Origin of the sequence: Corynebacterium kefirresidentii, assembly GCF_016599755.1 — a bacterium.
GTDB classification, from domain to species: Bacteria; Actinomycetota; Actinomycetes; order Mycobacteriales; family Mycobacteriaceae; genus Corynebacterium; species Corynebacterium kefirresidentii.
The window spans coordinates 57,672-519,044 of record NZ_CP067012.1 but is presented as its reverse complement, the minus strand read 5'-3'; the positions used below and the strand labels follow the sequence as shown (position 1 = coordinate 519,044).

The 461,373-nt window shown below is 58.3% G+C and carries 404 protein-coding genes, 5 tRNA genes, 3 rRNA genes and 3 pseudogenes (2 of these 415 running past the window's edge); 207 read left to right on the top strand and 208 right to left on the bottom strand.

All coding sequences use genetic code 11. The features are described 5' to 3' along the window. Positions 1–745, top strand: the 3' portion of a protein-coding gene (gene radA, locus I6I12_RS02625; protein ID WP_200288643.1) for a DNA repair protein RadA. The gene continues 617 nt to the left of window position 1, outside the view; only the last 745 of its 1,362 coding nucleotides appear in the window; its start codon lies off the left edge, out of view; its stop codon occupies positions 743–745. A 3-nt stretch (positions 746–748) separates the two neighbouring features. Here the strand turns inward: radA and I6I12_RS02620 are convergent, their stop codons facing one another. Both I6I12_RS02620 and I6I12_RS02615 read right to left on the bottom strand, forming a co-directional pair. Further along, on the bottom strand, positions 749–1,441 hold the full coding sequence (locus I6I12_RS02620) for a hypothetical protein (protein WP_200288642.1): 693 nt from the start codon (positions 1,439–1,441) through the stop codon (positions 749–751). A gap of 63 nt (positions 1,442–1,504) precedes the next feature. Then, positions 1,505–2,119, bottom strand: coding sequence for a carbonic anhydrase (locus I6I12_RS02615; RefSeq protein ID WP_023019909.1), 615 nt, complete (start codon positions 2,117–2,119; stop codon positions 1,505–1,507). Positions 2,120–2,154: 35 nt separating this feature from the next. Between I6I12_RS02615 and I6I12_RS02610 the strand changes: the two genes are divergently transcribed. Then, complete coding sequence (locus I6I12_RS02610; RefSeq protein WP_023019910.1) at positions 2,155–3,015, top strand: HhH-GPD family protein; 861 nt, start codon at positions 2,155–2,157, stop codon at positions 3,013–3,015. A gap of 56 nt (positions 3,016–3,071) precedes the next feature. Here the strand turns inward: I6I12_RS02610 and I6I12_RS02605 are convergent, their stop codons facing one another. Further along, positions 3,072–3,242: a DUF4236 domain-containing protein gene (locus tag I6I12_RS02605; RefSeq protein ID WP_080970400.1), complete on the bottom strand. Its 171-nt coding sequence runs from the start codon at positions 3,240–3,242 to the stop codon at positions 3,072–3,074. Positions 3,243–3,384: 142 nt separating this feature from the next. Here I6I12_RS02605 and I6I12_RS02600 point away from each other — a divergent pair, with 142 nt between their 5' ends. Further along, positions 3,385–4,512, top strand: a complete 1,128-nt coding sequence (locus I6I12_RS02600) for a lipase family protein (protein ID WP_232212554.1) — start codon at positions 3,385–3,387, stop codon at positions 4,510–4,512. 82 nt (positions 4,513–4,594) lie between these two features. Here I6I12_RS02600 and I6I12_RS02595 read toward each other — a convergent pair whose 3' ends face one another. Beyond that, on the bottom strand, positions 4,595–7,345 hold the full coding sequence (locus tag I6I12_RS02595) for an ATP-dependent Clp protease ATP-binding subunit (protein ID WP_200288641.1): 2,751 nt from the start codon (positions 7,343–7,345) through the stop codon (positions 4,595–4,597). A gap of 222 nt (positions 7,346–7,567) precedes the next feature. Here I6I12_RS02595 and I6I12_RS02590 point away from each other — a divergent pair, with 222 nt between their 5' ends. Then, positions 7,568–8,797 carry a serine/threonine protein kinase gene (locus tag I6I12_RS02590; RefSeq protein ID WP_200288640.1) on the top strand — a complete coding sequence of 410 codons (1,230 nt, stop codon included), beginning with the start codon at positions 7,568–7,570 and terminating at the stop codon, positions 8,795–8,797. Between the two features lie 66 nt (positions 8,798–8,863). On the opposite strand, the gene I6I12_RS02585 is transcribed toward I6I12_RS02590, so the two are convergent. Next, positions 8,864–10,285: an MDR family MFS transporter gene (locus I6I12_RS02585; RefSeq protein WP_200288639.1), complete on the bottom strand. Its 1,422-nt coding sequence runs from the start codon at positions 10,283–10,285 to the stop codon at positions 8,864–8,866. 111 nt (positions 10,286–10,396) lie between these two features. On the opposite strand from I6I12_RS02585, the gene I6I12_RS02580 reads away from it, so the two are divergent. The 3 genes from I6I12_RS02580 to crtI are packed head-to-tail and all read left to right on the top strand — an operon-like array spanning position 10,397 to position 14,274. After that, positions 10,397–11,833 (top strand): GuaB1 family IMP dehydrogenase-related protein, encoded by a 1,437-nt coding sequence (locus tag I6I12_RS02580; protein ID WP_200288638.1) that lies wholly within the window; start codon positions 10,397–10,399, stop codon positions 11,831–11,833. Positions 11,834–11,858: 25 nt separating this feature from the next. Then, positions 11,859–12,734 carry a phytoene/squalene synthase family protein gene (locus I6I12_RS02575; protein ID WP_200288637.1) on the top strand — a complete coding sequence of 292 codons (876 nt, stop codon included), beginning with the start codon at positions 11,859–11,861 and terminating at the stop codon, positions 12,732–12,734. A gap of 10 nt (positions 12,735–12,744) precedes the next feature. Next, positions 12,745–14,274: a phytoene desaturase family protein gene (crtI, locus tag I6I12_RS02570; protein ID WP_200288636.1), complete on the top strand. Its 1,530-nt coding sequence runs from the start codon at positions 12,745–12,747 to the stop codon at positions 14,272–14,274. Positions 14,275–14,278: 4 nt separating this feature from the next. Here the strand turns inward: crtI and I6I12_RS02565 are convergent, their stop codons facing one another. Together I6I12_RS02565 and lysS are read right to left on the bottom strand one after the other, a co-directional pair. Further along, positions 14,279–15,097, bottom strand: coding sequence for a hypothetical protein (locus I6I12_RS02565; RefSeq protein WP_051138303.1), 819 nt, complete (start codon positions 15,095–15,097; stop codon positions 14,279–14,281). A gap of 237 nt (positions 15,098–15,334) precedes the next feature. Then, positions 15,335–16,912 (bottom strand): lysine--tRNA ligase, encoded by a 1,578-nt coding sequence (lysS, locus tag I6I12_RS02560; protein ID WP_023019919.1) that lies wholly within the window; start codon positions 16,910–16,912, stop codon positions 15,335–15,337. Between the two features lie 190 nt (positions 16,913–17,102). Here lysS and I6I12_RS02555 point away from each other — a divergent pair, with 190 nt between their 5' ends. The 6 genes from I6I12_RS02555 to I6I12_RS02530 all read left to right on the top strand — a co-directional run bounded on the left by I6I12_RS02555 (position 17,103) and on the right by I6I12_RS02530 (position 24,977). Then, the gene (locus I6I12_RS02555) at positions 17,103–19,205 is read left to right on the top strand and encodes a PhoX family protein (RefSeq protein ID WP_200288635.1); all 2,103 of its coding nucleotides are present in this window, start codon (positions 17,103–17,105) and stop codon (positions 19,203–19,205) included. Between the two features lie 221 nt (positions 19,206–19,426). Beyond that, positions 19,427–21,139: a carbon starvation CstA family protein gene (locus I6I12_RS02550; protein WP_200288634.1), complete on the top strand. Its 1,713-nt coding sequence runs from the start codon at positions 19,427–19,429 to the stop codon at positions 21,137–21,139. Next, on the top strand, positions 21,123–21,380 hold the full coding sequence (locus tag I6I12_RS02545) for a cory-CC-star protein (RefSeq protein ID WP_034655984.1): 258 nt from the start codon (positions 21,123–21,125) through the stop codon (positions 21,378–21,380). Before I6I12_RS02550 ends, I6I12_RS02545 begins: the two co-directional genes overlap by 17 nt. Continuing rightward, entirely contained in the window at positions 21,371–22,312 is a 942-nt protein-coding gene (locus I6I12_RS02540; protein ID WP_200288633.1) for an ArsA family ATPase, read from the top strand. The genes I6I12_RS02545 and I6I12_RS02540 overlap by 10 nt, the downstream gene beginning before the upstream one ends. Positions 22,313–22,363: 51 nt before the next feature. Further along, positions 22,364–23,662 (top strand): C1 family peptidase, encoded by a 1,299-nt coding sequence (locus tag I6I12_RS02535; protein ID WP_200288632.1) that lies wholly within the window; start codon positions 22,364–22,366, stop codon positions 23,660–23,662. Positions 23,663–23,675: 13 nt separating this feature from the next. Continuing rightward, positions 23,676–24,977, top strand: a complete 1,302-nt coding sequence (locus I6I12_RS02530; protein ID WP_200288631.1) for a C1 family peptidase — start codon at positions 23,676–23,678, stop codon at positions 24,975–24,977. On the opposite strand, the gene I6I12_RS02525 is transcribed toward I6I12_RS02530, so the two are convergent. The 13 genes from I6I12_RS02525 to dacB are packed head-to-tail and all read right to left on the bottom strand — an operon-like array spanning position 24,974 to position 36,338. Further along, on the bottom strand, positions 24,974–25,594 hold the full coding sequence (locus I6I12_RS02525) for a GNAT family N-acetyltransferase (RefSeq protein WP_200288630.1): 621 nt from the start codon (positions 25,592–25,594) through the stop codon (positions 24,974–24,976). The two genes, I6I12_RS02530 and I6I12_RS02525, sit on opposite strands and share 4 nt — an antisense overlap. Further along, entirely contained in the window at positions 25,594–26,496 is a 903-nt protein-coding gene (locus I6I12_RS02520; protein WP_200288629.1) for a pantoate--beta-alanine ligase, read from the bottom strand. The genes I6I12_RS02525 and I6I12_RS02520 overlap by 1 nt, the downstream gene beginning before the upstream one ends. Continuing rightward, the gene (locus I6I12_RS02515) at positions 26,493–27,167 is read right to left on the bottom strand and encodes a Rossmann-fold NAD(P)-binding domain-containing protein (protein ID WP_200288628.1); all 675 of its coding nucleotides are present in this window, start codon (positions 27,165–27,167) and stop codon (positions 26,493–26,495) included. The genes I6I12_RS02520 and I6I12_RS02515 overlap by 4 nt, the downstream gene beginning before the upstream one ends. Beyond that, the gene (locus I6I12_RS02510) at positions 27,168–28,205 is read right to left on the bottom strand and encodes a DUF6779 domain-containing protein (protein ID WP_200288627.1); all 1,038 of its coding nucleotides are present in this window, start codon (positions 28,203–28,205) and stop codon (positions 27,168–27,170) included. It abuts the gene before it with no gap. 5 nt (positions 28,206–28,210) lie between these two features. Further along, positions 28,211–28,684: a DUF3180 domain-containing protein gene (locus I6I12_RS02505; protein WP_200288626.1), complete on the bottom strand. Its 474-nt coding sequence runs from the start codon at positions 28,682–28,684 to the stop codon at positions 28,211–28,213. Continuing rightward, positions 28,681–29,166: a 2-amino-4-hydroxy-6-hydroxymethyldihydropteridine diphosphokinase gene (folK, locus tag I6I12_RS02500; protein WP_200288625.1), complete on the bottom strand. Its 486-nt coding sequence runs from the start codon at positions 29,164–29,166 to the stop codon at positions 28,681–28,683. Before folK ends, I6I12_RS02505 begins: the two co-directional genes overlap by 4 nt. After that, positions 29,166–29,546: a dihydroneopterin aldolase gene (folB, locus tag I6I12_RS02495; RefSeq protein WP_023019932.1), complete on the bottom strand. Its 381-nt coding sequence runs from the start codon at positions 29,544–29,546 to the stop codon at positions 29,166–29,168. The genes folK and folB overlap by 1 nt, the downstream gene beginning before the upstream one ends. Positions 29,547–29,549: 3 nt before the next feature. Continuing rightward, positions 29,550–30,512, bottom strand: a complete 963-nt coding sequence (gene folP / locus I6I12_RS02490; RefSeq protein ID WP_200288624.1) for a dihydropteroate synthase — start codon at positions 30,510–30,512, stop codon at positions 29,550–29,552. Between the two features lie 36 nt (positions 30,513–30,548). Continuing rightward, positions 30,549–31,142 carry a GTP cyclohydrolase I FolE gene (gene folE, locus I6I12_RS02485; RefSeq protein WP_023019934.1) on the bottom strand — a complete coding sequence of 198 codons (594 nt, stop codon included), beginning with the start codon at positions 31,140–31,142 and terminating at the stop codon, positions 30,549–30,551. Next, on the bottom strand, positions 31,142–33,499 hold the full coding sequence (gene ftsH, locus I6I12_RS02480; RefSeq protein ID WP_200288623.1) for an ATP-dependent zinc metalloprotease FtsH: 2,358 nt from the start codon (positions 33,497–33,499) through the stop codon (positions 31,142–31,144). Before ftsH ends, folE begins: the two co-directional genes overlap by 1 nt. 12 nt (positions 33,500–33,511) lie before the next feature. Beyond that, the gene (hpt, locus tag I6I12_RS02475) at positions 33,512–34,099 is read right to left on the bottom strand and encodes a hypoxanthine phosphoribosyltransferase (RefSeq protein WP_023019936.1); all 588 of its coding nucleotides are present in this window, start codon (positions 34,097–34,099) and stop codon (positions 33,512–33,514) included. 12 nt (positions 34,100–34,111) lie between these two features. Beyond that, entirely contained in the window at positions 34,112–35,062 is a 951-nt protein-coding gene (gene tilS, locus I6I12_RS02470) for a tRNA lysidine(34) synthetase TilS (RefSeq protein ID WP_200288622.1), read from the bottom strand. Beyond that, positions 35,052–36,338 carry a D-alanyl-D-alanine carboxypeptidase/D-alanyl-D-alanine endopeptidase gene (dacB, locus tag I6I12_RS02465; RefSeq protein ID WP_200288621.1) on the bottom strand — a complete coding sequence of 429 codons (1,287 nt, stop codon included), beginning with the start codon at positions 36,336–36,338 and terminating at the stop codon, positions 35,052–35,054. Before dacB ends, tilS begins: the two co-directional genes overlap by 11 nt. Before the next feature lie 67 nt (positions 36,339–36,405). Here dacB and I6I12_RS02460 point away from each other — a divergent pair, with 67 nt between their 5' ends. From I6I12_RS02460 to I6I12_RS02440, 5 genes are all read left to right on the top strand, one after another. Then, positions 36,406–36,894: an inorganic diphosphatase gene (locus I6I12_RS02460; protein WP_284698436.1), complete on the top strand. Its 489-nt coding sequence runs from the start codon at positions 36,406–36,408 to the stop codon at positions 36,892–36,894. A gap of 253 nt (positions 36,895–37,147) precedes the next feature. Then, positions 37,148–37,969: an endonuclease domain-containing protein gene (locus I6I12_RS02455; protein ID WP_200288620.1), complete on the top strand. Its 822-nt coding sequence runs from the start codon at positions 37,148–37,150 to the stop codon at positions 37,967–37,969. Positions 37,970–38,024: 55 nt separating this feature from the next. After that, positions 38,025–38,321 (top strand): rhodanese-like domain-containing protein, encoded by a 297-nt coding sequence (locus I6I12_RS02450; RefSeq protein ID WP_086588224.1) that lies wholly within the window; start codon positions 38,025–38,027, stop codon positions 38,319–38,321. Between the two features lie 37 nt (positions 38,322–38,358). Beyond that, the gene (locus I6I12_RS02445; protein ID WP_023019947.1) at positions 38,359–38,817 is read left to right on the top strand and encodes a MarR family winged helix-turn-helix transcriptional regulator; all 459 of its coding nucleotides are present in this window, start codon (positions 38,359–38,361) and stop codon (positions 38,815–38,817) included. Continuing rightward, a complete protein-coding gene (locus tag I6I12_RS02440) occupies positions 38,818–42,720 on the top strand; it encodes a Pls/PosA family non-ribosomal peptide synthetase (protein WP_200288619.1) in 3,903 nt (1,300 codons plus the stop codon). Between the two features lie 22 nt (positions 42,721–42,742). On the opposite strand, the gene I6I12_RS02435 is transcribed toward I6I12_RS02440, so the two are convergent. From I6I12_RS02435 to I6I12_RS02410, 7 genes are all read right to left on the bottom strand, one after another. Next, positions 42,743–44,389: a metallophosphoesterase family protein gene (locus tag I6I12_RS02435; RefSeq protein WP_200288618.1), complete on the bottom strand. Its 1,647-nt coding sequence runs from the start codon at positions 44,387–44,389 to the stop codon at positions 42,743–42,745. A gap of 106 nt (positions 44,390–44,495) precedes the next feature. Beyond that, positions 44,496–45,668: an alpha/beta hydrolase gene (locus I6I12_RS02430; protein WP_234288160.1), complete on the bottom strand. Its 1,173-nt coding sequence runs from the start codon at positions 45,666–45,668 to the stop codon at positions 44,496–44,498. Between the two features lie 245 nt (positions 45,669–45,913). After that, positions 45,914–46,813, bottom strand: coding sequence for a polyphosphate kinase 2 (ppk2, locus tag I6I12_RS02425; protein WP_023019951.1), 900 nt, complete (start codon positions 46,811–46,813; stop codon positions 45,914–45,916). A 171-nt stretch (positions 46,814–46,984) separates the two neighbouring features. After that, a complete protein-coding gene (locus tag I6I12_RS12050; protein WP_267908714.1) occupies positions 46,985–47,119 on the bottom strand; it encodes a hypothetical protein in 135 nt (44 codons plus the stop codon). A 44-nt stretch (positions 47,120–47,163) separates the two neighbouring features. After that, the gene (locus tag I6I12_RS02420) at positions 47,164–47,337 is read right to left on the bottom strand and encodes a hypothetical protein (protein WP_200288617.1); all 174 of its coding nucleotides are present in this window, start codon (positions 47,335–47,337) and stop codon (positions 47,164–47,166) included. Positions 47,338–47,999: 662 nt separating this feature from the next. Beyond that, on the bottom strand, positions 48,000–49,646 hold the full coding sequence (gene groL, locus I6I12_RS02415) for a chaperonin GroEL (RefSeq protein WP_023019954.1): 1,647 nt from the start codon (positions 49,644–49,646) through the stop codon (positions 48,000–48,002). A 232-nt stretch (positions 49,647–49,878) separates the two neighbouring features. Continuing rightward, a complete protein-coding gene (locus tag I6I12_RS02410) occupies positions 49,879–51,849 on the bottom strand; it encodes an OPT family oligopeptide transporter (RefSeq protein ID WP_200288616.1) in 1,971 nt (656 codons plus the stop codon). Between the two features lie 228 nt (positions 51,850–52,077). Here I6I12_RS02410 and I6I12_RS02405 point away from each other — a divergent pair, with 228 nt between their 5' ends. The 8 genes from I6I12_RS02405 to I6I12_RS02370 all read left to right on the top strand — a co-directional run bounded on the left by I6I12_RS02405 (position 52,078) and on the right by I6I12_RS02370 (position 61,734). Next, on the top strand, positions 52,078–53,445 hold the full coding sequence (locus I6I12_RS02405; protein WP_200288615.1) for a M20/M25/M40 family metallo-hydrolase: 1,368 nt from the start codon (positions 52,078–52,080) through the stop codon (positions 53,443–53,445). A gap of 330 nt (positions 53,446–53,775) precedes the next feature. After that, on the top strand, positions 53,776–56,757 hold the full coding sequence (locus tag I6I12_RS02400) for a Na+/H+ antiporter subunit A (protein WP_200288614.1): 2,982 nt from the start codon (positions 53,776–53,778) through the stop codon (positions 56,755–56,757). Continuing rightward, entirely contained in the window at positions 56,758–57,258 is a 501-nt protein-coding gene (locus tag I6I12_RS02395; protein WP_200288613.1) for a Na(+)/H(+) antiporter subunit C, read from the top strand. Next, complete coding sequence (locus I6I12_RS02390) at positions 57,251–59,077, top strand: Na+/H+ antiporter subunit D (protein WP_023019960.1); 1,827 nt, start codon at positions 57,251–57,253, stop codon at positions 59,075–59,077. Before I6I12_RS02395 ends, I6I12_RS02390 begins: the two co-directional genes overlap by 8 nt. Further along, a complete protein-coding gene (locus tag I6I12_RS02385) occupies positions 59,070–59,597 on the top strand; it encodes a Na+/H+ antiporter subunit E (RefSeq protein WP_200288612.1) in 528 nt (175 codons plus the stop codon). Before I6I12_RS02390 ends, I6I12_RS02385 begins: the two co-directional genes overlap by 8 nt. Next, positions 59,597–59,872, top strand: coding sequence for a monovalent cation/H+ antiporter complex subunit F (locus I6I12_RS02380; protein WP_023019962.1), 276 nt, complete (start codon positions 59,597–59,599; stop codon positions 59,870–59,872). Before I6I12_RS02385 ends, I6I12_RS02380 begins: the two co-directional genes overlap by 1 nt. Then, on the top strand, positions 59,869–60,249 hold the full coding sequence (locus tag I6I12_RS02375) for a monovalent cation/H(+) antiporter subunit G (RefSeq protein ID WP_023019963.1): 381 nt from the start codon (positions 59,869–59,871) through the stop codon (positions 60,247–60,249). Before I6I12_RS02380 ends, I6I12_RS02375 begins: the two co-directional genes overlap by 4 nt. A 15-nt stretch (positions 60,250–60,264) precedes the next feature. Then, a complete protein-coding gene (locus I6I12_RS02370; protein WP_200288611.1) occupies positions 60,265–61,734 on the top strand; it encodes a glycosyltransferase 87 family protein in 1,470 nt (489 codons plus the stop codon). 35 nt (positions 61,735–61,769) lie between these two features. Here the strand turns inward: I6I12_RS02370 and I6I12_RS02365 are convergent, their stop codons facing one another. The 3 genes from I6I12_RS02365 to I6I12_RS02355 form a co-directional block, all read right to left on the bottom strand. Further along, positions 61,770–62,906 carry a glutamate--cysteine ligase gene (locus I6I12_RS02365; RefSeq protein WP_023019965.1) on the bottom strand — a complete coding sequence of 379 codons (1,137 nt, stop codon included), beginning with the start codon at positions 62,904–62,906 and terminating at the stop codon, positions 61,770–61,772. 180 nt (positions 62,907–63,086) lie between these two features. Next, a complete protein-coding gene (locus I6I12_RS02360; RefSeq protein WP_234288159.1) occupies positions 63,087–63,890 on the bottom strand; it encodes a LytR C-terminal domain-containing protein in 804 nt (267 codons plus the stop codon). Positions 63,891–63,913: 23 nt separating this feature from the next. Continuing rightward, on the bottom strand, positions 63,914–64,189 hold the full coding sequence (locus I6I12_RS02355) for a DUF3263 domain-containing protein (protein WP_086588240.1): 276 nt from the start codon (positions 64,187–64,189) through the stop codon (positions 63,914–63,916). On the opposite strand from I6I12_RS02355, the gene I6I12_RS02350 reads away from it, so the two are divergent. From I6I12_RS02350 to cls, 4 genes are all read left to right on the top strand, one after another. Then, complete coding sequence (locus I6I12_RS02350; protein WP_023019968.1) at positions 64,188–64,811, top strand: peptide deformylase; 624 nt, start codon at positions 64,188–64,190, stop codon at positions 64,809–64,811. The genes I6I12_RS02355 and I6I12_RS02350 overlap by 2 nt on opposite strands. Then, on the top strand, positions 64,811–65,800 hold the full coding sequence (locus I6I12_RS02345; protein WP_200288610.1) for an N-acetylglutamate synthase, CG3035 family: 990 nt from the start codon (positions 64,811–64,813) through the stop codon (positions 65,798–65,800). Before I6I12_RS02350 ends, I6I12_RS02345 begins: the two co-directional genes overlap by 1 nt. 89 nt (positions 65,801–65,889) lie before the next feature. Further along, entirely contained in the window at positions 65,890–66,699 is an 810-nt protein-coding gene (locus tag I6I12_RS02340) for an exodeoxyribonuclease III (protein ID WP_200288609.1), read from the top strand. Next, a complete protein-coding gene (gene cls, locus I6I12_RS02335; protein ID WP_200288608.1) occupies positions 66,700–68,163 on the top strand; it encodes a cardiolipin synthase in 1,464 nt (487 codons plus the stop codon). A 132-nt stretch (positions 68,164–68,295) separates the two neighbouring features. Here the strand turns inward: cls and I6I12_RS02330 are convergent, their stop codons facing one another. Genes I6I12_RS02330 through I6I12_RS02320 form a run of 3 tightly spaced genes read right to left on the bottom strand, consistent with a single transcriptional unit; the run spans position 68,296 to position 70,601 of the window. Next, complete coding sequence (locus I6I12_RS02330; RefSeq protein WP_200288607.1) at positions 68,296–69,075, bottom strand: ABC transporter permease; 780 nt, start codon at positions 69,073–69,075, stop codon at positions 68,296–68,298. A 6-nt stretch (positions 69,076–69,081) separates the two neighbouring features. Next, the gene (locus I6I12_RS02325; RefSeq protein ID WP_200288606.1) at positions 69,082–70,077 is read right to left on the bottom strand and encodes an ABC transporter ATP-binding protein; all 996 of its coding nucleotides are present in this window, start codon (positions 70,075–70,077) and stop codon (positions 69,082–69,084) included. 29 nt (positions 70,078–70,106) lie between these two features. After that, positions 70,107–70,601 carry an NUDIX domain-containing protein gene (locus I6I12_RS02320; RefSeq protein ID WP_023019974.1) on the bottom strand — a complete coding sequence of 165 codons (495 nt, stop codon included), beginning with the start codon at positions 70,599–70,601 and terminating at the stop codon, positions 70,107–70,109. A gap of 70 nt (positions 70,602–70,671) precedes the next feature. On the opposite strand from I6I12_RS02320, the gene I6I12_RS02315 reads away from it, so the two are divergent. The 3 genes from I6I12_RS02315 to I6I12_RS02305 are packed head-to-tail and all read left to right on the top strand — an operon-like array spanning position 70,672 to position 75,700. Next, the gene (locus I6I12_RS02315) at positions 70,672–72,117 is read left to right on the top strand and encodes a GlnX family signal transduction membrane protein (protein WP_023019975.1); all 1,446 of its coding nucleotides are present in this window, start codon (positions 70,672–70,674) and stop codon (positions 72,115–72,117) included. Further along, entirely contained in the window at positions 72,117–73,130 is a 1,014-nt protein-coding gene (locus tag I6I12_RS02310; RefSeq protein WP_200288605.1) for a glutamate ABC transporter substrate-binding protein, read from the top strand. Before I6I12_RS02315 ends, I6I12_RS02310 begins: the two co-directional genes overlap by 1 nt. Further along, entirely contained in the window at positions 73,127–75,700 is a 2,574-nt protein-coding gene (locus I6I12_RS02305; RefSeq protein WP_200288604.1) for a serine/threonine protein kinase, read from the top strand. Before I6I12_RS02310 ends, I6I12_RS02305 begins: the two co-directional genes overlap by 4 nt. Positions 75,701–75,789: 89 nt before the next feature. Here the strand turns inward: I6I12_RS02305 and I6I12_RS02300 are convergent, their stop codons facing one another. From I6I12_RS02300 to pta, 4 genes are all read right to left on the bottom strand, one after another. Further along, positions 75,790–76,272, bottom strand: a complete 483-nt coding sequence (locus tag I6I12_RS02300; RefSeq protein WP_234288186.1) for a PIN domain-containing protein — start codon at positions 76,270–76,272, stop codon at positions 75,790–75,792. Positions 76,273–76,343: 71 nt separating this feature from the next. Continuing rightward, on the bottom strand, positions 76,344–76,790 hold the full coding sequence (locus I6I12_RS02295; protein WP_150850560.1) for a helix-turn-helix domain-containing protein: 447 nt from the start codon (positions 76,788–76,790) through the stop codon (positions 76,344–76,346). Positions 76,791–76,929: 139 nt separating this feature from the next. Next, complete coding sequence (locus tag I6I12_RS02290) at positions 76,930–78,153, bottom strand: acetate kinase (RefSeq protein WP_005325574.1); 1,224 nt, start codon at positions 78,151–78,153, stop codon at positions 76,930–76,932. After that, the gene (gene pta / locus I6I12_RS02285) at positions 78,154–79,515 is read right to left on the bottom strand and encodes a phosphate acetyltransferase (protein ID WP_200288602.1); all 1,362 of its coding nucleotides are present in this window, start codon (positions 79,513–79,515) and stop codon (positions 78,154–78,156) included. It lies immediately after the preceding gene. A gap of 228 nt (positions 79,516–79,743) precedes the next feature. On the opposite strand from pta, the gene I6I12_RS02280 reads away from it, so the two are divergent. Further along, positions 79,744–81,105, top strand: a complete 1,362-nt coding sequence (locus I6I12_RS02280) for an FAD-dependent oxidoreductase (RefSeq protein ID WP_200288601.1) — start codon at positions 79,744–79,746, stop codon at positions 81,103–81,105. A gap of 3 nt (positions 81,106–81,108) precedes the next feature. Next, positions 81,109–81,600 carry a GNAT family N-acetyltransferase gene (locus tag I6I12_RS02275; protein WP_200288600.1) on the top strand — a complete coding sequence of 164 codons (492 nt, stop codon included), beginning with the start codon at positions 81,109–81,111 and terminating at the stop codon, positions 81,598–81,600. Between the two features lie 23 nt (positions 81,601–81,623). Here I6I12_RS02275 and purT read toward each other — a convergent pair whose 3' ends face one another. The 5 genes from purT to I6I12_RS02250 all read right to left on the bottom strand — a co-directional run bounded on the left by purT (position 81,624) and on the right by I6I12_RS02250 (position 91,185). Further along, on the bottom strand, positions 81,624–82,976 hold the full coding sequence (gene purT, locus I6I12_RS02270) for a formate-dependent phosphoribosylglycinamide formyltransferase (RefSeq protein ID WP_200288599.1): 1,353 nt from the start codon (positions 82,974–82,976) through the stop codon (positions 81,624–81,626). A 150-nt stretch (positions 82,977–83,126) separates the two neighbouring features. Then, positions 83,127–83,960 (bottom strand): class F sortase, encoded by an 834-nt coding sequence (locus tag I6I12_RS02265; protein ID WP_200288598.1) that lies wholly within the window; start codon positions 83,958–83,960, stop codon positions 83,127–83,129. Positions 83,961–84,115: 155 nt separating this feature from the next. Then, positions 84,116–88,459, bottom strand: a complete 4,344-nt coding sequence (locus I6I12_RS02260) for a VaFE repeat-containing surface-anchored protein (protein WP_234288158.1) — start codon at positions 88,457–88,459, stop codon at positions 84,116–84,118. Between the two features lie 736 nt (positions 88,460–89,195). Next, a complete protein-coding gene (locus tag I6I12_RS02255) occupies positions 89,196–89,519 on the bottom strand; it encodes a malonyl-CoA-ACP transacylase (RefSeq protein ID WP_200288597.1) in 324 nt (107 codons plus the stop codon). Positions 89,520–89,892: 373 nt separating this feature from the next. Then, on the bottom strand, positions 89,893–91,185 hold the full coding sequence (locus I6I12_RS02250; protein ID WP_200288596.1) for an adenylosuccinate synthase: 1,293 nt from the start codon (positions 91,183–91,185) through the stop codon (positions 89,893–89,895). Between the two features lie 87 nt (positions 91,186–91,272). Here I6I12_RS02250 and I6I12_RS02245 point away from each other — a divergent pair, with 87 nt between their 5' ends. Then, complete coding sequence (locus tag I6I12_RS02245) at positions 91,273–92,106, top strand: hypothetical protein (RefSeq protein ID WP_200288595.1); 834 nt, start codon at positions 91,273–91,275, stop codon at positions 92,104–92,106. 15 nt (positions 92,107–92,121) lie between these two features. Here the strand turns inward: I6I12_RS02245 and I6I12_RS02240 are convergent, their stop codons facing one another. Beyond that, positions 92,122–93,321, bottom strand: a complete 1,200-nt coding sequence (locus I6I12_RS02240; RefSeq protein WP_200288594.1) for an FUSC family protein — start codon at positions 93,319–93,321, stop codon at positions 92,122–92,124. Positions 93,322–93,485: 164 nt separating this feature from the next. On the opposite strand from I6I12_RS02240, the gene I6I12_RS02235 reads away from it, so the two are divergent. Next, complete coding sequence (locus I6I12_RS02235) at positions 93,486–94,556, top strand: HNH endonuclease signature motif containing protein (protein ID WP_200288593.1); 1,071 nt, start codon at positions 93,486–93,488, stop codon at positions 94,554–94,556. A 136-nt stretch (positions 94,557–94,692) separates the two neighbouring features. Here the strand turns inward: I6I12_RS02235 and fbaA are convergent, their stop codons facing one another. From fbaA to I6I12_RS02190, 9 genes are all read right to left on the bottom strand, one after another. Further along, positions 94,693–95,727, bottom strand: coding sequence for a class II fructose-bisphosphate aldolase (gene fbaA / locus I6I12_RS02230; protein ID WP_023019991.1), 1,035 nt, complete (start codon positions 95,725–95,727; stop codon positions 94,693–94,695). Positions 95,728–95,870: 143 nt separating this feature from the next. Next, on the bottom strand, positions 95,871–97,061 hold the full coding sequence (locus I6I12_RS02225) for a glycoside hydrolase family 76 protein (protein ID WP_023027775.1): 1,191 nt from the start codon (positions 97,059–97,061) through the stop codon (positions 95,871–95,873). Between the two features lie 54 nt (positions 97,062–97,115). After that, the gene (locus tag I6I12_RS02220) at positions 97,116–97,781 is read right to left on the bottom strand and encodes a TrmH family RNA methyltransferase (RefSeq protein ID WP_200288592.1); all 666 of its coding nucleotides are present in this window, start codon (positions 97,779–97,781) and stop codon (positions 97,116–97,118) included. Continuing rightward, the gene (gene pyrE, locus I6I12_RS02215) at positions 97,774–98,364 is read right to left on the bottom strand and encodes an orotate phosphoribosyltransferase (protein ID WP_051138304.1); all 591 of its coding nucleotides are present in this window, start codon (positions 98,362–98,364) and stop codon (positions 97,774–97,776) included. The genes I6I12_RS02220 and pyrE overlap by 8 nt, the downstream gene beginning before the upstream one ends. Positions 98,365–98,433: 69 nt before the next feature. Beyond that, positions 98,434–99,927, bottom strand: a complete 1,494-nt coding sequence (locus I6I12_RS11965; protein ID WP_234288157.1) for a type III secretion system chaperone family protein — start codon at positions 99,925–99,927, stop codon at positions 98,434–98,436. Between the two features lie 88 nt (positions 99,928–100,015). Then, the gene (locus I6I12_RS02205) at positions 100,016–100,873 is read right to left on the bottom strand and encodes a sulfurtransferase (RefSeq protein WP_023019996.1); all 858 of its coding nucleotides are present in this window, start codon (positions 100,871–100,873) and stop codon (positions 100,016–100,018) included. Between the two features lie 55 nt (positions 100,874–100,928). Further along, complete coding sequence (gene clpB, locus I6I12_RS02200) at positions 100,929–103,484, bottom strand: ATP-dependent chaperone ClpB (RefSeq protein WP_200288591.1); 2,556 nt, start codon at positions 103,482–103,484, stop codon at positions 100,929–100,931. Between the two features lie 132 nt (positions 103,485–103,616). After that, complete coding sequence (locus I6I12_RS02195; protein ID WP_200288590.1) at positions 103,617–105,029, bottom strand: TetR/AcrR family transcriptional regulator; 1,413 nt, start codon at positions 105,027–105,029, stop codon at positions 103,617–103,619. A gap of 261 nt (positions 105,030–105,290) precedes the next feature. Continuing rightward, on the bottom strand, positions 105,291–106,664 hold the full coding sequence (locus tag I6I12_RS02190) for a sodium/glutamate symporter (protein WP_200288589.1): 1,374 nt from the start codon (positions 106,662–106,664) through the stop codon (positions 105,291–105,293). A 179-nt stretch (positions 106,665–106,843) separates the two neighbouring features. Here I6I12_RS02190 and I6I12_RS02185 point away from each other — a divergent pair, with 179 nt between their 5' ends. After that, the gene (locus tag I6I12_RS02185; RefSeq protein ID WP_200288588.1) at positions 106,844–108,016 is read left to right on the top strand and encodes an FAD-binding oxidoreductase; all 1,173 of its coding nucleotides are present in this window, start codon (positions 106,844–106,846) and stop codon (positions 108,014–108,016) included. On the opposite strand, the gene I6I12_RS02180 is transcribed toward I6I12_RS02185, so the two are convergent. After that, positions 108,013–108,828: a carbon-nitrogen hydrolase family protein gene (locus I6I12_RS02180; RefSeq protein WP_200288587.1), complete on the bottom strand. Its 816-nt coding sequence runs from the start codon at positions 108,826–108,828 to the stop codon at positions 108,013–108,015. The two genes, I6I12_RS02185 and I6I12_RS02180, sit on opposite strands and share 4 nt — an antisense overlap. A gap of 91 nt (positions 108,829–108,919) precedes the next feature. Between I6I12_RS02180 and I6I12_RS02175 the strand changes: the two genes are divergently transcribed. Continuing rightward, on the top strand, positions 108,920–109,183 hold the full coding sequence (locus I6I12_RS02175) for a hypothetical protein (protein WP_200288586.1): 264 nt from the start codon (positions 108,920–108,922) through the stop codon (positions 109,181–109,183). Next, positions 109,180–110,346 carry an alpha/beta hydrolase gene (locus I6I12_RS02170; RefSeq protein ID WP_200288585.1) on the top strand — a complete coding sequence of 389 codons (1,167 nt, stop codon included), beginning with the start codon at positions 109,180–109,182 and terminating at the stop codon, positions 110,344–110,346. Before I6I12_RS02175 ends, I6I12_RS02170 begins: the two co-directional genes overlap by 4 nt. Positions 110,347–110,397: 51 nt before the next feature. Here the strand turns inward: I6I12_RS02170 and exaC are convergent, their stop codons facing one another. From exaC to dnaK, 5 genes are all read right to left on the bottom strand, one after another. Continuing rightward, positions 110,398–111,918, bottom strand: coding sequence for an acetaldehyde dehydrogenase ExaC (gene exaC / locus I6I12_RS02165; RefSeq protein ID WP_200288584.1), 1,521 nt, complete (start codon positions 111,916–111,918; stop codon positions 110,398–110,400). Positions 111,919–112,162: 244 nt separating this feature from the next. Next, positions 112,163–112,612 carry a heat shock protein transcriptional repressor HspR gene (locus I6I12_RS02160; RefSeq protein WP_023020004.1) on the bottom strand — a complete coding sequence of 150 codons (450 nt, stop codon included), beginning with the start codon at positions 112,610–112,612 and terminating at the stop codon, positions 112,163–112,165. Between the two features lie 20 nt (positions 112,613–112,632). Further along, complete coding sequence (gene dnaJ, locus I6I12_RS02155; RefSeq protein ID WP_023020005.1) at positions 112,633–113,838, bottom strand: molecular chaperone DnaJ; 1,206 nt, start codon at positions 113,836–113,838, stop codon at positions 112,633–112,635. Between the two features lie 96 nt (positions 113,839–113,934). Further along, complete coding sequence (gene grpE, locus I6I12_RS02150; RefSeq protein ID WP_034655552.1) at positions 113,935–114,642, bottom strand: nucleotide exchange factor GrpE; 708 nt, start codon at positions 114,640–114,642, stop codon at positions 113,935–113,937. Next, entirely contained in the window at positions 114,642–116,492 is a 1,851-nt protein-coding gene (gene dnaK / locus I6I12_RS02145) for a molecular chaperone DnaK (RefSeq protein WP_023020007.1), read from the bottom strand. The genes grpE and dnaK overlap by 1 nt, the downstream gene beginning before the upstream one ends. A gap of 451 nt (positions 116,493–116,943) precedes the next feature. Here dnaK and I6I12_RS02140 point away from each other — a divergent pair, with 451 nt between their 5' ends. From I6I12_RS02140 to I6I12_RS02115, 6 genes are all read left to right on the top strand, one after another. After that, the gene (locus I6I12_RS02140) at positions 116,944–117,120 is read left to right on the top strand and encodes a hypothetical protein (RefSeq protein ID WP_023020008.1); all 177 of its coding nucleotides are present in this window, start codon (positions 116,944–116,946) and stop codon (positions 117,118–117,120) included. 693 nt (positions 117,121–117,813) lie between these two features. After that, positions 117,814–118,494, top strand: coding sequence for a sensor histidine kinase (locus I6I12_RS11960; protein ID WP_234288156.1), 681 nt, complete (start codon positions 117,814–117,816; stop codon positions 118,492–118,494). Between the two features lie 90 nt (positions 118,495–118,584). Continuing rightward, positions 118,585–118,740 (top strand): hypothetical protein, encoded by a 156-nt coding sequence (locus tag I6I12_RS02130; protein WP_023020010.1) that lies wholly within the window; start codon positions 118,585–118,587, stop codon positions 118,738–118,740. Positions 118,741–118,751: 11 nt separating this feature from the next. Next, entirely contained in the window at positions 118,752–119,411 is a 660-nt protein-coding gene (locus I6I12_RS02125) for a response regulator transcription factor (protein WP_234288155.1), read from the top strand. Between the two features lie 597 nt (positions 119,412–120,008). Continuing rightward, on the top strand, positions 120,009–123,452 hold the full coding sequence (locus I6I12_RS02120) for a bifunctional proline dehydrogenase/L-glutamate gamma-semialdehyde dehydrogenase (protein ID WP_200288582.1): 3,444 nt from the start codon (positions 120,009–120,011) through the stop codon (positions 123,450–123,452). A gap of 106 nt (positions 123,453–123,558) precedes the next feature. Beyond that, entirely contained in the window at positions 123,559–124,932 is a 1,374-nt protein-coding gene (locus I6I12_RS02115) for an AI-2E family transporter (protein ID WP_200288581.1), read from the top strand. Between the two features lie 52 nt (positions 124,933–124,984). Here the strand turns inward: I6I12_RS02115 and I6I12_RS02110 are convergent, their stop codons facing one another. Further along, positions 124,985–125,575, bottom strand: a complete 591-nt coding sequence (locus I6I12_RS02110; protein ID WP_200288580.1) for a nucleosidase — start codon at positions 125,573–125,575, stop codon at positions 124,985–124,987. Between the two features lie 23 nt (positions 125,576–125,598). Next, a complete protein-coding gene (locus I6I12_RS02105) occupies positions 125,599–126,627 on the bottom strand; it encodes a hypothetical protein (protein WP_234288154.1) in 1,029 nt (342 codons plus the stop codon). A 326-nt stretch (positions 126,628–126,953) separates the two neighbouring features. On the opposite strand from I6I12_RS02105, the gene I6I12_RS02100 reads away from it, so the two are divergent. From I6I12_RS02100 to I6I12_RS02075, 6 genes are all read left to right on the top strand, one after another. Beyond that, positions 126,954–127,940 carry a hypothetical protein gene (locus I6I12_RS02100; protein WP_200288579.1) on the top strand — a complete coding sequence of 329 codons (987 nt, stop codon included), beginning with the start codon at positions 126,954–126,956 and terminating at the stop codon, positions 127,938–127,940. Positions 127,941–128,208: 268 nt separating this feature from the next. Further along, entirely contained in the window at positions 128,209–128,763 is a 555-nt protein-coding gene (locus I6I12_RS02095) for an LppP/LprE family lipoprotein (RefSeq protein ID WP_200288578.1), read from the top strand. Positions 128,764–128,861: 98 nt separating this feature from the next. Next, positions 128,862–130,016 (top strand): TRAFAC clade GTPase domain-containing protein, encoded by a 1,155-nt coding sequence (locus I6I12_RS02090; protein ID WP_200288577.1) that lies wholly within the window; start codon positions 128,862–128,864, stop codon positions 130,014–130,016. Beyond that, a complete protein-coding gene (locus I6I12_RS02085; RefSeq protein ID WP_086588807.1) occupies positions 130,007–130,333 on the top strand; it encodes a hypothetical protein in 327 nt (108 codons plus the stop codon). Before I6I12_RS02090 ends, I6I12_RS02085 begins: the two co-directional genes overlap by 10 nt. A gap of 69 nt (positions 130,334–130,402) precedes the next feature. Further along, positions 130,403–130,807 carry a hypothetical protein gene (locus I6I12_RS02080; RefSeq protein ID WP_200288576.1) on the top strand — a complete coding sequence of 135 codons (405 nt, stop codon included), beginning with the start codon at positions 130,403–130,405 and terminating at the stop codon, positions 130,805–130,807. Positions 130,808–130,918: 111 nt separating this feature from the next. Next, complete coding sequence (locus I6I12_RS02075) at positions 130,919–131,113, top strand: hypothetical protein (protein ID WP_200288575.1); 195 nt, start codon at positions 130,919–130,921, stop codon at positions 131,111–131,113. On the opposite strand, the gene I6I12_RS02070 is transcribed toward I6I12_RS02075, so the two are convergent. Genes I6I12_RS02070 through I6I12_RS02060 form a run of 3 tightly spaced genes read right to left on the bottom strand, consistent with a single transcriptional unit; the run spans position 131,110 to position 134,077 of the window. After that, a complete protein-coding gene (locus tag I6I12_RS02070; RefSeq protein ID WP_200288574.1) occupies positions 131,110–132,393 on the bottom strand; it encodes a sulfate adenylyltransferase subunit 1 in 1,284 nt (427 codons plus the stop codon). The two genes, I6I12_RS02075 and I6I12_RS02070, sit on opposite strands and share 4 nt — an antisense overlap. Further along, positions 132,393–133,292 carry a sulfate adenylyltransferase subunit CysD gene (gene cysD, locus I6I12_RS02065; protein WP_200288573.1) on the bottom strand — a complete coding sequence of 300 codons (900 nt, stop codon included), beginning with the start codon at positions 133,290–133,292 and terminating at the stop codon, positions 132,393–132,395. Before cysD ends, I6I12_RS02070 begins: the two co-directional genes overlap by 1 nt. Beyond that, positions 133,292–134,077: a phosphoadenylyl-sulfate reductase gene (locus tag I6I12_RS02060; protein ID WP_200288572.1), complete on the bottom strand. Its 786-nt coding sequence runs from the start codon at positions 134,075–134,077 to the stop codon at positions 133,292–133,294. The genes cysD and I6I12_RS02060 overlap by 1 nt, the downstream gene beginning before the upstream one ends. A gap of 173 nt (positions 134,078–134,250) precedes the next feature. Between I6I12_RS02060 and I6I12_RS02055 the strand changes: the two genes are divergently transcribed. The 3 genes from I6I12_RS02055 (at position 134,251) to I6I12_RS02045 (ending at position 138,435) form a co-directional block, all read left to right on the top strand. Continuing rightward, positions 134,251–134,670 carry a methylenetetrahydrofolate--tRNA-(uracil-5-)-methyltransferase gene (locus tag I6I12_RS02055; protein ID WP_200288571.1) on the top strand — a complete coding sequence of 140 codons (420 nt, stop codon included), beginning with the start codon at positions 134,251–134,253 and terminating at the stop codon, positions 134,668–134,670. 85 nt (positions 134,671–134,755) lie between these two features. After that, positions 134,756–136,498: an ABC transporter ATP-binding protein gene (locus I6I12_RS02050; RefSeq protein ID WP_200288570.1), complete on the top strand. Its 1,743-nt coding sequence runs from the start codon at positions 134,756–134,758 to the stop codon at positions 136,496–136,498. After that, positions 136,498–138,435: an ABC transporter ATP-binding protein gene (locus tag I6I12_RS02045; protein WP_284698435.1), complete on the top strand. Its 1,938-nt coding sequence runs from the start codon at positions 136,498–136,500 to the stop codon at positions 138,433–138,435. The genes I6I12_RS02050 and I6I12_RS02045 overlap by 1 nt, the downstream gene beginning before the upstream one ends. Before the next feature lie 18 nt (positions 138,436–138,453). Here I6I12_RS02045 and I6I12_RS02040 read toward each other — a convergent pair whose 3' ends face one another. The 3 genes from I6I12_RS02040 to I6I12_RS02030 all read right to left on the bottom strand — a co-directional run bounded on the left by I6I12_RS02040 (position 138,454) and on the right by I6I12_RS02030 (position 140,415). Then, positions 138,454–139,011 (bottom strand): hypothetical protein, encoded by a 558-nt coding sequence (locus tag I6I12_RS02040; RefSeq protein ID WP_234288153.1) that lies wholly within the window; start codon positions 139,009–139,011, stop codon positions 138,454–138,456. A gap of 68 nt (positions 139,012–139,079) precedes the next feature. Further along, positions 139,080–139,847, bottom strand: coding sequence for a DUF6114 domain-containing protein (locus tag I6I12_RS02035; protein WP_200288568.1), 768 nt, complete (start codon positions 139,845–139,847; stop codon positions 139,080–139,082). Continuing rightward, on the bottom strand, positions 139,837–140,415 hold the full coding sequence (locus I6I12_RS02030; protein ID WP_200288567.1) for a DUF6230 family protein: 579 nt from the start codon (positions 140,413–140,415) through the stop codon (positions 139,837–139,839). Before I6I12_RS02030 ends, I6I12_RS02035 begins: the two co-directional genes overlap by 11 nt. A gap of 409 nt (positions 140,416–140,824) precedes the next feature. Between I6I12_RS02030 and I6I12_RS02025 the strand changes: the two genes are divergently transcribed. From I6I12_RS02025 to I6I12_RS01985, 9 genes are all read left to right on the top strand, one after another. After that, positions 140,825–141,901, top strand: a complete 1,077-nt coding sequence (locus I6I12_RS02025; RefSeq protein ID WP_200288566.1) for an oxygenase MpaB family protein — start codon at positions 140,825–140,827, stop codon at positions 141,899–141,901. A 78-nt stretch (positions 141,902–141,979) separates the two neighbouring features. Beyond that, on the top strand, positions 141,980–143,566 hold the full coding sequence (locus tag I6I12_RS02020) for a succinic semialdehyde dehydrogenase (protein ID WP_200288565.1): 1,587 nt from the start codon (positions 141,980–141,982) through the stop codon (positions 143,564–143,566). A 166-nt stretch (positions 143,567–143,732) separates the two neighbouring features. Then, complete coding sequence (locus I6I12_RS02015; protein WP_200288564.1) at positions 143,733–144,539, top strand: NAD(P)-binding protein; 807 nt, start codon at positions 143,733–143,735, stop codon at positions 144,537–144,539. Next, positions 144,539–145,438, top strand: coding sequence for an oxygenase MpaB family protein (locus I6I12_RS02010; RefSeq protein ID WP_200288563.1), 900 nt, complete (start codon positions 144,539–144,541; stop codon positions 145,436–145,438). Before I6I12_RS02015 ends, I6I12_RS02010 begins: the two co-directional genes overlap by 1 nt. Before the next feature lie 106 nt (positions 145,439–145,544). Continuing rightward, positions 145,545–148,313, top strand: a complete 2,769-nt coding sequence (locus I6I12_RS02005; RefSeq protein WP_200288562.1) for a (Fe-S)-binding protein — start codon at positions 145,545–145,547, stop codon at positions 148,311–148,313. A gap of 34 nt (positions 148,314–148,347) precedes the next feature. Continuing rightward, complete coding sequence (locus tag I6I12_RS02000) at positions 148,348–149,622, top strand: cation:proton antiporter (RefSeq protein ID WP_023020035.1); 1,275 nt, start codon at positions 148,348–148,350, stop codon at positions 149,620–149,622. A gap of 96 nt (positions 149,623–149,718) precedes the next feature. Further along, entirely contained in the window at positions 149,719–150,321 is a 603-nt protein-coding gene (locus tag I6I12_RS01995) for a DUF1707 SHOCT-like domain-containing protein (protein ID WP_034656035.1), read from the top strand. A 55-nt stretch (positions 150,322–150,376) separates the two neighbouring features. Beyond that, positions 150,377–151,606 (top strand): pyridoxal phosphate-dependent aminotransferase, encoded by a 1,230-nt coding sequence (locus tag I6I12_RS01990; protein WP_023020037.1) that lies wholly within the window; start codon positions 150,377–150,379, stop codon positions 151,604–151,606. Positions 151,607–151,755: 149 nt separating this feature from the next. Then, a complete protein-coding gene (locus tag I6I12_RS01985) occupies positions 151,756–152,919 on the top strand; it encodes a YibE/F family protein (protein WP_200288561.1) in 1,164 nt (387 codons plus the stop codon). A gap of 65 nt (positions 152,920–152,984) precedes the next feature. On the opposite strand, the gene I6I12_RS01980 is transcribed toward I6I12_RS01985, so the two are convergent. After that, on the bottom strand, positions 152,985–154,313 hold the full coding sequence (locus tag I6I12_RS01980) for a UDP-glucose dehydrogenase family protein (protein ID WP_034655559.1): 1,329 nt from the start codon (positions 154,311–154,313) through the stop codon (positions 152,985–152,987). A gap of 42 nt (positions 154,314–154,355) precedes the next feature. Then, positions 154,356–154,919: a dCTP deaminase gene (gene dcd / locus I6I12_RS01975; protein ID WP_034656041.1), complete on the bottom strand. Its 564-nt coding sequence runs from the start codon at positions 154,917–154,919 to the stop codon at positions 154,356–154,358. A 65-nt stretch (positions 154,920–154,984) separates the two neighbouring features. Here dcd and I6I12_RS01970 point away from each other — a divergent pair. After that, positions 154,985–155,058: transfer RNA gene (locus tag I6I12_RS01970), tRNA-Gly, on the top strand. Between the two features lie 22 nt (positions 155,059–155,080). On the opposite strand, the gene I6I12_RS01965 is transcribed toward I6I12_RS01970, so the two are convergent. The 3 genes from I6I12_RS01965 to I6I12_RS01955 are packed head-to-tail and all read right to left on the bottom strand — an operon-like array spanning position 155,081 to position 158,277. Further along, positions 155,081–155,380: a hypothetical protein gene (locus I6I12_RS01965; protein ID WP_023020041.1), complete on the bottom strand. Its 300-nt coding sequence runs from the start codon at positions 155,378–155,380 to the stop codon at positions 155,081–155,083. Positions 155,381–155,393: 13 nt separating this feature from the next. After that, positions 155,394–157,082: a VanW family protein gene (locus tag I6I12_RS01960; RefSeq protein ID WP_023020042.1), complete on the bottom strand. Its 1,689-nt coding sequence runs from the start codon at positions 157,080–157,082 to the stop codon at positions 155,394–155,396. A 34-nt stretch (positions 157,083–157,116) separates the two neighbouring features. After that, positions 157,117–158,277, bottom strand: coding sequence for a glycoside hydrolase family 3 N-terminal domain-containing protein (locus I6I12_RS01955; protein WP_034656046.1), 1,161 nt, complete (start codon positions 158,275–158,277; stop codon positions 157,117–157,119). A gap of 58 nt (positions 158,278–158,335) precedes the next feature. Here I6I12_RS01955 and I6I12_RS01950 point away from each other — a divergent pair, with 58 nt between their 5' ends. From I6I12_RS01950 to I6I12_RS01940, 3 genes are read left to right on the top strand one after another with little or no spacing between them, the layout of a single operon-like run. After that, entirely contained in the window at positions 158,336–158,842 is a 507-nt protein-coding gene (locus I6I12_RS01950) for a universal stress protein (RefSeq protein WP_200288560.1), read from the top strand. Between the two features lie 22 nt (positions 158,843–158,864). Beyond that, on the top strand, positions 158,865–159,062 hold the full coding sequence (locus tag I6I12_RS01945; RefSeq protein WP_005325448.1) for a DUF2613 domain-containing protein: 198 nt from the start codon (positions 158,865–158,867) through the stop codon (positions 159,060–159,062). Between the two features lie 2 nt (positions 159,063–159,064). Next, positions 159,065–162,133, top strand: coding sequence for an alpha-(1->3)-arabinofuranosyltransferase domain-containing protein (locus tag I6I12_RS01940; protein ID WP_023020045.1), 3,069 nt, complete (start codon positions 159,065–159,067; stop codon positions 162,131–162,133). On the opposite strand, the gene I6I12_RS01935 is transcribed toward I6I12_RS01940, so the two are convergent. Then, positions 162,054–163,214: an acyltransferase family protein gene (locus tag I6I12_RS01935; RefSeq protein WP_051138308.1), complete on the bottom strand. Its 1,161-nt coding sequence runs from the start codon at positions 163,212–163,214 to the stop codon at positions 162,054–162,056. The two genes, I6I12_RS01940 and I6I12_RS01935, sit on opposite strands and share 80 nt — an antisense overlap. 9 nt (positions 163,215–163,223) lie before the next feature. Between I6I12_RS01935 and I6I12_RS01930 the strand changes: the two genes are divergently transcribed. Next, positions 163,224–164,381 (top strand): PorA family protein, encoded by a 1,158-nt coding sequence (locus tag I6I12_RS01930; RefSeq protein ID WP_023020047.1) that lies wholly within the window; start codon positions 163,224–163,226, stop codon positions 164,379–164,381. After that, positions 164,371–165,789 carry an MmpA family trehalose lipid delivery protein gene (locus I6I12_RS01925; protein ID WP_023020048.1) on the top strand — a complete coding sequence of 473 codons (1,419 nt, stop codon included), beginning with the start codon at positions 164,371–164,373 and terminating at the stop codon, positions 165,787–165,789. Before I6I12_RS01930 ends, I6I12_RS01925 begins: the two co-directional genes overlap by 11 nt. Here I6I12_RS01925 and I6I12_RS01920 read toward each other — a convergent pair. Next, positions 165,704–166,813 (bottom strand): glycosyltransferase family 4 protein, encoded by a 1,110-nt coding sequence (locus I6I12_RS01920; protein WP_023020049.1) that lies wholly within the window; start codon positions 166,811–166,813, stop codon positions 165,704–165,706. The genes I6I12_RS01925 and I6I12_RS01920 overlap by 86 nt on opposite strands. 24 nt (positions 166,814–166,837) lie before the next feature. Here I6I12_RS01920 and I6I12_RS01915 point away from each other — a divergent pair, with 24 nt between their 5' ends. Next, positions 166,838–167,605, top strand: a complete 768-nt coding sequence (locus tag I6I12_RS01915; RefSeq protein WP_200288559.1) for a class I SAM-dependent methyltransferase — start codon at positions 166,838–166,840, stop codon at positions 167,603–167,605. On the opposite strand, the gene I6I12_RS01910 is transcribed toward I6I12_RS01915, so the two are convergent. The 3 genes from I6I12_RS01910 to I6I12_RS01900 all read right to left on the bottom strand — a co-directional run bounded on the left by I6I12_RS01910 (position 167,586) and on the right by I6I12_RS01900 (position 172,416). Beyond that, positions 167,586–168,239, bottom strand: coding sequence for an ABC transporter ATP-binding protein (locus I6I12_RS01910; protein ID WP_200288558.1), 654 nt, complete (start codon positions 168,237–168,239; stop codon positions 167,586–167,588). The two genes, I6I12_RS01915 and I6I12_RS01910, sit on opposite strands and share 20 nt — an antisense overlap. A 4-nt stretch (positions 168,240–168,243) precedes the next feature. Then, positions 168,244–170,208 carry a hypothetical protein gene (locus tag I6I12_RS01905; protein ID WP_200288557.1) on the bottom strand — a complete coding sequence of 655 codons (1,965 nt, stop codon included), beginning with the start codon at positions 170,206–170,208 and terminating at the stop codon, positions 168,244–168,246. Positions 170,209–170,592: 384 nt separating this feature from the next. Beyond that, positions 170,593–172,416 (bottom strand): phosphoenolpyruvate carboxykinase (GTP), encoded by a 1,824-nt coding sequence (locus tag I6I12_RS01900; RefSeq protein ID WP_200288556.1) that lies wholly within the window; start codon positions 172,414–172,416, stop codon positions 170,593–170,595. 347 nt (positions 172,417–172,763) lie between these two features. On the opposite strand from I6I12_RS01900, the gene trmB reads away from it, so the two are divergent. The 5 genes from trmB to I6I12_RS01875 are packed head-to-tail and all read left to right on the top strand — an operon-like array spanning position 172,764 to position 177,643. After that, a complete protein-coding gene (gene trmB, locus I6I12_RS01895) occupies positions 172,764–173,540 on the top strand; it encodes a tRNA (guanosine(46)-N7)-methyltransferase TrmB (RefSeq protein ID WP_200288555.1) in 777 nt (258 codons plus the stop codon). Beyond that, positions 173,541–174,134 (top strand): NYN domain-containing protein, encoded by a 594-nt coding sequence (locus I6I12_RS01890; RefSeq protein ID WP_005325427.1) that lies wholly within the window; start codon positions 173,541–173,543, stop codon positions 174,132–174,134. Positions 174,135–174,146: 12 nt separating this feature from the next. Then, positions 174,147–176,300, top strand: a complete 2,154-nt coding sequence (locus I6I12_RS01885; protein ID WP_200288554.1) for an MMPL family transporter — start codon at positions 174,147–174,149, stop codon at positions 176,298–176,300. Beyond that, positions 176,301–177,317 (top strand): lysylphosphatidylglycerol synthase transmembrane domain-containing protein, encoded by a 1,017-nt coding sequence (locus I6I12_RS01880; RefSeq protein WP_200288553.1) that lies wholly within the window; start codon positions 176,301–176,303, stop codon positions 177,315–177,317. Further along, complete coding sequence (locus tag I6I12_RS01875) at positions 177,314–177,643, top strand: DUF3054 domain-containing protein (RefSeq protein WP_023020056.1); 330 nt, start codon at positions 177,314–177,316, stop codon at positions 177,641–177,643. Before I6I12_RS01880 ends, I6I12_RS01875 begins: the two co-directional genes overlap by 4 nt. 196 nt (positions 177,644–177,839) lie before the next feature. Here the strand turns inward: I6I12_RS01875 and I6I12_RS01870 are convergent, their stop codons facing one another. From I6I12_RS01870 to I6I12_RS01840, 7 genes are all read right to left on the bottom strand, one after another. Next, complete coding sequence (locus tag I6I12_RS01870; protein ID WP_023020058.1) at positions 177,840–179,396, bottom strand: acyl-CoA carboxylase subunit beta; 1,557 nt, start codon at positions 179,394–179,396, stop codon at positions 177,840–177,842. Further along, positions 179,371–184,074, bottom strand: a complete 4,704-nt coding sequence (gene pks13, locus I6I12_RS01865) for a polyketide synthase Pks13 (protein WP_200288552.1) — start codon at positions 184,072–184,074, stop codon at positions 179,371–179,373. Before pks13 ends, I6I12_RS01870 begins: the two co-directional genes overlap by 26 nt. A gap of 78 nt (positions 184,075–184,152) precedes the next feature. Further along, positions 184,153–185,865, bottom strand: a complete 1,713-nt coding sequence (locus I6I12_RS01860; RefSeq protein WP_023020060.1) for an AMP-binding protein — start codon at positions 185,863–185,865, stop codon at positions 184,153–184,155. 59 nt (positions 185,866–185,924) lie between these two features. Further along, entirely contained in the window at positions 185,925–186,839 is a 915-nt protein-coding gene (locus I6I12_RS01855; RefSeq protein WP_023020061.1) for a cutinase family protein, read from the bottom strand. 22 nt (positions 186,840–186,861) lie between these two features. Beyond that, positions 186,862–187,293, bottom strand: a complete 432-nt coding sequence (locus I6I12_RS01850) for a hypothetical protein (protein WP_023020062.1) — start codon at positions 187,291–187,293, stop codon at positions 186,862–186,864. A gap of 2 nt (positions 187,294–187,295) precedes the next feature. Then, a complete protein-coding gene (locus I6I12_RS01845) occupies positions 187,296–189,242 on the bottom strand; it encodes an alpha/beta hydrolase-fold protein (protein ID WP_023027781.1) in 1,947 nt (648 codons plus the stop codon). Positions 189,243–189,379: 137 nt separating this feature from the next. Continuing rightward, entirely contained in the window at positions 189,380–190,780 is a 1,401-nt protein-coding gene (locus I6I12_RS01840; protein ID WP_023020064.1) for an NAD-dependent succinate-semialdehyde dehydrogenase, read from the bottom strand. Between the two features lie 342 nt (positions 190,781–191,122). On the opposite strand from I6I12_RS01840, the gene I6I12_RS01835 reads away from it, so the two are divergent. From I6I12_RS01835 to I6I12_RS11955, 5 genes are all read left to right on the top strand, one after another. Further along, the gene (locus tag I6I12_RS01835) at positions 191,123–191,434 is read left to right on the top strand and encodes a hypothetical protein (RefSeq protein WP_023020065.1); all 312 of its coding nucleotides are present in this window, start codon (positions 191,123–191,125) and stop codon (positions 191,432–191,434) included. Positions 191,435–192,246: 812 nt separating this feature from the next. After that, positions 192,247–193,077 carry a GDSL-type esterase/lipase family protein gene (locus I6I12_RS01830; protein WP_200288551.1) on the top strand — a complete coding sequence of 277 codons (831 nt, stop codon included), beginning with the start codon at positions 192,247–192,249 and terminating at the stop codon, positions 193,075–193,077. 48 nt (positions 193,078–193,125) lie between these two features. Beyond that, a complete protein-coding gene (locus I6I12_RS01825) occupies positions 193,126–193,926 on the top strand; it encodes a GDSL-type esterase/lipase family protein (protein ID WP_232212561.1) in 801 nt (266 codons plus the stop codon). Further along, positions 193,809–194,867, top strand: coding sequence for an SGNH/GDSL hydrolase family protein (locus I6I12_RS12125; RefSeq protein WP_367404176.1), 1,059 nt, complete (start codon positions 193,809–193,811; stop codon positions 194,865–194,867). The genes I6I12_RS01825 and I6I12_RS12125 overlap by 118 nt, the downstream gene beginning before the upstream one ends. Before the next feature lie 1,393 nt (positions 194,868–196,260). Beyond that, positions 196,261–196,416, top strand: coding sequence for an IS3 family transposase (locus tag I6I12_RS11955; protein ID WP_234288152.1), 156 nt, complete (start codon positions 196,261–196,263; stop codon positions 196,414–196,416). A gap of 103 nt (positions 196,417–196,519) precedes the next feature. Here the strand turns inward: I6I12_RS11955 and I6I12_RS01810 are convergent, their stop codons facing one another. The 3 genes from I6I12_RS01810 to I6I12_RS01800 form a co-directional block, all read right to left on the bottom strand. Beyond that, a complete protein-coding gene (locus I6I12_RS01810) occupies positions 196,520–198,205 on the bottom strand; it encodes an AMP-binding protein (protein ID WP_200288550.1) in 1,686 nt (561 codons plus the stop codon). A 38-nt stretch (positions 198,206–198,243) separates the two neighbouring features. After that, positions 198,244–201,513 (bottom strand): cytochrome P450, encoded by a 3,270-nt coding sequence (locus tag I6I12_RS01805; protein ID WP_200288549.1) that lies wholly within the window; start codon positions 201,511–201,513, stop codon positions 198,244–198,246. Positions 201,514–201,891: 378 nt separating this feature from the next. After that, complete coding sequence (locus I6I12_RS01800; protein WP_200288548.1) at positions 201,892–202,959, bottom strand: GDSL-type esterase/lipase family protein; 1,068 nt, start codon at positions 202,957–202,959, stop codon at positions 201,892–201,894. Positions 202,960–203,559: 600 nt separating this feature from the next. On the opposite strand from I6I12_RS01800, the pseudogene I6I12_RS01795 reads away from it, so the two are divergent. Next, a pseudogene (locus tag I6I12_RS01795) lies at positions 203,560–204,752 on the top strand (IS1249 family transposase). 329 nt (positions 204,753–205,081) lie between these two features. On the opposite strand, the gene I6I12_RS01790 reads toward I6I12_RS01795, so the two are convergent. The 5 genes from I6I12_RS01790 to I6I12_RS01770 all read right to left on the bottom strand — a co-directional run bounded on the left by I6I12_RS01790 (position 205,082) and on the right by I6I12_RS01770 (position 211,411). Next, positions 205,082–206,095, bottom strand: coding sequence for an alpha/beta hydrolase (locus I6I12_RS01790; RefSeq protein WP_023020077.1), 1,014 nt, complete (start codon positions 206,093–206,095; stop codon positions 205,082–205,084). A 137-nt stretch (positions 206,096–206,232) separates the two neighbouring features. Further along, positions 206,233–207,927 carry an arabinofuranosyltransferase AftB family protein gene (locus I6I12_RS01785; protein ID WP_200288547.1) on the bottom strand — a complete coding sequence of 565 codons (1,695 nt, stop codon included), beginning with the start codon at positions 207,925–207,927 and terminating at the stop codon, positions 206,233–206,235. A 53-nt stretch (positions 207,928–207,980) separates the two neighbouring features. After that, entirely contained in the window at positions 207,981–208,961 is a 981-nt protein-coding gene (locus tag I6I12_RS01780; RefSeq protein ID WP_023020079.1) for a decaprenyl-phosphate phosphoribosyltransferase, read from the bottom strand. Then, on the bottom strand, positions 208,954–209,469 hold the full coding sequence (locus tag I6I12_RS01775; RefSeq protein ID WP_200288546.1) for a phosphatase PAP2 family protein: 516 nt from the start codon (positions 209,467–209,469) through the stop codon (positions 208,954–208,956). The genes I6I12_RS01780 and I6I12_RS01775 overlap by 8 nt, the downstream gene beginning before the upstream one ends. Next, positions 209,459–211,411: a glycosyltransferase gene (locus I6I12_RS01770; protein ID WP_200288545.1), complete on the bottom strand. Its 1,953-nt coding sequence runs from the start codon at positions 211,409–211,411 to the stop codon at positions 209,459–209,461. Before I6I12_RS01770 ends, I6I12_RS01775 begins: the two co-directional genes overlap by 11 nt. Positions 211,412–211,517: 106 nt before the next feature. Here I6I12_RS01770 and I6I12_RS01765 point away from each other — a divergent pair, with 106 nt between their 5' ends. Next, a complete protein-coding gene (locus tag I6I12_RS01765; RefSeq protein WP_200288544.1) occupies positions 211,518–212,780 on the top strand; it encodes a TPM domain-containing protein in 1,263 nt (420 codons plus the stop codon). On the opposite strand, the gene I6I12_RS01760 is transcribed toward I6I12_RS01765, so the two are convergent. Continuing rightward, positions 212,777–213,364: a three-helix bundle dimerization domain-containing protein gene (locus I6I12_RS01760; protein ID WP_200288543.1), complete on the bottom strand. Its 588-nt coding sequence runs from the start codon at positions 213,362–213,364 to the stop codon at positions 212,777–212,779. The two genes, I6I12_RS01765 and I6I12_RS01760, sit on opposite strands and share 4 nt — an antisense overlap. A 65-nt stretch (positions 213,365–213,429) precedes the next feature. Continuing rightward, entirely contained in the window at positions 213,430–213,630 is a 201-nt protein-coding gene (locus tag I6I12_RS01755; RefSeq protein ID WP_200288542.1) for a DEAD/DEAH box helicase, read from the bottom strand. Positions 213,631–214,094: 464 nt separating this feature from the next. Here I6I12_RS01755 and I6I12_RS01750 point away from each other — a divergent pair, with 464 nt between their 5' ends. Genes I6I12_RS01750 through I6I12_RS01735 form a run of 4 tightly spaced genes read left to right on the top strand, consistent with a single transcriptional unit; the run spans position 214,095 to position 222,217 of the window. Next, positions 214,095–216,089, top strand: a complete 1,995-nt coding sequence (locus tag I6I12_RS01750; protein ID WP_200288541.1) for a helix-turn-helix transcriptional regulator — start codon at positions 214,095–214,097, stop codon at positions 216,087–216,089. A gap of 52 nt (positions 216,090–216,141) precedes the next feature. Then, complete coding sequence (locus I6I12_RS01745; protein WP_200288540.1) at positions 216,142–217,773, top strand: class I SAM-dependent DNA methyltransferase; 1,632 nt, start codon at positions 216,142–216,144, stop codon at positions 217,771–217,773. Continuing rightward, positions 217,773–218,963 (top strand): restriction endonuclease subunit S, encoded by a 1,191-nt coding sequence (locus I6I12_RS01740; protein WP_200288539.1) that lies wholly within the window; start codon positions 217,773–217,775, stop codon positions 218,961–218,963. The genes I6I12_RS01745 and I6I12_RS01740 overlap by 1 nt, the downstream gene beginning before the upstream one ends. A 35-nt stretch (positions 218,964–218,998) precedes the next feature. Then, a complete protein-coding gene (locus tag I6I12_RS01735; RefSeq protein ID WP_200288538.1) occupies positions 218,999–222,217 on the top strand; it encodes a type I restriction endonuclease subunit R in 3,219 nt (1,072 codons plus the stop codon). On the opposite strand, the gene I6I12_RS01730 is transcribed toward I6I12_RS01735, so the two are convergent. After that, positions 222,214–223,704, bottom strand: a complete 1,491-nt coding sequence (locus I6I12_RS01730) for an ATP-binding protein (protein WP_200288537.1) — start codon at positions 223,702–223,704, stop codon at positions 222,214–222,216. The two genes, I6I12_RS01735 and I6I12_RS01730, sit on opposite strands and share 4 nt — an antisense overlap. A 269-nt stretch (positions 223,705–223,973) precedes the next feature. Continuing rightward, positions 223,974–225,170 (bottom strand): UDP-galactopyranose mutase, encoded by a 1,197-nt coding sequence (gene glf, locus I6I12_RS01725; RefSeq protein WP_200288536.1) that lies wholly within the window; start codon positions 225,168–225,170, stop codon positions 223,974–223,976. Positions 225,171–225,316: 146 nt separating this feature from the next. On the opposite strand from glf, the gene I6I12_RS01720 reads away from it, so the two are divergent. After that, positions 225,317–227,215: an N-acetylmuramoyl-L-alanine amidase gene (locus I6I12_RS01720; RefSeq protein ID WP_200288535.1), complete on the top strand. Its 1,899-nt coding sequence runs from the start codon at positions 225,317–225,319 to the stop codon at positions 227,213–227,215. On the opposite strand, the gene I6I12_RS01715 is transcribed toward I6I12_RS01720, so the two are convergent. From I6I12_RS01715 to serS, 6 genes are all read right to left on the bottom strand, one after another. Beyond that, positions 227,212–228,042: a Cof-type HAD-IIB family hydrolase gene (locus I6I12_RS01715; RefSeq protein WP_023020087.1), complete on the bottom strand. Its 831-nt coding sequence runs from the start codon at positions 228,040–228,042 to the stop codon at positions 227,212–227,214. The genes I6I12_RS01720 and I6I12_RS01715 overlap by 4 nt on opposite strands. A gap of 22 nt (positions 228,043–228,064) precedes the next feature. Continuing rightward, positions 228,065–229,612, bottom strand: a complete 1,548-nt coding sequence (gene glpK, locus I6I12_RS01710) for a glycerol kinase GlpK (protein WP_023020088.1) — start codon at positions 229,610–229,612, stop codon at positions 228,065–228,067. A gap of 28 nt (positions 229,613–229,640) precedes the next feature. Continuing rightward, entirely contained in the window at positions 229,641–230,378 is a 738-nt protein-coding gene (locus I6I12_RS01705) for an MIP/aquaporin family protein (protein ID WP_200288534.1), read from the bottom strand. A 3-nt stretch (positions 230,379–230,381) separates the two neighbouring features. Then, complete coding sequence (locus I6I12_RS01700; RefSeq protein WP_200288533.1) at positions 230,382–232,106, bottom strand: glycerol-3-phosphate dehydrogenase/oxidase; 1,725 nt, start codon at positions 232,104–232,106, stop codon at positions 230,382–230,384. Between the two features lie 296 nt (positions 232,107–232,402). After that, positions 232,403–233,938 (bottom strand): lysophospholipid acyltransferase family protein, encoded by a 1,536-nt coding sequence (locus I6I12_RS01695; protein WP_234288151.1) that lies wholly within the window; start codon positions 233,936–233,938, stop codon positions 232,403–232,405. Positions 233,939–234,039: 101 nt separating this feature from the next. Then, positions 234,040–235,296 carry a serine--tRNA ligase gene (gene serS, locus I6I12_RS01690; RefSeq protein ID WP_023020092.1) on the bottom strand — a complete coding sequence of 419 codons (1,257 nt, stop codon included), beginning with the start codon at positions 235,294–235,296 and terminating at the stop codon, positions 234,040–234,042. Positions 235,297–235,361: 65 nt separating this feature from the next. Between serS and I6I12_RS01685 the strand changes: the two genes are divergently transcribed. Genes I6I12_RS01685 through I6I12_RS01675 form a run of 3 tightly spaced genes read left to right on the top strand, consistent with a single transcriptional unit; the run spans position 235,362 to position 237,568 of the window. Beyond that, a complete protein-coding gene (locus I6I12_RS01685) occupies positions 235,362–236,111 on the top strand; it encodes a GntR family transcriptional regulator (RefSeq protein ID WP_023020093.1) in 750 nt (249 codons plus the stop codon). Positions 236,112–236,147: 36 nt separating this feature from the next. Then, entirely contained in the window at positions 236,148–237,221 is a 1,074-nt protein-coding gene (locus I6I12_RS01680) for a septum formation family protein (RefSeq protein ID WP_200288531.1), read from the top strand. After that, complete coding sequence (locus tag I6I12_RS01675) at positions 237,221–237,568, top strand: metallopeptidase family protein (protein ID WP_023020095.1); 348 nt, start codon at positions 237,221–237,223, stop codon at positions 237,566–237,568. Before I6I12_RS01680 ends, I6I12_RS01675 begins: the two co-directional genes overlap by 1 nt. Here the strand turns inward: I6I12_RS01675 and I6I12_RS01670 are convergent. Next, on the bottom strand, positions 237,565–238,218 hold the full coding sequence (locus I6I12_RS01670; protein WP_023020096.1) for a histidine phosphatase family protein: 654 nt from the start codon (positions 238,216–238,218) through the stop codon (positions 237,565–237,567). The genes I6I12_RS01675 and I6I12_RS01670 overlap by 4 nt on opposite strands. A 9-nt stretch (positions 238,219–238,227) precedes the next feature. Continuing rightward, entirely contained in the window at positions 238,228–239,124 is an 897-nt protein-coding gene (gene pheA / locus I6I12_RS01665; RefSeq protein WP_023020097.1) for a prephenate dehydratase, read from the bottom strand. A 33-nt stretch (positions 239,125–239,157) separates the two neighbouring features. Here pheA and I6I12_RS01660 point away from each other — a divergent pair, with 33 nt between their 5' ends. The 3 genes from I6I12_RS01660 to I6I12_RS01650 all read left to right on the top strand — a co-directional run bounded on the left by I6I12_RS01660 (position 239,158) and on the right by I6I12_RS01650 (position 242,297). Beyond that, positions 239,158–240,294, top strand: a complete 1,137-nt coding sequence (locus I6I12_RS01660; RefSeq protein WP_023020098.1) for an amidase — start codon at positions 239,158–239,160, stop codon at positions 240,292–240,294. Beyond that, positions 240,291–240,989, top strand: coding sequence for a CPBP family intramembrane glutamic endopeptidase (locus I6I12_RS01655; protein WP_023020099.1), 699 nt, complete (start codon positions 240,291–240,293; stop codon positions 240,987–240,989). Before I6I12_RS01660 ends, I6I12_RS01655 begins: the two co-directional genes overlap by 4 nt. Before the next feature lie 63 nt (positions 240,990–241,052). Beyond that, positions 241,053–242,297, top strand: coding sequence for an LCP family protein (locus tag I6I12_RS01650; protein ID WP_023020100.1), 1,245 nt, complete (start codon positions 241,053–241,055; stop codon positions 242,295–242,297). A 49-nt stretch (positions 242,298–242,346) separates the two neighbouring features. On the opposite strand, the gene I6I12_RS01645 is transcribed toward I6I12_RS01650, so the two are convergent. From I6I12_RS01645 to I6I12_RS01635, 3 genes are read right to left on the bottom strand one after another with little or no spacing between them, the layout of a single operon-like run. Further along, the gene (locus I6I12_RS01645; RefSeq protein ID WP_023020101.1) at positions 242,347–243,267 is read right to left on the bottom strand and encodes a DUF5926 family protein; all 921 of its coding nucleotides are present in this window, start codon (positions 243,265–243,267) and stop codon (positions 242,347–242,349) included. A gap of 20 nt (positions 243,268–243,287) precedes the next feature. Continuing rightward, positions 243,288–243,992, bottom strand: coding sequence for a glycerophosphodiester phosphodiesterase family protein (locus I6I12_RS01640; RefSeq protein ID WP_023020102.1), 705 nt, complete (start codon positions 243,990–243,992; stop codon positions 243,288–243,290). Next, complete coding sequence (locus tag I6I12_RS01635) at positions 243,992–244,939, bottom strand: L-lactate dehydrogenase (RefSeq protein ID WP_023027783.1); 948 nt, start codon at positions 244,937–244,939, stop codon at positions 243,992–243,994. The genes I6I12_RS01640 and I6I12_RS01635 overlap by 1 nt, the downstream gene beginning before the upstream one ends. An 87-nt stretch (positions 244,940–245,026) precedes the next feature. Here I6I12_RS01635 and I6I12_RS01630 point away from each other — a divergent pair, with 87 nt between their 5' ends. After that, on the top strand, positions 245,027–246,769 hold the full coding sequence (locus I6I12_RS01630; protein WP_023020104.1) for an alpha/beta-hydrolase family protein: 1,743 nt from the start codon (positions 245,027–245,029) through the stop codon (positions 246,767–246,769). Here the strand turns inward: I6I12_RS01630 and msrA are convergent. Next, positions 246,766–247,413 (bottom strand): peptide-methionine (S)-S-oxide reductase MsrA, encoded by a 648-nt coding sequence (gene msrA, locus I6I12_RS01625; RefSeq protein WP_023020105.1) that lies wholly within the window; start codon positions 247,411–247,413, stop codon positions 246,766–246,768. The genes I6I12_RS01630 and msrA overlap by 4 nt on opposite strands. A 164-nt stretch (positions 247,414–247,577) precedes the next feature. Between msrA and I6I12_RS01620 the strand changes: the two genes are divergently transcribed. After that, on the top strand, positions 247,578–248,180 hold the full coding sequence (locus I6I12_RS01620; RefSeq protein WP_005325362.1) for a superoxide dismutase: 603 nt from the start codon (positions 247,578–247,580) through the stop codon (positions 248,178–248,180). Positions 248,181–248,223: 43 nt separating this feature from the next. Here I6I12_RS01620 and I6I12_RS01615 read toward each other — a convergent pair whose 3' ends face one another. After that, positions 248,224–249,078, bottom strand: a complete 855-nt coding sequence (locus I6I12_RS01615) for a LysR family transcriptional regulator (RefSeq protein WP_023020106.1) — start codon at positions 249,076–249,078, stop codon at positions 248,224–248,226. 71 nt (positions 249,079–249,149) lie between these two features. Between I6I12_RS01615 and I6I12_RS01610 the strand changes: the two genes are divergently transcribed. Further along, positions 249,150–250,301 carry an MFS transporter gene (locus tag I6I12_RS01610; RefSeq protein ID WP_023020107.1) on the top strand — a complete coding sequence of 384 codons (1,152 nt, stop codon included), beginning with the start codon at positions 249,150–249,152 and terminating at the stop codon, positions 250,299–250,301. 10 nt (positions 250,302–250,311) lie between these two features. Further along, complete coding sequence (locus tag I6I12_RS01605; RefSeq protein WP_234288150.1) at positions 250,312–251,610, top strand: copper oxidase; 1,299 nt, start codon at positions 250,312–250,314, stop codon at positions 251,608–251,610. Here the strand turns inward: I6I12_RS01605 and I6I12_RS01600 are convergent. Then, on the bottom strand, positions 251,597–253,030 hold the full coding sequence (locus I6I12_RS01600; protein WP_200288530.1) for a TM0106 family RecB-like putative nuclease: 1,434 nt from the start codon (positions 253,028–253,030) through the stop codon (positions 251,597–251,599). The two genes, I6I12_RS01605 and I6I12_RS01600, sit on opposite strands and share 14 nt — an antisense overlap. A gap of 69 nt (positions 253,031–253,099) precedes the next feature. On the opposite strand from I6I12_RS01600, the gene I6I12_RS01595 reads away from it, so the two are divergent. Then, complete coding sequence (locus tag I6I12_RS01595; RefSeq protein WP_023020110.1) at positions 253,100–253,732, top strand: DUF6474 family protein; 633 nt, start codon at positions 253,100–253,102, stop codon at positions 253,730–253,732. A gap of 187 nt (positions 253,733–253,919) precedes the next feature. Next, a complete protein-coding gene (locus I6I12_RS01590) occupies positions 253,920–254,231 on the top strand; it encodes a histone-like nucleoid-structuring protein Lsr2 (protein ID WP_023020111.1) in 312 nt (103 codons plus the stop codon). Here the strand turns inward: I6I12_RS01590 and I6I12_RS01585 are convergent. Then, the gene (locus I6I12_RS01585) at positions 254,228–254,866 is read right to left on the bottom strand and encodes a LuxR C-terminal-related transcriptional regulator (protein ID WP_023020112.1); all 639 of its coding nucleotides are present in this window, start codon (positions 254,864–254,866) and stop codon (positions 254,228–254,230) included. The two genes, I6I12_RS01590 and I6I12_RS01585, sit on opposite strands and share 4 nt — an antisense overlap. 37 nt (positions 254,867–254,903) lie before the next feature. After that, the gene (locus I6I12_RS01580) at positions 254,904–256,067 is read right to left on the bottom strand and encodes a sensor histidine kinase (protein WP_200288529.1); all 1,164 of its coding nucleotides are present in this window, start codon (positions 256,065–256,067) and stop codon (positions 254,904–254,906) included. On the opposite strand from I6I12_RS01580, the gene I6I12_RS01575 reads away from it, so the two are divergent. After that, a complete protein-coding gene (locus I6I12_RS01575; RefSeq protein WP_200288528.1) occupies positions 256,066–256,602 on the top strand; it encodes a DUF2020 domain-containing protein in 537 nt (178 codons plus the stop codon). The genes I6I12_RS01580 and I6I12_RS01575 overlap by 2 nt on opposite strands. Here the strand turns inward: I6I12_RS01575 and I6I12_RS01570 are convergent. Both I6I12_RS01570 and I6I12_RS01565 read right to left on the bottom strand, forming a co-directional pair. Further along, positions 256,599–256,751: a hypothetical protein gene (locus I6I12_RS01570; protein WP_200288527.1), complete on the bottom strand. Its 153-nt coding sequence runs from the start codon at positions 256,749–256,751 to the stop codon at positions 256,599–256,601. The genes I6I12_RS01575 and I6I12_RS01570 overlap by 4 nt on opposite strands. Beyond that, entirely contained in the window at positions 256,751–257,413 is a 663-nt protein-coding gene (locus I6I12_RS01565) for a class E sortase (protein WP_200288526.1), read from the bottom strand. The genes I6I12_RS01570 and I6I12_RS01565 overlap by 1 nt, the downstream gene beginning before the upstream one ends. A gap of 33 nt (positions 257,414–257,446) precedes the next feature. Here I6I12_RS01565 and yidC (I6I12_RS01560) point away from each other — a divergent pair, with 33 nt between their 5' ends. Next, positions 257,447–258,391, top strand: a complete 945-nt coding sequence (gene yidC, locus I6I12_RS01560; RefSeq protein WP_023020117.1) for a membrane protein insertase YidC — start codon at positions 257,447–257,449, stop codon at positions 258,389–258,391. On the opposite strand, the gene I6I12_RS01555 is transcribed toward yidC (I6I12_RS01560), so the two are convergent. The 4 genes from I6I12_RS01555 to I6I12_RS01540 all read right to left on the bottom strand — a co-directional run bounded on the left by I6I12_RS01555 (position 258,348) and on the right by I6I12_RS01540 (position 260,486). Continuing rightward, a complete protein-coding gene (locus I6I12_RS01555; RefSeq protein ID WP_023020118.1) occupies positions 258,348–258,956 on the bottom strand; it encodes a TetR/AcrR family transcriptional regulator in 609 nt (202 codons plus the stop codon). The two genes, yidC (I6I12_RS01560) and I6I12_RS01555, sit on opposite strands and share 44 nt — an antisense overlap. A 78-nt stretch (positions 258,957–259,034) precedes the next feature. Then, entirely contained in the window at positions 259,035–259,283 is a 249-nt protein-coding gene (locus I6I12_RS01550) for a GlsB/YeaQ/YmgE family stress response membrane protein (protein ID WP_005327014.1), read from the bottom strand. A gap of 118 nt (positions 259,284–259,401) precedes the next feature. Further along, a complete protein-coding gene (locus I6I12_RS01545) occupies positions 259,402–260,301 on the bottom strand; it encodes a universal stress protein (protein WP_200288525.1) in 900 nt (299 codons plus the stop codon). Positions 260,302–260,342: 41 nt separating this feature from the next. Then, a complete protein-coding gene (locus I6I12_RS01540) occupies positions 260,343–260,486 on the bottom strand; it encodes a hypothetical protein (protein ID WP_023020120.1) in 144 nt (47 codons plus the stop codon). On the opposite strand from I6I12_RS01540, the gene I6I12_RS01535 reads away from it, so the two are divergent. Further along, a complete protein-coding gene (locus I6I12_RS01535; protein ID WP_375545483.1) occupies positions 260,467–261,477 on the top strand; it encodes a pseudouridine synthase in 1,011 nt (336 codons plus the stop codon). The genes I6I12_RS01540 and I6I12_RS01535 overlap by 20 nt on opposite strands. A 330-nt stretch (positions 261,478–261,807) precedes the next feature. On the opposite strand, the gene rrf is transcribed toward I6I12_RS01535, so the two are convergent. The 6 genes from rrf to I6I12_RS01505 all read right to left on the bottom strand — a co-directional run bounded on the left by rrf (position 261,808) and on the right by I6I12_RS01505 (position 269,848). Further along, a 5S ribosomal RNA gene (gene rrf, locus I6I12_RS01530) occupies positions 261,808–261,925 on the bottom strand. Between the two features lie 146 nt (positions 261,926–262,071). Next, positions 262,072–265,138 (bottom strand): 23S ribosomal RNA (locus tag I6I12_RS01525). 469 nt (positions 265,139–265,607) lie between these two features. After that, positions 265,608–267,125 (bottom strand): 16S ribosomal RNA (locus tag I6I12_RS01520). The 16S, 23S and 5S rRNA genes sit together here, the layout of an rRNA operon. 580 nt (positions 267,126–267,705) lie before the next feature. Beyond that, the gene (locus tag I6I12_RS01515) at positions 267,706–268,677 is read right to left on the bottom strand and encodes a hypothetical protein (RefSeq protein ID WP_023020122.1); all 972 of its coding nucleotides are present in this window, start codon (positions 268,675–268,677) and stop codon (positions 267,706–267,708) included. Continuing rightward, positions 268,674–269,477 (bottom strand): AAA family ATPase, encoded by an 804-nt coding sequence (locus I6I12_RS01510; protein WP_023020123.1) that lies wholly within the window; start codon positions 269,475–269,477, stop codon positions 268,674–268,676. The genes I6I12_RS01515 and I6I12_RS01510 overlap by 4 nt, the downstream gene beginning before the upstream one ends. Beyond that, complete coding sequence (locus tag I6I12_RS01505) at positions 269,474–269,848, bottom strand: GntR family transcriptional regulator (RefSeq protein ID WP_023020124.1); 375 nt, start codon at positions 269,846–269,848, stop codon at positions 269,474–269,476. The genes I6I12_RS01510 and I6I12_RS01505 overlap by 4 nt, the downstream gene beginning before the upstream one ends. A 203-nt stretch (positions 269,849–270,051) precedes the next feature. Here I6I12_RS01505 and I6I12_RS01500 point away from each other — a divergent pair, with 203 nt between their 5' ends. Continuing rightward, on the top strand, positions 270,052–271,149 hold the full coding sequence (locus tag I6I12_RS01500; protein ID WP_023020125.1) for an NYN domain-containing protein: 1,098 nt from the start codon (positions 270,052–270,054) through the stop codon (positions 271,147–271,149). Here I6I12_RS01500 and I6I12_RS01495 read toward each other — a convergent pair. Together I6I12_RS01495 and trxA (I6I12_RS01490) are read right to left on the bottom strand one after the other, a co-directional pair. Further along, positions 271,146–271,883, bottom strand: coding sequence for a PspA/IM30 family protein (locus I6I12_RS01495; protein ID WP_086588336.1), 738 nt, complete (start codon positions 271,881–271,883; stop codon positions 271,146–271,148). The two genes, I6I12_RS01500 and I6I12_RS01495, sit on opposite strands and share 4 nt — an antisense overlap. 84 nt (positions 271,884–271,967) lie before the next feature. Next, positions 271,968–272,336 carry a thioredoxin gene (gene trxA, locus I6I12_RS01490; protein ID WP_005325956.1) on the bottom strand — a complete coding sequence of 123 codons (369 nt, stop codon included), beginning with the start codon at positions 272,334–272,336 and terminating at the stop codon, positions 271,968–271,970. Positions 272,337–272,454: 118 nt separating this feature from the next. Here trxA (I6I12_RS01490) and I6I12_RS01485 point away from each other — a divergent pair, with 118 nt between their 5' ends. From I6I12_RS01485 to I6I12_RS01470, 4 genes are read left to right on the top strand one after another with little or no spacing between them, the layout of a single operon-like run. Beyond that, entirely contained in the window at positions 272,455–272,655 is a 201-nt protein-coding gene (locus I6I12_RS01485) for a heavy-metal-associated domain-containing protein (protein WP_023020127.1), read from the top strand. Between the two features lie 8 nt (positions 272,656–272,663). Continuing rightward, positions 272,664–274,817, top strand: a complete 2,154-nt coding sequence (locus I6I12_RS01480) for a heavy metal translocating P-type ATPase (RefSeq protein WP_200288523.1) — start codon at positions 272,664–272,666, stop codon at positions 274,815–274,817. A gap of 9 nt (positions 274,818–274,826) precedes the next feature. Then, the gene (locus tag I6I12_RS01475; protein ID WP_200288522.1) at positions 274,827–276,128 is read left to right on the top strand and encodes an MFS transporter; all 1,302 of its coding nucleotides are present in this window, start codon (positions 274,827–274,829) and stop codon (positions 276,126–276,128) included. Beyond that, positions 276,118–276,621 (top strand): VanZ family protein, encoded by a 504-nt coding sequence (locus tag I6I12_RS01470; RefSeq protein ID WP_408910188.1) that lies wholly within the window; start codon positions 276,118–276,120, stop codon positions 276,619–276,621. Before I6I12_RS01475 ends, I6I12_RS01470 begins: the two co-directional genes overlap by 11 nt. Position 276,622: 1 nt before the next feature. On the opposite strand, the gene dnaB is transcribed toward I6I12_RS01470, so the two are convergent. The 8 genes from dnaB to I6I12_RS01430 all read right to left on the bottom strand — a co-directional run bounded on the left by dnaB (position 276,623) and on the right by I6I12_RS01430 (position 284,314). Then, a complete protein-coding gene (gene dnaB / locus I6I12_RS01465; protein WP_023020131.1) occupies positions 276,623–278,053 on the bottom strand; it encodes a replicative DNA helicase in 1,431 nt (476 codons plus the stop codon). A gap of 463 nt (positions 278,054–278,516) precedes the next feature. Beyond that, positions 278,517–278,969 carry a 50S ribosomal protein L9 gene (gene rplI / locus I6I12_RS01460; protein ID WP_023020132.1) on the bottom strand — a complete coding sequence of 151 codons (453 nt, stop codon included), beginning with the start codon at positions 278,967–278,969 and terminating at the stop codon, positions 278,517–278,519. A 48-nt stretch (positions 278,970–279,017) separates the two neighbouring features. Continuing rightward, on the bottom strand, positions 279,018–279,566 hold the full coding sequence (locus I6I12_RS01455) for a single-stranded DNA-binding protein (RefSeq protein WP_200288521.1): 549 nt from the start codon (positions 279,564–279,566) through the stop codon (positions 279,018–279,020). Between the two features lie 49 nt (positions 279,567–279,615). Next, positions 279,616–279,906, bottom strand: coding sequence for a 30S ribosomal protein S6 (gene rpsF, locus I6I12_RS01450; protein WP_023020134.1), 291 nt, complete (start codon positions 279,904–279,906; stop codon positions 279,616–279,618). Between the two features lie 122 nt (positions 279,907–280,028). Further along, positions 280,029–280,217: a hypothetical protein gene (locus I6I12_RS01445; protein WP_023020135.1), complete on the bottom strand. Its 189-nt coding sequence runs from the start codon at positions 280,215–280,217 to the stop codon at positions 280,029–280,031. Next, positions 280,214–281,611, bottom strand: coding sequence for a glycosyltransferase family 87 protein (locus I6I12_RS01440; RefSeq protein WP_200288520.1), 1,398 nt, complete (start codon positions 281,609–281,611; stop codon positions 280,214–280,216). The genes I6I12_RS01445 and I6I12_RS01440 overlap by 4 nt, the downstream gene beginning before the upstream one ends. Positions 281,612–281,617: 6 nt before the next feature. Continuing rightward, positions 281,618–283,861 (bottom strand): transglycosylase domain-containing protein, encoded by a 2,244-nt coding sequence (locus tag I6I12_RS01435; RefSeq protein WP_023020137.1) that lies wholly within the window; start codon positions 283,859–283,861, stop codon positions 281,618–281,620. 75 nt (positions 283,862–283,936) lie between these two features. Beyond that, positions 283,937–284,314 (bottom strand): DUF5318 family protein, encoded by a 378-nt coding sequence (locus tag I6I12_RS01430; RefSeq protein WP_034655603.1) that lies wholly within the window; start codon positions 284,312–284,314, stop codon positions 283,937–283,939. 118 nt (positions 284,315–284,432) lie between these two features. Between I6I12_RS01430 and I6I12_RS01425 the strand changes: the two genes are divergently transcribed. The 6 genes from I6I12_RS01425 (at position 284,433) to I6I12_RS01400 (ending at position 290,250) form a co-directional block, all read left to right on the top strand. Further along, the gene (locus I6I12_RS01425) at positions 284,433–285,521 is read left to right on the top strand and encodes an inositol-3-phosphate synthase (RefSeq protein ID WP_023020139.1); all 1,089 of its coding nucleotides are present in this window, start codon (positions 284,433–284,435) and stop codon (positions 285,519–285,521) included. A 54-nt stretch (positions 285,522–285,575) separates the two neighbouring features. Continuing rightward, entirely contained in the window at positions 285,576–286,076 is a 501-nt protein-coding gene (locus I6I12_RS01420) for a MarR family winged helix-turn-helix transcriptional regulator (protein WP_023020140.1), read from the top strand. 89 nt (positions 286,077–286,165) lie between these two features. Next, a complete protein-coding gene (locus I6I12_RS01415) occupies positions 286,166–287,137 on the top strand; it encodes a universal stress protein (protein ID WP_023020141.1) in 972 nt (323 codons plus the stop codon). Between the two features lie 9 nt (positions 287,138–287,146). Continuing rightward, positions 287,147–287,629: a hypothetical protein gene (locus I6I12_RS01410; RefSeq protein ID WP_200288519.1), complete on the top strand. Its 483-nt coding sequence runs from the start codon at positions 287,147–287,149 to the stop codon at positions 287,627–287,629. A gap of 18 nt (positions 287,630–287,647) precedes the next feature. Then, a complete protein-coding gene (locus I6I12_RS01405; protein WP_200288518.1) occupies positions 287,648–289,507 on the top strand; it encodes a chorismate-binding protein in 1,860 nt (619 codons plus the stop codon). Then, complete coding sequence (locus tag I6I12_RS01400) at positions 289,498–290,250, top strand: aminotransferase class IV (RefSeq protein WP_234288149.1); 753 nt, start codon at positions 289,498–289,500, stop codon at positions 290,248–290,250. The genes I6I12_RS01405 and I6I12_RS01400 overlap by 10 nt, the downstream gene beginning before the upstream one ends. Here the strand turns inward: I6I12_RS01400 and trhO are convergent. After that, positions 290,247–291,182: an oxygen-dependent tRNA uridine(34) hydroxylase TrhO gene (gene trhO / locus I6I12_RS01395; protein WP_005326978.1), complete on the bottom strand. Its 936-nt coding sequence runs from the start codon at positions 291,180–291,182 to the stop codon at positions 290,247–290,249. The genes I6I12_RS01400 and trhO overlap by 4 nt on opposite strands. A 112-nt stretch (positions 291,183–291,294) precedes the next feature. Beyond that, the gene (locus tag I6I12_RS01390; protein ID WP_200288516.1) at positions 291,295–292,791 is read right to left on the bottom strand and encodes a DUF1846 domain-containing protein; all 1,497 of its coding nucleotides are present in this window, start codon (positions 292,789–292,791) and stop codon (positions 291,295–291,297) included. Positions 292,792–292,918: 127 nt separating this feature from the next. On the opposite strand from I6I12_RS01390, the gene I6I12_RS01385 reads away from it, so the two are divergent. Both I6I12_RS01385 and I6I12_RS01380 read left to right on the top strand, forming a co-directional pair. Further along, complete coding sequence (locus I6I12_RS01385; RefSeq protein ID WP_200288515.1) at positions 292,919–293,734, top strand: Fpg/Nei family DNA glycosylase; 816 nt, start codon at positions 292,919–292,921, stop codon at positions 293,732–293,734. Positions 293,735–293,752: 18 nt separating this feature from the next. Beyond that, complete coding sequence (locus tag I6I12_RS01380) at positions 293,753–295,330, top strand: bifunctional ADP-dependent NAD(P)H-hydrate dehydratase/NAD(P)H-hydrate epimerase (protein WP_200288514.1); 1,578 nt, start codon at positions 293,753–293,755, stop codon at positions 295,328–295,330. Here the strand turns inward: I6I12_RS01380 and I6I12_RS01375 are convergent. Together I6I12_RS01375 and I6I12_RS01370 are read right to left on the bottom strand one after the other, a co-directional pair. Continuing rightward, positions 295,327–295,968 (bottom strand): ABC transporter ATP-binding protein, encoded by a 642-nt coding sequence (locus I6I12_RS01375; RefSeq protein WP_200288513.1) that lies wholly within the window; start codon positions 295,966–295,968, stop codon positions 295,327–295,329. The two genes, I6I12_RS01380 and I6I12_RS01375, sit on opposite strands and share 4 nt — an antisense overlap. Before the next feature lies 1 nt (position 295,969). After that, positions 295,970–296,953, bottom strand: a complete 984-nt coding sequence (locus tag I6I12_RS01370; protein WP_200288512.1) for an ABC transporter permease — start codon at positions 296,951–296,953, stop codon at positions 295,970–295,972. Between the two features lie 153 nt (positions 296,954–297,106). On the opposite strand from I6I12_RS01370, the gene I6I12_RS01365 reads away from it, so the two are divergent. The 4 genes from I6I12_RS01365 (at position 297,107) to I6I12_RS01350 (ending at position 300,623) form a co-directional block, all read left to right on the top strand. Further along, the gene (locus tag I6I12_RS01365; RefSeq protein WP_234288148.1) at positions 297,107–298,207 is read left to right on the top strand and encodes a sensor histidine kinase; all 1,101 of its coding nucleotides are present in this window, start codon (positions 297,107–297,109) and stop codon (positions 298,205–298,207) included. Then, positions 298,200–298,817 (top strand): response regulator, encoded by a 618-nt coding sequence (locus tag I6I12_RS01360; RefSeq protein WP_023020153.1) that lies wholly within the window; start codon positions 298,200–298,202, stop codon positions 298,815–298,817. The genes I6I12_RS01365 and I6I12_RS01360 overlap by 8 nt, the downstream gene beginning before the upstream one ends. Continuing rightward, positions 298,817–299,791 (top strand): NAD(P)-binding domain-containing protein, encoded by a 975-nt coding sequence (locus I6I12_RS01355; protein WP_200288511.1) that lies wholly within the window; start codon positions 298,817–298,819, stop codon positions 299,789–299,791. Before I6I12_RS01360 ends, I6I12_RS01355 begins: the two co-directional genes overlap by 1 nt. 82 nt (positions 299,792–299,873) lie before the next feature. Then, the gene (locus I6I12_RS01350) at positions 299,874–300,623 is read left to right on the top strand and encodes a DUF364 domain-containing protein (RefSeq protein WP_200288510.1); all 750 of its coding nucleotides are present in this window, start codon (positions 299,874–299,876) and stop codon (positions 300,621–300,623) included. Here the strand turns inward: I6I12_RS01350 and I6I12_RS01345 are convergent. Beyond that, a complete protein-coding gene (locus I6I12_RS01345; RefSeq protein WP_234288147.1) occupies positions 300,620–301,210 on the bottom strand; it encodes a VanZ family protein in 591 nt (196 codons plus the stop codon). The two genes, I6I12_RS01350 and I6I12_RS01345, sit on opposite strands and share 4 nt — an antisense overlap. A gap of 78 nt (positions 301,211–301,288) precedes the next feature. Between I6I12_RS01345 and I6I12_RS01340 the strand changes: the two genes are divergently transcribed. Then, positions 301,289–302,263 carry an MDR family oxidoreductase gene (locus I6I12_RS01340; protein ID WP_034655607.1) on the top strand — a complete coding sequence of 325 codons (975 nt, stop codon included), beginning with the start codon at positions 301,289–301,291 and terminating at the stop codon, positions 302,261–302,263. Positions 302,264–302,326: 63 nt separating this feature from the next. Here I6I12_RS01340 and I6I12_RS01335 read toward each other — a convergent pair whose 3' ends face one another. Further along, positions 302,327–302,797, bottom strand: a complete 471-nt coding sequence (locus I6I12_RS01335) for a MarR family winged helix-turn-helix transcriptional regulator (protein WP_200288508.1) — start codon at positions 302,795–302,797, stop codon at positions 302,327–302,329. A gap of 332 nt (positions 302,798–303,129) precedes the next feature. Between I6I12_RS01335 and I6I12_RS01330 the strand changes: the two genes are divergently transcribed. Continuing rightward, on the top strand, positions 303,130–303,771 hold the full coding sequence (locus I6I12_RS01330) for a hypothetical protein (RefSeq protein WP_232212566.1): 642 nt from the start codon (positions 303,130–303,132) through the stop codon (positions 303,769–303,771). Here the strand turns inward: I6I12_RS01330 and leuS are convergent, their stop codons facing one another. Next, positions 303,772–306,618: a leucine--tRNA ligase gene (gene leuS, locus I6I12_RS01325; RefSeq protein WP_034656067.1), complete on the bottom strand. Its 2,847-nt coding sequence runs from the start codon at positions 306,616–306,618 to the stop codon at positions 303,772–303,774. It abuts the gene before it with no gap. Between the two features lie 173 nt (positions 306,619–306,791). Between leuS and I6I12_RS01320 the strand changes: the two genes are divergently transcribed. After that, complete coding sequence (locus I6I12_RS01320; protein ID WP_200288507.1) at positions 306,792–309,365, top strand: hypothetical protein; 2,574 nt, start codon at positions 306,792–306,794, stop codon at positions 309,363–309,365. A gap of 10 nt (positions 309,366–309,375) precedes the next feature. Next, entirely contained in the window at positions 309,376–310,008 is a 633-nt protein-coding gene (locus I6I12_RS01315) for an MOSC domain-containing protein (protein ID WP_023020162.1), read from the top strand. 168 nt (positions 310,009–310,176) lie between these two features. On the opposite strand, the gene I6I12_RS01310 is transcribed toward I6I12_RS01315, so the two are convergent. Beyond that, entirely contained in the window at positions 310,177–311,388 is a 1,212-nt protein-coding gene (locus I6I12_RS01310; RefSeq protein WP_200288506.1) for an MFS transporter, read from the bottom strand. A 328-nt stretch (positions 311,389–311,716) separates the two neighbouring features. Further along, positions 311,717–313,192 (bottom strand): NAD-dependent succinate-semialdehyde dehydrogenase, encoded by a 1,476-nt coding sequence (locus I6I12_RS01305; protein WP_200288505.1) that lies wholly within the window; start codon positions 313,190–313,192, stop codon positions 311,717–311,719. A 338-nt stretch (positions 313,193–313,530) separates the two neighbouring features. Here I6I12_RS01305 and I6I12_RS01300 point away from each other — a divergent pair, with 338 nt between their 5' ends. The 6 genes from I6I12_RS01300 to trpA are packed head-to-tail and all read left to right on the top strand — an operon-like array spanning position 313,531 to position 320,219. Continuing rightward, positions 313,531–315,048 (top strand): anthranilate synthase component 1, encoded by a 1,518-nt coding sequence (locus I6I12_RS01300; RefSeq protein ID WP_200288504.1) that lies wholly within the window; start codon positions 313,531–313,533, stop codon positions 315,046–315,048. Beyond that, positions 315,045–315,692 carry an anthranilate synthase component II gene (locus I6I12_RS01295; protein WP_200288503.1) on the top strand — a complete coding sequence of 216 codons (648 nt, stop codon included), beginning with the start codon at positions 315,045–315,047 and terminating at the stop codon, positions 315,690–315,692. The genes I6I12_RS01300 and I6I12_RS01295 overlap by 4 nt, the downstream gene beginning before the upstream one ends. 1 nt (position 315,693) lies before the next feature. Continuing rightward, positions 315,694–316,728 (top strand): anthranilate phosphoribosyltransferase, encoded by a 1,035-nt coding sequence (gene trpD, locus I6I12_RS01290; RefSeq protein ID WP_023020167.1) that lies wholly within the window; start codon positions 315,694–315,696, stop codon positions 316,726–316,728. Beyond that, positions 316,728–318,134, top strand: coding sequence for a bifunctional indole-3-glycerol-phosphate synthase TrpC/phosphoribosylanthranilate isomerase TrpF (trpCF, locus tag I6I12_RS01285; protein ID WP_200288502.1), 1,407 nt, complete (start codon positions 316,728–316,730; stop codon positions 318,132–318,134). Before trpD ends, trpCF begins: the two co-directional genes overlap by 1 nt. Before the next feature lie 13 nt (positions 318,135–318,147). Further along, a complete protein-coding gene (gene trpB / locus I6I12_RS01280) occupies positions 318,148–319,353 on the top strand; it encodes a tryptophan synthase subunit beta (RefSeq protein WP_200288501.1) in 1,206 nt (401 codons plus the stop codon). Next, complete coding sequence (trpA, locus tag I6I12_RS01275; protein ID WP_200288500.1) at positions 319,353–320,219, top strand: tryptophan synthase subunit alpha; 867 nt, start codon at positions 319,353–319,355, stop codon at positions 320,217–320,219. Before trpB ends, trpA begins: the two co-directional genes overlap by 1 nt. 68 nt (positions 320,220–320,287) lie before the next feature. On the opposite strand, the gene I6I12_RS01270 is transcribed toward trpA, so the two are convergent. Next, a complete protein-coding gene (locus I6I12_RS01270; RefSeq protein WP_200288499.1) occupies positions 320,288–321,499 on the bottom strand; it encodes a dicarboxylate/amino acid:cation symporter in 1,212 nt (403 codons plus the stop codon). A 192-nt stretch (positions 321,500–321,691) separates the two neighbouring features. Between I6I12_RS01270 and I6I12_RS01265 the strand changes: the two genes are divergently transcribed. From I6I12_RS01265 to I6I12_RS01245, 5 genes are all read left to right on the top strand, one after another. Next, on the top strand, positions 321,692–322,162 hold the full coding sequence (locus I6I12_RS01265; RefSeq protein ID WP_200288498.1) for an SdpI family protein: 471 nt from the start codon (positions 321,692–321,694) through the stop codon (positions 322,160–322,162). A gap of 339 nt (positions 322,163–322,501) precedes the next feature. Further along, positions 322,502–322,723 (top strand): hypothetical protein, encoded by a 222-nt coding sequence (locus tag I6I12_RS01260; protein ID WP_200288497.1) that lies wholly within the window; start codon positions 322,502–322,504, stop codon positions 322,721–322,723. A gap of 85 nt (positions 322,724–322,808) precedes the next feature. Next, positions 322,809–323,174, top strand: coding sequence for a Rieske (2Fe-2S) protein (locus I6I12_RS01255; protein WP_049359108.1), 366 nt, complete (start codon positions 322,809–322,811; stop codon positions 323,172–323,174). 102 nt (positions 323,175–323,276) lie between these two features. Then, a complete protein-coding gene (locus tag I6I12_RS01250; protein WP_200288496.1) occupies positions 323,277–324,242 on the top strand; it encodes a bile acid:sodium symporter family protein in 966 nt (321 codons plus the stop codon). A gap of 15 nt (positions 324,243–324,257) precedes the next feature. After that, positions 324,258–324,566, top strand: coding sequence for a hypothetical protein (locus I6I12_RS01245; RefSeq protein ID WP_200288495.1), 309 nt, complete (start codon positions 324,258–324,260; stop codon positions 324,564–324,566). 16 nt (positions 324,567–324,582) lie between these two features. On the opposite strand, the gene I6I12_RS01240 is transcribed toward I6I12_RS01245, so the two are convergent. The 4 genes from I6I12_RS01240 to I6I12_RS01225 are packed head-to-tail and all read right to left on the bottom strand — an operon-like array spanning position 324,583 to position 327,703. Next, entirely contained in the window at positions 324,583–324,915 is a 333-nt protein-coding gene (locus I6I12_RS01240; protein WP_200288494.1) for a branched-chain amino acid transporter permease, read from the bottom strand. Further along, complete coding sequence (locus tag I6I12_RS01235; protein WP_200288493.1) at positions 324,915–325,631, bottom strand: AzlC family ABC transporter permease; 717 nt, start codon at positions 325,629–325,631, stop codon at positions 324,915–324,917. The genes I6I12_RS01240 and I6I12_RS01235 overlap by 1 nt, the downstream gene beginning before the upstream one ends. A gap of 39 nt (positions 325,632–325,670) precedes the next feature. Continuing rightward, on the bottom strand, positions 325,671–326,267 hold the full coding sequence (locus I6I12_RS01230; RefSeq protein ID WP_023020179.1) for a YqgE/AlgH family protein: 597 nt from the start codon (positions 326,265–326,267) through the stop codon (positions 325,671–325,673). Continuing rightward, positions 326,267–327,703 carry a CCA tRNA nucleotidyltransferase gene (locus tag I6I12_RS01225; protein WP_200288492.1) on the bottom strand — a complete coding sequence of 479 codons (1,437 nt, stop codon included), beginning with the start codon at positions 327,701–327,703 and terminating at the stop codon, positions 326,267–326,269. The genes I6I12_RS01230 and I6I12_RS01225 overlap by 1 nt, the downstream gene beginning before the upstream one ends. A gap of 88 nt (positions 327,704–327,791) precedes the next feature. Here I6I12_RS01225 and I6I12_RS01220 point away from each other — a divergent pair. The 5 genes and pseudogenes from I6I12_RS01220 to I6I12_RS01200 form a co-directional block, all read left to right on the top strand. After that, positions 327,792–328,385: pseudogene (locus I6I12_RS01220) on the top strand (NUDIX hydrolase); the annotation flags it as partial. After that, a complete protein-coding gene (locus I6I12_RS01215) occupies positions 328,385–330,580 on the top strand; it encodes a DUF6049 family protein (protein ID WP_200288490.1) in 2,196 nt (731 codons plus the stop codon). The pseudogene I6I12_RS01220 and the gene I6I12_RS01215, both read left to right, overlap by 1 nt. An 18-nt stretch (positions 330,581–330,598) precedes the next feature. Further along, on the top strand, positions 330,599–333,613 hold the full coding sequence (gene murJ, locus I6I12_RS01210) for a murein biosynthesis integral membrane protein MurJ (RefSeq protein WP_200288489.1): 3,015 nt from the start codon (positions 330,599–330,601) through the stop codon (positions 333,611–333,613). 184 nt (positions 333,614–333,797) lie between these two features. Further along, on the top strand, positions 333,798–334,331 hold the full coding sequence (locus tag I6I12_RS01205) for a YceI family protein (protein WP_200288488.1): 534 nt from the start codon (positions 333,798–333,800) through the stop codon (positions 334,329–334,331). Positions 334,332–334,510: 179 nt separating this feature from the next. Beyond that, entirely contained in the window at positions 334,511–334,798 is a 288-nt protein-coding gene (locus I6I12_RS01200) for a hypothetical protein (RefSeq protein ID WP_023020185.1), read from the top strand. 120 nt (positions 334,799–334,918) lie between these two features. Here the strand turns inward: I6I12_RS01200 and I6I12_RS01195 are convergent, their stop codons facing one another. Continuing rightward, entirely contained in the window at positions 334,919–335,554 is a 636-nt protein-coding gene (locus I6I12_RS01195; RefSeq protein WP_023020186.1) for a hypothetical protein, read from the bottom strand. Positions 335,555–335,974: 420 nt separating this feature from the next. Between I6I12_RS01195 and pepN the strand changes: the two genes are divergently transcribed. From pepN to I6I12_RS01165, 6 genes are all read left to right on the top strand, one after another. After that, positions 335,975–338,500 carry an aminopeptidase N gene (gene pepN / locus I6I12_RS01190; RefSeq protein ID WP_200288487.1) on the top strand — a complete coding sequence of 842 codons (2,526 nt, stop codon included), beginning with the start codon at positions 335,975–335,977 and terminating at the stop codon, positions 338,498–338,500. A gap of 82 nt (positions 338,501–338,582) precedes the next feature. Next, positions 338,583–339,131, top strand: a complete 549-nt coding sequence (locus tag I6I12_RS01185; RefSeq protein WP_023020188.1) for an RNA polymerase sigma factor — start codon at positions 338,583–338,585, stop codon at positions 339,129–339,131. Between the two features lie 84 nt (positions 339,132–339,215). Beyond that, positions 339,216–340,142 carry a thioredoxin-disulfide reductase gene (gene trxB, locus I6I12_RS01180; RefSeq protein ID WP_023020189.1) on the top strand — a complete coding sequence of 309 codons (927 nt, stop codon included), beginning with the start codon at positions 339,216–339,218 and terminating at the stop codon, positions 340,140–340,142. A gap of 6 nt (positions 340,143–340,148) precedes the next feature. Then, positions 340,149–340,472, top strand: a complete 324-nt coding sequence (gene trxA, locus I6I12_RS01175; RefSeq protein ID WP_023020190.1) for a thioredoxin — start codon at positions 340,149–340,151, stop codon at positions 340,470–340,472. An 85-nt stretch (positions 340,473–340,557) separates the two neighbouring features. Then, positions 340,558–341,739 (top strand): N-acetylmuramoyl-L-alanine amidase, encoded by a 1,182-nt coding sequence (locus I6I12_RS01170; protein WP_023020191.1) that lies wholly within the window; start codon positions 340,558–340,560, stop codon positions 341,737–341,739. Positions 341,740–341,833: 94 nt separating this feature from the next. Continuing rightward, positions 341,834–343,195, top strand: coding sequence for an MFS transporter (locus I6I12_RS01165; RefSeq protein WP_023020192.1), 1,362 nt, complete (start codon positions 341,834–341,836; stop codon positions 343,193–343,195). Between the two features lie 596 nt (positions 343,196–343,791). On the opposite strand, the gene I6I12_RS01160 is transcribed toward I6I12_RS01165, so the two are convergent. Genes I6I12_RS01160 through rpmH form a run of 7 tightly spaced genes read right to left on the bottom strand, consistent with a single transcriptional unit; the run spans position 343,792 to position 348,090 of the window. Next, on the bottom strand, positions 343,792–344,832 hold the full coding sequence (locus I6I12_RS01160) for a ParB/RepB/Spo0J family partition protein (RefSeq protein ID WP_023020193.1): 1,041 nt from the start codon (positions 344,830–344,832) through the stop codon (positions 343,792–343,794). Between the two features lie 6 nt (positions 344,833–344,838). Next, positions 344,839–345,687, bottom strand: a complete 849-nt coding sequence (locus I6I12_RS01155) for a ParA family protein (RefSeq protein WP_023020194.1) — start codon at positions 345,685–345,687, stop codon at positions 344,839–344,841. A 10-nt stretch (positions 345,688–345,697) separates the two neighbouring features. Beyond that, entirely contained in the window at positions 345,698–346,297 is a 600-nt protein-coding gene (gene rsmG, locus I6I12_RS01150) for a 16S rRNA (guanine(527)-N(7))-methyltransferase RsmG (RefSeq protein ID WP_034656078.1), read from the bottom strand. A gap of 29 nt (positions 346,298–346,326) precedes the next feature. Then, positions 346,327–347,304 carry a membrane protein insertase YidC gene (gene yidC / locus I6I12_RS01145; protein WP_200288486.1) on the bottom strand — a complete coding sequence of 326 codons (978 nt, stop codon included), beginning with the start codon at positions 347,302–347,304 and terminating at the stop codon, positions 346,327–346,329. 13 nt (positions 347,305–347,317) lie between these two features. Beyond that, on the bottom strand, positions 347,318–347,533 hold the full coding sequence (yidD, locus tag I6I12_RS01140) for a membrane protein insertion efficiency factor YidD (protein WP_080971176.1): 216 nt from the start codon (positions 347,531–347,533) through the stop codon (positions 347,318–347,320). A gap of 47 nt (positions 347,534–347,580) precedes the next feature. Next, positions 347,581–347,943, bottom strand: a complete 363-nt coding sequence (rnpA, locus tag I6I12_RS01135; protein ID WP_023020197.1) for a ribonuclease P protein component — start codon at positions 347,941–347,943, stop codon at positions 347,581–347,583. A gap of 3 nt (positions 347,944–347,946) precedes the next feature. Beyond that, on the bottom strand, positions 347,947–348,090 hold the full coding sequence (rpmH, locus tag I6I12_RS01130) for a 50S ribosomal protein L34 (protein ID WP_003847033.1): 144 nt from the start codon (positions 348,088–348,090) through the stop codon (positions 347,947–347,949). Positions 348,091–348,759: 669 nt separating this feature from the next. Between rpmH and dnaA the strand changes: the two genes are divergently transcribed. From dnaA to gyrB, 5 genes are all read left to right on the top strand, one after another. Next, the gene (gene dnaA / locus I6I12_RS01125; protein ID WP_200288485.1) at positions 348,760–350,397 is read left to right on the top strand and encodes a chromosomal replication initiator protein DnaA; all 1,638 of its coding nucleotides are present in this window, start codon (positions 348,760–348,762) and stop codon (positions 350,395–350,397) included. 699 nt (positions 350,398–351,096) lie between these two features. After that, positions 351,097–352,278 carry a DNA polymerase III subunit beta gene (gene dnaN / locus I6I12_RS01120; protein WP_200288484.1) on the top strand — a complete coding sequence of 394 codons (1,182 nt, stop codon included), beginning with the start codon at positions 351,097–351,099 and terminating at the stop codon, positions 352,276–352,278. Then, a complete protein-coding gene (recF, locus tag I6I12_RS01115) occupies positions 352,278–353,471 on the top strand; it encodes a DNA replication/repair protein RecF (RefSeq protein ID WP_023020200.1) in 1,194 nt (397 codons plus the stop codon). The genes dnaN and recF overlap by 1 nt, the downstream gene beginning before the upstream one ends. Beyond that, positions 353,464–354,033 (top strand): DciA family protein, encoded by a 570-nt coding sequence (locus I6I12_RS01110; RefSeq protein ID WP_200288483.1) that lies wholly within the window; start codon positions 353,464–353,466, stop codon positions 354,031–354,033. The genes recF and I6I12_RS01110 overlap by 8 nt, the downstream gene beginning before the upstream one ends. A 157-nt stretch (positions 354,034–354,190) precedes the next feature. After that, positions 354,191–356,260 carry a DNA topoisomerase (ATP-hydrolyzing) subunit B gene (gene gyrB, locus I6I12_RS01105; protein WP_200288482.1) on the top strand — a complete coding sequence of 690 codons (2,070 nt, stop codon included), beginning with the start codon at positions 354,191–354,193 and terminating at the stop codon, positions 356,258–356,260. A 69-nt stretch (positions 356,261–356,329) separates the two neighbouring features. Here the strand turns inward: gyrB and I6I12_RS01100 are convergent, their stop codons facing one another. Genes I6I12_RS01100 through I6I12_RS01080 form a run of 5 tightly spaced genes read right to left on the bottom strand, consistent with a single transcriptional unit; the run spans position 356,330 to position 359,188 of the window. Continuing rightward, the gene (locus tag I6I12_RS01100; RefSeq protein ID WP_200288481.1) at positions 356,330–357,805 is read right to left on the bottom strand and encodes an MFS transporter; all 1,476 of its coding nucleotides are present in this window, start codon (positions 357,803–357,805) and stop codon (positions 356,330–356,332) included. Positions 357,806–357,847: 42 nt separating this feature from the next. Continuing rightward, positions 357,848–358,285 (bottom strand): DUF6918 family protein, encoded by a 438-nt coding sequence (locus I6I12_RS01095; protein ID WP_200288480.1) that lies wholly within the window; start codon positions 358,283–358,285, stop codon positions 357,848–357,850. 20 nt (positions 358,286–358,305) lie between these two features. After that, positions 358,306–358,662, bottom strand: coding sequence for a hypothetical protein (locus I6I12_RS01090; protein ID WP_200288479.1), 357 nt, complete (start codon positions 358,660–358,662; stop codon positions 358,306–358,308). A gap of 37 nt (positions 358,663–358,699) precedes the next feature. Then, positions 358,700–358,960 (bottom strand): cell filamentation protein Fic, encoded by a 261-nt coding sequence (locus I6I12_RS01085; RefSeq protein ID WP_200288478.1) that lies wholly within the window; start codon positions 358,958–358,960, stop codon positions 358,700–358,702. Positions 358,961–358,966: 6 nt separating this feature from the next. Continuing rightward, entirely contained in the window at positions 358,967–359,188 is a 222-nt protein-coding gene (locus tag I6I12_RS01080) for a CopG family transcriptional regulator (RefSeq protein WP_086588404.1), read from the bottom strand. A 78-nt stretch (positions 359,189–359,266) separates the two neighbouring features. Between I6I12_RS01080 and gyrA the strand changes: the two genes are divergently transcribed. The 5 genes from gyrA to I6I12_RS01055 all read left to right on the top strand — a co-directional run bounded on the left by gyrA (position 359,267) and on the right by I6I12_RS01055 (position 363,054). Then, positions 359,267–361,819 (top strand): DNA gyrase subunit A, encoded by a 2,553-nt coding sequence (gyrA, locus tag I6I12_RS01075; RefSeq protein WP_200288477.1) that lies wholly within the window; start codon positions 359,267–359,269, stop codon positions 361,817–361,819. Between the two features lie 3 nt (positions 361,820–361,822). After that, positions 361,823–362,161, top strand: coding sequence for a DUF3566 domain-containing protein (locus I6I12_RS01070; protein ID WP_023020209.1), 339 nt, complete (start codon positions 361,823–361,825; stop codon positions 362,159–362,161). Positions 362,162–362,322: 161 nt separating this feature from the next. Continuing rightward, a tRNA-Ile gene (locus I6I12_RS01065) sits at positions 362,323–362,399 on the top strand. Between the two features lie 9 nt (positions 362,400–362,408). After that, positions 362,409–362,481 (top strand) — tRNA-Ala (locus I6I12_RS01060). Between the two features lie 213 nt (positions 362,482–362,694). After that, positions 362,695–363,054 (top strand): MmcQ/YjbR family DNA-binding protein, encoded by a 360-nt coding sequence (locus I6I12_RS01055; RefSeq protein ID WP_200288476.1) that lies wholly within the window; start codon positions 362,695–362,697, stop codon positions 363,052–363,054. 146 nt (positions 363,055–363,200) lie between these two features. Here the strand turns inward: I6I12_RS01055 and I6I12_RS01050 are convergent, their stop codons facing one another. After that, positions 363,201–363,908 carry a DUF4352 domain-containing protein gene (locus tag I6I12_RS01050; protein WP_200288475.1) on the bottom strand — a complete coding sequence of 236 codons (708 nt, stop codon included), beginning with the start codon at positions 363,906–363,908 and terminating at the stop codon, positions 363,201–363,203. Positions 363,909–364,093: 185 nt separating this feature from the next. Here I6I12_RS01050 and I6I12_RS01045 point away from each other — a divergent pair, with 185 nt between their 5' ends. After that, positions 364,094–364,579, top strand: coding sequence for a MarR family winged helix-turn-helix transcriptional regulator (locus I6I12_RS01045; RefSeq protein WP_200288474.1), 486 nt, complete (start codon positions 364,094–364,096; stop codon positions 364,577–364,579). Positions 364,580–364,597: 18 nt separating this feature from the next. Here I6I12_RS01045 and I6I12_RS01040 read toward each other — a convergent pair whose 3' ends face one another. Both I6I12_RS01040 and I6I12_RS01035 read right to left on the bottom strand, forming a co-directional pair. Continuing rightward, positions 364,598–365,146: a DNA-3-methyladenine glycosylase gene (locus tag I6I12_RS01040; protein ID WP_200288473.1), complete on the bottom strand. Its 549-nt coding sequence runs from the start codon at positions 365,144–365,146 to the stop codon at positions 364,598–364,600. After that, positions 365,146–366,009, bottom strand: a complete 864-nt coding sequence (locus I6I12_RS01035; protein WP_200288472.1) for a polysaccharide deacetylase family protein — start codon at positions 366,007–366,009, stop codon at positions 365,146–365,148. Before I6I12_RS01035 ends, I6I12_RS01040 begins: the two co-directional genes overlap by 1 nt. Positions 366,010–366,176: 167 nt before the next feature. Here I6I12_RS01035 and I6I12_RS01030 point away from each other — a divergent pair. Then, positions 366,177–366,249: transfer RNA gene (locus I6I12_RS01030), tRNA-Ala, on the top strand. Positions 366,250–366,457: 208 nt separating this feature from the next. Next, complete coding sequence (locus I6I12_RS01025; protein WP_005329702.1) at positions 366,458–366,706, top strand: hypothetical protein; 249 nt, start codon at positions 366,458–366,460, stop codon at positions 366,704–366,706. Here the strand turns inward: I6I12_RS01025 and I6I12_RS01020 are convergent. The 3 genes from I6I12_RS01020 to I6I12_RS01010 all read right to left on the bottom strand — a co-directional run bounded on the left by I6I12_RS01020 (position 366,703) and on the right by I6I12_RS01010 (position 368,347). Then, positions 366,703–367,173 (bottom strand): GNAT family N-acetyltransferase, encoded by a 471-nt coding sequence (locus tag I6I12_RS01020; RefSeq protein WP_200288471.1) that lies wholly within the window; start codon positions 367,171–367,173, stop codon positions 366,703–366,705. The genes I6I12_RS01025 and I6I12_RS01020 overlap by 4 nt on opposite strands. 99 nt (positions 367,174–367,272) lie before the next feature. Then, positions 367,273–367,476: a hypothetical protein gene (locus I6I12_RS01015; protein ID WP_005326240.1), complete on the bottom strand. Its 204-nt coding sequence runs from the start codon at positions 367,474–367,476 to the stop codon at positions 367,273–367,275. Positions 367,477–367,609: 133 nt separating this feature from the next. Further along, a complete protein-coding gene (locus I6I12_RS01010; RefSeq protein ID WP_200288470.1) occupies positions 367,610–368,347 on the bottom strand; it encodes a hypothetical protein in 738 nt (245 codons plus the stop codon). 282 nt (positions 368,348–368,629) lie between these two features. Here I6I12_RS01010 and I6I12_RS01005 point away from each other — a divergent pair, with 282 nt between their 5' ends. Then, complete coding sequence (locus I6I12_RS01005; protein WP_200288469.1) at positions 368,630–369,562, top strand: methylenetetrahydrofolate reductase; 933 nt, start codon at positions 368,630–368,632, stop codon at positions 369,560–369,562. Next, positions 369,549–371,819, top strand: coding sequence for a 5-methyltetrahydropteroyltriglutamate--homocysteine S-methyltransferase (gene metE / locus I6I12_RS01000; RefSeq protein WP_200288468.1), 2,271 nt, complete (start codon positions 369,549–369,551; stop codon positions 371,817–371,819). The genes I6I12_RS01005 and metE overlap by 14 nt, the downstream gene beginning before the upstream one ends. A 48-nt stretch (positions 371,820–371,867) precedes the next feature. Here the strand turns inward: metE and I6I12_RS00995 are convergent, their stop codons facing one another. Next, positions 371,868–372,506 carry a DedA family protein gene (locus I6I12_RS00995; RefSeq protein ID WP_200288467.1) on the bottom strand — a complete coding sequence of 213 codons (639 nt, stop codon included), beginning with the start codon at positions 372,504–372,506 and terminating at the stop codon, positions 371,868–371,870. A gap of 142 nt (positions 372,507–372,648) precedes the next feature. Here I6I12_RS00995 and I6I12_RS00990 point away from each other — a divergent pair, with 142 nt between their 5' ends. Beyond that, complete coding sequence (locus I6I12_RS00990; RefSeq protein ID WP_200288466.1) at positions 372,649–374,286, top strand: dihydroxyacetone kinase family protein; 1,638 nt, start codon at positions 372,649–372,651, stop codon at positions 374,284–374,286. Here the strand turns inward: I6I12_RS00990 and I6I12_RS00985 are convergent. Beyond that, the gene (locus I6I12_RS00985) at positions 374,246–374,905 is read right to left on the bottom strand and encodes an HAD family hydrolase (protein ID WP_200288465.1); all 660 of its coding nucleotides are present in this window, start codon (positions 374,903–374,905) and stop codon (positions 374,246–374,248) included. The genes I6I12_RS00990 and I6I12_RS00985 overlap by 41 nt on opposite strands. Positions 374,906–374,974: 69 nt before the next feature. On the opposite strand from I6I12_RS00985, the gene I6I12_RS00980 reads away from it, so the two are divergent. The 3 genes from I6I12_RS00980 to I6I12_RS00970 all read left to right on the top strand — a co-directional run bounded on the left by I6I12_RS00980 (position 374,975) and on the right by I6I12_RS00970 (position 378,029). Then, positions 374,975–375,505 (top strand): peptidylprolyl isomerase, encoded by a 531-nt coding sequence (locus I6I12_RS00980; protein ID WP_034656094.1) that lies wholly within the window; start codon positions 374,975–374,977, stop codon positions 375,503–375,505. Positions 375,506–375,614: 109 nt separating this feature from the next. Then, on the top strand, positions 375,615–376,268 hold the full coding sequence (locus tag I6I12_RS00975; RefSeq protein WP_200288464.1) for a rhomboid family intramembrane serine protease: 654 nt from the start codon (positions 375,615–375,617) through the stop codon (positions 376,266–376,268). A gap of 306 nt (positions 376,269–376,574) precedes the next feature. Further along, a complete protein-coding gene (locus tag I6I12_RS00970; protein WP_200288463.1) occupies positions 376,575–378,029 on the top strand; it encodes a phytoene desaturase family protein in 1,455 nt (484 codons plus the stop codon). Here I6I12_RS00970 and I6I12_RS00965 read toward each other — a convergent pair. From I6I12_RS00965 to I6I12_RS00925, 9 genes are all read right to left on the bottom strand, one after another. Then, on the bottom strand, positions 377,980–378,546 hold the full coding sequence (locus I6I12_RS00965; RefSeq protein WP_200288462.1) for a hypothetical protein: 567 nt from the start codon (positions 378,544–378,546) through the stop codon (positions 377,980–377,982). The genes I6I12_RS00970 and I6I12_RS00965 overlap by 50 nt on opposite strands. Before the next feature lie 74 nt (positions 378,547–378,620). After that, a complete protein-coding gene (crgA, locus tag I6I12_RS00960) occupies positions 378,621–378,890 on the bottom strand; it encodes a cell division protein CrgA (protein WP_005326260.1) in 270 nt (89 codons plus the stop codon). A 64-nt stretch (positions 378,891–378,954) separates the two neighbouring features. Next, positions 378,955–380,913, bottom strand: coding sequence for a Stk1 family PASTA domain-containing Ser/Thr kinase (gene pknB / locus I6I12_RS00955; protein WP_200288461.1), 1,959 nt, complete (start codon positions 380,911–380,913; stop codon positions 378,955–378,957). Positions 380,914–380,916: 3 nt separating this feature from the next. Then, the gene (locus I6I12_RS00950) at positions 380,917–382,362 is read right to left on the bottom strand and encodes a serine/threonine-protein kinase (RefSeq protein WP_200288460.1); all 1,446 of its coding nucleotides are present in this window, start codon (positions 382,360–382,362) and stop codon (positions 380,917–380,919) included. Further along, the gene (locus I6I12_RS00945) at positions 382,362–383,792 is read right to left on the bottom strand and encodes a penicillin-binding transpeptidase domain-containing protein (RefSeq protein ID WP_049361022.1); all 1,431 of its coding nucleotides are present in this window, start codon (positions 383,790–383,792) and stop codon (positions 382,362–382,364) included. The genes I6I12_RS00950 and I6I12_RS00945 overlap by 1 nt, the downstream gene beginning before the upstream one ends. Continuing rightward, positions 383,789–385,141 (bottom strand): FtsW/RodA/SpoVE family cell cycle protein, encoded by a 1,353-nt coding sequence (locus I6I12_RS00940; RefSeq protein WP_200288459.1) that lies wholly within the window; start codon positions 385,139–385,141, stop codon positions 383,789–383,791. The genes I6I12_RS00945 and I6I12_RS00940 overlap by 4 nt, the downstream gene beginning before the upstream one ends. Positions 385,142–385,144: 3 nt before the next feature. Beyond that, on the bottom strand, positions 385,145–386,509 hold the full coding sequence (locus I6I12_RS00935; RefSeq protein WP_200288458.1) for a PP2C family protein-serine/threonine phosphatase: 1,365 nt from the start codon (positions 386,507–386,509) through the stop codon (positions 385,145–385,147). Continuing rightward, positions 386,506–386,958, bottom strand: coding sequence for an FHA domain-containing protein FhaB/FipA (locus I6I12_RS00930; protein ID WP_005329668.1), 453 nt, complete (start codon positions 386,956–386,958; stop codon positions 386,506–386,508). Before I6I12_RS00930 ends, I6I12_RS00935 begins: the two co-directional genes overlap by 4 nt. A gap of 25 nt (positions 386,959–386,983) precedes the next feature. Then, entirely contained in the window at positions 386,984–387,817 is an 834-nt protein-coding gene (locus tag I6I12_RS00925; RefSeq protein ID WP_200288457.1) for an FHA domain-containing protein, read from the bottom strand. 199 nt (positions 387,818–388,016) lie between these two features. On the opposite strand from I6I12_RS00925, the gene I6I12_RS00920 reads away from it, so the two are divergent. Next, positions 388,017–388,104 (top strand) — tRNA-Leu (locus I6I12_RS00920). 301 nt (positions 388,105–388,405) lie between these two features. Here the strand turns inward: I6I12_RS00920 and I6I12_RS00915 are convergent. Beyond that, positions 388,406–388,693 (bottom strand): VOC family protein, encoded by a 288-nt coding sequence (locus I6I12_RS00915; RefSeq protein WP_234288201.1) that lies wholly within the window; start codon positions 388,691–388,693, stop codon positions 388,406–388,408. A 219-nt stretch (positions 388,694–388,912) separates the two neighbouring features. Between I6I12_RS00915 and I6I12_RS00910 the strand changes: the two genes are divergently transcribed. Further along, positions 388,913–389,854 carry a helix-turn-helix transcriptional regulator gene (locus I6I12_RS00910; protein WP_200288455.1) on the top strand — a complete coding sequence of 314 codons (942 nt, stop codon included), beginning with the start codon at positions 388,913–388,915 and terminating at the stop codon, positions 389,852–389,854. 270 nt (positions 389,855–390,124) lie between these two features. Here I6I12_RS00910 and I6I12_RS12120 read toward each other — a convergent pair whose 3' ends face one another. Then, entirely contained in the window at positions 390,125–390,412 is a 288-nt protein-coding gene (locus I6I12_RS12120; RefSeq protein WP_432417963.1) for a 4-fold beta flower protein, read from the bottom strand. A gap of 613 nt (positions 390,413–391,025) precedes the next feature. On the opposite strand from I6I12_RS12120, the gene I6I12_RS11950 reads away from it, so the two are divergent. Beyond that, positions 391,026–391,280 carry a hypothetical protein gene (locus I6I12_RS11950; protein ID WP_234288146.1) on the top strand — a complete coding sequence of 85 codons (255 nt, stop codon included), beginning with the start codon at positions 391,026–391,028 and terminating at the stop codon, positions 391,278–391,280. A gap of 195 nt (positions 391,281–391,475) precedes the next feature. On the opposite strand, the gene I6I12_RS11945 is transcribed toward I6I12_RS11950, so the two are convergent. The 8 genes from I6I12_RS11945 to I6I12_RS00860 all read right to left on the bottom strand — a co-directional run bounded on the left by I6I12_RS11945 (position 391,476) and on the right by I6I12_RS00860 (position 401,132). Beyond that, positions 391,476–391,961 carry a hypothetical protein gene (locus I6I12_RS11945; protein WP_234288145.1) on the bottom strand — a complete coding sequence of 162 codons (486 nt, stop codon included), beginning with the start codon at positions 391,959–391,961 and terminating at the stop codon, positions 391,476–391,478. 225 nt (positions 391,962–392,186) lie between these two features. After that, positions 392,187–392,852, bottom strand: a complete 666-nt coding sequence (locus tag I6I12_RS00895) for a hypothetical protein (RefSeq protein ID WP_200288454.1) — start codon at positions 392,850–392,852, stop codon at positions 392,187–392,189. Positions 392,853–393,240: 388 nt separating this feature from the next. After that, positions 393,241–393,420, bottom strand: coding sequence for a hypothetical protein (locus I6I12_RS00890; RefSeq protein ID WP_200288453.1), 180 nt, complete (start codon positions 393,418–393,420; stop codon positions 393,241–393,243). A 446-nt stretch (positions 393,421–393,866) separates the two neighbouring features. Continuing rightward, positions 393,867–394,331 carry a hypothetical protein gene (locus tag I6I12_RS00880; protein ID WP_200288452.1) on the bottom strand — a complete coding sequence of 155 codons (465 nt, stop codon included), beginning with the start codon at positions 394,329–394,331 and terminating at the stop codon, positions 393,867–393,869. A gap of 105 nt (positions 394,332–394,436) precedes the next feature. Continuing rightward, positions 394,437–394,838, bottom strand: coding sequence for a hypothetical protein (locus tag I6I12_RS00875; RefSeq protein ID WP_200288451.1), 402 nt, complete (start codon positions 394,836–394,838; stop codon positions 394,437–394,439). A 90-nt stretch (positions 394,839–394,928) separates the two neighbouring features. Then, positions 394,929–398,780: a coiled-coil domain-containing protein gene (locus I6I12_RS00870; protein WP_200288450.1), complete on the bottom strand. Its 3,852-nt coding sequence runs from the start codon at positions 398,778–398,780 to the stop codon at positions 394,929–394,931. A 112-nt stretch (positions 398,781–398,892) separates the two neighbouring features. Then, positions 398,893–399,786 carry an AbfB domain-containing protein gene (locus tag I6I12_RS00865; RefSeq protein ID WP_200288449.1) on the bottom strand — a complete coding sequence of 298 codons (894 nt, stop codon included), beginning with the start codon at positions 399,784–399,786 and terminating at the stop codon, positions 398,893–398,895. Positions 399,787–399,827: 41 nt separating this feature from the next. Then, entirely contained in the window at positions 399,828–401,132 is a 1,305-nt protein-coding gene (locus I6I12_RS00860) for an LGFP repeat-containing protein (protein ID WP_200288448.1), read from the bottom strand. 308 nt (positions 401,133–401,440) lie between these two features. On the opposite strand from I6I12_RS00860, the gene I6I12_RS00855 reads away from it, so the two are divergent. Beyond that, on the top strand, positions 401,441–401,677 hold the full coding sequence (locus tag I6I12_RS00855; RefSeq protein ID WP_234288143.1) for a hypothetical protein: 237 nt from the start codon (positions 401,441–401,443) through the stop codon (positions 401,675–401,677). 534 nt (positions 401,678–402,211) lie between these two features. On the opposite strand, the gene I6I12_RS00850 is transcribed toward I6I12_RS00855, so the two are convergent. Both I6I12_RS00850 and I6I12_RS00845 read right to left on the bottom strand, forming a co-directional pair. Continuing rightward, complete coding sequence (locus I6I12_RS00850; RefSeq protein WP_200288447.1) at positions 402,212–402,631, bottom strand: hypothetical protein; 420 nt, start codon at positions 402,629–402,631, stop codon at positions 402,212–402,214. 4 nt (positions 402,632–402,635) lie between these two features. Beyond that, positions 402,636–403,055 carry a hypothetical protein gene (locus I6I12_RS00845; protein ID WP_049377187.1) on the bottom strand — a complete coding sequence of 140 codons (420 nt, stop codon included), beginning with the start codon at positions 403,053–403,055 and terminating at the stop codon, positions 402,636–402,638. A gap of 382 nt (positions 403,056–403,437) precedes the next feature. On the opposite strand from I6I12_RS00845, the gene I6I12_RS00840 reads away from it, so the two are divergent. Beyond that, positions 403,438–403,683, top strand: coding sequence for a ribbon-helix-helix domain-containing protein (locus I6I12_RS00840; RefSeq protein WP_046202910.1), 246 nt, complete (start codon positions 403,438–403,440; stop codon positions 403,681–403,683). After that, entirely contained in the window at positions 403,680–403,922 is a 243-nt protein-coding gene (locus I6I12_RS00835) for a hypothetical protein (RefSeq protein ID WP_046202909.1), read from the top strand. The genes I6I12_RS00840 and I6I12_RS00835 overlap by 4 nt, the downstream gene beginning before the upstream one ends. Positions 403,923–405,855: 1,933 nt before the next feature. Here I6I12_RS00835 and I6I12_RS00830 read toward each other — a convergent pair. Both I6I12_RS00830 and cmtR (I6I12_RS00825) read right to left on the bottom strand, forming a co-directional pair. Next, a pseudogene (locus I6I12_RS00830) lies at positions 405,856–406,455 on the bottom strand (cadmium resistance transporter). Continuing rightward, complete coding sequence (cmtR, locus tag I6I12_RS00825) at positions 406,452–406,811, bottom strand: Cd(II)/Pb(II)-sensing metalloregulatory transcriptional regulator CmtR (RefSeq protein WP_200288446.1); 360 nt, start codon at positions 406,809–406,811, stop codon at positions 406,452–406,454. Before cmtR (I6I12_RS00825) ends, I6I12_RS00830 begins: the two are co-directional and overlap by 4 nt. A 1,110-nt stretch (positions 406,812–407,921) precedes the next feature. Between cmtR (I6I12_RS00825) and I6I12_RS00820 the strand changes: the two genes are divergently transcribed. Beyond that, positions 407,922–408,158 (top strand): exonuclease domain-containing protein, encoded by a 237-nt coding sequence (locus tag I6I12_RS00820; protein WP_234288142.1) that lies wholly within the window; start codon positions 407,922–407,924, stop codon positions 408,156–408,158. Here the strand turns inward: I6I12_RS00820 and I6I12_RS00815 are convergent. Beyond that, a complete protein-coding gene (locus I6I12_RS00815; RefSeq protein ID WP_200288445.1) occupies positions 408,136–409,617 on the bottom strand; it encodes a multicopper oxidase family protein in 1,482 nt (493 codons plus the stop codon). The two genes, I6I12_RS00820 and I6I12_RS00815, sit on opposite strands and share 23 nt — an antisense overlap. Positions 409,618–409,688: 71 nt before the next feature. Continuing rightward, positions 409,689–410,264: a CueP family metal-binding protein gene (locus I6I12_RS00810; protein ID WP_200288444.1), complete on the bottom strand. Its 576-nt coding sequence runs from the start codon at positions 410,262–410,264 to the stop codon at positions 409,689–409,691. Between the two features lie 405 nt (positions 410,265–410,669). Between I6I12_RS00810 and I6I12_RS00805 the strand changes: the two genes are divergently transcribed. The 5 genes from I6I12_RS00805 to I6I12_RS00785 all read left to right on the top strand — a co-directional run bounded on the left by I6I12_RS00805 (position 410,670) and on the right by I6I12_RS00785 (position 416,073). Beyond that, positions 410,670–411,392, top strand: a complete 723-nt coding sequence (locus I6I12_RS00805) for a response regulator transcription factor (protein ID WP_200288443.1) — start codon at positions 410,670–410,672, stop codon at positions 411,390–411,392. Then, positions 411,389–412,516 carry a sensor histidine kinase gene (locus tag I6I12_RS00800; RefSeq protein WP_200288442.1) on the top strand — a complete coding sequence of 376 codons (1,128 nt, stop codon included), beginning with the start codon at positions 411,389–411,391 and terminating at the stop codon, positions 412,514–412,516. Before I6I12_RS00805 ends, I6I12_RS00800 begins: the two co-directional genes overlap by 4 nt. Before the next feature lie 140 nt (positions 412,517–412,656). Further along, positions 412,657–412,983 (top strand): heavy-metal-associated domain-containing protein, encoded by a 327-nt coding sequence (locus I6I12_RS00795; RefSeq protein ID WP_200288441.1) that lies wholly within the window; start codon positions 412,657–412,659, stop codon positions 412,981–412,983. Between the two features lie 51 nt (positions 412,984–413,034). Beyond that, a complete protein-coding gene (locus I6I12_RS00790) occupies positions 413,035–415,269 on the top strand; it encodes a copper-translocating P-type ATPase (RefSeq protein ID WP_200288440.1) in 2,235 nt (744 codons plus the stop codon). A 93-nt stretch (positions 415,270–415,362) separates the two neighbouring features. Beyond that, a complete protein-coding gene (locus tag I6I12_RS00785) occupies positions 415,363–416,073 on the top strand; it encodes an IS6 family transposase (RefSeq protein ID WP_200288439.1) in 711 nt (236 codons plus the stop codon). A gap of 89 nt (positions 416,074–416,162) precedes the next feature. On the opposite strand, the gene I6I12_RS00780 is transcribed toward I6I12_RS00785, so the two are convergent. From I6I12_RS00780 to I6I12_RS00765, 4 genes are all read right to left on the bottom strand, one after another. Next, positions 416,163–416,741: an LURP-one-related/scramblase family protein gene (locus tag I6I12_RS00780; protein ID WP_200288438.1), complete on the bottom strand. Its 579-nt coding sequence runs from the start codon at positions 416,739–416,741 to the stop codon at positions 416,163–416,165. A gap of 28 nt (positions 416,742–416,769) precedes the next feature. After that, entirely contained in the window at positions 416,770–417,966 is a 1,197-nt protein-coding gene (locus I6I12_RS00775; protein ID WP_200288437.1) for an HNH endonuclease signature motif containing protein, read from the bottom strand. Positions 417,967–418,061: 95 nt separating this feature from the next. Then, positions 418,062–418,862, bottom strand: coding sequence for a PrsW family intramembrane metalloprotease (locus tag I6I12_RS00770; protein WP_200288436.1), 801 nt, complete (start codon positions 418,860–418,862; stop codon positions 418,062–418,064). Then, the gene (locus I6I12_RS00765) at positions 418,859–419,293 is read right to left on the bottom strand and encodes a hypothetical protein (RefSeq protein ID WP_200288435.1); all 435 of its coding nucleotides are present in this window, start codon (positions 419,291–419,293) and stop codon (positions 418,859–418,861) included. The genes I6I12_RS00770 and I6I12_RS00765 overlap by 4 nt, the downstream gene beginning before the upstream one ends. Before the next feature lie 116 nt (positions 419,294–419,409). On the opposite strand from I6I12_RS00765, the gene I6I12_RS00760 reads away from it, so the two are divergent. From I6I12_RS00760 to I6I12_RS00750, 3 genes are read left to right on the top strand one after another with little or no spacing between them, the layout of a single operon-like run. Next, positions 419,410–419,775, top strand: a complete 366-nt coding sequence (locus I6I12_RS00760) for a heme transporter (protein ID WP_200288434.1) — start codon at positions 419,410–419,412, stop codon at positions 419,773–419,775. Continuing rightward, positions 419,775–420,614, top strand: a complete 840-nt coding sequence (locus I6I12_RS00755; protein WP_200288433.1) for a hypothetical protein — start codon at positions 419,775–419,777, stop codon at positions 420,612–420,614. Before I6I12_RS00760 ends, I6I12_RS00755 begins: the two co-directional genes overlap by 1 nt. Then, positions 420,592–420,897, top strand: coding sequence for a CHY zinc finger protein (locus I6I12_RS00750; protein WP_200288432.1), 306 nt, complete (start codon positions 420,592–420,594; stop codon positions 420,895–420,897). The genes I6I12_RS00755 and I6I12_RS00750 overlap by 23 nt, the downstream gene beginning before the upstream one ends. Here the strand turns inward: I6I12_RS00750 and I6I12_RS00745 are convergent. Next, positions 420,894–421,454, bottom strand: coding sequence for a hypothetical protein (locus tag I6I12_RS00745; RefSeq protein ID WP_234288141.1), 561 nt, complete (start codon positions 421,452–421,454; stop codon positions 420,894–420,896). The two genes, I6I12_RS00750 and I6I12_RS00745, sit on opposite strands and share 4 nt — an antisense overlap. Positions 421,455–421,476: 22 nt before the next feature. Beyond that, complete coding sequence (locus I6I12_RS00740; protein WP_200288430.1) at positions 421,477–422,787, bottom strand: M20/M25/M40 family metallo-hydrolase; 1,311 nt, start codon at positions 422,785–422,787, stop codon at positions 421,477–421,479. Positions 422,788–422,864: 77 nt separating this feature from the next. Here I6I12_RS00740 and bioB point away from each other — a divergent pair, with 77 nt between their 5' ends. From bioB to I6I12_RS00725, 3 genes are read left to right on the top strand one after another with little or no spacing between them, the layout of a single operon-like run. After that, a complete protein-coding gene (gene bioB, locus I6I12_RS00735) occupies positions 422,865–423,845 on the top strand; it encodes a biotin synthase BioB (RefSeq protein ID WP_034655643.1) in 981 nt (326 codons plus the stop codon). Continuing rightward, complete coding sequence (gene bsaP / locus I6I12_RS00730; protein WP_200288429.1) at positions 423,845–424,117, top strand: biotin synthase auxiliary protein BsaP; 273 nt, start codon at positions 423,845–423,847, stop codon at positions 424,115–424,117. The genes bioB and bsaP overlap by 1 nt, the downstream gene beginning before the upstream one ends. A gap of 10 nt (positions 424,118–424,127) precedes the next feature. Continuing rightward, positions 424,128–425,051: a Sir2 family NAD-dependent protein deacetylase gene (locus tag I6I12_RS00725; RefSeq protein ID WP_200288428.1), complete on the top strand. Its 924-nt coding sequence runs from the start codon at positions 424,128–424,130 to the stop codon at positions 425,049–425,051. On the opposite strand, the gene I6I12_RS00720 is transcribed toward I6I12_RS00725, so the two are convergent. Continuing rightward, the gene (locus tag I6I12_RS00720) at positions 425,052–426,041 is read right to left on the bottom strand and encodes a lipase family alpha/beta hydrolase (protein WP_200288427.1); all 990 of its coding nucleotides are present in this window, start codon (positions 426,039–426,041) and stop codon (positions 425,052–425,054) included. It lies immediately after the preceding gene. A gap of 535 nt (positions 426,042–426,576) precedes the next feature. Here I6I12_RS00720 and kdpF point away from each other — a divergent pair. The 13 genes from kdpF to I6I12_RS00650 all read left to right on the top strand — a co-directional run bounded on the left by kdpF (position 426,577) and on the right by I6I12_RS00650 (position 441,917). Next, positions 426,577–426,672, top strand: a complete 96-nt coding sequence (gene kdpF / locus I6I12_RS00715) for a K(+)-transporting ATPase subunit F (protein WP_005328272.1) — start codon at positions 426,577–426,579, stop codon at positions 426,670–426,672. Next, positions 426,669–428,384 (top strand): potassium-transporting ATPase subunit KdpA, encoded by a 1,716-nt coding sequence (kdpA, locus tag I6I12_RS00710; protein WP_200288426.1) that lies wholly within the window; start codon positions 426,669–426,671, stop codon positions 428,382–428,384. Before kdpF ends, kdpA begins: the two co-directional genes overlap by 4 nt. Then, positions 428,381–430,444: a potassium-transporting ATPase subunit KdpB gene (gene kdpB, locus I6I12_RS00705; protein ID WP_234288140.1), complete on the top strand. Its 2,064-nt coding sequence runs from the start codon at positions 428,381–428,383 to the stop codon at positions 430,442–430,444. The genes kdpA and kdpB overlap by 4 nt, the downstream gene beginning before the upstream one ends. 17 nt (positions 430,445–430,461) lie before the next feature. Beyond that, a complete protein-coding gene (locus tag I6I12_RS00700) occupies positions 430,462–431,013 on the top strand; it encodes a potassium-transporting ATPase subunit C (protein ID WP_200288425.1) in 552 nt (183 codons plus the stop codon). Positions 431,014–431,025: 12 nt separating this feature from the next. After that, positions 431,026–433,620, top strand: coding sequence for an ATP-binding protein (locus I6I12_RS00695; protein WP_200288424.1), 2,595 nt, complete (start codon positions 431,026–431,028; stop codon positions 433,618–433,620). Beyond that, a complete protein-coding gene (locus tag I6I12_RS00690) occupies positions 433,613–434,326 on the top strand; it encodes a response regulator (RefSeq protein ID WP_200288998.1) in 714 nt (237 codons plus the stop codon). The genes I6I12_RS00695 and I6I12_RS00690 overlap by 8 nt, the downstream gene beginning before the upstream one ends. Before the next feature lie 884 nt (positions 434,327–435,210). Continuing rightward, positions 435,211–436,359, top strand: a complete 1,149-nt coding sequence (locus tag I6I12_RS00680) for an MFS transporter (RefSeq protein WP_023020287.1) — start codon at positions 435,211–435,213, stop codon at positions 436,357–436,359. A gap of 233 nt (positions 436,360–436,592) precedes the next feature. Further along, positions 436,593–437,996, top strand: coding sequence for an AMP nucleosidase (gene amn, locus I6I12_RS00675; RefSeq protein WP_034656130.1), 1,404 nt, complete (start codon positions 436,593–436,595; stop codon positions 437,994–437,996). A 73-nt stretch (positions 437,997–438,069) separates the two neighbouring features. After that, entirely contained in the window at positions 438,070–438,582 is a 513-nt protein-coding gene (locus tag I6I12_RS00670; protein ID WP_005326355.1) for a phosphoribosyltransferase, read from the top strand. A 21-nt stretch (positions 438,583–438,603) separates the two neighbouring features. Beyond that, positions 438,604–440,085 carry a SulP family inorganic anion transporter gene (locus I6I12_RS00665; RefSeq protein WP_200288423.1) on the top strand — a complete coding sequence of 494 codons (1,482 nt, stop codon included), beginning with the start codon at positions 438,604–438,606 and terminating at the stop codon, positions 440,083–440,085. A gap of 285 nt (positions 440,086–440,370) precedes the next feature. Then, a complete protein-coding gene (locus tag I6I12_RS00660) occupies positions 440,371–440,871 on the top strand; it encodes a ferritin (protein WP_023020290.1) in 501 nt (166 codons plus the stop codon). Positions 440,872–440,953: 82 nt separating this feature from the next. After that, positions 440,954–441,307, top strand: a complete 354-nt coding sequence (locus I6I12_RS00655; RefSeq protein ID WP_200288422.1) for a hypothetical protein — start codon at positions 440,954–440,956, stop codon at positions 441,305–441,307. Positions 441,308–441,320: 13 nt separating this feature from the next. Beyond that, positions 441,321–441,917, top strand: coding sequence for an HAD-IA family hydrolase (locus I6I12_RS00650; protein WP_200288421.1), 597 nt, complete (start codon positions 441,321–441,323; stop codon positions 441,915–441,917). Here I6I12_RS00650 and I6I12_RS00645 read toward each other — a convergent pair. Further along, the gene (locus I6I12_RS00645; RefSeq protein WP_200288420.1) at positions 441,900–443,033 is read right to left on the bottom strand and encodes an ROK family transcriptional regulator; all 1,134 of its coding nucleotides are present in this window, start codon (positions 443,031–443,033) and stop codon (positions 441,900–441,902) included. The genes I6I12_RS00650 and I6I12_RS00645 overlap by 18 nt on opposite strands. Positions 443,034–443,141: 108 nt before the next feature. Here I6I12_RS00645 and I6I12_RS00640 point away from each other — a divergent pair, with 108 nt between their 5' ends. Then, positions 443,142–443,711, top strand: a complete 570-nt coding sequence (locus tag I6I12_RS00640) for an LOG family protein (RefSeq protein WP_034656137.1) — start codon at positions 443,142–443,144, stop codon at positions 443,709–443,711. Between the two features lie 69 nt (positions 443,712–443,780). Beyond that, a complete protein-coding gene (locus tag I6I12_RS00635) occupies positions 443,781–445,451 on the top strand; it encodes a DUF885 domain-containing protein (RefSeq protein ID WP_200288419.1) in 1,671 nt (556 codons plus the stop codon). On the opposite strand, the gene I6I12_RS00630 is transcribed toward I6I12_RS00635, so the two are convergent. After that, positions 445,448–446,539, bottom strand: coding sequence for an AbrB family transcriptional regulator (locus I6I12_RS00630; protein ID WP_200288418.1), 1,092 nt, complete (start codon positions 446,537–446,539; stop codon positions 445,448–445,450). The two genes, I6I12_RS00635 and I6I12_RS00630, sit on opposite strands and share 4 nt — an antisense overlap. 113 nt (positions 446,540–446,652) lie before the next feature. On the opposite strand from I6I12_RS00630, the gene I6I12_RS00625 reads away from it, so the two are divergent. Then, complete coding sequence (locus tag I6I12_RS00625) at positions 446,653–447,423, top strand: TSUP family transporter (RefSeq protein WP_200288417.1); 771 nt, start codon at positions 446,653–446,655, stop codon at positions 447,421–447,423. On the opposite strand, the gene I6I12_RS00620 is transcribed toward I6I12_RS00625, so the two are convergent. Both I6I12_RS00620 and I6I12_RS00615 read right to left on the bottom strand, forming a co-directional pair. Continuing rightward, positions 447,424–449,691 (bottom strand): ATP-dependent RNA helicase, encoded by a 2,268-nt coding sequence (locus tag I6I12_RS00620; RefSeq protein WP_200288416.1) that lies wholly within the window; start codon positions 449,689–449,691, stop codon positions 447,424–447,426. It lies immediately after the preceding gene. Further along, entirely contained in the window at positions 449,692–450,357 is a 666-nt protein-coding gene (locus I6I12_RS00615) for a sugar O-acetyltransferase (protein WP_200288415.1), read from the bottom strand. Between the two features lie 170 nt (positions 450,358–450,527). On the opposite strand from I6I12_RS00615, the gene I6I12_RS00610 reads away from it, so the two are divergent. After that, the gene (locus I6I12_RS00610; RefSeq protein ID WP_234288138.1) at positions 450,528–450,857 is read left to right on the top strand and encodes a hypothetical protein; all 330 of its coding nucleotides are present in this window, start codon (positions 450,528–450,530) and stop codon (positions 450,855–450,857) included. Between the two features lie 94 nt (positions 450,858–450,951). Here the strand turns inward: I6I12_RS00610 and I6I12_RS00605 are convergent, their stop codons facing one another. Both I6I12_RS00605 and I6I12_RS00600 read right to left on the bottom strand, forming a co-directional pair. Next, a complete protein-coding gene (locus tag I6I12_RS00605; RefSeq protein ID WP_200288414.1) occupies positions 450,952–451,662 on the bottom strand; it encodes an ASCH domain-containing protein in 711 nt (236 codons plus the stop codon). A 340-nt stretch (positions 451,663–452,002) separates the two neighbouring features. Further along, positions 452,003–452,470 carry a MepB family protein gene (locus tag I6I12_RS00600; protein ID WP_234288137.1) on the bottom strand — a complete coding sequence of 156 codons (468 nt, stop codon included), beginning with the start codon at positions 452,468–452,470 and terminating at the stop codon, positions 452,003–452,005. Between the two features lie 150 nt (positions 452,471–452,620). Between I6I12_RS00600 and I6I12_RS00595 the strand changes: the two genes are divergently transcribed. Then, positions 452,621–453,310, top strand: a complete 690-nt coding sequence (locus I6I12_RS00595) for an alpha-ketoglutarate-dependent dioxygenase AlkB family protein (RefSeq protein WP_200288413.1) — start codon at positions 452,621–452,623, stop codon at positions 453,308–453,310. A gap of 38 nt (positions 453,311–453,348) precedes the next feature. After that, on the top strand, positions 453,349–453,894 hold the full coding sequence (locus I6I12_RS00590) for an NADPH-dependent FMN reductase (protein ID WP_200288412.1): 546 nt from the start codon (positions 453,349–453,351) through the stop codon (positions 453,892–453,894). Between the two features lie 141 nt (positions 453,895–454,035). On the opposite strand, the gene I6I12_RS00585 is transcribed toward I6I12_RS00590, so the two are convergent. After that, the gene (locus tag I6I12_RS00585) at positions 454,036–455,613 is read right to left on the bottom strand and encodes an aldehyde dehydrogenase family protein (RefSeq protein ID WP_200288411.1); all 1,578 of its coding nucleotides are present in this window, start codon (positions 455,611–455,613) and stop codon (positions 454,036–454,038) included. A gap of 45 nt (positions 455,614–455,658) precedes the next feature. Next, on the bottom strand, positions 455,659–457,908 hold the full coding sequence (gene betT, locus I6I12_RS00580) for a choline BCCT transporter BetT (protein WP_200288410.1): 2,250 nt from the start codon (positions 457,906–457,908) through the stop codon (positions 455,659–455,661). A gap of 333 nt (positions 457,909–458,241) precedes the next feature. On the opposite strand from betT, the gene betA reads away from it, so the two are divergent. The 5 genes from betA to I6I12_RS00555 all read left to right on the top strand — a co-directional run. After that, positions 458,242–460,017 (top strand): choline dehydrogenase, encoded by a 1,776-nt coding sequence (gene betA / locus I6I12_RS00575; protein ID WP_200288409.1) that lies wholly within the window; start codon positions 458,242–458,244, stop codon positions 460,015–460,017. Positions 460,018–460,196: 179 nt separating this feature from the next. Next, on the top strand, positions 460,197–460,316 hold the full coding sequence (locus I6I12_RS00570) for a chemotaxis protein (RefSeq protein ID WP_200288408.1): 120 nt from the start codon (positions 460,197–460,199) through the stop codon (positions 460,314–460,316). A gap of 344 nt (positions 460,317–460,660) precedes the next feature. Then, positions 460,661–460,813 carry an alkane 1-monooxygenase gene (locus I6I12_RS00565; RefSeq protein WP_200288407.1) on the top strand — a complete coding sequence of 51 codons (153 nt, stop codon included), beginning with the start codon at positions 460,661–460,663 and terminating at the stop codon, positions 460,811–460,813. 82 nt (positions 460,814–460,895) lie between these two features. Next, complete coding sequence (cmtR, locus tag I6I12_RS00560; RefSeq protein ID WP_150851294.1) at positions 460,896–461,255, top strand: Cd(II)/Pb(II)-sensing metalloregulatory transcriptional regulator CmtR; 360 nt, start codon at positions 460,896–460,898, stop codon at positions 461,253–461,255. Then, positions 461,252–461,373, top strand: partial view of a heavy metal translocating P-type ATPase gene (locus I6I12_RS00555; protein ID WP_200288406.1) — the start only. The gene runs 1,771 nt beyond the window's last position; the window shows 122 of its 1,893 coding nt (coding positions 1–122); its start codon is at positions 461,252–461,254; the stop codon falls past the right edge of the window. Before cmtR (I6I12_RS00560) ends, I6I12_RS00555 begins: the two co-directional genes overlap by 4 nt.

The following is a 461,373-nucleotide window of genomic DNA, read 5'->3' as shown; positions in this document are numbered from 1 at the left end:
CACCGGCATACCGGTGCTGCTGGTCGGCCACGTCACGAAGGACGGCAACGTGGCCGGGCCACGCGTGCTGGAGCACCTTGTCGACGTCGTCTTAAACTTCGAGGGTGACCGCCAATCCAGCCTGCGCATGCTGCGCGGCATCAAAAATCGCTTTGGCGCCACCGACGAGGTGGGCTGCTTCGAGCAGACCTCCGGCGGAATTCGGGAGGTAGCGGATCCCTCCGGGCTCTTCCTCTCGCACCGCGGTGCTACGCCGGATGGCTCGGCCGTGACGGTCGCGATGGACGGGGTGCGGCCGATTCTGGCGGAGGTGCAGGCGCTGACGGTGGACCCGGTGGCGAAAAACCCGCGGCGGGTGGTTACCGGGTTAGATTCCAACCGCGTGCCGATGGTGCTCGCGGTGCTCCAGGCCCGCGCCGGCCAGCGCACCAATGATAAAGATGCCTACGTCGCCACGGTCGGCGGCATGCGCATTACGGAAACCGCGACGGATTTGGCGGTGGCGTTGGCGACGTGGTCCTCGTTGCACGAGCAACCGCTGCCGGCCAAGATGGTTGTCATTGGCGAGGTGGGCCTGGCCGGCGAGTTGCGTCCAGTGCCCAATGTGGAGCGGCGCTTAATGGAGGCCGCGCGGCTGGGTTATAAGAACGCGATTGTCCCACGCGGGGAAATCGAGCCAGTAAACGGCATTCGCGTCCACCAAGCTGGGACGCTAGGGCAGGCCATCGCTGCGGTGGCGGGCTAGCGCCTAGCGCAGCGTGAAGTCCTGCGGCGGGGAGGAGTTATCGCCGATGATGGTGTGGGCGAAGTAGGCGCCTGGTTCAGCCGTTGGGCGATTGGTGCATTCGCCCGGCTTGGAGGCTTGGCGGGACCATTCGGCCTCGAATTTTACGTCCTTGCCGGCCGGGAAAGTCTGCGAGCCGGTCTGCACGGAAGCATAGCAATCCGTATCGGACCACACGCGCTCGTTATCGGCCATCTTGTAGACCTCGAAGCGCAGCAGGTTCTTGTCTAGGTCGATTTTGCAGTCTGCGGCCGTGGGGTTGGTGACTGTCATGAAGAACTTCGGCAGTTCGCCCTCCGGCACGGAGTAATTCAACATGGAGGTGCGCACCTGGAGGTCTGCCAGGTCGCAGGTCTTTTTTGCGGCTTCGGAGCTCGCGGCCGCGGAGCTGGACGGCTCGCTTTCGGCAGACACGCTTTCCGACGCCCCCTCGGCCGACGCCTCCGCGGAGGTCGCGGAGGTTTCTGGGGCGGCAGAAGATGCGGTCTGCTCCGGCGTAGGCGCGGGTGCGGCGGTATCGGCCGGCTCATCGCTGCTGCCCCCGAAGGCAGCCACAGCCGCCCAGATCAGCACCACGACCAGCACGAGTACGATAATGAGCGCCGCTACTCGTCGGCGCTTGTAAATCTCTTCTGGTAGGGGCTTTTTCTGCGTCACGCTGTCAATTTTAAGCGGTGGGCACGGGCCGGTGCGCTAAGCCCGCGCCGCGTGTCAGGCGGGCTAGTCCACTCCGAAGGTCTGCAGGGTTTCCACGCTGGAATCTTCCAGCAGGTAGCGCGCGCCGATAACGCCCAGGGCACCCTCGTCGAGCAGTCGGCGGACGTTGGGCACGCTGGCAACCAGCTGGGCGACGGTCTGGCGGGTGTGCTCCCGCTCGACGTCGTCAGTCGTGGCATGTGGGCCCGCCACCAGTGCGGAGGCGGCAACCTTCTCGATGATGGGACGCTGCAGGCCGGTGGGCAGCTCGCCGCCGGACACAAAACCGGTAGCCGCGCCCACCGCGCCGCAAGATTGATGGCCGAGGACTACCAGCAGGTTGGGTTTGAGGGCGGCAAGGGCGTAGTCGAGGGAGGCTAGAACGGCGTCGTCAAGAATGTGGCCGGCAGTGCGGATGACAAAGGCATCGCCGAAGCCGATATTGAAGACGTGCTCGATAGGGGCGCGGGAGTCGGAACAGGAAATAACCACCACGCGAGGGTCCTGGCCGTGAGTTAGGCCCTCGCGGTTATAAATCTCGCGCACGTCGACGGTCTCGCCGTCCAATACGCGCTGATTTCCCGCCTTGAGGGCCTCCCATACGGCCTGCGGTTCGTGGGCAATATTACGTAAAGGCATAGGCCATATTCTAATGCCCTAGACTATCTCCCACGATGGATTCGCAAGCTCTTCTTTCCTGGTTCGATGCCAATGAACGAGACCTGCCCTGGCGCCGGCCTGGCACAAGCGCGTGGGGTGTGCTGCTCAGTGAGGTCATGAGCCAGCAGACCCCAGTCGCGCGCGTGGCTCCGGTGTGGGAGGACTGGATGCGGCGCTGGCCCACCCCGGCAGATTTTGCCCAGGCTACTCGAGCGGAGGTCTTGCGCGCCTGGGGCAAGCTGGGCTACCCGCGGCGCGCGCTGCGCCTGTGGGAATGTGCCGCGGCCATCGGCGAAGGCGAGGTACCGGCGGACGTCGATGAATTGCTGCGCCTGCCTGGCATTGGGGATTACACCGCGCGCGCCGTGGCCTGTTTTCATTTCAGGCTAAACGTACCGGTGGTCGATACCAATGTGCGGCGGGTGTATACCCGCGCAGAAGAGGGCCGGTTCCTTGCGCCGCAGCCATCGAAGCGGGAGCTGGCGGCCGTGGCAGAGCTTTTGCCGGCCGAGAATGGGCCGCGCTTTTCGGCCGCACTCATGGAGTTAGGCGCGCTGGTGTGCACGGCGAAGAATCCCGCCTGCGAGCAGTGCCCACTGCGCACTAGTTGCGCGTGGCAGCTGGCTGGTCGACCGCAGCCGAGTGCGGAGGAGCAGGCGCGGGCGAAAAAGCGGGTGCAGAAGTTTGTAGGCACAGACCGGCAGGTGCGAGGCAAGATTTTGGATGTGCTGCGCGCAGCGAACGGGCCGGTTCCGCAGTCCGAAATTGATGTGGTCTGGCCCGATGCGGCGCAGCGCTCCCGGGCGTTGGCTTCGCTGCTTGCCGACGGCCTCGCCGAGCAAAACGACGCTGGCCTGTTCCACCTCCCTATTTAGGGGGTTAATAATGGCCAGCTATAATCGCAGGTCGCGATCCAGGGCGTGTGATCTGGTTAACGCCAGCGACCGCGGAAATTGAATCCGCCCGGCAGGTTCACCCACATGCCGCCGCGGGAATTAAAGGTGACCGGCCCTACCTTGGTAGACATCGACGCGCCGGATCCAGAGACGTTGATCCAGCTATTCTTGCCGGTCTTTTTTCTTGAACGATACTGAAGTCCCATAAGCATTTATTTTAGCAATTCCACTTCCACCGTTCCTACTGCGCAGTAGGTTTTGGTCATGGAAAAGATTTGTATGAGACTCCTCACAGTTTGTTCACTAATCCTCGGGTCGCTCTTTCTGCCGCCAGCTGCCAACGCGGCGGTGACTTCAGCTCACCCGGCGCCGCACCTGGCAGAATCGGCGGGCCAGGCGCAGGTGTTTACATATGACACCACCACCGATGCCGGCAAGCCGGTGCAAGCCTCGGCTACCTTGTACGAGCCCACTGCACCGTGGCGTGGCAAGGGCGAGCGCCCGACCATCGTCTTCGGACCAAGCACGCGTGGGCAGGGCGACCAATGCGCGCCGTCGCGCGCGGGCATGCAGCTGGGGTCGGTGGGCCTGAGCAAAGTGGGCTCTCCCACCATTAATGCCAGCTACGAGTACTCATTTTATATGATGGCCCTGCGCCACGGGGCACGCGTTATCGTTGCCGACCTTATTGGGTTGGGCATGCCAGGACACCACACGTATGTAAACCACATTGAAGAAGCACACGCGCTTCTCGACGCCGCCCGCTCCGGCCTAGAACTCGCGCACGCCCCGAAGGACGCCCCTATTGGCTTTGCGGGCTATTCGCAGGGCGGCGGCGCCTCGCTCTCCGCAGCCGAGTATGCCGAACGCTACGCTCCTGACCTCAACGTAGCCGGCACATACGCTGGCGCGCCGCCAACGGACCTGCCGGAGACTATGCGCAGCATTGACGGTTCAGCTATCGCCCACGTGCTGGGCTATGCCATTAATGGCTTTTCTGAGCGTAGCCCAGAATTCCGCGATGCAGTGTTGGCGGAACTCAACCCACGAGGCATTGACTTCTTACGTTCCGCGGCCACCAGCTGCACGGGCGATTCTGTTCTCATGTGGGGCTTTACAAATACCCGAATGCTTACCCGCACCGGGGAATCCTTGTCCGAGATTGTGGAACGCAAACCTGTCGTTAAGGAAACTTTAGAGCGCCAAAACCTGGGCAAAGCGGTGCCAAATGCACCGGTAATGATGGCTAGCTCACCTAGTGATGATTTAATCTCTCATGACCAGGTACGCAGGACTGCTGGAGCGTACTGCTCTATGGGCGGAACCATCGATTTCGTAGCCGCACCCGGCACCGCAACGATTCCACGCACTGGAATCGACCACGCCGTGCCCTTGTACCTAGAGATGCCGGTCGGGTTGCAGTATCTCTTTGACCGCTTTGAGGGCAAACCGGCACCCACTAACTGCACAGCATAAATAGATTCCTGGGCGCAAATAAAGCCGCCCAGTTCTCGCAGGGAAAGCGAGGGCTGGGCGGCTTTAAGGCGCTATAGCGCCACTACATCGGCTGGCCGGCGCCTGCTGGCGGCGGGTTATGGCCATCGTCATCGGAGTCGGCGTCGGACTCTAGGTCGGTACCAGTGGCGGTGGAACCGCCGTCGCCTGGGACATCTGGGGTGATGGTGTCAGGCTCACTGGAGTCGGTGGACTCGGTGTCGTTGTCGCGCACCTCGGTATCGTCCAGCTGAGGCTCCTCAGTCTCTTCCGGCAGAGGCTTCGGGCGCGGGCTGAAGGTGAACGTCGCGCGCGTATTGTCCTTAGACTCGCCGTCCCAACCCTCGACGTCAACGGTGATGATTTCACCGGCACCGATTTCGCCGAAGAGGATCTTTTCGGAGAGCTGATCCTCGATCTCGCGCTGGATGGTGCGACGCAGCGGACGAGCACCCAAGACCGGGTCGAAGCCACGCTTGGCCAGGAGGTTCTTGGCCTTGTCCGTAAGCTCGATGCCCATATCGCGCTCCTCCAGCTGCTTGGCCACGCGGCCGATGAGCAGCTCGACCATTTCCACAATCTGCTCCTGAGTGAGCTGGTGGAAGACAACGATGTCATCGATACGGTTCAAGAACTCCGGGCGGAAGTGCTTCTTCAGCTCGTCGTTGACCTTCTGCTTCATCCGATCGTACTGAGCATCCGCATCATTTTCGGAAGAGCCAGTAAAGCCCAAGCCCACCGGCTTCGAGATGTCCTGGGTACCCAAGTTCGACGTGAAGATGAGAACGGTGTTCTTGAAGTCAACAACGCGACCCTGGCCGTCGGTAAGCCGGCCATCCTCTAGCACCTGCAACAAGGTGTTGTAGATCTCCTTGTGGGCCTTCTCAATCTCATCAAAAAGCACGACGGAGAATGGCTTGCGGCGAACCTTCTCGGTCAGCTGGCCGCCCTCTTCGTAGCCAACGTATCCCGGAGGAGCACCGAAGAGACGAGAAGCGGTGAAGCGGTCGTGGAACTCGCCCATATCGATCTGGATGAGGTCATCATCCGAACCGAAGAGGAAGTTAGCCAGGGACTTCGACAGCTCGGTCTTACCCACACCGGACGGGCCAGCGAAGATGAAGGAGCCGGATGGACGGCGCGGGTCCTTGAGGCCTGCACGGGTACGGCGGATGGCGCGGGAGACGGACTTGACCGCCTCGTCCTGGCCAATGATGCGCTTGTGCAGCTCTTCTTCCATGTTGAGCAGACGGTTGGATTCCTTCTCCGTCAGCTTCAGGACAGGGATGCCGGTCCAGTGCGCCAGCACCTCTGCGATCTGGTCCTCGCCAACCTCGGCGATTTCCTCGAGGTCACCGGAACGCCACTGCTTTTCCTTCTCAGCGCGCTCCTCGCCCAGCTTGCGCTCCTTATCGCGCAGGCCAGCTGCCTTTTCGAAGTCTTGGGCATCGATGGCCGCTTCCTTTTCTTTGCGGACCTCCGCGATGCGGTCATCGACCTCGCGTAGGCCCTTTGGCGCGGTCATGCGCTTGATGCGCATACGCGCACCAGCCTCATCGAGAAGGTCGACGGCCTTATCCGGCAAGAAGCGGTCATTGATGTAGCGATCCGAGAGGGAAGCTGCAGCGTGCAGCGCCTCATCGGTATAAGACACGCGGTGGTGAGCCTCGTACTTATCGCGCAGGCCCTTCAGAATCAAGAAGGTGTCATCCAGGGAAGGCTCGTCTACCTTAACCGGCTGGAAACGACGCTCGAGGGCGGCGTCCTTTTCGATGTGTTTGCGGTACTCATCCAAGGTGGTAGCACCGATGGTCTGCAGCTCGCCACGGGCCAGCTTTGGCTTGAGCAAGGAAGCTGCATCGATAGCACCTTCAGCAGCACCAGCACCGACCAAGGTGTGGATCTCATCGATAAACAAGATGATATCGCCGCGCTGGTTAATCTCCTTGAGGACCTTCTTCAGGCGTTCCTCGAAGTCACCGCGGTAACGAGAGCCGGCCACCAGGGAGCCTAGGTCAAGCGAGTAGAGCTGCTTGTCCTTGAGGGTTTCCGGGACCTTGCCGTTGACGATGTCGAGCGCCAAGCCCTCGACCACGGCGGTCTTACCAACGCCCGGCTCACCGATGAGGACCGGATTATTCTTTGTGCGGCGAGAGAGCACTTGCATGATGCGCTCTACCTCGGACTCGCGGCCAACGACAGGATCAAGCTTGCCGTCCTTGGCAGCCTGGGTGAGGTTGCGGCCGAATTGATCAAGCACCAGGGAATTGGAACGCTCACCGGAACCACCGGAGCCGCCACGAGCGCCGGCGCCAGCACCTGCACCGACTGGACCGGAGCCTTGACCATTGGAGGAGCCGCCCTCCTGCTGTCCACCTTCGTAGCCGGACAGCAACTGGATAACCTGCTGGCGCACGCGTGGCAGGTCGGCGCCGAGCTTGGTCAGCACCTGCGCGGCGACGCCATCGCCCTCGCGAATGAGACCCAGCAGCAAGAACTCAGTACCGATGTACTTGTGTCCCATCTGCAGGCCCTCACGCAGGGAGAGCTCAAGAACCTTCTTGGCACGTGGAGTAAAGGGGATGTGGCCGGTGTGTGGCTGGCTACCCTGGCCGATGATTTCCTCGACCTCACGGCGGACATCCTCCAGGGAAATACCCATGGATTCCAGTGCCTTGGCAGCGACGCCTTCGCCTTCATGGATAAGGCCGAGCAAGATGTGCTCGGTGCCGATGTAATTGTGGTTAAGCATGCGTGCTTCTTCCTGCGCCAAAACGATGACGCGGCGAGCACGATCGGTAAACCTCTCGAACATGATTCCCCTATACTTTCGCTTCTAATGTGTCACCCACTCTAACGCGGCAATCCGCCGATCATTTCCGGTTTTACTCCCAGATGCCCGCAATACCGCAATAATTCCCCATCTTCGCAGCTCACACGGGTGTACGCCGGTAGCGAACAGGGGCACGGGCATGTAATCTGGAATCGTTTTATTGTTCCCCGTCCCTCTTCCGCACTGTTTAAGGAAATCTCCACCGTGCCGCAACTTCCTGAGTTCTTCGCCACCCAACACAACCTGCACGAATTGGCAGTAGTGGATGAAGCTCCTTCCTCCACGCTCTTCGCCGTGGAAGACGGGGCCACGCATCAGCCGTTGAGCGTGGAGATTTTCGCCCCAGGAATCACCGGCATGGTGGAAAAGTCCACCGCGTTACATGGATTGCATCACCCGGCTATCGCACCGCTGGTAGGCACGGGCACTACCGCAGACGGGCAAGAGTTTATTGTACGCGAGGGGTTTGTCGGCACCCAGCTTTCGCAAATACCCAATAATCTCAGCCGCACGGACGCGGCGGAGATCTTTGGCCCCCTGGCCGGTGCGGTGGACTTTTTGATCTCTCGCAAGCAGGCAGACTTTGCGGTCCATGGGCTGAGGGAGGCCCGGGTGGGCGTCGACAAGCAACGGCAGATTTCGGTACTGGCCGCGGCCGGCCCGTCTCCCGAGGAGCACGGCGAAGCGGTAGAGGCATTCGAGCAACTCGTCGCGCGCAAGTGCCCGGACTATAAGGCCACCGGCACGGCGGATAGCGCCAAGGATGTGGTGGCGCATCTGCGCCCGCAGGGAGAGTTCGATACCGCGCAGATCCCGCGCGTGCAAGCCCCCGAACCGCGCCCCCAGCAGCAATTCGCCCCGCCGCAGCCACAGCCACAGCCGCAGCCGCAGCAGCAGGCGATGGCCCAGCCCATGGGGCAGCAACCCATGGGGCAACAGCCCATGGCGCCAGCGCCGCAGAAGAAGGGCAAGGGCGGTCTCATTGCGTTGATTAGCGTGTTGGCGGTGGCCGCGATTGCTGCCGCGGCGGCGCTGTGGTTCTTCTTGTCCTACCCCAGCTGGAATGACAAAGAACAAAACCTGGCGGATGCGTACCCGAACCTGGTGAGCTCCCGTAGTGGCCAGGAGGGCTTCGATGGGGCAAAGTGTTCCTCGCGTGAGCCGGAGTCTGGCCAAGAGGCCAAGATTTCCTGCGTGGGCGATGGGTTTAGCTATATCGTGACCTACTACCCCAGCATAGAAGAGCGCGATGCCATGCTTCCCGACGCCGAGCCGGTGGAGCTTTCCAATGACCAGTGCACCATCCAAAGCTATGAGACCACCGCGGATGTTCCTACTTACGTCATGGCCGTTGAAGGCACCCAATCCGCGTTCCTCGTGTGGGGCGATAAGGCTGAAAACGAGCGGCTGAACCTGCCGCTGTGCGCCTCTTAAATCGCACTCTCAGAGTTTCCGGCCCGCCGCGCATAGCGTGTGCGGGCCTTATGCCTGTCCTAGTGGCTACTCCGTCGACGGCACGCGCTTGAGGAAGGGGGCCAGCACAATAACCACCAGCGAGAGCACGCCTGCAAAAAGGAATGCCCAGTGCGCACCGTGAGCGGTGGCAGCAGCATCATTCATGCCTTGTGCCAGGCCAGCCTTGGTGCCACGGCTAAGGAACGTCATCAAAAAGGCAGTGCCGGCCGCGCCCGCCAGCTGCTGCAAAGTATTAAGGATGGCGGAGCCGTGTGAGTAGAGCTCATCCGGCAGGGAGGCCAGGGACGTCGTCATCAGTGGCGTCATCATGAGCGCAATGCCGAGGGCGAATAGGACGTGCATAGCAATGACCATCCACACAGCGCTGTCCTCAGTGAGCAGGGTCATCAGCCACGTACCCGCGGCAAGGAGAAGGGCACCTGGAATCATCAGCGGACGGGGCCCGTGGACATCATAGAGGCGGCCTACCATCGGGGAGATGCCGCCTTGCAGCAAGCCGCCGGGCATGACGACGAGCCCGGTGACCAGGGAACTTACCGCCAAAGAGGTCTGCAGGTAGATGGGCAGGACATTGACCACGCCAAGCAATAGCCCGAACATCAAAAGCATGCCGAGTACCGCCACGGTGAAGTTCGGAACCTTAAATGGTCGCATATCCAGCAGGGCGCGATTGTCTTTAGCCAGGCGCACTTGCCGGAGGGTAAAAAGCGCCAAGGCCACAAGTCCTATGGCGAGGACGAGGATGTCTATGAGGCCTTCGCCCTCCAGAATATTTTCTAGGGACGATACGGCATATACCACCCCGCCAAAGGCAAGGACGGACAAAATAACTGAGGGGAAATCCAGCGGGGTATCGCGTTTATCGCCCACGTTGACTAGGCGGAGGTAGCCGGCGACGCCGATGAGGCCGAGCAGCGGAACCATGGTCCAGAAGATGACGTGCCAGGTGAACATGCTAAGAACCAGACCACCCACCGTAGGTCCGAGCGCTGGGGCCACGGAAATGACCACGGAGATAATGCCCATAACGCTGCCGCGACGCTGCGGCGGGACGAGGGTCATCGCCACCGTCATCAAGGTGGGGATCATCAACGCAGTACCCGCCGCTTGGAAAACGCGCCCCACCAGCAAGATGCCGAAGGCCGGGGCGAGTGCCGCAAGGACCGTACCGGCAAGGAATACGCCCGCAGAGGCGAGAAAGATCTGGCGGGTAGTGAATTTATCCATGAGAAAGCCGGTGGTCGGGATGACCACGCCCATGGTGAGCAGGAAACCGGTAAGCAACCACTGGGCGGAGGTAGCCGGGATGTCAAAGTCCGCCATGATGGCAGGCAATGCCACCGAAAGGGCGGTCTCGTTCAGGATCATCACCATCGCACCAAGGACGAGGATGGTGAGGTTGATTTTTACCTCTGCGGAAATGTGCGGATCTGGTTTCTGAGACACCCAGATAGGATACTGAGGCCGCCGATATGGGGAAAGTCGGGGAGTATAATTTTAATGTCTTCCTCCGCGCGGTCAGACCGCGCCACCCGAATATATAGAGAGGCCATCCCAGTGCGTTTTCTCCAGGATTCCCGCCCGCCGTACGAATTGACCTATTCCGATGTGTTCATGGTGCCCAGCCACTCCGAGGTGGGCTCGCGCCAGTCGGTGGATCTCACCACTGAGGACGGCACTGGCAATACCATCCCGCTCATCGTGGCCAATATGACCGCCGTGGCCGGTCGCCGCATGGCCGAGACCATCGCGCGCCGCGGCGGGCTCGCTATCCTGCCACAGGACCTATCCCTGGATGCGGCCGCAGAGACCATCGCCTCCGTGAAAGCGGCTGACTTGGTCTATGACACCCCCATTATCGTGAAGCCGCACCATACCGTGGGCTATACCAGCAACCTTTTGCACAAGCGCGCTCATGGCGCGGCCATCGTGGTCGACGGGGACATGCCCATCGGCATTATCACACCGAAGGATCTGCGCGGGCAGGATAATTTCACCGCCGTCGGCCAATTGATGACCACGGATCTGGTAACGCTGCCGGTGGGCATTGACCCACAGGAGGCCTTCACCAAGCTGCGCAAAACCTCGCGGAAGTTGGCACCGGTGGTCAACCCGGATGGCACCCTGGCCGGAATCCTCACCAGGAAGGGGGCGGTGAGGGCGAAGATGTATAAGCCGGGCGTCGACAAGCAGGGCCGGTTACACATTGGTGCGGCCGTGGGCATCAACGGCGATGTGGAAGGCCGCGCCCGTGCCCTAGCGCAGGCGGGAGCCGACGTCCTAGTCATTGATACCGCACACGGGCACCAAGACAGCATGCTCAGCGCGCTGCGCAAGGTAAAAGCGCTGGACTTGGGGCTTCCCATTGCTGCCGGCAATATCGTCACAGCGGAGGGCGTGCGCGAACTGGTGGCCGCCGGCGCGGACATCATCAAGGTCGGCGTGGGCCCAGGCGCGATGTGCACCACCCGCATGCAAACGGGTGTGGGCCGCCCGCAATTCTCGGCCGTCCTGGAGTGCGCTGCGGCAGCCCGCGAGGTTGGCGCCCACGTCTGGGCCGATGGCGGCGTGCGCGACCCGCGCGATGTCGCTCTTGCTCTGGCCGCCGGTGCCTCCAATGTCATGATCGGCTCCTGGTTCGCCGGAACCTTTGAATCCCCAGGTGACCTGCACAAGGACGCCGATGGCGCCTTCTACAAGGAATCCTTTGGCATGGCTTCGCGCCGGGCAGTGCGCGGCCGCAACTCCGATACGGAGGCCTTCGAGCGCGCCCGCCGCGAGATGTTTGAAGAGGGGATTTCTACCTCTCGTATCTACCTCGACCCCGAGCACGGCGGCGTGGAGCATCTAGTGGACCGAATCATTTCTGGCGTCCGTTCCTCGTGCACTTACGCCGGCGCCAATTCCTTGGCTAGCTTCCACGAACGCGCCACTGTGGGCGTGCAGTCCGCCGCCGGGTTCGCGGAGGGGCAGCCGCGCGCCACGAACCGTTAATAGGCTGCATGCTACGTTGACAGATATGCTAACTCGCTATGACCAAGCGGCCTCCCGCGCGGCCGCACAGGTTATGGGGCGCTACTCCACCAGCTTCTCGCTGGCCACGCGGCTCTTGCGCGGGCGGGTGCGCGCCGATATCCGCCACTTATACGCGGTGGTGCGCATTGCCGATGAGCTTGTCGACGGCGCCGCTGCCCAAGCCCACACCGACCCCGCCGCCGCATTGGATGCCTACGAGAAAACCATCCTGGCCGCACCGCAGCAGCGACTGCACACGGATCTCGTGGTCCACGCTTATGCCTTGACCGCGCGTCGCTGTGGCTTCCCCCGCGAGTACCTTGCTGCCTTCTTTCACTCCATGCGCGCGGATCTTAAACAACGCGAGTATTCTTCGGCCGAGCTGCAAGACTATATCTACGGCTCGGCGGAAGTCATTGGGCTTTTGTGCCTACAGATTTTCCTAGCCGAGGAAAGCGTTTCACCCGCCGACCGCACTGCCATGGAACGCGGCGCCCGCGCGCTAGGTTCGGCATTCCAGAAGATAAACTTCCTGCGTGATTTGGGCGAGGATAGCTCTACTTTGGGGCGCACCTATTTTCAGCAGGCCCCATCCGGCCGGATTGATGAGGCCACCAAGTCCGCGCTCATTGCGGAGATCCGCCAGGAGCTTGCTACCGCCGCGCTCACCATCGACTTGCTACCTGCCTCCGCACGGGTTGGTGTGAGCGCGGCGGCGGATATCTTTGCCGAGCTGACCAATCGCCTCGCCGCAACCCCTGCTACGGACCTCACCACCACGCGCGTATCCGTGCCCAACCACACCAAGGCTTGGTTAGCGGCCCGCGCAGTGCGCCGCCGCGGCCACAGCAAGCACGTCCCACACCCAGCCGAAGATTAAGGAGAATGTCATGCACGCCGTCGTCATCGGAGCCGGCATCGCTGGACTCGCCACCGCCGCCTTGCTCGGCCGCGAAGGATACGAGGTCACCGTGGTGGACTCGCTGGATGAGGTGGGAGGCCGCGCCGGCAGCTTTGCAGAAGACGGCTTTCGCTGGGATACGGGCCCGTCCTGGTATCTCATGCCCGAGGCTTTCGATCATTTCTTTGCGCTGTGCGGCACCTCTACCGAGGCGGAGCTAGATCTGGTGGACCTCTCCCCCGCCTACCGTGTTTTTCATGGGGATGCGCCCGTAGACGTGCACTCCGGTATCGAGGAAGTCACCGCGCTGTTCGAGTCCTTGGAACCCGGCGCGGGAGACAAGGTCCGGCAGTACTTGGCGCAGGCCAGCGATACCTATGACATGGCACTCGAGCACTTCCTCTACACCACCTTCTCCGCGCCGCTCAATTTGGTGCACCGCGATATTCGCGCCCGGCTTTCTCGCCTCGTGGCGCTGCTTGCGGCAAACCTGCAGCAGCACGTGGGCCGCAACTTCGCTGATGCCCGCCTGCGCCAGATTCTGAGTTATCCGGCGGTCTTTTTATCCTCCGAGCCGGCCGCCGCCCCGGCCCTGTATTCCCTGATGAGCCACACCGATCTGGTGGAGGGGGTACGCTACCCACAAGGTGGTTTCGCCGCCGTGGTCCAGGCCATCTACCGGCAAGCGAAGAAGTTTGGCGCCACCTTCCGTTTGGGCGAGGAGGTTACCTCCATCAAGGTATCTAATCGGCAGGTAACGGGCGTGCGCACGAACAAGGGCGCCATCCACGCCGATATCGTGGTCTCCGCAGCGGACTTGCACCACACCGAGACCCAGCTTTTGCCGCCGCAGCTGCGCACCTACCCGGAGCGTTACTGGGGCCGGCGCAATCCGGGCCTGGGTACCGTGCTCATCTTGGCCGGGGTGAAGGGCAAGCTGCCCGAGCTGGCACACCATACGTTGCTCTTTAGCAAGGACTGGGATCCGGATTTCCGCGCCGTCTATTCCGGCCCAGAGCCCTCCCGGCCGTTGGGGGCCTCCGAGTCCATCTACGTGTCCAAGACCTCCGCCACCGACCCAAGTGTCGCCCCCGAGGGCCACGAAAATCTCTTCATTCTGGTGCCGGTGCCGGCCGCGGAGGCGCCCGGGTTTGGCAATGCCTATCACGCTGAGGAGTCCGAGCGCGTTGCTGCGATTGCCGACGCCGCCCTCAACCGCATCGCGGCCACGGCCGGAGTGCCGGATTTGCGAGAGAGGGTCGTCGTCAAGCGCACGCTCGGCCCGGCCGATTTTGCCGAGCGCTACCATGCCTGGTCGGCCGGCTCCATCGGACCGGCACACACGCTGCGACAGTCGGCGTTTTTGCGCGGACGCAATGCCTCACGCAAGGTAAACGGCCTCTACTATGCGGGGGCTACCACCGTGCCGGGCGTCGGTGTGCCAATGTGCCTGATTTCGGCCGAGAACATCATTAAGCGCCTGCGGGGCGATAAATCCGCCGGCCCACTCGTGCGCTAAAAACTTAGATATCCAGGAGAACTACTCGCCCGCTGCCACTCGAATCCACGCATTTGGGCAAGCGGTTTTCCGGCTTTGCGTCATCTAAGAACTTTGGCGCGGATACATCGCACGCCCAACCTTCGAGCCTGAGGAAGCCGCGGGTATTTACTTCCTCCGGCTTAAAGTCGTGGTTCACGTAGCTATCTACGACCTGCATAGCTTTGGTGCAGTTCGTGCCATCGACTTGCACGTAGACGTTCTTTCGTCCCCATTTTGTATCCATCTGCCCACAGATAGTGCCCATTTTGGCGTTGCCATTGGAATCGGGCTTAGGTGGGAAGGTATCGGAGTAGTACTGACCGTTGTCTTTTACGGTGAAATGATGTCCCTTCGCTGTGACCGTGAACTCATCCGAGTTTGGTGCCTCGAAGGTAACGCCTTCAATTTCTACCTTCTCCCCTGCCTTGAGCTGTTTCGACGGAGTCATATCACCTGGATCCACCGCGCCAGATGGGAAGAATCCCTCCCCCTTTTTGAAGCTGACCATATTAGCCTCCCACTGCGGCTGGTTTGGGTCTGGCATTAGGGGTGGATCTGCGAACTGCACGGTGCACCACGGGCCTGCGGAGAGCTCTTTAAAGGAGCACGAAACTTTTCCATCGGGACTTTTAACTCCCCACGCCTTCGACTGCGCGTATTCGGGGCCCTTCGCCAAAAAGTCCTCGGCCGAACGCATGGTCAGCCCCGAGGAATCCACCTTCTTTTCTGATTCGGTAGTTTCTTCCGCTGTGCTCTCTGGGGAGGAAGCTTCCGCCGAGCTAGTTGCGGTGCTTTCGGTCATCCGTGGACGGAATTGGGGCGCTTCCTCGTTACTGTCAGCAGAGGAACATGACGCAAGCCCAACGGCCAATACAGGTAGGGCAAGGATAGGGAGAATTCTTTTCATGCCTCGCATTTTTCCATGCGGTGAGAAACTGCGCTGGTCTTTTGCAGCAGGGGTGCAGGAACGAACATGAGCAGGAAATAGCAAAGCCGTCAGCCCGCGCGGGCTGACGGCCAAGCGATAGGACGCTAGGTGCTACTTCTGCTCGGGTTTGACCAGCGGGAAGAGCACGGTTTCGCGGATGCCCAGGCCAGTCAAGGCCATGAGTAGACGGTCCATGCCCATGCCCGTACCGGCTGTAGGCGGCATGCCCTGCTCCATAGCCGCGAGGAAGTCCTCATCCAGCACCATGGCCTCATCATCGCCACCGGCGGCCAGGCGGGCCTGATCCTCAAAGCGCTCGCGCTGGATAACCGGGTCCACGAGCTCGGAGTAGCCGGTTGCCAGCTCGAAACCGCGCACGTAGAGGTCCCACTTTTCGGTCACGCCCGGCTCGGAACGGTGCTGGCGGGTCAACGGGGAGGTCTCAACCGGGAAATTCTTGACAAAGATAGGGCCTTCGAGCTGGTCCTCGCACAGGACCTCCCAGATTTCCTCGACCAACTTGCCGTGGCCCCAGCCGCCGTCCTTAGGGACGTCGAGACCAATGACGTCTGCAATGCCCTTGAGCGTCTCGACGTCAGTATCGATGGTGACCTCCGGCTGGCCCGGGAACTTACGCTGCAGGGCCTCATTCAGGGAGGGGTACATCTCGATTTCCGGCCATTCTTCGCCACCGAAATCGAACTCGGTGCCATCGGCAAGGGTGACGGTGGTCGAGCCGAAGACATCGCGGGCAACAGCCTGGATGGACTCACGCGTCATGCGGGCACAATCGTTGTAATCGCCCCACGCAGCGTAGGTCTCCAGCATGGCGAACTCTGGCGAGTGGGAGCGGTCAACGCCCTCATTGCGGAAGTTGCGGTTGATTTCAAAGACGCGGTCAATGCCGCCCACGACCGCGCGCTTCAAGTACAACTCTGGAGCGATGCGCAGGTAGAGGTCAATATCCAGCGCATTGGAGTGGGTGATAAACGGGCGAGCGGCTGCGCCACCGTGCAGGGTCTGCAGCATCGGGGTCTCGATTTCTACAAAGTCCTGGCTTTCCAGGTAATTGCGCAGCGCGCGCATGACCTTGACGCGAATCATGGCGTTCTTGCGGGCATCTTCGCGGATAATGAGGTCGTTATAGCGCTGGCGCACGCGGGTATCTTCAGCCATATCGGCGAAGGACACCGGCAACGGGCGCAAGGACTTAGCGGCCATGGTCCATTCGGAGACCATGATGGACAGCTCGCCGCGGCGCGAAGAAATCACGCGGCCGCGCACGGAGATGAAATCGCCCAAGTCGACGTCGGACTTCCAGGCGTCGAGACGCTCCTTGCCTACCTCTGCGAGGGAAAGCATGGCCTGCACCTGGGTGCCATCGCCATCTTGCAAGGTGGCGAAGCACAGCTTGCCGGTATTGCGCATAAAGATAAGGCGACCAGCAATTGCGTGGGTGACCTCGGTTTCCTCACCAGCGGCAAGGTAGGTTACGCCTTCTTCGTTTCCCGGCTCTTCGCCTTCAGCCACGACGCGGAAATCATGGCGCAAATCCTTTAAGGAGATGGTGCGTTCAACGGTTACCGGGTAGGCCTCTACGCCGGATTCCAGCAGGCGATCGCGCTTTTCGCGGCGGATGCGCAGCTGCTCAGGGACATCGTTTACTTCATTATTCTTCTGCTCGCTCACGTTAGCCAAGGGTAGTCGATCCCCACCGCAGCACGCGATTTAGCCCACGCCACCCTCTCCCGGGAAAGGATTTACGCATAATTCACTTCACTGTCACCTCGGGGTCAACACACAGTTACGAAGATGACCTTTTATATATGACTGTCCCCATATGTAATCAATATTTTTCGACATTTTTGGAGCACTACCCATGGCGCTTAAGGGCCGCAATCTTCTCTCTAGTCTCTTCACATCCTCTCGTTCCAGCCTGACTTGCACCTACAAGTGCGGTAATGCCTGCTTTGGAGAGTGCGAGAACAAGTCCGATAACCCGTACTTCGGTGACCAGTTCTCCCGTCGTACCGCCCTGCGCGCGGGCAGCCTGTCTGTCGTAACCGTCGGCGGCGGCGCCGCGCTGGCTGCCTGCTCTAGCCCAGACGATGCTTCTACTGAGGCGTCTTCTTCCGAGGGCAAGGGCGGCAAGACCTCTGAGGCGAACGTCGAGCTAACCTCCGCAGAGGGCATGAAGTTTGACCCAGTACAGCCGAATGAAAAGGACGAAGTAGTCATCCCGGATGGCTACGAGCAGTCCGTGCTCATCGCGTGGGGCGATCCGCTGTTTAAGGACGCGCCGGAATTCGATGACAAGAATCAGACCGCCGAGGCAGCAGAGAAGCAGTTCGGATTCAACAATGACTTCGCCGGCCTCATCGAGCACCCGGACGATGACAACCGCCTTATCTACGTTTGCTCCCACGAGTACACCACCGAGCCGCAGATGTTCCCCAACTACGATGCGGACAACCCCACCGAAGAGCAGGCCAAGATTGGCTGGGCTGGCCACGGCCACTCCATCGTGGAAGTATCCAAGGTAGGAAACACCGGTGAGCTCAAGCGCGAGTTTGGCCCGCTCAACCGCCGCATTACCGCCACCACCGAATTCACCTTGGTCGGCCCGGCTGCCGGTTCCGATTTTGTAAAGACCTCCGCCGATAAGACGGGCAAGAAGGTCAAGGGCACTCTGAGTAACTGCTCCGGTGGCATCACCCCGTGGAACACCATGCTCTCCGGCGAAGAGAACTTTGACCAGTACTTCGCTCACGCCAAGCTGGATGACAAGAAGGCGCAGGAGTCCCTAGAGCGCTTCGGCATGGAAGATGGCGAGTCCCAGCGCAAGTGGGAGCGCTTTGATAAGCGTTTCGACGTCTCCAAGGAGCCGAACGAGCCGAACCGCTTCGGCTGGATCGTCGAGATTAACCCACTAGATCCTAAGTCCACCCCGGTCAAGCACACCGCTCTGGGCCGATTCAAGCACGAGGCCGCCAACATCCACATCGCCTCCGATGGCACCGTGGTGTGCTACGCCGGCGATGACTCCCGCTTCGAGTACATCTACAAGTTCATCTCCACCAAGAAGTACAAAGAGGGCGACATCGAGCACAACCTCACCATCTTGGACCACGGCACCTTGTACGTAGCCAAGGTAGAGGGCAACTCCCCAGCCGACGAGATTGACGGCTCCGGCGTACTGCCCGAAGACGGTGCCTTCGACGGCGAGGGCAAGTGGATTAAGCTGCTGACCTCCGATACGGAAAACAATAAGTTCGAGTCCCACGTCGACGGCATGTCTGCAGAAGAGGTTGCGGTCTACACCCGTGAGGCCGCCGATAAGGTGGGCGCGACCAAGATGGACCGCCCTGAGGATATGCAGGTCCACCCAGACTCGGAGAAGGTCTACGTTGCCCTGACCAACAATAAGTACCGTGGCGCTACCGGCGAGAACGCCAAGAAGAACAAGGAAGAGCCTATGGAATGGGCTCCTATCAAGGAGAACAAGAACGGCCTGGTCATGGAGATTGAAGATGACCACGCTGGCGAGAAGTTCACCTGGAACCTCTTCTTGGTCTGTGGCGATCCGAAGGAGGCTAATACCTACTTCGGTGGCTTTGACAAGGAGAAGGTCTCCCCGATTTCCTGCCCGGATAACCTGGCCTTCGATAGCCACGGCAATCTGTGGATCTCCACCGACGGTAACGCGCTGGAGTCCAACGATGGCCTCTACGCGGTGACCACCGAGGGCGATACCCGCGGTGAGCTGAAGTGCTTCCTTACCGTTCCGGCAGGTGCCGAGACCTGTGGCCCCATCGTCACCGATGAGCGCGTGATGGTCAACGTCCAGCACCCAGGTGAAACCGATGATGCCACCTTTGAAAAGCAGACCTCTCACTGGCCTGACGGTGGCAAGTCCACCCCACGCCCGGCAGTGGTTGTGGTGTGGAAGAAGGACGGCAATATCGGCGTCGATAAGAAGTAACCACCACCTGGTTTAAGTACCCACCGCGCGGCCCTTGTTCCTGCTCGAGCAAGGGCCGCGCTTTCGTCTATCCACGGCGACTGAACCAAAAGTCTCCGGGTACCCTTCAAATATAAATCCACCCATCGGTCTCCCCCACAGGCAAACACATATGTGAGTTATGGCATACTATTCGCACGTGTGATGCACGCCACCTGCCCGTCTATGAGGAGACACACACTATGAACTCTCTTGTCCTCGCCATCATCGGTATCGCGATGATGGTCGCCGGCTATCTGCTCTACTCCAAGTTCCTAGGGCGAAGAATTTTCCGGCTATCCCCGAAATACTCCACCCCGGCCCACACGATGGAGGACGGCGTGGATTATGTACCCACCAATAAATACGTCCTGTGGGGACACCACTTCACTTCCGTAGCGGGTGCAGCACCGATCATCGGTCCTGCCGTAGCCGTTATCTGGGGGTGGGTACCGGCATTTCTCTGGGTCACCATCGGCACCATATTCTTCGCAGGCTTGCACGATCTCGGCGCTCTGTGGGCCTCCCAGCGCCACAAGGGCCAATCCATTGGTACCTTGTCTGGGCGCTATATCGGCAAGCGCGGGCGTAACCTCTTCCTCATCGTCATTTTCCTGTTGCTTTTGATGGTGAATACTGCCTTCGCAGTGGTCATCTCCAACCTGTTGGTATCCACTCCCACGGCCGTCATTCCCACGTGGGGCGCCATCGCCGTCGCGCTGCTTATCGGCCAGGCCATCTACCGCCTGAAGTGGAACCTACCGCTGGTATCTATCGTGGGTGTGATCGCGCTCTACGCGCTGATGATTATCGGCGACCGCGTGCCCGTGGTCTTGCCAGATACCGTCCTGGGGATTCCCGCCAACGGCGTGTGGATCATCTTGTTATTCATCTACGCCTTCATCGCTTCGATGCTGCCAGTATGGGTGTTGCTGCAGCCACGCGATTACATCAACGGCCTACAGCTTTTCGTAGGTTTGGCCATCTTGTACGGGTCTTTCCTTATCACTCGGCCCTCGATTATGGCGCCAGCGTTGCGCGATAACGTACCAGACGGCACCCCGGGCATCTTTCCGCTGCTCTTTGTCACCATCGCCTGCGGCGCCGTCTCCGGTTTCCACGGCGTGGTGGCCTCCGGCACCTCTTCCAAGCAGGTGGATAAAGAAACCGACGTGCGCTTTGTGGGCTACTTCGGCGCCGTGGGCGAGGGCCTGCTCGCACTGGGCACCATCATCGCTACTACCGCTGGCTTCAAGACCGCCGCGCAGTGGGAAGAAATCTACTCCGAGTGGAACGCCGGCGGCGTGGACGCCTTCGTGCAAGGCGGCGGCGCGCTCATGAATGAGGGCTTGGGTATTCCTACCTCGCTTTCCGGCACCATCTTGGCCACCATGGCCGTGCTTTTTGCGGCCACCACTATGGACTCGGGTGTGCGCCTGCAGCGTTTGGTGGTCCAAGAAATCGGCGAAATCATAGGCGTACGCATCAAGGCTTTGGCCGCCACCGTCATTGCGGTGGGCTTGGCCTTTGGGCTGACCTTCTCCGCCGGCGTGGATGGCTCGGGCGGCATGACCATCTGGCCGCTATTCGGCACCACCAACCAGCTCATGGCAGGACTCTCCTTGGCCATCGTGGTAGTCATCCTCACCCACCTACGTCGGCCGACGTGGCCAGTGGTCATCCCGCTCATCTTCGTTACCGCCATGTCCCTGTGGGCCGCGCTCCTGCAGCTAAAGTCGCTATTTACTAGCCAGAACTGGCTGCTGTTCTGCATGGACGCCATCATCGTGGTGGCCACCATCTGGGTCATTGTGGAGGCCGTCGGTGCCATCTCTCGTGCCCGCAAGGAGGCTCCACTGGAGTGGTCCGATGCTGATCTTGACGCCCCGCTGCCCGAGCATGCTCGACAAGCTTAGGGCTTTCGGGGCCGGTCTCAACGAGTTCTACCAGGCCCCGTACCGCGCCAGTTTTGCCAGGGCTCAGCAGCAGGAAGACGATCTCTTCATGATGCTGGTGGCCTCGGAGGCTCTGGGCATTCCCAACCCGGCCAGTTACTACACCCTGGAGCTTTTGCCGTTGGTCTATGAGGATTTCCACGCCTGGCATACGCGCATGGGAATGGAAAGATCCCCGCTGGAGAATATTCAATGTTGTTAGAGACCGCCCCCATCATGTTCTTTGGCGGCAAGGGCGGGGTGGGCAAGACCACCTTGGCCACCGCCACCGCGCTGCGCCTGTCCCGTGATCACCGCGTCTGCTTGGTCTCTACGGACCCAGCGCACAACCTGGGACACATCTTTGGCACCGCGCTTGGCGATGCCCCCGTGGCCCTCACCCCTTCCCTCTCCGCCATCGAGATCGACCCGGCGCGCGCCACGGAACAACATCTTGCGCAGGTAGGTTCTGCGATGCGCCGTTTCATGCCCGAGCATCTGCACGGCGAGGTCACAAAGCACCTGGACTTGGCCCGGCAATCGCCCGGCACGCAGGAGGCAGCACTATTGGAGCGTATCGCGGCGCTCGTCGGCGAAGAGTCCGACGTCGATTTCCTCATCTTCGATACCGCCCCGTCTGGGCATACCTCGCGGCTGATGGCTTTGCCAGAAATCATGGCCGCCTATACCGATGGCTTACTTTCCCGGCGCGAGAAATCCGATAAATTCGGCTCGCTAGTACGCGGAATGTCGCCCGGCAACAGCGCGAATAATGACCCCGTGGACCGGCGCAATCAGGAAATTCGCGCCACTCTTTTCCAGCGGCGCGAGCGCTTTTCCCAGCTGCGCGCGGCGCTGACTTCACCGCGCACGGTCTTCCATATCGTCCTTACCGCCGAGCGTCTGCCCGTACTCGAGTCAGCCGAGTTCCACGCGGACCTCACCGGAAATGGCGTGCGCGTGGGGTCCATGCTGGTTAACCGCCGTACCCCTGCCAACCAGGGAGAATTCCTCGCCGCCCGTCGCGCGGCCGAAGATGAGGCGCTCGCACTTCTGCGCGCCAAGCTCCCGCAGACCCCAGTGCGCGAGGTTCCGTGGCTGCCGGAGGAAGTGGGGAGTCCGGGGGCCGTCGAAAAGCTGGCGGAATTTCTCTAGCTCTTCCCCCAACCAGCCCCATCAGGATTTCTAGTCTGCTAAAACCGAAATATGACTTTGCTCACCAAGGAATACCTGTCCCAGTTGCGCAAGGAGGCTGCGGCCGATTCACGGCTGCGGCTGGCCCGCAACGCCATCACCAACGTTGGCGCGGCCAAGGCGGCGCTTGACCGCGACCGCATTACCGCCTTATACCCCACCACAGAGACCAAGCTGGATAGCTTGGAGGTAACGGATCAAAAGCGCTCCGGCCGCTGCTGGATGTTCGCTGCGTTAAACGTCTTCCGCCACCGCGCTGCGCAGGAACTCAACGTAGATAATTTCGAGTTTTCCTTCACCTACCTGCAGTATTTTGACAAGCTGGAGCGGGCCAACCTGGTTCTCAACCAGCTGCTGGATAAAAAGGACGCTGGTTGGGATGAGCGCACCGTGGCTGCAGTGCTCGACCACGCCGGAGCCGACGGCGGCTGGTGGTGCTTCTTTAGCAACCTGGTGGCCAAGTACGGCGTGGTACCTGCCGAGGTCATGCCGGAGGTCCGCTCGTCTGGACATACCGCGGAGATGAACCGCGATCTCGCCACGGTGGTGCGCCGCGCCGCCGCACAAGACGGTCCGCGCGAAGAGATCCTCGCCCAAGCGCACAAGGATATCCACCGCATCCTGGCCATCCACCTGGGCACCCCGCCCGAGGAATTTACCTGGGCGTATCGCACAAAGGACGAGCAGTTCGTGCGCCTGCACTCCACCCCGCGCGAGTTTGCCAAGAAATACCTACCCCACCTCGACGAGTTCGTGGTGCTGGCTGATGACCCCCGTTCCACCAACCCCAAGCATCGCGTATTTAGCAGCGCTGATGAAAGCAATGTGCTGGGTGGCGCGCCACAAGAGTACTTAAACGTCACCGTGGAAGAGCTCAAGGAGACCGCCAAGCGCAGCCTAGCCGCCGGCGAGCCGGTGTGGTTTAGCTGCGACGTCAACCGTCAATTCTCTTTCCTCAACGGCGTATGGGACGAGGGACTGGTGGATACCGATGGCCTCTACGGCATCGATTCCACCATGACTAAGGAGGAGCGTTTTACCTCCGGCGAGACCGCGCCTACCCACGCGATGGCGCTCACCGGTGTGGATGGGGACCGAGCTTGGCGCGTGGAGAACTCTTGGGGCTCCAAGCCACCACGCAAGGAAGACGGCGAGGATGTGCCGGGCAAGGGTTTTGCCACGATGGCCGATGCCTGGTTTGACCACAACGTCTTCCACATCGCCGTGCGCAAGGAGCACCTGAGCGATGAGCTTTCTCAGGCGCTAGATACCGAACCGATTGAGCTTCCCCTCTGGGACCGGATGAACTAAGGAGAATCGAGAAATGACCGAGATTAACCCAAACGAGGTTCATGCCGCCAATGCTGAGCTCGCCAGTGATGCCACGCTGCGCTTGGTACGCAATGGGGTGGCTCAGGAAGGCGTCGATAAGCTCAGCCTCGACCGCGAGGTACTGCACACCCTTAACCGGGTGACCAGCCATAAGCTAGATTCCTGGGGCGTGGCCGACCAGAAGGCTTCGGGCCGCTGCTGGATTTTTGCCGGCCTGAATTCCCTGCGCGGTGAGCTGATGGACAAGGCCAAGCTTAAAGATTTTGAGCTTTCCCAGACCTATATTTACTTCTTTGACAAGCTCGAGAAGGCCAATTGGTTCCTGAGTGCCATGGCTGAGCTGAAGGACCGCGATATTACGGACCGCACCGTAACCAAGCTCATGGATGATCCGATCGATGACGGCGGCCAGTGGTCCATGTTTGTCGCACTGGTGGAAAAATACGGTGTAGTACCGCAGTACGCCATGCCGGAAACCGCTTCTTCGGAGGCCACGGCGATGTTGAACCGTAACCTGCAGACCGTGCTGCGCCGCGCCGCGCACCGGATCCGCAGCGGCGAAGAGGGCGCGCACAAACAGGCGCTTGCCGACGTCTACCGTATCCTCACCGCCAACCTGGGCCTGCCGCCGGAGGACTTTGTCTGGCAGTATCGCGATAAGGATGATGAGTTCCACCGCGCGGGCACCTTTACCCCGCAGGAGTTTGCCAAGGAATACCTGCCCGCGGACCTTAGCGAGTACGTGTGCGTTGTCAATGATCCCCGCAATGCCTACGGCAAGCTCTACACCGTGGAATACCTGGGCAATGTGGCCGGCGAGCGCGTGACCTACCTCAACGCCCCAATCGAGGTGCTGCGCGATGCCGCCCGTGCCTCCATCGAAGATGGTCAGCCGGTGTGGTTCGGCTGCGATACCGACCAGCAATCCGATGATGAGCACGGCGTGTGGGCCAAGCAGCTGCACGATTATGAGGCCTTCTACGGCGTGGAGATGGATCTGGACAAGGCACAGCGTTTGCGCCTGCACGAGTCCATGATGACCCACGCGATGGTGTTTACCGGCGCCGATATCGCCGAAGGCGGCGCAGTACAAAGCTGGCGCGTGGAGAATTCCTGGGGTCCAAAGAAGGCCGATAAGGGCTTTTGGACCATGGCCGATGACTGGTTCGACGAGTTCGTCTTCGAAATTGCCGTACACCCTTCCCGACTGCCGGAACAATACCAAGCGGCTTTGCAGTCCGAGTCCGTGACTACCCTGCCGGCCTGGGACCCGATGGGGGCCTTGGCGCGCTAGGTCTGCGGTGCGCCCAAGCGCCGCACATAGAGCATGCACACCAAGTCGCGGTCCTCGTTGACCGCGATGGTGCGCTCGCCCACCTGGCTAAAGCCGCGGGCGTCATAGAACTGATAAGTGCAGCCGTCATCGGTGTACAGGTAGATATTCTTCCCTGAATGGCGAGATTCGAAGGCCTCAAGTAGTGCCGTGCCCACGCCGCTTACGCCGGAGTTGGGGTCGGCGACGAGGAAACCAATCTCGCCGTCAATGGAATGCTCGCCTAGGTACTTGAGCAGCATGTCCTGATTGGCGGCATCGTAATCATCGCGGTGCCCGCCCGGGCGCAGATTATTAAAGATTTCCACCGCGCGGACAAATGCCTTGCGCCACCACGGATATGGCAACGCGGGCTTGCCCTTCATGGAGGCCAGCAGCACGCCGAGGAAGCGGTCGCCATCGTAAGCGGCCAAGATATCGGTGGCCTTGGCGCGCTCTAAATCCCAAAAATAGCGACCGTAGGCGCGCTCGAAGCGAGGATTTTTCACAAACCAGTGCAGATGCATGCCTTCAATGGCAAAGGAAATGGCCTGGGGTTCATCGCGCGGGTCTAGGTCGCGGATCTGGATATCGGTCATTAGTCCTCCGATAGCTGTTGGGAAGCGGCATCTTGTGCGCGCTGGTGCTCGCGTTGCTGCTCGCGCTCGAGCTCTGCCTTGGCTTCGTGTTCTTCGATGTTATTAAAGCCGATGCCCAGCGGCAGGCCCACATTATCGATGAGCCGGACGCCACCGATGGTCGCGGCAACAAGCAGGCGAGCATCGCCCTCCTCGGGAGGGGTTCCTAAATCTCGGCCGCGCACTTCGAGATACTCGGGTTCAACCCCCGCGGCGCGAAGCACCTCCGCGGCAACCTCACGTACCTTCTGCGCACCGGCCTCGGCGGCGTGCGCGCCAGCGGTGAGCGCGGCGGATAGTGCCGCAACCTGCTCACGGGATTCGGCCGGCACGTGGGTATTGCGCAGGCTCATCACCACGCCGTCGGGCATGCGCACAGCGGGTACGCCTTGCACACGGACTCCCAGGTGAAAGTCCTGGACCGCATGGTGGATGGCAAGGAGAAGCTCGTAGTCCTTCTCGCCTAAAAGGACGTCGGTAGGCGAAAGCGTCAGGATGAGCGCAAGGTATAGCGAGAGCTCCTCGCTAAGGTCCGGCTCAAGGGCGGTCGCGGCATCGACCGGAGCCACGGCGATCCGGCGGCCGTGTGGCCACAAGGAATCTGTCGAGTAATCCCACACGATGTCCACGCCCTCGGCGCGCAGGAGCTCAAGGTCCTCCTCGTGCGGGGACTGCAGGGCCACGACGGTGACCGCCCCGCGGATGCGCTTCGCCGCGCGCACCAGCGCGATATGACCAGCGTGCACGCCCGTAGTCAGCGGCACCAACGCCACTGGACGGCCGGTCTTATGAAAAGCGCTGCCGACCATGCGGATGCGCTCAATGTCGTTGATGACGATAGCGTTTCCCAGCTCTAGGCTCATCGGCTCTCCTCTTGTAAGGCCCACATTTCTAACTCTTCGCGGCCGTCAACCTCTCCTAGGCGGCGGGCAACTTCCACGTAGCTGCGGCGCAAGCCGGGGTCGGTGGCGCCGCGGTAAGCGGCGATGGCTTCTTGGCTATCAAAGCCAATGCCTACCGGTGGCCATTCCTCAGTGGGGGCGAAAAATTCTGCTTCCCGTGCCGCGGGTACCTGTAGCCGGTGCAGCATGTCGGCGTAGTAGACGCGTGCAGCAAAGGGGGCACGCTCGACGTCCGATAATGCGAGAACATCGGCATGAAACTCCCCGGCGATGAGTTCCACGATGGTTTCACCTAGCTCATCCAATGTGGTTGCAGCCCACCGTCCAGAGACGATAGGGGCAAGCGCGGCTACCACACAGCCGCGAGTCTCTAGCGGATCCAAAACCTGTACGCCGCGCGACAGGCAGGTGTGAATAGCAATGAGGCCGCGGTGAACGTAGGGTTCCAGTAATTCTACTGCGGCATCTAGGCGGGCATCGCCCACCGCAATGATGAGCGCTTCACAGGAAGAAAGCTCTGCTGGATCGGAAATCTCAACAACCTCGTGGCCGGCACGCGCCATTTCTTCGGCCAGGTTGATACCAGCCAAGCTGCGGCCGAAGAGAGCTACCCGCATGCGGGGCGGGCGCATTTATTTATCCTTCTTTTTCTTCGCCTGGGCCAGCAGCTCGGCCACGGAGACCGCGCCCTCGCGCTTATCGTCGCTGCGGCGGCGGCCACGCGAATCCGGCTCCTCAGCAGCCGCGCGATGATGCGAGCGGGCCGCCTTCTGGCGTACTGGCTCGGACTTTTCTGGAGCCACGTGCTGGCCGGAGCCCGGGTACTCCGCGCGCTCATCGCGCTGCGGCGCCGCCTGCTGCGGGATGTTTTGGGTCTCGTCATTGGCCGTGGTCGCAGCCTCCGGCTTGCGATGGCTGCCGTGGTGCTCGTTGGCGGTCGAAGTGCGGGAGGTCTTCAAGGAGTCATCTCCGCCGGTGTCCCAGCGCACCGCTTGGAAACCGCCAGTATTAAAGGTAGAGGCGCCAGAAGCCTTGCCGGAGGTACGCTGCGCGCGCGTCTTTTCACTAATGATGTCATTGAGTGGGTTGGACTCAGCGTGCGCCGCGGACGGCTGGTTCCCCAGGCGGCCGGCGATAGCATCGGCGGACGGGGCGCCGGAAGAAGACTGGGTGAAGTCCACGTTGCCTTCCTCCGCATCCGGGCGCGCGGCGGCCGCGGTCTGGGCCTCCAGCTGCATGATGCGGCGGGCTTCTGCGTGTAGGGCGGCCGGCTCATAGGTGAATTCGTGGCCGGAAAGATCCTCAATCTGCTTGCGGATGGAAGCGAGCTCGGTGCGGATCTCATCGAGCAGTTCCTGGTCCGGTAGGGGCTGGCCATCGGCCGCGCGGGCTTGCTTCAGCTCGGCGCGGTGGGCGCGCTCCTGCAGTTCCAGCTTGGTCACGGATTCTTCGGCCTGGCGGCGGTAGCGCATCACCAGGAAAAATCCGAGCACGGCGGCCCACAGGGCAGCAATGAGCGCGATCTTAAGCGCTGCGGCAGAGCCGGAAATCAGCATGACGATGCTGGCTAGGACGGCCAGCACCACGAGGACGATGAGCCCGATCTGGCCCAGATCCGGCTTGGACGTCTTGGCGGAAGTAGTGTGCGAAGAAGAGCGCGGCTCAGTCATGCTCACTAATGTACCGTTTGTACCCCATCTGGTGGGGGCGGGGTCTCACAGTGTCGCTCCAGCCGCAGGCCAGCAGCGGACATGGCAAGGCCACCGAGCGCCGAAGCAATGACCCCCACCAGGTCATCGGAGGCGGCCGCAAGCGTGCCGGCGTTGGGGATAACGTAGACGGCCACGCCTGCATAGATTCCCCCCACGATGGCTCCGGTCCACGCCGAGGCCTTGCCCACCAGCATGAACTGCGTGATGGTCATGGGATTAAGCTGCGAACTATCTAGGCCGATGCCATGCTCGTCCTCGGTGGCTTGGTCCACCTTCCAGGTCAGCACTAAGCAGATGACCGCCATGAGCCACAGCGTGGCCGAAACCGTCACTGGGATGTGCAGCATGGAGCCATAAAAACGCGTAGTGAGGATGGCCGCGGCGGCGGCAAAGAAGACCCCGGTGCCAATGAGGGCACCCAACGAGGTCCGTTTCATAGCTCCTCCATCATGCCCAACCGGCGAATATCGGCGCGCTCCTTCGGGTCGAGTGCTGCCACCCGCTTGGCGACGCCCTCCCCACTCAACCTAGCATCACCATCGGCCGCCAACCAGGGAATCAGCACGAAGGCGCGCTCGTGGGCATAAGGATGCGGGACGGTGAGCTCCGGGTCATCGGAGGTGTATCCCTCGATGTCCACGATGTCTACGTCTAACGTGCGCGGGCCCCAGTGACGCACCCGCACCCGCTCCGCGGCCTCCTCGAGCTTCTGCCCGCGGCGCAGCAGTTCCTTGGGTGACTCGTCCACATCCACAATGAGCACGGCATTGAGGAATTCGTCCTGGTCCGTTACTCCCCACGGCGGGGTGGCATAGACCGGCGAGGCGGCAACAATGTCGCCGGCGAATTCGTCGAATACCGTGCGCAATAGCTTCACGCGGTCATCCATATTGGATCCGATGGATAGCACCGCGCGCATTAGAGCGTCCTCGCGTGCTTGCGGGAGCGGCGGGCGACCACGACGACATCGGCAAAAGTGCGCGGAATCGGTGCCTTCGGCTTATGAAGCGTGACCTCGACGGCGTGCAGGCCCTCGAAGGTAGCCATGATGGTATCGGCCACCTCGCTAGCGACGGTCTCGATGAGGTCGCGGGCGGGGCCTTCGATGATGTTTGCAGCGACGTCGGCAAGCTCGGCGTAATTGATGGTCTTGGTCAGATCATCGGTAGCGGCGGCCTCGGCGAAATCGGACCAACAGGTGATATCCACGATGAAAGGCTGGCCGGTACGCTTTTCTTCCTCAAAGACGCCGTGGTAGCCAAAGCATTCCAGGCCGGTGAGTTCAATGCGGTCTGCCATGATTTACTCCTCAGGTTTACGTGATAGAGCCGTGGACTTCATAATTCCATTGCCATCAGCGCCATTGCTATAGCTGCCGCTGGCGTTGACCCCGCCTGTGTAGTCATTGCCGGCGTTCCAAGCGGCCGCCACATCCACGGCGTCGCGGGAGACAGCAACCTCATGCACGCGCACACCCCACGCCCCCATCTGGGCGGAAATGGCGGTTACGGCCGCGGTAGCGGGATCGGCCAGCAGCGGGCTGGACTCCACGCCGCGATCCTCCCGAATGGCGGCCAGGAAGCGTTTACGGGATGCTCCTACCAGGAGGGGGAATTCGCCGCCGAGGAACTCCGGCAGGGCCTTGAGCAACGCCCAATTATCCTGCGGGGTTTTGGCAAAGCCCAAGCCCGGATCGAGCACGATATTATCGCGGCGCACGCCGGCGTCTAGCGCGTTATTCGCCAGGCGTTCTAGGGTTTCTCGCACATCGCGCACCACATCGCCGCCGTGATCCGCGCTGCCGGCCGCGGAGCCGAATGCGCCCTCCTGCAGCGTACGCCAGTGCATGAGGCACACGGGCACGCCGGCCTCGGCCATCGCGCGATACATCTCAGGATCCGCCAGGCCACCAGAGACATCATTAATCATGTCCACGCCGGCTGCTGCCGCCGCACGTGCCACCGAGGCGCGCATCGTATCCACGGAGGTGCGGATGCCGAGCTTGCTCAAGGCCTGAATGACGGGCACCACGCGGCGCTCCTCGACGTCCGCCTCCACGCGGACCGCGCCCGGGCGGGTGGATTCGCCGCCGACGTCAATCATGTCAGCACCCTGTGCCACGAGCTCGCGGGCGTGATTAATGGCGGCATCAAAGTCCAACCACCGGCCGCCATCGGAAAAGGAATCCTCCGTAACGTTGACGATGCCCATCACTAGAGTGCGATTGCTCCTGGTGAGATCCGAAACCGAGGTTGCCTGCTGCATGGCGTGCTCCTTAAGGCTTTTAATGGTGAACCGAATTTAGCTACGAATCAGGCTGAGTACCTCTGCACGAGAGGCGGCATTATTTTTGAAGCCTCCGCGCACCGCGGAGGTGGTTGTCGTCGCACCGGGCTTGCGGATGCCGCGCATGGCCATGCACAAATGCTCGCACTCGATGACCACGATGACGGACTGCGCGCCAAGGACCTCCACCAGGGCATCCGCGACCTGCTGGGTCAGGCGCTCTTGGACCTGGGGGCGCTTGGCGTACATATCCGCTAGGCGGGCGAGTTTGCTCAAGCCGGTGACGTGGCCGTCTTTACCTGGGATATAACCAATGTGCGCCACGCCGTAGAACGGCACCAAGTGGTGCTCGCAGGTGGAATAGATAGGGATATCGCGCACCAGGACCAGTTCTTGGTGGTCCTCGGCGAAGGTCTTGTGCAAGACCTCGGTTGGGTCTTCGTGCAGGCCGGCAAAGACCTCGCGGTAGGCGCGGGCCACACGGGCCGGGGTTTCGCGCAAACCCTCGCGGTCGGGGTCCTCCCCCACTGCAAGGAGCAACTCGCGTACCGCCGCCTCCGCCCGGTCCTGGTCGAAGGGGGCACGGGCGGGAATGTGATTATCAGGCATTAGTTATCTTCTTGCTTGTCGTCCTCGCGCGCATAGGGATTCTTGCGGCGATCCTTCTCGTCCCAGCCAGGGCTAAACCACTGGCTGGTCTCAGCCTCAGCATCCGCGCCGGCATCCGGCTTGTGATGCTTACCGCCGCCCGTAGCGGGGCGTGCGGCAGGGCGTGCCGTCGGACGCTCAGCGGGTTCGGAAGGCTGAGCCGGCCGATCAGGCTGTGCGCCAGCTCGTTTGGTGTCTGTGGACTCCTTGCCCTGGTTTGTTGGGGTGCTTCCCAACTCGCGGGCGGTGTCCGGATCGACGTAATCGCCAGCGTGCTGGCCAAAGTTGAAGCCCACTTCACCCTTCGGTTCTTCACCGGCGAGGCGGCGCTCACGGGCGGCCCGGGAGGCATCGAGAAGCGTCATGCGCTTAGGCAGCTCCTCGCCGCGCTCCTTAGCCAGCTCGACCGGGGTCTTGACCGGCGCATAACCAATCTGGCGGGGGAAGCGATCATCCTCGCCTGGGAAAACGTCGAAGGCTTCGCGTGGCTCGATGCCATCGAAGATGCGCTCCAGGTCGGGGCGGCGCAGGGTTTCCTTCTCCAGCAAGGCCTCTGCCAGCTTATCCAGGTAGTAGCGGTTATTGCGCAGGATGTCATAGGCCTGCTCGTGCGCGCGCTCGAGCAAGTAGCGCATCTGCTCATCGATCTTGGAAGCAACCTCATCGGAGTACTCGATGGAGCCGCCGCCACCCATCTGGCTAAAGGGATCGCCCTGCTCCTTGCCGTACTTCACGGTGCCGAGCTCCGGCGAGAAACCGTACTCGGTGAGCATGGAACGAGCGATCTTGGTGGCGTTTTCGATATCGGAGGACGCACCGGTCGTCGGCGCACCGAAGACCAGTTCCTCGGCCGCGCGACCGCCCATGGCAAAGACCAGGCGGGAGAAAAGCTCATCGCGGGTGTACATGCCCTTGTCATCTTCCTGCGAAGTCATGGCGTGGCCGCCGGTGCGACCGCGGGCCAAGATGGTCACCTTGTAGACGCGCTCAATATCCTTAAGGGCCCACGCGGAAAGGGTATGCCCGCCCTCGTGATAAGCAGTGACCTTCTTCTCGTGCTCGGAGATGATCTTGCCTTGGCGGCGCGGGCCACCCACCACGCGGTCAGTGGCCTCTTCCAAAGCGTCATAAGTAATGACGTTGCCGCCGATGCGAGCGGTAAGCAGGGCGGCCTCGTTGAGCACATTGGCCAGGTCCGCGCCGGACATGCCGGCGGTGCGCTTAGCTAGCTGCGCTACGTCGACCTCTTCTGCCAGCGGCTTATTCTTCGCATGCACGCGCAAGATCTGCTCGCGGCCGGCTAGGTCGGGGTTGGTAACCGGGATCTGGCGGTCGAAGCGGCCTGGGCGCAGCAGCGCCGGATCGAGGATGTCTGGGCGGTTGGTAGCGGCGATGAGGATAACGCCCTCGCGGTCACCAAAGCCGTCCATTTCTACCAAGAGCTGGTTGAGGGTCTGCTCGCGCTCATCGTGCCCGCCGCCGGTGCCGGAACCGCGCTGGCGGCCAACGGCGTCGATCTCATCAACGAAGATAATGCAGGGGCTGTTTTCCTTCGCCTGCTTGAACAGGTCGCGCACGCGGGAGGCACCCACACCAACGAACATCTCCACAAAGTCAGAGCCGGAGATGGAGTAGAACGGTACGCCGGCCTCGCCGGCCACGGCGCGGGCAAGCAAGGTTTTACCGGTGCCGGGAGGGCCGTAGAGCAGCACGCCGCGCGGGATCTTGGCGCCTAGATCGTGGTAGCGGGTGGGGTCTTCCAGGAAGTCCTTGATTTCCTGCAACTCGTCTACGGCCTCGTCCGCGCCGGCCACGTCCTCAAAAGTATTGGTCGGCATATCCTTGGTCAGTTCCTTAGCCTTGGAACCGCCGATGCCAAACATGCCGCCTGCACCCTGCTGCATGCGGGACATGAGCCAGAAGAGCACGCCGAAGAGGATGAGCATAGGCAGCAGCATGCTGAGCATGGAGCCCAAGAAGGATTCCTGCGTGACATTGGTCTGGTACTTCTGGGCACCAGAATCCTTGACAGAGTTAAAGACCTGCTCGGAGGCGCGGGCCGGGTACTTGGCCACAATCTCCTTCACGCCTTCGCGCTCGTCTACCGTGATTTCGTCCTTGAGCTTGATGCGCAGGCGCTGCTCGCGGTCATCAATTTCCACCTCATCGACGTTTTTGTCTTTAAGCTGGGTCAGTGCAACGGAGGTATCCGCTTGCACGTAGCCGCGGGCATCGTTGCTAAAGAAGGTAAAGGCGTACAGCGCGATAAGGATAAGTGCCGCTATCCCGCCGTAGCGAATAATCTTGTTGTTTTTCATTACTGCGCGATTTTAGTCGGTGGTGTAGACATCAGGGTGGAGGGTGCCCACGTAGGGCAGATCGCGGTAGCGTTCCGCATAATCTAGCCCGTAGCCGATGACGAATTCATTAGGGATATCAAAGCCCACATCCAAAAGGTCAATATCGGCCTTTACTACCTCCGGCTTGCGCAGCAGCGTGACCACATCAAGCGAGGCTGGGTTTCGCCCCTTCAGGTTCCGGATAAGCCATGACAGGGTAAGGCCGGAATCGATGATGTCTTCCACGATGAGCACGTTGCGCCCCGCAATATCGCGGTCCAGGTCCTTCAAAATGCGCACCACACCGGAAGAAGAAGTGGAGGCGCCATACGAGGACACGGCCATAAACTCCAACTCGGAAGGGATGGATAGCTTGCGCGCGAAATCCGTAAGGAAGAAGGCCGCGCCCTTGAGCACGCAGACCAAAAGCAGGTCTTGCTCAGCGTCGGCATACTTTTCAGAGACCATATCCGCGAGTTCTTGGACGCGGTTTTGCAGTTCCTCTTCTCCAATGAGGATTGCTTCTACATCGTCACCGTAGCGGTTTGCGGGAACGGCGAAGTCTTTCTTGTCGTGCACGAGTGGGCTCCTTTAATGACCAGACAACAGTGCCAGTTTGCCACCTATACGGGCTACTTCCAACCTCTGCCCCACCTGCCGCGCCGATCGCACAGCCACCGGCCCTTGCCCGCGCCAGTGGGTACACAGCTTAGCGACGTCCCCCACTCCCCTCCGGGTCACCTCTACCCCTTCGCTGACTAGCCACGCCGCGATCGCTCGCCGACGCCGCGGTTCTGCCAATGCCGCCAGCTCCGCGCAGTCCGTGGTGGGTGGGGTGTAGAGAGCGGCATCGTCAAGCGCGGCGTCACGTGCCGCTTGCGCCAGCGCTGGCACCGCATCCCCGCCGATGATGCGGCTCAACTGCGGGATTACCTCGCGGCGCAGCGCCACGCGGCGAAAATTCGTGTCCGCATTCTGCGGGTCCTGCCACACCGAAAGCCCCAATTCCGCGCAGGCGCCCTCGGTATCGGCGCGGCGCACGTTCAACAGCGGCCGCACCACGCGGGCGCCTTCCACCTCGCTGCGCTCACTCATGCCGGCCACCCGTCCGCGCAGCGCGCCGAGCAAAAGCGTTTCCGCCTGGTCATCGGCCGTATGCGCCACGGCAACCTCTAATCCTTCGTCCGCGCACGCGGCGGCCAGTGCCCGATACCGCGCCGCCCGCGCGGCCGCCTCCATCGACTCCGCCCCCGCCGCAGCGTCCGCCTCAACGCTAAGCACCTGCGCCCGCGCGCCTAGCGTTCGCGCCTGGTCGGCCGCGCGCTCGGCCTGCGCCCGCGATCCGTCCTGCAACCCGTGGTCCACGCACAGCGCGAGCACCTCGTGCCCCTCCGCCACCAGCGCCGCCAGCAGCGCCAAAGAATCCGCGCCTCCGGAAAGTCCCACCGCCACGGTGCGGTTGAGGGAGGCGGCGCGCACGCCGCGTCGACAAGCTAAAAAGTGCGGTGAGACCCGCGGCCAAAAGGGCTTTTTAGAACTCATGCAGCGCAGAAGCCAACGCGTCTTGGGCCTGGCGAGCGGCCTGGATATCGCCGCCATTGACGAGGAAGGCAAAAGCATACACACGCCCCGAATTGCCCTGCGCGGTACCGGCCAGGGCCGAAACACCCGTCAGCGTGCCGGTCTTAGCTCGCACGTAACCCTTGGCCGCGGAATCGCCGTAGCGCTCGTACAGCGTGCCATCGCCGCCGGCTACCGGAAGGTAGGACACCAGCGGGCGCAGGCGCGGATCCTTGACCGCGCCATTAATAAGTTGCGTCAGCAGCCCGGCCGTGAGCCGATTATCCACCGAGAGCCCGGAATTGTCCTTAATGTCGACACCCTCGACGTCGAATCCTTGCTCCCGCAGCACCTCGAGCGTGGCCTGCGTATCGCCTTCAAAGCTGGCTTCCTTGCCACGGGACATCGCCAGCTCACGCGCAATGGCTTCGGCCATGACGTTATCGGAATGGCGCACCATTTCTCGGGCGCGGTCCGCTAACGGCGGCGAATCCACGCTCGCCACCTCCTGCGCGTTCTCCGCCACAGAGCCCATGCCTACCTTGCCCGCGCCGAGGCGATCGCCTAGCTGCTTAGCGACGTCCAAAGCCGGCTCATGACTCCTCGGCACATCCCCCGTCGTCGCCCCCAAACGTCCGCCGTAGAGCATGGCCGGTTCCATCGGCGCGACGAAACCGCCGTCCACGTTTTCCGGGTCCCAGCCCGGAGCCTGCGGCTCGCCTTTCCACGCAGAGGTATCAATGAACACGCCATCGACCTGATCGATGTTCTGAGAAATCTGCTCAGCTAAGTCATCGAGCTGCTCGTGGGTCATCCATACATCACCCGCAGCCTTGATGACCACGTTCTTCTCATTCGCACCGCGGTAGACCTTAGTGGTGATTTTCTCGTTCTCATCCAGCGCCAACGTCGCCGCCGCGGTAGTGAGCACCTTCGTGGACGAGGCCGGGGTCAGCCGCTTATCCGCGTCCCGCTGCCACACCACGTCCCCGGTCTCGGTATCAATTACCTCGCCGCCGAACGTGGCAAGGTCCTTATTCTTAGAGAGCTCGTCCAGCTTCGCGCTTAGCGCATCCAGGTCCGCTTCCCCCGGCTCGGCGGTGCGCAAAGGCTCCTCAGGAGCCTGCACCGCCTGTGCTTCTCCGTGTGAGAGATCGCCGTATTCGCGCTGGAGGGTAACGCCCAGCGCAGCCGTACCTCCGACCGCTGCCGCTACCACGAGCGCGGTCGCTGACCACCAAACATGCTTTGTTTTCATTGCCTTTAACCCTAGCGCGAATCCGCAACGCGCTAGACTATGGGCAGTAATTGATACCCAATCCCCCATGGAGGACATCGCTGTGAGCGTTGAAGTAACCATTGAAATCCCGAAGGGCTCCCGCAACAAGTACGAGGTTGACCACGAGTCCGGCAAGGTCTACCTAGACCGTTACCTGTTCACCCCGATGGCCTACCCGGCTGACTACGGCTTCATCGACCACACCCTGGGCGAGGACGGCGACCCGCTCGACGCCCTGGTCATCCTGCCGGAGCCGGTCTTCCCGGGCGTTGTCGTCGAGGCCCGCATCGTCGGCGTCTTCAAGATGACCGACGAGGCCGGCGGCGACGACAAGCTGCTCGCCGTCATCGATGACCCACGCTGGGAGCGCTACCAGGACATCAACGATGTGGAGCAGCACATCAAGGACGAAATCGAGCACTTCTTCGTCCACTACAAGGACCTGGAGCCGAATAAGGAAGTTTCCGGCTCCGGCTGGGGCGACAAGGCCGAGGCAGAGAAGATTCTCGAAGAGGCAAAGGCTCGCTTCAAGTAAGCTTTTGAGCCCTGGCGCGGGGCCAGGGCCGGCCCCAGGGAGTTTCTCGGGCGTTTCGATCAATTAGCACCGCGAAAGCGGCGGTTTCCCAGACCGAATTTGATCGAAACGCCCTTTTTCCTGCTTCCCCTCCTCCGTACGCTCTCCCCGCGACACCGACCCGCCCCGGCAGTACAATTCGATCACATAGCAGGCCGAAACCATCGGCCTCGGGGGACCTAAATGATCGAATTAAACGCCTAGGGGTGGGCGCATGAAAATCTTCACCACGCGCACGGCCGCGCGCCGTGCTACCAATAACCAAGCCTTGAAAATCTGCCACGGCCTCTACACCGAAAGGAAGCCTTCGCCGCGCGAACTCGCGGAAATCGTCTCTCAGCACTGGCCGGACTCGGCACTCGACGGCTACTCGTGCGCCCACCATCACCTAGGCAAAGCCCTACGCTTCCCGCTCTATTTCCTGCGCGCGGGAACCATGGCCTCCAGTCCGTATTTTCGCAGCCGCCGCGCCCGGCCGAAAGCGCTCGGCCAGCTAAATGGAATTAATGTGTGCAATCCACTACAAGCCACAGAAATCATGGCCGAAGAAGACGCTGTCGCCTTCCTGGAGGCCTACTTTTCCGGCCAGTACGGGGCTGCACAAATGGAGGGCCACATGCTCGACTTCCAGCGCTTCCCGCGACACACCCGGTGCGTAGTGGAAAACACCATCCTTGGCGCCGATAGCGTTCCGGAGCGCAGCCTCACCCGCGCGCTCCGGCGGCATGTCACCGTCCACAATAACAGCTACATCGGCCCTTACCGCTGGGACTTACTCTTAGAGGAGCACAAGCTGGCCATAGAGGTTGACGGCTACGCCTACCACCACGGCGAGAACCGGCAACGGTTCGAGATTGACCGCCAGAAGCTTAACGACGCCGTCCAAAGAGGTTACAAGCCCCTCCACTTCACCGCCGCCACGATTGAGCACCACCTCGATGTGGCCGTCAACCAGGTACTCGCCATTGTGCGGGGGAAGGGCGAGTTCATAAACCCACCCTGGCAGTGGCACCACTACTGGCGGTTCCAGCACTAGCGCAACGACACCGCGCGGCTGATCCACAAGCACACGAGTAACTAAGGTAAATGGCATGAAAAACGTTCAACCACATGAAGTACCAGAAGGCGCACAGCTTATTGACGTCCGCGAAAATGACGAGTGGGCAGTGGAGCGCGCGAAGGGCGCGACCCACATCCCGATGAGCGAGATTACGGGTCGCATCCAGGAAATCGACCCAGATAAGGATATCTACGTAATCTGCCACGCAGGCGGTCGCAGCATGCAGGTCTGCCAGTATCTAGAACATGCGCTGGGCTGGGACACCATCAATGTGGATGGCGGCACGGATAAGTGGAAGGCTTCTGGGCTTCCCATCGAAACGGATTAATTGGCCTTAACCAATCTTTTGGGATTATGATGATGGTATGGCTTCCACGAATAATTCTGTAATCCCAACGACCCTGCTCGAGTCCCCATCGTTCCAATTGGAGCGCCTCCGCCGCCGCACCCGCGATGGCGTAGAGGCTGCTTTGCAGACCAAGCAGACAACGCTGCGCGAGTACTGGGTCCTTACCTGTCTGGTCGACGCGGATGCCGCGTCGCAGTCTTATCTGTCCGAAACCCTGGCCATTGACGCCTCTGACATGGTGCGTCTTATCGACGCCCTCGAGGACCGCGGCTGGGCAAAGCGCGAACGCGACCCAAAGGATCGCCGCCGCCAGATCGTCGCTTCCACCAAAAAGGGCACAAAGGCCCACAAGGACCTGGCGGTGCTGGTCGCTACCGCCGAGGACGAGGCATTGGATGAGTCCACCAATAAGCAGCTCAAGCATCTGCGAAAGTTGGCTAAGTCCATCATTGCCGCGGACGAAGAAGAGGCATAAATGGCGGGTCCCGAATCGCTCGTCCCACAGCAGTACCTTCTAGGAAGCGCGGCACCGCGGCCGCGCACGCTGTGGGACATCATTACCACCACCGCGGAAATGAACCCCGATGCCGCCGCGCTTGATGACGGCGAAATCATCACCTATTCCGAGCTCATCCACGAGGTCGAGGCATGGGCTGCCGAGCTGCACGCCAATGGCGTGCGCCGCGGCGATCGCATCGGCATTAGGATGACCTCCGGCAAACGCGAGCTCTACCTCGCCATTTTGGCGACCTTGGCGGCAGGCGCAGCCTATGTGCCTGTCGACGCCGATGACCCTGACGAGCGCGCCGAGATGGTTTTCGGCGAAGCCGATATCGATGGCGTTTTCACGGACGACGGATTCCGCTTCCTGCGGGACTCCGCGCGCCCGGACGCCCCTGCCGAGGAGACGAATGCTCCGCGCCCAGAGGACACCGCGTGGATCATCTTCACCTCAGGTTCGACCGGCAAGCCTAAAGGCGTGGCCGTCAGCCATCGTTCCGCGGCCGCCTTCGTGGACGCGGAAGCGAGCCTCTTTTTGGTCAACCACCCGCACGGGCCCTTAGGTCCTGAGGATCGCGTGCTCGCCGGCTTGTCCGTCGCCTTCGATGCCTCCTGCGAGGAGATGTGGCTGGCCTGGGGCCACGGCGGCTGCCTGGTCCCAGCACCGCGGTCTCTGGTGCGTTCCGGCATGGATTTGGGCCCATGGCTCATCCGCCGCGACATCACCGTCGTGTCCACCGTGCCCACCCTGGCGGGCCTCTGGCCGGCCGAGGCTCTCGACAATATCCGCCTACTCATCGTCGGCGGCGAGGCCTGCTCGCAAGAATTAGTGGACCGTTTGGCCACCGAGGACCGCGAGATGTGGAATACCTACGGCCCCACCGAGGCCACCGTCGTCGCCTGTGCGCAGCAGATGCTGCCGGGCCGGCCGGTGTCCATTGGATTGCCGCTTAACGGTTGGGACCTGGTGGTCGTCGATAAGCAGGGCATGCCCGTGGAAATGGGCGGCGTCGGCGAGCTGGTAATCGGCGGCGTGGGACTGGCGTCCTATCTGGATCCGGCCAAGGACGCGGAAAAATACGCACCGCTGGAGTCCATGGGCTGGCAGCGCGCCTATCGCACCGGTGACCACGTTCGCCTGGAAGAAGACGGGCTGTACTTCGTCGGCCGCGTGGATGACCAAGTAAAGATTGGCGGGCGCCGCATCGAGCTCGGCGAGGTCGAAGCTAATGTTGCGGCGCTAGATAACGTCTACAACTCGGCCGTGGCCGTGCAAAAGACTCCCGGCGGCGAGTCCGTTCTGGTGGGCTATGTTTCCCTCGAGGATGAGTCCAAGGGCTTCGATCATGAGGCCGCGCATGCGCGCCTGGCCGATACCATGCCGGCTGCACTCGTCCCGCGCATCTGCGTGATGGAGGAGCTACCGGTGCGCACCTCCGGCAAGGTGGATAAGAAGGCCCTGCCGTGGCCGCTGCCTGGAGTGGGCGTGGAATCGACCACGCTGACCGAGACCGAAAAATGGCTCGCGGAGCTATGGGTGGAAACCCTCGGTGTATCCGTGGAGGATGAGAACGCCGACTTCTTCTCGCTCGGCGGTACCTCCCTGGCGGCCGCGACCCTGGTGGGGCATATCAGGGAGCGCTACCCCACCGTGGCCGTGCGCGACCTCTACGATCACCCGCGCTTGGGTTCTCTGGCGGAGCTCATCGGCGGCGCCGAGCCGCGCCCCGCGGCTGCCGACGTCCCCATGCGCGAGGTCACCAAGGTCGGCTTTGGCACCCGCCTCGCCCAGACCTTGATTCAGATTCCGGTCATGACCCTGGCCGCATCCAGCTGGCTGGCTTGGCTTATGTTGGGCTCCACCGTGGCGGCATCACTGGGCTTCGAGTGGGCCACTGCTTTCCCGTGGTGGCTGGTCATCGCCATGCTCATTGTCTTTGTCACCCCGGTGGGGCGCATCCCCCTCGGCGGCTACGGTGCGCGGCTCATTACGGCCGGCATTAAGCCTGGAGACTACCCGCGCGGCGGTTCTACGCACCTACGCATCTGGGCGGCTGAGCGCTGGGCTAATGCCGCTGGCGCGAGCTCCCTGGCCGGTGCCACGCGCGTGAATAACTACGCCCGTGCGCTCGGAGTCAAGGTCAAGCGCGGCGTGGACCTGCACTCCCTGCCGCCAGTTACCGGCCTGCTCACCCTGGGCAAGCACGCCGCCATCGAGCCCGAGGTGGATCTTTCCGGCTACTGGCTAGACGGCGATATCTTGCACGTGGGCGCCATCGACGTGAAGGAAGGCGCCCGCGTGGGCGCGCGCTCCACGCTGCTGCCTGGCACCGTGGTGGGCAAGTACGCCCACGTGGAGGCCGGTTCCACCGTCACTGGCCGAAAGAAGATCAAGGACGGCCAGCGCTGGTCCGGCTCCCCTGCCCAAAAGGTGGGCCGCTCCAAGCACCGCTTCCCGTCCCATACGCCAAAGCGCCGGCCGTGGTGGGTGGCTATCTATGACGCCACCTCCGTCCTCCTCGCCATCCAGCCGGTCGTGGCGCTGGCGATAGGCGCGGCCATCGTCCTCGCCCTTGTGCATTCCACGGGTGGCGATAGCTTCATCGGTGCGGTCTTCTTCGCGCCCGTCGGCGCGCTGGCGGCCTTTGCCACCTATATGCTGCAGACCTGGCTGGGCGTGCGCATTCTCTCGCTGGGCATTAGCCCGGGCGTGGCACCCGTGCGCTCGGCCACGGGCTGGCGCCTGTGGGCCATCGAGCGCCTCATGGACGAGGCCCGCACCAAGCTCTTTCCGCTCTATGCCTCCCAGCTGACCCCAGCCTGGCTGCGCTCGCTCGGCGCGGAGATTGGCGCCAACGTGGAAATCTCCACCGCGGTCATGATCCCCAAGCTCACCGAGGTCAAAGAGGGTGCCTTCCTGGCCGATGACACCATGATCGGCGGCTACGAGCTCGGCGGCGGCTGGATGCGCACCGGCGAGACCAAGGTGGGTAAGCGCTCCTTCGTGGGCAACTCCGGCATCACCGCACCCGGCCGCAAACTATCCAAGAACTCGCTGGTTGCCGTTCTTTCTTCTACCCCGAAGAAGACGAAGGCCGGCGCCAACTGGTGGGGTGCGCCGCCAGAGCGCATGCGCCGCGTGACCGTAGAGGTGGACTCCCCCGCCAACTCGGGTGAGGCGCTGACCTATAACCCGGGCTTTGCCGTCAAGGCCGCCCGCGGCGTGGTGGAAACCATGCGCCTTTTGGCACCGATGTTTTCTGCCATGTTGCTCGCGGCAACCCTTAGCGTCTACGACTTGCTTCTCGACGCCCTCGGCTTCCCCCTGACCTGGCTCCTCTCCGGCCTCGTGCTCATGGGCATGGGTGCGGTGGCCATGGCCGTCACCGTCGCGGTGAAGTGGATCTGCGTGGGCAAGCACCGCGCGGCTGACCACCCGCTGTGGTCCGCTTTTGTCTGGCTCAATGAGCTGCAGGACGCCTTCGTGGAGGTCGTCGCCGCGCCGTGGTTCTTCCAGCACACCTACGGCTCCGGCGAGATCAACCTGGGGCTGCGCGCCCTCGGCGTGGAAATCGGCCGCGGTGCGTGGATCGATTCCTACTGGTTCCCGGAAACGGACCTCATCCGCGTCGGTGAGGCCGCCACCGTGGGCCCTGGCACGGTGGTGCAAACCCACCTTTTCCAGGACCGCGTGATGAGCCTAGATACCGTCACCATCCAGGACGGCTCCACCCTGGCCGCCCACTCGGTGGCGCTGCCTGCCTCGCTCATCGGCACTGCATCCACCGTGGGTCCCGGCTCGCTGGTTATGCGCGGTGACCGCGTGCCCACCAACGCCGTATGGCAGGGCAACCCCATCGAGCCGTGGGAGCGATAGGTCGCCGGCCATAATCTGCGCCCTACCGCGCGAAGTCCTGGTATTTAATCATCTCGCCGGACTTGAAGTCCCAGGCCTCCACCCGGACACGGTCAGCAAACACCTTGACCCGCAGTCCGGTGGAGGCCTCTTCCTTTTCCTTAACAATTTTTTCGTCGTTATCGCCATCCGGTAGGTACTCATTGAGAATGGCGCCGGTGTTGACCACGGGGAAGCCGGTACGGCCAGCCTCACCAGTGCCGTCATAGCGGCGGGTTCCCCACCAGTTATTCTGACGCAGCGAAGAGTGGCTGTGGCTGCTAAACCACACGATGTTGTTGTACTTATTGACCACGTTGGATAGCGCCTCGAGGTCCTCAAAGTCATTCTGGTACCACGCCGAATGAGACATCGATACCGTCTGCGGCAGCAGCGGATGGCTAAAGACCAACGCCGGAGTGCCCTTAGCATCCCAATAAGCCAGGCGCTCATCTAGCCAATCGAGCTGCTCCTTGCTGATGCGCTGGAACGGCTCCTTGCCGTGGCGCAGAATATCGGAATAAAACTCGGTATTTACCGAAATGAGCGGCACCCCATCCACCACTTCTTCCTTCCACGGTTTATCCTGGCCGGAGTATTTGAGAAAGCGATCCAGGTAAGTCTTAGAGCCTTCCTTGCCATACATTTCGTGGTTGCCGATGGTCCACAATTCCTTGCCCGAATCGTGCGGCACCTCGCTGTGCGCGGCCAAGAAATCATCCCACTGCTGCTGCGAGCCATCGTCCACGAGGTCGCCGTTGAGCACCAGCGCCCCGGCCTTGTCCTCCATACCGTTCAACTGGCGGACCGCTTCTTTGTAGTCTTGGGGGTCGCCTTGGACGTCGGAAAGCACGTCCACGGTAGCCTGCGGCGAGCCCTGAAGCTCACCGAGCGGCTTGACGACGCCCACGTTATCCACCGCCCACCACCAGTCATCATTGCCGTTGTTGTAGCTGAAGCTAACCTGCATATTCTTCGCGCCGGCTGGCACGTCCACGCCAATGGACTCGTGCTTGGAGAAGACATCCTTATCAAAGACGGCGATTTCCTGGGCTTCCCCGCCATCGAAGGAGACAGTCACCGTGGCATTTTGCCCGTCCTTGCCCTGGCGGTAATGGTGGTCGAATTCCACATTCACCCGCTCCTGCCCCGCCACCGGGATGGCCGGGCTCTTTAGACCCGCGGTCATGGAATCGCCTTCGGCCAAGCGCTGCTGCTTGTTGTCGATGATGGCGAAGGTGTCATGCGCCTGGGTGAAATAGTGGCGCATATCGGTACCAGATGCCCAGGTCCAATGGCGCATATCGCCAAAAGTCCAGCCCTTCCAGCGGGCCTCGCCCGAGTCCACGCCGTGCACGTCGGTCTTCCACCCCTCCGGCGCGCGGTGAGTAAACCATGCCGGGGTATCCATCCCGTCGAAGCTTTCCTGCCACAGCACCCGCGATTCTGTGCCTTCCCCCGGCTGCACATCGTCTCCCGCCGAGGACCCCTCGGACGAGCTCTGGGAAGACCCCCAAGAAGAGCCTAACGATGACCCCAAAGAAGAACCAAAGGAGGAACCCGGAAGCGAGGACTGGGCCGCCGCAACAGGTGCGCCCACCATTCCGGTGAGCGCCAGGATAGATGAGAAAGCACAGAGTTTATTTTTCATAATTCAATTTCTATCCGTCCTGGGCAACGACGCGGTTACATATACGTAAACTCTTGGCAAGCACTACATGCCTGCCAAGAGTCCTCACTTTGAGGTCCGCGTGAATTTAGGCGTGGCGGTCGAGCCAGTCCACGACGGTATCGAGAGCCTGATCGGCAGCCGGCTCATTAAAGACCTCGTGCTTCTGCCCCTCCCAGGTCACGTACTCCACGTCCTTGGAGGAGATGGAGTTATACCAATCCTGGGAGAAGTACGGCGGAACGATGCCGTCTTTGGTGCCGTGCATGATGAGCGTCGGTGCGGTGAAGAGGTCCGCATTGACGGCGTCATAATTCGCAATTGCCGCCAGCTGCAAGGCCGTGCCGGCACTGGTCTTCTGCGCAATGAGCGGGCTAGAGGCATACTCGTCCTTCACCGCTTGGTTAGTGGAGATACCATCCGTAAATGGATTAGACAGCTGAATGTCCTTGCTCCACTCCGGCGATTGTGCGCCGATTTCGGTGCGGTGCGGAATCAGGTTCTGCGCATAGTGCGCATTAAAGCTGGTGAGTTGGGCTAGCGGCAAGCGTTCAAAGATGGTGGGATCCAGCTTCTTCTGGGTCTCAGAAATATCATCCGGCGTGATGTTCTTTCCCGCAACATTCTTGCCCGAAAGGTTCAGCGGCGCGCCGCCACCGTTGGTGATGATGCCATCGACCTTGCCCGGCTCACGAATGCCATAGGCCTCCACGGTCAGCGAGCCCATCGAGTGGCCCAGCAGGAAGGTCTTTACTCCCTGATTTTCTTCCTTCGCCATGTCCACGACACGGTCGAAATCATCGAGGATGTACTGGAAATTATCGATATGCCCCATCGGTACGCTGCCGCCGGCGGATTTGCCGTGGCCGCGGTGATCTACGCGGTAGACGTTGTAGCCTGCATCGAGCAAGCGCTTGGCGACGTAATCGTAACGCCCCGAGTGCTCAGATACACCGTGCGCCAAAACCACCGCACCGCGTGGGTTTGCCACCTTCTGCTTCCGGTAGTAGATCTTTACACCCTGACCGCGCTGGCTATCGAAGTAGCCATCCTCGTCAGAAACCTGCTTGTCAGAGACGGTCGGGCGTCCCAATACATCTGGCTTCTGGTCTGCCGTTGGGGCCGGTGCCTCTTGAGCAGCTGCGCCAACTGTAAACGTTCCAGATACCGCCACTGGTGCCGCCATGACAGCAGCCGCCGTCAAGCAAGCGGTTATATGCTTCTTCATCATCACCGTCTCCTCTTTAGTGTTGTAGCTCATAGTGCTTTCCTGGATGAGATTGAGATAACAGTGATGCTAAATACGCGACGATATAAAGCACAAATAACTTCCAATTATGTAACCTACGGTTCCGTAAAATAACCGCACGGAAACGGACTTTTAGGAAGAACAAATTTTGCCAAAACTATTGCCCAAATCCACCCCCGTTACCCCCTTAATACAAAAAGCGGGAAACTCGGAGTTTCCGAGTTTCCCGCCGTCGTGATGGCTAATCCAGCTAAAGCTTAGTCACCAATCTGGTCGCGACCACGCTTAACAATATTCTCATCAACCTCGCCCACCAGCTCGTGATCCTTGTTCGTATACTCGAACTTGGACAGTACATAGCGCATAGCGTTAATGCGGGCACGCTTCTTGTCGTTGGACTTAATGGTAATCCACGGCGACTCTTCCGTATCCGTATAACGGAACTGCTCTTCCTTAGCACGGGTGTAGTCGTCCCACTTATCCAGCGAGGCCAAGTCCATCGGGGACAATTTCCACTGGCGCACTGGGTCAATCTGGCGAATAGCGAAGCGAGTGCGCTGCTCCTTACGAGTAACCGAGAACCACAGCTTGGTCAGGGAGATACCCGAGCCCAGAATCATATTCTCCAGCATCGGAACCTCGCGAAGGAATTCCGCGTGCTGACTTTCGGTACAAAAGCCCATAACCCGCTCCACCCCGGAACGGTTATACCAAGAGCGGTCAAAGAAGACGATTTCACCACCGGCCGGGAAATGCTCGATGTAACGCTGGAAGTACCACGAGGTGGACTCACGCGGCGACGGCTTTTCCAATGCCACTGTGCGGGCACCGCGCGGGTTCAGGTGTTCGTTAAAGCGCTTGATAGTGCCGCCTTTACCGGCTGCGTCGCGCCCCTCAAAGATAATAATATGACGCTGACCAGTTTCCTTGGTCCAGTTCTGCCACTTCAGCAATTCAATCTGCAGCGCGCGCTTAACGGACTCGTACTCATCGCGAGTCATGCGTTCATCGTAGGGGTAATTTTCACGCCAAGTCTGAACCGGGGAACCATCCGGCATGATCAGCGAAGGGTCATCCTCATCGGTTCCGTCGACGACGTAGCCGTCTGTTTTTGCCAGGTCAATCTCGGGAAGATCGTCGTCTTTAATATCAGCCATGCATTAAGTGTAACCCGAATATAGACAGCAAGCGCGTTAAACTTTCGAAGTTATCCCTTCCCTAAGAAGTTATCCCTCCCCTAAACAGCCACCAAAACGAAAAGAAGGCCTACCGAGACGGTAGACCTTCTTGCTTCAGTGAGCTTTAAAGCTCAGAACTGGAGGATGTTCTTATACGAACATGCCGATCAGCTTGGAAGCGCCTTCAGCAATGGACAGCAGCGGAGAAAGAACCTCGTGGATAGAGTTGAACAAATTGCTGCTCAATTCTACGAAGCTGTCGAAGTTGGAGGAAAGTTCCTGCATTTTAGTGTCTCCTTATTGAAGGTTGGTTGATGGAAAGGTCTTGCTTACTTGGAGCTCAGTTCTTCCAAGCCATTACCGAAAGCCTCGAAAGCTTCCTTCAGGGCCTTAAATCCTTCAGCGACGCCTTTCCAGTCCTGGATGCCCTGAACAATCTTGCCCCAGCCTTCCCAGGTAGTTACGAAGTTATCCAAGTGCATCTGAATGGTGGAGAGATCCATGTTTGAACTCCTAAAATAGATCCGAAGCTACTGCCGCGGAGGGGTTTGCAGTTTGCAGACACCCTCAGCGGGCGTCACAAAAGATATTTTGACACAAGTTTGAACGAAATCAAGTCAAATTTGCATAGATGCCCCATCACGCAGGCAACTTGATAAGGATAAGTTTATGACTTTTGGAGGCATTAAAATTTTTTACCTTAACTGAAAGGCTACTAAACTGGGCTTTTAAATTACGCTTTAAATAGCTAGGTTAGCTCAGGCTTAACACTGTAACGCTTCCGGAGTAACGAACGATAGGTAGGCGCAAAACCCACTCTCCGAGAGCGAAAAACCTTTTTAAATTCCGCCCCTTCAGCTACCCCTATACGGGGTCACTGGGGTGCATGGTTCGCATGTTAAAAGCTGTGGCGGAGAATCGCGAGCCATATAGCGCGGTGAATTTCCCAAAAGCTCTCCGATCTCCAGCCCCAATTGAAACCGACTATGACGAGCACATTCGGAAAGTCATCTCGTAAAGACGCAGCGTTCACATATCGCATCACTTAAAGAAAATGGTGCAGACACGCCGAAGCGCCCCGTTTCATGCGCTCTAAAGCACAGAAACGGGGCGCTCAGGCTGATGCTAGGCCCGTTGTTATTGGCGGCCTATGGGGTATAGGGCGTTAGAAGCCCATGCCGCCCATGGCGTCAGCGTCCGGCATGCCGTTGTTGGCTCCGGCCGGCTCAGGCTTGTCGGCAACGACGGCCTCGGTGGTCAGGAACAGAGCTGCAATGGAAGCAGCGTTCTGCAGTGCGGAGCGGGTGACCTTGACCGGGTCATTGATGCCAGCCTCCATGAGGTTGACGTACTCACCGGTAGCAGCGTTCAGGCCCTCGCCTGCTGGCAGGGAGGAAACCTTGTCAGCAACAACGCCCGGCTCCAGACCAGCGTTGTGTGCGATCTGCTTCAGCGGTGCGGACAGGGCCTCGCGGACGATCTTGACGCCGGTAGCCTCATCGCCCTTGAGGTCATCCAGGGAATCCAGGACGGAAGCAGCCTGCAGCAGGGCTACGCCACCGCCGGCAACGATGCCTTCTTCCACGGCAGCCTTTGCGTTGCGGACTGCATCCTCGATGCGGTGCTTGCGCTCCTTGAGCTCGACCTCGGTAGCGGCGCCGACCTTAAGGACGGCAACGCCGCCGGAGAGCTTAGCCAGGCGCTCCTGGAGCTTCTCACGGTCGTAATCGGAATCGGAGCTTTCGATCTCAGCGCGAATCTGCTTGATGCGGCCGTCGATCTGCTCCTGGGAGCCAGCACCCTGAACGATGGTGGTCTCATCCTTGGTGACAACGACCTTGCGTGCCTGGCCCAGGTACTCGAGCTCGGCGGTCTCGAGGGAGAGGCCGACCTCTTCGGAGATGACCTGGCCGCCAGTGAGGATGGCCATGTCCTGCAGGGTGGCCTTGCGGCGATCGCCGAAGCCAGGAGCCTTAACGGCAACGGACTTGAAGGTGCCGCGGATCTTGTTCACCACGAGGGTGGACAGGGCCTCGCCCTCAACGTCCTCGGCGATGATCAGCAGCGGCTTGCCGGACTGCATGACCTTCTCCAACAGCGGAACGAGGTCCTTGATATTGGAGATCTTGGAAGAGACCAGCAGGATATATGGGTCCTCCAGGACTGCCTCCTGGCGCTCCATATCAGTAGCGAAGTAGCCGGAGATGTAGCCCTTGTCAAAGCGCATGCCCTCGGTTACCTCGAGGTCAACACCGAAGGTATTGGACTCTTCCACGGTGATAACGGAGTCCTTGTTTACGGAGCCGTTGCCCACGGTGTACATAGCCTCGGCGATCTTCTCGCCGATGGCCGGGTCAGCAGCGGAGATGCCAGCGGTGGTAGCAATCTGCTCCTGGGTTTCTACTTCCTTGGCGGAAGACAGCAGGGAGTCCACAACCTTCTTGGTTGCGGTCTCGATGCCGCGCTTGATGCCCATTGGGTTGGAACCTGCGGCTACGTTGCGCAGACCCTCGCGTACTAGAGCCTGTGCCAGCACGGTTGCGGTGGTGGTGCCGTCGCCTGCGACGTCGTCAGTCTTCTTGGCAACTTCCTTGACCAGCTCGGCGCCGATCTTCTCGTAAGCATCCTCGAGCTCGATTTCGCGAGCGATGGAAACACCGTCGTTGGTAATGGTCGGGGCGCCCCAGGACTTTTCCAGGACGACGTTGCGGCCCTTAGGGCCGAGGGTGACCTTGACGGCGTCGGCAAGCGTGTTTAGGCCGCGCTCAAGGCCGCGGCGGGCCTCTTCATCAAAAGCGATAATCTTTGCCATTGTGTTTGTGCTCCTTGGTTTATTGAGGACGACACTCACGTCTTTCTCGCTGCGGACGCCCGCGACGGCATGGCTGGTGAGTGTGAACCAACCTCAACCACAACGATGTAGATTTATCTAGCACTCATACTGTGCGAGTGCTAACGACCATTCTGGCACTCTCCCACCGCGACTGCAAGAAAAAATGGCGCCCCCGCGAAGGGACGCCATTATATAAGGAATGGATCAGGAACTAGGAGCTCTTCACCGTGCGCTTGGTCCAGCGGTAGATGAACGTTAGCGCGATAATGAAGAGGATCACGCCTACCACGGTGGCGGAGGCACCACCCTCAAAGATTTCCAGCGGGCTCTCGCCGCCAGCGGCGGCGATGATGCCGGCATTGACCACGCCAAAGAGGGACTCACCCACGATCAAGCCGGTAGCCAGGAGGGTTCCCATGCGCTTGGCAAACTCGGGGCGGGATTGCTTCGCGGCCCACTTATCGTAGAAAGTGCCCAGGATGGCGCCGATGGGGATGACGATGGTCAGCGCGGCCGGCAGGTACATACCCATGCCAGCTGCCAGCGGGGACAATGAGTACTTATCGGTGAACTTGCGCAGGAGCTCGTCAATAATAATGAGGACAGCGCCGATGGCCATGCCGATAAAGATAAGGTCCCAATCCAGCGAGCTATCGAAGATGCCGGAGGCAACCGAAGACATCAAGGCGGCCTGTGGGGCGGCCAAGGCGTCTTCGCCGGCGCCTTCCATGCCTTGGAAGCCGAAGCCGTTGAGCATGACCTGCAGAATCGGCGGGATAACGAGGGAGCCGAAGACCACGCCGATAATGAGCGCTACCTGCTGCTTCCACGGAGTAGCGCCAACGAGCTGACCGGTCTTGAGGTCCTGCAGGTTGTCATTGGAAATGGTGGCAATACCAAAGACAATGGCCGCGGTAAAGAGCGTATACGCCACCAAGGACAAAGGATCAGCGCTGGTGCCGCGGGTAACGGCGGCGATGAGCAGCGAGGCAGCAAGCACGGCAATGATACCGATGGAGGAAATCGGCGAGTTAGACGCACCAATCAGGCCCGCCATGTAGCCGCACACAGAGGCGATAATGAGGCCTACCAGCAACGTAAAGAGCACGGAGACGGTAATGAGCACGGCCATATGGTCATGGATATCGGTACCCTGCACGAAGTCCCACAGCAGCAGCGCGATGGGCACCATAAACGCCACGATGGTGGTGGCAACATAGGGGAAGGGAATATCTCGCTCGGTCACATCCACGGCGGAACCGGACTTACGGGCGCGCGAGGAGGCTAGCGACTGGCGGATACCCAGCGCAATGGGCCCGGCAATCTTCAGCAGGGTCCAGATAGCGGCAATGGCCATGGTGCCCACGCCGATGAAGCGGATATCATCGGAGAAGGTGGTATCGACGACGTCGGCAAGAGCGGTGGCGCCCGAAATATCACCGGTGGTGAAAATGGGCAGCAAGATGAAATAGGAAATCACTACGCCAACCAGCATGGCGATGCCCACCGGCAGGCCCACCAAGTGGCCCACGCCGATAAGGGCGGTAGAAAGGCTCGTGCCCAGGGTGGTCGCGCCGGCGCCGAGTTTGAAATAGGCGGTGACCTCAGAGGCGGCCGCCTTCATTGCGGTCAGCAGCGCCATGACGGCCGAGGTAATACCGCCGGCGACGATGATGCGCAGACCCTTGGCATTTTCTTCCTGGCTGGCGCCGGAAGCATTTTCATCGCCCACCTTGAGGACCTCGGCCGCGGCCACGCCCTCCGGGTAGGGCAGATCGGAGCCTGTTACCAAAGCGCGGCGCAACGGGATGGAATACATCACGCCCAGCACGCCGCCGATGATGCACACACCGGCCGTCTGCAGGAAGCCGAAGCCCTGCCAGTACCCCACCATCACTAGGCCCGGGAGGACGAAGATGATGGCGGACAAGGTGCCCGCAGCAGAGGCGATGGTCTGGACAATATTATTTTCTTTAATGTTATGACCTTTGAAATGGCGCAAGACTGCCATGGAAATCACGGCAGCGGGGATGGAGGTAGCAAAGGTCAAGCCCACCTTCAGGCCTAGGTACACGTTGGCAGCGGTGAAGATGAGGGTAATCAGGCCGCCGATGATAATGCCGCGCAGAGTCAGCTCGGGCAGGGTGGCCTTGGAACCTGCGGCGGATGATGCGTTCGCCATGCCAGGTCCTTTCTATTCTCGGCTATGAAAGTTTCTCGTTTCACCCCGCGTAACAAACCGCAGCCTGCCACGTCCGTTCCTGTCTGTTTGGCCCCGATTCCTCGCCGGAATAGGGTCCGAACGGACAAAATCCGCACAGGGTGGAATGAATAAATTTTAGTTCACCACCCCAGCGTTTTCCTATTCCGGTTGCTCTATAGCTTGGGCAGGGCGGGTACGGTAGTACACATGACTGCACTTAATGAAAGCATCCGCAACGACCGCGAGACCATTTTCCGCCAGCTCAGCGAGCTCGTAGCCTTCAACTCCGTCCACAATGAGGAAGGCTTGGAGGACCAGACCAAGGGCGCGAGCCAGTGGGTTAAGTCCGCACTCGAAGAAGCCGGAGTGAGCGTGGAAACCATCACCACGGCCGATGGCTCCACCGCCATCTTGGGCGAGCGCAAGGGCGACGAGGGGGCCAAAACCGTCCTGCTTTACTCCCACTATGACGTAGTACCGGCGGGCAACCGCGAAGCGTGGGATTCTGATCCTTTTACCCTTACTGAGCGCCAGGCCGCCGATGGCTCTACTCGTTGGTACGGCCGCGGCGCCGCCGATTGCAAGGGCAACGTGGCCATGCACCTAACGGCCCTGCGCGCGGTGGACAATAACGGCGGCACCAAGGTCAACCTGAAGTACCTCATCGAGGGTTCTGAGGAACGCGGCGGCGAGGGCCTTTCCCAGCTCATCAAGGACCGCCCGGAGCTTTTTGCGGCCGATGCCATCCTCATCGCCGATGCCGGCAACTCCGCCGTAGGCCAGCCGACCTTGACCACTTCCCTACGCGGCGGCGCGCAGATTGGTGTGCAGGTCGATACGCTGGCCGCCGGCGTTCACTCCGGCCAATTTGGTGGCGCGGCCCCGGACGCCGCCAAAGCCCTGATGCGCGCCATCGACTCCCTATCCGATGAGTACGGCCGCACCGTTATCGATGGCGTAGATACCACCGCCGAGTGGTCCGGCCAGGAATACTCGGCCGAGGCCTTCCGTGCCGATGCACAGCTGCTGGAGGGCACCAAGATCATGGGCGAAGATGACCCGGCTGGCGCCACCCCGGTGGCGAATATGGTCTGGTCCCGCCCAGCCATTACCGTGACCGGCTTTACCTCTACCCCGGTTGCAGAAGCAGTCAACGCCGTGCCCGCTACCGCTTCCGCCCAGCTCAACCTGCGCGTTCCGGCTGGCGCCGATGCCGCCGCGATTGCCGACGCCGTCTGTGCGCACCTCCGCAGCCACACCCCTTGGGGCGCCCACGTCAAGGCCGAGGTGCTCGAGTCCAATGCCGGCTTTGCCACCGATCCGGAAAAGCCAGCCGCTGCCCTGCTAGGCGAATGCCTTTCCGAGGCCTATAACGCAGAGACCGCCGCTCAGGGCATGGGCGGTTCCATTCCGCTAACCACCGAGCTGCAAGAGGCGCATCCTAACGCGGAGATCGCCCTCTACGGTGTGGAGGAGCCCAAGTGCACCATTCACTCCGCCAATGAGTCGGTGGATCCCACCGAGATCGAAAATATTGCCGCAGCCGAGGCACTCTTCCTGCAGCGCTACTCCTAAGGCTTGCGCCCCTGGCCCAGCCTGGGTCCTGGCTATTGCCGCGGCACTGCGGCGTACCCCGCTCCCCACGGAGCGGGGTTTCTTTATGCCGCAAAACAGCAGCATATAATACAGCGCCAAAAATAGTTCTTTCAAAGCCGTAGAAAAGCCGGTAAAGTGGCAAAAAGTTGGCCCCGCGCTCGGCCATGTTGCTTGCACTATGCCACCGCGGCGTACTCAGCGGCGTGCGGCTCGTGAATGTTCTCGTCTCTCAGTAGTTGTGATGCTCGTGGTGTTCGCGGCAGCGGGGCAAGAGAACGCGATACAACCAAAAGGAGCGCAGTAACCAACGTGCTAATACTCCTAGGTACTCTCATCGCCGCCACCGTGGTGGCACCGCTGCTCATCATGCGAATGGGTCGCCCGGCATTTGGAATTTTGGCCCTAGTCCCCGGCGCAGGCTTTGTGTGGACGCTCATGCACTTTCTGCGCGGCACCTTCGCAGACGGTGGCGCGGTTGAGCATACCGTGGAATGGATGCCCTCCGCGAACCTAAGTTTTGACCTCCGCTTAGACGGACTAGGCGCGCTGTTTAGCCTCATCATCTTGGGCATGGGCGCGCTGGTATTGATCTACTGCTGGGGCTATTTCGACGGCACGCGACGCCGCTTGGCCATGTTCGCGGCGCAAATGGTGGGCTTCGCCACCGCCATGTTTGGTCTAGTGGCCGCGGATAATTTCCTGCTGATGTACGTGTTCTGGGAGATTACCTCCCTGCTGTCTTATCTCTTGGTTAGCTACTATGCGGAACGAGCCTCCTCCCGCCGCGCGGCCCAGCAGGCGCTGATGGTCACCGCGCTGGGCGGGCTAACCATGCTCATGGGCTTTATCTTGCTCGGGCGGCAAACTGGGGCGTGGACCTTTAGTGATATCTCCGCCTATGAGAACTTTGCGCAAACACCCTATGTCACGGTGGCCATCGTGCTCATCTTGGCGGGCGCGCTGACAAAGTCCGCAATCGTACCGGCACACTTTTGGCTCCCCGGCGCGATGGCGGCGCCGACTCCGGTCTCCGCTTATCTCCACTCCGCCGCGATGGTTAAGGCCGGCATCTACCTCGTCGGGCGCTTGGCGCCCTCGATGTATGAGGTGGCAACCTGGCACGTGGTGGTTATCTCCTTAGGCGTATTTACCATGCTGCTCGGTGGCTGGATGGCGCTCAAACAGCGCGACCTGAAGCTGATTTTGGCCTATGGCACCGTCTCCCAGTTGGGTTTTATCACCTCCATCATGGCCGTAGGCTCGCGGGAAGCCATGCAGGCCGGCCTCGCGCTGACCTTTGCGCACTCGCTATTTAAGGCGGCGCTTTTTATGGTCGTCGGAGCTATCGATCACTGCTCGGGCACGAGGGATATCACCAAGCTATCCGGCTTGGGGCGCAAGGAGCCCTTCCTTTTCGGTATTGCGATCATTTCCGGGTTCTCCATGGCCGGCGTCCCACCACTGTTTGGCTTCGTGGCTAAAGAGGCCGTGCTGGAAGCCACCATGCACGAAGAGCTCTTGGCCGGCATGCCGCGCAATATGATGCTTGTGGCCTATGTCCTCGGTTCTATCCTCACGATGGCCTATACGCTGCGCTTTTTGTGGGGTGCCTTTGCCACCAAGAAGGAGGTCAATGGAACGGAGCTGGCAGAGGCCGTCGCCAAGATGCATCCGGTCAACCTGGGGCTATGGCTCTCCCCTGTCTTACTTACCGTCCTGACAGTGGTACTTGGTGTATTCCCCAAGCCGCTTTCGGCAGCCTTTGACCAACACCTCAATTCCACCTTCGGCCCGGAGGAGCATAGCGAGCTAGCCCTGTGGCATGGCTTGACGGTGGCGCTGGGCCTCTCCGCACTCATTATTGTGGCCGGTATTATTATGCACTGGCAACGCCAGGTCCTGGTCAAGTGGCAATTCTCCTACCCCGCACTGGGCAATGCGGATGACGCCTACGATTCGGTCATCGCTCTTTTGCGCCAGCTCTCGCTGCGCACGACGGCAACCACGCAGCGCGGCTCCCTGCAGCTGAACTTGACGGTTATCTTTGCCACGTTGATGCTGCTGCCACTGGCTATGATCATCAAAGGCGATCTCACTGATATCCGCATGATAGTGGCGGAAAATCCTTGGCAGATCGTCGCCGCCTTCATCATCATGGTGGCCGCCGTGGCTGCCACGGTCACCGATAATCGTTTATCAGCCGTCATCATCGTCGGGGTGACTGGCTATACGCTCGCCTTCATCTTCGCTCTGCACGGTGCGCCGGACTTGGCGCTGACGCAGCTGTTGACCGAGACCATCGTGATGGTTCTTTTCATGCTGGTTCTGCGCCGCATGCCGGCCTCCACCGAATGGAAGCAGGACCCCAAGATGGGCCGCCTGCGTGCCTGGCTTTCCGTGGGCACGGGTCTTACCGTCACCGTAGTAGCGATGTTTGCTATTAACGCGCGTCAGTCCAAGCCCATCTCCGAGTTCATGCCGGATCTGGCCAAAGAGATTGGACACGGTGCCAATACTGTCAACGTCTTGCTGGTGGACCTGCGCGCCTGGGATACCTTTGGCGAAATCACGGTGATTATCATTGCCGCACTGGGCGTGGTCTCGCTGATTTATCGCACCCAATCTTTCGGCCGTGAAAGCCGCCGCCCCACCCTGCGGGTTACCGGCCGGCGGTGGCTGGCCGCCGGGGTGGAATCTGAGCAAGCACTCAACCGCTCGCTGATGATCGATGTCTCCACCCGCGTGCTCTTCCCGTCCATGGTCGCACTGTCCTTCTATTTCTTCTTCTCCGGCCACAATGCTCCTGGCGGTGGCTTTGCCGGCGGCCTCGTGGCAGCGCTAGCACTCATCCTGCGTTACCTGGCTGGTGGGCGCGCGGAGCTGGAAGAAACCCTGCCTATTGACGCCGGCCGCACCATGGGCACCGGTCTCTTGCTGTCCGCACTAGCCACGGTGACCCCGATGTTCTTTGGTCACCCGCCGCTTACCAGCGGATACACCTCACCGGAGATTCCGCTCATCGGCAAGGTTTCGCTACCTTCAGCGTTGGTCTTTGACGCAGGTGTCTACCTCATCGTCGTGGGGCTCACGCTCTACATCCTAAATTCCTTGGGCGCCAAGCTGGATGAAGAAGAGGATATGCGTAAGCAACGTGCCCGCGATCGCGCCCGCTCGCTGGCCCGGCAGCAGCGCCAACGCACCGCCAAGCAAAAAGCGCAACGGGCCCAACGCAAGGAAAAGAAACAAGCCGCTACAGCAAGCACAACCGCCACCACAGGGAAGGAGAAATAAATGGAAGCCAACCTCTTCCTCCTCTTGGCCGCCGGTGTGCTCGTAGCCGCGGGCGTCTACCTGCTCCTGGACCGCGCCATGACCAAAATGCTGCTTGGACTGCTGCTTTTGGGCAATGGCGCAAACCTCTTCCTGCTGCAGTCCGGCGGTTCGGCCGGTTCTCCGCCTATCGATGGCCGCGACTCGGAACCTTTCGGCACCGAGATTGCAGATCCGCTGGCACAAGCAATGATTCTGACTGCCATCGTCATTTCCATGGCGCTGACGGCCTTCATCCTTACCCTGGCCTACCGCCAGTACCGCTACCGCACGGATGATGTCATTGAAGATGACGCGGAAGATACCGCTATTGCCGCCAAGGCCGCGCGCCCCGGCAATGCGGCCGCCAGCCCGGACCACGATGCGTCCAATGATCCGGCTACCGGCCGCGCCACCAAGCAAGGCGATAACTTCGGCCCTGCATCCTTCGAGGAACCAGTAAAGGGGGCCCGCGATGAGTGAGACCGTACAGCCGCTTGTCGATGCCCTCTTTCCCTACATCGGCTACCTCATTCCGCTGCCCATTATCATCCCAGCAGTGGCCGCGGCCCTCGCCTTGATCTTTTGCCGCATTCCCAATGTGCAGCGCCAGATCGTATTTTTCTCACTGCTCATTACCGCCGTGGTCAATGCCGTACTCATCCTCATCGCAGATTTTGAAGGCATCCAAACCCTGCAGGTAGGAGGCTGGGACGCCCCGGTGGGTATCACGCTCGTGGCGGATCGCCTCTCTGCGGTCATGCTCTTTACGTCCTCCGTGGTGCTGTTTTCTGTCATTTGGTACGCCATTTCTCAGGGCGTTCGCGACGGCACCAAGGACGAACCGGTGGCCGTCTTCTTGCCCACCTACATGCTGCTGACCATGGGCGTTAATATCTCCTTTTTGGCGGGCGATCTCTTCAACCTCTACGTGGGCTTCGAGGTCTTCCTCGTGGCGTCCTATGTGCTGTTGACCTTAGGTGCCTCGGCTGGTCGAGTGCGCGCCGGCGTGGGCTACGTGATGGTGTCGATGGCCTCATCCATGATCTTCTTGCTCGCGTTGGGGTATGTGTATTCCTCCGTGGGCACGATGAACATGGCACAGATTGGCCAGCGCATGCAGGACATTCCGGAAGGAACTCGCACCGCTATCTTTGCCACGTTGCTCGTCGCCTTTGGCATTAAGGCCGCCGTGGTCCCGCTGGATGCCTGGCTGCCGGACTCCTATCCCACGGCACCTTCGCTGGTTACGGCCGTCTTTGCCGGCCTGCTGACCAAGGTGGGTGTCTACGCCATCATCCGCGCCCGCACCTCCGTCTTTACTGCGGGTGGGCTCGATACCGTGCTCATGTGGGTAGCCCTCGCCACGATGCTGGTGGGTATTTTGGGCGCCATCGCGCAATCCGATATTAAGCGCCTTTTGTCTTTTACCCTGGTCAGCCACATTGGTTATATGATCTTCGGCGTCTCTTTGGGTACCGCGCAGGGGCTTTCTGGCGCCATCTTCTACGCCGTACACCACATTCTGGTCCAGACTGCGCTATTTCTGGTGGTCGGACTGGTTGAGCGCCAAGCCGGAACATCTTCGCTGCGCCGTTTGGGCTCGCTGATGTATTCCGCCCCGCTCATCGGAATCTTGTATTTCATCCCCGCCATCAACCTGGGCGGCATCCCGCCGTTCTCCGGTTTCCTGGGCAAGGTCATTTTGCTGCAAGCCGGTGCGAATGAAGGATCCTGGATGGCCTGGGTACTTATCGTTGGAGCCGTGGCTACCTCCCTGCTTACCCTCTACGTGATGATGCTGGTGTGGGCTAAGGGCTTTCAACGCGACCGCGCCGATGCCCCTGAAGGCAACGTGGCGCTCGCCCGCCCGGCCCCGCTTTCCGATATCACCGATGAGGTGGAATTTTCCTCCCGCCAGGATGTGGGCAGGGTGCCCTTTGGCATGATCGCCTCTACGACCCTGCTGGTGGCCGCGTCTACGTCCATTACTTTCCTGGCCGGACCGATTTCCGGTGTAACCTCGCGCGCGGCCGAATCCGCGCAGGATACGTCCATCTACCAGTACGCCGTGCTGGGCGACCGCGCGGATGATCCCACCCGCCACCTCAACCAGAAGGAGCGCTACACCGGCGGCGCTGATTCCTATGAAAATAGGCGCAGCCACTCTCCTGAGGCGGAGCCCCCGGCCTCGCCGGGCCTGGATTCCCGCACCGATCCAGAAGCCGGTGGACGCGATGCGCATTCCACCACCGTAAAGTCCCCGGACGCCGCCAAGAGGAAGGATATTAGCGATGACTAACTCGCGCTTTTCCGGCCTGCACCACCGCTTCCGTCCGTGGTTCATCGTCTGGCTCATCATCATGTGGTGCATGCTGATGGGCGAGGTCACCGTGGGAAACTTGGTGGCGGGACTTATCATCGGCGTCGTTATTGTCTTTGCCCTACCGCTGCCGGCCATGCCGATTACCGGCATCGACGTCTCCTGGGGCAAGCTCATGGCTTTTATGCTCCGCTGGTTCTGGGAGTTGTTCTACGCCTCGCTCAAGGTGGGATGGCTGGCCGTGCGCCCGCAGCCGGTGCCCAAGACCGCCATCTTGGAGCTGCCCATGCGCTTGGATAATGAGTTTGCCATCTCTTTGGCGGTGACGCTGTACAACCTGCAACCGGGTGGCACGGTAACCGATATTGATATTGCTAACCGCATGCTCACCGTCCACATCTTAGATGCCCACGATGAGGAGCAAATCCAGCGCGAGATCAATGCCGTGGCCCGTATGGAGGTCTCATTCATCGAAATCTTTGAAAGGAGCCACCCCTAATGGATCCTCAGATCTACAATGCGATTTTGCTGGTGGCCGCCGCGCTGCTGGTCGTCTCCTTCCTCATTACCGTCTGGCGCATTATCACCGGGCCTAATTCGCTGGACCGTTTGGTGGGTATGGATGGCTTTACCGCGATGTTCCAGTGCGCGCTTGCTACCTACATGTGCTGGTCGCTCAACACCACGGTGGCCTCGGCCATGCTGGTCATTGCGCTCTTGGGTTTTATCTCTACCGTGTCGGTTACAAGGTTTAGGAAGAGGGATAACCAATGAGCTGGTCCTTTATCGCTGATGTACTCTCGCTCATCCTCATTATTAGCGGCAGCCTCCTCACCTTGGCCGCAGCCATCGGTATCGCTCGATTCAAAGACACAATGTCGCGCGTACACGCGGTGAGCAAGCCGCAGACCACCGGTCTTATCCTCACCATCCTGGGCGCGATCATCCGCCTCACGGGCGCGGAATCCTTCAGCGTGGCCGAGCGGGGGGATTTAGGAATGCTCATTTTGCTGGTACTGTTTGCCATGTTCACTAGCCCGGTAACCGCGCAGCGCACCTCACGTATTGCACGCCGTGAGGGCCTATACGGCACCGAGGAAACCATGTCCCGCAACGACCGCCCCGCCGCGAAGTCGCTGCGCCGCAAGTAGGAGACGCTTTTCACCGTGAAAAAGCTTTATGGGCTTCCCACTGTGGTGACTTTGCTCGCCGCCCTCATCGGCGTCATTGTCTATCGCTTCAGCATCTACGATGGCAATAGCGCCTTTGTGTGGCGCGTTCCGCTAGATCTGAAGATTTATTGGCTCGCCGGTGGTGAGGTAGCGCAGGGCGCAAACTTGTACGATAACGCCTATATTGGTGACCTGCCTTTTACCTATCCGCCCTTTTCCGGCACTCTTTTCACGTGGCTTTCCTCGCTTGCCGACGACCCTTTGATCCTCCTTTGGCAAGGCGGCACCGCCCTTGCCCTGTTTACGGTCATCATGCTGGTTCTGCGCGAGCGCGGGCTCAAGCTCTCCCCGGCAATGTGGTTATTGGGCATCTTGCTTTTGTGCTGCACCCCGGCAAATGAACCGGTGCACGGCACCCTATTCTTTGGCCAGATCAACATCTTTTTGATGTTGCTGGTTGCCTTGGACCTCCTCCCGCGCAAGCGGGCCCTGCCGGGCATCGGCATCGGTTTGGCTGCGGGTATGAAACTTACCCCCGCTTATATGGGACTGGTTCTGCTCTTCCAAAAACGCTGGTGGCAGGCGATTATCGCCATCTTGACGTTCGCGGTAACCGTTGCCATTGGCTTTGTAACCATCCCGGATGCCGCCGAATTCTGGACCGATGCCATCTTTAAATCCTCCCGCGTGGGCGAGCACACTAACCCAGGTGCGCAGTCCATCCGCTCCGTGATGGTCCGCGCATGGGGCATCGACGGCGGCTGGGTATGGCTTGCCGCCGTGGTCGTGGTCTTTATTCTGACCTGCTTGGCGCTGCGTACCGCGATGAAGCACCGTAATAACTCGGCCGCGCTTGCGCTCGCCGGTATCAGTTCCTGCTTGGTCTCCCCCTTCTCCTGGTATCACCACTGGGTATGGACGGTGCCTTTGGCCGTCGTCGTACTGGTTTCCGTTAACCAGGCGCTGGGCAGGCGCTTGCACGGTTTCCTCGGCGCACAGCTTGCTGGCTTTGTATCGGTGCTGGCCATGTGTGCGGTAACCATGCCGTTCATTTCCGCAGCCGTGTGGTTGTCTGCTGCTAGCCGCTCGCTCAACCACTGGGATCTGCAGCCCTGGGGCATGTTGGCCTTTACCGGCGCCGGCGTTATCTATATCGCCTTCTACGCGGTGTGGGGATTTATCCCTGGCACCCAACCGGCCAAGGAAACGACCACCCCTGGTAGCCCCCAGCAGCCCGCTGCCGCGCAACCTGCTGCCACCACGACCGCGGCCCATCCGGCGCATTCAGTGAACACCGAGTCTACGACCCGTGGTGGTCATTCACGGGCAGCGCGCACTATCAGCGATGAAACGGCAGAAATGCCCGCGGTGGGTCCCGAAACGCGCGCTTTCCCCGCGTCCCAGGACATCACCGATATCCCCGATACCCCGGCTTATGGGCGCCACTCGCGCTCCGAGGACTAAGCCCGAGGCGGCTACCGGCCCCCTGCCCTCCCGCTTTAGAGCGGGCGGAAGGTGCGCAGCTCGCGGCAGGTCTCCTCAACCACCTCGCGCCAGCTGCCAGTTTCTTTGAACAAGCGGCGCTGCCGCTCATAGCCGGCGCCGCCATCAATAATTTCGTGGATAAGCTGCAGCTCATTAAAGCATCCCAGCTCGCGGGCGATGGGGGCGAGTTCTTCCACCATCTGCGCTAGCTCGTCTTTGACCCAGGCTTCATCGGTCTCGCGGGAGGTAATTACCAGCGCATCCATGCCGTAGCGGGCGCCGCGCCACTTATTTTCTGCCACGTGCCAGGGCTGCAGGGTGGGAAGGGGTTCCGCGGCGTCGATAAGCCGGTCGTAGTAGACCACCAAGCAGTGAGTAAGCGCAACGATGGCGGAAAGCTCGCGCAGATTCGACGTCGCATCGCTCACGCGCACCTCCACCGTGCCCCACTTGGCGGCCGGCCGAATATCAAAGTGCATGGAGCCGGTGTGGTTGATAACGCCGGAAATCGCTTGGTCGCGCATATAGGACTGCCACTCGGCCCAATCGCGGAATTGATATGGCATGCCTGCGGTAGGCAGCTGCTGGTAGAGCATGGTGCGGTTGGAAGCATAGCCGGTATCCAGGCCCTCCCACCCCGGCGAGCACGCTGATAAGGCCAGCAAGTGGGGGTACTTGGTCATTAGCGCATTGATGATGGGCCACACGCGGTCCTCGTGGCTAATGCCCACGTGCACGTGCGTGCCCCAAAGCAACATCTGCTTGCCCCAGTACTGGGTGCGCGCGATGATTTCTTGATAGCTGGGTTTATCCGAAAGCGGATTCTCGCGGAAATCCGTAAATGGGTGCCCACCGGATGCCCAGACATCTACCCCCAGCTTATCGGCGGCTTCTTCCACCGCGTTCAGGGAATTTTTCAGGTCAGCGATTGCTTCCGGAACGGTGTGGCAAATGCCTGTAACTAGCTCCACCGTATTTTGGAGAAATTCCTTTTCCAGATGGATATCGGGATAGGTCGCATTGGCCAGATCGATAAGTTCCGCACCGCGCGGGACGAGGTCGCGCGTTTCGCGGTCCACGAGCGCTACCTCCCATTCCACACCTAGCGTTGGTTCGGGAGAGCGGGCGAATTGTTCTGCCGGGATCTTCACCCATTCAGCTTAACGGCTGACAGGTATTAAGACGTGAATTTTATTTAACCCATTCTCAGCGGCGGCCGTGCGGGTAGGCAATATCTCAGATCATAAAAGTCCAAGGGCATCCGGCCACAGAACAATAAAGTTTCTTTGTGGCCGGATGCCCTTGGACTTTAGGTCAGGTACGCAGCTAGCTTAGGCCTGCGGCACCGCTAGGGCGACAACGACGGCGCCGTCATCGGTTGCTTCCTTAGGCAGGTCGCGATTCATGGGCGCGATATCGGCCTGATAGCGAGCGGCTACCTCTTTGGCCAGTGCTTCAGCAGAGGTATCGCCTTCCGGGTAGAAGACGGTGGTCTTCGGGACGGTAAGGACATCGCCAGGCAGGTTGCCCACGTAGCCCACCTTGAAGCCGCCGCCTTTGAGGGAATCGGCTTCCTTCTTGGCTTTGTCTACCTCACCGGAGTTATTGAGGACGCTGACCTTAATATCTTTGCGGTCGCGCGCGGCGGAGTGGGCGTTTTCCTCTCCTGCAGCGTCATTGCCCTGAGGCGCAGCAGCCTCGTCGGCAGCACCGGAAGCAGCCGAATCACGTGGGGCATCGCCCTTTCCTGGCGCCGGTGCAGGGGAAGGAGCGCTTGCGCCCTCGGAAGCGCCTGGGGCACCGGGGGCACGGGAACCTGCGGCATCGGGACCAGCGGAGCCTTCGGGTGCGGCACCAATGGTGGAACCGGTGGAGTTTTCTTGCTTGCTCTCGGAGGCCACGGTGGAATCATCGTCGCCCGAGGTTATGGAGTACAAAGCCCAGAGGCCGAGCATGACGGCTACCGCGATGAGGACCATCGCCAGGCCGCGCAGCGGGAGTCCGCCCTTTTTAGCGTGCGCGCCGCCACCAGCGGGGCGCTTAGCGGCACGGGAAGCGGACGCACCGGCAGCGGAGCCGGCGCGGGTTTCGTCGGGTACCTTGTCGGTCGAATTTTCCGGATTCACATTAGTCACATACGCAACACTAGTACCCAGAATTAACTAAAAGGGGTATTTCCCCGCGCGGCGCGCCGCGTGTTTTCTCTCTCCTCGCGCACGCGGCGCAGCCGGGCGACTAGGAGCGGGTGGGATTGGGCGGCCGCGGGGGCGTCGAGAAGCAGGTTAAGGCGCTGATGGTAGCGCACCGGGGAGATATCCAGTTGCGCGCGGATGGCCTCTTCCTTGCGGCCGATGCTGCGCGGCGCGGTTTCTTCAAAGTCCAAAATGGCGGCGTCTAGGTCAGACAAGGGGTTCATGCCTAAACTGTAAGGCATGACTATTCGCCCCATCGTTATCCACGGCGAGCCCGTGCTTCACAACCCCACCCAACCGGTGGAAGAATCCGAAATTTCCACCCCGGAAATGCAGCAACTCATCGCGGACATGTATGAAACCATGGATGCCGCCCATGGCGTGGGCCTAGCCGCAAACCAGGTAGGAATTGGCAAGCGCCTCTTTGTCTACCACTGCCCTGATACGGACGGACCCAATGGCACCGAGCTGCCGTCCGAAAAGGCAGGCATGCGCAAGGGCTGCGTTATTAACCCCGTGTTGGAGACCTCTGAAATTCCGGAGACCATGCCGGCTGACGACGGCTCCGATGACGAAGGCTGCCTCTCCGTTCCAGGCGAGGGCTTTCCCACCGGCCGCGCCGACTGGGCACGCGTGACCGGCAAGGACGAAAACGGCAACGACATCTCCGTCGAAGGCTATGGCTTCTTCGCCCGCTGCCTGCAGCACGAGACCGGCCACCTCGATGGCTTCCTGTACACCGATACCCTCATCGGCCGCTATAAGCGCCAGGCCAAAAAGGCCATCAAACGCAATGGGTGGACCGAGCCGGGTTATTCCTGGGTACCGGGCGAGGACGCCGATCCCTTCGGCCACGACGACTAATGTCACGTATTTTCCGCTCCGATGCCGTCCAGGTGGGCGAGCGCGTGGTGGCCCGGCGCGATTTCGGCGGCGTGCATAGCGACGTCATCGGGCACGTGCTGAGCCTCAATCCGCTGGTTATCCGCCCGCAGGAGGTCGGTGGTTTCCCCTCTGACCTGGATGCGGTAGAGATCCCGCCGGAACAGCTGAAAATCATCAAGCGGCTCTCCCCGCGCATGGTCCGCAATTCCGATATCCGCGCCGTGGAGGTTGCGGCGGCCGCGGCTTTCCCCGGCGGGGAGCACGCCTGGACTAGCGATGGTTCTTGGCTCCTGCGCGCCGGCGACGGGGCTACCGGCAGCTCCAATTCGGCTGTGCCTTTGGGCCCTTCGGCCGGCTTCACCCCGGTGCCGATGGAAGAGATTAAGGACTTCTTCGCCCGCCGCGACCTGCCGGTGCGCCTATTGGTTCCAGAGCGCATTGGCAAACCCGCCGAGCGCCTGCTTGCCGACGCCGCGTGGGAAACCGAACCAGAAACGCTCGCTATGGTCTTGCGCGGTCTGCCCGCGCTTGCCGAAGCCCCCTCTGCTTCCCCCACCGTCCACATCGAAGACCACCCCGATGACAAGTGGCTGGAGATGTATCACTCCCGCAGCGGAACCCTTTCGCCTCAGGCACTGAAGCACCTGAGCGCCCCCATCGAGGGCACACTTGGCTTTGGCCGCCTAGCGCTCGAAGGCGAAACCGTCGCCATTGCCCGCGGTGCCATTAGCGAATCCGGCGATGGCACCGCGTGGCTGGGCCTTTCTAATGTGGAGCTAGCTGCGAACTCCCGCCGCCGCGGATTCGGCACTCTGCTAGGCCAGCATCTGCTGCGCTGGGGCCGCGACAATGGCGCGGAGCATGCCTACCTCACCGTTCCGGCCTCCGATACCGCGGGCGTGCGGCTTGCTGAAAAGCTCGGCTTCATTGAGCAACACCGCCGCATCTACGCCCGCCTGCGGGGCTAGGCCCCGCGGCAGCGCCCTTTCGGACTGGGTGGTGAGCCTTATGGGACTGCCCGCTGACCTCGCTGCAGCGGGCAGGTACTGTATGTGGCATGCGCATCGCCACGTGGAATATTAACTCCGTTCGTACCCGCACACAGCGGGCGCTGGACCTTATCTCCAAGCACGACATCGACGTTTTGTGTCTGCAGGAAACTAAGGTGAAAGACGATAAGTTTCCACGCGAGTCCTTCGAGGAAGCGGGTCTGCACGTCACGTGCCACGGGCTCAACCAGTGGAACGGCGTGGCCATCGTATCCACAGATGCGCCCGAGGAGGTCTTTGTGGGTTTTCCAGGCCAACCCGGCTTTGCCAAGGATCCGGATAAACCACAAGAGCGGGAGGCCCGAGCGCTAGGGGCCCGCATCCGTGGCGTAGAAATGTGGTCCCTCTACGTGCCCAACGGCCGCGAGATCACGGACCGCCACTATGACTACAAGCTGGACTTTCTCTATCACCTGGCACACTATGCGGAAAACAATGCGCAGTCTAAACTTCTTTTGACCGGTGATTTCAATATTGCTCCGCGCGATGAAGACGTATGGGACATCGAAGCCTTCCGCGGTAAGACGCATGTCACCGAGCCAGAGCGCGCCGCATTCCAGATGCTGGAAGAGTCCGGGCTCGAGGAGGTCACCCGCCGGTTCACGGAGGACCAGCGCTATACATACTTCGATTACAAGGGCATGCGCTTCCAAAAGAACGAAGGCATGCGCATCGATTTCCAGTTGGCTTCCGCCCCACTTGCCCAGCACGTAACCGGCGCACAGGTAGACCTGGTTGAGCGCGCCGGCGATAAAACTTCCGATCACTGCCCACTTCTCGCAGATTTCGATCTGCCCGATTTCGATTCCGTGCGATAAATGTCTTGGTCGCTTGATCTCAGCTTCTGGCAGCTTTTATTCCTAATCCTGGATTACGGCATCAAGATTATTGCCGTCGGCTTCGTGCCCGAAGGCCGCCGCCCGTCCAGCTCCACCGCGTGGCTGCTGGCAATTCTGGTGCTGCCGTTTATTGGGCTGCCGCTGTTTTTGCTCATGGGCTCGCCGTATATCAACCGGCGCCGCCACCGCATCCAGCAAGAGGCCAATGAGAAGATTGAAAACGTCACGGCCCGCACCCCGGACCACCCGCAGGGTATCCTTTCGGCGGAAACAGAGTCGGTCATCCGGCTCAACCGCGAGCTGACCGGTTTCCCAGCGTTGGTGGGCCACAACCTGGGTCTGCACGCGGATTATGACGAGTCCATTCGCGCCATCGCCGCCGCCATTGACCGCGCCGAGAAGTACGTGTCCATCGAGATCTACATCCAGTCTTGGGACGAGGTCACGGACGTCTTCTTCGAGTCCCTGCGCAGGGCTACCGCCCGCGGCGTGAAGGTGCGGCTGCTGCTGGATCAGATCGGCAGTTTTAAGTACAAGGGCTATTTCAAGCTGGGCAAGCAGCTGACAGAGATAGGCGTGGACTGGCATCTCATGCTGCCTATCCAGATTCACAAGGGCCGTTTCCGGCGTCCGGACCTGCGCAACCACCGCAAGCTGGTGATCATCGATGGCAAGGTCGGCTTTATCGGCTCGCTAAATATGATTAAGCGCCAGTACAAAACCAAGGACCGCTACTGGATCGACTACATGGTGGAGCTGTCTGGGCCAATTGTGACTTCTATGTCCGCGGTCTTCGCCGTGGATTGGTACCTGGAGGCAGACGAGAATCTTCCGCTCGATGAGCTGCCTTATGACGACGCCCAGACTGCCGACGCCAATCACCTCCAAATAATCCCCTCCGGCCCTGGTTATACCACTGAGCCAAACCTGCGCATGTTCAACTCCCTGGTTCACCACGCCAAGGACCGGCTAGTTTTGTGCTCGCCCTACTTTGTCCCGGATGAGTCCCTGCTAGAGGCCGTGACCACCGCTTGCTACCGCGGCGTGGATGTGGAGCTTTATGTATCGGCAAAGGCGGACCAATTTATGGTCAACCATGCCCAGTCCTCCTACTACCAGGCCCTGCTAGAGGCCGGCGTACACATCTACCAATTCCCCTACCCCTTTGTGCTTCACTCCAAGTTCATTATCACCGACCCGGACGATCCCGGCCACGATCCGCTGTGTATGTTCGGCTCCTCCAATATGGACCCGCGTTCCTTTGGCCTTAACTATGAGTCCACCATGCTGGTGGCCAAGGGAGACCTCATTGATCAGTTCAACCAGCTCGTAGCCAATTACCGCGCCGTGTGCCACGAGCTAACTTTGGAGGAATGGAATGAGCGCGGCTTTATCCGCCGCTACGTGGATAATGTCATGCGCCTTACCTCCGCGCTGCAGTAAAGCGCACCCGGACCATCACGACTGCAGCGAAAACGGTCCGGAAACAAGACACCGCCCCGGTGAGCAGCGAATGAGCTGCCGGCCGGGGCGGTAAAGCGCCTAAGCAATGGAATGCTTAAGCTTTAAAGGTGCTTAGGCGTCGCGCTTTTGCAGGACGATGACGCCTAGGACCCACAAAAGGAGAGCCCAAGCGAGGAATACCAGCCCAAATCCCCAGGATTCCTTCCACGGAGCATCTGCGGGAGTTTGATCCATTAGCCACGACTGAAACGCGCTAAATGGCATGTAGTTCACCAGCTTCCCGCCCACCTTGGGGATCATAGACACGAAACCGTCCAAACCAAGGAAGAGGATCAACCCGATGGCCACGGAGCCGGCGGTAGAGCGCAATAACAGGCCGAGCCCCTGGGAGAAAAGGACGATAAGAGCCGCTGCCAGTGGGTACTTCCACAGCTGCTTCTGCCCCATCTCATCGTCCCAAGGCTGGAATTGCGCGGCTACCTCATCGTAGGCAAAAAGCTCGGTAAGCAAGTAGGAACCGGCCACCGCGATGAAGCTGAGCGCGGCCGCGATGACCGCGTACATGAGCAGTTTGACCAAGGCCACCGACCAGCGACGCGGGGTAGCCATGTACGTGATGGTCTGCGTACCAAAGCGGTACTCGGTGGTCACGATCATAATGGCTTGGATCATGAGCACGGGCAGGCCGAGGGCCAAAAGAAAAGACACCGCGCCATCCGGGGTGATAACACCCATACCAAACGCTGCATCCTCGGGGGTTTCTGCCGGTTTTGTCAGGCGGGCATTGAGGATGGCCCAACCCCACGCAAAGAAGAGGAAGATGAAGGTGGTCCACCAGAAGGAGCGGGTGGTGTGCAGCTTGGTCCATTCGGACTTCAAAGTATTCAGCATGGCGACTTAAACCTCCTGCTGGGTGGGTCGAGCGAACGGAGTGGCAGCACCGGCACCGGCAGTAGCACCGCCGGCGGTGGGGGCACCAGTGGAGCCGTGGTACTGGACGGCGTCGCCAGTAAGCTCCATGAAAGCGTCCTCTAGGGAGGCGCTCTTGAGGCTTAGCTCATTAAGCGGCACACCGGTGGAGTACGCCAGCTGGCCCACGAAATCCGTGGTCTGGTTGGCAATCACCAAGCGGGGGCGGCCTTCCTCGTCGGTGGACTCGGTAAAGGAGATTCCCTCGGCGCGCAGAGCAGAGCCAAAGGCATCGAGGTGATCGGAGCGCACCAGCACGGAGGACTGCGAGTGGTCCTTCACAAAGTCATAGGTGGGCTGGTCCGCTACCAAGCGGCCCTTACCAATGACCACGAGGTGATCTGCGGTTTGGGACATCTCCGACAGCAGGTGGGAAGAAATCAAAATGGTGCGGCCCTCTTTGGCTAGGGCACGTACCAGCTGGCGGACCCAGCGAATGCCCTCCGGGTCAAGGCCGTTGACCGGCTCGTCCAAAATGAGGATGCCCGGGTCACCGAGCAGTGCGCCGGCGAGGCCCAAGCGCTGGCCCATGCCGAGGGAGAAGCCGCCGACTTTCTTACCGGCGACGTCGGAAAGCCCTACCAGCCCCAAGACCTCGTCAACGCGGGAAGTAGAAATGCCATTGGACTGTGCGATCCATTTCAGGTGATTAGCGGCGCTGCGGTTGCGGTGCACTGCCTTGGCATCGAGCAAGGCACCCACCTCACGCAGGGGCTGCTTGAGCTCGTGGTAGTGCTTGCCGTTAATGCGCGCCTTGCCGGCCGTAGGAGCATCCAAGCCGAGGATCATGCGCATGGTGGTGGATTTGCCCGCGCCATTGGGGCCTAGGAACCCGGTGACCATGCCGGGTTTTACCTGAAAGGTGAGATCATCAACGGCGCGGACAGACTTATATTGTTTAGTCAGTCCTTCTACTTCGATCATGGCACTAGAGTGCCATAAATCTGGCAACTTTACCTGTTCAATGCCTCCATACTCTCCCGCAGGGTGGGAAAGGAACGGCGGAAGGCAGCCAATAATGGGAGGGTCTCCACCTCGTCGAAAGGCACCCAGCGCAGCTCATAGGACTCTTCATTAGCTGTAGTAGGAAGCGGAACACCGGTACGCGTGCGCGCGAGCACGGTGGTATAGGTCCACTCCCCCGGTAGATCCCCCGCTGCGGGATAAGGCCCGGCCGTGACTTGCGCATCGAGTACCTCTACATCGTGGGGCGCAATCGCGCATTCTTCCTGAGTTTCGCGCAACGCGGCCTGGGTCGGCGTCTCCGTAAAATCACGGGCGCCACCCGGAATCCCCCATGTATCGCCGTGATTGGTCCACGCGGCACGGTGTTGGAGAAGCACCTTGCGCCCGGCAACAAGAAAGAGGCCAGCGGCACCGAATTTTCCCCAGACCCGAATGCCGCCAGGACCTGCCGCCCAGCCGTCTCCACTGTGAGGATTATGCATGCTGCCTATCCTAGCCACACACGCGGGTATATGGTGGCGCCCAGCACACTGCGGACGCTATTCTGAGTTAATGACCGAGCAGGCAGTCCGGGCAGAAAGCGTGCACAACGAGCACGCTCACCCGAGCGATCACTGGCTCGATGAGGTCACCGCGCCCACCGGCCCGGCCTTCAGCGGGCTCAGCAGCCGCGCCATGCAATGGTTCGCAGGCCCGGCGCGCCTGATGCGCCGCTTTTACTACTTTGCCTCCACCACCCCGGGCAAGCTTTTTACGGTCACGCTCATCCTCACCGTGGCCCTGGGCGCTGCCGGCTTATCGATGTCCCAATCTTCCGCCGCCCGCCACTCCGATTTGGACGAGCTGCTAAGCACTACCGAACCGATGTCGAATGCGGCGCACCACCTTTATAGTTCGCTTTCGGTGGCCGATACCGTGGCCACCACCGGCTTCGTACAGGCCGGTGTGGAATCAGAGCAAAATCGCGATAGCTATAACGAAGCTATTGATGCCGCTTCGGTGGCAGCCACCGAATCCGTGCTGGGTACCACACAGGAAGATGGCCGTGTGCGCGAGCTGGTGACCTTTATCCAGCGCGAGCTGCCCGTCTATACCGCGATGGTGGAAAAGGCCCGTTCTAATCACCGGGCGGGCAATGCGGTAGCTAACTCCTATATGTCCAATGCCTCTGCACTAATGCGCGAGCATATCCTGCCGGCCGCCTCCGAGCTTTTCCAACTGACCACCGCCAAGGTAAACCAGCAGCAGCAAAAGCTCACTTCGCCGCAGTGGGTGCCGCTCTCCGGCCTCTTTGCCGCGCTCTTTTTCCTCGTTGTGGCCCAGTGGTGGCTGTGGCGCCAGACCCGCCGGCGTTTTAATCGTGGCTTTTTGACGGCCAGCGTGCTGCTCTTCCTAGCCATTTCTTGGGTAGCACTATCCAACCTCGCTACCTGGTCCACCGGCCACCAGGGCTTTGAGACAGCCTCGCGCCCATGGGATTCGCTGACGGCCTCGCGTATTGAGGCGCAGCAGGCGCGCACCTCTGAAACCCTGGCGCTGGTGCTGCGTTCCTCCGAGGAGGATACGATGGTGCGCTTTTCCAGCTCGATTAACTCCATCGAAATGGCCTTGCAGGATTATGAGGATGCCCTCAATGATGAGGACGTGGAGGTCACCGACCCCGAACTCATCCACAGCGCCCGGGCGGCCGCCGAGCAGTGGCGTGGCACCCACGATAAGCTCATGGGCGCGCTGAAAGACGGCGACTATGATGAAGCCATCTACCAGGCCACGGCCACCGAGCCCAAGGACGGTGAGATGACCACGGCGCGTTCCTATGACGAGCTCGACGCGGAGCTCTCCGATCTCATTAGTCAGGCGCGCGTCGCTATGCGCAGCTACCTGGAACGCGGCCTGACCGCCATGACCGCGGTGTCCTCGGCCGTATTCTTGCTGACCTTATGCGCCATTATCGCCGTGTGGCTGGGCATCCGTCCCCGATTGCAGGAGTACCTCTAATGCGCCGCCCACGCCTCGTCCTCGCTTCGCTTGCCTGCGTCTGCGCCGCGCTGCCTCTGGCTTCCTGCGATGTCCGCTCTACCCCGCCACTGGAGGCGCCCGCCGAGCAGGCCCTTGACGCAAAGCCGGGCCCGCCGCTGCCAGATGGGGCAAAGATTGAAAAGGCAGGAACCACCCCCGCGCACCGCGCCTCTGGTGAAGACATTAAAGGCAGCTACCGCCCAGATGACAAGAAAGCGAAAGAACGGGTGCCGGACATCGTCAAGCGCGGCCGGCTCATCGTGGGTGTGGACCGTTCCAATAACTTGCTGAGTTACCGCGACGCCGCCTCGGGTGAAGTACGCGGCTTCGAGGTAGATATCGCCCGCGAGGTTGCCCGCGATATTTTTGGTGCTCCCAATAAGGTGGACTTCCGCTTCGTGGAATCCTCCAACCGAGTCGATGCCCTTAATTCCGGCGCGGTGGACATGATTGTGCGCACGATGACCATTAGCCCGGAGCGAGAGCGGGAGGTGGCCTTTTCCATCCCCTATATGCGTACCCAAACCCGCATGCTGGTGCTCAGCAAATCTGGCATCAAATCCATCAAGGACACCGCTGGGAAGACGCTGTGCGGTGTGGGCGAATCCACCGCACTCGATACCATCCGCGAGCACGCCCCCAAAGCCGATATCTTGGTCACCCGTTCCTGGGGCGATTGCCTCATGGCACTGCAGCTCAACCAGGCCGATGGCATCGTCGTCGATGATGCCCTGCTCTCCGGCATGGCCGCCCAGGATTCCTATACCTCCATCGTGGGCGAACCGCTGGAAACCGAAAACTACGGCGTGGCCGTGCGCCTGCCCAGCAAGCAGCATGACACCCGCCCACTGCTGCGCCAAATAAATTCCACGCTAGAGCGCATACGCCGCGATGGCACGTGGTCTTCCCTTTTTGAGGAGTGGCTCGGTGCCTACTTAGAAGAGCCCACGCTGCCGGCCGGAAAGTATATCGAGGAGGAGGCTAAACCATGAGCCATAACCCGAACTTTAGCGATGATGAGCTCGAATACATCGAGCCGGAAAACCTTGATACCCAGCGTGCCTTCCGCCAGCCCACCAATGCCACCAATTCCGCGCAGGAGCCGGATGCGCTAGGCGATGCCCCCTCGGACGACGGCCCCGCCACCGCAGCCGTAGCTTTTGACCCGTTTGCGGACGAAGACGAGGAAGCAACCGCGGCGGTGGCCTTTGATCCCTTCGCTGACGAGGATGAAGCAGACGGTGATACCGGCACCTCCGCGGTAGCCTTCGATCCCTTCGCAGACGATGACGAGGATGGCGATGGTTCCATCGACCCGGACCATATCTCTAGCCTCTTGGCGGACCTAGACAATATCCGGGCTAAGCGCGAACAGCAGCGCGCCCAGCAGGCCCAGGAGGACTCCTCGCAGCGCTCGCGCCGCCGCGCACTCGATACCTTCCGCGAGCGCCGTGGCACCCACCGCACCGAGCGCCGCGTGGCCGATGGCATGGTGCGGCTGCCGTTTATCACCCCCTCCGAGCCGACCGACGCCCTGATCGACCCACACGAGGCATCCTCCGGTAAAAAGATCCCGCCACCGCAGTTACAGCCTGGTGACATGGTGGCCGGCCAATATGAAATCTTGGGCGTCATCGCCCATGGCGGCATGGGCTGGATTTACCTGGCCAATGACCACTTTGTTTCTGGAAGAGTGGTGGTCCTCAAAGGTATGCAGGCCCAAAAATCGGCCGATGAAACCGCCGCTGCGGTGGCAGAACGCGAGTTCCTCGCGGATATTACCCACCCGGGCATCGTCAAGATTTTCAACTTCATCGATGACCCCCGGGTACCCGGCGGCTTTATTGTCATGGAGTACGTCGGCGGGCCGTCGCTTAAAAACAGGCGGAAAAAGCAGACGGACAAGCTACTGCCGGTCGATATCGCAATCGCTTATATCCTGGAAGTCCTGCCCGCGCTGGAGTACCTGCATTCGCGCGGGGTGGTCTATAACGACTTAAAGCCCGATAACATCATCGTCACCGAGGACCAGGTCAAACTCATTGACTTGGGCGCGGTCTCCGGCATCGGCGCCTTTGGCTATATCTACGGCACCAAGGGTTATCAGGCCCCGGAAGTCGCCACCGAGGGGCCTTCCATCGCCAGCGATATCTACACCATCGGCCGTACCTTAGCCTCGCTGTGCCTCAAGCTTCCTACCGAAGACGGCGTTTATCTGCCAGGTATCCCCACCCCCACCGAGGAGCCGGAACTGCGCCGTTTCTTGTCCTTATACCGCCTGCTACAGCGCGCCACGGACCCGGATCCGGAGCGCCGCTTTACCTCCATCAAGGAGCTGCGCACCCAGCTCTACGGCGTGCTGCGCGAGGTCATCGCCATCCGCGACGGCCTGCAGTACCCCTCCCAGCATTCGCTTTTCTCGCCGCAACGTACCACCTTTGGCACCAAGCACTTGGTCTTTCGCACCGACCAGCTTATTGACGGCATCGATCGCACCGTCCAGATCACCGCCCCCGAGGTAGTCTCCGCCCTGCCCACCCCGCTGCTAGACCGCGATGACGTGGGTGCCGGCCTGCTGCAGGGTGCATCCTATGCGGAGCCACAGGAGGCCCTGGAGACCCTCCGCCAGGCCATGCAGACCCCCGAGTACGAGCACTCGGCCGAAATCCCGCTGGGCGTGGTGCGCTCCATGATCGACCTAGGCTATACCGGCCAAGCCCGCCAGTGGCTAAGCTCCATCGAGGACCGCCTCGGCCGCGACTGGCGTTTCCAGTGGTACGCCGGCATTACCGAGCTGCTTCACGACGACTACCGCGACGCCCAGAAATACTTCTCCACCGTCCTCGATCTCCTGCCGGGCGAGGCGGCACCCAAACTCGCCATCGCCGCCATCAACGAGCTCATCCTGCAGCAGCTGGACTATAGCGATACCGCGCTCATTGACCCCACCGTGGCCCGCGCCTGCTCCAATATGCATTCCACGCTGGCCGATCTCCCCAACTCCGCCTTTGAGGGCCAGCCGGAAATCTGGAACCACGTCACCCAGGACCCGGCCGCGCTGCGCTTTAACTCCATGCGCCTCTACGGCATTGTGTGGTCCACCAACCCCACCACCGTTTCCTCTTCCTTTGGCCTTGCCCGCCAGCTGCGCTCCGAGGGCCAGGTGGAGGTAGCCGTTGTGGTCCTCGACAAGGTTCCCAATGCCTCGCGCCACTACCGCATGGCCCGCTTGACGACGATCCTCCAGCTCATCGTCCACGACCTCTCCGAGTCCCGCATCCGCCGCGCTGCCCGACGCCTCGAAGAGGTCCCCACCAACGAGCCGCGCTTCCTCCAGATTAAGATTGCCGTCATCTCCGCCGGCCTGAATTTCCTGCGCAATGCCGATCTCTCGCGCGCCGCCTCCCCCAACGACCTCTTCGAATACGCCTTTACCCAGCGTGGCCTGCGCACCGGTCTCTCCGAGACACTCCGCGCCCTCGCGCGCCAGGCACCGTTTAGCCGCCACCGCTACGCGCTCGTTGACCTAGCCAACCAGGTCCGCCCCGTCACTACCTTCTAATCGCTACACAGGCTCGTACAGCCGCCCCACAAGCGGCACATCTTCTAGGCCATCCTGCGCTGCATAAATCAGACGACACGTTTGAAAATTTAAGAACGAAGCATTTCAACTGCCCTCGGTGTTCCCGATAACGCTAATGCCGTTAGGACCTCGTCCACACTTCGCGGTGGCTTTTTAAAAGCGGCAGCCGCGTCCTCAATCGAATGCTGCACAATCGCGGGCGAAGAAGCGATCAATTCGCACAAAAACTCATCTGCGCTCTGCCGTCTAATGCCAAAACCATCAAGAATGGAACAAGGAAAGTCTTTTACATTTTCAGTAATGATACTTTGAGCACCACAACTAATTGCTGCCGCTAGGACATGCCTGTCATTCGGATCTGGTAGCCATAGATCATCAATTAATTCCTCGTATCCAGTCACAAGACAATCCTCGACCGCTAAACACATCAATCTACGGGTGCGGGATAACTTCTTAGGGTCTAAATCAGGACGATTGCGCTGCAAGTTAAAGAAGACTTCATCTAGGATTCTCTCCGTCCATCGGGCACGGAATACACCGCTACCAGCCACCCTTATCAGGACATCACGAAGCAAGCTCGGGTAGAGCACATTGGCATCATAAACTACCGTCAACCGCCCCACTAATAAAGCTCCAGGTCCTCCGATAAGGCTGTCAATTCAGCTACGGCACGGCGCTGACTGGCATCTCTTTCATTCTTGTATTTCTGCAGATCCGCAAGACTCACGCGGCGATGGGACCCAACTTTGTAGCCGGGAAGGCTCCCTTCATCAATGAGCTTTACAACGTGTGGCCGCGAAACATTGAGAAAGTCTGCTGCCTGTTGCGTGGTGAATTCGGATTCCTCGGGCACTACGCGGACCGATTTCCCTGCCGCTTCGATGGCGAGAACTTTCTGCAGGGTTTCGGCGATCTCTCGCGGAATTGCGATTATTTGCTCGGTTCCTTGCACGAATATATCCACTGGTGCCGGTGAATCTTTGGCCTCCAACACAGAATTGAGCCTTAATAAAGCCTCTTCCGCTGGGCTGGTATCCCGAGTTGCCCCGCCATTTTGTAAGTCCTTCATACCCCCACCTTACAAAATAAACGAAATAAACGAAACGCTTGCTGTACTAGGTTCAGAGATAAAAAAGAGGCGCGCGGCCCCTTGCGGACCGCACGCCTCTCGTTCACATTCCAGCTTCTAACTGGACGTAAGAGCCTTTTTACTTGTAGAGGCCAGCCTCACGCGCCATTGCGGCGATTTCGGCGGACTTCTGGGCGATAGCCAGCTCCTCGTTGGTCGGAACGACAAAGACCTTAACCGGGGAATCCTCGGTGGAGATCATGCGCGGCTGGTCGGAACGGACCAGGTTGCGCTCCTTATCAAAGTGGATGCCGTACATATCCAGGTTGTACAGGGAGTCCTGGCGGACCTCGGTATCGTTCTCGCCCACACCGGCGGTAAAGGTGATGGCGTCCACGCGGCCCAGGGCAATCATGTAGGAACCGATGAAGCGGCGCAGCTGGTGGATGTAGATGTTATAAGCCAGCCAAGCGTCTTGGTCCTCGTTGTCGATGCGCTCGCGCAGCGTACGGAAGTCGTTAACGCCAGAGATGCCCTTGACACCGGACTGCTTGTTGAGCAGGTTATCAATCTCATCCACGCTCATGCCCGCCTGGCGGACGAGGTGGAAGATGATGCCCGGGTCAATGTCACCGGAACGGGTACCCATAGCCAGACCAGCCAGCGGGGTCAGGCCCATCGAGGTATCGATGGCGCGGCCATTGCGGATGGCTGCAGCAGAAGCACCGTTGCCCAGGTGGAGGGTGATCTGGTGGGTGTGCATCGGGTCGCGGCCCAAAAGGCCCGGTACCTGCTGGGAGACGAACTCGTGAGAGGTGCCGTGGAAGCCGTAGCGACGGATATCGTACTTGGATGCCACCTCATTGTTGATGGCGTACAGCGCAGCTGCCGGCGGCAGGGTGTTGAAGAACGCGGTATCGAAGACGGCAACGTGCGGGATATCCGGTAGCATCTTGCGGGCCACGCGGATGCCGTCCAGGTTGGCCGGGTTGTGCAGCGGGGCCAGCGGGATGAGGTCCTCAATCATGGACTCAATCTGGTCCACGATGAGCTGTGGCTCGGAGAAGAGGCGGCCGCCGTGAACAACACGGTGACCAACGGCGATAACATCCACGTCGGTCGGGCCAACGTTGTGCTCGCTCATGATGGCAAAAGCGCGCTCAAGGCCGAAGGAGTGAGTAGGGATTTCCAGCTCTTCCTTGTACTTCTCGCCACCGGTCTTGACGGTGACGGCGCCGAGGGGCTCGCCAACCTGCTCGACCAGGCCAGAGACCAGCGGGGTATCCGTGGCGCTGGACTCGGGATCGACCAGCTGGAATTTAACGGAGGAAGAACCTGAGTTAAGGACCAGAACGTATGACATTTATTTCTCTCCAGCCTGAATAGCGGTGATTGCAACGGTGTTGATGATGTCCGGAACGGTCGCGCCACGCGACAGATCGTTAACCGGCTTGTTCAGGCCCTGCAGGATCGGGCCCACGGCGAGCGCGCCGCCGGTGCGCTGTGCCGTCTTGTAGCCGATATTGCCGGCCTCCAAGTCCGGGAAGACGAAGACGTTGGCCTGACCGGCAACGTCAGAATTCGGCATCTTCTTAGCCGCAACGCCTGGGTCGCAGGCGGCGTCGAACTGCAGCGGACCATCCACCTTGACGGAAGAATCCAGCTTCTTGGCGGCTTCGACGGCGGCCACTGCACGGTCAACGTCCGGGCCGGAGCCGGAAGTGCCGGAGGAGTAGGACAGCATGGCCACGCGTGGGTCGATGCCGAACTGGGAGGCGGTCTGTGCGGAAACGATGGCGATTTCGCCCAGCTGCTCGGCAGTGGGGTTCGGGTTGACGGCACAGTCACCGAAGGCCCACAGGCGGCCACGCATGACCATCAGGAAGATGGAGGAGACCACGGAAGCGTTCGGCTTGGTCTTAATGATCTGGAAGGAAGGCTTGATGGTGTGGGCGGTGGTGTGAGCAGCGCCGGAGACCATGCCATCGGCCAAGCCCTTGTGGACCATCATGGTGGCGAAGTAGGAAATATCCTTCATCGTCTCGCGAGCCTGCTCGAGGGTTACGCCCTTCTTCTTGCGCAGCTCGGCAAAGTCGGCCGCGAATTCCTCTGCCAGTGGGGACTCGAGGTGGTTGATGATCTCGGCACCAGCCAGGTCGAGCTTGAGTTCTTCGGCGCGGGCCTTGATATCGGCCTCGTTGCCCAGGATGGTCAGCTTGGCAACCTTATCGCGCAGCACCACGTGTGCGGCCTCGAGGATGCGATCATCGTCGCCCTCTGGCAGAACGATGTGCGAACCGGCGGCGCGGGCCTGGTCAATAAGCTGCTTCTGGAAGAGGTCGGCGGACATGACCGGGGAGACGTCGCCAAGCGCAGCAAGTGCGCCCGGAACTGCTGCGAGATCGGTGAAGATGCCAGCAACGGTGGCACCCAAGGATTCCGCATTGTGCTGTGCCAGCTCGCCGGTGCGCTGCGGGGCACCGGAAATGATGGCCAGCGGCAGGCCAAGGGCGGCAGCTACTTCGGCATCGAAGGCGATATCGCCGGTGCCCTGCGCCACGATGTTCTCAGCGGCGGGAGCCTCAGCAAGTACGGCGGCGACGGTGGCATCGAAGTCTTCGAGGCGGATGAGCTCCGCGCCCAGGTCTTGAGCCAGGGCGGGCACATCGAGGCCATCGAAGCCACGGCCGATAGCGCTAATAACTGCGGAATGGGATGCAGACATGCAATTTACCTTTCATTCACGGTCACTTGAACACAATTAACGCGCCTCATAACTTCATGTCAGTTATCACAGTTATCAGCGCGCGGTGACTACTCCACTGTACGCGATTTACCCCCTCCTATGCCCCATCGTGACCGCCCTAAACTGGGGTTAGTAATGCTGTGGTTTTTATCGCATAGTGACCGCGTAGAATATGCAGCACAACGAAAGAAAGGACACCCTAAGCACATGACTAACCCAGTGCGCGTCGCCGTGGTCGGCTCCGGCCCGGCAGGCATTTACGCCTCTGACCTTCTAGTGAAATCAGATCTCGATGTGCAGATCGATCTTTTTGAAAAGATGCCGACGCCGTTCGGTTTGATCCGCTACGGCGTGGCACCGGATCACCCGCGTATTAAGGGCATCGTGCAGTCCCTGCACAACGTTATGGAAAAGGAAGAGATCCGCTTCCTGGGCAATATTGAGGTGGGCAAGGACATCACCGTCGAGGAGATGCGCGATTATTATGACGCCATCATCTTCGCCACCGGTGCTACCGCCGATAAGCGCATGGGCATCCCGGGCGAGGACCTCAAGGGCAACCATGGCGCCGGCGAATTCGTGGGCTTTTATGACGGCAACCCCAATTTCGAACGCGATTGGGATCTCTCTGCAGAATCTGTCGCCGTCGTCGGTGTGGGCAATGTCTCCCTCGATGTCTCCCGTATCCTGGCCAAGACCGCCGACGAGCTACTTGTTACCGAGATCCCGGATAACGTCTATGCAGCACTCAAGAAAAACCGCGCCAAGGAGGTCCACGTCTTCGGCCGCCGCGGCCCGGCACAGGCCAAGTACACGCCGAAGGAGCTCAAGGAGCTAGACGAGTCCCCGACCATCGAGGTCATCGTCAACCCCGAGGACATCGAGTATGACGCCGCCTCTGAGGAGGCGCGCCGCGCCGCCAAGTCCACCGACCTGGTGTGCCAGACCCTCGAGTCTTACGCCATGCGCGAGCCGGGCGATGCCCCGCACAAGCTCTACATCCACTTCTTTGAGTCCCCGGTAGAGGTGCTGGGTGAGGACGGCCACGTCACCGCCATCAAGACCGAGCGCACTGAGCTCAACGGTGATGGCACCGTAACCGGTACCGGCAAGTACACCGAGTGGCCGGTCCAAGCCGTCTACCGCGCCGTGGGCTACTACCCTCAGTCCGTCGACGGCGTGCCTTTCGACGAGACCAAGGCCACCATGCCCAACGACGGCGGCCATGTGCTGGCCAATGTCGACGGCGAAAAGCTCCCCGGCCTCTACACCACCGGTTGGATTAAGCGCGGCCCGGTGGGCCTGATTGGCAATACCAAGTCCGATGCCAAGGACACCACCACCATGCTCATCGCCGATTACAAGGCCGGCGACTTGGAGCCTGCCACCAAGCGCGATCCGCAGGACATCCTAGACTTCCTGGCCTCCCGCGATATCGCCGTGACCACCTGGGAAGGCTGGCACCGCCTGGATGCCGCTGAGCGTGCCGCCGGCGAGGCACACGGCCGCGAGCGCATCAAGATCGTCGAGTGGGACGAAATGGTCAAGCACGCCGGTCCGCAGGCCTAGCCCATGCCGCATTTCATTTCCGCCGCGCCCTTGGGCCAACTGGCAGCCTTGGACGTCCACCAGCTCTACAAGCTGCGGGTAGATGTCTTTGTGCACGAGCAGCGCTGCCCGTACGCCGAGATTGACGCCACCGACGCCGACCCCCAGACCGTGCACCTGCTGGCCTGGGACGCGGACACCCACGAGCTGCTCGGCACGGCCCGCGTCTTTCCGGCTGCGCCTGCCGACGACACCGCGCTTTCCGACGCCCCGACCACCGGCGCCCAAATCGGCCGCTTCGCGCTCGCGCCCGCCGCGCGCGGCACGGGCCTCGGCCGCGAGCTACTCCAGGCGGCCATAGACCTTGGCGAGCGCATGCGCCCAGGCCAGACGCTCTATCTGGAGGCGCAGGCCGGCCTCGTGGACTATTACGCTTCCTTCGGCTTCACGCCGACTGGAGAGCCATTCGATGACGAGGGAGTCCCCCACCAGCCGATGCTGCGCCCCGCCAGCTAGACGCTTGGACAGCTGGCCGCCTCCTAGTCGGCGTCGTCCACGCCGGAGGCGAGCTTCGGATCGAGCTCCACGCCGCCCTCGTACTCCACGACCTCAATATCGGGAACATTCTCGGTTTCTGGATCGATGCCGCGGGCGCCGCCTTGCGCCAGCAGGCCCGGCGTGGAGGTCACCTCGATCTTGTGTGCCGCTAGAGCCGCACGGTCGCGCGCTTCTTCCACATTTTCTGCAGTAGAAGAGACCAAACCCATGCGGCGGCCCTTGTAGGCCCCCGGCTTGCCAAAGAGTTTCACGTCCGTCTCCGCATAGCTAAGGGCCGCGGCGACGCCGGTATAGGCCACCTCATTCAGCTCCTCGTCCGCGTGGATGACCACGCTGGCACCCGGGGTGACCAGGGTGGCGTCAATGGGGTAGCCCAAAATCGCGCGCGCGTGCAGGTCAAACTCGGAAAAGCGCTGCGTGTAGGCGGTTAGCATCGCCGTATCCGAGGGCCGCGGGGAGACGGAGGAAAAGTACACGTCATCGCCGGCGACAAAAAGCTCCACGCAGTACACGCCGCGACCACCCAGCTCATTGGAGATGCGCGCCGCCACAGAGCGGGCATTTTCCAGCGCAATCTCGCTCATTCCAGTAGGCTGCCACTCCTCTACGAGGTCGCCGCGCTCGTGGCGGTGTCCGATGGGCTCGCTAAACCACGTGGCCAGTTTGCCCGTGGCCGGGTCGATGGAGCGGATAGCTAGCAGGGTGACCTCAAGATCAAAGTCCACGAAACGCTCGGCCACCACGCGCTGCGAGTCCGAGGACACCCGCCGCACGGTCTCCCAGGCCACACGCACATCGTCCTCATCTCGGGCAATCATGTGGCCCTTGCCGGAGGTGGAGACATCCGGCTTAATGATGCACGGAAAGCCCAGCTCCCCGACTGCTTCTTCTAGCTCCTCCAATGAGCTAGCAAAGCGATACGCGGAGACCGGCAATCCAATATTCTCGGCCACCTCGCGCACGCACTGGCGATCCTGCGTCATGGCGCAGGCGCGAGCCGAGGGGACCACGATGGCGTCGCTATGCGCCTCCATCTCCTCCAGCGCTTCTACCGCAACGGTTTCTACCTCCGGAACCACAAAATGCGGCCGAATCTCCTTCGCTAGCTGCAGGATGCGCCCGGCGTCCTTGATATCGGCGACGTAGCTATACTGCGCCACTTGGTGTGCCGGCGCGCCCGCATACGAGTCCACCGCGTGGACCTCAAGGCCCAGGTTCTGGAAGGACATGGCCAGCTGCTTGCCCAGCTCGCCTGAGCCCAGCAGCAATACCTTGGTGGCATTGCTGGTCAGCGGCGTGCCAATATGACCGGCGATCTCGCCTGGATTATCCATGAAAATGCTCCTTCTAAGCCGCAGGCAGCGGCGGTTACTGCCTTAAATTATTTCATATTTAGGCCCCAACCCCACTACCCACATGCCAGGTGCCACGGATAAGAAAAGGCGCCCTGTGGGCAATTCCACAGGGCGCCTGAAAGGTATCCGCTAGGCTGCAGGGGCCTCAGCCGGGGCCTCCCCTGCCGGTTGCTCGGCGGGCTGCTCTGGCTCGCCTACCGGCTCCGCTACGGTAATGATGTTGTCCTCATACCCCAGCGCGCCGCCAACGAACTGGCCGCCGCAGGTAATAAGAACCAGGCGGTTCTCGCCTTCCTTATCGTTGACCACGTCCGGGAAACCGGAACCCTTGGGCAGGCGGTACGGCGCCTCGGTCACGCGGAAGGTGCGCTCTTGGCCGTCGATGACCACGGTAAATTCCTGGTCCTTCTTTAGCTTGGTGAACTTCTCCGCATAGCCGGTGCCTTGGCCCTGGTAGTTAATGTGGCCGGTAATCACGCTCGAGCCCACATTGCCGGGCTCACCCGGCACAGCGGAGGCGGAGTACCAGCCCACGCGGGTGACGTCGTGTGGCGGCAGCAGCACGCCCTGGTCCGTGACCTGTACGGGGTCCACGGCCGCGTACTCGCCATCGATGCCCACGGACATGCCTTCAAAGCCCTTGAATTCACCAGGCGCGGCCTCATACTCGTGCTCCTGCTGGCCCGAATCATCCACGAAGGCATCCGACTTCGGCCCGGATTCCTCCGGTGCGCTCTCGCTGGCCACCGTCTCTGGCGCCGAGCCGGCCTCATCCTCATCATCGCGCGCCAGGTACAGCACTACCTGCAGCAATACCAATGCCACGACAACAATTGCCGCAATAATGGCGATCAGCTTGCCACGGCCCATGCCCTGCTTGCCGACGCCCCCTTCTTCCCCACTCGCCGGATACTGCGAAGTTCCATTCTCTTCCGGCTGCTGTGGTTGCGCGTGCTTTCCCATAGCTAGCTTCCTTTACTTCCTCGTTTTGTCTACCTTGTGCAGGTTATATGCAAATCCCCTCCAGCGTGTGCAGTCACACCCTGGAGGGGATTTTTGGTGTTTAAGTCTCAACCCCGGTGGGGCGACCCGCGGGCCGCCTCACCGATGCTTATGGACTACTTGATGTAATCCTGCATACCCGGCTCAAGCTCGGTTGCGCCGGACGGTACGGACTTAATCTCAACGCGCTCGGCGTTGGATGGCAGTGCGTTACCAGTCTCTTCAGGTTCCTGACCTTGGACCTCGACGCCGCGGCCGTGTCCATTGTCAGAGTTGCCGCCCTGAGGAGCATCCTGGCCCTTGCCCTCGTGACCATTGCCGCCATTGTGGTTGCCGGTGTTGTCACCGTGGCCACCGTTGTGGCTGCCGTGGTCGTTGTGGTCGTGGCGATCCTTGATGATCTTACCCAAGCCGATGCCCGGAATCAGGATGAGCCACCACGGAATCTTGCCCTTGGAGGAACCATTCGAGGAACCGCCTGGGTTGTCCTGATCATCGACCTCGTCAGAGGTTACGGTCTGATCCTTATCGTTGATGTCCTTGTGCTCAGCGATGTGGTTCGGCTTCTCCGAAGTAGCATCCGGAGTCTCCTTGCCATTCTTATCAACCTCGACAGAGGTCAACTCCTCAAAGGCAACCGCAGCCTCAACCGGCTCAGTCACATCATCATTAACAGTGATCTCAACCTCAACCTTGCCGTTGGAGGCCTCTGGCTTGAAGGTCTTCTCACCGGTACCCAGAACAGACTTGCCGTCCTCCTTGCTAATCAGCTCAGCCTTCAGGGTGTATTCCTTACCCGGAACCAGACCCTCATAGGAAACCTCATCAACAACCTTGGCACCAGCAACAACCTCACGCAGGTCACCCTCAAAGTCAGCATTAGTGGAAATCTTCGGGGTCTTCTCAGAACCCTCAGAGGTCACAGTCTGATCCTTATCGTTGATGTCCTTGTGCTCAGCGATGTGGTTCGGCTTCTCCGAAGTAGCATCCGGAGTCTCCTTGCCATTCTTATCAACCTCGACAGAGGTCAACTCCTCAAAGGCAACCGCAGCCTCAACCGGCTCAGTCACATCATCATTAACAGTGATCTCAACCTCAACCTTGCCGTTGGAGGCCTCTGGCTTGAAGGTCTTCTCACCGGTACCCAGAACAGACTTGCCGTCCTCCTTGCTAATCAGCTCAGCCTTCAGGGTGTATTCCTTACCCGGAACCAGACCCTCATAGGAAACCTCATCAACAACCTTGGCACCAGCAACAACCTCACGCAGGTCACCCTCAAAGTCAGCATTAGTGGAAATCTTCGGGGTCTTCTCAGAACCCTCAGAGGTCACAGTCTGATCCTTATCGTTGATGTCCTTGTGCTCAGCGATGTGGTTCGGCTTCTCCGAAGTAGCATCCGGAGTCTCCTTGCCATTCTTATCAACCTCGACAGAGGTCAACTCCTCAAAGGCAACCGCAGCCTCAACCGGCTCAGTCACATCATCATTAACAGTGATCTCAACCTCAACCTTGCCGTTGGAGGCCTCTGGCTTGAAGGTCTTCTCACCGGTACCCAGAACAGACTTGCCGTCCTCCTTGCTAATCAGCTCAGCCTTCAGGGTGTATTCCTTACCCGGAACCAGACCCTCATAGGAAACCTCATCAACAACCTTGGCACCAGCAACAACCTCACGCAGGTCACCCTCAAAGTCAGCATTAGTGGAAATCTTCGGGGTCTTCTCAGAACCCTCAGAGGTCACAGTCTGATCCTTATCGTTGATGTCCTTGTGCTCAGCGATGTGGTTCGGCTTCTCCGAAGTAGCATCCGGAGTCTCCTTGCCATTCTTATCAACCTCGACAGAGGTCAACTCCTCAAAGGCAACCGCAGCCTCAACCGGCTCAGTCACATCATCATTAACAGTGATCTCAACCTCAACCTTGCCGTTGGAGGCCTCTGGCTTGAAGGTCTTCTCACCGGTACCCAGAACAGACTTGCCGTCCTCCTTGCTAATCAGCTCAGCCTTCAGGGTGTATTCCTTACCCGGAACCAGACCCTCATAGGAAACCTCATCAACAACCTTGGCACCAGCAACAACCTCACGCAGGTCACCCTCAAAGTCAGCATTAGTGGAAATCTTCGGGGTCTTCTCAGAACCCTCAGAGGTCACAGTCTGATCCTTATCGTTGATGTCCTTGTGCTCAGCGATGTGGTTCGGCTTCTCCGAAGTAGCATCCGGAGTCTCCTTGCCATTCTTATCAACCTCGACAGAGGTCAACTCCTCAAAGGCAACCGCAGCCTCAACCGGCTCAGTCACATCATCATTAACAGTGATCTCAACCTCAACCTTGCCGTTGGAGGCCTCTGGCTTGAAGGTCTTCTCACCGGTACCCAGAACAGACTTGCCGTCCTCCTTGCTAATCAGCTCAGCCTTCAGGGTGTATTCCTTACCCGGAACCAGACCCTCATAGGAAACCTCATCAACAACCTTGGCACCAGCAACAACCTCACGCAGGTCACCCTCAAAGTCAGCATTAGTGGAAATCTTCGGGGTCTTCTCAGAACCCTCAGAGGTCACAGTCTGATCCTTATCGTTGATGTCCTTGTGCTCAGCGATGTGGTTCGGCTTCTCCGAAGTAGCATCCGGAGTCTCCTTGCCATTCTTATCAACCTCGACAGAGGTCAACTCCTCAAAGGCAACCGCAGCCTCAACCGGCTCAGTCACATCATCATTAACAGTGATCTCAACCTCAACCTTGCCGTTGGAGGCCTCTGGCTTGAAGGTCTTCTCACCGGTACCCAGAACAGACTTGCCGTCCTCCTTGCTAATCAGCTCAGCCTTCAGGGTGTATTCCTTACCCGGAACCAGACCCTCATAGGAAACCTCATCAACAACCTTGGCACCAGCAACAACCTCACGCAGGTCACCCTCAAAGTCAGCATTAGTGGAAATCTTCGGGGTCTTCTCAGAACCCTCAGAGGTCACAGTCTGATCCTTATCGTTGATGTCCTTGTGCTCAGCGATGTGGTTCGGCTTCTCCGAAGTAGCATCCGGAGTCTCCTTGCCATTCTTATCAACCTCGACAGAGGTCAACTCCTCAAAGGCAACCGCAGCCTCAACCGGCTCAGTCACATCATCATTAACAGTGATCTCAACCTCAACCTTGCCGTTGGAGGCCTCTGGCTTGAAGGTCTTCTCACCGGTACCCAGAACAGACTTGCCGTCCTCCTTGCTAATCAGCTCAGCCTTCAGGGTGTATTCCTTACCCGGAACAAGGTCCTTATACGTCACAGTGTCAATAACCGTGGCACCCTTTTCTACACGGTTACCATCCTTGATGGAAGCTTCCGTTTCAATCTTGGGCTCAAGACCCTTCTCCTGCTCACTAGTAGTAGGAGTCGGTTCCGGATTAGGCGTTACATCAGTCGTCTTATCCGGAGTCGTCTCGGAGGTGGTGTCCTTCGGAGTGGTTCCCTCAGACTCAGACGGCTCAGGATTCTCAGTTGTCTCGTTCGGAGAAGTCTCCCCGCCAGGATTTTCCGAAGTCGTCTCGGAGGTGGTGTCCTTCGGAGTGGTTCCCTCAGACTCAGACGGCTCAGGATTCTCAGTTGTCTCGTTCGGAGAAGTCTCCCCGCCAGGATTTTCCGAAGTCGTCTCGTCCGAAGAAGTCTCCTCAGCAGAAGTCGTGGGCTCTTCGGAACCACCACCATTGTCAGGCTCATCAGGCAGACCGGGCTGGTCTACCGGAATGACAGACTGAGCCTTTGAATTGCGATTGCCATTCGGATGCACAACGGTAATAAACGCATCTTCAGGCTGCTTCGCTATTTCCACCGTCGGGTCTTTTACAAGCTTCGGCACTTCTTTGGGTCCCTCGATTTTATAACCCGTAAGCGCCGTAAACTCTTCGTGCGATCCAGTAAACCCTGGGAAATAATCTTTGCTATTTCCTACAATAGTTTCAAATGGTAGGTTCTTTGGATTCTGATGCGAATCAAGGAACATCAACAGGTAGACGTAATAGTTGGCAGCCGCCTTTTTATCCCCTCGTGCAGCTGCAGCTTCCATCTTCCGTCCGAGATTAATGACGGCGTCGTGATACCGCTCATCAAACTCAAGTTTCGTAGCGTTCTTCTTTTGATACGCTTCGAACGTATTGAGAGGGGTTTTAGCGTGCGGTTCAATACACCAACCCCAGCCCACATCATTATTTTTGTTTCCACCATTGTTAAAGCCGGGCCCGGCTGGCTCTCCCGCCCAAACAAGCAAACCCCAGGAGTAGTCCGCGGCGAAATGCTGCGGGTCTTTTTCTTCCTTCTTAAGCTCGTTGCCCAATGTACTGTTGGGCGTAAAATCGGTAGGCTCAGCAGCCTCTGCATTCGCCCCGGGAACGGTGACCATGGCCGCAATTACCGCAATTGCAGCAAGCACTGCGGTAAAGACCATCCACCCCTCTCGGGATATATTTCTTAATTTACTCATTCTTTCCTCTTCGAGCGGTACAAATACTTACATTCGTTTTCCTGTACAGCGAGTGTTTTCGCTGAACAGAACCTGAAATTGAGACTTGAACACACTGCAGTTAATCAGGGTTTGAACCCAAATCCGGATTAACCCTTATTGTGCTCTCAGGATAATATCACGGGAGAAATTAAGGCGCCAGCCAGAAAGTTTTAGAAAACTGCACGTTATGCAGGATTTCTAATTTCATACCCACAGGTAGATGCGCTAATTTCCACGGCTAAACCAGTGCTAAATACAAATGTTCGATATACTCTAGCCTTTTCTTAAGGTCAGGACACCACACCAATGGCTTATTCAATACTAAGATTAGTTTTAACAAGAGCCGTGTAAACACTTCCATGCGCTGCGTTTTGTCTAATTTCGTGCAAATTCAAGGGCTCGATTTGCGTGCAACTTGTTCACTTCACTCCGGGACCATCCATAGAAAGTTGGTGTTACAGGTGTGACTGGAGAGCACTCAATAGGGGTGGGCGCACGTTCGATACATCGGAGGTGTAGTAATCCTTAATCCTATTGCCATTCATCTCCAAGAAGGGAAGTGTGAGCGAAAACTCTGCCCAGAGTCGTCACAATCACACTTAGGGCCCTCGAATAGGGAGTGAGGGAGAATTGGGCAAAGAAAAATCCGCACTGCGGCGTCGGCAAGCGGATGCTTTACCGAGGCCGCAGTGCGGATCCTGGAATGAATTAGGCCTTAAAGAACAGCAGTGACCTGGTAGCCCTTTTCCTGCAGGAGCTGGGAAACTGCTTCAAAGGTATCGCCGTCCTTGTCCGGGTTGTAGGTCTCCGGGCTCAGGGCAATATTGGCGGTGTCGCCCTCGTAGCGGACGCTGATGAACTCGTAGCCGGCTACGGCATGGGCGGCGTCGATAAGGGCCTGCACGTCGTCGGTGTTGCCCTGCTCAGCAACAGCAACCTGCTCCTGCTCAGGTGCCGGCGCAGCCCCCTGTGCCGGGGTGCCCAGGCCGAAGAATCCCATAATGGTGGCAAGCAGGCCGCTCAAAAGCTTAACAATCATTGAAGTAACTCCCTGTGTTGAAATACGCGGGAATTGGGCCCGCGAAAGCTGAAAACTCTCTGTACTTAAAACGAACTTAACTTTAGATGAGTTTTTGGTTACGTTCAACAGGGAAGGACCTATGCTGGCATGTTACGGTCTTGCGGGCAGCTTAAAGGGCACTGAAAAGCCACAGCGCCCGTGCTCCGTCTCAGGGACGGTACACGGGCGCTTTCGCTCAATTAGGGCTAAATCCCTTAGAGGGACCGAGAGCTGGTTAGAGATAGGACCCTTTGTTGTCTGCTTGGAGGGCTAGAAGAAGCATCGTGCAGAGAGCCAGGTCAGCTGTGCTAGAGAGTGGGGCTCCCACACCACGCTAATAAGGACTACATCCTTACTGGTCTTCCATGACATCGTGACGAATGATGGTCTGGTCACGGCCCGGACCAACGCCGATGTAGGAAATGCGGCAGCCAGACAGCTCCTCTAGGCGCAGGACGTAATCCTGCGCCTTCTGCGGCAGCTCCTCAAAGGTGGTGCATTCGGTAATGTCCTCGTCCCAGGCGGGCATGGTCTCGAAAATGGGCTCGGCGTGGTGGAACTCGGACTGGGTAAGCGGCAGCTCGTCGTAGCGCTTGCCGTCGACGTCGTAGGCCACGCAGATCGGAATCTCACCGATGCCGGTAAGAACGTCCAGCTTGGTCAGGAAGTAATCGGTAAAACCGTTCACGCGGGTGGCGTAGCGCGCAATGACGGAGTCGTACCAACCACAACGGCGCTTGCGGCCGGTGTTCACACCAATCTCGCCGCCGGTGGTCTGCAGGTACTCGCCCCACTTATCAAAGAGCTCGGTGGGGAACGGGCCAGCGCCCACGCGGGTGGTGTAGGCCTTGATGATGCCCAGCGAGGTTTTAATCCGCGTCGGACCAATGCCGGAGCCCACGGAAGCACCGCCGGCAGTCGGGTTAGACGAGGTCACGAACGGGTAGGTGCCATGGTCCACATCCAACATGGTGGCCTGGCCGCCTTCCATGAGCACGTGCTTGCCGGACTCGAGGGCTTTGTTGAGCTCCAGCTCAGCATCGATAACCATCGGGCGCAGGCGATCGCGGTAGCTCAAGAAGTACTCCACAATCTGGTCTGCCTCGATGGCCTTGCGGTTGTACATCTTCACCAGCATCTGGTTTTTAATGTCCAGCGCAGATTCGACCTTCTGGCGCAGGATGGACTCATCAAAGATGTCCTGCACACGGATACCGATGCGCGCTACCTTATCGGCATAGGTCGGACCGATGCCGCGGCCGGTGGTGCCAATCGCGCGCTTACCCAAGAAGCGCTCCTGCACGCGGTCGAGCGTCTGATGGTAAGGGGCTACTAGGTGCGCATTGGCGGAAATCTTCAGGCGCGAGGCATTCGCACCGCGGGCTTCGAGGCCATCAATTTCATCAAAGAGCGCCTCGAGGTTAATTACCACGCCATTGCCCAGCACCGGGGTAGCGTTCTCAGACAAAATGCCGGCCGGCAGGAGCTTCAGCTCATATTTATCGCCGCCTACCACGACGGTGTGGCCGGCGTTATTACCGCCGTTCGGCTTGACCACGTAGTCAACCTTGCCGCCGAGGATGTCGGTCGCTTTGCCCTTGCCTTCGTCGCCCCATTGGGCGCCGACAATGACGATCGCTGCCATTGTTTAGTCACTTCCTCATTATTGAAGCCAAAATACTCTCCAACTTTACACTTTCCCGGCCCAAAAAGCGCGCGTAGCATGGTGCGCATGCGTTTTTTGTTCCTCCGCTGCGGCGCCCCGGACATTTCCATGCCCGCTGAGGCCCACGATCTCTCCCCCATCCCTACCCGCAAAGAGCTCGCGCTTATCGACGCCTTCCTCAACCCCCTCCTCCCCACAGACCCCACTCCCTCGCTCGATGACATCGCCGCGCAGCCCGACGTCCGCCACCTCGGCGCCCCCGAACCTGCCCCACAGGCCCCGCACCTAATAGAGCCCGCCCGCATCGTCGTCGCCGGCTCCGACGCCGCCCTCTCGGCCGTGCTCACCCGCCTCATGCGCTCCGACCGCCTCTGGGCCGAGGTCGCCTTCATCCCCGTCCCCTCGGCCGCAGCCTCCACCCCGTCAGCGGCCGCGCAGAACTGGGGGATTCCCACCTCCCCGGCCGAGGCCCTCGATTTCGCCCGCACCGTCCCGGTCCGCCCTGCGCCGCTCATCCGCAACGATTCCGGCCTCGCCGTCGCGGGCTCCGCCACCATCTCAGACGCCGCAAATGGCTCATTCACCGGCGAAGTCATCATCGATGACCACACGCTCGCCGCCACTTCCCCCAAAACCTTCGGCGCACGCCTCGTCCCGATGACCGATGCCCCCGGCATCCTCGCCGCCCGCGCCACTTCCCCCGTCGAGTCCCAGGGCCGCCTCCGCTCGCTGCTGCGCAAGCCCGGCCAGCTCGCCCCTGAATCCGTACGCACCGGCCGCGCCGTCCAGGCCGGCGGCCCACAGCTGCGCGTCATCGTCGATTCGGTCCCCCACAAGCGGCCGGTGACCCGCGTGACCTTCTACCGCCACCTACGCGATCTCCAGATCGTGCGCCCTTAGCCCCGCGCGACGACTTCAGTCCTCGCGCCCCCACACCTCCGGCGGATAGGCCGGGTGCTGCGACGTCGGCACGAGGTGCGCCACGGCCGACTCACGCGAGAGCCCGCACACCATGAGCATGTCGACCACAATGGAACGCGTCTGGCCCAAAATCATATAGGCCGATAACGTGCCGTCCTTGTCGATGATGTCTAGCCCGGCGCGCCCGCCCACGATGCGCAGCCGCTGCACGAGGTCCGGAATCTCAATCGCTTCGTCGTGCCCATGCTGTTTGCCTTGGCCGTAGAGCTCGCTGATGGCGAGCATGATTTCAGAAAGCTCATCGAGCAATTCCACCTGCGCGTCTGAAACCTTGTCGCGGTCCTCCGTCAGGCCTAATGCCTGGCGGGAGAGCACGCGCACGCCGCGCACCGCGTTATCTACCGGCATGAGGATGCGCTCCAGCGAGCGAATGCTGCGCCGCGATGCCCACAACAGTGGCGAGACCTCCGAGGCCTCCCTGCCCGATTGCGCCGCACTCAGCAGGGTATTCACGCTGTCTTGCGTACCGCGCACCGCCTCGCGCGCATCTCGGATAACGGCGGGGTCTTGCTGGCGGATGCCGTACGTGACGTCGGCAAGAATGCTCGAGGCAATCTTGAGCACCTTCGATACCTCGCGCCGCGCCTCCACCAACGGGGAATTGGGAATCAACGCGATGGTTATCAGGCCAATGCCTGAGCCAATCATCGCGTCGATCGCGCGGTGCAGGCCACCCGGGCCCTCCGTGGGTGGAAAAATCGTCGCAATCAAAATCGCGCCAAAGACAATCTGGTTAGTAATCAGCGGCGACTTGGTCAAAAACGAGCCCACCACCAGGCCCGCGCCCACGATGAAGAAAATCTGGAACGGCCCCTGCCCCACAATCTGAAAGAGCAAGTCGCCTACGGCCACGCCGATGATGCCGCCAATCGACATCTCCAGCGCCTTCTTCATCCTGTCCCCACCGGACATCCCTAAAATGATGACCGCGGAAATCGGCGCAAAGAACGGCTGCGGGTGCCCCACCACATCGCCGGCCACCCAGTACGCGAGCGCCGCACCAATGGTCGCCTGCACAATATAAACAAACCGCGAGCGGATGCGGTTTACCCGCGAGAGCACCGAGCGGTCAATCACCCGCAGCTTTTGCCGCGTTGAGACTCTTTCCTTCGCTTCCGACATACCTTCCAGCATAGAAGACCGCCCCTACCATCGCCGCTGTCCCCGCGCATCTTGGCCGCCGGCTAACCTGTAGACAGCTCTTGCCGACGCCCCCTTTCCCCCACTCATCCACAATTTCTCCCTCCCCGGCCGCGCACCGCTTGTTCAGCCCTCGCGTGCCCTTTAACTTCGGCCGTGTGAACACCGATTTTCTTCTGCTATGCCGCCGCGGCGTCGACCTCGTCGCCGAATTTCGGGGCTGCTCCGAAGACTCGCTTCTCGAAGCCGGAGCCAGTCCCCTTCTGGCTGCCCAACTCGCCCGCCTGCAGCACGTCTACTTCGGCCGCACGTCGAATACCCGCAAGCAACGCCACGCCCGCGAGGCCGCCCGCAGCCGCGGCCATGACCTCACCACGCTCGATAGCATCGAGTCTTATACCCGCCGCGTACGCGATCCCAACCGCGCTTGGGACCTGCGCCTAACGCTCTGCCGCACCGAGGCCCGCCTGATTCCCTCCGTGGCCAAGAAGCTACTCAAGCAGATCAATCCGCCCCGCCGCCCGGAGCCCGGCGTGCGCTATACCCGCCGCCCCGACGGCCCACACACCATCTCTATTACGGCCGATCCCACCGATATCGCCGATATCAAGGGCGTGCTCTCCTCCGTCAACAAGGACGACCCACTCGCCGCCGCCAAGAAGGTGCTCCTCGAGGGCAATCCCGGCGCGCTGCCGGCCGTGCATACCAACGTCATCCTCACCCTAGACCAGCTCGACCGCATCGTCGCTGCACCTTCCAATGCCTCCGATATCACCCTCCAGCTCACCAACGGCGCCCGCATGACCGGCGCACAGCTCGTTGCCCGCGCTCTCGCCCAGCGCGGCTACGTCAGCCTCGTTCACCCCGAGCACGGCCCGGTAAACCTGTATCGCACCGAGCGCATGGCCACGTGGAAACAACGCATGCTCGCCGCGGCCGAGCACCCCGTGTGCGCGTGGCCGGGTTGTAATACGCCTGCCGACGACGCCCAAGTCCACCACCTCACCGCCTGGTCCACCGGCGGACCCACAAACCAAGAAAATCTGGTCACCCTGTGCGCACACCACAACGCCATCAACCAGGATGACCCCTCCCGACCCACAGAACGCGGCCGTATGGTGCGCGTAAGTGGCCGCATCGCCTGGGTACCGCCGTGGAGCAATACCCCGCGCTTCGTCCCCAGCCCCACCCGGCCACCGAATCGCCACACGCAGCCACCTGGTCCTTAGCCCCTCGGCCCCACCACCCGCCAGCGCCGCCCGCGAAATCCCGACCCTGGCCGAAGACATGAAAAAGCCGCCTCCCACGCGGGGGAAGCGGCCAGTTCGGCGTGCCTACTTAAGGGGCTGCCGCAGCTTAGAAACTTTACTTGGAGAGGGACTTGCCCACAGAGTGCAGGTCCTGGCAAGACTCGATGACGCGCTCGGACATGCCCTGCTCTGCCTTCTTCAGGTAGGAGCGTGGGTCATAAACCTTCTTGTTGCCAACCTCGCCGTCAATCTTGAAGACGCCATCGTAGTTTTCCATCATGTGGCGAGCAACCGGGTTGGTAAAGGCATACTGGGTATCGGTATCCACGTTCATCTTGATGACGCCGTAGCGAAGTGCCTCTTCAATCTTTTCCTTCTCGGAGCCGGAGCCACCGTGGAATACGAAGTCGAAGGCGTACTCGTCCTCACCCAGGCCGAGCTTCTTCTGTGCAACCTTCTGGCCCTCCAGCAGGACCTCTGGGCGCAGCTTCACGTTGCCTGGCTTGTAGACGCCGTGAACGTTGCCGAAGGTAGCGGCCAGCATGTAGCGGCCCTTCTCACCGGTGCCCAGGGCATCGATGGTCTTTTCAAAGTCCTCCGGGGAGGTGTACAGGTTAGCGCCTGCCTTTGCCTGAACGCCGTCCTCTTCGCCGCCGACGACGCCAATCTCAGCCTCGAGGATGACGTGAGCGTTCTTAGCCTTTTCCAGCAGTTCCTGTGCGATGACCAGGTTCTCGTCGATTGGAATAGCGGAGCCGTCCCACATGTGGGACTGGAACAGCGGGTTCTCGCCGCGGTCGACGCGCTCCTGGGAGATAGCCAGCAACGGGCGGACGTACTCATCGAGTACCTCCTTCTGGCAGTGGTCGGTGTGCAGCGCGATATTGACGCCGTAGTGCTTCGCGGCCTCATGAGCGAATGCGGCCAATGCCTGAGCACCCTTGACCTTATCCTTCAGTGCCAGGCCGGAACCGAAGGCTGCGCCGCCGGTAGAGAACTGGATGATGCCGTCGGACTCGGCCTCCGCAAAGCCCTTCAGAGCTGCGTTAATGGTCTCAGAAGAGGTGCAGTTGATAGCTGGGAACGCGAAGCCATTCTTCTTCGCGGTATCCAGCATCTCGTTATAGACCTCAGGGGTTGCAATTGGCATGAATTTCCATCCTTAAAAGTGGGTTTGTGGTCAAACACGTTCCAGCACCCAAGTATGCCCGTTTCACGGAATTTCTGCCGCAAAAACTCTGTGACATTTTCAACCCATCTATGCGCGCCGCACAACTGGCCCGCCCCTGCGGACTATTTAGATAGATGCCGCGTCACGCGAGCGCAGGCCTCCATCAGCATCCATCCGGAAAGTTGCACGGATAAATCGCGCTCGTCCACGCGGATGATGCCTACCTTCTCACTCATGGTGCGCCGGCCGAAGCCGTAGTTATGCGGCAGGCGCGCATCGGACAACCAATCAGAGCCGAAGATCGGCAGACCATCAACCTCTAAGCGGTGCTCCCACACCGATTCGGCCGAGGCCATCACCATGCGCGCGGCCAGCTTCTTCGTGGCACGGTTGGCGGGAGAATCGCCCGGCAGGCGCACGGCGACGTCGGCAAGATAGCGCATCAAAATGCCTTTAAACAGGCCACCGTCACCATCGCCGGTCTCCCAGTCCACCACGCCCGAGGGGGTAGCCATGCCCGAAGCCACGGTCTGCACCAGGCCGCGGATGCGGATAATGTAGTCCATCATCTCGGACGCCAGCTCGGCCTCGTGCACGCTGTCGATTTGCTCCAAATCACCGATACCGGCCTTTTCCCGCAGCGCCAGCACAATTTCCAAGCACGCACCTAGAACCACGCCTTGGCAGTAGGGGTGGATGTTTTTTACCACCTCAGGGCCGTCCATGCGCATGCGCACGCCGTCCATGATGTAGCCGTCGTCATCAAGCAGGTGATCGTAGATCCAGTCGATGATGTGGCGCGCTTCCTCAATGCGCCCCATCCGCGCCAACATGATGGCGCCCGGGCCATTGGAGGGCACGTTCATGAAATTCTCGCCGAGGCGCCACGGCAACACGCCGAGCGATTCATCGAGTCCTTCGTGGATATTGCGCTGCAGCTCCGCCAAACGCTTCGGCGTCTTCGCCTTCTTTAGCTCCTCCACGCGGCCGAAGGCCAAGGCGAGCCACCCCTTGTCATCGTAGTATTTATTCTTCGTCAGCTGCGTCAGGTTGCGGATACGAATCCCCCGCATGGTGTCGAAGATGCGCTGTCGGCGCACCTTGGTGTTATTGCGCAGCGCCGCATCAACGAGGCAATCCAAATAATGGGCCTGCCACCAGTAGTGCCAATGGATGAAGAGTTTTTCTTTCGTGGTAGGCGGCCAGCTCACCACCGCAAGATTGGTGCGCGGCAGGCCCCACACAGGGTGCGCGTGGCGCTCATTGATGGCCGCTTCTGCAAGTTCGGCGCGGTGGGCCCATTTTTCTTCCACGATTCCTCTATCACTCCAGTTACGCGGGTAGATATAGCTAGTGTAACGATCTTCCTACCAAGAGTTGGCTAGATCAGCGTGCTGGCGAATCCAGGCGTGCATGGCGATTCCGGCCGCGACGCCTGCATTGATGGAACGAGTAGAGCCGAACTGGGCGATGGAGCAGGTCATCACGGCGGCGTCCTGGGCAGCTTGTGTCACGCCGGGGCCTTCCTGGCCGAAAAGTAAAAGGCTGCGCTCGGGCAGCTCGGCCGTTTCCAGGGGCACGCAACCGGGGGTGTTGTCGATGGCGACGACGGTCAGCCCCTCCTCGGCCGCCCACGCAATAAGCTTCTCGACGCTCTCATGGTGCATCAAGTGCTGGTACCTATCCGTCACCATTGCCCCACGCCGATTCCACCGCCGGCGGCCGACGATGTGCACTGTATCGACGGCGAAGGCGTTGGCGGTACGCACGACGGTGCCAATATTGGCATCGTTTTCAAAGTTCTCGATAGCGATGTGCAGGCTATGCCGGCGCTTATCGATGTCCTTTTTGATCGCTTCCCTGCTCCAGTAGCGGTAGGCATCGACGACGTTGCGACGGTCGCCTTCAGCGAGCAGCTCTGGGTCGTATTTCTCAGCCTCTGGCCCTTGCGGCAGCGGACCTTCCCACGGGCCTACGCCATGGCGGCCCTCGTTCCACTCGGTCGGGCCCTTGGCCTCGTCTGCGTTAGGCAAGGTCAAGGTCGCCCAGGCCCAACAGGGAGCGGTATTCAAGGCCTTCTGCGGCGATGACGTCGCCGGCACCAGTCTCGCGGTCTACGACGGTCGCTACGCCAACGACCTCGGCGCCGGCCTCGCGCAGCGCAGCCACGGCGGTCAGCGGGGAGTTACCGGTGGTCGTGGTGTCTTCTACGACAAGGACCTTCTTTCCTTCCACGTCCGTGCCCTCGATGCGGCGCTGCATGCCGTGCTTCTTGGCTTCTTTGCGCACGACGAAGGCGTCGATATCGCGGCCGTCGGCATGCATGATGGAAGTAGCAACAGGGTCGGCGCCGAGCGTTAGGCCACCGACGGCCGCGAAATCCCAATCGGCGGTCAACTCGCGAAGCAGCGCACCGATGAGGCGGGAGGCCTCGTGGTGCAAGGTAGCGCGGCGCAGATCCACGTAGTAGTTAGCTTCCTTGCCCGAGGACAGGGTCACCTTGCCGTGGACTACGGCCAGTTCCTTGACTAGCTCGGCAAGGCGGGCCTTCTTCTCGGCATCCAGGTTCTGGGCATTCGCGGTGTGCGCATTGGTGTTGTGAGAATCCACAGTCATCTGCTCCTTGTCGTGGTTCGTGCACGGCGGCTCGTGCGCGGCGGCAGGCCGCCAGTATCGGTCTCTAGGCTACTCTTCCCGGCGCGGGTCCGATTCCTCGGCTGCACGGGAATCGGCCGCGCCGGGGGCGGGCCCACTAGTGGAATCGTCGGAGGGGCCGTCGAAGATGGAGGCAGCGCGGAACTGCTGGCGCGGCAGGCGGGCGGTATGAGAATCGGGGGTGGGGCGCTCGCGGCCGTCGGCAATAGCGTCTACTTCGTCGCCGCCTAGCGCGCTGTGTTCGACCGGGCCGCGGGTTTCGGAGTACGCCCGGGACGGCATGTGCAAAGGCTCTTCCGGCCGCTGGATGACGGGACGCTCAAACACGGGCGCACCGGCAGCCGGCGCACCGCCGACAGCTTCCGCGATGGGCTGGGCGGGAATCTCGCGAGCTGGATCCAATTCCTCTAGTCGCACCACGTGAGTGGCCGAGGAGCGCGGTGGCAAGACACGGGCGGCGTCTGCCAATAACGCAAGCGGCGGTAGCATCGCTTCCCATTCCGCGGAGCGCGCCTGCTTCGTAGTCTGTGCTAGCACCCACTCAGTTTCCATCCACAGTGCGGTGACCGCTTCGGGCATTTGCTGCAGGGCGACGTGAACACGCTCGTCTACCATGCGCTCGGTAACAGCACTATCCGAGGAATACACATCAAACCCCTCAAGAGTCATGGCTAAATGCAGATCCTCGGAGGCCTTCGTGTCTTCGCGGTCGAAGCGACGGAAGTCCACCACCATGTCTGAGGCCGCTCCGGTGCGCATCGCCATGACGTTGACGCCATCAATATCCATCAACAGCATCTCGTGGCCATACACGTTTCCCGCGACAATGTCTTTTGGCGCCGCACCGGTAGAGGCCACTCCCCTCGTCCATTCATCTACGAGGTAAGGATCGGACTTCATAAATTCGAAGCCTTTTGCTTCTGCCCAACTGCGGCGCTCGCGACGCAACGTTCCCGGCAGAATCGGCCGATGGCGGGTGTGCGGCTTGGAGGGCGCGCGGTTCTCGCTCGCGGTCTCCTGGCTCGGATTGTGGCTTCGCTCGTGCTTCGGCTCGTTGCTCGGCTCCTGGTCTGGTCCGCGCTCAGGGGTTGGCTCAGGGTCTTGCTGGGTTTCAGACTCCGGTGCGGACTCTGGTGCGGCTTCGGCATGGGACTCGGGAGCTGGGGCAGCTGGCGAAGACGCTAGGTGGGCTGGGTCGACAGCGGGGGCATCGCTAGAGGTCGAGTCAACGGGAGCGGTATCGGAAGAAGCAGGCTCGGCGGACTCGGTGGACTCGGTCCTGGGCTCAGGCTCGGGGGAAGCGGCGTCGACAGGCGCGGCGTCTGCGGGAGTGGTGTCTGCGGGAGTGGTGTCTGCAGGAGCGGTGTCCGCGGGCGCGGTGTCTGCAGGCGTGGCGTCAGCGGGCGTCGGGTCCGTGTCGGCGGAGAGTGTAGGGGCGGAGGTGCGCTGTTTGCCTTCGTAAAGCAGCAAGGCACCGCCGACAATGCCGAGAAGTAGCGCCAAAGCAAGGATTAGAAAAGCCATCACCCCACGATAGTAGTAGGAACAAACAAGCCCTCAGCGCTCGGCGCGCGGAGGCGGGAGGCTGAGGGCGAGGGGTGAGCGTGGGCGATTAGCCGTTGACGGTAAGGCGGTCGCCGCGCTCGACAGGGTTCTTAGGGTTAGCGGACCACTGCGACCAGCCGCCGACATAGTGGCGCAGGCCGGTGAAGCCGGCGTCGTGCATGGCGGCGAGGGCGAGGGCGGAGTGGTTGCCAGAGCCGGAGTAGATGATGGCGCCTTGGACATTGTCGGGGGTTAGTCCGGCGTCGAAAAGAACTTCGCGGATTTCACCCGCAGACTTCCAGGTGCGCAGGCCGTCGTTGTGGAAGAGGCGCTCCGGCACATTGACGGCGCCGGGGATATGACCGGCCTTAAGGTCGAGGTTTTCGCGGCGGCCGGCAAAGCGGTTGCGGGTGCGGGTATCGATGAGCAGGCCATCGTGACTGCGCACGTCATCGATGGTGGCCACCGGCATCTGGCCGGGGTTTACCGTGGCGCTGGCGCCCACGGCGAAGTTGCCGGGGCCGGTCAGCGTCGTATAGCCCAGGTGGCGCCAATTGGCCAAGCCGCCGTCGAGGATGCGGACGTTGTCCAAGCCGGCCCAGCGCAAGGTCCACCACGCGCGGCCGGCGAATAGGCCGCGCCCCTCGTCATAGACCACGACGGGGCGGTCCTCACGGATTCCCCACTGGCGGAAGTGCTCCTGCAGCTTATCCGGATCCGGCAGCGGGTTGCGGCCTACCTGTGAACCGGGGAGACCGGCGAAGGAATTAGCGGTATCGCTAAACAGTGCCGTAGGAATATGCAAGGAAGTGAACTGGTTATAGCTCTGACGCAGCTGTGGCTGCCAGTGGGTGGCCAAGAGGGTAAATCGTTCGCCGTGATAAATGGATTCGCGGAGTTCTTGTGGGGAGACCAAAATGCTCATGCCCCGAGTCTAGGGGCATGAGCAGGATTTGGCGCGGCGGGCGGTACGCGGCCGACTAGCGGGCGGCGATGTCTAGCTCGGCACCGCCATCTGCGACGTCCACGTGGACAGTGTCGCCATCGACGATATCGCCGGCCAACAGCTTCTTGGCGAGCTTGTCACCAATGGCCTGCTGGATGGTACGGCGCAGCGGACGGGCACCGTAGGCTGGGTCGTAGCCGCGCTCGGCCAGCCAGGACTTGGCAGAATCCGAGACTTGCAAGGTCAGGCGGCGGGCGTCGAGACGCTCGGACAGGCCGCGCAGCTGGATGTCGACAATGCCGCGTAGAAGCTCCTCAGAAAGGGGCTCAAACATGACCACGTCATCGAGACGGTTGATGAATTCAGGCTTGAAGGCCTTCTTCACCGCATCCATGGTTTCCTCCCGGGTGCCGCCGGCGCCCAAGTTGGAGGTCAAGATGATGACGGTATTGCGGAAGTCGACGGTGCGTCCCTGGCCGTCGGTAAGCCGTCCCTCATCCAAGACCTGTAGGAGGACGTCGAAGACATCGGGGTGGGCCTTTTCTACCTCGTCGAAAAGCACGAGCGTGTAGGGGCGACGGCGCACGGCCTCGGTGAGCTGTCCGCCGGCCTCGTGGCCGACGTATCCCGGAGGAGCACCAACGAGGCGGGAAACGGAGTGCTTCTCCCCGTACTCGGACATATCGATGCGAACCATCGCGGATTCATCGTCGAAGAGGAAGTCCGCCAGGGCCTTCGCAAGCTCGGTCTTGCCCACGCCGGTAGGACCGAGGAAGAGGAAAGAACCGGTGGGGCGGTTCGGATCGGCCACTCCCGCACGGGAACGGCGCACAGCATCCGATACCGCGGTAACGGCTTCCTTCTGTCCCACCACGCGCTTGCCCAGCACGGATTCCATATTGAGCAGCTTTTCTGTCTCGCCCTGCAGCATCTTGCCGGCCGGAATGCCGGTCCAAGCGGAGACGACCTCAGCGATGGTGTCTGGGCTTACTTCCTCATCGAGCATGGTATTGCGCTGCTCGGTGGCCTTAACTTCGGCGGCCGCAAGATCCTTTTCCAGCGGCGGAATCTTGCCGTAGTTAATCTCAGAGGCGAGTGCGAGGTCGCCATCACGCTCGGCGATTTCTGCTTGTCGGCGCAGGTCATCGAGTTCTTCCTTGATGTTTTGCACATCATCGATGGCCTTCTTCTCATTAGCCCAGCGGGCCTTGAGCTCGCCGAGCTTCTCGCGCTGGTCCGCAAGCTCACCTTGCAGGGTGGCCAGGCGGTCTTGAGAAGCAGCGTCCGATTCCTTCTTCAGCGCGAGCTCTTCAATCTCCATGCGGCGGACGATGCGCTCGAGCTCGTCGATTTCCTGCGGGGAGGAATCGATCTCCATGCGCAGGCGGGAACCTGCTTCGTCGACAAGGTCAATGGCCTTATCCGGCAGGAAGCGGTTGGTGATGTAGCGATTGGACAGCTCGGCGGCCGAAACCAACGCGGAGTCCATAATGCGCACGCCGTGATGCACCTCGTAGCGCTCCTTCAGGCCACGCAGAATACCGATGGTGTCCTCCACGGAGGGCTCGGCAGCATAGACCTGCTGGAAGCGGCGCTCCAGAGCGGCGTCCTTTTCGATGTACTTGCGGTACTCGTCCAAGGTAGTGGCGCCTACGAGGCGCAGCTCGCCACGGGCCAGCATGGGTTTGATCATATTGCCGGCGTCCATAGAGCCGTCACCGGTAGCACCGGCGCCGACGATGGTGTGCAGCTCGTCGATGAAGGTGATGATCTCGCCCTCAGAGGACTTAATCTCATCGAGCACGGCCTTTAAGCGCTCCTCGAATTCACCGCGGTACTTAGCGCCAGCGACCATGGAACCCAAGTCCAGGCTGATGAGGGTCTTGCCCTTGAGAGACTCGGGGACATCGCCAGCCACGATGCGGCGGGCCAAGCCTTCCACGATGGCGGTCTTGCCCACGCCGGGCTCGCCAATGAGTACCGGGTTATTCTTCGTGCGCCGGCTGAGCACCTGGACCACGCGGCGAATTTCCTGATCACGGCCGATGACCGGGTCGATCTTGCCTTCGCGGGCGCGAGCAGTGAGGTCAGTGGCGTACTTTTCCAAAGCCTGGAATTGGTCCTCCGGATTCTCGGAGGTTACCTTGGCAGCACCGCGCACGGAAGGGAAAGCGCCCTTGATGGCGTCATAAGTAGCACCGCGGCCGGTAAGCAGCTCGGCGGCATCGGTCTTGGAGGCGGCGATGGCAGCCAGCAGAACCTCGGTGGAAACGAATTCATCACCAAGCTCACCGGCCAGTTCCTGCGACTGCGTTAGGACGTTGAGGCCGTCGCGGTTAAATTGCGGGTTGGCCATATTGGCGCCCTCGGCCTTGGGATAAGAATCAACAAGCTCGCGGGCTTCCTTGAGCACAGTATCCGGATCTACGCCGGTGGCCTTAAGAACCGGAGCGGCGATTCCGCCGTCCTGGCTGAGAATTGCCGCCAGCAGGTGAGCCGGGCGGATATCCGGGTTTCCATTAGAAGAGGCGGTTTGCAGGGCGTCCTGCAAGGCCTCTTGTGTTTTAGTGGTGGGGTTAAATGAGTTCATGTGTGCGTTGCTCCTTCTAAGATTTATTCACCCACTGTAGGGCTTCACTTAGTACAACGCACCCAGAGTTGAGCCTATTCCACTCAACCTAAATATTTTTGAGCGTAGGTCGCTCAACTTTGCACAGGGTGATTAAACCTGCTTGAACTCCTCGTTTTCATGGCCAAGAATCTGCAAGCCATGGGCGATGGCAAAGAAGGACACGGTTACCACCTGGATAAAAAGCGCCCACTTGAGATCTTCATTAAAGCTCTTGAAATCGCCGATGCTGCACAGATGGGCAATGCCATTGGCCCCTGCCCACACGGCCAAAGTGCTGATATAAACCAGCTGGTCGGTGGGAGTAATTCCCATCTCGATGACAAACTTGCGGAGCAGATCCATCATGATGGCGAAGTTCTTGGTCATGCCCTCATGCGAGCTACCATCACCATTGTGCGGAACTACAGAACCGCTGGCCAGCGCAATAATGGAGCTGAAACGCTCTGGGTACATCATCGCGTAGTTAAAGTAGGCGGCCGCAACAATCTGCAGGCGGTCTACCGTGGGGGTGTCATCCGGAAGCTCGGCGAGGCAGGCCTCAAAGATCTTCGCCATCTCTGTGGTGGTGAGAGTTTCTGCCACCTCACGCAGCGCGAAGTCATTGTCCACAATGGTGGTCAGGAAGTCTTTGGAGGTACCAAGCTTTTCGGCCACGTGGTCAAAGAAGCGACGGTCGACGCCGTTGCGACCAGCAACGCGCAACGCGGCCTCAATAATGACCTTCTTGGTTTCCTCCGGGTCCATTTGCTCAAGGTTATCCGGGGCCACGAAGGGCTTTTCACGTTCGCTGCCCATGACCTTTTCTACAATGCCGCGGGCATCGTTCATAATGGGGCGGCGCTGCGGGATCTGCTTATTTTTAAACCAATATTGCAGGGCATCAACCACGAGGCGATCCACCTGCTTCAGGTTAGCGGCGCGAATAACGGCATGCTGCAGGCGCAAGATGCCCACCACACTCAGGTGGCCCATGCCATGGATGAGCGACCAGAGGGCCAAAGTAATGCGGCCGATTTCCAGGGGCGAGATATCTCCGTCTGCCGCTACGACGGCACCCTGCTCTTCGGCAAAGCGCTTGACGACGTTCAGCGCCATGTCCGCACCCGGCGTGCCCGACTTTTCCCCCTTGGCAAATTGGCAGACCCGCTCCTCATCCATGGCATCGTACCGTTCGAAAAGGTAGTGGTAGATGTCGGGCTCGTCTTGCGCGTAGGCAAAGTAGGCCTCCGCCAACTGCATGAGGACATCGCCGCCAGAGTTACCCTCTGGCAGGTGACGTGCAGCCTCCACCATGTATTCAGACATGCGGCAATCCAAAAAATCTGGGATTTCCGCAAGCATGGCAGCACCGCTGCTAAATTCCTCAGAAACCGCCTCCGGCGAGAGGCCAGCCTGGTCTGCCACAGATTCCACGGTAACGGCCTGCTCGCCTTCGCAACCCGCTACATAAACAGCGGCTTCCAGGATAATCACCCGCCTGGAAGCCCCATCCAACTGGTACATCTATTTCCTCATCACGCCAGAGATTGACACCAGCTGATTCTAACAAATTTTAAGGTTTAGGGATAATCCCAATCGATTGCACTTTTCAAGTATTTTTACCCTCACCGATGTTGACGGTGGTAGCGGGGCCGATAGGCCATGGTCACGACCGCAGCCGCGTCCACCCGCCTCGCACTGGGAACCATTTTCTAAGTTTTGGTGCGCCCAATCTCATTGTTTTTTAAGGTAGCGATGCGGGAGGGGGGACGTCGGCAAGCGCGGCTATTCCCGCCTTTGTCCTACATGGCCAATACCCTCTTGGAAGATGGTGCCGCGCGGTGGCATAAGACGCATGGATTTAAAGGCGATATAGACGCCGATGGAAATCGCCAAGGAAATGGCGCCGAAAATGCCGGTAAACCCGTACATGACGGCCATTGGCGCGATGATGGTCCACGAGATTTCAAAGGGTCCGAAGCCGATATAGGCCATGCCATATTCAGACAGGGTGCCGGACTTGAGCTTGGGATCCACGATCTTCAGGATGGCAATGCCGGTCGCCACGGTGGCGGTGGCCCAACCCCAGCCAAAGATGCCGCGCTCAATCCAGCGCTCACCAAAGAACTCGGCCGGGAACCACAGCAAGAAGAACACACAGAAGATGGTGCCGAGGATAAAGAGGAGAAGAAGCGCCTGCCAGTAGGAAGCAATGGCGGCCGGAACGATGGCGGCCACGCCGAAGGCAATGAGGTAGTCCGTGGCTGCTCCGGAGATGGAGGAAATGGAGTCCTTATCTAGGTAGTCCTCGGCGCCCACGAAGTTCATAAGCGCGCGGAAGAATAGTCCCACCACCATGGACATGGCAAAGAGCGGCACGGAGACATTCTCCCAGATGCTGCTCAAACCCTGGTTGATGCCGTAGGCAGTCATCACGGTCAGGATGATGAAGCCGAAGTGCAGTGCGAGCGGCTCGATGGACGAGGGATTGGTGGTAGCGCGGCCGAGCGACGGACGATCATCAATGTTTTTGATGTAGCCGCGGCGCAGCTCTTCCGGCAGCTCCTTGGGCACGTGGGAAACCTTGCCCTTGCGGATGCCCCAGTTGCCGGCGATAACGCCGCCAATGATTGCGGCCAGCGTGCCGACGGTCGCCGAGGTAAAGCCCAGCGAGGATGCCGCATCAGCGCCTACACCTTCGAGCGCGCCACCCACGGCCGCGGCGGTACCAAAGCCGCCGGTAAAGCCAACGGGCAGCATCATGCCGAACCAATTTGGGGTATCAAATAGCGGCGCAAAGAGGAAAAGACCCAGCACGATGAACAGGCCCCACTGGCCGGTAAACATCATGGTGGAGTAGCCCCACATATTGCGCGCACCCTTGCCCATATTTCCGCCTACTTCCATGGAGTAGGCCATAGACGCAAAGACCACCGCGATGAGGATGGAGGTGTAGTCACCCAAGTTATCGGAGAAGTTAATCCAACCCAGCACGTTTGGACCAACCAGCAAGCCGATGAGGCCGGCGGTAATCGGGGCAGGTAGCAACAGGTCCTGGAAGATGAACTTCACTTGGTGACGCAGGACATTGCCGATGACCATGAGCAAAGAAATCCAGCCCACATCCAGCATGAGCGTATAAGCGGAAAAATCTTCCATGGAGACCCTTTCTAGCTGTGCAATTATGGCGGCTTGCCCCCGTTAGAGGGCAGACGGATAGGGAATACAATACCTTCCACTAAGTGATCCACAACATAGGCTCCCGTTTTCACCCCCACTACAGCTTTCAGTATGTAGCTCGACCTCCGGTGCGGCACCGACTATTAGGATGATGAGACATGTGGGAATTGGGCGAGCATTTTCGAAATTACGCAAACGAGTACCGCGATGCGGTGCACGAGCATTTCTTTAACGCGGTGCCCGAATCCCGGCAAATATTCGCCCTGTCTATGCGCGATACCCATACCTCTCTGGTCCCCGCGCTGGCGTGGGTGATTGAACGTACGGAGCCGGGACAGCCCCTGCTTTCCGAAGTCTCTGCAAAGCTCACCCAACTCGCCCGCGATCACCGCCGGCATGGGTTTCCGGCCGAGATTTATTCTCGTTTTGAACACGCCCTGATAGCGGGCCTGCGAGTCCTGGCACTGACGCAGTATCAGTACGATTTCGCCCGCGATGTCATCCACCGCATATGCACGACGATGGCCCAGGTTGCCGGAGAATCTGATGCCGCCGGCGAAGCACCGGCGCACTCGGCGCAAGTGGTGGCTGTGGACCATCCCACCCGTGATACTTCTATTATTCGCGTGGAAGCCGGCTTAGCCGTGCCCTATCAACCGGGACAGCACTTTCCCGTGACCACGCAGTACTTGCCCGGTCAATGGCGCATGCTTACTCCCGCACAGCCTAGCGACGGAACCGGCCAGTTAGTCTTCCACGTCTCCACCGCGGGTGAGGCCTCTCGGTCCCTCGCGCACGCGCAGCCCGGTGATTGGTGGACCCTTGGCCAGCCCGCTGGTGGAATAAGCCTCCACAACGCGGGCGCAGAAGAGCTAATCATCATTGCCTACGGCACCGGATGGGCCACGGCCCGCTGCGCGGCGCTCGCCGCGCTGGACGACGGCGACCACAATCACGTACCGCGCATCTTTGCCGTAGCGGGCAGCCCCGGTGCCCACTATGACACCTACTTCCAGCAAAATCTGGCAGCGCTAGGAGTCCGAGTGCGCCGCATCGTGCGGGAAGAAAGGGACCCGTGGTTGCTCAACGCCCGCGAATTGGCCCCCGGTGCCGATTATGTGGTCTCCGGAGAGCCGACCGATGTAGTAGTCAACGAGGTGGAGTTATCCACAGGCACTCCCCCGCGCTTCCTGCTCGTCGGCCCCGCCGAAGAGGTTGCGGAAGGTAAACAAGAGTTGGTTAAGAAGGGCTTGAACAAGCAGCAGATCGATGTCCTTAGCTGGGGCCGCGACGGGCGCTGGCAGCCGGAGGATTACGCAGCACTCGCCTAGTCCGCAGGGGTCACGACCGGCAAGGTGCGGCGGGTTTTCGCTACCTCATTCGGATCGATCTCGGCATAGAGGATGTCATCTTCGTAGCCAGCCTCGGCCACGCGCACCCCGTTCGGATCAACGATGGTGGAATGTCCAATGCCCGTCGGGCCGGAGGGATTGCCCGCTTTTGCGTCACCGCCTGGGCGCGATTGGCCGGCCGCCACAATGTAGCTGGTGGAATCCAAGGCACGCGCGGCCGTAAGCAGGCGCCACTGCTCCAGCTTGCCGGGGCCGTCTGCCCAGCTGGTAGGCACCACGATAAGCTGCGCGCCCTGGCTAGCTAGCTCCTTGAACTGCTCCGGGAAGCGAATGTCATAGCAGGTGGCCACGCCCACTACAAGGTCATCAACATCAAAGGCAACCAGCGATTCGCCGGCCAAGACAGTATCCGATTCGCGGTAATCGAAGGCGTCATAGGTATGAATCTTGTCGTACCCACCTAACACGCCAGGCCCTGCAATAAGCGCTGTATTGCTAACCCGATTGATGGTCTTGCCATCGCGCTCAACGGTATCGGCTGGGCAAAACATGCCGGCTACGACGGTAACCTCGAGTTCTTCTGCCAGAGCTTGGATCGCCGTGGCAAACGGACCTTCGAGTGATTGCGCCTGCTCATCAAGACGCCCGGAGCGGAAATTCTGTGACGTGGCCTCTGGCAGCACGATAAGTCGCGCCCCGTTTCCAGCGGCTTCACGGATCTTTGCTAGGGCTATCTCCTGGTTTTCGGTGATATTTCCGGTGGATGTTAACTGCACTGCTGCTACCTTCATGCCTCCCAAAGTAATGAAGCGGAACCGAGTTATCCACAGGCTGCCTCTGCGCCCATAGCGCTGAACTGCGACGTCCATCAGGCTAAGGGGCATGAGCTATGTAGAAATTCCCACGCACTTACCCGATTATGTCCGTTCCCTGCTCTCTCGGCCTCCGCTGCCACCGCCGACGGCCGCGCTCGATACCGCCTGCCGAACCGCAGACGCACTGGAGCGAGCCCGGTCAGCTTGGTCCAGCACCGTGGCCGCAACTGAGAATGCCACGGCCGAGCAATTGCGCTCCGTCGCGAACTTCCTCAGCACCGCCGCCGGGGTGGATTCCCGGCTAGGCCAATCCCTAGGAGCCGCTCGATGACCCTTTCTACGGCCCTAAGAAATGGCGCCAGCCACCTGCGCACAGAGCGCTCTGAACTGCACTTTCGTTTTATAGATTCGCACCATGATTGGCTTACTCTATCGCTGGGAGGGCCTGCTGGCGACGCCGCTCGCACCAGCTTGGCAGCCTATACCGACTGGCTGGCACCGTCGTTGCACCAGATGGAGCACGTTGCCGCCACCCTTGACCGCCACGCCAACCTGCAGGCCCGCCGTGAGGAACTAGAAGACCGCATCATCGCATTCCTAGGCCAGATAGACGAGCGCAATGTCGCGGCGGCCCGCGCCGCTGGGCTCCTATTAAATCAGGTACGAGCATTGGGCGATTCCCTCGATTGGCTCTGTTCCCAAGAAATTGATGCCCTGTGTACGCCTGCTGGTGTTTCTCCTCCCGTGCGGTTTGAAGAATTTTCCGATCTACCTGTGGACACCATTCACGAGATTAACCTAGCCCAAGCCAACGAGCACGTGGCTCAGCTGGCCACGAAAAACCCAGATATGAAGGTATTAGAAGCAAGCGACGGACGGCTTGTTGCCATGGTGGATCCAGGCGAATTCCGGACCACGCCGGCATCGCTCACCACATTTGTCGAAGGAGTTCACTCCTCCGATCCAGAAACCTGGCAGCGCGCGGTGGACCGGGGCCGCAACTTGGCTAAAGCCAGCGGTGGGCCGACCGTGGTGTGGTTAGGCTACCAGGCGCCATCTTCCCTGCCTCGGGCAATTCATGCCGGCCCCGCGCGCACCGCTGGCCAAGAGCTCGTCCGGTTTCAGCGCGCGCTTGGTGCGCGTTATCCGCAGGCCAAGCGCACCGTAGTGGGATATTCCTATGGTTCAGTAGTCACCGGGCACGCCGCTAAGGAGGACAAGATTGCTGATGACGTGGTGCTCGTCGGCAGCCCCGGAACCGGCGCTAGCCACTCCTCAGAACTCCATGGCCGCATCTGGGCAGCTACCAACGCGCACGACCCCATCGCCATTGCGACGGGGCCGCACGGCGGCATCCATGGCCCCGATCCCACCACGGATGCCTTTGGTGCCACTCCCCTTCCCGGCGCAGATGGCCTCCCTGGTGACCACGGCACCTATTGGGAGGACCCACGGTTCCTGCGCGGCCTAGGCCAAGTGGCACGGGCGCGCTAGGCCGCACGACATTGTGGAACCGCCTGCACAGATTTACCCGCGGGAGGTGTTTTAGAACAGGCCGGCCGGCTGATCCGAGTAGGAGACCAACATATTCTTAGTCTCCTGATAGTGGCCCAGCATCATCAAGTGGTTCTCACGGCCAAGGCCGGATTCCTTGTAGCCGCCGAAGGCGCTGTGCGCCGGGTAGTCATGGTAGTGGTTTACCCATACGCGGCCGGCCTGAATATCGCGGCCGGCGCGGTAGCAAATGTTTTGACTACGCGACCATACGCCTGCACCGAGGCCAAAGTTAGTAGCGTTAGCGATGGCAATCGCCTCGTCATAATCTTTGAACGTGGCTACAGAGAGTACTGGGCCGAAGATCTCCTCCTGGAAGATGCGCATGTCATTATTGCCCTTAAACACGGTGGGCTCAATGTAGTAGCCCTTTTCCAAGCCTTCTACCTTGTTCACGTGGCCACCGATGAGGGTCTCCGCGCCTTCCTGCGGGCCGATCTCCAGGTATTGCTTAATCTTGTCCATCTGCTCCTCGGAAGCCTGCGCGCCCATCATGGTTTCCGTATCAAGTGGGTGGCCAATCTTGATCTTCTTCACGCGCTCAATGGCCAGCTCCAAGAATTTATCCGCAATGTCCTCGTGCACCAGGGCGCGGGATGGACAGGTGCAGACCTCACCTTGGTTGAGGGCGAACATAACGAAGCCTTCAACGCACTTTTCCAGGTAGGAATCATCTTCATCCATGATGTCTTTAAAGAAGATAGATGGGGATTTACCACCCAGTTCCAGGGTGACGGGGATGACCTTGTCTGCGGCGGCTTTGTTGATGATCTTGCCCACTGGAGTAGAGCCGGTGAAGGCAATCTTGGCAATGCGGTCCGAGCCAGAGAGTGCCGCGCCTGCCTCCTCACCTAGTCCGTTGACGATATTGAGCACGCCAGCAGGGAGGAGGTCACCGATAATATCCATGAGAAGCAGGATTGAGGCAGGGGTTTGCTCCGCTGGCTTCATAACAATGCAGTTACCTGCAGCCAGTGCGGGCGCGATCTTCCAAGCGGCCATGAGCAGCGGGAAGTTCCACGGGATAATCTGGCCCACTACTCCGAGCGGCTCATGGTAGTGGTAGGCCACGGTGTCCTGGTTGAGCTGGGATAGGCGGCCTTCTTGGGCGCGGATGGCGCCGGCAAAGTAGCGGAAGTGATCTACGGCGAGCGGAATATCGGCGGCAAGGGTTTCGCGCACAGCCTTACCGTTCTCCCAGGTTTCAGCGACCGCGATCTTTTCCAGATTTTCCTCGACGCGGTCCGCTATGCGGTGCAGGAGCAATGCGCGCTCGGCTGGAGTGGTTTTGCCGAAGGTCTCGAAGGCTTTTTCCGCGGCGTCGATAGCCAGGTTGATATCGGCTTCTTTGCCGCGAGCTACCTGACAGAATACCTCGCCGTTGACCGGACTGATGTTGTCCATATATTCGCCGTCGACGGGTGCTACCCACTGGCCGCCAATGTAGTTGTCATAGCGTTCGCGGTAATCGACGATGGAGCCTTCGGTTCCCGGAGCTGCGTACAGGGTCATGGTGCGTGTCCTTTCCTGGAGAATACGAGGATCATCGGTGGTACATGACACTCGTTATGGTTTATGTGCCATAGGTCACCTTTGTGTTGAATATACTAACCCCAAACTTTGCAACGCGCACTGATTGCAGCTATCCCCTTTGCAAGCCTTAACATCACACCGTCACTGTGCAGGCAGAAGAAAACCCCGCAGCCAGCGGCGACGCTGGCTGCGGGGCGGGATGTACTCGTCTGCAGAGTAAGAATTAGTCCTGACCGTTACCACGGCCGCGGGCGCGTTTACGCTCGCGCGCGGTACGCGGACTCCACATCACCACGGAGGTAGACCGAGGGACATGGACAAGTTCGCCGCTGCGCTGCGGGCGGCGCCCGGCGGCCTGTTCGCGCAGGGTCCGAACCTCTTCAGCTAGGGCGTCGCGCTCGGCTTCAAGGCGATCGCGTTCCTCGGTCAGCTCGATGATGGACTTGATTCCGGCAAGATTGACGCCATCGTCTTGGGATAGCGCTTGAATCTTGCGCAGCAGCTCGATATCGCGGTCGGAGTAGCGGCGGCCGCCGCCACGGGTGCGAGCCGGGGAAACCAAGCCCATGCGGTCATAGGTTCGCAGGGTCTGGGCGTGCATTCCGGATAGTTCCGCGGCCACGGAAATCACATATACCGCGGTGCCGGAATCTTCTGCCTTTCCAGTGCTCATTCCTTAACACACCTCCTACCCTAAGCCTTCTCGGCGCCGGCCCAACCCGCACGCGGGTTGAAACCGGAGTCCTTTTCCGCTTGAGCATAGGTACGCAGGGCACTGGAGGCGGCGGCATCGAGCTTGGTGGGCACGGTGACCTGAACGGTAACCAAAAGGTCACCGGAGTTGCCCCCGCGCTTGGCGATGCCCCTTCCGCGCACCCTCAGCGTTCGCCCATCCGGCGTGCCGGCGGGGATCTTCACGCGTACCGGGTTATCCAAGGTAGGAACTGCGATGGTATCGCCCAAGGCCAGCTCCGTGAAGGAGACCGGGACGGTAACGTGCAGGTCATCGCCTTCTCGAGTGAAGACCTTGTCCGGTTTGACGGTTACCGCCACGAAGAGGTCACCGGCTGGAGTGCCGTTCGGGCCGGCTTCGCCCTGACCAGCAAGGCGAACCTTTTGGCCGTCAATGACGCCGGCAGGGATGCGCACGGTGATATTGCGGGTGCGATGAACCGTGCCGGTACCGTGGCAGTCCTTGCACGGGTCCGTGATGCGGCGGCCGGTGCCATCGCAATCCTTGCAGGGGGCGGAAAAGCCGAAGGCGCCGCGGTTTTCAGAGGTAAAACCGGTGCCACTGCAGGTGCCACAGGTAGAGGTCTTGCCGGATGCAGAACCCGAGCCGTGGCACGTGGTACACGGAGCATTTCCGCTCAGCGCTAGGGGGATGGTGGTTCCCTTGGCGGCCTCGCGGAACTCGAGGGTTATTTCCGTTTCGACGTCGGCCCCCCGCGACGGTTTAGCTGAGTGGCCAGCACCACCGCCGCGGTTGAAAACGCTACCGAAGATATCCCCAACACCGCCGCCCTGAGCCGCTCCTCCAGCGGATCCTCCGAAGAGGTCCGAGAGGTCGAATTCTTGCGCACCTTGTCCACCCATGCGCGTGGATCGAAACCCGCCGGGAAATCCGGCGCCTCCCATCCGTCCAAAGCCCCCACCGTTACGGAGCATGGCCTTGAACTGGTCGTATTCCTTGCGCTCAGAGGCATCGGAAAGCACGTCGTAGGCTTCCGCCACCTTTTTGAACCTTTCCGCTGCTGCGGGGTCGTCGGGGTGGGTATCGGGGTGGTTTTCGCGTGCTAGCTTGCGGTAGGCACGCTTAATTTCATTCTGTTCTGCGGACGAGGAGACCCCCAGATCCGCATAATAATCTTTGTCTGCCCATTCGGGTTTAGCGCTCACTGGGCATCTCCTCCTTTCAAAGAGAATCGATAAAGTTAAGTAAAAGGGCGCCGCGGGAAGGTCAATCGTCAGTTCCCAGGGCGCCCTTTATGTTATTTACTCGGAATCTTCCGAGCCGCTGGACTCATCGCTGGGGTCCGCGATGATGACCAGGGCATTGCGGACGAGCCTGTCGCCCACACGGTAGCCCTTGCGCAACACGGTGCCCAGCACCTGCTCATCGCCTGAAGACAAGTCCTGCACGGCCTCGTGAACCTCCGGGTCGAAGGCGTCGCCTTCTTCGCCAAAGGCGGCAAGCTCGTGCTTTTCCAGCGTGCTGTGGAGCTTATCCGCAAAAGCCTTGAGCGGGCCTTCCAAGTCACCGTGTTCATCGGCCAGTTCCAGGTCATCAAGGACAGGCAGAAAATCTGCGATGACCTTGGCCTTGGCGGTCTCGATTACGGCTTGGCGGTCGCGCTCGGTGCGGCGGCGGTAGTTGGTGTATTCCGCATTCAGACGCTGTAGGTCTTCCGTGCGTTCTGCCAACTGTGCTTCCACATCGCTGACGCCGTTGCCAGCGGGCTCTTCACCCGCGGCCTCGGCCTCTACCTCATCAGCGTTGACGTCTGCCAGCGCTTCTTCAAGGTCAGCATCGAGAGTGGGATCCAGCTCGGCTTCTTCGGTGGCATCAGCCTGCGCTTCCTGCGCGGCCTGGGCCTCCTCAGCCTGCTCGGCAGCAGCCTCAGCGCGGTCAGCCGAGGTAGCCTCCGGATCCGTGTTTTCCGGGTCGCCTGGGTTATGCGGCATTCCGCTGTCCTGAGTCATTACTTATTGCCATCCTTATTCTCATCCTCGTCAACTACCTCAGCGTCGACGACGTTCGGGTCACCCTGAGCAGCGCCAGCATCAGCCGCGCCCTCAGCACCAGCCTCAGCAGCCTGTGCTTCGTAGATCTGCTTGCCCATCTCCTGGGATTCGGTGGACAGCTTCTCCACTGCGGACTTGATGGCCTCGAGGTCATCGCCCTTCAGAGCCTCATCAACGGCGTCAGCAGCCTCGGTAACCTTGGTCTTAACATCCTCGGATACCTTGTCAGCATTGTCGTCCAAGAACTTGCGGGTCTGGTAGGAGGTGGACTCTGCGTTATTGCGCAGCTCCTGCTCCTCGCGGCGCTTCTTGTCCTCTTCGGCGTGCTGCTCAGCATCCTTGACCATGCGGTCGATTTCTTCCTGGGACAGGCCGGAACCATCCTGAATCTTGATGGTGTTTTCCTTGCCGGTGCCCTTGTCCTTTGCAGTCACGTGGACGATGCCGTTGGCATCGATATCGAAGGTGACCTCAATCTGCGGAACACCGCGCGGTGCCGGAGCAATGCCGCCGAGCTCGAAGGAGCCGAGGAGCTTATTGGCAGTAGCCATCTCGCGCTCACCCTGGAAGACCTGAATCTGCACGGAAGGCTGGTTGTCTTCTGCGGTGGTAAAGGTCTCGGACTTCTTGGTCGGAATGGTGGTGTTGCGCTCGATGAGCTTGGTCATCACGCCACCCTTGGTCTCAATGCCGAGGGACAACGGGGTGACGTCAAGAAGCAGCACGTCCTTGACCTCGCCGCGCAGAACGCCTGCCTGCAGGGCAGCGCCTACGGCAACAACCTCGTCCGGGTTAACGCCCTTGTTGGCATCCTTACCGGTGAGTTCCTTGACCAGGTCCGATACGGCCGGCATACGGGTGGAGCCACCAACGAGAACAACGTGGTCAATATCGCCGACGGAAAGGTCAGCATCCTTGATGACCTGGTTGAACGGAGCCTTGGTGCGATCCAGCAGATCCTGGGTGATCTTCTGGAACTCGGTGCGGGTCAGGGTCTCGTCCAAGAACAGTGGGTTCTTATCGGAGTCAACCGTGATGTACGGCAGGTTGATATTGGCCTGCTGGGAGGAGGACAGCTCAATCTTTGCCTTCTCTGCAGCCTCGCGCAGACGCTGCACGGCGCGCTTATCCTTGGTCAGGTCAACGCCCTGGGAGGTCTTGAAGCGGTCTACCAGCCAGTCAACGATGCGCTGATCCCAGTCATCGCCACCCAGCTCGTTATCGCCGGCGGTTGCCATAACCTCAACCACGCCATCGCCGATTTCCAGCAAGGAGACGTCGAAGGTGCCGCCACCCAGGTCAAATACCAGGATGGTCTGCTCCTGCTCGCCCTTTTCCAGGCCATAAGCCAAAGCGGCTGCGGTTGGCTCGTTGACAATACGGAGCACGTTCAGGCCTGCAATCTGGCCAGCTTCCTTGGTGGCCTGGCGCTGTGCGTCCTCGAAGTATGCAGGAACGGTGATAACGGCGTCAGTAACATCCTCGCCAAGGTAAGCCTCCGCGTCGCGCTTCAGCTTCATCAGTGTGCGGGCGGAGATCTCCTGGGAGGTGTAGTCCTTATCGTCAATGTTGATCTTCCAGTCAGAGCCGATGTGGCGCTTGACGGAACGAATGGTGCGATCAACGTTGGTTACCGCCTGGTTCTTGGCGGACTGGCCCACCAGAATTTCGCCGTTCTTTGCAAAGGCAACGACGGAAGGCGTGGTGCGAGAGCCCTCGGAGTTAGCGATAACGGTGGACTCGCCACCTTCCAGTACGGAAACGACGGAGTTCGTCGTACCAAGGTCAATACCTACTGCGCGTCCCATGATTTCTTCTCCTTTTATCTTGGGGTAATTAATAAAGTTGACTGTCAGTGACTCAACTTCTCGTTGTGTCCGAGCGCTACTGTAACAGAACTTTCACACCCAGTCACACAACCTTGAGCCTGTGTCACTCAATCTCTACAACGGGCAGCCTACAAAAGTTATTCCCCAAGACTCAACTTTTTCTCAAATGTCCCACTTTTACCAGCTCACCGCCGCTCTTTCCGACGCCCACTTTCCCACCCCTGCCCATTAACCCCCTCCCCCACACAGCCTCATACCCAAACGGAGATCCTTAAACATCTCTAAGAGGATCCAAAAGTTACCTCAGAAAGGATCCAAAAGAGGATTGGCGGCGCGCCCCCACTGCCGCATACTAGGAATCACAGCAGTTAAGAGCTGCTACCCCAGAGAGAGATTGTAGTTTTACTCCGCCTATCCGAAAGGAATGTATATGTTCGATTCCCTAGTAGACCTCAGCTCCGCCATCGACTTCGAGGCACTCGTCAAGGGCATCAAGGGCCTCGTCGAGGCTTCCTCCGAGTCCAACACCGACTCCGAGGGCCTGGCCTCCGTATTCGAGGGCCTGTCCTCCAAGGATGACGCAGAGGCTGCTGCAGAAGCTAAGTAATTAGCACTCTGCACTCCTTCATGAAGACCAGCTAAACCCCCTCACCTTCTACCTCCGCACGGAACCCACCACAAGGAACCGTGCACGAAGGTGCGGGGGTTTCGCTGTTTTCAATCGCTGTTTCACGTTCGCTGTACCTACACTAGGGAGATAAACCCCATTGAGCCTTAGCATCCAGGAAGCGTGGACAGCACCGTGTCGAAACCTTCACAGCCACCCCTTCACCAACGCATCCGCGCGGCCATGACCCTGCAGCGAACAGCCGCCCTAACCGCGGTGATTTGTGTAGCACTGACACTACTTGGCGCATTCCTTACCTCCACTGAATATCAATTGTCCGCAGCAGTCTTGGGACTGGCCCTTACAGCCATTGCTACGACTGCTTACCGCTGGCCGTTGAGCATGAGCGCCGCGTTCGTCATCACTTGGGCGATCGCCACGCTTCTCGCCAGAACCCCTCTTGTTAGCTCAATATTTCTCGCTCCTGTGTTTCTTGCAGTAGTGGCGTATCACGGAAAGCACATACGCACGATCGCAATAGGTTTGGTTCTGTGGCTTTGTGGACTAGTCGATCCTGTGGAGCTCACTTTAAGCTTGCACCCTGCACCAGCCCTTACGTGGGGAATGCTTATTGGAGTCGGCGGCGTTATTGGAGCAATATTCGCGCACTCAGCTGATCGCTACAGATCCGCAATGATGGAGTGGAACGATGACGTGAAGCGTCGTCAATCTGATCTCGCTGAAACCTTGCACAACTCGGTAGTTTCTAATCTGACCGTAAATACGATGCAATTGGAGGCTCTCAGCCTTGAATACTCCAAACAGCCGGAGCTAGTCCGAAAGCTCGATGCACTCAGTGATTTCATGCGCTCATCAATGTCCGAGGTTCGCGCACTAACAAAGGTCCTGCGCAACAACATTGATGGGGTAAACGATGGCATGAGTTTTGGCACCACGACAAAACCCACGAGTTTTGCTCAACTCATCTCAGAGGAAGAAGAGCGCCTTCAGCGCCTCAACCGGGCGCCCGTAGTAGAAGTACGCGGTGAGGAGTTTGCGCCGGAATTCCCACAGGAGATCCTCGACCCCATCGCGGCTATCACTACGGAAGCATGCCTTAACGCCGTGAAGTATTCACCTCCGGGCGCAGAAATTACGATTTCTGTCCGCCCGCATGTGGGTTGGACTGTCGTAACCATTACAAATCCCATTGCAAAACCCACGAGCAAGACCACCGATATGTCCTCCGGTATTGGAATGTCCTCGATGACTCGGATCGCTGCTACGATCGACGCACGCTTAGAGACAAACTTGGAATCGGAAAGATGGGAGTTGACTCTTTCTCTGCCACCCAGTCTCCATAAGCGGCGTTAGTTCCACCACGTTGTATAGCAAGCGTTTAATTCTTGCACTAAGCTGTCGCTTGTTTCTGGCAAATACAAATCTTTAAAAAGGAGCGCCCTCATGCAGGCCGCACTCGCTAGCTTTCTCGCCCCACTGATGTTGTCTTCTTCCATCTTCGGCGCTGGCCTTACACCCGGCGAGCTGCCGCAAACTACGAAATACGAATCTCCTGTTGATATCGCTTTCGGCTGCCCTGCACCATGGTGCGGGAGGTAAAAACATCCCTCTTGGTCGTCGATGACGACCCACTTGTCCTTGAGGCCTTGGGGCGCTATTTTGCCTCGGCTGAGGACATGGAGGTGCGCGCCACCGCAGAAAATGGCAAGGTCGCTCTCGCGCTTTTGCAGGAGCAGGACTTTGACGTCATTGTCGCGGACATCCATATGCCCGAGATGGATGGCACTACCCTCTTGCGTGAGGTCAATAAGCTGGAAGACCCACCGGTCTTCGTCGCCATGACCGCAATGGACAATGATGAAACCCTCAAAGAGGTCATGGCCAATAAGGCTGCGGCTTATATTCTGAAAAGCTCCAAGCCGGTCTACATTTTGGATACTGTGCGTGAGGCTGTACGCGGCGGCACGGTTGTCACCCCGCAATCCCTCACCCGCCTATTTGAACAGCTTCCTGATTGGAACACTGAGGGCACCGACGCTAATACAGCAGCAGCGACCGCGAAGATTAAGGACAACCACCACATCTCGCCTGCTTTAGAGCAGGTCTTGGACCTGGTCTGCCAAGGCAAATCCAATGAAGAAATTGCCAAGAGCACACACTATGCACCGGGCACAGTGAAGAAGTATGTGTCCACCCTGCTCAGTGAATTCCACGCCAAGTCGCGGCTTGAGCTGGCAGTGAAGGCGCTCAAGGCCGGCTACGGTTCTTAGAACCCAATTGTTGGACAATCCGGGGGTGGGCTACCCCCGGATGCGTCAATACCCCCTCTAAACCCCACATGCTGGGGTTTATTTTTTGTTTTTCTACCCCCGTTACCGTTTTGCAAAGGAGACTAGCATCACGTTTGGTGCTTCCCTATAATTACGACAACACCAAAGTTCATAGTATTTCCTAGGCAACAATCGCAGCCTGAACCTGCAGGGTTGCCGCACGTCAGAGCGCTATACCGCTCACGTTTCTTCCTCTGCCCCTATAGTCACGTCATAGAAAGCAGGTGAGTGTTGAACACCAACCTGGCGCGCGTTCGTCGCAGCAGCGATAGGCCTCCCGTCCGCATTCGGCCCGCATAAAGGCCCGCTGAACATCGCATTTCACCACGAATCTCTGCGACCCTCACATTGCGTCGCGCGCACCCGCGTGTTCGCTCCTCACCCAGCTGCACCCTGCAGCACCACATAGCTCACCGCTCACCATCCAGACGCCGTATCGCCCAGCAATTCCAGACCGGCGCAGATACATCTACCTTCACTCCCGCGTGAAGGGTGGTGTCTAGGATGTGACCCGTTTGAAATAGAGGTAGAACCCATATGACTTCTCCTGCAAATACCCGCTTGCCCATCTCTGATGATGTGGAAGCAGTCCTGCCCGCAGCGATTAGCCGCGCCCACGACTGGTTGAAGTCCACTGCGGACGAAGAAGATAAGGCCACCGAACAGCTCGCGGACCTGCTGCGCGATGACGACGGCGTGAAGTTCACCATGGACTTCGTCGACCGCGTCATGCGCCCAGAAGATGACAAGGTTGCCGCACACGCGCTGAAGGATATTTCCTCCCACTATGACCCGTCGTTCCTAGGCAGCATCAATGGTGCGCTCGTTGGCGCCGGTGGCTTCTTCGGTCCAATCCTGCCCAACCTGGTCATGCCGGTGGCCCGCCTATACATGCGCAAGATGGTTGGCCACCTCGTTCTGGACGCCGAGTCTGATGCACTCAACAAGATTCTGGACAAGGCCGCCGAATCCGGCGAACAGCTCAACCTCAACCTGCTGGGTGAGGCCGTGCTCGGTGAGGAAGAGGCTAAGTCCCGCGCGCAGCGCACCCTCAAGCTCATCCAGAACCCACGCGTAACCTACGTTTCGGTCAAGGCTTCCTCCATGGTGGCCCAGCTCAATCACTGGGATATCGATGGCTCGGTAGAGCGCCTCAAGGAGCGCCTGCGCCCGCTGTATCAGGCTGCTGCCGACCGCACCGACAAGGTCTTTATCAACATGGACATGGAGGAGTACCACGATCTCCACCTGACCATCCGCCTGTTCAAGGAGCTGCTCAGCGAGCCGGAGTTCCTCACCCTAGATGCCGGCATCGTGCTGCAGGCTTACCTGCCAGATACCTTCGATGCGCTCAAGGATGTCGCTGACTTTGCCAAGGAGCGCGTGGCTAAGGGCGGCGGCAAGGTCAAGGTGCGCATTGTAAAGGGCGCGAACCTATCCATGGAAACCGTGCAGGGCGAGGTCCACGATTGGCCGCTGGCTACCTACACCAACAAGCTCGACGTAGATGCCAACTACTACCGCCTTTTGGATTTCATCCTGCGCGAAGAGTACGCCGATAGCGTCCGCATCGGTGTAGCAACCCACAACCTCTATACCGCGGCAATGGCCTATGAGCTGGGCAAGAAGCGCGGCGTGCTGCACATGATGGATTCGGAGATGCTGCAGGGCATGTCCCCAGCGCAGCAGGCAGCGGTGCGCAAGGTCTTTGACGGCCGCCAGATCCTCTATACCCCGGTTGTCCACGCAGAAGACTTCGATGTCGCCGTGTCCTACCTGGTACGCCGCTTGGAAGAGAACTCCGCACCGCAGAACTTCCTCTACGCACTCTTTGCCCCAGGCGAGGAGCCGCTTGCGGACCAGGAAGAGACGTTCCGTCGGGCCGTCGCCAAGCGCTGGGACACCTTCGCTGGCGCCCGCCGCACCCAGAACCGCCTCGAGGAGGATGGCCGCCAGGCACCGCGCACCGGCCGCTTTACCAACGAGGCCGATACTGACCCGGCTCTTGCCCCGAACCGCCAGTGGGCACAGGAAGCGCTCAAGCGCAACCCGGGCGAACACGGCATCACAGAGGTCACCGACCCAGCCGCGGTAGAAAGCCACATCGCCCGCGCCAAGGAGCTCGGCACCGAGTGGGGTAAGCGTCCTGCCGCCGAGCGCGCCGCGGCCCTCGAGGCAGTCGCGGACGAGATTGCTTCCCAGCGCGGCAAGTTCATCTCCGTGGCCGCATATGAGGCCAATAAGACCGTTACTCAGACCGACCCTGAGGTCTCTGAGGCGATTGATTTCTGCACCTACTACGGCCAGTCCGCGCGCCTGCTGGAGGAGTCTTACTCCCAGTTCACCCCGCACACCGTCACCGTGGTAACTCCGCCATGGAACTTCCCCATCGCCATTCCCACCGGCGGCATTGCGGCATCCTTGGCGGCCGGCTCGGCGGTCATCGTCAAGCCAGCCCCGCAGGTAGTTCACTGTGGCAAGCTCGTGGTGGAAGCCTTCCGCACCGCCCTCGAGGCGCAGGGCCTCGATCCGGATCTGGTGCAGCTGGTGCTTACTGATGAAGCCGAGGCCGGCAAGGCGCTGCTCTCCCACGATGATGTAGACAATGTCATCCTCACCGGCGCGTCCGATACCGGTGCACTCTTCCGTTCCTGGAAGCCCAAGATGAACATCATGGCAGAGACTTCCGGTAAGAACGCGCTCATTATCACCCCAGCGGCAGACCCCGACTTGGCCATCGATGACCTCTACAACTCCGCTTTCGGTCACTCTGGCCAGAAGTGCTCGGCGGCCTCCCTGGTCATCTTCGTCGGCGCGGCAGGCAAGTCCGAGCGTCTGCGCACCCAGCTATTGGATGCTGTCAAGACCCTTAAGCCGGGCCCGGGCTTTGATATCACCACGACCATGAACGGCTTGGCCGAGGAACCAAGCGAGAAGCTCCTGCGCGGCCTCACCCAGCTCGAACCGGGTGAGAAGTGGCTACTCAAGCCGGAAAAGCTCAACCAGGAAGGCACCCTGTGGTCCCCGGGCATTCGCGATAATGTGCAGCCGGGCTCCTGGTACCACAAGAATGAGTGCTTCGGCCCCATCCTTGGCATCATGCACGCCGATACGTTGGAAGAGGCTATTGCCTGGCAAAACGACACCGGCTATGGCCTGACTGGCGGCATCCACTCGCTTGATGACGCCGAGATTGAGTACTGGATCGACAACGTTGAGGTGGGCAATGCCTACGTCAACCGCGGCATTACCGGCGCGATTGTGCAGCGCCAGTCCTTCGGCGGTTGGAAGAAGTCCGTCATGGGCCCGGGTGCTAAGGCCGGCGGCCCGAACTACGTGGCGCAGATGGGTGAATGGGCCGATGGCGAGCTCAAGCCACGCAATGTGGACATCGCTCCAGCTAGCCTCGCCGCGCTGCACCGCCTGCGCGATAACCTCTCCGGCAAGCTCACCGAGGACGACATCACTTGGCTATGGCGCGCCGCAGAGCTGGACCAGCTGGCTTGGCAGGAGGAGTTCGGCCGCAACCACGACCGCACCGGGTTGGTCTCTGAGGCCAATATCTTCCGCTACCGTCAGCTACTGACCAAGCTGCGCGTGCGTGTGGGCGAGGGCTACGCGCTGCGCGAAGTTGCTCGCCAGGTGCTGGCAGCCGCCATCACCGGTACTGCAACGGAAATCTCCGCCACCCCGGAGGTTGCTACCCAGCTGCAGGACCTCGGTTTCGATATCAAGGCCATTACCGACGAGGCTTTTGCCACCGACGTGGCCAATGCCCCCTCCTCCCGCGTGCGCGCCTTGGGCACCGTGCCGGATTCCATCTACGAGTCCGCAGTGCGCTCCAACTCCGTGGTGCTGGACCAGCCCGTGCTTGCCGACGGCCGCCGTGAGCTCATCCCTTACCTCCTTGAGCAGGCAGTCTCTGTAACCATGCACCGCTTCGGCATCATCCGCAACGTAGGCAACCTGCGCGAGGAGTAATCTCCCGCCGCATTAAAGGCACTCCCAGGAGGTAGCGTCCCGCCCGTGGGCCGCTACCTCCTTTTCGTATATGCGCTGCACGTTTTATGTGGCATAGTGGTAAGCAATGTCTACATCACATAATTCATCTTCCCGCGACGAGGCCCAGCGCCCGTCTGCGCAGGAACAAGGCACCGCAACGCAAATCCAGAAGCCAGGCGAAGAAGATTCGCATACCCTCGTCGCTTATGATGATGCGCATCTCGGTGCAGAAGCCGCCAGCGAGCACCCCGCTGAGCGCGATGATAAATCTGCCATCCTGGCCAAGGACTTCCGCACCATGGCCAAGGTCTCGGTGGTCTTTATCCTCATCGTCGCCGGCTTGGCCCTGGCGGGCTATTTGCTCAAGTTCATCTGGGTAGGCCTGCTCCCTGTCCTGCTCGCCATCCTTGTCTCCACGGTGCTCTACCCAGTCAGCGCCTGGCTGCGCGGCAAGGGATTCCCGCGCTCACTCGCGGCCGTGAGCACTTTGCTCGGCCTGATCATTATCTTCTGCGGCGTCTTTGCCGCCATGGCCCCAGTGGTCACCAGCCAAAGCCAAACGCTCATTGACCAAGCCGAGGATGGCATTAACCAGCTGACGGAGATGGTGGAAAAATCCCCCATCGATATCCGAAGCGACCAGCTGCAATCCGTGCTCCAAGACGTGGTCAAGTTTGCCAAGGGTCAAGCATCCACCATCGCCACCGGCGTCATCTCTGGTTTCTCCATGGCCAGCTCCATCGTCGTGGCCGCGCTGATCATGCTCTTTGTCACCTTCTTCATCATCAAAGATGGCGACAAATTCCTGCCCTGGCTGCGCAAGTACACCGGCAACTCCACCGGCTGGCATGTCACTGAGCTGGGCGCGCGCATCTGGAAGACCTTGTCCGGCTTTATCCAGGCCCAAGCCGCCGTGGCCATGGTGGACGCTATACTTATCGGCCTTGGCCTGTGGGCTCTGCAAGTTCCGTTAGCACTCGTCATCGCCGTGGTGACCTTCTTCGCCAGCTTCATCCCCATCATCGGTGCCGTAACCGCCGGTGCTTTGGCAGTTATTATCGCTCTGGTATCCAATGGACTAACCAACGCGCTTCTTGCTTTGGCAGTTATCATCATCGTTCAGCAAGTAGAAGGCAACGTCCTCCAACCATTGCTGCAGTCCAAGGCCATGGGCCTGCACGCCACGGTCGTCCTACTCTCTGTGACCGTTGGCTCCACCCTGGCCGGCATTGTTGGCGCGTTCCTCGCCGTCCCCGTGGCCGCAACCATTGCCGTTGTCGTGCGCTACCACGCCGAAATGGCTGCGCTGCGCTCCGGGGAAGTCGAGCCTTCAGATATAGACATCATCACCGGCTCCAAGGATGATCCTGAAGACTTCAGCGACGTCACCTACGAACATGACGAGACTCCACGCGATATGGTAGAGCAGCTCTACCAGTCCATGAGCCCGCTGAGCTAAGACTCAGCGACCACAAGCAGCGCGCCGGCCCTCCGCCGGCGCGCTTTAGTATTTAGCGCAGAAAGCCTAGATCCGTAGCGGCCGAGGCGAGCTGGCGCGCGCCTCGGTCGAGGACGTTGGCCCACGTGCCCTTGGACTCCTCATTCGCGGAATCGGAGACCTGCTTGAGCAGGGTGCAGGGCACGTCGAAGCGCTGGCATACTGCGGCAATGGAATAGCCTTCCATGTCGCAGAGCTGGGATTTTTGGGCCAGCTCAGTGCGCAGGGCGGTATCGGAGACAAACATATCGCCCGTGGCCAGCCCACGAACCGGCAAGCGGCCGGAGGTTTCCAGCTCGATGACCTCTGGCAGCAGGTAGCGGTTGATATCGGTAAGCACCTCGAGCTTGAAGTCGTGTTTGGTGACCTTGCCTACTTCGAAGACGCCAGCCATGCCGTCGACAAGCGCGCCGGCCGTGCCGATATTGACCACGCGCTCGGGAAGGGCGCCATTAGCGCGGGCGTCGGCAAGAGCCTCCGTTAAGGCAATGGCCGCTGGAACCGTGCCGATTCCAGTAATGAGCAGGGGCTCGCCCTCCGGAATGTGCGCGGCCTCCGCATCGACAGCGGCGACGAAAAGGGTACGTCCGTTGAGATTCTCCATGCCTGTGAGAATACCTGCCCGCCCTAATCGAAGTTCAACGTGCGGTTCTTCTGGCGCAGGCGAATCGTAATATTCTTCTGGCCAGCACCGAGTGCGATAATTTTCCCGCTGAGCACGCGCGCGACCGCCAGGTCGGCCTCCGTGGGGGCTTCGGCGGCCACCTGTGCCGTGGGTAGCCAGGCGTCGTGCGGATCAGGCGCGCCAAGGTGAATGAGCCGCTCGCGCTCCACGTCAATCCAATAGCCTTCAGTGGCCATAAAGCGATCGTGGCTCCCATCGAAGGAATCGCGGCGCCACCCGCCCTCGGCCACACGGAAAACAAAGGGGCAATAACCAAAACGCGAAGGCACGATATAACGCGTCTGAGGGCTAACGCGCCAATGACCGCGCGCGGAGCTCCAGACTTGGCGGTAGGTATCAGCCAGGCTCATACCCAGCCGCAGGCGCTGTTGTCTGTCCTCGTCTAGCCCCGCATCTTCTACCTGCGTATTTAGCTCACCCAGGCGCGTAGCATCTGCCACGTACATGCCCAGCCATGCCTCTTCCGGCGTCGTATACGGCCCGGTGATATCGCGGTGAAAGGACCCCGGAATTGCCTTGTGTGCGTCCTGGGGCAGGCGCTGGCGCGCAGCAAAAGCCCACAGCCGCGGATGCCCCATGCGGTAGAGCATCACCGTCGCCCGTGGCAGGCGGTCATGCACCTGTCGGCGCGTCAAGTAATCACCAGCACTGATGCGCCGCAGCAGCTGCTTGGCGACGTCCCCCTCCACCTGCTGCTCCATTCCCGGCGCGACTTCCATGTCCGACAGCTGGCTAAGCAGCATCAGATCGATGATGTCTCCCAAATCAAAGACCTGGTTCAATTCCGACTGTGCTTCGGAGCCGAAGGCCTCGATAGCGTCATAGCCTAGGGCACTACCCAAGCGACGGATGAGATCCGGGGACACACTCACCCGGTTGCGAGTTGCGTGCAATTCCGCGGCGTTGAGATTGCGGTCCAGCCCCACGAGGGCTCCTTTCTCCCCCTCATTGGGGAAATAATTTTTGGTCATGCTTGGACTTAAGCCGGACATTGGCCTCCCCGGTTTCCTTCATTTGGGTCTTGTCTCGGAAAGCAGGCATCAGATGAAGCCCTTCTAGGAGGTTTTGGGACTTCTCAGCTTGGTCGCTGTTGGTTTTTCAGTCAGACAGATTATGACGTACTTAATCCCTACGAGTTACATAATAGAAAAGTGGCACGTTGCAAATACCCCTTTCATAGTCCCATTCGAGAGAATCTTTGCAACTCTTATGCCTATAGTATGACGCGGAATGATTCTTAATCATTCTCTTTCTTTCGCATTTCTCTTTCTGGACAGCGCACAAAGGAGCCTTACCTTTGAACGACAAGAATTCTTGGGGTCCACCAGACTCAACCCCACTTTCAGATTCGAACGGGCCTGCCTCCTCTATGCAGGACCCCGGCACAGGAACAAGCACTGAATCTTCAAGCAAAGGCACGCGCACCGCCATTATTGTCGTTGCCGCTCTCGCCATCATTGCGCTTATTGGCGGTGGCGCCTGGGCGCTAACGGGAAACAAGGATTCTGATGGTTCGAGCAGCGCTGAACCGAATTTTCATTCTCAAGAAAACAGCAGCGACGAAACTACCGAAGGAGCGGCTTCTGAAGAAGAATCCACTCTTGAAAAGAAAGCTGCGTCTACACAAGCTAAGAGCGCTAGCACTGGACCTTCCGCAGAAGAGAAGTGTGGAACGCTAGCCGATGACCTAATGGACGTTCCAATTGGCACGCTTCAGCTGTTTTGCGATGGCACCTGGCTTTACATGGCCCAAAAGCAATCCTCAAATTATGGACTGTTCTACTGGACCGATAATGAGTGGAAGTTGTATCGGTCTGACAATACGACTGGAGACTCCGTCAATCAGTGCTACGACAAGGGCAAGTTGGACACGGCTGGCGCCCCGAAGCAGCTGACCAACCAGCTCCAACTCTGCGATGCACAGCAAACGCAAACTCCAAAGGTTCGCGACAGGCCCATTACCGCCGAGGAGGAGTTTCCGCCAGAAGATTATTGGTACGGCGAATGCGATGGCAGCTACGTACTCATCGCGGAATCGGTCATCATCCCGCCGGCAACTGATCCGATTTCCGAGCCCTACCGAGTGCACAAAAAGTACCCAGGTTCCAAGATAATCCGGGGCGGCGCATGTAGTTCCCTGCGCAGCCGTACTGAGAGCGGCTCTGTCTATGCCATCATCTATGAAGCCGGCCACAGCGTGGAAAAGGTTTGCGAGCTCAAGGCTAAATACGGCGGCAATGCCCGATCCCTCAATAATGACGCGGATTTCTCTGACCCCTGCTAACCCCGATTCCGCGTTCGATTCCCTGTCACTCCCCTTCTGCTGCGTTGTCTCCCTACACCCGCTACAACGCAGCGTGCACCCCTTTGACTTTTCATCTACCGCCTCAATTTGAAAGCAATATCTTATGCCTAAATCATCTGCCCACCTAGGCCGAATAAGCCGTATAAGCATTGCAGCGAGCGCCGCCCTTATTAGTTTCTCCTTGGCTTCCTGCGATGACGAAACGTCGGATACAACCGCACAGGAGTTTTCGGTTGAGTCGGCGTCAATGTCCGTTACGGAAGAAAGTAGCGATGCCAAGCCGGAAGAATCGTCCACTGACTCTGCTGCGGCGGAAGAAGAACCTACTCGGCCGGTGCCACCGAACGTGATGATGGATGACGAGCAGCCGAGCCCAGAAGCCGACACCACTTCGTCGTGTGGCGCGGCAGATGCCCAAGCTGCTTTCTCCGAGGGCGTATCCCAAGTAGCTCCGTGGGGCACCATCGGATGGCAGCTTTTCGATTCCTCAGGCTACGATCCCTGTGCATCTCTATCGTGGGAAACGCTGATGGTTGAGGGAGGAACTAGTTCTTCACCCTTCCACATTATGTTGTTTAACCATGGCGAATATTTAGGCACCGCAACGGCAAAGCCCTATGGATTCGCCCCCACTATTGAGCGCGTCAGTGACTCCGAGATCGCGGTAACCTACCACTGGCCGCGCGAAGGCGAAGGCAACGCGAACCGCTCCGGTACGACTGACGCTGGCTTCCGCTGGGATGAAGGCCAGAAAAAGGTCATCATGTCCGGCGACGTACCGCCAACATCTGTAGGCAGCTAAAGGCGTAATCAATCCACCGCTTTTACCCACCCCTTGGCCTCTGAAGAATTTCTCGCAGGCGTCAGGCATGATGTTTTCAGCTGATGTATTTTCGCACTATGAGCAAACAACAAATTCACCAGCACATCGCAGTTTTTGGTCAGGCTGGAAGCGGAAAGACAGTCCTTCTTTCCTCACTCTTTGGCCGCTTCCACGAGCCATCGACTATCCATAAGAACGGGTACAGATTCTTAGCGGACGATTCTGCGCGCGGAAATAAACTGCTCCAAAAATACTTGGGAATGAAGGAGCAAGCCCAAGCTCCGATGCAGGATAAGTTTGTTTCCTCTCCATTCGGTTTTAAATTCGTACCAGAGTCACAGCCCTTGGACGCGAAGAAGAAGACTTCGCACATTGGCATTACTTGGCATGACTATCCAGGCGAATGGTTCGAGTCAGAGGTCAGCTCTGAAAGCGAACGAAATGATCGGGCTCATACTTTCCGCCAGCTGATCCAATCAGATGTCGCTCTGGTTTTGGTTGACGCACAAAAGCTGCTCGACCACGAAGGCGACGAAGATCGCTACCTCAAGTCACTATTCGGCACCTTCCGGAACACATTGCTGGGCATTAAATCCGACATCATTGCTGACAATGAACGGCTGGAGCAGTTTCCCCGCATCTGGGTTATCGCGCTTTCTAAAGCCGACCTCATGCCGGAGTTGGATGCGCACAGGCTCCATGAGCTCGTCGTTCTTCATGCCGCTGATGAACTGAACGCGCTGCGCAAAGTTCTGGCAGATTTCGTCAACGGCGACGAGGCTCTATCCGTCGGAGAGGACTACATCGTCATCTCTTCAGCTGAATTCAAGAACGGCACAATTGATTTAGAAAAGCACAAAGGCGTCGACGCCTTGCTTCCGTTATCTACGATTTTGCCTATCCAGCGCTACCAGCGGTGGAATGTATTGCGCCTTCTCCCGGCTGGCCTAGCGGACGAAAAGATGGTGAAAAGGGGACTTGGTATAGCACAATCGGCTTTTGCGATGCTTGGCAAAGTAAACAAGATGCCATTTAATTTCCTGGCCAAGGCTCAAGGTATCGCTGGTCTGGTTGACCCGCTCATGTCTGCAGCCATTCCGGTGATTGCCGAGGCTCGAAAGAATGCGGTGGAAAAGCATGCATTTAAGGAATTGTTGCTTACAGATTTCGTCATGAAATTGCGCGAGAGCATCGACAACGACATTCTCGAAAGGTCGCCGCGATGGAAATAATCTGGGCTACGCGAGGCAAACACTGGGGCCATAAGTTCTTACTCGATGGCGGCTATAAGGACCCATTGCCGCCATATCTTGAGGCATTTTCGGGCTTTGAAAACTCCCGCCACGTGTTTGAGCGCTGCAATGGACACTTGGCATTAAGGTTTCCAGATCCAGAGGAACGCCATGATGAATCAGGTCGCTTGATTTACCACGACCTAGTTATCAGCGGCCATGCCATTACCGATGTACGCTCCTACGACGAAGCATGCTCTTTTATGTGGCCCTTGATTGCGGACGAATACAGCAAGCTCTGGAATGCAGAAAATTAGAAAAGAATCTGGGCTCTTTAAACAGTTAATCGCCGCCGTGAATATCAAGACCTTATCCCCAGAGGAATAATGAAGGTGACTGATGGCTGGAATTCAACAGAATTCGCGGAGAAGATGAACTGCCTACTAAAGCGATACTACGCAGGAGACAATGGGCTTTCTCCGGCTGCAGTAGAGCTTCGGGCGGTGTGGAGAACTGCAGGACTCGCATACGCCATTTTCACAGTCTCGAAACCGAGAGGGATTGCGTATGTGGGAGTGGAAATGACGGTTCTTCCGGGACTTGGTTCTGCCATGTCGGAAGAAGAAACCGCTATAGAAGGCTGGTTAGACCGATTAGCCGGAGATACGCTGGCCAGCGCATTGGACTACAACGAAGATGACAAAATCCAATGGCAGGGAAAGGTCGCCGGCAACACTCCAGAATTTTTCTCAGAGCTAGGCCCCGCTGTGGGAGAAGTATTCTTCCCATAAGTACCAAAAGCCTAGAGGGGCGCGGCAGCCAAAAGTGGCCGCGTTCTAGGCTTTCGCGGGGAACTAGGAGCAGGTTATCGTGGCCAAAGCGTAGCCGAAGGAGAGATAGTAATGAGCGAGAAGACGTTTCAGCAGAAGTTCGGAGCTTTCGCTCTGGTGGCGGCGGTTGTCCTGCTGAGCGTGAACTTAACCGTAGTAGGGCCTACGGTGTTCGGTATCTCCACGCCGCTACTGCTCGGAGTCACGGGCATCATTATGATGCGCGGTGACAGAAGTGAGAGCAGCAGCGGCACGAAGAACAACTAACGCAGGCGGTGGCCCACGAATCCGGCGGCGAGGGTGTTGCCGGAAGATTGGTCGATGAGCAGGAAGTTGCCCACCGCGCCGCGGGCGGCGTAGTCCTCGACGGGGAGCTCGGCTTGGGTCTGGATGGTGATGTGGGCGATGTCGTTCATGGCGACGGACTCGGGGTTCTCAAAATCGGAAACGCCATCGAGGTCCAGGGTGCGAGTGATGGCGGCGATGCGGGCTTTGACCAGGGAGGATCCGTAGCGCAGCTTGAGCATCTGTCCGGGCTTGATGTCCTTTTCGGTCAGGCCAACGACTGTGGCATCGAATTCGCGGGTGGCTGCGGGGCGTTGGGACCCAGCGATGAGATCACCGCGGGCGAGATCGATGTCGTCGGCAAGCAAGAGCGTCACGGAGTCGCCGGTGGTGGCGGAGTCGGCGGGGCCGTCGGCAGTGTCAATCTGGGTGACGGTGCTGGTGCGGCCTTCGGGAAGGCCAACCTCATCGCCCACGGAGATGGAGCCTGCCTTCACGCGGCCGGCGTAGCCGCGGTAATCGGAGGCGTGCTCGCGGATGACGTACTGAATGGGGAAACGGAAGTCCAGCTCATCGGCGCGGCCAGTGGCCACGGGGACGGTCTCGAGCACCTCGAGGACAGTCGGTCCGGTGTACCAGGGCATATTAGAGGAACGCTCGACCACGTTATCGCCCTTGAGCGCGGAAATCGGCACCACGGTGGTATCAGTGATGCCCAAGCGCGCGGCGATCTGGTTGAACTCGGACTCGATATCGCGAAAGACCTGCTCTTCATAGTCCACGAGGTCAATCTTGTTCACCGCGAGGACCACGTGGCGCACACCAAGGAGGGCGGCGACGTTGAGGTGGCGGCGGGTTTGTTCGACGACGCCATGGCGGGCGTCGATAAGAAGCACCACTACCTGGGAGGTAGACATGCCGGTGACCGTATTGCGGGTGTACTGCACGTGCCCCGGGGTATCGGCGAGGATGAAGGTGCGCTTATCCGTGGCGAAGTAGCGATAAGCCACGTCGATGGTAATGCCCTGCTCGCGCTCGGCCCGCAGACCGTCGACAAGCAAAGAGAGGTCCATGCCGTCGAAGCCGCGGTCGGTGGAGGTGCGCTCCATGGACTCCACCTGGTCTGCAAGCACGGACTTGGTGTCATAGAGCAGGCGGCCGACGAAGGTGGACTTGCCGTCATCGACGGAGCCGGCGGTGCACAGGCGCAGGGTATCGCGCTGCTTGAGGGCGCCGACATTCGGCGCGAGGGTGGTCGTCATCAGAAGTAGCCTTCCTTCTTGCGGTCCTCCATGGCGGACTCGGAGAGTTTGTCATCGGCGCGGGTGGCACCGCGCTCAGAAAGGGTGGAAATGGAAATCTCCGCCAGCACCTCATCCGGCGTCGATGCGGTAGATTCCACGGCGCCGGTGCAGGACATATCGCCCACGGTGCGGTAGCGCACGGTGCGGGTTTCCAGCTCCTCCCCCTCGGCCGGGCCGCCCCATTCACCAGGGGCTAGCCACATACCATTGCGCTTGAATACCTCGCGCTCATGCGAGTAGTAAATGGAGGGCAGCTCCAGTTCGCGGGCGCCGATGTATTCCCAAATATCGGACTCGGTCCAGTTGGAAATGGGGAATACGCGAACGTTTTCGCCGGTCATTTTGCCGCCGTTATACAGATCCCAGAGCTCGGGGCGCTGGCGGCGAGGATCCCAGCCGCCAAAGGAATCGCGGATGGAGAAGATGCGCTCCTTGGCACGGGCGCGCTCCTCATCGCGGCGGGCGCCACCACATACGGCGTCATACTCGCGCTCGGCGATGGTCTCTACCAGCGGCACGGACTGCAGCGGGTTGCGGGTACCATCGGGACGCTCCTGGAGGTCGCCGCGGTCGATCCAATCCTGGACGCGGGCGACGTGCAGGCGGGCACCGGATTCTTCCACGAGGCGGTCGCGGAAGTCGATGACCTCGGGGAAGTTATGCCCGGTATCGACGTGGAGGAGCTCGAACGGAACCGTGGCCGGAGCGAAGGCGCGGCGGGCCAGCTCGAAGACAACGACGGAGTCCTTGCCTCCCGAAAAGAGGATGCCTACCTTGTCGAATTGGCCGGCCACCTCACGCAGGATGTGGATAGACTCGTTTTCAAGGTCTTTGAGGTGTGGGGAAAGTGTGCTCATTATTCGTGTAACCCGCATTCTGTCTTGCCGTCTGCAAATACGCGCCCGGATCGGGCATCTTCGCCTTCGCCAACTGGGAAGGTCAGCGGGGCGCAGCCGATGGAGCGGTATCCCTGCAGGGTGAGTGGGTGGATGATGAGGTCGTTGTCCTCGATATAGCGGTCCGTATCGTCTAAATCCCAGGTGATGATGGGCGATATCTTCAATCGTCCGGTGCGATCCAAGCTCAGCGCCGGGGCGGTGGCGCGGTGCTCGGAATCGGCGCGGCGCAGGCCGGTAACCCAGCCGGCATACGGGTCCATCGCCATATTTAGCGGTTCCACCTTGCGCATGCGGTTATAGGCCGCGGTATCGCGGGCATACAGGCGCGGGCCGTAGACCTCGTCTTGTTCTTCTGGGCTCAATAGCGGCAGCACCCGCACTAGGGGCAGGTCCCGGTAGCGCTTTTCTACCTCATCGGCCACCTGGAGGGTTTCCGGGAAGTGCCAGCCAGTATCGATGAAAAGCAGATCCGCATCGAGCCCGGCGCGGTGGGCGAGCTCGGCCAAGACCGTATTTTCCATGGACATGGTCACCGCAAGGCGGCCGGGAGCGTGCTCGGCGGCCCATTCGGTGATGGTTTCGGCAGAGGCATCGTGCAGCTTATCCGCCCACTGGTCTACCAATTGCTGGTTGCGCGCGGCTACCTCGGCGTCCAGCGGCGCGGTATCCCGCGTGCCTTCCGGGGAGATGCTGGGGTCACGGTAGTTCTTGCCACCGTCCAGCAGGTTCGTTGTTGGGTTCATGCCGTCACACATTAGGCAAAACCCCAAGGCGGTGCAGGAGATTATGCGCGAAAAGCCGCTGAGCTTGGCGGGAGGTGCGAATAAAAAGTTTCCAATCCGTACCAAGCGGACTAGATTTACAGACAAGACAGTCTATTGCGGGGTATTTGCGCCCCACCCAAGGAGGCACTTCCATGCAGCGTATAGCCATCATCGGGGAGGGGCCGTCCGCCCTATCCACCGCCGAAAAGCTTATCAGCGCTGGCATGTGTGTGGACCTCATTACTCAACGTACCGCACCATTCGGTCTACTTCGACGCTTTGCCGGCCTCGCGGGCGTGCTTGCCGACGCCGTCTCAGGATCCCACTGCGGCCCCGGCACCACTCCCCGGCTCCGTCTCATCGGCAACGTGCGCGTAGGGCCCGACGGCGATATCACCCATAACGAAATCCACCGCCTTTCTGCCGCTGGCGACCGCGATCTGCTCATTCTCGAGCTCAAGGCCCGCGGCGTGGCCGTCACCACTTGGGAAGGTTTGTGCACCCCCCTCGAAGACTTCGAGGATTGGAACAGTGTCATCACCCGCGCCCAGCTGGCGCATGTGGGGATTTAAAGGAAGACTCAGACTAGCGCCCCGCTCACCCTAGATATAAACTTGCACGGCTACCCAGCCACGGCAAGGAAAGGGGCGCGAGTCCATGGATCTGGTTCGCATTCTCATTACACGGTCGGCGCCGTATACGCCGTATTTCATCGCGGTACTTGTCCTGCAGGCCTTGTCAACAGCTGCCACGCTGTACCTCCCATCGCTGAATGCCAAGATCATTGATGAAGGCGTGGCCCAAGGCGATGTGGATTTCATTTGGCACACCGGTGGGATCATGCTTGCCGTTGCTTTTGCCCAAGTCATCACCGCCATTGGCGCCGTATGGTGCGGCAGCCGCACCGCCATGGGCGTAGGCAGAGATTTACGCAGCCAAGTTTTTCGCCACGTTAATTCCCTATCTACTGAGGACATGAGCCGCTTTGGCACGCCTACGCTTATCACCCGTGGCACCAATGACATCCAGCAGGTGCAAATGGTCTATATGATGATGCTCAACTTCATGGTGACCGCGCCTATCATGTCCATCGGCGGCATCATCATGGCCATGCGCGAAGACGCCGGGCTGTCCTGGCTGGTGTGGGTGTCCGTGGCAGTATTGCTCGGCACGATTTCCGTCATCATTGCCCGTCTCATGCCACTCTTTCGCATCATGCAGGACAAGCTGGATGCCATCAATGGCACCCTGCGCGAGCAAATTACCGGCATTCGCGTGGTGCGCGCCTTCGTGCGTGAGGCCTATGAAACCGAGCGATTTACCCAAGCCAATAAGGAAATTACCCGCCTGTCCCTGAACATTGGCCGCCTTTTCGTGGTGATGTTCCCGCTCATTACGGTGATCCTCAACGTGGCCACGGGCGCGGTGCTGTGGTTTGGCGGTCACCGCGTGGATGACGGGCTAGTCAACGTCGGCTCGCTCACGGCGTTCTTGCAATATTTGCTCCAGATCCTGGCCGCAGTCATGATGGGTACCTTCATGGCGATGATGCTGCCCCGCGCCATTATCTGTGCACGCCGCATTACCGAGGTCCTCAAACACGAACCATCCATTACTCCGCCTAGCACTACAACTACCCCGGACACGGCCACGGGCACGGTGGAATTCCGCAACGTGGGCTTTTCCTATTCTGGTGCGGATGCGCCAGTGCTAGAAAATATTTCCTTTACCGCCCAGCCCGGCACCACTACGGCCATCATCGGTTCGACCGGCGCGGGCAAGACCACCCTCATTTCCCTTATCCCGCGCCTTTATGTCCCAACCGAGGGCCAAGTGCTTATCGACGCCACCCCTACCACCTCCCTGGCCCGCCAGGACATCGTCCAGCGCGTGTCCATCGTTCCACAAAAGGCCTACCTATTTAGCGGCACGGTGGCCTCCAACCTGCGTCTTGGTCGCCCAGAAGCTACCGATGAGGAGCTCTGGGAGGCGCTGCGCGTAGCCCAGGCGGATTTCGTGGAGGACCTAGACATGCCTATCGCTCAAGGTGGCACCAATGTCTCCGGCGGCCAACGCCAACGCCTATCCATCGCGCGCATGCTGGTCGCCCGCCCGCTGGTCTATCTCTTCGACGATTCCTTCTCTGCCCTTGATGTGGCTACCGATGCCAAGGTGCGCGCCGCAATGCAGGCTTCCTTCGCACAGCGTGAGCAACCGGTGACCAGCATAATCGTCGCCCAGCGCGTGGCCTCTATCCGCTATGCCGACCAAATCCTGGTACTCGATGCCGGACGCATTGTTGACCGTGGCACGCACGAAGAACTTCTCGATCGCTGCGCGGTGTACCAAGAAATTGTTGATTCCCAAGAAACCGCCGCTGCTGCAGGAGGCGAGAACTAATGGCTGAAAATACCGCCTCCACCGCCGAGCCCACGGATAACGCTCCTGACGTCATGGGGGAATCTGCACCCCGCCAAGCCAAGAATTTTTGGCCCTCCATCAAACGCCTCTTTTCCTTGCTTGCTCCATTTAAGCGCAGCCTATGGGCCGTGGCAGCTATGAATGTTGTCTGCATTTTCTTAGCCGTTGTGGCTCCAAAAATCATGGGCAAGGCCATGGACGTCATCTTCGCCGGAGTTATTTCCCGTAACCTTCCCACCGATATAACCGCCCAACAAGCCATCGATGGCATGCGCGCTCAAGGACAGGACCGCTTCGCGGACATGGCTTCCGCCATGGATTTCATCCCTGGCGAAGGCATTAACTTTAACCGCTTGGGCACGCTCATCATCACCGTAATCGCGATGTACATCGTCTCTTCCGGCTTCCAATGGTGGCAGGGCGCCATTCTCAACAAGGTGAGCATGGATACCGTATTTGACCTGCGTGAGCGGGTAGAGGCCAAGATTAATGCGCTGCCGTTGAATTACTTTGATTCCCAGCAGCGCGGCGATATCCTCTCACGCACCACCAATGACATCGACAACGTGCAGCAGGCACTGCAGCAAGCACTCTCGCAGCTGTTTTATGACGCTCTGTTGGTCATCGGCATCACCATCATGATGTTTAGCGTTTCTTGGCAGCTCGCGCTGGTTGCTCTCCTAGCTCTGCCGCTTACCGCCCTAGTCATCGGGGTCATCGGCGGCCGCTCACAGCGCCAATTCAAAACGCAATGGCGCTCTACCGGCCAGCTCAATGGCCAGGTAGAAGAATCCTTCTCCGGCCATGACCTTGCCATCGTCTTCGGCCGCACAGAAGCTATGACGGAGGAATTTGATAAGCGCAACGAAGAGCTTTACCGCTCCGCGGCAAAAGCACAATTCCTCTCCGGCAGCATGATGCCAATCATGCAGTTCCTGTCCTATCTGTCCTACGTTGCCATCGCGGTCTTGGGTGGCCTGCGCGTGGCTAATGGCCACATGACTTTGGGCGCAGCCACTGCTTTCATCCAGTATTCTCGCGAGTTCAACCAGCCGCTGGGCCAGCTTGGTGGCATGATGCAGCAGGTCCAATCCGGCGTGGCCTCGGCCGAACGCGTCTTTGAGCTTCTCGACGCCGAAGAACAATCCCCCGACACCACCGACGAGGACCTCCCCGGCCGCGCTCGCGGACTCGTTGAGTTCCAAGACGTTGATTTCTCCTACTCGGAGGATAAAGAACTCATCACCGGCCTCAACCTGCGCGTGGAGCCCGGCCAGACCGCGGCCATTGTCGGCCCCACCGGAGCCGGCAAAACAACCTTGGTCAACCTGCTGATGCGCTTTTATGAATTAGACGGCGGTCAGATTCTCATTGACGGGCACGATATCGCCCGCATGCCCCGCCAGACGCTGCGCTCCCAGGTGGGCATGGTGCTCCAGGACGCCGTGCTTTTCAAAGGGTCGATCATGGACAACATTCGCTACGGCCGCTTGGACGCGACGGATGAGGAAGTCATCGCCGCAGCTAAAGCGACTTATGTGGACCGCTTCGTCCACGCGCTGCCCGAGGGCTACGACACCATTATCGATCAAGACGGCGGCGCCATCTCGGCCGGCGAGCGCCAGCTCATCACCATTGCCCGCGCGTTTTTGGCCCAGCCCGCGCTGCTCATTCTCGACGAAGCCACCTCTTCGGTCGATACCCGCACTGAGGTACTCGTCCAAGAAGCGATGAACGCACTGCGCGCAGATCGCACCTCCTTCGTCATCGCCCACCGCTTGTCTACTATTCGCGATGCCGATCTCATCCTCGTCATGGAAAACGGCACCATCGTCGAACAGGGCTCGCACGATGATCTCCTTGAAACCCAGGGCGCCTATTGGTGCCTGCACCAATCGCAGTTCAATAAGGCTTAAAGGGAAGCTGCAGCGTGGTTACTGCACGTTGAGCTGGACCTGCGGGGCGTGCAAATTAGCGCCCTGCAGGTTGACCAGCTCCATGGTGACATCTTGTAGCGAAATGTGCTCCATCAAAACGTTGGGGATAGGAGCATCGGGCACCACGTGCGGGTCGGGAACGCCCAATTGATCAAGCACCGCGTTGAGATCGCCGTTGGATAAATCGACGTTTACCGGAATGGTGGGGTGATCCACCACCGCGGGCGTTGTCTGTAGTCCAGTGGTCAGGACGGTGACCGGCCCGTCCGTGACGGTGGTTTCCACGTCACCAGTGGTTAGCTTGCCTTGCCCCACAGCCGCGGGCAGGGTCAACGCGAGGTTTCGCGCGGCCAACTTGTCACCTACGAGTTTCAGTGCTCGTTGTTCACCCTGTGCGGTAGGCACAGTAATAAGCGAGGCGCTTACGTTTCCAGTCAGGGTGACATTATCAGCAGTCACCGTGCTGAGTTCAGATTGCGCTAAGGCCAAGCCTTCCTGCGCACGGGTTTCCTCAGGTTGGTTCACCGCACACACCGCGGTAAAAGCGCAGAGCACTGCGAGCACACTACCTTTTACCACACGAGCGGAGCGACGACGCGGTAGTGAGCTCAGCCTGAATAGCTTCATACTGAACCCGCCAGCTCTTTGGCCTGGGATTTTTTCTTCTTCTTGTGCTTCTTTGGAGACTTCTGGCGATCCTGTGGCTGCCAAGCAAATGAGAGCGCACCACCGATAATGCCCAAAAGGCTGCCGATCACGAAGCCGCCCAGGTTCGTGGTGGGAAGCGCGATGATCGCCACCAAGATGGCTAAAACACCCAGGTAAGACGAGGTCTCCTGCCGAAACCAAGCTCCAAGGCCGAACATGATAAGTGCCGCACCAATAAGGAGCGTCGAAACGCCCGACACCGTGGAAATCATGACCAACAGATCAGAAATGCGCACAGTAATATAGGCCGGCGCTGCGATGGCGATGCCGGACAAGATAAGCAACAATCCACCCGCGAACGGACGACGCTTACGCCAGTGTTTAAACCGCTTCCACCAGCTCTCTTTAGGAGCCACTCGGGTTACGGCTTTGTCATTTTTGTTATTCGCTGCGGAGTCCTGCGATTCACCAGCGCTTTTAACCGCATCCGCTACCGACTGCGATGCGTTGTCTCCATCGCTTTCCGCCGCGGCCGTGGCTTCAGCGCCAGCCTTAGCGGTGTCGTCGGCCTTCGTCTCCGCAGCACTAGCGTGATCAGTGCCAGTGGCGGCCTCGCCAGCGGTTTTCTCGGCCGGCTCATGGGTGGAATCTTGGGCGCTGCGTGCAGCTTCGCCGTTATCGGCACCGGTTTCGTTCACCGCAGGCATGCGCAAAGTCTCATCATCAGAAGACTTAGCAGCCATTGTTGTTGCTTCCCCTCTTCACCGTCACATTCACACCAGAGGCAGCGAGCCTTTCTGCTCCCACCGAGGTCGTACGAATATCGTCCGCGCTCAGGGTCACCTTCTGCGCGTACAATCCCCACGAACCTGGATCTGCCTTGTCATTAACCTGGCTGGCGTCAACACCCACGTTGGCATTCGTCAGATCCAGCTGACCCTTAATATCGGTAGCACCAACCAAGAGATTCTCTACCTCCACACTGTCATCACCATTCGCACGGAGGGCGAAGGTGGTCTCGCCAATGCCTGGGACATCAGGAAGATTGGCGGACAGGCACAAATTGGAAGCCACGGCGTGCTCAAACTTCAAGCGCGCGGCGGGGATGGTTTCTTCTCCCATCTTGTCCCTATCAACGAAGATCGACAATCCTTCGCCCTCTAGGTGGCTCATGTTCACCTTAAAGAAGGTTCCTGAAAGTGCGATATTAGCGGTCAAGCCACCTTGGGCTACCGCAAAACCTGTTACACCAAAAGCTGCAAGCCCGGCAGCCAGTGCGGTTGCAAACTTTGGAATACTAATCCTGCCCATGAAGGAACCTTTCTGTGGAATTGAAAAGGCGGGGTAGCTGCCTGTTTTAGCAGCGTCCCCCGTCTACGGTGAATTTTCAGCCCACTCTTTACCGCGGCAAGAGATATACAAGCCCACGATGAGAAATAGACTTACGCAATCCACTGATAAAATGAGCTTGAACACACGTTAGCACTACCTGAGACACGTCACACAAAAAGGGGTGCAATTAAATACGCCCGCAACGGTGTAGCCCAGATCATGTGTTTAAAGAAGATTATCGCACTCCTGCCATTGTCAACTTCCAATCCCCCACTAAACCTGCAGCACACAACACTGTACCCCCAAATTTGTGCGCCATGTAATAAGTGTGCACCGGTGTGTGTTACGCTTCACAACCATCAGATTTTATCGACTACGGAGGGTCGAATTGTCCAACTCACTGAAACCCGAAAATGCACAGGCAAACGAAGAAAATACCCACATTGATTCCACTCAGTCCGGTGCGGAAGAAGTAAACGCTCAGGACAAGAAGGAAGAAAAGCGCGAGCTGCGCCGCGCTCCTTTGGGCCCGGATTCCCTGTTGTGGAAGTGGGGCTCGGATAACCGCCTGCAGCTATTGCGCGGCTACACCGGCATTTTGCAGAATATGCACCCAGCGATTGGTCAATCCCTTTTGGACCACTCGAAGTTCTTCGACGAGCCTTTCGCTCGCCTGCAGCGCTCTACGCCGCAGATTATTGAGTCCATCTACGATGATGGGGACATCGGTGAGCGCATCCGCGACTACCACGTCACCATTAAGGGCACGCTGCAAAATGGCGAGCGTTACCACTCCCTGAACCCGGAGACTTACTACTGGGCACACGCTACCTTCGTCTACCGCGTTATCTACGCCCAGGAACTCTTCGGTACCCCGTTCACCAAGGAAGAGCGCGACCAAATCGTTCGCGAGGGCGTGACTTGGTGGGATAAGTACGGCATGTCTGAGCGTCCGGTCATCGATAACTACGATGACTTGATCAAGTACATGGATGACATGGCAGACACCGTGCTCGAGCGCAACCAGACCGTTGACTTCGCACTGCGCACCGCACGCGTAGAGCCGGTCAAAGCTCCGGAAGGCGTTCCAGAGGCAGTATGGAAGGTTATCTGGAAGCCCATTATGCGCAGCGCCATCTGGTTGACTGTGGCTACCCTGCCGCAGAAGTACCGCGACATCCTGGATCTGAAGTGGACCAAGCGCGACCAGAAGCGCTTCGACCGCATCGCTAAGTCCGTTCGCTTCATCATGGACCACCTCCCTGAGGACAAGCGCTACATGGAGCCGGGTCGTTCCTTGATGATCAAGAACGGCATGATCGAGGGCAAGTACAAGGAGCCGAAGAAGATCCAAGGCTACAACGCCGCCCAGGCTAAGGACTCTGCTGCCACCGCGGAATCTACCGACAAGCCGGATTCCGATGATGCAGTAGCCGCACGCCGTGCAGCCGGCTGCCCGTTCTAAAACACACCGGCTTCCCAATTGTTCGTGAGCTTTTTAGCTCACGAACCTTTTCATTGATCTTTCTGGAGCGTGCATTACATGTCTTTACCACGCCGTCTACAAGAACGGCCCTTGCCACAGCAATTACTAACTGAGCTACAACATCTCACCACTAACTACTCCACCGGCTCGCTGGATAAAGGCGAACGCAAAGCGGTCCACTCCCCCTTATTTGAAGAAGAATTAGGCTGGGTTGGAGTAGGTTCCGAAGAAGACGTAGATGAGGCTTTCCGCCGTTCGCGTCAGACCCAAAAGGCCTGGGCCGATACCGACGTTAAGCAGCGCGTAAAGGTAATGAAGCGCTTCCACCACCTCGTGGCTAAACACCGCGAGCTGTTGGCGGACTTCATCCAATTGGAAACCGGCAAGGACCGCACGGCCGCCTTTGATGAGGTACTCGATGTACTAAATAACGCGCGTTATTACTCAAATAATGCGCCAAAGCTACTGGCCACTCAGAAGCAGCCGGGCGCATTTCCGCTCATCACCAAAACTCACTTGCAGCGAGTTCCTAAGGGTGTTGTGGGGCAAATCAGCCCATGGAACTACCCATTAGCACTGGGCATTTCCGATGCCGTTGCGGCACTACTTGCCGGCAATGGCGTTGTGGCCAAGCCCGATGGATCCACCCCGTTTTCTAACCTGATTTCCCTCTACCTCTTGAGGGAAGCAGGACTGCCGAAGGATTTGCTGCAGATCGTTACCGGCTCCGGTCGAGTCGTCGGCTCCGCTATCTCCGAACGCTGCGATTACCTGATGTTTACCGGTTCCACCAAGACCGGCAAGATTTTGGGTACCACTGTAGGCGAGCGCCTCGTTGGATATTCCGCAGAACTGGGCGGCAAGAACCCTATGATCATCGCGCCGGATGCGGACATCGACAAGCATATTGACACCATCGCTACCGCTTGCTTTTCCAATTCGGGCCAGCTGTGCGTGTCGATTGAACGCATCTACGTACCCGATGCCATCTTCGATCAATTCATTAACGCATTCCGCCGGGCAACCGAGTCCATCAAACTTGGTTCCGGTTTGAACTGGGACTACACGATGGGTTCACTCATCGGCCAAAACCAATTAGATGTGGTGCAGCACTTTGTCGACGATGCGGTGGATAAGGGTGCCACCGTTATTACTGGCGGCAAGCCCCGCCCGGATATTGGCCCCTATCACTTTGAACCCACGGTTCTCACTGATTTGGGTGAAGGCGCCGAGCTTGCAGAGCAAGAGGTCTTTGGCCCTGTGGTGTACGTGCAACGCGTGCGCGATGTCGAAGAGGCCATCGAGCAGGCAAATAAATTGCCCTACGGCCTGAACTCCTCTGTATTCGGCCAACCCGAGACCGCGCAGGGCATCGCTGAGAAAATCGATGCAGGCAGCGTGACCATCAATGACGGCTACGCCTCCACATGGGCCTCGATTTCCACCCCGTTGGGTGGCGTCAAGGAGTCCGGTGTTGGCCGCCGTCATGGCCACGAGGGTCTGACCAAATATACAGAAGCGAAGAATATCTCCTCGCAAAGGATCATGCCGATGCGCGGGCCAAGCTGGCTTCCCAATAAGTACTACGGCACTTTGCTGAGCTCCGCATTGCGCTTAGGAAAGGCCTTGCGCTTCCTCCCCTGAGTACTGCGCAGCATAAGCAGCCACCTTTTAAATTCAGTAACTCACTTCACATTCAAAGGGTATGTGTGTACGATCACAACATACTCAGAAATGTGTTCTGCTGAATGCATAAATTGCACAACACACAGCGGCCAGTAAGCGCCCTGTGAAACTCGAAAGGAACAGTATGTTCAAGCCATACCGCCGACCGACTGTCGCAGTGGTTGGTGCCGGAGTAGCCGGATGCGCCGCAGCTTCTGAATGCGCATTCTCTGGATTCGACACCGTTCTTTTTGAACAAGAACCACACATCGGCGGTCACTTCAATTCCGCTGAAGCCACTGAGGTTTCCCGGAAGTACCACTTCCGTACCCCGTACCTCCGTCTCACCAAAACTGATGGCTCGCCAGCTTCTGTAATACGCCACCTTGAAGAGGCTGTTGCTGCCAGTGGCGCCGAGTTCCGCGGTTCCACCGCCGTTACTGGTGCCGAGTTCGACCGAGCAGAAGGCAAATGGGAAATCTCCTACCTCGGTGATTCCGGTCAGGAAACCCAAGCTTTCGATGTGTTGATTCGCGCCACCGGCGAGGAATCCCCGTGGATTTCCGTACCGGGACGGTCAAAGGCCAGCGTCGATGACATGTACCTCCACCACGGTGTAGAGGTATTTGGGCTGCCTAATGCCCTCTTTGTTGACGGCCCCACCCCGCGCGACTCTTACCTCAAGCGTCGCCCACTAGCTGTCATCGAAGCCCGCGCCGATCACTGCCGCCGCTACGTCCGCCAGCTCGAAATTCGTGGACCAGGCGAACTAACCGTCAAGCACGATAAATGGTTGGTTCAGCCCGGCACTGTACGCGGAATCCGCGAAGTGCTCGCAGGGTTCGATGCACCGGCCCATGATTTCAAGCGAGCATCCAACTACGCCCCTGAGTCCGCCTCGTCCGAACGCCAGAAACATCAAAAGTCCGCTACTGCCCTTAAGGAGGCGTAATGACTACTCTGAGCAATCCTGAAAGCACTGTAAACGACAAGCACACCCAGACTGCAGATAACAACACCGATAACCTGCCTGAGCTGGGTCCGGATTCCATCCTGTGGCAGCGCTTTGGTGACTGGCGCTCCGCATTCGTCGCACTGTCTGCTGGTCTTTTGCAGATTGCCCAGCGTGACATCAGCCGGTCTCTAGTGCAGCACTCCAACGTTTTCGATAACGAGGTTGCGCGCTTGGTTCGCTCCGCCTTCCCGATCATCCGCACGATCTACGAAGGCCCAGAAGTTGGCGTCATGATTCGTGACTTCCACAAGGACATCAAGGGCACCCACCCAGATGGAAGCCGCTACCACCCGCTGAACCCGGATGTTTACTACTGGGCACACGCCACCTTCGCTGCTATGCCGTACCAGCTGGCCGGCAACTTCATGGATCCTCTGACCCCAGAGGAGCGCGAGCAGCTCTTCCAGGAGACCCGTACCTGGTACACCTTCTACGGGGTTGCAGAGCCCGACGATGCGCCCAAGACGTACGCTGAATTTGAAGAGTACGTGGACAACATGATCGAAAACCTCGATATCAGCGAGACCATCGAGCGCTCCCGCATCATCAACGGCCTTACCCTCGACACCCCAGATCCCAAGGTGCCCAACTGGCTGTGGAAGCCCGTTGCACCTTACGCATCCCGCCTGCTGTTGTGGGTTGCAATCGGCATGATTCCAGACAAGCTGCGCAACAAGATTGGCTGGGAGTGGACCAAGAAGGATGAGCGCAAGCTCAAGATCTTCTCCCGCGCCGTCCGTGGCGTCTTCTCCATCCTCCCGCGTAAGGCACGCATGGTTCCTATTGCTACCCGCGCCTTTGAGAAGGCGGAAGCTGAAGGCGGCTTCCACTACTAAGGCCTTTATCCCTTCACTCATAGTTACTGAATACTGACTCCCATGATTGCGCCTTGAGGCCTTAAGGTAGATAACAACGTGGAGCATCAGTAGTGAAGGAGCACGAATGACAACCGTGTCCGGTTGGATCGCTATAGCCACATCGATTCCGGTGTGGCTATACTTTTTCGCCCGCATAGGCGCGCTCATTAAGTTCATCCGCTCGGGCGGACCAACCCAACTAGAGCGCACCAACAGCCCCGTAAAGCGCGTCGGGCGCGTGCTGGCAGAGGTCTTTGGCCACTCCCATTTCAAGGGAAAACCTCTGGTCAATGCCGCCCACTGGCTGGTGATGGTGGGCTTCCTTTTCGGCATCCTGGTGTGGTTCGAGGCCTATATCCAAACCTTCGCACCGAATAAGGGCTGGCCGTGGCTCAGCCACTGGCCGGTCTACCACTTTGTGGAAGAAGTCTTGGGCATCGCGACGGTGCTCGGCATTGGCTTCCTCATCGGTGTGCGCCTCAAGCTCGGCGATACCGAGCGTGGCAGCCGCTTCTTCAACTCCCAGACCGCCTCCGCACGCTGGGTAGAGTTCATCGTCTTTTCCGAGGGCCTCGGCATGATCTTGGTAAAGTCCACCAAGATCGCCACCTACGGCGGCGGTTCCGCCTGGGCGGATTTCTTGAGTATCCACTTGGCCAAGCTCTTCCCCGAGTCACCGGCCCTGGTGAGCTTCTTCGCCCTGTTCAAGCTGCTGTCCGGCATGCTGTTTATCGTCTTTATCTCCCGCAATTTCCAGTGGGGCGTCATGTGGCACCGCTTCACCAGCTTTTTCAATATTTTCTTCCAACGCAATGCCACCGGTGAAAAGGCACTGCAGTCCTTGCCCACCCCGGATTTGGAAGAGGACATCACACCAGGCAGCTGGAAGATGCTGCTGGATTCCACTTCATGTACCGAGTGTGGTCGCTGCCAGGAGCTATGCCCAGCCTGGAATACCGAGAAGCCACTGAGCCCCAAAAAGCTCATGATGGACCTGCGCCAGGGAGCGCTGGATAACTACAACCCGCACGAGGGCTTGGATGTACTGTCCATGGCCGGCGTTATCGATGATGATGTGCTGTGGTCTTGTACCAACTGTGGTGCGTGCGTGGATCAGTGTCCTACCGATATTGAGCACATCGACCACATCGCAGACCTGCGCCGCTTCAAGGTGCTCGCTGAATCTGACTTCCCATCTGAGCTCACCGGCCTATTCAAGAACATGGAAAACAAGGGCAACCCGTGGGGCCGGAATAATTCTGAGCGCCGCGCCTGGATCGATGAGGCCCGCGCCGATGGCATCGACGTGCCCATCATCGGTGAGGACGAGGCCGATTTCTCCGATATGGAATACCTGCTCTGGGTGGGCTGCGCCGGCGCCTATGATGACGACGGCCGCCGCACCACCCGTGCGGTCGTAGACCTGCTGCATACCGCGGGCGTGAAGTTTGGTGTCCTCTCCACCGGCGAGACCTGTACGGGCGATCCTGCCCGCCGCGCTGGCAACGAGTTCCTTTTCCAGATGATGGCGCAGCAAAACGTGGAGACCCTCAACAACGCCTTCGACGGCGTACCGGAGGGCCAGCGCAAGATCATCACCACTTGCCCGCACTGCTTTAACACCATCCGCAACGAGTACCCAGACTTTGACGGGCATTTCGACGTCTTCCACCACACCCAGCTGCTCAACCGCCTGGTACGCGAAAGCCTGCTCAAGCCGGTGCCGCGTACGCCGGAAAACCGCAAGCCGATTACCTACCACGACCCTTGCTTCCTCGGCCGCCACAACAAGGTCTTCGATCCCCCACGCGAGCTGCTCGAGGCCACCGGCGTGGAACTGCGCGAGATGGACAAGAACCGCGACGAGGCCTTCTGCTGTGGCGCCGGCGGTGCCCGCATGTTCATGGAAGAAAAGCTTGGCACCCGCATCAATGACTTCCGCACCGAACAGGCTTTGGAAACCGGCGCGGAAGAAATTGCCACTGGCTGCCCCTTCTGTAATGTCATGATGACCGGCGGCGTGAAGTCCTTGGCGCAGGATTCTGCCCCCACCACCAAGGTCAATGACGTGGCAGTTATGCTGCGCAATTCCATTTCCCTCGACAAGACCGGCACCCTGCCTGAGCCCCACCCCAAGGCCTTCCTTGCCACTCCGGTGCGCCACCAGAAGTCCACCGGCACCAATGATGCCCCGCTTGCCGACGCTCCTAACGCTCCCGCCCCCTCCGCCTCGGCCCCGGCAGCTCCCAGCGCACCCGCGGCACCAAGCGCGCCCGCCGCCCCTGCGGCACCGGCTGCGCCTGCGCCAAGTGCACCTTCTACTCCATCAGCGCCAACGCCTCCAGCTGCACCGCAAACTCCCCAAGCACCGGCAGCTCCCGCAGCACCGACCGCGCCTACCCCACCGAGTGTCCCGGCAGCACCTGCACCACAAGCACCAGCCGCTCCAACACCACCAAGCGCTCCAACGCCGCCGAACGCACCCGCAGCGCCCGCGGCACCTGCTGCGCCTGCACCAAGTGCACCTTCTGCTCCATCAGCACCGACAACGCCAGCTGCACCGCAAGCTCCCCAAGCACCGGCAACTCCCGCAGCACCGACCGCGCCTACCCCACCGAGTGCCCCAGCAGCACCTGCACCGAAAGCACCAGCCGCTCCAACACCGCCGAACGCACCCGCGGCACCGGCAGCTCCAAGCGCACCGGCTGCGCCTGCACCAAGTGCACCTTCTGCTCCGTCGGCACCGACGCCACCTGCAGCCCCGAAGCCCACACAAGCTGCGCCGCCGGCTCCGCCTGCAGCTCCGGCACCGCCGGCGTCGGAAAGCGCGCCACAGCCGCCTGAATCTGAGTAGGCGCGCAGGGGCATGGGTGCGTACGCTGTAGTCCATGCATTTTAATGCGGGACTCCCCACCGATGCCCTACTGCTAGCAGCAGGCGCGACCGAAAATACACACTCCCTCGTCTCCTTCGCTTGGATCATGGCCGCGGCCCTGCTGGCGCCGCTGGTCTCCTATATGTTGGGCCACCGTCTTCCATCGGTAGCCCTCTTGCTGATTTTCGGCATGATTATTGGCCCTTCGGTGCTTGAACTAGCCGCCGAGGACGAAGGCATCGAAATGCTCAAGGAGCTCGGCGTGGGAGCGTTATTTCTCCTCGCGGGCTTTGAAATTCAAATCTCCACCCTCAAAACAAAGGAAGCCGGAACGGCGTTATCCACTTGGGCAATCTGTGCCCTCGCCTGTGGAGTGGGCGCCTACTTCCTAGTAGATAACGTGCCAGGAGCCATCGTGGTCGCCTTGGCACTGACCTCAACGGCGCTGGGCACGCTCACGCCGATGCTGAAGCAGGACCGCATTCTGGGCACCAAGGTGGGCAACTCTGTGATGATTCACGGTGCCATTGGTGAGGTCGCCCCCATTACCGCAATGGCACTATTGCTGGGTACTCGTTCCACGCTGACGACGATGATCATTTTGTTGTTCTTCATCATCATCGCCGTTGCCGTCGCCATCATGCCGGCGGCTATCGCATCAACGATCCCTTGGGTAAAGACCGCTTTTATCTCTGGTGCGGGCTCAACCAACCAAACGATTCTGCGTCTTATCATCCTTATTCTGGCCATTCTTATGGCCGTTACCGCAGTCTTTGAACTCGATATTGTGCTCGGTGCTTTTGCTGCCGGCATCATTTTGAACCGTATTATCCCGGATGAATTCCACCGCCGCCTAGAACACCGCCTCGATGTGGTGTTTTATTCGATGCTTATTCCGGTCTTCTTTGTGGTCTCTGGCATGAGCATTAGCTGGGATACCATCGCTCATAATCCGTGGAAGGTACTGGGCATTCCGGCTCTCATCTTAGTGACGCGTGGCCTGCCCGTCTTCTTGCGCGAAAATGTTGGGCATACCGGATCTGATATTGAAACCTTCCGCGAGCGCCTCCAAGTAGGTTTGTATTCCGCTACCGGTCTGCCAATCATCGTGGCGGTAACGTCCCTGGCGGTCAATTCCGGAATCATGGAGGCCGAGAATGCCTCGATCTTCGTCTCCGGTGGAGCGCTTACCGTCGCCATCTTCCCATTCTTGGCCAGCCTGGTGGGCGGAAACCAGCAAGAAAAGAAGGACGAGAAGACCCCTGACGCTGAATCCAAGGAACTATAGGCTGCGTTCGCTGAGAGCACGTCCCTGGAAGGGCAGAATTTTCCTAGACTGGAAAACGTGAGTAATAACTTTGGTTCTTCCCCTGTCAATCGGACTCTGCGCCTGTCCGATTCCGAGCGCAACGATGCCATCAATGACCTCGCCCGCGCCGTGGGTGAAGGCCGGTTAACCATGGAGGAGTTCGAGGACCGCTCGGACGATGTCATGCGCGCCAGCACCCACCAAGACCTCGTGCCCGTCTTCCAAGACATTCCGGCGCGTGGTTCCCACGAGGTCAAGATCTATTCTCGGGGAGAAGTCACGCGCGCCCATAATGCAGGCAAGAAACCGAAGTTTGCGACTGCTCTCTCCGGCTCTGTGGTGCTTGCAGTAGCAAGCCCCACGCTGATCTTCTTGAGCGCTACCATGAGCAACCCATGGCTACTGTTAGGTGGCGTCACGGCAGCCGCACTCATCCCTATCCTGTGGATCATGCTCTACGTCGCCAAGGTCGGCCCCTCCTCGTGGCACGCCCCATCCGTGCGCCAGGTTGAGCGGCAGCAGCTGCGCGAGATTCGCGCTCTCACGGCGCATGAGCGCGCGCAGCAAAAAATGATCGAGGAAAAGATGTGGGCCGATCGCCGTATGCAAGCTGGCGAAATTACCGGCCAAGCCATGGATCTGGCCAAGCGGAAGTTCAGCGAGTGGAGTAAAAAATAGTCATCGCCGGTGTTGAAGCATTTTGTGCAGCTGTGAATCGTGGCACAATATTCCCATGACTTCTCCCAAACACCGCATCTTTGACCAATCCGACAAACTCAAGGGCGTCGCGTATGACATCCGCGGCGAGGTCTCTGCGGAAGCGGAACGCATGGAGCTCGATGGTCACACCATCTTGAAACTCAACACCGGTAACCCGGCCGTCTTCGGCTTCGAAGCACCCGATGTCATCATGCGCGATATGATCGCCGCCCTGCCTACTTCCCAGGGCTATTCCACCTCCAAAGGAATCATTCCTGCCCGTCGATCCATCGTTACCCGCTACGAGCTGGAGGATTTCCCACCCTTCGATATCAACGATGTCTTCTTGGGCAATGGCGTCTCCGAGCTCATCAGCATGACCACTCAAGCGCTGCTTAATAACGGCGATGAGGTTCTCATCCCGGCACCGGATTATCCATTGTGGACCGCTGCTACGTCCCTGGCAGGTGGCACCCCAGTGCATTACCTGTGTGATGAGGAGGATGATTGGAATCCATCCATCGAGGACATCGAGTCCAAGATTACGGATAAGACCAAAGCCATCGTGGTCATTAACCCGAATAACCCAACGGGTGCGGTCTACTCGCGCGAAGTACTGCAGAAGATTGTCAGCATCGCCCGCGAGCATAACCTGCTCATCTTGGCCGATGAGATCTATGACCGCATTCTTTATGACGGCGCGCAGCACATCTCCATCGCTTCCCTAGCCCCTGACCTACTCACCATCACATTTAACGGTCTCTCCAAGGCCTACCGCGTGTGCGGCTACCGCGCCGGCTGGATGGTACTTACCGGCCCTAAGCACCACGCCCGTGGCTTCATCGAAGGCCTTGAGCTTCTGGCCGGAACTCGCCTGTGCCCGAACGTACCGGCGCAGCACGCTATCCAGGTGGCGCTGGGTGGCCGGCAGTCCATCTTTGAGCTCACCGGTACCGGCGGGCGTCTTTTACGCCAGCGCAATATCGCCTACGAGAAGCTCAATGAGATTCCCGGCGTTTCCGCGGTAAAACCCATGGGCTCGCTCTACCTCTTCCCGCGCCTGGATCCGAATGTGTATGAAATCCATGATGATGCCAAGCTCATGCTGGATATTTTGAAGGCGGAAAAGATCCTCATGGTTCAGGGAACCGGCTTCAACTGGCCGAACCCAGATCACTTCCGCGTAGTCACGCTGCCGTGGGCATCCCAGATCGAAAACGCCATTGAGCGCCTTGGCAACTTCCTGGTGAGCTATAAGCAGTAGCTTTCTTCCCCGCCAGTTGCTAATGATAGTAATAATCCATAACAATATGGTGCATGGGAAGACATTCTGCGGCACCTAAGCCTCAGCCGACTCGAAGTTCATGGGGTCGGCTCTCTACTTCGTTAGCTCACCATCCATGGCGGTTAGCCTTGCTCGGCGTGCTCGTCACAGCGCTTATAGCCACCATTACGGGCATGGCATTGCTGTGGCCTCAGAGTCCAGCTTCCGAGCACACCTCCACCGATTTTCAGCAAACCTATGCCCTCAACCACCCACAGGTCGAGGGCACGGTCGACACGACAGATCACTCTGCTTGCCAATCGGAACTTACTGGACAGGCCTTTGATAAACCGCCGCTCATTCCTGGGTCTGAGGAAGTGCAGTGCGACCGCGCCTTAGTCAATATCACCTCCGGCGAGGACGAAGGACGCATGACCCAATTGGTCACCTACGGCAATGCCGGCGATCCGCAGCTTAAACCGGGCGACAAGATTGTTCTTTCTAAGGCAGATGACCCTTCCGGCGCTGTGTCCTATGCTTTTGCTGATTATCAGCGCACCGGAAGCCTAGCTCTGTGGGCGGTTATCGTCGCCGTCGTCATTATCGCTTTTGCGGCGTGGCATGGCGTACGCGCCCTTATCGGCTTAGCGCTCAGCCTAGGCGTGATCTTTGCGTTCCTCGTCCCCGCTCTTATCGACGCTCATAATCCCCTGTGGTCCGCCCTTGTAGCCTGCTCTGCCATCATTCTGCTGGCCGTTCCTCTCGTCCACGGCATGAATTGGAAATCGGCATCGGCGGTGGGTGGTTCCCTCACCGCTCTCATTCTCGCAGCGGTGCTGGCATGGGCCACTATCGATGGTTCGCAGTTGCAGGGCTACAGTTCTGAGGACAACCTCAAGCTACTTCTTTATATGCCTGATGTATCCATCGTGGGCGTGCTCTTGTGCGGCTTTGTAGTTGGCGCCTTGGGCAGCCTTGCCGACGCCGCCGTGGCCCAAGCATCCACCATTACCGAACTCCACGAAGCGGATCCTGATGCCCGCCCTACACAGCTTTTCCTCTCCGCAATGAAGGTGGGCCGCGACCATATTGCCTCCATGGTCTATACGCTGATTCTCACCTATACCGGCGCGACCTTGCCGCTGCTCATGCTGATTACCGCAGCAGAACGCCCTGCCGGACAGATTTTGAGCAGCGATCTCGTCGCTACTGAGCTGCTGCGTTCTGGAGTGGGCGCGATGGCATTGACCCTCGCGGTTCCCATCACTACGGCCATTGCGGCCTTCACGGTGCCAAAGCGTACAAAAGCTTAAGCCTAAGCGGAAGGCTGAGCCAGCATCGACGCTGCTCAGCCTTTCGTATCTAGGCAGTTGAGAACCTAGAGGGTGCGGCCTAGGGCCTCAACCTTCCAGCCTGCCTGCTGCCAATCCGCGACAGGCAGCACATTGCGGCCGTCGATAATGTGTTTATTGTCCACGAGCTGGCCCGCTTGCTGCGGATCCAATTCCTTGAATTGCTTCCACTCGGTAGCCAAAATCACCAGCTCGGCCTCGCTCAGGGCGTCATCAGTGTCTGCGGCGTAATCCAAGGTGGGGAATACCTTTTTGGCGTTGTCCATACCCTCTGGGTCATAGACGGTTACTGCCGCACCGGCCAAGGACAAGGAACCGGCCACGGAAAGGGCGGGCGAATCGCGCACGTCATCGGAATTTGGCTTAAACGCGCAGCCCAGCACGGTCACGCGGTGACCAAGCAGAGAACCATTGAAGGCTTCCTTGGCAAGGTCTACCACGCGGTCGCGGCGGCGCATATTGATAGCGTCTACCTCGCGCAGGAAGGTCAGCGCCTGGTCGGCGCCAAGTTCGCCGGCGCGGGCCATGAAGGCGCGAATATCCTTGGGCAAGCAACCGCCACCAAAGCCGAGACCGGCGCCTAAGAACTTGCGGCCGATGCGTTCGTCGAGCCCAATGGCGTCGGCAAGCGCGGTCACGTCCGCGCCCGCAATCTCGCAGATTTCGGAGACTGCGTTGATAAAGGAAATCTTGGTGGCTAGAAATGCGTTAGCGGAGACTTTGACCAGCTCCGCGGTCTGCCAGTCCGTGACAATAAATGGGGTGTCTTGCGAGAGCGGCTGGGCATAGACTTCACGCGCGACCTCTTCAGCTCGACTTTCATTGTTGGTTTCACCAACGCCGAGCACGATGCGGTCTGGGGTGATGGTGTCCTTGACGGCATAGCCCTCGCGCAGGAACTCCGGGTTCCAGGCAATTTCCACGGTGGTGCCTTCTGGGGCAAGCTCATTGGCTAGCTCTTGGAGCTCCGCGGCGGTGCCGACCGGGACGGTAGATTTACCGAAGATGATGTGATCGCCCTTGAGTTTGGGCACCAGGTCCGTAATAACGGCCTTAACGTAGGTCATATCCGCTGCATAGGAACCACGGCGCTGCGGAGTACCGACGCCCAAAAAGTGCAGGTTGCCGAACTCGGCTGCTTCTTCGTAGTCCGTGCTGAAATCGAGGCGGCCGGCCTCGATATTGCGCTCCAGAACCTCGGGCAAGCCCGGTTCATAGAATGGAACCTGGCCCGATTTGAGAGCGGAAATCTTATTTTCATCTACGTCCACGCCTAGTACTTCATGGCCGAGCTCGGCCATGCAGGCAGCATGGGTTGCACCCAGGTATCCGGTGCCGATTACAGTCATACGCATAAGGCCTTATCTTAAAGGCCTTATGTGAATACCGGTTTAAGCCTATCGAAAATTCAGGTAAGACTTCGATGGCGTCGGGCCACGCTGGCCTTGGTACTTCGACCCCAGCGAACCCGTGCCATAAGGGCTTTCAGCTGCTGAAGTCATCTTGAAAATCGCCAGCTGCCCCACCTTCATGCCCGGCCACAAGGCAATGGGTAGGTTGGCGGTATTAGAAAGCTCGAGCGTAATGTGACCGGAAAAGCCTGGGTCAATAAAGCCCGCGGTGGAGTGGGTCAACAATCCTAAGCGGCCGAGCGAAGACTTGCCCTCCAAGCGGCCAGCCAAGTTCGCAGGCAGGGTGAACTTTTCCAACGTAGCACCGAGCACGAACTCGCCTGGGTGCAGGATGAAGGACTGATCTTCTTCTACCTCCACCAAGGTGGTGAGATCCGGCATTTCCTCTTTGGGGTCAATATGCGTATACCGCGAGTTATTGAATACGCGGAAATATTTATCCAAGCGCACGTCTACCGAGGAGGGCTGGATAAGCTCGCTGTCGAAGGGCTCGATGCCCAACTCTTCGGCGTCGATGGCGGAACGGATATCACGATCTGAAAGAAGCACGGCCCCAATTCTACTCATGCCGAAGGCCAAGGTGTATAGTAGGCCGGAGCGCATCAACGCGCAGTGCCGACGTAGTTTAATGGTAGAACTGCAGCTTCCCAAGCTGCTAGCGCGGGTTCGATTCCCGTCGTCGGCTCCAATTTTCGGGGGGAATTTTCTTGCTAGTCTGTGGCGCTTAACCACTGGGCAAGTTCTTTTTGTGTCCGCTCTACCCCGCCTGGATAGTGCGCCTCTAGTTCTGCGGCGGCCGGCTTCAAGAATCTCTCCACAAGCTCGGCCATATCACGCTGAGGCACGGTGCCACGGATATTATCCAGCGGGGCACGGAACGTCACTCCCAGGTCAGTCCGGAGCTGATATCCGCGCCAATCTTCGCTGTAAACGCGCAGCTCTGCCCCGCGCAGGTTCGATTCGATAACCACATTGCCAAAGATGAGCGTTGTCAGAGTTCTCTCTTCCATGGCTCCGAGCCTACTAGCCGCAGCGGACGATGGGCTGCGGGTCGTAGACCGTGGTGGTGGTCTCGCGGGAGAGCTCTTTGCCGCCGAGGTCCTTGATGATGCGGGTATCAGACGTCGTAAAGCCTGGCGCACCAGAGGAAGGCGAGCAGTCGCTGCCTGGCACAGACATCGGCTGTGGGTCGGTATTGGCCCAGCGGCCATTGTTCACAGACTCAACGTCAACGGTCTTGGTGCCCTTCAAACGCACGGTAATCTTGCCGCCCCCGAAGTCGGTCTCAATGCGGACCGGGGTGTTGAAGGTATTGGTGAACTGCAGGTCGATGGCGCCTTCGTAAACGGTGGCCTCGCGGCCGGCGGGGTAGCGCGAAATATAGTACGAGTGCGGGGTGTGGGCGGTATCTTCCATGCCCGCAAAGTAGGCAGCGTTGTACAAGGTAGTGGCGAATTGGGAGATGCCACCGCCGACGGCGGAACCGGAGTGGCCATCAATAATGATGCCGGATTCCACATAGCCCTGGGCAGTGCCGCGCGGGCCGGTGTAGCCATTGAGGGAGAAGGTCTCGCCGGGGTTGACTACAGCGCCGTTGACCTCTTGGGCCACCAGCTCGATGTTCTTGCCCGAGGCAGCGGAATAGCCCTCGGTTGTGAACTCGCCAACGGTATCGTTAAAGGTCGCCTTCTTGGCGTCTTCGGTGGTGAACTCGGCAGGGTCCGGCTTATAAGTAGCGTCCCACTCGCGGTCGTCACCGGTCACACGCTTGTCAAAGTCCTTCATGGTCGGCTCCCAGTCGATGATTTCGCCATCTTCGGACGGGGTGACCTGCTTGTCGTTGCCGTTGAAGGAAATCTTGGCATTCACACCGGGCACATCGGCGCCCTCAGAGCGCTCCGCCAACAGCTCCTGCGCGCGGTTGGTATCCACGGCGAGCTTGAGCTTGCCGTCCTTCTTTTCAATGCTGGTGAATTGGGAGATTTCCGGCTTATTCAGGGTAGCCGTGACATTATTTTTAGCCTTCAAGGTAATCGGATTATCCAGCGCCTTAGCGGCGTCGCCGGTGCGCATGGCCTCGATGGCCGCATCATTGATGGCCGGTTCTACCTCTTCTGGGTCCACGTCCACGCCCTCGGAATCGAGCCAGTTTTCTGTGACCGCGTTGTGCAAGGAGCCGGCATCCACGGTTTGGCCAAGCTTCGGGTCGGTGACCTTGAGCTCGCCGTTGTTAAGCTCCAACATGCCATCGACAGGGTCGGTGGAAAGGTTTTTCTTCACCCGCTCCAAGGCAGGCTGCAGCTGGGCTTCATCTACGTTGGTCTCTACCGGAATATCCCGGGTGGAACGGAAGAAGCTATACAGGCGGGTGAAAGGGTTGAGGGAAGGCTCCTTAATATTGTCCACGGCCCGCTGGTTATCCAGGGCAAGGCCCGATTCGGAAGGGACGAGTTCTGTGTGAAGGTCACCGGAGGTGACGGAAACGGGTTCGGTCTCTACGCCCGCAAGCTCATCTTCGAGCTTCTCCACGGCGGCAGTGCGATCCATGGCGGAGATGTCCACGCCGTTGACGGAAACGGCGCGCGGAATCTTGTCCTGGTTTGCCGCGACATCCCAGGCATAAGCAATACCCGCGATCAGGACAAGGCCGACAAATACACCGAGCGCGATGAGCCAGCCTTTAGCACCGTTTTTTCCTTCTGCCTTTTTCACGCCTTAAAGGTTAACGGTTTTAGTGGTATTTTTCCTAGTCCTGTGCGGCCTCGGCTGCAACGTCGGCCGGTGGAACGCTGACATGGCGGGCCGCGTCCTCGAGACGCTCGCGCGGCAGGCGCCCCTCGTCCACGGCACCGACAACGGCATCGATTACCGCATTGATATCGCCCTCGGTGGACCACAGGGGCATATCGGCACCGGCATTGAGGGAGGTCACGACGGCGTCGGCAAGCGGGAGCGAATCCGCAATCGCCTTCATGCCACCGATGTCATCGGTATAAATAGGGCCGTCGTACTGCAGGGTCTCGCGAGCCAAGCCATAAGCCTCCGGCAGCATAGAAGCAGGAGTCTGGCCATCGCCCAAACCGGGCACGGCGAGGTGGCCCATCATGAGCGCGGCATTCGGCGCTTGAGGGAGGGCGGTTTTAAAAGGAATGAACTCGTGTCCCTCCAGCTCTTCCAGCGGCGGGGTAACGGCCTCGGCCAGGTGGGTATCGCCAGAAGCACGGCCGTGTCCCGGGAAATGCTTGAATACGGCCTTGACCCCAGCGGAATCCAACCCGCGGGCAAAGGCGGCGCCGTATTCACCCGCCTGTGCGGGGTCGGTGGAAAAGGACCGATCGCCCACCACCTCTAGGCCATTGCCATCGACGTCGAGCACCGGCGCAAAGTCCACGTTGATGCCATGAGCCTTGAGGCTCGTGCCAATCTCGTGGGCCAGCTGTTCCACCTCTTGCGGGGAACGCTCGGCTGCCATTTGTTGCGGTGCGGGATACTCGCCCAAGATCTCTGAGAAACGCTGCACGCGCCCGCCTTCAAAATCGATGGAGACTTCAAAGTCGCGGCCTACCTCTTGGCGCAGGGCATTAATATCGCGGCCCTCTTCCTGCAGCAGGTTGGGATCCGCCCAGCTGGGAATAAAGATTCCGCCCACGCCAGCATCCAGTTTGGCCTTAGCATCGTCGTAATTGGTGACCGGGGGCATCAACACAGAGGCGGCCATGGCGCGGATGTCCTGCTGCGGGGCTGCTTCCTGCGAAGTCTCTTCTTGCGTCTCTTGCGTCGCGGCCGGTGAGCTCGATGCCGCTGGGGTTGTGGAGTCCTGACTCTCGGCGTCCTCCTGAGGGGAGGTGGAGCAGGCGCCCAAGGCCGTCACGAGGGCAAGGCTGGCGAGAATGCGCGGAGTTTTCATGCCTTCCAGTGTGCAATATTCCTCGCCTTCTGTCTGAAACGGTGGGTAGACTAGCCACATGAATAACGGCGAGACAATGCTAATTGCCTACGATGGCACCGAACGAGCCGGCCGCGCCCTCGAGCACGCGGCCCAGCTGCTGCGGCCCACCACGGTGGAAATCCTCACCGCTTGGGAACCCGTAGCCCGGCAGACCGCCCGCGCCGTCAGCCGCACTGGAATGCACCAGTCCACCGTCTCCCCGGACGGCGTCGAAGAGGATCCGGCCTACGAGGAAGCGTTGAAAATCTGCCGCCAGGGCATCGAACTAGCCGAAAGCCTGGGCTTGGCTGGCCGCGCCCACTTGGTGGAATCCGCCACCACTATTTCCTCCGCCATCATTGATGCAGCACACGAGCTGGACGTGGATGTCATCGTGACCGGCACCCGCGCCCTGACAGGTTTCCGCGCCTGGTGGACCAACTCCACCGCCGATCAGATTGTGCGCAATGCCGGCCTTCCCGTCTTTATCGTGCCGCAGGAAAACGAGGAAGACGCGGACGATGATGAGGCAGAATACTTCTAAATAGCTGCTAGTATTTTTAGCCATGGCTCTGGAAACCGATTCTTTGAACAAGCGCACCCTTGGCCCCGCCATCGGTAGCGCTGTTGTGGGCATCGCGCTCGGCGTCATCACCATCATCGGCATCGCGCAGTTCTCCGGCACCGATACCGTGCCAGAAGGCAATGCGGTTTCTGCTTCCGATGCGGTTTTGGGCGGCCCTGAGTACGGATCCCGCAACTAGGTGTGCGTACCCTCCGCGGGCGGCTTGCCCGCCCCTACCCGCTGGGGATCTTTGCCCTAGCGCTCATCCTCCTCGTGCAGCCGTGGGGGCTGACAGCTGCCGATACCAAGCATGATCTGGCCGCCAATCCGCTGCATTTTCTCCGCGGGGCACTGAGCGCCTATACGGATACCTTTACCCTGGGACAACTACAAAATCAGGCCTATGGCTATCTTTTTCCCCAAGGGCCCTTCTTCGTTTTAACCCAGCCACTGCCCGATTGGCTGGCCCAGCGCCTGTGGTGGCTGGTGGTCTTAAGCGTTGGCTTCATCGGCTTTCATAAGCTCGCCTGCAAGGTAGGCCTGCGCGGCGGGTGGGTCTGGGTGGCGGCGATGCTCTACGCACTTTCCCCTCGCGCGCTTTCTACCCTGACCGCCATTTCTTCCGAGACCTGGCCGGTCATGCTCGCCCCCTGGGTCATCCTGCCCTTCCTCAATGCCAAGCTCACGTGGCGCGACGCCGCCGCAGCCACCATCCCCGTAGCGCTCATGGGTGCGGTCAATGCCACCGCCACCATCGCCGCCTGCACCCCGGCCGCGGTAATTGTGCTTTACCGCCGCGCATTCAAACCCGGCGCGGCCTGGCTTCTAGGGTGCCTAACAGTATCGGCCTGGTGGATCGGCCCGCTTATCGTACTTGGCCGCTACGCCCCGCCGTTTACGGAATTCATCGAATCCGCTCGCGTGACCACGCGCTGGCTCAACCTGCCAGAAATCCTGCGCGGGACCACGAGCTGGACACCGTTTGTAGATACCGAGCGCGTGGCGGGCAATGCACTGGCTACCGAATCCTTCTTCGTGCTGGTCACCATGGGCATCGCGGCCGTGGGCATCTACGGGCTCACCAAACTGCCGCGTGTGTGGGCCGTTGTCCTAGTGGTGGGCATCGCGGTGCTGGGCTGCCAGGCGGGGTGGTACCTCGATGCTCTCGATGGCCCGCTGGCCGCGCTGCGCAACCTGCATAAATTCGATCCGCTGGTGCGCATCCCGCTGCTTTTAGGCGTCGCGCGCGCCTGCGCGCACCTGCCGCTACCGCACAGCTTGCGGCCTACCAAGAAGCAGACGGTAGGCGCGCTCACGCTACTGCTGTGCATCGCGGTCATCTCCCCGGCATGGTCACAGCGCTTGCTGCCACTGGGGGCGTATAAGGAGGTTCCCTCCTACTGGCACGAGGCCACGGACTTTATCAATACCCATGCCGCCGATACCCGCACCCTTATCTACCCAGAGGCGTCTTTTGCCCGGCAGACCTGGGGGTGGACGCGCGATGAGCCGGCCCAGCCGCTGCTCGATGTCCCTTGGGCCGTGCGCGATGCCATTCCGCTCGTGCCACCAGAGGCCATCCGCGGGCTCGACGGCGTCATGGCCGCACTGAAGGAGGACCCAGCCACCGGCGTGCGCTCCCTTCAGCGCCTGGGCATCGGCGCGGTCATGGTGCGCCACGATCTCTTCACCGGTGAGGACGAGGCCCTAGCCAGTAAATTTGGCGGCGAGGTCCACCGCTTCGGCGAGGTCGATGTCATCTTGCTCAACCACGCCGGCATGTCCTTAGGGCCCACAGACCCAGTCCGCGTGGCCGGCGGCGGGGAAGCCTTGGCGCTTCTCGACGCCCACCATGGCCCCACCACCCGCCAGCTCGTCGATCGCGACGCCGATATCGTCACCGATACCCCGACGCTCACGGACCGCAACTACGGCACCCTCGACGGCCCCATCTCCGCGCCCCTGGCTTCAGACGACCCCAGCCACGTAAATAACCGCCTGCGCGATTATCCCTCCGCGGGGCCTCTTAGCCAGGTCGAGACTCACGGCGGTTCCGTGGCGGTTTCTTCCTCTGCGGCCGATGCCACGGCCTTCGGTGGCGCCCAACCGCACAAGTCCGCCACGGCCGCGGTGGATGGGGAAAATTCCACCGCGTGGTGGCCCGCGCCGGGCGATGACTCCGGGTGGATTGAGCTGCGCGGTCATTTCACCCAACCGCGCCTAAAGCTCATGGCCACCAGCGCCACCACGGTTACGGTGCGCTCCGGCAGCGCCGCAGTAGACGTGGACTTACAGCCCTTCCGCTCACAGGAGGTACGCGTTCCCGGCGGCGATACCGAGGCCATTCGCGTGGAGCTGTCTCACCGCACCGGCATCGCGGAACTAGGGGTAGAGGGCCAGCCGGTCGAGCGCGTAGTGACCGTGCCGGATACCTCCCCCGATGTGCACCAATTCTTCTTCCAGCAGATGCTGCAAGATACCGGTGTGCTCATCCGCGACTTCACGGCGCCGCGCCCCATGCGGGTAAAGGTAGATTCCACCAAGCCGGTGCTTATCGACGCCCACCGCTACTCCCCCGGCGATTCCCTCACCCTGAGCCCCGGCACGCACCGTGTGCGCACCACTGGACCGTGGGTGAGCCTTCGCGAGGTGGGCTGGCGCCCGCCGGAGCCCTCGGAGCCCACTGGATACTCGATTAAAGCCAGCGAGGAAGACCGCCTCTTGGTCACCGGACGCGCCTTTAATAAGGGCCTGCGCGGGTATTTGGACAATGAAGAGCTCACCCCGCGCGAGATCGACGCCGCCACCCAGGCTTTTGTCATTCCGGCCGGCCGTTCCGGCGACTTCCATATGTCCTTCACCGCCCAGCCGGTTTATCGCGCCACCCTCCTCTTGGGCGGCTCCTTGGGATTGCTGACGCTCGGCCTGTGCCTCCTGGCGGCCGCGCGCCGCCCGTCCCAGCCCGCCTGGCACGCACCGCGTGGGGGCGCTGCCTCAGCCGCCGTGGCACTTGGTGCACTGGCCCTTACCGGCTGGCCGGCCGCAGTGGCGGCCGTGGCCGCGTGGTTGGTAGTGCGCTGGACCACCATCCCGCGCGCCTATCTCGCCCCCGGCGTAGTCGCTGCGGCTGGAGCCATCCTCGCCCGCGCGCCGTGGACGTCTGGTTCCTATGCGGGTGATTCGCTCTTGCTTAGCTGCTTGTGTGCCGCGGGCGTGGCCTGTCTTTTCGCCGCCGACCGAGGAGAAGATCCCGGCCGGGACGCTCGATGAGCGTATAGCTAGCGGCCGAAACCACCACGGTGCCCACCACAGTCACGGCCAGAATGACCCAAAAGTCCAGGGGTTTCCCGCTAAAAAGCGGCACCCCGGTAAGGGGAAAGGCCAGGCCCAAGATAGCCACATGCCACAAGAAGATGGAATAGGACCATGTACCCAGTGCCTGCATGAGTGGGCTGGTCAGCCAAGATTTCTCCCGCGGAGCTAGAGCCACCGGTACCACCACGACTGCGGCAAAGGCCGCTCCCGCCATGATCCGGCGGGAAAATTCCGCGGGTTCGGGATGGATAAGCCCCTGCGGCCCAAACCACTCGCGACTGGCACCCCACAGCACCACCGCCGCCGCAAGCCACCACGCCCAGCGCGGCCGCAGTACCCGCTGCACTCGCCGACTGATGCCGGCTTCTTCGAATTCGGCGGCCAGCATTCCCACGGCAAACCACGAGGCATACGCGGGCGGCCAGATCTGCGAGTTGACCTGGTCCTTGGCGTAATCGGCTACAAAGGGCACGAATCCCCACGCCCAGCTGAGCACTCCTGCCAAGATAATGGCGGCAATGCGCCAGCGCCGCGGCAGCGTTCCAAGCAGCCACACCAGCACAGGCAAGAAGAGATAAAAGAAGAACTCCACGCACAGCGACCACAGATGGGTAAGACCTGGGGCCAACCCGTCGACCACATAAATTTGCGTGGAAGTCAGGTTGCTCAGCAATTGGGTGAGGGTGAGTGAGTGGGCGTCGGGAAGCAGGAGCATCACCGCCACCACGCAGGCATAATAGGCCGGCAACAGACGTGCCACGCGCGAGCGCGCATAGCCGGCTAAGCTGTGCAAGCCGCGGCGGCGCCACAAGAGGAACGCGCTGAGTGCAAAGAAAACGGCGACGAAAAAATCGAAGCGCCCGGCAAACCCCCACCCAGTTCCGGTCTGAAAAGACACGTGGGTGACAATGATTCCAAGGGAGGCGACCGCGCGTAGACCGTCTAGCTCCGGCAGATGCTGGGGTACGCTTTTCACAGATGCCTGCGGCTGCACGCTTGCTCCTAACCCCGGATCGACCTGAAACTGATTGGACATATTACTGCAATGAAACGCTACCTTTGGCCACGCTCGCCACTGGCGTGGGTTGTCATTGCCGCCGTCATTTTCTTAGTGCTGGGCACTGTGGTGCCACCGCTATATAACAATCAGACCCGGCCCCTCGCCTTCGACCAAAACATCAACACTGTCACTGCACCGTCCGCCGGCGTGTGGATGGATGCGCCCGCCTTTATCGCCGGCGCCAAGGCCACAGGCGATAGCAAGAATCCGCAGTGCCAAGAAAAGAAGGCACCCATCTGGTGTTACCTGCACCATGACCTGCTGACCATCGAGCGCAACACCACGACCGCTGAGGTGGCAGAAGACGATGCGCTCGCTCACTCTGATTCTTTATCGCGCCTGCTAGCCGGCGAGACTCCGCTCGCCCAAATTACCGAGCACTCTGTGTTGAACCGAGAATCCACCTACCCGGTGGCTGCCCCTAAGGATAAATGGGAATTCCTCCTGCCGGCAGTGGATACGGGAATGGCCCGCACAGATTTCGAACGAGATGGCATCAACTACTTTTTCCCCTCCGGGACCGAGCAGCGCTCCTATCCCTTTTTCGATCTGGCCTCACAATCCTCCACGGCGGTGGACTTCACCACTACGGAAAAGCTAGATGGTATCCCTACCTATTCCTTCCACCACGATATTCAGCCCATTTCCCTGGCCGATATGCGCAGAAACATCACCACCGAGGCGGTCGATTCCGGCAGCGGCGAAAAGCAGCTGGCCGCTAAGGACTTCCGCATCTCTGGTCCGGCGAAGCGGTTCTATGACGAAGACTCGCGCAAGCTCCTCGGCCTAGATCCCACTGACCGGGTCACGGTGGAACCTTTTTATACCGTCGGCCGGGATATCTCCGTGGAACCCACCACCGGCACCATGGTGGATCTGCGGGAAAATATCAAGATTTTCTTCGCTGCCGACGAACAGCAAGCCGGCACCATGGTGGCCAATAACGATACGGAGGATCGCTCCATCTTCGCTGCCGATATGCGCTGGTCCGATGACACTCGCGCGGAGCGCCTCGACGAGGTGCGTCCGGTCATTCGCACCATTCGTGCCTTGATGGTCGTCGGCTGGGCGGGCAAAGCCATCGGCGTCGGCCTATTGCTCTGTGCTGCCTATATGTACATGCGCCGCCACCGTGAAGGCTAAGCGTCTTTTACTCCTCGCCTGGGGCTTCATCCTCGTTGCCGCGGTGTGCTGGCCCTTCGCCCTGCCCGGTGAGTTCCTGTGGCGCGATATGGCGCTGCTTGGCCATCCGGCGCTTTCCCCTTCGGCTTTCGGCGGCGGAAGTTTGCCTGCCCGCAATGCCCCGCAAGACGGCTTCTTGGCTGTAGTAGGCGGCGCGTGGGCGGCGCGGGTGCTCATTTTTGCCGCCGCCGCGTCCTCCGCGCTCACCGCGGCGCGCTGGGCGCGCTCCACAGCCTCCGCGGTGAGCGCGATGGGGGTGGCGGTGGCCAATCCTTTCGTTATCGAGCGCCTCCTGCAGGGTCAGTGGTCCCTTGCGGTGGCCGCGTGGCTGCTACCGGTCATCGCGTGGGCAGGAAAACAGCGCAGCTGGGTGGCGTGGCTGGCTATGTGGGGTGCTTCATTTACCCCTACGGGTGGACTCTTTGCCGTGGTGACCGCGGCGGTGACCTGCCGCAAGCGGGTAGCACTTGGCGGCGTGGTCTTGTGCTTGCCGTGGGCCATTCCGGGCATGTTCTATCCCGCTGCGCCCGGCGATACCGCTGCGGCGGTGGCTGCGTTTGCCCCGCGAGCCGAAGAGCACGTCGGCACCGGGGGCGCGCTGCTGCGCTTGGGCGGCATCTGGAATGCACAAGCAGCCATCGGGTTTGCGATATGCGGTGTCATCGTGGCGATCATCGCCCTGCTCGGGGCGTGGCGGGTTCCCGTTCGGCTGAGCATACTGGCAGTTATTGGTCTTGGCGGGGCGATGTTTTTCTGGCTGGTTCCCGGCGCGTTGGTGTGGTTCATCGATCACGTTCCAGGGGCGGCGCTACTGCGCGATAGCGGAAAGCTGACCATGCTGGCATTGCCGCTTTATGTGGCCTCGCTGGGTGCGCTGCCGAACCTGCCGGCGGCACTAGCCACCGTGGCCGCGGCCGTGCAGCTGATTCCGGTTCCGGGGCGGCTAGGGGTGCTCACGCCGCGGGATACGGGGGTAGATAAGCAGCTGGTGCGCGAGATTGACGGCCGGGTGGCTTTCTTTCCAGAGCGCGCCAACCTTGTAGAGGTGCCTGGCGGTGTGGCGGTAGATCCCTATTCCAAGGCGCTGGCCATGGTGGAATCCGGGGAATTGAGCGTGGACGGGACCGTGGTGGATCAGGCTTCGCCGCAGTATCGGGCGGCGCTGCGCGCGTGGGAGGCACACGATATGAAGCAGCTGGCCCGGATCGGTGTCGGCGTCGTTGTCGTAGACGGTGCTATAGCCGCGGAGACGGACGCACCACGGCCACAGGTTCCATGGGCGTTTACGGCGTTGTGGATGGCTTGTCCGCTACTAGCCCTTGCAGCAATTCCGCGAATTGCTCGCCGGTCTTCTCCCACGAGAAGCTAGCGGCAAAATCGCGCGCGTTGGAGCCGAGGGTGCGGCGTAAGGGGGCGTCAGCAAGCAGCTGCTTGGTGGCCGCCACGAAGTCTTCCTCGCGCTCTACCAGGATGCCGGTCTCACCGTTAATAACACTGTCACGCAGGCCAAACGTATAGCCAACAGTGGGGACCCCATGTTGGGCTGCCTCCATTACTGCCAAGCCCCACCCCTCTTTGCGGGAGGGCATAAGCAGGGCATCGGCACGGGCGAGCAAGGCATGCTTATAGTCCTCGGTTACCTGACCGCGAAAGCGCACGCGATCGCTGACACCATGCTCCTCGGCATAGGCACGCAGGTTAGCCTCCCACCAACCGGAGCCTATGACATCCAGGACCGCGCCCGGGGTCTGCGCCACAGTATCCATGGCATGCTCAATCTGCTTATGCGGCACCAGGCGCGAGAGCGTTACCAAGTGCACGTCGGCCTCTCGTTCCAGGGAAGGCACATGGTCCGGAACCGGGTCCAGACCATTGGCAATGATGTGCGCACCCTTAATTCCCAGTGCCTCTAGATCCTCGCGGGAAGCCTCAGAAACGGTGACATAAGGAGCCCCGCGATACACACGCGGAGCCACCCGGGACTCAAGGAACCAGCCGAGGCGGCCCAGGAGGGGACCTGCCACCGGCCACTGCTCGCGATGGCAATGGTGGGTAAGCAGCACCGTCGGCGCCCCAGATACCAAGCGGGCGAAGAAAGGAATGCCGTTTTGGGTATCGATTACCGCATCCACGCCGCGCAGGTCACCCAGCCCCAAACGGCCGGCCAGCATCGCGGCCCACGCGCGTGGATATACGCCAAACTTGGCGCCGCCGCGGCTGTAGCGCACACCGTCGCGCACCTCCCGGCGCGCGGCATTCATGTGCTTGGAGGTGCGAAAAACCACCTCGTGGCCCTGCGCCGCGAGGTATTCGCCCACGCGCTCCAAGTAACGCTCCGAGCCCCCGCCTTGCGGGTGGGTGGAATCGCGCCAGCATAGTAAAAGAATCTTCATTGTGAGGTATTAGCCTAGTGGGTTATGAGACATACCCGTGAGATGGCCACGCTGCGTCGCTCCTTGCAGCTGTTGCGTTCCTTTCGCTTTGAGCAGACGCACCCCGAGATTTTCTACGGTGGGCTAGCGGAAGATACGGCCGCACTGGTAGATAACCTCGGCCGCGACCTGGGCGTGCAGCTTCCCGGGGCGAGGGTACTCGATGTGGGCGGCGGACCGGGCTATTTTGCGGATGCTTTTGCCCGGCGCGGGGCCCACTATGTGGGACTAGAGCCAGATGCCGGCGAAATGTCTGCGGCTGGCATCCACTTGAGCAACTCGGTGCGCGGGGACGGCACCAACCTTCCCTTTGCCGATGACTCTTTTGACGTGGTCTATTCCTCCAACGTGGCTGAGCACATCCCCAATCCTTGGGATATGGGCGAGGAGATGCTGCGCGTGACCCGCCCGGGTGGCCTGACTATCCTGAGCTATACGGTATGGCTCGGCCCCTTCGGCGGCCACGAGACCGGCCTGTGGGAGCACTATGTGGGCGGCGAGTTTGCCCGCGATCGCTACACCCGCCGCCACGGTCACCCGCCCAAGAATGTCTTTGGCACTTCGCTTTTCGACGTCCCCTGCTCCGCCGGCCTCCACTGGGCACAGCGCACCGGCGCGCTCAAACTCGCCTTCCCCCGTTACCACCCTAGCTGGGCTTGGTGGCTAACTCGCGTGCCAGGTGTGCGGGAATTCGCGGTTTCTAACCTGACATTGGTATTGCAACCTAAGAGTTTCAATGGCAATACGCGCTGAGATCGAATACCTCGCTACATTGATCTCGGACTCGGTCATCGTGGGTAACCACGATGACCGCAGCACCAGCGGCGGCTTGTTCCTGTAGCAGGGACAGCACGCGGTCACTGTTCTTACTGTCGAGGGCCGCAGTTGGCTCATCCGCCAAGATGAGACTCGGGGTGCGTACCAAGATGCGGGCAAAAGAAACTCGCTGCTGTTCGCCGCCGCTTAAGGAAAATGCTTTCTCCTTCTCTCGTCCAGCTAGGCCCACCTGCTCCAGCGCACCGGCAATAATTTCAGTTTTCTTAGCCTGCGGAGTTTTAGGAGGCAATGCTACGGCCAAATTATCGGCAACCGAATCGGTATCGACCAGTGCAAAATCCTGAAATAGATAGCCAATATCGTGGCGGCGTACTTTTCGCGCCTGCCTTTCTTTCATACGCGTAGCATCGTGACCGAGCACTTCCATGCTTCCGCCGCTGAGCGAGTCCAGAAGGCCTAAACAATTTAATAGCGTGGTTTTTCCGCACCCCGAAGGCCCAGTTAAGGCCACTACTTGTCCTGGCGCGATATCTAAGTCCACTCCCGACCACAAGGTGCGTTGAGCAATGGAGTAGCGACCTTCCCGAATCTTTATTACGGCCTCATTCATTTTTCTATCTCTTTCCTACCCGATATGAGATGTGCACCATTGTCACTACCGAAACGACGGCCACAAGAATTGAAAGCCCAACCCCATAGGCCATTGCTTCTGGCGTTACCTTCAGCTGGGCGACGACGGCGGGCATACTATTCATCCGTTCCAACTCTCGTGCTTGGCCGCCTTTGAACCATAAATAACCTATGGTGACACAACAGATTGCGGCGTCAGCAAGCCACAAGTACCGATACGCACGAGCCATAGGGATTCCCATGAACCGGTAGACGCGAAGCCGCTGTGCAAACAGCTTTCGATACAAAAAGCCCGCGATGACCGCCATGGTTAGCGCAATCAAAGCCGCAGCAATGACACCGAGAACCAACGCAACGGTATCGGCACGCAGCGACGCATTTCCCTTGGCCCAAAGATGTGCAGCCGAGTTGGTCTTCAAAACGAAGTTGCTAAGGTCCGGATCATCGCGAAGCTCAGGCGGAACCTCACCCAGAAAGCCAGTGCCATTCTGAGTCATGCCGGCAACAATGGTTCTATCTGACGGCAGCTGGTCGTCCGGATAGATGGTCATCACCGGCCCCGCAGTTTTTATCTGTTCGCCCCAACCAGTTTCATCTATCTGCCAAGTAGCTACGTCGAAGTCATCACTATCGAGGATTTCCACTGGACATTCGTGCTCGCTGCAATAGAAGTCCTTCGGGACCGAATCTGCACTGCCTTCCAGTCCTCGCGGAATATACCTTGTGGGCTCGTGCGGCGGATTATTCTGCAATTTCTCGCGCAGTGGGCCTTCCACCGAACGCATTGCTGCCGTGTAATTGAAGCTGAGCATATCGCGGCCGACTCCGCCGAACTCTGCCGGTGAGTCCTCAGAAAACTGTACATATTGAAACTGACCAACCGTAGATTTAGCCCGCGCAAGCTCGGCTAACTTGTGTGTTGAATCTACGATGCCATCGCTATCACGCGCCCCTGAAAGTTCCAAGAGCTGCAGATCATCGGCTTGCTTCCAGAAGTTACCAACGCCTTTTTGCACCTCCACTTCATGCAGGTGGTTTAGTGCTGGGGCTATGAGTCCTACAGCTGCAATACAGGGCACGAGTTTCAACAAGACGACAATTGCCACGGTACTACGCTGCGGCAGCTTCCCTTTGAGCCGATCCCTCAACGCTAGCTTTTTACACGCCCATGTAGTCAGGAGGAATGCCACCACCATGACAACGAGAAGGGGAAACAGAAAGACTGCCGAGTAGCGCATAATCCCTAGCATTACTCGTGGCGAAACCAATACTCCGCACAGCACCAGCGCCACCGCCGCGATAGCCAGTGCACCAAGAAATGCACTTGCATAAGAACGCCGAAACTCACGTGCAAATATGACCCTAGGCGATAGTCCCATGAGCTGCCACACGGCATAATCCCTGGTTCGCGCGATCGCACCGGCCACGACGACAGCAAAGCACGTGGCCAGAATCAAAAAATAAATTCCGGCTAGCGCGGTATCCGTGAAAAGGAACGACCATTCTAGGCTTTCGAGTTCCTGATGCTGCGCGCTGTGAGCATCCAGAATTCCATACACTGTATTTTTGAAATCCTCGCCCCCGGACAGTTGTAGGAGTTGACGCGGATCTTTATCCGGTAATTCCGTCAGATCGTGTATGTGAACTGGACTGCCCGGCGCAATCGTGTTGTACCAGGTGCCACCAAAGTCCCCAGCGGCGTAGACGTCGGTATGGTCCGGTTGCTCGAGTTCCACTGCAATGCGTTCACCCTTCGATTGCGCAGCCTCATCGAGTGCAGCAAGAATTTCAGAGCCCTGACCACCATAGGATCCGACGTTGATAAAAGAGCCGGTTTCGAATATTCCCTCCGACTGCGTCATCGCAAATGCCCAGTACCCCAAGAACAATGCGGATAGTACGCAAAATGCGGCGAGAATTCGTTGAGAAGGGCTAACGCCTTCTTTCATGAAATACTTCCTTAACTAAAGCAAGGGTCGCCCATGACGACGACCCTTGTGACGCTTACCTTCTATTAACACAAGCGGTAATAAGCGCCATCCGCCCCGAGCCAACGAGATGATGCCTGCGCACGGGCCCACGTATTCGCTGGTTGGCAGCCAGAGTCAACGTACTGGTGGCCGTTGACGGAACTACCATGATTGACAAATGAAAGCCCCTATTTGGACATTTCAGATATTTTCATATTCTTATATCTTTTTCACCATTACTGGTAAAGAGTTTCACTTTTATTAACTAAGATTAACTTATTGTTTACTTTTTATATCTAGGTAAGGCAATGCGAAAACCCCCAGCAACAATGGTGTCGCTGGGGGCTAGCTGGAGCCTTGATTTTAAGAGGCGTTCTCTACGCGCTCCTTCAGGGCGTGGAACTGGTCCCACACCTCAGATGGCACGCGGGAGCCTAGGAAGTTGAGGTAGCTGGCGTTATCCTGCATATCGTCTTCCCAGTCCTCCGGGTTGACGGCGAGAGCAGCGCGCACATCCTCGATATCAAAGTCGATACCCTCGAGGTCGATATCCTCGGCGCGAGCGGTGTGGCCTACGACGGTCTCCTCAGCCTCAACATTGCCCTCGATGCGGTCAATGATCCACTTGAGCACTCGAGAGTTCTCGCCGAAGCCCGGCCATAGGAAGCGGCCATCGTCGCCGCGGCGGAACCAGTTAACCAAGAAGATAGACGGCATACGGTCGCCGCCCTTTTCACCCATGTCAATCCAGTGCTGCAGGTAGTCACCGGCGTTGTAGCCAATGAACGGCAGCATAGCCATCGGGTCGTGGCGCAAGGTGCCAACGCTGCCCTCTGCGGCAGCGGTCTGGCCAGAGGCCAGAAGAGCGCCGATCATGGTGCCGTGGTTCCAGTCAAAAGCCTGGGTAACCAACGGAACGGTGGTCTTGCGGCGGCCGCCGAAGAGGATGGCATCGATCTTTACGCCCTGCCAATCGTCATACTCTGGAGCAGCGCTCGGGCACTGGGAAATCGGCACGCAGTAGCGGGAGTTAGGGTGCGCAGCCTTGGTAGACGAAGACGGAGTCCAGTCCTGACCGGTCCAGTCGATGAGGTGCTCTGGTGCCTCCTTGGACATCTCCTCCCACCAGACATCGCCGTCGTCGGTAAGCGCAACGTTGGTGAAAATGGTGTTACCCGGCTCCATGGTCCGCATAGCAATCGGGTTGGAGTCGTAGTTGGTGCCAGGAGCCACGCCGAAGAAGCCGTTTTCGGGATTTACGGCGTAGAGACCGTCTTCGCGCAGGTGTAGCCACGCAATGTCATCGCCGACAACCTCAGCCTTCCAGCCCGGAATGGTTGGGGTAATCATGGCTAGGTTGGTCTTGCCACAGGCCGACGGGAAGGCGGCTGCAACGTGGTACTTCTTGCCTTCTGGGTTGGTCAGCTTCAAGATGAGCATGTGCTCGGCCATCCAGCCCTCTTCCTTGGCCATAACGGAAGCGATGCGCAGCGCGTAGCACTTCTTAGCCAGGATGGCGTTGCCGCCGTAGCCAGAACCGTAGGACCAGATTTCCTTAGTTTCAGGGAACTGGGTGATGTACTTGGTGTCATTGCATGGCCATGCCACGTCTTCCTCACCCGGCTCCAGCGGGGCACCCACGGAGTGCAGGGCGTGGACAAAGTTGCCGTCAGCACCGATTTTCTCCAGGGCTTCAGCACCCATACGGGTCATGATGCGCATGGAGAGCACAACATAGGCGGAGTCAGTCAGCTGCACGCCCAACTTCGGCTCCGGATCGCTAATCGGGCCCATACAGAAGGGAACCACGTACATGGTGCGACCCTTCATAGAACCACGGAAAGCTTCCGTCATCTCTTCCTTCATTGCCGCAGGCGGAGCCCAGTTATTGGTAGGGCCGGCGCCATCTTCGTGCTCGGTACAGATGAAGGTGCGGGATTCCACACGTGCGACGTCGGAAGGGTTGGAACGAGCCAAGTAGGAGTTAGGTCGCTTTTCCTCGTTCAACTTGATAAGCGTGCCTTTTTCCACCAGCTCGCCGGCCAAACGGTCAGCCTCGTCCTGGGAGCCGTCTACAAAGACCACCTGGTCCGGCTGGAAAAGCTCAACATTTTCGCTAATCCAGCCGATAAGCTTTTCATTTTTAGTCGGCAGCTCTCCGACGAGCCCTGGGATAGTGGCGGTCATTAGTAATTCTCCTGAGGGTGGGTGTGAAAATTGGAGCAAAAAGCCCCAACTGTGCCTTCCACCTCAAGATTAACGTGCTCGCCCGAATAATTTGCGCAAAACTTGCCACACCGGTTATATCCACCACGTTAACCAGAACTTCACCAAGCGCATACGAAGGTAATGTGTTAAAAATCGCCTTTTCCACTCCCCCTTTCTGGGGGTTCATTGTCCCACTTTTCCGCCTCGAAACGATCTTCTACCACCCCCAACTGGGCCCACTGGTTATATCCGGGATGTCATCGCCACATGTATCCCTCGGCGCGGCGTATTGCTTGGCGGGGCTAAGCAGGGGAAAATAGGCCGCAATGAATAGCACAGATAATTCTCAAAACACCCGCGCTGGGGAAATGCCCCCTGGCCGCCCGCCACAAACCGACTTCAACGCCGTTTTCCACAACGAGCTTGACTACCCGCGCCTAGGCAACGTCACTTTCCGCCGCGGAACGCTCACCGATAACCAGCATGAACTTTTTGAAAAGCGCTGGCCGGAGCTCGGACGCGTGCTGGAAGACGAGGTCATTGATCTCGCTTCCTGGTTCGGCCGCAGCGGCGCCAAGACGATCGTGGAAATCGGTTCCGGTACCGGCACCTCCACCGCTGCCATGGCACCGAAAGAAGCCGATACCAACATCATCGCCGTCGAGCTCTACAAACCAGGCCTTGCCAAGCTGCTCGGCCAGATTGAGCGTGAGGGTATCGAAAATATCCGCATGATCCGCGGCGATGGCATCGAAGTCTTGATGCGCATGTTTGAACCGGAATCCCTCGACGGAATCCGCGTCTTCTTCCCGGATCCGTGGCCAAAGGCGCGCCATCACAAGCGCCGCATTATTCAGTCAGGCACCCTCAATCTTTTTGCCTCCCGGTTAAAGAAGGGCGGTGTGCTGCACGTCGCTACCGACCACGCCGGGTATGCCGAGTGGATCGATGAACTAGTTGAAGTAGAACCAAGCCTGGATTACAAGGGCTGGCCATGGCCGGAGTGCCCGCAGCTGGTAGATCGTCAGGTCATCACCAAGTTTGAGGGCAAGGGTCTAGATAAAGAACACGTGATCACGGAGTATCTCTGGGAGAAGAAATAAATGAGCACCTACCTACTTGTCTGGGATGCGCCCAATATGGACATGGGCCTAGGCTCCCTGCTCGGCGGCCGCCCCACCGCCGCACACCGCCCGCGCTTCGACGCCATCGGCCGCTGGCTGGTACACCTTGCCCAGGACGTTGATGCGGAACCGCGCGCCGATGTCTTTACTAATGTCACCCCGGGCGGCGCCGATGTCATCCGCCCATGGGTAGAAGCCATCCGCAACGTAGGCTTCGGTGTTTTTGCCAAGCCCAAGATCCACGAAGACGATGACGTAGATCCGGATATGCTCGACCACATCGAAAGCCTCCGCGAGGATCTAGCCGGCGTGATTGTTGCCTCCGCCGATGGCCAGAATTTCCAGGAACCTTTGGAAGAGCTCATCGCGGAAGGCCTTCCAGTGACGGTCCTCGGTTTCCACGAGCATGCCGCATGGGCCGTAGGCCACGCGGATATCAATTTTGTGGACCTGGAGGATATCGAGGGCGTATTCCGCGAGCCGCTACCGCGTGTGAATCTGGATAACCTGCCGGAGGGTGGTGCATGGCTGCAGCCATTCCGCCCCCTGGCTGCGCTGCTTAATAACCGCTAGGAGGCTGCCCCAATGTTTGAAAAATGGGGACGTTTTTCCTATGCGCACCGCCGGCTCATCCCCGCCATCATCGTCGCCGCAATCCTTGCGCTCTTCATCGGCTTTGGCATGCAGCTCGAAGATCGCATGAGCCAGGAGGGCTGGGAGGATCCCAATGCGGCGTCGACAAGCGCGGCCCAGATCGAGCAGGAAACATTCGGCCGCGATAACTCCGGCGATGTTATCTTGCTCTTCCACTCCCCCGATGAGAACTTCGACGCCGCCAAGCAGCACTTGGCGCAGCTAAAAGCGGAGTACCCGGACCAGATTGACTCGGTGACCAGCTACTTCGACACGAAGAACCCGAACCTGGTCAATGACGATCACTCCCTCGCCTTCGCAGCCATCGGCCTCAAAGGCGATGACGAACAGACGCTGAAGGATTTCCGCGCCATCGAAGGCGCGCTGACGGATACCTCCGCCCCAGTAGAAATCGCGGGCGCTACCGCAGTTGCAGATGCCCTGGATGAGGGAATGTCCCATGACATCTCCCGCGCCGAAAAGGCTGCGCTGCCACTGGTAGGCATCCTCTTACTGGTGGTCTTTGGTTCCGTCGTTGCGGCTTGCATGCCGCTGGTGGTCGGCGGTCTCTCCATCTTGGGTTCTTTGGGCATCCTGTCCATCCTGGCCAGCTTCTCGCAGGTCAATGTCTTTGCCCAGGCCGTCGTCACGCTGCTGGGGCTCGGCCTAGCCATCGATTATGGCCTCTTTATGGTTTCGCGCTTCCGCGAGGAGCTCGACAAGGGCCGCTCCACTGAGGAAGCCGTGGCCACCACCACTGCAACGGCCGGCCAAACCGTGGTTTTCTCTGCAGCCATGGTTGCCGTTGCGCTCTCTGGCCTTTTCCTCTTCCCCCAGGCCTTCCTCAAGTCCGTGGCCTATGGTTCCATTTCTGCAGTCGGCTTGGCCGCGCTCCTTTCGGTCACCGTGCTGCCATCCTTTTTTGGCATGCTCGGCCCCAAGATCGATACCTGGTCTGTACGCCGCGCCTCTCGGACGGCACGCACGATTCAAGACACCTGGTGGTATAAGCTTCCGCGCTGGGCGATGCGCCATGCCCGCGGACTGACCATCGCCGTATGCGGCCTGCTCATCGCACTCACCCTGCCTATCATGAGCATTACCTTTGGCGGCATCAACGAGTCCTACCTGCCGCCCGACCAGGACACCCGCGTGGCGCAGGATAAATTCAACGAAGAGTTCCCAGCTTTCCGCACAGAGCCGGTCAAGCTCGTGGTGGAAAATGCCTCGAACCAGCAGCTTGTCGACGTCGTCATGCAGGTCCGCGGCCTCGACGGCCTCACCGAGCCCATGGCGCCGACGACCGCCACCAAGGACGGCACTACCGTCCTTTCCGCCGGCATTGAAGACCGCGATGACTACGCGAAGATCGTGCACGAGCTGGAAAAGGTCAAGGCCCCTGAAGGCGTGAACCTCTACGTGGGCGGTACTCCCGCCATGGAGGTGGAGTCCCTCGATGCGCTCTTCCACACGCTGCCGTGGATGGCGCTCTACGTGGTGCTAGCTACATTCTTGCTCATGGCCCTAGTCTTCGGCTCCTTTGTACTGCCGCTCAAGGCCATTGTGATGACACTGCTAACTCTTGGCGCAACGCTGGGCATCCTGACGTTGATGTTCGTTGCCGGCTTGGGCTCGGACATTCTCAACTTCACGCCCGGCCCGCTCATGAGCCCGATCTTGGTGCTCATCATCGCCATTGTCTACGGCCTGTCCACCGATTACGAGGTCTTTTTGGTCTCCCGTATGGTGGAGGCTCGCCGGCGCGGCGCTTCCACCGACGAGTCCATTGCAGCCGGCACCGCGCATACCGGCGGCATCATTACCGCAGCGGCGCTTATCATGATCGTGGTCTCGGGCGCATTCGGCTTCTCCGATATCGTGATGATGAAATACATTGCCTACGGCATGATTTTTGCCCTGCTTATCGACGCCACCATTGTCCGCATGCTCCTCGTCCCGGCCGTCATGCACTTGCTGCGCGAGGATAACTGGTGGGCCCCTAGCTGGCTGCGCCACGCCACCACCACCTTGACCGGCGGTACCACCCACCGCGGCAAGACTGTTCCCTTCTCTGAACTCAAACAACGCCTCGAAGGGGGTAAGTAAGTGAAGAATTGGCTGCGCCTCATCCTCTCGCTCATCGTCTTGCTGGTCTTGGTTTATGTCTTCCGCGATGAGCTGGACTTCTTGCGCGAAGGCTTTTCGCGGCTGTCCAATTCCAACCCGGCCGCGATAGCACTGGTCATCGTCGCCTCCATCGCGGCGGTACTCGCCATGGGTGAGGTCATGCGTCTGCTCATTCGCGCCGGCGGCGTCAAGGTACCGGCCTCAGAAACCGCAGCACTGACGTTAGCCGCTAATGCGTGGTCAACCACTCTTCCGGCCGGACCAGCCTTTTCCGCCATTCTCACCTTCTACGTGCAACGCACGTGGGGCGCGTCCGTCATGCTGTGTGGCTGGTTCTTCGTGCTGTCCTCTGCAATTTCCACGATGTGGCTCGTGCTCATCGGCTTGGGCGGCGTGCTCTTCCTCAATGCCGACATGGCTCTGTGGTCCCTCATTGGCACCCTGGTGCTCATGCTGGCGCTTTCTGGCGGTCTGTTCTGGCTGACCAATCATCCGGATACCATCATCCGCTGGCTCAACCGCCAAAAGCTCATTAAGGGCTCCAAGCGCGAAGCGCTCGTGGATCAGGTCAAAAATTTGGAAGAGGTCCACCTCACCCGCCGCCAATTCGCCTGGGTTTCCTTTTACTCCCTGGCCAACCGCCTCATCGATATGGTCTCGCTGTGGGGCTGTGTGTGGGCCGTGACCGGCCACCTGCCCGCCCTGCACGCGGGAGAGGACACCACGACGATGGCCGGTGTAGCACTGGCTTATCTCACCGCTAAGCTGGCTGGCTCTGCTCAGGTCACGCCGGCCGGCCTCGGTACGGTGGAAGCCGCCATTATCGCCACCCTGGTTGCCACCGGTATGACCGCGGTAGATGCAACCGGCGCGGCAATCATTTATCGTCTGATTTCCTTTGCCCTTATCACCATCATTGGCTGGGTAATCTACTTCTGGCACTATGCTCGCAAGGGCATTACTTACGCCGCCTTGAATCGAAAGGAAAACGCATGAGAATCGCCCCCGTCATCGATATCATCGCCTTGATGCTCTTTGCTGTGGCCGCCCGTCTCGCCCACGGCGGACTAAGTTTTTCCACCTGGGTTGATGCTTTCTGGCCATGGGCCATCGGCGCGCTCATCGGCTGGGCTATCATCCTGGCCGTCAAGGTGCAGGGCAAGTGGAAGGAAGGCGGCGTCGTCTGGCTAAGCACCATCGTGGGCGGCATGGCCCTGTGGATGCTGGTCAATGGTCGGCTACCGCACTGGAGCTTCCTCATCGTGGCAACCGTTATGTCCGCGCTATTCTTCTTCGGCTGGCGGCTTTTCGCCCGCAAATAAAAATAAGGAGGGTTGAACCCTCCTTATTTTTTGCTCGTTTTACTTGGAGCTTACCGGTACGCCTGCTTGATTGAGAATATCGGCTACGAAACCAATGATCTCGCTGATGAGATCCACAGCGCTAGATAGAATCATAAATAACTCCTTGACTAGGATTGGGACTTTATATTCCTATCGCTAATCCAAGCACATGACGTTACATCGGGGCAATGGTGTGCTTCTTCGGCAGGTCGCTTTCCTGCTTCGTTGCCAGCTGCCGCAGCGCTTGGCGGAGAGCCAACCGGGATTGACTCGGCTGAACCATGGCGTCTAAATAGCCGCGCTCAGCCGCAACATAGGGAGCGGTCATGGTCTCATCGTAGAAGTCCATGAACATCTTCTTGGTCATCTCGCGCTGCTCAGGGGTCTCGGCGGCGTCTAGCTGCTTACCGGCGATCATCACCACGGCGGCTGCGGCACCCATAACGGCGATCTGTGCGGTTGGCCACGCCAAGTTGATATCACCGGTCAGGTTCTTCGACCCCATCACGGCATAAGCACCGCCATAGGCCTTGCGCACGATGAGCGAAACCTTGGGCACGGTGGCTTCTACCACGGCGAAAGCAAACTTGGCGCCGCGGTGGATAAGGCCGACCTTTTCTTGCTCTACGCCTGGTAGGTAGCCCGGAGTATCCACCACGAAGACCAACGGAATGTTGTAGGCATCGCAGATGCGGATAAAACGTGCGCCCTTATCGGCGGCGTCCGCATCAATGCAGCCTGCAAGGTGCATGGGATTATTGGCTACAAATCCCACCGTCTTGCCATCGATGCGCCCAAAGGCGGTGATCATATTGGGCGCAAAGTTCTCTTGAATTTCAATGATGTCCTCGTCATCGCCCAATTGGGTCAACAAATCCATCATGTCGTAGCCGGCATTGGTGTCATCCGGCATGAAGGAGTTGAGGTCTTCGTCTTCGGCCACGTCGGCGTCGGAAGGCGCGGCGAATTCCGGGGCCTCATCAAAGCACGTTAGCGGCAGGTGGTCCAAGAGATCGCGCACCATGTCGAAGGCGTCTTCCTCAGAGGGAACGACGGCCGAAACGTTGCCGTTGAGCTCCTGCTGGCGAGCTCCACCCAGCTCGGCGGAGGTAATGTCCTCACCGGTGACCTCACGAATCACGTTGGGGCCAGTGACATACATTTCCGCTTCCTGGTCCACGGCAATCACAAAGTCCGTAGTCACAGGGGCATAGACAGCGCCACCGGCGGATTTACCCATCATGATGGAAATCTGCGGGCTGCGGCCGGACAGCGGCAGCTGGCGGCGGGCGATCTCGGAGTACATGGCCAGCGAGGTCACCGCATCCTGGATACGGGCGCCGCCGGAATCCTGAATGCCAATGACAGGGCAGCCAATCTTGATGGCCATATCCATGACCTCGGTAACCTTCTTGCCAAAGGTCACGCCGACAGATCCACCGTAGACGGTCTTATCGTGAGCGTAGATGCACACTGGGCGGCCGGAGATGCGGCCATAGCCGGTGACCACGCCATCAGAATAGATGGCCTCAGGGTCACCAGGGGTCTTACCCAGAGAACCAGTCTCGACGAAGGAACTCTCATCTAGCAGTTCATTGATGCGCTGGCGAGGCGTGGTGCGTCCAGCCTCGTCGCGGCGCTTGCGCGAGCGCTCACTTCCTGGGTCCTGCGCCTTATCCAGACGCTCACGCAGATCAGCGAGTTTCTCAGCGGTTGTCTGCTTGGCCGCCACGTACCTTCTCCTCGATCCATTCGTTCATATGCTTGCCCACGATGCCGATGGCCGGCTCGTCCGGTACTGCAAGGTGATCGCCTTGCAGCTGCACAATTTCTAGATCCTTAACGATAACTCCCCAACCTCCGTCGGGGTCAATCTCAGCGTAGCGCGGCTCCAGCTCAATCGCACCGTCATGCATGCGCTCGGAGCGGAAAAGCAGAACCGGCACGGTCACATCGGCCCAGCGGTGGAAGTCAATCTTGGCCAGAATCTGGTTATCCACGAAAGAGGCACGCTGGTGCTCTAGCACGCCTGCGGCTAGGCCGTGCTCGGAGGCGTCGGTAGTAGCGAGGAACTCCGCCAACATGGTCATGAGCGCATCCTCGCCCATGGTCTCCAGCATCTCGTACGGCGGCTCGAAGTCCAGTCCGTAGGTTTTCTTGGCAAAGGCCGCGTAGCGCTCCCACCGGGCACGGGTTTCTTCCGGCGTATCCGGAGCCGGGTTCGACGGCTGAGTGGTATCCAGCAGCGCGATGAACGCCACGTCCGCCGAATCCTGGCCGCGCTGGGTGCGCTGATGCAGCTGGTAGGCCACCTCATAGGCCAGCGCGCCGCCGAAGGACCAACCGCCGAGCACGACCTTGCGGCCACGAGCGTAGTGCAGGATGTCCTCGACATATACCTTGGCTCGCTCCTCTAGCGAACCCTCGATGCGCTCGACTCCGTAGACAGCCACATCCTCGGGCAGGCGGCGGGTCAGTGGCTGGTAGACCACCGTGGTGCCACCGGCTGGGTGGAACATGAATACAGCGGGGCCGTCGGCCTCGCGCAGCACGCGGATATTGCCCTCTACCTCGGTCTCTAGTCCCTCACGGACCAAGTCAGCCAGGCTCTCCAAGGACTCAGCCTCGTGGACCTGCTGGGTAGTGACTTCGATGCCTGCACGTTCGGTAAGGCGCTCGGCAATGTTGCTAGCAACCTCGTCGCTTATCTTGGGCAGTGCAGAGGTCACTCCCGCCGCGGCCTTGCCGGTAAAGGTAGCCCACGTGCCAAAGACCATGCGCTCGGAGGCATCGCGCGGGGCAACACCCACGCCCTGGCCCGGCTCATCTTCTTCTGGCGCAGGAGTGTCCTCGGAAGCAATCTCGCTGGTATCTACGTTACCGCCGGCTACGGCCTCTTCCACCATGGCAATGACGTCCGCCAGGGAGGCGTCGCGCAGCGCCTGCACCTGCAGCGGCGGAATCTGGAAGTCATTTTCCACGCGATTCTTAATGCGCATACCCATCAGGGAATCCAGGCCCAGGTCAATGAGCGGCAGCTCTCGCGGCAGGTCAGAGACGTCATAGCCCATGGACTCAGAAACGATGAGCGCGAGACGGTCCTCCACGGTTTCCTCCGTGGGATCCCAGCGCACGGCATCGACTTCTTCCGTCGCTGCAGGCGCGCTTTCGGGCACCTCAGCCACGCCTGGAATAGGCGCCGCCCCCAAATCCAAAGCGGAGGCAAAGCCTTCCGCCACCAGCTCTGTCTGTGCACCACGAACAGCGTAGACAGCCACGGACATACCGCCGATGGACTGATTTACCACCGTGGTGACCTCGCCGTGCGGTGGCAAATCGGCGTGTTCCTCGGTGGCGATGATGCGTGCTCCTGGCTTGACGGCCTCGGCCGCAGCCTCGACGATGGCCAGGGCGGATGGCGCTTGGTCCGCATTGGTGGAGAAAGCAACCTTGCCCTCGGGCAGGTTAACGCGTGCGCCCGGCAGGCCAGAAACGCCAGCCGATGGACGGGCATTGGTCCAGAAGCGCTGGCGGTTGAACTGGGTATAGGGAGCCTCTACGCGTGCGCCAGAGCCAAAGACCGCACCGAAGTCCACCGGCATGCCGGCGACATAGAGCTTGCTGAGCAAGTCGAGGAGAGACTCGGTGGGATCTACCTTGCGCTTTAGGGCATACAGCAGTTGCGCATCGGCCTTGCCTACCGCAAAGGCGGTGGACATGAGCCCCATGAGCGCAACCGGGTTTGGCGAGATTTCTACCAGCTGGTTGTGCCCGGCAGCGAAGGCCGCCTCGGTGGCATCCTGCAGGTAGACCGAGTGGCGGGTCATGCGCAGCCAGTAATCCTCATCATGCACGGTGGTTCCAGGACGATAGACCGTGCCCTTATCGACGGAGGAAAATAGCGGGGTGTGCAGCGGCTTGGCTTCCATACCTGCGATGGCAGCATGCAACTCTCCCAGGATGGGGTCTACGGCCGAAGTGTGCCCGGCCGCCTTCACATTGAGAGCGCGGGCGAATTTGCCCTCGCCATCGAGCTTTTCCACCAAGTCCAGCACCTCTTGGCGCGGGCCGCCCACGGTGGTCATACCTGGACCGGTGTACACGGCAGGCTCGATGTTTCCATCAAGCGCGGCAATATCCTCGGCAGAGAGCTCAACTACGGCCATGGCTCCTTGTTCGGCATCGCTTAGCGACGCCTCACCTTCACCCATCAACCGCGCGCGGTGGCAGGCGATTACCATAGCGTCCTCGGCGGAAATACCGCCCGCGGCATAGGCCGCTGCGATCTCGCCCATGGACATGCCCATCACACCGGCAGGGCGCACACCAAAGGAGGCCAGCAAGTCCGTCACTGCAATCTGGATAGCAGTAATGGCTACCTGAGCAGTCTCGGTGTCATATGTTTGCGCATCATCGTTGACAATGTCCATGATGGACCACCCGGACTCAAAGTCCACGATTTTATCTAGCTCTTCCAAGCGGGCCTTGAACTGTGGCGAGAGCGCAATCATGTCCTTGGCCATCTTGCGGTGCTGAGAGCCAAATCCGGAGTACACAAATACCGGACCCGGCACCTGCGGGGAATCCGCAGCGGCAATTCCCACGGAAACCTTGCCCTCGGCCACCTGGCGCAGGCGCTTGACTGCTTCCTCGGCGGAGCTAGCCACCACGACGGCGCGAGAGCGGGAGTGATTGCGGCGGGCGACGGTACGGCCGACGTCGACAAGCGCGGGCTTTTCCGCCTCAATGAAGTCCGCCAACAGGGCCGCAGCGCGTGCCCGGCGCGATGGCAAGAGGCCAGAGACCGGCAACGCGACCGTGTCGGTGGAAAGCTGCGGCTCGCGCTCGGCCGGGGTGCCGCGGTAATCGGTGAGCACGACGTGCGCATTGGTGCCACCAAAGCCAAAACCGGATACGCCAGCGACCTTGCGGCCGGAGTATTCGGGCCACTCGCGCGGGTCCTCGACTACTTCCAGGCGCTCGGCTTCGAAATCGATATAACGGTTCGGCGCCGAGTAATTGATATTCGCCGGAATCACATCATTGCGCATGGCCTGGATGACCTTGATAAGGCCCACCACGCCCGCAGCAGATTCGGAGTGGCCGATATTGGTTTTGGCAGATCCCAGCAAAATCGGCGCATCCGCGCCACGACCGGCGCCGAGCACCCGCCCCAAAGCGGAAGCTTCGATCGGATCACCCAAGATGGTGCCGGTGCCGTGGGCTTCGATATAGTCCACGTCCTGCGGATTCACGCCCGCATCGGCATAAGCTCGGCGGAGAACATCCTCCTGTGCCTCCGGATTCGGGGCGGTCAAGCCATTGGAGTGCCCATCGGAGTTGACGGCCGAGCCTTTAATGACAGCCAAGATATCGTCGCCGTCCGCCTCCGCGTCCTCCAAACGCTTGAGGACGAGGACACCAGCGGCATCGGCGCGCACGATGCCATCGGCGTCGTCAGAAAAAGCGTGAATGGCACTCGTCGGAGAGGTAACGCCCAATTCAGAAAACGCCGTCGACGCGTGGGGAGCGGCGAGGATATTTATGCCACCGGCCAGCGCCACGTCCGCGCTTCCCGTGCGCAAGTCCTTCACCGCCTGATTGACGGCTACGAGGGAGGAGGAGCAGGCCGTATCCACATTGATGGAAGGGCCGCGGAAATCCAGGGCATAGGAAATGCGATTGGCCACCACAGCCGAAGAAATACCGGTCAGCGCATAAGGATGCATCTCGGCAGAATCGGCGGCGATGAGCATGCCATAGTCATTATTGGTCGAGCCCATGTACACACCAGTCTGCGTGCCGCGCAGCTCGTTGGCAGGAACACCAGCGTTTTCTAGCGCTTCCCACACCAGCTCCAACAGGATGCGCTGCTGGGGGTCCATATTGGCGGCTTCGAGTGGAGAAAGACCAAAGAATTCAGCGTCGAAGGAAGCAATATCCTCGATATAGCCACCATCGGTATTTTGCTGGGCGATCTTCTCGCTCATTACAGGGTCCGCCGAGTACTCGGACCAACGTCCTACCGGCAGTGGACCTGTTCCGGCGCGGGATTCGGCCAGCATGGACCAGAATTCCTGGGCATTTTTTGCACCCGGGAAGCGGCCCGAAAGACCAATAACCGCGACATCGGCTCCATGCGCTATGCGAGGAGAGTGCGCCTCAGGCTGAGGCGCTGGAGCGTTCAACAGGCGATTTGCCAGCAATTCGATGGTTGGGTACTCGTATGCCACGGTGGCATCGAGGCGGGTACCGAGTAGATTTTCCAGTTCGCCAGATAGCACTACAGCATCCCGCGAAGAAAGACCATAGTTTTCCAGGGGCTTGGAATCTAGGATCTCTTCTGGGGAAACACCGGTGGCCTGGGCGACCCAGTCACGCAGCCATGCTCGCAGTTGCTCGATGGTCATAAAAGGTCTTTCATTACGAGAAGTTATTAAATGGCAAGAGGGTATATCGCTATATTTTGTCACTTTGTTAGCGATAAATCAGATCCCTACATAGTTCTTCTTAGCTACACGGCGCGCAATCTTGCCGGAAGAAGTACGGTTGATTTCCCCTGGGGCCTTCCACACGATGTCATCTGGCGTAATTCCATGATGCGAGGTGACGGCGGTGCGGATGACTGCGGACGCCTCTGCATCGCCGGCCGGCTGCGCATCATCGGCGCGCTCAACCAACAATACGAGAGATTCAGAATCCTTGCCTTCCACAGAGAAGGCGGCAACGGAGTCCGGTCGCACCTGCGTGGACGCTGCTTGTACGGTGCTTTCAATATCCTGCGGATAGTGATTGCGCCCAGCGATGACGATGAGGTCCTTCAGGCGGCCAGTGATATAAAGCTCACCATCCACGATGGCGGCTAGGTCACCGGTTGCCATCCAGTAATCGTCTTCTGGCAGGCCGTCCTGCTGGCGCTCACCCAAGGTATTGCGGAAGGTCACGGCGGTTTCCTCAGGCCGATTGAGGTAGCCGGTAGCCATATTGGGACCATGCACCCAGATTTCACCGATTACGCCGTCCTTGACCTCAGCGCGCGTTTCCGGGTCCACGATGGCAAGGTGCTGATGCGGCACGCACTGCCCATTGGACGCATAGGCCACAGTCGCGTCGGACTTATCCTCGATGATGGCGCGTCCCGCGGCCAGTTCGGCACGATTGAAGTGGGAGATGACTGGGCGCTTGTCGGTTTGCGGGGTAGATACAATAAGCGCCGCTTCTGCAAGACCATAGGACGGGCGCAGCACGGAACGATCCACACTGAAGGCATTCAAGAAGGAATCCACGGCTGCCTCCGTTACTGGCTCGGAGCCGATAATGATGCCTGCTACGTGCGAGAAATCAGCGTCCTTGGCATGGCGCGCGGCCAGTTCCAGCGCAAAGTTGGGGATAGCGGAGTACGTAGCTTGCTCCCGGGCGGTCAAACGCCGGATCCAGCGGTCTGGGTGTTGGATGAAATCGCGTGGGGTCATCATCTCGAAGTCCAAGCCCAAAATGGTAACGAGTACGGCCAAAATGATGCCCATATCGTGGTGCATTGGCAGCCAGGAGACGATGCGAGCCGGCATCTGCAATTGCAGTGCTTGGAAGATCTGCGCAACATTGGTGATAATCGCTCGGTTGGTGAGCTCCACGCCGGCCGGGGTCCGAGTGGACCCAGACGTGTACTGCAGGAAAGCGGTGTCCTCCGCGCTTCCCTCCACGGGTGTCCAAGAACCAGCCAAGGAATCAGGAAGAGCGTCGAGGGAAATAATCCGCGGGCGCTCACGCTGGGCAGAGAAGTACTTACGCACAGCGGCGGCAGAAACACGATTCGTCACCACGATAGGCGGTTCGCAATCACCGAATACCGCCTCCAGGTGGTCCGCGTGGCCCGGTTCATTGGGGTCATAAAGCGGAATCGGCACCATACCCGCGTACAGTGCACCCAAGAAGCCAAAGACGTATTCCGGTGAATTACCAGCCAAGATGGCAACGCGGGTGCCCGGATCTGCTACCTGCTGCAGTCGCGCCGCCACCACCTTGATGCGTTTATTGACCTGCGCGCGGCTAAGCTCCCGGCAGGTTTCTTCCTCACCGTAGATCCACTGGCGCATAACCACACGGTCTGGGTCAGTCTCCGCCTGGTAGAGCCTTTCTGCCAGCTGGGCCAAACTGAACTCGGGCGCTAGGAATTGCCCCATCTGCGCTTTCAGATCCATGGAATCTCCTTAAGTGAATGGTTTCTTTAATAAAACTATCGGAGGGTGGGGAATTGCTGTTACGCGGCGTCGATAAGCTGTCGGGCCCAGCCCACTACCCACTGGTTAGCCGTCGTGCCATCAATGACACCACTATTGGAGGCGTACTGCGCATGGACGCCATTCGCGGCAATCAAACCCTGCGCGCGCTCCAGCGCATTAGACACGTTTGGCGGGGCATCACAGACTGAATCATTGGGCGCACAAATCTGGAAGGTCCGATCCGCCAAGCTACCGAACCCATTCGGGCGCGCACCACGCATGGACGCACCCGGAACGATGGGCTGAACTAAACCGGATACCGGCTGGAGGGCAATTTCCGCACCCACGCCGCCGACCTTGCGGCCTGGGTTTTGGCCAACGCCATTTTGGCGGCGACCATCTGCAATAAGGGCCACACCTGCAATGCTTTCCGCCGGCACTGCACCCTGGCCGCCACCGATCTCATCGGCAACGTCACCTGCAATGACCGCCCCCTGAGAAAAGCCACTCACAATGAATTTGGTTGCCGGGCAGCTCTCATGCACACTGCGCAGCTCATCATTCATCTTGGCGGTTCCCTCATTGCGGGAATCGTCGTAGCTCATTTCATGCTGTGCATTGATGTTTTTAAACTGCGCGGTATAAGGAAGGGTCCATACCTTCACGTCCTCCCCGTAGGCCTCCTGCAATGGCTTCGTAATAGACAGCATGAACGAGCGCGGATTGGCAGAAGGATTAAGGGGATCGTCGTCAGCCGCAGATTCCCACGTACCCGGGGCGGAAATGAACTCCACGCGCGGGCACCACTCGGGCTGCTGCGGCGGTGGCGCAGCCTGCTCCGTGGAATGCGGAGCTGGGGAGTCATCCGTTCCACTATTGAGGTAACGCGACGCGCCCACGCCGATAACAGCTAAAACGACGAGGACTGCGACAACGGTAATGGTTTTTCTCATGGATTAGTTGTACCAGGTGAACCTAGCAAATCCCTGTACGTGCGGAATCCGTAATCAGCTTAGAAAGCTCTTCAAAGCCCATCGTGGTGCGCTGTTGCTCAACAAGCTGGCCGGCGACCGCAGAGAGGGTGACATCATTCTCATCACAGGCTGCTTTGCCCGCGCCGAGGAGCTGATCTTCTACGCCATCAACGTTGACGCCGGCGTTTTTTAGCCTGCCTAGGTACTTTGCTTCCGATTCCGGCAGCTCGGCGGTGGGAATTTCAGAGATCTCACGCGCACCGCGGTCTTCCTGCGACTTAGAGGATGTCTCTTCCGCAGAGGTAGGGGCCTCCGACTCCCGCTCGAGGGGCGCGACCTCGGTCTCTTGCGAAGGCTCGCTATCCACCGTGGCAGAACCGCACCCCGCAAGGGTCAAGCACAGCGCCGCGCCCACTACTACTAGCTTGCGCATGACTACTTCTTCTCGGTCCGAACCTGGCCCAGAACCTCGCTGATCTTGCCGTGCTGGAATTCCTGGCTCAAGCCACCAGCGGCAATCTCGGAGTAGTCAGAGGTAGGCCAGCCGAACTCGCCCTGCTCCCAGCCAGCCTGGCCCCAGCGGTCCATAATCTTGCTCTTCAGAATGTAGTGCGCACCAGTCTTCGGGGACCAGTAGATGCTGCCCTTTTCAAAGGTCTGGAAGAAGCCGCCATTGACGGCGTTCTCTCCGGACGTCGGGAAGCCGAGCGCAGACTCCGCGCCGCCCATGTCCTTGTATTTGGCGCCGATAGCACCGTGTACTACCTGGTTGGAGCCATCCGGGTTACGGGTAAGGATTCCGTCCTGGAATTCCTGCATGTAGCCCTCACCGACCTTCTTTACCGAGCCGGTCGGGTACTTCAGGTCGCCCTTTTCGTAGCCATTCTTGCCCCAAGCCTGGAACATATCGCCGGTAATCTCCCAAGCGCCAGTCTCCGGGGACCAGTAGATGGAGCCGTGCTCAAAGTGCACGAAGCGGCCCTTGCCATCTGGCGTCTTGGACTCGCCGGTCTTCGGGAAGCCAAGCCAGGAGGTTGGTCCGCCGATTTCGGCGTAGCGAGCACCAATGCGGCCGAAGAGGGCATGCGCACCGGTGTCTGGGGACCAGTAAGCGGTGCCAGACTCGAAGTCCTGGGCCTTGCCCTTCTTGGCGACGTCGTACTCATTATTCAAGCAAGAGCCAATAACGCCGCTCTTGGTCTCCTTAGCGATGGCTCCGATTGCCTCACAGTCCGCACCGCGGTCGGCCTTGTCCATCTGCAATGCATCCGCGATGTATGGCCATGCCTGCTGCATCTCAAACTGCCAGTATTCCCAGCTGTGCACGCCGGATGGGCGGAACTTAACCACAGGGTCAATCTTGGCGCGCTTCGCATAATCAACATAGGTCTGGGTGGACATACGGGAGATGACCTCCAAGCCCATGCCAGCGAGGTTTGCCTGGCCCTTAGCCACGGAGTTGGCGTTGCCAAAGTCATCCTTGCCCGAACCTGCGGAGACATATACCTTCATGTCCTTCAGGTTTTCAATGCCCAGCTTTGGATCATGGTCGATCCAGTTTTGGGAGCCCGGCTGGCCCCACATCTTGCGGGAATCATAACCGCCGGCATCGCGCTGCGAAGCCATGATGGCTTCCGGCATGCCACGCGTAGTGGTATCGAGGTAGCCGGAGAAAGAACCCACGAAGCTAAACAGGTGCGGGTTGCGCTCAGCCAGGTTCATCGCGGCAGTACCGCCCATGGACAGGCCGGTTACCGCGCGCTTGTGGTTGGAGCGGTACTCATTGTCCAGGATCGGGATCAATTCCTTGGTCAGGAAGGTCTCCCACATATAGTGCTTACCGCGGTCTGCTTGCTCCCAGTCCGAGTAGAAGGAAGACTCGCCGCCTACCGGCATGATCAGGTTGACGTTGCGGTCGGCGTACTGGTTCAAAATATTGGTTTCAATGGTCCAGCCGGACTCATCATCACGAGCACGCAGGCCATCCAGCGCCCATACCTCTGGGAACTTCTTTTCTGGGTGGGAGTACCAGTCACGGGCGAGCTGGATTTGCACCTTCTGCTCTTTATCCGGCATCGCCGCGGACTTGATGTAGACCATCAAGTGGCGGTTGGTTAGGTACTCTACGCGGTTGATCTTCACGCCCTCCGGCAGACCCTTAACATCCGGGTACTCGGTGTTCAGCGGGGTGCGGGCAGGTGGATCCTTGGGTGCGAAATGATCGGACAGGCTGGAATCGCCGCCGATTGCGGAAGAGAGATCGCCTACAGAAGATTGTGCGGTGGCGTTTGGCAGCAGGGCCAAACCCACGGCGATGGCGGTAGGTACTGCGGCCACAGCAAGGCCCTTGCGAGCCTTGCTCGGGGAAGTGCTTTTGCGCATAGGTAAACGTCCTTGAAGATTTGCCGCGGTACCTTTCCGAGGGTTCCCCTCCCCCGGACCGATGCCTACGGCGTGAGCTGTCTATCGTGTACTCAAGTTTAAGTTGAACTTGAGACTTACGCTAGACAGACACGCCGCTACATTGCCGGGGAATTACCCGGATTATCCTGTCCGCTCACGCGGTACAGGTGCTCGTTGACGAACTCGCCTACGCCCCAGCGCGCCAACTCGCGGCCATAGCCGGAGCGATTCACGCCGCCGAATGGCAGGCCTGCTGCGGTTACCGACGCCTCGTTAACAAACGTCATGCCATCGTTGAGCTGGTTGGCTACTTCAAACGCAGCATCCAAGTCAGTGCCCCACACGGAGCTAGACAGACCGTACTCAGAGTTATTGGCAATCTCGATGGCCTCTTCGACGTCCTTGGCCTTGTACACAATCGCCACTGGGCCGAAGATCTCGTTGCAGCCTACGTCGGCGGATGGGTCGACGTCGGTAAGCAGGGCAGGCTCCATGTAGGCGCCCTCGCGATCGATCTTCTTGCCGCCTACGCGAATCTTGGCGTCGCCGTTGGCCGCAGCCTTTTCGAGGCGCTCCACAATCTCATCGCGGGCGCCGATGGAAGACAGCGGACCAATGTCGGCATTCTCGTCATCATAAGTGCCGACCTTCATGTCCCCGATCTTCTTTTCGAGGTACTCAACGGTGCGATCGTAGAAGTCCTCAAGAACGATAAGGCGCTTCGGTGCATTGCAGGCCTGGCCGGTGTTGTACATGCGAATCAGGTTGAACTGATCCAGTACCCACTCCAGATTTTCATCATCGATAACCAGGAATGGGTCATTGCCACCCAGCTCCAGCACGGACTTCTTGTAATTTTCACCAGCGGTCTTAGCAACGGCAGAGCCTGCACCCTCGGAGCCGGTCAAAGAAACGCCCTTGATGCGCTTATCCGCTACAAAAGCATCCATCTGGGAACCGGAAGCATAAATGTTAATATACGCATCCTTCGGCAGACCAGCTTCTTCCAAGATGTCCTGACATGCCTGGGAAGACAGCGGACAGATGGAAGCGTGCTTGAGCACGATGGTGTTACCCAGCAGCAGGTTAGGAGCTGCGAAGCGGGCTACCTGGTAGTACGGGAAGTTCCACGGCATAATGCCCAACAATGGGCCAATCGGCTCCTTGCGTACCACGGTCTTGTGCGCGTTCTGAGCCGGCAGGTACTCATCTGCGAGCAGCTCGTGCGCATGCTCGGCATAGTAGCGATAGATATCGGCAACAATCTGCACTTCAGCCTTCGCCCAACGGGTCAGCTTGCCCATTTCACGACCGATGTGGTCTGCCAACTCATCGATGCGCTCTTCATAAAGGTCTGCAGCGCGGGACAAAACCGCGGCACGCTCCTCGATGCGAGTACTACGCCATGCATCGTAGGCCGCGGTGGAACGGTCTAGGATGTCATCGCGCTGCGAATCATCGATGCGTTCAAACTTGTCTTCACTCTTGCCTGTGCTTGGATTCTCAATAGCGAACATGGGCCCCTGTATAGTCGCGGATCACAACCCACGCAAGCTTATGGAGCGACGAACTCGGCTCTAGATTGGGCTAGTTACGCAGGATTTACAACTCCCCGAAACCCCAGTAAACGAATAATTTAAGGATCGTTTATTTAATGATTATTTGATGCCAAGCGACAGGCCAATGCCCCCCATCCAGATCCAACACCTATGTCCGGCTTGAATGCCACTAAGAAGCAGCCCACGTAGCTTCTCGGAACCTGTACTGACGCAAAAACATATGAGACGTAACTGTTGCACCCTTTTGTAACACCTGTGAACGTACCACCCAGTACTATCCCCACGATTGAAGGAATGGCTATGGCCGTACTGCTTCAAATCAACGAAATCGTTTCTGGTCCCATTAAAGACCTTCTAGTTCACATTTCTGGAGGAAACTTCCCAGAAATTAAGCTCCCGAACATATCTTTGCCGGAAGTAAACCTCCCGGAGCTTCCACCAATGTCGTCTCCGACTTACCCAGAAGAGGTTAACCTTGAGGTTGGCGGTTCCTCTTTCGGCGACTTGGGTTCCTCGAATTTCCTCAACGAGACTGGCTCTTCCGAGCTACTGAACGACTTTCAGTCTTCCGAACTGGATCTCAGCGCACTAGGCAGTGTTTTGGGCGGTTAACCCCCCATTTAACACTCGGCACCTTACCACATGCTAGTGATATTGAAAGCTCCTGCAGCACGGCACTAGTTTAGGCATGCGCCTCCCACCCGCAATCTTTTATCATCTAGTTTTAGGGAAAACGTCCTCTTGATTGGCGTGCTACAGGTTGGGCGCCTATTGCTAGGCCATAGGTTCTTTCAGATCTTATGAAAAGCGAAGCAATCGGTTAGTACAGCATGGACGTAGAAGATTGTCGACTTTAACCAGTTTTCTTTTCCAAAACTCTACTACATGTCGAACTGGATCAAGTCGTTAGACAATCGCGTTTTCGAGGGGAGGCACCATTCGGACAGTCTTCCCTGTCGATCTCCTCCCCAATGCGATGCGTTTGAGCCGCTCTTTAATTCCCCCTCCTCTGACTGGCTGTCAGTGGCCGTACGGCCATCGTTTCGGACGACGGTTGCAAGTCAGCGGAAAACCGGTTTTCTATACGCGACGTTGCAGTATTTCATAGCGTTCGCGCACTCCCGTTGCACCTATTCCCTACCTATTCCCTCTGCTAGTTAAATATACACCGGTGCATCAGCGCCTATTCACGCGTTACTGTTTCAAAACACTTAGGCCGGGAAACTCGCACTTGTCACAAACGGAAAAATGATACTTTCACAGACTCGGATTCAAGAGCCTCTAAGCTCACACGGCTACCAATTTTCACCCCCCATAACAGGAATTACTGCCCCTCAGAGTTGGATATTCTCTGTATAAGCACTACGTTTGTCGGGGTGATGAGCAAACCTCACACACTCCTATTGTTCCCGATCCCTAAGACCATGAAAAATATAAAAAACAGGATAGCTGCCGGCTTCATCGCCCTCACCGCGAGTTTCTCCCTCGCCCAAACTGCCAACGCAAGCCAAGGGCAGGAAATGGTTACCTTCGGTGATTCTATTACCGCCAACGGCGGAGCACCTGGTAGCCGCGCATCTACAAGCCCCTACAAGCCCTACATCCAATTCCACCCCTGCTTTAATGACAAACGGAACTGGGCGCATCAAACCGCCGATAACTTCCATTACACCCTCGCAGATTATTCCTGTAACGGGACCAGCTACTCGGTCGACGCCTACGTAAATGACGCTATTCGTACCGGCAATATCGGACTCAACACTAAAGAAGTCGTTTTCATGTATGGGGGCCTTCAGCCAGACACTCACATAGATGCCCTAGCCAACTCCACCCTCCCAAACATTCCTAAAGGATCCAACTATCGAGCGCTGCTTGGCTTAGAGTTCGGCAAAATCCGCCGAGTTGCCCCCAAAGCGCGGATCACTATGGTCAACTACCTGCCAATGACTGTAAATGACACGCTGTGCGCGATTAACGATGGCATCAGAGTTGTGCCTATCTCCTTCCCAGGTGCTACTAATGCGGAAGCCGAATTCAACCGTGAAATCGGACGCGCAGCACAAGCTTTAGGAGCCAACTTCATCAACGTCTATGACCAGGCCAAGACCCACGACACTTGCCAACCTGACGCCACTCAGCGTTGGACTGTAGCGTTGAAAACTCAAGCGGCACCTTCCGTCATGCCTATGCACCCGACAGATATCGGACACGACGGAATGGCCAGAATCATCACCAGCGAACTTCAAAAGCGTTAACCAGACGACAATCCCAGGAAGAACCTAAGAATGCGACTCCACACTAAAATGGTTGCAACTTCCATCGCAGCCGCAGCTCTCATGGCCGGAAATATCACTGCAACAGCCGCAGTAGCAGGCAACACTGTCCTCACCGGAGACAGCGTGGTAGCAAACCCAACGCTCACCGATTTCTTGCAAAATAAAGCCAAAGTCAAGACAAATACCGGAGTAGGCTGCGTCACCGACGGCTCCATTGCCAATGAAATAGCCATCGCTTCTGGGGGCGCCCACGTGGATCAGTACCAATGCGCAGGCGCCTCTTTCGCAACTGGCGGTATACACATTGAAGACACGCTTCGAACTGCCGCACAACGCGGCGATCTCAACCCACAGACCAAAAACGTAGTCATTGTCGCAGGCGCCAACGATACATACCCATACGGGTCTGATGTTGCTGCTTCGGAACGCGCAATCCGAAGCGGTCTGCGTAACGCCATTAACGTAGCACATCGCCATGCTCCAAATGCTAAAGTCACTGTTGTCGGCTACCCACATGTATCTTTCAATAACATGTCCTGCTACAACAGTGGCTTGGGGTCATCAAACCCACTACCCATCCCAGCCGGTAATACCGCTGGCACCGAACAGCGCCTCCAAAACACACTCCGTGAAGTCACGCAACAAAACAACGCTACCTTCCTCGACGCATGGCCGATGTCCCAAGGACACGACGCCTGCTCCCCAGACCGATGGTGGGTAAATCTCGTCGACATCATGCCACCAGCACCAGGAAACCTGCCTTTCCACCTCAATGCCCACGGCACACACGAATACGGCCGTTTCATTGGACGAAACATTGCAAAATAGCCCCATGCCGCCAGTTCCGAGTAAACAATCAAAGGCCTAGGCTTTTCTTCCCTAGTACATTGGATAGACTCTTGCACGCCCAAAGAATCACTGCCGCACTTTTAACCGCAATACTTACAACCACGGCCCTAGCACCCTCCGCTCAAGCCCTCCGACCAGGAGACAAATACGTAGCACTCGGGGACTCCTACGCCTCCACGGGCACAATCACACGGCCTGCTCCGGGGAGCACCCCGGCCTGCGTCAGGGACCGAGACAACTACCCCCACCGACTAGCTGAGCTCCTCAACCTCCAGCTCGACGATGCCACCTGCGCTTGGGCGTTTACCTACCAATATGACAACCCTCAACATCACGCTCTGCCTCTCACCGCTCCAAGTCCTCAGAAGCAACATCTCACCCCCGACACAAAAATAGTCACCATTAGTCTCGGGGGAAACGACGCAGGCCTAGCCGCCCTTTTTGCTAGTTGCGCACCCCACGTTCAAATTCCCGGACTACCCGAGTGCGCGCCCCTCGCCGAGCCTGTAACAGATGGAAGTATCTACAACCCCGATTTCACTGGCAGGAATCTTAAACAGCGACTGATCGATATAGCCAACGATGTAAAGAGACGCGCACCGGCAGCCCAAATATTCTTCACAGGTTACTACACAGCCGCGACCCCAGAGCACACGTGCCCAGAAAGTGGCTTTCTCTCCCTAAGCGATCGACGATACATTGAAAGCTTTCTCACTAAGGTGAACTATACGCTTAAACAGGCAGCTTTGGAGTCACACACGACTTACATCAGCCCCCCAAATGACGATGAAGGTTGGTGCAAACCGCCGCATCAACGAAACTCCAACTTCCACGGGCTTCCCGAGGGCAATCTAATCGCTCATCCCACCGCATTAGGCCAACAACACATGGCACAAGAAATCGCCCGCAAGGTTCGCTAACCTCCTGCCCGAGCGGAGCAGTTGAAAATTTCAGTGGCTACTGGCCTAGACAGTCGAGCAATTCGAGCCTTAGGTAGTTCGGAGGCTCGTGATTTCCTCAGATTGTAAACACCGAGCGCGGTTATCTGGTCGTTCATGCGTCTGCCGGAGACCTTTGGTTGCGGTGACTGTTTACAAAACGCGTTAATGCGGCCGCGGCATTCGTGTAGCCAGGCGAGAAAGGATTTTACGGTGCCTAGCTTCACGAAGTCTACACCAATCAACCAACTCGGGTCTCAGAGGTCCTCCTCTAGCGATGGACAGCCAAGTTAGCGAGACCTGGATATTGACAAGCACGCCAAACTTGACGTACCCCGTAAAGAAGTAGCTAAGCTAAACATGAAAAGGGAGTTCTTCTCAAAAAACGGCAGCCTTCTTCGTCACAAAGCAAAGAAGATAGAACGTTTGGGGATGCGGGCATTTCAGGGCTTTTCAGAGTAGCAGCTTGCATCGGCGTTGATTGATGCTTAGCCCCAAGCATTCCAGGCTTTCTCATATAGTGATATGAGTACGGGGTCAAAAATACCCCTTTAAGCAATGAATTGTTCAATTTAACAACCAGTGGATAGCAGTCGAAAGAGAAATCCACCGAATCCCTCGTCAAGCAACGGTCCCCACTCAGTTATGTTGAAGAAGTGTAGTTTAGTCGCTCTGGTTAATCTTGGCGGCATCTCGAAAAATTTGAGCAACTTGCTAGATTGCTCGTAGTTTTAGCTGGTTGTAGAGTGACCCCACTATATAATTTTCCACCACCCGGGCATTCAGAAGTATTCCCAACTGAAGCCCCCAGCCTTTCCGTATTGTACTGCTCCCCATTACTTCGCCTGAGAAATCAATTACCTACTCTAGTGGGGAGCAGTTGTATTCGCGCACGTAGTTCGTTGTCAGTGGCGCAGCGGGAGAATTGGCGGCCCGAGTTATGGTTACTAGGCTGCAGCTCAACATGTTGGTGTTCGCGTTGATCCAGTCCTTGTTTTGTTTGGTCGAGTCTTGCTCCATGGCAAGCTATGTCTTGTGAAAGGCCTTCAAAGCGTGAGGTTGCCGAGTTTAGGGTTGCAGGCCGCAAAGTGTATTTGTCACCGGTAATGGATCTCTTCGACCGCTGTATTGTCGCTCACACCGTGTCGCCATCACCGTCGATAGAGTTTATCGCCAAATTCATTGACAAAAGCGATTGCGGCTTTTGCGCCGAAGCCTGGGTGGGTGATGCACACCTATACCAAGGCTTCCAATACCAGCAGTCGACCTGGCGTACTTTGATTCACGACAACGGCGGTGTTCAGTCAGTGTCGCGTAAAGCCAACTGTGACGACAACGCAGTAATGGTCAACTTTTTCGGACACTAAAAACCGAGATGTACCACGGAGAAGATTTTAGCAACGTCGAGGAACTCACCCATGCTATCGAAGATTACATCCAGTGGTACAAAACCGAACCCATCCAACAACGACTAAAGGGCCTGACCCCGATGCACTATCGGAATCAAGCCCTTGAACGTCTAACCACCTAGACTTAAACCAGCCCAACTTTTGGGGACCAGTTCATATCAGAAGGCAAGCAGAGGGGAGAATAGGCTTAGAAAAATCTCATCCTACACAGACGAATTGAACTCTCTAGGCTGTCGACTTGCCAGGAAGCTCAGGGCGTATAACCTTACCCATTGGGTTGCGAGGAAGATCAGTAACGAAAAACACGTCGCGAGGAGTGTGCGCGTCGGACAAGCCCTCGCGGACTAGCCGGCGAACTTCATCTTCTGTAAGCTCCTCCGAACTCACGCCGTCTTCCCGAATGATGTAGGCACGGAGAGCCTGGCCAAAGTCAGGATCTTGAACGCCGTGTACATGTACCTCTGCGACACGACTGTCTCGGATCAGTAAGTCCTCTAGCTCAGAAGGGAAAATCTTCTCACCATACTGCGTAATTACTAGGTCGTCCGCACGCCCGCCCACGTATAGCTTATTTCCCTTCTTATAGCCGCGATCACCCATACGCAGTAGCCCATTTTGAGTTTTAATATCAATTGATGGATCGGTATATCCGGCAAACATGTCGTAGGCACCGGCGAAAATCTCCCCTACTTCGCCGTCGGGAACCACTTGACCGTCATCGTTTCGTATCTCAATCATTGAGCCTGGGTGAATAGTACCAGTCAACGTTGGGTCTGCCGCCAAGTCTTCGGCTGCCGAAATCGCAAGACCAGAAGTTTCAGTGGAACCGTAGCAATTGTGGAAAATGGGGCCGAACTTTTGATTTACTTTTTGCACCTCGTAAGGGGTGAGGGGGCTACCCGAGGACGTTACAAACTCAAGGCCAGGCACGCGGTCAATACCGTTCTTATCCAAATAACCTATCATCCCGCGAAGCCGAGAGGCGGAGCTGATCCACGCATCCACACCATACCGTTCCACTTGTTCAAGTGCTTTCGCTGAATCGAAATTGCGTTGAGTAATTATCGTCGAACCGGTAAATAAGCACAACAGCATATTACCCCAGCCGTAGAAGTGAAATAGTACGCCTGTAAGAAGGACAGACATATCTCGGCGCCATGGGATAGCGTCCAAAATCGGTCCAATACCCTGAGGCGACTTAAGCTGGCGGCGTACAACTCCCTTCGGCATTCCTGTGGTACCCGAGGTCATCACGACATGCTGAGACTTCGTAGGCTTTTTGGGCAGGAGGCTCAAATTAGGACTGCCGGCTTCTATGATTCCCTCCATAGTAAGGACACCCTCAGGGAGGGAGGAGCTATCCTCCACGTGACCAATAATGATCTGACACGTCTTCTTAGTAGTCTCCGTAAGCCTTTCGTAGAAACATTGGTCCACGATGAGGGTTTTAACTTCATGGAACTCAAGCACGCGCTCGATCTGGGGGCCAGAGCTGTTGGCGTTAATCATGAAAATATGGTAGCCAGCCATCTGACGTGCGCAAAGCGGAAATATTGCAGCACGCCCGTTTAGTGCCATGACGGCTACATTGCTTCCGTCCTCCACACCGTTTTTGAGAAGTCCGGTTGCTAGTCGAGTTACTTGCTCGAAGCACTCACCAAACGTTAGCTCGCCGTCATCATCAACTAGGCCCAGACGTTCAGGGTGACGGCGTGCGGTATTCGCCAATGCGCCACTTTCCAACGTCCCAAACCTTCGAATAGTCTCAAAGTCGGACCTTACCTCCCGCGCCGAACCGAACTCAAAGATGTTGTTTTTCCGAATGACGTTAAGAAAGTAAAGGAACTGACGAACAACTTCCTTCCTAGGAACACCATGCTGAGTGTTTGGTTGCAGTGTGTATTTTGACATTGTTTTCCTTTCACGGCTTAAATTACTTAGTTGCAATTTTATGAAAATGCATCAGTGACATAGGTAAACGATTCTCGTTCCATCTTTCCAACTGCAGCGGCGGCAGCGCTTTCATCTAGGTTGAGATGTTCCCCAACAATCGTTCGCATGACTTCACGCACCGAGGGCGCAACCTTGGTCGCATCTCCGCAAACTAGGACCCTCGCGCCCCTGGAAATATAGTCCATTACCTCGTGACGATTCTCGTATACTTTGTCTTGGACGTACTTCACTTCATTTTGGGAAGAATTCATTTCTGGATGCCTAGAAAACGCTGTCCTAACGTCGACTAGACCGTCTTTCTCCCAGACTTCCAATTCTTCCCGATACAAGTAATCCGAATCTGGTCCGTGGCATCCGAAAAAGAGTAGTACAGGTTCCACAGCACGCGTTCTATTCCGTGATTGAATCGCGCGTTCCTCGATGAACGCCCTCAAAGGTGCGATCCCTGTACCCGCACCGATCATCACCACTGGTTTGTCCACGTCATCGGCGCGGAAGTGGGGGTTTCCACCAACAACGGAAACGCAAACCTTTGCCCCTGGTTTTAGTCCAGCTAGATAGTTGGAGGCAACACCGGAAAAAACTCCACTTCCAGACCAAGCTGGAGACTCTAGCCTAGAGAAGGTAAGGGACACCCGATTCGTAGATGCCAACGAGGAGGAGGAAATAGAGTAGCGGCGGGGCTTCAGTGGCTCGAGGAGGGACAAATACTCTTCAAAGCTCAAATCAATTGATGAATACTTCTCGAGGAGGTCTATCAATGAGGTCCTATTCTTCAACAACTGAGCATAAGTGGCCGGTTCAAGGAGCATTTCCAATTCCTTCTTTTCCGGGGGGCACACACAGTTGCGTTGTAGGATGCCGATGTGCTGTTTACTAACTGGAGTTGCAAGCTCAACGTAGTTAGTAAGTAGTTCAGTAAGAGTCATCACTTGGCCGACTGGAAGAATCGTAGATTTGCCGTTCAGCTTTATGCGGGCTTCGCTTGACAGCCTAAATCGATCCAAAACGCGATTTACTGAAACTTCTGGATTTCGCGGTAGTACTTCAAGATAGTCACCTGTAGAATAATTAACTTCTTGAGGTAGCTCTATATCCACCCGGTACTTATCATTGATCGGTCCATCTGCGGCGGTTGAAAGCCTGACAACTTTTTGAACTTCGGCCTCAAAAAACTCGCTCTCCGAATCGGTCGACAGGGCATCTGCTCGACCTTCGCTCATGTACTGGATCTGAACTGAATTCGCTTCGTCTTGGCTGTTAATTTCTACCGAAAGATGATCTCCAATAGCCTGCCAAAGCTGCTTTTCCCAGTCCGCGAAATCCGAGAGGTAGTCTCCGCGAACATCTACAGCTCCTCTATCGACGAGCCGGTTAGCCCCCGCCGCTTCCATAGCCTGATCGATGACTGACGGCACGCGTTGGAACGTTTCCGCCCATTCGGAATTACCACTACCAACTACGGCAAAGCTTACTTCACCTAAGTCAGGACAGTCCCCAGTGGTCAGCCACTTGAAAAAAGACTTCGCATTCTCCGGCGGCAATCCCTCATAAGAGCTGGTAGCAATTATTACTACGTCTCCAGAGTGCAGGTCATCAACTGCATCATCGAGGTCAGCCACCTCCGTTTCAAAACCTTGCGAATTAGCGAACGCTTCCAGTTTTTTCGCATGATTCCGAGAAGTCCCAGCATTGGATCCGACGAATAGCCGCAGCTTATGACCGTTTGGCTCGGCAACCGCAACCTTGTCAAGCCTTTCCTCGCCGGAAATCGACCCACCTGCTTCGGTCTCAGACTCCCCGCCTCGACCCCGGTACGGGAACTTTTCTCGCGGAGCGATGTTGATCAATAGATCTTTCGGTTTCGAAGTGAGTCCATCCAACATGGTAAGTTCGTATGAAGGATCAGCGAATTCAAGATCGAAGTGTTGGATAATTAAAGCAAGAACCATTGTCGCTTCCTGCATGGCGAATGCACGGCCTAAGCAGGATCGCTCGCCGTTGCCAAACGGCTTCCAGGCGTTGTGCGGAATTTTCTTTGCACTTTCAAATTCAAACCTCTCCGGTCTAAATTCCTCAGGACTATCCCACACAGCCGGATCACGATGCATGTGTCCCAAAAGGACAAGAAGAGTGTCGCCTGGATTAACAGTTACAGGGTCGCCAGCCGTTCCTCCATTTTCGCCGATTGTGGTGGTTTCATAAGGTGTCACAGCATATGCTGGTGCCGTCGGGTATAGTCGCAAGCCTTCACGTAAGATCTGGTCTATGTATCCCAGATTTTTAAGATCTTCATACTTAGGAAAGCGACCATTCAAAACCTTGTCTGTTAATTTTCGAGCTTTCTGAAGGACTTCCGGATTCTTGATTAACTCATACACCACAAAACTTAGAAGTCCTGAGGTAGTCTCGTGGCCTGCAATCAGAAAAGTAATGAGCTGATAACGGAGGTTCTCATCGCTTAGCTTTTCACCAGTCGACGGATCTTCAGCATTCATCATCACGTCGAGAACATCTTCATCACCCTCAGCGCTGGGATTCCGACGCCGCTCTGAAATCAACTCATCCACCGTATTTTCCATGGTTTTAATGTCCCCCTGGAATCGGTGTTGACCAATAAAGTCAAGCTTTTTTTGAATTTCAAGTGCGTGAGCCTTTCGGCCTGCATGATGTAGGCCTCTTGCCATTGCATTGACAAACGGGTGGAAACCTTCGGTGTAAAACGAGTTAAACCGATAGCTGAACGAGCATAGCGCGATCGTATCGAGAGTCAAACGAGTGAAATCATTAGCAACGTCAACTGCCGCTCCTGAAGAATTTCTGGACCACTTAAGCATTAACTGGTCCGCAATGTCCGTCATTTGACCATACATACTCCGCAACGCTAACGGGTTGAACGCCGGCATGAGAATACGGTGGGCTTTGCCCCACTCCGGATCATCATATTCAGAAGTAAACAGTCCATTCCCCGCAAAATTACGCACTACTTGCAGAGCAGGGTGGACTAATTTATGGAATCGGGATTCATCCGATAGTTCATCCACCAGTGCGAAGGAGCTCACTACATAGAAAGGCTCTGTCCCAGGGATTACCTGTCGATAAAATCGCCCATGTTCTTTAGCAAGCTTAGTTGCGGATTGTACAACGTTATTAGGGTCAACCGAATATGCAGTTCCGACAAACGGGTAAACCTTGGGTCCTGGCAATTCCGCCAAACAAGTTGAGTTATTGTCATTTTTCGAGGCGTTGGTGATAGTGCCAGTCATCTAGATTAGCTCCTTCTTTGAATTCACATCGCAGTAATACGTCTCGGATTGAAGTCCTTGTTGGACTTACAGATAGGAATTTGTACAGCTACGTTAAATGGCTCTTGAAGGCGTACTTCTAAAATAATTGAAATACTTGTTGAATGCTCGGCCATGCATTCAAGGTTCTGTCCAAGAAATTGTCTAAACGCAATGTACCGGTTAGATGAACCAGCGGCGTCGTGAGCGGATAGTTCTGGACCAGTGTGAATACAAACTCAGGAGTCATATCGTCGTTCTTTCTGTGTCAATGACGAAATTGCCGTCTCTTCTAGTAAAAGTCATAGACAGGAATTAGTGGCTATTTCCATCACCTGCCTGTTGACCCATTTGGATGCCTTAGCGATAAGTTTCGGCAATACGCCTACCATAATATCCGTGCCCGGCATCAGTGAGATGCCCGGCCAACTTATGCGGTGAATCGTCAAAGATCGAGGCACCATAACGTCCAGGATCATTAGAGCACCCATTCTTGCCACTTTGAACGGAAATCTCGGCGACCATATCCAGAAACTCACTTCCCGTATGCAGAGCGGCCAATCGTTGCTGTTCTCGCACTTCATCTTGGTAATAGGCCACAAGTGGGAAATACCAGTGACTGGTAACCCCTAGAAGATTGGAGCCACACGTATGATTGTGCCCATCTGTTTCATCTGGGATTCCCAGAAGAATTACTTTTGCGTTGGGGGCGACGCTTTTCACACGGTTAATAGCACCTGTCATTGCCGCATCGTAACGAGCCATTCGTTGGGGCTGTGTAGTCATTGATGGCAAGTTATTTGGCTGGTAAGTGTCGTTAACTCCAGCACTGATAGTCACCAGCCGCGTATTCGCATCGAGCTTACGATCCGCTATTGCTCGCTCAACCTGCTGACGAACTGTGTCATGTGGGATTGCATCATTTCCGTGCGGTTCGACGTATGCAGTCGCTCCCGGACAAGAATAGTCCTCTAGGCGCAGGCCAGTACGCTTCGCAGCCTGAACTGCAAAGTTGTTAGGATCCTGTGCGCAGGAGCCATTGCGAATGGTTGGCCACTCAAGATTCGGGACGTTCTTTTTAGTCTTGTATACCGCCACGTCTAGTGCTGTAGGGTTGGCCGCTACGGAATCGCCAAAGCTCAGATAGGTTTCCCGAACGTTTTGGTTCACTTGAGGCTTTGGTTGGAGGTTTATTGGTGCCGCTGGAAGCGGTGGCATTTGCGGCAACGGGGGAAGCGGTGGCATTTGCGGCAACGGGGGAAGCGTCGGCGCTTGTTGAGGTAACGATGGTAAAGAAGGGGCTGCCTGTGCAATTGGCACCCCTGATACCCCGATGGCGAGCGCGACTATTACACCGCAAATTTTTCGTATCTTCATTGGTCCTCTTCTCAAGGTTAAAATTGACTGGCCAATCTTTGAAAGTACCACAGTGGCACTATTTATAGTTTGACAGCTTTCGTTAAAATGTTACACGTCATCTCAAAGTTCCTCAGGGATATTCTGTATAGCTTGTAACTTTTTTAGAAATCCCTTTCTGCGCTGTATCCCATGTCTCCCCATTACTTGCTAAATCTCCACGCACTGGAGCACTATATTTGCGCGGATTCCACTACATGCAAACCATAAATGCTTGACCAGCGTTCGGACATTCCTCCGTCTTTTGAGCAGAAGGCGTGTCTAGTTTGTAAGCATGCATTCGAGTTGACACATTGGAATATCGCTTTGGCGGTGCACTGCTCCTTAGTAGGGCCGTTTTTCGTTCAATGCACCGGAATGGCACCTACAGGCGCTAACTGACTGCTAGTGCGCTTTACCGCTGATACCAAAATTCCCTTGACGCTCTCTTTACGCTGTTCGAATAAAACGGGGGTTGAGGGTCACAATGCATGTCCAAGGTCAGGTAATTTTAGATTCTGACCTGTAGGGTTTCGCAGGATATATGCTTCGCGGGCGTATATCTGAGCTTCAGATGCGAAATCCACGATGTGGTAGCCAACCCGTGGTAATAGGCGGTGGTCTGGTGGCCCAATGCCAAAGGATCGACCACGTTGCCACTGCGGCGGCGATACCAAATGCAAAGGAACTACCCGAAGGCGGTGTAAGGCCTGCGGAGTTTCAGTCAATAAAAGCCGACCAGATGTCACCAAAGCTGCCGCATTGAGCCAGTTCATCGAACATCGCATCTCCACAACCTCACTGGAAGCTTTGGCTACACAAAATGGTGTCAGTGCTTCAACAACGAAACGACGCTTTAGCTGGTGCTGGCTTGTAGATGTTCTCGACCTCATCGTCGGTCATACCGGGCGGATCTATGACCAAGTCTTTATCGACGGCACCTACACCGCCAACAGATGTTTAATCGTGGCCGGCACCCTAGACCACGTCATTGCCTGCCACTGGTGCAAGCGCGAAACCACCCATGCCTACACACAGTTATTGGAACGAATATCAGCGCCTTCAATCGCCGTCATTGACGGCGAGCAAGGAGCTGCTAGCGCCATCAAACAGTGCTGGCCTACCACTGTCATCCAACGCTGCCTGGTGCATGCTCAGCGTGTGGTACGCCGCTATACCACCTCACGTCCACGTACTGATGCTGGGTGCCCCATCTACCAACTGGCACCCAAACTCACACGCATTACCACTATCGACCAAGCCAGCCAATGGGGCGCACAACTGAATGGATTCGCCTCGGTCTACCGCACCTGGTTAGAGGAAAAGACCCTCGTCAAAGACCCCAAACAGTCCATTGAACGCATACGTTGGCCCATGCAAACGTGCGCAAGGCCTACAACAGCCTGGCGTAGCGACCTGCTGCTTGTCTACCTCACCCCGCCTGAAGGAGTCGTTGATACTCACGAATATAAGCCACCACCAATAGTCTCGAAGGCGGAATCAACCCCCAGTTGAAATTACTAGCGAGAACAAACCGCGGACGACGCGGAGAACGCCAACGCCGAATGCTCGAGTGGTGGCTCTATCTAAAAGCAGAACTACCCGACGAGCCACTACGCATCGCCAAGCAGTCCCACTGGGGCCAGGACCAACTCGCCAAAGTATCCATCCTGACCCACACCGCGAACCAAGCCGACCACGAAACAGGACGACCAGCCCTCTACGACAACGGTATCGACACCGAGTACACCCACTCAATCGGCATCCAAAAAGGCCAAATCCAATCCCAGCGACACGCCGAGCCAGACACACATTTTGACCCTTAAGCCAAGTTCTCCTCAAAACATCTCGTATCCCACAGGAAATTTTTATCTGGTACGCACGCTACAAGGCGAAACGGCGGAACTCGTGGTGCTATCACTGCTCCATCAATTTGATGGCTATGACCGCAAATAAAATCGGACTAGTCGCGTAGAACCACACCCGTGTCCACTCAATCAGATGTGGCAAGAGACGACCCCCGTAGGGCCATTCAGATTCATACCAATTCAATATAGCGAGACCATGATTGTACTGCGATCTTCAACTCTAGCTGTCGGCCTTTAGTTATAAGGACACTGTTCAAACAACCAACTCTAGTAAATGAACTACTGCGCTACCACGCGTTCATCACGTTCAGAACTTGAGGTTTAGAGCGATTAAGCTGATAACCAAATTGTTCCCAGTTGTGCAGGCCTTGGGCTGGGTAGCTTACAGTCGGATTTAGACCTTGCAGCCGCGCAGCACCTTCCCACACGTGAGTAGTCACGTTAGACCCGACCTCTAAGGCTGCCCCAGCGGCTTGATGCTCTGGCAGATAATGGCTGTCCCCAGGACCAGGAATACCAGAGGCCGAAGAAATATATAGATTAGTGTTACGCAATTGAGGGATCAGCAACAGCGGATCGTTTTGGAAACGCTTCGGATTAAACAGCGATCCGTACATTGCATTGATATTGAAGCCACCAGCATCCAACATAGCCAGACGCATGAACGTCTGTGCCCCCGGAACAGTGGTAGTCAAGAAACCGGAAAAAGACAGCGCTTGCCGGAATTGATTCGGGTGCTTCGCTGCCAGGGTTAGCGCGGCACCAGCGCCCATCGACAAACCCGCAATAGAGTTATTGTTACGTGCAACGCCGAAGTTTCGCTCCAGATAGCCTGGGAGTTCGCTGGTCAGAAACGTCTCCCATTTATAATTAACGGGGTTTGATAGATCGTAGGTCGCAGGCCCCTGCCAATCAGCATAGAAGGAAGCGGCACCGCCAACCGGCATAGCCAAGGTAATGTTGTGCGGCTCGTAGGTCCTTGCAGCATTGACGTCGTTTACCCACGCGTTGGTGCGATCGGTGGCACGGAGACCATCAAGCAAATAGAGGGCAGCATTGCCGCCGCGCTTTGCGGGCTGAATCTGTACCGGGATGGTGCGGCCCATGGCCTGGGACCACACGTCACAGCGCTGGACCCACCAGGCAACCTTGTCCCACTCGCACGTACCAGTGGCGTCACGGCGCAGCCAGTCGCGGTTGGCTGCTTCTGCCGGCTGGGACCCCGCCACGACGGCTAGGCCCAAAGCTACGGCAACTGCCATGATGACTGAAAGGACGCGACCCTTGATGGAAGCCGTCATCTTTCTCCTCCAAACTACTCGGTGATTGTCACTAAGCTTTATCGTCCGAACCCCGCATATCGTTAACGTCACGGATCGATAACAATGTCACAGGTTAGTGTAACTTAGGTTGGCCCTAAAGTCTGCATTTGAAGGAATTAGTGCAGGTAGTCCGAGGGATCCGAGGAGAAGGCTAGGGTCCGCCCGTCTGTCAGGGAGAATTTAATATTTTTCCAGAAACGGTCCCAAGTTAAAGGATCCCTGTAGGTGGCGAAGAGTTTCTGAAAATCGGCGTCGGCAAGAGCGGCGCGAGCCTTGGCAACCTCGTACTTATCAATCCACGCCGGAACCTCGTCAATATCGACGGCAGAGTCTGCCACCTGCCATGACATATCCAAGCTCTTGTCGTGCCCAATGCGTCCACCCACGATGCGTGGCTGGCGCGCCGCCAAAGGATTGCTGAGTCCAATATTGTCCAGCACGCGAATATCCAGCGGTGCATTCATGGAAGAAAGGCCCAAATTGAGCAGGTAAACGGTCGGTGGGTCGGTGCGCGAGGGATCTGCGGGGGCCGCCGTCCACGAGAACCTATCTTCCCCCTTGATATAGCGGAAGGTCATGGCGTCGCCAGCCTCCAGCTCGTCGATGCCCTCTTGGTAGTCCTCCATAAACTTGGCGCCGAGGAATTCTTCGGCCCGCATGGGAGGATCCTCACGCTGGGTCGCGTTGGTCCAGAAATCGCGCTCATCCACGATGGAGATCTCGCCCTCGTAGATGCTGCGGTCCACCGGATGTCCGCGCAGAACGATAACTAGCGCCCATACCGCACAGAACACGGAGGCTATCCATGCTCGAACGCTCACCACAAAAATGGGAAGCAGTGCCGCAAAAAGTGGGAGCAAAAGCATGCGACCATGCATGAAATCTCCACCCACGCGCAGCACGTAGAGCGTGTGAATGAGCGCAGTGCCTTCAAAGAGATAAATAGCGGTGGCAGTAGAGCACACCGCGGTGGGGCGCAGGTTTGCCTTCCATAGACCTGCCACGGCGAGCACGATAAGCGGCAGGAAGAGCCAGTATGGGCCGGCAAAATCCGCCAGGTAGGTAAACCCCTTGCCCCATTCGGAGTCAGCCGCGGACTTAGCCACAGCCGTGTGTGGGGTCAGCAGGCCGTAGTAGCCCATGCGGAAGACCTCATAAGCCAGCGGCAACGGCACCGCGACAGCGATAACTTTCCACGATCGATGAGACACGAGGAGAATGATTCCCACCAGACCGCCGTACAGGGCGAGCTCTGGGCGCACCAGCCAAGACAATCCGGCCCAGAAAGCTAGCCAGTAGGCGTCGCTATTGCTATTGGAATGGCGGGCCGGCCGCGACCAACGCAGCAATAGCGACCAGAGCACAGCTAGATAGAAAATGCAGAGGCCCCACTCCAGTCCCGAGGTGAAGAAGTCCCTGGCCGGCGGAAGGGCCAGATACACCAGCGCACCGGCCGGAAGAACAGCGCCAGAGCGAATGCTTGCCGACGCCCCCGTACCGACCACCATTGCTACTACCGCCAGGATGAGCCCCAAGTAAATGGCGATGCCTTCTAGGTTTGCGTGGGTCACCCAGCGCACCAGGAAAATGAGGTACTGCCACAGCGTGGAGGTATTGGCCTCTACGCGTTCGCCCATATTGAACACGGGCCCATTTCCGGCTTCGAGGTTGCGCACGGTTCGCAGGACAATGAGTCCGTCATCGGAAATCCAGCGGCGCGCAAAACCGCCCCACAAAGATAAAACACCGATCACAAGAACGACCGCCGGGGTACTCCAGCGGGCGATACTCTTGTGGTCGGTGTTAAGCACGGGAAGAAAGTTTATCAGCCCCGAGGAAAATTTCTATATCGATTCAGCTGTGTCTAGAACAACGGCATGATATACACCGCCATGGCGATGCAAGCGAGCCAAGCCAAAGCGAGAACCTGCAAAGTGCGGTCCTCCAGTGCAATCTCATCCGGAGCGCCACCCTGGCCGCGGTCCACATCGGCCGCATAGCGCAAGATGGCGATGGTAAACGGCACCATGGAGACTTGGTACCACACGCCACCGGTCTGGGCATCGTTAGCAAGCTCGAAGCCCCAGAGGGTGTAGCAGATAACCACCGCGGTGGCGGCTAGCGTCCACACGAAGCGCAGGTAGGTAGGCGTATAACCTTCCAGGGACTTGCGGATTTTCGCGCCGGTTTGCTCCACAAGAAGGATCTCCGAGTAGCGCTTGCCTGAGGCCATAAATAGCGAGCCAAAGGCCGCCACCAGCAGGAACCACTGCGAAAGCTCGATGCCTGCAGCCACGCCACCGGCCATGGTGCGCAGCATGAAGCCGGAGGAAACCAGGGCGATATCAATCACCGGCATGTGCTTCCAACCGAAGCAATAGCCCAATTGCAACGCGATATAAATCGCCATCACAATTGCCAGCTGCGGGCCAGCGGTAGCAAGGAAGGATAGCCCGATGGACAAGCAGATGAGCACCACGGCCATGACATAGGCGAGCTTGATGGGCAGCACGCCGGAGGCAATCGGGCGGAAGCGTTTGGTCGGATGCTCCTGATCCTCGCGCCAGTCCTTCGCATCATTGATCAAGTAGATGGAGGAAGCGCCGAGGCAGAAGACGACGAAGGCCAAGAGGACATCGACAAGCACGCGGCCGTGAAATAGGGCATCGGCGCCGGCCGCGGCGGGGGCCGCCAGCACGAGGACGTTTTTGACCCACTGCTTGGGACGCAGGGCCTTAATCATGCCATCGACAAGATTCTTCGGCGGCTTGCGCTTGCGGCCGGTATCTACGCCAGAGGTGTGCGGTTCCGAATGGAAAAAGTGCTGGTTTCCATCATCACTCATGCTTCATTCCTTTCATCACGACCTCTGCGGTAGCAGCGCCGATGGCCGCACCCACTGCCGTATCTGTTGGGTAGTGCACTCCGAGGACCATACGCGATGCCATCATGACTGGCACGCCGAGAAGCGGCGCCTTGCAGCCGGTAAGGCGGCTCGCCGCCACCAGGAATGCAGTAGTCGAGGTCGCGTGCGAACTGGGAAAAGATAGCTTGGAGGGAGTCTTTACCCCCACGCGCACGTACGGATAATCGGGGCGCTTGCGGCGCACGATGCGCTTGAGCACCACGCTAGCGGCGTGCGCGAGAAAAGCAGCAGCGCCCACCCGGATCCAGCCCTCGCGGCGGCGCTTGTCGACGCCCGCCCCTACCGCAGCGCTGCCCATCCAGCCCAGGGCATGCTCGCCCCAGTAGCTCAGCCCGCGGGCGGTGGGAAGCACGCCGGGCACGTCAAAGGCCGCACCCTGGATGGATTCGAGGACGCGCGATTCTGCTACGGAAAGTTTATTGGGCATCAAAGACCTTCTTCCAGGACTCGCGCGAGGTCAGCTCCGGCTGCGCCGCACGGTATTCAGTGCGCAGGTCATCGAAGTTTTCCTCGATCTCCTTCAGTAGCTCGCGGGTCTGCGATACGAGGTCTTTGGCCAAGTCGCGGTCGCGCTTACGGAAGGCCACACCGGTGCCACCTGCGGTAGAGACGGTGGCAGAGTCCACGCGGGAAAGGGTAAACCACCGGGCCTCGTCCGGAGTGAGGTTAAGCTGAGGCGCCTCGTGGTGCGCAGCGTCTTCCTTGCTCACGAGGTGCTTGAGGCCCTTGATGGCCCACGGGATCTTCTTAATCTTGGCTAGGCGGCCGCCGATATTGCGCGTAGGCACACCCGGCGCGCCGGTGGGAGAGGGCAGCTCATCTGCGGATTCCAAAATGACAGCATCGGAATAGTTCTTGCGGATTTCCGCGATGCGCGGCAGCGAGGACTCCAGGATGTCAAAGAGATGGTCCGGCCCCGCTAGGAAGTCGCGCATAGCTTCAATCTGGATGGCCATGGTGGAGTATTCCATGCACATGGTGTGCTTGAGGGTGGACTTGAAGATGGACTTGGTAATGCCCTTGGCCGGTCCCTCGTGGTACATCGCGGCAACGATGAGGCGGTTGCGCAGGTGGAAATAGGCCTGCCAGTCAATGGCATCATCCTTATCGGCCCAAGCCATGTGCCAGATGGCGGCACCTGGCCAGGTCACCGTGGGGAAGCCATTGCGCGCCGCGCGCAGGGAATACTCGGTATCGTCCCACTTGATAAAGAGCGGCAGCGGCTGGCCGTTGGTTTCTGCCACAATGCGCGGGAAGAGGCACATCCACCAGCCGTTGTACTCCACGTCAACGCGGCGGTGCAGCGCGCGGGAATCGTACTTCTTGGGATCTAGGTGAGTTTCGCGGGTACCGATGGCGCGCAGCGGGTACTTGGCAAAGTCGTGGTCGTAGACGGCGTGCGGTGCCGCACCCCACATGAAATCGGCACGGTTGACGCGCTCGCCGGTAGTGCGCAGCTGGGAGCGCTCCTGCAGGTTAAGCATTTGGCCACCGACGATAATCGGCTTGGCAGCGTAACGGGCCGCTTGCACCGCGCGCAGCACGGAATCCGGTTCGATGGCGATGTCATCGTCCATATAAAGGATGAAGGGCGAATCGGTATTTTCCAGCGCCTCGTACATAATGCGGGAGTAGCCACCGGAGCCGCCTAGGTTGCCCTGGCGGAACTCGCGGAAGCGCTCACCAAAGTGAGCGACTGCCTCGTCATAGCCTGGCTCATCGGCAGGGTGCTGGTTGCCTTGGTCCGGCATGAGGACGAAGTCGATGATCTCATCGACTACTGGGTCCTCGGCCAATGCCTTAAGGGCTGCTACGGCATCGGTCGGGCGGTTGAAAGTGGGAATGCCTACCGCCACGCGCTTGTCTTGGGCCGGCTGCTCGGTGCCGTCCGGCAGCACCTGCGGGCCGGGGGCGTGGGGGGAGCACCAGGCGGCGTCGGCAAGCGTGGTGTCCTGCTCGGCGGTGATATCGAACCACAGCCAGCCGCCGTCTTCGAAGTTTTTGAGTGGCAGCTCGAACTCATGGTGGCCGGTGCTTACCAGGTGGTTGGCCACGGAAATGCGCTGGCCATCCTGCTTGGAGCGGTAGAGGGAAATATTTGCCTGGCCCTCAATGTCCAGGCTGAGGATAACGGAGCGCAGCTGGGACCAGCGGCGCCAATAGGAGGCCGGGAAGGCGTTGAAGTAGGTTTCAAAAGAGGCTTCCTCGCCGGCCGGGATGGTTACGGACGTGCGGTTAAACCAGCTGAGGCGTTCGCGGTTTTGCTCGGCCTCGATGAGGTAGAGCATCCGCACATCAAAGGGCTCGCCGCGCTTAGGCAGCAGAATGCGCTGCAGGGGCTCATGGGCCTGGGTGTTGTTGGCAGTCACGATAACTTCGATTCTCCAAACGGTATAAACAGTAGTCAGCGATTTAGCGTAGTTGCTTTTGCATAAGTACTACGGTTTACACGCGGAGCCCGTAAGATGGAACATCATGAGATGGGTTCCTTGCGCGGCAGTAGTAGGTCTTTTTGCTGCAGCTAGCGCACCCGCCGCCCTCGCGGAGGACAAGCCCGCGGTGGATTTTTTGGACCACGCCCAGATTCTAAGCTCTTCGGACGAAGAGGCCGTGAAATCACAAGCGCAGTCCATGCACCTTCCAGATTCCGTGCACGAGGTTGTCTACGCCACGTATCCGAATTCGGGCGAGGATTTTTCCCGCACCCTGTTGCATGACTTGGCGCGCGAGCACCCACAATTCATCGGCAACGGTGAGCTGCAGAAGAATGTACTCGTTATCGCCGTGGGCTTTGAACCCAATAGCATGGCCGTGCGCTGTGGCGCCCAAGTGTGCCGAGACATCAAGATTTATGACGCCGGCCGCGTGGACGGCATCCTGGATCAGATGCGGCCGGCGCTGGAGGACGATGACTATACCGTCGGCATGATCTTGGCCACGCGCGCCGTCGCGGATCCGACCGTGCGCCGGCAATCTGCGCAGGAGGCGCCCACGTGGTCCGTGTTCATCGCAGCCACTGTGATGCTCGTGGTTCTGGGCGCGGTCGGCCTCATTACCTACTTGTTCATCCGCCGCGCCCGAGTGCGCAAGCGCTTCGATTATATTAAGGGCGCTCGCGACGGGGCTGAGGAACTCATCAAGCGCACGGAGGCACGGATTGACGCCCTGCATTCCCCCTTGGCGGGCGACTACCTGAAGGTACAGTGGCGCTCTCTGGTCAATCAGTACACCGATGCGCGGCCAACACTGAAGGCGCTGGAAAACATCCAGGACTATTCCCTGCACGCCGTCTCCATCAAGGAGGCATACAAAGCGCTTAAGCAGATCAATACGGCCGCAGCACAGATAGATTCCCTAGAAAATTTCTGCGCCGGCGATACTGCGGTGCGCGCGGGCGAGGTGCAATGGCTGCTTGGCGACGCCCAAGCGGCCCTCTCTCGCCAGCCCGACAACGCCAGCTTGCGCCAGATAACGCAGCGCATTAATGACCTGTCACAGGATCTGTCGCGAGAAGACTTCGACTCCGCCTTCGCTCGCGTCCTCGAGGACTACCACCCCATGGTGGGCGCGCTGCCAGAAAGGCTATATCCGCAGCGCGACCGCAAAACTCCCCCACTCCTGGGCACGCCGGAATGGCGCCCCGGCATGGGCACGCACTACATGCCCTATAGGTTTGCAGGCTTCTGGGTGGCCAATAATAACGTCTCCTCCCAGCTGCCCAACCCGTATCGCTTCTAGGCGTTGACCGGCTCGGTTACCGGATCGATGCCCAGCTTATTGAGCATGTAGAGTACGCGGGCTTCGAGGTCATCAGCCAATTCGCGCGCCTCCTCCACGGTATCCGCGGCAGGAATATCCCAAATCTTGATGTCCTTGCCCGCCTCATCGCGTTCTACCTCGCGGCCCAAGAACACGATGTAATCCGGCATCGCTACCGTGCGCACCTCGTCGAGGTACTTATTCGGGGCCTCGCCCATGCCGCGCTCGTTCATGACGTGGGCAAGGTGGCCTTCCGCTTCGTTTTCTGGGTGAGCAACGGCGGTATCTACAAAGAGGGCTTCGCCGGCATGCTTGCGGGTCAGTTCCGCTGCGGCTTGGGCCAGCGCATTATTGGTACCGGCGGCAAAACGTACGTGCAGGCGGTGAGCACCGAAGTAATCGCGCACCTCACGCTCCACCAAAAGCGGCACGAATTCATCGAGCTCCGCCTTCTTGGTGTGCTTGGCAATAACCTCATCGAGCTTGGCATCGATTTCCACGGCCGTGTACTCGTGGCCGTAGTTCTCGTGCAGATCCTGGCGCAGGGTTTCAAACTGGTTCATTGTTATCCCCTTTCTCGGATTATTGTCCCGTTTGCTAACTGTTAACCTGTCGTTAACTTTAATAGTTAACGTTGGGTTAAGTCAAACGGTTGGGAATAACCCAATAGTTTTCTGCACCAAGAAAGCGGAAAGGCCCGCCGGGTGTTCCGGCAGGCCTTCTTGGACTGTTCCTTCTTTTTATCGGGAATGCGCGATGCGCGGCTACGCAATTTCAAGTGCTCCTGCAGCCGCTCTGGCGACATTTTCCACATGCGGCGGTCAGCCATACCGTCACCTCCTTTCCTCAGAGGTGATCAAGCATAGCGCTTAGTGGCCACGCTCCTGCTCAATAGCCTTGCCCTCGTTCCAGAAGGGCGCGAGCTTGATGTCGAACATGCTCAGCGCTGAGGCGATAACCATGCACATGTCGACATCGACAGACAGCCCGAGCCAACACGTTTACAAGCAGGAAATCGGCCACAAAGTGCACATCAATCCCCCGCTTTAGCACCGGATCTGACCGAACACGTCAGCAAGTCATGCGCTTTTGAAGCCCGATCCCCACGAAACCCAAACCACTCTCGGGCAACACTTTTTAGTATTAATTAACCAGCCTTAAGCCCCCTTCAGGACGATTACCATACTAAAAGCTGTTTACTTCACTCGAGTTCCTTTAACGTAGTGGACAGAGCAATCAGCAATGACCGCTCGCCCTTATTCCCCATCACTACCCCATGAAAGGAGGCCTCAAGTGACCGCAACACTGACACTCGCCGATGTCGCCCGGCTGACCGGCGTTACGCGCCCCGCGGTCAACGAGTGGATTCAGCGCTTTAACTCAGAATCCAACGTGCCCTTCCCCTCCCCTTACGGAGAACATGATGGCCACCCCTACTACGCCATCACCGAAATTCAAGACTGGCTGCGAGAAACCAAGCTCGGCCGCCGCGACACAGCCGTTAAAGATGCCCTCTTCTATTCTTCGCTCTACCGAATGCTGCTCCGCAATCCGGCACGCGCGGCCTTGGGCCTTTTGAACTGCAACACGGCTCTCTCCCCTCAGGATTTTTCGCCCTCTGCTGCAGTAATCGACTCTCTTACCGCGGCGTACCAGCGCGCAGCAGACAACATTCCTTCTGATGCCCCTGAAGCTGATATCGCAAAAGCAGCAGAGCAGGTAGCCGAGGCAGCTTTCGGGCCCGCGGCCGCGCTCGCCCGTCTTGCAGATAACCTCAGTGCTCAGCGCCAGGTCACACTCTCTTCCCGATTTACTTCCCGCGCTATGCAAGCAGTATCGGAAGCCCTCACGCTAGAGAACCCAACTCCACCTATCATCCCTACTGATGAATACAGCCTAGGTTTCGTCACTGGACTCACCCGGGAACTCGAAGAGACACTGGTGCTCAGCATCGGATATCGAAAAGACTGCGCACCAGACTCTCTCTATTGGGCCGAACTAGCGTGCCGAAACGTGGAATTCATCGACGCTAGCGAGGAGATCCCAGCGAATTCTCTCCTCGTCCACGCTGTTCCTTCCCCTCCAAAGACTGCGCCCGAATACTTCGAGCACCTCCAGGACTTGCTCGACAACTTAGACGAGCGCGGCGCAATGTTCTGCATTTCCACCGCAGACATGCTTATCGAGGACTCTTTAGCGCAGGTCGTCCGACGGCGGTTCCTCGCACCGACCGAAACCGGCGCAATTGCACCGCTGCGTTACAGCGCACGGCTGCCCCGAGGTATTTTTCCGGACCGCGGACAGCAGCAGGGCGCACTATGGATTCTCAAGCGCCCTAATCGCGAGGCCATAGGCAACCCTGCCGATGCTGCTGTGGTTATCGCTGACGTGCCGGACCTTAAGAGACCCGGTCTCGTCTCAGACTGGGCAACCATGCTCACCACACCGGATGAAGCACGCAAGCACGCCTTTGTCCGCGGTCGTATTCTTCGCGCCGCTGATGCCTGGCGCAGTCGTACTCATTCTCTCGATGACTCGGTCTTTTCTTCTACGTCGACGTCCTCCGCCGCCGATCTCATGCATACCGCGCATCAAGCAGGATTAGACATCAGTTCAGCAGGGTTGGAGGACGCGCAGCCAAAGATTGGTATGCGCGCTGAATCGGGGGCAACGCGCCTTGAGTACCTACCGTGGAAGGCCGCGACCAACGCTCGCACTGGGGTACTGCAGAAACTCAGCGGATCCCGCATTGCCGAACATGATCTCGCCCCTGAAGCAGTAGCAAAACTGGAACTCATCGGTGAACCCGAAATTCTGGGGAGCATTCCACAGGGCGCACGTTGCATCGATCGTCTCCGGCTGGAAGACATTGCACCGCGCGGCACCCTCACAGAACCAGGGGACGTGGTCTTCATCAAGAACCCAAGACCACGCGCGCTCATCGATGAGGAAGGCGGCAAGCTAGTCACTGCACCGGCTCAAGCACTACGATGCCGCACCTTCCGTGGACGCAGCCACAGTCCCTTGGAACAGGTCTGCCTTCCCTACCTCGTAGAGAAGGCTATTAACGAAGCTGTCTCCTCCGAGTTGGCATCGGTGTACTTCCCCGTATTGCCTCGCAAGAATGCGGAAGACCTCAGCACAGTCGAGCAACAGCTCGGCGCACGGCGTCGCCAGTTGGTTGAGCAGCTAAGGAGCATCGATGTTCTACGGCACAACCTCACTATTTCGATAGGTACCGGTGCTGTCACCATCGCTGAATCTCGTGCACAATCCCCGCCAGGCTAATAACAGAGTTCAACATTCAAACGCACAAACACCGTTATATGTAAGGAGAAAAATGACTAACTCAGTCAAGGATGTGCAGAACGTAGAGTCTGCCTCCGCCACCACTCTCAAAGAGCTCAAGGACACTTTATGGAAGGCAGCAGACAAGCTGCGCGGTTCCATGGACGCATCCCAGTACAAGGACATCGTCTTGGGACTGGTGTTCCTCAAATACGTCACTGATGCCTTCGATGCCCGGCGCGCGGAGCTGCGTGCTGAAGGCGAGGAGCGCGGGGATAGCGAAGAGTACATCCAGGAAGACCTGGAGGATATCGACGCTTACCGTGAGAAGAACGTTTTCTGGGTCGACCCCATCGCTCGTTGGACCTTCCTGCGTGACAACTCGAAGGGCAAGTCGGCCGACGCCGGCCAGGAGTACCAGTCCATTGGCAAGCTCATCGATAACGCTATGAAGCAGCTCATGCTGGACAATGAGTCGCTGTTAGGTACCCTGCCCACGAACTTCGCCTCGGATAGCGTTGACCAGCGTCGTTTGGGCGAACTCATCGACTTATTCAGCACCACACGCTTTACCGCGGAGGGGCCCGAGCGCGCCCGCGATTTGCTGGGTGAGGTCTATGAATACTTCTTAGAGAAGTTCGCCCGTGCTGAAGGAAAGCGTGGCGGTGAGTTCTACACTCCCCGCCCTGTCGTACGTACCCTCGTAGAAATCCTGGAGCCGACCCAGGGTCGTGTCTATGACCCTTGCTGCGGCTCGGGCGGCATGTTCGTTCAGGCAGAGAAGTTCCTCGAGACCACAGAGAAGGACCGCACTGCTCTGGCCATCTACGGTCAGGAGCTCAACGAGCGCACGTGGCGCATGGCCAAGATGAACCTGGCCATCCACGCTATTAGCTCTGCTGGCTTGGGTGAGCGTTGGGCCGACACCTTCGCCCGCGACATTCATCCGGATAAAAAGATGGACTATGTCATGGCCAACCCACCGTTCAACATCAAGGATTGGTCGCGAAACGAGGAGGACACCCGCTGGAAGTACGGCGTCCCGCCCAAGCGCAACGCAAACTTCGCGTGGATGCAGCACATCATTTCCAAGCTCACCTCTCAGGGTGAGGCCGGCGTCGTCATGGCCAACGGCACGATGACGTCGAACTCCTCCGGTGAAGGCGATATCCGCAAGGCCATGGTGGAAGACGACATCGTCTCCTGCGTCATCGCTCTTCCTGCACAGCTCTTCCGCGGCACGCAGATTCCGGTCTGCGTCTGGTTCTTCGCCAAGGACAAGAAGGCCGGTTCCAAGGGCACCATCGACCGCACCAACCAGGTGCTCTTCATCGATGCCCGCGAGCTCGGCCACATGATTGACCGCACGGAGCGTACCTTCAGCGACGAGGACATCCAGAAGATCGCCGACACCTTCCGCCTGTGGCGCGGCCGCACCTCCGCACCGAAGGACGAGGCCTACGAAGACATCGCCGGCTTCTGCAAGTCCGCCTCCCTCGACGACATCCGCGATGCCGACTTCGCCATGACCCCCGGCCGCTACGTTGGCTTCGCCGAAGCCGAGGAAGACGACGAGCCCATCGACGAGAAGATCGCTCGCCTCACCAACGAGCTCACCGCCGCGCTTGACGACGCCGCCCGCCTGGACGAGGTTGTGCGGGAACAGCTGGGGAGGTTGAAGTAATGCAAACGATTCAAATCGCTGACGGCTGTTCCCAAATCACATCTGGCGCGACTCCTTCTCGCAAGAAACCAGAGTATTTCATCGGTGACATCCCCTGGCTAAAAACCAAAGAACTCAACGACGCTTTAATAGGTGCAACCGAAGAACATATTTCAGAATCTGCATTAGCTGAGACTTCCTGCAAGCTTATCCCCTCGGGAGCTGTCGTCATCGCGATGTACGGAGCCACCGTTGGAAAGCTCGGAATTCTTGGTACCCCGATGACTACGAACCAGGCATGTTGTGCGATGGTTGCCGACGAAGTATCACTACATAGTCAATATCTGTTCTACTGGTTGCTGCAAAATCGCCAGTCAATCATCAACCTCTCAAATGGGGCAGCACAGCAAAACCTTAGCGTTCGGACTATCAAGAACATTGCACTCAAAATACCGACGCTGGAAAAACAGATTCACACGGCGAATGCCTTAAAATCCCTCGACGACAAAATCAACGCGAACAATAGAATCGTAGACTGCACACTCGAACTCCAACGCGCACATTGGCTAAAAGCCTTAGTCGGCGTTCCTAGCATCGATCTTTCTGAGATCACCTCACCGGTTTTGGGCGGTACACCAAAGCGCTCCGATGAAGCACTTTGGGAAGGAACCAACCTCTGGGCATCCGTCGCCGACATGACGAAAGCTCCTCACTCTCATCTGGTCGACACTGCAGAAAAGATCAGCGACGATGCAATTCAGACTCGACGATTTTCACCGCTACCAACAGGGGCTATATTGATGTCCGCGCGCGGCACCGTCGGACGTATTGTTTCCACAACTAAGCCGACGTCTTTCAATCAATCTGCATACGGTTTCGTTCCGCCTGAAGGTTATGGACCAGCATTACGACTCGCATTATCGGACGTTGTTGCCGAACTGAAGTCCAAATCATACGGTTCCGTGTTCTCGACTATCACGAAGCAACAAATCAATGAGTGCACAGTTCCCGACGTGTTCAATCCTCAGTTCGATGAACTGCACACGCTGCTGAATACCCTTGAAAGCCGCATCATCGCTGCTGAATTGGAAAATCAAGTCCTCGCCCGCACCCGCGACGAACTCCTTCCTCTCCTCATGAGTGGCCGGATCACGGTCGGTGAGGCGGAGGAGGCTGCGGACGTTGCGGGCTCGGCGGCGTCGGAAAGCTAAGCAAACCTACCCCTACAACCCTTAAGGAGAAGCTCATGCTGAGCGAAGAATCCCTCGAACTCATTGTCCAGGACCACCTGGCGGAACTGGAGTGGGTGTCTGGGCATGGCCCGGACTTTGCGCCGGGCTCCGGCGAGCGCGACACGTGGAATGACATCGTGCTGCGCGGGCGTCTGCGCAATGCCGTGCGCAACCTCAACCCAGATGTACCGGAGGAATACCTCGACCAGGCGATTGGTGAGGTCATCACGCCGAAATCACAGTCTGCGATTGCAGAGAACCGGCGCATTCACCAGATTTTGGTGGAAGGCTACCGCGGTATCGAGTACATCGACCACGAGGGCAACGTCCAGAACCCGACCATCTACTTCCTGTCCTCGCAGCCGCACAAGAATGACTACTTGTCGCTCAACCAGGTCATCGTTGCGAACCTCGATGGGGAACGTCGCTTCGATGTGGTCTGTTACGTCAACGGCATGCCGCTGGCATTCATTGAGCTGAAGAAGACGGGCGCGAATACCTCCGTCGAGGGCGCGTACAACCAGCTGCAGACCTACGTCAAGGAATTCGGCATGGCCTTCCGCTTTGCCAATATTGTGATTCCTTCGGATGACCTCAGCGCGAAGTATGGCACGCCGTTTACTCCGTGGAACCATTTTGCGCCGTGGAATGTGGATGAGGACGGCAGCCCGGTCGACCCCAACAACATGGTTGTGGCCGGCGAGCCGGTCACACAGCTGGATCTGTTACTTGATGGTCTGTTTAATGTCGAGCGTTTTGGACAGCTCTACAGCGACTTCACTGCGTTCGATGATACGGCCGAGGGCCTGGTCATGCGCATAGCGAAGCCGCACCAGTACTTCGCGGTGACCAAGGCTGTGGGTTCCACGATCACGGCGGCGCGCGGCGACAAGCGCGCTGGCGTCATCTGGCACACGACGGGTGCGGGCAAGTCCATGGAGATGGAGCTCTACACCGCCAAGATTATGCGTCGGCGGGAGATGCTCAGCCCGACCGTCATTGTGCTCAATGACCGCACGGAACTGGATGAGCAGCTCTTTGAGACCTTCAACCGGTCCACCATCCTGCCGGAGGCACCGCGCAATATCGAGTCGCGTGCTGAGTTGCGTGAGCTGCTGTCACAGAAGACCTCTGGTGGTATTTACTTCTCTACCCTCCAGAAGTTTGGCTTGAACGGCCAGGGTGAGTTGCGTGAGACCGAGCACCCGTTGCTCTCTGACCGGAGCAACATCGTGGTCATCGTCGACGAGGCACACCGTTCCCACTATGGCTTTGGCGATACCGCCGCCGATGGTTACGCACAGCACCTGCGTAGTGCACTACCGAATGCCACCATGCTGGCGTTTACCGGTACCCCGCTTAAGGAATGGGACCGCGATACGCGAAAGGTCTTCGGTGACGACGTGGATGTCTACGACATGAACCGCGCCGTCGAGGACGGTGCCGTCGTTCCCGTCTACTTCGAGCCGCGCCTCATCCCGCTCAAGCGCATTGCTGGAATCACGGATGACGATATTGATGACTCTGCCGAGGAAGTACTTACGGGTCTCGACGAGGTGGAGCGCGAGCGGATTCAGCGCTCCGTCGCCGCGTTGGAGGTCGTCTACGGCTCCGACGACCGCCTCGATGCCCTAGCAGAAGACTTTGTCCGTCACTGGGAAGACCGCCGCGAGAACATGTGGGAATTCATCGGTGCTCCGGGCAAAGCGATGATTGTCACCGCGACGCGCTCCATTGCAGCGCGTCTCTACTCCGAGATCGTGGCGCTGCGCCCTGAGTGGCATTCGGATGCCGATGACAAGGGCAAGATCAAGGTGATCTACTCTGCAGCGCCTTCGGATCCTGAAGAGCTCAAGGTCCATATGCGCCGCCCGAGCGCGCTCAAGGCCGTGAAGAACCGCATCAAGGACGTCGACGACGAGCTGGAAATCGCCATCGTTCAGTCCATGATGCTCACCGGTTTCGATGCGCCGCCGCTACACACGCTCTACATTGACCGCTCGCTCAAGAGCGCGCTGCTGATGCAGACCCTCGCTCGCGTCAACCGCACGTTCCGCGACAAGCAGGATGGCCTCCTTGTCGCCTATGCTCCGTTGGTCGAGAACCTGGAGAAGGCGCTGGCTGAGTTCACGCTCAACCCCTCCGACGACGGCACGAAGGTCACGGGACAGGACGTCGAAGAAGCGCTCAATCTGGCGAAGGGATTCCTGGCTCGTCTCGACGACATTGTGGGAATCGAATGGAAGAACACCGCTTTCATCGATGACGCCAACCTCCGCCGCGCCTTGCTCGATGTCACTGGTTTCCTGCGCAATCCAAGAACCGAAGGCAACTACGACCCCGAGAAGCCAAACGCGCGTCCCGTCGCTGATGAGTTCAAACGTCAGGCTGGAAGACTCGCGCGTGCCTGGGCACTAGCTTCGGGCAGCCCCGACGCCGAGGAGTACCGCGACAGCGTGCGGTTCTACTCCGAGGTCAAGAACTGGCTCATCAAGCTCGATGCGGGCGACCGCGTGGCCAATGGCGAGCCAATTAGCGACTCCATCCGCAACGCCCTAGGCAAGCTGGTCGTTGATTCGGCTGAGGCCACCGGTGTCATCGACATCTACCGCCAGGCCGGGATTGAGATTCCGAACTTGCAGGATCTCACCGTCGACCTGTTCAAGGACAAACAATCCCCCTCTGAGGTCTCATTGCTCATTGATGCGTTGCGCCGCCAGCTCCAGCAGGAAGCCCGCACCGCCACAGGAAACAACGAGCTGCGCTCCAAGCAGTTCTCCGAGCGGATCACCGAGCTGATGAATCGGTACACCAATCAGCAGCTCACGGCCGCTGAAATCATCGCCGAACTCATCCGCCTGTCCAAGGAGATCGTCAAGGAAAGCAAACGCGGTGAACAATTCACCCCGCCACTAGGCAATGACGAGCTCACCTTCTTCGATGCGGTGTCGACAAACGAATCCGCAACCGAGCTCATGGACGACGAAGTTCTTGCTGAAATCGCACGCCAGCTCGTTTCCATGCTGCGTCGCGATGCAAAGACCGACTGGACAGTACGCGACGACGTACGTGCGAAACTACGCCGCTCGGTCCGCAGGTTACTACGCGACTACAAGTATCCACCGGACAAGGCGCCGGAGGCCATCAAGCTTGTGCTTGAACAGATGGAGAAATTCGCGCCAAGGTATTCAGCGGCGACGCGCGAACAAGGTGCCGTTGAACACCGGGGTTAGCCCTGCAGCCGATAGCGCTGCTTCGGGCTCTTCAACGGCTCAGTGCGCACGATGACGCCTTCCTCAACAAGTTCGTTGATGGTCCTGCGCACGCCGTTGAGGGACAGCCCCGCAGCCCCTGCCAATTCGCGGCTGGACGCTGTCCTGTGTTCGCGAAGATAGTCGAGCACGCGCCCGCGGGTTCCGCCCCCCAACGCCGCGGTGCGCTCCGGGGTAGTCGGATTTCGCCGCGCGAAGGTGAGCTCAAATGCGGTTAATGAATCCTCTGGTACCGGCGGCGGCAGCAGCTGCTGCTCCAGTTGGTCGAGAATCTCGATATATCCGGTACCACGATTCTCCGCAACGTACCCGTCTCCGTCACCGGCAGGAGTCACCTCCAGCAACGCAGACAAATGCTGATTGCGCGCGCTAGACATACCCGCAGTGCCCAATCGATCAACGGTGACCGTTCCATAAAGACCACCGGGGTTGAGGACCTCCAGCCGGTCGACATACAGGTTCACTTGTACCTGCGTGCCCCGCGCCTGCGGCGAATAGTCACGGTGCATTAGCGCATTAGCGACTGCCTCACGCACAGCCTCCGGAGGATAGTCCGGCAAGTCCTTACGGAAGACTCCCTCGATTACGCCTCCGACGCGCATATTGCGTCGGACTGCCCGCACTGCATCCGCAACCAGCACCGGAATGGGCCCCACCAGACTTTCGTTGTCGAGGAAGCGCTGCTTGCCCATCCCGGCCGCTTTATCGGTGCCGGGATATGCTGCAAAGGTCACGTTGAGCCTCGGGAAAAACTGTTGCGGATAAGTGCCCGCTGCCATTAGCCCGCCCAAAGTTGGCACTAGTTTTCCGTTGTCGTTCCGGGTAATCAGGTGGAGCGCTAACATCGCCTCTTCATCGCTCAACCGTCCAAAAATGCGTTCATGGATGGAGCGCTCGCGGGCCAAGATCTCGGCCACAATGTCAGGATCCAGATCGTCGATGTCAGCATCCGGAACCGGCTCCAGATCCCATTCCGGCTGGGTCTTGTTTTCCTCCAGTCGGTCGATCTCGTATGGCTTTAGTACGCGGTCCCCATCATGGACCCGGATATAGCTGCCGTGATACTTCGACTGAGAAACGACCCAGCAAGGCTTCTCAAAAGGAGCACATTCGGGAATGGTGCCAACGACAATGCTCGCGCCCTCCCAGTCAACAATGTCGATCTGAGCGCGAACCGACGGGGTCACGAGGTCTGCACATGCGCCAGCCAGGGCATCCGCCATGGCAGTAGCATCAAAGCCTGGTACCGTAACGAACCCGTTGTCTTCATCCAGCCCCAAGATGATGATTCCACCGGTCCCGTTAGCAAAGGCAGAGATAGAGCGAACGAGCTTCTTGGGAAAACCTCCCGCAGCTGCCTTGACCTCGACGGCGCGCGTATCGGTGTCCTGAGTTCGCAGGCTTCCAATGATCTCGGCGATCTCCGCCTGGTCATCGTCCCAGACCACAATCACTCACCCTCTATCAGCGCTCAACGCTCCTGAACACCCTCAAACACTACACACAACACTACACACACTGTGGTGTGTTGTGTAGTGTTCGCACGTGTTCCTCGTCCGAAATTCTCACAGTACAAGACATTTTCCCAGGTAAATAATAATTTTCCCGGTCTGCGCAACACTACACAACACCACATACAACACACCACCCAACACTCCATAGTGTGGTGTGTTGGGTGGTGTATTGAGTGTTAAGTGTTCTGTTGACGAAGTTCGGCTTAGTGGCCACGCTCCTGTTCGATAGCCTTGCCCTCGTTCCAAAATGGTACGAGCTTATTATCAAACATGGACAGCGCGGAACCGATAGCCATGTGCATATCCAGGTACTGGTAGGTACCCAAGCGGCCACCGAAGAGAACCCTGTTCTCCTTCGACTCCTGGGCAGCGAGCTTGCGGTAGGCCTCCAGCTTGGTGCGATCTTCCGGGGTATTAATCGGGTAATACGGCTCATCGCCTTTGTCGGCGAATCGCGAGTATTCCTTCATAATGACCGTCTTGTCCTTCGGGTACTTATCCTTGCGCTCCGGGTGGAAATGGCGGAATTCATGGATACGGGTATAGTCCACGTCCGCGTCGTTGTAGTTCATCACCGGTGTGCCCTGGAAATCGCCGGTATCCAGCACCTCCAGATCGAAGTCGAGGGTGCGCCAGCCCAGCTCGCCCTCGGCAAAATCAAAGTAGCGATCCAGTGGGCCTGTGTAGACCACGGGCGCATCCGGAGACTCGGCGCGCAGCTCCTCGCGAACTTCGAACCAATCGGTATCCAAGCGGACCTCAATATTGTCGTGGTCGGCCATGTTTTCTAGCCATGCCGCATAGCCGTCTACAGGCAGGCCCTCATAGGTGTCATTGAAGTAGCGATTGTTGAAGGTGTAGCGCACCGGCAGGCGGGTGATATTCGCGGCCGGCAGCTCCTTCGGGTCGGTCTGCCACTGCTTAGCGGTGTAATCGCGAATAAAGGCCTCATACAGCGGTCGGCCGATAAGAGAGATGGCCTTTTCCTCCAGGTTTTGCGCTTCTTCCGGTGAGAACTCGCCGGCCTGATCCTTAATGAGCTGGCGGGCCTCATCCGGGGAGTAGTAGCGGCCGAAGAACTGGTTAATAAGACCTAGGCCCATCGGGAATTGGTAGGCGGTGCCATCGTGCATGGCAAAGACGCGGTGCTGGTAATCGGTGAAATCGGTGAACTTATTGCAGTAGTCCCACACGCGCTTATTAGAGGTGTGGAAGAGGTGTGCACCGTACTTGTGCACCTCGATTCCGGTGGTGGGTTCAGCCTCGGAGTAGGCATTGCCACCGAGGTGGTTGCGGCGCTCCACAATGAGCACCTTCTTATCCAGCTGACTAGCGGCGCGCTCGGCAACCGTGAGGCCAAAAAATCCAGAGCCAACAACGATGAGGTCATAAGAAGTCATGGCCCCCAGTTTATTGCACTTCGGCAACCGACACGGCGCAACGGCGTGTCGCAACAGGTTTCACAGAAGTCACAAACGTACCATCACAATCAATTCTTAACTCTTGGCAACCGTTTTTACAGCTGCACAACCCCAGGGAGATAACAGTGCAACAACGACGTCGACTAGTACCCACCAGGTCCAAGTGGTCCACCCCGGTCATTGCGGCAGTCACCTCTATCGCGCTCGCCGTGACCGCCGCATTCGGCGGCCAGCAGGTACTTAAGACCCAGGACTCCAACAATGGCGGTCCCATTGAGGTCAAAAACGCCTCCGCTAGCTTCAGCGACGGCGAATCCATCGTCGTCGATGACCCCGCCGTAGCCGCGCAGGGCGATGGCGAAGGCCGCCGCGCGGTCAAGCAATTCCACCGCGACGAAACCTTCAACATGTTCGCCGTCACGTGGGAGGGCAAGCGCGATATCAACTCCTTCGTGCGCTCCAAGCAGCAGGATGGCTCCTGGAGCGAGTGGCTGCCCATGGATGCGATGAACTACTCCGAGGGCAAGAACGGCACCGAGCTCATCTTCGTGGGCGATACCAACGATGTTCAGGTCTCTATGGCCAACGTTGACCTCGTGAGCGGATCCAACCTGGACAAGAAGGAAGACTCCCTCCTGGACAAAGCCGCTAAGGGCGCTGATGCACATCGCCCGGCACCGCTTGCCTACAACGTCGGCGAAATCTCCCCCGTGGCCGATGAGCGCACCCAGGTTGCGGATCTCGACGCCGTGTTTATCGACGGCAATGCCCAGGAAGGTGAAGCTATCGAACCCACCGCGGAAACCGCGGGTATGCCCAAGGTTGTCTCCCGCGCCGGCTGGGGTGCCGATGAGTCCAAGCGCTGCCAGCAGCCGACCTACGACGATGACTTGAAAGCCATGACCCTGCACCACACCGCGGGTACCAATAACTACACCCGCGCGCAGGCGGCGGCACAGGTTCGCGGTGCTTATGAATACCATGCACAGACCCTGGGCTGGTGCGATATCGGCTACAACGTGCTGGTAGATAAGTTCGGCACCATCTATGAGGGCCGCTATGGCGGTTTGGACAAGGCTGTACAGGGTGCCCACGTAGGCGGCTTCAATGCCAATAACTGGGGCATTTCCATGATTGGCAACTACGAGACAGCAGAGCCGTCTCGTGAGATGCTCAACTCCGTGGCGGAGATTGCGGGCTGGAAGGCCGCTATTTCTGGCATCGATCCAATGGGCAAGGCCAGCTTGTACTCTGGCGGATTCAACGGCTCCAAGTTCCCTGCAGGAACCATGGCCACCGTGCCGGCGTTCGCGGGCCATAATGATTTTCACTACACGGCCTGCCCGGGTCAGTACACCACGCGCCACTGGGACGAAATCCGTAAGAACACCAAGCGCAAAGCGGATGCCGTTAAGTCCGGTAAGAACAGTACGGATCTGAATTGGCAGAAGGCTCCTCAGCCCAATTCCCCCAAGACCCCGCAGCAGGTGGGTGGGGACATCACCTCCTCGCTAGGCGACGTCGAGGTACCAGTCTCCACTATCTCCGCCCTCGCTGGAATCGCTGCCGCAGTCTTCGGCGTGCTCATCGCCAATGACCGCCTGCAGAAGCCTGATACCGATCAAAAGGTGGCGGGCAACCTGACCACCGGCGATATTCCGGAGATTGTCAATAAGGTCGTACAGGTTTCGAATAACGAAGGCCTCAAGGAGTCCTGGACCTCCGTGCTCAATGCCTTCGGCCCAGTCCTAGGCCTGGCAGTTGGCGGCCCGGATACCACCGATGGCGGCAAGATCCTCTACCAGCTCTTCCAGAATGGCGTGGTGCTCTCCTCTAAGGAGTCCGGTACCAAGGCTCTCACCGGTGAAATTGCCAAGAAGTGGTCCGAGGGCGATAATGCCGCCAAGCTCGGCCTGCCTACTTCCAATGAGGAGAAGAATGGCAAGGAAATCCGCGTGAAATTCCAGGGCGGCGAGATTGTCTACAACACCGAAACGGAAAAGGTAGACATCTTCACCGACTAGAACCAGCGCTCTAGCACCTTTGCCACGCCCGCCTGGTGGTTAGCTACGGTGACCGCATCCGCGGCCGCCTTAACCTCTGGGTGGGCGTTTTCCATGGCCACACCGCAGCCAGCCCAGCGCAGCATCTCAATATCGTTGGGCATATCCCCAAATGCGATCGTCTCCTGCTGGGCGACGCCGGTGTGCTCAGCCAACCATTCCACCCCGCGGCGCTTAGTCACATTGGGCGCGGCAACCTCCAGAATCCCTTCCTGCATGGAATACGTCAGGTGCGCGAGCTCCGGATCGATATGGGGCGCGATGAGCTCATACAGCTTCGGAGCGGAGTAGTCCGTATTGCGGATAAGAAATTTCACGGCAGGCTGCCCCACAAGCTCGCCCATGCTGACCACCCCGAAGCCTTCAAAGAGGGCGTTTTCGGAGTAGTGGCGTTCGACTACGAAGAGGTCCTCGACGGCGTCGCCAAGCGAGCCTCCTGCCCGCTCCGCTCCAAAGCCCACGGTACCCAACACCGTCTGGGCCACATCCACCACTTCTGCCAACGCTGCGGGTGAAAGCTCGTGGGCGGACATCACGCGGTCCTCCGCGGAATCATAGAGCACCGCCCCATTCGAAGTCACACACACCGGGCGGACGGGAAGCTGCTCCAACACGGGCGCTATCCACCGGAACGGCCGGCCAGTGGAAAGCGCAAAATAGGCACCCTGTTGGACCGCCCGCGCCACGGCGTCACGGTTGCGACGCGGGACACGGTGGTTGCGGTCCAGCAGGGTGCCGTCAATATCGCTCGCGATGAGGCGAGGAGCGCGGGCAGGGAAATTCTCCATACCCGCGAGTTTACTTCAGGACTTAGAAGTCCAGATCCTCGTCCTCGTTATCTTCCCAGTCCAAGGAACGCTTAATAGCGCGCTTCCAGTCGCGGTAGAGAGCCTCTACCTCTTCCTTCTCGCGCTTCGGCTTAAACACCTTCATGTCTCCTGTCTGGCTACCCAAAACGCTCAGGTCATCCCAGAAGCCATTGTCCAAACCTGCCGCGAAGGCCGCGCCGGTCGCGGTGGTCTCGATATTCTTCGGCCGGTGTACCTCCACGCCGAGCATGTCCGCTTGGAACTGCATCAGAAGTTCGTTCATGGTCATGCCGCCGTCCACGCGCAGCTCGGTGATCTCCACACCGGAGTCTGCCACCATCGCATCGGCCACGTCGCGAGTCTGGTATGCAGTGGACTCGAGCACGGCGCGAGCCAAGTGCTTGCGGTTGGCAAAGCGGGTCAGGCCCACAATGACGCCGCGAGCATCCGGGCGCCAGTACGGGGCGAAGAGGCCAGAGAAGGCAGGCACGATGTAGACGCCGCCGTTGTCTTTAACTTCGCGAGCCAGGTTCTCGATGGACGCAGCATTCGGGATAATCTGCAGATTATCGCGCAGCCACTGCACTAGGGAACCGCCCATGGATACGGAGCCCTCCAACGCGTAGACAGGGCGTTCGCCCTCACGCTGGAAGCACACGGTGGTCAGCAGGCCATTCTCAGAGAACTTCGGGGTGGTGCCCGTGTTCAGCAGGAGGAACAATCCGGTTCCGTAGGTATTCTTTGCAGAGCCGGCGCGGAAGCAGCCTTGGCCAAACATCGCGGACTGCTGGTCACCCAGGATGGCGCGGATAGGAACACCGGAGAGCGAACCGCGCTCACGCACGGTACGGAAATCACCGAGGGATGGGCGAATCTCCGGCAGCATGGACATCGGGATGCCCATTTCCTTGCACAGTTCCTCATCCCACTCCAGCTTTTCGATGTCCATGAGCAGGGTACGGGAGGCATTGGTGACGTCGGTAGCGTGCAGAGCCTCACGTCCGGCATCGCCCTCGGCACCGCCAGTGAGGTTCCACAATAGCCAGCTGTCAATGGTGCCGAAGAGCAGATCGCCGGCCTCGGCGCGCTCGCGTGCGCCCTCGACGTTATCGAGGATCCACTTCACCTTCGGGCCGGCCGGGTAGGAGTTAATGAAAAGACCGGTGCGGCGGCGCCACTTTTCGGGGCCTTCCTCTCCCGAGAGCTCCTTACAGATGGCAGTGGTGCGGGTATCTTGCCAGACAATAGCGTTGTAGACCGGCTTGCCGGTGTGCTTATCCCACACCACGGTGGTCTCTCGCTGGTTGGTGATACCTACCGAGTCAATGTCTTCCACGGTGATATCGCCATTGGCAAGAGCCTCACCGACGGCGCGACGGGTATTGCTCCAGATTTCTTCCGGGTCGTGTTCTACCCAGCCCTTTTCGGGAAAGATCTGCTCGTGTTCGAGCTGACCAACGGCAACCTGCTCGCCATCGTGGTTAAAGATAATGCAGCGCGTCGACGTAGTTCCCTGATCGATTGCGGCGACGTATTTCTTGTTAGTCATGTGTCTAGTCTCCTGTACAAAAATGGATTTAGAGCGCAACGGACAACAGGCCAACGGCTACAGCCGCGACCAACGGGGCCACGATAGGGACCCAAGCATAGCCCCAGTTCGCACTGCCTTTGTCCTGGATGGGCAAGATGAATGCATAGGCAATTCGCGGGCCCAGATCACGGACCGGATTGATGGCATAACCCGTGGGGGTACCAAGGGACAGACCGACTGCCACAACAACGAAGGCAACAGCGAAGTAGCTCATGGGGCCTAGCTCACCGCCGGTTGGGCCGAAAGCGATGAACATCAACAGCACGCAGGTAGCAATAAACTCCGTCACCGCATTCCACCCGTTTTTAGGGTGGGCCGGCTTGGTAAAGAAGATGCCGTTCGTGTTCTTATTGGCGCCGGTGACGTTTCCGGCATCGTCATAATTATTGGCGTCGAAAAGCTGCTTGAAGGCAGCCCATGCCAGGATGGCACCCAGGATTGCGCCAAGGATCTGGCCTAGGCAGTAATACGGAACCAGGGACCATTCAAGCGATCCATTGACGGCCAACATGACGGTGACGGCGGGGTTGAGGTGCCCGCCCGTGGGGTCGGCCACGCTGGCGCCGACGAAGACCGCCATGCCCCAGCCTAGGGCGATAACGACCCAATCGGAGCCGCGCGCGCCAGAGGTGCGCAGGTTTACCAGCGCACATACGCCGTTACCTAGAAGGAGCAGCAACGCGGTGCCGATAAACTCCCACAGGAATGCATCAAATCCGGTCATAACTTATACCTCGTTTTGGGTAGGTCGGGCAGATCCTGCGCGGACCAAAATGTCATTGGCCTCGCGGTCAGTTACCGCAGCTTCTGCTTCAAGTTCGGCCTGGGTGTGGGCTTTGAATTGGGATACCTCGCGCTCCTTGTCGGCGTCACTCCAGCCCAGCAGTGGTGCCACAAAGTCAGCAACTGCCGGGGCGGCATTCACGCCGCGGTCGCCAAACTCGATGGCGATACGCAGACGACGGGACAGGATGTCCTCCAAGTGCAATGCGCCTTCGTGAGTGACGGCGTAGCGGACCTCGGCCCACAGGTAGGACTCGGCACCTGGAACTGGCTCCAGCAGCGAAGCATCCTCGGCTGCAGGTGCCAAAACCTCACCCAGCAGGGAGCCATAGCGGCCAAGCAGGTGCTCGATGAACTTTTCGCTCAGGTTGTAGCGACGGGCCAGAGATGGGACTTGGTTAGCTAGAGCATGGTAGCCAGCGGCGCCCAAGATCGGGGTTTGCTCAGTGATGGACTCTGGCACCTTGGTATCTAGTTCTTGGACTGCTAGATCCACGGCGTCCTTACCAATGACGCGGTACGTGGTGTACTTACCGCCGGCAACAGAGACCATGCCTGGGGCCACGCGCGCAACGGCGTGGTTACGGGAAAGGTTGGTGGTGGAATCAGACTTGCCGGACAGCAGCGGGCGTAGACCGGAGTAGACGCCCACGATGTCATCGCGGGTGATCTTACGGCGTACGCGCTGGTTAACCTGGCCCAAAATATAATCAATATCGGACTTGGTTGGTGCCGGATCCGGCAGGGACAGCCCCTTTTCCCAATCGGTGTCGGTGGTACCGATGATCCAGTACTCGCCCCATGGGATAACGAAGAGGACGGACTTTTCGGTTACGAAGCACAGGGCCGCGTCCGCATCGAGCGCATCCTTTGGCACAACGATGTGTACGCCCTTGGACGCGTGCACGGTGAACTTGCCTTCCACGCCGGCCATCTCTTGAACCTTGTCATTCCACACGCCGGTAGCGTTGATGAAGACCTTGCCGCGCACAGTGGTTTCGCGCCCAGTGGCGGTATCGCGGACCTTGGCACCTACGATGCGGCCGCCGCGGTCCTTGTCAAAGCCAATGACCTCGGTATTGGTGCGGACATCGGCGCCGTACTCGGCGGCGGTACGCAGCACGGTCATGGTATGGCGGGCGTCATCCACGAGGGTGTCGTAGTAGCGAACGCCACCCACAATGGCATCATCCTTCAGGCCCGGGGTCACCTTCAGCACGCCCTTACGGGTCAAGTGCTTCTGCATTGGCACGCTCTTCGATCCGCCCATGAGGTCATAGAGCGTAAATCCACCGAACATCATGACGCGCTCCCATACATGGTGGGTCAGCGGGAAGATGAACTTCAACGGCTTCACCAGGTGAGGCGCCAGGGTGGACATGTTGAGCTCGCGCTCCTTGAGGGACTCTGCCACGAGGCGGAAGTCAAACATTGCCAGGTAGCGCAGGCCACCGTGGAACATCTTGGAGGAGCGGGAAGAGGTACCTGCGGCGAAGTCGCGTGCCTCAATGACGGCGGTCTTCAGACCGCGGGTGGCGGCATCCGCTGCCGCACCGGCGCCTACGGAACCGCCACCAATAATGACTACGTCGTAGTCCTCATCTGCGTACCCGTTCCATAGATTTTCAAAGTATTCAGGGTTAAAGGATTGATTGCTTTGCTGGATCATTACTGACCGCATCTCCTTCCTTGGTGCTTGCATGTGCCTGGGCCATTGGTCCGTGAATGAGATGGCATAAGCACAGCTAAAAGCAGGTAATTATGGGTTCGGTGGAAAGTATCGCACCGAGGCTACAGAGACTTCATCTCCTAAAATATATGTTAGGGGCCACCGACTTGAGTTACACATGTGGTTACTCACACGTAAGTTTCAGGCCCGTAAGCAGTCAGTTTCCTTAAAATACTTAGACTTCCAAAAAGAAAACCACCCCCTCGCGGGGGTGTAAAGCGGACGAAAAACTGTCGCTATTTCTTCGCTAAACGTGCCATCGCCTCGAGTACCTCTGACATTCCGGCCTTTTCTGCCGAGTAGGTTACCGCTTGAGCACCCTTAACCACCTCTATCGGGGCAGTTTCCAAAGCCACCACCGGCATCCACTCAAGGAAGTCCTCATCCCCCGGCTCATTTGCAAAGACTAGAGTCTCTTCCGGCTCATCCTGCAGATCCTCTAGGATGCGCTCCACGCCTTGTGCCGCACTGGCGGCAGTAACGGACATTGCTGCAGCATCGAGGCGTGGCTGTGCAACATCCTCATCAATGACAATGGTCCACACGGCTTGCGGGACATCCACATCGCCCGCGGGCGATACCACTATGAGAACTTCGGCCGCCGGGTAGATATCCACAAAAGCCTTGCGCAACCGCGGGGTCAGTGCCCCATCCTCCCAATTCAGCGCACTACTGTGCGCTACCACCACACGCGGGATGGAGGAGAATTGAGCCTTCATGCGGTGCGGCAGGCGCGAGACGATAAGCCGGGATTGGGTAGCTGCTGCCAAAAGGCCCTGCTCAGCTTTAGAACCGGCCCAAATCTCTTTGCTGCTGGCGGTAATGGAAGCCTGGGTTTGCGCCACATCAGATTTCAGTTGCGCCATAACATCCGCGACCTTATCGCGGCCTTCATCCAAACCACGTGTTGCCTCTTCCACCACGGCGTTCAGATTGGCTTTGATCCAATCCAAAGTCTCTGGGGCGGTGCGCGCCTTAGTCTTGGGCGCATCCTCTTCATCCCCCTTGGCGGCGGCCATGCGGTTGCGCACTAGGTCAACCGTGGTGTCGGATACGCGTTCTTTAAGCCCCACCAGATCATCACGTAGCCGGCGTACGCGGTGGCGCTCAGTTTCTACTTCAGCATCCTGCTCCTCCGCCTCTTCGAGGGTGGGAGCGCCGCCGCCCTTACGGGCGGGCACCCAATATTCGCCCGCTGGCATGGGGCCAAATTCAGCTTCGTACTGTTCCCATAGCCCTTCCAAAGCCTCTTGCATTCGGCGCCTGATCTCCGCGGTATCGGCTTCCGCATCACCAGTGGGATAGTACGGCTCTAGGGCAGTGATAAAGACTGGAGTCTTCGTCCGCCCCAGATTCTTTTTATGCCCCTTAGTCCACAGGCGCTGGGAGCCGAAGATGACCTGCGGGATTACCGGCACCCCAGCCTCATAGGCGATACGGGAGGCACCACTTTTCATGCTGCGGATTTCGAAGCTGCGGGAAATCGTGCCTTCAGAAAACACCCCGACAAGTTCGCCCTCTTTAGCGAGCCGAACCGCCTGCCGCATTGAGGCATTGCCATCGATGCGATCAACTGGCACATGGTGCATGGCCTTGAGCAAGGGACCCGCTAGTGGGGCTTTAAAGATGCCAGCCTTTGCCAAGAAGCGCACGAGGCGCTTTTTGCGGTAAGCCAAAAAGGCCCCGAAGAGGAAGTCCATGTAGCCGGTGTGGTTACAGACCAACACCGCGCCGCCTTCATCGGGGATATTTTCTTCACCCGAAAGGCGCATTTTTAATCCCTGCGCCAGAGTCACCCCCCTACCAATGTGAGTGATCTGGCGATACAGGAAATTCGTCGCAGCGTTCATAACTCTCCAGGACGACGGCGGACTTACTGCGGGGTGAGGACATCCTTGCCCACGAAGGGGCGCAGGGCCTCAGGGACAACGACAGAGCCGTCGGCCTGCTGGTGGTTTTCCAAGATAGCAACTAGCCAGCGAGTAGTCGCCAGGGTGCCGTTCAAGGTAGCTGCGGTCTGGGTCTTGCCATTCTCGTCACGGTAACGGGTGGACAGGCGGCGAGCCTGGAAGGTGGTGCAGTTCGAGGTGGAAGTCAGCTCGCGGTAGGTGCCTTGGGTAGGAACCCAAGCCTCATTGTCGAACTTGCGGGCCGCCGAAGAACCGAGATCGCCACCGGCAATGTCGATGGTGCGGTAGGGCAGCTCCATGGCTTCAAGCATGTCCTTTTCCATGGATAGAAGGCGCTGGTGCATTTCCTCCGCATCTTCAGGCTTGCAGTAAACGAACATCTCCAGCTTGTCGAATTGGTGGACGCGCAGGATGCCGCGAGTGTCCTTACCGTGGGAGCCGGCCTCGCGGCGGAAGCAGGAGGACCAGCCAGCGTACTGCAGCGGACCGTTAGAAAGGTCGATAATCTCATCCTTGTGGTAGCCGGCAAGGGCCACCTCAGAGGTACCGACTAGGTACATATCATCGGCTGGGAGGTAGTACACCTCATCGGAGTGCTGTCCCAGGAACCCGGTGCCGGACATAATGTCTGGGCGAACTAGAACTGGCGGAATCATTAGCTTGAAACCAGCTTCGCGCGCCTTCTGTGCTGCAAGCATAAGCATTCCCAACTGGAGGAAGGCACCGTCACCAGTGAGGTAGTAGAAGCGAGCTCCACCTACCTTAGCGCCACGCTTGACATCGATAAGGCCCAGGGACTCGCCCAGCTCAAGGTGATCTTTCGGTTCGAAGTCGAACTCAGGAATCTGGCCGACCTCTTCCATCACCACGAAGTCATCTTCGCCGCCGGCTGGGGCGCCTTCAACCACGTTATCCAGCTTGTACTGCAGCTCTTCCACCTTGGCCTCAGCGGCAGACTGTGCCTCTTCCGCTTCCTTGACCTTGGCCTTCAGCTCATTGGAGCCCTCTAGCAAAGCCGGGCGCTCTTCCGGGGAGGCCTGGCCGATCTTCTTGCCAAAAGCCTTCTGCTCGGAGCGCAGTTCGTCGGCCTTTTGAATAGCAGCACGGCGCTGCTCATCAGCTTCCAAGAGCTGGTCTACGAGGGAGGGATCCTCACCTCGATTCACCTGGGAAGCACGGACAACGTCAGGGTTTTCGCGGAGTAGCTTGAGATCAATCACGAATGTAAGTTTAGCGTATTGACAACACCTTGCGGTGGTAATAACCAGCGAATTACCATGGAGTTATGTCCGCCGTTCAGCTCCCCGCCCGCACTATTACGGACGGCCCCGTTCCAAAACACGCCCAATTGCACGATATCCTCGAAGAATTGTGCCGCACGACCCTCAAACCCGGCGATACCCTCCCCGGCGAAAGGCTCCTTGAAGAGACCTACGGGGTGTCACGTATCACAGTACGCCGCGCCATCGGTGATCTCGTCGCGGCCGGAAAATTGCGCCGCATCCGCGGTAAGGGCACCTTCGTGGCCCCCAATCCCCTAGTCTCCCGGCTCCACCTGGCCTCATTTTCAGATGAGATGGGCGCCCAAGACGTCACCGCCTCTTCTAAAATCCTTACTAGCGGCCGCAGTAGCGCCCCAGAGGATGCCGCCATCTTTTTTGATACGCCCGCTAACGCCGAACATATTCACCTGCGCCGCCTGCGCTTGGGCGATGGCGAACCGTACTCCATCGACGATGGCTGGTATAACTCCACGTTCGCGCCCAGCCTTTTGGAAAATGACATCTACAACTCGGTCTACGCCATCCTCGATTCTGTCTTTGATGTCCCCATCACCGATGCGGATCAGACGGTCTCTGCAATATCGGCCGATGCGGACACTGCCCCGCTTCTCGACGTCCCCGTGGGCACCCCGCTGCTCCACATTGTGCGCTACTCCCGCTCGGGCGATAGGCCGGTGGAGTGGTGCTCCTCAGTTTATCGCACCGACCGCTATCGCCTGACTACCCGGGTGGCTAGGGAGAACAGTCTCTAGCCAGCATCCAGGTTAAAAGGTAAGATTAGGGGCCTTATGAAGAAATCACCTGCGTGGCGTTCCGCTGTGGCCGTCCAGATTGTCTTGATTGCGGCAATCGCGGCGGCCGTTTTCATGGGCATCTACGGCGTTATCAGCTCCCAGAAATCGGGCAGCGATGAGACCACCGCTGCCCAGCAGCACGATAGCGGGGATAATTCAGAAACCGCTGCCCCTAAACCGGAACCTTTCACCGCCGCGACCGCTGGTGCCTGCTTGACGTGGGATATCGCGAAAGATGGCTCCGCCACAGGGTTCAAGGAAGTACCTTGTTCCGAACAGCACCGCTTCGAGGTCTCCAAGACCGAAGACTTAAGTGTGTACCCCACCAGCGAATTCGGACCAGATGCTACTCGCCCGGCACTTACCCGCCAACACCAATTGCGCGATGAGCTGTGCGAATCCGCCACCGTGAACTACCTGCACGGCAAGTGGGATCCCAACGGCAAGTACGACGTAGCATCCATTCTCCCGCCGCAGTCTGCCTGGGATCGCGGCGACCGCACCCTACTCTGTGGCCTGCAAACCACCGATGACCACGGCGTACCGCAGCTTAATCACGGCAACGTAGAAGCCTCCGAGCAGGCCAACCTCACCAAGCCGGGCGAATGCTTGGCCATCGATGACAAGCAGGTTCCACACGTCGTTGAATGCGCTAAGCCGCACCAGATGGAAACCGTATCCGTCATTGATGTGGGCAAGCAGTTCCCTGATGGCTACCCGGATGGCAAGGATATGGACAAATTCCTTTCCGATACCTGCACCGCCGCTACCGAGGACTACCTCGGCGGCGAAGAACAGCTCTATCAATCCACGCTGCAACCGTTCTGGGGTTCTATCACCGAGGCCTCATGGAATGGTGGCACCAAGTCCGTCAATTGCTTCCTCGTGCATGCCCGCGCAGGCGGCGGCTTCTCTGCCATCACCGGTTCCGCTACCGGTGGCCGTCAGGCCCTGACTATCGATGGCAAGCCGCCGGAGGAGCGACCTGAGCGCAATCCGCTGCGCGAGGATAAGGACAATAAGCCAGCGCCCGAATCCGCCGCCCCTGCACCAGCCCCAGCACCCTAATGGTGGAGGTTTCGGAAGAGCGCTTCGATGAAATGGTCAACGAGGCGCTGGATCAGGTCCCCGAGGAATTTGTACGTCGCATGCGCAACCTCGTCATCTTGGTCGAAGATGAAAACCCCGATAACCCGATGCTGCTCGGGCTCTATGAAGGCGTGGCACTGCCCCGCCGCACCTTCGACCACACCGGTTTCTTGCCCGATGCGATCTTCATTTACCGGAAGACGCTGCAGCGCTGGTCCGGCAGCGAGGAAGACCTAGCAGAGCAGGTCAAGGTGACGGTATTTCACGAGCTCGGCCACTATTTTGGCCTCGAGGAAGAGGAGCTGCACCGCCTAGGCTGGGGTTAGAGCTCCGTATCTGCCCAACGGGTCAATGCCCACTGCCCAAAATCCTTGCCGCAGGGCTCCATCACCATGAAGCGGCAATTGGGCAGATAGCCGGTATAGGCAAAGTCGGCATCAACCCCCGTGGCATGCTTGGTGACCACGCGGATGGCCGCGCCGTGGCTGACAAGGATGACATCGTGGTCGTCGGCAAGCTGGCCTGCAATGCCCTCCAGCACCGGCTGGTAGCGCGCCAGCACATCCTCCAGGGTCTCGCCGCCTTCCATGCCGGCGTCCTGCTCGCCATCGCACCAGCCGCGCAGGGCCACCATGTGCGAACGGTGGGCATCCTCGCTGCCGTCCATTTCCCAATCGCCGGCAGAAATCTCGTGCACTCCGGAGATCACGTCCACACGCTGAGAAAACTCGGGCATACCGCGCTCTTGTTCAAAGGCGCGTGCCGCCAGCATCGCAGTCTGCTGAGCGCGCAGGGCAATGGAACATTTAAATTCCACCTCGCGCTCGCCCACCAACTGCGCTAGCTCACGGCCAACCTCCGTGGCTTGGTCGCGCCCGTGCTCAGTAAGCTCGGCCCCAGGCGGGCGGGTATCAAGAAGACGAGAAATATTGGAATAGGTCTGACCATGGCGCAGCAGGATGATTCTTCCGGGCATGCCTCTAGATTATTGGCCCCTGCGTGCCCGCGCTACCCATTCATCCGCCGCGGCAAGATCGCGCGGCGGCCTGCCTGCGGGGGTTGCCGCCGGCCAAGAACCAAGGAAGAGCACGTTCTGCGCCCGCAACCACAATGCCCGGAGCGCCTCTGCCACCGGTTGGTCTTCAATATGCCCAATGAGGTCTACATAGAAACGGTATTCCCCAAAGGCCTCCCGCTTAGGACGCGACTCGATCCGGGAAAGGTCCACCCCACGGTGCGCAAAGTCCTGCAGTGCCCCCACCAGGCTGCCCGGCTCATTAGGCAGGGTGAAGATAACACTCGTGCGATCCTGTCCGGTACGCGCGGTTGGTTTTCCCGGGCGCCCCACCAAAACAAACCGTGTTGCCGCGCCCTTTATATCCGCCACCCCCTGGGCGATGGTCTCCAAGCCAAAGATCTCGGCCGCACGCGCTGGCGCCGCCGCGGCATCAGCGTCCCCACGGGCCACAGCCTCGGCCGCAGCCGCATTGGAGCTAGCCGGCACGAACTCAACCTCCGGCAGGTGTTCTTTTACCCACCCGCGGATTTGTTGGAAAGCCACCGGGTGGGTACTGAGCCGTTTAATATCCTCCGCATCCGGCCGGGTCATGATGCTAAAGGCCACGGGGATATCCACCTCGCGGTAAATCTGCACCGGTTCTCCCTCTACAAGGGCATCAAAGGTGGTGGTTACCGCGCCATCGACGGAATTTTCAATAGCTACGCAGGCATACTCGGCCTGCTCGGCGCGCACCGCGGCCACCGCTTCCGATGGAGAGCCAACCGGCATGGTCTCTACTTCCGGCATATGCGCGGCAAACTTGTGCACGGCCGCTTCCGTAAACGTTCCGGCCGGTCCAAGGAAGGCGATGGTGGTAGTCATGCTCGTCACCTTAGCCCACTAGACTGGTGCCCCATGGACTTTTCCGTAGAACAGCTCCGCGCGGACCTGCGCGGCCTTGCCCCAGAGGAGCATGGTTTTACCTACGTGGATCTGGACCGCAAGCCTTCCGCCTACGGCCGGCTAAGCGGCTGGGTCCTGTCCGCTAAGGATCTCTGCGATGTCCGCGGCATGCCCACTACCTTGGGAAACATCGATCGTACCTACTACCCTGAGCGTAGCGATTCCTTCATAGAGGGCTTGGAAAAGCAGGGTGCGCGCATCATCGGCAAGTCCTCCGCTCCGGAACTTGGCCTGCGTGTAGATACGGAACCGGTGGGCCTGCCCCACCCCGATAATCCCCTCTACCCCGGCTGCACCCCGGGTGGTTCTTCGGGTGGCGCGGCGGTGCAAGTCAGACGAGGATTGCTGCGAGCAGCCCACGCCAGCGATGGCGGCGGATCCATCCGCGTGCCGGCCGCGGCCTGCGGCGTCGTGGGTTTCAAACCGGCGGGTGCGGAGCTGGGCGTGCAGGGCTTTATTACCCGGACCGTGGCAGATAATGCGTTTTTGCATGGGCACCGCATGATCACCCCGCGCGCCCGCATCGGTCTGCTACTGGAGCCGTTGTTCTGCGATGCCAGCGTCGCTGCGCACCACCTCCGCGCCGCCCGCGAGGCCGCCCAGCGCCTACAGGCAGCCGGCTTTCAGGTAGTGCCCATTTCCCCCTACCCTCAGGCTCGGGCTACCTTTGCGCATTTCCGGAATATTTTTACCTCCCGCCTAGCGGAGCTTCACCCAGCAGAAGGCTACGCCGAGTGGATTGCCCAGCAGGGGCGGCGCGTCAGCTCTGCTGAGGTGGCCGCGGCGCGGGCACACGTTCGGCAGCTGCCGGACCTACTGGCCCAAGAGTGGGGCGTAGATGCCATCCTCACCCCGATGCTGACCACGGATCCACCGCGCACCGGATATTTCCTGTCTCTGTCCCATGAGGAGAATTTCGCAGCCCAGACCCAGTGGTCCCCGTGGGGTTCGCTGTTTAATATGGCCCAACTTCCCGCCATTTCCGTGCCGTGGACCATTCCCAATCACCCACCGGTGGGAGTACACCTAGGGGGCATTACGCTTTCCGACGCCTCCCTGCTCGGCCTCGCCCACATCCTGCACCCATGACCAAGTCTCTACGCGCCGAACTGCTCATCGTCCTCACCCTCACCTTTGGTATTTCCGGGGTGCGGGCGGTGTTGAACCTCATCAATTCCTTCGCCTCACCGCAGCGGCTCAATGAGCAATCGGTCACGCTCAACTCCAGCCAGTCCTCTTTAGCCTGGGTGGATATGGGCCTGCAGCTGTGCTCGGCCGCTGTACTCTGCTCCTATGGTGCCTTAGCGCTCTTCCTGCTGGCTAAGGACCATATTTTCCCGCGCGCCTACCGCGCCCGCGACTGGCTGGAGGGGGCAGGGCTTGCCGCACTTATTGGAATTCCGGGACTCGCCCTATATTTCACGTCAGTCCACTTCGGGTGGAGCAAAGAGGTTATCCCCGGCGATTTTGCCAATGCTTGGGTGCACATTCCCGTTTCCCTTTTTAAGGCAGCGGCTAATGCCTTTGCGGAGGAAACCGTGGTGGTGATGTGGTTTATGACGCGCTTGCGCCAGGCCCGTTGGTCCCTGCTGACAATACTTGCCGCGAGCTCTGTCTTGCGCGGTTCTTACCACCTCTACCAAGGAGTTTCTGCTGGATGTGGCAATATCATCATGGGGTTCGTTTATGGCTACTACTACCACCGCACGGGGCGAGTATGGCCGTTAGTCATAGCGCATTTTCTTATCGACGCCGTCGCTTTCGTGGGTTATTCCTTCCTGTGAAAATGCCCTTAGGGGGACGTCGCGAAGCGGGCGAAACTCCCCGCACCTTGTAAGGTATAGCGCATGACTGAATCAGGACGAGATCCGCATAGGGAGGCCCGCCGCGCCGGCGACGGTTCCTCCACTGAATTCGTCCTTGGGGCCGATGGGCGTCCCCTCAAGGATCGATACGGCCGCCCCATTCGACGCCGTTCCTCCGCCCGCCCGACGCCGCGGCGCGTCGAACCGGAACAGCAATCCTTCCGCGCTCCGCAGCCACAGCGGCAGCAACAGCCACCGCGCCGCACCCCACCCCCAACGCCGAGCCGCTACCCGAGTCAATACCGAGCGCAGCAACGCCCACCCCGTCGGACCGAACCCCGACCTGCGCCCCGCCAGCGCCCGCATAGCCGCCGCAAGAAGGTCAATCCGGCCAAGCGCGCCCTCGGTTGTATTGGTATGGCGCTTGTTGTCCTCTTGGTATTCAACCTCGTCTTCATGTTTTGGACCGATGCTCGCCTCACCCGTGTCGAAGCGCTTCCAGAAGACCAAGTGTCTAATACCGCCGGCACCAATTGGTTGCTCGTCGGTTCCGATTCTCGTCAGGGCCTCAGCGAGGAACAGCAGGCCGAACTGGGCACCGGCGGCGATGTAGGTGAAGGCCGTACCGATACCATCATGCTGCTGCACATTCCCCGCACCGGCAAGGCCAAGCTCGTGTCCATTCCGCGCGATAGCTACGTAGAGGTCCCCGGTTTTGGCATGGACAAAATCAATGCCGCCTTTACCTACGGTGGACCGCAGCTACTCGCCCAAACCGTTGAAGGGACAACCGGTCTGCACATCGACCACTATGCCGAAATCGGCATGGGTGGCCTGGCCAATGTGGTCGATTCTGTCGGCGGTGTGGACGTGTGCGTGAAAGAACCCATCAATGACCCGCTCGCCGGCATCGATCTCCAAGACGGCTGCCAAAAGCTCAAGGGACGCGATGCCTTGGGCTACGTGCGCACCCGTGCTACTGCCATGGGTGACCTAGACCGCGTGCAGCGCCAGCGCGAATTCTTCTCCGCTTTGCTGGATAAGGTGGCTTCTCCTGCCACCATTATCAACCCATTCCGCGCCTACTCCTTGGTCAACCACACCGCTTCCTCGTTCATCGTGGGCAACGGTGACCACGTCTGGCATCTTGCCCGCGTGGCGCTTGCCATGGGCTCCGGTGTGGAAACAGAAACCGTCCCCATCGGTGGGTTCCAAGACACCGAGGTAGGCAACGTAGTCCTCTGGGACGAGGAAGCAGCCTCTGGGTTGTGGGATTCCCTCAAATAGGGATCAAAAAATGGCACCTCCGCCACAGGAGGTGCCATTTTTTATGTCTTTAACGCAAGGTCACCTGGCGAGACTTGATGTTTTCGAGCTGCTTGCGCTCATCGGCGCTGAGCTGAGCATCATTAGAAATTTCCTCCTCCAGGGCCTTATCCACGCGGGTGAGGTGGTCCTCATAGGAAGCGTGGTCAACCTCTGGATCCAAGTCAAAGACTGGGGCAATAAGGCCGTGGGTGCGGAAGACACCGGCAAACTTGGTATCTTCACCGAGGTTCAGCTCACCGCGGGCGGCTACGCGTGCCAGCGCATTCAAGAATGCGGATTCATCGTCACTCGGGCGGACCCAACGAATATGGGCCTTGCCACCGCCGGCATTTGCCCAGAAAGCAGCGCCGGTGATGTTCTCGCCCACTTCGTGGGATTCGATGACGGAATCATTAGCTGCGCGTAGGGACTGCGCAATCTGCGGGGTGACCTGTGCACCCTCCGGGATCCACCATTCGAAGTCTTGGTGCACCTGCACGTCGAGGGCTGCGGAGGCGTCGATAAGCTCTTCCAGCTTCGGCTCCGAGCCATCAGCCGCAGTGGATTCCAGGGTGGCGCCAGGCTCATTATTCTTCACCCAGTTGAGGGCAAAGGCGAGGTCGCGGCCCGGGTTATGGGTATGCGACTGTACCTGCAAGCCCACGAAGGCATCGCCGCCAAATTCGGCATCACGAATTAGCGCAGCAGAAGCACCCGGCAAGACGGTGGCTACATATACGTTCTTGTCGCAGCCCTTGACCTCAAGCTTGGCAAAAGCGGAGGGGACGAACTCCTGCATGGCGACCAGGCTGGCCTCTGCAGCAAGTCCACCGTAGGGGCGGGGATCCTTTTCTAGGGCAGCGCGCTCCTTGGCGCGGGCGGCGAGCTTTGCCTGGCGGCGGGACATGCCATCAGGCAGCTGTTCCTTGTTCTTTTTCTTCTTGGCCATGCTTCCAAGATACCTGGTTACTAGAGCTCAATGGCATGCAGGGCCACTTCGGGTTGGTTGGTAGCGAGCATATCCACCCCATTGGCCCACGCCCACTTCATATCCTCCGGCTTATCTACGGTCCACAGGTAAGTAGGCAATCCCTGGGCACCGATAATTGCTGGCTGTAGCTTCGCACGCAGCAAGGATACGCCCAGAGCGGTGGGCTTGGACAACATCACATCGGGCCGGTTGACGTGGCGTTCCCAATCGCGGCGGAGATAAATCCGGTCCATATGCGGCGCCAAGTTTTGCATCCGCCGAATGGCATGGTGGGAAAAGGAAATGATGTGGATCCGGGGATCGTCGAAAAGCCCTGCATAACGCAGGCGCAGCACCGTTTGCTCCTCCAGGATGTCGCCCTGCCCGGAGGGGTGCTTGGTCTCGATGTATAGGTGGTGCGGTTTGCCCTCGAGTAGCTCCAAGAGTTCATCGAGAAGCATCATGCGTTGGCCCGAACCGATGTCCACGCCGCGCAATTCTTCCCAGTCCAGCTTGGAAATGCGGCCGGGGCGCCCCGCAGTGCGGTCCAACGTGGGATCGTGTTGGACCACTACCTTTCCATCGCGCGTCAAGCGCACATCGCACTCGACGCCATGAATTGGCAAATCTAAAGCCTTCTCAAAAGCTAGAGGGGATAGCTCTGGATATTTTCCGGAGTATCCCCTGTGGGCGACAATCTTCACTAGCCGAAGAACTCTTCCTTGATGTCATTCAGGGTCTTCGCAGAAGCATCGAAACGCTCCTTTTCGTGCTCATTGAGCTGCAGCTCAATCGCGCGCACGATGCCGGAACGATTGATAATGGCGGCAGTGCCGATGTAGAGATCTTCTACGCCGTACTCGCCCTGCAGATACGCAGACACTGGCAGAGCCACGTCCTGGTTCTGGATGACGGCGGCGGTAATGCGGGCTAGGCCCATGCCGATGCCGAAAGAGGTAGAACCCTTGGCATCAATGATGGAGTAGGCAGCATCGCGGGTATCTTCGAAGATCTTCTCGATGCGCTCAGCGTACTCCGGATCCGTGTCGAACTTCTTGGACAACGGAACACCAGCGATATTGGCAGTAGAGACGGCCGGCAGCTCGGAATCGCCGTGCTCGCCCACGATGTAGGCGTGAACGGACTTCGGGGCAACGCCTTCTAGCTCACCCAACATGTAGCGGAAGCGAGCGGAGTCCAGCACGGTGCCGGAGCCGATGACTCGCTTGTGGTCCAGGCCGGAGGCCTTCCATACGGCGTAGGTCAGGATGTCCACTGGGTTGGAGGCGACAAGGAAGATGCCGTCAAAGTCATTGGCCATGACATCGGAGACGATGCTGTTCATGATCTTGACGTTTTTGCCCACCAGGTCGAGGCGGGTTTCGCCCGGCTTCTGTGCGGCACCGGCGCAGATGACAACCATATCGGCGTCTGCGCAATCGGCGTAGGTGCCCTTGGTGACGCGAGTGCGGGTGGGGGCCCAAACAACGCCGTGATTGAGGTCCATGACGTTGCCCTCTAGCTTCTTTTCATCGATGTCGATGATTGCCAGGTGGTCAACGATGCTTTGGTTGATGAGAGCGAAGGCGTAGGCGACTCCCACGTCGCCGGCGCCGATGAGAACTACCTTGTTTCCTACATGATTTGCCATGACCCCATTGTGCAACTTTTTGGGGGGTTTTGCACGGGCTAGATCTCACCCTGAAATTCCCACCGAAATCTGGGACAATCGGGCATTATGAAACGCGCTCTCCGCCGCGCTGCACTAATCGCTCTTGGCGTAGCCGCGGATCTCACGCCCATCGTCCGTATGACCAGCCGGCAAACCTTACCGCCCAATATGTCGGCTGGAATTTTGGGTGCGGAATTAGCCACGTGGGCAGCAATTTCACCCTCTCTCCTCCCTCGCCCGTGGTGGGTGACTGCCGCCAATGTAGCCATTGGCCAGGGCATCGGACATTTGGGGGCGGCTTCGACAAGCTTCCTACTCAACAGCATTGGTAAGCGCCCCCAGGACCGCCTGGGGCCACAACATCGACAGATCCTGCACCTTGCTATCGGCGCCGGCACCGCCTTTAATGCCGTACTTTCGTTGCGCAACCAGAAAAAGCAGGCGGAGTTAGTAAATAAACAGCTCGTGCGCGGGCCCGTTACGGCGGCGATCGGCTTGGCCGCTGGCACCGCAGGCTATGGCACACTACTGCTTATCGGGGAAGCCACACAGCTGGCCGTTACTAAATTATCGCGCCAGTTGGGACGCTGGGTTCCGGCGCTTATCGCTTGGCCGGTTGTTACCGCAGGACTGAGCCTAACGGCCTTTGCCCTTTCTGATCGCGTGGTTTTTCGGCGCTGGTTGCGCTCACTTTCGCACCAAGCGCAAAGAATCAATAAGCAAATTTTCCCCGGCACCTCCATGCCTTGGGAGCCGGAGCGGTCCGGTAGCCCGTGGTCGCTCGAGCCGTGGTCGGCGCTGGGGCAGCAGGGGCGCCGCTTTGTTTCTAATGGCCCCCGCGCCCGCGATATCCGCATGGCAACGGGAATCAATGCGAAAGAGCCCATCCGCATCTATGCCGGATACATTCCGGGGCGTTCCTTCCGGCAATCCGCAGAGAAAGTTCGCGCCGAACTCGAGCGCACTGGTGCCCTAAGGCGCGAAACTATTGTTATCCAGATGCCTGCGGGTTCGGGATGGATAAATAATTGGGGCGCGTGCTCCTATGAGTTTTTAACCGGCGGTGATTGCGTCACCGTCACCATGCAATATTCCTATCTGCCTTCGGTCTTTGCTTACCTTGTAGATAAAAACGCCCCGAAGCAGGCAGCCCGCGAATTGATTCGGGTGATACAAGAAGAAATAGATAAGCTACCGGAGGAAAACCGCCCTCGGCTCTATTTTGCAGGTGAATCGCTTGGAGCCTACGCCATTATGGATAACTACCATAATGTGGAGGACCTACTTTCTGCCTGCAATGGCGCCGTCTTTTCCGGCCCTCCACGCATGACGCATTTTACCCAGCGTTTGCGCCGAGACATTGGCTCTTTGGAACGTCTGCCCGTTATCGATGGCGGTAAACATGTGCGCTACGCAGCGGCCCCGGACCACACGCTGCACGACGCCTTTGGCAACGACTTCGCCCATACCTGGCGCCGGCCCCGCATGCTCATTGCCCAACACGCTTCCGACGCCATCGTGTGGTGGGACCTGAATCTCCTTGTGCGCAGGCCCACATGGATCCATGAACCGCAGCCGGAGGCCCTGCACGCGGATACCTTCCGGCAGCTGCACTGGGTGCCATTTATTACCTGGTGGCAAATTGGCTTGGACCAAATCAATTCCCTCAACGTCCCCGGCGGGCACGGACACAACTATTTTGAGGAAATGCTCTGGTATTGGGACGAGGTTTTAGGATCCCAATCGCGCCAATCGCTCACCCCAAAGTTGGCTAAGAAGATTGCCCGCTTCATCCGGCGCGACGCTTAATCGCACTTCACCCCGGTGCTGTGGTGCGGGCAGTATCCATTGGGCACCTTATGTAAATACTGCTGATGCTCGTCCTCAGCTAGGTAGTACTCCCCGGAATCTGTATCGGAGAGAAGTTTAACCTCCGTGGTGGTATCTCCGAATCCGAATTCCTTGAGCTTGTTTGCATAGGAATCCACGATGTCCTGGATTTCTGCCCGCTCATCCTCCGTGCGTGGATAGAAGGCAGAGCGATATTGCGTGCCTACATCATTGCCCTGACGGAAGCCCTGGGTGGGATCATGCGCCTCAAGGGCCTGCACCACAAGATCACGCAGGCTGATGCGTTGCGGGTCATAAACCACCTGAACCACCTCGGCATGGTTGGTCAGTCCGCGGCATACCTCGTAATACGTAGGATTCGGGGTAGTGCCACCCGCATAGCCCACCGAGGTGGACTCCACTCCTTCTGTCTCCCAGAACATCTTCTCCGCACCCCAGAAACATCCCAGTGCAATGAGGATGGAGCGCTGCCCTTCTTTCCACGGTCCGGTAATCGGCGTTCCTAAAACAGCATGCGGGGCAGGGGCCAGAATCGGTTCGGCTCGCCCTGACAGGGCTTGGTCTGCGGCAACGAGCTTGGGCTCTGGTTTAAACATCCACATGAGGCATAGCTCCTTCCTTATTCCTTCTTCCCAACGTTGTACTGCGAAAAGCTATTCCACAGCCAGTTAATTTTCGCGCTGGTTCCACAATTCGAATTAATCATGGCGAAATCTTTCAACCGTGCCTATCATCGGGACACGTACCCGAAGAAAGGATTAAATTAATGGCTGTTTACGAACTTCCTGACCTCCCATACGCATTCGACGCACTGGAGCCACACATCTCCGCAGAGATCATGGAGCTCCACCACGATAAGCACCACGCAACCTACGTTGCTGGCGCTAACGCTGCACTCGAGGCGCTCGAGGAAGAGCGCAACGGCGAGGCTAACCCGGATCGTATCCGTGCCCTGTCCAAGAACTTGGCATTTAACCTGGGTGGCCACACCAACCACTCCATCTTCTGGAAGAACCTATCCCCGAATGGTGGCGGCGAGCCAACCGGCGAGCTGGCAGAAGCTATCAACCGCGACTTCGGCTCCTTTGAGAAGTTCAAGGCTCACTTCTCCGCTGCCGCTACCTCCCTGCAGGGCTCTGGCTGGGCAGTTCTGGGCTACGACCACATTGCTGGCCGCCTGATCATCGAGCAGCTGACTGACCAGCAGGGTAATACCTCCATCAACTTCACCCCGCTGCTGATGCTGGATATGTGGGAGCACGCTTTCTACCTGCAGTACAAGAACGTTAAGGCTGATTACGTAAAGGCCGTATGGAACGTCTTCAACTGGGATGACGTTGCTGAGCGCTTCGCTGCAGCCACCAAGTAACTCCTTTTAGTTACACAGGCCGCCCCCTCTGGGGCGGCCTTTTCTATGCCCGGATAAACTCCCGGAATTGCTGCACCGGAGGCGCATCGTCCCCGGCGCGCCACACCAAACCGAGTTCGCGGTACGCCGGCGGCGTAAGGGGAACTAGGCTTCCCACCTGTAGATAAGGATCATCCAGCGGCAAGAGCGCCACCCCAAGGCCGGCCGCTACCAGCCCCGCAACGGTGGTAAGCTCCATCGATTCGAAAACAAGGTGGGGACTAAAGCCGGCATCTTCCGCCAGGGCATCAAGGAGCATGCGCGTGCCATAGCCGGGAAGCATGCCGATGAACGGCTCGGCCGCACATTCCGCAAGATCTACCTCTTGCCGGTGTGCTGCCCAGTGGCCTTCCGGTACCGCAAGACCTAGGCGCTGCACCTTTATCTGGTGCCAGCCCAATGCGGCATTCGGCCGCGGGCCTACCAGCGCGAGGTCGGATTCGCCATTTTCTACTCTGCTCACCAGCTCTTGCGCCGCCCCTTGGTGCAGGCGAATATCCACGTGGGGGTGCAGCTCGCGATAACTTTTGATCAGATCCGGAACCAGCCAGGTGCCGAGCGAGTGCATGAAATCAAGGCGCACGGTACCTCGTTCGGGGTCCATGAGGCGGGCTACATCGTCCCGGCCTGACTCATAGGCGCGGAGCATTTCCCGTCCTGTCGCAGCGAAGACGGTTCCGCGCGAGTTTACATGCAGGGTGTGCCCAGTGCGCTCAAAAAGACGGGCACCGAGGCTTGCTTCTACGCGCTGTACGCGGCGGGTCAGTGCAGATTGGGAAATCCCCAGCTCATCGGCCGCAGCGCCAACCCGACCGTAATCCACCACGGCGAGGAAGCCGCGGATATCTTCAACATTCATGCATGCTCCGCATCGCTTTTTGTAATTTTCCACATTTTACACATGCAGTGCCACAAGGCAGGCTAAATGACATGACTAGAACGCGGCGTGCAACGGTAGCCATGCTCCTAGTGGGCTTGGCCATCTTCTCCAGCCTTTATTCCACCCAAGCTATTCTTCCCACGCTGGTACAAAACATGGGTCTTTCCTCCACCGAGGCGGCCATGACCGTATCGGCCGCTACGGGCGCGCTGGCCCTGTGCGTCGTCCCCGCTTCCATCCTCTCCGAACGCTTCGGCCGCGGCCGTATCCTGCTTATTTCGGCCGTTTCCGCCACCAGCGTGGGGCTCATTGTGCCGCTCGCTGCCGAAGGATGGCATCTTATTTTGCTGCGCGGCCTGCAGGGCGCTCTCCTCTCCGGTGCACCTGCTACCGCGATGGCATGGCTTTCTGAAGAACTCGATGATAAAGCGCTGCCGCGCGCCATGGGGCTCTACATTGCAGGCACCTCCGTCGGCGGCCTTACCGGCCGTCTCATTCCTACCGGGCTGGTAGAGATTTCCACGTGGCGCTGGGCCCTTTTTGGTTCGGCGCTAGTTTCGCTCGCCTTTGCCATCACGTCGTGGCTCCTGCTTCCCGCGCAACGCAACTTCCGGCCGAAATCCATCCATCTCACCAGCGAAAGTCGGGCGCTTTTCGGCCACTGGGCTAACCGGGATTTGGCATTGCTCTTTCTCACCGCGTTCCTCTCTATGGGCACATTTGTCTCCATGTACAACTTCCTGACCTTCCGGCTCATCGATGATTTTGGGTTGGCCCCTTCACTCGCCGGTTTGGCCTTCCTCTTCTATCTTTCCGGCACGTGGTCCTCTGCGCGGGCGGGCTCTCTCGTGGCACGGATCGGGCATGGGAAAACCCTCTGTGCTTCAGCCGCACTTTTTACCCTTGGCATCGCATTATGCGCCGGTAACCTTCCCATGACGCTCCTGGGCATGATCGCCTTTACCGTGGGCTTTTTCGCCGTCCACTCCACCGCCTCCGGGTGGGTAGGCCAGATTGCCACCCATGACCGCGCGGAGGCGTCCTCGATGTACGTATTCTGCTATTATTTCGGCTCTTCTGTGGTGGGAGCGTGTGCGGGCATGCTTTTCGACGCCCTTTCCTGGCCCCTCTTCATTGCCTTCTTCACCGCGGTGGCCCTTAGCCTTAGTGCGCTGACTTGGACCAGGATTAAATCCGACTAATATCGGTTTTATGCCTGAGAATAAGTGGTCGGCGCGGACGTGGCACCGAAGGGCCTCTCGGCCCGTATCTCTGTGGATGATGGTCTTCATCCTCGTGGGTGCCACGCATACCCTGGTGCCGAATTACCGATGGGTGCTCATTCACCTGTTCACCCTCGGACTAGTGAGCAATAGCATCATGGTCTGGTCACAGCACCTGACGGAAAAATTCACCCAACAGCGCCTCCCCGATTCCACCCGGCCCACCCAATTGGGTCGCATCTATGGCCTCAATGCCGGCATCATCATCACGCTACTCGGCCAAGTCCTTATGGAATTCTGGTCCCATCACTGGATAGTCACCCAGGTGGGAGCCACGCTCATTATTCTCATGGTGCTTTGGCATGCGGCATCGCTCTTCCGGCAATGGCGCGGCGCCAAAGAAAAGCGCTTCCGGCCGGTGGTGGGCGCCTATGCACTTTCCGCCCTCTGCCTGCCGGTAGGCGCCATGTTTGGCGCACTGCTAGCGGTCCACCCCGGCCACCCTACGCTGCTGCTCGCCCATATCGCCGCCAATATCGGCGGTTTCATCGGCTTGGCAGCGGCCGGCTCCCTCACCATCCTTTTCCCCTCCATTTGGCGCACCCAAGGTATCAATCGCCACATGCGTTCCTCCTTTGCCCTGCTCGCCGTCGGCGTGGCCGCCACCATCATTGGGGCCTTCCTCGGATTCCCCCAGTTGGGCCTAATCATGTACTGCTGCGGTTGGGTACTGAGTCTGCAGCAGTGGCTCGACAACGTGCTCACAGTGGCTAAAGACCCGCGCGATCGCATTACTTTCGCCTCGGTCTCCGTCCTTATGGCCTCGTTATGGCTGGTGCTGTCTTTGGCGTATTACACCGTCCAGCACTTTTTCACCCCTGCACCGGCACTGCCTTCCCTCGCCTTGCTGGTGGGGTTTGCCGGTCAGCTCCTCATCGGCGTCATGAGTTACCTCTTGCCCACCACCATGGGTGGCGGCCCCTCTGCCGTCCGAGCGGGCCTACAGCAGCTAGACAAACTCGGCTTATTGCGTGCCACATTCGTCAATGGCGGGCTACTCATCTGGATCGGTACCGATGTTTCCCTGCTCAAGGTGGCCGCCTCCCTTCTGTGCATCCTTTCTCTGGCTGTCTACCCCGTGCTCATCGCCCGAGCGGTCAAAGCCCAGAAACAGGTCTTAATGAAAAAGGCGGAGGGCCCAGATCCCAAGCCGGGACCTGAATGGAACCAGGTATATATGGGCATAGCGATCCTCGCGGTCGTGTACGCCCTATTTACAGCGCTTTAGCCCCCGGTGCTCCGGCATCCATCCACTCGCGTACCGCGCGGGTGGCCTGTACATCGCCGGAGTTATAGTCCAGCAAACGCTGCCGCGCCACGAGGTCCCCGGCTAGCGCCTCGCGCCGCGCATTCACGGATTCTTCGCCGTCGAAATCCTCTTCTGGCCACGTAAACCCAGCCTCAGGCGCAACAACCTTCAGGCCCAGGCCAAAGGGGCCGGCGAAGGATCTTTTAACGTGGGCAAACATATCCACCCACTCGGGCGAGGAGATGAACTCTTCTACCTCCCGCTCATCCACCTCGTGGAAACGCCGCGCGGACATACGCATCCAGTGATTCTCGCCATGGGCAGAGTAGCAATAAGCAGCAAAGGTTTTACCCTGCGCATGCGCCTGCGCCCGCAGATCCATCAGCCAGCGCCAGAAGGCCGCAAAATTTTCCGCCTCGGCGCGCCCTCCCAACGGCTCCCAGGTCACGAAAGGGACATACTCGCCGTCGTACCACGCTCCCCATAGATACGCGCCCTGGTCCAGGTAGGCTTCCATATCCACGTCTACTTCCACGTCCGCCCGCGGAACGTTCACGTCACCGCGGCGCAACAATACTTCCCCGGCGCGCCAGGCGGCTGCAAGGCGGGAGGGTTCGCCCAGGTCGGCTTCGATAAGCGCCTGCACGGAAGTAATACCTCGCTCGCGGTAAGGCTTAGCGCGGTCGCCGGATAAAAAGAGCGAAATATCATCCGCCGCCACCAACTCTGGTTCACACAAAGACCAGAAGCGGCAGCTAGCGCACTCTTTAACCCGTACCGGCGCAGTAGGCAGCGGCTGATTCCACGCGCGTTCCAGATCAAACCTGGCCGTGTCAGTAAAAAATGCTCGCGTGCGATCCTGTCCAATGGCTCCGCCCCGGCCCGAATCAAGCCCTAGATCCTGCAAAGCACGAGCGGCAAAAGCTAAGCGGTAGCCATCCACCGCATGGTGGCGCAGCTTATACGGGGCTTCGAGCGGCTCACTCAGCCCCAACCTGTGGGTGGGCACCGCCAGCGTCGTCTTCGTGTCATTCTTGCGGGCCACACGATGATTGGAGACGATGATCGGGGTGTATTTATCGCCCTCACGCAGCAGCACATCCACGTGCACCATCCACTCCTCGGTAGCAAAGACCGCATTGGTGATGTGCGTATATCCGGAAACCACAGCCTCAAGGGTGCGCATGGAGCGCTCCCACTCATCGCCTTCTAAATCGATGCGGCGGAAACGACCGGAACCCCTGCGCGGAAGCATCTGCATGACCGCCTCCACGGCGGCGGCGTGGCGCTCCGCCCGGGCAATCGAGGCATGGGTACGCGGCATCTCGGGGTGCGCACGCCGCTGCACTAAGCGGTAACGGCATCCCACAAGGTCCGAAGCAACAACCACATCCTCCACACCGGGTGAGCTTAATAGAATGGCAAGGTAAAGTTGAATCCAGACTCGATCAAACGTGAGGGAAATTAAATGAGCATTCTGAAGAAAATTAAAAAGGCCCGCCAAGAAGCACGCGCACAGGCAAAGGCTGCCAAGACCCGCGCTAAGGCAGAGGTAAAGGCCCAGTCTAAAGACCGCCGTCGCCAGCAAAAGCTCCTGGCCAAGCAGGAAAAGCACCTCATCAAGTCTGAGGAAAAGGGGCTAAAGAAGCGCCGCAAGCACGAGGAGAAGATGGCCAAGAATGAACTGGCCAAGCTCAAGGCCGGCCGTTTTAATTCCGATAACGTCAAGCGCTACGCCGGTGCACTGCGCACCGCCGCTCCCCTGCTGCTGCCACTTCTCTACCGCGGCTACGTAGGCTTGAAAACCGAAGGCGAAAAGCGAAAGGCCGCCAAAGCCGGCGTAACTTCAGACCAGATGGCTTCCTTTTCCGGCTACGGTGCCCCGCTCAAGGCCCGCACCGCAGGTATCCGCAATTCCCTCGATAACACGGATATCCCGGCCGGATTCAAGCGCGATGTGCGCGACCGCCTCCAGGAAGTAGACTCCGCCATCGACAATGCTGAGTTTATGACTAAGCAGCAGCGCCGCCGCGCACACAAGACCATTAGCTCGGAGATTGACTCCATTACTGCGGAAATCCAGCAGCGTCTGGCCCAGTAAAATCATTTATGCCACCACCGAATAGGGGGCGGTGGTGGCATATATTTATTTTCCATAAAGTTCCGGAATTTTTCGGGGAAAGTCTTTTCAGCCAGAAAAAGATGCGGATAATCTTCTAATCGCCCTATCCCTGAAACACCATTAATGCTCTCTTTGCTTGGTGTGCATTTAGAAAATTGGAGGCAAAATGTCCCGCCGTGAAGTGACCCAATTTTACGACGACTTGGACCACACCCTAATTCCCGAAGACCAGCTAGAAGTCATTCACTTCAGCGTGAACGGTCAAAACTACCTTATCGATCTCTCCACGGATAACGCGCGTCGCTTCCATAATCTTCTCGCCCCCTACGTGGATGCCGCCCGCGTTGCCCCGGACATCAATGCACAGCGCGCCAATCCGAGTCAGATCCGCGCATGGGCACGCACCCAAGGGCTGCCAGTGGCGCACCGGGGCAAGATCCCGCAGGACGTCATCGAGGCCTATAACGCTGCCAACTAGAGCACGCCCTGCTCGCGCGCAGCCGCCACGGCGGAGGTGCGCGAACGCACACCCAACTTGTCATAAATGTGCACAAGGTGGGACTTCACGGTGGCCTCAGACAACATAAGATCTTGTCCAATCTGGCGGTTTGAAGCACCGGCTGCCACCAGCTGCAATACTTCTAACTCGCGCGGTGTAAGGGAAGTACGCGGCGTGCGTACGCGAGTCATTAGCCTATCGGCCACGATAGGAGAAAGCGCCGAATCGCCCTCCGCAGTCGAGCGTACCGCCGCGAGCAACTCCTGCGGTGGTGCATCCTTGAGGAGATAGCCCACGGCGCCGGCCTCAATCGCGCCGAGAATATCCGCATCGGTGTCATAGTTAGTGACCACCAGAACCTTGGGCGGGGTGGCCATGGCGGATCGAATCTGCGCGGTAGCCTCCGCACCACCCATAACGCGGGTCCCTTCCACGCCGGCGCCAAAGCGCAGGTCCATCAAGATGACATCGATGCCGCCCGCCTGCGCAGCCGAAACCGCAGCTTCGGCCGTAGCGACCTCCCCTACGACGTCGATATCTTCTGCGCCCTCCAGCACGGAGCGCAAGCCTAGCCGGACGATTTCGTGGTCATCTGCTAATAGGACCCGAATCACGACATTCCTCCTATCGATGTCATTGTCAACCAAAAGTTTAATCTACTCGGCTGTTTAAGGGCATACTAGCTGACACAGCAGTGCCCTCCCCCGGCGCGGATTCAATAATGACCTCCCCGCCTAGCTCCTGCGCGCGGCGCCTGATTGCGGCCAGACCAATATGTCCCAGCCCTGCAGGGGTACTCTCCACCGCGGCCGGATCAAAGCCCTTGCCATTATCCACCACGTCCAGGCGCACCTCATCGCCCTCATAGGTCACCGTAATCCGGGCGCGGCTCGCCCCTGCATGCTTGACGACGTTCCCCACAGCCCCCTGCGCAATCCGCAATAACGCCGCCTCTACCTTCATGGGCAACTGTTGTACTTCACCTTCGGATTCCACCTCTACGTGGATGTCTCCAGTAGCACCAAAGTTCTCCGCCATGCGGGTCAACGCCGCCTCAAGGGAAGCCTCATTGAGCGTTGGCGGCTGCAAGGCCGCAATCATCGCCCGAGCCTCGTGTAGATTATCCGCGGCCGTCCTTCGGGCCAATTCGATGCGCTCTCGCGCCTTGTCCACGTCCTGCTTATCCAAATCGCGGTCCGCCGAATGCAAAAGCATTTGAATAGAAGACAGCCCTTGGGCAAGGGTGTCATGAATCTCGTGCGCAATGCGCTGACGCTCGGCCACCATGCCAGCATCGCGCTCCGTGGCAGCTAGCTGCGACCGAGTTTCTATCAGCTCCTTATTCATCCGTGATAGCGTACGGAAGGCGTAGGTAATCGCTATCGTCACCAGCGCCGAGACCGCCGGCCCCATCACCCCACCAAAGGTCAGCCCCTGCGGAATCTGCACCACCACCGTGATGATTGAGGCGCCAATGACGCACACGATGCCCGCTGCCATATCCAGTACCGTGAGGTATAAGAAGAACATGGCGAAGACCAAATAGATTGCCGCTGGGGCCACGAATAAGTCCGCCACCCACAGCACCGATAGGATGCATAACCACAAGTAGCGCACCGGCCTAGCCCAGTTCTCCCCGTACACCGAGCCCGCGAAATATACCGCCGCAAAACCCACCAAGAGCAGCAGGTTAATAATCGCTTGCGAAAGCGGCATCCGCGCGGAGGTAAAAATGCCTACCACCAGCAGGCCAGCGGTCAAGATGTGGATACCGCTACGCAGCGCATCGGTATCCCGGTCTATTGTGGAGCTCATGCGCAAAAGCCTACTGTCCCTTCTCGCTCTAGCCACCTTTGGGATCGCCGGCTGCGATTCATCGGCACCCACCCCCGCGCCAACCAGCACAGTAGCTCCGGGATCCGCGGAAGCCCCGGAGGTTAACGTCTCTCAGACCGCGGAGGTCAATGACTGGAGCGATTGCCCCTATATCGGCCCCGGCTGGCTAGAAGAAACCAACGGCCAGCGCCTGACCAAACAGGGCATCGACACGCGCTTTCCCACCCCAGCCTGCGTATTCTGGTCTTATCAGGACGACCCGCAAGCCACCGTCATCGTGCGGGATATGCCCACGGCCGAAGACGCTCGCGCCGCAGTGGATTGGGCCGCACCTATCGACGCCACTGAACCCGCCTCTTTTGACGGTTGGGAAGGCGGCCGGGGCGTGGTCGATGAACACGCCGTATACGCCGTGCAGAAGGACACGCACGCGGTGCTGGTATGGAGCAACCAGCAACAAACGGTTAAATCAGAGCAGATCGCCCACGAGGCGATTGCGAACTTAGGCCTTTAGACCGCGACATCGTTATACGGCATCATTGGCGACAGCCACGGGAATACAACCTCCATCAGCAGGAAGAAAACTCCCACCGCAATGGCGATGGCCAAGATGATCTTTACCGGTGTCGGCCCCGGCAAAAAATTCCATAAAGCGCGATACATTATTTCTCCTCCTTTTCTACTTCCATAGCGTGCACAATCATGCGCTCCGCATTGGAAAATTGCGGGTGGCATGTGGTCAGGGTAAGGATCTCGCGATTCGGCGCGGCGTCAGACTCTGGTACTGGGTTGGTCACTGAGACATCGCCAGGCGTTGTAATATGCCGGCCAACCACGTGGGAATACTCCGGCGGTATTCCGTTAAAGCAATCCGCCTGCTCTCCATCAATGGGCAGTACGCGATAGGTGATTCGCTCCGTTTGCGTCTCCACCACGATGTCATCGCAGGTCTCCAGCTTGCCTAGATCATTAAAGGGAGCCCCCTTGCCCACGCGGTGGCCGGCAACGGCAAAGTTTCCCATCTCCCCCGGCATCTGGGAATCTACGTAGCGACCAGGACCGCGGAGCAGATCATCTTCATTGGTGCCCTCAATGATGGCGAAGTGATAGTCAGAACCAAAGGTGGGAATGTAGAGCTGGGCGAATGCCTCGCCCAATTCCGGCTCCATCTTCTGGCGTGGGTTCCTCCATTGCTCTTCAAGATCGGCACTCGCCTCTTCTTGCAACTGCCCGGATTCTACATTTGTCCAATAGGCTTCATAGAATGCAAAGAGTAAAAGAACCACGCCAATGGTTAGCATGAGTTCCCCAAGAACTTTAGTCATGCCTTAGACCATACTGCCCATGAAAGGTTAAGTATGTACGAAGTCTTCATGTACCCGGTTTCTGGAATCATGAAATTCTGGCACTGGATCGTCAGCAGCTTCGTCAGTGAATCCACAGCTTGGCTGATCTCGATCATTCTGCTCGTTATCACCGTGCGTGGCGTCGTTGTCCCCCTGAACTGGATTTCCGTACGTTCCGCCCGTATCGGCGCACTCATCCGCCCAGAAAACAACCGCATCAAAAAGCAGATGAACAACGCCACCACTACCGAGGAAATGGTGGAGCTCATGCAAGAGGAAAAGAACCTCATGAAGAGCTACAACTATAACCCTGCAGCGGGCTGTTTTCCCCCACTCATCATGATCCCGGCCTTCATCGGCCTCTACCAGGTGCTCCTGCGCATGTCTAATATCGAGCGCGGCTCCACCACCGTGGGAATGCTGAATGCCTCCGATGTGTCGGCCTTCCGCCAAACTACCTTCTACGGCGCCCCGTTGACGGATTTCGCCCGCGAACACGGCGACCTCATCAACCCCATCTTGATAGCCGCTATTACCTTTACCATGGCTAATTCTGTTATTTCTCTGGTGCGCAGCTTCCGCACCACTCAGTTTGATCAAAAGGTCAACCGTCGCGTCTTCATCATCATGGGCTTTTTGCTCTTAGTCATCCCATTCTTCCTATGGCACTTGGCCCAAACCGGACCAATCCCGGTAGCAATCATTCTCTACTGGGGCTGCGCGTATCTCTTCACGCTGATCCAAACCGCCATGTTTGAGATCATTTTGCACCGCGACTACCCACTTACTGAGGACGTTCATACTATGCGCCGAGACAGCATCCGCCGCTGGCGCAAGCGCGAAAAAGAACCCGCCCTCTCCAAGGAAGAGAAGAAGCGGGTCAACCGGCTACGTATGGAGGCACGAAAGTATCTTAAATCGAATAATCAGCAGGGGGAGCAGAAAGCATCTGAGTAGCCAGTTCGCGAGCCGTCTGCAGCGGCCCAATCTCCTTGGTGAGCCGAGCGCCGGCGCGACCACCATCCAAGAAGATCAAAAGCTGGCTCGCCTGCGAAGAGGATGGGTACCCATTGCGCTCAGTCAACAATGCCGTCAAGGTAGAGTGCACCCAGTTACGGTGCTCAATACATGCAGCCACGATCCCGTGCTCAGCTTCAGTTTCTGGTCGCGGGTATTCTCCGGCCGCATTCAAAAAGTGGGATCCGCGGAAATCCTGCTTGGGTTCTTCCTCAATCGCTTTATCAAAAAAGGCCAGGATCTTTTGATCCGGATCCGTCATCTCCGCAGTGCGCTGCTCCCAATCCTGGCGGAACTTCTCGTCCAAAGCTTCCACATAGGCGATTACGAGCGCATCCTTGGAACCAAATAAGGAGTACAAAGAAGCCTTAGCTACATCCGCCTCACGCAGGATACGGTCAATTCCGATGACACGAATGCCCTCGGTAGTAAAGAGCTTGGTCGCCGATTCCAGCAGCCGACTACGCGGGCTGGGCCGATTACGACGCGACTTCTTTTCTGCCATGGTTTCCTCTCTAAAACGACAAAGCCGGTTCATCTATACCTTATAGACAAACCGGTTTGTACGCGAATTAGATTCGGGCTACTTCTTAATGAGCCCCACGATCCACAACAGGATACAAGCACCACCGGTAGCAGCAATCAAGGAGAAGATCCATCCGCCTTCCTCAATGTTCAGGAAGTGGATAATCATTCCGCCGATAATGCCGCCCAGCACACCAACAATAAGGTTGGTCAACAAGCCGTGGTCGCGCTTCATAATCTTTTCTGCCAGCCAGCCAGCAATAATACCGATAACAATCGAGCTAATAAGCCCCAAACCCAAATTCATGCAATCCTCCTAAATTAGCGGGTACACCCCAATGTACACGAGCGAACCTACCCAAGGGGGTACGCAACAACAAAGGCGCTCCGCCCATATGAGCGGAGCGCCTTATACTCAGTAGCTTTTAGTTGTCCTCATCCGGGCGAACAACCATCATCGGGCATGGTGCGGACTGCAGCAATGCGCGGGAGGTCGAGCCCAAGAGCATACCCTTAAAGCCGCCGCGGCCATGGGAGCCCACAACCAGAAGCTGCGCACCTTCTGCGGCTTCGGTCAAAGCGCTCACTGGACGATCTCGGGCGATAAGCTGCTTGACCTCTACGTCTGGGTACTCCTCGCGCGGCTCCTTGAGGTTTTCAGCCAGCAGCTCGCTCTGCTCCTTCTCGATATCAGCCCACTCAGACTGGGCGGCCGAAAGACCAGCCAAGGAAGCCTGTACCTGCATATCCATCCAGGTGTGAACCGCAATCAAAGCGGCGCCACGAGCCTGCGCCTCACGGAATGCATAAGCAGTGGCCTTCTGCGAAACCTCAGAGCCATCCACACCGACCACGACAGGACCGTACTTGGTGGAGTCCGTAACGTGATTATCTTCGCGAACGACGACCACTGGGCAAGAAGCGTGGGAGACAACCGAAGCGGAGACAGAGCCCATCACCATGCCAGACAATCCACCCATGCCGCGGGAGCCCATAACGATCATGGTGACATCATGCGACATTTCCAGCAGCATATCGATCGGGGAGCCCTCAGCCACCGTGTGACCAATCTTCAGCTCTGGGGCAACCTCATGAGCGATAGCGCGGGCCTCTTCGATTTTTTCCAGCGTCTCGGCCTGCAAGTCATCGAAAAGTTCCTTCGGCGGTACCATGCCCTCTGCGTACAAGAACTGCGGCATGGTGTAGCTCGATGCAATTCGAAGAGGAATCTCGCGCTTCATAGCCGTATTTGCGGCCCAGCGGACTGCATTCTTGGATGCTTCCGAACCGTCAACGGCAACGACTACAATGTCTTCCTTGGCCATGATGTGTCCTTTCCGTGGTTATACCTTAATTATAGTACGGATTAGGCTTGAGGGTTGATGGTTGCGGCCTCAGAATTCGACGGGAACATAACGGTGTAAACAAATTCCAAGACGGTGCGAATTACGGCGCCGATACCTTCAGAGAAAAAGGCAACAACCGGTTCAATGAGAGAGTTAAAATCCATGGACAAAACCTTAATACATCGCAGAAAGGGTTTCACGCCTTTACCGATTAAAGACGGCCTAAACCCAACCCGCGTGCGCACCCCTGAGGCAAACATAACCGCCTGGGATTTTCTTAGTGCAGTAATCTCGGCACAACGCCACCGGCATCCTCACGATGACGCCGCCGCGCTCCAAGCGCGCTTTGACTCCGGCGAGGTGGTCCTACGCAACCAAACCCAGCTCCGCCCGGAATCCGTCTTGCGCCAAGATGAGGACGTCTTTTTCTACCGCATGCCGGGACCCGAGATACCGGTGCCTTATGACATCCCCGTTCTCTATGAAGATGAACACATTCTCATCGCCGATAAGCCACCGTTCATGGCCACCATGCCACGGGCCCGACATATCGTCCAGACCGCTACAGTCCAGCTGCGGCGAATGACCGGAAACAACGAACTTGCACCAGCACACCGCCTAGACAGACTTACATCCGGAATCTTGCTATTTACCAAACACCGTGAGGTGCGCGGGGCCTACCAAACGCTTTTCGCTGAAAAGAAAGTCTCAAAAACCTATCAAGCGATCGCCAAATACCAGCGCTTTCCGACGCCCCTCCAATGGTCCTCGCACCTTACCAAGACCCCCGGCGAAATCCAGGGCCGAATCGGCGACGGTCCCCCTAACGCATTCACCACACTCACTTCAGTCGAGCAAATAGACAACACCCCTTATGAAAAAATCCACGGCTACCTGCCACAATTGGGAAAGTACACGCTACAACCAACCACGGGTAAGACCCATCAATTGCGTCTCCATATGTGGCAAGCAGGCGTACCCATCGTGGGCGACCCGGTCTACCCAGAGATTTTTCCCGAAGACGCAGAGGACATGCGTATTCCTATGCACCTAACGGCAACGCGCATCGAATTCACCGATCCCCTTAGTGAAAAGCCGCGCGAGTTTGAGTCCGCCCTGCCCCTATATACACACCGTCTCATCGATTTTCAGTAGCACAAGCCCGGTACGCCGAGCCTCGTGCTACCGGCTTCTCGGTGGCCTTGGTTGAAACCGTTGGCTGCTACAGGATAGGCAATGCGGTGATAGTAAAAATAGTTCAATAGCCCGCGAATACATAGACAGCGCGGGGCGCCCTTGCCACGTTGGGGCCGGTGACAAGATGTGAGTCCGCCCAGACTCTCCCCTCCATAGCCTTCAGCCGTACTCTTGGCTTTGCAGATGAGGCCTTCCACCGGCCGGGAGGGCTGGTAAAACGCAAAAAGAAGAGGGCGGTGGTATACCGTCCTCTTCTTTGTTGTATTTTGTTGTGTTTTTGTTGTTTGGTGTCGGCGGTGACTTACTCTCCCACAACCTCCCGGTTGCAGTACCATCAGCGTGTGCAGGCTTAGCTTCCGGGTTCGGAATGGGACCGGGCGTTTCCCTGCAGCTATTGACCACCGACAAACATGCGAAGCACATACCCATCCTTCTTGGGTGCCCACCTAGGGTGGGTGTTGTGTCAGATACTGCATAGTGGACGCGGTCACGACAGTGACAAATTTGTTGTTTCTTGTTTTGTTGCTTTTTGCCAGCACACATAGTGTGTGTTGGTGTTTGTTGTGGTCAATTAGTACCAGTAGCCTTCACACCTTACAGTGCGTCCAGGTCTGGCCTATCTACCCTATCGTCTTTAGGGGACCTTAACGAAACCTCATCTTAAAACAGGCTTCCCGCTTAGATGCTTTCAGCGGTTATCCCTTCCGTACGTAGCCAACCAGCGATACCCCTGGCGGGATAACTGGCACACTAGAGGTACGTCCGTCCCGGTCCTCTCGTACTAGGGACAGCTTTCTTCAAGTTTCAACGCGCGCGGCGGATAGAGACCGAACTGTCTCACGACGTTCTGAACCCAGCTCGCGTGCCGCTTTAATGGGCGAACAGCCCAACCCTTGGGACCTACTCCAGCCCCAGGATGCGACGAGCCGACATCGAGGTGCCAAACCATCCCGTCGATATGGACTCTTGGGGAAGATCAGCCTGTTATCCCCGGGGTACCTTTTATCCGTTGAGCGACACCACATCCACAAGTAGGTGCCGGATCACTAGTCCCGACTTTCGTCCCTGCTCGACATGTCTGTCTCACAGTCAAGCTCCCTTGTGCACTTACACTCACCACCTGATTGCCAACCAGGCTGAGGGAACCTTTGGGCGCCTCCGTTACATTTTGGGAGGCAACCGCCCCAGTTAAACTACCCACCAGGCACTGTCCCCAACCCAGATCATGGGCCAAGGTTAGATGCTCAATCCGATCAGAGTGGTATTTCAACAACGACTCCACCACCACTAGCGTGATAGCTTCCAAGTCTCCCACCTATCCTACACAAACCGAACCAAACACCAATACCAAGCTATAGTGAAGGTCCCGGGGTCTTTTCGTCCTGCCGCGCGTAACGAGCATCTTTACTCGTAGTGCAATTTCACCGGGCCTGTGGTTGAGACAGCAGAGAAGTCGTTACGCCATTCGTGCAGGTCGGAACTTACCCGACAAGGAATTTCGCTACCTTAGGATGGTTATAGTTACCACCGCCGTTTACTGGGGCTTAAATTCTCAGCTTCGCCAACAAAGTTGACTAACCGGTCCTCTTAACCTTCCAGCACCGGGCAGGCGTCAGTCCATATACATCAACTTAACGTCTTCGCATGGACCTGTGTTTTTGATAAACAGTCGCTTCCCTCTATTCTCTGCGACCCCACAACGCTTAACACCGCAAGGATGCTCACATCGTAGGGCCCCCCTTCTCCCGAAGTTACGGGGGCATTTTGCCGAATTCCTTAACCACAGTTCACCCGAACGCCTTAGTATTTTCAACCTGACCACCTGTGTCGGTTTAGGGTACGGGCCATACACACACATCGCTAGAGGCTTTTCTCGACAGTACAGGATCACCACCATCAACCCCAATGGGTCTACGCATCACGCCTCAACCAAAATGTGCGGCGGATTTACCTACCACACGGTCTGCACGCTTACACCACCAATCCAATAAGTGGCGTGGCTACCTCACTGCGTCACCCCATCACTTGAACCACACATCAGGCCCCACGACATCAACACCACCAGACTTCAAAGAAGACCAGCAATGCATCCGCGGTGGTTAGTATCAGTGCTTTATCATGGGCGCGCATGTACGGGTACCAGAATATCAACTGGTTATCCATCGACTACGCCTGTCGGCCTCGCCTTAGGTCCCGACTCACCCTGGGAAGACGAACTTGACCCAGGAACCCTTAGTCATCCGGCGGATAGGATTCTCACCTATCAATTCGTTACTCATGCCTGCATTCTCACTCGCACACAGTCCACGCCTCCTTACGGTAACGCTTCAACCCATGCACGACGCTCCCCTACCCAACAAAAAAATTGTTGCCGCGGCTTCGGCGGTGTACTTGAGCCCCACTACATTGTCGGCGCAGAACCACTCGACCAGTGAGCTATTACGCACTCTTTCAAGGATGGCTGCTTCTAAGCCAACCTCCTGGCTGTCTTCGCGATCCCACATCCTTTTCCACTTAGTACACCCTTAGGGGCCTTAACCGGCGATCTGGGCTGTTTCCCTCTCGACTATGAAGCTTATCCCCCACAGTCTCACTGCCGTACAACACAATTAGTGGCATTCGGAGTTTGGCTGACATTGCTAAGATTGTAGTCCCGCTCAACCAACCAGTCGCTCTACCTCCACCAAGCTATAATACGACGCTGCACCTAAATGCATTTCGGGGAGAACCAGCTATCACGGAGTTTGATTGGCCTTTCACCCCTACCCACAGCTCATCCCCGCAGTTTTCAACCTACGTGGGTTCGCGCCTCCACAACCTCTTACAGCTGCTTCACACTGGCCATGGGTAGATCACCCCGCTTCGGGTCCAGGACATGCCACTTGACACCCCATTAGGATTCGGTTTCCCTACGGCTACCCCACACGGGTTAACCTCGCGACATGCCGCTGACTCGCAGGCTCATTCTTCAAAAGGCACGCCATCACACACACGGTGCTCTGACGGATTGTAAGCACATGGTTTCAGGAACTATTTCACTCCCCTCCCGGGGTACTTTTCACCATTCCCTCACGGTACTCATACACTATCGGTCACACTGAGTATTTAGGCTTACCGGGTGGTCCCGGCAGATTCACAGCAGATTCCACGAGCCCGCTGCTACTCGGGCAACCCAACAACCCACACATCATCATCTTCAGCTACAGGACTCTCACCTACTCCGGCAGGCCATTCCAAACCACTTCACCTAACAACAATGCGCAAGCACGATGATGGTAGTCACCGCACATCAGGGCCCACAACACCGCACACACAACCCCTACCAGGTATCACATGCACACGGTTTAGCCTCATCCACGTTCGTTCGCCACTACTAGCAGAATCATTATTATTTTCTTCTCCTACGGGTACTGAGATGTTTCACTTCCCCGCGTAAACCCCCACAACAGCTATGAATTCACTGAAGGGTAACCCCACATAACCAGGGCCAGGTTTCCCCATTCGGACATCCTCGGATCAACGCTTAATTGACAACTCCCCGAGGCTTAACGCAGCCTTTCACGTCCTTCATCGGCTCAGCATGCCAAGGCATCCACCATGCGCCCTTAATAACGAACACACAAACCACCACACACAAAAAGCGCGGGCGGCCACACAAGTGAACTTGACAAAATAAACACAAAAAAGAAATCACACAAACACACACAACACACCACACACAAAGCGCAGCACGTCATACGTGTTTAATGCTCGCGTCCACTATACAGTTCTCACACAACACCCCAACCATCAACCAGCACACACACTGTGTCCACCAGTCATATGGTCAGGCACCAAAAAAAGGGGATAATGCCCCAGACACCCAACAATGCACCAACATACAAACAAATACTTTTTTCAAACTGTGCACGACACTGTGTGTCACAAAGCGCCATTCAAACACTCGGTCTTTGTCTTAAAGGTGTATCTTCCACCCGGAAATTTTCAAACAAATAACGTTGGCAGCATGACACTCGCACACTCAACCAACACCCACCACAAAGTGGCAGGACAAGGCACAACTGTGCCCGAATAATAAAGCTCCTTAGAAAGGAGGTGATCCACCCGCACCTTCCGGTACGGGTACCTTGTTACGACTTCGTCCCAATCGCCGATCCCACCTTCGACGGCTCCCTAACAAGTTTGGGCCACCGGCTTCGGGTGTTACCAACTTTCATGACGTGACGGGCGGTGTGTACAAGGCCCGGGAACGTATTCACCGCAGCGTTGCTGATCTGCGATTACTAGCGACTCCGACTTCATGGGGTCGAGTTGCAGACCCCAATCCGAACTAAGGCCGGCTTTCAGCGATTCGCTCCACCTCACAGTGTCGCTGCGCGTTGTACCGACCATTGTAGCATGTGTGAAGCCCTGGACATAAGGGGCATGATGATTTGACGTCATCCCCACCTTCCTCCGAGTTGACCCCGGCAGTCTCTCATGAGTCCCCAACCAAATGCTGGCAACATAAGACAAGGGTTGCGCTCGTTGCGGGACTTAACCCAACATCTCACGACACGAGCTGACGACAACCATGCACCACCTGTACACCAGCCACAAAGGGAAAGACTATCTCTAGCCCGATCCGGTGTATGTCAAGCCCAGGTAAGGTTCTTCGCGTTGCATCGAATTAATCCACATGCTCCGCCGCTTGTGCGGGCCCCCGTCAATTCCTTTGAGTTTTAGCCTTGCGGCCGTACTCCCCAGGCGGGGCGCTTAATGCGTTAGCTACGGCACGAAAGTCGTGAAAAGACCCTCACACCTAGCGCCCACCGTTTACGGCATGGACTACCAGGGTATCTAATCCTGTTCGCTACCCATGCTTTCGCTCCTCAGCGTCAGTAACTGCCCAGTAACCTGCCTTCGCCATCGGTGTTCCTCCTGATATCTGCGCATTTCACCGCTACACCAGGAATTCCAGTTACCCCTACAGTACTCAAGTTATGCCCGTATCGCCTGCACGCCCGGAGTTAAGCCCCGGAATTTCACAGACGACGCGACAAACCACCTACGAGCCCTTTACGCCCAGTAATTCCGGACAACGCTCGCACCCTACGTATTACCGCGGCTGCTGGCACGTAGTTAGCCGGTGCTTCTTATCTAGGTACCGTCACAAAAAGCTTCGTCCCTAGCGAAAGGAGTTTACAACCCGAAGGCCGTCATCCCCCACGCGGCGTCGCTGCATCAGGCTTGCGCCCATTGTGCAATATTCCCCACTGCTGCCTCCCGTAGGAGTCTGGGCCGTATCTCAGTCCCAATGTGGCCGTCCACCCTCTCAGGCCGGCTACCCGTCGCCGCCTTGGTAGGCCATTACCCCACCAACAAGCTGATAGGCCGCGAGCTCATCCTACACCGAAAAAACTTTCCAACCATCACACTAAAAATGGCTCCTATCCGGTATTAGACCCAGTTTCCCAGGCTTATCCCGAAGTGCAGGGCAGATCACCCACGTGTTACTCACCCGTTCGCCACTCGAGTACCCTGCAAGCAGGGCCTTTCCGTTCGACTTGCATGTGTTAAGCACGCCGCCAGCGTTCGTCCTGAGCCAGGATCAAACTCTCCACAAAAAAATTTCAGAACAAATCCGAAACAGGCCGTGAAAAGCCCGAAACCCAACAAAAGAACAAACCACCACAAACCACACAAAATGCAGCTCATGCTGGCGTCCAAAAAATTACTACAAAGAAAAAATAAACAGTCCCCTCAACCCGACGGGGTCAAAAAGAGGAAACCAAAAAAGGTAAACACAATCACATGCCAACCAATCCATCTCAATGCAGCCGAAACACCAAACAGCATTCAAAAAGGTACGTGTTCCACATACCCAACCGGCACACACCAACCAACAAACCACTAAGCCTGCTGGCAGACAAACCAATCAACACACAACCATGCACACAAAAAATAAAAAGTACATTGGCACACTATTGAGTTCTCAAACATCACCACCACACAACAACGACACACTTGCGTGTGTAGCTCGTCGTGAGCGAAAAATTTATTTTGTCAGGGCCTGTTTTCCTATCGCCGCTTCAGCCAGGAACTTTCTTGTTCCTGTGGGGCGCTGTCGGTCGCGCTGACTCGTATTAAGTTACACAGCGACTCAAACAAACACAAATCCCCAGGACAATTACTATTTTGGGAGCTTTAAGATACGCCCATCCAACGACTCATTCCGCCGCCGTGAACATTCGCTCGGCGAATGTAGCTGGGGAGGGTCAATGCCCATACTGCATAGAAGGCCACCGCCAAGAAGAACTTGGCAATTGCGGGGATGGGGGTCTGGACGTAAATGACGACTATTCCGGCTATGAGGACCGCATAGAGGATGAATAGGTACCAGTTCTTCTTTCCCAGAAATTCCAGCGTGACCAAAACCGGGGCACAGGTCGCACTAAGCAATGCGATGGCCGTAACGAGTTCACTGTCATTCGTCAGTGCTGCGCTGATACTGATGGCTGCGAGGACAGGTATCAGGCCGAGCACTGCAGTATGCAGGGCCCAATCTCTACGACTTCCTCCCATAACCGTGTATTCGCGGAGGGATTTTCTTAAGCTGCCCAAGACCGCCCCGAGCAGCACAACAGTCAGTACCCAGATGAAGATGCCGAGGAATTCGAGCACTGAAGCCGCGTCCTCATACTGGTAGAGAACTAAGCCAATCATCTGCGCCAAACACGCCCCACACCAAGCTTTGGCCTGCGGGCGATAGATCGTTTGCCCGGCCAAGGTGCGGGGGAACCAACCAAATCCGCTCGAAGGTTGCACGCCAACAGTGGTGTACCCGGAGCGTTTCGGAGTGGCGCTGCGATACATGGCCCATAGCGTCGCGACTGCATAAACAGGCAATGCCCACCACAGCTGCACAGTGAGAGCGCCCACGGCTGCCGCTAGTGCGAGTAGCGCGACGAGAATGCGACGATGTTCGTTCCAGATTTTCGATCCCAAGCCCACTAGTTGATATTTCTGAAAGTCAGGCTGCAGGGAGAGCACGAGCCCCAAGGAAGCGATTACGGGGAGCACGCTCCATGTTCCCTCTGCCATGACTGGCATGACCAATAATGCGAACAGGAAAAAGGTCCAGAGCCACCAATCGCCTAGGTACCACAGTAGTTTCATGCTCTCTCCTCTAATGCCAGCACCGCACGCTCTAAAGAGACCTCATTGACACGCAGGCCGTTGGCCTGGGCAATGCGAAAAATGGGATCGGTCGAAGCGGAGCGGGCGTCGATAAGCACGCGATCCCCTAAGGACGTGGTTGTCCTAGTCAGCTCAGGAAGGCCCAGCTCCTCGGCCGCTGCGGTGAGAGACTCGGATGGACCAGTGAGCTCCAGAATCCCCTCGATGAAGTCATCGATTGGACCGGAAATTGGATTATCTCCCATGAGAGAAACGGTATCGAGAAGGCCCGCCACCTCATTGAGGTGATGGGTGGAAATGACCATGGTGCGGCCGTGTTCCTCTCGCAGCACCTGATAAAAGAGCTCCCGGCGCTGTGCATCGAGGCCGAGATAGGGTTCGTCGAGAAGCATGACTTCGCAGCCAGATGCAACGGCGAAGATGAAGCCCACCGCAGACTTTTGCCCGCGGGAAAGGGAAGAATAAGCCTTGGCCGGAACATCAAAGCGAACCAGCAGCTCATTAAACCGCTCATCGTCCCATCGCGGCCACCGTGCCTTTCCTATGACGCCCAGCTTTCCGATGCCCCAGGAATCCGGTAGCGGGTTATCAATCCCCATCAAAATGACTCGGTTGAGAACCGATTGATTATCAAAAGGGTTCTCCCCGAAGACCGTTATCCCGCCTGATTGGATTTGGCCGGCGATCTTGCGCAGGAGCGTGGTTTTGCCTATGCCGTTGGGGCCAACTAGGCCGTGCGTCAGGCCATCGGCAAAGGTGAAATCTCGTGTCTTAATCATGAGTACATTCCTCGGCTTTCTGCAACGCGATCAAATAGGTCATGGAGTTGGGCGCGGTGGTACCCCAGCCGCACAGCTTCATCCACAAGCGGGGCCATGTATTCCGCCGCAAAATCGGCCCTGCGGCGCTCGCGGATCTTCGCCAGGGCACCGTCTGCGACAAACATGCCGATGCCGCGACGCTTATCCAGCACACCAATATCCACTAGGAGGCTTATCCCCTTGCGAGCGGTGGCCGGGTTGATGTTGTGGAAGTCAGCAAGCTCATTAGTGGACGGAGCCCGGTCCCCCTCGCCCAGGGTTCCGTCCACAATGGCGTCTTCCACCAAGGAAGCAATCTGGCGGAAGAGTGGTTGGGTGGAATTATCCATTAACCCTCGGTTCGTTGGTTAGCTACTTGTGTAACCAACCATATCGGCAACAGTCCACCGCTGCAATACTTCCGTAGAGAAAACTTTTTTGCCCCTACTGCGCTGGGATTTTGTCCAAGGTTATCGACGTTTTGTGACTAATGGGGCACACTGGAAACCACAAAGAATTTTATTTAGAACAATTAGAACGGAACTTAGGAGCCATGCTTGAACGCACACTTGTCTTTGTCGATACCTCATACTTGCTCGCAAGCTTTTATAACTCATGGGACACCGGAGCTCGCGCGCAACTAGAAATCGATCTACCCGAGGTGGTCAGCACGATGGGCGGGATGATCGAGAACCAACTGGGAACCCCGATCCAACGCCAATACTGGTATGACGGCATTCCCGATACCGGCCCGCACCGCTACCAACGGGCGTTGCGCACCTGCGAAGGCGTACAACTACGCACTGGCCAGCTCATCGAGTGGGGTGAGCGCCGCACCCAAAAGGCCGTGGATACCCGGTTGGTGGCGGATATGGTCATCGCCGCCATGAAGGGTCAATTCACTGATTTTGTTCTCGTCAGCGGCGATGCAGACATGATTCCCGGTGCCCAGGCAGCCGTGGACAATGGCATCCGCGTGCATCTTTATGGATTTGGCTGGGACTCCATGTCCTCCGCCCTGCGCCATGCGTGCGATTCCACCACCATTTTGGACCCGCGCGAGGACTTCGCCGATGCTATGGAATTGCAGGTATTGGAAGGCCCGCTTCCGCCAGTGGTGCGCGAAAACGCGCACAAGGACAGCGAGGAAATGCCGGAGCCGGACGAATGCGGCGAGCCTTCGGAGGTGGAAGCAGCCTTCGGTGCTACCGAAAAGCCCACCCCGGCCCCAACGCCCAAGCCGGCTCCGCCCAAGGTGGATGCTGCAGAGGATTCCCCCGCCGAGGAGGACTCTCCCGCGGAAAAACCAGCACCAAAGCCATCCATGATGGCTCCTCGCCGCAAACTGCGCTCTAAATATGTTCCGCTGCCAGAAGAAGTGTGGAGCTCGGCTGGATTCCAGTCCCCCTTTGACGTGGGCCAGCAATACGCCTCGTGGTGGTTCGATAACGCTGCTAGCACCGAGCAGCGCGACCAGGCACACCTGCTTTCGGGCGGCGGGCTTCCCCCGGAGATCGACCGCCCATTACTGCAATTTGCCTGCGAAACCCTGCACGAATACACCCTGACCGAAACTCAGCGCGTGAACCTGCGCGATGGTTTCCACTCGGGGATTCGTGGGGTTTTAATTAACGTTCGCCGGCAGAATTAATCGCCGGACTCGAGCTCTTTCTTCTTCTTAATATCCGCCCGGATGGCATCAAGGCGCGCAGTCGCCTTCATGTCATTGCCGGCCGCTTTAATCTCACTAATGCGATCACCGCCGGTAGCATGCTGCAATTCTTGCGCGCCCAGGGCATCGGCGTAGCGCTTTTCAATCTTGGCGCGCACAGAATCAAGAGTAGGCACGGAATCATCCGGGTTTAGCTGATTCATGGATTCAATGGCCTGAGCGTTCTTTTCTTGCATCGCTGCTTGATCCGCTTGGGCCTCCAGCTGGCTAACCTGGGCTAGCTGCTCCTTCAAGCGCGCCTCAGACTGCTGCTGCTGGCTCTTGGCCTGCGCGGCAGCTTGCTCTGCGGCAGCGTACTGCTGCTTGACGTCTTCCAGTTCCTGCTCCACTGCAACCAGCTGAGAAGCAACAACTTCCGCAGCCTGGTTATATTCGGCAGCCTTTTGCGGATCCTCCGCCGCATCTGCCAGTTCCAATGCACGCTGGGTTTGAGATTGGTAGTCCTGCTGGGACTTCACCAGGCGGTCCATCTGCATTTCCAGCTGAGACTTATGGCCGATGATTTCTGCGGCGTGCTCAGAAATCTGCTGGTGCTGCTCCTTGGCTGCCTGAACAGCCTGCTGGATCTGCACCTTCGGATCAGCGTTCTCATCAATCTTCTGATCGAAGGAACTCATCATGTACTTCCAACCTTTGCTGAAAGGGTTAGCCATTATCTTCTCCTTTGGAAATAAAAAAGACGCTTTCTAGCGAGTTTAGCGATACTCACCAGAAAGCGCCGAGGAAGCTAGTAGGTATTAGCCCTGCGCATTTTGCTCTTCTACCTGGCGGCGGACCTCTGCCATGTCGAGTTCCTTAACCTGCTTGAGTAGGTCTTCCAATGCTGCAGGGGGCAGCGCGCCAGCCTCACGGAATACCAAGATGCCATCGCGGAAAATCATCAGCGTTGGAATGGACTGAATCTCCAGTGCGGATGCAAGGCCCTGGTTAGCCTCGGTATCCAGCTTGGCAAAGGTAGCATCCGTGTGCTCTTCGGAGGCCTTTTCAAAAACCGGCGCAAAGCGCTTGCACGGTCCGCACCAATCGGCCCAAGCGTCTACGAGCGTAATGCCTTCGCCGGTAACGGTTTCTTCAAAGTTTTCTTCGGTGACATCGATAGTAGCCATGCTTGATCTAACTCCTTTACGTATCGCTTTATTCCCCCAACGTACCTGAATCATCCTTGTCACATACCCCTAGGGGGTATAAAATCGGTACAGAAATCAACCCAAAGGAAGGATCATTATGAGCACCAAGAACTACACCGTAGAGGGCATGACCTGCGGACATTGCGAAATGTCAGTAAAGGAAGAAGTCGGCGAAATCTCCGGCGTTAGCGAAGTCACTGCAGACCACACCACCGGCGCGGTTACGGTTAGTGGCACCGATTTCACCGATGAACAGGTAGCGGCCGCTGTAACTGAGGCCGGCTACACGTTGAAGTAGGCACCGCCATGTCCCACTTGGACCTTGGCGTCACGGGCATGACGTGCACTTCCTGCTCCTCCCGCGTCGAGCGCAAACTCAACAAGCTTGACGGGGTAAGCGCCAGCGTCAACTTTGCCACCGAGGCAGCGGCCATCGAGTATGACTCCCAGACGGTTAGCCCGCAGGAGCTCATCTCGGTGGTTGAGGGCGCAGGTTACGGCGCTTTCGACATGGCCGAGACGAAGGCAGAGGATCCCCAGCCTAAGAAGGATGATGGCGACGCGTTGCTGCGCCGCACCATTGTCGCCGGAGCTTTATCGCTGCCGCTCATGGTGGTATCGATGTCGCCGGCCCTGCAATTTCCCAATTGGCAGTGGGCCTGCGCCATCATCGCTACCATCGTCTACATCTTTGGTGGCGCACCTTTCCACACCGCCACGTGGACGAACCTTAAGCACGGTTCTTTCACCATGGACACGCTCATCACCATGGGAACTTCGGCGGCCTACTTCTGGTCGCTGTGGGCGCTGTTTGTCGGCAACGCGGGCGAACCGGGCATGAAGATGCACATGTCGCTGGATGCAAACGCGGCACAAATGGACCACATCTATTTTGAATCCGTAGGCATGGTCATTACGTTCCTGCTGCTCGGCCGCTGGTTCGAGGCGCGGGCCAAAGGCCAGTCTTCGGAGGCGCTGCGGGAGCTGCTCTCCTTAGGAGCTAAGGAAGCCTCGGTACTTACCGCACAGGGCGAGCGGCGCATCCCTATTGCACAGCTGCAGGTAGGCGATGTCTTCGTAGTCCGCCCAGGCGAAAAGATCGCCACCGATGGCATCGTGAAGGCGGGCAACTCGGCCGTCGATACGTCCATGATTACCGGCGAGCCAGTACCCGTTGAGGTGAGTACCGGCGATGCGGTCACTGGTGCAACCATCAACGCTTCGGGCCGCATTGAGGTGCGAGCCACCAAGGTGGGCGAGGATACGGTACTGGCCCAGATGGCCCAGCTCGTCACAGATGCCCAAACCTCCAAGGCACCAGTGCAGCGCCTCGTGGACCGCATCGCGCAGGTCTTCGTCCCTGTGGTGATTGCGGTAGCTGCGCTTACGCTGATTGTTCACCTCTTCTTCGGCGGGATAGCCCCGGCCTTTATCGCCGCCGTATCCGTTCTCATTGTGGCCTGCCCATGCGCCATGGGCTTGGCGACGCCCACCGCTATCCTCGTCGGCACCGGCCGCGGGGCACAGCTCGGGCTTGTCATTAAGGGCCCGGAAATCTTGGAGTCTACGCGCCAAATCGACACCATTGTGATGGATAAAACCGGCACGGTCACGGCTGGAGAGATGTCCGTTACCGCCGTCCACGGTGACGTGCTCGAGCTGGCCGCGGCCGTCGAGCACAATTCCGAACACCCCATCGCCCGTGCCATTGCCCAGGAATGCAGCGTGGAACCGGCTACCGAATTCGCAGTAGTTCCAGGCGGCGTGGAAGGAACTGTAGAGGGGGTCCGAGTGGGCGTCGGCAAGCCGCAAGGCCCCTTGGGGGACTTAAAAGCACCATTCCGCGAGGCACAAGACTCTGGTGCCACGCCGGTGGTTGTCTCCGTGGACGGCCAACCTGCCGGAATCATTGAGGTCCGCGATACCATCAAGCCCAGCTCTGCCGCCGCAGTGGCACAGATGAAGGAACTTGGGCTTACCCCTTACCTGCTAACCGGTGATAACGCTGGAGCCGCCCACGCCGTGGCCGCCGAGGTAGGAATCGAGCACGTCAGAGCCGAAGTCCTCCCAGAAGACAAGGTAGATAGCATCAAGGAACTGCAACGCTCCGGGCATACCGTGGCGATGGTCGGCGACGGCATTAACGACGCCGCCGCCCTTGCCCAGGCGGACCTTGGGCTCGCCATGGGCGCGGGTACCGACGTGGCAATTGAAGCCTCTGATATCACCCTGATGAACGGCGATCTACGCTGCGCTGCTGATGCCATTCGGCTCTCGCGCCGCACGCTAGCAATTATCAAGGGCAACCTTTTCTGGGCCTTTGCCTATAACGTCATACTCATTCCTGTTGCCGCGCTTGGCCTGCTCAACCCATTATTTTCCGGCCTCGCGATGGCACTGAGCTCGGTTTTTGTGGTTACCAACTCACTACGCCTGAAAGGTTTTTCTGTTCAGCGATAGTATTATCGCATGCTCAGCCGCACCGAACGTCTCGATCGCCTTCCCGTCACCTCTAAGCACAAGCGCCTACTCTTAGGTTCCGGCCTTGGATGGGCGCTTGATGCTATGGATGTCGGGTTAATCTCCTTCATCATGGCCGCCCTTGCCGTTCACTGGGATCTAGGTGCCAGCCAGACCTCCTGGTTGGCCTCGGCAGGCTTCCTTGGCATGGCGCTCGGTGCAACCTTTGGCGGATTGCTGGCAGATAAATTCGGCCGCCGCAATGTCTTTTCTCTCACCTTGCTTATCTACGGCTTGGCAACAGGGGCATCCGCGCTAGCTGGGGGACTTACGGTTCTCATCTTCTTCCGATTCATCGTTGGGTTGGGCCTCGGAGCCGAGCTACCAGTTGCCTCCACGCTCATATCCGAATTCGCGCCTCGGCGGGTCCGCGGAAGGATGGTAGTCATTCTCGAGGCATTCTGGGCCTTGGGATGGATCCTTGCGGCCATCATCGGCACTTTCGTGGTGAGCACATCTGAATCCGGTTGGCGCTGGGCCCTGGCCCTTGGCATGCTGCCAGCCGCGTATTCAATCTATGTGCGCCGCGGTCTACCTGAATCTGTGCGTTTCCTTGAATCCAAGGGCCGCCATGATGAGGCCGAAGCTATCGTTGCCAGTTTCGAAGCCGCGGCGGAAAATCGCCCGGTGGACGATACCCTCCCAGACCCCGCACCTTCCCCCGCAGCGTCTATCTGGAGTCCGCAGCTACGAAGGAGGACCGCAGCGTTGTGGACCATTTGGTTCTGTGTAAACCTCTCCTACTATGGCGCCTTCATCTGGATTCCCTCTCTGCTAGTAGCCGACGGTTTCTCCCTAGTGAAGTCTTTTAGTTTTACCCTCATTATCACCCTTGCCCAGCTGCCTGGCTACGCGGTGGCAGCTTGGCTCATCGAGCTCTGGGGCAGGCGGGTAACCCTCGCGGTATTCCTGCTCGGCTCGGCAGCAGCAGCCGGCCTATATGGAGCAGCAGCTACGGAAGCATTGATCATCCTGGCTGGTTGTCTGCTCTCCTTCTTCAACCTCGGCGCCTGGGGAGCCCTCTATGCCATCGGTCCGGAGCTGTATCCCACTTCATTGCGAGGGCGTGGTACGGGAGCGGCAGCAGGCTTCGGTAGGCTAGCATCTATTGCGGCCCCACTAATCGTCCCGCCACTGCTTGCTGCGGGTGGGACGGCCTGGTTATTTATTGTATTCGCCGCAGCATTTGGCATTGCGGCTGCCGCCGCCTTCAGTCTGCCCGAGCAGAAAGGAATAGCGCTTGCTCAGTAGGCTCTCCCTCGCCGCGTGGACGGCCGTTATGGTCGCATTGACCACGCTCAAGCCTTTCTACCAAATCGGCTATTTGTGGAAACCGGAAAATCAGCGTGCGCGAGAACTGCGCTGGGTGCCGCTGGATGAATTCTCCGGCGGCAGCTGGTTTGGTCCGCTATTTGAGTACGCGGGAAACACGGCCTTCTTTATCCCGTTTGGAATGCTGGTGTTTAGTCTGTGCCGTTCCATTAAAACCACTGTGGCGTGGGGATTTGGCCTGAGCCTAGTGCTGGAGGTGTGCCAATATGCGTTTGCCCTTGGGCGAACGGATATTGATGACCTCATATTTAACACCGTGGGCGCACTCATCGGTGCGGCGTTCGCCCGCCTATGTGGCGAACGCTTCTTCCCCGTCTGGCGCTGGTTAGCGCTTGCCGCAGCTGCGGTTTTCCTGGTGTTGGTTATCCTCGGCCCACGATTGGGCGATCCCAATGCGGTGGTCGACCTGTAATTTATCCGTGGGCCATATTGACGAACTTGGAGTAGTGCAGCTGGTGTGCCACCTGCACGGTATCGATTGGACCGCCACGGTGCTTGGCTAGGATAATATCCGCCTCGCCGGCGCGCTCATTATCGCGATCCTGGGAGTCAGGACGGTACAGCAGCATGACCATATCGGCGTCCTGCTCCAAGGAGCCGGACTCACGGAGGTCAGCAAGCTGCGGCTTTTTATCAGTACGCGCCTCGGGTCCACGGTTCAGCTGCGAAATTGCGATGAGAGGAACCTCTAGCTCCTTGGCCAAAAGCTTGAGCTGGCGGGAGAATTCGGAAACCTCTTGCTGGCGGGACTCAACCTTTTTACCCGAAGACATCAGCTGCAGGTAGTCCAAGACGATCAAATCCAGCCCGTGCTGCTGCTTTAGGCGGCGAGCCTTGGAACGAATCTCCATCATCGTCAGGTTTGGAGAGTCATCAATAAACAGCGGGGCGTCTTGCACTCGGTTGAGGGTCTCATCAATTTTCGCCCAGTCCTCGGTGGAGACACGGCCGCCGCGCATATCGGCCAGCTTGACTTCTGATTCCGCCGAGAGCAGGCGCATGACAATCTCCGAGGCTGACATCTCGAGGGAGAAGATTACCGAGGACTTACCATGCTGCAAGGAGCAGGACCGCATGAAATCCATGGCTAGGGTCGATTTACCCACACCGGGACGAGCAGCGACGATGACCATCTGGCCCGCGTGGAGACCGTTAGTCAGCTTATCTAGATCGATAAAACCAGTTGGCACGCCTAGTTCCACACCGCCGGCTTGCTGCAGTGCTGCCAGCTCATCAATGGTGGGGTCAATGAGGTCACCCAAGACTCGGTAATCTTCCGCAGTTTTGCGCTGGGCGACGGCGAAGACTTCCTGCTGGGCGCGGTCCAGGACGGACTCGATCTCTGCATCCTCGGTGCCGGAAAATCCTAGCTGTACTACGCGGGTGCCGGCATCAACCAGCTTGCGCAACACGGCCTTCTCCGCCACGATCTCTGCGTAATAGCGGGCATTTGCCGCCGTCGGCACCGTGGCCAGCAGCGTGTGCAGATAGGGGGCGCCACCAACGCGTTCGAGGTTATTAAAGCGATCCAGCTGAGAGGCCAAAATGACAGCATCGACGTCTTTACCCTCAGAATAAAGGTCCAGCATGGCGCGGTAGATCAGGGTATGGGCCGGATAGTAAAAGTCCTCCGGTTCCAGTTCCTCAATGACTTCCATCACCGTATGGGGACTCAGCAGCATTGCGCCTAGGACGCCCTGCTCCGCCTCCCGGTCTGCGGGGGGCTGGCGGAATTCTCCATAGCGCTTTGGCTCTTCCTGCTGAAAGCGACGGCGTGGGGCCGGTTCCTCCTCGGGCGGCGGCTCCGGCGGCAGGTGTTCATCGTCAAAGCTGGCGTTGGTCATGTCTTCCCCCTTGTAGCTATTCGAGCGAGCGTAACGGAATTTCAGTTTAGTCTAGCGCCGGGACACTACCCCCTGGGTATAAAGCCGGAAGTTATCCACAGGATGGTGTGGAAATTGCTGGTCGCGGCATACTCGGGCCGCAATTGCCCTGCATATGCTTGTGGATAACTCAAAACCTCCATGACCTGCACACATCATATCCCCTGCTCACGACGGGTTTTCGCAGATGTGAAAAGTGGCACATTAACAGTGGATAAGGGCCCTGACCTGCGGGTTAATAAAGCAACCGAGGTGTAAACGCAAAGTTAATGAGCTGGAGAGTTATCCACAGATTTCCACAGTTATCCACAAGCCGGTGAAAACGCGCTAAAGGCCCCAAGAGCCTGCCACCTCACATAGCAGGAACTTGAGGCCTAAAGCGTTGCTGTTGTCTTTGGGTCTATATGGACCGTCGTGCGCCTAGTTAGGCAGCAACGACCGAGAAGTTCACCTTGCCGATAACATCAGCGTGCAGCTTCAGCTCGACCTGGTAGTTGCCGGTCTTCTTGACCAGGCCCTTTGGAAGCACAACAATGCGCTTATCCAGCTTTGGGCCACCGGCCTTGGAGACGGCGTTGACAATGTCTTCTGCTTTAACGGAACCGAAGAGCTTACCGGATTCGGAGGTCTTAACCTCTACCTTGACATCCGTCAGCTGCTCGAGCTGGTTGCGGACCTCACGTGCGTGATCCAGGTCGCGAATCTCGCGAGCTTCCTGGGCGCGCTTGATGCCCTCAATCTGCTTCTCTGCGCCGCGGGTAGCCACGATAGCCAGGCCGCGAGGAAGCAGGTAGTTACGTCCGTAGCCGTCCTTAACCTCAACAATTTCGCCAGCGGCGCCGAGGTTCTCAACGGCAGCGGTGAGGATCAGCTTCATGATCCCTGCCTTTCAATTGAGTTAGTTGAATAGTTGCGGGTGACAGACTTAGAACGGAGGTTCAGAATCAGCGCCTCCGAAACCACCAGCTGGTGGCGCGGAGTTCCACGGATCCTCAGAAGGAGCCTGGTTCTGCTGCTGCGGCTGCTGTTGCTGGGCGCCTCCAAAACCGCCCTGATTATTGTTATTCGAGCGCTGCTGGCCGCCGCTAAAGTTATTGCCGCCCTCACGTGGATTGCGGTTTACCTGTGCGGTGGCGTAGCGCAGAGACGGGCCGACTTCGTCGACGTCAATCTCGAATACGGTGCGGTTTTCACCCTCGCGGGTCTGGAAGGAACGCTGCTTCAAGCGTCCGGTAACGATGACGCGCATGCCCTTAGACAGGGTTTCGGCGACGTTTTCTGCCGCCTGACGCCATACGTTGCAGGTCAGGAACATAGCTTCGCCGTCTTCCCACTGGTTCGTCTGCGAGTTATAGCGACGAGGGGTGGAGGCGACGCGGAAGTTAGCTACTGCCGCACCCGCCGGGGTGAAGCGCAGCTCGGGGTCAGCAACGATGTTGCCTACCACCGTGATATTGGTATCTCCCTGTGCCATGTCTTTACTCCTTATCGGTTACGTGGATTGTGCTTGATCCCAGTATCCGTTACTTGCTGTCGGTGCGCAGAACCTTGGTACGCAGGATGGTGTCGTTCAGGTTCAGACGGCGGTCGAGCTCGGCAACCGAAGTGTGCTCGCACTCCAAGTTGACGACGGCATAAATGCCCTCTTCCTTCTTGTTGATGGGGTATGCAAGACGACGCTTGCCCCATACATCAAGGTTCTCAACCTTGCCGCCATCCTGGCGGACGATTTCGAGGAACTTATCCAGGGACGGGGTTACGGTGCGCTCATCCTGATTAGGATCCAGAATGATCATGACTTCGTAGTGACGCACGGACCTCATCACCTCCTATGGTCTAGTAGTTTTCGGCTGCATCACCTTTGCGGATGCAGCAGGAGGGTACGTTGCGTCAAGCAACCCCACTACAGTACCGCAAGTGACCGGCGAAAAGAAATCTAACCGGTGGTAGTTGCGGCGAAAAACACAGCGGCTGTCGCCGGAATGATGGTGAGGAAAAGGATAGCCAAGATCCCTAAAACGATGGGCCCGCGCCGATCCTCGCGGTTATGAAACAGCCAAAAGGCACCCATCACGCAGAGAAAGCCTAAGAAGATGGAGGCCATCCCGATATAGGTAACAATCATGCGAATGCTCCTGCCAAAGGATCACTGCTACCATGCGCATCGCGCACCTTATCCGTGACCTTCCCACACATCTGGCGAATGATAAATACAGCCATGGCGATAATGAGGGCATCGCGGGAAATAACGGCGACGTCGAGAAGCTCGTGCGGAATGCCCTTATTGTCCGTGCCCAGCATGTGCCACATCAATAGCGGCCATACCAGGGCGTCGACAAGCGCCCAGCTAAAGACCAGACGCCAGCGCGGCAACGCCAGAGCTGCGGGGACCACCAGCCACAGCGAATACTGCGGCGACCACACCTTGTTGACCAATAAAAAGGCAGCCACGATGAGGTAGACCAGCTCTGCCATGCGCGGGGTTCGCGCGCTGCGCAGACCCAGCACCGCAATTGCTGCGCAAAGAGCCAAAAAAGCCACCAAGCTGAAGGTATTGAGAAACTCTGGGCTAAAACTCATGCCGGTATTGCGGCTGAGCACTGAGTAGACGGTGGTCCACTCCGCACCGCGCTCTTGGTTGAGGCGGAAAAATTCTCGCCACGCATCCGGGTATTTCATTGCCACCGGCGCGTTGACCGCAATCCAAGCTACGGACGCGCCAAGTAAGGCTAGGAAAAATTGCGACCAACGGCGGTTGCGCACCGCCAAGACCAAGAATGCCCCCAAGATGAAGACCGGCCATAGCTTGAAAGAGGCGCCAAGGCCGATAAGGACACCTGCTACCACCGGCCGCTTGCGCGCGGCGGCCAGAAGCGCGCCTACGGCAAAGGCGATGGAGGGGATATCCCAGTTGCTAAAGGCGTGAATGATGATAAGGGGGCTGGCCGCTACGAGGATGGTGTCCCACGTGCGATTGCCTACCAACAGGTAGACCATATAAAGCACGCCGACCCAGATACAGGACATGACCAGGGCGGTGAGGCCGAAGTACCAACCGGCCTCCGGGATTCCGGCCCACTCCACAAGGGAATAGGTATTGCGGGCGATCCACCCCATCATTCCTTGGAATAAGCCCGCGAGGACCGGGTATTCCATATAGCGGGTCAGGTCGCCCTCCTGCCAAGAATAGGCATAGGGGAAGCCGCCTTCATCGAGGCCACGGCCGCCGTAGAGCGGGATGATGTCGTTATAGCAGAAAGAGGTGTACTGGCGGTTTGCTGCCCAATTCAAGCTAATAACCCCGTCATCACCGCGGGTACCGCCGGCACAATTGGCTTTGGAGAGGAATCCGCAAGCCAGAAATACCCAACCGACGGCGATGATGGCGCGCAGCGGGGTCCACCATTGAGTGGGTCGAACGCCGGCAAAACGGCCCATTGGCCCGCCGAGGAATTCAATTACTCCGCGGGCCAACGGCTCTGAGGAGACGGGAATGCGCTGGTGCGAATTCACTGTCACTGCCGCCTACCCTAGAAGGTCTGCCAGGTCGCTATTCGGACCAATGAGGTCATCTAAGGACGGAGCCTCTTGCTGGGCCGGTGCTTGGTTGTTGTTGCCATTGTTGCCATTGTTGCCACGGTTGCCACGCTGTGGACTTGGCGCTGGCTTCGGGCTCTCCGGCTTCTCTTGTGGCTGGACCGGCTTGGTCTCTTCTTCCGGCGCAGCCTGCTGCTCTGGAGCCTCGTAGTTTTGCGTATCGCCAGCGCCGCTATCCCAGCTCGGGTCATAGGCCGGGGCGGCCGTTCCGGCGCCCATATTGCCGAATCCCAGTGGATAGGCGGCCGGGAAGTTTTGGAATTCGGAGTTGGCCAGGGAGTTATCCAGCACGGCCTTCCAAATCTTGGTCGGCGCGCCCGCGCCGTACATGATGCCACCGTACTGATCGAAAATGGCGGAGGTGTTATCTGCGGTACCTACCCACACGGCAGTGGCCAGCTGCGGGGTGGCACCAACCATCCAGGCATCCTTGTTATTTCCGGTATCGCCCATCTGGGTCGTACCGGTCTTAGAGGCAGAAGCGCGGCCGCCCGCAAGGGCGCCATTGGACCACGCGGCTACCGGCTCCATGGCCTCGAGGACGTTATTGGCCACATTGGACGATACGCGGCGCTCGCCTTCATCTTCAGGGTGCTCGTACAGCACTTCGCCGGCGGCGTTTTCTACGCGCTGCACAAAGTGGGGATTATGCCACACACCCTGGTTAGCCAGGGTGGACATCGCGGTAGCCATATCGAGCGGGCGGGACTGGTACTGACCCAGGACGATGCCCTCGAATGGCTGCTTGCCCTTTTCCGTCAGCGTCTTCTCAATGCCCGGCAGGGACTTAGCCACACCCAGGGCATGCGCCATATCCGCGGTGTCCTGCGTACCGTTCTTCAGGTCCGCCTGCAGGCGCAGGAAGGAGGTATTCAGGGACTGCTTGGTAGCCTCGCGCAGGTTGCATACGCCGCAGCCACCGCCCACGTTGGTAACCACATCGGATCCCGGCAGCTGATAAGGAGCAGAAGAGTAATTAGTATCCAGGCTAATTCCCTGCTGCAGGGCAGCTGCTAGGGCCATGATCTTGAAAGTCGAACCGGTCTGCAGCGGGGAGTTGGCGTAATCCCAACCATTGGAATCGTGGCCACCGAAGTACCCGCGGACCGCACCGGTCTTTGGGTCGATGGTGACGGAAGCCGCACGTGCATCTTCCTGCAGGGGAGCCATCTGCTCATCGACTGCCTGGATGGTGTTGTTCTGCACGTTCATATCAATGGTGGTGGTAATGCGCAGACCACCGGTGGACACCTCGTTTTCGGTGATGCCTACCTCTTCCAGCTCACGGATGACCTGATCTTTGATGTGACCGTTGGCGCCCGGGGCCTCGGTATAAGCCGAGTACTCGGTTGGGTCGCGGGTCTCCGGGAAAGTCATCCCATCGCGCTGTTCTTGGGTGAGGTCACCCATGCCCACGAGGCCATCTAGGACGTAGTTCCAGCGGTCCTCGGAGCCCTCTTGGTTCACGCGGGGGTCGAGTCCGGACGGGGACTGGATGAGGCCGGCGAGCATGGCGCCTTCCTCCGGGGTGAGGTCCTTGGCGTCCTTATTAAAGTAGGCGTTGGATGCGGCCTGAATGCCGTAGGCATTGCGTCCGAAGTACACGGTGTTGAGGTAGGCGTTGAGAATATCCTTCTTTTCCCACTCATTGGTCATTTTCACCGAGTAGATAAGCTCGCGAATCTTGCGCACATAGGAGTACTCATTACCCACCAGCGTGTTCTTCACATACTGCTGGGTAATGGTGGAACCGCCACCAGCATCAGCGTTGCCGGTTACCTTACCCACCACGGCGCGGCCGAGGCCGGTGAAGGAGAAGCCGGAGTTATCCCAGAAATCGCGGTCCTCCGCGGCAAGCACGGAGTCCTGCACATAGTCCGGGATCTCATCCAGGTTTACGTGGGTACGGTTGCCTTCCGGCGGCACCAAACGGGCGAGCTGGGTCTGGTTATCGCCCGCGTAAATGGTGGAGACTTGGTTATTGGCCAGGTCCTTGGGCTCCGGAACGGTGTATTGCGAGTACGCATAGGCAAAAAGTCCTGCGGGCAATGCCACAAAGACCAGTAGGAACGCCAAAACGACCCACGGCCAGATGCGGCGTTTCTTCTTCGCCTGCTTTTTGCTGGGGCGAGCCACCTTAGTGGACTTGCCGGTAGATTCCTTCTCGGTCACTGATTCGTGTCCTCATTCATCCCTGATCACAAACTAAATAATTGCAGCTTACTGCCTAAGGCGGTGCGCCGGAAACTAACACGCGTTAAAAGCAGTAGCAGAACGCAACAAGTGGTTCCACCGGCACTGGCGACATACCTCCACCTCGTGCACCGTAAACTCCAAGCCCTCGGCTACAAATTCCGCTATTTCTTTATCACTACGGGCGCTCCCAGCACGCCGGCCGAGGTTCTCTCCATAGACCCAGCGGGTAAGCCGCAAAGGCTCGCCGCACACTGGGCATTCTTTATCCATGGTGCGCCCGTGGTGCTCAGCTGCGGCGCGCAGCAGAAAATCGGCATCGCATACCTCTTCCCGTGTGAGCTGCCCAGCGCGAAATTCGCGCAGATGGTGGGCGCGTTCCCACTCGTGGGAGAGCACATGCTTATAGGCAACGGAATTCACCCGGATCATCCTAATTACCTCTTCTTGATCGATCCACATGGTGTTATGCCACCGCAGGGCATAATTTTCGGCTTAGTCTTGCGCAGTCACTGACAACCACAATTCATGGATATAAAAGGAGTAAACCTTGTCCGAGAAGGTAAAGGTCGCCATCGTGGGCGTCGGCAATTGCGCCACGTCCCTCATTGAAGGCGTGGAGTTTTATCGCAACGCCGCTGCCGATGCAGATATTCCCGGTTTGATGCACACCCAGTTTGGCCCGTATCACGTCGGCGACGTGGAATTTGTTGCCGCTTTCGACGTGGATGCGGACAAAGTGGGCAAGGACCTTGCGGAGGCCACGCGCAGCTCCCGCAATTGCACCATTTCTATTACCGACGTCCCGAACCTGGGCGTTACCGTGCAGCGCGGGCCTACCCTGGATGGCTTGGGCCGTTACTACCAAGAGTCCATTGCGGAATCAGAAGCCCCGCTTGCCGACGTCCCCGCTGTCCTTCGCGAATCCGGCGCCGACGTCGTAGTTTCCTACCTGCCGGTGGGCTCCGAAGATGCGGATAAGTTCTACGCGCAAGCGGCCATCGATGCCGGTTGCGCCTTCGTCAATGCCCTGCCGGTCTTTATTGCCTCTGATCCAGAATGGGCGAAGAAGTTTGAAGACGCCGGGCTGCCCATTGTGGGCGATGATATTAAATCCCAGGTAGGTGCCACCATTACGCACCGCGTCATGGCAAAACTCTTCGAGGACCGCGGCGTGCGCTTGGAGCGCACCATGCAGCTCAATGTGGGCGGCAATATGGACTTTAAGAATATGCTCGAACGCGAGCGCCTCGAATCAAAGAAGATTTCCAAAACGCAGGCCGTCACCTCTAACCTGCACAACTCGCCTATCGCCGGCAAGCGCGAGGACCGCAATGTTCACATCGGCCCTTCGGATTATGTGGAATGGCTCGATGACCGCAAATGGGCCTATGTCCGTTTGGAAGGATCTGCCTTCGGCGAAGTCCCGCTGAACTTGGAGTACAAGCTGGAGGTCTGGGACTCACCTAACTCTGCCGGCATCATCATTGATGCTGTGCGCGCCGCCAAGATTGCCCTCGACCGCGGGGTTGCCGGCCCAGTACTGCCTGCCTCGTCCTACCTGATGAAGTCCCCGCCGGTGCAAAAGGCCGATGACGTGGCACGCGCCGAGCTGGAAGATTTTATTGCCGGAAGCTAACTTTTTAACTTCCAAACTACCGCGCAGAGAAAACGAGCTATACAATCGTTTTCTATGACGCAGCAACATGAGGAGAAGGGCCCCGCTCAATCCCCGTCTACATACGAGGATGCCGTCGAGGTCGCGCGTTCCATCCAACCGGCGCTCAATAAGCTCATCCTTATTTTCCAGCGCACGGCAGAGGGCTCTTCTTTGACCACCTCCCAGGTATCCATCATGAACCAGCTGCGTATGCGGGGTCCATCACGCGTATCCACCATCGCGCAGGCAGAGCTTATCCGCATGCCCACCGCCTCTAACGCGCTCTATCAGCTAGAGCGCCACGGCTACGTAGAACGCCACCGCGATGAGGAAGACCGCCGCGGTGTCCTGGTAGCGCTGACGCAATTGGGCGAATCTGAACTCGCCATCGTTTCACAGCAGCGCGCCTCGGCCTTGGCAGAAATCATGCGGTGGCTAGAGCCTGAAGATTTGGATACCGCGAATGAAGTAGCCACTGTCATCTCCAAGCTTGCAGATGTCTATCGCCCCACAATGAACGGCGAACAGCGCTAGTTTTGCCCGCGGTGATTTCATTTTTCTCCGGCTTAACGTGATAATTGAGGGAAGCGAAATAACCGTAATCGTTCACTAGTTCATATCGTATGGCAACTGATATTTCCGATGGGCATCTCCCAGCCTTGAGCAAAGGCTCGGCCGAAAAGCCACTTCGCATCCTTATTTCTTGGAGCCCCGCTTCCTCCGGCACCGAGGCACTCGAGTGTGCCGCGTGGCTTTCCCGTACCGCTGATATCCAGGTACGCGTCATCTCTACCGTATTCCAGCCGTGGACTACTACTTCCCTCAGCAAACTAGGCGGAAAATATAAAAAATGGTTTAAAGAACAAAAGGAGGCTTGTGCCGCCGCTACCCGTGCCGCCCTCGATGAGGCCGGCGTGCCGCGTAGCTGCTGGGATGAGAAACCCTCCCTATTGGTCGACGGCCCTTCGCGCCCCCAGCTGCTGACGGAAATGGCCAAGAAGTTCGAGGCAGACCTCATCATTTTGGGGCCCAACCAGGCCGCGCCCAAGGGGCGTTTCTTCGCCGGCTCTACGGCCGATACCTTGCTGCATTATTCTCCTCAACCATTGGGCTTGGTGCCTCGCAAGGTAAAGCTATCCAAGCACGGCGTCACCCGCTTTAACTTTGCCATTACTGAACGCAGCCCGCGCGAAGATCATGAGATGCTCGCCGCAGCCGAGCTTGCCAATCGCTGGAACCTGCCGCTGCGCCTGCTGGCTTTCTCGGCAAAGGGCTTGCTCAGTACCCCGTCGAAGGATAAGCACGATATGGCGCTCGAGCTGGCGGCGGAGTGGCTCGAGGATTCCCTTGCCATGCTGGATCGCGCCCGCGATTGCATCCAGGAGAAATTCCCAGAGCTGGATGTCACCTCTGAAATTGGTTCCGGTGCCGGCTGGGGCGGCGCAGTGGATTCGCTCAAGTGGAAAAAGGGCGATCTCATGCTTATGGCCTCCACCCCGCAAGGCCCCATCGCCCGCGTTTTCTTGGGTTCTACTGCCACGGAGCTGCTGCCGCATATTCGGGTGCCCATCTTGGTCCACCCAGCCTGCGGTTAGGATTGGGGTATGAGCCAGCGACCAGAGCATCCCGAAAACGATCTGACATCCGATGCTGACTATGCCAATCTGCGCCGCCCAGAACCGCAGAGTTTCGATGAGCTGGCCGATGAGCCGGATCCTTTAGAGATTGCCGCTGCTAACCGCCGCTCTACCCGGCAAGCCGTCTGGTACATGCTCGCAGTCCTTGTCATCTCCGCGCTCTATGGCTTCGCGGTCGCGCTCGCCGCTAGGCTTATGGGCGGTCCTTTATGCGAAGCTGGCACCGCTACGTGGCTCTGCACCGATGGGCAGCGCACCTTCTTTAGCCTGACCACCCCGATCATTCCCTTCTTCGGCATGATTGGCTGCGCCGTCATCATGGTGCGCAAGCTACACCGCTATCTGCGCTGGCGCAGTTGGATGGCCATTTTCTGGGTGATGGCCTGCAATTTCATGCTCTGGACCATTACCGATATCCAGCTATTTCTCATGGACTCGGCTGCCGCATAGAAAACTTCCCGCCTCCCGATGATCCTCCTGCTTGATAATTACGATTCTTATACCTTCAACCTGGCTCACCTCATTGCAGAGGTAGACGGCCGTCACCCACTCGTTATTGCTGCCGGCGAGGCAGAAGGACTGGCCGAGCGCGTCCGTGCCGGCGAATTTTCTCATGTGGTGATTTCTCCCGGTCCGGGCACGCCTGAGCGGGAGGAGGACTTCGGTGCTGCCCGAGCCATCATCACCGCCGCAGCAGCGGCCGAGATTCCGGTGCTGGGCGTATGCCTTGGCCACCAAGGGCTGGGCCTGTTGGCCGGCGCTCAGGTTTCTCGTTCGCCACAACCGCGCCACGGTTTTGTCTCCTCTATTAGCCACTCGGGCGAGGGTATTTTTGCCGGAATCCCGCAAAATTTCGAGGTAGTGCGCTACCACTCCTTGCAGATTGACGAGGTCCCCGGTGTCACCGTTCATGCCCGTAGCGAGGATGGCGTCATTCAAGCGCTCAAGGTCGATGGTTTGCCGCACTGGGGCGTACAATTCCACCCGGAGTCGGTGCTTACCCAGCACGGCCGGGATATTATACGCAACTTCCTGAGTGGGTTCCGCCTGCTCCACCGCGAGGTTCCCGGCGCGGTGGACTGCCCGCGGGTCTTTGCTACCCTGCGCGCCGAAGGAAAAGATGCCTTCTTCCTCGACTCCGCGGATCCGCGCGGGCGCTACTCCATCCTCGGAGATACTGCCGGCGCGTTGAGTCGTTCTTTCCGCTATCGGCTTGGTGACGCCCCCGATATCCTTGCCCTCTTGGACCGCGAGCTCGCTACCCGCGTCGCCAACGCTCCAGAACTTCCTTTCACCGGCGGGCTCATCGGCTACCTAGGCTATGAGTGCGCCCAGCTCACCCTGCCCATTGAGTTAAGCCACCGCTCCCCTTACCCAGATGCTTATTTTGTGCGGCCGCAGTCTTTTATGGTCTATGACCACCAGGAAGAAACAGCGCATCTGTGCTGCCTGGCTGGCGACGGCGCCGAGCAACTGCTGGACCGATTAGAAGCCGCCTTGAGTACGGATGAACCACAGGAGACTGGGGAGGGCCGCGGGGCGTCGCTAAGCGCAGGCGCCTGGCGCAGCCCCGGCTACCTGGAGCGGATTAAGCGCGCTCAGGAGTTCCTGCACGCCGGGGAGAGCTACGAAGTCTGCCTGACCGATACCTACTCGGCCGGGGCCGAGGGGGAGCTTTATTCCCAACTGCGCTCACACAATCCCGCTCCCTATGCCGCGCACCTCGTCTTCGATGGCGTGGAAGTCTGCAGCGCCTCGCCTGAGCGCTTCCTCACCGTGCGCGGCCGTGAAGTAGAGGCCAAGCCGATTAAGGGCACTATCTCCGCCGACCAGGATCCGGCGTTGCTGACCACGGACCCGAAGACGCGCGCCGAAAACCTCATGATCGTCGACCTGCTGCGCAATGACCTTTCCCGGGTATGCGAGCCCGGCAGCGTACGCGTACCGAAGCTGATGCAGGTAGAAAGCTATGCCACGGTTCATCAATTGGTGTCCACCATTACCGGAGCGCTGCGCGCCAATGCCACTGCGGTCGATGCCCTCCGCGCCACCTTTCCTCCCGGCTCGATGACGGGCGCGCCAAAGCTGCGCACCTGCGAAATCATCGATCAGCTCGAGACCGGCCCGCGCGGGGTCTACTCCGGCGTGGTGGGCTACTTGGGCTTTGATGGACAAGCCGATCTCAGCGTGGTCATCCGCACGGCCGTACGCGCGGGCGGCGAGGTCACTATCGGTGCCGGCGGGGCCATCGTCCTAGATTCGAATCCGGCCGCCGAGCTGGAAGAGCGCAACCTTAAGGCGCAGTCCGTATTAGGGGCATGGCAGTGAGTACCTATCTCTGGCACGAGGGCGGCTTTATTCCCAGCCAACCCCATCCCGGTCCCTTTGACGTTGCGGATTCTTGGCGGATGCTTGGCGACGCCCACTCAAGCGCCCTTCGCCTTCACCTCCGGCGCTTCGAGTCGGTGGCGGGGCCGCTTCCCGCTGGGTTCGTGCCTGCGATGCTACAGCGCTTCGCCCCCGGCGATCTTTTTCCCCGCATCTCGCTAGCCGCAGGACAACTGCGCCTCGATATTCGCCCCGCACCCCCTGCACGCCCAGTCACCCGGCTAACCTATGCGCAGGCACCCGACCCGCGCTCGCAGCCTTTGGTCAAGGGCCCCGATTTCCCGGCACTGGCACGCTACCGCGCCGAATACCAGGACGACGGTGCCGATGACACCGTCATTGTGGATTCCTCCGGTGCCATGGTGGAGACCACCACCGGCGCGCTCGTCGCCTGGGAGGAGGAGACGCTTATTCTCTCCACCGGGACGGCGCTGCCCAGCATCACGCTGCACCAGGTCACCCAGCGCGCCGCGGCCCTAGGCAGACGGACCGAAACACGCCCGCTCACCCTGGAGCTCGCCACCGAATGCCCCCTGTGGTTCCTCAACTCGCTGCACGGCATCAGCCCGGTGACCGAACTATACACACCTACCGGCATCGTCTATCCGCCCTGCAACCCGCACACCGCCACGTGGCAACAGTGGTGGTGGGACTCCTTCCACAAGGAAACGGCGCGCGACTAGCTCTCCTGCTTGGCTAGCTGCGCTGCCACCTCGGCGCAATCTGGCCGGCCGCAGTGCTGCGTTTCTACATGTTGGATGCAGTCATCACAGATGAGCACCTGCTGGCGACAGGTATCTTCATTGATGCAATTGTGGAAGGTATTCGTGCCTTTGCCACAGTGCACGCAATGGCCCAGCTGGATAAAGCCTGGGTCTTGGAGCCCTTGGCCAAACTCGTGATGCATGCGCTTATCAAAGACATACATTGAGCCTTCCCACAGGCCATCATTGCCGTACTTTTCGCCATAGCGCACGATGCCGCCATCGATCTGGTAGACCTCTTTGAAACCACGATTCTTCATCAACGAAGACAGGATTTCGCAGCGAATACCGCCGGTGCAGTAAGACACCACCGGCTTATCCTTCATCCAGTCATACTTGCCGGACTCGATTTCCTCGATGAAGTCATGCGTGGTTTTCACATCGGGCACGACGGCATTTTTAAACTTGCCAATCTCTGCCTCCATGGCGTTGCGCCCATCAAAGAAGACGACTTCCTCGCCACGTTCTTCTACCAGCTTATTAACCTCTTCTGGCTTTAGGTGCACGCCGCCACCGACGACACCATTTTCATCCACCTTCAGCTCGCCCGGCGCGCCAAAGGCCACGATTTCATCGCGCACCTTGACCGAAAGGCGTGGGAAGTCATCCGCTCCGCCCTCGGACCACTTGAACTGCATGCGCTTAAAGCCTGGGTATTCCTTGGTCTGGCGAACGTAGCGCTTGCAGGCTTCCATATCGCCGCCAACGGTGCCGTTGATGCCATGCTCGCTGATAAGGATGCGCCCCTTGAGCCCCAGGGACTCGCACAGGGTGCGTTGCCACAGCATGATTGCGGTGGGATCTTCGATGGGGGTAAAGCAGTAATACAGGAGAACTTTGCCAATAGTCACGCCCCAATCTTAGGCCCGCAGCTGGGTAGATCCCCAATCTTGTAGTTGTTCTTTATAAGACTGCGGCCCCTCCAGCACGGGCTGAAAGGGCCGCCCTTCTAATAGGCAGAACCTAGCGCTTCTGGTACAGCGCTTTCTTGCGGGCAAAGACGGGATCAGAGGTCACGAGCACGCCCAAATTGCGGAAGATTCCCTCATCCACCGAACCCAGGATGGTGGTGGTGTGAACGTCGCACCCGGCAAGCTCCTTGATCTGTTCCAGCGCCTTTCGGGCATTGTCATCCTTAGCTGCAGACACGGACAGGGCGATGAGCACCTCGTCGGTATGCAGGCGTGGATTCTTGGAACCCAGGTGCTTGGTCTTAAGCGTTTGAATCGGCTCGATGGATTCGGGCGAAAGCAGATGGATATCGTCATCGATGCCCGCCAGGTGCTTCAGCGCGTTGAGCAGCATCGCCGCCGAGCAGCCCAGCAGAGGCGCGGTGCGGCCGGTGATCATGGTGTCGTCGTGCAGCTGCATAGCAGAGGCAGGCTCGCCGGTTTCTTCCGCACGTTGGCGCGCGGGCGCCACCACGGGGCGATCTTCGACCTTGATGCCGGCCTTAGCCATGATGACCGCGGCACGCTCAGATTGTTCGGTACCCAAGCCAGCGCGGGCCTCTTCCACCTGAGCCTTAAAGTAGCGGCGGATGATTTCTTGCTGGGCGGCGGCGCGGCACACGGCGTCATCAGTAATGCAGAACCCAGCCATGTTCACGCCCATGTCCGTGGGAGACTCATACGGGGTGGTGCCGGTGAGCTTTTCCAACAAGGTGCGCAGCAGCGGGAATGCTTCCACATCACGGTTATAGTTCACGGTGGATTCACCGTGGGCGGACAGATGGAAGTGGTCAATAATATTGGAATCGTTGAGGTCCACCGTGGCGGCCTCATAGGCCAAGTTCACGGGGTGTTCAAGGGGGAGATTCCAGATAGGGAAAGTTTCAAACTTAGCGTAGCCAGCATTATTGCCGCGCTGGTGCTCGTGGTAAACCTGCGAGAGCGCAGTGGCCAGCTTGCCGGAGCCAGGGCCCGGCGCGGTGACAACGACAAGATCGCGGGAGGTTTCCGCAAACTCATTGCGGCCAAAACCCTCTTCGGACACGATTAGGTCCGTATTGGTGGGGTACCCAGGGATAACGCGGTGTCGGGCCACCTTGAGGCCAAGGCGCTCTGCCTTTTCGATGAAGGCCTCGGCTTGGGAGTTTCCCTCCTCCAGCTGGGTCATGACGATGTTTTCCACCAAGAATCCGCGGCTGCGGAATACATCTACAAGGCGCAGCAGGTCATCTTCGTAGAGGATGCCTAGGTCGGCGCGCACCTTCTGGCGGGAGATGTCCTTGGCATTGATGCAAATGAGGATTTCTACGTCCTCTTTGATGCGCTCCAGCATCGCGATTTTATTGTCCGGGGTGAAACCCGGCAGCACGCGGGAGGCGTGCATATCGTCAAAAAGTTTGCCGCCCATCTCCAAATAGAGTTTGCCGCCGATTTCCTCGCGGCGGGCGTGAATGTGCTTTGACTGCAGCTCGATATATTTCTCGCGGTCAAAGCCGATTTTGTGCGTCATGATTTGAAAGCCTTCCCCTGAGTTAAATCATTCCGCATTTCGAGTTTACGCTATTGTCACCTCCCAAATAAGTGGGCTGGTTAGCGGCAGGTTTGGCCGAAAATTCTTCCCGATTAGACTGGCTTCTATGCCTGAAGGTCACGTCATCCACCGCCTAGCCAATAAATTCAACGCGGATTATCGCGGTATGCCGCTGCGCGTGACCAGCCCGCAGGGGCGCTTCGCGGCGGAGGCGGAGATTCTCGATGGCGAGCGCATCGAGCTGGCCGAGACCTACGGTAAGCATCTTTTTGTACACTTCACCGCTCCGGATCCGCGCCATATCCTCTATATTCACTTAGGGCTCATCGGCAAGCTGCGCTTCGAGCCCCGCGAGGAGACCGGCGGACAGATTCGGGTGCGCATTGATAATGGCACCGAGGCCGCCAACCTGCGCGGACCACAGTTTTGCCGCTTGCTTACAGAAGAGGAGTACCGCGCACAACTGGCCAAGGTAGGCCAGGATCCGCTGCGCCCAGACGCCGATGTGGAGGCCTTATGGGCCAAGGTGCACAAATCGCGGCGCAGCATTGGCTCGCTCATGATGGACCAGCACCTCTATGCCGGCGTGGGCAATATCTACCGCGCGGAAACCCTCTTTCGCCATGGCCTCTCCCCTTTCCTGCCTGGCCGCGACGTTTCCCGTGAAACCTTTGACGCCACGTGGGCCGACCTAGTGCAGCTGATGGAGGACGGGGTGGAGCACGGCCGCATCGATACGGTGCGGCCCGAGCATTCTCCCGAAGCCATGGGGCGCGAACCGCGTAAAGACGACCATGGCGGGGAGGTTTATGTCTATCGCCGCGCCGGTTTGCCCTGCTATGTGTGTGGCACCCCAGTGGCGGAAAGAGTCATGGAGGGACGCAACCTATTTTGGTGCCCAACCTGCCAACCTGCACCTTAAAAGCCTATCCTGGCGGGCATGCGACATGCCTATAGCGTTCCTGCCGTCCGCGCGGCGGAGCATTCCCTTCTAGCGCAACAAAACTACGACGATGAGCTCATGCGCTTGGCCGCGCGCGGCGTAGCAGCCACGACCGCAGCCATGCTCGGCCCTGGGTGGCGTGTGACTATCCTCGTCGGCCCAGGCGGCAATGGCGGCGATGGCCTCTACGCTGGCGCTTTCCTGGCGGAGGAAGGTTATTCCGTGGAGGCCATCCTCGCGGCGAATAGCGCCCACGAACCCGCACTGCAGGCGTTTACCGCGGCCGGCGGAACCATTGTGCACAGTCTGGAGGATGCCGATCTGCTTATCGACGCCGTCGCCGGCCTCTCCTCCACCCGCGGCCTTTCCGGTGCCCCGCTCAGCGCCTATGCCGAAGCCAAAAAGCGTGGAGTTCCAGTCCTCGCGGTGGATATTCCCTCCGGAATTAACGCCGATACCGGTGTGGCTGCGACCGATGCGGTGGAAGCGGACGTGACCATTAGCTTTGGCTGGGCCCGCGCCGGACACGTCTGTGCCCCAGAATGCGGCGCGGTGGTGCTCTGCGATCTCCTCTTGCCAGGCGCGCCGCGCTCTTTTGCAGAAGAGCTGTCTGCCACCGCAGAACCGGTGGGCCATATCGCCAATGAACCCACCATCCCCTTGCCCTATCAGTGGCCAACCGAGCCGGTACTCACGGGAGACCAAGGCCTGGTTACCGCTCCAAAGCCGGTGGGCTGCACGGGGCCAATTCTGGATCCGACGCCCGGGGCAAGAAGCACCAAGTACACCGGTGGGGTTACCGCGGTATGCGCCGGCAGCACTACCTTTCCCGGCGCGGGCATGCTCGCCGCCACGGGCGCGGTGCGGGCCACCCCCTCCATGGTCCGCGTCGTAGGAAATGACTCTGTGGTCGCAAGCCTGCCGGAGGTAGTGCCCCATGCAAGCGCCGAAGAAAAGGTCCATGCTCAAGCCTGGGTGGTAGGCCCAGGGCGAGGCACCGGGCCGGAAGCGGCAGCGGAATTACAGGCTGTGCTGGCACGCAAGCTGCCTACAATTATCGATGCCGACGCGCTCACGGTGCTGGCTAGCAATGAAGACCTGCGCAAACTTGTGCGCGATCATCCCTGCGCCATTCTGACCCCGCATGCCGGGGAATTTGAGCGGCTCTATACGGCTACGCTTGGCCGCGCACTCGATCTTTCGGAGGGTTTAGGCGTACGCCTACAGGAGCTTGCCTTAGCGCTCGACTGCTTTATCCTGCACAAAGGCCGGATCACCACGGTCACGGCCCCCGGTCAGGAAATTTATGGCATGAACGCGGGACACTCCTATGCAGCTACCGCCGGCTCCGGTGACGTGCTTTCTGGCATCCTTGGCGCCACGCTAGCCCAGCTGAATATCGCTGAGGTGGATGCGAAGGGGGTCATTGCGGAGATTTTGCACGCCGCAGCCATACACCAACACGCTGCCGCTATTGCCGCCCATACCCCAGAAGGCTTCGGGATTTGCTCTGCCTCCCAGATTGCCGCGGCGGTGCCCCAAGCAATCGCACGGTTGTTGGTGATGCGGCGCTAGCTGAGCGCGGCAACCTTCTCCTGCTCAGAAACGTGGCCGTCTTTGACCTCGACCACGCGGTCAGCGAAGGTCAGCAGGGAACGGTCATGGGTCACCAGCACGGTGGCGGTATTCATCCCCTGGGTGACATCGCGCAAAAGGCGGATGATCTCCTGGGATAGGTGAGAATCGAGCGCGGAGGTAGGCTCATCCGCCAAGAGCAGGTCTGGCTGCTCCATGAGCGCACGAGCGATATTGACGCGCTGGCGCTGGCCGCCAGACATCTGGCCCATGCGGCGGTTTCCCATACCTGCCAGGCCCACAAAGTCCAATAGCTCATCGGCACGCTGTGGGCGCAGCTTGCGGCCAGCGATGTGATCCATAATCAATAGTTGGTCGCGCACATTGAGCGAGGACAGCAAGTTGGCCTGCTGAAAGATGATGGACCGGGTGCCATCTACCTGTACGGAACCAGAATCCGGGGTGATAAGCCCAGCGGCTACGGATAGTAGCGTGGATTTACCAGAACCGGACTCACCCACGATGGCGGTCAGGCTATTGGATTCGGCCTTGAGGGAGGCGTCGGCAAGCGCGGTAGTGGTTGTCTCGCCGTCCTGGTAGGTCACGGTGGCATTGCGGATATCAAGAATGGTGGACATGTTAAGCGTTTCCTCCAAGTGCATCGAGTGGGTTGGCTTTAGCTACGCGGCGGGTAGCGACGAGGGCGCCGGCCATACCGAGGACCCAAATACCAACCGCAGGAACGGCAATGCTGCACAAAGAGACATCGAAAGGAACGGTGCCGGAGGCGAGCGCGCCGAGCGCCCACCCAACGACAGCGCCCAGGATGGTGCCGGCAGCCAAGATGATGGCGGCTTGTGCCAGGGCATCGCGCAGCAGGTAGCGCACGGTGGCGCCCAGCGCGCGCAAAATAGACAGGTCGCGGGTGCGCTGAATGGTCCATACGGTCAAGAAAGCGACGGTGACTAGCGCGGAGATGCCGTACAAGAAGCCCTGCATGGTAAGCAGCGAGCCGCGTTCAGACTGATAGCCCGCTAGACCGGTGAAGGACTTGGAAACCTTGACGGAGCCGGGAACCTCATGCTTATAAAGTGCGGCGGTGCCCACCACGCCCTTCGGGGCGTGGCTAATCTGCTGCCAAGACTCGGTGGAAGCCCATACCACCGCAGAGTGGGAGTACATGGTCTCCGGGACGGTGCCCTCCACCGAGAAGTCGGTGCCGCCTAGGGTGACGGTTTCGGCCGCATCAATGGAATCTGGCAGGAGCACGCCCTGCTCTGGGATGGTCTTATCGGTGCCCGGAACCTGGGTGCCGGCCGGCAAGCTGAGGACGGCAACGCCGCCGTGACCCTCCAGCTTGGTCTGCGCCGCGCCGAGGGGAATACCGTCGCTGGCGATATCGCCGGCATGCATCTCGGACTCGCTGAAGGAGGGATCCTCGGTGGAGAAGGAAATATACGGGTACTTCTTTTCTAGGGACTCCAAAGCGGAAGTATTTTGCTTGGAAAGGCCCTCCGTTAGGCCGGAGAGCATCACGAGCAAAAGGGTGATGAGTGCAACCGTGCCGCCAATGAGCGCGAAGCGGCCGCGCGCTGTGGTGATTTCTCTGATTGCTAGAAACATACTTCTATATTCGATTTATGCAGGTCAGAAGTAATCGGCCAGCTCGCTGAACCTCTAGTCAACCAAGTGGTTGATTCACTGTCCACCCATGCGCGGATATCCTGGGTGGTTGTGTTTAAAGGACAAAAGTTATGGGTCTATGGTTTGCACGCCATGTTCGCGTTTCTACTGGTCTTCGGCGTAGCGCGCGCCTACGTGGATGACCGGCTCGATGCCCGCGTTATTGGCTTAGCCATCGCACTCGCCGTGGTGTATGCCGCACAACGCTGGTTGCCAACATGGCTGTGGCTGGGTGGACTTTGCCTCCTGTGGCTGGGCTTGATGGTCCATGCGCAGGATTTCATGTGGCTGGAGTTCCCGCTTATTTTTGTCTTTCTGCGCGCCTTGCCCACTGTGCCTGGGTTGGTCTCCATCGCCATACTGTGGGCGGCGGCCGCATTCATCCCCGCCTGGTTACATCCCGAGGGCTGGTCCATCGCGGCGGCGGTAGGACCGCTTATCGGTACCGCCTTTGCGGCCACGGTCTTTTTCATACAGCGGCGACTGCAGGCGGAGGCGGCGCACCACAGGGACATCGCTAGGCAGCTGCGCGAAACCCAAGCCGAACTAGCCGCAAGCGAGCACCAAGCCGGCCGGCTGGAAGAGCGTGAGCGGCTCTCTCGCGAGATTCATGACACCGTCGCACAAGGCCTCAGTTCTATTCTGCTGCTCTCCCGTGCGGCCCGCGGCACCACTGATCCAGCAACCAAAGAGGAACAGCTGGAAATTATCGAGGAAGTCGCCAGCGAGAATCTGGCCGAGGCCCGCCGCTTTGTCCGGGAGCTCGCCGGCCCCGATGAGCGGCTGGAAACCCAGCTCAATTCCCTGCTATCCCAGATGCGCAGCCGTGTGAAAGCCTTGGGCGAAGATACCACCTTTGAACTGGTGGTTTCCGGCAGCGGAAAGGTGCCTGTCCAGATCAAAAAGGTCATTGTGCGGGCCGCGCAGGAGGGTCTCAATAACGTCATCAAACACGCCCACGCCTCGCGCGCAGTGGTCACGCTCGGACTTTTCGAAGATGCTGTCACCCTGGACGTTGTTGATAATGGATGCGGCGTAACCGCCTCCCCTAGCAGGGATAATAAGGATCATGGCTTCGGGCTTACCGGCCTGCGCGACCGCGTGGAGAGCGTGGGCGGCACTATGAACCTAGAATCGGGCGAAGGCACCGCCCTGGCCGTCCGTATCCCGCTGAAGGAGCGAAGCAATGGTTAATGTCATGCTTATTGATGATCACCCAGTGGTCCGCGCCGGCCTGCGCGCCATCCTCAATACCTTCTCCGATGTCGAGGTAGTAATGGAGGGCTCCACCGGCGCGGATGTGGATAAGCTTTTTACTGCAGATGCCCCGCAGGTAGACGCTGTAGTCTGCGATATCCAGATGCCCGACGTGGATGGCATCGCAGCCACCAAGCGCGTAGTAGACGCCGGCGGCCCGCCCGTGCTCATCTTGACCACCTATGACACGCAGGCCGATATCCTCGCCGCCGTGGAAGCCGGCGCGATGGGCTACCTGCTCAAGGACTCCCCCGAGCAGGCGTTGCACGAAGCCGTGCTCAATACCGCCGCGCACCGCCGCACCCTAGCGCCGGAGGTTGTGGATCTCCTCGCCCAGCGTGTAGGCCGACCGCAAGAATCACTGTCCACCCGCGAGCTGGAAATCCTCCGGGCGTTATCTAGCGGTTCCTCTAATAAGGAGCTAGCCAAGCAGCTGTTCATTTCCGAGGCCACGGTCAAGACCCACCTCATCCATATTTTCCAAAAGTTGGGCGTGGAAACCCGCACCGCCGCGGTGACCGTGGCACGAGAGAGAAAGCTCATTTGATGCTGGACTGCATAGTCATTGGTGCCGGCCAGGCAGGCCTCGCGGTGGGTTATTACCTGCGCAAGAAGGGCCTAGATTTTGTCCTTCTGGATGCAGAATCCGGTCCTGGCGCAGCCTGGCGCCATACCTGGCCCTCCCTGACGCTTTTTAGCAATGCGGCCTCTTCCAACCTGCCGGGATGGCCCATGCCCCACTACGAGGGCTTCCCGCCGGCCAGCCACGTTATTGATTATTTTGCACGCTATGAGCAGCGTTATGCACTGCCCATTCGTCGGCCAGTCACAGTGGATGAGGTGACCCATGACGGCGCGTGCTTCCACGTTTATGCGGGGGAAGAGCATCTCACCTCGCGCACGGTCGTAGCGGCAACGGGCACGTGGTCCGCACCTTTTATCCCCTACTACCCCGGCAACTTTGGCGGAAGGCAATGGCATTCCGCCTTTTACCCAGGACCAGAGGCCTTTTCTGGCTCCACCGTGGCGGTCGTGGGCGGGGCCAATTCTGGTGCTCAGATCGCGGCCGAGCTCCTGCTGTCTGGCGTAGAGACAACCTGGTACACCCGCAGCTCCCCGCGGTGGATGCCCGATGATGTTGACGGCCGCGTGCTCTTTCAGCGCAATCGCGTCCGGCTCAACGCACTGCTGCGTGGCGAGCCAGACCCCGGCGCGGATTCCAACTTGGGCGATATTGTGATGGTTCCACCTGTCCTGCGGGCGCGGGATTCCGGACTTTTGCAGGCCACCCCCATGTTTTCTTCTCTTGCTGAAGTCAACGCGGACCATCTCATCTGGTGCACCGGTTTCCGGCCTGCTCTCCGGCCTATCCGCGGGCTCCTTGATGGTACCTCCCCCACCGTCGACGGTCTCTTCCTCGTAGGCTACGGCACCTGGACCGGACCCGGCTCCGCCACCATTACTGGGGTAAGCCCCTTTGCTAAACAGACTGCGCAAGCCGTTGCGAATATATGTGACTAAAGCTATAGGGTGCTCCCCACCTATTCGACTAAACTGCCTCCTCACAAGCAGTGCCAAACAATAAGGAAAAGCTGGTTTATTCATGTCCGCCTGGGATCTCTACGATGACCTCATCGATGCCATTCCCCGTGACATAGTGGTCTCCCGCGCTGCCCAAAACCCGCGGTGGACCCGCGTTTACACCGAAAGTCCTAGCTGCGGCGTGGCCATGACCATGTCAGCAACCTCCCGCCCCGCCCAGATGAGCGCTGAGTACTCCGGCGTTCCCTTACGTGCCATCGCACAGCTGGCCCAGAGTTGGAATTTCTCAGAGGCGTCCTTCGGCATGGCTGCGCTCAATTCCTATTACGCCACGCCTTCCGTGGCCGATGAACATGGCTTTGCGCTTGCCGATGCCCCCTGGCCCCACATCTTCGATCCCTTCCGCGAAGCCGTCGCGGGTAAGAAGGTCGCCGTCATTGGCCACTTCCCTTTTGCGCCTAAGGCGCTCAACCAGGCGGCGGATTTTTATATGCTAGAGCGTTCGCTCAATGAGGGCGACTACCCCGATTCCGCCGCCGAGTACATACTGCCCGAGTGCGATTATGTCTTCATTACCGGCTCCGCCTTTGTTAATAAGACCGCGCCCCGCCTGCTCGAGCTCTCCCGCGAGTCCTTCAATGTAGTCTTGGGGCCCTCAACGCCTCTGGCCCCTATTCTCCTTCAGGACTACGGAGTATCACAGGTCACCGGCATAGTTCCCACCGACGCCGCCGGTATGTTTGAGTGCCTCGAAGAGGGAGATTCCCTCGATATGTTTAATTTCGGGCACCGCGTCAGCCTGGGTACTTAGACAATTACTCCGGCCACAATCGTGGCGGCGAGGGCACCCAAACCCAAAGCCGCCATCCAGCCGATAGTGCGGACGGCTCGCAGCTGCGCCTGTGCGCTCTTGCGGCTAACTAGGAACGCGCCCAAGGACGCTCCAAGGGTATTGAAAACCACATCGTCGACATCGCTGAAGCCTAGTGAGAATACATATTGGGTAGTTTCGATGCCCAAGCTGAGCGCCATCGCTAGAAGGATGGTTCCGCCACGGCCAAAGCGGACGTGGCGCGAATTTTGCCCCATCACTACCAAGCACGCGCCAAGTGGGAAAAAGAGCGCTATATTGCCCAAGGTATTGGTCCACGGCCCCCACCACGGATGAGGGTTATTAAAGCCGTTGAACATTTGCAGATCCAGGCTGCGGCGGGCATGTGCAGAGGCATCGAGCACGCCGGGAATATCAATAAACGGCTTGCCCACTGTAGCTACGGCAATAGCCACCACAACGACCACGCAGGCAACGCCAGCACTGCGCCACAACGTGCGCTTGGAAGGCGCGCCTTGCGCCCTTACCTGGTGCGAAGTGCGGGTGGATCCAGTGGTCGTCGTCATAATGCCCAAGTTAACAAGCCTGTCTGAAAAATTCCCGGGAGATTCGCTGTCGAATCCCTGCATCACATTTAACGTACGATGGTGAGCATGAGCACGCTACTAGTAACTCGCAACGAAGACAAAACCGTCACGACCTCCTTTGAAGAGGGAGAGTTCCTCAGCGAGGGTGACCTTACCGTTGATGTTTCTTATTCTTCCCTGAATTACAAGGACGCCATGGCAATCGCGGGCGACCGCGGTGTGATGCGCACCAGCCCCTTGGTTCCAGGCATCGACGTGGTCGGCACCGTTGCCGAGTCCAGCGTAGAGCGTCTACCGGTGGGTACCTTGGTCGCCTCCTTCGGTGATGGCCTTGGCGAGTTCCGCCACGGCGGCTACACCCCGAAGCAGCGCGTTAACTCCCAGGCCACCGTCGCGCTCCCCGCAGACTTCACCGCAGAACAGGCAGCTGCTGTCGGCACCGCGGGTTATACCGCTGCACTGTGCGTCAACTCTTTGCGCGGGCTTCCCGATGGCCCCGTTTTGGTCACCGGCGCAACTGGCGGTGTCGGCTCCATCGCCGTGAACCTCCTGTCCAATGCCGGGTACGAGGTCCACGCCATGACCGGCCGTCCAGATGACTATTCCCAGTATCTTCACGAGCTCGGTGCCCACACCATTGTGGACCGCGCCGAGTTCGCCGAGGCCGGAAAACCCTTGCAGAAGGCTACCTATGCCGGTGCTGTCGATACCTCCGGTTCCCATGTCTTGGCCAATGTATTGGCTCGCACGGTTTGGGGCGGTACCGTCGCCTCCACCGGTATGGCCGCCGGCCCGGATCTTCCCACCACCGTGCTGCCATTCATTCTGCGCAATGTGCACTTGGCAGGCGTCAATTCCGTAGACGCCCCACTGCACTACCGCCAGAACGCTTGGCAGCTCTTGGCCCGCAAGCTAGACCGTTCCATTCTTGAGTCCCTGACCACAACGATTCCACTTTCGGACGTGGTCGAGGAATCCAAGTCCCTTCTAGAGGGCACCCACCACGGACGCACCGTCCTCAAGATTTCCTAGGCTGCGCCCTAGCTAATTTTCCCGGGCACCCGCCGTCATGGCGGGTGCCTTTTGCATACGCGGTTAGGCTTCAGAAGCGAACTCTCCAGCGCCCTGCTCATCAATCCCACGCAACAACTTCCGAGAAATTTCCCCCAAAGTTTGTAGGTCTTCGTCACTAAGGGTGCTCACCACGATTTCATCAACTGCGGCGGTATGGCGCGCTATTGCCGCACTGAAGGCAGCACTCCCCTTTTCCGTCACAGTGACTTCAATGGCTCGAGGCCCAAGTTCCGGCGCTTCCCGCCTGGAGACCAATTTTCGTGATTCCATGCGCACCAGCTGTCGATGCAGGCGCGATTTTTCCCATCGTAGTTCCGTCCCCAATTCATGCGGACGGGTATGAATCTTGCGGCGGCGATGCAACACCGCTAACACCGCATAGTCCGCCTCGCTCAGACTAGAGTCTCTCTGCAACTGTGTAGAAAGTCGCACGTGGAGCGCCTCTTGCATAGTGACAAAATCTCCCCATGCCGCACTCTGCTCCACACGCATGGCTATCCTCCTTCGATTGCCGTTATTTAACAGCTTAAACAGCGCAGTTGATCTAGCAACCCATTAGGCGATCGGGAGTTGATACAACAACTCCTACTACTTTAATACGGCGGGCGTATAGCATGTCAACAATTTAATGCCCCTACATCTTTAGGGCCAAAGTCATAATTACTTTGCTTTTGGAACACTATTGGCCGGGTTATCCAAATATTTAATCCGTTATGTTATTGCCGCAAAAATTAAATAGTTAAACAAAAAGTCTTAGTAGCGATCCGTCCGCTGGAACAAACGGCGTCTCGGGAGAAGCGACCGAAGTGTTTAAAATGGCGAGCATGGATAAGCTATTTAGCACATGTGGTTTTGATCTAATGGATATAGAAGAGCTCATCGCAGAGCTACCCACAAGCCGCGAAATATGGGATGCACCTGGATTTGATCGAGTCCTTTTTCACGCAGATCCGTCCGATATGGCGGTCACCGCGATGGAGTACGAAGGGGAGTGGGCCGCAGTTCCTTCGTATCGGGGAGGGGAACAGGCCCTAGGAACGATTTATCGCGCAACGCCCTATATCGGCATTGTGGAGACGGGGGATTTACGGTTCGCAGCACTGGCGGATGCACCCTTTGCCCTGCCAGCGGGAAACCCCGTCGGAGGCGAAAAGCTAGAGGGACAGGTCCAGCCGGCGGTTGTGGCCTTGCGGTACGAGGTGGGGGAGCCGGAGGAATTTTCTTTGAATTCTCCTGCTACCGAGCGCTTTTATCGGAACTTAAAGCCCAGCATGCTCAACCCGCAGGTAGAGGTGGCGGGAACCATCGGGCACATCGCCAAGCACAGCAATGAGCTGGGCATGGGGGAGTTTTGGGTATGCGACCTCGACGGCCTGCCGCTCATTGTGAACGAGAAACTGGAGGTCGGCCAGGGAATCCGGGCACACGGCATAGCGCTGTGCGCCACGGAGTTTTGGGAGGAGTGACTACTTGACGACGAGGTTGACCATGCGGCCCGGCACGTAGATCTTCTTCACTACGTTCTTTCCACTAGTCAGTTCGGCGATCTTGGCATCGGCCAGAACAACCTCGAAGACCGCCTCCTGGTCCGCATCGGCAGCCACGTTGATGCGGGCTTTGACCTTGCCGTTGATCTGTACGGGCACCTCGATTTCATCATCTACCAGGTACTTTTCCTCAAAGGTGGGGAAGGGCTGATAGGTAATGGTCTCGTCGTGGCCAAAGCGCTGCCACAGTTCTTCCGCGATATGCGGGGCGATGGGGGAGACCAACTGGGCGATTGGTTCGACGGCGGCGCGCGGTGCCTCGGTGCGATAGGTTTTGGTCAGGTAGTTGACGTACTCGATGAGCTTGGCCACCACGGTATTGAGCCGCAGGTTCTCATAATCATCGCGCACGCCTGCGATGGTGCGGTGCAGCTGCTTGAGATCACCCTCGCTCAAATTGGCGTCGGTAGTGGCCAGCTCTCCGGTGTCCTCATTGACGGCAAGGCGCCACAGGCGCTGCAGGAAGCGCTGGGAGCCGACGACGTCCTTGGTAGCCCACGGGCGGGAGGTGTCCAACGGTCCCATGGACATTTCGTACACACGCAGGGTATCGGCACCAAAGTCGCGGCAGATATCGTCCGGAGCTACAGCATTCTTCAGGGACTTGCCCATCTTGCCGTATTCCTGGTTGACCTCTTCTCCGTTGTAGTAGAACTTGCCGTCCTTTTCTTCTACCTCAGCAGCTGGCACGTACACGCCGCGGGAATCGGTGTAGGCATAGGCCTGGATATATCCCTGGTTGTACAGGCGACGGTAGGGCTCTTGAGAGCTGACAAATCCCAGGTCAAAGAGCACCTTATGCCAGAAGCGGGAGTAAAGCAGGTGCAGTACGGCATGCTCGACACCGCCGACATAGAGGTCGACACCGCCCGGATCCTGTGGGCCATGCTGGTCCGGTCGCGGGCCCGTCCAATAACGCTCGTTTTCAATATCGCAGAATGCCTCATCGTTGCGGGGATCGATGTAGCGCAGTTGGTACCAGGAAGAACCTGCCCACTGCGGCATTACGTTGGTATCGCGGAAGTAGGTCTGCGGGCCGTCACCCAAGTCAAGTTCTACCTCGACCCAGTCGCGCACCTTAGCTAGCGGGGGTTGTGGTTCGGAATCCTTATCCTCTGGATCAAAAGAAACCGGCTTATAATCTTCTACCTCTGGAAGCTCCACTGGCAGCATGGATTCTGGCAGGGCGTGGGCAAAGCCATCCTTGTCATAGACGATGGGGAAGGGTTCGCCCCAGTAGCGCTGGCGGGCGAAGAGCCAATCCCGCAGCTTATACTGCACCTTTTCCCGGCCAGAGCCGTCCTTTTCCAGCCATTCAATGGCCTTGGCAATAGCCTCGGCCTTATTCAGGCCGTTGAGATCTAGGCCCTTGTCATTGGCAGAATTAACCAGGGCACCGTCCTCGGTCCAGGCTTCTTCGTCCACGTTGCCGCCAGAAACAACCTCCGTAACGGGCAGGCCGAAGGTCTTGGCAAACTCGTAGTCACGGGTATCGTGCGCTGGAACTGCCATGATGGCGCCGGTGCCGTAGCCGGTCAGCACGTAGTCCGCGATAAAGATCGGGACCTTTTTCCCAGAGACCGGGTTGGTGGCATAGGTGCCAAGGAAGACGCCGGTCTTTTCCTTGTTTTCCTGCCGCTCTAGATCAGATTTGGCGGCAATATCGGTGCGGTAGGACTCCACGGCCTCCTTGGGATCATCGTGACCGTAGGTCCAACGCTCGTCTACGTCATCGTCATAAGGGATGGGGGAGAGGAGGGCGTCGACAAGCTCATGCTCTGGGGCCAGCACCACGTACTCGGCGCCGAAGAGCGTATCCGGGCGGGTGGTAAAGACCTCGATCTCGTAGCCCTCAGCGGGGAAGGAAACCTCCGCGCCGCGGGAACGCCCAATCCAATTGCGCTGCATAGACTTGACCTTCTCCGGCCAATCCAAAAGCTCTAGATCATCGAGCAGACGATCGGAATAGGCGGTAATGCGCATCATCCACTGGGACAAATTCTTGCGAAATACGGGGAAGTTGCCGCGCTCGGACTTGCCCTCTGCGGTGACCTCCTCGTTTGCCAGCACGGTACCCAAGCCTGGGCACCAGTTCACCGTGGAATTAGACAGGTAAACTAGGCGGAATTCATCAATTGCTGCGGCCTTTTCCTCTTCGGTGAGGTCCTCGTAATAGCGGCCGTCCTTAGTGGTGCGCTTATTGGCTTCTAGTTCTTTGATGAGCTCCGCAATGGGGCGAGCCTTTTGCTGCTCCTCATCGAACCAGGAGTTATAAATCTGCAGGAAAATCCACTGCGTCCACTTGAAAAACTCCGGATCCGTAGATTCTACGGAGCGGCGCGGATCGTGGCCGAGTCCCAACATGCCCAACTGGCGGCGCATGTTTTCAATATTCGCCTCGGTGGTGGTGCGCGGGTGGGTACCGGTCTGGATGGCGTACTGCTCGGCCGGCAGGCCGAAGGCATCGTAGCCCAAAGTGTGCAGCACGTTCTTGCCCAGCATGCGGTTATAGCGAGCATAGGTATCGGTAGCGATATAGCCCAGCGGGTGTCCCACGTGCAGGCCCGCACCGGAGGGGTAGGGGAACATATCCTGCACATTGAGCTTTTCCTTAGGCAGCTCGCCCGCATCGGTGGCGAGCTCGCCTACCGGGTTCGGGGCGTTGAAAGTGCCATTGTCTTTCCAGTACTGCTGCCAGGTCTTCTCGATCTGGTTCGCCAGCTCCGGGGTATAGCGGTACGAGGTGGAATCGCTCTGGGTATTCATAATCACACAGTGTAATAGCCGCGTGCCGGTGCGGTGTAGTTCGCTGCGCATTCCGCGACCTGCTGGGCACGCGCTCCCAAATTCTCCGCTGGACTCACCCCCGGCTTTCGGGTCATTTCCCCCGCTCGCAGCCAAAATGCAGATCTGCATGAAAATGATCTAGGCTGGGGTAAATGAGCCAGGAGAAGTTTCGCAGCCAGCTTTCATCTTTTGCAGACGCAGCGGTATTTCAGGGGATTCCGCACCTGCGCCTCTCCCCAGCCACCCACACTTTGGAGCTGTACCTACCAGCCTTAACCGCAGGTTATGAGCCAGAGGATCCCCAGTGGACCGTGTCCGCTCAGCTGCTCAATGACAGCGAGGACACTCGTAAGTTCTACTACGTGGAGGGCGAGGAGCCCGGGCTGTGGATCAGCATGCCCCACCCCTTTAGCCACCTGAGCGTCTCCTTTGAGGAGCACACCTTGGAATTCGCTGGTGTGGCCAATGGCGGCTTAGTGCTGGATTCCACCCATCGGCCGCTCGATACCACCGCAGCGATACCTAAGGGCTCATATACCTTCATCGCCCCTGCTGGCACGGAATTCACCAAGGCTAAGGCCGGCGAGGCTCGCTCACACGGCGCCTGGGAAGGTTGGTCCATCTTCCCACTAGAGGTGAGCCAGTCCTTCACGGTGGAAGCACCGCAACAAGAGCCCGCCACCATCAAGGTGTCTGGCAGCCCTGACTTTGCCTGGGATATGGCCGTCAAGTCGCTGCCCAATGCCCACGGGCTGGATGGCGAGCTGGTCTATACCCAGTCACCTCGCGTCATCGCGAACACTGAGCTCAGCATGGAATTGACCTATGTCCCCATCGGTGGGGAAGAAGAGGCCGTGCTGGAGGATGAGCTACCGGAGGGCATCCACGAGGTGCTCCCGGCAGATGCCTTCGAAGATCCCTGGGTAGGTCGTTACCGCTTTAGCTTGTACAAGGATGAGGAACTGGTGGATATCCAGTACCTTAACTTCGCGGAAACACTGCATATGCGCGCCAAAAACGAGGGCCCGCGCGGCACTAACTTCCGCTTCATCGACGCCCTGGGCAATCTTTCACCGTTTAGCTATGCCTTGGCTTCTGCGCCGAGCAAGCCCATCCAGATGGAAAAAGGCCAGCGCGTCTTTGGTGAGGACGAGAGCGTGCGCGAGGAGACCATCGGCAGCGAAGCCGGCTATGAGCTGACCTTCCAGGTGGAACCGGCGACGATTCGTACCCGGGTCAAGCGCACCGCGGCCGAACCAGTCGATTACCTCGATAAACAAGTCATCCTGGCAGATCAGCTCGATGCCGATGCCCTCTTTACCATCCACTCGCCGGAGCCATTACCGCTGGCAAAATTCGTGGTCATTGATAAAAACCAAAAGATCAGGGACCTCGTCACCGCCAATGGCTCTACGGAGGCGGCTACCAGCCTATCCGTGCCGAATCGCGCGCTGAAATCTGCACTGACGAAACAGACCTCGCTGGAGCTTTATCTCTTGTGGTCCACGCTCTCCTATGAGGAGTATCTCGAGGGCCTGCCGGAAAAGGAGCGCGCAGCGCACCAAAAGCGCAGCTTTGACCGGCGCGTTATGGAATATGAAGCCACGGCGGCCAGCGACCTCATCTATGCCGCCATCGCCACCGTGCGCAAAGCTCCGTTGGTCTCCCGCGCCACCATCGAGGATGGCATCCTCGTCCCCGAGCAGCCACACGAGGAAGAGGTGGAGCTGCTGGCATGGGCTTGGCCACTGGGCAATCCCGCAGGCGAGCCGATGCCACTGGACCCCACCGAGGAAGGCTTCGAGCTGCCCGAGGAGCTGCTGGATGCCGGCCACCTCATCGTGGATTTCCGGGAGGACGAACCGGCCAGCGACTTGGCCGCGCCGCAGTACCCGCCGGCGAGCGCGCTTATCATCTTCCAGGACGGTGAAACCGCAAACACCGAAGGGTTGTGGCCCACCTACGCGGCTATGCGCCGCCTAGCGCCCAAGGCCAAGGAAACTTTCGAGGCGATCATCAAGGAGATTGAGGCCGATCCGCGTGCCAGCATGGATGCCCTCATGGCGGCGGATTTTGAGCCGGGCCAGCGCATGCGCGCCTTTGTCCGCACCGGCTTGGTCTCCCGCAATTTCCGCCGCGAGGAGCCGGCCGAAAAGCCTTCCTCACTGCTGGCCGCGCTTGCCGACGCCGCCCATGACTACATCGAAGCCCACGGCTCCGCCGCGCTCGCGCGCGTGCCGTCCACCGGCGTCGACGATGTCACCCGCCCAATGCTGCTGATGAGCGCCACAGGTGAGGCGCCCACACCATCGACGGCCAACGATCAGCTCTGCGACGATGCTCACCGAATCGCTGCACTGCGCGAATGCTTTGCCAACGACCTCGCGCTCACCCGCCTGGGCACCATCTCCAACCTGCGCAGCACCGCCCTGCAGCTGCGGGTAACGCTGCAGCAGCTAGGTGTGGATAAGTCCGTACTGCACACCTTGCTCGCGCTCGATGCCTTTGGTGATGGCAATTCGGAGCTCGGCGATTCCGCCTGGATGCCGTTTATCTCCTACGTCTTTGCCATCACGGCGCGCGGCGTGGCCAATGGCAAGCTGGCTGATCCCGCTTTCGCCGCCGCGCTTGACGGCGCCCTCCCGCAGCTAGCCGAGGCCGTCTCCCTCGCTCCGCAGCTGTTTTACCGCGATATTCTCACCGCGGAGGCGCTCACGCTCAGCTAGTGTGGCAGGCATGCAGGTCATTTCCACCAATGTCGCCGTCCGCCGGCCAGACCCGAGCGGGCGGCACGAGTTTTCGGGCATCGATAAGCAGCCGCAATCCTTCATCGATGTGGCTGCGCCCGGCCCCCATTATGGCGACGGTTCCGGCGTGCGCGGCGATATAATTGGTGATACCCAACATCATGGCGGCAATGATAAAGCCATCTACGCCTACGCCCGCGAAGAGTTGGACTACTGGCAATCCGAGCTTTCCCGCCCGCTGGCGTCTGGCTGCTTTGGTGAAAACCTCACCACCCAAGGCGTCGATCTGTCCGCTCTACTCATTAACCAACGCCTAAGAATCGGCACCGCTGTACTTGAGGTATCCGTTCCCCGCCAACCCTGTTCCACCTTTGCCGGCTGGCTAGGGGAGCGCGGGTGGCTCAAGCGTTGGACCGCCCGTGGCGATTGCGGTACTTATCTGCGCATTATTTCTCCCGGCCGCATCCAACCCGGCGACTGCATCACAATGGATGCGCCACCCAACCATGACATCACTATGCGCATCGCCTTTGCCGCCAAAATGGGCAACCGTACCCTTGCCCAGCGCGTAATCGAGGCTGGCTGCTTGCCCCCTCACCAGAACAACAGTCTGCGCGCCTAGCCCTACACCCTGGACTCTTATTCGGCGAGTTTTCCGTTCCTGCGCTGCGCGCGACCCCCAGCCTCCGGACCCTCAAACTACAACCGCACGGTCTACCTAAAGCGAAAGCACACCAACCTCGGTGGCTGGTGTGCTTTTAATGCTTCAGGCTAACAGGGGAGTGCCGTGTTACTTACCTTCGTCGAAGTGTAGATGGTGCCCCTTGGCCTTGGGGAAGCGACCGTGCACAAAGAAGTAGTAGATGGCTGCGATGACTACGAGGGCCGCAAGGATGAGGTACATGGTGTCAAAGCCGGTTGCCCCAACAATGGGGCCTAGGCCGAACGGAGCCAGGCCAATGCCTAGGTCCATCAGGAGGAACATGGTGGAGATGCCCGCGCCCATCTGTGCGGCGGGTACCGAGCGCACAGAGATAGCCTGGCAGGCGGGGCTGAGGGTACCGAAACCTAGGCCGGTGCAGGCGCCTGCAACCACCAGCATGACGTCGTTGGTGGGGAAGCCCATGAGGAGCAGAGCGATAATAAAGGCTGCAAGGCCGAGGTACATAACGGCGTTATCGCCCTTATGGTCTTGGATGCGGCCCAAAACAAAGCGCATGATAAGCATGGTTACCGCATAACCAATAAAGAATAGGCCTGCGCCAGTCACAAGGTCTTCCTTGCGCGCATAAGCGTTGAGATAAGTAACCACACCGGAGTAGGCGATTCCGACCAACAACATAAACAGGCCGATGGGAACCACGTTGGGGTGCACGGCATTGCGCAGCGTAAAGGCCGGCTTCTCGGCGGAAACTTCAGCTGGGTAGCGCAGCACCAAGGCCAGGACCAAAGACACGACATTAGCGCCTAGCGCTACAGCAAAGAGCGTGTTGTAGCCAATGTTATTAGCCAAGAAGAGGCCGAGTGCTGGGCCGAAGGCCGTTGCCAAGGTAGTACCGAGGGCGAAGTAGCCAGTACCCTCCGCGCGGCGCTCGTGCGGAATGACGGACTGTGCCACCGCCATAAGCGCGGTGGAGGTCAAAGCGTAACCCGTGCCGTGCAGGAAACGGACAATGATAAGAACGGCGACGTTCTGTGCAAAAAAATACGCCACAGCAACAACTGTGACGAAGACTAGGGAGGTCAGGGCGGCCTTCTTGTGGCCTACGCGGTCCACGAGCCAGCCCGAGAATACGCGCATACACGTCGCGCCCAGAACAAAGGCGCTGGAGGCAAAACCACCCACGGTATCCGATGCCCCGAAGCTCTCTACCGCGTAGAGGGCCATGGTGGTCACGGACAGGTAGAAGACCAAAAACTGACAGAAATTAGCCACCCACGCGAGAACGAACGTGGGTGTAATCAGCTGCGGCTTAGCCGCTGCAGATTCAGTAGACGTCATATACTCACTCCAAATAACAAAAAGAAAATTCCCTCTCCACGAGCAGGCCATGAGGCCACGCTGCGCAGTCGAAGGAAATACGAATTAAATTATACGGAGAGGAACTATACGCCCCTCAAGCTTCAATGGTTAATCAAAAGGCTCTCTTGGTCTTGTTCGGCCTCACTTTTTGCCGCCCAATGCAAACAATATTGACGGTTTGAGCAGGATAAATGCTTTAGTTCGGGAAAACGGGCTCATTTTTAATGAATGTTTACATTATTAAGCCGCAGCCGGGCCCCGAAAGGGAGCCCGGCTGGCCTGTGTGTCTTTTCAGACGCTTGCGTTTCTAAACATTGACATAAGGGTCACGGATGCCCAGGTATTGAACTGAGGTATATTCCTCAATACCTTCGGCGCCACCTTCGCGGCCCAAACCGGATTGCTTGACGCCGCCGAATGGGGCAGCGGCGTCGGAGATGACACCGGCATTGAATCCCATCAGGCCAAATTCGAGACCATCGGCCACGCGCCACAGGCGGTCTGAGTTTTCCGTAAAAACATAGGACGCAAGACCATATTCCGTCTCGTTTGCTAACTCTAGGGCTTCCGCCTCCTCGCTGAAGGTAAAGATAGGTGCAACCGGGCCGAAAATTTCCTCCTGGGCCACGCGGGTTTCACGTGAAACATTGCTCAAGATCGTGGGGGCATAAAAGTGACCCTCACCTTCGCCACGCTTGCCACCGGTAACAACGGTGGCGCCCTTTTCCACTGCGTCATCCACTAAGGCGGCAATATTGTCGAGCGCCTTGGCCTCAATGAGGGGACCGCAGGTAACGCCTTCGTCCAGGCCATTGCCCACGACGAGCTTGTTAAACTCCGCCGCCAACTTCTGCGTAAACTCTTCCGCCACGGACTCGTGCACTATGAAACGGTTGGCCGCAGTGCAGGCCTCACCAATATTGCGCATCTTCGCACCCATGGCCCCTGCTACGGCCTGATCGATATCCGCATCCTCAAAGACGATGAACGGAGCATTGCCGCCCAGCTCCATGGAGGTGCGCAGCACATTATCCGCGGCACCCTTCAGTAGAGTCTTGCCCACTGGGGTGGAGCCGGTGAAGGAAAGCTTGCGCAGGCGATCGTCGGCAAGCAAAGGCTCCGAAATGGCTGAGGCAGAGCTTCCGGAAACCACATTGAGCACGCCCTTGGGCAGGCCGGCATCGAGCATGGTTTGCGCAAAGTACTGCGTAGTCAGTGGGGTGAGCTTGGCCGGTTTCAGAACCATGGTGCAGCCTGCCGCAACAGCAGGCGCCACCTTGCGCGTGGCCATCGCGAGGGGAAAGTTCCATGGGGTAATTAGCAGGCATGGCCCGACCGGCTTGCGGCGTGTGACCATACGCAAAGTGCCCTCCGGAACGGGGGAATAGCGGCCATAATCGCGCGTTGCCTCTTCGCTAAACCAGCGCAGGTACTCAGCACCATAGGTGACCTCACCTTGAGACTCGGCAAAAGGCTTTCCCATTTCAAGTGTCATCAGCGTCGCGAACTCATCGGCGCGCTCGTGTACCAGCTCGAAGGCCCGGCGGAGGATATTCGCCCGCTCGCGCGGAGTGGTTCGTGCCCACTCATCTTGCACCGCACAAGCAGCATCTAGAGCGGCTACCGCATCAGCGGAATTAGCAGAATCGAGAGTAGCAATGGTCTCTCCGGTGGCGGGATTTTCCACCGTGAAAGTCTCGCCGGAAGATGCCTTTCGCCACTCGCCTCCAATCAAAAGTTGGGTAGGAACCTTTGCCACTACCTCATTAGGACTCATAGTCATTTACATCACCTTTCTTCCCTTTGTTAATGCACCCAACAGTACCCCACTCGTTTCTTTAAAGTCTTTAAAGTCCCGAATACGGCTTCTTCTGCGAGAAAGCCAGCTCGGGCTGTAAGAATATTTATCGGCAATATCTTCCGAGTTATAGAAATTTGGGTTAAAGTAGCTGCCATGAAGAACATGACTACTGCTTGGTGGTGGCGCGCGTAACCCGCGGGCCATCTTTCGCAACCTATTTTCAGGCTCGCATTCTGCGGGCCTTTTGGCGTTTTTGTGCCTGTGCTCGTGGAAGCTTAATTTTCGTTTCCCATACCCACCCTCTCCGAAAGGGCACTGCAATGCCATACACGGCTACCCGCGACATACCCTACGACAGCGATGCGGCCGCCACATTTGACGCGCTCGCGCAACCGCACGACTCCCTGTTGCTCGAAAGCGCAGACATCGAGACTAAGAAAAACCTCAACTGTCTCGCCATCCTCAAGGCAGCACTCAGAGTCACGTGCCATGGCCACAGGGTGGAGGTGCGGGCCCTCACCAACGCGGGGGAGGTGCTCCTTCCTCCTCTCCGAGACCGGTTCCGCCACCGCCTAGTTTCACGTGAAACTACTACCGCTGTATTCGAATTCCCGCCTTCTGCCGAACCCGACGAGCGGCAGCGACTCCTTGCTGAATCAACCGCTGACATTCTGCGATTCTTCCAATTAGAGGCCACCTATTCCTCTCCGCTACTACCATTTCTAGGGGGCGGGTTCGCTTATGACTACCTGGCCACCTTCGAAGATCTCCCCGAGGTTAAACCGGGGCCGAATTCCTACCCAGACTATGAGTTCTTGGTGGCTCAAACGGTCCTGGAGGTAGACCACCTGCAAAGAACTGCGCGCCTAGAGGGCTGGGATATCGACGAAGACCACCTTAAAGCGGAACTTGATTCCCTAGCCACGCGGCCGGAGACCCCACGCCCCACGGCACCACAGAGAAGCAAGATCCGTGCGGTGGCTGATGCGGATGACGCAACGTTTCGCGCAGACGTGGAAACGCTCCAACGCAGGATTCACGCCGGCGATATCTACCAAGTAGTGCCCGCGCGTTCCTTCGCGCTGGAATGTCCAAGCGCCCTCGCGGCCTACCGGACGTTACGAGACACTAACCCTTCGCCCTATATGTTTTACGTTCGTGGCGACGGCTATGAGCTATTTGGCGCGTCGCCAGAATCCAATCTCAGGTTCACGCCGGAAGATAGGAGAGTGCAGCTCTATCCCATCGCTGGCACTCGGCCGCGCGGGCTGCGCCCGGATGGGAGCATCAGCCATGAGCTTGATATCCGCAATGAATTAGAGATGCGTACTGACCACAAAGAGATTGCGGAACACACGATGCTGGTAGACCTAGCACGCAATGATCTCGCGCGGGTGGCCGTTCCTCGTAGCCGCCAGGTGGCAGAGCTATTGCAGGTGGACCGCTACTCCCGTGTGATGCACTTGGTCTCCCGAGTCACGGCAACGCTCCACTCAGATTTCGATGCGCTCGATGCCTATCGGGCCTGTATGAACATGGGCACCCTGACGGGCGCGCCCAAGCTTCGTGCCACCGAGCTGGTGCGGCAAACGGAAGGGACACGCCGCGGATCCTACGGCGGGGCGGTGGGGTACCTGCGCGGCGATGGCGCCATGGATAACTGCATTGTCATCCGCTCCGCCTACGTCCAAGACGGCACCGCAGTAGTGCAAGCCGGTGCCGGTGTTGTCAAAGATTCCGTCCCACAGGCCGAGGCCGATGAAACGGTGCATAAGGCCTACGCCGTGCTCAATGCCATTGCCGTAGCACACGGTGCCGACTTGGAGGTGCAGCGATGAGTTCGCCACACATTGTCCTTCTGGATAACCACGATTCTTTTGTCTATAACCTCGTCGATGCCCTAGCTGGGTTCGATACCACAGTATTTCGTAACACCGTTGCGGTCGATGAAGTATTGGGGGCGCGGCCCGACGTAATTGTGCTTTCCCCCGGCCCCGGCCATCCACGGTCGGCCGGCTGCATGATGGAGCTTATCGACGCCACCCTGGGCACCACTCCCATTCTCGGCGTCTGCCTCGGCTTCCAAGCGCTTCTTGAATACCACGGTGGGGCAGTTGCGCCCTGCGGCCCGGTACACGGGAAATCCGTTCCGATGACTCTCACGCCAGCCGGGGTTCAGCATCCCGTACTCCAAGGGCTTGCCACCGATACCGAACCTGATCAACCAAATAGTCTCGGCACACAGATTCCGGTGGCACGCTACCACTCGCTCGGCTGTACGGATATCCCGCACGAGATGCGCTGCCTAGCACACACTTCCTCAGATATCGGCGAAGTAGTGATGGCCGCGGAGACAAAAGACGGTATGGGGCTAGGTCTGCAATTCCACCCAGAATCCGTCCTCACACCCACTGGACCCGTAATGCTCCAACGCTGCATTCACCAACTATCTACCCACACCACTATGGAGAAGGAAAACTAAAATGAGCCGAACACCACTGCGGACCTTTCAGGCCTATCTAAGCAATCCACAACCCACCATCGAAGAAGCCACGGAGGTATTTACCCCCTTGGCCGTGGGCGCCTACGACGATATCCATATCGCGGCATTGCTCGCTCATATCCGGGCTCGGGGCGAGACTTTCGCGGACGTTGCCGGCGCCGCCAAGGCTTTCTTAAAGGTGGGCTATCCCTTCCCCATCACCGGAAAAGGCCTTATGGATTCGGCCGGCACTGGGGGCGATGGCGCAAATACCATCAATATCACGACGGGGGCCTCGCTCGTCGCCGCTGCAGGGGGAGTGAAGATGATCAAGCACGGCAACCGCTCGGTCTCTTCCAAGTCCGGATCTGCGGATGTACTCGAGGCTCTTAATATCCCGCTCGACTTAGACGCCGCCCGAGCGGTCCGCCAATTTGAGGCCTCGAACTTTACGTTTCTTTTCGCCCCCGCCTACAACCCAGCCATCGCCCACGTCCAACCGGTGCGCAAGGCACTGGGCATCTCAACCATATTTAATACCCTCGGCCCGCTCTTGTCCCCAGGACACCCATCACTCCAAATCATGGGCATTGCAAACCCAGATCAAGGCCAACTCATTGCAGAGGTCTTTCGAGAACTTGGCCGCGAGCGCGCCTTAGTCGTCCATGGAGCCGGCACGGATGAGATTGCCACTCATGGCACCACGCAGGCTTGGGAGCTCAGGAACGGCGACATTATCACCTACCAGCTCACCCCTGAAGAGCTCGGTATCGAGCGCCACGAGCTCGCGGAGCTTGCCGGTGGGGATGGCGCTGCAAATGCCTTAGCCCTCCGCGCGGTATTTGCCGGCCGAGGTAAGCCCGCACACGTGGACGCCATCGCTGCCACCGCCGGAGCCATGTTTTACCTCAACGGGACCACGAGGAGTATCGCAGCAGGAGTCTCTCACGCTAAGGATCTGATTAATAGCGGCGCTGTCGAAAAGTGGCTCCATATCCACGAAAGCGCCAACTATGCGGTAGGGGAGAAGAACTAATGACGGCGAAGGAATTGCCAACCGTGCTACAAGAGATCGTCGCCCAGCGCCGCACTCATCTGCCGGCCATTCGTGACAGGTTATCCCACGTGGACCTCGCTAGCGTACCGCCTTCGGAGCGTTCGCTTGTCGAAGCCCTCGATGGCACCAATCGCTTCATCATGGAATGTAAGTCTGCCTCGCCATCCCTGGGGTTGATTCGCGCGGACTACCGTCCGGGCGATATCGCTCGCATCTACTCACGCTATGCCTCCGCCATTTCGGTGCTGTGCGAGCCTGCGCGCTTTGGCGGCGACTATGACCATCTGCAAACCGTCGCCCAATCTACCCACCTGCCGGTGCTGTGCAAAGACTTCATTGTTGACTCCATTCAGGTTTACGCCGCGCGACACTACGGAGCCGATGCCATCTTGCTCATGATGTCCATCGTGGATGATGACACCTACGTTAAACTCAAGGTGCTGGCTGATGAACTGGGGTTAGACGTCCTGACTGAAGCCATCACCGAGGAAGAGGTGGAACGAGCGCTGCAATTAGGTGGCGACATCATCGGTATCAATAACCGCAACCTCCACGATCTCAGCATCGACCTAGAACGAACCGAGCGCCTCGCTAGCCATATCCCTAAAGGAAAAACGATCGTCTCGGAATCCGGAATCCGCGACAATGCCACCGTCCGCCGGCTGGGCTCTCACGTGCACGCATTCCTTGTAGGCTCACAACTCAGCCGCCAAGAGGATATCGATCGCGCCGCTCGCGATCTTGTCTACGGTGGCAATAAAGTATGCGGGCTTAACTCTGCCTCCGCTGCGCAAGCGGCGCGTGCTGCAGGGGCCCGCTACGGAGGACTTATCTTCGTACGGGAATCGCCGCGCAGTGTTTCACGTGAAACCGCGCGTGACATCATCTCCGCAGAGCCGGGTCTGGACTACGTGGCCGTGACACGTTCTTCGGATATCGAAGAGCTACAGAGATTATCCGATCTCCCCAGACTCAAGGCACTTCAGCTCCACACCCCATTCCAAGGAAGTGGGGAAGCGGAAAGAGAATTCCTACGCCAAGTACGCAGCGTCGCGGGCGGATTATCCGTCTGGCGTGCCGTCGATATGCTCAACCCCGATTTCGCGGCATTAGCAACTGACCTTGCCCCAGAAGTAGAGGCGCTAGTCCTGGACTCCGGAAGCGGCGGTTCAGGAAGCACATTTGAGTGGACCACTATCCCCCCTGAAGTTAAGGATAAATCCTTCCTCGCCGGTGGGCTCCGGTTAGACAACCTCGAAGAGGCACTGTCGATCGGCACGATGGGGCTCGATCTCAATTCGGGTCTAGAGTACGCACCCGGCCGCAAGGATTCCTCGCTTGTGTCCCAAGCCTTCCACATCATCCGACGCTATACACACCCATAGAAAGAACACGATCATGACCGTTTCACGTGAAACACTCCTTCCAGCATACTTTGGTGAATTCGGTGGACAGTTCGTCCCAGAATCCCTTATCCCCGCCCTCGACCAACTTGAGAAGGCTTTTGTAGAAGCACAGAATGACCCGTCCTTTCGCGAAGAGCTCAGCGGCCTTCTGCGTGACTACCTTGGCCGGCCCACGCCACTGACAGAGGCAAAAAATTTAGGCGGTAAAGCGAGGATCTTCCTCAAACGTGAGGACCTCGTACACGGTGGCGCGCACAAGACCAACCAAGTCCTCGGACAGGCCCTCCTCGCCAAACGTATGGGAAAGACTCGCATCATTGCAGAGACGGGAGCGGGCCAGCACGGCACCGCCACCGCACTGGCTTGCGCACTCTTAGGGCTCGAGTGTGTGGTCTATATGGGGGCAAAAGACGTCGCACGGCAGCAGCCCAATGTCTTCCGTATGGAGCTAATGAACGCGAAAGTCGTAGCCGTTGATACCGGGTCCGGGACGCTTAAGGACGCGGTGAATGAAGCGCTCCGCGATTGGATAGCTACGTTCCATGAATCCCACTATCTCCTCGGCACTGCGGCTGGGCCACACCCTTTCCCGACTATCGTCCGAGAGTTCCATAAGGTCATTTCCGAAGAAGCTAAGCAGCAGATGCTTGAGCGCACTGGCGGCCTGCCGGATGTAGTCGTCGCCTGTGTCGGAGGCGGTTCCAATGCAATCGGTATGTTCGCAGAATTCATTGAGGACGAAGGGGTGGAACTCGTCGGTGCCGAACCCGGTGGCGAGGGACTGGACTCCGGCAAGCACGGTGCCACCATCAACAACGGGACCGTAGGAATACTCCACGGCGCACGCAGCTACCTCATGCGGAACGCAGACGGCCAAGTGGAAGAGTCATACTCCATTTCCGCCGGACTCGACTACCCGGGAGTCGGTCCACAGCATGCTTACCTTCACTCCAGCGGCCGAGCACAATACGTTGGCATTACAGACGCCGAGGCATTGGAAGCGTTCCAGCTGCTTTCCCAGCGTGAAGGGATCATTCCCGCCCTTGAGTCTTCCCATGCACTTGCTTATGCCTTGAAACGGAAGGACGAGGACATCACCATTGTGGTCTCTTTGTCTGGTCGCGGCGATAAAGATATCGACCATGTTCGCCGCACACTTGAGGTCCACCCAGAATTTAAACTGCAGGAGAAGCACTAATGAGCAATCGATACGAGAACCTATTCCGATCACTGCGCGAAAGGGGAGAGGGCGCGTTCGTCCCCTTCCTCATGTTGGGCGATCCCACCCCGGAGGACACGCTGGACATTGTACGAACCGTTGTCGCGGCCGGTGCTGATGCACTAGAACTTGGCGTCCCATTTTCTGATCCCGTGGCCGATGGACCGACTATTCAGGCGTCTCACCTTAGGGCGCTAGCGGCTGGCGCCACCTTAGATTCCGCCCTAGAACAGGTGCGGACGATTCGCTCAGAATTCCCTGAGCTTCCCATTGGCATGTTGATCTATGGCAACGTGGCTTTCACGCGCGGCTCCGAGCGCTTCTATTCCGAATTCGCTAAGGCAGGCGCGGATAGCATCTTGCTTCCCGACGTCCCCGTACGCGAAGGCGCTCCATTCATCGCTGCAGCAGAAAAGGCCGGTATAGATCCGATCTTCATCGCCCCGGCTCGTGCCACCGCGAGCACCCTCGAAGGCGTCGCTCACAGCTCGCGGGGTTATATCTATGCCATTTCGCGCGACGGTGTGACAGGTACCGAAAGAGAATCTAAAACCATCGGGCTTGAAGAAGTCGTAGCAAACATCAATAGATTCGATGGCCCGCCGGTACTGCTCGGCTTCGGCATTTCAGCACCCGAGCATGTGCGCGATGCCGTGGCAGCCGGAGCGGAGGGGGCTATTACTGGCTCGGCCATTACTAAAATCATTGATCGCCACGTTTCACGTGAAACCGCTGCAGAGCGGACCCAAATCGAAGGGACCTCAGGCCGCGCTCGCGTGGACCCCGCGCTGCACAAAGAACTCGCTAAGTTTGTCACCCGCATGAAGGCGGCGACCCGAAAATAGTCCCACAACGCATTAAACCCCTCGTCAGCTCTCGACAGCTGAACGAGGGGTGTGGTTTTGGTGAGCCTCTACGCGGTTGCTTCTGCAGATTCCTCTTCGGAGGGGTCATTCTTGTCGCCTGCGAATTTGTCTACGATCATCGCAATAGCACCGTCGCCGGTGACATTGGCGGCAGTGCCGACCGAGTCGATGGCAATGTAGGCGGCGATCATGAGCGCCACCATGCCATCATCAAAGCCCATCATGTCTGCCAGAAGGCCGGCCGCCACCATGACGGCACCGCCCGGAACGCCCGGAGCAGCAATCATCATGATTCCCAACAAGAAGATGAAGCCAAGTCCGGTACCGGTGCTAATATCAAGGTTTGCCATATACACGATTGCGAAGGCATAGAGCGTCAGCTTAATCATCGAACCGGACAAGTGGATGGTCGCGCACAGCGGGATAACAAAGCTTGCCACCGGCTTTGAAATGCCATTCTTAAGCGTAGACTCCAAGGACACTGGGATAGTCGCGGCAGAAGAGGAGGTTCCCAAAGCCGTGAAATAAGCCGGCAGCATATTGCGAAGCGCCTTGAAGGGATTCTTCCCGGTAATCGCACCAGCAATGATGTATTGCAAGACCAAGTAAACCAGGGTCATGACAACCGCCAAAATCAAAACCTTGGCAAAGGCCGAAAGTACCGAGCCCAGATTGCCATTCATGCCCAATCCCAAGAACATGCCAAAGATATAGAAGGGCAAAATCGGCACAACAAAGCCCCAGATTACCTTAACTACTACGTTCTCCATTTCCTTGGTGACAGCATACAAAGTATCGGACTTCACGGTAGTCATAGCTACACCAATGCAGAACGACAACAAGAGGGCAGTCATAACCTCAAAAGGCGGCGCCATCTCCACCTCGAAGTAGGGAGAGAGTGCACCCTCATCAATATCGGAGACATTAGTAATCAGATTCTGACCACTAAGCATGGTGGGGTAGAGCCAGTGGGCAAGCACATAGGCAAGAAGACCGGCGACAATAGTGGAGCCATAGGAAATCCCCGCTGTAACCCCCAGCCACTTACCGGCACCACGCCCGAGACCCGCAATGGACGGAGCGATCAGCGCGAAAATAAGGACCGGGATAAAGAAGTTGAGGAAGTTGCTAAATAGTCCATTGAAGGTGGCGAATACGCGACCAAACCATTCTGGCGCGAATCGGCTGACCACCACGCCAAAGATGATGGCAACGATAATGCGGAACAACAAAGATTCCGAGAGTTTCTTGAGATTCATTTACTTACAATCAGATCGGGTGCTCTACCTCTAGGACTAAACGACCGAGGCGAAACAGCGCAGTGCGGAGGCCAAGGTCGATTCAATATCTATCAATCGACCTTAAATGCATACTACCTGAGCGCACACAGCGACAGAACACTCGGCCTAGGCGCAATTTTTATCTCAGCACTACAAGGCTAAACTGAATACATGATCGCAGTGGGAATCATCTTCTTCATCCTCGCCGTCTTCCTCATCGTTGTAGGTACCATGGCCTCAACCAAGCGCCTACCCGGAAATAACTACATTGGCTTGCGACTGCAAGAAATCCGCAAGTCTCGCGAAGCGTGGGATAACGCCCATCGCATCGCTGGTCCATTCTGGATCCTCAGCGGTGTCTGCCTAATTTTCGGTGGAATCGTCGCGCTTAGCGCTGAGGGCTGGATGTGGCTCCTTCCGGTTCTTACCTTTGTGGCGGCAGTTCTCGCCCTATCTGTAGGTTCCAACCTCGGCTCGCGTGCCGCGTTCCTCTACGAACAGGCACACGCTAGTGAAGAAGGTTGTGGGGATTCCTGCAATTGTGGCTCCGACGGTTGCGGTGGGGAAGAGGCTGCCGCGGCTTCTACACCGCAGGTCGATGTCGACGCACTCCGTCACGCCGCACGAGAATCTGACAGATAGCAGCGCCTGCTGCACAACCGCCCCCCCTCTGGATAAGAATTACGCCTCATCCAGAGGGGGAATTTTTGTAGCTATTTCCTCTCGCTTGAATAGCTCATTGGATGTTTCCCGACAGTCACAGTGACGTTATAGGTCAGGCTCGTTACATATTCTTGTTCCGTCACTTACGATATCCCGTCACTCTTTCAATATATTGGTCACTTCAACGCTAGGCTTCGTTAATAATTGGATTACCGTACTTTTCGCCTTACTGCCAATAACGATGGAGATTGCGTAAAGCTTTCGGGGAACCCAGAAAGTAAAGAGCATCAGAGGCCTCCGCTGGGCAAAATGATACATATGAAGAAAAGCACCGCCCTCGCAGCCATCGCCGCTTCGACCTTTGTCATTGGCGCTTATAACGAGCAAGGCCACAAAGAGCCGACATCCACACCGGTAGCGGAGGGACAGCAGTCGACCCATAGCATCGTCGATGATTTAGGCATTGAATCTGGCACCTATGAACTCACTCCTACGCCCACTGGCTCCCCTGAAACATGGGAGGGCTATCTGGTTAGTTAACTCCTGTGTTTCACGTGAAACTCTAAATTCGATCAGCTACTCGGCTGAGTCACAATGCACCACCATCACCAGCTAGACTAAGGGCATGAATAAGTGCTCTCGCCGAATCTTCTTGCTCGGTACCGCTACCACCTTCGCAGGTGCCTACTTGGCAGCCTGTGGCTCTTCTCCGTCCGCGGAAATCGCAGCTACGGAAATTCCGGTCGGATCCGCGAAGATTGTAGATGGCGTCATTTTTACTCAGCCGAAAGAAGGTGAGTTCAAGGCCTATTCCCAGACCTGTCCGCACCAGCACAATCCGATCACCAAGATCGATGGCATGACGGCCACCTGCACCGCACATAACACCTCCTATGACCTCAGCGATGGAAGCGTAATATCCGGACCGGGCCGCGACCCCTTGGAAGGATACGAAGTTAAGCAAGACGGCTCTAATGTCACTACAGCCTAGGGTGCATTCCTCCCTCTGTGGTTTCACGTGAAACCACAGAGGGCATATTTTTGGCCCGAGTATTTCCCGGGCAGAAGGAGGGGCAGGGTTTAAACTTTTAGAATGCTGCAGAGTTTAAAGAAGCCCGACCCCCTCATAGTGCTCATCATCTTGGCGGTCATCCTTGCGGTCATTGCACCAGCCCGTGGGGATTTTGCCGAGACATTCGGCCAGTTAACAAATGTTGCGATCGCTTTCCTCTTCTTTTTGTACGGCGCTAGGCTCTCCACTCAAGAGGCCCTCAATGGGCTTAAGCATTGGCGCCTACACCTAACGATCCTAGCCTTCACCTTTGTGGTCTACCCGCTAATAGGTATAGCGCTACGACCGCTTACCGCTTTCATTTCGCACGATATGTACCTGGGGATCTTGTTTCTCACGCTGGTGCCGTCCACCGTGCAATCTTCGGTTGCTTTCACTTCCATCGCGAAGGGGAACGTCGCCGGCGCAATCGTGTCAGCATCTACTTCTAACTTGGTCGGAGTATTTATTACCCCTTCGCTGGTTATGCTCCTCATGGGTACCGGGGGAGGAGTCCACATCGACACTGCCGTATTTGAAGAAATCGCGCTCTTGCTGCTGGCTCCCTTTATCCTGGGTCAGCTGACTCGGCGCTGGGTTGGCAAATTCGCCCAAAGCAAGGCCACCAAAGTGGTAGACCGCGGCTCCATTGCCATGGTGGTGTATTCTGCCTTTTCCAAAGGCGTAGTAGACGGAATTTGGTCCTCCATCTCCATATGGGAGTTGGCCTTCCTTGTCGCCTTCGCAGCGATCTTCGTTGCTTTCATGCTGTGGCTCACCAAGAAGGTAAGTGAAAAATTGGGATTCAAGCGCGCCGATACAGTCGCAATCGAGTTCTGTGGATCGAAGAAGTCACTAGCCACGGGCCTACCCATGGCCTCGGTTATCTTTGCTTCTGGGGGAACGTCTCTTGGTCTACTTATCCTGCCGTTGATGATTTACCACCAGGTCCAGTTAATGATGTGTTCGTGGCTGGCATCCCGCTACGCCCAGCGTGCCACCACGTAGCTACACTTAGGTCCTATGGGGAAATTTCTATACGTACGAACTGAACTAACCGTGCCCGGCGTAGGCTCGGCCATCCATATGGCGGAAATGGAGGAGCAAGATGCGCGCAGCTGTCGAATGGTCCGCATGATCGCCCTCGATCCCTCAGATGCCATAGTTGGTGTGGCTACCCCGACCAGTTCCACGGGAAACGTAGATCAGCCGCAGGAGGTTGTCCCACACCCGGATACCTACGATGAGTTTCCAGACATTAGCGCCAAATACGTGGACCAATCTCATTTCGACGCCCTATGGTCCGAAGCTACCGCCAAGTTCGGCCTTTAGCGTCGAAACACGATGCCTACAAGACAACGTTAACGAGGAGCATATAAAAAGCGGTTCCTCCGAAGATGGACAGCGCTGATTCACGCTTCCACAGGTGGAGCAGGAAGGTTACCACCACGCCGAGGAGAGCCGCCCAGATGCCCCCAGGGGCACCTGCCTGCCCGTAGACGGTATAAACCACCAAAATGGTCATCACACCTACAGGCATCATCATGCCCAGCAATGAAAAGAACTGGCTATCCTTCATCCATTTCACAAAGGAAAAGGGAAGCTGGCGCAGCACAATGGTAATAAGGCCGACTGGGACCAACACCGTGGCGATGGAAGCAAGCGTAACTCCAGCGGGCATTAGCGTTCCTCCCGGAATCTCGTAGACTCGCCGCGGCTACGCAAGCCAATAGCGGCATCGATGCGGGGAGATGCGTAGCGGATAATAAGCAGAATGAAGTAGGCACTCAGCCCCACCATGAGCAGTTGTCCTGGGGCGAAGACTGCAGCAAGGATTCCCACCACCACAGCACTTAACGGCAATGAAAAGTCCTGGTTATTGCGGAAGGAATCCATTGCCAGCACGACAAAAAGGGCAACCAGAGCGAATTCCATTCCCTGCACGGAAGAGGGAATCACTCGGCCGGCGAGGGCACCGACGATGCCGCCGCCTACCCACAAGACCTGACAAAAGATTTGGATGGTGAGTATTCGGTTCCCACTCGGGCGCTCCTCGGCGGGGAGGGAGGAGACGATGGCATAGGTTTCGTCGGTAAGCGCATATGTGGAATAAGCCCGGCCCACCCGTGAATGAATGCGGTGCCGGGGAAAGGTGAGGCCATAGAAAATATGGCGGAAGTTCACCATGAATCCGGTAAGCAACGAAGCAAAGGCGGAAGCCCCACCAGTAACCATGGAAATGGCCAAGAATTCCATAGAGCCGGCGTAGATGACGAGGGAGAAAATCGGCGTCCACCACCAGCTGAAACCGGATTGGACCATGAGTAGGCCGAGGGGAATAAGGCCGATCGCGGCGACCCAGGTATCTCTTAATCCTTGAGAAATATCCGGGCGCATGCGGGCTAGTCTAGCCCATTGCCTGCAGCGCGATAGGAATTAATTGTCTTCCACGTTGACTGGATATGTGGAATAGAGAGGCAACGGCATGGGCTGACGTTTCATAACATCGGCCCAGAGATCGGCCGGACCTGGAGTAATAACGTCTTGGGCAAGGGCAGGGGAGACGAACCATTCGCCGGCCTCGATTTCCTCCTCCAACTGGCCCGGGCCCCATTCGGCATAGCCGGCAAACATTCGCATGCCAGAAACTAGTGGCTCGATCTCTTCTGGGTCCGCGCGCAGATCCACATGTGCTAGGCGCGGCGCGAGGCGGGTGAGTCGATCTTGCTTGTCCACATCGACGCCCTGTTTAGTCTGCGCGAGCCCAACAACGGATTGTTGGTTGAGCGGACCGCCGATATACAGCGCCTGCGGTTTAGCCACCACGGGAAGCCATTCCGGCAGCACATTGAAAATAGCTACCTCGGAGCGCTTAGTCAGATCCACGCCAAAGGTCATCATGTCATTGTGCTCAATGACGAGGATGACGGAGCGGGCGAATTCCGGCGAAAGCATGCCCGGAGCAGCGATGAGAAGCTGGCCGGGAGCGGGGTCATTGCGCTCGAGGGCGTTAAATAATCTATCGGCAAACATCACTGTTTAGAATCCCACCACTCGCGCAACTTCGCAATCGCTTCCTCGCGCTCGAGGGGGCCGTGCTCTAGGCGCAGTTCCTTGAGATAAGACCATGCCTGGCCCACCTCAGGGCCGGGCTGAAGACCGAGGATTTCCATGATCTCATTGCCGTCAAGGTCCGGGCGCACGCGAGCCAGGTCCTCCTTGCGGCCGATCTCTTCGATGCGCTCCTCAAGCTGATCATAGGTGCGCTGGAGTCGACGGGCCTTTTTAGCATTGCGGGTCGTGCAATCGGCGCGCACCAGCTTATGCAGACGGGGGAGGAGATTTCCGGCGTCGGTGACATAGCGGCGCACGGCAGAATCGGTCCACTGATTTTCCCCGAACCCGTGGAAGCGCATGTGCAGGTACACCAGCTGGCCGATGGCCTCCGTGGTGGCCTTGGGGTACTTCAACTTGCGCAGGCGCTTGCGGGCAAGCTTGGCGCCCACCACCTCGTGGTGGTGAAAGGAGACCTTGCCATCGGTGTTATCAAAGGTATCCGGTTTGCCAATATCGTGTAGAAGCGCCGCCCAGCGCAGGACAAGGTCTGGGCCATCTTCTTCTTGGTCCATGGCCTGACTTAGCACCTTCAGCGAGTGAGCATAAACGTCCTTGTGCTGCGCGTGTTCATCCGCGGTCATACGCAGTGCGGGGATCTCCGGAAAGATATAGTCCGCAATTCCGGTGGAAACCAGCAGGTCAATGCCGTCCCACGGTGCAGTGCCGCAGATAAGCTTATCCAGCTCCACCTGTACGCGCTCTACGGTGATGCGCTGGATCTCGCCGGCCATATCCCGCATGGCATCTACCACCCGATCGGCCACGCGAAATTCCAGCTGGGACGCAAAACGCGCCGCCCGCAGCATGCGGAGCGGATCATCGTGGAAGGAGATTTCCGGCTTGTCCGGGGTATCGAGCACCCGGTCGGCCACATCCTGGAGGCCGTGGAGGGGATCGTGGAAGGTAAAAGAGGCGTCGGCAAGCAGCTCGATGGCCATCGCATTGACCTTAAAGTCACGCCGCACTAGGTCACCTTCCAAGGTGTCACCATAGACCACCTCAGGGTTGCGGGACTGGCCATCATAAGAATCGGAACGGAAGGTGGTGATCTCAATCTGCTGACCCTTATAGGCCGCGGAGACGGTACCGAAGTCGATGCCGGTATCCCACACGGTCTCAGCCCACTCATCCAAGATCTCTTTAACCACGTCCGGGCGGGCCGGAGTGGTAAAGTCCAGGTCATTTCCCAAGCGGCCCAAAAGCGCATCGCGCACAGAGCCGCCCACAAGGTAGAGCGAATAGCCACGGGCGGCAAATTTCTCCACCAAACCGCCCAGCAGGTCGCTGAGGGAGGAGACGGTGGATTCCGCGCGGGCAAGAACGCCAATTAGCTGAGTGTCCTGAAAATTCACGGGTGAGAGTCTACTACGATTGGCAGGGATGACTAACCAAGAACAGGGCCCCTCTAAGGGAGGCGGCCGCAACCGTAACCGGTCCCGGCGCAGGCGGCGCCGCCGGCCGGATAATCGCGCGCGCCGCAGCACTCAGCAGCGCAGGCCCTACCGCGGTGGCAATGGCCAATCCACGGCCATGGAAACCCGCGATGAAACCTCCGCCGGCGGCCTTGTTGTCTCTGGTTTGGCGGAGTGCGTCGATGCCACTGGCCAGGTAGATCTTTCCCGGCTTTATGTGGCGCTCATCGGCCGCCTCGACCGTCGCGGACGCCTGCTGTGGTCCATGCCCAAAGGCCACGTAGAAAATGGCGAGGCCAAGGAAGTCACCGCAGAGCGCGAGGTATGGGAAGAAACCGGCATTTCCGGTGAGGTTTTTGCAGACCTCGGCATGATTGATTATTGGTTCGTCTCTGATGGGGTGCGTATCCATAAGACAGTGCACCATCACTTGCTGCGCTTTGTAGACGGCATCATGAACGATGAGGATCCGGAGGTCACCGAGGTCTCATGGATTCCCGTGTCTGAACTCATCGAGCATTTGGCCTACGCCGACGAGCGCAAATTGGCGCGCATCGCGCATGATCTCCTTCCCGATCTCGCACGAAAGGAAGCCGCCGCGGGGAAAGTGACCCCACGGTAATGCGCCAACGCCTGAAGTCTTGGGCCGCCGTGGGCGGCTGCCTGGCGGTAGCGGGGTGGGGATTGTGCCTGCCGCTGCCAGAGGCCGCCGCGCAGATGGATTCGACTGCGGGAAAACAGCAGGATATCCAGGCATGGTTGGGCGCGCGCGGACCAGAGCGGGCCACTCTCGACCTCATCGCGGCCGAACCCTTCACCGTGGGCAAGGAACTGAAACTGACCTTCCAGGTGCACAATCCCACCGATGAAGCCATGGAAGACCTCCAGCTCACCAGCCGCCGCGGCGATGCCGTAGAGGGTACCGCGCAGGCCCGCACGCAGCTGGCCACCGGCGAATTCCCGTATTACGGTCCCAGCACCACCACCGCGCCCCTGCAGCCGGGTGAAACCCGGGAGGTTACCTTCCAGGTTCCCACCTCCTTACACGGCAAGCAGACCCTAGCCATCGAAGACGCCGGTGCCTATCCGCTGCTATTTACCCTCACCGGCACTGTTGGCGGCGAGGCGGTCAGCTTTGCGGAAGAACGCCTCATAGGCCAGGTGCAGGGAAAGAAGCAGGCGCTTGGCGATGCCCCCTCGGATTCCAAGCCCCACGATCTCACCGTGGTCTATCCCATCAGCGCCGATATCGACTCGATACCAGGCGGCGCTGGGGGAGAGGAGCTTATCCTCTCCTCTGATGAATTAGCAGATGAACTGGCTGAGGGCGGCCGGCTCGATCGCTTGGTGAGCACCTATGCGGACCACGATCTGCACGGGGCAGGCTGCGTAGCCATCGATCCCGCCCTCTTGGATACGGTCAACCGCATGGCGGAGGGCTATAAGGTGGGCTCTGCCCGCCCAGCTCAAGCCGAGCGCCCTAAGCGCCTGCGTGATTCGTGGTTCAATAACAACGACGATGTGCACCTCGAACCCGGCACTGGCAAAGAGGATGCCGCCCGCTGGCTCAAGCGCCTGCGTGAACTCGATTGCTTTATGTCTATGCCGTGGGCAAACGCTAATGCCTCATCCGTGGCCAAGGCGAATAATCCCTTCCTTACCTACGAGGGTCTGCAGCGCGGCAACCGCACCATCGAGCGAATCCTCGGCACTAAGCCAGCCACCTCTGTCCTCGCGGTTGGCTCCGGCTATGTGGATCAACAACTGCCCCTGCCCGCACTAGTGGCTGATAATACTTCGTGGCCTGGCCGCGCCGTGACTTTCGACGCCTCCCTGGGCGCCCTTTTAGCCCAAACCGGCTCCAAGCCACAGACGGTGGGCTATTCCAACCCGGAGCTACGCTACGACTACTCGCTCGATTCCGAACTTTCCCGCGCCATCACCGGCGGCGCCGCGTTGAGTTTGGCCGCTAGCGACGACACCGTGGCGCGTTTGCCCAATTACTTGGATCCCAGCGCTGCCGAATACGCGCTTGACTCCGCCGAAGCGCTCATCGATTCCGGCCAGTCCCATGCGCGTACCGTCGGCAGCCTCAAGCAGGAAACCGCCGATCCGGGGTCACTGCCTGGCAGCCCCTTTAGTGATCCCGCCACCTTCGCCGAATCCGATATCGTCCGCGTGGAGCAGCAGGCCCGCTATACCGATGAGCTGATGAATATCATGGTCGATGATCCAGATATCGCACTGACTCCCTATGAATTCGTCCTGCCTTTGCGCCGGGATTTGCTGGCCGCGCTCTCGCTGACCAACCGCGATAGCTTGGGCAGTAATGCTGAAGCGCGGCGAAGGTTCACCCACACGATGGATGTGCATTCGAATACTTTGCGCGATCTGCGATCTTCTGTGGCGCTTATCCCACCGGGCAATGTTTATACCCGCGTATCCGAGTCATCGCCGCTGCTCATCGTGGCAGAAAATGGGCTTCCGCTACCGGTGGAGGCCAAGCTGCAATACGATGCCCCCGATGGCGCGCGCCTCAACACGCCCAAGAGTGTCCGTATTCCGGCCAAGGGCTCTATTACTGTATCCATGACCGCCGATATGCCTAAGGACGTCGATCGCACAGACATTGGCCTGTGGCTTGCCACCCCAGAAAAGCAAACCATCTCGGAGCCGATCAGTATCGCTGTGCAAACGCGTGCCGGTATCGTAAGCGTGTATGGCGTCGGCATAGCCGGCGCTCTTGCGCTGGTCCTCGCCACTCTCTTCCGGCTAGGCCGCCATCGGCGCAAAAAATCACAAAGGCTTAAAAAGTAAGTTGAAGTTGTATCCTCTATGACTGATAAAACTGGCCGCGAGGCCGAACACGTGGAGAAGTCACCTGCGGGTGTAGTTGACCCGAAGGATGCCGCCGTGCCGGCAGAGCACCCCGCCCCAGCGGGTGCCCGCGGCCGCATCGTCCGCGCCTCTCCTCCCGCTCCGGTGCCAGAAAAGCGCCCCACGCCCGCGGTGCAGGACACCACCGTTCCTCCCGAGGAGGACAAGTCCGCGCTCACTGGACGCAACGCGGAAAACGAATCATCCAATCAGGACGTCATCCGCGCGACGGGCACGATGGCCATCGCGACGCTGCTATCCCGCGTCACCGGCTTCCTGCGCCAGATGCTCATCGGCGCCACCCTCGGTGCCACGGTGGGCACCGCGTTTAGTAGCGCCAACCAGATCCCCAACCTCGTCACCGAGATCGTATTGGGTGCCGTGCTGACCTCTCTGGTCGTGCCCGTTCTCGTACGCGCCGAAAAAGAAGACACGGACCGAGGCGAGACCTTTGTCCGGCGGCTATTTACCCTGGCCTTTTCTATCCTGGGCATAGTCACCATCGCCTCCGTGGTGCTCGCACCCTTCTTAACGAGGATGATGCTGCCGGAAGATTCCAAGGCCAATGCCGTGCAGGCAACCTCCTTGGCCTTCTTATTGCTGCCGCAGATCCTCTTCTACGGCCTCTTCGCCCTCTTCCAGGCCGTTCTTAATACTAAGAATATCTTTGGTCCAGGTGCGTGGGCGCCGGTAGTCAATAACGTCATCTCCATTAGCGTGCTGCTGGCTTATCGCTTCCTGCCCGGCCAGCTCGACCCGCACGAGCCCACCCCGGTGGCCGATCCCCACGTCATGCTATTGGGCTTGGGCACCACCACGGCGGTGATGGTGCAATGCCTCATCTTGTTGCCGTACCTCAAAAAGGCCGGCATTAACCTGCGCCCCAAGTGGGGCTTGGATGCCCGCATCAAGCAATTCGGTGGCATGGCTCTGGCCATCATCACCTATGTGGCTATCTCCCAGTTGGGCTACGTGATCACCTCCCGCGTAGCCGCCTATGCGGATGCCGGCGCCCCACTGGTCTATCAGAATGCTTGGCTCATGCTGCAGGTGCCCTATGGCGTAATCGGCGTGACGCTGCTGACGGCCATCATGCCGCGCCTGTCCCGCAACGCCGCCGACGGCGATGTTGATGCTGTAGTCCGCGATCTGACCTTGGGCTCAAAGCTGACCTTCATCGCGCTTATCCCCATCGTCATTTTCATGACCGGCTTTGGTGTACCGATTGCCCGAGCCCTCTTCCAATACGGTGCCTACGGCGCCGAGAGCGCCGAGCAGCTTGGCCTGACCATCAGCTTCTCCGCCTTCACGCTCATCCCGTATGCCTTAGTGCTGCTGCACCTGCGCGTGTTCTATGCCCGCGAGGAAGCCTGGACGCCGACCTTCATCATCGCCGGCATCACGCTGACCAAGATCGTCCTTACGCTTTTGGCCCCGTTGATGACGTCCAACCCGGACCGCGTGGTGATTTTGCTCGGTACGGCCAATGGCTTTGGCTTCGTCTCCGGTGCGGTCATCGGTGGCTTCTTGCTCAAGCGCAAGCTCGGCAGCCTCGGCGGCAAAGCCGTCACGCAGACCGTGCTGTGGGCTTCTGGTGCCGGTCTCGTAGGCTTGGTTGTCTCCTGGGTGCTGTACTGGGGCGTGAATTACCTCCTTCCAGAGAATTTGCCCTCCATCGTCTCGCTGATCAAGGTCGCGGTGCTTGGAGTCATCTTCCTCATCGCCACCGGCCTGGTGCTCTCTAAGTCCTCCTTGCCGGAGGTCCAGAACCTGGCCCGCGCCTTGCAGCGCATCCCGGGCATGTCCCGCTTCATCAAGGTCGATTCCTCCAAGGCTATCGAGCTGGAGGAGCCCGACGTGCCGGAAATCCGGCCGGTATTCACCCAGGATGCCTTCAATGCCACCCTGGTACCGCCACCAATGTCCGCCGGTATCGTCCGCGGCCCACGCCTCGTGCCGGGCGCCCCGGTATCGGATGGTCGCTTCCGCTTGCTCCAAGATCACGGTGCGGTCACCGGTGCACAGTTCTGGCAAGCACGCGAGCAGTCCACCGGCCGCGAGGCTCTCAGCTCCGCCCTGGAGCTGCTCGTGGAGTCCACGGAGCCTTCGCCGAAGAAGCTGCGCGATATTTCTGAAGATGCCAACCTCTCGGCCAACGAGGCCGCCCAGCGCGTCGAGGACGCGCACTTTGCCCTCGATAGTGCTGATGAGGACAGCCGCGAGGAAAAGATGGAACAGCTGCAGGAGGCAAAAGCGCTGACCTTGGCCGGCATCGCCCAGCGCCTGCACGACTTCGCACCGGAGGAACCGGAGGAAGCACCCGAGGCCTTGCCGGTAAAGGCAGAAGAAGAACCGGCCCAAGAGGATGACCCGGCCCAAGAGCCTGGCTTCGGCGGCCGCGGTTATTCCGGTTCCGGCGTCATCGTCATCGGTATCTTCGCCACCATCTTCGTCGTAGCGATGGCTGCATTGACCACCTGGATCATGTCCTTGCTCAGCGATGTAAAGGCGTCTAATCCGGTCAGCGAAACCATCCACGGCAGCACGGACATTCCGGATACCCCGCCGGTGCGTCTCCAGCCTTCCTCAGCGGTTACCGTCCCTGATAACAAGGACAATGCAGCGCTTATCGACGGCAAAACGGACACCACTTGGTCCACCGAAGACGAGGACACCGGCGTCCTCGTCACCTTGGATACGCCAACGCACCTTGCGGTCCTGCCGGTGGTGCAGTCCAACTCCACTGGGGCGAGGTACGCCGTCTATGGCGTAAATCAGGACAGCTTCAATCCGGAGAACCCACAAGCTGGCTCCCTACACCAACTGGCCAGGGGCAAGTTCGAAGGCGGCAAGGAAGATATCGAGCTGGAGGAAACCACCGAGCAATTCGACGGCCTCCTCCTCATGATCACCGAGCTGCCCAAGTCCGATAAGGCAACCATCGCAGACATTGGTCTCGTCGGGCAGCCCTAGGCACAACCCACACGGCCGAATCGAGGAAAACGACCCTCAGTTCGGCCTTCTTTTTTAAGATTTTCCGCATTAACAACTCTTTGACCTGCACGTTCAAAAATTAATTACTTAACGTGTTGACTATTTAGAAGTGGTACGTACACTGTGGGGCGTAACGCACACAACAGCCTTAGGAGTATTCATCATGTCCCTCGCAGCAGGTACCTACGCACTAGACCCAGCCCACACCGTTATCGGATTCGTCGCCAAGCACGCGATGGTCACCAAGGTTCGCGGTAACTTCGCAGACTTCGAAGGCACCATCACCGTGGCCGAAAACATCGCCGAGTCCGCTACTGAGGCAACCATCCGCACCGCTTCCATAACCACCGGCAACGATGACCGCGATGCCCACGTAAAGAACGAGGACTTCTTCGCGGTAGAGCAGTACCCGGAGATCACCTTCAAGGCCACCAACCTCAACGTTGATGAGAATGGCAACGGCACCGTCACCGGTGACCTCACCATCAAGGGCACCACCAAGTCCGTCGACCTCGATGTGGAAGATGTTGCTACCGCTGAGGACCCCTTTGGTAATACCCGCCTGGGCTTCGAGGCAACCACCAAGATCAACCGCAAGGACTTCGGCATTGACTTCAACGCTCCACTGAAGACCGGCGGCGTGCTGGTCTCCGAGGAGATCAAGATTGAGCTCGAGGTCTCCGCTATCAAGCAGTAGACCCGTGCCCCAGACGCACTAGAAGCATTAAGCTTCTCCAAGCCCGCAGCCACCTTCTGGCCGCGGGCTTTTCCTACGTCTTCCGGTATTGCGGTACAGCCACTCCTTAACCCTGGGAAGGCATTTCAGCGTGAACATGAAGACATAAAAAGTAATTTTCATGGAAAATATGGTGCTGCGTGGAGGACGGTAAGTGCGTCACCGTTGAAATGAAGTACATGGAGGTACCAATCACGGATACTTTCTATGGCGTTGACCTTAATCGTCACCCCGCCGAGACCGCACAGGAGAGCACTGAACGAGTCGCACAAGAGCTACAACGCCAAGGAATCCGCACCGAGACAAATAATTTCCTCATCTTATTGCCTGACCACTTAATCGCAATCGAAGTCAACGAAGGCGTTGCTTGGTTCGATCCTGACTATTGGAGTCTCGAGGACTTTCTTGAAACGTCGTTCCTTGCCTAGTGAAAAGTAATCCTCAGTTGTCAGCGAACGAGGTGGCGGCATGGTTCAACGGAAAATAGTTAGAATGCACACCAACTGTGATGACGGTTTCAGTTTCCCACTTTGTACTGCGATATGGGCCTAAGGGCGTTGTGCTCGTAAAGCGGAGACTCTGGAATTGTTCTTGATCCATGTTGCTGCATGAGGATCAATGAAACCCGCTATTTCTTGGATAGCGTTATCAACGGAGTCGAGATGTGCGACTTCACGGGCTCTATCGCGCTGCTGAACGATTGATTCGTGGTGAGAGCACCTATTTCTCATTTCATAAACAATGACTACAAGCTCTTCGAACTGCTGTCTGCTGTCAGGGGGTTTCTTCAACGCCCTCTTTACCTGAGGCCAGATGCTTGCTTGATAGTGGTTACTTAAGAGATAACGCCAGAAGTCGAAGCTGAGTTCAGCAATGATTTTTCCCGGTAACGCCCCTCCTCCTCCAGCTCGTCTTTTCGCTTTGCGGATATTCTTCTTTGCTGCAAGGTTGAAAGGTATTCGATCGTCATCAAACCATCGGTCACCGTACCTTCTGGTTAGGGCACTGTGAATGCAGTTTCGAAGAAGTACTTCAACATGCTCAATGTCAGCGAGATAGGTCTTCGTGAGGTGAGTATTCCAAAGGTATAGCGCCTCTGGTGTGGGGTGATCGGCGTACCGGCTCATCCGCGCGGATGAAAACCATTGCGATAGCGGTACGGGGGTCGATCTTGGATTACTCATTATGGAAATGCTAATCTCTATCTTGAAAGCCTCGGAACGATCCCTGCACTACGAAAGTAGGAGTAAATCGCCGAGGTTATTGATTTTTCCGGACGATTAATTTCTTGCACGTCTTTAGATTTAGTCGTGAGGCCCACCATACTGTGTACCTGAGGCGGCAACTAGGTTCTTTCGCAAATCTTGCGTGCTGAGATGAGATCGCCCACCTCCGCGCGCGGTTGCGTCCTCTAGTGTGGTGTAACGCTTGCAGATGGTCACTGACACCTTGCGCCACTTGAAGAGTGTGGACCGGGCAAAACTGATCCAACAGGTCCACAGCGAGATCCCGATACCCGCTGGGTATTTTGCTCCTAAAAGGCAGCGGAACTTAGGACCCCAACCCCGTACCCTACGTGACGGAGGTAACTATAGTTCCTAAGTATGACCGCACCACAAAATAAGACGCAGCACGAGTTGCTCCAAGAACGCGCAGCAGCGGTGGACCTGCTCGCCTATCACCTCCACCTTGATCTTTCGGAGGTACTCGATAGCCCCACCTACCGCGTGACTACCCGCCTCGAGCTCACCAGCAATGAGCCCGAGCTCTTCCTGGATTACCTGGGAGAATCGGTCGCGGAGTTAAAGGTCAATGGCACCCCGCAGGAGGTGGACTTTGATGGCAGCATCATCCGGCTACACGGCGTGCCAGTAGGGGAGGAGCTGACCATCGAGGTCACCAGCCACTCCCGTTATTCGCGCACCGGCCAAGGCCTGCACCGCATGCACGATCAAGCCGATGACGCGACCTACCTGTACTCACACCTCGAGCCTTCCGATGCTCGCCGCATCTTCCCCTGCCTCGAGCAGCCGGATCTCAAGGCCGTCTTCCACGTGCGCATGACCGCACCGAAGCAGTGGCAAATCCTCTCTAACCAACCGGAAGTCGAGCGCAGTGAGGATGGTGACCTCGCCACTGTTACCTTCGCGCCGACACCGCCGCTGTCGACCTACCTGACTTCCTTCGCGGCAGGCCCTTACCAGTATCAAGAGCGCACGTGGACCGCCCCGGATGGCAGCCACTCGGCACAGTTGCGCGCCTTTGCTCGCGCGTCCATGTTTGAGTACCTCGACGAGGAAATCTTGGACCTTACTGCCCAGGGCATGGACTTTTTCCACCAGAACTTTGGCTATCCCTACCCGTGGGGCAAGTACGATTCCATCTTTGTTCCCGAATACAATCTCGGCGCGATGGAAAACCCTGGTCTCGTCACCTTCACGGAGAACTACATTTTCCGCTCCCACGCCACCCGCGCGCAGCATGCCGGCCGCGCGAATACCATCCTGCACGAGATGTCCCATATGTGGTTCGGCGACTTGGTTACACCACAGTGGTGGGATGATCTATGGCTCAAGGAGTCATTCGCGGAGTTCATGGGCGCGGACTCTTCCGTGCACGGCACCGAGTACACCGAGGCCTGGTCCAACTTTGCCGGCGCCCGCAAAAATTGGGCCTACCTGCAGGATCAGCTGCCCACCACGCACCCAATTAAGGCGGAGATCCCGGACGTAGATGCCGCGCGCCAAAATTTCGACGGCATCACCTATGCCAAGGGCGCGGCGGTGCTCAAGCAACTGGTGCACTATGTCGGTCGCGATAATTTCTACGCTGGGGCGCGCGACTACTTCCAGGAGCACGCCTTTGCCGCCGCCACCTTTGATGACCTCCTGAAGGCGCTAAAAAAGCACACAGACCGCGATCTTGATGCTTGGTCGCAGGCCTGGCTGCGTACGTGGGGTCCAGATACGCTCATCCCGGAGCTGCACACCGAAGGCGAGAAGATTGCGGAGCTGGCCATCCTTGCAGAAGCCGAGGACGTCTGCCGGCCACACCGCCTGACCGCCTCGCTTTTTGATGCCGACTTACACAAGTATCGCGAGATCGACATCGATCTCCCCGCCGGCGATGACACCACCCGCACCATTATCGATGAGGCGGCCGGCCTTCCGGCCCCAGAATTGCTACTGCTTAACGACGCCGACCATACCTACGCCAAAATCCGCTTCGACGACACCTCCCTAGAAACGGCAGGGAACCGCCTGACCGAAATCGAAGATGATCTCACCCGCGCTATCATCTGGACCGCACTATGGAACCTCACCCGCGATGGGGAAATGTCGGCGATTGATTATGTGGGGGTCGTCGTCAAGCACGAAGCCTACGAGACCAACACGACGCTGCTGGCTACTGCCTGCGCAAATGCCAATTTTGCGATTGCCCATTATGTTTCGGAAGCCGACCGCGAGCAGGTCCGCACCGACTATGCCGAGGCAATCTGGGGCCATCTGGACGAGGCCGAACCAGCCTCGGACGCCCAGCTTGTACTCGCTCGCGCCGCCATCCGCGCACTCGCCGCAACGCCGGAGGAATCAGGCACCGCGCGCCTTAAGGCCCTGCTCTCCGGTGACATTGCCGGCCTTCGCTTGGACCCCGAAATCCGCTGGTCCATCCTGCGCGCACTCGCCGCCCGAAATGCCGTAGAACTAGACGAGTTGGAGAAAGAAAAACAGCGCGATAATACGCTGACCGGCGCTACGGAATTCCTCGGCGCCAGCCACGCTTTCCCCACACCAGAGACCAAGCGTGCCGCGTTCGATAGGGCGCTCACGCCTGGCGCCTACTCCAATGCCGAGGTAGACGCGCTGGTCGCCGGATTCAATGCCCCACGCTCAGCTGCACTGCAGGAGGCCTTTGCGGAGGAATTCTTCTCCCGCGTGGAAGAGATCTGGGCCGCGCACCCGATTGAGATTGCCAACCGCCTCATCCGCGGCTTCTATCCACAGCTGCCCATGGCCGACGACGCCACCACCCGTCTGCTGCACCGTGAGCTGCCAGGAGCACTGCGCCGCGTACTGCTCGAGTGTCGCGATAATCTGCGGCGCACGCTTCGCGTGCGGGCTGGTCAATAGACTGTACTGTCCAGCGCTCGCGCTCTGCTTCCCCTCGGGTCACACTGTGGTTAACAGTTGTTGATCCGGGGGGAATCTACATATGACACTGAGTCATGACCGCAGTGACGAAGAATTAGTTGATGCTTTCATTGAAGGTGATAATAAGGCCTTTTCCACCATCGTGGAACGCCACCGCACGCGGCTGACCACCGTGGCACGCCGCTACACCAAAAACGATCACGATGCCCAAGATGTGGTCCAGGAAGCCTTCTTGCGCGCCAGCTGCAACCTGCACTCCTATCGCCGCGAATCCGCGCTATCAACCTGGCTACACCGGCTGGTGAAAAATTCTGGCTATGACTACCTCAACCATCGCTCGAATAGGGAAAATGCCTCATTAGATACGGAGGACTTCGACGACGATCGCAACCCGCTGCTCGCGCATAATCCTTCCGAAAACCTAGCGGAGCAGCTGGCGGTGCGCGAAGCCATGCAGTTGCTGCGCGAGGATCAACGCGAAGCGCTGGTGCTTACCGACGTCGCCGGGTTCCGCGTCGGAGAAGTTGCCACTGCTCAAGGAGTAAAGCCCGGCACCATTAAATCCCGCTGCGCCCGAGCGAGGGAAGTCCTACGCGCGGCCATTGGGTGAGTTTGCTAATACCGACGTTTGTCAGTGTGGCGGGTAGACTCATGGCGTTACGCGAAACCACACTCTGATTTAAGGGAGTTAGCAATGACCGTCCACGATGTTGCCATCGTAGGTTCCGGCCCTGCCGGTTATACCGCCGCGCTGTACGCGGCACGCGCCGAGCTCAACCCGATTGTCTTCGAAGGCTTCGAGTACGGCGGCGAGCTTATGAATACTACCGAGGTAGAAAATTACCCCGGCTTCCAAAAGGGCATCATGGGCCCTGAGCTGATGGAGGAAATGCGCGCCCAGGCCATCCGCTTCGGTGCGGATTTGCGCATGGAAGTCGTTGACTCGATAGAGCTAGAAGGCGATATTAAGAAGCTGCACGTGGGTGACGAGTTCTTCGAGGCCCGCGCCGTCATCCTCGCCACCGGTGCCGCCCCGCGCCACCTTGGCGTTCCAGGTGAGGAAGAACTTACCGGCCGCGGCGTTTCTACCTGCGCTACGTGCGATGGCTTCTTCTTCAAGGACCACAATATTGCTGTTATCGGCGGCGGCGACTCCGCCATGGAGGAAGCAACCTTCCTCACCAAGTTCGCGGACTCCGTCACCATTGTGAACCGCTCCGAGAACTTCCGCGCCTCTAAAATCATGCTGGAGCGCGCCCAGGCCAATGAGAAGATTAAATGGGAGACTAATAAGGTCGTCGAAGAGGTCATTGAAGCCGACGGCAAAGTTGGCGGTCTCAAGCTCAAGGACGTCACCAACGGCGAGACCTCTACCTTGGACGTGACTGCCATGTTCGTAGCAATTGGCCATGATCCGCGCTCTTCCTTCCTCAATGGTCAGGTCGAGCTAAATGACAATGGCTATGTTGTAGTTGAACAACCCACCACCAAGACCTCCCAGCCTGGCGTTTTTGCCTGCGGTGATTTGGTGGATGACCACTACCAGCAGGCAATTACCGCGGCCGGCTCCGGTTGCCGCGCGGCAATTGATGCGGAACATTTCCTCGCAGAAAGCCGTTAATTCAGTATGAGCAACGTCAAGAAAGTAACCACCGATACCTTCCGCAAGGACGTCATCGAGTCCGATAAGCCCGTCGTCGTCGACTTCTGGGCCGAATGGTGCGGCCCCTGCAAGAAGCTATCCCCCATCTTGGAAGAGGTAGCAGAGGAGCTAGACGGCGAGGTCACCATCGCCAAAGTCAACGTCGATGAAGAGCGCAACCTAGGTGCCATGTTCCAGATCATGTCCATCCCTAACGTGCTGATTTTCAACCACGGCGAGAAGGTAGACGAATTTGTTGGTCTGCGTTCTAAAGATGACATCGTGGCGCAAGTGAAAAAGCAACTTTAACTGTTAATCTAATTCCTATTAGATTAAGCGTGTAGAAATTCTGAAATGCGGCCCCTAAACACGGGCTGTGAAAGGGGTAAAAGACGTGAACCGCGTTCTTCGAGTCGGCGATACAAGCGTGCGTGTAGCTGAGGCTCGCGCCACCTTGGCCCGTCTCGGCCTCTTGTCAGATTTCAAGGGGGAACTTTCTGCGTGGAAAAAGCAGAAGTACTCCGAGAGCGACAAGAGCTTTGATGCCAATTTGTCTGAGGTCCTCAAGGCCTTCCAGCAATCGCGCGGCATCGTGCCCACGGGAGAGATCGATGATCTCACCCTGCGCGAACTGCGCCAGGCCTCGTATACGCTCGGCAGCCGTGTACTTGCCTACGAGCCCGCAAATGAGCTCGTGGGTGATGATATCTCGCAGCTCCAGCAACAGCTGCAGGAGCTGGGCTTTTACCAGCAGCGCGTAGACGGCCATTTTGGCACCAATACCTACGCGGCGCTCAAGGAATACCAACACAACTGTGGCTTGCAAGAAGATGGTGTATGCGGTCCCGCCACCATCCGCGCCCTCAGTCTGCTTGGCCGCCGTATCACCGGCGGATCCGCGCACAATATCCAAGAGCGCGAGCGCGTGCGCAACGCCGGTCCTAAACTGGCGGGCAAGCGCGTTGTGATCGATCCCGCCTTGAGCGGCGGCGACGCCGGCCAACAGGTCAAGGGACGCTTTGGTGATATTTCTGAGCAAGAGATCCTGTGGGACCTCACCCAACGCATCGAGGGACGCATGATTGCCGCCGGCATGGAGACCATCATCTCCCGTCCTCGGACCTCCGATGCGGACGTGAAGTCCCGCGCGGAGTTAGCCAACGCCTTCGATGCGGACATTGTCATCTCTTTGGCTTGTGATTCCTATCCCAATGAGAAGGCCAATGGTGTTGCCACCTTCTATTTCGGTTCCGAATCCGGCAATTCCTCGCTTATTGGTGAGACCCTATCCGGCTTTATCCAGCGTGAGATTGTCGCACGCACCGAGCTGCTGGACTGCGGCAACCACGGCCGCACCTGGGATCTGCTTCGCCTGACCCAAATGCCGGTCATCCAGATCGTGCTGGGCTACCTCACCAACCCAGAAGACATAAAGATCCTCACCAATCCGTCCCGCCGCGACGATATTGCTGAGGCCATCGTCATCGCGGTAAAGCGTATGTATCTCATGGATCAGGATACAGTTGTGACAGGTACCTATAAATTTTCTGAACTCCTTCAAGCTGAGCAGTCCTAAGTCAACGAGATCTGCCCACAAATCTTGGTTCGAAGCGAATCATTCGATTAGTATCTACTGATAATCTTCATTTCTACTATTTGAATGGATCTTCATGATGGATGCTTCGAGCCCCTCCGCGATCTCTCCCAAGGAAATGGGACGTGTAGTAGCTGCAACCACAATCGGTACGGCGATTGAATGGTACGACTATTTTCTATACGCTGCAGTAGCCGGACTCGTTTTTAACCAAGTAATGTTTTCTCCCTTAACCGGAAGTTTGGCCAGCATCGTGTCTTTCGCTTCTGTGGGCCTATCGTTTTTGTTTCGGCCCCTCGGTGCGTTTTTAGCCGGCTACTATGGAGATCGCTACGGTCGACGAATCGTCCTCATGGTCACACTTTTCTCCATGGGGGGCGCAACCACTTTAATCGGCCTCTTACCTACTTACGAAACGGTAGGTCTATGGGCTCCCATTATGCTCATTTTTCTCCGCATTATTCAAGGCGTATCCGCTGGAGGGGAGTGGGGATCAGCGGTATTGCTAGCGGTTGAACATGCTCCGAACCAGAAGCGTGGCCTTTACGGTGCCGGACCCCAAATTGGAGTTCCCATCGGTCTTCTCATGTCCTCGGGAATTTTATCCATTATGAATAGAATTGCGCCCGGAGATGCATTCTTTCAATGGGGTTGGCGCGTCCCCTTCTTACTTTCCTTCGTGTTGGTTATCGTGGGCTACTTAGTAAGAATCGGCGTCGATGAATCGCCGGTTTTCAAAGTTATAGCGGGCAACAAAAGTCATGAGGGCCCGAATCCCATTGGAGTTCTCTTCAAACAGCATCTACCTCTTGTATTTGTCGCCGCACTGGTATTTGCAGGCAACGGAGCTGTAGGTTATATGACAGCAGGAGGCTATATTCAAAATTATGCCACCAATCCAGAAGGACCCATTTCCTTTGAGCGCGGTGATGTGCTCAACGCAGTTACTTTGTCTGCCGTAACTTGGTTAATATTCACGCTATTCGCCGGCTGGGTGTCGGACTATATCGGTCGACGAAGGACTTATCTCATTGGATTTGTCGTACAGGCAATTGGAGCTGGAATACTCTTCCCACTGGTCAACTCAGCTTCACTGGGCCTTCTTTATGTCGCGCTTATCTTTCTAACTGTAGGCCTAGGACTAACTTATGGTGCCCAGTCCGCCATGTATGCTGAGCTCTACCCTGCATCCGTTCGTGCATCAGGGGTATCGATATCTTATGCCATTGGATCAATTCTCGGCGGCGCATTTGCACCTATGATCGCTGCATCTTTAGTAGATGCAACAGGCACAACAGTTGCGGTTACAATCTATCTAGTAACTGCAAGCCTCGTAGGTTTTACTGCTATCTTGCTTCTCCAAGAAAGAAAAGGTATCCCTCTTAGCCCTGATTTTGAAACGGAACAATCTAAAAGTCCGTTTATTTTTGGTAAGTAACCTAAACAACAGTAGAACTGAGCCATCCGATTCCAATAATCTTCACTGTGACTATTTTATGGTCAATTCGTGGAGTTTCGGACAAATGATCCGAGTCGAACACGCTCTGCTTGACAGGCTGTAGCTGTCATTGAACGATTCTGAATCAGAATAGGAGAGTAACGCCAACGTCCCTCTCTGACGGCCTTTCAACCCGAGCAGATCAGAAGTGCAATTCAGGGGTGTACCAATTACTTCTTCTACTTTTCACTTTGACAAAGAGTAACGATTTCCTTGCAAGTGAATTGTAAAACTTCACAGAGAGGTATTTAACTACATAAAGCAAATTCGGCAGCAATGCAATAATTGCAAATAATTCATCATCCCAAAGTTAGCAACATTCTATTGAACGACACAAGAACCCCCCTTTAGGAGATTCTACGTCCGTATCAAATCTAAATACCTGGAGACGTCAATCGAAAGTTCAGAAAGCCATTAGCCTGACTTTAGGAGTTAAATAATCAGTGCTGCTACTAAAGCCTGCCTTGGGATTAAAAGATCGAATATCTTAAGTGACCGCAAAATAGCATTTGTTTAAACTTTCCATCTTTCGAAAGTTATCCACCTGGCTGCATTAGTGCCATGATGCGCTCAAAATCTTCTTGGTCACCAAATTCCACGACCATCTTGCCCTTGCGTTTGCCCATGGTCACGGTGACTTTGGTGTCAAAGCGATCAGATAGGCGCTCGGCAGAATCGGTGAAGTACTGCGGCTGTGGTGCCGGCTGCTTCTTTTTTGATTCGGCCGGCTTGCCATCGCGCTTATAAAGGGTGACTGCCTCCTCAGTGGCGCGGACGGACAGGCCCTCCGCGATGATGCGGTTGGCAATATATTCCATCGCCTCCGTGTCATCCAAAGACAGAAGCGCACGCGCGTGGCCGGCGGATAGGGTACCAGCGGCTACCCGTTTTTGTACCTCTACCGGCAGCTTAAGCAGGCGCAGCATATTGGTCACCTGTGGGCGCGAGCGGCCAATGCGGTCCGCCAGCTCGTTCTGGGTAACGCCAAACTCTTCCAATAGCTGCTGATAGGCGTGTGCCTCTTCCAGAGGGTTGAGCTGCACGCGGTGGATGTTTTCCAGCAGGGCATCGCGCAGAAGGTTGTCATCCTTGGTATCGCGCACGATGGCTGGAATAGTAGCCAGACCCGCCTTGGAAGAAGCGCGCCAACGGCGCTCACCCATGATGAGCTCGAAGCCACCCTCCTCGGAAGGGCGAACAACGATGGGCTGCAAGAGGCCAAACTCGCGGATCGAGTGAACGAGCTCGCCCAGCTCATCCTCGTCGAAGACGGTGCGTGGCTGCTTCGGATTAGGGATGATATCCCCAATGGAAATCTCGCGGTAGGTCGCACCGATGGGAGCCGGGGTGGCCTGACGCTTCTTCGAAGATTGTGAGCCAGAACCCTGTTGAATGGTGGGCGCGCCCTTTACACGCTTGCCGTCGCCGCCCTTGCGGCCAGGCTGCGGGGTGGCATTTCCCAAGATGATATCCGCCGCGGAATCTCCCAGCCGCGGCTTGCGGGTAGGGGCATCAGGGCCGGATGGGATGAGTGCGGCGAGACCCTTGCCGAGTCCACCTTGCTTCTGTTCTGCCATGAGTTCCTATCCTTCCAATTCCGCGTAAATCTCTGGGCTCACGCCAATCGCCCCGGTGGTCGGGTGCGGGCGATAATCGCCGCGCCGGTTAAGCTCGCGCGCCGCCGCAAGGTAGGCGCGGGCACCGGTGGACGAAGGAGCGTAATCAATAACCGTAGTACCGTATCCCGGCGCCTCCGAAACGCGCACGGAGCGCGGGATAACATTGCCCAACACCACGGCACCAAATTGCTCGCGAACGTTATCTGCCACATCTTCTGCCAAGCGCGTGCGGGCGTCATACATGGTCAACAGCACGGCAGAGATATGCAGATCCTCGTTGAGGTGTTCACGGATCATGGAAATATTTCCCAGCAACTGGCCCACACCCTCGAGGGCGTAGTACTCGCATTGAATCGGGATGATGACCTCTTCCGCGCACGTCATCGCATTGATGGTAAGCAAACCTAGCGATGGCGGGCAGTCAATGAAAACGTATTCGAAGCCATGCTCCTCGAGGAAGCCGTTATGCAGGGCGTCATAAAGCCGAAATTCGCGGCGTACCAAGGACACCATTTCGATCTCCGCGCCAGCCAAATCAATGGTGGCGGGGATGCAGAAAAGGTTCTCGTTGTGCGAAGAAGGCTGCATAGCCTTCTCGGCACTGCAGTCCCCGAGGAGCACCTCATAGCTGGAATCGGTGCCGGAATTATGTTCCGCACCCATGGCCGTGGAAGCATTTCCCTGCGGGTCAAGATCGATCACCAGCACTTTCTTGCCCTCTGCGGCAAGCGCTGCGGCCAAGTTGGCGGCGGAGGTGGTTTTGCCTACGCCGCCTTTCTGGTTAGCAATGGTGATAAGGCGCGGATTAGTCATGCCGTCTACTTTAGTTCACGCGCGGGACACGAATGATCGTGGTTCCCTCGATGGTTCTGACCTCGGCCTTTCCACCGCCGGCCTTCTTGATGTCAGCGGCATCGCGTTCTAGTTCCTCATGTACCGAAGAGCCCTTCAGTGCGATCATCTCGCCCCCCTTGCGCACTAGCGGCAGCGACCACTTCGCAAGCTTACCCAAGGGCGCGACGGCGCGCGAGGTCACCACATCGGCCCCCGCCACGGCCTTTTTAATCGGGCCTTCCTCAGCGCGGCCACGCAGGACCGTCACATTGTCGAGCCCTAGTTCTTCTACCACCTCGTTGAGGTAGTTATAGCGCTTCAACAGCGGCTCAATCAGGGTTATCCGCAGGTCTGGGCGCGCAATGGCCAGCGGAATGCCAGGCAGTCCGGCACCCGAGCCTACATCGATGACCGTGGTGCCCTCGGGGATTGCCTGCTTGACGACGGCGCAGTTAATAATGTGCCTGTCCCACAAACGCGGCACCTCCCGGGGGCCTATAAAACCACGAGTGGACCCGTCTGTAGCGAGCGAATCATGGTAAGCCTGCGCGAGGGGCAAGCGGGAGCCGAATACTACTGACGGGTCCATCTTGGACACGATGGGGTTCTCCTCCGTGTTTATTTGTTTTTGCGCTGTTTCTTGGTGCGGTTGTCCTTCTTGCGGGCACCCGGCTTAGGTGCGGAAGTCCGCTTGGCCTCAGCCTTCGCGGCTTCCTCTTCTTCTTCCTCGCGGTCCATCTTGGCATAGACGATGCGGGTTTGGAAGAAGGTCCAGACCGTATTGGCCATCATGTAGAACAGCAAACCGATTGGCCAGATGAAGCCGGAGAAGATCAGCATAGCTGGCATGACCCAGAGCATCATCTTGGACATCATGGCCATTTGCTGTTGCATCATTTCCGCATTCTGGCCCTGTGGCGCTTGGGTCTTACCGGCGGCGCGGCGCTGTTCCTGGCGGTTTAGGCTCATGCGGGCGTTGAAGTGCGTCATAACCGCAATCACGGCGATCATCGGAACGATGATAACGGCGGCCTGGCTGGTGGTTACGCCCTCCACAATCGGCGAGTTCAAGCGCAGGTTGGTCACCAGCGGGACATCGAAAATCTTGGCATCCAAGAACTGCTGGACCAGCTCCGGCTTAAAAATGTAGTTGGCAGTATTTGCGTTGTCCTCAACGGACATTGGATCGCCACTGGGGTGGCCAATGCCACCGGCTACGGCGACGGTGCGGTCGAAGGAGCGCAGTACGTGGAACAAACCAACGAACATTGGAATCTGCACGAATACCGGCAGGCAGCCGGCCATCGGACGAACGCCGGATTCCTTGTAGACCTTCTGCATTTCCTGCGCGGCCTTGGTCTGATCGTTGCCGTACTTCGCACGGATTTCCTGCACCTTAGGCTGGATTTCCTGCATCTTGCGCGAGGAACGAATCTGGCTGATGGTCGGCTTGACCATTAGCGCCTTAAGCGTCCAGGTCAACAGCACAATGGCCAGAATCCACGTAATGCCCCAGGATGGGTCCATCACGAGGGAAAGCAGCCAGTGCCAGAACCATAAAACGGCCGAAATTGGCCAGTAGATGAAATTAAGCACGAGTGTTTAATCCTCAGTTGTTGTTGGGGTCCGGAACCGGATCAAATCCGCCCGGATGCCAGGGGCCACATTTGCAGACCCTGGCAATTGCCATCGCCGTACCCTTGAATGCGCCATGTTTGGATAGCGCTTCAAGAGCATAAGCACTGCATGTCGGTTCAAACCGACAGGTCGATACCATCTTAAGGCCAGAGACATGTTTTTGGTAGAAACGAACCACTTTGACCATTGGTGTGGCCAATCCTCTGGCTGGGGGAATCTCCTCCCCGCGGGAATTTAGATATCCCATTGCTTGCGCAGTGCTTTAGCAAGATCTTTTTCTAATTGCTCACTGCTAGCAGTGGCGCTAGCGGGCAATGCACGAATGACCACATCCACGCTGGCGGGCAGCTTGGGAATGAAAGTCATGCACACATGGCGAAGCCGCCGGGAGGTGCGGTGGCGAACCACTGCATTCCCGACGGCTTTAGAAACAATTAAGCCAAAGCGCGGCCCAGTGGCTGCGATTTCGGCCTCCTTGTCCGTACCTGCGTTATCGCGCGCATGCACGACTACCGTACGAGTGCCCGCCCGGCGACTGCCCTTCATCGTGCGCCGAAACTGTGTCGGCGATGTGAGCTTGTGCTGGGCCGGAAGCATAACTTACGCAGTCAGCTTTGCGCGGCCCTTCTTGCGACGAGCCGCAACGATTGCGCGACCTGCACGAGTGCTCATGCGGGTGCGGAAACCGTGCTTACGAGCACGACGACGGTTGTTCGGCTGGAACGTGCGCTTACCCTTTGCCACGTTAATTCTCCTTGAAGTTGTGCGTAGGCACACCACCGCTAACAGCGGCGCACCCACTGATGATTAGATTCCATGAACCTGACGCATCACAGTCTCTCCGGTGCACGGCGAGCCGACGGGCCCAGCCAGTGCGAGGTGACGCTGTCACTTTCACGCGCAACTCTTTGTTGCAATAGACCATGCCAGATTACGTGATTTCTGCCGCTAGAAACAAATCGACACCCGGGTACACCCGAAATTACATAAATGTTTTTTCCTGCAGCTAGGCGGCCAGATTCCGGGCTCTTACTGCGCCGAATCCACCGCACTGGAGGACCTATCCAGATCGGCGTCCAGGGGGTGAATTTTTCTCACTAGACACACCCGCCGCTTCGGCGGTACAACAGAAGAATCAAATTCCACAGCCAAGCCTGGCATGTGGATAACTCTAAATCAACGCTTGAGACTTTTGCAGTTTCCGCAGCTTAACGCCATAAACCGGCCAATGAAGAGTTATCCACAGCCATGAACTAAGCTGTGAATAACTCTTTCATCCACACCTGTGGATAACTCTGTGGAGATCGAGGTGACTCGATAAAAACCACTGTGAAAACCACGGTGGAATCCACGGTGAAAATTGTTATTCAATGTCCACCCGTTCCCGACTGAATTCCACAAAGGTAGCCTGTTGTGACTGACCCACAAGCGAACCTGCATGCCATTTGGCGCGCGGTCGTTGATGACCTGCTCGCACAATCCGAGCAACCCAATTCCGAGGTCCCTAGTTTTTCCCATTCACAGCGCCTTTACCTCCAACTGGTCCGCCCCATCATGATGGTCGAGGGCTACACCCTCGTTGCCGCCGAGAACCTCGACGCCAAAAATGTGGTCGAAAATGAACTGGGTGAGTACATCGCCAAGGCCTTGACCCGGCATCTCGGGCGCCCCTGCTCCTTCGCGGTTACCTTGGCCACTCCGCAGGAACCACAACCAGCGGCCACAGAGCCTTCTCCACAGGCAGCTCCGCCGCAACAGCAGCAGGCTCCGCAAGCGCAACAACCCCAGCACACGGAGCCTCCCCAGAACTACATTCCGCGCCCGCAACACTCTGATACCGGTACGCAACCAGCGCCCGCACAAAACAACTGGCAATCCAGCCATGCCCCAGCCAGCTTGGATGAACTTGTCCAGCACTATAACCAGCAGCAGGCGCAGTCCGCGGGAAATTTCACCGATGCTAGCTCTAACTCCGCTCGCATCCCGCGCGAGGCTCCGGCACATGATCCCAACCGTGAAACTTCACTGAATCCGAAGCACACCTTCGATAGCTTCGTTATCGGTTCTTCGAATCGTTTTGCCAATGGTGCAGCCGTTGCTGTGGCCGAAAATCCCGCCCGTGCATATAACCCACTATTCATCTGGGGTGGCTCTGGTCTAGGCAAAACGCACCTTTTGCACGCCGCTGGTAATTACGCCCAGGTGCTGCACCCGGGTCTGCGCGTGAAATATGTGTCTTCGGAAGAGTTTACGAATGACTATATTAATTCGCTACGTGATGACCGCCAGGAATCCTTCAAACGGCGCTACCGCAACCTCGACATCTTGATGGTCGATGATATCCAGTTCTTAGAGGGCAAAGAATCCACCCAGGAAGAGTTCTTCCATACTTTCAATGCGCTGCACCAAGCCAATAAGCAGATCATTTTGTCTTCGGACCGCCCGCCGAAGCAGCTGACAACGCTGGAGGATCGCCTCCGCACGCGCTTTGAAGGCGGACTTATTACCGATATTCAGCCGCCAGATCTGGAAACGCGTATCGCGATTTTGATGAAGAAGGCGGCAAATGACGGCACCGAGGTGGATCGCTCCGTGCTTGAGCTCATTGCCTCGCGCTTTGAATCTTCCATTCGCGAGCTCGAAGGCGCTCTTATCCGCGTTTCGGCCTATTCCTCTTTGGTAGATGAGCCAATCAACGTAGAGATGGCGGAAATCGCATTGCGCGATCTGGCCCCGGATTCCGCTGATCGGCAGATCACCGCTACCTCAATCATGGAGGTCACGGCAGACTTCTTTGATATTGATGTGGAAACTCTGCGCGGCGCCGGCAAGAAGCGCGCGGTAGCGCATGCTCGCCAGCTGGCAATGTATTTGTGCCGCGAGCTTACCGAGCTATCCCTGCCCAAGATCGGTGAACAGTTCGGCGGTAAGGACCACACCACCGTCATTTATGCCGATCGCAAAATCCGCAAAGAGATGACCGAAAAGCGCAATACCTATGACGAGATCCAGGCGCTTACCCAACGCATCAAGAATCGCAGTCGCGCCTAAGCCTTAGCGTGCTGCCTCAGCGCTCTCCTTTATATAAGGAGGGCGCTTTTGTTTTCCCGATCCCGCTTCCCAGATTTCGCCGGGGTCACTTGGGGTTGAAACCAGCTAGAAAGCTAGACAGAATCCTCCACGCCGCACCGGCACACCCGTGTAATTTCACAAATAAGGCCCGAAACCCTCTAAAAAGGGCCGTTTATCTGCAAGAAAAGTTATCCACAGCGTTATTCACACTTGTGTAATTTCAACTTTGTAATTCATAGATCTTACTCACAGTTTTTAATTCCACAGGCCTTGTGCTGGGAGAACCACCCTGTGATCAGTGTTGTGTGTAGATCAGTGATCAAATGACAAAACCTGTGGATAAACCGGCGATCCCACTAGTTGTCCACAATTCACCCCGATTGATCACAGTAAGATCACAAGATTTGCCACACCCCGGATCTGCGCCATGAACTTGTCATTTACCTAGTTACCCACAGATCCCACAGCGCTTATTACTACTACTAAATTATTTCTCTGATCTGTATAGAAGAAAGAGGGTGTGTGGAATTCGGCCCGCCCCGCCTCCGGCCAGGCGCGGATCGAGCGGGCAAAGATGGAATTACACGTTGTGGCGCACCGCGCCCAATGCGGTAAGTTGGAAGCCAGTCTTTTGTAAGTAACAAATTTCCTACTTGCCTCAGAGGAGCTCTTCGCACCATGGATGAAGCCGTGTCATTTCGCGTTGCCAAAGATGACCTTGCCAACGCCGTAGCGTGGGTTGCTCGCAGCCTGCCTTCCAAGGTCACTCAGCCCGTGCTTCGCGCGATGTTGATCACCGCGGATGACAATGGTCTTGAGTTCACCGGCTTCGATTATGAGGTTTCTACCCGCGTCCGCATCGCCGGCATGGTGGATGAGCCCGGACAGATTGCGGTAGCCGGCAAGCTCCTCTCCGATATCGTTGCTTCTTTGCCCAACAAGGAAGTAGAGATCTCCCAGGTAGATTCCAAGGCACTGGTTACTTGTGGTTCCTCTCGCTTCGAGCTGCCACTGATCCCACTGGATGATTACCCTCAGCTTCCGGTATTGCCAGAGGTTACGGGCACTATCCAGCCACAGCTTTTCGTCGAGGCCATCCACCAGGTCGCTGCCGCAGCCGGCAAGGATGACACTTTGCCTATGCTCACCGGTGTGCACATGGATATCCATGGCAAAGACATTGAGATGACAGCAACGGACCGTTTCCGTTTGGCCATGCGCACCCTGGAATGGGAGCCGAAGTCCCCGAACGTGGAAGCCAAGCTCCTGGTGCCTGCTAAGACCCTCCAGGAAACCGGCCGTTCCTTGGATCCGCATCTCAACATTCCGGTAGAGATTGCCGTGGGCACCGATGACAATATTGGTGCCGATGGCCTCTTTGGTCTGCACGCTGATAATCGCGAAACCACCACGCGCATGCTGGATGCGGACTTTCCCAATGTGCAGCCGCTGCTGCCGAAGAATCACACCAATATTGCCTCCATTGAGGTGGCACCGCTGCAGGAAGCAATCCGTCGCGTTTCTTTGCTGACGGATCGTAATGCACAGATTCGCATGGAATTCGCCGATGGGCAGGTAACCCTATCTGCCGGCGCGGATGCCGGTAATGCGACCGAGACCTTGCCGTGCGCTTTCCATGGCCGCGATGAGTTTCTCATTGCCTTCAATCCGGGCTACCTCAAAGATGGCTTGGCAGTCATCAACACCGACCGCGTGGTCTTCGGCTTCACCGAGCCTTCCCGCCCAGCCATTATGATCCCAGAACCGGAAGAGCTGCCTGAGGCCGATGAAGATGGCAACTTCCCCACGCCGAAGACCAACTTCACCTACCTGCTCATGCCGGTTCGCCTGCCGGGCTAATGTACGTCAGGGATCTCGATGTTCGGGATTTTCGCTCATGGCCCGAACTTAATGTGCAGCTAGGGCCCGGGATCACCCTTTTTGTCGGGCGCAATGGCTTTGGCAAGACCAATATCGTCGAAGCCATTGGTTATACTGCCCATCTTTCCTCCCATCGCGTATCTCACGATGCGCCGTTGGTGCGTCAGGGTGCCGATAGTGCACGGGTGTCTATTACCGCGGTGAACCAGGGCCGCGAGCTCACTACCCATTTGCTGATTAAACCCCACGCGGCCAATCAAGCGCAGATCAATCGCACGCGCCTGCGCAGCCCCCGTGAGCTGCTGGGCGTGGTAAAAACGGTGCTCTTTTCCCCGGAGGATTTGGCCTTGGTGCGCGGGGAGCCGGCCGGACGGCGCGCTTATCTCGATAGCATCATTGCCTCGCGGACTCCGCGCCTTGCGGGTGTAAAGGCCGACTATGACAAGGTACTCAAGCAGCGCAATGCCTTGCTGAAATCAGCCTCCGGCAGCCTGCGCCGCGGCTATTCCGATAGCGACGGTGCCGCCGCATTGGCTACCTTGGATACCTGGGATGCGCAGCTTGCCCGGCTCGGCGCCCAAGTAATCGCCGCGCGCCTTGCGCTTGTCGACGCCCTCTTAGACCACATCCCCGCCGCTTATTCCGGCCTGGCACCAGAATCGCGGCCGGCGCAGGTGCAATATAAGTCCACGATCGACACCTCGGATCGCGAGGTACTAGAGGCCGTCTTGCTTACCGAGTTGGCCACCGCCCGGCAGCGCGAGATTGAACGCGGCATTTCCCTGGTGGGCCCGCACCGCGACGATCTGGTGCTTAACCTGGGCGATCAGCCGGCCAAGGGCTTTGCCAGCCATGGTGAGACGTGGTCCTATGCCATTGCGCTGCGCCTGGCGGAGTTTAATCTGCTGCGGCAAGAGGGAGGATCGGATCCGGTGCTCATTTTGGATGATGTATTTGCCGAGCTTGACGCCAAGCGCCGCAAGCAGCTTGTCCACCTGGCCGCCGAGGCCGAGCAGGTGCTCATTACCGCGGCGGTAGATGAGGACCTACCGGGGAACTTGGAACCCATCGTGCGCTACCGCGTGAGCGTGGAAGATACCGATACCGGCCGCATCTCCAAGCTCAGCGCTGAGGATGCCGTTGAGGATGGGGATGGTGACAAGGATGAGTGAGGAACAAGGGGGCGTCGGCAAGCAGCGCATTGATCCTGTCACCCAGTACTTTAAATTGGTACGGTCCACCTCCAAGAACCCGCCGAAGCTAACCCGCCTTGTGCCGAAGATGCCGGTGCCCTCTCTAGAGAAGGCACAAAAGCAGGGGTATATGGGCTATCAACGGGGCATTCCTACGGGACCAGATGGCAGGAAGAAACGGCGAACGCTGGCGGTGCCGAGCCTGGGAGCCCAAATCAGCCGCGAGGTAGTCAATCGCGGCTGGGAGCACGACTTGGCCAATGGTTGGGTGATGGGTAATTGGGAGAATCTCGTGGGCGAGCGCATCGCCGCCCATACGCAGCCGCAACGGATTAAGGACAAGGTTGTCTATGTGTCCTGCGATAACTCCACCTGGGCTACGGAGCTGCGCTATCTGCAGCGACAAATCCTGCGGAAAATCTCTGACCGCCTAGGCCCGGATGTCATTGTTGAGCTGCGCATTCATGGGCCCAAGCAGCAGCGAAATTATGAGGGGCGGCAGTGGGTGAAACCACAAGGATCGCAAGATACGTATGGCTAATAGGTTGCACTTGGATCCGACCTTTAAATCCTAAATAACCTCAGAGCGCGCCAGATTCCTATCTCTCACGGGTGTGGGGTGTCTTTCAGTAGGGGGTATCCGTGTAGAATAGTTAAAGTCTTAGAATTAGCTATAGCCAAAAGGAGAGCACGAATCCGTGGCTGAAGAACACGCATATGATGCCGGGTCAATTACGATCCTGGAGGGCCTCGAAGCCGTCCGTAAGCGCCCCGGCATGTACATTGGTTCGACCGGTTCGCGCGGCCTGCACCACCTCATTTGGGAGATCGTTGATAACTCCGTCGATGAGGCTATGGCCGGCTACGCCGATAAGGTTACCGTCAAACTGCTGGAAGATGGCGGCGTCGAGGTCATCGATAATGGCCGTGGTATCCCGGTAGAAATGCACGCCTCCGGCGCACCTACCGTCCAAGTGGTCATGACGCAGCTGCACGCCGGCGGTAAATTCGACTCCGACTCCTACGCCGTATCTGGCGGCCTGCACGGCGTCGGCATTTCCGTGGTGAACGCGCTTTCTACCCGCGTAGAAGCGGAAATTAAACGCGATGGTAAGCACTGGTATCAAAACTTCCAGAACGCCGTCCCGGATGATCTCGTTGAGGGCGGCAACGCCCGCGGCACGGGTACCAAGATCCGCTTCTGGGCGGATCCGGAAGTATTTGAAACTACCGAGTACGATTACGACATCATTGCTCGCCGCCTGCAGGAAATGGCCTTCCTGAATAAGGGCCTATCCATTGAGCTCATCGATGAGCGCGTTACCGAAGAGCAGATTGAGCTGGAAGAAATCGCCGATGCAGAATCCGGCGAGACCAGTGCGGATGAAACCTCCTTCGATGATGCCCCGGACGCTGGCGATACCTTCAACGAAGAATCTGGTGAAGCGGCGGAAACTGCGGCGGAAAAGAAGCGCCGCAAGAAGGTCACCTTCCACTACCCGGATGGCTTGACCGATTACGTCAAGTACCTCAATAAGTCCAAGACCGCGATCCACCCGACTATCGTTTCTTTCGATGCCAAGGGCGAAGATCATGAGGTGGAAGTAGCACTGCAGTGGAACCAGGGCTATAAGCAGTCCGTTCACACTTTTGCTAATACCATCAATACCCACGAGGGCGGCACGCATGAAGAGGGCTTCCGCGCGGCCCTAACCTCCCTGATGAACCGCTATGCCAAGGAGCATAAGCTCATCAAGGAAAAGGATGGCAACCTCTCCGGCGATGACTGCCGCGAGGGCTTGGCCGCCGTCATTTCCGTCAAGGTGGGCGATCCGCAGTTCGAGGGCCAGACCAAGACCAAGCTGGGCAATTCCGAAATCAAGGGCTTTGTCCAGCGTGCGGTGAACGAGCACGTCAATGACTGGTTCGATGCCAATCCGGCTGAGGCAAAGGCCATTATCAATAAGGCCGTGTCCTCCGCACATGCTCGCATGGCTGCCCGCAAGGCCCGCGAGATGGTGCGCCGCAAATCCGCCACCGACTTGGGCGGTCTGCCCGGCAAGCTCGCGGATTGCCGTTCAAAAGATCCAAAGATCTCAGAGCTGTATATCGTGGAGGGTGACTCCGCAGGTGGTTCCGCTAAGGGCGGCCGTGATTCCATGTTCCAGGCCATCTTGCCTCTGCGCGGCAAGATCTTGAACGTGGAGAAGGCCCGCATGGATAAGGTCCTCAAGAATGCTGAGGTCCAGGCGATTATTACCGCACTGGGTACCGGTATCCACGAGGAATTCGATATCAAGAAGCTGCGCTACGACAAGATCGTGCTCATGGCCGATGCCGACGTCGACGGCCAGCACATTGCCACGCTGCTATTGACCCTGCTCTTCCGCTTCATGCCCCAGTTGGTTGAGGACGGGCACGTGTACCTGGCTAACCCGCCGCTGTACAAGCTCAAGTGGTCCAAGGGCACTCCGGGCTATGCCTTTTCCGACGACGAGCGCGATAAGCTGTTGGCCGAGGGTCTGGAGCAAAACCGCAAGATCAACAAGGATGACGGCATCCAGCGCTACAAGGGTCTGGGCGAGATGAACGCCGCCGAGCTTTGGGAAACTACGCTCGACCCGAGCACCCGCATCCTGCGTCGCGTGGATTTGGAAGACGCGCAGCGCGCCGATGAGCTCTTCTCCATCCTCATGGGTGACGATGTCTCGGCCCGCCGTTCCTTTATTACCCGCCGCGCCAAGGACGTCCGCTTCCTGGATATCTAAAGCGCAGCACAAAGCCCACCGTGGAATTTCCGCGGTGGGCTTTAATTGTGGCGTTTTAAAGCGCGATCCCTAGGCCTGGGAGCTGCGCTGATCCGCTACGGCGAATCCCAGGGAGGCAAGACACATGGACAGGATGACGCCGAAGCCGGCGACGATGGAAAGCGGCCAGTCCGCGTTCGTGCCGTGCAGGGTGGCAAAGACTATGGCCGTGATGACGGCAAGACCGATGGCCGTGCCGATGCGCTGGCCGGTCTGGAGGACAGCGCCCGACGATCCAGCGTAGGCCTGAGGGACATGTGCCAAGGTGAGCGTCTGGTTAGGGGAGATGACCGAGCCTTGCCCGCCGCCCACCAAGGAGAGCGACAGGACTATCCACCATTCGCTGGTACCCCATTGCTCGGTGGCCCAGATGAGCGCAATGGTGGAAACGAGCCCGGAGATGGTCACCATCATGCCGATAACCACGACCTTGCGGCCGTGGACGGACACTGACCGGCCGGCCAGTGTGGCAGAAATAGAGCTCAACAAAGCGGCCGGAATGCCTACGGATCCGGCAGCGAGGGCGGAGTGCCCGAGACCGCTTTGGAAGTAGAGCGCGACGAGCACCCAAATGCTGGTAATACCCATAAACCACAAGGTGGCGATGATGGTGCCATTGCGAAAGCTCGCAGTAGCAAAGATATTAAGATCCACCATTGGTGGATGACCGGTGGCCTTGTGTCGTCGCTCCCACAGCACCCATGCCACCAGCAAAAACGCGCCCAGGAGCAGCAGCCACCACACGCCAGGTGTTCCAGAAGACTCCATGAAGGGGAAGAGGATGGCCCACACGGCGGCGCCAAGGATCACAGCACCAATGGGATCAAGGGTGGCTAGGGTCTTGAAAATTCCCAGTTTATTGCCCATTTCATCGCGTACACGAGAAAACAGCGGCCGCGGAAACCACATCAATCCCAAGATGATGGCAATAAGGCCGACGGGGAAATTGACCAGCATGGTCAACCGCCAGCCCAGGTCCGCGCCACCCAGGCGTATGAGCAGGCCACCAAGTACCGGTCCAATGGCTACGGCGAGGCCCACCGTGGAGCCGAAATAGCCGAAAGCGCGGGCCCGCTCGGTGCCGCGGAAGTACTGCTGGATCATGCCCACGCCCTGGGGATTAAGCAGGCCAGCACCTATGCCTTGGATAAAGCGGGCGGCATTGAGTGCCTCAGCACTAGGGGCAAAACCGGCGACTGCGGCGCTGATGGAATAGATAGCGATGCCAGCTAGAAAGATGCCGCCGCGGCCGAGGAGATCTCCGGCGCGGCCGGCCGCCACGAGGATGACGCCGAAGGTGAGCGCATAGCCGGAGAGCACCCATTGCACATCCGAATTAGAGGCCCCTAAACCCGATTGAATAGAGGGCAGGGCCACATTAACAATGGATACGCTCAGCAGCGACATAAAAAGCGCCGTGAGCAAAACGATAAGTACCCGCCAGCGAGCGGGATCTTGGCCGGCGGGGTACTCGGTCTGGTTAGCTGCGGAAGTAGTCACTTCCACACTTATACCTGGCGTTTAGAAGGCGATTCAACTGCCGGGAATCTACATATGCTTCTGCAGCACGCGGCCGAAATCCGGAACCGCAGGGGTGAGGAATTTCGAAGCCTTAGCGCGCAGGGAGTTATAAGGCTTGGATAGTGCGGGGGAGTTGACCTGCTCGGCGTGCTTATCGGCTACGGCCATGATGGCATCACTGACCTCGGCGCTGCGTGGCTCCAGGAAGGAACCGAAATCCTGTTCAGAGCTGTTTTCAAACTCTTGCCAGTGCGGGTCCATAGCGTCGAGAACATCCGGTAGCACGCGGCCTAGCGCCTTGGTGATGATGGCGGAGTCGACCTTCTTCGCGGCGGCGACTGCGCCCTTCAGCGCCATGCCGGTAATGCCCGATTGCTTGGCGACGACCCTCTCAACCAGCTCGCCACAATCGCTTATCACCGCAGTGCGCTGCGGACCTGACATAAGTTCAGAAAGATGTCCCATGCTGCACCACCTTACGCGAGTTAAGCCGGCTGTCCCGGCAGGCCAGGGAGGTTGGCCTGAATGGCAGCAATTTGATCAGCAATCTGGCCCAGGCCGGCATCGCGTGCAGCCTTCTCCAAATCGACATTAGGGGAGTACAGCGCCACGGCGCTGGCCAGGGCGGTGACGCCCGCGGCCGCTGCGGTGATGATCAACGTGAGATCCAGCTGGGAAGAACCGGTAGAGGAACCACCAGTCTGGCCCTGTTCAAATTCCGGATTTACCTTGTCTTTCCAGGATGCGGCATCAGCTGCAGTAGCGGTAGGAGCAGTGATGGCGGTGGCGGTTAGGGCCGCGGCGGTAAGGCTCGATACGGCAATCTTCTTGACGTGGGACATGGTGCTCGTTCCTTCCTTGGGTCACTCTTCCCAAAACTTAGGCAACTTCTTTAACACTAAGGTAGACGCGCGCGCTGAACTTTGCGAACTCTGCGTTATACCCGCTCAGCGCTGGCACGCGGGCTAAAACCTCCGTCATAGCGCGGGCGGCATCGCGGTGGCTATCGTGGATGGCTATTCCTTCCACCTTGGCAGTGCTGGCCGCCGCAGCGGCCGCAAGAGCAGCAAAATTGGTGATGCGGACGTTAAAGCGCGCGCAAAACTCGTGTGCCAAAAGGTAGAGCTGTTCGGTACTCATGATCACCTAGGACTGCGTGGGCCGGGCGCGGCGGATTTCCGCCTCCAGCTCAGCGCGGCCGGGGAGGAGGGCGCGGGCGGTGGATTGCACGTGGGCGTCGGCAAGCGTGCGGGCTGCCGCCGCAACGATGGCACGCACTACCGCTTCATGTTTGGAGGTACCCTGCGCCGAGGCAAGCAGGGTGAGCGCGTGGTCTTGTTCGGCCGTAAGCCGCAATGTCATTGCCATGCCTTAGTGATACCACGGTGATACCATGCGTGCGGCAATTCGGGCCCTGAAAGGCGCTAAAGGGTAGAATCTGGCGTTATGAGTGACAATAACGACGATCTTTTTGATCGCATATTTCCCATTGACATTAATGAGGAGATGGAGTCGAGCTACATCGACTACGCCATGTCCGTCATCGTCGGCCGTGCCCTGCCGGAGGTGCGCGATGGACTAAAGCCGGTGCACCGCCGCATCCTCTACGCGATGTTCGATTCCGGCTACCGGCCGGAGCGCGGCTACGTGAAGTCCGCCCGCCCAGTCTCGGACACCATGGGTCAGTTCCACCCGCACGGTGACTCCGCCATTTATGACACCTTGGTGCGCTTGGCCCAGTCGTGGAATATGCGCTACCCACTGGTGGATGGCCAGGGTAACTTCGGCTCCCGCGGTAACGATGGCCCAGCAGCAATGCGTTATACGGAGTGTAAGCTCACCCCGTTGGCCATGGAGATGGTGCGCGATATCCGCGAAAACACCGTTGATTTCTCGCCCAACTACGATGGCAAAACCAGCGAGCCGGACGTACTGCCGTCCCGCGTTCCAAACCTGCTGATGAACGGTTCGGGCGGCATTGCCGTGGGTATGGCCACCAATATCCCGCCGCATAACCTCAACGAGCTGGCTGAGGCCATCTACTGGCTACTAGATAACCCAGACGCCGATGAAGAGACCGCGCTGGAAGCCTGCATGGAACGCGTCAAGGGCCCGGATTTCCCCACCGCGGGCCTCATCGTGGGCGATCAGGGCATCAAGGATGCCTACACCACCGGCCGCGGATCCATCCGTATGCGCGGTGTTACCTCCATCGAGGAATCTGGATCCCGCCAGACCATTGTGATTACCGAGCTGCCGTTCCAAGTCAACCCGGATAACCTCATCTCCAATATCGCGGAGTCCGTGGCCAGCGGCAAGATCGCGGGTATTTCCAAGATTGAGGATGAGTCCTCCGACCGCGTTGGCATGCGCATCGTCGTCACCCTCAAGCGCGACGCCGTGGCCCGCGTGGTGCTCAATAACCTCTACAAGCACTCCCAGCTGCAGACGTCCTTCGGTGCCAACATGCTCTCCATCGTCGATGGCGTGCCGCGCACCCTCCGCCTGGATCAGATGCTGCGCTACTACGTGGAGCACCAGATCGAGGTCATCGTTCGCCGCACCCAGTACCGCCTGAATGAGGCCGAGAAGCGCGCCCACATTCTGCGCGGTTTGGTCAAGGCCCTAGACATGCTTGATGAGGTCATTGCCCTTATCCGCCGTTCGCCCACCGTGGACGAGGCACGCGAGGGCTTGAAGGAGCTTCTCGACGTCGACGATATCCAGGCCGACGCCATCCTGGCCATGCAGCTGCGCAAACTGGCTGCCCTGGAACGCCAAAAGATCATCGATGAGTTGGCGGAAATCGAGCGCGAGATCGCTGATCTGAAGGATATCCTCGCCCGCGAGGAGCGCCAGCGCCAGATTGTCCACGATGAGCTGGCAGAGATCGTCGATAAGTATGGCGATGAACGCCGCACCGAAATCATTCCGGCAACCGGCGATGTGACCGATGAGGACCTTATCGCCCGCGAAAACGTTGTAGTCACCATTACTTCTACGGGCTACGCTAAGCGCACCAAGGTGGATTCCTACAAGGCGCAAAAGCGTGGTGGCAAGGGCGTGCGCGGCGCTGAGCTCAAGCAGGACGATATTGTCAAGAACTTCTTCGTCTGCTCCACGCACGACTGGATCTTGTTCTTTACCAACTTCGGCCGCGTCTACCGCCTCAAGGCTTATGAGCTGCCAGAGGCCGGTCGCGCCGCTCGTGGCCAGCACGTGGCAAACCTGCTGGAATTCCAGCCAGAAGAAAAGATTGCCCAGGTCATCCAGATCCAGTCCTACGAGGATGCTCCTTACCTGGTTCTCGCCACCCAGCAGGGCCGCGTGAAGAAGTCCCGTTTGACCGATTATGAGTCCGCGCGTTCCGCTGGCCTTATCGCCATCAACCTCAACGAGGGCGATGCGCTCATTGGCGCACAGCTCGTCTCCGAGGGCGACGACATCCTGCTCACCTCCGAGCAGGGACAGGCCATCCGCTTTACTGCGGACGACGACCAGCTGCGCCCCATGGGCCGCGCTACCGCTGGTGTGAAGGGCATGCGCTTCCGCGGCGATGACCAGCTGCTGTCCATGTCCGTGGTCCACGATGGCGAATTCCTCTTGGTTGCCACCTCCGGCGGCTACGGTAAGCGCACCGCTATCGAGGAATACACTACGCAGGGCCGCGGTGGCCTTGGTGTCATGACCTTCAAGTACACCCCGAAGCGCGGCAAGCTAATCGGCGCCATCTCTGTGGATGAGGATGATGAAATCTTCGCCATTACCTCCGCCGGCGGCGTCATCCGCACCGAGGTGGACCAGATTCGTCCGTCCTCCCGTGCCACGATGGGCGTGCGCTTGGTCAACCTGGGTGACGATGTCGAACTGCTTGCCATCGACCGCAACGTCGAAGAAGATGGTGAGGAAGACGCTCAGGCCGTGGCTAAGGGCGAAAAGACCGTGGATGAGGTCCAGCAGGAACACAAGGCTGGCGATGCTTCCAAGGATGAGGAGTAATTAATGGCACGACGAGACATAACGATTACGCGAATCTCGCCTATCTCGGCGTTCCGTGTCGGTCTGGCCCTGTCACTCGTCGGACTGATCGCCTGGATGCTGGCCGTATGCCTGCTTTATATTGGCCTGAACCAGGTGGGGATTTGGGAATCGCTCAATAGCCTCGTCGGCGGCGTCGGCGGCGGATTCGAGGTCACCTTCGGTGTCGTCATCTCCGCCTCCGCGCTCATCGGCGTTATTTTCGCCGTTCTCCTTACATTGCTGGCTCCCCTGATGGCGGTTATTTATAACGCCATCGTGGACGTCTTTGGCGGCCTGCGAGTCGACTTAGACAACCGCTAGCACCTCTCTTGCGTTTGAAAATGCCGGTACCTTCGGGTGCCGGCATTTTTCTTTCTTCAGTACGAATCTTCCCCTTTTGCTAATGGTCTGAAAAGCTTCTTGAGCAGGCGATTTGTATAAATCCGGGGATAGTATGTAGAGTTAATTCTCGTTCCGCACAAGGGCCTATAGCTCAGTCGGTTAGAGCGCATCGCTGATAACGATGAGGTCGCTGGTTCGATTCCAGCTAGGCCCACCACGGAACAATGGGGCATTAGCTCAATTGGTAGAGCATCTGCTTTGCAAGCAGAAGGTCAGGAGTTCGATTCTCCTATGCTCCACAGCATGTAGTCCGGCTTCCTCTTCGGAGGGGCCGGACATTTTTTATTTCCGCGCCCGTTACCCGCGCGCTCTGAGAAGTGTCACAATGGTGAGTAATTTACGCGGATCACCATTTTCGTCCATCCAAACTTCGGTTTTCGTCGACGGTTTGGCCGGTTTATATGGACGAAAATGGTGAAACAGCGCGAGTCTGGCCTCAAAGAAGGGATCCGATGATGGATGGCGGTGGCATCTACACAGTTGCGCGGCAGCGCGCCGAAGAGATGCTCGGCTCGCAGATACAGTATCCTTTCGGGCCCGACTGGGAAGTATTCAAAGTACGCGGCAAAATCTTCCTGTTATTGACAGCAGTGACGGGCCAACAGCAAATGATTATTAAGGCGGAGCCGGAAGACTGCCAAGCGCTACAGCAGCAGTATCCGTTCATTGCGCCGGGCTACCACATGAATAAGCGGCATTGGGTTTCCGTCTACCCGCACGCAGAACTGCACCAGCAGTTGATAGAGGAGTTAGTCACGGATTCCTATCGTTTGGTGGTGGAGAAGCTGCCGAGAGCGCAGCGGCCTATTTAGCTGAGAAGAACTTGCATCAGCAAAGCATTTCAAGGGGCGCGAGCTCTGAGGTTGGCTTAGAGATTCAAATTCGGCCCCAGATGAAGTTGTAGGTGGTGAAAACGAAAGTAGCCCCAGAAGGAATCTGGGGCTTTGCTTAGGATGGATTAAATAGTAGAAACCCAAGTTGCCGTATCGGAGCTGAAAGAGAAAGTGGGCTTCCAAATTAGACGATATTCACCTGGGTCCGCGCCCTCAAAATAGAGGGTTCCAGTAACGGTGCCACCTAGGGTTAGTTTGCCAGAATCGAGCTGGTCATCAAATCCATTGATGGCGTAATCGGAGACTACACCGGCCGGAGTCTGAACGCTCCAGTCAAAAGGATTAAAGTCCTTTTCCTTATCACTGTTGTTTACGTAAGTGACTTCTGCTCCAAGATATGTATCGCCGAAGACATCGGTGGAAGGCTGAACATTGTTGATAGTAATTTCTAGCCCGTCTTTAGTGGTGTAGGTTTCACCCAGAGAGAATTCAGTGGACTCATCTTTGGCGGGCGCTTCATTGTCCTTGCCATTGTCGGACGTATTGTTAGAAGACTCGGAACCCTGAGATCCAGAATTAGAGGAGGAGTCGTTTGAATCTCCTCCCCCTGCAATCGCGCTGATAATTCCAATGACAACGATGATTCCGAGAATGATGAGACCCCACTTCATGCAGCCGCCTTTTTTCTTCTGGGGCTGCTGAGGGGCGGCGAAGCCCGGTTGTTGAGGCATGCCATAACCCTGCTGGGGATTTGGCTGTTGGGCGCCGTAGGGCTGCTGACCGTACGGGCTACCGTTTTGGTTATTGGGGTCGGGAAATTGAGGGGTAGACAAAGGTTGACTCCTTTAGAGAGAGATGATGATGCGAACTTCTTCGCAGTGTTAAAATTTTAATGTTGCTAGGTCAACAAGAACAAATAATGGCGTTTTGAAACGGAGAATGGACTCGGTTTAAGTATTGGTATTCGAGGAGTGACGAGTCACTTTAGAATTAAAGCCAAGTTGATAGAATAAATCCCATGACCGAGCGCGATGACTACTGGCTAAATGATGAAGAACTCGCATCATTTATGTCCCTAATGAGCGTAAATATTCGCTTGACCAATATTTTGGATGCTCAGCTGCGCGATGACGCAGGCCTGAGCTTTTTTGAATACACAGTGCTCTCTCGGCTATCTGAGGCGGAAAATCGCGAGATGCGTATGCGTGATTTGGCGATTACCGCCAATGGATCTTTGTCTCGCTTGAGCCAGGTTGTTACGCGCCTAGAAAAGCAGGGGTGGGTCGTGCGCCAGCCGTGCCCGACTGACGGCCGCACCACCATGGCGCAGCTGACGGATAGCGGTTGGGACAAGGTAGTAGAGACTGCGCCTGGCCACGCTAAGCAGGCGCGAAGGTCCGTAATGGATAACCTGACCCGCACGCAGATCCGCCAGATGCTGCAGATCAATCGGCGGATCATAAAGGCCATTGAGGATGATGAGCGCTATGGTGGGCGCTATTAGGCAGTGCGCCTCGCGAGGCTATTGCTTGGGATAGCCGCGGCGGCCCGAGACGGTTTTATCGAATGGGATCCAAAACCGCAGGGCTGCTTCCTTGTTTTTCGAGATGCCGATGCGCGGTCCGCGTACCCATTCTGGTTCGGAGGTTCGCTCAACAATCTGAATTGGTTGGTGGTTATCTTCCAACGTGAAGCCTAAGGCCTTGCCCAAGTTTCCTGGCCCGCGGGCAAGATTATGAAAATCGGTGGTGCCGCGGCGGGCGAAGGCGATATCGGCGCCCTCGATGATTTCGCCGCCGCGCAGCAGGCAGCCTTGGCCGGTGCCATCAGGGGCGCAAACGATATTGACGTTGCGGTGGATACCATAAGAAATATAGACGTAGAACCTACCCGGCGGACCGAACATGGCCGCATTGCGCGGGGTCTTGCCATTGAAGGTATGTGCAGCGGAATCCTCGGCACCGAGGTAAGCCTCAACCTCCGTGAGGCGGATGCTTACCCCGGCATGGGTGAGGGTACAGCCGAGGAGTTGGGGAGCGACGGCGTCGGCAGTCAGGGCAAAATCAATCATTAACCACGAGCGTAGTAGCGCTTACCTGCCACGGGGGTGCGTAGGAGGCGATCTAGGCTAACTGGCTCGAGGCCCTTGGCGCGCAGGCCGTCGATAACGCAATCGGCGGCGTCCACGGTGGTGGGGTGGATATCGTGCATCAACACTATGGAGCCGGCGCGGGCGCCTTGGACGGCCGCGGAGCACACATGGTCGGAGTTGCGGTCCTTCCAATCCACGGTGTCGACGTCCCACAACGCTTGGGAGACGCCCTTATCGCGGGTGGCCTGATCCACGGTGGCGTTGGTCGCGCCATAGGGCGGGCGTACCCAGCGCGTGCCTTGGCCGGTGGCCTTTTTGATGGCGGCATTGCCGGCGTCGATTTCCTGGGATACCTGGTCATAGGACAGGGTGTTGAGCTGGCGGTGGCTCTTGGTGTGGTTGCCGATGGTGTGGCCCTCGGCCTTCATGCGCTTGAGCAGCTCAGGATGCTGATATGCGTTGGGGGCTAGCACCATGAAGCTTGCGTGCGCGTTCTTCGCCTTGAGCTTGTCCAGTAGGCGGTTGGTCTCGGCACCGGGGCCGTCGTCATAGGTGATAGCTACGCAATTGGCACAGTCGACGCCACCTTCGCTGCGCGGCTGCGGCTTCTTTGGAGCTGGGGCGGCGGGTGCCTTCTTCCCGGAGGTAGTGTGTGGAAATGCCTGGGAGCTGAAATCTTCGACCTGTGCGCGGGCATCCTCGAGGCGATGGTTGATTTCTCCTTGAATATCCGCGCTTGAAGACGCAGGCAATCGTGGGATTTGCGGTAACTGTGCATGAGCGGCGGCTGGCATGGCGGCGGCAATAAGCACGGTGAGTGCAGAGGTGAGGATGCGGCGCATAGTGTTCCTAAAAATGAGGGAAAGTGGACATGATGTGCCCATGACCCTAGCGCCCGAATGTAACCAAAGTGATAGGACATGCCTAAAGGGGCCAAAGTGATTTGAGTGGTTCAGGTTTTAAGCGGTTTGTGGTTGCTTCGGCTGCGGTAGTAAAGTGTGTAGGCACTGGGGCATTAGCTCAATTGGTAGAGCATCTGCTTTGCAAGCAGAAGGTCAGGAGTTCGATTCTCCTATGCTCCACAGCATGTAGTCCGGCTTCCTCTTCGGAGGGCGCCGGACTTTTCTCTGCGCAAGGGCAGCTAGGGGGCGATGTCGCGATTTTTCGATGTAAACTCCATTTTTGTCGGCGGAAATGGCAGGGATGTACGCGCAAGGTCGCGGGGAGAAAACTTTAAGTACAGTAAGAGGGGAATTATTACTATTACGTGAAACCATTAGGAGACTAACCATGGCCGCCAACGTTCGCTATAACGATCCCTTTACCTCCACAGAGAAGAAAGTCTCGGCGCCGGAGGGCGCAGAATACGTTGTGGTGCGCAAACGTGGCGAGGCCGCAGTGGACGGGGAGGTCATGAGCTTTCACGGCACTCGCGAAGAGGCGCGCGAGGCGGTCATGGCCGGGCTGACCGAGGAGTTTAAGACGGCCGTGGATAATGAGCCGATTTACGTTACGCACGCCCGCCTGCGCTCGCTTTAGAAGCGTTTCAGCATCACAAAGTGTCCCTCGTGGCTGCCCACGTGTTCAAAGCCGAGGTGCTCATAGAGCCCCTTGGCGCGGGGGTTATCGGGGTGGACGGCTAGCGAGATGCCGGGGGCATGCAGGGTGTGGGCGAGGGAAATAGCGGCGTCGATAAGCGCGGTGGCAATGCCCTGTCCCTTATAGCGGGCCTCGACCGCGATGGCGAGCTCCGGAATGGCGGGCTCGACAAAGCCAAATCCGTGGTTGTCCTCCGTGCCCCAATTGAGCCACACGCCACCGGCTGGGACAAGATCCTCCCAGGCGATGAAACCGCCCTGGTTGGGATCCCAATTTTCCACGTAGAAGGCAAAATCAGCGGCGAAGTCAGGGGAGAGCTCGCCGTGCTCGTCACCGAAAGTATCGGTGAGGAAGTTGAGGCGGGCGAGATAGGTGCGGTCAGATTCTTGGGTTGCGCGAAGTTCCATGGAATCCACGATAGACGCCAGTGGTGCAGCACGGGGTACGCATGCGAAAATCCCCTCCGCACAGGACAGTGACCTGTGGGGAAGGGATGTGGCTGCCGCTTAGGCGAGGTGGTAATTGCGGACGTCGTGACCGTTAAACTCGCGCTCGATACCGGCCTCGTCTACGGAGTGGAAAGTGGTTCCGTTATCGATGGCGAAGCGCAGGTTATCCACGCGAGAGGAAGGGTCTTTAGACACCGCACCCGCTGGGAAGTAGTACGTTGAGCCGTCTTTGAGCTTGACGGTGAGGGACTCAAAGCTCATTGTTCATCTCCTTGTAGAAAGATCCCTAATGTGGGAATTCAATCAAGAGGTTTTTGTCTAAGCAAAGAAATGAGATCTAGGCAACGCTGAATATACCCCCACGGCGGGGTGGAAAGCGTAGTTATTCTTTGGCCTACAGGCGGTGCTTGCCCTCGTTTTGGTGGTCATCCGTGATGCGGGTGGTGTCGGCCGGCTGAGCTGCTTCCTCTTCGCGGTGCTTGGCCAGCTGTTCGTCGATGGAACCCAGCAGTTCCTCATCGCGTACAGCGCCTTCCTCAACGAGGTCAGACTGGGTGTCATTCTCGCTGGTGGAGGTGTAGACCAAGGTGGACTCAGGGGCGGTGTGGGAGGCGGACTGGAAGTCATCCACGCGCGGTGGGGTCTGGGATGGCTTGTCGTTGGAGCGCAGCCAGTAGTAGGCGGCACCGGCCGCGGCGGAAAGCACAGCGATAATGCCGGCGAAGATCCAGCCCTTGGAGGACTTCTGCTTCTTCTGTTTCTTGGCTACCTTGGCGGACTTCTTCTTGAGGTTCTTCTGCGCCTTCTGAGAATCCTTTTTGGCCTGCTTGCGGGCCTTCTTAGCCTTCTTGGTGGCCTCTTCCTTGGCGTCGTTCAGGCGCTCGGTGGCGTCCTCGCGGTAGTTGTTGAACTCTTCTAGGGCGCGCTCGAGGCGGGAGTGTGCGGCGCGGGTGACGGCGCCTGCCTGGCGGCGGGACTCGGCGAAGCTGCCGTTATCGCGCTCGTCCATCTTCTGCGCGGCCTCCTCTAGGGCGGTGTAGGCTTCGCGGGACTTTTCTTCGCGGTAGTTGTTGAACTGGCTCCACAGGTTCGATGCGGTCTTGAAGGCCAGGTTCAATGTGGTGGGGTTCATGGGGTGGAACACTCCTTAACTCAGATTTATCAATTCGCTTTCACCCAGCATAGTGACGTAGTGGGTGGTGTACCACCGTGAGCGCGGCGGCGTGCTGGGGGAACGGGTCACAAATAGACCGCTTGGTTCAGAATGTGCGATTATTATTCAGCCAATTTTTCGCCAACCTCGCAGTTTGCAGGCTTGCAATGGTAATACCATTGCAAAATCGCTACCGCGCAAACTGAACAGCTTGGTACGTTTTTCTCAACACACCGACGACGACCAGCAAAGGAGGTGACTATGAGCCCGCGACTTTCGGCTTCCGCGCCCTTGGATTATGAAAGCGAAGAGGAATCCCATGTACCTGAGCGCCTCGCCCTTTCCTTCGAGGTAATCCCACCGCGCCACGATGCCGATGCCGCCAAGATCGACCGCCTGCTAGAGGTCCTGGAAAGCTATCACCCCGATTACATCGCGGTAACCAGTTCCCAGCGCTCCGGCTGGCTAGAGGGAACCGCGGCCTTCATTGAGAAAATCTCGCAGAACACCGCTATGCGCCCGCTGGCGCACCTGGCGTGCACGGCCGGCTCGCGCGACGAGCTCATCGGGTGGATTAATCGCTTGGTAGATGCCGGAGTGCGTGGCCTGCTAGCTCTGCGGGGTGACCTCCCCGAAGGGGGCATGCCAGAACACTACCTTCAGCATGCCGATGAACTGGTTCGCCTCATCCGGGAATTGGAGAGCCACCAAGCGGCCCGCTTTGCTGCCGGCCGACTCGCTGTAAGTGTGGCGTGCTATCCCAGCGGCCATGCTGAATCCAAGAACGAGGACGAGGACTTCGACGTCCTGCTCAATAAGCAGCGCCTCGGCGCGGACTTCGCCATCACCCAACTCTTTTTTGATGCCGAGGATTTCCTCCGCTTCGCCCAAAGGGCGGAGTTGGCCGGGGTGAAAATTCCCCTTATTCCGGGGATTATGCCCATGACCAGCCTGCGCCGGTTGGAACGAATGGGGCAGCTGTCCGGGCTGGCCGTACCCGAAAGGGTGCGCACTCGGCTCGCGGCAGCGAAAACCCCAGAAGAGGAATACGAAATCGGCATGGAGCTTACCGCCCAATTGGCCCGCACCATCGTGGCCGGGGGCGCGGAAGGTCTCCATATATATACCCACAACAATCCCGACATTACCCAAGACCTGTTATCTCGAATCGGAGTAAGCAATGACGAACACTAATTTCCCCAAGGCGACGATTGAGGGCTACCCTCGCGTCGGCGCTAACCGCGAGCTCAAGCGCGCGCTGGAATCCTATTGGGCCGGCCGCATCGATGCAGAGACCTTTGAGTCTGCCGCTCATTCCCTGCGCTTGGATACCTATAACCGCTTGCGCGACCTCGGTCTTACTGAGGACTATGCCATTCCAGCCGACGTCGCTTACTACGACCAGGTGCTCGAGACCGCACTGACCGTGGGCGCCGTAGCCGGCGAGACCCTGGATGATGAGTTCACCTTGGCTCGTGGCAATAAGGACACCGCGCCGCTAGAGATGACTAAGTGGTTCGATACCAACTACCACTACATCGTCCCAGAAATTTCTGATGACCAGGACTTTAAGGCGCACCCACAGCGCGTTATCAAGCTAGTGGAAGAAGCCCGCGCAGCAGGCCACACCGTGCGCCCATACCTCGTCGGCCCGGTTACCCTGCTGGCCCTGTCCAAGCAGGCCGAGGGCGCGACCAAGTCCCCGCTCGACCGCTTGGATGATGCCGTCAAGGCCTACCAGGAGGTACTGGCCGAGCTGGATAAATCCGGCGTGAAGTGGGTACAGCTGGCCGAGCCTGCCCTGGTAGCGGACCTGACCGTTGCCACCGATGAGGAGCTTGCTGCCCACATCAAGAGCGCCTATGAGGCCATCTTGGGTGCGGACAACCGTCCGCAAGTCTACCTCACCACCCCTTATGGCTCCGCGCGCAAGGGCCTTGAGGTCTTGGCGGAACTTAAGCCAGAGGCCGTCCAGGTGGATCTGTCCGTGGGCACCTTGGCTCTCGATGAGGGCTACCTTGAGCGCGTGAAGAAGCTGAACTCGCACGTGGTTGCTGGGCTTATCGACGGCCGCAATGTCTGGGCCGCCAACCTACGTGACCTGCGCTCCAAGTACGAGGACCTAGAGGGAAGCCTTGACTCCCTTTCTGTGTCTACCTCCGTATCCCTGCAGCATGTGCCGCACACCGTGGAGGCAGAAACCAAGCTGCCGGCCGACGTCGCCACCTGGTTCTCCTTTGCCAATGAGAAAGTCAAGGAAGTCGTAGCCCTCTCCCAGGGCCCACTGGAAGCGCCGGAGGCGTACAACATCAGCGACCGCGCGGTGCGCACCCGTGCTGACTCTGAGCGTATCCACAATGCGGCGGTGAAGGCGCGCATCGAGAAGCTGCCGGCCGGCGAGGTCAAGCGCGAGCCTGCCTTTGCCGAGCGCAACGAGGCGCAAAAGGAACTCGGCTTGCCGCAGCTGCCGACTACCACCATTGGTTCATTCCCACAGACCAAGGAAATCCGCCAAGCGCGTGCGGCGCACCGCAAGGGCGAGCTTTCCGACGCCGATTACAACGCCGCCCTCAAGGATGAGGTCAAGTCCGTCATCGAGCTGCAAGAGCGCCTTGGCCTCGATGTACTTGTACACGGCGAGCCGGAGCGCAATGATATGGTCCAGTACTTTGCCGAGCTGCTCGATGGTTTCGTAACCACCGAAAACGGCTGGGTCCAGTCCTATGGCTCCCGCTGCACCCGTCCGCCAATCGTTGTCGGTGACATCTCCCGCCCGGCTGCGATGACCACCGAGTGGTCCAAGTACGCCCAGTCGCTCTCGGAGCACCACGTCAAGGGCATGCTTACCGGCCCGGTGACTATCCTGGCCTGGTCCTTCGTGCGTGATGACGTCCACCAGTCCATCTCTGCGGACCAGCTCGGCGTCGCGCTGGCGGATGAGGTCCGAGACTTGGAAGAGGCCGGCATCGACATCATTCAGATCGATGAACCTGCCTTGCGTGAACTGCTGCCTTTGCGTGAGGAAGACCGCAAGGCCTACCTGGACTGGGCCGTGCGCTCCTTCCGCCTCGTTGCACTCGAGGCCAAGCCGACCACCCAGATCCACACCCACCTGTGTTACTCCGAGTTCGGCCAAATCATCGATGCCGTTGCCGGCCTCGATGCCGATGTCACCTCCATCGAGGCGGCTCGCTCCCGCATGGAACTGCTCGAAGATATCGACGAGACCTTCCATTCCGAGATTGGCCCGGGCATCTACGATATCCACTCCCCACGCGTGCCCTCCGTGGCGGAGATGGCCGAGCTCATCCGCGCCGCGCTCAAGCACGTGCCGGTCGAGCGCCTGTGGGTTAACCCGGACTGTGGCCTGAAGACCCGCGGCTACGAGGAGACCGAAGCCTCCCTGCGCAATATGGTGCTGGCTCGCGATGAGGTACGTGATTCCCTCTAAGGCCTCGTAACCCCACGGAATCCCGGCTGGGAAATGGGCAACTAGCCCTTACTTGGCCGGGATTTCTCGTTTTGCCTTGCTGCGCTTGTTGATCCACCCGATGATCATCGGCAGCACGGAAATTGCCACCACAATCAGCATGATGATGTCGATGGAGTGAGCAATGCCCGGGATACCGCCCAGCAGGACACCGACGAGCAGCATGGAACCTACCCAGCCGATGCCGCCGAGAATATTCCAGCGCAAGAAGGAGGAGTAGCCCATTTCCGCGGTGCCGGCGGCGAAGGGGACGAAAGTGCGCACGATTGGAACGAAGCGGCCTAATACTAGGGCCACCGGGCCGTGGCGCTGGAAGAAGTCTCCCGCGCTATCGAGGTGTTCGGTGCGCAGAACGCGGGCATCGTCCTTGAAAAGCTTGCGGCCAAAGCGGCGGCCCAAGTAGAAGCCCACCTGGTCGCCGGCAAAGGCGGCCACCGCGGCCACGACAAAGAGCAGCCAGGCGTTGATGTCGAGTTCGTGGCGCAGGATGGCCGCGGTAACGAGCAAAGAATCACCCGGCAGGAACGGGAAAAGCACGCCGGACTCGATGAAGATGACCACGGCGACGCCGAGCAGAATATAAGGTCCAAAGCTTTGGAGCAGGGAACCTGCGTCCATAAGGTTGTGGAGGGAGGACAAGAAATCCATGTGCGGATCCTTTCTTAGTGGTTCTTTTAGTATCCTCCGCAAACTGCAAAGTAGCTGCGAATCCACTGGGTGTCCGAATGGAACCGATATGTTTCTTTTCTCCTCCTAGCTTCCGGGTAAGAAACATCACTAGCCTGGGAGTATGAACCACTCCGCATTCCGTAATAGTCAAGACACTTTTCTCTCCGACGCCCTCGCTGGGCTCATCGCCAACCACCCCGATGCTCGCTGGCACGACGTTGGCTTCATTGGCCGCTCCACGCCGCTGCGCACCGCGGACGGTGATCCGGCAGTGGCGGTGATTTCCGGTGGCGGTTCCGGTCACGAACCGATGCATGCCGGGTTTGTCGGCCAGGGCATGCTCGCAGCGGCCTGCCCGGGGTTGCTCTTTACCTCCCCGAACGCGGTCCAGGTCAGCGAGGCCACCCAGTGGGCTGACCAGGGCAGGGGAGTAGTCCATGTGGTGAAGAATTACACCGGAGACGTCATGAACTTTACCGTCGCTCGCAACGCCGCCGAGGCGGTAGACACCCGCACGGTGCTGGTGGCCGATGATATTGCCACCGATGGCAATGAGGACGGCCCCGGTCGCCGCGGTACGGGTGCGACCATCCTGGTGGAAAAGGTCGCAGGAGCTGCTGCCTACCGCGGCGATGACGTGGATAAGGTTGCTGAATTAGGGCAGCGCGCCGCGGATAATTCTCGGAGCATGTCCGTGGCGTTGGGTGCCGGTTTTATGCCGACTACCGGCCGCGAGACCTTTGATCTTGCAGCCGGCCAGATGGAGGTGGGTGTGGGCATTCACGGTGAGCCGGGCACCCACACTGAGCAGGTAGATAGCGCGAGCGCTATCGTAAATCAGGTCCTGGATAAGATCGTGCCAGCCCTTGAGCTGGGTCAAGGCGATGAAGTGGTGTGCCTGGTCAACGGCCTAGGCGGCACCACCCCGCTGGAGCTGAGTTTGCTCTTTGGTGAGGCCGCCGCGCAGTTGGCCCAGCGTGGCGTCACCGTAGCTCGGTCGTTGGTGGGCTCCTATGTCACCGCGGTCAATATGCACGGTGCTTCCTTTACTCTGCTCAAGGCAGATGCGGAGCTGCTCGAGCTTGTCGACGCCCCCACTGCCGCCCCCGCCTGGCCGCACACCCTGGGCCGCGCGAAGGCGGTAGAACCCGCCACCATCACCTTCCAGGATGAACTTCCTACCGAGGGCGAGGAGAACCAGTGGCTCACCGCCTTTGTGGAGCGTCTCCAAGCCTCCTTCGAGGCGCTTACTGAGCTGGACCGCAAAGCCGGCGACGGCGACTTTGGCCAGAACATGGAGGCGGCCTTCGGCGGCATTGAGACTCCACTGCGCGGCAGGGATACCGAGATCTTCACCGGGCTGGCCAAGCGCCTGCTCGTCCTCGCCGGTGGTACCTCCGGCGCTGTATTCGGCACGCTCTTTAATGAATTGGCTCGGGCGGAGTCGCTGGCGGACGGGCTCAATGCAGCGGCTGAATTAATCCACGAGCTCGGCGGCGCCCAGCGCGGTGATCGCACCATGCTAGATGCCCTCATTCCGGCCGCAGAAAAAGCCCGCGAGCTAGGTGCGAAGGATCCGGACGCGGAGACCTTGCAGGAGCTTTTCGACGCCGCCCATGCCGGCGCCCTCGACACCGAGGACCTTGCTGCAAAGAAGGGCCGCGCCTCCTACCTGGGAGATCGCAGCAAGGGCGTTATCGATCCGGGCGCCATCGTGGTCAGCTGGCTCTTTGGGGGAGAACCTCTCTCAGCGCACTAAGCGAGCGCAGATCTCCATCACCCGCACGGTCGAGGTGGAGCGCATGCAGCCCTGCCTTGCGCGCCCCCTGCACATCGTTGGTGAGGGAATCGCCCACCATGAGCGTGTCTGCAGCATCCACTCCGAGCTGGCGGCAAGCAGCGAGGTAGGCCGCGCGCTGCGGTTTGGGGCAGCCGAGGTCGACGGTGGGGATGAGGAGGACGTCGGCAAGCGCAAGGCCCGTGGCCTCCAGCTTCGCCTGCTGCATTTCGCGCTCGCCGTTGGTGAGTATGCCGACCTGAAAGCCGGATTCGAGGGCCCAGGTGAGGGTGGGCAGGGCGTCGGAAAAAGCGCGCCATTGCTCCCGGTAGGCGGAAAGATAGCCGTCGTAGGCGGCCAGCGCCTCGGCATCGCTCATGTCCCGGCCGAGGAATTCGCGGCAGCGCGCCGCGCGCTGGCCGTGGTGGGAGACCTCGCCGCGCTCATAGGCTTGAAACCACTTTCGTTCAATAGCCGCGAATCGCGGATGCTGGCCCTCGGGCAGTCCGAGCTCGCGGCACCACTGATCCACCGCGTCTCGGGCCGCGCCGGAGTGATCGAGCAAGGTGTCATCCAGATCAAAAAGAAGCGCGCGAATCATACCTTCAGGCTATCGCGATCGCTGACAGCGTTATGTCATGCGCGGCAGGCACGCGTTAAATTCTTTACAATGGCTGGCATGACTCAGAAGACCGCAACTGCAACGATGCATACCAACTACGGTGACATTGTTATCGATCTCTTCGGTAACCATGCACCGGTAACCGTTGAAAACTTCATCGGCCTGGCCAAGGGCGAGAAGGACTACTCCTCCCAGAACGCAAAGGGCGAGCAGTCCGGACCGTTCTATGACGGTGCAATCTTCCACCGCATCATCGATAACTTCATGATTCAGGGCGGCGACCCGACCGGCACCGGCCGCGGTGGCCCGGGATACCAGTTCCAGGATGAATTCCACCCGGAGCTGCAGTTCGACCGCCCATTCCTGTTGGCCATGGCTAATGCTGGCCCAGGCACCAACGGTTCCCAGTTCTTTATCACCGTGGCGCCGACCCCGCACCTGAACAACCACCACACCATCTTTGGCGAGGTAACTGACGCTGCTTCCCAGGAGGTTGTGTCCAAGATCGCCAAGGTGGATACTGACCGCATGGACCGTCCGCACGAGGACGTTGTTATCGAGTCCATCGATATCGCGTAATCGCCTTTTTCCTCGGGCCCGTCACCGCATTATTCGTGCGGCGGCGGGCTCGTTGCAGTTTTCCCGAGCTATCCACAGCCAGACCCCCGCCTAAAGGACTGACAACTTCATGACCATCGTGAGAAACTATGTCCGCGCTACCCCAGCGACCGCGCTCATCGCCGCCGTCTGCATCATCGCTTGGCTGATTACCGCGGTGCAGGCGCGCACGCTAGGAGCCACCTTCTATGATTCCCCGCTCGCAGCGGATTGGGGCCTGTGGGGACCGGATTATCCCTTCCGCCCCCAGACTGCGCTGTCTTCGGAGTTCATGCACCTAGACGCGGGCCATTTGGCGGTGAATATGATCATGCTCTTGCTCATAGGCAGGGAAGTGGAGCGGACGCTTGGCACCGGGTTGTATCTTGCCTCCTATTTCATCTCGTGCCTAGGCGCGTCCGCCATGATCTTGAAATTCGACTTCAATACCCCCACCGTCGGCGCCTCCGGTGCGCTCTTCGCACTCATGGTCATGCTGGTAGGTGCTTATCGCCAGCGCGGGCTCGATCTCCGCGCGCCCATCGCCCTGGTTGTGGCGAACGTGGCCTATACCTTCCTGGCCAATGGCGTATCCCTGTGGGGACACTTGGGTGGGTTGTGCACAGGCCTCGTGTTGAGCCTTTTTCTCTATCGAAAAAGCCCCTCTCTTCGCTGGGGCGGTGTTGTTGTGGTGGCCGCGGTAATCCTCGCGCTCTTGGCCCAACAAGCTGGGTTTTGGGGATAACTGTGGAATTTGATCACCGGAAAGCATGTGCGAAAGAATTCCACAATGTTTATCCACAATGTGGATAACTACATTTTTGTAATTTACCGAACGCTTTTCCGGAGTTTTCCCTGATCACGCTGGTCTAGACTGTGCGAAAGTAAGAAAATCCGCCTGTGGAAGTCCGTGAAAACAGTTATCCACAGGGTGTTAATAATTGTGTGAAATTCACATTTCACAGGCTTTCTCCACAGCCTGTGGATAACTTTCTACCCACTGTGTGAGCAAGACTGATAAATTTGGGTACTGACCTGCATAAGGAGCATTGTGGATAATCAACCTCGCGCTGTGATCGTCGGCGCAGGACCTAATGGACTCACGGCCGCGGCGCGTTTGGCCATGGCTGGCTGGAGTGTGGATATCTACGAACGGGCCGACTGGGCCGGTGGTGCGGCAGCCTCCTCGGCGGAGATTTTTCCGGGGACGATTGTGGATCTCGGAGCGGCCGGGCACCCTTTTGGCGTGGCGAGTCCGGCGTTCCACGCCCTTGATCTGGAATCCCATGGTTTGCGGTGGCTTAACGCCCCCTATCCCATGGCCCATCCGTTAGAGGGAGCCCCGGCCGGAATCCTGCAGAGTTCTTTGGCGGATACGGCCGCGGAGTTGGGAGTCGATGCTCACGCATGGACGCGGTTGCACGGACACATTGTCCGGCATATTGATGAGCATGTGGCGAATGCACTAACGCCGCTGGTGCGTTGGCCCGATCGCCCCGTGCGCTTGGCGCAATTCGGTGCGGCCGGAACGTTGCCCGCAAGTCAGCTCGGCCGAGCGGCCTTTGCTACGCCACAGGCCCGCGCACTCTTCGCGGGCAGCGCGGTCCACGCGATTACCTCGCCTACGAGGCCATTTACCTCCGCATTCGGCTTGCTCTTTGGCGGGTTGGGCATGACCCGCGGCTGGCCCGTGGTGGAGGGCGGCACCGGCGCTCTTATCGACGCCCTCTTAAACCTCCTCCGTTCCCATCATGCGCGCCTCCACACCGGATGCGAGGTTCGCGACCTGCGGGAATTGCCCGCAGCCGAGGCGATTATTCTGAACCTGACCCCGCAGCAGATCCTGGGGCTGCGTGGGCTAGAGCTTCCCAGCCGTGTTCGCCGGAGCCTGGCGCGCTGGCGATATGGCAGCGCCGTCTTCAAAGTGGATTTCCATCTCAGCGAGCCCGTGCCGTGGACCGACCCGCGCGTGGGCCAGGCCGGCACCGTGCACGTGGGAGGCACGGTAGAGGAGATTTGTAGGGCAGAGGGGGACGTCGGCAAGCGGCGCATGCCCGAGCGACCCCTAGTATTGGCCTGCCAACAATACGTGGCCGACCCTTCCCGTGGGCTTACGCTGTGGACTTATGCGCACGTCCCGCGCGGCTATGCGGAGCGCTATCCGGGTGAGGTAACCGAGCTGATTACTGCGCAGATCGAACGCTTTGCCCCCGGTTTTCGGGATACCATCCTGGCTACCCACGCCACTAGCCCAGCCGAGCTGGAGCGGTGGAATCCCAACCTGGTGGGCGGCGATATTGCCGGCGGATCCATGACTGGGCTGCAAACTCTCCTGCGGCCACGCCTTTCGCCCCATCCGCATCGCCTCGCTCCGGGAGTATATATGGCCTCCAGCTCCGCCGCTCCCGGTGCTGGTGTGCACGGTATGCCGGGATGGTGGGCCGCCGAAGAAGCGCTCAGCGGGTGGAAAGGCGGCGCTGCCAGAAAAAGAGGCCCGCGCCGATGAGCCAGAGAGTCGCAGCGGCGAAGTACCCAGGGATGGTCGTGGTGCGGGGCAAGTAGGACCTGCCTGGGACGAGCCCTGCTATGACAGGCTCGATGAGGAAGCCCAGGACGGCGAGATAGTCGAACCACCGGAACTGGGCCGAGGCCGCGCCGGCCAGCCCCAATACCGGTCCAGAGAGGAGAGCCAGGATAAACCACTGGGCGTTGTACTCAAATGCCTCGCGCCAGTTGTACACACCGAAGACCACGAGCAAGGCGTAGTGCACGGCCAGCATCAAGACGATAATTCCCGTACCGGCCAGGAGTGCCTTGAGCCACCGGCCCGAATAATTCTTGCCTATGAGGTAGCTAAAGATTCCCCACACCATGCCCGAGCCCAGGACATTGCCTAGGTAGTTGCGCACGGAAAGGCGGAGGGGAGCGGCGCCGGTGAGTAGGGTGGGGTCGGCAAACGCGATGTGCACGGCCGCGTAGGCCACAGAAATGATGAGGCCAGCAGCAAAAATGTGGCGAGACATGTGGCTCCTAGATATGAAAAACCCTCGCCACCTACAGGAAGCAGGGAGCGAGGGAACAGGCTGGGAGGTCTAGCTTAGCGCCACCCCATGGTCATCAGCAGGCCGATGATGGCCAAGCCAAAACCGATGCCATAATTCCAAGCGCCGAGGTCCGCCATGAATGGGATGTCCTGGCCAGCGAGGTAATTGACCACGAGCCACAGCAAGCCGATGACCATCAGGCCCAGCATGATGGCTACGTACCACTTCGGGGTGCCCTCCGAATTGATCTTGACGGGGGTGCGGTTGGTAGCAGAGCTCGAGGTAGGGACGGAGGAGCTCTGAGAAATCTTTGACTTCGGCATAAGATACCTTTTCTAGATTTAAGTTCTTATCTAAGTTCGTACTGAGACCTTAGGATACCAGCAGCTATGGCTGCGGCAGAAGTGCAGCGGGGTCGAAATTCCACAGGCGAACCTCAATGTTTTGATCCTTACGCATGGTATCGCCTGGATTCACAGAGGCCCAGCCAATCTTATTGTTATCCACCAGCGCGCCGGTAGGCACGGGCTCCCCCGGCACCAGCTGGCCAGTCCAGCCAGCCGCGCGGAGTTCATCTTCGGCCTGCTTCTGACTCTGTCTTACCAGGTCAGGAGCCTTAAAGAGCATGCCATTGGAGACCTCAACGGTGACCGGCTTGCCCTTTTCCAGCTCCGCGCCTTCATTGGATACGCTCAGCACCGTGCCCTTCGGCTCCAAAGAATCGACTTCGCGCACGTCTACATCAAAGTCATTGGACTCGAGACGGCTCTGGGCATCTTCTACATTCATTCCGGAAACATTGGGTACGCGCTTCTTTTCGACGCCCTTAGATACCGTCACCCGTACCTTCGATCCCTTAGACAGCTGCGTGCCGCCGGCCGGATCCTGCTTGATGATTTGGCCGGCTGGTGCTTCATCGTTTTCCTCCGAAACGTCGGAGTTGAGTGCCAAGCCCGCCTCTTCGAGGGCTTGGGAGGCTTCATCCAAGGTCATGCCGGTAATGTCCGGGACATCTGTAATTTCCTTACCGGAGGACACAGTCAACGTTACTGAGGCATTCTTTTGCAGCTCGGAACCCGGGGCGGGATTGATGCGAATGGCATTATTGCGAGGGATATCCGGGTTAGCTTCCTCATTGACGGTAACCTGCAGGCCCATGTCTTCGAGTTCCTTAACCACCTCATTGCGCGGGCGGTTTTCCACCTCTGGCACGATGATCTTGTCGTGCGGGGCAGATTGGGTCTGGCGTGGCTTTTCGGGATCCTCCTTGTCATTGGAGAAGAAGTCCCATGCGAAGTAGCCCACGATAGCTACCAAGAGGGCGGCCAAGAAGGCAGCCAACCACTTCATCCAGCCGCCGCCCTGCTTGTCATCCTCTTCGGAGGGGCGGGTGGATTGAATCGGTGCGCGGTGCGCTGCCGCAGGGGCCGCGGCGGCTCCCACCATCTCGGTAGGCTGCTCGACCTCGTCCTCATTAACATGCATGCGCGCTGCCGCGGTGACCTGTCCATTGCGCAGGCGTTCCAAATCGCCGGCCATCTCCCAGGCGGATTGATAACGATCCGCAGGGTGCTTCGCCATTGCGGTAAGCACCACCGCATCAATGTTGACGCGCTGGGTGGGGGTTAGTGAAGGATCCGCGATGAGCTCCGACGGTGGTGTCGGCTCTTCCTGTACGTGCTGATAAGCAACCGCAAACGGGGTTTCGCCCTCAAATGGGGTCTGACCGGTAAGGGCCTCGTAGAGCACGCAGCCCAGTGCATAGACATCCGAACGGGCATCCGCATTCTTACCGCGGGCTTGCTCGGGAGAAAGATATTGGGCGGTGCCGATAACGGCGGAGGTTTGCGTCATCGCCGAGGTGGAATCATCCAAGGCGCGAGCGATGCCGAAGTCCATCACCTTCACCTGGCCGGTGTTGGTGAGCATAATATTCGCCGGCTTGATATCACGGTGGATAATGCCGGCTTCGTGCGAGGCTTGCAGTGCATCCGCTACCGGTTTGAGGATATCGGCCGCTTCCTGGGCGGATAGTGCTCCATCCTCGCGAATAATATCGCGCAAAGTGCGGCCATTGACCCGCTCCATGACGATATACGGGATGGTCATGCCATCCAGCTCGGTTTCCCCGGTGTCATAAACCGCCACGATATTGGGATGATTCAACTTGCCCGAGTTCTGGGCCTCGCGGTAAAAACGCTCCCGGAAGTTGACGTCGCGCGCCATTTCCGGGCGGAGCATCTTTACCGCAACCTGGCGGCCTAGGACGGTGTCTTCGGCAGCATAGACCTCAGACATGCCGCCGGCGCCGATGATCTCGCCTCTCCGATAGCGGTCATTGACCATCGCTTAGTCACCCTCCTGTGTCAGTAAATCAGCCAAGTCTCCGGGGAGCTCATTAGCCTGCGAGTTTACTGGAGTATCCAGCTCAGGTGTGTTTTCAACGTGCGTATCCTGCGGATTCTGTTGCGTCGGTAGGGCCGGGGGCTGCTGTTGGTGGGTGGGCGAGTGGCGCGTGGGTGTCTCACGGTGAGTAGTACGCGGAGTCTCTTCTTGCTCCGTCTCCTGCGGCTCGGTCTCTGTCACCGTCACCGGTGCTGGGGCCTCTTCCGTATCTTCGTCCGGGGTGTCTTGGTGGGTGGTGGTGGGATCGCGGTACTCCGTAACCACCGAGGTTTCCGGCGTGCTGGAGGGTGCGCTCGTTCCCTCGCTATCGCTTAGCTGCTGGTAGGCGAGGTAACCACCGCCGGCCAAGGCCGCGAGGAGCAAGGTGATGCCCAGGCCCTTCAGAAAGGAGGAGCCACCCTTCGATTCCTTAACTGGAGCGGTTCCCGCTGCCGGATGGATCGTGGTGGGTTGGGCAACGTTGCCCAACATCTCCGTCGAGGCGGACGGCGATGGTTCTGGTGCGCGCTGCGTTAGTGGAGCAGACTTGGGCTGCGGCGGGCGCTTGCCCAAGCGGACTGCGGAGATGGCTAGAGTGAACTCGTTGCCATCGGCGTAGCGGGTGGCCGGATCCTTGCGCAACGCAATGCGAATGAGCTCGCGCGCCGGGGCGCTGATATTTGTCGATAGCGGATCCGGCTCCTGATTGATATGCGCCAGGGCGATGGACACGGAGGAATCTCCGGTAAAGGGACGCTTGCCGGCGAGCATTTCATAGCCAACGACGCCGAGTGAATAGACGTCGGAAGCCGGCGTCACATCCTTTCCCTGTGCTTGCTCGGGAGACACATACTGTGCGGTGCCTACCACCATGCCGGTGCGAGTCAGCGGCACGGCTGCGGCTGCCTTGGCAATGCCAAAGTCCGTGATCTTGACCTGGCCATTTTGCGTAATGAGCAAGTTGCCGGGCTTAATATCGCGGTGCACGAGCTCCATGCGGTGGATGATGGACAGGCCATGCGCAGCCTGCTCGAGGACGTCGAGAGTCAGCTCCTCCTGCAGCGTATTTTCGCGCGCCAGCAGGTCTGCAAGGGATTCGCCACGGACGTATTCCAAGGCCATGAAACAGAATTTGCGGCCGTTGTCTTCCAACTCGCGGTAATCATAGGTGGCTACCACGTTCTCGGACTGAATAGATTCGGCCGATTTTGCTTCGTTGCGGAAACGCGAGAGGAACTCTTGGTTATCGGAAAACTCCGGGCGTAGAACCTTGAGCGCGACCTCCCGATCATTGCGGGTGTCATCGGCCAACCACACGGTGGACATTCCGCCGTGGCCGATTACCCACTGCAGCTCGTAGTCGCTGCCAATCAGTGCCTGGAGATGTTCCTTATTCTCGGCGCTATTCATTACTGCTCCCCCTGGTATGCGCGCAGGATAGCGCGGCCAATTGGGCCGGAAACCTTGCCGCCTGTCGCGGACTCACCTAAGTTACCACCATTTTTTACCACGACGCCCACTGCGATATCCCGCTCCGGATCGAAGGCGACGTACCACACGTGCGGGGCTAGGCCCTCGCCATGCTCAGCGGTACCAGTCTTGGAAGCAAAGCCATTGCCATCATATCCAGCGGAGGAACGCTCCGAGGCATACATCAAATCAGTAAGCGTAGCCGCAGTTTCCTCGTTAACCGCCTGGTCCGCCTTCTTTGGTTTGGTGGTGCGGATGTCCTTCATCTGGGCGTCGGTAATGCGATTGACCAGGTAGGGCTGCATGCGGGTGCCCTTATTGGCCACGGTGCCCGCCATAACAGCTGCTTGCAGCGCGGTCATGGTGACATCGCGCTGACCAATGGCGGACTGCGCCGTGGCCGCCCCATCCGGCAAATCGCCCAAGGTACCGGCGGAGGTGGAGACGCCCAGGTCATAGTTTTCTCCCACGCCAAAGGCCTTGGCATATTTGCGCAACTCATCTGCGCCGAGCTGCTCCGACATCTCCACAAAAGCGGTATTGCACGACAGCGCAAAGGCGGTCTGCAGGGTTACCGCATCCTGGCCGTTGCACTTTTGGTTGGCATAGTTAGTCAGCTCCGTCACCGTGTCTGGCAAGGTAATGACATTGGAACCGGTCAAGGTGGAGGAAGGATTAAAACCGTTGTTCAGACCGGCCGCGGTGGTAATGATCTTGAAAATGGAACCGGGAGGCAGCGTTTCTGCACCGGCGTGGTTGACCAGCGGCTGCCCCTCCTGCTCTTGCAGGTTGGCCCAAACATCTTCAGCGGAATCGCCCATCAGATCATTCGGGTTATAGCCAGGGTTGGAGGCCATAGCCAGAATCTTGCCGGTGGAAGGCTGAATGGCAACCGCAGACCCCTCGTAACCCGGGCCCACAAGCTGATCATAGGCAGCCTGCTGGAGTGCAGGATCAATGGTGACCTCTACATTTGCGCCCTGCTTCGGCTTATCGGCCAGAGCATCGAGCCAGTTTTGCTTCATCAATGAATCATCGGTGCCATTGAGGATGTCATTTTGGGAGGACTCTAGTTCCGAGGCACCAAATTGGCTCGACAAGTAGCCGGTCAAGTTGCCAAAGGCCGGTGAATCAATGGGGTAGGAGCGCGAGTAGGTCTCGTCTGGATTCTGCGTCGACTGTGCCAATACGGTATTGCCCGCGAAGATCTGTCCGCGCGGGGTGGTCTGCATTTCCATGAAGCCGCGCATATTCCGCGGATTATGGGCGTATTTATCTTCAGAAAAAGCCTGAATCACCGTCAAGTTGACCAGCAAGATGGCCGTCAAAATGATGGCGAATAAGGACACTAGACGGATGGATCTATTCATCGGTGAGCCTCCTGGACCGACGGGAACATGGAGGTATCGCTCGGCGCATTGCTCGAGGTCTCCTGCATGGGGCGACGAGCCGCGTTAGAGATCCGCAGCAAAATCGCCAATAACACATAGTTAGCCATGAGAGAGGAACCACCGGCAGACATGAACGGCGTGGTCAAACCGGTCATCGGCAGCAGGGCAGAAATGCCGCCGGTGACCACGAAGACCTGGACTGCCAAGGTAAGAGAAAGACCGGAAGCCACCAGCTTGCCATAGGTATCGCGGGTGCGCAGCGCAGTGCCAAAGCCGCGGATGGCCAGCATACCGAAAAGCACCAGTACGCCGGCAAGGCCAATGAGGCCGAACTCCTCACCGATTGCAGCAAGGATGTAATCCGAGTGGGCCACCGGAACGAGTTCTGGATGCCCCTCGCCCAAGCCGCTGCCAGAGATGCCACCGGAAGACAAGCCGAATAGCGACTGGGAGAGCTGGAAACCCGTGACGTCATAATTGCCCAGCGGGTCTAAGAAGTTAGAAAAGCGTTGCTGGATTTTCGCGGAGATCTGATAAATACCAAAACCGCCCACTCCGACGAGGACCACGCCGATAAGCAGCCAGCTCACTCGGCCGGTGGCCATAAACAGCATGCCAAGGACGGTGCTAAACAGCAGCAGCGCTGGGCCGAAGTCATTGGAGATACCCATGATGACGATCGCGACGGCCCAAATGATCAGGATGGGTGCGAGGTCGCGCAAGCGCGGCAGGGAGATACCCAGTACTCGGTATCCCGCCACGGTAAACAGGGAGCGTTTTTGCGTCAGCAGCATGGCAAAGAACAAGATCAACAAAATCTTGGAGAACTCACCCGGCTGGATGGAAAAGGGGCCCAAGTTTATCCAGATGCGTGCCTCCACGTCCGCAGGCTGCGGCCACACCAGTGGCAGGGCCAGCAGGACAAGGCCTGCGGCACCCAAGATATAGGAGTAGCGCGTCAGCGAGCGGTGATCCTTCAAAATGGCCAAGACCAGCACGAAGAGTACGAGTCCGACGACGGTCCACATGACCTGACGCACCGCGAGCCCGCTTTCTTTAACCAGATCTAGGCGGGCCAACATGATGAGCCCGATGCCATTGAGGATCGCCACAATCGGCAGCATGATCTGATCGGCATAAGGTGCTAAGAAGCACATCACCAGATGGGCGACGGTAAAGACGCCAATGAAACCGCCAATGAGATAAACCAGGTCCATGGTCAGAGCGTTGTCCTGGGAAAGCTCCAAGCTCACCAAGGTAATAGCGAAGACAATAGCGGCTAGGATGAGCAGGCCGAGTTCGGTCCCTCGGCTAAAAAACTTTTTCACAACCTACACCTCCCGGCAGGTGACGCCAGGCTTGTTTTTCTTGGCATCCTTCTTATCTTTTTGGCTCGGCGCAGTAATACATGGCTTGAGCGCCTTATCGCCCAAATCATTGACTTGCTGCTGCACCTCACCCAGATCACCAGTGGAGAGATGGTCGACGGCGCTGCGTTCAGATTCCGGTAGGTCCGTAACCTTTAGCGGTGCAAAGTCGCCCTTGCATGGCTCGCCGGAAAAGAGGAGCGAATTGCTGTCATTGATGCACACGTATTGGTTCGTGGAGTGTAGTTCCTTGCCAAAGACGGAGTAATCAGCACCCTGTTGGATGGTGATTTCCTGTGCCTCGTTGGTAGCTACGTAATAATTATTGGACAAGAAGTTCTTTGCCCACAGTCCGGCACCGATGACCAGTGCGAGGACGATGAGCAGGGCAAGAAGGACCTTCCAGCCGGTCTTTCGGCCGGAAGTTTCCTCCTCCGCTTCTTCATCAGCTGGCTCGGGGCGCTCCTCCTCACCATCGGACATGACGGCCGGTGGAATTACTTGAGGCTTGCGGGAGAGTTGTGCCGCCCGCGAGGCGGAAGAATCCGGATGGGTTGGGTCTTCCGTAGGGCCCGCGAGGGCGCCGACGCGGAATGGTTTGTGCTCCTGGGGGCTTTCCTCGGTTACTTCACCGATAACCACGGTGACATTATCCGGGCCTCCGGAACGGATGGCTAGGTCCACTAGGGTGGAGCCGGCCTGCTCAATGCTGCCTTGCCCCAGTGCGGTCTCAATAGTGGAGGCGGTTACCGGATCCGAAAGCCCATCGGAGCACAACAGGATACGGTCGCCGGGCTTGGCGTCGAGAGTAAATAGCGTTGCTTCGACCGGGCGGCCCGTATAGGCCTTTAGAATGAGGGACTTTTGCGGGTGCGACGAGACGTCGCCTGGGTCCAGTTCGCCCTTATCCACCAGGGATTGCACGTAGGTATCATCCTTGGTGATCTGCTCGAGTTTGCCGTCGCGCAGCAGGTATCCGCGGGAATCACCCACATGGCAGACGCCGAAATCCGTGCCGTTGAAGAGCATGGTGGTCAGCGTGGTACCCATGCCTTCGGTTTCTGGGTGGGCCTTGACATGGTCACTGATGGCCTCATTGGCCTGGTCAGCGGCCGCTTCTAGTAGCGCCGTGGTGTCTTCCTGGCCCGGGTTTTGGTCCAAGATTTCTAGGTGGTTGACCATCAGCTCGGAGGCAACCTCGCCTGCTGCGTGGCCACCCATGCCATCGGCCAAGATCAAAAGGTGAGGACCGGCGTAGCCTGAGTCTTCGTTATTATCGCGAATGAGGCCGCGATCGGACTTAGCAAAGAAGTTCAGCTTCAGTGTCATGCGTTCAACCTCACGGTAGTGCGGCCCAGCTTAATTTCGGAGTCCGCGCCGACTACCTCGGGTTGGTCGATGCGCACGCCATTGACAAAAGTGCCATTGCGAGATTCCAAATCTTCTACTACCCATTCGCTACCGCGGCGGAATAGCCGGGCATGGTGGCCAGAAGAATAATCATCGCCCGTGACAAAATCGCAATCAGAGGCTCGGCCCAGCGTGCAATCCTCTAGTGTGCCCAATTCCATGTGGGAGCCTTGCAACGGCCCCTCAACGATGGACAGCTGCTTAATCGCTTCCCGACGCCGCGGTGCCCCCACCTTCTTCGACTGTTGGCGGATAGCACCGGCGGACTTATTGGTATCGCGGCGCATGGCGTTCAAGGCCACCAGGATAAAAATCCAGAGCAGAGCCAACAAGCCGATGCGAAGCGCCAGCATGATGACTGCATCCATGGCGACCTCCCTTCCTTAACTGAACTTAGTAGCTGTGCGAATCAAGGCCCGTGATGCGGACCTCGATGTGGGAATGGCCCATGGTGATCACGTCGCCATCGGCAAGCAGCCAATTATCAATCGGCGTTTCATTCACGGTGGTGCCGTTGGTGGACTGCAAATCCACCAGAACCGCATCCTGGCCGTTCCAGGTGATTTCCGCGTGCTGACGGGATACGCCCGTATCCGGAAGCCGCAGGTCGGCGTCGTTGCTGCGGCCGATAATATTGGAGCCTTCTTGCACGTGATAGACGCGCGAGGAGCCATCCTGCAGCATCAGGTTGACTGCGGGGCCCTGTGGCTGCGGAGCGGGTTGACTATCTGGAGCAATGAAAGCGGTAGTTACCGCGTCATCAGCCGTATTCTCGTGCTGCTCGGTCATCTGGTCCTCCTGACCATCAAAGTCGTGGAAAATAGCCTCAAAACCGGTCTCTTCCGTGGGCTCGTGATCAATAAACGAGGACACGCGAAGCTGACCCGTGCGCAAACCAGATTCCTCCGCCACACGCACGATCACGGGGCCCGCAAGGGACCATCCGCTATTGCGAATGAAGCGCGACAACTGGTCTGCACAATCGGCCGGCACATTGCGATCCTGCGACAAGTTCTCCAAATCCTTGGAGGAGACACCTACAGTCATCACGTTTGGACTATAAAGGTTGTCATCGTCGCCGCGCGCGAGATTGTCCTGCGCTTCTTGCTTCAAAAGCTCATCAATTTCCGCGGGAACGACCTTGCCGCCGAAGACAAGGGCCATGCCGTTATCAAGGCCGCGTTGCATGGCGGAGTCCAGCTTCGCCAGCTTTTCCAAAAACGCCACGAGCTATTCTCCTTTCCACCATGCAGCGATCAGTAGCGATCAGTATAGTTTGTTCACCCCCTCGAAACGTAGATGGCGACGCGAAAGTTCCCAGAAATTTCCCTTCTCTTTGCCCGAAATAGTTTATTTTTCCTGCAGATTTGTAGTTCTGAGCAGCATTCGTGGTATCTTTATCAAGTCGCTAAGACATCCACACCCTGCCCGGGTGGCGGAATTGGCAGACGCGCTGGCTTCAGGTGCCAGTGTTCGATAAGGACGTGCGGGTTCAAGTCCCGCCCCGGGCACCATGAGCAGTTGTACAAACTGCGACACCGGAGGTAACAAACTCGAAAGGGTTCGTGACCTCCGGTTTCTTTGTTTTTGTGAACTTTGGCGATCGAGGATTGTAAGTGTGGGGATTTACTTCCTAACTCCCGCTCTCGGCTTTCGTACTTTTGTTTTCGAACGTATCAACAAGGCATTTTGCTTGTTATTTTGATCTGACGCCCTGGCTTTAGATCCTGATTCGGGGCAATTGGAATCCTCCAACTGAGATGTTTTCCTTGGGGTGTTGGAGGATTTCCTAGTTGTTGAATCCCGATTTAGGAATTAATCGACTGGGCTGACGCGGATAAGGTTTCCATCAGGGTCGGCAACTACGAAGGTGCGGCCGAAGACGTCATCGTAGGGTGGCTGCACAATTTGGACTCCTTTTGATTTCCATAGACGGTATGTCTCATTAATGCGGGTTGCCGGTCCATCCAACATCAAACCTATTTCGCTTGTTCGCGGTGCTTGTTTCTCCATGTGGGTGTTATGGCCGGTCCATACAGCAAACAGGACATCCTGTGAAATTTCGAATGCTACATATCGAGGACTGATGAACGATGGCTGCATGTCGAATAAATCGCTGTAGAAGGCAGTAGAGGTCTCGACATCAGAGACATAAGTCAGGAAAAGATTGGGGGTTGGCATTGCCGTTCTCCTCTCGGTGAGTGGTGTTGTTTACGTGGCCAAAGAGCATTGGACCAAACAAACCTGACAAAGAGTGTCATAATCCGAAGATATTGTGGTTCCGGCGATAATTGGGGCATGAGATCGGCGCGACTGTTGTCTATGCTCTTGTTGTTGCAAACACGAGGCCGTGTTACGTCTGCGGAGTTGGCTTCACATTTTGAAGTTTCGCAGCGCACAATACTGCGTGACGTTGATGCGCTCTCGGCCGCAGGGATACCTGTTTACACGGAGCAAGGTATTCATGGCGGGATTGTGCTCGATAGGCGTTCTCGGTTGAACGCTTCTCGCTTGGATCCGATTGAGGTTCAGCTGCTGAGGATTCTTGGTGTTGGGGCGGATTCACTCGCGCACTTGGGGTTTGGCCAGGATATCGCCTTGTTGCAGAAGAAGTTGAACGCAGTCTCATCCTCTAGAGCATCCGATACTCATAATTTGGAAGAGAAGGTTCTATTTGATTCCAGTGGCTGGTTTAGCAATGAAACCCAAAGCGACTTAGAAGGTCTGCTGGAGGCTGTACGGAATGAAGCTCGAATTGAGGTGTTGTATCGCCGAAGTGGGGACAAGAAGCTGCAACGTGCTGTGGCTGATCCTTATGGGCTTGTGCACAAGGGTAGACGTTGGTACTTGGTCGTCGATGTCGATGGGGAACCAAGGATGTTGGCAGTCTCGCGCTTGGAAACCTTTCGCGTTTTAGGTCAAGCTGCTCAGCTTCGTCAAGGGCAAAGTTTGGCAAGGGTGTGGGCGCAGCTTGTTGTGCGTTTGGAAGAAGACATGCCAGTTCGTATCACCGCACTTCTTCGAGCGAATAGGCTTGATATGGCATCTCGCATTTTGGGATCACGGCTTATCCACCATGAACCCGTGGACGAAGACTTTGTCCGTATCGTGGTGGGATATGCGGATATTCAGGGGGTAAGGCAATTGCTTCAGTTTGGGGACCATATCTGGGTCACTGATCCCCCAGAAGCGGTAAAAATCACTGCTGATCTGGCTAACGAACTTGCGAAACGCCATAGCGGGACCACAAATCCTGAATCATAGAAACCATTGATGGGCATCGGGATGCCGTCGTAAACTCTCTGCTGAAAACGGTAAAAGGTGCGCTGACACTCTAGGAGTCCTCTAGAGCCTTGTGGTTGGAGATATGTAAGGAACGATGGCTTTCGTTTCACTCGCGGGGGCGGTGGAGTAAGGCTTCGGATGTTTAGAGTGCCCTCAGGGGTGAAAGTCTCTTACGATTGGTGAAGTTCGGCTGAGCTTAACAGAGGTTAATTTCGATGTTTCGGTGAAGTGCCACTGCACTGACGGCAACTAGGCCCCTATAAAGTCTTCCCATTTGGTAGAGGACCATCTCAATGAAGGGATCGGCCATACGGGCTGCACTGGTTCGATAGAGGGAATAGGAGAGATGGATGGGATTGGGGGAATAGGAGGAACCGAAAGGACGGGTTTTTGAGGGCCGGTGCTTGAATGCATGAGTGCGGCGACGGCACTACCGCTCAAGTCCAAGAAGCACCCGTTGATAAAGCGTCTTAAGGTTATACCACTAGGAGAAAACACATGTTCTTTGTTGATGAAAGCAATAGTATTACCCTGCATATTTCGGACTGAATTGTCGGTTATCCATGCAGCAAACGCTACCGTTGGATCTGAATATTGGCTCCATCCTTTAATCATTCTTGATGCGGTCGGAAATCATATCCTCAAAGAACCGGTCAATCCTGCCGGAAGCGCTTAGTATTTTTTCTGGTGCTGATTTTTCTGCTCTACTGTCGAAACACGGATATAGTCCACTCGCTGCCCATGCGAACCGGGATCTTTAGCTGCCGACACTACACTCACCCCCATCTGCAAACATAAGGCCCAGATCTCACTAGGAACATGTAAAACAATGGCCGAAGTGACCCTATTTTACAGGCAACATTCTGTGACAGACCGGCGTAACAATAGGGTGTACCTTTTAGCCATAGTGGAGACTCATGCAATTTAACTAAAGTTATGCAGCCTAGTGAAATACGGAGTGTGAATTATGGCGGAGGCGTGGAGTTCAGAAATTTTTTACCAGGAGATACGCCATTTACTAAAGAGGTATTTTCCCTCGGAAAATTGTGTGTCTCCCGATGATGTCGAAGTACGAGCTACCTGGAAAACGTCCAAGTACGCATATTGCGTATTTTCAGTTAAATCCGCGCAAGGACTTGCATATGTTGGCATGGAATTTGCGCTGATTCCACGACACACTCTTGAATCGGGTGAAAGCTACTCATCAGAGGGGAGAACCGCTGTTACGGGGTGGGGAGATCAGTTGGCAGGAAATGCTGTTGCCCCGTATTTAGATTACGGTTCCGACGATAAGATTGAATGGATTGGTGGCGAGAGAGACTACGATCCGAAGCATTTTGCGGAACTAGAAAAAATGAAAAGCGAAGGGGCAGATATTTATCTACCCCTAGCCACTCACGACTAGTCAGACAGACTAGCCCCTTCGCCTTTTAGTCGATATTGTGTTCCAAGTTAAACCATTGAGGAGCTACGTCGCTGTCATCGTTTGGTTCATTTCGTCCAATCGATGAAAATCATTAGCACAAACAAAAGTGACCTTAACTAACTGCTCTAGCTAAGGTCACTTTTCTTGCATCGTGATTTTACGATTTAATTACGCTCAAACCGTAAACGGACGTCCGTAGTCAATGTATTCATTACTCTTTTCCTGGAACGGAGCTAAAAGGTAGCGGCTTTTCCATGGGCAAGGAACTCTCCACAGATAGTAATCATCACCTACATATCCGTCTTCCCGTAGCACTCCTTCTGTCTCAGGGCGGGGGCGTACAACTCCATTAAACTTTTCGGGGATAAGGGCTCTACGACCTACTGGATCCGTCCACTGGAAATCACGTTCCCACCCTTCGTCAAAAGAACACCCATCAAAATAAACTAATACCTCACTCGGCGAACTGAGAGAATGGGGAGGATTCTCTATCGGAATTTCCTCGTACCAGATGTCATGGTCTACTTTTTTCCCTTCGTCAATCCACTCGAGAATCTCTTGCTCATCAAAACTGGCACCTGCAAAAACCTGGATTGCTGCATCAGGATCGGATAGAAAGAAGCGTTTGACGTAGGCGAGGTAAATATTAGATATATGCATTAACCGAGTCCTATCTTTTAAAGGTTGCCAGGAATCTTACATTTAACGCGAGCCGGATTACTATAGGCCCTCGCATAATAAGTTCCCGTTGAGGTAACAATTTTTCCTTCAGTTACCCCGATAAATGAGGTTTCGACGTCTCCAATGCAATCTTGTTCCACTTTAAGCGAGGTGTAGTCTATACAGCCTTGTAGAGCTAGGAATAAGAAAGTTCCGATCCCAGCATTAAAAATCCCAGAAATAGTCAATTGTTTTGCTCTCGGGTGCGCGCCAGTCACTAAGCTCTTCAACGTGAAGTGAGATCCACACACTGTCAATGTTTGATCCCCAATGACGGGCTAAAAGAACTGCCATGGAAAATTCTGTATCGATGACCGCCTCCTTCCACATTTGATGCTCACTCATTTCTGTATCGGAATAGCTTACGACTCGAATATAATGTTCAAAGTCAAAAGGCTTTCTCGCTAACGTGATGGACCGAGGATAATGAAGTCGCGGTGGCTTTTCGAGTGTATCTCCCCAGAATTCGGGATACCCTTTGTAGTCCAGAAGAATACTGGGCCATCCGGTGCTCGACGGTGGTGCTGCCCGGTGAATAATCTGATTGTTGCGCACCTCTGGGCCAAAATAATTAATTTTCTCCCCGTTACAAAAGGTGATCATCTCAGATTGAGCAGGAAAAGCATCCACATGGAAGGTCGTATAGTCGGTGAACGCCCCATGTTTATCTGTGGTTCCTCCGGGATAATGGATGCAGTCGTAAGACACTTCTCTAGCGGAATTGTGCTTTATGAGACTTGCTAGAACACCGGAAGAAGACAGATCGGATACTTCTTCAAACTCAGTTAGGTTCTGATTCTCGCAAAAGTTATCCCAGAGAATACTATGCACGGCTATCCCTCTCTTGACAGTGAGTACGTATCTTTACTGACTGCATTAGCCAAATGTGTGATCGTCAACAGGGTTAGTGAAAACACACAAAATTCGAAGAGATTTCGGTGGGAAAATTAAACATACCAGCAGCCCCTGATTCTGCAATTAAAGTGTATGTATTCTCGCCTCCCGTAAGTAGAATTCTGTGCTGTACAGGCACGGCGCTCCCTCCCTCAGGAAGACCGGGGGTTGCAGGGCTTGAGCAGCGTCGAAAATTCGAGCGGCGATTAGCGCCCTTGTTCGATAAAAGCTTCTAGTGCTTCAGCCACAAGGGCTTGCAGGGTGACGCCGCGCGAGCGGGCCGCATCAGTCGCTCGAGCCTTGAGGTCAGCAGGCACGCGTACGTTTATCGATACAAGCGCGGGGGGCGTGGCGGCGGCAGCTCCAGGGCGTGGAGGGTGGCCGTTTGTACCTCTTCGACGGTGTAGTGGTCGCCCAGGGCTGCAGCAGCCTTCGGGGCGAAAGCCTCCAGGCGGGCGCGGGCAGCTTGGGCAGCGGGTGAGGGCGGACGTTTACGTGTAGACATGATTTCATGTGTACACATAGGCGAGCTAGGTTGCTACTTTTTATTACTACCGCGCTAGCTAGCTAGCTAGCTTGCTATCTAGCATTCTTTCTAGACCATCCCGGCACAGGTCACAGCCGTTGCCTCTACCCAGCGATGCGAGTTGTCGGAAAAGCAAGCTCGAAATGACGGTTTTGGCTCTCTCGCCGAGCTTCAGGAAGCGCTAGATACTCACTATCCCGGATTAGCTGCCGATGACAAAGTCGACATCGTAGGGTTCAAGCTCCAGTAACTCGAACGAGCTCAAAGCGTGTTTGCTTTCTGTAGAAGCAGTAGAAACTACAGCAAAAGGCTGGGGCAATCCATGGCGAACGGTGCAGATTGTGGCGCTTGGGTATGCCCTAAATGTTTTCCGTTAAAGCATGGTGCTGCCGCTTCGTTCGCTAACATCTAAGGATTACTTTTCACTAGGCAAGGAACGATGTTTCAAGAAAGTCCTCGAGACTCCAATATCCAGGATCAAACCACGCAACGCCTTCGTCGACTTCGATTGCGACTAAGTGGTCAGGCAATAAGATGAGGAAATCATTTATCTCGGTGCGGATTCCTTGGCGTTGTAGCTCTTGTGCGACTCGTTCAGTGCTCTCCTGCGCGGTCTCGGCGGGGCGACGATTAAGGTCAACGCCATAGAAAGTGTCCGCGATTGACGCCTCCATGTACTTCATTTCAACGGTGACGCATTTACCGTCTTCCACGCAGCACACAATCTTGCGGCCAGGATCACCAGGCTCGAGTGTTTCGATATCAACCCAGCCTTCAAACTGTTCCTCATACGTATCCGCACCTAATTCCGAGTCATAGCATGCTTTAGTGGCCTGGTTCACCGTCATTCCAGGTTTTACGGGCAAGGGACAGGTAGCTTCAATTTTCATTGTCTCGTTGCACTTCCTTCTTCGTCGGTTGTTTAGTACGTCAAGGCCTTCGGTTAGGCTGTCGCGTAAGTCAGACTGCGCACTCGTGTGATTGAAATTGGCTGGTTATTCCCAGCAAATAGCCACAACTTTGCCGAATTGGTATGACAAAGCAATGGTCCCATTCTCGTGGGGAATGGTTATGCCGTCACGGTTATGTTCAAATTCGATCCCCACATCTTTTAGGGCTTTTACAAACTTTCGACTTGACAATGACAGTGGGATATCAAGGAAGCTATCTGTCTCCCGCGCGTCCAAGATTTCTATTGAGGTAATCAATCCGGCAGTCTCGTAGCTCTTAATGGTGTAATTGATTCCCCCAATTACACATTTGCCAAGAACCTGACCCGTAGTGTCCATTTTGAGAAATGAGATGTCTCGGTATCGGTAATCAGACAGAAGATCTTCGTAGTATGAAACAGGCGCAGACAGCTGCAACGGTTCAGGGACCTCAAAATTGAACTTCATTTTCTACACATTCCTTAATAGGTGATACTTTTATCGATCTGTGGCGATTGGAAGAATTCCATGCGGGCCATAGACTCTAGGTTCTGGAATCTATACCGCAAGTGTAGTGGTGTTTGAATCCATTGCCAGATTATCCGCAATTCGAGTGTTTCCGGTCCGAAAGTCTTTACTTAGGAAACCACGAGCTAGGGCGTCGTCAATCATTTCGTCTAGCGCCTGATCATATTTTCCATTAAAAGTACTTTTTATGTCTTCATATTCACGCTGAAATGCTTCATCAATTCTCCCTTCTCGAACTAATTGGGCCTGCTCCTCTTGGTATTTCTTTGCTGCAGCGCTGTTTCCCCAGGACAACGTATTCCTATGATCTGCTGGATCCATTTGAATTGCGGGAGCATTGTTAGGCTTCATTCCTTTCGGAAGTGACCTCTTCTCTTTTTTGATCACGGAAGAGGAAATGATGTGGTGCCGCTGGACTCTGAATGCTTGAAGTGGGTTGGTCCAAGCACGTGTCATCAGTTGATGATAGTTGCCTCCTCGATAGATCCTTCCCGATATTGAACCAACAGTGCATTTTGTGCTTACAATTTCTTCAAAACGCAGGCGCTCAAGAAAGCTCGTACTATTTACCGCAAATTGGACTCGATTTTTGGGGGAGGTAGATGAGCTGAGGGAAACGAGTCCGCAGGATGGGATGTTGTGAAGTTCTTTAAGCTTGGTTGAACGTTCGGCGCGTCGTGCGCTGAGCAAATGGCGGATTTCGCCAGTTTTGCTTAAGAGTCTACGCAGGACAGGTATTGCTTTGCCTGCTTTTAGAAGTTTCGAAACTGGAAGCAGGCTTACCGCTGTCCATAGGCAACCAGAAATCTCACCATGGAAGCAGTTAATAACATCAGTAACCCCAATGAAATCAAGAAGAAGATTTAATGCTTCTTTTCCAATCGCCTCCTTTATGCTTTCGAGAATTCCGGGTGAACTTGTGTCTACGCCGTCTTGAATTTTTCCAGCTTCGTAAGCGGCCTGAAGCTCTACTTGTTCGTTTTGCCATTTTTCAGTTGCTGCTTGGTATGCAGAATCTGCAGCCTGCGCAGCGGCTGCAGCATCTTTACCAGCCGCTGCAGCCGATCCTCTTGCTTGCTCTGCAGAGGATCGTGCTTGATTAGCCGATAAGTGGGCATCTAAAGCAAAGCTTTGTGCTTGATCAGAATTCGCAGACGCTTGGTTTGCGGCTTGTTCAGCTTGGTTTGCAGCTGTATGTGCACGTTGTTGCTGTTCTTTTGCAAAATTCAGTGATTCTTGAGCCGATGCCAAAGACATATGTGCTCGTTGCGCTGATTGCTGGGCACGGCCAGACCATTTCGTAGCTTCCTGTGCAAATGATGCGGCTTTCCGAGCATCACCATAGGCGGAAAAGTAGGACTCCTGTGCCTTAGCGGCTTCCTCTGCTGCTCGGTGAGCTGCAAAGAAGCCTTTCTCTAACAGCGCGTTGACCTGTTGGTCATGGGTGTTCTTTTCGGCATCATTTGCGCTTTTTCGAGCTGCTTCGATGGTGATGAACTCATTGAGCCCTTCTCGGTCTCCTAGAATTGCAGCTTCTGCAGCAGCTTTTAGTTCCGGTCCGCCTGTTCTTTCCAACTCGTAGGCTTGTAGGAGTTGATCTTCATGGAGGGCTTTGGAATAGCCGGTCCCGTTGACAAAATCATCAAGAGCATCATATGTTCCCTCGGAAATAGCTGCGTCTGCAGCTTGCTGGACTGCCTTTCCGGCGTTTTCTTTGAGGCTCCAGGCCTTTTCAAGCAAAATAGGGGTGCGAAGACGTTTCACTTCGTCGGTTGCAAACCAATGAACGACTACACCGTCTGCATTTACCCATTCCTCGGCTCCATTGCGAACCTCCTCGTTCGGGTCGGTTGCCCACCACGTTCTGAGTTGGTTTCGCTCATCATCTATTAACGCGGCAGAATACCCGTTTGTAGCAAACTGCCGAAGATCTTGATCTTTCCCGCTTGATAGAGCTAATTTCGCTGCTTCGGATACGGAAGGACCGCCGACTATCGCTGCAGCAATCGTTGCATCGCGAAGCTCACTTATATCGCTTGGCTCAGAAAGGCTCGCCCCAGAGCCATCTGCCGACTCTTCAAGCTCAGAATACGCCCCCAACTTCCTTAGCGTTGCTTCAAATTTCTTACGCCTATCTAGTTGATCGCTTTTATATTTATCGTCACGGGCTTCATCTTCATTTGCTTGAATTGCTTGGTCTTTAAGGTATTGGGCTTCTTGTTCTTGGCGCTGGGTGGCAGCTTCTTGAGAAAGTTTGGCGATGTCATTGGCAAGGTTGATGGCCTCGATAGATTTTAAGGCTGCTTCTTGGGCTGATTGAGCATTAGCACCGGCTCGTTGTGCGGCGGCAGAGGCATTGCCGGCTTCTCGTGCTGCGTCTTCTGCGGCTTGGGCGCTTTTATTTGCGTGATCGGCGGCTTGTCGAGCAGCTGTACGGGCTTTTTGTACTAGCTCGGTAATCTGATTGACGATTCCGTCGACTTCGTTAGAGGCTGCGCGTGCTCGAGAGGCTGCTGCGCGTGCTCGTGCCGCACCTGCTCGTGCTTCTGCAGCGGCTTGGTCACCGGCTCCTGCGGCGGCAGCTGCTTCGGATGCAGCGGCTGCTGCCGCATCAGCATTGTTTGCAGCGCTGGCTGCGGCGCCGCTGGCGGTGCGGGCAAAACCGGCAGCGGCGTCTGCGTGGACAAAAGATTGCGCGGCTTTGTCAGCAGCCCGTGCAGCATCACGAGCTCGTTCGGCTGCTTGGCGCGCTTGAGATGCCATGGAGGCGTCATAGCCTGCCGCGGAAGCACGGGATGCTGCTTCTTGGGCTGCAATACGTGCCCGAGAAGCAGCAGAGGCTGCACGAGCTAGAGCATCGGCAGTTTGGGCTAAGGCTTGTCGTGCTTCTGCTGCTGCAGCCACTGCGTTATCGGCTACTTGGGCAGACTGATTAGCAAGCTTTCCTGCCGACGCTGCGGCATTGCCTGCCCTTACTTGTGCTGCATCGGCGGCTAGTGCCTCATCTTTTGCTTTTTGAGTAGCCTGTCGAGATGCCTCTGTTGCCCGTCTGGCTTGGTCAGCGTTTGTTGCAGCGAAGCTTGCAGCACGCTGGGCTTTATCGGACTCTTCGATAGCGGTATCGACCAGTTCGGTAATACTCATCTTCTCTGAGTCTTGTGCTGCATCAACAAACTGCCCATAGCGAAGATACGACTCAATTGCTGTATCTGTATCTGTCATCAGTGCTTCAGAAGCGCCTGCAGCGACTGATGGGAGTGGGGATCGGGAAAGTTCGTAGACTTCGCGTCGTTTATCATCCCAGCGAGCTTTATCTGCACCTGTAGCTGCAAACTCGCTTAGGGCTTCTTCAGTGTCTGTAGATAGTGCCTTTTCGGCTGCTGCTTTAAGGACACTTCCTTCTGGTGCTTGGGTAGCTTTCCACGCGGTGGCACGATCGTCTTCGGTTTGGGCTGTTTGCCACCCAGTATCGATAAAGTTGCTGAGACTGTCGATATCACCTGCATCGAGTGCCTGTTTGGCTGCGTTTTGAACGTTTTCTTCAGATAGTGAAGAGATTGTCACCACTATTTGGCGAAGGTCTTGAGTGCGGGCCTCATCCATGCCTGATTTCGCATAAGCAGATAATTCTTCTTGCCCGCCCCGAAGTACTTCTTCAGCAGCTGCCTGCGAGGCAGGGAAGTTGGTGCTCACCATTTCAATGGCATAGTTTCTCGCTTGCTGTTCATCAGCAATCTCAGCGCCCAGGTCGCGTTGATCTGCTTGGGCAAGCGCATGCGCTGACGAAAGGCTAATCCCTACTGCAGCAGCGGTGATAACGGACATGATTTTTCGAGCGCAATGTGTCACTGTCTTCGCAGGGTGATGATGCTTGTAGCGCATGTGCGGACTTTCTTATCTATAAGGTATGGGTTAATTGGGCGCTACGCGTTACGGCGAAAGCAGCCTGAAAAGGCATACACAGTGGCGGCCCTTTTATTACATGTTTATGTGTTTACTTCCCGGGTAGGGCAAGGCCCTGGTCGATAAACCACACCGATTCACTCGTGCGAGAAGTCGTGGTCGCAACCTTTTGCGTCCCACTTGCTGTGAGAACACGATTTTGATTTAGTGCCGAAGCAAGGCGAGTTCCTGTGGGGGTTTCTGCCACACTTGCAGGACACCACGTTGCACCTTTGGCGTTCGGGTTGCTTTGAACAGCTACTGATCCGTTAGAGTGCATGGTCAAGAAGACGCCTGGATATGCAGCTGCTTCCAAGGACAGGCACTGAGAACCATCGCGGGCTGGGACTACTTTAAAAGACGCGTCGAGGCGATCATTAAAGCCTGAGTTTCTATCTATGCTTGATAGTTCTACTCCGGCCCAAGACAATCGCAGTATTTTTCCGCCGGCATATCGGCCAGCAGAACGCATACTGATCACGTGTGGGTTGGCGGTATCCACGCTAAGGTCGCCAGTGCCAGCACCGGTTGAGGTCGCTACCGGGGTGACCTGCATTTCAACAACGGTAGAACGATTATTGCCAACGTCGATGCTTTGGATTTTTCCTGGTTCCACTACTCGCTGCCAGTACACATCACCATCAGGCAATTTAAAGGCCACTGAAACCGGTACTTTTAAGCGATTGACAACTCCATACGATCCCGTAATGTTCACGGCCACCCAGCCTGTGGGCTTTGTAAGGAAAAAGCACGCTTTAGAATTTTCCAGCTCTGAAGAATCAATACGCACGTACTCCGCCCCAGTAGCACAGTCTTTTTGAACGAGGCCACCGTCGCCTGCTGTGATGTTCACGGGCGTTTCTGCTACTGCGGGAGAGGTAGCAAGACCAGCAGAAACTATGCAGGTAAGTACTCCGATAGATAAGCGTTGGATAAAAGAATTCACAATAGGCTCCTTGCTTTTAGGTACGTAGTTGAACACCGTGGTTACTTCGACAACGGGATATACGTCGTCGAAGAGGAATTAATTGTTGAACGCACAGTTCCGGCAAACTTGCTCCATACCTGTGAACCAATGTGATCGGAGCTAAAAGGACCTTGAACCTTTGAGGTCTGTGTCGGACCAAAGGATTCGACTACGAGACGAACCCATGTTTTGTCAGAGCCGATGTAGGAATTTTCTACGCTGTCGTTGTCGAAGACAACATTGTCATCATCTGCATTGGGGGAAGTTACTTCATCGAATCGGATGTTTAGTGTTCTGCCGCCGCCTTCAGGATGATCACTAGCAGTAACCAGTGAAAATCCCTCATCAGAGATACGCTCTACGGTTACTTTGCTTTTAGCTCCGCCCACACCTGTAAAAGTGCATACGGAGCCTTCAGTAATTTCGTCAGGACACCCGGAGAGGGGAAAGTATTTATCCATGTTTTGGATAACTTCGCGATAGACCCCGGCTGCATGCCACCGCTTGAAGTCGGTGGTGTTAAACAGTGGATAAATCTGACGGTAGCTTGAGATATTCTGATTGTCATAAGCCTCTAGGGCCTTGCCAGTAGGCTTAAAATACTGAATAGATCCGCCCTGGAAATCCTGCTTTATGCCTCCGCCTGCAGCGTATTTTTCCGATGTGGGAAACTTCAACGAGCTACGCTCCCAGCCCTGACTTCCCCAAAAATCCCGAATGGGGCCAGAAATACTATGGACCCCGCTAGCTTGTGACCAGTAGATAGATCCGCCTTGAAAATGGTTGTAGCGCCCAGTCTTTTCCGGGGTAAGCAACTCATCAGTGGTTGGGTACCCTAGCTCACCGGTCTCCCAGCCTTGCTGAGCCCATTTATCGCGAATTCCTCCCCACACTTGATGAGCATCAGTCTCTGGCGACCAGTAGATAGACCCGCCCTGGAAATGGTTAAACCGCCCCTTACCATCAGGGGTCTTCAACTCATCGGTAATGGGATATCCCAAGGCCGCGCCTTCCCAGCCAAGATCTCCCCACTTATTGCGAATACGCCCACCTACCTGGTGAGCAATTCCATTATCAACACCAGCATGCCAGTAAATGGAGGCATCCTTAGCGAACACCTGGAACCGACCATTATTTTTAGCTACACCTTCATCAGTTGTAGCGTCACCAAAAGTCTTCCACCCACCAAGCCGGTGATACGCCTCTTCAATACGACCACCAATCCAATGACCGTGAAAAACCTTGGCACTTGAAACACCAGCACCAGCAAAAGTAACACTTGCACATACCGCAATAGTTGCAGTCAACTTCTTAGCGAATTTCATCCGTAGCCCTTTCCCGCCACCGCATTTAAGAACAGCTGAACACCAGATAATTGGCAGCCGGAGTTAGGGTATCGCTACGGTTATACACAGTCCATAGATATGTGTTTAGAAACTTTCTCTAAAACTAAATAATTCGCTAAAACGCCAGATAGACACATGTACAGACTCGATTTTCGCGTCTCGCGAAAGGTGGTCAAAATAACCTATATGAGGGGTATATATAACTCTAAACTAAACATTTACACTGCACATTCAGTCTGGGCAGTGTACACATTGCACGTCAACGATGCACTTAGGTGGGTGAAGCGGTGGCTGACATTGTTCATGAAACCCAGGAGTGCCTGTGCACCTTGTTTATCAAAGCCCACGGCGAAGATGGAGACTACGAGTACGCGCTAGACGCCGCCAACAGTGCCGCCGGACACCTACAAGTAATACAAGCGGAGTTGCCAGCTACTTCCCCACTGGCCCGCGATGCCGGCATACTCGCTAAGTCCGTGCGCGCGGCGCAACGAAATCTGTCGCCAACGGCGACCCGCAGATAGCCTAGATGAACTTCTAGGCTTAGCCACCAGCCTCAAAGAGCGGCTGGAAGGCGTTCAATAAAGGAAAATCCCCAGTACTTCAACATTTCCTGTAACGATACGGGCTACCGGAGGTCCCCTGCTGGTGTCAAAGCTCGGTAATTCAGGAAAGGTTTCCTTCACGTGAGGTTCTATCTAACTGCCTGGCGGCAGAGGAACCGTATATTGCTTATTACTAAACCCTTGTACCATGAATCTGGGCACGCCAGCGACCATAGGTCGTAGTCAGGGGCGTGAACACTTGTGAGCAGATAGCAGGGCGTTTGTATCAGGCAATTCGCCGGCGCATTCGCGTATCAGTATGCGTAACAAAAAAGCGCTCACGCGCAAACGAGCACCAGGACGTGACAATCACACGGGCAAGGAAGTCACGCCCCGCGACTTCCGCAGCAGCCCCAAACCTAGAACTATACGCAACGGATTAATCGCCGCATCCGGTCTTCAAAAACTCATCGCACTTGTTTGCTCATGTCGAAAGTTTTATTAGTTAGCGATCTACTGCGGATGCTCTTCGCTATAGCGCAGCAAGGTTTCCGCAACAAGCTGGGCTCCAAGCAGAGCTTCGTCACGCAACTGTGCTTCGGAGTACTCAAGGTACTTAATGATTCGATGCTCAGCGTGGATAACACTCGCAGTCTGCTGGTCCGCACGGAAGACAACCGGCCACAGCGCACGATTATTAAAGTCGCTAATCCAATTAAGATCCTCGGCTTCGGACTGACGCGCCTGGATCATCCCACCAATACCAATGTTCGTGTCCTGATCAACGATGTAGATAGGAACCCCATTGACCTGAGTCAGCAACCCACCAGTCGACAACTGCGAGCAGTCAAGCCCCTGGGTAGAAAGCGCCTCCCCAATAGATTCGACGGATGCTTCACGCAACGCTGGCTTCTTCTTTCCAAACAGTCCCATGGTCTTACTCCGTTCCTTCAAAAAGTTCTTCAATCTTTCCCAGCGCGTTGAACCCGACATGCAAGCTGGCGTCGATGAGCGTATCCAGCTGGAATTGGGACACACCTTGGGTGAAGTTGAAGTGATTGCGGAAGACAATCGTCCGGCGTCCCTCGATGAGATTAGGAACCACTTTGCCGAAAGCCAGGTTGTCATTCGTCGCATTAATAGCGTTCATTGCCACCAGCTTCTTGTCCGACGGGATCGTTCCAAAAGACTCAATGCGAACAGTAAAATACTCACCGTCGGGAACGAAGATGGCAACACCTTGCGGAAATTGGGAGCCCCACTTGCCGTTGTCCTCTCCCGCAGAAATCTCCAACGTATCCAGAGACTTGACGAGCATGGGAGTGGAGAAAGTCGTGATGTCTTTATAAGAACTCATTTTGCTCCTACTTAATTAGGTATTGATGAGACGTATGAGGCCTGCTCAGTCTACGACGAATTCAACGAAACTGTCAGGCCACACACATCCGTGTAGCTGGCAGTATTCCCCATTAATAGAAGTTTAGGTTCGGAAATGAAACAGCACATCGATAAACAAATACCGCCAAAACTCCCAAAGCCTATAAGAAACCCTCACTGACCAGTCTTCTTCAAGTGAGAGGTTACCTAACTGCCTAACGGAAGAAGAACCGTATATTGCTTATGGCGTGACCCCCTACTCCGGGATCGCCCCTTACGTCACTCCTGTGGGAGTTTGACTTCCGCCGAGTGTTAATACGGAATGTATCGACAGTAAACAATTTTCGTTATACGATATTTTCATGCCTGTGAACATCACTCAAGATCAACTCGACACGTGGGTTTCCGAAGCAGAAGAAGGCTACGATCCAGAAGTGTTGAAAAAGCGCGGACGCGGACGCCCCGGTCGCGGGGCGGAGCCTGCTCAGGTCGTTGCTGTACGCCTCACTGTCGATGAACTTAGCGCTCTAGATCGCCTAGCTACGAAAAAGAATCTCACCCGATCTGAGCTTGTTCGCCAAGCAATCAGCACGCTCACGGCGGCATGAAAGCAGCCAAATCTGCCACTAAGCACGGTATCGCAGAAGCCGATGGAATCCATGCAGCTTCCTATCCGCTGTGGATAGAGCCTCTTGACGATAACCCTGGCCAGTGGAGGGAACTCCGCCTCGGTTTTGATACCCATGCTCGACTGCTGGAAACCGTCGTTGTTGTTGCCTCCGATGGGGACGAACTATTAATCCATGTGATGAAAGCTCGCCCGCACTACAGCAAGCTCCTCGAATAACGTCCTGATACGTTTAATTCGGCTTTCGCCTGCGTCCCCTAGGGGAGATCCCCGCTGCCTTTAACGCGCGATTAATAGTCTGCCTCAAGACTCCAAACTCTTTCATCTCGCTCTGAATAGTCAGCCACCCACCTATCTCCGCTTCTGCTTGAATAAACACCCGCGATAGTCAGCCGGACACTCCTCGCAGCTTTTGCACGTTTCTTACTAGCGGTTTCCAGTTTGTCGCGCTGTACCCTAATGTCCAGTAATGGTGTTCCACTTTTAAGAGGTTGCTTATTAAGCACTCAATGTGGGGGCAATAATTTCGGAATGAGAATCCGGATCTTGACCCAATAAAGCGCAGTAAGTTGCGTTTAATACGGAGTCTTCCGTTTTATTAATAGGGTGTACTTTATGATTGCAGCGTGGGGGAACGGTCTGGAATGTAGTTAGTTGGCCGTGAATGGGTCCCCAAAGCGCGCGCAATACTTTTTATACTCCTCAACTTCTTTCTTCCGCTCCGCCTCTTCTTGTTTGCGACGCTCGTTTTCTTTCCAGCGCCTGTACAAGATATAGGTGAGCACTAAACCGACCAAAATTAACATTAATAACCAAAACTTCATGTTTGTATAACGTGCCGTATGTGCATAAGGTTCCACCCATACATACTGATTAGAGACAACAATCGTTTGACGTAACCTTGGACACCGTGAGCCAAAATAAAAATAGCCCCCTACAGGGAGAAGAAAAGAAGACAGTCTCAGGTGGGGAAGAACAGTCTTCACAAACAAGTAGCTGGTGGCCCCTTGTCCTCATCGCGCTGTGTGCCGTCACCACCACTCTCGACAAACGAAATCCGCACCCCTCTACGGTTCCAACAGAACTTCAGGATAAACAGACAAAAAGGGGACAGACTGAATCAAGCGACTCTGACAAAGGACACGTTTGGGATAAATGGAATCCACAGACTTGGGGAAATCTATCCCTAGTGGTGATGCAAGGAGGGTTCTACTCTGCGTTTCAAATAGCTGATTCCAGTGACGGCTGGGGTGGTAACGTATGGGGCACTGGGGCTTGTTTTCTGATAGCGCAGGTGGGAATTGCCGGTTTCTTCTTAGCCCTAAAAACGAACGGGTCTAGGGGTCTTATATGGGTTACGGTACTCCAGTCTATTTACACTAGTGGAGGCCTTTCTGGTTGGGGAGGGCTATCGACGGGCTGGGTCATTTTCTTTCAGATTTCTAGCTTGGTAGCTGCATGGCGGGCCTCAGACTGCCTTAATGAGCCAAGCCAAAAGGGGCTTAAAAAAGGAGCGGGGAACGGCTGACATTGTTCATGAAGCCCAAGACGCGCACCTGTGTGCGTTGTTTATTGGGGCGCACGGGGATACTGGAGACTACGAGTACGCACTAGACGCAGCCAACAGTGCCGCCAAGCACCTACAGGTAATACAAGCGGAGTTGCCTGCCACTTCCCCACTGGACCGCGACGCCGGCATGCTCGCCAAGTTCGTGCGCGCAGCACAACGAAATCTGTCTCAACAACAGCCCGCAGATAATCCCGACGAACTTCTAGACTTAGCCACCAGCCTCAAAGAACGGCTGGAAGGGGCGGATTCTAGGGGTCATTTTTCTTTGGCTAAACGCGGTTTTAGGCCGAATTTCGGCTCTCGACCACGAGCTCTAGGCCACGGGCTTCGTCCTCGTTTGAGAACCAGCCGGTGGCCTTGGTCGGGCTACGCCGCAAGCGGTGGCGCGTTGGGGAAAGCGTCGGTGCTAGTTTCATTGCGTCCGCGGGTGAAATTGGGTAGCCGAAAGTTTAATTGCTGGGATTCTGTAAACTCTGTGTGATTAGATTCACACGCCCCGACAGCGCTTCAAAAAGACCTTCCAGGCGTTATAGGAGCCACCGATAACGCCCGGTCGGGGCCGTTTGGAACGCTGCCGCTACGTCAGAGCCCGAAGGCTCCGCCGCTGACGAGGATCACGATACCGAGGCCGATGAGAACGATGGGAAAGAGGATGTGCTCAAAGCGTTCGAGCACTTCCGCGATCGGGGGGCGGGTTGCGACGAACCTTGCCAGGGCCACCAGGACCGCAACGAGCGCGAGGAAGATAACGCAGTAGGCGACTACTGCGAGAGGCTCCACGCTGAGGAATACAGGGGTGTAGACGCCGATATTGTCGCCACCGTTGGCAAAGGTGAAGCCTGCGACCGCCCCCACGCCGACCTTCTTGCCGGCAACCTTGGCCTCGTCATCGTCGTCACCGTCTCCGCGCCAGGCCTCCCATGCGGCCCAGAGGCCGAGGCCCAGAGGGATGAGACCAAAGTATGGAATGGCTGCCGGGGGCAGAAATGCTCCGGCGCCAGTGGTCACAAGGATCGCGGCGACGAGGATGCCCGCGAATCCGAGGTACTAGCCGGCCAGAATGCGGGCGGTGGTGCCGCGCTGGCCTGCCCCTCGCGCGAAGAAGAGGGAGAGCACGATGATGTCGTCGATGTTGGTAGCTGCGAACAGGCCTATCGCCTGCAAGACCGAGGTGAGGATCATACGTCCTCCCCAGCTGCGTAGCACCCGGGAAGCGTGCAGACGGGATCGATGCACGGAGCGTCTTCGTCTACTGCCAGGGTGGCATCGACCAGTGCTGTCAGTGCCTGTGCCAGGTGCGGATCGGCGATCTCGTATCGTGTCCGACGCCCCTCTGGCTCGGAGACGACAATCCCACAATCGCGCAAGCATGTCAGGTGGTTGGACACGTTCGGGCGTGTCAGGTCCAGATCTCGGGATAGTTCCGCCGGGTAGGCGGGATGGTCGAGCAGGGTCAAGATGATCCGGGATCGAGTGGGGTCGGCCAGTGCACGACCCAGGCGGTTCATCACGTCGAGACGCGAAGCAATAGTCAGCATGCGCTGAACTATACAGCGCCCGCTGAACTAGTCAAGTTCCGGGTAGCGGTACAGCTGTGTGCGCTGCTGAAGAGACAGTGAAAGTAGCAGAGATGGCGCAGATTCCGGCAAAGTTGCGAAAACAGCTGAACCACGTTCGTTTCTGATGATCGGCCCATGTGCGATTTGTGCCGCGCCGAAGGCAACCGAATTGGCTCGAAGTTCCGTAGCGTTGAAAGTTTCCGCTCGAACCATAAGTCACCGGAGGTGCTCACCTTTGACGAACTTGTCGAACGTTCACCGTGGAGCGTGGAGCTTGCCGAGAGGCAGGAAGAGTCGGAAGCGGAATTTCCTGACTTCCCGTTCTCAGGAGCGCTCCTGCTCACGTCAAAAATTTACTTCTGTTGTGTAACCCGAGGCGAAACTGCGTGTAACCGGGGTGTTGCCGCGGACCTAATACATCTGGTCAGGAAGTTTCATAAAAGCCCCTCGTCCGTCACGAGGCTTTCAAGAAACATCTTCAATCTTTCCACGAAACCCCTGGCCGGCCGAAGGAAAACGGCGCTCAATAAAAGGAAACTCCCCTAGTGCTTCTCGTCGTTGGAAGCACTAGGGAAGAATCCATATCCGCAGTACGGGATATGCTCTTTGAAAAGCCATGCTGAGCTGCCATCGTGAACATCACACCATCGAAATCCGGAGATGGAAACCACAGAAGTTTCCACTCCGGTTCTTTTTATTTTTCCTAGTCGCAGTTCTTCTGCTTAGTACGCAGCATATCCATGCTCATCAATCATGTACTGGGTAGCAGTATTTAATTCCTGCTGGGAAATATCCCGCAAACTCGGCCCCGCCGCTGACCCTCCCCAGTGGTCGTAGTAGCGGGGGTTGGGGTGGAGTTCGGATAGTCCTGCGAAGTGCTCATAGCACTAAGGCAACCACACCCACGCCCGCTACGAAAGGCCAACCACACTAACCTTGTGGACAACCCGCACAGGGCTAGTGTGGTTATCCACAGAAATCCACGTTGGTTGCAGTGTTCGATAGCGTTTAGGCGGGCATGTCGGTATGGGCCTCTTGGCTTGAGGCATAGGCTTTTTAGAAAACCTCCTCAACCGCTACACCCCACGCATGCCGTGCGAGCCGGTCTTTGCGGTCATTGATACCGAAACCACCGGCTTTAACAAGCGCTATGACCGCATCATTGGACTTGCTGCCGTGCGCGCTGACGCGAACTTCAATCCCGTTGACTCCTGGCACACATTGCTCACCCCTGACACCAACGCCGTGTTCACTACTCGGGGGACACCCCCGCCCACCTCGGCATTCAACCCTGCTGTGGGGGTTACTCGTAGCGAAGCGAGCTGAGCATCCCGGTTTCCATGTGATAGGCGTTATGGCAGTGAAATGCCCACTCACCGGGGTTGTCAGCGATCAGGTCGGCGATCATGGTTTCACCGTGGCGGAGAAGGACGGTGTCCTTGCGTAGCCCGCCGCTGCCGGGCAGCGCCCACGTGTGGCCGTGGATGTGCATGGGATGGGGCATCATGGTCCTGTTGCGCATGACCATCCGCAGGCGCTGGCCCTCCTGCACGGTCGCGGAGGAGGATTGGCCGTCGGTGAGAATGCTCCATTCATATGGCATCATCTGCCCGCCCAGGTCGATGCTGACTTCTCGGTCTGGTGTGTCCTCGGGCAGGAGTGCACGGTCTGCTGGCTTCAGGGAGGACAGAAGCAGTCCGGTGGACGACAACTCGGGGAAGTCGACATCGGGGTGGGGGGCTTGGCCACCGGCGGTGCGGATGACGGCGAAGGCGCGGTCGTCTTTACCCACCGCCAAAGCCGTGAGCGGGAAGATGCCGTCGCCGAGGATGACCTCGACGTCGACACGCTCGCCCATCGACAGGTAGATCGATTCGGTCTCCCGGGGCTGGACGGGGAAGCCGTCGGTGTGGGTGACGGTCATGCGGTGACCACCGAGGGCCACCTTGAAGATGGTGTCACTGCCGGAGTTGATAAACCGCAGGCGGGCCTTCTCGCCCGGGCGAGCCTCGAAGGTCCGGTGAGCACGGGGGATACGTCCGTTGATGAGGTAGTGCGGATACATCACATCGCCGGCATCCCCGCCCAGTACCCGGTCCGGGGTGCCGTGCATCATCTGGCCGTGACCTCCCATCCCCTTCTTCCCGTTATGGTCGCCCGAACCCATTCCGGTGAGCTTGTCGAGCTCATCGTCGGGAGTGCCCTGAATGCCATCGACCCAGTCGTCGAGCACGATGGTCCACTCGACGTCCTGGTCCTCAGCGTCTTGTGGGTCACGGACGATCAGTGGGGCGTGGAGGCCGCGATCAAGCTGCAGGCCGGAGTGGGAATGGTAGAAGTAGGTGCCACCGTGGGGGACTTCAAAAACATAGGAGAAAGACTCGCCAGGTTCAATGGGGTCCTGGGTCATGCCGGGCACACCGTCGGCTGCGTTGTGGAGTGCGATGCCATGCCAGTGGATGGAGGTGCTCTCAGGCAGTTCATTGGTGATATCGACCTGGAGGACATCGCCGGCGGTGGCCTCAATGGCCGCATCCCCGGTGTCAGAGACGTATCCCCACGTCTTGGCTTCGATACCGCCGATATCCAGAGAGAGGGGCCGGGCGGTCAGTGTCCGGCGCACCGTCGGCTCACCGAGCGCAGTGCGGGTGGGAGTGGGGCGAAGAGAGGAACCTGGTGCCGAGGCAGCGGGTCCAGGGTCGCTGGTGCAGGCGGCCACGGCCCCGGTGCCGGCGAGGACGAGCCCACCGAGCAGAAACTGTCGTCGGGAAAATCCGTTCATCATGATTTAACCTTCCTTGGTGTTAGATTTCAGTGACACGGGAGACAGGCGCAGGTGAGGACCCTGCTGAGCCATCACGTCAGGTGCAGGTCTGTGACACAGGTGGCACCGTCGTCGGCGGTGGAAAACTCCGCGGTGCCGGTACGCCCCTGGTAGCTGACCTCAATCAGGCCGGTGGCATCATCGGGAAGCCAGAAGCCAATAAACCCGTTGTCGAAGGTGGTTGTCGCCTCGTCCACCAGCACCTCACCGGTCGCCTCATCGGTGATCGTGACCTGGATATCCTCATTGCCGAGTTCCCCCAGGCAGGTCGTGAGGCTGTGGTAGAAGCAGTCGTGGGTGGAGGTGAGATAGGGTGCGATCGAGACATACGTCTGATTGTCGGGAAGATCGACCACGACTTCCTGGTCATCGCTCGAGAGCAGCAGTTCATCGGCACGCACTGAGGCTTTCAGATCCGTGGGACGCTCAGTGACCTTCTGCCGGTCGAGGTGATCAATGATCTCCACCGCGTCCATGTCGGCCAGGCCATGGGTAGTCAGGAATGCATCCTGGGACACCGTCCCGTCGGCGGTGGGTTCCGGGTCGGCAGCCGAACACCCCGTGAGGGCGAGGGCAAGGGCGGCGGCTGCGATCACTGCTCGTTTCACGTCAATCTCCTTGGATCGTGGTAAGACCGTGAGAAGACACCGCCTCAAGGTCGATGCCATACCTTTGTCTAGCACGGGTGCCTGACGGACTAGAAATCAAAAACCCTGCTCGCAGCCTTATAACAGGGCGAAAAAGGGGGTGGACTCGGTGGGCTGGGTCACCACCGGAACACCACCCCACAGCCGTGGGCGATGTCCTTCTACCCGCCCCGGGTATGCGGTGCAGGCAGTGAAATCCCTGGTGGCGCCTGCTGAACCGACCAGGGGAGGCGATGCCGCTGGCCCGGGGTGGGGCACAGTGGTGACGGCGGTCGAAGGGTGATGTTTGAAGATTTGATGAAGATTTCCCCGCCGGGCACTGAGCGAGGGTGGTATTCCCCCCTCACCGGAGCGATACTGGGGTCTATGGCTGACCGCACACCGACCACCGCCACGCCCCCGGGGCGGGTGCTGGTCGTCGATGATGAACAACCCCTGGCTCAGATGGTGGCCTCCTACCTCATCCGGGCCGGCTTCGATACCCGCCAGGCGCACACCGGTACCCAGGCCGTGGACGACGCCCGTCGCTTTTCCCCCGATGTTGTGGTGCTGGATCTGGGGCTGCCCGAACTCGACGGCCTGGAGGTGTGCCGACGGATCCGCACCTTCTCGGACTGCTACATCCTCATGCTCACCGCGCGTGGCAGCGAGGACGATAAGATCAGCGGTTTGACCCTGGGGGCGGATGACTACATCACCAAACCTTTTAGCATCCGGGAACTGGTGACCCGAGTGCATGCGGTGCTGCGCCGCCCGCGCACCAGCACCACCCCACCGCAGGTGACCACCCCCTTGATCGTTGGTGACCTCATCCTTGACCCCGTCGCCCATCAGGTGCGGGTGGGGGAGACGACCGTGGAGCTCACCCGCACGGAGTTCGAGCTGCTGGTTGCCCTGGCCCTGCGCCCCGGCCAGGTGCTGACCCGCCACGACCTGGTCACCGAGGTCTGGGACACCACCTGGGTCGGTGATGAACGCATCGTCGATGTCCACATCGGCAACTTGCGTCGCAAGCTCGGCACCGACACCCAGGGCCGGGGGTTTATCGACACCGTGCGTGGCGTGGGCTACCGGGTGGGGCAGCCATGAATCACGGACCCGGCCTGACCTTCCGCTTCCTGGCCGCCCAGGTGTTGGTCGTGGTGATTAGCCTGCTAGTGGCCGCGGCCGTGGCCACGATGGTGGGCCCGACCCTGTTCCATGATCATATGTTGATGACCGGCCGGGAGGACCCCTCGCTGGAGCTGTTCCATGCCGAGCAGGCCTACCGGGGAGCCAACCTGATCACTCTGGCCGTCGCCCTGCCCACCGCCTTGATCTGCGCCCTGCTGGCCAGCCTGTGGTTATCGCGTCGTCTGCGCACCCCCCTGCAGGATCTCACCCGCGCCGCTACCAATCTGACGGCCGGCAACTCCCGTATCCGCGTGCCCGCCGGAAAAGCAGGCCCCGAGGTCACCACCCTGGCGCATGCCTTCAACACCATGGCCGACCGGCTGGAACACACCGAACAGGTCCGCCGCCAGATGCTCTCTGATCTGGCCCACGAAATGGGCACCCCCTTATCGGTGCTCACGGTCTACCTCGATGGTCTCCAGGACGGGGTCGTGGACTGGAATAATGCCACCCACACGATCATGGCTGACCAACTCACCCGCCTGACCCGGTTGATGGAAGACATCGACGATGTCTCCCGGGCCCAGGAACGCCGGATCGATTTGGACCTGGCGGAGGAAGGGCTCGGGGATCTGCTCCATACCGCCGCTGCTGTCGCGGGGGAAGCTTATGCTGACAAAGGCGTCGATTTACAGGTCGAGACCATTACAGACACCGCCCGGGTGCTCGTGGACCGGCAACGCTTCGGCCAGGTGATGAGCAATCTCCTGTCGAACGCGCTACGGCACACCCCGGCCGGCGGACAGGTCCGGATCAGCGTCCACCGACAGGGGGCGTCCACCGCGCTCATCCACGTCGCCGATGACGGCGAGGGCATCCCATCTGACCAGCTCGGACACATCTTCGAACGCTTCTACCGGGGGGATGCCGCCCGCAGCCGGGACGCCGCCGGGGCCGGTATCGGTCTGACCATCTCCAAGGCATTGATCGAGGCCCACGGCGGCACTCTCACAGCCACCTCCCCCGGACCCGGTCGCGGAGCGGTGTTTGCCCTCCACCTCCCGCTGTCCCCTTCCGACAGTGAGGAGGTTGCTCGGTGACCACACCCTGCCCCGCGTGAGGGCCGCGCCCTCCACCCTTGAAAATATACCCCGGGGGGGGTATGCTGAAAATATACCCCCTGGGGGTATACGCTAGAGGGCGGCATCTCCGCACCCCACCGAACCGAAGGAGCTTTCCCATGATCACCTCCCCGCCCCGCCTTTTGCCGATGGCCTCCCACGGTTGCAGCTGTTGCGGACCTGCCTCACGTGCAGACACTGCCTCCATCCCTGCCGCCAGCGACTCGTCAGCAGGAGGGTCCTCCCCTAGCTTCCAGGTCACCGGCCTGACCTGCGGGCACTGCGCGAAAAGCGTGACCCAGGCCCTTCAGACCCTCCCTCAGGTCGACGACGTCCAGATTGATCTCGCTGCTGGTGGTGTTTCCACCGTCACGGTCACCGGTGTCGTACCTCCGGAGATGGTTCGCCGGGCCATCGAGGAGGCCGGCTACATCGTCTTATCCTGATCAGTTTTACCCATCATCTCGACCCCGACCGGGTTGAGCGAAAGGAACGTCATGAGCACTCCCCACCATTCCGGTGATCACCATGGTGATCACTTCGCTCCGGAAACAGACCACACCCACCACCCGGATCATGCCGGCCACGAACACCACGTGGATGCCGACACCCACGGCCGGGCGATGCCCCACGATCACCCGCACTCCGCCCTGGACGAAGACCACCACGTTCATGGTCACGGCGAACACGCCGGACACAGCACCGCAATGTTTCGGGACCGCTTCTGGTGGTCGCTGATTCTGTCCATTCCCGTCGTTATTTTCAGCCCCATGGTCGCCCACCTGCTCGGCTACCACCTCCCGGCATTCCCCGGATCCACCTGGATCCCCCCGGTGCTGGGCACGATCATTTTCGTCTACGGCGGAACGCCTTTCCTCAAGGGCGGATGGAAAGAACTGAAATCCCGCCAACCCGGGATGATGCTCCTGATCGCCATGGCCATCACCGTGGCGTTTGTCGCCTCCTGGGTCACCACCCTGGGGCTGGGCGGTTTTGAGCTGGACTTCTGGTGGGAGCTGGCCCTGCTGGTGACCATCATGCTGCTGGGCCACTGGCTGGAGATGTCCGCTCTCGGGGCCGCGTCCTCCGCGCTTGATGCGCTGGCTGCCCTGCTGCCGGATGAGGCCGAGAAAGTCATCGACGGGACCACCCGCACCGTGGCCATCTCCGAGCTGGTCGTCGACGACGTCGTGCTGGTGAGGGCCGGTGCCCGGGTGCCGGCCGACGGAACCATCCTCGACGGAGCCGCCGAATTTGATGAGGCGATGATCACCGGCGAATCCCGTCCCGTCTTCCGCGACACCGGTGACAAGGTGGTCGCCGGTACCGTGGCCACCGACAACACCGTCCGCATCCGGGTGGAGGCTACCGGCGGGGACACCGCCCTGGCCGGGATCCAACGCATGGTTGCCGACGCCCAGGAGTCCTCCTCCCGGGCCCAGGCCCTGGCGGATCGGGCGGCGGCGTTGTTGTTCTGGTTCGCGCTGATCTCCGCTCTGATCACCGCGGTGGTGTGGACCATCATCGGCAGCCCGGACGATGCCGTGGTGCGCACGGTCACGGTGCTGGTCATCGCCTGCCCGCATGCCCTGGGCCTGGCGATTCCGCTGGTCATTGCGATCTCCAGCGAGCGGGCCGCGAAATCCGGGGTGCTCATCAAGGACCGGATGGCGCTCGAGCGGATGCGCACCATCGACGTGGTGCTCTTCGACAAAACCGGCACCCTGACCGAGGGTGCGCACGCGGTCACCGGTGTCGCGGCAGCTGTCGGCGTCACCGAGGGCGAGCTGCTGGCCCTGGCCGCCGCCGCGGAGGCCGACAGCGAGCACCCCGTGGCGCGCGCCATCGTGGCGGCCGCGGCCGCCCATCCCGAGGCCTCCCGTCGGCAAATCCGTGCAACTGGTTTCAGCGCCGCCTCCGGCCGGGGGGTTCGGGCCACTGTCGATGGCGCTGAGATCCTCGTGGGCGGGCCGAACATGCTGCGCGAGTTCAACCTCACCACCCCGGCCGAGCTCACCGACACCACCAGCGCCTGGACCGGGCGTGGGGCCGGTGTGCTCCATATTGTCCGCGACGGTCAGATCATCGGTGCGGTGGCCGTCGAGGACAAGATCCGCCCCGAATCCCGCGCCGCCGTGAAAGCCCTGCAGGACCGCGGGGTGAAGGTCGCGATGATCACCGGTGACGCGCAGCAGGTGGCCCAGGCGGTTGGTCAGGACCTAGGCATTGATGAGGTCTTCGCCGAGGTCCTGCCCCAGGACAAAGATACCAAGGTCACGCAGCTACAGGACCGGGGTTTGAGCGTGGCCATGGTCGGTGACGGTGTCAATGACGCCCCCGCTCTGACCCGCGCGGACGTCGGTATCGCCATCGGTGCCGGCACGGATGTGGCTATGGAATCTGCCGGGGTGGTCCTAGCCAGTGATGACCCGCGGGCAGTGCTGTCGATGATTGAGCTGTCCCAGGCCAGCTATCGCAAGATGATCCAGAACCTGATCTGGGCCTCTGGCTACAACATCCTCGCCGTGCCGTTGGCTGCCGGAGTGCTCGCCTCGATCGGGTTCGTGCTGTCCCCGGCCGTGGGCGCGATCTTGATGTCTGCCTCGACCATCGTGGTGGCCCTGAACGCCCAGCTGCTGCGCCGCATTGATCTGGATCCGGCTCGCCTGGCTCCGACCGAGTCGAAGGAGGAACACACCACGCCTACTCCGGCATCCACCGCCGTCCACTGATCCACCACTTCTCTCCACTGCCCCCATATGACCCTGAAAGGTGTTGTTGCAAAGTTGGGGCAGTAGGAAGGGCGACGTGAAATAGTCACAGCCATGGGTATCTTCTCCGGTTGTCATTTTTCCCGTGGCATCATTCTGTGGGCAGTGCGGTGGTACTGCCGCTACGGGGTGAGCTACCGCGCTCTGGAGGAAATGATGACCGAGCGGGGCGTGCCGGTCGATCACACCACGATCTACCGCTGGGTCCAGAAATACGCGCCTGAGCTGGACAAGCAAACACGGTGGTACCGGCAGGTACCTGACTGGCAGGCCAGTTCTTGGCGGGTGGATGAGACCTATATCCGGGTCGGCGGCAGGTGGTGCTACCTCTATCGGGCGATCACCGCCGGTGGTCAGACCCTGGACTTTTACCTCTCTCCGAAGCGGAACGTGGCCGCAGCGAAGCGTTTCCTGGCCAAGACCCTCAAATCCAATGCGTCAGCCGGGTATCCCAGAGTGATCAACACCGATAAAGCATCCTCCCTAGCCAGGGTAATCGCCGAGTTGAAGTCAGAGGGAATCTGCCCGCCAACAGTGGAACACCGGCAGGTGAAATACCTCAACAACATCCTGGAAGGCGACCATGGTCGGCTGAAGCGGATCCTCGGGCCGAAAGGCGCGTTTAAGAACCGGACATCTGTATATCGGACGTTGAAAGGGATGGAGGCGATGCACTCATTGTGGAAAGGGCAAGGCACCATGTTTGCCAACAGGCAACCGAACCCGGACGCGGTGATCGTCAACCAGGTCTTCGAGACGACCTAACAACGCCCACACGCAGCGGCCATCAGGGAATGAGAAACTGAGTCTTCGCGGCTCTCCGCCCAATTTTGCAACAACACCTTTTTATTTTCCTAGTCGCTATTCTTTTCCTTAGTGCGCAGCATATCCATGCTCATCACGGCGCCGATGATGGCAGCATGTTGTTGCTCGTTGAGACCTGGGGTGATGGCCAGGCAGTAGGTATTTTTACCCATGAAGTAGTTGCCTACGCCGGTCCACTCGTTGGTGACGTTGGCAAGCTGGCGGCCGTGGGAGGTGATGGAGAGATTCCAGTCCCAGAAATCGCCGCGAATTTCGACGTCAGGAAAGCCCTTCATGGTCAGCTCCAGCTTTGTTTTGAGCATGGAGAAACGCTTGGTAATGACAGCCATGGGCTGTTCGATTCCCGGCAAGTGCACCTCGTAGGTATCCCGCAGAAAATTCGGCGGATCCGAAATCGTCATGACCGTCTGTAGAGGGTTGCCCTCGGCATCCGTGAGTGCAACCTCCAAGCTGCGGGAAGATTTAAACACCATGTCTTTGAGGCTGGTGGATTGCAGGATCGTGCCCACAGGGGTGTTGTCGATATCGGTGATCATGAACTGATCATTGAGGAAGGACTTGGTCTGGGTAATTACGAGCTCATCTAGTGTGAATAAATTTTGCGTCATGCCAGCCACTGTAGGGCAGCTGGTGGAATTATTCCTCCTCCCTAGGGGTGGTTTTCTGCTGGCGCATGAGTTCTTGGGCCTCTTCATATGCTCGGGCGCGGTGGGCGGTCATGGTTTGAGCAAAGGTCTGCACCCAATTCTTGTTCTTAGGCGCTAGTGGCCCGGAGGGCTCCGTGGCGGTCCAGGTTCCATCCTCGAAAAGCCAGATGATGTCGCGCGTATGTGGGTCCATGACGTAGAAAGCACGACCATCGGTCTTCACATTGTGATGGTGCTGGCAGAGGCAGGCTAAGTTAGCCGGAGTAGTCGGACCGCCATCCGCATGATTGATGCGGTGATCCTTCTGGCAGGCCGTGGCCGGGCGATTGCAGCCGGGATAGCGGCAGGTGCCGTCAAATCCTTCTAAGTACGCAGCCATGGCCCCCGGGGTGACGTAACCTTTGACTTCGTGGTTTGGGTCCATCTCCCGGATTTTGGTGTAGGGCAGCGCATTCGAGCGCGCCGGGTCGAGCCAGCCCACGGATTCAATAAAGGCCGGGGAATTGGGTACGTCGGTGGCTTTATAGGCGTTGAGGATGATTTCGGGGGCTTGGGTGCGGCCGGTGAGGAGTGCAACGGCGGCGTCGGCAAGCGAGCAATCTAGCTCCAGCGCGGTCTGCCGGATGCACTTATCGACGCTCGCGATAACCGCCGGGTCCGCACTCAAAGTCACCGCCGAGGTGTTATCGCCCCAGTTTTCCATGGTGTAGCGCGGCTGGGTAGGGCCCTGGGTGACGGCCAATGTGTCATCGGCGAGGTTGATGAGCTCGTTGAGCTTGCGCTTGATCTGTGCCTGCGTACGCATGGTCTGGTTCGGCCGGGTAGGGGTGAGGTAGGCGGTGAGCTGCTCATCGATCCGCTCCACCACCTTAGGGGTCGGGTTGCCTAAGCGGTTGAGGGACTTATTAATGGCAATAATCCGGTCGAGGTCTAAGTGATAGAGGCGGTGCTGCAGCGCCTGGAGTTTGGGAAGCTCCTCCAAGCGATGCAGCGCCATGAGGATATGGTTAATCCGGCCTTCATTGACGCCGGTGGTGCGGTAGAGGGATTGGGTGACTAATTCGAAATCAGAATCGAGATCGGGCACTTGGTTCACCCAGAACTCGTATTCCGCCTTTCGCATTTCAAAGGCTGAGCGTGTGGTGGGGTCGGTGGTGTTGGTCGTGGAAAAGTAGGGTTCTTCCATGGCGCATCGTACCTAAATTATCGTGTGAACTTGTGTACGATTCACACCTTATAACACCCCTCGGACACGAGCCTTTTCCTTCGTATTTTCGCAGCTCAACAGCTATATTCTGGATCCTTGGTGGGCAGAGTAATTTCGCTTCTTTGTGCCGCATATCTCCTATCTTGCTTGCGTATGAAACGCAGGCCCCAAATGACCAGTGTCCACGTGATGAGGGCGATAAGGAGAATGGTCACCGGCCAATCACCCGCAATGATGGTCGAGGCATTGAATAGGGTATGCAGGGTGATGGCGGCCAGCCAGAATCCGGCCACCTGCCAGTATCCGTGGCGTACCCCCGCATAGAGCTTGCCGACGCCCCATGCCGCAACCCCCGTATACAGCGCATGGCTAAAGGCGCCAGTGAAGAATCGTCCGATACCGGTAATGATGACGCCCCAGAGGTCGCCGTCCAAGTTATCGATGGCCGCGTTGAGGATGAACGGCACATTTTCCATGGCATCAAAACCAAGGCCTACCGCCATGCCGATCGCGGCGGCTTGGTAGGGATGCTTCACGTTTCCAAAAGCCGCAATAATAATAACGACGCCGAGGAGCTTGATGGTTTCTTCCGGAAGCGGCGAGTAGAAGGCCGCGTCTAGGTGGGTGAGCCCCAGCTTGTCCGAGATCCCCACCATCTGATCGTTGAGGCTCACCACCACCGGCTGGGCGAGCGCACCCCATAGGATGCCCTGCCACATCGGCCGCGGCCTAAACCACCAGAATCCCAGACCGAGTGTCAGGCCAGCGCAGATGAGCGCACCGATGAGCCCCACCTCGGTAAAACGGCGATCAACAAAGAAAAAGCCGGAAACTACCAGGCCGAATGCAATAGATAGCCAGTACAGATTCTTCATGCCTTTTCTACCTCCTGGGCAAGTTCTTCAGCCCGCGGTCCGTGCAAGGAGAGGAACGTGGTGGGGCCATCGCCCTCAATGCTGATGGCTACGAGGCCGCCATCGCTAAGCGTGCGCTTATCCCCGTCGCGGTCGATGTCTCCTTCCGGCATGGCCGTACCTTCCCTCATTGCCCGGAGGTACCGGCGGGTGGCTTGGTCTTTGTCCTGTACGCCGACTTCTTTAGCGCGGATCTGGGTGCCGTCACAGTCCCAGCGCGGCTCGGCAGTGGTGGAGCCATCTTCTTCCGTGCAGGATAATCCGGGGATGCGCGCCTGGCCGGCCTGCACCTCAGAGGTGGGGTTGTCGTATATATCTGGCAGGAGTGCATTGGTGCCATAGATGGTGCCAAATACCACGCCCGCCGCGAGGATGAGTGGTGTGCTTTTCATGTACTCAACGCTAAGTATGCCCTGCTCATCGCGGTATCCCCGCGGGGAGGATTAAGCCGGACGTAGGGAGGATTTCTCCCCATAAGCTTTGTTAAGTCCTGTGATAGGTTGGGTGCGTGTTTGAGGAGCTAGAAGAAGAAGCGGAAACGAAAGACGAGCCCAGCCGCGCCTGGTGGCAATGGTGGGCACCCATCGCCATGGTCGCGGTTTTCATCGTTGTTCCGCCCGCTGTCTACCACCTTGTCTCCGGCCTTATCTTGCTCATCCTTATGGCCGTGCTGACGGTGATCATTGCTTTTGTCGACGGCGGCACTTTCCGTGCCTCCTGGACCATCTTCTGTGTGGCTGGGCTGGCCTATTTTGCCGCCATGTCCTTGTATTTCAATGAGGGAACGTGGATTTACCTCCCAGTGTTTGTTTTCCTGGCATGGGCTGCGAGCAAGCTAGGTGCCGTGGTGGGCTCCAAGGCAGGGAAGAGCTAATGGAGACGTGGCGCCTAGAGCACCCCGAGGTGGGCACCATTGAGGTGCAGCGCGGGTATGATGCCGAGTTCGCGGAGATGGGCCAGTGGCCTAAGAAAGCGAAGGACTTCACCCCGGTTCCAGGCGATGCCACCCTGCCGGAACGCCTCCGGCTCTGGCGGAAGAATCCGAGCCCACGCTTGCAGATTGTGGTGAACGGTCAGGTACGCAGCCGCCACGATCGGCCGCGTGCGGGCCGGTATTCGCTTAAGAAGAAGATAGAAAAAGACCTCACCCTTTTTGAGAACTCCGCCTCGCGCAGCAAACCTTATCTGGATATCCAAGCCTCTCCCTTTGGCGAGCTTTTAGACGTCTACTACCGCAATGGCGAGGAGGCAGTTGCCCTCGATCCGCCGGCCGGCTCATTGGGAGAAAAGCGCCGCCACGCCATGGAGGAAAGCTCCTTCAAGCGGGTGCTATATCCGCTTTTAGGTGGCCTGGGGAAGTCCGGCTGGGCCATTGGCGTGATCGTGCTTGGCCCGATCATCAGCCGCATCTTGTCCCGATTGTTGCCGGATTGGGAGCTGCCGGAGATTAACCTGCCGGATATCGCGCTCCCAGTACCGGAGTTGCCGCAGATTGAGCTGCCGGTGCCGAATATCGACTTCAACATCGACATCGATCCGCCCGATTGGCTCGTATTCTTGATGGACTACAGCAAGGTGTGGGTGCCGATCATCATTGCCATCGTGGTGGGCATTCAGGCAGTGCGCAATGCCAAGAAGTCTGAAGAAAAGAAGCGGCAGTGGCAACAGGGTGGCGCGTATGCTGACGGCCATGAAGATTCACGGCGCGATTGATGCGGAAGGCCGGTGCAGGCATTGGCATTCCCCGCTGGACGTGGTGGCCAATAAGTGCGCCAGCTGCGGGAAGTATTTTGCTTGCGCGTTGTGCCACGCCGAACTCACTGACCATGAGTTTGGGCCCATGCTTGCCGACGCCCCCTCAGTCCTCTGCGGCGCCTGCCGCACCGAGATGAACTACCACGCTTATTCCGCCGCGCCTGCGTGTCCCCACTGCGGGCATAAATTTAATCCCGGCTGCAGCGCGCATGCCGGGATCTATTTTCAGCTAGACCGCTAGAAAGAAGACAGTTGCTGTAGCTGCTGGATTTGCGGAATCTGCGGCAGCTGGAACTGGGATATAGCGTTCTGGGCAATCTTGGCCGCGTCCGGGATGCGGAAGGTCTGGCCCAAGAACGGGACGTCGACAGTCGGCTGGCCAGGGATGGTGCCCAGCTCGATGACCTTGGCGTTCTTGGCTGGCGCTGGGGACGGAGCCGGAGCCGGCTTTGGTGCGGGAGCATTGCCGCGCTGGCCGCCAGTGTTGACTGGCTTGCCCTGGCCAGTAGTGCCGTTTAGGCCGCAGCGGGCAATAGCCTCGTCCATGCGGCCGATGGCGTCGCGAACCTCGTTGCCGCGTGGGTGCACGGTGGCAACGGCGAGGGCCTGGGACTTCTTCTGGTTGTAGTCAGCGGAGTTGGTCCAGTACTGCTTCGCCTGGGAGCAGGAAATCTGGCCGGCAGGCATCTTGGCTAGGAGGTTGTCAACGGCGTCGGCATGGGCAGCGGCAGGGGCGGCGAGGGTTACGGTCAGGGCGGTAGCTGCAGATAGCAGCGCGGACTTACGTGCAAAGCTCATGCCAGACATCTTGCCACACTTGTTAAGCCTGTGACAGGCCTAGGAAGCGATTGACCAGGCTGCGGTAAGCGCGCACAGTGAGCTCGAGGTCCTCCAAGTAGAGGTGCTCGTCGTGGCTGTGCAGCTGCGAATTGGCGCTAGCCATATCGCGGCCCTCGGCGTGCATGGCAAAGCCATAGGCGTTGCCACCCTTGCGCCGAGCAAAGCGCAGATCCGAGCCGCCGGTGGCGTGAACTGGGACGACGTCCTTATCGGGGAAGAATTCCTTGGAGGTGGACTCAATGGCGCGCCACAGCTCGGTATCGGTGGAGGATTGCGTGGCATCTTCAGTAATGAGGTGTTCGATTTCTACCTCATCGGCCATGTCTCCAAGCGCGCTGCGCAGGAAGTCATCTAGATCCTCTTGGGTCTGGCCGGGGAAGGGGCGCACATCCATTTCCAGGTAGGCATGTGAAGGCAGCACGTTAATGGCGCCGCCGGCGCGCAGGACGGTCTCGGCGATGGTGGTATGGCTAAAGGCATGCGCGTAGGCGGCGAGGTTGCCGAACTTGGAGTAGTCACCGGTGCCGTCGATAAGCTCCTGCTCGGTCTGGGGGTCAAATTTGAAGGTGCGCACGAAGCCCTCCCAGATCTCATTGGAAGCCGTGGGCGGCTCAGCGGCGGCGATGCGGCGGGCCACCTCACCGATCTTTACGATGGCAAAGTCCTTGCCATAAGGGGTGGAGCCATGGCCGGCATCGCCATGTACGTGCAGGCGGCGCTGGCCGGCGCCCTTTTCACCCACGTTGAAACCCACCGCGCCGGGCAGGTGGCTGCCGCCGGTTTCAGATAAGCAGTTCTTCCAGGAAAAGGCATCGGGGTGGTTTTCGGACATAAAGCGTACGCCGAGACCGCCGCGGGCCTCTTCATCGGCCATGCCGACGAAGGCAAGGGTGCCGCCCGTATTGCCGGTGCGGGCGACCTCGCGCGTGACGGCGGCCATGGTGGCGGTAATAAATAGCATGTCTACGGAACCGCGGCCGTAGAGCTTGCCGTCCTCGATGAGCGCCTCGAAGGGAGGCTTGGTCCATTTAGGTTCGTCGACGGGGACGACGTCTGTATGCCCCATGAGGGTGAGCGGTTCTTTGTCCGGATCGCCGGGGACGGTCACGACGATGGAAACGCGGCCTGGGTGGGACTCGAAGCGCTCAATCTGCACGTCTTCGCCCGCGAAGAATTTTTCTAAACTATCCGCATTGCGTACCTCGTGACCGGAGTCCGGCGTGAGGTCGTTTACGCAGGCATTGCGGATAAGTTCTTGGAGGAGGGAGAGGGTGTCATCATAAAGCGTCATGCTATCGAGCCTAACGCTGGGAAAAATTTTATGTGATTTTAACCAAAGCTGAACGCTGTTCAAGTATGGTTCACACTATGAGCATTATTGACATCGCCCGCGAAAAAGCACTGGAGCAAGGCAAAGGCCTCAACCAGGAAGAACTGCTGCAAGTACTACAGGTTCCGGATTCCCAATTGGAGGAAATCGCCGATATCGCCCACCAGACCCGCCTGAAGTGGTGTGGTCCAGACGTATCGGTGGAAGGCATTATCTCCATTAAAACTGGCGGCTGCCCAGAAGATTGCCACTTCTGTTCTCAGTCCGGCCTCTTCGAGTCCCCAGTGCGCGCCGTGCGCCTCAACATCCCGGAGTTGGTGGAGGCAGCGCAGAAGACCGCCAAGACCGGTGCTACTGAGTTCTGCATCGTCGCTGCGGTGAAGTCCCCGGATGATCGCTTGCTGGACCAGGTAGGCGAGGCGATTGCAGCGATTAATGACGCCGTCGATATCGAGATTTCCTGCTCCCTGGGCACCCTGACCCGCGAGCAGGCGCAGCGCCTAAAGGACATGGGCGCGCAGCGTTATAACCACAACCTGGAGACGTCCCGTTCCTTCTTCCCCAATGTGGTCACCACCCACACCTGGGAGGAACGCAAGCAGACCCTTGACTATGTGCGCGAGGTAGGCATGGAGGTCTGCTGCGGCGGCATCATCGGCATGGGCGAGTCCTTGGAACAGCGCGCCGAGTTCGCTGCGCAGCTGGCAGAAATTGATCCCTGCGAGGTGCCGATGAACTTCCTGGATCCGCGCCCGGGCACCCCCTTTGCGGATCGCCCGCTGGTTCCGCTGGGTGAAGGCCTGCGCGCCGTGGCGGCATTCCGCTTGGCTATGCCGTCTACCACCTTGCGCTTTGCCGGTGGCCGCGAGCTTTCGCTTGGCGACGACGGCACGGAGCGCGGCCTGCTCGGCGGCATCAACGCCATCATTGCCGGCAACTACCTGACCACCCTGGGCCAGCAGATTGAAAAGGATGTGGACATGTTGAACCGCATCGATCTGCCGATTAAGGCCCTGTAGTGGCTGGTTTATCCGAGCCGACTTCCGATTTGGCCGCTGCCGTCCTTTCCGGGGAAGAGCCGATTTTCCATCCGAATACCGGCAAGCCGATTGAGGAGGTCTTTACGCTGCACCCTGCAGCCGCAGCTGGCCTCGATGTGCCGCGCTATTGCCAAATTTGTGGCCGGCGCATGGTGGCCCAGGTGCGCCCCGATGGCTGGCATACCAAGTGCTCGCGCCACGGGGAGCTGGATTCGGAGTGGCTATACGTAGAGCACTTGCCCGAAAGCTAGCATCGGGAGAATGGATCCAGCCGTCTCCCTTGCCCACCAGTCCGCGCTGCGCTCGATCGCCCGAGTGGTAGAGGAATCGGCGCCGCATACGGAGCCGGGGAGGGCTTTAGGGGACGTCGTCAAGCAGCTGCGCGAGGGCCCAGTGATGGTGCTAACGGGGGCCGGGGTTTCTACGGACTCAGGGGTGCCAGATTATCGGGGGCCGCGTGGCTCGCTGAGTAGGCACCGTCCGATGACCTATCAGGAATTTCGCCACGACCCGGCCGCGAGCCATAGGTATTGGGCCCGCAGTTTTGTGGGGTGGCGAGTCATGGATGCTGCGGCGCCGAATCGTACGCATTATGCGCTGGTGGAACTGGAGCGCGCCGGGCTGATTAATGGCGTGGTTACTCAGAATGTGGACGGCCTGCATAAACAGGCCGGGACCGCGAACTTGGTGGCGCTGCATGGCGATATGGAAACCGTCGTGTGTCTGATGTGCGGATATCGGGAGGCGCGGACGCATTTCGATGCGCGTTTGGCCGCAGCAAATCCGGGGTACTTGGAGCGCCTAGTGGTGGAGGCGGACCAAGTGAATCCGGATGGTGACGTGACCCTGGATGAGGCCGCCGTGGCAGCGTTTCGCATGGCCGGATGCGAGAGCTGTGGATCGGAATTATTGAAACCAGACGTCGTCTACTTTGGCGAACCCGTGCCGGCTGAGCGCCGCGATGCCGCCTTTGCCGTGTTGGGACAGGCGCGCTCGCTGCTGGTGGCTGGGTCCTCTCTTGCGGTGATGAGTGGGTATCGCTTTGTGCTGGAGGCAAAGAAGCAGGGCAAGCGCGTAGCCGTCATCAATGGCGGCCCCGGCCGGGGTGATCAGAAGGTGGATACGCTGTGGCGCACGCAGGTGGGCCCAGCCTTTGACGCGGTCCTTGATGAGCTGGAGCTCTAACTAGCGGGGGATAGTCTCTACTAATTCCAAGATGGTGCGCACGATGGCATGGACGCGCTTATCCATGGGCATATCCTCGTGCATGACCACTGCTCGGCGGTCGAAGTCTTGGACATAAATATTTCGCACGGTGCCCTCTGCGACGCCGCGGGGATCAAGGAAGCAGGTTTCGGGTGGGACCACGACGGCATCAGACCGTGTGGCAATGCAGGTATAGCTCACGCCAGATTCCAAGTCGCCATCGCGATTGGCCTCGCGTAGCGCTTCGCTGCCGACAATTTGGTCCATTCCCGCCGGCCCAAACCAGCCATCGATGACGGAGCGCATTACCGCCTCTTGGCGCGGGGTGCGAATGAGGCGGCTGACGATACCGCCGTAGGTAGTTCCGTGGTTTGGCGCGCTGATGCACATCAGGTGGAGGACATGCTCGGCGCCGCCAATCATGCGCATCCAATAGCGGGCGAGGAGCCCGCCCTGCGAGTGGCCGATGAGGATGACCTTGTTCGCGCCGGTGACCATGCGCACGGTGCGGATATAGGCATCGAGTTGCTCGGCGGATTCTGCAAGGGGTTGGGTGGCGCGGCGGCCGTAGTCAGGGGCGAAGACCGCCCAGCCGTCTTGGCGCAGCTCATTGCCGAGGATTTGCCATACGCCCTTGGTATCGCAGGTGCCGTGGATGAGGATGACCGGCCAGGGGCGTTGTGCGGTAGGACGTGCGCCCCAGTCATCTTCGAAGATCCCACGTGGCTTCATGCGTGCGCCTAGCGGGAGGGTGGCGGCCGCATCGGCGTCGAGGGCGGTATCGCCGGGGCTGGTTTTGACCTTTTGCGCTTTGATGAGGTCCGCAATCTCGGCCGCGACCTCCTCGCGCAGTGCCGTGGCTTCGGCAGGGGAGGCGACACCGCGACGCGGGGAATCGGTCAATTCCTTCTCGCTGGCACGCCAGAATTTGCGGAGTTGTTCGGAAATAGTGGATTTCAACTCAGCCATGGTTCCGGATTGTACTCGTTATTGCAGGTTAACTGTGTTTTTGTCAGGAGTTAAGAAATTTATGGGCAAACCCTTGACCATCCTACGAAAGGTTAATAAACTTAGGCTTGCCTAATCACGGGCGGTGCTTGCAGGAGGGTGCGCTCCATTCCCTCCTTGGGTACCGAGAGATTAGTCATGGGGAGAAGGCCCGCCGATGTGCTGTCGGCGGGCCTTCGTTGTGGATAAGGGGCGGTTCCCGGCCTGAAGAAAAGGTGGCGGAAAAGGGGTGTAAAGGAAATATAAAAATTGCGAGCGAGAGGCGTAAAGATAGCGCAAAGATTGCCTAGGGCAGCGGGGGTGTGGTCCTAACGTTTGTGCTTAGCAGGTGCTGCCTTGGTACCGGCACCTGGCAGGCATACCTGTCAGGCACAGGAAAGTTTCACTCGCACAAGGGGGTTTCCCACATGTTAGACATCGTGGCAATCCTGATAGCCATCCTGACGGTTGGCTGTCCCTCCGTCCTCAACGAGCTTCTGGACGGTGATGCATAACCATGAACACCATTACAGCGGTCATTGGCCTCGTCATTGTTGTGGCGTTGGTGACCTACCTCATCATTTCCTTAGTTGATCCGGAGCGTTTCGCATGATCGCCGGCGTTGGGGCGGTGTTACCGCAGTTCCTCGCCCTCGTCGTCTTGCTCGCGGCGGCATATGTTCCTTTGGGCAACTGGATCGCACGCAGCTACACCTCTGACAAGGACTGGGCGATAGAGCGTGCGGTGTATAAGGTCCTGCGCGTTGACCCAAACCGCGGGCATAACAGCAAGAATTACAGCCGTGCATTGCTTGGTTTCAGCTTGGCATCCGTACTCGTTCTTTACGCGGTGCAGCGCCTACAAACCGTTGTGCCTAGCTTTGGCAATTCCCGCTCCGCAGCGGTGGAACCGTGGATGGCGTTCAATACGGCGGCGTCATTCGTGTCCAATACCAACTGGCAGTCCTATTCGGGCGAAGAAACCCTGAGTAATGGTGTGCAGATGATTGGCCTGACCGTCCAGAACTTTGCCTCCGCGGCTGTCGGCATGTGTGTGGCGGTTGCGCTCATTCGCGGTATCGGTCACTTGGGATATAGCCGTGACAAGCTGGGCTCTGAGAGCGGACAGCACCTCATCGGAAATTTCTGGGTTGACCTCACCCGCGGTTTGGTGCGCATTCTTTTGCCGCTTTCTCTATTGATTTCCTTCGTCCTCATCTTGGGCGGAACCATGCAAACCTTCGGGTCCAACCTGGTGAGCTCCGCGGGCGTGGATATTCCGCGCGCTCCGGTAGCTAGCCAGGAGGCAATTAAACTGCTGGGAACCAATGGTGGTGGCATCTTCGGCGCCAACTCGGCGCACCCTTTTGAGAACCCCACTGGTTTTACCAACCTCGTGGAAATCTTTTCTTTGCTGGTTATCTCTTTCTGCTTTATCCGTGCCTATGGGGTAATGCTGAAATCGCAAAAACATGCCTGGACCCTGCTTGGCGTCATCGGCGGCATTTGGACCGTTATGGTTGCCTTGGTGGTATGGGCACAGCACACTACCACCGGTGCGGCAGCTCAGGCTGCGGGCGGCAACTTGGAGGGCATCGAACAGCGCCTAGGTATTGACGCTTCCGCACTCTTTGCGGTGTCTACCACGGGCACTTCTACCGGTGCGGTCGATTCGATGCACGATAGCTATTCACCATTGGGTGGCGGCTTGTTGATCCTCAATATGCTCCTGGGCGAAATTGCACCAGGCGGCGTGGGCACGGGTCTCTACGGTCTGCTGATGGTAGCAATCCTCGCCGTATTTATCGGCGGCCTGCTCGTTGGGCGCACACCGGAGTTCATGGGCAATAAGGTCGGCCGCAAGGAAATCTCCGCGGTGAGCCTGTACATCCTCACCATGCCGGTCCTCGTCCTGGTAGGCGTGGGCGCATCGGTGGCTCAGCGCAAGCTGGTGGAGCTTTCGGCGACCAACTACGGCGCGCCTGGAACCCCGGATAACGCGCACGGTCTCTCCGAGGTGCTCTATGCCTTTACCTCGGCCTCGAATAATAACGGCTCGGCCTTCGCCGGCCTGACGGTAACCGAGCCCTGGTGGCAGGTCACGCTCGGAATCGCCATGCTGTTGGGCCGCTTCCTCCCCATCGTTTTCACCCTGTATTTGGCGGGCAGCTTAGCCGGTCAACGCCGGCAGGCCACTACCGCCGGCAGCTTGCCGACGTCCGGTGTGACCTTCGCGCTGCTTACCATCGGCGTCATTGTGTTGGTCGCCGCCCTTACCTTCTTCCCCGTTCTTACCTTGGGTCCCATTTCGGAGGCACTCTCATGACAACACCAACTATGACCACTGAGCAACGCACTCCTCAGCGCTCTGCCACCACAAACAGTGGGTTGGCTGCGGCAGCGTTAAAGTCGTTGCCGCACAAGATGTCCCCACTCGCCCAAGCCCGCAACCCCGTCATGTTCGTGGTGTGGGTAGGTGCCGCGCTGACTACCCTGTGGTCCATCTTTAGCCCCAGCGTTTATGGCTGGGTGGTAACCGTATGGTTGTGGTTTACCATTGCGTTCGCCGCATTTGCTGAGGCATATGCCGAAGGCCGCGGTAAAGCCCAAGCGGATAGCTTGCGCGCCGTGCGTGATGACGCCACCGCTAACCTGGTCACCGATGGTGGCATCGAGGTCATTGCCGCTTCTGAGCTCACCAAGGGCGCTATCGTGCGCGTGGAGGCCGGAGAGACGATCCCGGGCGACGGCGACGTCATTGAAGGCGCGGCAACCGTCGATGAATCTGCCATTACCGGCGAGTCTGCTCCCGTGGTTCGCGAGGCCGGCGGCGATCGCTGTGCTGTAACCGGCGGTACCGTGGTCTTGTCTGATTCCATCTTGGTACGGATCACCTCGGAGCCGGGATCGACCTTCGTCGATACGATGATTGCCTTGGTGGAGGGAGCGGAGCGCCGCAAGACCCCGAATGAGATCGCGCTGAGCATCCTCCTGTCTACCCTGACTATCCTCTTCCTCATTGCGGTTACCGCACTGGCCCCAATGGGGTTGTTTACCGGCGCGGAGCTCTCCCCGCTCTCGCTGGTGGCCCTGTTGGTCTGCCTCATCCCAACCACCATCGCTGCCCTGCTATCCGCAGTAGGAATCGCGGGAATGAACCGCCTCGTGCACCACAATGTTCTGGCTACGTCCGGACGAGCGGTGGAGGCGGCGGGAGACGTAGCGACCCTACTCATGGATAAAACCGGCACCATCACCTATGGCAACCGGCAGGCTACCGGGCTTATCGTTGCGCGCGGTGTCGATGAGCAGGAAGCTGCGGAAATAGCCCGCGTTGCTTCGGTTGCCGATGAGACCCCAGAGGGTCGCTCCATCGTGTCGTGGTTGACCGAAAACTACCACCTTTCTGCCGAAGCAGGAGAGGAAGAAAAGACCGCCGAGGTCATTCCATTTAGCGCTTCTACCCGCATGTCTGGGCTTGATCTCAAAGGCCGAAAGCTGCGTAAGGGTGCAGGCGATGCTGTGCGCCGGTGGGTAACTGAAGCAGGTGGCGACTGGCCACAAGAAATTGCAGACTCCGTGACCCAGATTGCTGAAGGCGGTGGAACCCCGCTGCCCGTTGCTGTGGAAGAATCCGACGGCACCCGCAGGGTTATTGCGGTGGTGCAGCTCAGCGACGTCGTCAAGCCGGGCATGGCGGAGCGCTTCGCCGAACTGCGCCAGATGGGCATCAAAACCATCATGGTGACCGGCGATAACCCGTTGACGGCAGCGGCCATTGCGAAAGAGGCAGGCGTAGATGATTACATCGCGGAGGCCACCCCGGAAGATAAGCTGGCCAGGATCCGCGAGGAACAGGCGCATGGCCGCATGGTCGCTATGACCGGTGACGGTACTAATGATGCACCAGCGCTGGCGCAGGCGGACGTGGGCGTGGCCATGAACACGGGTACCTCTGCAGCGAAGGAAGCCGCCAATATGGTGGACTTGGATTCTGATCCGACCAAGCTTATCGATGTCGTGCGCATTGGCAAGCAGTTGCTTATCACCCGTGGGGCGCTTACCACCTTCTCTTTGGCCAATGACTTAGCGAAGTACTTCGCCATTTTGCCGGCCCTGTTTTCTACCCAGCTTCCGCACCTTGAGCGCCTCAACGTGATGCACCTGCACTCGCCGCAATCCGCCATTGTGTCTGCAGTCGTATTCAACGCGCTCATCATCGTTGCTCTTATTCCATTGGCGCTCAAGGGCGTGGCCTATAAGCCGGCCTCTGCTTCGTCCCTGCTACGCCGTAACCTGGGCATCTGGGGCCTGGGCGGCGTTATCACCCCATTCCTAGGCATCTGGCTCATTGACCAGGTAGTCAACCTGCTTCCAGGTATATAGAAAAAGAAGGACCAAAAATGCGTGTCTATTTTCGTAACCTCGCCGCTGGATTCTTAGCCGTACTATTGTGCGTTATCGCACTGGGAATGATTTATCCTGCTGCCGTGTGGGGAATCTCCCGCATCAAGCCGGACTCCGCCGAGGGCAACCTCATTTACCAAGGTGAGTGCCTAGCTGGCTCGACCCAGCTCCAAGATGGCCAGACCGAAGGCCCGTACTTCTTCCCCCGTTCCGAAGGCATGAGCAATTACGGCGCTAGTAGCTCCGAGCTAGAAAAAGCCGTGCAGGAGCGGCGCGGGGACATCGCCAAGCGTGAAGGCGCCGCTCCAGAAGATGTTCCCACCGATGCGGTAACCGGTTCCGGCTCTGGTGTCGACTCTGGCATTAGCCCTGCGTACGCTGAACTACAGGCTCCGCGGGTCGCTCGAGAGCAGGGGATGAGCACCGAAGAGGTGCGAAGCCTCATCGAGGACAACACGGAGCATGCCAGCCTCGGGTTCCTGGGCGAAGACGCAGTTAACGTCACTACTCTCAACCGAGCGCTGCCCAATCCCCCGTCCTGCTCATAAGATGAGTGCCATATGAACGACAAGAAAGTTCCGGCGCGCACCAAGCGTGGCGCTTTGAAGATCTACCTCGGCGCGGCGCCTGGGTCTGGTAAGACCTGTGCAATGCTCAACGAGGCGCACGGCCTTGTGCTGGCCGGCCGCGATGTGGTCATTGGCATCGTGGAAGATCATGGGCGCGAATTCACTCGGGCGCTGTGTGATGGCCTTGAGACCATCCCGCGGCGCCACGCTGCCGGGCTATCCACCGGAGAACTCGATACTGCAGCCATCATCTCGCGCCAGCCGGAAACCGTTCTGGTCGATGAATTTGCCCATTCCAATCCGCGCGGTGAGGAACACGCTAAGCGCTGGGAGGACGTAGAGGAACTCCTAGCCGCAGGAATCGATGTGATTTCTACCCTGAACATCCAGCACCTCGAAAGCCTCAATGACGTAATAAAGCAGATCACCGGTATTTCCCCGCAGGAGACGGTGCCAGACGAGGTGGTGCGTGCGGCGAATGAGATCGAGTTGGTGGATGTATCCCCGCAGCTCTTGCGCACCCGCTTGAGTGATGGCCAAATCTATAAAGAAGCACGCATTGCCCCAGCGTTGAATAATTATTTTCGGGTGGGCAATCTGACTGCACTGCGGGAGCTTGCCCTGTTGTGGTTGGCGGACCAGGTTGATGAGGCTCTCGCGTCCTACCGTTCTGAACAAGACATTACTGATACCTGGGAAGCGCGGGAACGGGTGGTTGTGGCCATTCAGAACGTCGCGCATGCAGAACTGCTCATTCGCCGCGGGCGCCGCATCGCGTCCAAATCCTCAGCCGAGCTACATGTGGTCCACGTAATTTTTGGGGATTCCTTTTCTTCCGGTGAATCTTCTGTTGCAGGTTCCGCTCAACAACTGGCCAAATTACAATCCTTGGCTCAGGACGTGGGTGCCCGTTTGCATCAGGTCACCGGTGACTCGGTGCCAGAAGCGCTGCTTAATTTTGCCCGCAGCGTCAACGCCACCCAGCTGGTCCTGGGGGTTTCACCACGGCGTCGCTTAGGCCTGCACTGGCGCGGCACCGTTGCTGAGGCCGTGTTGCGGGATTCAGGCAAGATCGATTGTCACATTGTTAATCTTCCGTCCGATAAACCCTCGCCTCTTTCACCACTGCTGCGACCATTGCATTCCCTTCCGCGCCGGGCGGTGTCTTGGGTGGGCGCGGCTGTCGCTTTCATCGCCTTGACCGCACTGTTGCAAGGCATCGACGGCTCGGCATTGGGAACAGGCACGTGTTCTGCTTTTTACTTTGCGCTGATCCTCCTCGTGAGCATGCTCGCTGGCCTGTGGCCGGCGGTAATTATTGCGTTTGCCTCGGGCTTGGCGGTCAATTGGTTCTTTACCGAGCCCCTGTACACGTTCGATATTGCTGAGCCGGCTAACGCTGTCATCCTCGTGGTCATGGTAGCCATTGCCCTGGCCGTGGGCCTACAAGTGCGGCGCACCAAAATAGAGCACCATAATGCGGCCATTGCCACGCGCGATGCTGAGCTCTTGACGGTCTTTTCCCGCGCAGCCCTCAACCGCCGTGCGGACGTATCTCCCATCGACGCAGTGCTTCGCAAGGTAGGAGAGACCTTCGGCTGCCATAAGGCCGTGCTTCTTGACGCCTCCGGGGACATACTCTCTACCTGGCACGCTTCGGCGGCCTCGCCCCGGCAAAGTAGACACCTGCATATCCCCGCAAAGACTCATAAACGTGAGGTAGAAACGTTGGTCTCCAGCGAGGACACTACGGTCCAGATTGTGATGGAAGGCCCAGCGTTATCCGCCCGCGACCGTGCTTTGGTGGCGGTTGTGGCAGGCTATTTAGCCGGCATAGTGCGCCGCGACAAGCTTTCGGCTGAAGCCGCACGTGCCGATGCCATTGCTGCCGCTGATGAATTGCGTCGTGCGCTGCTATCGAGCGTGAGCCACGATCTGCGCACGCCCCTAGCAACGGCCAAGCTGGCTGTGTCCTCTTTGCGGAATTCCGAAATCGAATTCACCCCAGAGGATCAAGAAGTACTACTGGCGGAAACCGCGGCTAGCATCGATCAACTCACGCTGCTCGTGACCAACCTATTGGATCACTCGCGTTTGAGTGCAGGAGCGGTAACTGCACGCCGGGATACTGTGGAGTTATACGAGGTAGCCAATCGGGCTATTGCTTCCTGTGCCTTTGGACATAGCAAGGACCAACTTGGTCGCATTCATATTGGTTCTGGACTCCGTGGCCGCACCTGTTGCGCGGATAGCGTTTTGCTGGAACGCGTGCTGGCGAACCTATTCGATAACGCTTTGCGCTATGCGCCGAGCGGACCAGTCAACGTTGATGCGCAGGTTACAGATGAGCGCGTGGAGCTGAGTGTGAGCGATGAAGGGCCGGGAATTTCACCAGAAAAGCAGCAGGAGCTTTTCCAAGCTTTTCAACGCTTGGGCGATACCAGCAATGACAACGGGGTGGGTTTAGGCCTCTCCGTCGTACGCGGATTTGTGGAGGCTATGGACGGTACTATCACCGTAGAGGCCACTCCAGGAGCGACCTTTATCCTGAGTTTCCCGCTGCGGGAGGAGAAAAGCCATTACTGATAAGAAGGCCACGATTGTCATCGTGGATGATGATCCGCGTTTGCTCACCACCTTGAGCATTAACTTCAAGGCGCGTGGATATGAGGTGTATTCAGCCAGCACCGGGGCGGAGGGTCTGCAGGTGGTCTCCCAGCATCAGCCCGATGTGGTGATTTTGGATATGGGTCTGCCGGATATGGATGGGCGGGAGGTCCTCGATGGGATTCGAGGGTGGTCAGCAATTCCCGTTCTGATTCTTACGGCCCGGTCCGATCCCCTATTTAGTGCCTCGGCCCTAGATCGCGGTGCTGATGATTATGTGACCAAACCCTTTTCTATGGAAGAGCTCTTGGCCCGCGTGCGCGTGGCTTTGCGGCATGGCAGCCCGCAGCAGCCATCTGCCCAGCGGGAAGCCACGATGGTGCGGGCGGGCGATGTGCTGATCGACGTCCCTCGACACTCCATCACCAAGGCAGGAAAGCCCCTTCACCTGACCCCTACTGAGTGGGGCGTGCTTACGACGCTGCTGCGTGCCCACGGCGGTTTGGTGCGCAAAGAAGACCTCCTCGCAGAGATTTGGGGCCCGGGATTCGAAGGGCAAAGCCACTACCTGCGCATCTATACCTCGCAGCTGCGCCGCAAACTGGAAACCGATCCCTCTGATCCCCAATATCTCCTTACTGAACCCGGGTTGGGATACCGCTTTGTTACCTCCCCAGAAGTCTAGGAGTAGCTGACGCCATTTTCTGCAGGGAACTACTCTTGCAGTGGCAATTCTGTGCAGTGGAGGGGTGCGAGTTGGTATCCATAACGCTTATGCGTCGAGGGCTTCGGTGTGCCCTGCGCATTTAACCAACTGCAAGCGCGTAAGAACTAAACATTTCAACTGGTCACCAGCGATTGTTCGTTCTCTAAATCATTTCTGGTGCTGCAGATTAGTTGCTTTTCCCTGAAGGGGTGACGGTGTCTGTCATGCTTTCCTGACCAAAGAACCTTCGAGCATATTTTTGGGTAGAAGGGTCTATTAAATCAAGCTACGTTGTACGCACCGTTAGAAGAAGGAATAGGGCTCTCTACTTTCATAAACTTGGCTCGATTTATTGTGCCAACGTTGAAGGTTATGAATTAGAGACGTCTGGGGTTGAAAGCTTGGTATCTAAAAATAGAGCTCCTCAAGACTCCGGTGTTCATTTATCGCTGTCTGGGTGGGGCTTTATCTGCGCACCTGCATTCGTGCAAGAAATCTTGCACGAATCTCTCGGGTAGCTTACTGTGGTCGATCGTTCAGGAATTCTTGCACGATTGGAGTTGTGATGAGCCCACGAAAGTATGAGCATCCGGCCACCGAGGACCTTGAATTCGTCCGTGTTCTGGCTGCGGTAAGTGATCCCATCCGGTTAGAGATGGTTAGGCGCCTGGCAGACGGTCAGGAGCACGATAGTTTGACGCTCGCTGATGACCTGCCTCGATCTACCCTGACCTACCACACTCGGCAGCTGCGTGAAGCCGGTGTGACGTGGACAAGAAGCCAGGGACGAACTTGTGTTATCTCTTTGCGCAGAGGCGATCTAGACGAACGGTTCCCTGGTTTGCTCGATATGGTGATTTCGAATGCTTAAACAGCTGTGGCCGTTAGTTTTGGGCAGTGTAGCGCTCGGATTGGACGCATATGTTATCGCTGGGCTGCTATCACAGATTGCAAACGACTTGGGTACAAGTGGCAGTGTGATCGGCTTGGGCGTTACCGCCTTTACCGGCGCGTACGCAATATCTGGTCCGCTGTTCTCGGGTAGGGCAGGCAAAGATCCGCGGAGTGGTCTGCTTGGAGCTGTTGCTGTGTTTTCTTTGGCGAATGTCGTGACTGCAGTTTCGCCTACAGTGAGCGTTTTTCTCGTGTCGCGCTTAATCGCAGGTGCAGCAGCGGGAATTTATTCGCCGCTGTCCTCAGCCGTAGCGGGGATGTCTGTCCCAGCAAAGTATCGCGGGCGCGCACTGTCAATGGTGCTGGCTGGCTTAGCGGTGGGAACTGTCGTGGGCGTACCGGTGGGATTGGGGGTAGCTAAACAGCTAGGCTGGAGGGCTACCATCGGTTTGGTCTCGGCCATTGGAATAGTGGCGTTAGCGGGTCTAGCGTTGCGCAAAGCGAGTGTGGTACCAGCTGTGCCCTCCTCCTCGTTGGGGCAGCGACTCCGAGTCATCGGCCGAGTGGATAACTTCCTGACGACCTTAGTTACTTTCTTTGTTGGAGTGGGTTCGCTGGGGTTGTACACCTATATTCCTGTAGTGCTTGATCGTGTGCAGGTAGACACCATTGCTGGCATGTGGGTCTGGGGTATCGGCGGGGCAGTGGGTGCTTTTGGGATTGGGAGGGTGCTTGACAAGGTTAATAGTTCACGCAAATTAACGGTCACTATCATTGCATTACTCGTGACTGATTTCGCTCTACTGCTGCTCTTCCCTTCGAGCCACGTGGTGGCAGTGGTGTGTCTTTTTGCTTGGGGGCTTTTGGGGTGGTCGTCAATGGCGCCACAGCAGCATTCGATGCTCAGTGCAAACCCTAATGAAGGGGCGACTGCTGTTGCTGCTAATGCATCTGCGAACTACCTTGGCTCGGCAGTCGGCTCCGCAGTGGGTGGATTACTGTTGCCCTCCTCCACGGGAATCCTGTTAGGAGCACTAGGTGCAGTCCTAGTAGGAATCGTCTGCAGTATTGGGGCCAGTGCCTCTTCTCGCTCTCATAGTGGGGGCAATGTGAATTAGGAATACTTCGGATTGATGGGACGATGCCCGAATTGACATAGTCGAGCTCTTCGTCGCATTCCCTTTGAGACCTTTGCTTTGACACTCTTAGCAGCTAAAAGGACTGATCCTAGGCCTTTGATTTTCTCGCAGTAAATCATGTCAGTATCGGTATCACTGAAGCTACCGCGGAAAAGAATAATGAAATGCGCGGACCGCTGCCGCGCTGCGAAGTCCCCGCTACACTCGCGCTTATGACCGATCTGCAGCATGTCCACTCCGTTGATGAGGCGGTAAACCGCCTGATCGAGATTTACGAGAATTCCTGCGAGCTTGCGCGCAAGACTTTGGAATCAGGAAACCTTGATGACTATCGCTACGTGGTTTATCCCAAGGTCACGGTGGATATCCGCAAATGGCAGCCCATCGATCGTTCCGAGCCCTTCGGCTACGTTAACGAGGCCGGCAAGTACTCGGCGGTAATCTCCAAGCCGTACATCATTCGGGACTACCTGCACGAGCAGCTGACTCGCCTGGCGGGTAACTATCCGTGCGATATTTTCGTCGGTCAATCGGACCAGCGCATTCCACCGGAGTACATCAAGGACACAAGGAAAGCCCCGCAGGAACGCGGGCCTATTCCGCGTCCGACGCTGGATGAGGTCAATGATGCAATCATTGATGGCGAATGGGATGCCTTCCACGGTGCGGAAAAGCCGCTTTTTCATTTTGGTGCCCAGCGCTTTGATATCGCGTGTGCGCGCATTGAGCATTACACCGGCATCGAGGTCGATACGGTGCAAAAATACATTTTGTTTACTAACTACGCGATGCACACCACCGAGTTTGTGAAATTCGGTTTGCGCGAGTTGACCAGGGAAGACTCGCGTTATACCGCCTTGGTGCTGCCCAATGGCGAGACCATTCATCCCAACGATGCGGTGGACCTCGATGTGGACGGTCTGACCTTGACGTCTCGCTTCCAAATGCCGCGCTTTGACCTGATCACTGCCGGTGGTGATGGCATCACGATGATCAATATCGGTGTAGGGCCCTCCAACGCCAAGACGATCACAGATTGCTTGGCGGTACTGCGGCCGGAAGCCTGGATCATGATTGGCCACTGCGCTGGCATGGATGGGCGCATGCGCATCGGGGATTTGATTTTGGGCAATGCCTACCAGCGCAATGACCACATCTTGGACCAAAAGGTTGCGGCGACCTCTCCCATCCCGGCGATTCCGGAGGTACAGCGCATGCTTGAGTCTGCGGTGAAGGCGGTATATGGCGACGATAATTCGCTCATGCGAACCGGTACGGTGCTCTCCACCGATGATCGCAATTGGGAGTGGCGCACTAACCGGGATTTGTGGGAGTGGCTGCGTACCTCCACCGCGGTGGCTGTCGATATGGAATCGTGCACGCTCGCGGCCAATGGCTATCGCTACCGCGTTCCCTACGGCACACTCCTTTCGGTCTCTGACCTGCCATTGCATGCGGTGCCGAAGCTGCCGGCCCAGGCGCAGGCCTTCTACTCCAACTCGAAGGAAGCTCACGTGATGTGCGCGGTGCGCGCGATGGAGCATCTAGCCGAAAATCCGGAGCGCCTGCGCACTCGCAAGCTGCGCCGGACTTTGGGCGAGGTTCCATTCCGGTAGGTGCCTTTTCTTTGGCAGGCAATGCTCGTTAAACTACAAAGAAATCCCATGACGCAAAAGGAGCCACACAATCGTGACTGAAAATTGGATCCACCCGGACCGGGAAAACCTCACCTGGGAGGTCTTCGGCGAGGCGAGCCGTAACCTGTCGGAACAGATTGTGGAATCTGGTTGGTTCCCTGACCTCATCGTGGGCGTCGCCCGCGGCGGCCTCATTCCAGCCGGTGCTATCGGTTATGCCATCGGTGTGAAGGCCATGGGCGCTATCAATGTGGAGTTCTACACCGATATCGGCCAGACCCTGGAAGAGCCGATCATCTTGTCCCCGCAGCTGGACACGGATTCGCTAAAGGGCAAGAAGGTACTGGTCGTAGATGACGTCGCGGACTCCGGCAAGACCCTGGATCTGGTGGTTAATCTACTTAAGGAAACCGCAGACGAGGTGCGCTCAGCCGTCATTTACACCAAGCCGAAGACCATCTTTGAACCGGACTTTTCGTGGAAGAAGACCGATCAGTGGATCAACTTCGCCTGGTCCGTGCTGCCAGTTATCACTGCAGATGGCTCCTTTAAGGAAGGCTCCTAAAGTCCACTAGGATGAGCAGGCGTGATTAAAGAACAGCCTGCCCCAACCGGCGTCATCGCCAGTTTCCGTTATGCATTTTCCTCGCCCGCTCGTCTGCGCAAGGAAGTCTTTGGCGGACTCGCGGTGGCGCTTGCTTTGATCCCGGAGGTCTTAAGCTTTTCCATCCTTGCGGGCTTGGACCCGCGGGTGGGATTGTTTTCTTCCGTCGTCATGGCAATGTCCATTGCCTTTACCGGTGGCCGGCCGGCGATGATTTCCGCAGCGGCCGGCGCGGTGGCGCTCGTTGTCTCTCCGCTCGCGCATGAACATGGGCATGACTACGTGGTCGCCGCGGTGCTCTTGGCGGGAATCATGCAGGTGGTGCTGGCCGCGGTGGGCGTCGCCAAGCTTATGCGTTTTATTCCGCGCTCGGTGATGACGGGGTTTGTGAATGCCCTGGGAATCATGATGTTTACCACGCAGCTGCCGCACCTTACCGATGTGCCGTGGATGGTCTATGTGCTAGTGGCCATTGGCCTAGCCATCATGCTGGGACTACCGCGGCTGACCACGGTGATTCCCGCCCCGCTCGTTACCATTGTGGTGGTCAGCATTATTGCGGTCGCGGCCGGGTGGAAGGTCCCCGATGTGGCGGACCAAGGCGAGCTGCCTACCTCGCTGCCGGGGCTTTTCGTGCCGGATATTCCGTGGAACCTGGATACCGTGCGGCTTATTGCGCCCTATGCCTTTGGCATGGCGTTGGTGGGGCTCATGGAGTCGTTGCTGACGGCGAAGCTGGTGGATGATATTACGGATACCCACTCCGATAAAACGCGCGAGTCCTTTGGCCAGGGCGTGGGCAATATCCTCGCCGCGGCCATTGGCGGTATGGGCGTGTGCGCCATGATTGGCCAGACCATGATCGGCGTGAAGGCATCCCAGGCGCGCACGCGCTTGTCGACGTTCCTCGCGGGCGCCTTCCTCCTCATCCTTTGCCTTCTTCTGGGCGAGACCGTCGGCCGCATTCCGATGGCTGCCCTGGTGGCGGTGATGATCATCGTGGCCGCAACTACGGTGGATTGGCACTCGGTTCACCCGCGCACGCTTAAGCTCATGCCGCTATCAGAAACGCTGGTGATGCTGGTGACGGTCGTAGGCACGCTGGCTACGCATAACTTGGCGGTCGGTGTGGTGCTCGGCGTGGTGACCGCATCCATTGGCTTTGCTCGCCGCGTGGCGCATCTGGTGGAGGTAAAACAAGTAGGCGATGCCGAGTATACGGTGCGTGGCCAGCTGTTCTTCGCCTCCTCCAATGACTTGGTCTATGCCTTTGACTACACGCTGGACACCCAGCGCGTGGTGGTAGATATGACGGAGGCCGAGGTATGGGATGCCTCTACGGTGGCGACGCTGGATGCGGTGCAGAAGAAATACGCCGAGCGGGGCATCGAGGTAGAGTTTCGCGGCCTGGAAGGAGCGAGCGCGCAGCGCCTCGATCGCCTCAGTGGGCGCTTGGGTGAATAAAGTCACATTATTGGCCTAGGGTGCGAGCGCTCAAGCGAGAAGCGCCGAACTGGACTCGGGCGCGCGTCGGCGTAAATGTATAGTTTCCGCGATGACCTCGCGTTCTTAGGGGAACTTTGCCTGCGTGCGATGGATAGCTTTGTCTTGGCTAACTTAGGTTATCCAATCTAAAAAAGCATAATGACGTGCAAGTTTACTTAAGTAGGCCTTGCTGGATCGCAGGGGAATCTTCGGTAGTGTGGTGTTTAGCACTTATTGATTTCCCTGCACAGAAAGGTTTTTACAATGGACGAGAAACTGCAAACCCTCCTGAACAACCAGGTCATTAGCGAGTACGGCGCTTCCATGGTCTATACCCAGTTGGCCTTCGAGATGGACAACCTCTCCTTCCCGGGCATGCGCGATTGGTTCATGGGCCAGGCCGCTGAAGAGCGCGTGCATGCCGAAAAGATTGCGGACCATTTGCTCTCCCGCGGTTATCGCGTAGAGCTCAATGACATTCCGGTTGGTTCGGTGAAGGCCGCTAACCCGCAGGATGCTTTCCAGGCTTCCCTGGAGCACGAGCAGAAGGTCTCCGAGGAAATCCGCACCATCGCTCGCGCGGCGCTGGACGCACAGGACCTGGAATCCCGCCAGCTCGTTGACTGGTTCCTGAGCGAGCAGGTGGAAGAAGAAGCTACCGTTTCTGAGATTCTGGATCAGATCAAGCTGGTAGGAAATGACGGCTCTGGCCTGCTACGCATCGATGAGCGCTTGGCTGGTCGCACCGAAGGTGGCGCTGCCTAAGCGCGCCTGGGTGAATAACAAACCCATCAAGATTTAGAGCAATCCTCCCACGGCACTGCAGTGCCGTGGGAGGATTGCTTCTATGTCAACACAACGCAAGGCTTTCTGTGCCATGACGCTTTTGATCCTGGCGCTTTTTCTCATCGTGGGAGCGGCGATTATGTCCACCCACGTGGCCTTGGGGGTATTCCTGACCACTGCGGCGCTCATGCTCGGTCCATTCGCCGGGCTCGCGCTGCTGGTGTACGGTGCCGCGGGAAAGCGCGGCTTGGTTACTCGCTCGCTGTATAGCCTTGGTGGCATGCTGCTCATCGGTGCGATCGGCGGCATTTTCGCCTTGTCTATGGAACAGGTCTCCGCGATGCTGCCCGTTTTTGTGGCCGGCGCCGGTGTGGGAATCGTAGCCGTGCTGACCCAGGCGCCGAAACGCGCATAAACTGGCTCTCGTTATGCCCAAACTCCTTTTTGATATGTATGGCGTGCTCATGCGCCCGGCTACCCCAGAAAGTCATGCAGCCTTGGAGCGCCTCCTCGCGCCATCCGATGCCGAGGCGATGTGGGAGGCCTACGGGTTTTATCGCCCGGACTATGATGCCGGCATCTTTAGTGATAGCCACTTTTGGAATGAGGTAGCGGCCCGCGCAGGGTTGGGGGAGATACCCGTCGCGGAGGCGGTAGCGTGTGAAAACCGCGGTTTGCTGGAGGCCGACCAGGGGATGGTCGCTTTGGTCAAGGGGCTTATCGGGGAAGGCTATAGTGTAGGCATTTTGTCCAATATTCCCACCACGCTGGCGGGGCAGGTGCGCGAGAAGCATACCTGGCTGGAGGACTGTGCGGCGGTGACCTTCAGCTGCGATATTGGGCTGGCAAAGCCGCACCCAGAGGCCTATCGCGTAGCCGTGGATGCGCTGTCCGCGCAGCCGAAAGATACCTATTTTTTTGATGACCGCATCGACTACGTGGAGGGCGCTAGCTACTGCGGGCTCAATGCCCATCTTTTTCGCGGCATCGACTCGGTACGTGAGGTGTTAAGCACACTGGAGTGAGCGGCCTAGCTCCAGCGGTTGGCGCAGGAGCTGGTCGGCGGCCACGGTGCGGGCTACCGCGCGGACAATCTCCTTATGGCTGGGGATCATGCGCAGCTGCAACTCATCGCCTGCGGAGGCGCGGACGGTGGCGGCGAATTGCTTGGGGGCCTTCGGGTCGTCGGTAAACGCGCCGCCGGCGATGACCACGGTGGCCGGGGAGTGGGCTTTGACCAGTTCCGCGGTGATGGTGCCCAATTGGCGGGCGCGCTCGTCCAGAATGGTGCGGACGGTGGGATTGGATTCGGCGATTTGGGCGGCCTCGGTAAGCGAGGCAGCCTTCACCCCCTCCTGCCGTATTGCCTCGAGGATGTGCCGGGTGGCCAGTAGGTGCTCGGAGGCGCCGTGGCCAAGGAGTTCAGAGTGCGTTTGCGGCACGGGAATAATGGGGCTGACCTCGTCCTCGACGGAGAGTGCCGAGCCGATGGAATCATCCGCGAAGAGCACCAGAACGCGCTCGCTGGTGCCAATCTCGGCCGCCTGGGTTTCGGACCCCAAAATAGCTGGGATCGCGGAGGAGACTACTACGGGTACGCCGAACTGGAAGCGCAGGCGTTCGGCGATGTCCACGCCGTGCCAGTTGAGGTTTTCTGCGGTGACCAAGCCGTTGTCATCCACGGTGCCGGAGGTGGTCACGCCGAGGGAGACCAAGCGGTGGTTCAGGTTGGTCATCATGCGATTGATGCCGGCCATGATGTGCTCGAGGAAGTCATCCTCGCTGAGGTTTGCTACCGGCGTGGCCAACTCTTCTTCGCTTAAGGTGCGGCCCTTGATGTCATAGAGGCCGATGTAGGTCTGCTTAGTGCCCACGGAGATGCCGCCGAGCGCCCAGTCATTATCGGCCGCCTCAAGCGGTACAGTTGGCCGGCCGCGCCCACGGGACTGGGTGAGGTCGGTGCGTTCCTGGATGAGGCCCGCGTTGAGTAGGGAAGTAGTAGCGCGCGTGATGGTGGGCTGGGAAAGTCCGGTGGCTTCCACCAACTCGCTCCGGGTGATGATCGGGTTCAGGCGCACCAAATGGAGGCACTTTGCGGCCGGCGTGCGGGGCCGCGTGAACACTGGGCCAGATTTGATCATAAAAAGGAGTATAAGCATCCCAGACTGCTTTGTCTAACCTGATAAAAGTTTCATGTACCGAATAGTCTAAAGGTGGTGGTGGGAGCGCAGATATCTATGCTGGAGAGCATGCAGTCAGTAGCGGTTTATTGTGGTTCAGCAACAGGAAACTCCCCGGCCTATACTCAGGCGGCACAGGAATTGGGCACCGAACTGGCCCGACGCGGCCTGAACCTGGTGTATGGCGGCGGCAATATCGGCTTGATGCGCGAGGTTGCGCAAGCCTGCTTAGCCGCCGGCGGCACCGTCACCGGCGTGATGCCGCAGTCACTGGTGGATCTAGAGATTTCCCACCCCGGCCTGACCACCCTAGAGGTCGTGGGCTCCATGGCTGAGCGCAAGACCCGCATGGAGCAGCTTGCCGATGCCTATATTTGCCTCCCCGGCGGCGTTGGCACCCTTGAAGAACTTACTGAGGTACTCACCTTGCAGCAGCTGGGCCACATCCGCGGCCCAGTAGGCCTAGTTAATACCGCGGACTTTTGGCGCCCCTTCTACGCCATGTACGCCGCCATGGCCGAATCCGGTTTCATCCTGCCGCGCTTTGTAGACGCGCTGGTAATGAAAGAGAAACCGCAGGACATCCTGGATGAATTCAGCCACTGGAGCTATCCCGGCACAAAGTGGGACAACGATTAGTTAACAAGTTCGCAACTTCATCCTCCCCGGGTGGCCTATAGCTGATACTTAGGGATAGACTTCCTCGTTATGAGTTCTGAGCAGACCGCTAAGCGCCAGCCCTCTCTACTGGACGCTTCGTGCGATAACTTCGTTCACGACCTAGCCGAGCTTTCCCCCACCGATGCCACCGCGTGGGGCATTGACGGCTACGAGGGCGAATTGCAGGATTTCTCCCCCGAATACTTCACCGCCATCGCAGACCGCACCCGCGAGATGGTGGCGGACTTGGATGCCCTGGATGACACCACCGATGAGTCCGATGATGAGGATGACTTTGATGAGGTGGACTACGTCACCGCGGCCGTCCTACGCGATCGACTTTGCCTCGATCTAGATCTGCACCACCACAGCGAGGATGTGCGCTGCCTGAATAATATCGCCTCACCGGTGCAGACCATTCGCGATACCCTGCTGTTAATGCCGCAGGATACGGAGGAGGACCGCGATGCTATTCGCTCCCGCCTATCCCAGGTGAAGAACTCTTTGGCCGGCTACCGCAGCTCCCTGGAAGAGGCAGCCTCCCACGGCATGGTGGCACCACACCGCCAGATTTCAGAGGTCATTGTGCAGTGCGAGCGGCTTGCCGACGCCGACTCGATGCTCGAGTCCCTCGGCCTCGACGCCGACTCCGCTGAGGTGGAGCAGGCCAAGGAAGCCTTTGGCGAGTTCTCCGATTGGCTCTCCAATGACCTGCAGCCCCAGGCGCCTAACAAGGACGCAGTGGGCCGCGAGCGCTACGAGCGTTTTTCCAAGCTCTTTGTGGGCGATGCCGTTAACCTCGATGAGGCCTATGAATGGGGACTCGACCAGGTGCGCACCCTGCGCGCAGAACAGGAAAAGATTGCCCACGAGCTCTATGGTTCCGATTGTTCGGTACGCTCGGCGCTGCGCAAGCTCAACCACGAGGAGCGCTATACCCTGCGCGGCACCGATGCGCTGGTGGAGTGGATGCAATCCACCGCCGATGGCGTTATCGCAGAGCTCAACGGCAAAGAATTCGATATTCCGGAAGAAGTAGAAGAGATCGAGTGCTGCATCGATCCGGCCGGTACCGGCGGCATCTTCTATACCCCGCCGAGCGATGACTTCTCCCGCCCGGGCCGCATGTGGTGGTCCGTGCCAGAAGGCCAAGACACCTTCCACACCTGGCAAGAGCTGACCACCGTTCACCACGAGGGCGTGCCGGGCCACCACCTGCAGCTAGGCTCCGCACTGGTGCAGGAGGATCTCAACCTGTGGCGCCGTGCGGTGACGTGGAACTCTGGTCATGGCGAGGGCTGGGCTCTCTACGCCGAACAACTCATGGCCGAGCTGGGTTACATGGACGATCCGGGCTTCCGCATGGGCATGTTGGATGCGCAGCGCCTGCGCGCCGCCCGCGTGGTCGTGGACATCGGATTGCACTTGGGCAAGCAGTTGCCGGATTGCTCGACGTCCGGCGTGTGGGACAAGGCGCACGTGAAGACCTTCATGCGTGAAAACACCGCCATGGATGATGCGAACCTCAATTTTGAGGTCAATCGCTACCTCGGCTGGCCGGGCCAGGCGCCGTCCTATGCTTTGGGCCAGCGCCTGTGGCAGGAGACCCGCGCCGCGGCCGAGAAGCAGGGGATGAGTGCGCGCGAGTTCCACTCCGAGGCCCTCGCCCTTGGTTCCGTGCCGATGTCCGTGCTGCGCGAGGCCGTTCTGGATAACTAGCGGCGCAGCAGTCGCTGGGCCAGGCGTAGCAGCTGTGGCAAGTAGCCCGCTACGACCAGTACCGCGATGAGGCGGGTGAGCTGGACTGCGATGACCGCTGGGCCGGCCCCGCCCTCCGCCGAGAGTGCGAGCACCGTCTCTAGCGCGCCGGGGCTGGTAGCCAGGTAGGCCTCGAAGTAAGTGATGTGCAGCCACTTGGTTAGCGGCCAGGCGGTGGCCGCGCAGATACCGATGATGACCACGATGAAAAGAACCGTGGCGGGCAATTGCTTGGCAAAGGCCTTGAGCGCCGGCAGCGAAAGCCCACCGCCGCAGACCCAACCAATGGACAAGAAGGCCATCACCTTAAAGGCATAGAGCGGTTCGAGTGTGTGGCCCTCCGGCAACACGAAAGAGGCTAGAACCGTCAGCAGCAAGGGGCCGAGTACCGCGGCGGCGGGGAGATGGAGGAACTTGCCTACCTTTTCTCCTATGCAGGCAATGGCAATCACTAGGGCAACTATCCACCAGGTAGTTTCGCCGTCGACCGAAAGATCCGCTCCTTCGCCGGCAGGCGTGTCCAATAAGGCGACCACGGCCGGTAGCGATACCGAGACTACTAACAGGCGCAGGTATTGGGTGAGGGCGACGTAGCGGAAGTCGGCCCCGAGTTCGTCGGCAAGCGCGGGCATGAGGGACGCACCGCCCGGCAGCATGGATAAAATGCCGGTTTCGGAGGAGACATCGTGCGGCTGTGCGCGGTGTAAGAGGTGGCCACCGATAACGCCTACCATCAGTGTGACAAAGGAGATCGTCAGGGCGGCAGGCAGGAAGCCAAGCAATTGGCTCACCGGCACAACGGTCAGCGGGATGGCAGCCATCATGCCGATAAAACCACGCGACATGCTATAAAAACTCCGATTCACGCGCAGATCTTCCCCAGTACAAAGCGCCATGGCGCCGGAGGAGAGGATCGCTGCCAAGATCCAGGCCGCAGGTACGTGCCACATGCTAAACAGCCAGCCCAACACGACCGATGCCGGAACGACAATGGACCACCGTGCCACGGTGTGGGCACTTAGCCCGGCGCCTTCCTGCTGTGCGGCCATGCGAGCCTCCTCGTTCTGCTGCGACAAAAGTATAATGCCTTCTTTTACTCCACTATGGGGAGGCCGGTAGGCGGGTTATCACCTTACATCATTCAAGATTTATGATCGGGGGCATGGAAATCGATGTGGTGCAGTGGGTAATTCTCTTCTTTGGTACCGCGGCCGCGGGGTGGGTCGATGCGGTCATCGGCGGTGGCGGATTGATCCTGATCCCGATGCTGCTGGCGGTCCTGCCGGGCCTTGCTCCGGCCGCCGCTTTGGGCACTAGCAAGCTTGCTGCGGTGACTGGCACCGGATCCGCTGCTGTGACCCTTGCGCGCAAGGTGAAGCTGGACAAGGCAGAAATGGCGCGGTTCATCCTCATCGCACTGGTCTGCTCCGGGTTGGGGGCCAGCGTGGCCTCGAGCCTCGATAAAGACGTTATGCGGCCCATCATCATCGTGCTCATGGTGGCTGTGGGTATCTTCGTTGCCTTCAAGCCAGATTTTGGCAGTAGCGATTCGGCCGGTACCCGTGGCGGTTGGCGGACCGTCGTGGTCCTGTTACTCTCCGGCATCATTTCTTTTTATGATGGCATCTTCGGTCCGGGTACCGGAATGTTTTTGATCATGGCCTTTACCTCTATTTTTGCGCAGAACTTCTTGACCTCTGCGGCCATGGCCAAGGTGGTCAATACCGCTACCAATTTCGGCGCGCTCATCGTGTTCATTATTGGCGGGCACGTGTGGTGGACGCTCGGCATCGTGCTCGGCGTAGCCAATATCGCCGGCGCACTTCTCGGTGCTCGTACCGTACTTGGCGGCGGTGCCAAATTCATCCGCTACGCGTTGCTTACCCTGGTGGTGGTCATGAGCTGCTACCTGGGCTGGCAGCAATGGGGTTAATTACATCCGATTCTTGGTGCGCGCGGTAGCAATCGCATTCCACGGGTCCTCCGGCCAGGGGTGCTTGGGGTAGCGGCCGCGCATATCGGCGCGCACGCCGGCATAAGGTCCGGACCAGAAGCTGGCGAGATCATCGGTCACCGCGAGCGGCCGGCCGGCGGGGGAGAGCAGGTGGAATTGCACGCGGTGGCCGCAGTATTCGGGGGATTCGGCTAGGCCGAAGCATTCTTGCAACTTGATATGAACCACGGGGCGATCGCCGGACCAGTCGATTATGGCATCGCGGCCGGAGGGCACCGGAAGGCGCTCAGGGGCGAGCTCGTCCAGGTGGGTGGCTTCCGGCCAGGGAAGGAGGCGTTGCAGCGCGGGGTACATGTCTAGCTTGGCGGCGGGAGTGCCCTCGGCGATGCGATGTAATTCGGGCCCGAGCCATTCGGCGGGATCCGCGGAGTCGACATCGGGCCACGGATCGCCAAAGTGGGAGTGCAGGTGGTGCAGGCGGTCTTTTAATCTTTGGGCCTTCTCGCTGAAGGTAAAGAGTCCTAGGCCTTCTTCACGGATGCCGGCGGCAAGCGCCTCCTCGGCTGCGGGGCCCGTGACTTTAACCGGGGTCTCAGAAAGGGTGATGGCGCCCGCGGCCCTGACCTTGACGCCGCGCACGCGGCCATCGCGCAGGAAGGCGCGGGTTTCCTCGGTGACGCCGATGGCCGCCAGGGCAGCCGATTCCTCGATGCGGGCGGCCGAGCGAATGATGGCATTGCCCGCATTGGACAAGGACACCTCCGCGATGGCAAGCCACGGCGCTCCGGCCAAACCTGAGTTATCGAGCAGGCGCGCGCGGGTGCCGCTGGCCAGCAGGTAATCTTCGCCCATGCGCTTGGCCACCTGCTCGGGAAAGGCGGTGGCTACGACCTTCCCGGGATCGGCGGGGCCGAGATCGTCTACGAGACGTGCAAGCCGCTTGACCTCTCTTTGAGGTGGGCGGTGACGGGTGAGATCGGGGGTTAAGGGGGCGTCGGCAAGCGAGGCGATAATGGGCGCGGCCTGGCTGCCGTGGCGGAGCAAGGAGGCGCCGAGGCGCGGATCGGTGGGCAGGAGGGCGAGTTCCTGCGTCGCGCCAATGCGCTTGAGCGTTGCCTGCGCGGAGGCGAGGGCCTGGGCCGGCGGCGGATCGAGCAGCGGGAAATCCGGGCCCGCGCCCCAGCAGTCCAGAAACAGCGCGGCCTGGGTGAGGTCCGCGGAGAGGATCTCCGGGGTGGTGTGTGGGGAAAAGTGCTGGTAATCGTCCTGCGAATAGCAGCGAATCACGGTGCCTGGTGCCTCACGGCCGGCACGACCAGCGCGCTGATCGGCACTCGACTTTGAGGTAGAAACCGTCACCAACCCGGACATGCCGCGTTGGGCATCGCGTCGGGGAACGCGGGAAAGCCCGGCATCTACCACTACGCGCACACCCGGCACGGTCAGCGAGGACTCCGCGATAGAGGTAGCCACGACGATGCGCTGTTCCTCGGTATATAGCGCGGCGTCTTGCTCCGCGGTGGTTTGCTTGCCATGCAGGGGGAAGACATTATGGCCTGCTAAGGCATCGCACACGAGGTTGACCTCGCGCACACCGGGCACAAAGACCAGCGTTGATTCCTGCTGGCGAGCTGCCTGCTTGGCGACGTCCCCGTAAAACTCCCTCGTTCCCGCCGCCCTGCCCGGCATGGGGGCGTACTGGATGTCGAGCGGATGGGTGACTGCCTCGGTCACGTGGACGGGCGCATCCATAAGCTGGGAAAAACGCTGCGCATCCACGGTTGCAGACATGGCGATGACGCGAAAATCCTCACGCAATTCGGCTAGCTCCAGGCACATGCCTAGCACCAAATCCGTATCGAGCTGACGCTCGTGGACCTCATCGATGGCAACGGCGGCCACGCCCTCGAGTTCCGGATCCTTCAGCAGGCGGCGCAGCAGCACGCCCGGCGTGACGAACTCGACCTCGCTGCCCTTGCTGGACTCGCCCCGGATGGCGAAGCCGACCTTGTCCGGCGTGCCGTTAAGTGTGCTCAAGCGCTGCGCGGCCGCGCGCACGGCCACACGTCGCGGGGCGGTGACGATGACCTTGCCACGTCCTGCCGCATGATTGGCCAGCGCCGGAGGCACGAGTGTGGTCTTACCCGTGCCGGGCGGGGCCTGGATGACGACGTTTCCGGTGCTAGGTAGCGAATCGATGGTCTCGGCTACGGGAAGTCCCGCGCCGATGCGAGCGAGATCAAACATTTAGTTGGCGGCTCCAAAACCCTCGACAGGGCCTTTGAGATCCTGGCGCTCCCAGGCTTCCTCATTGTCTTCCAGTTTGCGCACCACGCGGCCGGGTGATCCCAGGACCAGCGAATTATCCGGGATATCGGTGGTAATAAGCGTGCCCGCGCCTAAGACGCAGTTCTTTCCAATCGTGATGCCCGGCAGCACGGTGACATGAGCACCGAGCCACGTATTATCACCAATGGTGATGGGCTTGGCTATCTCCCAGCCGCCGGCGCGCATCTCATGATCGTTTACCGGATGCCCCACCGTAATCAGGGAGCAATTGGGACCCACCATGACACCATTGCCGAGCGTTACCTGGGCCTGAGCCAAGATCGTAGCGCCGAAGTTAATGAAGACGCGCTCGCCGCATACTAGGTTGCAGCCGTACTCCAAGTTGAACGGCACGTGCAGGCCCGGCACCGCTGATTCTTCCGGCAGTATCTCGCGCAGGATGCCTTTGGCACGCTCTTGGTCCGTATTCTGTAGTTCGTTGAGCTGCTTAAGCAAGCGGAAAGTGCGCTGGTGCTCTTCCTTCGCCTCCGGCATGCTCGGCAAGAACCACTCCCCACTGGTCATCCGCTCCCATGAGCCGTAGCGTTCCAAGTCCTGCCGCACCTGTTCGTTCATGGGTGTCATTGTAGAGGGTGAGTGGTGCTTAATAAGTATCTGCGGAAATCACTTAGGTTCCGGTAAATCACAAACTCACAGGCCGCTTTTGTTGGCTCGATAAAATTTGTAGACGACATTGGCAAAGCGGTTGCTAATTCTCAGAGTTAAGGTTGAGCGTAAGTAGAAGGCCAAGCACAATGAGTGAGCATATGGAAACAGATTCAAGAAAAATCGTCGATAATATTTTGAGCGATATGGCGGAACTCAATGACTGGATCTGTATTGCTGATGCAACTGGGGCGAATGGGAAAAACTCGTTTTATGCTACGTATGACGATGTCGTTACCATCCTTAGCGCAGTCAAAAACTCCTCAGCAGTGACACTTGGAAAGCTCGGCGCAGGATTTCAAGACCTTCCGGATACTTGGTCTCCTAGGGAAATAGCGAGCGAAGTGTTTTCCTCCTCGGATCCTATCGTTGAGATGATGAACTTCTGGATAAGGGAAATAGAAGACCCCCAGCGGTAGCTCCCGCAATCTTCACCCCGCAAGAATGACGTTATCGATGAGGTGAATTCTGCACGTGGGGAGGAGGGCTATTCCACCTTTCGGTCTGAATGGATTATCGCAGTTTGAACTCGACGACGTCTACTTCATCATCGGCAGCTAATCCGGGATAGTGAGCATCTAGCGCTTTCTGAAGCTCGGCGAGAGAGCCAAAGCCGTCATTTCGAGCTTGCTTTTCCGACAATTTACTTCGCTGGATAGAGGAAACGGCCGTGACCTGTGCAGGAATGGTGACGACCTCTCCGGATTCTTTCTCGAAGACTATTTGGGCATTTCCTTCATGGAAAGGATCATCTACCCGAATTGTCTGTTGCTTTTCTCCGCTACGAATTGATTCCTCGTAGCCTTCCCACATGTAGATGCGCTGCTCTTGTTCTATATCTCGCCAGTTGAATGCGAATGGCAAGAGTTCTTCTACGGTAGGTGCTTCAAGTCCATTGCTTCCGCGCACGATGCACCGAATGGACGGATCAACATCAAAAAGCACCTGGCGGCATTTACCGTAGGGAGGAATAACTTGACCAGTAGGTCCGTATACGGCGACTACTGCTTGGATTGGGTCCTCTGGATAACTAGCAGCATGGTTAGCTAAAGCCGAGACTTCCCCGCAAGGACCACCGAGGAAGTGGTGCGCGTTCAAACCGAGTACGTGTTTGCCTGATTTGGTGAGGAGTGCTGCGGCTACAGTGTGATTTCCTCCGTCCTGAAAGCGCCGTGCGTGAGTAGTTGCTTTGGCTAGCAAATTTCGAAGTTCGTTCGTAATCACTCTTTAAGGGTAATGATTGCCGACGCGCTTCATCTAGGTGAAGACAGAGATCGGGAACATCGGGGTTTCTGGGATGCATAAAAAATTGCTGGGCTTAACAGACGTCCTCATGAATGCTATGACTACCGCTTTTGTGGGAGCGCGCGTGTGGGCAGAGAATGCAGGACGGCAGTCGGAATAAGCAATGTGCCGCAGCAATGACAGAAGCAGTCCTCTTTCTTTGCGCTTTAATAGGTGGGTGGATCCGCCGAAAACCGCGTTAGTGCGTAAGTTGAGCGTTTACCACCCTTCTGCGTACTGGGTGTGCAGATTGTGATCGATTTGCTTGTGTACACACAAATCAAAATTCTGTAAACGATGCCTGTTGCTGCTTTTGAGTCTTTAAAGCGTTGGAGTTCAGCCCCTCACTCCATGGCGGATATACTCTAAATCCTCTCTTTCCTGGGGTTGCTCCGGAGGTAATACCGAGACGTTGTAAATCTTGATTGCTAAATTGAAACACACCTCGGTGATCTCCTTGAATCACAAAGACTAGGAGACCGTCGCCGCAGGAAGAATCTTCAAAAGGCACGGATTCCCCTTCATGGTCGCGTTGCCAGAATGCTACGAAGGCTCCCGGCTTAGAAGGCGTGGTGCGTGCTGTGCGAACATGCCAGGTTTTAGCTCCCAACTCGGCTATTCCCGATTCATAATTCGCATTATCACTTGTTTCATTTATGCTGCCTTCTAAATTAAAGGCCGCCACAAATTGGTAAAAGGAATCAAACTTCATCTTCAAGGCGATATCCGCATCTTTTTCGTCCAGCATTGAAGCTTAAGGAAAGCGGCGGAGGGCAACAAATTCCCACGTTATTTGAAGTGTCCAGGGTTGGGGCCGATTTGTCTTGAAACGATTCTTACCCTTGTTGAAGGAAATTTCTGGATCGATTTATTGGGGTGCTGGGATTAGGGTGAGGTCATGCTTTTTGATTCGCTGCCGCGGCCGAGTGTGCGTGTGGCTCCGGGGGTGGGGCATGTGCCGGGATGGGTGGGCGTCGATAAGCAGAAGGCTTTGGTAGAAGAGATGCGCGGCATTGCGCGCGAGTATGCGGCTACGCCGATGGCGATGGTGCGGCCGCGGTTGAAATCCGGCGGGCAAATGAGCGTTTTTCAGCTGCATTTGGGCAGGTATTGGCATTATCCCAGCTATCGGTATGTGGACAATATGGACGGCACGCGGGTTCCGCCGGTGCCGGAGAGCCTGCGGCGGATTGCTCCGGGGGCGCTGCGCGCTGCGGCTGAGGTAGCACCTGAGCTAGAGCCGTGGGTGGAGAACTTCGTGCCGGAAATGGCGCTAGTTAATTACTATCCGCCGGGCTCGGCCATGGGCATGCACGTGGATGATTCGGAGGAGTCACCCGCCCCGGTGATTTCGCTATCCATTGGGGATGAGGCGCTTTTCCGCATGGGCCATACCGAATCGCGCACGCGGCCGTGGGATGATATCACGCTGTGTTCTGGGGATTTGGTGGTCTTTGGTGGGCCAAAGCGCTTTGCCTACCACGGCGTGGTGCGCGTTAATGATGGAACGTTGCCGCAGGGGTGCGGGCTGAGTGAAGGACGTATCAACATCACTATCAGACAAGTATCTGCACGGGCGGTAAGCTAGGGATGTTACATAAAGCTTGAAGGAAAGAAGGTTCTCTTATGTCTCGTATCGGCATCATCATCGGCACTACCCGCGATAACTCGGCCGGCAAGGTAGTAGGTGAGTGGATTTATGATCTTGCCCAGGGGCGCCAGGATGGGGTGGAGTATACCCTGCTGGACCTCAAGGAGTTTGATGTTCCACTGCTGACCACTGACGTCATTCCTGCCACCGCCAATAAGCAGTATGCGGATGAAAAGGTGCAGGCGTGGTCTGATGCAGTGGATGCCTGCGATGGTTTCGTATTTGTTACCCCGGAGTACAACCGCTCCGTGCCGGGTCCATTCAAGAATGCCTTCGACTGCTTGGCTGGGGAGTGGACCGGTAAGCCGGTTGCGTTCGCCGGTTACGGTCCAGCGGGCGCAATCCGCGGCGTGGAAGCATGGCGCACCGTCGTGGTCAACTTCTCCATGCCGCAGCTGCGCAATCAGCTCGACTTCGGTTTCTTTACTGACTGGATCGAAGGCGAATTCCGCCCTGTAGATGCCAAGGTGGAACGCACCAATTCCTTGCTGGCCGAGCTGGAAGATGCCGTTTCCGCATAATCAGTTCGCACAGCGGCCACGTTCTGGCCCCGCAATAGGCGAACGAGAACGATAACGTGGCCGCATGTTGGCCTCATTTAAAAATCCAGCCCCCGCTGCTCACGAAGAGCGCGGGGGCTGAATGCTATGTGGCCGGTTTAGTTACTGCAGGCCAAACTGATCCCACGCGGCAGGGGAGAGGTTCTGGTACACGTGCTTGTGTTCCTGGTACTCGGCCAAGCCGGTGGGGCCAAGCTCGCGGCCGTTGCCGGACTGCTTGAAGCCGCCCCACTCTGCCTGCGGCAGGTAGGGGTGGAAGTCGTTGATCCAGATGGTGCCGTGGCGAAGGGCGCGGGCGACGCGCTCGGCGCGGCCGGCGTCGGAAGTGTAGACGGCGCCTGCCAGGCCGTACTCGGTGTCGTTGGCGATCTCGATGGCCTCCTCCTCAGTGGTGAAGGTCTCGATGGTCACGGTAGGGCCGAAGGCCTCGTCATGGACACAGTCCATCTCGCGGGTAGCTCCATCAATGATGGTCGGCAGGTAGTACACACCAGCGCCTAGGTCGGTGGTGCCGGTGCCGTGCTGGCCATTGGAGTCCTCGCTGGTAGCGGCGCGGCCGCCGGTGAGGATCTTGGCTCCCTGTTCGTGGGCCTTGTCCACGTAGGCGGCGACCTTCTCGCGGTGCTCGGCGGAGATGAGCGGGCCGGTCTCTGCCTTGTCATCGGTCGGGCCGCCGATCTTGATCTTATTGGCGCGCTCCACCAGGGCGTCGACGAACTTATCGTGCAGGGACTCTTCCACGACGATGCGGGAGCCTGCGGAGCAGACCTGGCCGGAGTGGAAGAAGGCGCCATTGAGGGCGTTGTCCACGGCAACGTCGAAGTCGGCATCGGCGAAGATGACGTTCGGGTTCTTGCCGCCGAGCTCGAGCGCAGTGCGCTTGACGGTCTCCGCCGCATTCTTGGCGATGATCTTGCCGGTGACCAGGCCACCGGTAAAGGAGACCATGTCTACATCTGGGTGCTGGGAGAGCGGGTTGCCGCAGTTAGCGCCAGCGCCGGTGATGAGGTTGCCTACGCCGTCCGGCAGGCCGCACTCCTTGAGGGCGGCCATGAGCAGCATCGCGGTGTGTGGGGTGAGCTCCGCCTGTTTGAGGACGAAGGTATTGCCGGCGGCCAGGGCCGGGCCGACCTTCCAGGAGACCTGCAGCAGCGGGTAGTTCCACGGAGTAATCAGGCCGCAGACGCCGACGGGCTCGGCATCGATGCGGGAGCGCAGGTTGGGATCCTGCGGGTCGACTACGCGACCGGCCTGGTGCTGGGCCAGGGTGCCGAAGTACTCGAAGGCGTTGGCGATATCATCCATATCGCCCAAAGACTCCTCATAGCGCTTGCCGGTATCAGCGGACTCGGCCTGAGCGAAAAGCTCCTTGTGTTCACGGATGAAATCGGCAACGCGGATAACGAGCTTGCCGCGCTCGGCGGACGGGGTATTGGCCCACTCGCCGTTATCGAAGGTTTCACGGGCAACCTTGATGGCGCGCTCGGTGTCCTCGTCGGATGCCTCGGAGACTAGACCGACGGTGGAACCATCGGCCGGGCAGATGATGGTGCGGGTTTCGCCGCTCTGGGCGGCTTCCCACTTACCGTTGATGAACAGGGACTTCGGGGCGCCATCGGCATGCACGCCCTTCAGCAGCTCGGTCTGGGTGGGGTCGAACAAAGTGTTCTGGGTGCTCAAGTGAAAAGCAACCTTTCTCTCATAGAGGTAGTTGTAGTGGCCAGCTTAGCTATCTTCGCGCCAGGTGCGCTCGGGCTCGGCGCCATCGGAGACGTCGGAGTCACCCGGCTGGGTCTGCTGCATGTAAAGGAAGGCCAAGTGGCGCTCATAAAGATCCAGCACGTTATTGATGATTTGGTTCTCGGAATAGCCGTAGACGTCATAGCCCAGCGAACCGGTCATATCGTAGACCTCGAGGCGGTAGTACTCGTCGCCCTCGCCCGCGCTGAAATCGGGGCGCTCGGCCGCGACTGGGAAGAGCTGGTAGCGGAACATGCGCTCATTGTGCAGCTTTACTTCTAGGTCGAGCTGGGGCAATTCGACGTCGGGAAGCTCGCTGGTGAGCAAGATGGCGTCGTAGCCGCGGGTACGCATGTGGGTAGCAACCTGCTCCAAGGCGTAGGTGGCGGTATCGCGCAGGTAAGTATCCATCTCCTTCTTGGAAGGGAAGGTATTGGCGCGGTCGAGGCGGTTCTTCCACAGGTTGGAATCCGAAGGATCGCGCTCGGTGCGGGAGGAAATCACGCCATGCATTGCGGTGGTGCGGGCCTCGCGCTGCACGTTTTCAAGGCGCAGGGACTTCCACAGGGAGAACATGATGAGGTAGACCACGAAGGCGAAGGGCAGGCCCATCACGACGGTCGCGGACTGCACGGTGGCGATGCCATCGATCTGCAGCAGTGCCAAGGTCAGCGCACCCACGGTTACGGACCAGAAGATGCGCAGCCAGCGTGCTCCATCCTGGCGGTTATCGGTGATGCGAGAGGTGAAGTTGGACATCACCAGCGCGCCGGAGTCGGCCGAGGTGATGTACAGCAGTAGGCCAATAAAGGTGGTCAGGAAGATGACGATGCCAGAGCCTGGGAACTCGTGCAGCATGTCGTAGAAGCCTTGTTCTGGCACGTTAATAGCGTTCTCGGCGAATTCGGGGTAGTCACCGGAGCGGACCATGTCCAAGGCAGTGTTACCAAAGAAGGACATCCACATCAGGATGAATAGGAACGGGAAGGTCAGGGTGCCGAAGATGAACTGGCGCAGGGTGCGGCCGCGGGAGATGCGGGCCAGGAAGAGGCCGACGAAGGTCGCCCAGGCGATCCACCATGCCCAGAAGAAGAGGGTCCAGGACTGCATCCAGGTATCTACGTTGGCTTGGTCTTCGGCAAAGGCGAAGGTCTCCATGGTCCAAGATGGGAACTTTGCGACGTAGTCACCGATATTGGTCACGATGGCATCGAAGAGGTAGGCGGTCTTGCCAAAGACCACGACGTAGACCATCAGTGCGATGGCCAAATAGACGTTGAGCTCGGAGAGGAAGCGAATGCCCTTATCGACGCCGGATACGGCCGACAGCGTGGCAATGGCCACCGCAATAATGATGAGGGCGGACTGCAGGCCAAGGCCCTGCTCAATTCCAAAGATGAGGTGGAAGCCATAGGAAAGCTGCACCACGCCGATGCCCAGGGAAGCGGTCACACCGAAGACGGTGCCCAGCATGGCGGCGATGTCCACCGCGGAGCCGATAGGGCCGTGCACGCGCTTGCCGATGAGCGGGTAGAGCGCGGAGCGGATAGCCAGCGGCATGTTCAGGCGGTAGGCAAAGTAGCCAAAGGCCATGCCCATAAGTGCATAAAGCGCCCAGCCGGTGAGGCCATAGTGGAACATGGCATAGACCACGGCTTCCTTGGCGGCCTCCATGGTTTCGCCGTCACCGACCGGTGGCTGCATGTACATGGTGACCGGCTCGGCCACGGCGAAGAACATGAGGTCCACGCCGATGCCAGCGGCAAAGAGCATGGACGCCCAGGAGAAGGTATTGAATTTCGGCCGCGAGTGGTCCGGGCCAAGGCGGATATTGCCGGCATTGGAAAAGGCAATATAGAGCACGAAGACCACGGCGATGGTGGCGGTGAGGACATAGAACCAGCCAAGGTTGTGGCCGATCCAGCCGGTCACACTGGCGAGGGTTTCTGCCGCGGAATCGCGGCCGAGCCCAGCATAGAGCGCCATGGCAATAATGAGGACGCCAGAGATGATAAATACCGGCCAGTTTGTCTTGGGAGCAGGGACCTGATCTGCGCCTACGGCATCGCCGGTTTCGGCCTTGTAGCTGCCGACGAGGGCGCGGACTCGGTAGCGCGGACTGCGCTTCTTGGGCTCTCCAGAGGGGGTTGCGAGAGAGGTGTTTTTACCCCCTTCTTGGGGGTCTTTATGTGAAGTGAGAGACTCCTCAGGATTGTGAGGATCAAAGTTAGCCATCTACTTCTCCTATTGCTGGTTGTTTTGGGCCGAATCTTTCGCACGAGTGCCCCAAAATGCTCACAAGATCGCAGGGAGAGATAGGTGAGTGAAATGAATCATATTCGGGCGAACTATGCGCAAAGACTGCGGATTTCATCTCCAGAGAAATCCATCCGGACAAGGTAAATATACATTAAGATGGGCAAACTTCTAGCGGGATGTGTACTCTGGAGGCGGTGCCCGCACATAAGGCGATGTGAATAATTACAGACTTTTGTATAAATTACAATATTTTCACTTCCGGTGGGGCAATCTTGACGTGTGAAATATTTCACAGAAAGAAGGGGATTTATGGGTTTTATGGACAAGCTGACCAAGAAGCGTTCCGCTAAAAAGGTCACCGATGAAGTAAGCGACGTAGTCGTCGTTGGCGGTGGCTCCGCAGGCTCCGTCATCGCCGCACGCCTGACCGAAGACAAGAACACCCGCGTGCTGGTCCTTGAGGCTGGCCGCCCAGATTCCCTGTGGGATCTGTTCATTCACATGCCATCCGGCTTCTCTTTCCCAATCGGCGCAAAGAACTATGACTGGATGTATGAGTCCGATCCAGAGCCAGAGATGAACGGCCGCCGTGTCTACCATGCTCGCGGCAAGGTCCTTGGCGGATCTTCCTCCATCAACGGCATGATCTACCAGCGCGGTAACCCGATGGACTACGAGAAGTGGGGCCAGAACCCGGGCATGGAGAACTGGGACTTCGCCCACTGCCTGCCGTACTTCAACCGCATGGAAACCGCCGCTGCAGCTGAGCCGAATGACCCGCGCCGTGGCCACGATGGCCCGCTGTACCTCTCCCGCGGTCCGGCTACCTCCGAGCTCTTCCAGGCCCTGTTCAAGTCTGTGCAGGAAGCCGGCTACAACCTGACCAATGACGTCAATGGTTACCGCCAGGAAGGCTTCGCTCCGTTCGACCGCAATATTAAGAACGGCAAGCGCTGGTCCGCTGCCCGTGCCTACCTCTATCCCAATATGGATCGCGAGAACCTCGAGATCCGTACCCGCGCATTTACCACCAAGATCCTCTTCGAGGGCCAGAAGGCCGTCGGCGTCGAGTACGAGTGGCAGGGCGGCGTTCACCGCGTCTATGCCGAGAAGATCGTGCTGTCCGCCGGTGCCATTAACACCCCGCAGCTGCTGGAAATCTCCGGCATTGGTGACCGCGAGATTCTGGAGAAGCACGGCATCGACGTCGTCAAGCACCTGCCAGGTGTGGGCGAGAACCTGCAGGACCACCTCGAGGTTTACATTCAGTACGAGACCACCAAGTCCACTGCTTCTTCCCAGCCTTACCTGGATAAGTGGCGCTGGCCGTTCATGGGTCTGCAGTGGCTGCTCACCCACAAGGGCCCGGTTGCTACCTCCCACTTTGAGGGCGGCGGCTTTGTGCGCTCCAATGACAATGAGGACTACCCGAACCTCATGTTCCACTTCCTGCCGATGGCTGTGCGCTATGACGGCCAGAAGGCGGACGTCAAGCACGGCTTCCAGTGGCACGTCGGCCCGATGTTCTCCGATACCAAGGGGCACGTTCACATCAAGAGCGCCGATATCCACGACAAGCCGTCCATCCTCTTCAACTACCTGAAGACCGACCAGGACCGCCGCGAGTGGGTTGAGGCCGTACGCGTTGCCCGCTCCCTGCTGGATACCAAGGCTATGGAAGAGGTAGGCGCCCGCGAGTTCAGCCCGGGCCCGGATGTCCAGACCGACGAGGAAATACTGGAGTGGGTCCGCAACGATGGCGAGACCGCGCTGCACCCATCCTGCACCGCCAAGATGGGCGCGGAGTCCGATCCGATGGCCGTCGTTAATCCGGACACCATGGGTGTATGGGGCGTTGAGGGCCTCTACATTGCGGATGCCTCCGTCTTCCCATCCGTGACCAACGGCAATATCTACTCCCCAACCATGATGGTGGGCGAGAAGGCCGCCGACCTCATCGCCGGCCGCACCCCGCTAGAGCCAAACTACGCCGAGTGGTACAAGGCTAAGCACGATATGCCGCTCTACGCTGAGGGCGAAGCAGTCCGCGATCACAAGCACTCCATCCAGGGCGCTGACCACTAAGCAACCTCCTACCGGATTGCTCTAGCGCCGCGTTTCCCTTCCTTGGGGCGCGGCGCTTTTGCTTGCCGACGTCCCCGTGTTCCCACCGTCTCCCTAACGTCTAGGTAAGAGCCATGGTTTAATACCCTGGCAAGCGATTGCCCCAGTGAATCGAAGCGTCAGAGAAAAGGAGCCTGTGGATGCTAATTCTTATCGCGATGGTCATTGCTGCCTTGGCCGTTATTAAAAAACTCGACGACATAGATAAGCACCTAAAGGAGCTGCTCTCGTCGCGCGAAGATGGCGAAACACCGCGTTAATCGTGCGGGTGGCTAAGGAGATGGTGGACGAATTTCGAATTAACCAACTGCAAAAGGCCTATACCGACCGTGAAATGGAATTTTCCTGCGATGTAGCTTGAAGGGCTATGGCTTCGTAGACCAAAGTGGTTTCCAAGCAGCAGTTCCAGTACTTCGTATGCGGGGTAGACAACACTGCCGACTTCAAGGAAGTATCATTCCCGGATACTAGCGAAAAGAGATAGTCATTTGGATATTAGAAAGCTTCGCTACGTGTGGTTTGACCCGTACGTAATGTCCGTGAGTGTCTAGCCCTTGATGGAGAACCTGGTGTCGGTGTCGCTGGCCGCACCTACGCCGCCGTCATGTCCGCCGACACCCTGTTCATCACCATCCCCACAGGGGTGGGTGTGGACATCCACGTGAAGATTCTGGAGAACTTCGCCGCCCACGTCGCCCCCGCGTTGGGTTGGCAGCCGAACCGCGAAGGACCAGTCATCGGCTATCCCATCGACTAATTCTTGCAGGTGGCAGGACTTTCGCGTGACTGTTAGTTCAGCCCATTTTAAATAGTTCATCGCATACTGTATAATTCAGCGCATGCTGACTATTGCTTCGCGCCTCGACGTCATGAACCGGCTCGGCCGGGCCATGGCTGATCCGACGCGCTCCCGAATCCTGCTAACCCTACTAGACGGTCCGAGCTACCCGGCCGTGCTCGCGCAAAGCTTGGATCTGACCCGCTCGAACGTCTCGAACCACCTGTCCTGCCTGCGCGATTGTGGCATTGTCGTCGCTGAGCCGGAGGGCCGCAAGACCCGCTACGAAATCGCCGATCCCCACCTCGCGGCAGCGCTCGAAGCGCTGGTCCACGCGACGCTGGCCGTCGACGAGAATGCCCCCTGCATCGACACTGAGTGCTCGGTGCCCGACTGCGGCGAGAAAGGAACGGACGCATGAGTTCAGCATGTGGATGCGAACACGAACCCGTCACGGAGATTGACGAGCTCGATCGGCCATGGTGGAAGGACCCTGAGCTACTGCTGCCGATCTTCTCCGGGGTAGCCCTCATAACAGG

Excerpts from the sequence above, each read along its gene's own strand:
- I6I12_RS02030 (WP_200288567.1), bottom strand. The coding sequence starts at position 140,415 with ATGGGCAGGATTAGTATTCCAAAGTTTGCAACCGCACTGGCTGCCGGG.
- folK (WP_200288625.1), bottom strand. The coding sequence starts at position 29,166 with ATGCGCGCGGTGCTATCCATCGGATCCAATATGGATGACCGCGTGAAG.
- I6I12_RS01945 (WP_005325448.1), top strand. The coding sequence starts at position 158,865 with ATGGCTCTGGAAACCGATTCTTTGAACAAGCGCACCCTTGGCCCCGCC.
- I6I12_RS01930 (WP_023020047.1), top strand. The coding sequence starts at position 163,224 with ATGAAACGCTACCTTTGGCCACGCTCGCCACTGGCGTGGGTTGTCATT.
- trpCF (WP_200288502.1), top strand. The coding sequence starts at position 316,728 with ATGACGGCGAAGGAATTGCCAACCGTGCTACAAGAGATCGTCGCCCAG.
- I6I12_RS00800 (WP_200288442.1), top strand. The coding sequence starts at position 411,389 with ATGAATCACGGACCCGGCCTGACCTTCCGCTTCCTGGCCGCCCAGGTG.
- I6I12_RS11965 (WP_234288157.1), bottom strand. The coding sequence starts at position 99,927 with ATGGCTTTTCTAATCCTTGCTTTGGCGCTACTTCTCGGCATTGTCGGC.
- cmtR (WP_200288446.1), bottom strand. The coding sequence starts at position 406,811 with ATGCTGACTATTGCTTCGCGTCTCGACGTGATGAACCGCCTGGGTCGT.
- I6I12_RS01110 (WP_200288483.1), top strand. The coding sequence starts at position 353,464 with ATGAGTGAGGAACAAGGGGGCGTCGGCAAGCAGCGCATTGATCCTGTC.
- I6I12_RS02315 (WP_023019975.1), top strand. The coding sequence starts at position 70,672 with ATGACCGAGCAGGCAGTCCGGGCAGAAAGCGTGCACAACGAGCACGCT.
- I6I12_RS01260 (WP_200288497.1), top strand. The coding sequence starts at position 322,502 with ATGAAGAAAAGCACCGCCCTCGCAGCCATCGCCGCTTCGACCTTTGTC.
- I6I12_RS01835 (WP_023020065.1), top strand. The coding sequence starts at position 191,123 with ATGGCCGTACTGCTTCAAATCAACGAAATCGTTTCTGGTCCCATTAAA.
- gyrA (WP_200288477.1), top strand. The coding sequence starts at position 359,267 with ATGAGTGACAATAACGACGATCTTTTTGATCGCATATTTCCCATTGAC.
- I6I12_RS01335 (WP_200288508.1), bottom strand. The coding sequence starts at position 302,797 with ATGCGTGTGGAGCAGAGTGCGGCATGGGGAGATTTTGTCACTATGCAA.
- I6I12_RS01455 (WP_200288521.1), bottom strand. The coding sequence starts at position 279,566 with ATGGCACAGGGAGATACCAATATCACGGTGGTAGGCAACATCGTTGCT.
- I6I12_RS01495 (WP_086588336.1), bottom strand. The coding sequence starts at position 271,883 with ATGGCTAACCCTTTCAGCAAAGGTTGGAAGTACATGATGAGTTCCTTC.
- I6I12_RS01535 (WP_375545483.1), top strand. The coding sequence starts at position 260,467 with ATGAGAGAGTTAAAATCCATGGACAAAACCTTAATACATCGCAGAAAG.
- I6I12_RS01755 (WP_200288542.1), bottom strand. The coding sequence starts at position 213,630 with ATGGCTGACCGCCGCATGTGGAAAATGTCGCCAGAGCGGCTGCAGGAG.
- msrA (WP_023020105.1), bottom strand. The coding sequence starts at position 247,413 with ATGTGGATGTTTAAACCAGAGCCCAAGCTCGTTGCCGCAGACCAAGCC.
- rsmG (WP_034656078.1), bottom strand. The coding sequence starts at position 346,297 with ATGGACCCGTCAGTAGTATTCGGCTCCCGCTTGCCCCTCGCGCAGGCT.
- ppk2 (WP_023019951.1), bottom strand. The coding sequence starts at position 46,813 with ATGGCTGATATTAAAGACGACGATCTTCCCGAGATTGACCTGGCAAAA.
- I6I12_RS01705 (WP_200288534.1), bottom strand. The coding sequence starts at position 230,378 with ATGACCGGATTTGATGCATTCCTGTGGGAGTTTATCGGCACCGCGTTG.
- I6I12_RS12120 (WP_432417963.1), bottom strand. The coding sequence starts at position 390,412 with ATGCAGGGTAATACTATTGCTTTCATCAACAAAGAACATGTGTTTTCT.
- I6I12_RS02430 (WP_234288160.1), bottom strand. The coding sequence starts at position 45,668 with ATGAGCTACAACACTAAAGAGGAGACGGTGATGATGAAGAAGCATATA.
- betA (WP_200288409.1), top strand. The coding sequence starts at position 458,242 with ATGGGTTTTATGGACAAGCTGACCAAGAAGCGTTCCGCTAAAAAGGTC.
- I6I12_RS02380 (WP_023019962.1), top strand. The coding sequence starts at position 59,597 with ATGGATCCTCAGATCTACAATGCGATTTTGCTGGTGGCCGCCGCGCTG.
- I6I12_RS01575 (WP_200288528.1), top strand. The coding sequence starts at position 256,066 with ATGCGCAAAAGCCTACTGTCCCTTCTCGCTCTAGCCACCTTTGGGATC.
- pknB (WP_200288461.1), bottom strand. The coding sequence starts at position 380,913 with ATGGTCAATGACCGCTATCGGAGAGGCGAGATCATCGGCGCCGGCGGC.
- dacB (WP_200288621.1), bottom strand. The coding sequence starts at position 36,338 with ATGAAAACAAAGCATGTTTGGTGGTCAGCGACCGCGCTCGTGGTAGCG.
- I6I12_RS01655 (WP_023020099.1), top strand. The coding sequence starts at position 240,291 with ATGACCAAGTCTCTACGCGCCGAACTGCTCATCGTCCTCACCCTCACC.
- I6I12_RS01810 (WP_200288550.1), bottom strand. The coding sequence starts at position 198,205 with ATGTCAAAATACACACTGCAACCAAACACTCAGCATGGTGTTCCTAGG.
- I6I12_RS02095 (WP_200288578.1), top strand. The coding sequence starts at position 128,209 with ATGTCCGTTACGGAAGAAAGTAGCGATGCCAAGCCGGAAGAATCGTCC.
- I6I12_RS01370 (WP_200288512.1), bottom strand. The coding sequence starts at position 296,953 with ATGTTTCTAGCAATCAGAGAAATCACCACAGCGCGCGGCCGCTTCGCG.
- murJ (WP_200288489.1), top strand. The coding sequence starts at position 330,599 with ATGACTGATAAAACTGGCCGCGAGGCCGAACACGTGGAGAAGTCACCT.
- I6I12_RS01095 (WP_200288480.1), bottom strand. The coding sequence starts at position 358,285 with ATGGGACATCTTTCTGAACTTATGTCAGGTCCGCAGCGCACTGCGGTG.
- I6I12_RS01580 (WP_200288529.1), bottom strand. The coding sequence starts at position 256,067 with ATGAGCTCCACAATAGACCGGGATACCGATGCGCTGCGTAGCGGTATC.
- I6I12_RS02045 (WP_284698435.1), top strand. The coding sequence starts at position 136,498 with ATGGCTGAAAATACCGCCTCCACCGCCGAGCCCACGGATAACGCTCCT.
- I6I12_RS02610 (WP_023019910.1), top strand. The coding sequence starts at position 2,155 with ATGGATTCGCAAGCTCTTCTTTCCTGGTTCGATGCCAATGAACGAGAC.
- kdpA (WP_200288426.1), top strand. The coding sequence starts at position 426,669 with ATGATCGCCGGCGTTGGGGCGGTGTTACCGCAGTTCCTCGCCCTCGTC.
- I6I12_RS01195 (WP_023020186.1), bottom strand. The coding sequence starts at position 335,554 with ATGAGTAATCCAAGATCGACCCCCGTACCGCTATCGCAATGGTTTTCA.
- kdpB (WP_234288140.1), top strand. The coding sequence starts at position 428,381 with ATGACAACACCAACTATGACCACTGAGCAACGCACTCCTCAGCGCTCT.
- I6I12_RS02000 (WP_023020035.1), top strand. The coding sequence starts at position 148,348 with ATGCATTTTAATGCGGGACTCCCCACCGATGCCCTACTGCTAGCAGCA.
- I6I12_RS01550 (WP_005327014.1), bottom strand. The coding sequence starts at position 259,283 with ATGAATTTGGGTTTGGGGCTTATTAGCTCGATTGTTATCGGTATTATT.
- I6I12_RS01015 (WP_005326240.1), bottom strand. The coding sequence starts at position 367,476 with ATGAGCTTTGAGTCCCTCACCGTCAAGCTCAAAGACGGCTCAACGTAC.
- I6I12_RS00930 (WP_005329668.1), bottom strand. The coding sequence starts at position 386,958 with ATGGATGCAGTCATCATGCTGGCGCTTCGCATCGGCTTGTTGGCTCTG.
- I6I12_RS01850 (WP_023020062.1), bottom strand. The coding sequence starts at position 187,293 with ATGCGCAAGCTAGTAGTAGTGGGCGCGGCGCTGTGCTTGACCCTTGCG.
- I6I12_RS00870 (WP_200288450.1), bottom strand. The coding sequence starts at position 398,780 with ATGCGCTACAAGCATCATCACCCTGCGAAGACAGTGACACATTGCGCT.
- I6I12_RS00875 (WP_200288451.1), bottom strand. The coding sequence starts at position 394,838 with ATGAAGTTCAATTTTGAGGTCCCTGAACCGTTGCAGCTGTCTGCGCCT.
- I6I12_RS01515 (WP_023020122.1), bottom strand. The coding sequence starts at position 268,677 with ATGAAACTACTGTGGTACCTAGGCGATTGGTGGCTCTGGACCTTTTTC.
- I6I12_RS01410 (WP_200288519.1), top strand. The coding sequence starts at position 287,147 with ATGAGCCAGCGACCAGAGCATCCCGAAAACGATCTGACATCCGATGCT.
- I6I12_RS01830 (WP_200288551.1), top strand. The coding sequence starts at position 192,247 with ATGAAAAATATAAAAAACAGGATAGCTGCCGGCTTCATCGCCCTCACC.
- I6I12_RS00645 (WP_200288420.1), bottom strand. The coding sequence starts at position 443,033 with ATGATCAAATCTGGCCCAGTGTTCACGCGGCCCCGCACGCCGGCCGCA.
- I6I12_RS01270 (WP_200288499.1), bottom strand. The coding sequence starts at position 321,499 with ATGAATCTCAAGAAACTCTCGGAATCTTTGTTGTTCCGCATTATCGTT.
- I6I12_RS01380 (WP_200288514.1), top strand. The coding sequence starts at position 293,753 with ATGCGACATGCCTATAGCGTTCCTGCCGTCCGCGCGGCGGAGCATTCC.
- I6I12_RS01685 (WP_023020093.1), top strand. The coding sequence starts at position 235,362 with ATGTCCGCCGTTCAGCTCCCCGCCCGCACTATTACGGACGGCCCCGTT.
- I6I12_RS01355 (WP_200288511.1), top strand. The coding sequence starts at position 298,817 with ATGCTGGACTGCATAGTCATTGGTGCCGGCCAGGCAGGCCTCGCGGTG.
- I6I12_RS01340 (WP_034655607.1), top strand. The coding sequence starts at position 301,289 with ATGGTGAGCATGAGCACGCTACTAGTAACTCGCAACGAAGACAAAACC.
- I6I12_RS00595 (WP_200288413.1), top strand. The coding sequence starts at position 452,621 with ATGCTTTTTGATTCGCTGCCGCGGCCGAGTGTGCGTGTGGCTCCGGGG.
- I6I12_RS00620 (WP_200288416.1), bottom strand. The coding sequence starts at position 449,691 with ATGTTTGATCTCGCTCGCATCGGCGCGGGACTTCCCGTAGCCGAGACC.
- I6I12_RS00570 (WP_200288408.1), top strand. The coding sequence starts at position 460,197 with ATGCTAATTCTTATCGCGATGGTCATTGCTGCCTTGGCCGTTATTAAA.
- I6I12_RS01545 (WP_200288525.1), bottom strand. The coding sequence starts at position 260,301 with ATGGCCAAGGAAGACATTGTAGTCGTTGCCGTTGACGGTTCGGAAGCA.
- I6I12_RS01780 (WP_023020079.1), bottom strand. The coding sequence starts at position 208,961 with ATGAGTGATGATGGAAACCAGCACTTTTTCCATTCGGAACCGCACACC.
- I6I12_RS02325 (WP_200288606.1), bottom strand. The coding sequence starts at position 70,077 with ATGATCGAAGTAGAAGGACTGACTAAACAATATAAGTCTGTCCGCGCC.
- I6I12_RS01875 (WP_023020056.1), top strand. The coding sequence starts at position 177,314 with ATGAGAATCGCCCCCGTCATCGATATCATCGCCTTGATGCTCTTTGCT.
- I6I12_RS01235 (WP_200288493.1), bottom strand. The coding sequence starts at position 325,631 with ATGCGCCCGGATATTTCTCAAGGATTAAGAGATACCTGGGTCGCCGCG.
- I6I12_RS02510 (WP_200288627.1), bottom strand. The coding sequence starts at position 28,205 with ATGACTGAGCCGCGCTCTTCTTCGCACACTACTTCCGCCAAGACGTCC.
- I6I12_RS02290 (WP_005325574.1), bottom strand. The coding sequence starts at position 78,153 with ATGTCATACGTTCTGGTCCTTAACTCAGGTTCTTCCTCCGTTAAATTC.
- amn (WP_034656130.1), top strand. The coding sequence starts at position 436,593 with ATGACCGATCTGCAGCATGTCCACTCCGTTGATGAGGCGGTAAACCGC.
- I6I12_RS01980 (WP_034655559.1), bottom strand. The coding sequence starts at position 154,313 with ATGCGTATGACTGTAATCGGCACCGGATACCTGGGTGCAACCCATGCT.
- folB (WP_023019932.1), bottom strand. The coding sequence starts at position 29,546 with ATGGCAGACCGCATTGAACTCACCGGCCTGGAATGCTTTGGCTACCAC.
- exaC (WP_200288584.1), bottom strand. The coding sequence starts at position 111,918 with ATGACCCTGTACGCAGCTCCGGGAACCGAAGGCTCCATCGTCGATTAC.
- I6I12_RS01900 (WP_200288556.1), bottom strand. The coding sequence starts at position 172,416 with ATGACCGCCACTATCCCAGGGCTCGTCGGAGAGCTGCCGACTAAAAAT.
- I6I12_RS01205 (WP_200288488.1), top strand. The coding sequence starts at position 333,798 with ATGTCCCTCGCAGCAGGTACCTACGCACTAGACCCAGCCCACACCGTT.
- I6I12_RS02520 (WP_200288629.1), bottom strand. The coding sequence starts at position 26,496 with ATGAGCCTAGAGCTGGGAAACGCTATCGTCATCAACGACATTGAGCGC.
- glf (WP_200288536.1), bottom strand. The coding sequence starts at position 225,170 with ATGACTTCTTATGACCTCATCGTTGTTGGCTCTGGATTTTTTGGCCTC.
- I6I12_RS11945 (WP_234288145.1), bottom strand. The coding sequence starts at position 391,961 with ATGCATATATCTAATATTTACCTCGCCTACGTCAAACGCTTCTTTCTA.
- I6I12_RS01790 (WP_023020077.1), bottom strand. The coding sequence starts at position 206,095 with ATGACGGCTTCCATCAAGGGTCGCGTCCTTTCAGTCATCATGGCAGTT.
- I6I12_RS01245 (WP_200288495.1), top strand. The coding sequence starts at position 324,258 with ATGGGGAAATTTCTATACGTACGAACTGAACTAACCGTGCCCGGCGTA.
- I6I12_RS01365 (WP_234288148.1), top strand. The coding sequence starts at position 297,107 with ATGTTCGCGTTTCTACTGGTCTTCGGCGTAGCGCGCGCCTACGTGGAT.
- metE (WP_200288468.1), top strand. The coding sequence starts at position 369,549 with ATGACGAACACTAATTTCCCCAAGGCGACGATTGAGGGCTACCCTCGC.
- I6I12_RS01775 (WP_200288546.1), bottom strand. The coding sequence starts at position 209,469 with ATGCCCAATAAACTTTCCGTAGCAGAATCGCGCGTCCTCGAATCCATC.
- I6I12_RS00745 (WP_234288141.1), bottom strand. The coding sequence starts at position 421,454 with ATGAGCTTTGCACGTAAGTCCGCGCTGCTATCTGCAGCTACCGCCCTG.
- I6I12_RS02375 (WP_023019963.1), top strand. The coding sequence starts at position 59,869 with ATGAGCTGGTCCTTTATCGCTGATGTACTCTCGCTCATCCTCATTATT.
- I6I12_RS02440 (WP_200288619.1), top strand. The coding sequence starts at position 38,818 with ATGGCGGGTCCCGAATCGCTCGTCCCACAGCAGTACCTTCTAGGAAGC.
- recF (WP_023020200.1), top strand. The coding sequence starts at position 352,278 with ATGTACGTCAGGGATCTCGATGTTCGGGATTTTCGCTCATGGCCCGAA.
- I6I12_RS02525 (WP_200288630.1), bottom strand. The coding sequence starts at position 25,594 with ATGACCGATATCCAGATCCGCGACCTAGACCCGCGCGATGAACCCCAG.
- I6I12_RS11950 (WP_234288146.1), top strand. The coding sequence starts at position 391,026 with ATGGAATTTGCGCTGATTCCACGACACACTCTTGAATCGGGTGAAAGC.
- I6I12_RS02330 (WP_200288607.1), bottom strand. The coding sequence starts at position 69,075 with ATGCTGAATACTTTGAAGTCCGAATGGACCAAGCTGCACACCACCCGC.
- I6I12_RS01250 (WP_200288496.1), top strand. The coding sequence starts at position 323,277 with ATGCTGCAGAGTTTAAAGAAGCCCGACCCCCTCATAGTGCTCATCATC.
- I6I12_RS01595 (WP_023020110.1), top strand. The coding sequence starts at position 253,100 with ATGAGCATTCTGAAGAAAATTAAAAAGGCCCGCCAAGAAGCACGCGCA.
- I6I12_RS01615 (WP_023020106.1), bottom strand. The coding sequence starts at position 249,078 with ATGAATGTTGAAGATATCCGCGGCTTCCTCGCCGTGGTGGATTACGGT.
- I6I12_RS00915 (WP_234288201.1), bottom strand. The coding sequence starts at position 388,693 with ATGCAGCCATCGTTCATCAGTCCTCGATATGTAGCATTCGAAATTTCA.
- I6I12_RS01305 (WP_200288505.1), bottom strand. The coding sequence starts at position 313,192 with ATGACTATGAGTCCTAATGAGGTAGTGGCAAAGGTTCCTACCCAACTT.
- I6I12_RS01080 (WP_086588404.1), bottom strand. The coding sequence starts at position 359,188 with ATGGCAATGACATTGCGGCTTACGGCCGAACAAGACCACGCGCTCACC.
- I6I12_RS02420 (WP_200288617.1), bottom strand. The coding sequence starts at position 47,337 with ATGGATCTCTCCACCATTCAGATGCACTTGGATAACTTCGTAACTACC.
- betT (WP_200288410.1), bottom strand. The coding sequence starts at position 457,908 with ATGGCTAACTTTGATCCTCACAATCCTGAGGAGTCTCTCACTTCACAT.
- I6I12_RS01020 (WP_200288471.1), bottom strand. The coding sequence starts at position 367,173 with ATGGAACTTCGCGCAACCCAAGAATCTGACCGCACCTATCTCGCCCGC.
- I6I12_RS01485 (WP_023020127.1), top strand. The coding sequence starts at position 272,455 with ATGAGCACCAAGAACTACACCGTAGAGGGCATGACCTGCGGACATTGC.
- I6I12_RS01420 (WP_023020140.1), top strand. The coding sequence starts at position 285,576 with ATGACGCAGCAACATGAGGAGAAGGGCCCCGCTCAATCCCCGTCTACA.
- I6I12_RS00610 (WP_234288138.1), top strand. The coding sequence starts at position 450,528 with ATGAGTGAGCATATGGAAACAGATTCAAGAAAAATCGTCGATAATATT.
- I6I12_RS00785 (WP_200288439.1), top strand. The coding sequence starts at position 415,363 with ATGGGTATCTTCTCCGGTTGTCATTTTTCCCGTGGCATCATTCTGTGG.
- I6I12_RS01040 (WP_200288473.1), bottom strand. The coding sequence starts at position 365,146 with ATGATTGATTTTGCCCTGACTGCCGACGCCGTCGCTCCCCAACTCCTC.
- I6I12_RS01680 (WP_200288531.1), top strand. The coding sequence starts at position 236,148 with ATGAAGAAATCACCTGCGTGGCGTTCCGCTGTGGCCGTCCAGATTGTC.
- I6I12_RS01360 (WP_023020153.1), top strand. The coding sequence starts at position 298,200 with ATGGTTAATGTCATGCTTATTGATGATCACCCAGTGGTCCGCGCCGGC.
- I6I12_RS00640 (WP_034656137.1), top strand. The coding sequence starts at position 443,142 with ATGCAGTCAGTAGCGGTTTATTGTGGTTCAGCAACAGGAAACTCCCCG.
- rplI (WP_023020132.1), bottom strand. The coding sequence starts at position 278,969 with ATGAAGCTGATCCTCACCGCTGCCGTTGAGAACCTCGGCGCCGCTGGC.
- I6I12_RS02305 (WP_200288604.1), top strand. The coding sequence starts at position 73,127 with ATGAGCCATAACCCGAACTTTAGCGATGATGAGCTCGAATACATCGAG.
- I6I12_RS02340 (WP_200288609.1), top strand. The coding sequence starts at position 65,890 with ATGCGCATCGCCACGTGGAATATTAACTCCGTTCGTACCCGCACACAG.
- I6I12_RS02070 (WP_200288574.1), bottom strand. The coding sequence starts at position 132,393 with ATGACGACCACCCTCGCGCCGAATGTCGGCGCCCTCAAGCAGCGCGAT.
- I6I12_RS00975 (WP_200288464.1), top strand. The coding sequence starts at position 375,615 with ATGACCATCGTGAGAAACTATGTCCGCGCTACCCCAGCGACCGCGCTC.
- trxA (WP_005325956.1), bottom strand. The coding sequence starts at position 272,336 with ATGGCTACTATCGATGTCACCGAAGAAAACTTTGAAGAAACCGTTACC.
- I6I12_RS12050 (WP_267908714.1), bottom strand. The coding sequence starts at position 47,119 with ATGCAGGAACTTTCCTCCAACTTCGACAGCTTCGTAGAATTGAGCAGC.
- I6I12_RS02115 (WP_200288581.1), top strand. The coding sequence starts at position 123,559 with ATGTCTACATCACATAATTCATCTTCCCGCGACGAGGCCCAGCGCCCG.
- I6I12_RS02060 (WP_200288572.1), bottom strand. The coding sequence starts at position 134,077 with ATGAACCCAACAACGAACCTGCTGGACGGTGGCAAGAACTACCGTGAC.
- I6I12_RS00935 (WP_200288458.1), bottom strand. The coding sequence starts at position 386,509 with ATGACACTGAAGCTGAACTTCTTTGCTAAGTCCGATCGCGGCCTCATT.
- I6I12_RS02120 (WP_200288582.1), top strand. The coding sequence starts at position 120,009 with ATGACTTCTCCTGCAAATACCCGCTTGCCCATCTCTGATGATGTGGAA.
- I6I12_RS02085 (WP_086588807.1), top strand. The coding sequence starts at position 130,007 with ATGGAAATAATCTGGGCTACGCGAGGCAAACACTGGGGCCATAAGTTC.
- I6I12_RS02595 (WP_200288641.1), bottom strand. The coding sequence starts at position 7,345 with ATGTTCGAGAGGTTTACCGATCGTGCTCGCCGCGTCATCGTTTTGGCG.
- kdpF (WP_005328272.1), top strand. The coding sequence starts at position 426,577 with ATGAACACCATTACAGCGGTCATTGGCCTCGTCATTGTTGTGGCGTTG.
- I6I12_RS02450 (WP_086588224.1), top strand. The coding sequence starts at position 38,025 with ATGAAAAACGTTCAACCACATGAAGTACCAGAAGGCGCACAGCTTATT.
- I6I12_RS01405 (WP_200288518.1), top strand. The coding sequence starts at position 287,648 with ATGATCCTCCTGCTTGATAATTACGATTCTTATACCTTCAACCTGGCT.
- I6I12_RS01025 (WP_005329702.1), top strand. The coding sequence starts at position 366,458 with ATGGCCGCCAACGTTCGCTATAACGATCCCTTTACCTCCACAGAGAAG.
- I6I12_RS01445 (WP_023020135.1), bottom strand. The coding sequence starts at position 280,217 with ATGATTGTTACCTATATCGGGATGGCCTCCATCTTCTTAGGCTTTCTC.
- I6I12_RS01825 (WP_232212561.1), top strand. The coding sequence starts at position 193,126 with ATGGTTGCAACTTCCATCGCAGCCGCAGCTCTCATGGCCGGAAATATC.
- I6I12_RS11955 (WP_234288152.1), top strand. The coding sequence starts at position 196,261 with ATGTACCACGGAGAAGATTTTAGCAACGTCGAGGAACTCACCCATGCT.
- bioB (WP_034655643.1), top strand. The coding sequence starts at position 422,865 with ATGAGCATTATTGACATCGCCCGCGAAAAAGCACTGGAGCAAGGCAAA.
- I6I12_RS02015 (WP_200288564.1), top strand. The coding sequence starts at position 143,733 with ATGTTCAAGCCATACCGCCGACCGACTGTCGCAGTGGTTGGTGCCGGA.
- cmtR (WP_150851294.1), top strand. The coding sequence starts at position 460,896 with ATGCTGACTATTGCTTCGCGCCTCGACGTCATGAACCGGCTCGGCCGG.
- I6I12_RS00680 (WP_023020287.1), top strand. The coding sequence starts at position 435,211 with ATGCTTAAACAGCTGTGGCCGTTAGTTTTGGGCAGTGTAGCGCTCGGA.
- I6I12_RS01385 (WP_200288515.1), top strand. The coding sequence starts at position 292,919 with ATGCCTGAAGGTCACGTCATCCACCGCCTAGCCAATAAATTCAACGCG.
- I6I12_RS02005 (WP_200288562.1), top strand. The coding sequence starts at position 145,545 with ATGACAACCGTGTCCGGTTGGATCGCTATAGCCACATCGATTCCGGTG.
- I6I12_RS01510 (WP_023020123.1), bottom strand. The coding sequence starts at position 269,477 with ATGATTAAGACACGAGATTTCACCTTTGCCGATGGCCTGACGCACGGC.
- I6I12_RS02160 (WP_023020004.1), bottom strand. The coding sequence starts at position 112,612 with ATGAGCACTGGAAAGGCAGAAGATTCCGGCACCGCGGTATATGTGATT.
- I6I12_RS01505 (WP_023020124.1), bottom strand. The coding sequence starts at position 269,848 with ATGGATAATTCCACCCAACCACTCTTCCGCCAGATTGCTTCCTTGGTG.
- cls (WP_200288608.1), top strand. The coding sequence starts at position 66,700 with ATGTCTTGGTCGCTTGATCTCAGCTTCTGGCAGCTTTTATTCCTAATC.
- I6I12_RS00950 (WP_200288460.1), bottom strand. The coding sequence starts at position 382,362 with ATGAATAGCGCCGAGAATAAGGAACATCTCCAGGCACTGATTGGCAGC.
- I6I12_RS02345 (WP_200288610.1), top strand. The coding sequence starts at position 64,811 with ATGTCACGTATTTTCCGCTCCGATGCCGTCCAGGTGGGCGAGCGCGTG.
- I6I12_RS02255 (WP_200288597.1), bottom strand. The coding sequence starts at position 89,519 with ATGATTGTTAAGCTTTTGAGCGGCCTGCTTGCCACCATTATGGGATTC.
- pepN (WP_200288487.1), top strand. The coding sequence starts at position 335,975 with ATGACCGCACCACAAAATAAGACGCAGCACGAGTTGCTCCAAGAACGC.
- I6I12_RS01740 (WP_200288539.1), top strand. The coding sequence starts at position 217,773 with ATGCAAACGATTCAAATCGCTGACGGCTGTTCCCAAATCACATCTGGC.
- yidD (WP_080971176.1), bottom strand. The coding sequence starts at position 347,533 with ATGGTCAAAGTGGTTCGTTTCTACCAAAAACATGTCTCTGGCCTTAAG.
- I6I12_RS01265 (WP_200288498.1), top strand. The coding sequence starts at position 321,692 with ATGATCGCAGTGGGAATCATCTTCTTCATCCTCGCCGTCTTCCTCATC.
- trmB (WP_200288555.1), top strand. The coding sequence starts at position 172,764 with ATGAATAGCACAGATAATTCTCAAAACACCCGCGCTGGGGAAATGCCC.
- I6I12_RS01635 (WP_023027783.1), bottom strand. The coding sequence starts at position 244,939 with ATGGCAAATCATGTAGGAAACAAGGTAGTTCTCATCGGCGCCGGCGAC.
- I6I12_RS02110 (WP_200288580.1), bottom strand. The coding sequence starts at position 125,575 with ATGGAGAATCTCAACGGACGTACCCTTTTCGTCGCCGCTGTCGATGCG.
- I6I12_RS02505 (WP_200288626.1), bottom strand. The coding sequence starts at position 28,684 with ATGAAACGGACCTCGTTGGGTGCCCTCATTGGCACCGGGGTCTTCTTT.
- fbaA (WP_023019991.1), bottom strand. The coding sequence starts at position 95,727 with ATGCCAATTGCAACCCCTGAGGTCTATAACGAGATGCTGGATACCGCG.
- I6I12_RS01570 (WP_200288527.1), bottom strand. The coding sequence starts at position 256,751 with ATGTATCGCGCTTTATGGAATTTTTTGCCGGGGCCGACACCGGTAAAG.
- tilS (WP_200288622.1), bottom strand. The coding sequence starts at position 35,062 with ATGAGTTCTAAAAAGCCCTTTTGGCCGCGGGTCTCACCGCACTTTTTA.
- I6I12_RS01320 (WP_200288507.1), top strand. The coding sequence starts at position 306,792 with ATGAGCCAGGAGAAGTTTCGCAGCCAGCTTTCATCTTTTGCAGACGCA.
- I6I12_RS00995 (WP_200288467.1), bottom strand. The coding sequence starts at position 372,506 with ATGGATTTCTTGTCCTCCCTCCACAACCTTATGGACGCAGGTTCCCTG.
- I6I12_RS02320 (WP_023019974.1), bottom strand. The coding sequence starts at position 70,601 with ATGCATAATCCTCACAGTGGAGACGGCTGGGCGGCAGGTCCTGGCGGC.
- I6I12_RS00840 (WP_046202910.1), top strand. The coding sequence starts at position 403,438 with ATGCCTGTGAACATCACTCAAGATCAACTCGACACGTGGGTTTCCGAA.
- I6I12_RS01990 (WP_023020037.1), top strand. The coding sequence starts at position 150,377 with ATGACTTCTCCCAAACACCGCATCTTTGACCAATCCGACAAACTCAAG.
- I6I12_RS01295 (WP_200288503.1), top strand. The coding sequence starts at position 315,045 with ATGAGTTCGCCACACATTGTCCTTCTGGATAACCACGATTCTTTTGTC.
- I6I12_RS01540 (WP_023020120.1), bottom strand. The coding sequence starts at position 260,486 with ATGGATTTTAACTCTCTCATTGAACCGGTTGTTGCCTTTTTCTCTGAA.
- I6I12_RS00795 (WP_200288441.1), top strand. The coding sequence starts at position 412,657 with ATGATCACCTCCCCGCCCCGCCTTTTGCCGATGGCCTCCCACGGTTGC.
- glpK (WP_023020088.1), bottom strand. The coding sequence starts at position 229,612 with ATGACTAACAAGAAATACGTCGCCGCAATCGATCAGGGAACTACGTCG.
- I6I12_RS02240 (WP_200288594.1), bottom strand. The coding sequence starts at position 93,321 with ATGCTGGAAGGTATGTCGGAAGCGAAGGAAAGAGTCTCAACGCGGCAA.
- yidC (WP_023020117.1), top strand. The coding sequence starts at position 257,447 with ATGTACGAAGTCTTCATGTACCCGGTTTCTGGAATCATGAAATTCTGG.
- I6I12_RS02605 (WP_080970400.1), bottom strand. The coding sequence starts at position 3,242 with ATGGGACTTCAGTATCGTTCAAGAAAAAAGACCGGCAAGAATAGCTGG.
- I6I12_RS02435 (WP_200288618.1), bottom strand. The coding sequence starts at position 44,389 with ATGAAAAATAAACTCTGTGCTTTCTCATCTATCCTGGCGCTCACCGGA.
- pheA (WP_023020097.1), bottom strand. The coding sequence starts at position 239,124 with ATGACTACCACCATCGCCTTCCTTGGACCGGCCGGAACGTTTACGGAA.
- I6I12_RS00990 (WP_200288466.1), top strand. The coding sequence starts at position 372,649 with ATGAACCACTCCGCATTCCGTAATAGTCAAGACACTTTTCTCTCCGAC.
- I6I12_RS01760 (WP_200288543.1), bottom strand. The coding sequence starts at position 213,364 with ATGAACCAGTTTGAAACCCTGCGCCAGGATCTGCACGAGAACTACGGC.
- I6I12_RS01045 (WP_200288474.1), top strand. The coding sequence starts at position 364,094 with ATGACCGAGCGCGATGACTACTGGCTAAATGATGAAGAACTCGCATCA.
- I6I12_RS00740 (WP_200288430.1), bottom strand. The coding sequence starts at position 422,787 with ATGACGCTTTATGATGACACCCTCTCCCTCCTCCAAGAACTTATCCGC.
- I6I12_RS01165 (WP_023020192.1), top strand. The coding sequence starts at position 341,834 with ATGATGGATGCTTCGAGCCCCTCCGCGATCTCTCCCAAGGAAATGGGA.
- I6I12_RS00590 (WP_200288412.1), top strand. The coding sequence starts at position 453,349 with ATGTCTCGTATCGGCATCATCATCGGCACTACCCGCGATAACTCGGCC.
- I6I12_RS02555 (WP_200288635.1), top strand. The coding sequence starts at position 17,103 with ATGGCGCTTAAGGGCCGCAATCTTCTCTCTAGTCTCTTCACATCCTCT.
- I6I12_RS01805 (WP_200288549.1), bottom strand. The coding sequence starts at position 201,513 with ATGACTGGCACTATCACCAACGCCTCGAAAAATGACAATAACTCAACT.
- I6I12_RS00750 (WP_200288432.1), top strand. The coding sequence starts at position 420,592 with ATGAAGATTCACGGCGCGATTGATGCGGAAGGCCGGTGCAGGCATTGG.
- I6I12_RS02395 (WP_200288613.1), top strand. The coding sequence starts at position 56,758 with ATGGAAGCCAACCTCTTCCTCCTCTTGGCCGCCGGTGTGCTCGTAGCC.
- I6I12_RS00860 (WP_200288448.1), bottom strand. The coding sequence starts at position 401,132 with ATGAAATTCGCTAAGAAGTTGACTGCAACTATTGCGGTATGTGCAAGT.
- I6I12_RS01310 (WP_200288506.1), bottom strand. The coding sequence starts at position 311,388 with ATGACGTCTACTGAATCTGCAGCGGCTAAGCCGCAGCTGATTACACCC.
- I6I12_RS01090 (WP_200288479.1), bottom strand. The coding sequence starts at position 358,662 with ATGTCCCACGTCAAGAAGATTGCCGTATCGAGCCTTACCGCCGCGGCC.
- I6I12_RS00630 (WP_200288418.1), bottom strand. The coding sequence starts at position 446,539 with ATGGCCGCACAGCAGGAAGGCGCCGGGCTAAGTGCCCACACCGTGGCA.
- I6I12_RS11960 (WP_234288156.1), top strand. The coding sequence starts at position 117,814 with ATGATGGAGTGGAACGATGACGTGAAGCGTCGTCAATCTGATCTCGCT.
- I6I12_RS01965 (WP_023020041.1), bottom strand. The coding sequence starts at position 155,380 with ATGGAAGAGAGAACTCTGACAACGCTCATCTTTGGCAATGTGGTTATC.
- I6I12_RS01605 (WP_234288150.1), top strand. The coding sequence starts at position 250,312 with ATGCCTGAGAATAAGTGGTCGGCGCGGACGTGGCACCGAAGGGCCTCT.
- I6I12_RS00965 (WP_200288462.1), bottom strand. The coding sequence starts at position 378,546 with ATGTCTCGCCACATTTTTGCTGCTGGCCTCATCATTTCTGTGGCCTAC.
- I6I12_RS00815 (WP_200288445.1), bottom strand. The coding sequence starts at position 409,617 with ATGATGAACGGATTTTCCCGACGACAGTTTCTGCTCGGTGGGCTCGTC.
- I6I12_RS01230 (WP_023020179.1), bottom strand. The coding sequence starts at position 326,267 with ATGTTTGCCGATAGATTATTTAACGCCCTCGAGCGCAATGACCCCGCT.
- I6I12_RS01010 (WP_200288470.1), bottom strand. The coding sequence starts at position 368,347 with ATGAACCCCACCACATTGAACCTGGCCTTCAAGACCGCATCGAACCTG.
- I6I12_RS02020 (WP_200288565.1), top strand. The coding sequence starts at position 141,980 with ATGTCTTTACCACGCCGTCTACAAGAACGGCCCTTGCCACAGCAATTA.
- I6I12_RS02170 (WP_200288585.1), top strand. The coding sequence starts at position 109,180 with ATGACCCTTTCTACGGCCCTAAGAAATGGCGCCAGCCACCTGCGCACA.
- I6I12_RS00660 (WP_023020290.1), top strand. The coding sequence starts at position 440,371 with ATGGACGAGAAACTGCAAACCCTCCTGAACAACCAGGTCATTAGCGAG.
- I6I12_RS01070 (WP_023020209.1), top strand. The coding sequence starts at position 361,823 with ATGGCACGACGAGACATAACGATTACGCGAATCTCGCCTATCTCGGCG.
- I6I12_RS02080 (WP_200288576.1), top strand. The coding sequence starts at position 130,403 with ATGAAGGTGACTGATGGCTGGAATTCAACAGAATTCGCGGAGAAGATG.
- I6I12_RS01860 (WP_023020060.1), bottom strand. The coding sequence starts at position 185,865 with ATGGATCTGAAAGCGCAGATGGGGCAATTCCTAGCGCCCGAGTTCAGT.
- I6I12_RS00695 (WP_200288424.1), top strand. The coding sequence starts at position 431,026 with ATGAACGACAAGAAAGTTCCGGCGCGCACCAAGCGTGGCGCTTTGAAG.
- I6I12_RS02190 (WP_200288589.1), bottom strand. The coding sequence starts at position 106,664 with ATGGAAGATTTTTCCGCTTATACGCTCATGCTGGATGTGGGCTGGATT.
- I6I12_RS02195 (WP_200288590.1), bottom strand. The coding sequence starts at position 105,029 with ATGTACCAGTTGGATGGGGCTTCCAGGCGGGTGATTATCCTGGAAGCC.
- I6I12_RS01905 (WP_200288557.1), bottom strand. The coding sequence starts at position 170,208 with ATGAAAGAAGGCGTTAGCCCTTCTCAACGAATTCTCGCCGCATTTTGC.
- I6I12_RS01160 (WP_023020193.1), bottom strand. The coding sequence starts at position 344,832 with ATGGCAGAACAGAAGCAAGGTGGACTCGGCAAGGGTCTCGCCGCACTC.
- I6I12_RS01415 (WP_023020141.1), top strand. The coding sequence starts at position 286,166 with ATGGCAACTGATATTTCCGATGGGCATCTCCCAGCCTTGAGCAAAGGC.
- I6I12_RS01255 (WP_049359108.1), top strand. The coding sequence starts at position 322,809 with ATGAATAAGTGCTCTCGCCGAATCTTCTTGCTCGGTACCGCTACCACC.
- I6I12_RS00565 (WP_200288407.1), top strand. The coding sequence starts at position 460,661 with ATGTCCGCCGACACCCTGTTCATCACCATCCCCACAGGGGTGGGTGTG.
- I6I12_RS01085 (WP_200288478.1), bottom strand. The coding sequence starts at position 358,960 with ATGAGTACCGAACAGCTCTACCTTTTGGCACACGAGTTTTGCGCGCGC.
- ftsH (WP_200288623.1), bottom strand. The coding sequence starts at position 33,499 with ATGAAAAACAACAAGATTATTCGCTACGGCGGGATAGCGGCACTTATC.
- I6I12_RS01765 (WP_200288544.1), top strand. The coding sequence starts at position 211,518 with ATGAGATGGGTTCCTTGCGCGGCAGTAGTAGGTCTTTTTGCTGCAGCT.
- trpD (WP_023020167.1), top strand. The coding sequence starts at position 315,694 with ATGAGCCGAACACCACTGCGGACCTTTCAGGCCTATCTAAGCAATCCA.
- trpA (WP_200288500.1), top strand. The coding sequence starts at position 319,353 with ATGAGCAATCGATACGAGAACCTATTCCGATCACTGCGCGAAAGGGGA.
- I6I12_RS01745 (WP_200288540.1), top strand. The coding sequence starts at position 216,142 with ATGACTAACTCAGTCAAGGATGTGCAGAACGTAGAGTCTGCCTCCGCC.
- dnaB (WP_023020131.1), bottom strand. The coding sequence starts at position 278,053 with ATGACCAACGCCAGCTTTGACGATGAACACCTGCCGCCGGAGCCGCCG.
- I6I12_RS01915 (WP_200288559.1), top strand. The coding sequence starts at position 166,838 with ATGAGACATACCCGTGAGATGGCCACGCTGCGTCGCTCCTTGCAGCTG.
- I6I12_RS00755 (WP_200288433.1), top strand. The coding sequence starts at position 419,775 with ATGGAGACGTGGCGCCTAGAGCACCCCGAGGTGGGCACCATTGAGGTG.
- I6I12_RS01935 (WP_051138308.1), bottom strand. The coding sequence starts at position 163,214 with ATGTCCAATCAGTTTCAGGTCGATCCGGGGTTAGGAGCAAGCGTGCAG.
- I6I12_RS02445 (WP_023019947.1), top strand. The coding sequence starts at position 38,359 with ATGGCTTCCACGAATAATTCTGTAATCCCAACGACCCTGCTCGAGTCC.
- I6I12_RS01240 (WP_200288494.1), bottom strand. The coding sequence starts at position 324,915 with ATGCCCGCTGGAGTTACGCTTGCTTCCATCGCCACGGTGTTGGTCCCA.
- I6I12_RS01675 (WP_023020095.1), top strand. The coding sequence starts at position 237,221 with ATGGTGGAGGTTTCGGAAGAGCGCTTCGATGAAATGGTCAACGAGGCG.
- I6I12_RS01885 (WP_200288554.1), top strand. The coding sequence starts at position 174,147 with ATGTTTGAAAAATGGGGACGTTTTTCCTATGCGCACCGCCGGCTCATC.
- I6I12_RS02055 (WP_200288571.1), top strand. The coding sequence starts at position 134,251 with ATGCAGCGTATAGCCATCATCGGGGAGGGGCCGTCCGCCCTATCCACC.
- I6I12_RS01555 (WP_023020118.1), bottom strand. The coding sequence starts at position 258,956 with ATGGCAGAAAAGAAGTCGCGTCGTAATCGGCCCAGCCCGCGTAGTCGG.
- pks13 (WP_200288552.1), bottom strand. The coding sequence starts at position 184,074 with ATGACCATCGAGCAACTGCGAGCATGGCTGCGTGACTGGGTCGCCCAG.
- I6I12_RS00985 (WP_200288465.1), bottom strand. The coding sequence starts at position 374,905 with ATGATTCGCGCGCTTCTTTTTGATCTGGATGACACCTTGCTCGATCAC.
- folP (WP_200288624.1), bottom strand. The coding sequence starts at position 30,512 with ATGCAGCAGGCAACCTCGGTTTCGGATCTCACCAGGAGCAATCGCACT.
- I6I12_RS02280 (WP_200288601.1), top strand. The coding sequence starts at position 79,744 with ATGACTAACCCAGTGCGCGTCGCCGTGGTCGGCTCCGGCCCGGCAGGC.
- I6I12_RS01890 (WP_005325427.1), top strand. The coding sequence starts at position 173,541 with ATGAGCACCTACCTACTTGTCTGGGATGCGCCCAATATGGACATGGGC.
- I6I12_RS01670 (WP_023020096.1), bottom strand. The coding sequence starts at position 238,218 with ATGCCCGGAAGAATCATCCTGCTGCGCCATGGTCAGACCTATTCCAAT.
- trxA (WP_023020190.1), top strand. The coding sequence starts at position 340,149 with ATGAGCAACGTCAAGAAAGTAACCACCGATACCTTCCGCAAGGACGTC.
- crtI (WP_200288636.1), top strand. The coding sequence starts at position 12,745 with ATGCACGCCGTCGTCATCGGAGCCGGCATCGCTGGACTCGCCACCGCC.
- I6I12_RS01620 (WP_005325362.1), top strand. The coding sequence starts at position 247,578 with ATGGCTGTTTACGAACTTCCTGACCTCCCATACGCATTCGACGCACTG.
- I6I12_RS00805 (WP_200288443.1), top strand. The coding sequence starts at position 410,670 with ATGGCTGACCGCACACCGACCACCGCCACGCCCCCGGGGCGGGTGCTG.
- I6I12_RS00850 (WP_200288447.1), bottom strand. The coding sequence starts at position 402,631 with ATGGGACTGTTTGGAAAGAAGAAGCCAGCGTTGCGTGAAGCATCCGTC.
- I6I12_RS01300 (WP_200288504.1), top strand. The coding sequence starts at position 313,531 with ATGCCATACACGGCTACCCGCGACATACCCTACGACAGCGATGCGGCC.
- I6I12_RS00635 (WP_200288419.1), top strand. The coding sequence starts at position 443,781 with ATGAGTTCTGAGCAGACCGCTAAGCGCCAGCCCTCTCTACTGGACGCT.
- I6I12_RS02075 (WP_200288575.1), top strand. The coding sequence starts at position 130,919 with ATGAGCGAGAAGACGTTTCAGCAGAAGTTCGGAGCTTTCGCTCTGGTG.
- I6I12_RS02090 (WP_200288577.1), top strand. The coding sequence starts at position 128,862 with ATGAGCAAACAACAAATTCACCAGCACATCGCAGTTTTTGGTCAGGCT.
- I6I12_RS00845 (WP_049377187.1), bottom strand. The coding sequence starts at position 403,055 with ATGAGTTCTTATAAAGACATCACGACTTTCTCCACTCCCATGCTCGTC.
- I6I12_RS01590 (WP_023020111.1), top strand. The coding sequence starts at position 253,920 with ATGTCCCGCCGTGAAGTGACCCAATTTTACGACGACTTGGACCACACC.
- I6I12_RS02550 (WP_200288634.1), top strand. The coding sequence starts at position 19,427 with ATGAACTCTCTTGTCCTCGCCATCATCGGTATCGCGATGATGGTCGCC.
- I6I12_RS02140 (WP_023020008.1), top strand. The coding sequence starts at position 116,944 with ATGTTCGATTCCCTAGTAGACCTCAGCTCCGCCATCGACTTCGAGGCA.
- I6I12_RS00980 (WP_034656094.1), top strand. The coding sequence starts at position 374,975 with ATGGCTGGCATGACTCAGAAGACCGCAACTGCAACGATGCATACCAAC.
- I6I12_RS02050 (WP_200288570.1), top strand. The coding sequence starts at position 134,756 with ATGGATCTGGTTCGCATTCTCATTACACGGTCGGCGCCGTATACGCCG.
- dnaN (WP_200288484.1), top strand. The coding sequence starts at position 351,097 with ATGGATGAAGCCGTGTCATTTCGCGTTGCCAAAGATGACCTTGCCAAC.
- I6I12_RS02385 (WP_200288612.1), top strand. The coding sequence starts at position 59,070 with ATGACTAACTCGCGCTTTTCCGGCCTGCACCACCGCTTCCGTCCGTGG.
- groL (WP_023019954.1), bottom strand. The coding sequence starts at position 49,646 with ATGGCAAAGATTATCGCTTTTGATGAAGAGGCCCGCCGCGGCCTTGAG.
- I6I12_RS02460 (WP_284698436.1), top strand. The coding sequence starts at position 36,406 with ATGGAGGACATCGCTGTGAGCGTTGAAGTAACCATTGAAATCCCGAAG.
- I6I12_RS02260 (WP_234288158.1), bottom strand. The coding sequence starts at position 88,459 with ATGAGTAAATTAAGAAATATATCCCGAGAGGGGTGGATGGTCTTTACC.
- I6I12_RS01430 (WP_034655603.1), bottom strand. The coding sequence starts at position 284,314 with ATGATCCGGGTGAATTCCGTTGCCTATAAGCATGTGCTCTCCCACGAG.
- pyrE (WP_051138304.1), bottom strand. The coding sequence starts at position 98,364 with ATGACTGTGGATTCTCACAACACCAATGCGCACACCGCGAATGCCCAG.
- I6I12_RS01700 (WP_200288533.1), bottom strand. The coding sequence starts at position 232,106 with ATGATCCAGCAAAGCAATCAATCCTTTAACCCTGAATACTTTGAAAAT.
- I6I12_RS02245 (WP_200288595.1), top strand. The coding sequence starts at position 91,273 with ATGCGTTTTTTGTTCCTCCGCTGCGGCGCCCCGGACATTTCCATGCCC.
- I6I12_RS02250 (WP_200288596.1), bottom strand. The coding sequence starts at position 91,185 with ATGGCAGCGATCGTCATTGTCGGCGCCCAATGGGGCGACGAAGGCAAG.
- I6I12_RS02540 (WP_200288633.1), top strand. The coding sequence starts at position 21,371 with ATGTTGTTAGAGACCGCCCCCATCATGTTCTTTGGCGGCAAGGGCGGG.
- pta (WP_200288602.1), bottom strand. The coding sequence starts at position 79,515 with ATGTCTGCATCCCATTCCGCAGTTATTAGCGCTATCGGCCGTGGCTTC.
- I6I12_RS02205 (WP_023019996.1), bottom strand. The coding sequence starts at position 100,873 with ATGAGCATTTTGGTCTCCCCACAAGAACTCCGCGAATCCATTTATCAC.
- I6I12_RS02010 (WP_200288563.1), top strand. The coding sequence starts at position 144,539 with ATGACTACTCTGAGCAATCCTGAAAGCACTGTAAACGACAAGCACACC.
- I6I12_RS00615 (WP_200288415.1), bottom strand. The coding sequence starts at position 450,357 with ATGACACCCATGAACGAACAGGTGCGGCAGGACTTGGAACGCTACGGC.
- I6I12_RS00890 (WP_200288453.1), bottom strand. The coding sequence starts at position 393,420 with ATGTCTACACGTAAACGTCCGCCCTCACCCGCTGCCCAAGCTGCCCGC.
- I6I12_RS01400 (WP_234288149.1), top strand. The coding sequence starts at position 289,498 with ATGGCAGTGAGTACCTATCTCTGGCACGAGGGCGGCTTTATTCCCAGC.
- grpE (WP_034655552.1), bottom strand. The coding sequence starts at position 114,642 with ATGACTCAGGACAGCGGAATGCCGCATAACCCAGGCGACCCGGAAAAC.
- I6I12_RS01155 (WP_023020194.1), bottom strand. The coding sequence starts at position 345,687 with ATGACTAATCCGCGCCTTATCACCATTGCTAACCAGAAAGGCGGCGTA.
- I6I12_RS01375 (WP_200288513.1), bottom strand. The coding sequence starts at position 295,968 with ATGTCCACCATTCTTGATATCCGCAATGCCACCGTGACCTACCAGGAC.
- I6I12_RS01005 (WP_200288469.1), top strand. The coding sequence starts at position 368,630 with ATGAGCCCGCGACTTTCGGCTTCCGCGCCCTTGGATTATGAAAGCGAA.
- I6I12_RS01660 (WP_023020098.1), top strand. The coding sequence starts at position 239,158 with ATGGACTTTTCCGTAGAACAGCTCCGCGCGGACCTGCGCGGCCTTGCC.
- leuS (WP_034656067.1), bottom strand. The coding sequence starts at position 306,618 with ATGAATACCCAGAGCGATTCCACCTCGTACCGCTATACCCCGGAGCTG.
- I6I12_RS01390 (WP_200288516.1), bottom strand. The coding sequence starts at position 292,791 with ATGACGCACAAAATCGGCTTTGACCGCGAGAAATATATCGAGCTGCAG.
- I6I12_RS02565 (WP_051138303.1), bottom strand. The coding sequence starts at position 15,097 with ATGACCGAAAGCACCGCAACTAGCTCGGCGGAAGCTTCCTCCCCAGAG.
- I6I12_RS02355 (WP_086588240.1), bottom strand. The coding sequence starts at position 64,189 with ATGCCTTACAGTTTAGGCATGAACCCCTTGTCTGACCTAGACGCCGCC.
- I6I12_RS00770 (WP_200288436.1), bottom strand. The coding sequence starts at position 418,862 with ATGAAGAATCTGTACTGGCTATCTATTGCATTCGGCCTGGTAGTTTCC.
- I6I12_RS00780 (WP_200288438.1), bottom strand. The coding sequence starts at position 416,741 with ATGACGCAAAATTTATTCACACTAGATGAGCTCGTAATTACCCAGACC.
- I6I12_RS00625 (WP_200288417.1), top strand. The coding sequence starts at position 446,653 with ATGGAAATCGATGTGGTGCAGTGGGTAATTCTCTTCTTTGGTACCGCG.
- I6I12_RS02410 (WP_200288616.1), bottom strand. The coding sequence starts at position 51,849 with ATGGCGAACGCATCATCCGCCGCAGGTTCCAAGGCCACCCTGCCCGAG.
- I6I12_RS01645 (WP_023020101.1), bottom strand. The coding sequence starts at position 243,267 with ATGGCCAAGAAGAAAAAGAACAAGGAACAGCTGCCTGATGGCATGTCC.
- trpB (WP_200288501.1), top strand. The coding sequence starts at position 318,148 with ATGACCGTTTCACGTGAAACACTCCTTCCAGCATACTTTGGTGAATTC.
- I6I12_RS01055 (WP_200288476.1), top strand. The coding sequence starts at position 362,695 with ATGATGGATGGCGGTGGCATCTACACAGTTGCGCGGCAGCGCGCCGAA.
- I6I12_RS00720 (WP_200288427.1), bottom strand. The coding sequence starts at position 426,041 with ATGGCTGAGTTGAAATCCACTATTTCCGAACAACTCCGCAAATTCTGG.
- I6I12_RS00650 (WP_200288421.1), top strand. The coding sequence starts at position 441,321 with ATGCCCAAACTCCTTTTTGATATGTATGGCGTGCTCATGCGCCCGGCT.
- I6I12_RS01350 (WP_200288510.1), top strand. The coding sequence starts at position 299,874 with ATGTCCGCCTGGGATCTCTACGATGACCTCATCGATGCCATTCCCCGT.
- I6I12_RS01715 (WP_023020087.1), bottom strand. The coding sequence starts at position 228,042 with ATGGAGAATTTCCCTGCCCGCGCTCCTCGCCTCATCGCGAGCGATATT.
- I6I12_RS02455 (WP_200288620.1), top strand. The coding sequence starts at position 37,148 with ATGAAAATCTTCACCACGCGCACGGCCGCGCGCCGTGCTACCAATAAC.
- I6I12_RS01650 (WP_023020100.1), top strand. The coding sequence starts at position 241,053 with ATGACTGAATCAGGACGAGATCCGCATAGGGAGGCCCGCCGCGCCGGC.
- I6I12_RS01475 (WP_200288522.1), top strand. The coding sequence starts at position 274,827 with ATGCTCAGCCGCACCGAACGTCTCGATCGCCTTCCCGTCACCTCTAAG.
- I6I12_RS02105 (WP_234288154.1), bottom strand. The coding sequence starts at position 126,627 with ATGACCAAAAATTATTTCCCCAATGAGGGGGAGAAAGGAGCCCTCGTG.
- I6I12_RS02185 (WP_200288588.1), top strand. The coding sequence starts at position 106,844 with ATGTGGGAATTGGGCGAGCATTTTCGAAATTACGCAAACGAGTACCGC.
- I6I12_RS00880 (WP_200288452.1), bottom strand. The coding sequence starts at position 394,331 with ATGAAAATTGAAGCTACCTGTCCCTTGCCCGTAAAACCTGGAATGACG.
- I6I12_RS02265 (WP_200288598.1), bottom strand. The coding sequence starts at position 83,960 with ATGGGAAAGCACGCGCAACCACAGCAGCCGGAAGAGAATGGAACTTCG.
- I6I12_RS02130 (WP_023020010.1), top strand. The coding sequence starts at position 118,585 with ATGCAGGCCGCACTCGCTAGCTTTCTCGCCCCACTGATGTTGTCTTCT.
- I6I12_RS01610 (WP_023020107.1), top strand. The coding sequence starts at position 249,150 with ATGACTAGAACGCGGCGTGCAACGGTAGCCATGCTCCTAGTGGGCTTG.
- I6I12_RS01950 (WP_200288560.1), top strand. The coding sequence starts at position 158,336 with ATGAATAACGGCGAGACAATGCTAATTGCCTACGATGGCACCGAACGA.
- I6I12_RS00655 (WP_200288422.1), top strand. The coding sequence starts at position 440,954 with ATGTCAACACAACGCAAGGCTTTCTGTGCCATGACGCTTTTGATCCTG.
- I6I12_RS01330 (WP_232212566.1), top strand. The coding sequence starts at position 303,130 with ATGGATAAGCTATTTAGCACATGTGGTTTTGATCTAATGGATATAGAA.
- I6I12_RS02530 (WP_200288631.1), top strand. The coding sequence starts at position 23,676 with ATGACCGAGATTAACCCAAACGAGGTTCATGCCGCCAATGCTGAGCTC.
- dnaK (WP_023020007.1), bottom strand. The coding sequence starts at position 116,492 with ATGGGACGCGCAGTAGGTATTGACCTTGGTACGACGAACTCCGTCGTT.
- I6I12_RS01185 (WP_023020188.1), top strand. The coding sequence starts at position 338,583 with ATGACACTGAGTCATGACCGCAGTGACGAAGAATTAGTTGATGCTTTC.
- I6I12_RS00945 (WP_049361022.1), bottom strand. The coding sequence starts at position 383,792 with ATGAATAGATCCATCCGTCTAGTGTCCTTATTCGCCATCATTTTGACG.
- I6I12_RS00820 (WP_234288142.1), top strand. The coding sequence starts at position 407,922 with ATGCCGTGCGAGCCGGTCTTTGCGGTCATTGATACCGAAACCACCGGC.
- clpB (WP_200288591.1), bottom strand. The coding sequence starts at position 103,484 with ATGAACTCATTTAACCCCACCACTAAAACACAAGAGGCCTTGCAGGAC.
- I6I12_RS02175 (WP_200288586.1), top strand. The coding sequence starts at position 108,920 with ATGAGCTATGTAGAAATTCCCACGCACTTACCCGATTATGTCCGTTCC.
- I6I12_RS01840 (WP_023020064.1), bottom strand. The coding sequence starts at position 190,780 with ATGTTCGCTATTGAGAATCCAAGCACAGGCAAGAGTGAAGACAAGTTT.
- rnpA (WP_023020197.1), bottom strand. The coding sequence starts at position 347,943 with ATGCTTCCGGCCCAGCACAAGCTCACATCGCCGACACAGTTTCGGCGC.
- I6I12_RS00600 (WP_234288137.1), bottom strand. The coding sequence starts at position 452,470 with ATGCTGGACGAAAAAGATGCGGATATCGCCTTGAAGATGAAGTTTGAT.
- I6I12_RS01695 (WP_234288151.1), bottom strand. The coding sequence starts at position 233,938 with ATGCGCCTTTCGGGTGAAGAAAATATCCCCGATGAAGGCGGCGCGGTG.
- I6I12_RS01920 (WP_023020049.1), bottom strand. The coding sequence starts at position 166,813 with ATGAAGATTCTTTTACTATGCTGGCGCGATTCCACCCACCCGCAAGGC.
- I6I12_RS02350 (WP_023019968.1), top strand. The coding sequence starts at position 64,188 with ATGACTATTCGCCCCATCGTTATCCACGGCGAGCCCGTGCTTCACAAC.
- I6I12_RS00765 (WP_200288435.1), bottom strand. The coding sequence starts at position 419,293 with ATGAAAAGCACACCACTCATCCTCGCGGCGGGCGTGGTATTTGGCACC.
- I6I12_RS00725 (WP_200288428.1), top strand. The coding sequence starts at position 424,128 with ATGGATCCAGCCGTCTCCCTTGCCCACCAGTCCGCGCTGCGCTCGATC.
- cysD (WP_200288573.1), bottom strand. The coding sequence starts at position 133,292 with ATGAGCACACTTTCCCCACACCTCAAAGACCTTGAAAACGAGTCTATC.
- I6I12_RS01630 (WP_023020104.1), top strand. The coding sequence starts at position 245,027 with ATGAAACGCGCTCTCCGCCGCGCTGCACTAATCGCTCTTGGCGTAGCC.
- crgA (WP_005326260.1), bottom strand. The coding sequence starts at position 378,890 with ATGCCGAAGTCAAAGATTTCTCAGAGCTCCTCCGTCCCTACCTCGAGC.
- I6I12_RS01480 (WP_200288523.1), top strand. The coding sequence starts at position 272,664 with ATGTCCCACTTGGACCTTGGCGTCACGGGCATGACGTGCACTTCCTGC.
- I6I12_RS00910 (WP_200288455.1), top strand. The coding sequence starts at position 388,913 with ATGCTCTTGTTGTTGCAAACACGAGGCCGTGTTACGTCTGCGGAGTTG.
- I6I12_RS01910 (WP_200288558.1), bottom strand. The coding sequence starts at position 168,239 with ATGAATGAGGCCGTAATAAAGATTCGGGAAGGTCGCTACTCCATTGCT.
- I6I12_RS00700 (WP_200288425.1), top strand. The coding sequence starts at position 430,462 with ATGCGTGTCTATTTTCGTAACCTCGCCGCTGGATTCTTAGCCGTACTA.
- I6I12_RS02535 (WP_200288632.1), top strand. The coding sequence starts at position 22,364 with ATGACTTTGCTCACCAAGGAATACCTGTCCCAGTTGCGCAAGGAGGCT.
- I6I12_RS02405 (WP_200288615.1), top strand. The coding sequence starts at position 52,078 with ATGACTGCACTTAATGAAAGCATCCGCAACGACCGCGAGACCATTTTC.
- I6I12_RS00790 (WP_200288440.1), top strand. The coding sequence starts at position 413,035 with ATGAGCACTCCCCACCATTCCGGTGATCACCATGGTGATCACTTCGCT.
- I6I12_RS01315 (WP_023020162.1), top strand. The coding sequence starts at position 309,376 with ATGCAGGTCATTTCCACCAATGTCGCCGTCCGCCGGCCAGACCCGAGC.
- I6I12_RS01500 (WP_023020125.1), top strand. The coding sequence starts at position 270,052 with ATGCTTGAACGCACACTTGTCTTTGTCGATACCTCATACTTGCTCGCA.
- trxB (WP_023020189.1), top strand. The coding sequence starts at position 339,216 with ATGACCGTCCACGATGTTGCCATCGTAGGTTCCGGCCCTGCCGGTTAT.
- I6I12_RS01565 (WP_200288526.1), bottom strand. The coding sequence starts at position 257,413 with ATGACTAAAGTTCTTGGGGAACTCATGCTAACCATTGGCGTGGTTCTT.
- I6I12_RS01345 (WP_234288147.1), bottom strand. The coding sequence starts at position 301,210 with ATGACGACGACCACTGGATCCACCCGCACTTCGCACCAGGTAAGGGCG.
- I6I12_RS02180 (WP_200288587.1), bottom strand. The coding sequence starts at position 108,828 with ATGAAGGTAGCAGCAGTGCAGTTAACATCCACCGGAAATATCACCGAA.
- I6I12_RS02275 (WP_200288600.1), top strand. The coding sequence starts at position 81,109 with ATGCCGCATTTCATTTCCGCCGCGCCCTTGGGCCAACTGGCAGCCTTG.
- I6I12_RS02390 (WP_023019960.1), top strand. The coding sequence starts at position 57,251 with ATGAGTGAGACCGTACAGCCGCTTGTCGATGCCCTCTTTCCCTACATC.
- I6I12_RS01215 (WP_200288490.1), top strand. The coding sequence starts at position 328,385 with ATGCGCCAACGCCTGAAGTCTTGGGCCGCCGTGGGCGGCTGCCTGGCG.
- I6I12_RS01855 (WP_023020061.1), bottom strand. The coding sequence starts at position 186,839 with ATGAGAAAAACCATTACCGTTGTCGCAGTCCTCGTCGTTTTAGCTGTT.
- I6I12_RS02310 (WP_200288605.1), top strand. The coding sequence starts at position 72,117 with ATGCGCCGCCCACGCCTCGTCCTCGCTTCGCTTGCCTGCGTCTGCGCC.
- I6I12_RS02035 (WP_200288568.1), bottom strand. The coding sequence starts at position 139,847 with ATGGCTGCTAAGTCTTCTGATGATGAGACTTTGCGCATGCCTGCGGTG.
- I6I12_RS12125 (WP_367404176.1), top strand. The coding sequence starts at position 193,809 with ATGGTGGGTAAATCTCGTCGACATCATGCCACCAGCACCAGGAAACCT.
- I6I12_RS01845 (WP_023027781.1), bottom strand. The coding sequence starts at position 189,242 with ATGCGCAAAAGCACTTCCCCGAGCAAGGCTCGCAAGGGCCTTGCTGTG.
- I6I12_RS02545 (WP_034655984.1), top strand. The coding sequence starts at position 21,123 with ATGCTCGACAAGCTTAGGGCTTTCGGGGCCGGTCTCAACGAGTTCTAC.
- I6I12_RS02615 (WP_023019909.1), bottom strand. The coding sequence starts at position 2,119 with ATGCCTTTACGTAATATTGCCCACGAACCGCAGGCCGTATGGGAGGCC.
- I6I12_RS00775 (WP_200288437.1), bottom strand. The coding sequence starts at position 417,966 with ATGGAAGAACCCTACTTTTCCACGACCAACACCACCGACCCCACCACA.
- purT (WP_200288599.1), bottom strand. The coding sequence starts at position 82,976 with ATGGATAATCCAGGCGAGATCGCCGGTCATATTGGCACGCCGCTGACC.
- I6I12_RS02515 (WP_200288628.1), bottom strand. The coding sequence starts at position 27,167 with ATGCGCCCGCCCCGCATGCGGGTAGCTCTCTTCGGCCGCAGCTTGGCT.
- I6I12_RS02575 (WP_200288637.1), top strand. The coding sequence starts at position 11,859 with ATGCTAACTCGCTATGACCAAGCGGCCTCCCGCGCGGCCGCACAGGTT.
- folE (WP_023019934.1), bottom strand. The coding sequence starts at position 31,142 with ATGCCTGATAATCACATTCCCGCCCGTGCCCCCTTCGACCAGGACCGG.
- I6I12_RS00835 (WP_046202909.1), top strand. The coding sequence starts at position 403,680 with ATGAAAGCAGCCAAATCTGCCACTAAGCACGGTATCGCAGAAGCCGAT.
- I6I12_RS01035 (WP_200288472.1), bottom strand. The coding sequence starts at position 366,009 with ATGCGCCGCATCCTCACCTCTGCACTCACCGTGCTTATTGCCGCCGCC.
- I6I12_RS01955 (WP_034656046.1), bottom strand. The coding sequence starts at position 158,277 with ATGAAAACTCCGCGCATTCTCGCCAGCCTTGCCCTCGTGACGGCCTTG.
- I6I12_RS01735 (WP_200288538.1), top strand. The coding sequence starts at position 218,999 with ATGCTGAGCGAAGAATCCCTCGAACTCATTGTCCAGGACCACCTGGCG.
- I6I12_RS02295 (WP_150850560.1), bottom strand. The coding sequence starts at position 76,790 with ATGAAGGACTTACAAAATGGCGGGGCAACTCGGGATACCAGCCCAGCG.